This is a genomic window from Pseudomonas putida (assembly GCF_025905425.1).
Lineage (GTDB): Bacteria > Pseudomonadota > Gammaproteobacteria > Pseudomonadales > Pseudomonadaceae > Aquipseudomonas > Aquipseudomonas putida_AF.
In genome coordinates this window covers 3,302,501-3,762,204 of sequence record NZ_CP109603.1, presented here as the reverse complement: position 1 = coordinate 3,762,204, position 459,704 = coordinate 3,302,501, and the positions used below count along the sequence as shown (strand labels likewise).

At 60.2% G+C, this 459,704-nt stretch carries 388 protein-coding genes, 18 tRNA genes, 1 rRNA gene and 10 pseudogenes (1 of these 417 cut by a window edge); 246 read left to right on the top strand and 171 right to left on the bottom strand.

Annotated features, from left to right (window positions below; all coding sequences use genetic code 11):
* Window positions 1-131 precede the first annotated feature (131 nt).
* Entirely contained in the window at window positions 132-587 is a 456-nt protein-coding gene (locus OGV19_RS16745) for a MarR family winged helix-turn-helix transcriptional regulator (RefSeq protein WP_264309768.1), read from the bottom strand.
* Window positions 588-641: 54 nt separating this feature from the next.
* Complete coding sequence (locus OGV19_RS16740; RefSeq protein WP_264309767.1) at window positions 642-1,598, bottom strand: LysR family transcriptional regulator; 957 nt, start codon at window positions 1,596-1,598, stop codon at window positions 642-644.
* A 113-nt stretch (window positions 1,599-1,711) separates the two neighbouring features.
* Here OGV19_RS16740 and OGV19_RS16735 point away from each other — a divergent pair, with 113 nt between their 5' ends.
* A complete protein-coding gene (locus OGV19_RS16735; protein ID WP_264309766.1) occupies window positions 1,712-2,461 on the top strand; it encodes a sulfite exporter TauE/SafE family protein in 750 nt (249 codons plus the stop codon).
* A gap of 28 nt (window positions 2,462-2,489) precedes the next feature.
* Here OGV19_RS16735 and OGV19_RS16730 read toward each other — a convergent pair whose 3' ends face one another.
* Window positions 2,490-3,341, bottom strand: coding sequence for a LysR substrate-binding domain-containing protein (locus OGV19_RS16730; RefSeq protein WP_264309765.1), 852 nt, complete (start codon window positions 3,339-3,341; stop codon window positions 2,490-2,492).
* Window positions 3,342-3,437: 96 nt separating this feature from the next.
* Here OGV19_RS16730 and OGV19_RS16725 point away from each other — a divergent pair, with 96 nt between their 5' ends.
* Complete coding sequence (locus OGV19_RS16725; protein WP_264309764.1) at window positions 3,438-3,656, top strand: DUF1127 domain-containing protein; 219 nt, start codon at window positions 3,438-3,440, stop codon at window positions 3,654-3,656.
* 18 nt (window positions 3,657-3,674) lie between these two features.
* On the opposite strand, the gene OGV19_RS16720 is transcribed toward OGV19_RS16725, so the two are convergent.
* Window positions 3,675-5,021, bottom strand: a complete 1,347-nt coding sequence (locus OGV19_RS16720; RefSeq protein WP_264309763.1) for a class II 3-deoxy-7-phosphoheptulonate synthase — start codon at window positions 5,019-5,021, stop codon at window positions 3,675-3,677.
* 116 nt (window positions 5,022-5,137) lie between these two features.
* Here OGV19_RS16720 and OGV19_RS16715 point away from each other — a divergent pair, with 116 nt between their 5' ends.
* Both OGV19_RS16715 and OGV19_RS16710 read left to right on the top strand, forming a co-directional pair.
* Entirely contained in the window at window positions 5,138-5,893 is a 756-nt protein-coding gene (locus OGV19_RS16715) for a spermidine synthase (protein ID WP_264309762.1), read from the top strand.
* Window positions 5,894-6,312: 419 nt separating this feature from the next.
* Entirely contained in the window at window positions 6,313-8,004 is a 1,692-nt protein-coding gene (locus tag OGV19_RS16710) for a DEAD/DEAH box helicase (RefSeq protein WP_264309761.1), read from the top strand.
* Window positions 8,005-8,099: 95 nt separating this feature from the next.
* Here OGV19_RS16710 and OGV19_RS16705 read toward each other — a convergent pair whose 3' ends face one another.
* A complete protein-coding gene (locus OGV19_RS16705) occupies window positions 8,100-8,867 on the bottom strand; it encodes a DODA-type extradiol aromatic ring-opening family dioxygenase (RefSeq protein WP_264309760.1) in 768 nt (255 codons plus the stop codon).
* A 111-nt stretch (window positions 8,868-8,978) separates the two neighbouring features.
* Between OGV19_RS16705 and OGV19_RS16700 the strand changes: the two genes are divergently transcribed.
* The gene (locus OGV19_RS16700; RefSeq protein WP_264309759.1) at window positions 8,979-9,629 is read left to right on the top strand and encodes a thiopurine S-methyltransferase; all 651 of its coding nucleotides are present in this window, start codon (window positions 8,979-8,981) and stop codon (window positions 9,627-9,629) included.
* Between the two features lie 61 nt (window positions 9,630-9,690).
* Here OGV19_RS16700 and htpX read toward each other — a convergent pair whose 3' ends face one another.
* Together htpX and OGV19_RS16690 are read right to left on the bottom strand one after the other, a co-directional pair.
* On the bottom strand, window positions 9,691-10,578 hold the full coding sequence (gene htpX / locus OGV19_RS16695; RefSeq protein ID WP_003259721.1) for a protease HtpX: 888 nt from the start codon (window positions 10,576-10,578) through the stop codon (window positions 9,691-9,693).
* Between the two features lie 295 nt (window positions 10,579-10,873).
* Window positions 10,874-12,085 (bottom strand): pyridoxal phosphate-dependent aminotransferase, encoded by a 1,212-nt coding sequence (locus OGV19_RS16690; protein WP_264309758.1) that lies wholly within the window; start codon window positions 12,083-12,085, stop codon window positions 10,874-10,876.
* A gap of 167 nt (window positions 12,086-12,252) precedes the next feature.
* Between OGV19_RS16690 and msrB the strand changes: the two genes are divergently transcribed.
* Both msrB and OGV19_RS16680 read left to right on the top strand, forming a co-directional pair.
* Window positions 12,253-12,648, top strand: coding sequence for a peptide-methionine (R)-S-oxide reductase MsrB (gene msrB / locus OGV19_RS16685; protein WP_264309757.1), 396 nt, complete (start codon window positions 12,253-12,255; stop codon window positions 12,646-12,648).
* A 13-nt stretch (window positions 12,649-12,661) separates the two neighbouring features.
* The gene (locus OGV19_RS16680; protein WP_264309756.1) at window positions 12,662-13,150 is read left to right on the top strand and encodes a glutathione peroxidase; all 489 of its coding nucleotides are present in this window, start codon (window positions 12,662-12,664) and stop codon (window positions 13,148-13,150) included.
* Here the strand turns inward: OGV19_RS16680 and OGV19_RS16675 are convergent.
* A complete protein-coding gene (locus OGV19_RS16675) occupies window positions 13,140-15,497 on the bottom strand; it encodes a hybrid sensor histidine kinase/response regulator (protein ID WP_264309755.1) in 2,358 nt (785 codons plus the stop codon). The two genes, OGV19_RS16680 and OGV19_RS16675, sit on opposite strands and share 11 nt — an antisense overlap.
* Before the next feature lie 105 nt (window positions 15,498-15,602).
* Here OGV19_RS16675 and OGV19_RS16670 point away from each other — a divergent pair, with 105 nt between their 5' ends.
* Window positions 15,603-16,490 (top strand): ATP-binding protein, encoded by an 888-nt coding sequence (locus OGV19_RS16670; protein ID WP_264309754.1) that lies wholly within the window; start codon window positions 15,603-15,605, stop codon window positions 16,488-16,490.
* Window positions 16,491-16,973 (top strand): free L-methionine (R)-S-oxide reductase MsrC, encoded by a 483-nt coding sequence (locus tag OGV19_RS16665; RefSeq protein ID WP_264309753.1) that lies wholly within the window; start codon window positions 16,491-16,493, stop codon window positions 16,971-16,973. It begins immediately after the preceding gene.
* A 130-nt stretch (window positions 16,974-17,103) separates the two neighbouring features.
* Here OGV19_RS16665 and OGV19_RS16660 read toward each other — a convergent pair whose 3' ends face one another.
* On the bottom strand, window positions 17,104-17,871 hold the full coding sequence (locus OGV19_RS16660) for a hypothetical protein (protein WP_264309752.1): 768 nt from the start codon (window positions 17,869-17,871) through the stop codon (window positions 17,104-17,106).
* Window positions 17,872-18,204: 333 nt separating this feature from the next.
* On the opposite strand from OGV19_RS16660, the gene OGV19_RS16655 reads away from it, so the two are divergent.
* The 5 genes from OGV19_RS16655 to OGV19_RS16635 all read left to right on the top strand — a co-directional run bounded on the left by OGV19_RS16655 (window position 18,205) and on the right by OGV19_RS16635 (window position 18,768).
* Window positions 18,205-18,280, top strand: a tRNA-Glu gene (locus tag OGV19_RS16655).
* Between the two features lie 4 nt (window positions 18,281-18,284).
* A tRNA-Gly gene (locus OGV19_RS16650) sits at window positions 18,285-18,360 on the top strand.
* A 92-nt stretch (window positions 18,361-18,452) separates the two neighbouring features.
* Window positions 18,453-18,528 (top strand) — tRNA-Glu (locus OGV19_RS16645).
* A gap of 3 nt (window positions 18,529-18,531) precedes the next feature.
* Window positions 18,532-18,607, top strand: a tRNA-Gly gene (locus OGV19_RS16640).
* 85 nt (window positions 18,608-18,692) lie between these two features.
* A tRNA-Gly gene (locus OGV19_RS16635) sits at window positions 18,693-18,768 on the top strand.
* A 109-nt stretch (window positions 18,769-18,877) separates the two neighbouring features.
* Here the strand turns inward: OGV19_RS16635 and OGV19_RS16630 are convergent.
* The 4 genes from OGV19_RS16630 to OGV19_RS16615 all read right to left on the bottom strand — a co-directional run bounded on the left by OGV19_RS16630 (window position 18,878) and on the right by OGV19_RS16615 (window position 29,069).
* Window positions 18,878-19,957: a fimbrial protein gene (locus OGV19_RS16630; RefSeq protein ID WP_264309751.1), complete on the bottom strand. Its 1,080-nt coding sequence runs from the start codon at window positions 19,955-19,957 to the stop codon at window positions 18,878-18,880.
* A gap of 50 nt (window positions 19,958-20,007) precedes the next feature.
* On the bottom strand, window positions 20,008-22,512 hold the full coding sequence (locus OGV19_RS16625) for a fimbria/pilus outer membrane usher protein (protein WP_264309750.1): 2,505 nt from the start codon (window positions 22,510-22,512) through the stop codon (window positions 20,008-20,010).
* A gap of 260 nt (window positions 22,513-22,772) precedes the next feature.
* Entirely contained in the window at window positions 22,773-27,863 is a 5,091-nt protein-coding gene (locus tag OGV19_RS16620; RefSeq protein WP_264309749.1) for an RHS repeat-associated core domain-containing protein, read from the bottom strand.
* An 18-nt stretch (window positions 27,864-27,881) separates the two neighbouring features.
* On the bottom strand, window positions 27,882-29,069 hold the full coding sequence (locus tag OGV19_RS16615) for a hypothetical protein (protein WP_264309748.1): 1,188 nt from the start codon (window positions 29,067-29,069) through the stop codon (window positions 27,882-27,884).
* Between the two features lie 252 nt (window positions 29,070-29,321).
* Between OGV19_RS16615 and OGV19_RS16610 the strand changes: the two genes are divergently transcribed.
* From OGV19_RS16610 to OGV19_RS16585, 6 genes and pseudogenes are all read left to right on the top strand, one after another.
* Window positions 29,322-31,157: a hypothetical protein gene (locus OGV19_RS16610; RefSeq protein WP_264309747.1), complete on the top strand. Its 1,836-nt coding sequence runs from the start codon at window positions 29,322-29,324 to the stop codon at window positions 31,155-31,157.
* Window positions 31,158-31,283: 126 nt separating this feature from the next.
* Window positions 31,284-34,256 carry a hypothetical protein gene (locus OGV19_RS16605; protein WP_264309746.1) on the top strand — a complete coding sequence of 991 codons (2,973 nt, stop codon included), beginning with the start codon at window positions 31,284-31,286 and terminating at the stop codon, window positions 34,254-34,256.
* A 40-nt stretch (window positions 34,257-34,296) separates the two neighbouring features.
* Complete coding sequence (locus tag OGV19_RS16600) at window positions 34,297-38,118, top strand: sugar-binding protein (protein WP_264309745.1); 3,822 nt, start codon at window positions 34,297-34,299, stop codon at window positions 38,116-38,118.
* Window positions 38,119-38,286: 168 nt separating this feature from the next.
* Window positions 38,287-38,442 carry a hypothetical protein gene (locus tag OGV19_RS16595; protein ID WP_264309744.1) on the top strand — a complete coding sequence of 52 codons (156 nt, stop codon included), beginning with the start codon at window positions 38,287-38,289 and terminating at the stop codon, window positions 38,440-38,442.
* A 35-nt stretch (window positions 38,443-38,477) separates the two neighbouring features.
* Window positions 38,478-38,718: pseudogene (locus OGV19_RS16590) on the top strand (pertactin-like passenger domain-containing protein).
* 8 nt (window positions 38,719-38,726) lie between these two features.
* Window positions 38,727-38,834 (top strand): autotransporter outer membrane beta-barrel domain-containing protein, encoded by a 108-nt coding sequence (locus tag OGV19_RS16585; protein ID WP_264309743.1) that lies wholly within the window; start codon window positions 38,727-38,729, stop codon window positions 38,832-38,834.
* 564 nt (window positions 38,835-39,398) lie between these two features.
* Here the strand turns inward: OGV19_RS16585 and OGV19_RS16580 are convergent.
* The 5 genes from OGV19_RS16580 to OGV19_RS16560 form a co-directional block, all read right to left on the bottom strand.
* A complete protein-coding gene (locus OGV19_RS16580) occupies window positions 39,399-40,121 on the bottom strand; it encodes a fimbrial biogenesis chaperone (protein ID WP_264309742.1) in 723 nt (240 codons plus the stop codon).
* Between the two features lie 60 nt (window positions 40,122-40,181).
* Window positions 40,182-40,658 (bottom strand): fimbrial protein, encoded by a 477-nt coding sequence (locus tag OGV19_RS16575; protein WP_264309741.1) that lies wholly within the window; start codon window positions 40,656-40,658, stop codon window positions 40,182-40,184.
* Window positions 40,659-40,867: 209 nt separating this feature from the next.
* Complete coding sequence (locus OGV19_RS16570; RefSeq protein WP_264309740.1) at window positions 40,868-41,278, bottom strand: PA2817 family protein; 411 nt, start codon at window positions 41,276-41,278, stop codon at window positions 40,868-40,870.
* Between the two features lie 77 nt (window positions 41,279-41,355).
* Window positions 41,356-43,803: an acyl-CoA dehydrogenase gene (locus tag OGV19_RS16565; protein WP_264309739.1), complete on the bottom strand. Its 2,448-nt coding sequence runs from the start codon at window positions 43,801-43,803 to the stop codon at window positions 41,356-41,358.
* Between the two features lie 133 nt (window positions 43,804-43,936).
* The gene (locus OGV19_RS16560; protein ID WP_264309738.1) at window positions 43,937-45,445 is read right to left on the bottom strand and encodes a hypothetical protein; all 1,509 of its coding nucleotides are present in this window, start codon (window positions 45,443-45,445) and stop codon (window positions 43,937-43,939) included.
* Between the two features lie 172 nt (window positions 45,446-45,617).
* Here OGV19_RS16560 and OGV19_RS16555 point away from each other — a divergent pair, with 172 nt between their 5' ends.
* The 3 genes from OGV19_RS16555 to OGV19_RS16545 all read left to right on the top strand — a co-directional run bounded on the left by OGV19_RS16555 (window position 45,618) and on the right by OGV19_RS16545 (window position 48,084).
* A complete protein-coding gene (locus tag OGV19_RS16555; protein ID WP_264309737.1) occupies window positions 45,618-46,241 on the top strand; it encodes a glutathione S-transferase in 624 nt (207 codons plus the stop codon).
* Window positions 46,242-46,375: 134 nt separating this feature from the next.
* Complete coding sequence (locus tag OGV19_RS16550; protein WP_264309736.1) at window positions 46,376-47,308, top strand: ABC transporter ATP-binding protein; 933 nt, start codon at window positions 46,376-46,378, stop codon at window positions 47,306-47,308.
* Window positions 47,305-48,084, top strand: coding sequence for an ABC transporter permease (locus OGV19_RS16545; RefSeq protein ID WP_264309735.1), 780 nt, complete (start codon window positions 47,305-47,307; stop codon window positions 48,082-48,084). The genes OGV19_RS16550 and OGV19_RS16545 overlap by 4 nt, the downstream gene beginning before the upstream one ends.
* 12 nt (window positions 48,085-48,096) lie before the next feature.
* Here the strand turns inward: OGV19_RS16545 and OGV19_RS16540 are convergent.
* Window positions 48,097-48,594, bottom strand: a pseudogene (locus OGV19_RS16540) (DUF2062 domain-containing protein); the annotation flags it as partial.
* A gap of 142 nt (window positions 48,595-48,736) precedes the next feature.
* Between OGV19_RS16540 and OGV19_RS16535 the strand changes: the two are divergent.
* The 8 genes from OGV19_RS16535 to murB all read left to right on the top strand — a co-directional run bounded on the left by OGV19_RS16535 (window position 48,737) and on the right by murB (window position 55,713).
* Window positions 48,737-50,953, top strand: a complete 2,217-nt coding sequence (locus OGV19_RS16535; RefSeq protein ID WP_264309734.1) for a DNA internalization-related competence protein ComEC/Rec2 — start codon at window positions 48,737-48,739, stop codon at window positions 50,951-50,953.
* 213 nt (window positions 50,954-51,166) lie between these two features.
* On the top strand, window positions 51,167-51,802 hold the full coding sequence (locus OGV19_RS16530; protein WP_264309733.1) for a flagellar polar localization protein PocA: 636 nt from the start codon (window positions 51,167-51,169) through the stop codon (window positions 51,800-51,802).
* Entirely contained in the window at window positions 51,799-52,233 is a 435-nt protein-coding gene (locus OGV19_RS16525) for a flagellar polar localization protein PocB (RefSeq protein WP_264309732.1), read from the top strand. The genes OGV19_RS16530 and OGV19_RS16525 overlap by 4 nt, the downstream gene beginning before the upstream one ends.
* Window positions 52,233-53,243, top strand: a complete 1,011-nt coding sequence (gene lpxK / locus OGV19_RS16520; protein WP_264309731.1) for a tetraacyldisaccharide 4'-kinase — start codon at window positions 52,233-52,235, stop codon at window positions 53,241-53,243. Before OGV19_RS16525 ends, lpxK begins: the two co-directional genes overlap by 1 nt.
* A gap of 43 nt (window positions 53,244-53,286) precedes the next feature.
* Complete coding sequence (locus OGV19_RS16515) at window positions 53,287-53,472, top strand: Trm112 family protein (protein ID WP_003247142.1); 186 nt, start codon at window positions 53,287-53,289, stop codon at window positions 53,470-53,472.
* Entirely contained in the window at window positions 53,469-54,233 is a 765-nt protein-coding gene (gene kdsB, locus OGV19_RS16510) for a 3-deoxy-manno-octulosonate cytidylyltransferase (protein WP_264309730.1), read from the top strand. Before OGV19_RS16515 ends, kdsB begins: the two co-directional genes overlap by 4 nt.
* Window positions 54,233-54,697 (top strand): low molecular weight protein-tyrosine-phosphatase, encoded by a 465-nt coding sequence (locus OGV19_RS16505; RefSeq protein WP_264309729.1) that lies wholly within the window; start codon window positions 54,233-54,235, stop codon window positions 54,695-54,697. The genes kdsB and OGV19_RS16505 overlap by 1 nt, the downstream gene beginning before the upstream one ends.
* Window positions 54,694-55,713 carry a UDP-N-acetylmuramate dehydrogenase gene (murB, locus tag OGV19_RS16500; RefSeq protein ID WP_264309728.1) on the top strand — a complete coding sequence of 340 codons (1,020 nt, stop codon included), beginning with the start codon at window positions 54,694-54,696 and terminating at the stop codon, window positions 55,711-55,713. Before OGV19_RS16505 ends, murB begins: the two co-directional genes overlap by 4 nt.
* Window positions 55,714-55,913: 200 nt before the next feature.
* Here the strand turns inward: murB and rne are convergent, their stop codons facing one another.
* Window positions 55,914-59,123, bottom strand: coding sequence for a ribonuclease E (gene rne / locus OGV19_RS16495; RefSeq protein WP_264309727.1), 3,210 nt, complete (start codon window positions 59,121-59,123; stop codon window positions 55,914-55,916).
* A gap of 801 nt (window positions 59,124-59,924) precedes the next feature.
* Here rne and rluC point away from each other — a divergent pair.
* Genes rluC through sppA form a run of 3 tightly spaced genes read left to right on the top strand, consistent with a single transcriptional unit; the run spans window position 59,925 to window position 62,555 of the window.
* On the top strand, window positions 59,925-60,881 hold the full coding sequence (gene rluC, locus OGV19_RS16490) for a 23S rRNA pseudouridine(955/2504/2580) synthase RluC (RefSeq protein WP_264309726.1): 957 nt from the start codon (window positions 59,925-59,927) through the stop codon (window positions 60,879-60,881).
* A gap of 3 nt (window positions 60,882-60,884) precedes the next feature.
* Window positions 60,885-61,544 carry an HAD family hydrolase gene (locus tag OGV19_RS16485; protein ID WP_264309725.1) on the top strand — a complete coding sequence of 220 codons (660 nt, stop codon included), beginning with the start codon at window positions 60,885-60,887 and terminating at the stop codon, window positions 61,542-61,544.
* Between the two features lie 21 nt (window positions 61,545-61,565).
* Entirely contained in the window at window positions 61,566-62,555 is a 990-nt protein-coding gene (sppA, locus tag OGV19_RS16480) for a signal peptide peptidase SppA (protein ID WP_264309724.1), read from the top strand.
* A gap of 91 nt (window positions 62,556-62,646) precedes the next feature.
* Here sppA and OGV19_RS16475 read toward each other — a convergent pair whose 3' ends face one another.
* The gene (locus tag OGV19_RS16475) at window positions 62,647-63,225 is read right to left on the bottom strand and encodes a Maf family protein (RefSeq protein ID WP_264309723.1); all 579 of its coding nucleotides are present in this window, start codon (window positions 63,223-63,225) and stop codon (window positions 62,647-62,649) included.
* A 95-nt stretch (window positions 63,226-63,320) separates the two neighbouring features.
* Here OGV19_RS16475 and OGV19_RS16470 point away from each other — a divergent pair, with 95 nt between their 5' ends.
* The 12 genes from OGV19_RS16470 to OGV19_RS16415 all read left to right on the top strand — a co-directional run bounded on the left by OGV19_RS16470 (window position 63,321) and on the right by OGV19_RS16415 (window position 73,182).
* Window positions 63,321-63,848 (top strand): YceD family protein, encoded by a 528-nt coding sequence (locus OGV19_RS16470; protein ID WP_077068576.1) that lies wholly within the window; start codon window positions 63,321-63,323, stop codon window positions 63,846-63,848.
* A gap of 13 nt (window positions 63,849-63,861) precedes the next feature.
* Window positions 63,862-64,044 (top strand): 50S ribosomal protein L32, encoded by a 183-nt coding sequence (gene rpmF, locus OGV19_RS16465; RefSeq protein ID WP_264309722.1) that lies wholly within the window; start codon window positions 63,862-63,864, stop codon window positions 64,042-64,044.
* A gap of 3 nt (window positions 64,045-64,047) precedes the next feature.
* The gene (gene plsX, locus OGV19_RS16460; RefSeq protein WP_264309721.1) at window positions 64,048-65,058 is read left to right on the top strand and encodes a phosphate acyltransferase PlsX; all 1,011 of its coding nucleotides are present in this window, start codon (window positions 64,048-64,050) and stop codon (window positions 65,056-65,058) included.
* A 126-nt stretch (window positions 65,059-65,184) separates the two neighbouring features.
* Entirely contained in the window at window positions 65,185-66,123 is a 939-nt protein-coding gene (fabD, locus tag OGV19_RS16455; RefSeq protein ID WP_264309720.1) for an ACP S-malonyltransferase, read from the top strand.
* A gap of 15 nt (window positions 66,124-66,138) precedes the next feature.
* Window positions 66,139-66,879: a 3-oxoacyl-ACP reductase FabG gene (gene fabG, locus OGV19_RS16450; RefSeq protein ID WP_264309719.1), complete on the top strand. Its 741-nt coding sequence runs from the start codon at window positions 66,139-66,141 to the stop codon at window positions 66,877-66,879.
* A gap of 203 nt (window positions 66,880-67,082) precedes the next feature.
* Window positions 67,083-67,319 carry an acyl carrier protein gene (acpP, locus tag OGV19_RS16445; RefSeq protein WP_008096410.1) on the top strand — a complete coding sequence of 79 codons (237 nt, stop codon included), beginning with the start codon at window positions 67,083-67,085 and terminating at the stop codon, window positions 67,317-67,319.
* Between the two features lie 184 nt (window positions 67,320-67,503).
* The gene (gene fabF / locus OGV19_RS16440) at window positions 67,504-68,748 is read left to right on the top strand and encodes a beta-ketoacyl-ACP synthase II (protein ID WP_264309718.1); all 1,245 of its coding nucleotides are present in this window, start codon (window positions 67,504-67,506) and stop codon (window positions 68,746-68,748) included.
* Window positions 68,748-69,563, top strand: coding sequence for an aminodeoxychorismate lyase (gene pabC, locus OGV19_RS16435; RefSeq protein WP_264309717.1), 816 nt, complete (start codon window positions 68,748-68,750; stop codon window positions 69,561-69,563). Before fabF ends, pabC begins: the two co-directional genes overlap by 1 nt.
* Before the next feature lie 4 nt (window positions 69,564-69,567).
* Complete coding sequence (gene mltG / locus OGV19_RS16430; RefSeq protein WP_264309716.1) at window positions 69,568-70,746, top strand: endolytic transglycosylase MltG; 1,179 nt, start codon at window positions 69,568-69,570, stop codon at window positions 70,744-70,746.
* 9 nt (window positions 70,747-70,755) lie between these two features.
* Complete coding sequence (gene tmk / locus OGV19_RS16425) at window positions 70,756-71,388, top strand: dTMP kinase (RefSeq protein WP_264309715.1); 633 nt, start codon at window positions 70,756-70,758, stop codon at window positions 71,386-71,388.
* Window positions 71,381-72,367 (top strand): DNA polymerase III subunit delta', encoded by a 987-nt coding sequence (locus OGV19_RS16420; protein ID WP_264309714.1) that lies wholly within the window; start codon window positions 71,381-71,383, stop codon window positions 72,365-72,367. Before tmk ends, OGV19_RS16420 begins: the two co-directional genes overlap by 8 nt.
* Window positions 72,368-72,399: 32 nt before the next feature.
* Window positions 72,400-73,182, top strand: a complete 783-nt coding sequence (locus OGV19_RS16415) for a TatD family hydrolase (protein ID WP_264309713.1) — start codon at window positions 72,400-72,402, stop codon at window positions 73,180-73,182.
* A 245-nt stretch (window positions 73,183-73,427) separates the two neighbouring features.
* Here the strand turns inward: OGV19_RS16415 and OGV19_RS16410 are convergent, their stop codons facing one another.
* Entirely contained in the window at window positions 73,428-74,561 is a 1,134-nt protein-coding gene (locus tag OGV19_RS16410; RefSeq protein ID WP_264309712.1) for an aminotransferase class V-fold PLP-dependent enzyme, read from the bottom strand.
* A gap of 72 nt (window positions 74,562-74,633) precedes the next feature.
* Between OGV19_RS16410 and OGV19_RS16405 the strand changes: the two genes are divergently transcribed.
* The 4 genes from OGV19_RS16405 to OGV19_RS16390 all read left to right on the top strand — a co-directional run bounded on the left by OGV19_RS16405 (window position 74,634) and on the right by OGV19_RS16390 (window position 77,598).
* A complete protein-coding gene (locus tag OGV19_RS16405; RefSeq protein WP_019473685.1) occupies window positions 74,634-75,269 on the top strand; it encodes a TetR/AcrR family transcriptional regulator in 636 nt (211 codons plus the stop codon).
* A gap of 117 nt (window positions 75,270-75,386) precedes the next feature.
* Entirely contained in the window at window positions 75,387-76,355 is a 969-nt protein-coding gene (locus OGV19_RS16400; protein ID WP_264309711.1) for a GTP 3',8-cyclase MoaA, read from the top strand.
* A gap of 66 nt (window positions 76,356-76,421) precedes the next feature.
* A complete protein-coding gene (locus tag OGV19_RS16395) occupies window positions 76,422-77,027 on the top strand; it encodes a DUF4823 domain-containing protein (protein WP_264309710.1) in 606 nt (201 codons plus the stop codon).
* A 10-nt stretch (window positions 77,028-77,037) separates the two neighbouring features.
* Window positions 77,038-77,598 (top strand): DUF1285 domain-containing protein, encoded by a 561-nt coding sequence (locus OGV19_RS16390; protein ID WP_264309709.1) that lies wholly within the window; start codon window positions 77,038-77,040, stop codon window positions 77,596-77,598.
* Window positions 77,599-77,618: 20 nt separating this feature from the next.
* On the opposite strand, the gene OGV19_RS16385 is transcribed toward OGV19_RS16390, so the two are convergent.
* Entirely contained in the window at window positions 77,619-78,854 is a 1,236-nt protein-coding gene (locus OGV19_RS16385) for an aromatic ring-hydroxylating oxygenase subunit alpha (protein WP_264309708.1), read from the bottom strand.
* Window positions 78,855-79,140: 286 nt separating this feature from the next.
* Here OGV19_RS16385 and OGV19_RS16380 point away from each other — a divergent pair, with 286 nt between their 5' ends.
* The 7 genes from OGV19_RS16380 (at window position 79,141) to OGV19_RS16350 (ending at window position 86,956) form a co-directional block, all read left to right on the top strand.
* Window positions 79,141-80,211, top strand: coding sequence for a glycine betaine monooxygenase reductase subunit (locus OGV19_RS16380; RefSeq protein ID WP_264313958.1), 1,071 nt, complete (start codon window positions 79,141-79,143; stop codon window positions 80,209-80,211).
* A gap of 84 nt (window positions 80,212-80,295) precedes the next feature.
* Window positions 80,296-81,186 (top strand): LysR substrate-binding domain-containing protein, encoded by an 891-nt coding sequence (locus OGV19_RS16375; RefSeq protein WP_264309707.1) that lies wholly within the window; start codon window positions 80,296-80,298, stop codon window positions 81,184-81,186.
* Between the two features lie 341 nt (window positions 81,187-81,527).
* A complete protein-coding gene (locus tag OGV19_RS16370) occupies window positions 81,528-82,841 on the top strand; it encodes a spinster family MFS transporter (protein WP_264309706.1) in 1,314 nt (437 codons plus the stop codon).
* Window positions 82,838-83,179 (top strand): EutQ-related cupin domain-containing protein, encoded by a 342-nt coding sequence (locus OGV19_RS16365; RefSeq protein WP_264309705.1) that lies wholly within the window; start codon window positions 82,838-82,840, stop codon window positions 83,177-83,179. Before OGV19_RS16370 ends, OGV19_RS16365 begins: the two co-directional genes overlap by 4 nt.
* A 6-nt stretch (window positions 83,180-83,185) precedes the next feature.
* Complete coding sequence (locus tag OGV19_RS16360; RefSeq protein ID WP_264309704.1) at window positions 83,186-84,517, top strand: NAD(P)/FAD-dependent oxidoreductase; 1,332 nt, start codon at window positions 83,186-83,188, stop codon at window positions 84,515-84,517.
* A gap of 25 nt (window positions 84,518-84,542) precedes the next feature.
* A complete protein-coding gene (locus OGV19_RS16355; RefSeq protein ID WP_264309703.1) occupies window positions 84,543-85,499 on the top strand; it encodes a LysR substrate-binding domain-containing protein in 957 nt (318 codons plus the stop codon).
* A gap of 125 nt (window positions 85,500-85,624) precedes the next feature.
* Window positions 85,625-86,956, top strand: coding sequence for an OprD family porin (locus tag OGV19_RS16350; RefSeq protein WP_264309702.1), 1,332 nt, complete (start codon window positions 85,625-85,627; stop codon window positions 86,954-86,956).
* A gap of 100 nt (window positions 86,957-87,056) precedes the next feature.
* On the opposite strand, the gene OGV19_RS16345 is transcribed toward OGV19_RS16350, so the two are convergent.
* Both OGV19_RS16345 and OGV19_RS16340 read right to left on the bottom strand, forming a co-directional pair.
* Window positions 87,057-87,132 (bottom strand) — tRNA-Asn (locus tag OGV19_RS16345).
* Window positions 87,133-87,205: 73 nt separating this feature from the next.
* Window positions 87,206-88,402: an amino acid aminotransferase gene (locus OGV19_RS16340; protein WP_264309701.1), complete on the bottom strand. Its 1,197-nt coding sequence runs from the start codon at window positions 88,400-88,402 to the stop codon at window positions 87,206-87,208.
* 287 nt (window positions 88,403-88,689) lie between these two features.
* Here OGV19_RS16340 and uvrB point away from each other — a divergent pair, with 287 nt between their 5' ends.
* On the top strand, window positions 88,690-90,705 hold the full coding sequence (uvrB, locus tag OGV19_RS16335; protein ID WP_264309700.1) for an excinuclease ABC subunit UvrB: 2,016 nt from the start codon (window positions 88,690-88,692) through the stop codon (window positions 90,703-90,705).
* A gap of 136 nt (window positions 90,706-90,841) precedes the next feature.
* Here the strand turns inward: uvrB and OGV19_RS16330 are convergent, their stop codons facing one another.
* A complete protein-coding gene (locus tag OGV19_RS16330; protein WP_264313957.1) occupies window positions 90,842-92,332 on the bottom strand; it encodes an MDR family MFS transporter in 1,491 nt (496 codons plus the stop codon).
* Window positions 92,333-92,381: 49 nt separating this feature from the next.
* Entirely contained in the window at window positions 92,382-93,437 is a 1,056-nt protein-coding gene (locus OGV19_RS16325; protein WP_264309699.1) for an HlyD family secretion protein, read from the bottom strand.
* 143 nt (window positions 93,438-93,580) lie between these two features.
* Here OGV19_RS16325 and gltX point away from each other — a divergent pair, with 143 nt between their 5' ends.
* From gltX to OGV19_RS16265, 12 genes are all read left to right on the top strand, one after another.
* Window positions 93,581-95,062, top strand: a complete 1,482-nt coding sequence (gltX, locus tag OGV19_RS16320) for a glutamate--tRNA ligase (RefSeq protein ID WP_264309698.1) — start codon at window positions 93,581-93,583, stop codon at window positions 95,060-95,062.
* Between the two features lie 213 nt (window positions 95,063-95,275).
* Window positions 95,276-95,351 (top strand) — tRNA-Ala (locus tag OGV19_RS16315).
* Between the two features lie 72 nt (window positions 95,352-95,423).
* Window positions 95,424-95,499, top strand: a tRNA-Glu gene (locus OGV19_RS16310).
* Window positions 95,500-95,552: 53 nt separating this feature from the next.
* Window positions 95,553-95,628 (top strand) — tRNA-Ala (locus tag OGV19_RS16305).
* Between the two features lie 42 nt (window positions 95,629-95,670).
* A tRNA-Glu gene (locus tag OGV19_RS16300) sits at window positions 95,671-95,746 on the top strand.
* A 65-nt stretch (window positions 95,747-95,811) separates the two neighbouring features.
* A tRNA-Ala gene (locus tag OGV19_RS16295) sits at window positions 95,812-95,887 on the top strand.
* Window positions 95,888-95,929: 42 nt separating this feature from the next.
* A tRNA-Glu gene (locus OGV19_RS16290) sits at window positions 95,930-96,005 on the top strand.
* A 163-nt stretch (window positions 96,006-96,168) separates the two neighbouring features.
* Window positions 96,169-96,708, top strand: a complete 540-nt coding sequence (locus tag OGV19_RS16285) for a TetR/AcrR family transcriptional regulator (protein ID WP_264309697.1) — start codon at window positions 96,169-96,171, stop codon at window positions 96,706-96,708.
* Between the two features lie 23 nt (window positions 96,709-96,731).
* Window positions 96,732-97,565, top strand: a complete 834-nt coding sequence (locus tag OGV19_RS16280) for an alpha/beta fold hydrolase (RefSeq protein ID WP_264309696.1) — start codon at window positions 96,732-96,734, stop codon at window positions 97,563-97,565.
* Between the two features lie 126 nt (window positions 97,566-97,691).
* Entirely contained in the window at window positions 97,692-98,126 is a 435-nt protein-coding gene (locus OGV19_RS16275; RefSeq protein WP_264309695.1) for an acyl-CoA thioesterase, read from the top strand.
* Between the two features lie 51 nt (window positions 98,127-98,177).
* A complete protein-coding gene (locus tag OGV19_RS16270) occupies window positions 98,178-99,149 on the top strand; it encodes a tRNA dihydrouridine synthase (RefSeq protein WP_264309694.1) in 972 nt (323 codons plus the stop codon).
* A 183-nt stretch (window positions 99,150-99,332) separates the two neighbouring features.
* Window positions 99,333-99,776 carry an Hsp20 family protein gene (locus tag OGV19_RS16265; protein ID WP_264309693.1) on the top strand — a complete coding sequence of 148 codons (444 nt, stop codon included), beginning with the start codon at window positions 99,333-99,335 and terminating at the stop codon, window positions 99,774-99,776.
* 55 nt (window positions 99,777-99,831) lie between these two features.
* Here the strand turns inward: OGV19_RS16265 and OGV19_RS16260 are convergent, their stop codons facing one another.
* Complete coding sequence (locus tag OGV19_RS16260) at window positions 99,832-103,128, bottom strand: bifunctional diguanylate cyclase/phosphodiesterase (protein ID WP_264309692.1); 3,297 nt, start codon at window positions 103,126-103,128, stop codon at window positions 99,832-99,834.
* A 61-nt stretch (window positions 103,129-103,189) separates the two neighbouring features.
* Window positions 103,190-104,068: a LysR family transcriptional regulator gene (locus OGV19_RS16255; RefSeq protein ID WP_264309691.1), complete on the bottom strand. Its 879-nt coding sequence runs from the start codon at window positions 104,066-104,068 to the stop codon at window positions 103,190-103,192.
* Window positions 104,069-104,198: 130 nt separating this feature from the next.
* Here OGV19_RS16255 and leuC point away from each other — a divergent pair, with 130 nt between their 5' ends.
* The 21 genes from leuC (at window position 104,199) to OGV19_RS16150 (ending at window position 124,432) form a co-directional block, all read left to right on the top strand.
* Window positions 104,199-105,632: a 3-isopropylmalate dehydratase large subunit gene (gene leuC / locus OGV19_RS16250; RefSeq protein WP_264309690.1), complete on the top strand. Its 1,434-nt coding sequence runs from the start codon at window positions 104,199-104,201 to the stop codon at window positions 105,630-105,632.
* Complete coding sequence (gene leuD / locus OGV19_RS16245; protein ID WP_264309689.1) at window positions 105,629-106,273, top strand: 3-isopropylmalate dehydratase small subunit; 645 nt, start codon at window positions 105,629-105,631, stop codon at window positions 106,271-106,273. Before leuC ends, leuD begins: the two co-directional genes overlap by 4 nt.
* Window positions 106,274-106,422: 149 nt before the next feature.
* Entirely contained in the window at window positions 106,423-107,187 is a 765-nt protein-coding gene (locus OGV19_RS16240) for a class I SAM-dependent methyltransferase (protein WP_264309688.1), read from the top strand.
* A 54-nt stretch (window positions 107,188-107,241) separates the two neighbouring features.
* Window positions 107,242-108,324: a 3-isopropylmalate dehydrogenase gene (gene leuB, locus OGV19_RS16235; protein ID WP_264309687.1), complete on the top strand. Its 1,083-nt coding sequence runs from the start codon at window positions 107,242-107,244 to the stop codon at window positions 108,322-108,324.
* A gap of 63 nt (window positions 108,325-108,387) precedes the next feature.
* Window positions 108,388-109,500, top strand: coding sequence for an aspartate-semialdehyde dehydrogenase (asd, locus tag OGV19_RS16230; protein ID WP_264309686.1), 1,113 nt, complete (start codon window positions 108,388-108,390; stop codon window positions 109,498-109,500).
* A 187-nt stretch (window positions 109,501-109,687) separates the two neighbouring features.
* Entirely contained in the window at window positions 109,688-110,692 is a 1,005-nt protein-coding gene (locus OGV19_RS16225; protein WP_264309685.1) for an aspartate-semialdehyde dehydrogenase, read from the top strand.
* Between the two features lie 70 nt (window positions 110,693-110,762).
* Complete coding sequence (locus OGV19_RS16220; protein WP_264309684.1) at window positions 110,763-113,546, top strand: FimV/HubP family polar landmark protein; 2,784 nt, start codon at window positions 110,763-110,765, stop codon at window positions 113,544-113,546.
* A gap of 128 nt (window positions 113,547-113,674) precedes the next feature.
* Entirely contained in the window at window positions 113,675-114,532 is an 858-nt protein-coding gene (gene truA, locus OGV19_RS16215; protein WP_264309683.1) for a tRNA pseudouridine(38-40) synthase TruA, read from the top strand.
* A 60-nt stretch (window positions 114,533-114,592) separates the two neighbouring features.
* The gene (locus tag OGV19_RS16210; protein WP_264309682.1) at window positions 114,593-115,213 is read left to right on the top strand and encodes a phosphoribosylanthranilate isomerase; all 621 of its coding nucleotides are present in this window, start codon (window positions 114,593-114,595) and stop codon (window positions 115,211-115,213) included.
* 218 nt (window positions 115,214-115,431) lie between these two features.
* Window positions 115,432-116,325: an acetyl-CoA carboxylase, carboxyltransferase subunit beta gene (accD, locus tag OGV19_RS16205; RefSeq protein WP_264309681.1), complete on the top strand. Its 894-nt coding sequence runs from the start codon at window positions 115,432-115,434 to the stop codon at window positions 116,323-116,325.
* Window positions 116,325-117,611 (top strand): bifunctional tetrahydrofolate synthase/dihydrofolate synthase, encoded by a 1,287-nt coding sequence (gene folC, locus OGV19_RS16200; protein WP_264309680.1) that lies wholly within the window; start codon window positions 116,325-116,327, stop codon window positions 117,609-117,611. The genes accD and folC overlap by 1 nt, the downstream gene beginning before the upstream one ends.
* Window positions 117,612-117,615: 4 nt before the next feature.
* Window positions 117,616-118,281, top strand: coding sequence for an SPOR domain-containing protein (locus OGV19_RS16195; RefSeq protein ID WP_264309679.1), 666 nt, complete (start codon window positions 117,616-117,618; stop codon window positions 118,279-118,281).
* Window positions 118,282-118,444: 163 nt separating this feature from the next.
* Window positions 118,445-119,002, top strand: a complete 558-nt coding sequence (locus OGV19_RS16190; RefSeq protein WP_264309678.1) for a CvpA family protein — start codon at window positions 118,445-118,447, stop codon at window positions 119,000-119,002.
* A gap of 42 nt (window positions 119,003-119,044) precedes the next feature.
* On the top strand, window positions 119,045-120,550 hold the full coding sequence (purF, locus tag OGV19_RS16185; RefSeq protein WP_264309677.1) for an amidophosphoribosyltransferase: 1,506 nt from the start codon (window positions 119,045-119,047) through the stop codon (window positions 120,548-120,550).
* A 15-nt stretch (window positions 120,551-120,565) separates the two neighbouring features.
* A complete protein-coding gene (locus OGV19_RS16180) occupies window positions 120,566-121,777 on the top strand; it encodes an O-succinylhomoserine sulfhydrylase (RefSeq protein ID WP_264309676.1) in 1,212 nt (403 codons plus the stop codon).
* Window positions 121,774-122,547: an SDR family oxidoreductase gene (locus OGV19_RS16175; RefSeq protein WP_264309675.1), complete on the top strand. Its 774-nt coding sequence runs from the start codon at window positions 121,774-121,776 to the stop codon at window positions 122,545-122,547. Before OGV19_RS16180 ends, OGV19_RS16175 begins: the two co-directional genes overlap by 4 nt.
* A gap of 226 nt (window positions 122,548-122,773) precedes the next feature.
* Window positions 122,774-122,849, top strand: a tRNA-Val gene (locus OGV19_RS16170).
* A gap of 92 nt (window positions 122,850-122,941) precedes the next feature.
* Window positions 122,942-123,018: transfer RNA gene (locus OGV19_RS16165), tRNA-Asp, on the top strand.
* 101 nt (window positions 123,019-123,119) lie between these two features.
* A tRNA-Asp gene (locus OGV19_RS16160) sits at window positions 123,120-123,196 on the top strand.
* Between the two features lie 141 nt (window positions 123,197-123,337).
* Window positions 123,338-123,414, top strand: a tRNA-Asp gene (locus tag OGV19_RS16155).
* 187 nt (window positions 123,415-123,601) lie between these two features.
* The gene (locus OGV19_RS16150) at window positions 123,602-124,432 is read left to right on the top strand and encodes a DUF2242 domain-containing protein (RefSeq protein WP_264309674.1); all 831 of its coding nucleotides are present in this window, start codon (window positions 123,602-123,604) and stop codon (window positions 124,430-124,432) included.
* Between the two features lie 230 nt (window positions 124,433-124,662).
* Here OGV19_RS16150 and OGV19_RS16145 read toward each other — a convergent pair whose 3' ends face one another.
* From OGV19_RS16145 to OGV19_RS16135, 3 genes are all read right to left on the bottom strand, one after another.
* A complete protein-coding gene (locus OGV19_RS16145; protein WP_264309673.1) occupies window positions 124,663-125,703 on the bottom strand; it encodes an AraC family transcriptional regulator in 1,041 nt (346 codons plus the stop codon).
* Window positions 125,704-125,707: 4 nt separating this feature from the next.
* Window positions 125,708-126,826 carry a nitrilase-related carbon-nitrogen hydrolase gene (locus OGV19_RS16140; RefSeq protein ID WP_264309672.1) on the bottom strand — a complete coding sequence of 373 codons (1,119 nt, stop codon included), beginning with the start codon at window positions 126,824-126,826 and terminating at the stop codon, window positions 125,708-125,710.
* 117 nt (window positions 126,827-126,943) lie between these two features.
* A complete protein-coding gene (locus tag OGV19_RS16135; protein ID WP_264309671.1) occupies window positions 126,944-129,181 on the bottom strand; it encodes a TonB-dependent siderophore receptor in 2,238 nt (745 codons plus the stop codon).
* Window positions 129,182-129,438: 257 nt separating this feature from the next.
* Between OGV19_RS16135 and OGV19_RS16130 the strand changes: the two genes are divergently transcribed.
* Together OGV19_RS16130 and OGV19_RS16125 are read left to right on the top strand one after the other, a co-directional pair.
* Window positions 129,439-131,475: an NADPH-dependent 2,4-dienoyl-CoA reductase gene (locus OGV19_RS16130; RefSeq protein WP_264309670.1), complete on the top strand. Its 2,037-nt coding sequence runs from the start codon at window positions 129,439-129,441 to the stop codon at window positions 131,473-131,475.
* Window positions 131,476-131,579: 104 nt separating this feature from the next.
* Window positions 131,580-132,473: a 1-aminocyclopropane-1-carboxylate deaminase/D-cysteine desulfhydrase gene (locus OGV19_RS16125; protein WP_264313956.1), complete on the top strand. Its 894-nt coding sequence runs from the start codon at window positions 131,580-131,582 to the stop codon at window positions 132,471-132,473.
* Here OGV19_RS16125 and cybB read toward each other — a convergent pair.
* Window positions 132,464-133,009, bottom strand: a complete 546-nt coding sequence (gene cybB / locus OGV19_RS16120) for a cytochrome b561 (RefSeq protein WP_264309669.1) — start codon at window positions 133,007-133,009, stop codon at window positions 132,464-132,466. The two genes, OGV19_RS16125 and cybB, sit on opposite strands and share 10 nt — an antisense overlap.
* Before the next feature lie 224 nt (window positions 133,010-133,233).
* Window positions 133,234-134,214 carry a DUF1853 family protein gene (locus OGV19_RS16115; RefSeq protein WP_264309668.1) on the bottom strand — a complete coding sequence of 327 codons (981 nt, stop codon included), beginning with the start codon at window positions 134,212-134,214 and terminating at the stop codon, window positions 133,234-133,236.
* Between the two features lie 43 nt (window positions 134,215-134,257).
* Here OGV19_RS16115 and OGV19_RS16110 point away from each other — a divergent pair, with 43 nt between their 5' ends.
* From OGV19_RS16110 to OGV19_RS16060, 11 genes are all read left to right on the top strand, one after another.
* The gene (locus OGV19_RS16110; RefSeq protein ID WP_027596710.1) at window positions 134,258-135,148 is read left to right on the top strand and encodes an NAD(+) kinase; all 891 of its coding nucleotides are present in this window, start codon (window positions 134,258-134,260) and stop codon (window positions 135,146-135,148) included.
* Entirely contained in the window at window positions 135,145-136,119 is a 975-nt protein-coding gene (locus OGV19_RS16105; protein WP_264313955.1) for a metallophosphoesterase, read from the top strand. Before OGV19_RS16110 ends, OGV19_RS16105 begins: the two co-directional genes overlap by 4 nt.
* Window positions 136,116-137,003 (top strand): rhomboid family intramembrane serine protease, encoded by an 888-nt coding sequence (locus OGV19_RS16100; RefSeq protein WP_264309667.1) that lies wholly within the window; start codon window positions 136,116-136,118, stop codon window positions 137,001-137,003. The genes OGV19_RS16105 and OGV19_RS16100 overlap by 4 nt, the downstream gene beginning before the upstream one ends.
* A gap of 14 nt (window positions 137,004-137,017) precedes the next feature.
* Complete coding sequence (locus OGV19_RS16095) at window positions 137,018-137,278, top strand: YeaC family protein (protein WP_051099822.1); 261 nt, start codon at window positions 137,018-137,020, stop codon at window positions 137,276-137,278.
* The gene (locus OGV19_RS16090; protein ID WP_264309666.1) at window positions 137,275-138,105 is read left to right on the top strand and encodes a DUF2797 domain-containing protein; all 831 of its coding nucleotides are present in this window, start codon (window positions 137,275-137,277) and stop codon (window positions 138,103-138,105) included. Before OGV19_RS16095 ends, OGV19_RS16090 begins: the two co-directional genes overlap by 4 nt.
* 13 nt (window positions 138,106-138,118) lie before the next feature.
* Complete coding sequence (gene pepN / locus OGV19_RS16085) at window positions 138,119-140,776, top strand: aminopeptidase N (protein WP_264309665.1); 2,658 nt, start codon at window positions 138,119-138,121, stop codon at window positions 140,774-140,776.
* Window positions 140,777-141,024: 248 nt separating this feature from the next.
* On the top strand, window positions 141,025-142,065 hold the full coding sequence (locus OGV19_RS16080) for a YCF48-related protein (protein ID WP_264309664.1): 1,041 nt from the start codon (window positions 141,025-141,027) through the stop codon (window positions 142,063-142,065).
* Between the two features lie 20 nt (window positions 142,066-142,085).
* Complete coding sequence (locus OGV19_RS16075; protein ID WP_264313954.1) at window positions 142,086-144,461, top strand: efflux RND transporter permease subunit; 2,376 nt, start codon at window positions 142,086-142,088, stop codon at window positions 144,459-144,461.
* Window positions 144,462-144,580: 119 nt separating this feature from the next.
* The gene (locus OGV19_RS16070) at window positions 144,581-144,871 is read left to right on the top strand and encodes a DUF5629 family protein (RefSeq protein ID WP_264309663.1); all 291 of its coding nucleotides are present in this window, start codon (window positions 144,581-144,583) and stop codon (window positions 144,869-144,871) included.
* Window positions 144,837-145,967, top strand: a complete 1,131-nt coding sequence (locus OGV19_RS16065; RefSeq protein WP_264309662.1) for a lactonase family protein — start codon at window positions 144,837-144,839, stop codon at window positions 145,965-145,967. The genes OGV19_RS16070 and OGV19_RS16065 overlap by 35 nt, the downstream gene beginning before the upstream one ends.
* A 148-nt stretch (window positions 145,968-146,115) precedes the next feature.
* Window positions 146,116-146,295 carry a hypothetical protein gene (locus OGV19_RS16060; protein ID WP_264309661.1) on the top strand — a complete coding sequence of 60 codons (180 nt, stop codon included), beginning with the start codon at window positions 146,116-146,118 and terminating at the stop codon, window positions 146,293-146,295.
* A 71-nt stretch (window positions 146,296-146,366) separates the two neighbouring features.
* Here OGV19_RS16060 and OGV19_RS16055 read toward each other — a convergent pair whose 3' ends face one another.
* From OGV19_RS16055 to OGV19_RS16015, 9 genes are all read right to left on the bottom strand, one after another.
* Window positions 146,367-146,960: a glutathione S-transferase gene (locus OGV19_RS16055; protein ID WP_264309660.1), complete on the bottom strand. Its 594-nt coding sequence runs from the start codon at window positions 146,958-146,960 to the stop codon at window positions 146,367-146,369.
* On the bottom strand, window positions 146,957-150,601 hold the full coding sequence (locus tag OGV19_RS16050) for an AAA family ATPase (protein ID WP_264309659.1): 3,645 nt from the start codon (window positions 150,599-150,601) through the stop codon (window positions 146,957-146,959). The genes OGV19_RS16055 and OGV19_RS16050 overlap by 4 nt, the downstream gene beginning before the upstream one ends.
* Window positions 150,598-151,836, bottom strand: coding sequence for an exonuclease SbcCD subunit D C-terminal domain-containing protein (locus tag OGV19_RS16045; protein WP_264309658.1), 1,239 nt, complete (start codon window positions 151,834-151,836; stop codon window positions 150,598-150,600). Before OGV19_RS16045 ends, OGV19_RS16050 begins: the two co-directional genes overlap by 4 nt.
* 426 nt (window positions 151,837-152,262) lie before the next feature.
* Window positions 152,263-153,897, bottom strand: a complete 1,635-nt coding sequence (locus OGV19_RS16040; protein ID WP_264309657.1) for a BatD family protein — start codon at window positions 153,895-153,897, stop codon at window positions 152,263-152,265.
* Window positions 153,894-155,612: a vWA domain-containing protein gene (locus OGV19_RS16035; RefSeq protein ID WP_264309656.1), complete on the bottom strand. Its 1,719-nt coding sequence runs from the start codon at window positions 155,610-155,612 to the stop codon at window positions 153,894-153,896. Before OGV19_RS16035 ends, OGV19_RS16040 begins: the two co-directional genes overlap by 4 nt.
* The gene (locus OGV19_RS16030; protein ID WP_264309655.1) at window positions 155,609-156,685 is read right to left on the bottom strand and encodes a vWA domain-containing protein; all 1,077 of its coding nucleotides are present in this window, start codon (window positions 156,683-156,685) and stop codon (window positions 155,609-155,611) included. Before OGV19_RS16030 ends, OGV19_RS16035 begins: the two co-directional genes overlap by 4 nt.
* Complete coding sequence (locus OGV19_RS16025; protein WP_264309654.1) at window positions 156,678-157,172, bottom strand: DUF4381 domain-containing protein; 495 nt, start codon at window positions 157,170-157,172, stop codon at window positions 156,678-156,680. The genes OGV19_RS16030 and OGV19_RS16025 overlap by 8 nt, the downstream gene beginning before the upstream one ends.
* A complete protein-coding gene (locus OGV19_RS16020; protein ID WP_264309653.1) occupies window positions 157,169-158,113 on the bottom strand; it encodes a DUF58 domain-containing protein in 945 nt (314 codons plus the stop codon). The genes OGV19_RS16025 and OGV19_RS16020 overlap by 4 nt, the downstream gene beginning before the upstream one ends.
* A 4-nt stretch (window positions 158,114-158,117) precedes the next feature.
* On the bottom strand, window positions 158,118-159,077 hold the full coding sequence (locus OGV19_RS16015) for an AAA family ATPase (protein WP_264309652.1): 960 nt from the start codon (window positions 159,075-159,077) through the stop codon (window positions 158,118-158,120).
* A gap of 229 nt (window positions 159,078-159,306) precedes the next feature.
* Here OGV19_RS16015 and OGV19_RS16010 point away from each other — a divergent pair, with 229 nt between their 5' ends.
* The gene (locus OGV19_RS16010; protein ID WP_264309651.1) at window positions 159,307-160,623 is read left to right on the top strand and encodes a T6SS phospholipase effector Tle1-like catalytic domain-containing protein; all 1,317 of its coding nucleotides are present in this window, start codon (window positions 159,307-159,309) and stop codon (window positions 160,621-160,623) included.
* Here OGV19_RS16010 and OGV19_RS16005 read toward each other — a convergent pair whose 3' ends face one another.
* From OGV19_RS16005 to OGV19_RS15995, 3 genes are all read right to left on the bottom strand, one after another.
* On the bottom strand, window positions 160,624-161,838 hold the full coding sequence (locus OGV19_RS16005; RefSeq protein ID WP_264309650.1) for a benzoate/H(+) symporter BenE family transporter: 1,215 nt from the start codon (window positions 161,836-161,838) through the stop codon (window positions 160,624-160,626).
* A gap of 116 nt (window positions 161,839-161,954) precedes the next feature.
* Window positions 161,955-162,836 carry a dihydrodipicolinate synthase family protein gene (locus OGV19_RS16000; RefSeq protein WP_264309649.1) on the bottom strand — a complete coding sequence of 294 codons (882 nt, stop codon included), beginning with the start codon at window positions 162,834-162,836 and terminating at the stop codon, window positions 161,955-161,957.
* A gap of 44 nt (window positions 162,837-162,880) precedes the next feature.
* Window positions 162,881-163,663: an aldolase gene (locus OGV19_RS15995; protein WP_264309648.1), complete on the bottom strand. Its 783-nt coding sequence runs from the start codon at window positions 163,661-163,663 to the stop codon at window positions 162,881-162,883.
* Window positions 163,664-163,876: 213 nt separating this feature from the next.
* On the opposite strand from OGV19_RS15995, the gene OGV19_RS15990 reads away from it, so the two are divergent.
* From OGV19_RS15990 to OGV19_RS15980, 3 genes are all read left to right on the top strand, one after another.
* Window positions 163,877-164,401 carry a sigma-70 family RNA polymerase sigma factor gene (locus tag OGV19_RS15990; protein WP_264309647.1) on the top strand — a complete coding sequence of 175 codons (525 nt, stop codon included), beginning with the start codon at window positions 163,877-163,879 and terminating at the stop codon, window positions 164,399-164,401.
* Window positions 164,398-165,330: a FecR family protein gene (locus OGV19_RS15985; protein ID WP_264309646.1), complete on the top strand. Its 933-nt coding sequence runs from the start codon at window positions 164,398-164,400 to the stop codon at window positions 165,328-165,330. The genes OGV19_RS15990 and OGV19_RS15985 overlap by 4 nt, the downstream gene beginning before the upstream one ends.
* Window positions 165,331-165,416: 86 nt before the next feature.
* The gene (locus tag OGV19_RS15980; RefSeq protein ID WP_264309645.1) at window positions 165,417-167,921 is read left to right on the top strand and encodes a TonB-dependent siderophore receptor; all 2,505 of its coding nucleotides are present in this window, start codon (window positions 165,417-165,419) and stop codon (window positions 167,919-167,921) included.
* A 12-nt stretch (window positions 167,922-167,933) separates the two neighbouring features.
* Here OGV19_RS15980 and soxR read toward each other — a convergent pair whose 3' ends face one another.
* A complete protein-coding gene (gene soxR, locus OGV19_RS15975; protein WP_264309644.1) occupies window positions 167,934-168,401 on the bottom strand; it encodes a redox-sensitive transcriptional activator SoxR in 468 nt (155 codons plus the stop codon).
* A gap of 86 nt (window positions 168,402-168,487) precedes the next feature.
* On the opposite strand from soxR, the gene OGV19_RS15970 reads away from it, so the two are divergent.
* Window positions 168,488-169,585: an efflux RND transporter periplasmic adaptor subunit gene (locus OGV19_RS15970; protein WP_264309643.1), complete on the top strand. Its 1,098-nt coding sequence runs from the start codon at window positions 168,488-168,490 to the stop codon at window positions 169,583-169,585.
* Entirely contained in the window at window positions 169,582-172,671 is a 3,090-nt protein-coding gene (locus OGV19_RS15965) for a MexW/MexI family multidrug efflux RND transporter permease subunit (RefSeq protein ID WP_264309642.1), read from the top strand. The genes OGV19_RS15970 and OGV19_RS15965 overlap by 4 nt, the downstream gene beginning before the upstream one ends.
* Before the next feature lie 17 nt (window positions 172,672-172,688).
* Here the strand turns inward: OGV19_RS15965 and OGV19_RS15960 are convergent, their stop codons facing one another.
* Window positions 172,689-173,117, bottom strand: coding sequence for an NUDIX hydrolase (locus OGV19_RS15960; RefSeq protein ID WP_264313953.1), 429 nt, complete (start codon window positions 173,115-173,117; stop codon window positions 172,689-172,691).
* Between the two features lie 163 nt (window positions 173,118-173,280).
* Here OGV19_RS15960 and OGV19_RS15955 point away from each other — a divergent pair, with 163 nt between their 5' ends.
* The gene (locus tag OGV19_RS15955; RefSeq protein ID WP_264309641.1) at window positions 173,281-173,646 is read left to right on the top strand and encodes an avidin-fold protein; all 366 of its coding nucleotides are present in this window, start codon (window positions 173,281-173,283) and stop codon (window positions 173,644-173,646) included.
* A gap of 18 nt (window positions 173,647-173,664) precedes the next feature.
* On the opposite strand, the gene OGV19_RS15950 is transcribed toward OGV19_RS15955, so the two are convergent.
* Both OGV19_RS15950 and OGV19_RS15945 read right to left on the bottom strand, forming a co-directional pair.
* Window positions 173,665-174,753: a polyamine ABC transporter substrate-binding protein gene (locus OGV19_RS15950; protein WP_264309640.1), complete on the bottom strand. Its 1,089-nt coding sequence runs from the start codon at window positions 174,751-174,753 to the stop codon at window positions 173,665-173,667.
* A gap of 43 nt (window positions 174,754-174,796) precedes the next feature.
* A complete protein-coding gene (locus OGV19_RS15945) occupies window positions 174,797-176,095 on the bottom strand; it encodes an NAD(P)/FAD-dependent oxidoreductase (protein WP_264313952.1) in 1,299 nt (432 codons plus the stop codon).
* 133 nt (window positions 176,096-176,228) lie between these two features.
* On the opposite strand from OGV19_RS15945, the gene OGV19_RS15940 reads away from it, so the two are divergent.
* Entirely contained in the window at window positions 176,229-177,146 is a 918-nt protein-coding gene (locus tag OGV19_RS15940; RefSeq protein WP_264309639.1) for a LysR substrate-binding domain-containing protein, read from the top strand.
* Window positions 177,147-177,335: 189 nt separating this feature from the next.
* Here OGV19_RS15940 and OGV19_RS15935 read toward each other — a convergent pair whose 3' ends face one another.
* A complete protein-coding gene (locus tag OGV19_RS15935) occupies window positions 177,336-177,689 on the bottom strand; it encodes a hypothetical protein (protein WP_264309638.1) in 354 nt (117 codons plus the stop codon).
* A gap of 274 nt (window positions 177,690-177,963) precedes the next feature.
* Between OGV19_RS15935 and OGV19_RS15930 the strand changes: the two genes are divergently transcribed.
* Window positions 177,964-182,829 carry an NAD-glutamate dehydrogenase gene (locus OGV19_RS15930; protein ID WP_264309637.1) on the top strand — a complete coding sequence of 1,622 codons (4,866 nt, stop codon included), beginning with the start codon at window positions 177,964-177,966 and terminating at the stop codon, window positions 182,827-182,829.
* A gap of 165 nt (window positions 182,830-182,994) precedes the next feature.
* On the opposite strand, the gene OGV19_RS15925 is transcribed toward OGV19_RS15930, so the two are convergent.
* Window positions 182,995-183,819, bottom strand: coding sequence for a posphoenolpyruvate synthetase regulatory kinase/phosphorylase PpsR (locus OGV19_RS15925; protein WP_264309636.1), 825 nt, complete (start codon window positions 183,817-183,819; stop codon window positions 182,995-182,997).
* 171 nt (window positions 183,820-183,990) lie between these two features.
* Between OGV19_RS15925 and ppsA the strand changes: the two genes are divergently transcribed.
* The 8 genes from ppsA (at window position 183,991) to OGV19_RS15885 (ending at window position 192,299) form a co-directional block, all read left to right on the top strand.
* Window positions 183,991-186,366 (top strand): phosphoenolpyruvate synthase, encoded by a 2,376-nt coding sequence (gene ppsA / locus OGV19_RS15920; protein WP_264309635.1) that lies wholly within the window; start codon window positions 183,991-183,993, stop codon window positions 186,364-186,366.
* Between the two features lie 66 nt (window positions 186,367-186,432).
* Window positions 186,433-187,461 carry an alpha/beta fold hydrolase gene (locus OGV19_RS15915; protein WP_264309634.1) on the top strand — a complete coding sequence of 343 codons (1,029 nt, stop codon included), beginning with the start codon at window positions 186,433-186,435 and terminating at the stop codon, window positions 187,459-187,461.
* Window positions 187,462-187,681: 220 nt separating this feature from the next.
* Window positions 187,682-188,173, top strand: coding sequence for a ribonuclease E activity regulator RraA (gene rraA / locus OGV19_RS15910; protein WP_264309633.1), 492 nt, complete (start codon window positions 187,682-187,684; stop codon window positions 188,171-188,173).
* A 27-nt stretch (window positions 188,174-188,200) separates the two neighbouring features.
* On the top strand, window positions 188,201-189,196 hold the full coding sequence (locus tag OGV19_RS15905) for a divalent cation transporter CmaX (RefSeq protein ID WP_264309632.1): 996 nt from the start codon (window positions 188,201-188,203) through the stop codon (window positions 189,194-189,196).
* Window positions 189,197-189,380: 184 nt separating this feature from the next.
* Window positions 189,381-189,644 carry a hypothetical protein gene (locus tag OGV19_RS15900; protein ID WP_033700486.1) on the top strand — a complete coding sequence of 88 codons (264 nt, stop codon included), beginning with the start codon at window positions 189,381-189,383 and terminating at the stop codon, window positions 189,642-189,644.
* A gap of 2 nt (window positions 189,645-189,646) precedes the next feature.
* On the top strand, window positions 189,647-190,471 hold the full coding sequence (locus tag OGV19_RS15895) for a mechanosensitive ion channel family protein (RefSeq protein WP_264309631.1): 825 nt from the start codon (window positions 189,647-189,649) through the stop codon (window positions 190,469-190,471).
* 112 nt (window positions 190,472-190,583) lie between these two features.
* Window positions 190,584-191,150, top strand: a complete 567-nt coding sequence (gene sigX / locus OGV19_RS15890) for an RNA polymerase sigma factor SigX (protein WP_264309630.1) — start codon at window positions 190,584-190,586, stop codon at window positions 191,148-191,150.
* Between the two features lie 111 nt (window positions 191,151-191,261).
* Window positions 191,262-192,299, top strand: coding sequence for an OmpA family protein (locus tag OGV19_RS15885; RefSeq protein ID WP_264309629.1), 1,038 nt, complete (start codon window positions 191,262-191,264; stop codon window positions 192,297-192,299).
* A gap of 69 nt (window positions 192,300-192,368) precedes the next feature.
* Here the strand turns inward: OGV19_RS15885 and cobA are convergent, their stop codons facing one another.
* The 5 genes from cobA to OGV19_RS15860 all read right to left on the bottom strand — a co-directional run bounded on the left by cobA (window position 192,369) and on the right by OGV19_RS15860 (window position 198,046).
* Window positions 192,369-193,112, bottom strand: a complete 744-nt coding sequence (cobA, locus tag OGV19_RS15880) for a uroporphyrinogen-III C-methyltransferase (protein WP_264309628.1) — start codon at window positions 193,110-193,112, stop codon at window positions 192,369-192,371.
* A gap of 27 nt (window positions 193,113-193,139) precedes the next feature.
* Window positions 193,140-194,810: a bifunctional protein-serine/threonine kinase/phosphatase gene (locus OGV19_RS15875; protein ID WP_264309627.1), complete on the bottom strand. Its 1,671-nt coding sequence runs from the start codon at window positions 194,808-194,810 to the stop codon at window positions 193,140-193,142.
* Window positions 194,811-194,819: 9 nt separating this feature from the next.
* Window positions 194,820-196,031: a nitrate/nitrite transporter gene (locus OGV19_RS15870; RefSeq protein ID WP_264309626.1), complete on the bottom strand. Its 1,212-nt coding sequence runs from the start codon at window positions 196,029-196,031 to the stop codon at window positions 194,820-194,822.
* A 213-nt stretch (window positions 196,032-196,244) separates the two neighbouring features.
* On the bottom strand, window positions 196,245-196,820 hold the full coding sequence (locus tag OGV19_RS15865) for an ANTAR domain-containing response regulator (protein ID WP_264309625.1): 576 nt from the start codon (window positions 196,818-196,820) through the stop codon (window positions 196,245-196,247).
* 11 nt (window positions 196,821-196,831) lie between these two features.
* Window positions 196,832-198,046: a CmpA/NrtA family ABC transporter substrate-binding protein gene (locus OGV19_RS15860; RefSeq protein ID WP_264309624.1), complete on the bottom strand. Its 1,215-nt coding sequence runs from the start codon at window positions 198,044-198,046 to the stop codon at window positions 196,832-196,834.
* A gap of 139 nt (window positions 198,047-198,185) precedes the next feature.
* Here OGV19_RS15860 and OGV19_RS15855 point away from each other — a divergent pair, with 139 nt between their 5' ends.
* Window positions 198,186-199,208 (top strand): quinone-dependent dihydroorotate dehydrogenase, encoded by a 1,023-nt coding sequence (locus OGV19_RS15855; protein ID WP_264309623.1) that lies wholly within the window; start codon window positions 198,186-198,188, stop codon window positions 199,206-199,208.
* 94 nt (window positions 199,209-199,302) lie between these two features.
* Here OGV19_RS15855 and rmf read toward each other — a convergent pair whose 3' ends face one another.
* Window positions 199,303-199,518, bottom strand: coding sequence for a ribosome modulation factor (rmf, locus tag OGV19_RS15850; RefSeq protein WP_003248687.1), 216 nt, complete (start codon window positions 199,516-199,518; stop codon window positions 199,303-199,305).
* A gap of 561 nt (window positions 199,519-200,079) precedes the next feature.
* Between rmf and rlmKL the strand changes: the two genes are divergently transcribed.
* The gene (gene rlmKL / locus OGV19_RS15845; RefSeq protein ID WP_264309622.1) at window positions 200,080-202,272 is read left to right on the top strand and encodes a bifunctional 23S rRNA (guanine(2069)-N(7))-methyltransferase RlmK/23S rRNA (guanine(2445)-N(2))-methyltransferase RlmL; all 2,193 of its coding nucleotides are present in this window, start codon (window positions 200,080-200,082) and stop codon (window positions 202,270-202,272) included.
* 94 nt (window positions 202,273-202,366) lie between these two features.
* Window positions 202,367-204,772 (top strand): sensor domain-containing diguanylate cyclase, encoded by a 2,406-nt coding sequence (locus OGV19_RS15840; RefSeq protein WP_264309621.1) that lies wholly within the window; start codon window positions 202,367-202,369, stop codon window positions 204,770-204,772.
* A gap of 186 nt (window positions 204,773-204,958) precedes the next feature.
* Here OGV19_RS15840 and dacB read toward each other — a convergent pair whose 3' ends face one another.
* The 6 genes and pseudogenes from dacB to OGV19_RS15810 all read right to left on the bottom strand — a co-directional run.
* A complete protein-coding gene (dacB, locus tag OGV19_RS15835; RefSeq protein ID WP_264309620.1) occupies window positions 204,959-206,422 on the bottom strand; it encodes a D-alanyl-D-alanine carboxypeptidase/D-alanyl-D-alanine endopeptidase in 1,464 nt (487 codons plus the stop codon).
* 197 nt (window positions 206,423-206,619) lie between these two features.
* Complete coding sequence (locus OGV19_RS15830) at window positions 206,620-206,964, bottom strand: YggL family protein (protein ID WP_264309619.1); 345 nt, start codon at window positions 206,962-206,964, stop codon at window positions 206,620-206,622.
* Window positions 206,965-207,039: 75 nt separating this feature from the next.
* Complete coding sequence (locus tag OGV19_RS15825; RefSeq protein ID WP_264309618.1) at window positions 207,040-209,484, bottom strand: TonB-dependent siderophore receptor; 2,445 nt, start codon at window positions 209,482-209,484, stop codon at window positions 207,040-207,042.
* Window positions 209,485-209,590: 106 nt separating this feature from the next.
* The gene (locus OGV19_RS15820) at window positions 209,591-210,568 is read right to left on the bottom strand and encodes a DUF4880 domain-containing protein (RefSeq protein WP_264309617.1); all 978 of its coding nucleotides are present in this window, start codon (window positions 210,566-210,568) and stop codon (window positions 209,591-209,593) included.
* Entirely contained in the window at window positions 210,565-211,062 is a 498-nt protein-coding gene (locus OGV19_RS15815) for a sigma-70 family RNA polymerase sigma factor (protein WP_264309616.1), read from the bottom strand. The genes OGV19_RS15820 and OGV19_RS15815 overlap by 4 nt, the downstream gene beginning before the upstream one ends.
* Before the next feature lie 81 nt (window positions 211,063-211,143).
* Window positions 211,144-212,595: pseudogene (locus OGV19_RS15810) on the bottom strand (ATP-binding protein); the annotation flags it as partial.
* A gap of 109 nt (window positions 212,596-212,704) precedes the next feature.
* On the opposite strand from OGV19_RS15810, the gene OGV19_RS15805 reads away from it, so the two are divergent.
* The 4 genes from OGV19_RS15805 to OGV19_RS15790 all read left to right on the top strand — a co-directional run bounded on the left by OGV19_RS15805 (window position 212,705) and on the right by OGV19_RS15790 (window position 214,974).
* The gene (locus OGV19_RS15805) at window positions 212,705-213,130 is read left to right on the top strand and encodes a hypothetical protein (RefSeq protein WP_264309615.1); all 426 of its coding nucleotides are present in this window, start codon (window positions 212,705-212,707) and stop codon (window positions 213,128-213,130) included.
* A gap of 165 nt (window positions 213,131-213,295) precedes the next feature.
* Window positions 213,296-213,832 carry a type 4 pilus major pilin gene (locus tag OGV19_RS15800; RefSeq protein ID WP_264309614.1) on the top strand — a complete coding sequence of 179 codons (537 nt, stop codon included), beginning with the start codon at window positions 213,296-213,298 and terminating at the stop codon, window positions 213,830-213,832.
* 183 nt (window positions 213,833-214,015) lie between these two features.
* Window positions 214,016-214,321 (top strand): hypothetical protein, encoded by a 306-nt coding sequence (locus tag OGV19_RS15795; RefSeq protein WP_264309613.1) that lies wholly within the window; start codon window positions 214,016-214,018, stop codon window positions 214,319-214,321.
* Window positions 214,322-214,656: 335 nt separating this feature from the next.
* On the top strand, window positions 214,657-214,974 hold the full coding sequence (locus OGV19_RS15790; protein WP_264309612.1) for a hypothetical protein: 318 nt from the start codon (window positions 214,657-214,659) through the stop codon (window positions 214,972-214,974).
* Window positions 214,975-215,070: 96 nt separating this feature from the next.
* Here OGV19_RS15790 and OGV19_RS15785 read toward each other — a convergent pair whose 3' ends face one another.
* Together OGV19_RS15785 and OGV19_RS15780 are read right to left on the bottom strand one after the other, a co-directional pair.
* Window positions 215,071-216,075 (bottom strand): replication initiation protein, encoded by a 1,005-nt coding sequence (locus OGV19_RS15785; RefSeq protein WP_264309611.1) that lies wholly within the window; start codon window positions 216,073-216,075, stop codon window positions 215,071-215,073.
* Between the two features lie 210 nt (window positions 216,076-216,285).
* Window positions 216,286-216,615 (bottom strand): helix-turn-helix domain-containing protein, encoded by a 330-nt coding sequence (locus OGV19_RS15780; RefSeq protein WP_264309610.1) that lies wholly within the window; start codon window positions 216,613-216,615, stop codon window positions 216,286-216,288.
* 163 nt (window positions 216,616-216,778) lie between these two features.
* Between OGV19_RS15780 and OGV19_RS15775 the strand changes: the two genes are divergently transcribed.
* The 6 genes from OGV19_RS15775 to OGV19_RS15750 all read left to right on the top strand — a co-directional run bounded on the left by OGV19_RS15775 (window position 216,779) and on the right by OGV19_RS15750 (window position 220,060).
* Window positions 216,779-217,087 (top strand): hypothetical protein, encoded by a 309-nt coding sequence (locus OGV19_RS15775; protein WP_264309609.1) that lies wholly within the window; start codon window positions 216,779-216,781, stop codon window positions 217,085-217,087.
* 47 nt (window positions 217,088-217,134) lie between these two features.
* Window positions 217,135-217,497: a hypothetical protein gene (locus OGV19_RS15770; protein WP_264309608.1), complete on the top strand. Its 363-nt coding sequence runs from the start codon at window positions 217,135-217,137 to the stop codon at window positions 217,495-217,497.
* Window positions 217,494-218,027, top strand: a complete 534-nt coding sequence (locus tag OGV19_RS15765; RefSeq protein WP_264309607.1) for a hypothetical protein — start codon at window positions 217,494-217,496, stop codon at window positions 218,025-218,027. The genes OGV19_RS15770 and OGV19_RS15765 overlap by 4 nt, the downstream gene beginning before the upstream one ends.
* Before the next feature lie 49 nt (window positions 218,028-218,076).
* A complete protein-coding gene (locus tag OGV19_RS15760; RefSeq protein WP_264309606.1) occupies window positions 218,077-218,259 on the top strand; it encodes a hypothetical protein in 183 nt (60 codons plus the stop codon).
* A 166-nt stretch (window positions 218,260-218,425) separates the two neighbouring features.
* The gene (locus tag OGV19_RS15755; protein ID WP_264309605.1) at window positions 218,426-218,554 is read left to right on the top strand and encodes a hypothetical protein; all 129 of its coding nucleotides are present in this window, start codon (window positions 218,426-218,428) and stop codon (window positions 218,552-218,554) included.
* Window positions 218,555-218,656: 102 nt separating this feature from the next.
* Window positions 218,657-220,060: a C-type lectin-like domain-containing protein gene (locus tag OGV19_RS15750; protein ID WP_264309604.1), complete on the top strand. Its 1,404-nt coding sequence runs from the start codon at window positions 218,657-218,659 to the stop codon at window positions 220,058-220,060.
* A 39-nt stretch (window positions 220,061-220,099) separates the two neighbouring features.
* On the opposite strand, the gene OGV19_RS15745 is transcribed toward OGV19_RS15750, so the two are convergent.
* Window positions 220,100-221,767: a hypothetical protein gene (locus OGV19_RS15745; protein ID WP_264309603.1), complete on the bottom strand. Its 1,668-nt coding sequence runs from the start codon at window positions 221,765-221,767 to the stop codon at window positions 220,100-220,102.
* A gap of 351 nt (window positions 221,768-222,118) precedes the next feature.
* Here OGV19_RS15745 and OGV19_RS15740 point away from each other — a divergent pair, with 351 nt between their 5' ends.
* Window positions 222,119-223,669 (top strand): EAL domain-containing protein, encoded by a 1,551-nt coding sequence (locus OGV19_RS15740; RefSeq protein ID WP_264309602.1) that lies wholly within the window; start codon window positions 222,119-222,121, stop codon window positions 223,667-223,669.
* A gap of 64 nt (window positions 223,670-223,733) precedes the next feature.
* On the opposite strand, the gene OGV19_RS15735 is transcribed toward OGV19_RS15740, so the two are convergent.
* The 4 genes and pseudogenes from OGV19_RS15735 to OGV19_RS15720 form a co-directional block, all read right to left on the bottom strand.
* Entirely contained in the window at window positions 223,734-225,329 is a 1,596-nt protein-coding gene (locus OGV19_RS15735; protein WP_264309601.1) for a recombinase family protein, read from the bottom strand.
* A gap of 59 nt (window positions 225,330-225,388) precedes the next feature.
* Window positions 225,389-227,575, bottom strand: a pseudogene (locus tag OGV19_RS15730) (transporter substrate-binding domain-containing protein); the annotation flags it as partial.
* Between the two features lie 8 nt (window positions 227,576-227,583).
* A complete protein-coding gene (locus tag OGV19_RS15725; RefSeq protein WP_264313951.1) occupies window positions 227,584-228,051 on the bottom strand; it encodes a response regulator transcription factor in 468 nt (155 codons plus the stop codon).
* A 348-nt stretch (window positions 228,052-228,399) separates the two neighbouring features.
* Entirely contained in the window at window positions 228,400-229,236 is an 837-nt protein-coding gene (locus tag OGV19_RS15720; RefSeq protein WP_264309600.1) for an abortive infection family protein, read from the bottom strand.
* A gap of 316 nt (window positions 229,237-229,552) precedes the next feature.
* Between OGV19_RS15720 and OGV19_RS15715 the strand changes: the two genes are divergently transcribed.
* From OGV19_RS15715 to OGV19_RS15700, 4 genes are all read left to right on the top strand, one after another.
* Entirely contained in the window at window positions 229,553-231,985 is a 2,433-nt protein-coding gene (locus tag OGV19_RS15715) for an ABC-three component system protein (RefSeq protein ID WP_264309599.1), read from the top strand.
* Window positions 231,975-232,541, top strand: a complete 567-nt coding sequence (locus OGV19_RS15710) for a hypothetical protein (protein ID WP_264309598.1) — start codon at window positions 231,975-231,977, stop codon at window positions 232,539-232,541. The genes OGV19_RS15715 and OGV19_RS15710 overlap by 11 nt, the downstream gene beginning before the upstream one ends.
* On the top strand, window positions 232,534-235,296 hold the full coding sequence (locus tag OGV19_RS15705; protein WP_264309597.1) for an AAA family ATPase: 2,763 nt from the start codon (window positions 232,534-232,536) through the stop codon (window positions 235,294-235,296). The genes OGV19_RS15710 and OGV19_RS15705 overlap by 8 nt, the downstream gene beginning before the upstream one ends.
* Before the next feature lie 72 nt (window positions 235,297-235,368).
* The gene (locus OGV19_RS15700) at window positions 235,369-236,673 is read left to right on the top strand and encodes a hypothetical protein (RefSeq protein WP_264309596.1); all 1,305 of its coding nucleotides are present in this window, start codon (window positions 235,369-235,371) and stop codon (window positions 236,671-236,673) included.
* A 242-nt stretch (window positions 236,674-236,915) separates the two neighbouring features.
* Here OGV19_RS15700 and OGV19_RS15695 read toward each other — a convergent pair whose 3' ends face one another.
* A complete protein-coding gene (locus OGV19_RS15695) occupies window positions 236,916-237,371 on the bottom strand; it encodes a helix-turn-helix domain-containing protein (protein WP_264309595.1) in 456 nt (151 codons plus the stop codon).
* Between the two features lie 255 nt (window positions 237,372-237,626).
* Here OGV19_RS15695 and OGV19_RS15690 point away from each other — a divergent pair, with 255 nt between their 5' ends.
* The 3 genes from OGV19_RS15690 to OGV19_RS15680 all read left to right on the top strand — a co-directional run bounded on the left by OGV19_RS15690 (window position 237,627) and on the right by OGV19_RS15680 (window position 239,300).
* Window positions 237,627-238,355, top strand: coding sequence for a metallophosphoesterase (locus OGV19_RS15690; RefSeq protein WP_264309594.1), 729 nt, complete (start codon window positions 237,627-237,629; stop codon window positions 238,353-238,355).
* 175 nt (window positions 238,356-238,530) lie between these two features.
* A complete protein-coding gene (locus tag OGV19_RS15685; RefSeq protein ID WP_264309593.1) occupies window positions 238,531-238,794 on the top strand; it encodes a hypothetical protein in 264 nt (87 codons plus the stop codon).
* A gap of 17 nt (window positions 238,795-238,811) precedes the next feature.
* Window positions 238,812-239,300: a DUF6957 family protein gene (locus OGV19_RS15680; RefSeq protein WP_264309592.1), complete on the top strand. Its 489-nt coding sequence runs from the start codon at window positions 238,812-238,814 to the stop codon at window positions 239,298-239,300.
* 66 nt (window positions 239,301-239,366) lie between these two features.
* Here OGV19_RS15680 and OGV19_RS15675 read toward each other — a convergent pair whose 3' ends face one another.
* On the bottom strand, window positions 239,367-239,843 hold the full coding sequence (locus OGV19_RS15675) for a helix-turn-helix domain-containing protein (protein WP_264309591.1): 477 nt from the start codon (window positions 239,841-239,843) through the stop codon (window positions 239,367-239,369).
* A 249-nt stretch (window positions 239,844-240,092) separates the two neighbouring features.
* Between OGV19_RS15675 and OGV19_RS15670 the strand changes: the two genes are divergently transcribed.
* From OGV19_RS15670 to OGV19_RS15655, 4 genes and pseudogenes are all read left to right on the top strand, one after another.
* Window positions 240,093-240,563 carry a hypothetical protein gene (locus OGV19_RS15670; RefSeq protein WP_264309590.1) on the top strand — a complete coding sequence of 157 codons (471 nt, stop codon included), beginning with the start codon at window positions 240,093-240,095 and terminating at the stop codon, window positions 240,561-240,563.
* Between the two features lie 178 nt (window positions 240,564-240,741).
* On the top strand, window positions 240,742-241,095 hold the full coding sequence (locus OGV19_RS15665) for a hypothetical protein (RefSeq protein ID WP_264309589.1): 354 nt from the start codon (window positions 240,742-240,744) through the stop codon (window positions 241,093-241,095).
* A gap of 496 nt (window positions 241,096-241,591) precedes the next feature.
* Window positions 241,592-242,079, top strand: a pseudogene (locus OGV19_RS15660) (DUF3732 domain-containing protein); the annotation flags it as partial.
* A gap of 243 nt (window positions 242,080-242,322) precedes the next feature.
* A complete protein-coding gene (locus OGV19_RS15655) occupies window positions 242,323-242,679 on the top strand; it encodes a hypothetical protein (RefSeq protein ID WP_264309588.1) in 357 nt (118 codons plus the stop codon).
* Between the two features lie 264 nt (window positions 242,680-242,943).
* On the opposite strand, the gene OGV19_RS15650 is transcribed toward OGV19_RS15655, so the two are convergent.
* Both OGV19_RS15650 and metC (OGV19_RS15645) read right to left on the bottom strand, forming a co-directional pair.
* A tRNA-Gly gene (locus OGV19_RS15650) sits at window positions 242,944-243,017 on the bottom strand.
* Between the two features lie 589 nt (window positions 243,018-243,606).
* Window positions 243,607-244,776 (bottom strand): cystathionine beta-lyase, encoded by a 1,170-nt coding sequence (metC, locus tag OGV19_RS15645; protein WP_014860761.1) that lies wholly within the window; start codon window positions 244,774-244,776, stop codon window positions 243,607-243,609.
* A gap of 348 nt (window positions 244,777-245,124) precedes the next feature.
* On the opposite strand from metC (OGV19_RS15645), the gene OGV19_RS15640 reads away from it, so the two are divergent.
* The 7 genes from OGV19_RS15640 (at window position 245,125) to kefC (ending at window position 252,198) form a co-directional block, all read left to right on the top strand.
* Window positions 245,125-246,603, top strand: a complete 1,479-nt coding sequence (locus OGV19_RS15640) for an amino acid permease (RefSeq protein WP_063427221.1) — start codon at window positions 245,125-245,127, stop codon at window positions 246,601-246,603.
* Between the two features lie 113 nt (window positions 246,604-246,716).
* Window positions 246,717-247,277 carry a TetR/AcrR family transcriptional regulator gene (locus OGV19_RS15635; RefSeq protein WP_063427219.1) on the top strand — a complete coding sequence of 187 codons (561 nt, stop codon included), beginning with the start codon at window positions 246,717-246,719 and terminating at the stop codon, window positions 247,275-247,277.
* 721 nt (window positions 247,278-247,998) lie between these two features.
* On the top strand, window positions 247,999-248,331 hold the full coding sequence (locus OGV19_RS15630; RefSeq protein ID WP_014860758.1) for a carboxymuconolactone decarboxylase family protein: 333 nt from the start codon (window positions 247,999-248,001) through the stop codon (window positions 248,329-248,331).
* A 43-nt stretch (window positions 248,332-248,374) separates the two neighbouring features.
* Window positions 248,375-249,481: an alkene reductase gene (locus OGV19_RS15625; protein ID WP_014860757.1), complete on the top strand. Its 1,107-nt coding sequence runs from the start codon at window positions 248,375-248,377 to the stop codon at window positions 249,479-249,481.
* A 30-nt stretch (window positions 249,482-249,511) separates the two neighbouring features.
* Window positions 249,512-249,730, top strand: a complete 219-nt coding sequence (locus tag OGV19_RS15620) for a tautomerase family protein (protein WP_014860756.1) — start codon at window positions 249,512-249,514, stop codon at window positions 249,728-249,730.
* Window positions 249,731-249,840: 110 nt separating this feature from the next.
* Entirely contained in the window at window positions 249,841-250,362 is a 522-nt protein-coding gene (kefF, locus tag OGV19_RS15615; RefSeq protein WP_121161166.1) for a glutathione-regulated potassium-efflux system oxidoreductase KefF, read from the top strand.
* A complete protein-coding gene (kefC, locus tag OGV19_RS15610) occupies window positions 250,363-252,198 on the top strand; it encodes a glutathione-regulated potassium-efflux system protein KefC (RefSeq protein ID WP_014860755.1) in 1,836 nt (611 codons plus the stop codon).
* A 21-nt stretch (window positions 252,199-252,219) separates the two neighbouring features.
* Here the strand turns inward: kefC and OGV19_RS15605 are convergent, their stop codons facing one another.
* The 7 genes from OGV19_RS15605 to OGV19_RS15575 all read right to left on the bottom strand — a co-directional run bounded on the left by OGV19_RS15605 (window position 252,220) and on the right by OGV19_RS15575 (window position 258,394).
* The gene (locus tag OGV19_RS15605) at window positions 252,220-252,549 is read right to left on the bottom strand and encodes a thioredoxin family protein (RefSeq protein WP_063427272.1); all 330 of its coding nucleotides are present in this window, start codon (window positions 252,547-252,549) and stop codon (window positions 252,220-252,222) included.
* A gap of 63 nt (window positions 252,550-252,612) precedes the next feature.
* Entirely contained in the window at window positions 252,613-253,311 is a 699-nt protein-coding gene (locus tag OGV19_RS15600) for a DsbA family oxidoreductase (RefSeq protein WP_181097899.1), read from the bottom strand.
* A gap of 3 nt (window positions 253,312-253,314) precedes the next feature.
* Window positions 253,315-253,905 carry a TetR/AcrR family transcriptional regulator gene (locus OGV19_RS15595; RefSeq protein ID WP_063427213.1) on the bottom strand — a complete coding sequence of 197 codons (591 nt, stop codon included), beginning with the start codon at window positions 253,903-253,905 and terminating at the stop codon, window positions 253,315-253,317.
* Between the two features lie 92 nt (window positions 253,906-253,997).
* A complete protein-coding gene (locus tag OGV19_RS15590; protein WP_063427211.1) occupies window positions 253,998-254,771 on the bottom strand; it encodes an SDR family NAD(P)-dependent oxidoreductase in 774 nt (257 codons plus the stop codon).
* Between the two features lie 91 nt (window positions 254,772-254,862).
* On the bottom strand, window positions 254,863-255,417 hold the full coding sequence (locus OGV19_RS15585) for an OsmC family protein (RefSeq protein WP_014860752.1): 555 nt from the start codon (window positions 255,415-255,417) through the stop codon (window positions 254,863-254,865).
* A 933-nt stretch (window positions 255,418-256,350) separates the two neighbouring features.
* Window positions 256,351-257,001 (bottom strand): response regulator, encoded by a 651-nt coding sequence (locus OGV19_RS15580; protein WP_264309587.1) that lies wholly within the window; start codon window positions 256,999-257,001, stop codon window positions 256,351-256,353.
* Between the two features lie 31 nt (window positions 257,002-257,032).
* The gene (locus OGV19_RS15575; protein WP_181097902.1) at window positions 257,033-258,394 is read right to left on the bottom strand and encodes a cache domain-containing protein; all 1,362 of its coding nucleotides are present in this window, start codon (window positions 258,392-258,394) and stop codon (window positions 257,033-257,035) included.
* Between the two features lie 295 nt (window positions 258,395-258,689).
* Between OGV19_RS15575 and OGV19_RS15570 the strand changes: the two genes are divergently transcribed.
* Complete coding sequence (locus tag OGV19_RS15570; protein WP_181097903.1) at window positions 258,690-260,747, top strand: carbon starvation CstA family protein; 2,058 nt, start codon at window positions 258,690-258,692, stop codon at window positions 260,745-260,747.
* Window positions 260,748-260,761: 14 nt separating this feature from the next.
* Entirely contained in the window at window positions 260,762-260,962 is a 201-nt protein-coding gene (locus OGV19_RS15565) for a YbdD/YjiX family protein (RefSeq protein ID WP_014860748.1), read from the top strand.
* A gap of 83 nt (window positions 260,963-261,045) precedes the next feature.
* Here OGV19_RS15565 and OGV19_RS27865 read toward each other — a convergent pair whose 3' ends face one another.
* From OGV19_RS27865 to metC (OGV19_RS15550), 4 genes are all read right to left on the bottom strand, one after another.
* Window positions 261,046-261,285, bottom strand: coding sequence for a helical membrane plugin domain-containing protein (locus OGV19_RS27865; protein WP_413470139.1), 240 nt, complete (start codon window positions 261,283-261,285; stop codon window positions 261,046-261,048).
* Between the two features lie 240 nt (window positions 261,286-261,525).
* Window positions 261,526-262,716, bottom strand: a complete 1,191-nt coding sequence (locus tag OGV19_RS15560) for an NAD(P)/FAD-dependent oxidoreductase (RefSeq protein ID WP_121161181.1) — start codon at window positions 262,714-262,716, stop codon at window positions 261,526-261,528.
* Window positions 262,717-262,793: 77 nt separating this feature from the next.
* On the bottom strand, window positions 262,794-264,299 hold the full coding sequence (locus OGV19_RS15555; protein ID WP_014860746.1) for a branched-chain amino acid transporter BcaP: 1,506 nt from the start codon (window positions 264,297-264,299) through the stop codon (window positions 262,794-262,796).
* Between the two features lie 47 nt (window positions 264,300-264,346).
* Entirely contained in the window at window positions 264,347-265,555 is a 1,209-nt protein-coding gene (gene metC, locus OGV19_RS15550; RefSeq protein WP_264309586.1) for a cystathionine beta-lyase, read from the bottom strand.
* Window positions 265,556-265,701: 146 nt separating this feature from the next.
* On the opposite strand from metC (OGV19_RS15550), the gene OGV19_RS15545 reads away from it, so the two are divergent.
* Complete coding sequence (locus tag OGV19_RS15545; RefSeq protein ID WP_319025960.1) at window positions 265,702-266,166, top strand: Lrp/AsnC family transcriptional regulator; 465 nt, start codon at window positions 265,702-265,704, stop codon at window positions 266,164-266,166.
* A 92-nt stretch (window positions 266,167-266,258) separates the two neighbouring features.
* Here the strand turns inward: OGV19_RS15545 and OGV19_RS15540 are convergent, their stop codons facing one another.
* The 9 genes and pseudogenes from OGV19_RS15540 to OGV19_RS15510 all read right to left on the bottom strand — a co-directional run bounded on the left by OGV19_RS15540 (window position 266,259) and on the right by OGV19_RS15510 (window position 273,783).
* The gene (locus OGV19_RS15540) at window positions 266,259-267,152 is read right to left on the bottom strand and encodes a DMT family transporter (RefSeq protein WP_264309585.1); all 894 of its coding nucleotides are present in this window, start codon (window positions 267,150-267,152) and stop codon (window positions 266,259-266,261) included.
* Window positions 267,153-267,229: 77 nt separating this feature from the next.
* On the bottom strand, window positions 267,230-267,565 hold the full coding sequence (locus OGV19_RS27860; RefSeq protein WP_392517321.1) for a thioredoxin family protein: 336 nt from the start codon (window positions 267,563-267,565) through the stop codon (window positions 267,230-267,232).
* A 109-nt stretch (window positions 267,566-267,674) separates the two neighbouring features.
* Window positions 267,675-268,223 carry an OsmC family protein gene (locus OGV19_RS15535; RefSeq protein ID WP_121161189.1) on the bottom strand — a complete coding sequence of 183 codons (549 nt, stop codon included), beginning with the start codon at window positions 268,221-268,223 and terminating at the stop codon, window positions 267,675-267,677.
* A 51-nt stretch (window positions 268,224-268,274) separates the two neighbouring features.
* A complete protein-coding gene (locus tag OGV19_RS15530) occupies window positions 268,275-268,970 on the bottom strand; it encodes a DsbA family oxidoreductase (RefSeq protein WP_264309584.1) in 696 nt (231 codons plus the stop codon).
* 95 nt (window positions 268,971-269,065) lie between these two features.
* A complete protein-coding gene (locus OGV19_RS15525) occupies window positions 269,066-269,398 on the bottom strand; it encodes a carboxymuconolactone decarboxylase family protein (protein ID WP_014860742.1) in 333 nt (110 codons plus the stop codon).
* Window positions 269,399-270,082: 684 nt separating this feature from the next.
* Complete coding sequence (locus tag OGV19_RS15520; RefSeq protein ID WP_121161193.1) at window positions 270,083-270,835, bottom strand: alpha/beta hydrolase family protein; 753 nt, start codon at window positions 270,833-270,835, stop codon at window positions 270,083-270,085.
* A gap of 533 nt (window positions 270,836-271,368) precedes the next feature.
* Window positions 271,369-271,875: pseudogene (locus OGV19_RS27855) on the bottom strand (methyl-accepting chemotaxis protein); the annotation flags it as partial.
* Window positions 271,876-272,226: 351 nt separating this feature from the next.
* Window positions 272,227-272,994 (bottom strand): annotated as a pseudogene (locus OGV19_RS27850) (MCP four helix bundle domain-containing protein); the annotation flags it as partial.
* Between the two features lie 75 nt (window positions 272,995-273,069).
* Complete coding sequence (locus tag OGV19_RS15510; RefSeq protein WP_264309582.1) at window positions 273,070-273,783, bottom strand: substrate-binding periplasmic protein; 714 nt, start codon at window positions 273,781-273,783, stop codon at window positions 273,070-273,072.
* A 194-nt stretch (window positions 273,784-273,977) separates the two neighbouring features.
* Between OGV19_RS15510 and OGV19_RS15505 the strand changes: the two genes are divergently transcribed.
* Both OGV19_RS15505 and OGV19_RS15500 read left to right on the top strand, forming a co-directional pair.
* Window positions 273,978-274,943, top strand: coding sequence for a GlxA family transcriptional regulator (locus tag OGV19_RS15505; protein ID WP_264309581.1), 966 nt, complete (start codon window positions 273,978-273,980; stop codon window positions 274,941-274,943).
* A gap of 29 nt (window positions 274,944-274,972) precedes the next feature.
* Window positions 274,973-275,218, top strand: a complete 246-nt coding sequence (locus OGV19_RS15500) for a LysR substrate-binding domain-containing protein (RefSeq protein WP_245150098.1) — start codon at window positions 274,973-274,975, stop codon at window positions 275,216-275,218.
* A gap of 79 nt (window positions 275,219-275,297) precedes the next feature.
* Here OGV19_RS15500 and OGV19_RS15495 read toward each other — a convergent pair whose 3' ends face one another.
* Both OGV19_RS15495 and OGV19_RS15490 read right to left on the bottom strand, forming a co-directional pair.
* Complete coding sequence (locus tag OGV19_RS15495; protein WP_264309580.1) at window positions 275,298-276,875, bottom strand: hypothetical protein; 1,578 nt, start codon at window positions 276,873-276,875, stop codon at window positions 275,298-275,300.
* Between the two features lie 283 nt (window positions 276,876-277,158).
* A complete protein-coding gene (locus OGV19_RS15490; protein WP_121162297.1) occupies window positions 277,159-277,701 on the bottom strand; it encodes a thioesterase family protein in 543 nt (180 codons plus the stop codon).
* A 107-nt stretch (window positions 277,702-277,808) separates the two neighbouring features.
* On the opposite strand from OGV19_RS15490, the gene OGV19_RS15485 reads away from it, so the two are divergent.
* Together OGV19_RS15485 and OGV19_RS15480 are read left to right on the top strand one after the other, a co-directional pair.
* On the top strand, window positions 277,809-278,795 hold the full coding sequence (locus OGV19_RS15485) for a GlxA family transcriptional regulator (RefSeq protein ID WP_264309579.1): 987 nt from the start codon (window positions 277,809-277,811) through the stop codon (window positions 278,793-278,795).
* A 550-nt stretch (window positions 278,796-279,345) separates the two neighbouring features.
* The gene (locus OGV19_RS15480) at window positions 279,346-279,714 is read left to right on the top strand and encodes a histone-like nucleoid-structuring protein, MvaT/MvaU family (RefSeq protein ID WP_264309578.1); all 369 of its coding nucleotides are present in this window, start codon (window positions 279,346-279,348) and stop codon (window positions 279,712-279,714) included.
* A gap of 309 nt (window positions 279,715-280,023) precedes the next feature.
* On the opposite strand, the gene OGV19_RS15475 is transcribed toward OGV19_RS15480, so the two are convergent.
* Together OGV19_RS15475 and OGV19_RS15470 are read right to left on the bottom strand one after the other, a co-directional pair.
* Window positions 280,024-281,151, bottom strand: coding sequence for a GapS4b family protein (locus tag OGV19_RS15475; protein ID WP_264309577.1), 1,128 nt, complete (start codon window positions 281,149-281,151; stop codon window positions 280,024-280,026).
* Window positions 281,151-282,086, bottom strand: a complete 936-nt coding sequence (locus tag OGV19_RS15470) for a GapS4a family protein (protein WP_264309576.1) — start codon at window positions 282,084-282,086, stop codon at window positions 281,151-281,153. The genes OGV19_RS15475 and OGV19_RS15470 overlap by 1 nt, the downstream gene beginning before the upstream one ends.
* A gap of 430 nt (window positions 282,087-282,516) precedes the next feature.
* Here OGV19_RS15470 and OGV19_RS15465 point away from each other — a divergent pair, with 430 nt between their 5' ends.
* The 5 genes from OGV19_RS15465 (at window position 282,517) to OGV19_RS15445 (ending at window position 290,621) form a co-directional block, all read left to right on the top strand.
* A complete protein-coding gene (locus OGV19_RS15465) occupies window positions 282,517-282,753 on the top strand; it encodes a hypothetical protein (protein WP_264309575.1) in 237 nt (78 codons plus the stop codon).
* Window positions 282,754-283,290: 537 nt separating this feature from the next.
* On the top strand, window positions 283,291-286,620 hold the full coding sequence (locus OGV19_RS15460; protein WP_264309574.1) for a P-loop NTPase fold protein: 3,330 nt from the start codon (window positions 283,291-283,293) through the stop codon (window positions 286,618-286,620).
* A gap of 222 nt (window positions 286,621-286,842) precedes the next feature.
* Window positions 286,843-287,988 carry a hypothetical protein gene (locus tag OGV19_RS15455; RefSeq protein ID WP_264309573.1) on the top strand — a complete coding sequence of 382 codons (1,146 nt, stop codon included), beginning with the start codon at window positions 286,843-286,845 and terminating at the stop codon, window positions 287,986-287,988.
* Between the two features lie 718 nt (window positions 287,989-288,706).
* Window positions 288,707-289,936, top strand: a complete 1,230-nt coding sequence (locus OGV19_RS15450) for a DUF4427 domain-containing protein (RefSeq protein WP_264309572.1) — start codon at window positions 288,707-288,709, stop codon at window positions 289,934-289,936.
* A gap of 94 nt (window positions 289,937-290,030) precedes the next feature.
* Window positions 290,031-290,621 (top strand): hypothetical protein, encoded by a 591-nt coding sequence (locus tag OGV19_RS15445; protein WP_264309571.1) that lies wholly within the window; start codon window positions 290,031-290,033, stop codon window positions 290,619-290,621.
* Between the two features lie 119 nt (window positions 290,622-290,740).
* Here the strand turns inward: OGV19_RS15445 and OGV19_RS15440 are convergent.
* Both OGV19_RS15440 and OGV19_RS15435 read right to left on the bottom strand, forming a co-directional pair.
* Window positions 290,741-291,034: pseudogene (locus OGV19_RS15440) on the bottom strand (helix-turn-helix domain-containing protein); the annotation flags it as partial.
* 326 nt (window positions 291,035-291,360) lie between these two features.
* Window positions 291,361-291,756, bottom strand: a complete 396-nt coding sequence (locus OGV19_RS15435; protein WP_264309569.1) for a helix-turn-helix domain-containing protein — start codon at window positions 291,754-291,756, stop codon at window positions 291,361-291,363.
* Between the two features lie 202 nt (window positions 291,757-291,958).
* Here OGV19_RS15435 and OGV19_RS15430 point away from each other — a divergent pair, with 202 nt between their 5' ends.
* Window positions 291,959-292,204, top strand: coding sequence for a hypothetical protein (locus OGV19_RS15430; protein WP_264309568.1), 246 nt, complete (start codon window positions 291,959-291,961; stop codon window positions 292,202-292,204).
* Between the two features lie 83 nt (window positions 292,205-292,287).
* Window positions 292,288-295,143: an AAA family ATPase gene (locus tag OGV19_RS15425; protein WP_264309567.1), complete on the top strand. Its 2,856-nt coding sequence runs from the start codon at window positions 292,288-292,290 to the stop codon at window positions 295,141-295,143.
* Window positions 295,144-295,244: 101 nt separating this feature from the next.
* Here the strand turns inward: OGV19_RS15425 and OGV19_RS15420 are convergent, their stop codons facing one another.
* The 9 genes and pseudogenes from OGV19_RS15420 to OGV19_RS15380 form a co-directional block, all read right to left on the bottom strand.
* On the bottom strand, window positions 295,245-296,726 hold the full coding sequence (locus OGV19_RS15420) for a site-specific integrase (protein ID WP_264309566.1): 1,482 nt from the start codon (window positions 296,724-296,726) through the stop codon (window positions 295,245-295,247).
* Complete coding sequence (locus OGV19_RS15415) at window positions 296,726-297,265, bottom strand: hypothetical protein (protein ID WP_128573714.1); 540 nt, start codon at window positions 297,263-297,265, stop codon at window positions 296,726-296,728. Before OGV19_RS15415 ends, OGV19_RS15420 begins: the two co-directional genes overlap by 1 nt.
* On the bottom strand, window positions 297,243-299,393 hold the full coding sequence (locus OGV19_RS15410) for a hypothetical protein (protein ID WP_264309565.1): 2,151 nt from the start codon (window positions 299,391-299,393) through the stop codon (window positions 297,243-297,245). Before OGV19_RS15410 ends, OGV19_RS15415 begins: the two co-directional genes overlap by 23 nt.
* A gap of 26 nt (window positions 299,394-299,419) precedes the next feature.
* Complete coding sequence (locus tag OGV19_RS15405; protein WP_264309564.1) at window positions 299,420-301,495, bottom strand: hypothetical protein; 2,076 nt, start codon at window positions 301,493-301,495, stop codon at window positions 299,420-299,422.
* 146 nt (window positions 301,496-301,641) lie between these two features.
* Window positions 301,642-301,791 (bottom strand): annotated as a pseudogene (locus OGV19_RS15400) (response regulator transcription factor); the annotation flags it as partial.
* Between the two features lie 282 nt (window positions 301,792-302,073).
* Window positions 302,074-303,405, bottom strand: a complete 1,332-nt coding sequence (locus tag OGV19_RS15395; RefSeq protein ID WP_264309563.1) for a deoxyguanosinetriphosphate triphosphohydrolase — start codon at window positions 303,403-303,405, stop codon at window positions 302,074-302,076.
* A 105-nt stretch (window positions 303,406-303,510) separates the two neighbouring features.
* Window positions 303,511-303,840: a hypothetical protein gene (locus tag OGV19_RS15390; protein ID WP_264309562.1), complete on the bottom strand. Its 330-nt coding sequence runs from the start codon at window positions 303,838-303,840 to the stop codon at window positions 303,511-303,513.
* A complete protein-coding gene (locus OGV19_RS15385) occupies window positions 303,837-304,211 on the bottom strand; it encodes a phage holin family protein (RefSeq protein ID WP_264309561.1) in 375 nt (124 codons plus the stop codon). Before OGV19_RS15385 ends, OGV19_RS15390 begins: the two co-directional genes overlap by 4 nt.
* Before the next feature lie 9 nt (window positions 304,212-304,220).
* A complete protein-coding gene (locus OGV19_RS15380) occupies window positions 304,221-304,535 on the bottom strand; it encodes an ElaB/YgaM/YqjD family protein (RefSeq protein ID WP_264309560.1) in 315 nt (104 codons plus the stop codon).
* A gap of 312 nt (window positions 304,536-304,847) precedes the next feature.
* Here OGV19_RS15380 and OGV19_RS15375 point away from each other — a divergent pair, with 312 nt between their 5' ends.
* From OGV19_RS15375 to OGV19_RS15355, 5 genes are all read left to right on the top strand, one after another.
* Window positions 304,848-306,056 carry an ammonium transporter gene (locus OGV19_RS15375; RefSeq protein WP_264309559.1) on the top strand — a complete coding sequence of 403 codons (1,209 nt, stop codon included), beginning with the start codon at window positions 304,848-304,850 and terminating at the stop codon, window positions 306,054-306,056.
* Window positions 306,057-306,128: 72 nt separating this feature from the next.
* Window positions 306,129-306,365 (top strand): glutaredoxin family protein, encoded by a 237-nt coding sequence (locus OGV19_RS15370; protein ID WP_264309558.1) that lies wholly within the window; start codon window positions 306,129-306,131, stop codon window positions 306,363-306,365.
* Between the two features lie 111 nt (window positions 306,366-306,476).
* Window positions 306,477-306,908 (top strand): D-Ala-D-Ala carboxypeptidase family metallohydrolase, encoded by a 432-nt coding sequence (locus OGV19_RS15365; RefSeq protein ID WP_264309557.1) that lies wholly within the window; start codon window positions 306,477-306,479, stop codon window positions 306,906-306,908.
* Between the two features lie 72 nt (window positions 306,909-306,980).
* Window positions 306,981-307,289: a transcriptional regulator gene (locus OGV19_RS15360; RefSeq protein WP_264309556.1), complete on the top strand. Its 309-nt coding sequence runs from the start codon at window positions 306,981-306,983 to the stop codon at window positions 307,287-307,289.
* A gap of 51 nt (window positions 307,290-307,340) precedes the next feature.
* On the top strand, window positions 307,341-308,225 hold the full coding sequence (locus OGV19_RS15355; protein WP_264309555.1) for a pseudouridine synthase: 885 nt from the start codon (window positions 307,341-307,343) through the stop codon (window positions 308,223-308,225).
* Between the two features lie 79 nt (window positions 308,226-308,304).
* On the opposite strand, the gene OGV19_RS15350 is transcribed toward OGV19_RS15355, so the two are convergent.
* Window positions 308,305-309,870, bottom strand: coding sequence for a methyl-accepting chemotaxis protein Aer (locus tag OGV19_RS15350; protein ID WP_264309554.1), 1,566 nt, complete (start codon window positions 309,868-309,870; stop codon window positions 308,305-308,307).
* A 301-nt stretch (window positions 309,871-310,171) separates the two neighbouring features.
* On the bottom strand, window positions 310,172-312,916 hold the full coding sequence (acnA, locus tag OGV19_RS15345) for an aconitate hydratase AcnA (protein ID WP_264309553.1): 2,745 nt from the start codon (window positions 312,914-312,916) through the stop codon (window positions 310,172-310,174).
* A 223-nt stretch (window positions 312,917-313,139) separates the two neighbouring features.
* Between acnA and rlmM the strand changes: the two genes are divergently transcribed.
* The 3 genes from rlmM (at window position 313,140) to pdxB (ending at window position 315,724) form a co-directional block, all read left to right on the top strand.
* The gene (gene rlmM / locus OGV19_RS15340) at window positions 313,140-314,204 is read left to right on the top strand and encodes a 23S rRNA (cytidine(2498)-2'-O)-methyltransferase RlmM (RefSeq protein WP_264309552.1); all 1,065 of its coding nucleotides are present in this window, start codon (window positions 313,140-313,142) and stop codon (window positions 314,202-314,204) included.
* 74 nt (window positions 314,205-314,278) lie between these two features.
* Window positions 314,279-314,521: a sulfurtransferase TusA gene (tusA, locus tag OGV19_RS15335; protein WP_016500764.1), complete on the top strand. Its 243-nt coding sequence runs from the start codon at window positions 314,279-314,281 to the stop codon at window positions 314,519-314,521.
* Window positions 314,522-314,581: 60 nt separating this feature from the next.
* A complete protein-coding gene (pdxB, locus tag OGV19_RS15330; RefSeq protein ID WP_264309551.1) occupies window positions 314,582-315,724 on the top strand; it encodes a 4-phosphoerythronate dehydrogenase PdxB in 1,143 nt (380 codons plus the stop codon).
* Window positions 315,725-315,884: 160 nt separating this feature from the next.
* Here the strand turns inward: pdxB and OGV19_RS15325 are convergent, their stop codons facing one another.
* Window positions 315,885-316,061 carry a PA1571 family protein gene (locus OGV19_RS15325; protein WP_264309550.1) on the bottom strand — a complete coding sequence of 59 codons (177 nt, stop codon included), beginning with the start codon at window positions 316,059-316,061 and terminating at the stop codon, window positions 315,885-315,887.
* Window positions 316,062-316,272: 211 nt separating this feature from the next.
* Between OGV19_RS15325 and OGV19_RS15320 the strand changes: the two genes are divergently transcribed.
* The 4 genes and pseudogenes from OGV19_RS15320 (at window position 316,273) to mqo (ending at window position 321,692) form a co-directional block, all read left to right on the top strand.
* Window positions 316,273-318,036 (top strand): ABC transporter transmembrane domain-containing protein, encoded by a 1,764-nt coding sequence (locus tag OGV19_RS15320; protein WP_264309549.1) that lies wholly within the window; start codon window positions 316,273-316,275, stop codon window positions 318,034-318,036.
* Window positions 318,037-318,128: 92 nt separating this feature from the next.
* Window positions 318,129-318,962, top strand: a pseudogene (locus OGV19_RS27845) (HAMP domain-containing protein); the annotation flags it as partial.
* A 117-nt stretch (window positions 318,963-319,079) separates the two neighbouring features.
* Window positions 319,080-319,847 carry a methyl-accepting chemotaxis protein gene (locus tag OGV19_RS27840; protein WP_413470138.1) on the top strand — a complete coding sequence of 256 codons (768 nt, stop codon included), beginning with the start codon at window positions 319,080-319,082 and terminating at the stop codon, window positions 319,845-319,847.
* A 276-nt stretch (window positions 319,848-320,123) separates the two neighbouring features.
* Window positions 320,124-321,692, top strand: coding sequence for a malate dehydrogenase (quinone) (gene mqo / locus OGV19_RS15310; protein ID WP_264309547.1), 1,569 nt, complete (start codon window positions 320,124-320,126; stop codon window positions 321,690-321,692).
* Between the two features lie 58 nt (window positions 321,693-321,750).
* On the opposite strand, the gene OGV19_RS15305 is transcribed toward mqo, so the two are convergent.
* Window positions 321,751-321,827, bottom strand: a tRNA-Pro gene (locus OGV19_RS15305).
* 81 nt (window positions 321,828-321,908) lie between these two features.
* The gene (locus OGV19_RS15300) at window positions 321,909-322,130 is read right to left on the bottom strand and encodes a YgdI/YgdR family lipoprotein (protein ID WP_027596642.1); all 222 of its coding nucleotides are present in this window, start codon (window positions 322,128-322,130) and stop codon (window positions 321,909-321,911) included.
* 188 nt (window positions 322,131-322,318) lie between these two features.
* Between OGV19_RS15300 and moaB the strand changes: the two genes are divergently transcribed.
* Window positions 322,319-322,858 carry a molybdenum cofactor biosynthesis protein B gene (gene moaB / locus OGV19_RS15295; RefSeq protein WP_264309546.1) on the top strand — a complete coding sequence of 180 codons (540 nt, stop codon included), beginning with the start codon at window positions 322,319-322,321 and terminating at the stop codon, window positions 322,856-322,858.
* Window positions 322,859-322,880: 22 nt separating this feature from the next.
* Window positions 322,881-324,068, top strand: a complete 1,188-nt coding sequence (gene glp, locus OGV19_RS15290; RefSeq protein ID WP_264313950.1) for a molybdopterin molybdotransferase MoeA — start codon at window positions 322,881-322,883, stop codon at window positions 324,066-324,068.
* Here glp and OGV19_RS15285 read toward each other — a convergent pair.
* Window positions 324,057-325,304, bottom strand: a complete 1,248-nt coding sequence (locus OGV19_RS15285) for a glycosyltransferase family 4 protein (RefSeq protein ID WP_264309545.1) — start codon at window positions 325,302-325,304, stop codon at window positions 324,057-324,059. The two genes, glp and OGV19_RS15285, sit on opposite strands and share 12 nt — an antisense overlap.
* A 298-nt stretch (window positions 325,305-325,602) precedes the next feature.
* Here OGV19_RS15285 and yegS point away from each other — a divergent pair, with 298 nt between their 5' ends.
* Entirely contained in the window at window positions 325,603-326,490 is an 888-nt protein-coding gene (gene yegS, locus OGV19_RS15280; RefSeq protein ID WP_264309544.1) for a lipid kinase YegS, read from the top strand.
* Here yegS and OGV19_RS15275 read toward each other — a convergent pair.
* The 3 genes from OGV19_RS15275 to OGV19_RS15265 all read right to left on the bottom strand — a co-directional run bounded on the left by OGV19_RS15275 (window position 326,474) and on the right by OGV19_RS15265 (window position 328,905).
* Window positions 326,474-327,133 (bottom strand): response regulator, encoded by a 660-nt coding sequence (locus OGV19_RS15275; RefSeq protein WP_264309543.1) that lies wholly within the window; start codon window positions 327,131-327,133, stop codon window positions 326,474-326,476. The two genes, yegS and OGV19_RS15275, sit on opposite strands and share 17 nt — an antisense overlap.
* Entirely contained in the window at window positions 327,123-328,019 is an 897-nt protein-coding gene (locus OGV19_RS15270) for a sensor histidine kinase (RefSeq protein WP_264309542.1), read from the bottom strand. Before OGV19_RS15270 ends, OGV19_RS15275 begins: the two co-directional genes overlap by 11 nt.
* 385 nt (window positions 328,020-328,404) lie before the next feature.
* Window positions 328,405-328,905, bottom strand: a complete 501-nt coding sequence (locus tag OGV19_RS15265) for a histidine kinase (RefSeq protein WP_264309541.1) — start codon at window positions 328,903-328,905, stop codon at window positions 328,405-328,407.
* A gap of 349 nt (window positions 328,906-329,254) precedes the next feature.
* Here OGV19_RS15265 and OGV19_RS15260 point away from each other — a divergent pair, with 349 nt between their 5' ends.
* The gene (locus OGV19_RS15260) at window positions 329,255-330,190 is read left to right on the top strand and encodes a chemotaxis protein CheV (RefSeq protein WP_264309540.1); all 936 of its coding nucleotides are present in this window, start codon (window positions 329,255-329,257) and stop codon (window positions 330,188-330,190) included.
* 55 nt (window positions 330,191-330,245) lie between these two features.
* Complete coding sequence (locus OGV19_RS15255) at window positions 330,246-331,046, top strand: MOSC domain-containing protein (protein WP_264309539.1); 801 nt, start codon at window positions 330,246-330,248, stop codon at window positions 331,044-331,046.
* Between the two features lie 125 nt (window positions 331,047-331,171).
* On the opposite strand, the gene OGV19_RS15250 is transcribed toward OGV19_RS15255, so the two are convergent.
* Entirely contained in the window at window positions 331,172-333,100 is a 1,929-nt protein-coding gene (locus tag OGV19_RS15250) for a transglycosylase SLT domain-containing protein (protein WP_264309538.1), read from the bottom strand.
* Window positions 333,101-333,321: 221 nt separating this feature from the next.
* On the opposite strand from OGV19_RS15250, the gene OGV19_RS15245 reads away from it, so the two are divergent.
* Complete coding sequence (locus OGV19_RS15245; RefSeq protein ID WP_264309537.1) at window positions 333,322-335,250, top strand: ATP-binding cassette domain-containing protein; 1,929 nt, start codon at window positions 333,322-333,324, stop codon at window positions 335,248-335,250.
* A gap of 128 nt (window positions 335,251-335,378) precedes the next feature.
* Here OGV19_RS15245 and OGV19_RS15240 read toward each other — a convergent pair whose 3' ends face one another.
* Window positions 335,379-335,819 carry a universal stress protein gene (locus OGV19_RS15240; RefSeq protein WP_264309536.1) on the bottom strand — a complete coding sequence of 147 codons (441 nt, stop codon included), beginning with the start codon at window positions 335,817-335,819 and terminating at the stop codon, window positions 335,379-335,381.
* A 110-nt stretch (window positions 335,820-335,929) separates the two neighbouring features.
* Between OGV19_RS15240 and OGV19_RS15235 the strand changes: the two genes are divergently transcribed.
* The 7 genes from OGV19_RS15235 (at window position 335,930) to OGV19_RS15205 (ending at window position 344,251) form a co-directional block, all read left to right on the top strand.
* Entirely contained in the window at window positions 335,930-336,367 is a 438-nt protein-coding gene (locus tag OGV19_RS15235) for a hypothetical protein (protein ID WP_264309535.1), read from the top strand.
* Between the two features lie 495 nt (window positions 336,368-336,862).
* Entirely contained in the window at window positions 336,863-339,010 is a 2,148-nt protein-coding gene (gene fadB / locus OGV19_RS15230) for a fatty acid oxidation complex subunit alpha FadB (protein ID WP_264309534.1), read from the top strand.
* Window positions 339,011-339,031: 21 nt separating this feature from the next.
* A complete protein-coding gene (gene fadA / locus OGV19_RS15225) occupies window positions 339,032-340,207 on the top strand; it encodes an acetyl-CoA C-acyltransferase FadA (protein WP_264309533.1) in 1,176 nt (391 codons plus the stop codon).
* Between the two features lie 78 nt (window positions 340,208-340,285).
* Window positions 340,286-340,537, top strand: coding sequence for a DUF1653 domain-containing protein (locus OGV19_RS15220; protein WP_264309532.1), 252 nt, complete (start codon window positions 340,286-340,288; stop codon window positions 340,535-340,537).
* 100 nt (window positions 340,538-340,637) lie between these two features.
* Window positions 340,638-343,247 carry a type I DNA topoisomerase gene (topA, locus tag OGV19_RS15215; protein WP_264309531.1) on the top strand — a complete coding sequence of 870 codons (2,610 nt, stop codon included), beginning with the start codon at window positions 340,638-340,640 and terminating at the stop codon, window positions 343,245-343,247.
* A 204-nt stretch (window positions 343,248-343,451) separates the two neighbouring features.
* On the top strand, window positions 343,452-343,967 hold the full coding sequence (locus tag OGV19_RS15210) for a DUF6586 family protein (protein WP_264309530.1): 516 nt from the start codon (window positions 343,452-343,454) through the stop codon (window positions 343,965-343,967).
* A gap of 50 nt (window positions 343,968-344,017) precedes the next feature.
* Window positions 344,018-344,251 carry a hypothetical protein gene (locus OGV19_RS15205; RefSeq protein WP_004376430.1) on the top strand — a complete coding sequence of 78 codons (234 nt, stop codon included), beginning with the start codon at window positions 344,018-344,020 and terminating at the stop codon, window positions 344,249-344,251.
* Window positions 344,252-344,301: 50 nt separating this feature from the next.
* Here OGV19_RS15205 and sulA read toward each other — a convergent pair whose 3' ends face one another.
* Both sulA and lexA read right to left on the bottom strand, forming a co-directional pair.
* Window positions 344,302-344,778 carry an SOS-induced cell division inhibitor SulA gene (gene sulA / locus OGV19_RS15200; protein WP_264309529.1) on the bottom strand — a complete coding sequence of 159 codons (477 nt, stop codon included), beginning with the start codon at window positions 344,776-344,778 and terminating at the stop codon, window positions 344,302-344,304.
* A gap of 13 nt (window positions 344,779-344,791) precedes the next feature.
* Window positions 344,792-345,400: a transcriptional repressor LexA gene (gene lexA / locus OGV19_RS15195; protein WP_264309528.1), complete on the bottom strand. Its 609-nt coding sequence runs from the start codon at window positions 345,398-345,400 to the stop codon at window positions 344,792-344,794.
* A 206-nt stretch (window positions 345,401-345,606) separates the two neighbouring features.
* On the opposite strand from lexA, the gene OGV19_RS15190 reads away from it, so the two are divergent.
* The 3 genes from OGV19_RS15190 to nagZ are packed head-to-tail and all read left to right on the top strand — an operon-like array spanning window position 345,607 to window position 347,906.
* Entirely contained in the window at window positions 345,607-346,320 is a 714-nt protein-coding gene (locus OGV19_RS15190) for a TetR/AcrR family transcriptional regulator (protein ID WP_264309527.1), read from the top strand.
* A gap of 40 nt (window positions 346,321-346,360) precedes the next feature.
* Entirely contained in the window at window positions 346,361-346,885 is a 525-nt protein-coding gene (locus OGV19_RS15185) for a L,D-transpeptidase (protein ID WP_264309526.1), read from the top strand.
* Between the two features lie 22 nt (window positions 346,886-346,907).
* Entirely contained in the window at window positions 346,908-347,906 is a 999-nt protein-coding gene (gene nagZ / locus OGV19_RS15180) for a beta-N-acetylhexosaminidase (protein ID WP_264313949.1), read from the top strand.
* A 314-nt stretch (window positions 347,907-348,220) separates the two neighbouring features.
* Here the strand turns inward: nagZ and OGV19_RS15175 are convergent, their stop codons facing one another.
* From OGV19_RS15175 to mfd, 3 genes are read right to left on the bottom strand one after another with little or no spacing between them, the layout of a single operon-like run.
* A complete protein-coding gene (locus OGV19_RS15175) occupies window positions 348,221-351,568 on the bottom strand; it encodes a DEAD/DEAH box helicase (RefSeq protein WP_264309525.1) in 3,348 nt (1,115 codons plus the stop codon).
* 1 nt (window position 351,569) lies between these two features.
* On the bottom strand, window positions 351,570-352,142 hold the full coding sequence (locus OGV19_RS15170; protein WP_264309524.1) for a CsiV family protein: 573 nt from the start codon (window positions 352,140-352,142) through the stop codon (window positions 351,570-351,572).
* 9 nt (window positions 352,143-352,151) lie between these two features.
* On the bottom strand, window positions 352,152-355,601 hold the full coding sequence (mfd, locus tag OGV19_RS15165; RefSeq protein ID WP_264309523.1) for a transcription-repair coupling factor: 3,450 nt from the start codon (window positions 355,599-355,601) through the stop codon (window positions 352,152-352,154).
* 167 nt (window positions 355,602-355,768) lie between these two features.
* Here mfd and OGV19_RS15160 point away from each other — a divergent pair, with 167 nt between their 5' ends.
* The 3 genes from OGV19_RS15160 (at window position 355,769) to sthA (ending at window position 360,025) form a co-directional block, all read left to right on the top strand.
* Window positions 355,769-357,232 (top strand): glyceraldehyde-3-phosphate dehydrogenase, encoded by a 1,464-nt coding sequence (locus OGV19_RS15160; protein WP_264309522.1) that lies wholly within the window; start codon window positions 355,769-355,771, stop codon window positions 357,230-357,232.
* A gap of 198 nt (window positions 357,233-357,430) precedes the next feature.
* The gene (locus OGV19_RS15155; protein ID WP_264309521.1) at window positions 357,431-358,429 is read left to right on the top strand and encodes an FAD:protein FMN transferase; all 999 of its coding nucleotides are present in this window, start codon (window positions 357,431-357,433) and stop codon (window positions 358,427-358,429) included.
* Window positions 358,430-358,630: 201 nt separating this feature from the next.
* Window positions 358,631-360,025, top strand: coding sequence for a Si-specific NAD(P)(+) transhydrogenase (gene sthA, locus OGV19_RS15150; RefSeq protein WP_264309520.1), 1,395 nt, complete (start codon window positions 358,631-358,633; stop codon window positions 360,023-360,025).
* A 48-nt stretch (window positions 360,026-360,073) separates the two neighbouring features.
* Here sthA and OGV19_RS15145 read toward each other — a convergent pair whose 3' ends face one another.
* Window positions 360,074-360,790, bottom strand: a complete 717-nt coding sequence (locus OGV19_RS15145; RefSeq protein WP_264309519.1) for a glycerophosphodiester phosphodiesterase — start codon at window positions 360,788-360,790, stop codon at window positions 360,074-360,076.
* Between the two features lie 30 nt (window positions 360,791-360,820).
* Window positions 360,821-361,405, bottom strand: a complete 585-nt coding sequence (locus OGV19_RS15140) for a PilZ domain-containing protein (protein WP_264309518.1) — start codon at window positions 361,403-361,405, stop codon at window positions 360,821-360,823.
* Window positions 361,406-361,498: 93 nt separating this feature from the next.
* Between OGV19_RS15140 and OGV19_RS15135 the strand changes: the two genes are divergently transcribed.
* The 3 genes from OGV19_RS15135 to OGV19_RS15125 are packed head-to-tail and all read left to right on the top strand — an operon-like array spanning window position 361,499 to window position 364,738.
* Window positions 361,499-362,749 carry a lipoprotein-releasing ABC transporter permease subunit gene (locus OGV19_RS15135; protein WP_264309517.1) on the top strand — a complete coding sequence of 417 codons (1,251 nt, stop codon included), beginning with the start codon at window positions 361,499-361,501 and terminating at the stop codon, window positions 362,747-362,749.
* 7 nt (window positions 362,750-362,756) lie between these two features.
* Window positions 362,757-363,440 carry a lipoprotein-releasing ABC transporter ATP-binding protein LolD gene (gene lolD, locus OGV19_RS15130; RefSeq protein ID WP_172960376.1) on the top strand — a complete coding sequence of 228 codons (684 nt, stop codon included), beginning with the start codon at window positions 362,757-362,759 and terminating at the stop codon, window positions 363,438-363,440.
* A gap of 56 nt (window positions 363,441-363,496) precedes the next feature.
* Complete coding sequence (locus OGV19_RS15125; RefSeq protein WP_264309516.1) at window positions 363,497-364,738, top strand: lipoprotein-releasing ABC transporter permease subunit; 1,242 nt, start codon at window positions 363,497-363,499, stop codon at window positions 364,736-364,738.
* A 38-nt stretch (window positions 364,739-364,776) separates the two neighbouring features.
* On the opposite strand, the gene OGV19_RS15120 is transcribed toward OGV19_RS15125, so the two are convergent.
* Window positions 364,777-366,129: a heavy metal sensor histidine kinase gene (locus tag OGV19_RS15120; protein ID WP_264309515.1), complete on the bottom strand. Its 1,353-nt coding sequence runs from the start codon at window positions 366,127-366,129 to the stop codon at window positions 364,777-364,779.
* Window positions 366,126-366,806, bottom strand: a complete 681-nt coding sequence (cinR, locus tag OGV19_RS15115; RefSeq protein WP_264309514.1) for a two-component system response regulator CinR — start codon at window positions 366,804-366,806, stop codon at window positions 366,126-366,128. Before cinR ends, OGV19_RS15120 begins: the two co-directional genes overlap by 4 nt.
* A gap of 162 nt (window positions 366,807-366,968) precedes the next feature.
* Here cinR and OGV19_RS15110 point away from each other — a divergent pair, with 162 nt between their 5' ends.
* Window positions 366,969-367,475, top strand: coding sequence for a cupredoxin domain-containing protein (locus OGV19_RS15110; protein ID WP_264309513.1), 507 nt, complete (start codon window positions 366,969-366,971; stop codon window positions 367,473-367,475).
* Window positions 367,476-367,542: 67 nt separating this feature from the next.
* Complete coding sequence (gene queF, locus OGV19_RS15105) at window positions 367,543-368,373, top strand: NADPH-dependent 7-cyano-7-deazaguanine reductase QueF (RefSeq protein WP_264309512.1); 831 nt, start codon at window positions 367,543-367,545, stop codon at window positions 368,371-368,373.
* Between the two features lie 139 nt (window positions 368,374-368,512).
* On the opposite strand, the gene OGV19_RS15100 is transcribed toward queF, so the two are convergent.
* On the bottom strand, window positions 368,513-368,776 hold the full coding sequence (locus OGV19_RS15100; RefSeq protein WP_003248815.1) for a DUF4404 family protein: 264 nt from the start codon (window positions 368,774-368,776) through the stop codon (window positions 368,513-368,515).
* A gap of 122 nt (window positions 368,777-368,898) precedes the next feature.
* Window positions 368,899-369,462, bottom strand: coding sequence for an HAD superfamily inactivated hydrolase PcrP (locus OGV19_RS15095; RefSeq protein ID WP_264309511.1), 564 nt, complete (start codon window positions 369,460-369,462; stop codon window positions 368,899-368,901).
* 190 nt (window positions 369,463-369,652) lie between these two features.
* On the opposite strand from OGV19_RS15095, the gene OGV19_RS15090 reads away from it, so the two are divergent.
* On the top strand, window positions 369,653-370,360 hold the full coding sequence (locus OGV19_RS15090) for an MlaA family lipoprotein (protein WP_264309510.1): 708 nt from the start codon (window positions 369,653-369,655) through the stop codon (window positions 370,358-370,360).
* Between the two features lie 36 nt (window positions 370,361-370,396).
* Here the strand turns inward: OGV19_RS15090 and OGV19_RS15085 are convergent, their stop codons facing one another.
* On the bottom strand, window positions 370,397-370,696 hold the full coding sequence (locus OGV19_RS15085; RefSeq protein WP_264309509.1) for a PilZ domain-containing protein: 300 nt from the start codon (window positions 370,694-370,696) through the stop codon (window positions 370,397-370,399).
* A gap of 270 nt (window positions 370,697-370,966) precedes the next feature.
* Between OGV19_RS15085 and rssB the strand changes: the two genes are divergently transcribed.
* Both rssB and rssC read left to right on the top strand, forming a co-directional pair.
* Window positions 370,967-372,151, top strand: coding sequence for a two-component system response regulator RssB (gene rssB / locus OGV19_RS15080; RefSeq protein ID WP_027596602.1), 1,185 nt, complete (start codon window positions 370,967-370,969; stop codon window positions 372,149-372,151).
* Window positions 372,148-372,630 carry an anti-sigma factor antagonist RssC gene (rssC, locus tag OGV19_RS15075; RefSeq protein WP_016500715.1) on the top strand — a complete coding sequence of 161 codons (483 nt, stop codon included), beginning with the start codon at window positions 372,148-372,150 and terminating at the stop codon, window positions 372,628-372,630. Before rssB ends, rssC begins: the two co-directional genes overlap by 4 nt.
* A gap of 120 nt (window positions 372,631-372,750) precedes the next feature.
* Here the strand turns inward: rssC and OGV19_RS15070 are convergent, their stop codons facing one another.
* From OGV19_RS15070 to OGV19_RS15030, 9 genes are all read right to left on the bottom strand, one after another.
* The gene (locus tag OGV19_RS15070) at window positions 372,751-374,616 is read right to left on the bottom strand and encodes an alkaline phosphatase D family protein (RefSeq protein ID WP_264309508.1); all 1,866 of its coding nucleotides are present in this window, start codon (window positions 374,614-374,616) and stop codon (window positions 372,751-372,753) included.
* Window positions 374,617-374,787: 171 nt separating this feature from the next.
* Window positions 374,788-375,714, bottom strand: coding sequence for a transaldolase (gene tal / locus OGV19_RS15065; RefSeq protein ID WP_264309507.1), 927 nt, complete (start codon window positions 375,712-375,714; stop codon window positions 374,788-374,790).
* Window positions 375,715-375,947: 233 nt separating this feature from the next.
* Window positions 375,948-376,958: a tRNA dihydrouridine(20/20a) synthase DusA gene (gene dusA, locus OGV19_RS15060; RefSeq protein WP_264309506.1), complete on the bottom strand. Its 1,011-nt coding sequence runs from the start codon at window positions 376,956-376,958 to the stop codon at window positions 375,948-375,950.
* A 275-nt stretch (window positions 376,959-377,233) separates the two neighbouring features.
* Complete coding sequence (locus OGV19_RS15055) at window positions 377,234-377,995, bottom strand: SDR family NAD(P)-dependent oxidoreductase (protein ID WP_264309505.1); 762 nt, start codon at window positions 377,993-377,995, stop codon at window positions 377,234-377,236.
* A gap of 164 nt (window positions 377,996-378,159) precedes the next feature.
* The gene (locus OGV19_RS15050) at window positions 378,160-378,801 is read right to left on the bottom strand and encodes an ankyrin repeat domain-containing protein (RefSeq protein ID WP_264309504.1); all 642 of its coding nucleotides are present in this window, start codon (window positions 378,799-378,801) and stop codon (window positions 378,160-378,162) included.
* A gap of 418 nt (window positions 378,802-379,219) precedes the next feature.
* Complete coding sequence (locus OGV19_RS15045; RefSeq protein ID WP_264309503.1) at window positions 379,220-379,657, bottom strand: acetyltransferase; 438 nt, start codon at window positions 379,655-379,657, stop codon at window positions 379,220-379,222.
* 215 nt (window positions 379,658-379,872) lie between these two features.
* A complete protein-coding gene (gene arsH, locus OGV19_RS15040) occupies window positions 379,873-380,574 on the bottom strand; it encodes an arsenical resistance protein ArsH (protein ID WP_264309502.1) in 702 nt (233 codons plus the stop codon).
* A 194-nt stretch (window positions 380,575-380,768) separates the two neighbouring features.
* Window positions 380,769-381,239, bottom strand: coding sequence for an arsenate reductase ArsC (locus OGV19_RS15035; protein WP_264309501.1), 471 nt, complete (start codon window positions 381,237-381,239; stop codon window positions 380,769-380,771).
* 26 nt (window positions 381,240-381,265) lie between these two features.
* Window positions 381,266-381,613: a metalloregulator ArsR/SmtB family transcription factor gene (locus OGV19_RS15030; RefSeq protein ID WP_264309500.1), complete on the bottom strand. Its 348-nt coding sequence runs from the start codon at window positions 381,611-381,613 to the stop codon at window positions 381,266-381,268.
* Between the two features lie 417 nt (window positions 381,614-382,030).
* Between OGV19_RS15030 and OGV19_RS15025 the strand changes: the two genes are divergently transcribed.
* Both OGV19_RS15025 and OGV19_RS15020 read left to right on the top strand, forming a co-directional pair.
* Entirely contained in the window at window positions 382,031-382,288 is a 258-nt protein-coding gene (locus OGV19_RS15025) for a hypothetical protein (RefSeq protein WP_264309499.1), read from the top strand.
* Between the two features lie 180 nt (window positions 382,289-382,468).
* Complete coding sequence (locus OGV19_RS15020; RefSeq protein ID WP_264309498.1) at window positions 382,469-382,756, top strand: DUF3077 domain-containing protein; 288 nt, start codon at window positions 382,469-382,471, stop codon at window positions 382,754-382,756.
* 27 nt (window positions 382,757-382,783) lie between these two features.
* Here OGV19_RS15020 and OGV19_RS15015 read toward each other — a convergent pair whose 3' ends face one another.
* Window positions 382,784-383,866, bottom strand: a complete 1,083-nt coding sequence (locus OGV19_RS15015) for an AraC-like transcriptional regulator QhpR (RefSeq protein WP_264309497.1) — start codon at window positions 383,864-383,866, stop codon at window positions 382,784-382,786.
* Window positions 383,867-384,061: 195 nt separating this feature from the next.
* A complete protein-coding gene (locus tag OGV19_RS15010) occupies window positions 384,062-385,072 on the bottom strand; it encodes a phosphotransferase enzyme family protein (protein ID WP_264309496.1) in 1,011 nt (336 codons plus the stop codon).
* Window positions 385,073-385,301: 229 nt separating this feature from the next.
* Between OGV19_RS15010 and fabG (OGV19_RS15005) the strand changes: the two genes are divergently transcribed.
* From fabG (OGV19_RS15005) to OGV19_RS14995, 3 genes are read left to right on the top strand one after another with little or no spacing between them, the layout of a single operon-like run.
* Window positions 385,302-386,075, top strand: a complete 774-nt coding sequence (gene fabG / locus OGV19_RS15005) for a 3-oxoacyl-ACP reductase FabG (protein ID WP_264309495.1) — start codon at window positions 385,302-385,304, stop codon at window positions 386,073-386,075.
* A 40-nt stretch (window positions 386,076-386,115) separates the two neighbouring features.
* Window positions 386,116-387,666 (top strand): APC family permease, encoded by a 1,551-nt coding sequence (locus tag OGV19_RS15000; protein WP_264309494.1) that lies wholly within the window; start codon window positions 386,116-386,118, stop codon window positions 387,664-387,666.
* A gap of 11 nt (window positions 387,667-387,677) precedes the next feature.
* Window positions 387,678-388,988 carry an aspartate aminotransferase family protein gene (locus OGV19_RS14995; protein ID WP_264309493.1) on the top strand — a complete coding sequence of 437 codons (1,311 nt, stop codon included), beginning with the start codon at window positions 387,678-387,680 and terminating at the stop codon, window positions 388,986-388,988.
* A 79-nt stretch (window positions 388,989-389,067) separates the two neighbouring features.
* Here the strand turns inward: OGV19_RS14995 and OGV19_RS14990 are convergent, their stop codons facing one another.
* A complete protein-coding gene (locus OGV19_RS14990) occupies window positions 389,068-391,017 on the bottom strand; it encodes an acetate--CoA ligase (RefSeq protein ID WP_264313948.1) in 1,950 nt (649 codons plus the stop codon).
* Window positions 391,018-391,271: 254 nt separating this feature from the next.
* On the opposite strand from OGV19_RS14990, the gene sfnG reads away from it, so the two are divergent.
* Window positions 391,272-392,366 (top strand): dimethylsulfone monooxygenase SfnG, encoded by a 1,095-nt coding sequence (gene sfnG / locus OGV19_RS14985; protein ID WP_264309492.1) that lies wholly within the window; start codon window positions 391,272-391,274, stop codon window positions 392,364-392,366.
* A 147-nt stretch (window positions 392,367-392,513) separates the two neighbouring features.
* Here sfnG and OGV19_RS14980 read toward each other — a convergent pair whose 3' ends face one another.
* Together OGV19_RS14980 and OGV19_RS14975 are read right to left on the bottom strand one after the other, a co-directional pair.
* Window positions 392,514-393,821, bottom strand: a complete 1,308-nt coding sequence (locus OGV19_RS14980) for an NtaA/DmoA family FMN-dependent monooxygenase (RefSeq protein WP_264309491.1) — start codon at window positions 393,819-393,821, stop codon at window positions 392,514-392,516.
* 70 nt (window positions 393,822-393,891) lie between these two features.
* Window positions 393,892-395,976 (bottom strand): TonB-dependent receptor, encoded by a 2,085-nt coding sequence (locus OGV19_RS14975; protein WP_264309490.1) that lies wholly within the window; start codon window positions 395,974-395,976, stop codon window positions 393,892-393,894.
* 220 nt (window positions 395,977-396,196) lie between these two features.
* On the opposite strand from OGV19_RS14975, the gene OGV19_RS14970 reads away from it, so the two are divergent.
* Entirely contained in the window at window positions 396,197-397,018 is an 822-nt protein-coding gene (locus OGV19_RS14970; RefSeq protein WP_264309489.1) for an IclR family transcriptional regulator, read from the top strand.
* Window positions 397,019-397,269: 251 nt separating this feature from the next.
* Here the strand turns inward: OGV19_RS14970 and OGV19_RS14965 are convergent, their stop codons facing one another.
* Window positions 397,270-398,067, bottom strand: coding sequence for an ABC transporter ATP-binding protein (locus OGV19_RS14965; protein ID WP_264309488.1), 798 nt, complete (start codon window positions 398,065-398,067; stop codon window positions 397,270-397,272).
* A gap of 111 nt (window positions 398,068-398,178) precedes the next feature.
* On the opposite strand from OGV19_RS14965, the gene fepB reads away from it, so the two are divergent.
* From fepB to OGV19_RS14930, 7 genes are all read left to right on the top strand, one after another.
* Window positions 398,179-399,072, top strand: a complete 894-nt coding sequence (gene fepB / locus OGV19_RS14960; protein ID WP_413470137.1) for a Fe2+-enterobactin ABC transporter substrate-binding protein — start codon at window positions 398,179-398,181, stop codon at window positions 399,070-399,072.
* A gap of 53 nt (window positions 399,073-399,125) precedes the next feature.
* A complete protein-coding gene (locus OGV19_RS14955) occupies window positions 399,126-400,118 on the top strand; it encodes a FecCD family ABC transporter permease (protein WP_264309487.1) in 993 nt (330 codons plus the stop codon).
* Entirely contained in the window at window positions 400,106-401,152 is a 1,047-nt protein-coding gene (locus OGV19_RS14950) for a FecCD family ABC transporter permease (protein ID WP_264309486.1), read from the top strand. The genes OGV19_RS14955 and OGV19_RS14950 overlap by 13 nt, the downstream gene beginning before the upstream one ends.
* 266 nt (window positions 401,153-401,418) lie before the next feature.
* The gene (locus tag OGV19_RS14945; protein ID WP_264309485.1) at window positions 401,419-401,901 is read left to right on the top strand and encodes a formate dehydrogenase subunit gamma; all 483 of its coding nucleotides are present in this window, start codon (window positions 401,419-401,421) and stop codon (window positions 401,899-401,901) included.
* Window positions 401,895-403,454 carry a formate dehydrogenase beta subunit gene (locus tag OGV19_RS14940; RefSeq protein ID WP_264309484.1) on the top strand — a complete coding sequence of 520 codons (1,560 nt, stop codon included), beginning with the start codon at window positions 401,895-401,897 and terminating at the stop codon, window positions 403,452-403,454. Before OGV19_RS14945 ends, OGV19_RS14940 begins: the two co-directional genes overlap by 7 nt.
* A complete protein-coding gene (gene fdhF, locus OGV19_RS14935; RefSeq protein WP_264309483.1) occupies window positions 403,451-406,330 on the top strand; it encodes a formate dehydrogenase subunit alpha in 2,880 nt (959 codons plus the stop codon). The genes OGV19_RS14940 and fdhF overlap by 4 nt, the downstream gene beginning before the upstream one ends.
* Window positions 406,327-406,530, top strand: coding sequence for a formate dehydrogenase subunit delta (locus OGV19_RS14930; protein ID WP_264309482.1), 204 nt, complete (start codon window positions 406,327-406,329; stop codon window positions 406,528-406,530). The genes fdhF and OGV19_RS14930 overlap by 4 nt, the downstream gene beginning before the upstream one ends.
* Before the next feature lie 95 nt (window positions 406,531-406,625).
* Here OGV19_RS14930 and OGV19_RS14925 read toward each other — a convergent pair whose 3' ends face one another.
* Window positions 406,626-407,489 carry a universal stress protein gene (locus OGV19_RS14925; protein ID WP_264309481.1) on the bottom strand — a complete coding sequence of 288 codons (864 nt, stop codon included), beginning with the start codon at window positions 407,487-407,489 and terminating at the stop codon, window positions 406,626-406,628.
* Between the two features lie 154 nt (window positions 407,490-407,643).
* Here OGV19_RS14925 and OGV19_RS14920 point away from each other — a divergent pair, with 154 nt between their 5' ends.
* Entirely contained in the window at window positions 407,644-408,261 is a 618-nt protein-coding gene (locus OGV19_RS14920; protein ID WP_027596580.1) for a MiaE family protein, read from the top strand.
* A gap of 35 nt (window positions 408,262-408,296) precedes the next feature.
* Here OGV19_RS14920 and OGV19_RS14915 read toward each other — a convergent pair whose 3' ends face one another.
* Window positions 408,297-408,617: an ElaB/YgaM/YqjD family protein gene (locus OGV19_RS14915; RefSeq protein WP_264309480.1), complete on the bottom strand. Its 321-nt coding sequence runs from the start codon at window positions 408,615-408,617 to the stop codon at window positions 408,297-408,299.
* Window positions 408,618-408,743: 126 nt separating this feature from the next.
* Here OGV19_RS14915 and OGV19_RS14910 point away from each other — a divergent pair, with 126 nt between their 5' ends.
* On the top strand, window positions 408,744-409,007 hold the full coding sequence (locus OGV19_RS14910) for a hypothetical protein (protein ID WP_027596578.1): 264 nt from the start codon (window positions 408,744-408,746) through the stop codon (window positions 409,005-409,007).
* Between the two features lie 9 nt (window positions 409,008-409,016).
* On the opposite strand, the gene OGV19_RS14905 is transcribed toward OGV19_RS14910, so the two are convergent.
* On the bottom strand, window positions 409,017-409,502 hold the full coding sequence (locus OGV19_RS14905) for an LEA/WHy family protein (RefSeq protein WP_264309479.1): 486 nt from the start codon (window positions 409,500-409,502) through the stop codon (window positions 409,017-409,019).
* 189 nt (window positions 409,503-409,691) lie between these two features.
* Here OGV19_RS14905 and OGV19_RS14900 point away from each other — a divergent pair, with 189 nt between their 5' ends.
* The 4 genes from OGV19_RS14900 (at window position 409,692) to zapE (ending at window position 413,572) form a co-directional block, all read left to right on the top strand.
* A complete protein-coding gene (locus tag OGV19_RS14900) occupies window positions 409,692-410,771 on the top strand; it encodes an extracellular solute-binding protein (protein ID WP_264309478.1) in 1,080 nt (359 codons plus the stop codon).
* 147 nt (window positions 410,772-410,918) lie between these two features.
* Window positions 410,919-411,236, top strand: coding sequence for a hypothetical protein (locus OGV19_RS14895; protein ID WP_264309477.1), 318 nt, complete (start codon window positions 410,919-410,921; stop codon window positions 411,234-411,236).
* A 22-nt stretch (window positions 411,237-411,258) separates the two neighbouring features.
* The gene (locus OGV19_RS14890) at window positions 411,259-412,407 is read left to right on the top strand and encodes a PQQ-dependent sugar dehydrogenase (protein ID WP_264309476.1); all 1,149 of its coding nucleotides are present in this window, start codon (window positions 411,259-411,261) and stop codon (window positions 412,405-412,407) included.
* Between the two features lie 58 nt (window positions 412,408-412,465).
* Complete coding sequence (gene zapE / locus OGV19_RS14885; protein WP_264309475.1) at window positions 412,466-413,572, top strand: cell division protein ZapE; 1,107 nt, start codon at window positions 412,466-412,468, stop codon at window positions 413,570-413,572.
* Between the two features lie 68 nt (window positions 413,573-413,640).
* Here zapE and OGV19_RS14880 read toward each other — a convergent pair whose 3' ends face one another.
* The 5 genes from OGV19_RS14880 to yegQ form a co-directional block, all read right to left on the bottom strand.
* Window positions 413,641-414,078, bottom strand: a complete 438-nt coding sequence (locus OGV19_RS14880; RefSeq protein WP_264309474.1) for a YqaA family protein — start codon at window positions 414,076-414,078, stop codon at window positions 413,641-413,643.
* Complete coding sequence (locus OGV19_RS14875) at window positions 414,078-414,506, bottom strand: DUF411 domain-containing protein (protein WP_264309473.1); 429 nt, start codon at window positions 414,504-414,506, stop codon at window positions 414,078-414,080. Before OGV19_RS14875 ends, OGV19_RS14880 begins: the two co-directional genes overlap by 1 nt.
* A gap of 14 nt (window positions 414,507-414,520) precedes the next feature.
* Window positions 414,521-415,390: a copper resistance protein B gene (locus OGV19_RS14870; protein WP_264309472.1), complete on the bottom strand. Its 870-nt coding sequence runs from the start codon at window positions 415,388-415,390 to the stop codon at window positions 414,521-414,523.
* Complete coding sequence (locus OGV19_RS14865; RefSeq protein ID WP_264309471.1) at window positions 415,383-417,074, bottom strand: copper resistance system multicopper oxidase; 1,692 nt, start codon at window positions 417,072-417,074, stop codon at window positions 415,383-415,385. Before OGV19_RS14865 ends, OGV19_RS14870 begins: the two co-directional genes overlap by 8 nt.
* A gap of 78 nt (window positions 417,075-417,152) precedes the next feature.
* Window positions 417,153-418,487 (bottom strand): prephenate-dependent tRNA uridine(34) hydroxylase TrhP, encoded by a 1,335-nt coding sequence (gene yegQ, locus OGV19_RS14860; protein WP_264309470.1) that lies wholly within the window; start codon window positions 418,485-418,487, stop codon window positions 417,153-417,155.
* Window positions 418,488-418,618: 131 nt separating this feature from the next.
* On the opposite strand from yegQ, the gene OGV19_RS14855 reads away from it, so the two are divergent.
* Together OGV19_RS14855 and OGV19_RS14850 are read left to right on the top strand one after the other, a co-directional pair.
* Entirely contained in the window at window positions 418,619-419,683 is a 1,065-nt protein-coding gene (locus tag OGV19_RS14855; protein WP_264309469.1) for an AI-2E family transporter, read from the top strand.
* Between the two features lie 79 nt (window positions 419,684-419,762).
* Entirely contained in the window at window positions 419,763-421,172 is a 1,410-nt protein-coding gene (locus tag OGV19_RS14850; protein ID WP_264309468.1) for an aminotransferase-like domain-containing protein, read from the top strand.
* Here OGV19_RS14850 and panB read toward each other — a convergent pair.
* The 3 genes from panB to OGV19_RS14835 all read right to left on the bottom strand — a co-directional run bounded on the left by panB (window position 421,160) and on the right by OGV19_RS14835 (window position 424,114).
* Window positions 421,160-421,975 (bottom strand): 3-methyl-2-oxobutanoate hydroxymethyltransferase, encoded by an 816-nt coding sequence (gene panB, locus OGV19_RS14845; RefSeq protein WP_264309467.1) that lies wholly within the window; start codon window positions 421,973-421,975, stop codon window positions 421,160-421,162. The genes OGV19_RS14850 and panB overlap by 13 nt on opposite strands.
* Window positions 421,976-422,145: 170 nt before the next feature.
* Entirely contained in the window at window positions 422,146-422,973 is an 828-nt protein-coding gene (phnX, locus tag OGV19_RS14840) for a phosphonoacetaldehyde hydrolase (protein ID WP_264309466.1), read from the bottom strand.
* A gap of 34 nt (window positions 422,974-423,007) precedes the next feature.
* Entirely contained in the window at window positions 423,008-424,114 is a 1,107-nt protein-coding gene (locus tag OGV19_RS14835) for a 2-aminoethylphosphonate--pyruvate transaminase (protein WP_264309465.1), read from the bottom strand.
* A 112-nt stretch (window positions 424,115-424,226) separates the two neighbouring features.
* Between OGV19_RS14835 and OGV19_RS14830 the strand changes: the two genes are divergently transcribed.
* The 13 genes from OGV19_RS14830 to OGV19_RS14770 all read left to right on the top strand — a co-directional run bounded on the left by OGV19_RS14830 (window position 424,227) and on the right by OGV19_RS14770 (window position 443,121).
* Window positions 424,227-425,090: a LysR substrate-binding domain-containing protein gene (locus tag OGV19_RS14830; protein WP_264309464.1), complete on the top strand. Its 864-nt coding sequence runs from the start codon at window positions 424,227-424,229 to the stop codon at window positions 425,088-425,090.
* 57 nt (window positions 425,091-425,147) lie between these two features.
* Window positions 425,148-426,170, top strand: a complete 1,023-nt coding sequence (locus OGV19_RS14825; RefSeq protein WP_264309463.1) for an AraC family transcriptional regulator — start codon at window positions 425,148-425,150, stop codon at window positions 426,168-426,170.
* 80 nt (window positions 426,171-426,250) lie between these two features.
* A complete protein-coding gene (locus OGV19_RS14820) occupies window positions 426,251-430,747 on the top strand; it encodes an NEL-type E3 ubiquitin ligase domain-containing protein (protein WP_264309462.1) in 4,497 nt (1,498 codons plus the stop codon).
* Window positions 430,748-430,830: 83 nt separating this feature from the next.
* The gene (locus OGV19_RS14815; RefSeq protein ID WP_264309461.1) at window positions 430,831-435,273 is read left to right on the top strand and encodes an NEL-type E3 ubiquitin ligase domain-containing protein; all 4,443 of its coding nucleotides are present in this window, start codon (window positions 430,831-430,833) and stop codon (window positions 435,271-435,273) included.
* Window positions 435,274-435,395: 122 nt separating this feature from the next.
* Window positions 435,396-437,042 (top strand): acyl-CoA synthetase, encoded by a 1,647-nt coding sequence (locus tag OGV19_RS14810; RefSeq protein WP_264309460.1) that lies wholly within the window; start codon window positions 435,396-435,398, stop codon window positions 437,040-437,042.
* A gap of 12 nt (window positions 437,043-437,054) precedes the next feature.
* On the top strand, window positions 437,055-437,822 hold the full coding sequence (locus tag OGV19_RS14805) for an SDR family NAD(P)-dependent oxidoreductase (RefSeq protein WP_264309459.1): 768 nt from the start codon (window positions 437,055-437,057) through the stop codon (window positions 437,820-437,822).
* 12 nt (window positions 437,823-437,834) lie between these two features.
* A complete protein-coding gene (locus OGV19_RS14800) occupies window positions 437,835-439,028 on the top strand; it encodes an acetyl-CoA C-acyltransferase (RefSeq protein ID WP_264309458.1) in 1,194 nt (397 codons plus the stop codon).
* Between the two features lie 8 nt (window positions 439,029-439,036).
* A complete protein-coding gene (locus OGV19_RS14795; RefSeq protein ID WP_264309457.1) occupies window positions 439,037-440,164 on the top strand; it encodes an acyl-CoA dehydrogenase in 1,128 nt (375 codons plus the stop codon).
* A gap of 13 nt (window positions 440,165-440,177) precedes the next feature.
* Complete coding sequence (locus OGV19_RS14790; protein ID WP_264309456.1) at window positions 440,178-440,951, top strand: enoyl-CoA hydratase; 774 nt, start codon at window positions 440,178-440,180, stop codon at window positions 440,949-440,951.
* A gap of 332 nt (window positions 440,952-441,283) precedes the next feature.
* Entirely contained in the window at window positions 441,284-441,688 is a 405-nt protein-coding gene (locus OGV19_RS14785) for a TraR/DksA family transcriptional regulator (RefSeq protein ID WP_264309455.1), read from the top strand.
* Window positions 441,689-441,872: 184 nt separating this feature from the next.
* Window positions 441,873-442,067 (top strand): hypothetical protein, encoded by a 195-nt coding sequence (locus tag OGV19_RS14780; protein WP_033700301.1) that lies wholly within the window; start codon window positions 441,873-441,875, stop codon window positions 442,065-442,067.
* A gap of 374 nt (window positions 442,068-442,441) precedes the next feature.
* Window positions 442,442-442,912: a hypothetical protein gene (locus tag OGV19_RS14775; protein WP_033700299.1), complete on the top strand. Its 471-nt coding sequence runs from the start codon at window positions 442,442-442,444 to the stop codon at window positions 442,910-442,912.
* Complete coding sequence (locus OGV19_RS14770) at window positions 442,909-443,121, top strand: hypothetical protein (RefSeq protein ID WP_264309454.1); 213 nt, start codon at window positions 442,909-442,911, stop codon at window positions 443,119-443,121. Before OGV19_RS14775 ends, OGV19_RS14770 begins: the two co-directional genes overlap by 4 nt.
* Window positions 443,122-443,133: 12 nt before the next feature.
* On the opposite strand, the gene OGV19_RS14765 is transcribed toward OGV19_RS14770, so the two are convergent.
* The 7 genes from OGV19_RS14765 to OGV19_RS14735 form a co-directional block, all read right to left on the bottom strand.
* Window positions 443,134-443,499 (bottom strand): Na+/H+ antiporter subunit G, encoded by a 366-nt coding sequence (locus OGV19_RS14765; RefSeq protein WP_264309453.1) that lies wholly within the window; start codon window positions 443,497-443,499, stop codon window positions 443,134-443,136.
* A complete protein-coding gene (locus OGV19_RS14760; protein ID WP_003259015.1) occupies window positions 443,496-443,774 on the bottom strand; it encodes a K+/H+ antiporter subunit F in 279 nt (92 codons plus the stop codon). Before OGV19_RS14760 ends, OGV19_RS14765 begins: the two co-directional genes overlap by 4 nt.
* Window positions 443,771-444,259, bottom strand: a complete 489-nt coding sequence (locus OGV19_RS14755; protein WP_264309452.1) for a Na+/H+ antiporter subunit E — start codon at window positions 444,257-444,259, stop codon at window positions 443,771-443,773. The genes OGV19_RS14760 and OGV19_RS14755 overlap by 4 nt, the downstream gene beginning before the upstream one ends.
* Window positions 444,256-445,935: a monovalent cation/H+ antiporter subunit D gene (locus OGV19_RS14750; protein ID WP_264309451.1), complete on the bottom strand. Its 1,680-nt coding sequence runs from the start codon at window positions 445,933-445,935 to the stop codon at window positions 444,256-444,258. Before OGV19_RS14750 ends, OGV19_RS14755 begins: the two co-directional genes overlap by 4 nt.
* Entirely contained in the window at window positions 445,932-446,276 is a 345-nt protein-coding gene (locus tag OGV19_RS14745) for a Na+/H+ antiporter subunit C (protein WP_003250128.1), read from the bottom strand. Before OGV19_RS14745 ends, OGV19_RS14750 begins: the two co-directional genes overlap by 4 nt.
* Window positions 446,276-449,191 (bottom strand): monovalent cation/H+ antiporter subunit A, encoded by a 2,916-nt coding sequence (locus OGV19_RS14740; protein ID WP_264309450.1) that lies wholly within the window; start codon window positions 449,189-449,191, stop codon window positions 446,276-446,278. The genes OGV19_RS14745 and OGV19_RS14740 overlap by 1 nt, the downstream gene beginning before the upstream one ends.
* A gap of 150 nt (window positions 449,192-449,341) precedes the next feature.
* A complete protein-coding gene (locus OGV19_RS14735; RefSeq protein WP_264309449.1) occupies window positions 449,342-450,292 on the bottom strand; it encodes a DMT family transporter in 951 nt (316 codons plus the stop codon).
* Between the two features lie 83 nt (window positions 450,293-450,375).
* Between OGV19_RS14735 and OGV19_RS14730 the strand changes: the two genes are divergently transcribed.
* Entirely contained in the window at window positions 450,376-450,939 is a 564-nt protein-coding gene (locus OGV19_RS14730) for a type II toxin-antitoxin system RelB family anti-toxin (RefSeq protein ID WP_264309448.1), read from the top strand.
* 23 nt (window positions 450,940-450,962) lie between these two features.
* Here OGV19_RS14730 and OGV19_RS14725 read toward each other — a convergent pair whose 3' ends face one another.
* Window positions 450,963-451,511: a cysteine hydrolase family protein gene (locus OGV19_RS14725; protein ID WP_264309447.1), complete on the bottom strand. Its 549-nt coding sequence runs from the start codon at window positions 451,509-451,511 to the stop codon at window positions 450,963-450,965.
* 82 nt (window positions 451,512-451,593) lie between these two features.
* Between OGV19_RS14725 and OGV19_RS14720 the strand changes: the two genes are divergently transcribed.
* Together OGV19_RS14720 and OGV19_RS14715 are read left to right on the top strand one after the other, a co-directional pair.
* A complete protein-coding gene (locus OGV19_RS14720; protein WP_264309446.1) occupies window positions 451,594-452,577 on the top strand; it encodes a GlxA family transcriptional regulator in 984 nt (327 codons plus the stop codon).
* A gap of 110 nt (window positions 452,578-452,687) precedes the next feature.
* On the top strand, window positions 452,688-453,068 hold the full coding sequence (locus OGV19_RS14715; protein ID WP_264309445.1) for an antibiotic biosynthesis monooxygenase: 381 nt from the start codon (window positions 452,688-452,690) through the stop codon (window positions 453,066-453,068).
* Here the strand turns inward: OGV19_RS14715 and OGV19_RS14710 are convergent.
* Both OGV19_RS14710 and OGV19_RS14705 read right to left on the bottom strand, forming a co-directional pair.
* Window positions 453,047-453,817 (bottom strand): alpha/beta hydrolase family protein, encoded by a 771-nt coding sequence (locus OGV19_RS14710; protein ID WP_264309444.1) that lies wholly within the window; start codon window positions 453,815-453,817, stop codon window positions 453,047-453,049. The genes OGV19_RS14715 and OGV19_RS14710 overlap by 22 nt on opposite strands.
* On the bottom strand, window positions 453,801-454,913 hold the full coding sequence (locus OGV19_RS14705; RefSeq protein WP_264309443.1) for a DUF3182 family protein: 1,113 nt from the start codon (window positions 454,911-454,913) through the stop codon (window positions 453,801-453,803). The genes OGV19_RS14710 and OGV19_RS14705 overlap by 17 nt, the downstream gene beginning before the upstream one ends.
* Before the next feature lie 226 nt (window positions 454,914-455,139).
* Here OGV19_RS14705 and OGV19_RS14700 point away from each other — a divergent pair, with 226 nt between their 5' ends.
* Window positions 455,140-456,951: an aminopeptidase P family protein gene (locus tag OGV19_RS14700; protein ID WP_264309442.1), complete on the top strand. Its 1,812-nt coding sequence runs from the start codon at window positions 455,140-455,142 to the stop codon at window positions 456,949-456,951.
* Window positions 456,952-457,009: 58 nt separating this feature from the next.
* Here OGV19_RS14700 and OGV19_RS14695 read toward each other — a convergent pair whose 3' ends face one another.
* On the bottom strand, window positions 457,010-457,291 hold the full coding sequence (locus tag OGV19_RS14695) for a hypothetical protein (RefSeq protein WP_264309441.1): 282 nt from the start codon (window positions 457,289-457,291) through the stop codon (window positions 457,010-457,012).
* Between the two features lie 190 nt (window positions 457,292-457,481).
* Window positions 457,482-458,369 carry a threonine/homoserine exporter RhtA gene (gene rhtA / locus OGV19_RS14690; RefSeq protein WP_264309440.1) on the bottom strand — a complete coding sequence of 296 codons (888 nt, stop codon included), beginning with the start codon at window positions 458,367-458,369 and terminating at the stop codon, window positions 457,482-457,484.
* A 572-nt stretch (window positions 458,370-458,941) separates the two neighbouring features.
* Between rhtA and OGV19_RS14685 the strand changes: the two genes are divergently transcribed.
* Window positions 458,942-459,704 (top strand): 16S ribosomal RNA (locus OGV19_RS14685) (it continues 774 nt past the right edge of the window).

Genomic DNA, 459,704 nt, shown 5'->3' with positions numbered 1-459,704 from the left:
CGCTAATGTGCTGTGCGCGACCGTGTTGGGGTGGCGCTGGGTAGGTGTGGGATTTAATTTAGCGCGCAATTAGTTAGCGCGCAAGATAAATCATCACCGCTCATCCGAACGGCCATGTCACAGCATAGCGTTCAGAGGTTTTTTTGCAGGTTGTCGCGCAGTTCGAGCAGGTCGGCTTGCAGCTGTTGCAGGCGTTCCAGGCTGCGCCCACTGGCCTTGAGGATGCACGGTGGCACCTGTTTGGCCTGTTGTTGCAGGTCGCGGCCCTTGTCGGTCAACTGCACCAGTACCACCCGTTCGTCCTCGCGGCTGCGGGTGCGCTTTAGCAAGCCTTCGCTTTCCAGGCGCTTGAGCAGCGGGGTCAGCGAGCCAGGGTCGGTGAGCAGGTGCTGGCTGATCTCACCCACGGTCAGGCCGTCCCGCTGCCACAGCACGAGCATGGCCAGGTACTGCGGGTAGGTCAGGCCCAGTGCCTGCAGCAGCGGTTTGTAGACCTTGGTCATCAGCAACGAGGTCGAATGCAGGGCAAAGCAGACCTGGTTGTCCAGCAGCAGCTCGTCACAGGAGGCTTGGGTGTCGGCGTTCATGCAGGTCCTTGGAATAATCAATGGGAACATCTGGCGCGCTGATCATTAGTGCGATCACTGCCAGCGCAGTTCACTGCGCAAGGCCAGGTCCCAGGGTGGAATTGGGCTGAAACGGCTCTTGAGAAATTCGAGCAGCAAACGGCTGCGAGAGTTCGTTTCATGTGCAAGGCGCAGCGCATAAATACCACTGGTCTCGGCGGCGGGCAGGCCACCGTCGCAAAACAACGGGACCAGTTCGCCGCGCAATAGGTAGTCGCTGATCAGCCAGGTGGGCAGGTGGGCGATACCTAAGCCTGCGAGGGCGCCGAACAGCAGGGTTTCGGCATTGTTGGCGGCCATGCGCATGCGCGATGGCCGGTACAGGCGGGCTTGGCCGGCCACGGTGAAGCGCCAGGCAAAAGGCGGCGCCAGGCCGTCCCAGTCGAGGCCGTCGTGCTCAGGCAGTTCGCTGGGGCACCCCGGTACACCGCGGCTGGCCAGGTAGGCTGGGCTGGCGCAGGCGATGCGCACCATGTAGGCCAGCGGCGTGGCGACCAGGCGTGTATCGGCCAGGGGGCCTGCGCGCAACACCAGGTCGACCTCGCCCAGGTGGCTGCCCTGCAGGTCGACGAAGCTGTCGATCAGGCGCAGTTGCACGTCCAGCCCAGGGTAGGCCACCAGGAAGTCGGCGATGGCCGGTGCCAGGTGGCGACGGCCGAATGCGGCGGGGGCGTCGATGCGGATCAAACCCTCCGGGGCGCTGCTTAGCGAGACGGCCTCGGCGCGCGCCAGGCGCAGTTCCTCGATGATGCGCCGTGCGCGCTCGGCAAAGGCATTGCCGGCCGGCGTGGCGCGTACCGCGTGGGTGCTGCGGGTAAACAGGCGGCTGCCTACAGCGCTTTCCAGGTTGTCGATGCGCCGGGCCACGGCCGAGGGTGTCAGCGGGTGGCGCCGCGCGGCGGCGGAAAAGCTGCCGGTTTCCAGTACATCGAGAAACAGGCTGAGTTGGTCGGTGAGGATGTCAGGGCTCATGGCGGCTCGGCTTTGCATGAAACGCATAGCCATTGTGCGCTGCTGTGCGTTTCCCCACCAGCCCCGACTGGGTAGCATGCCTTCATTGTTTGAGACCGGCACAAGAGGCCCTGATGATCGAGTGGTTGTTGTATATCGCGCTGGGCGCAGCCCTGGGCACCATGGGTGGTTTGTTCGGTATTGGCGGTGGGTTGATTGCAATCCCGGCGCTGGGGGTGTTGTTCGGCCTGGACCAACAGCTGGCACAGGGCACTGCGCTGGTGATGGTGGTGCCGAATGTGTTGCTGGCGCTGTGGCGCTATCACCAGCGAAACCGCATCGAGCTGCGCCATGCACTGCCGTTGGCGCTGTGCAGTTTCCTGTTCGCCTGGCTGGGTTCGATCTGGGCGGTGGGCATCGATGCCCAGTCCATGCGCCTGGGCTTTGTCGGTTTTCTGGTGGCGCTGGCTATCTGGAACGTGGCGCGGATGTTTCTCAAGGTGGCGCCGCCAAGCCCCGAGTTGCGCTATGGGTGGCCATGGCTGGGCGTGCTGGGCAGTTTTGCCGGGACCATGGGCGGGCTGTTCGGGGTAGGGGGTGCAGTGGTGGCGACGCCGATCCTGACCAGTGTGTTTGGTACCACGCAGGTGGTGGCGCAAGGGTTGTCGCTGGCGTTGGCGGCACCCAGTACCACGGTGACGCTGCTGACGTATGGCTTGCACCAGAGTGTCGACTGGGGGGTAGGGATCCCCTTGGCGGTGGGTGGGCTGCTTAGCATCAGTTGGGGGGTGAGGTTGGCCCATGCCTTGCCAGAGAAAGTGTTGCGGGCGATGTTTTGTGCGTTTCTGGTGGTGTGTGCGGTGATGTTGGGGTTTGAACTTTGAGATTTTGGGGCCGCTCCGCAGCCCCGGCTCACTTGAACCCTTCGACGATGTAATCGGCCATGCAATCGGTGATCGGTGACGGATTCTGCGTACTGCGCACCAGCATCACATTGGCCACCGGCAACTGCGGCAGCCCGTCGCTCTCGCCCAAAATCCGTATGTTGCCGCCGATCAAGCTCTGCAACTGCGCCGTCACCGCCAACCCTGCAGTGACGATGGCAAAGATCGCCGCCAGGCTTGGGCTGGTATAGGCAATGCGGTAATCGATGCCCTGTGCCTCCAGCGCATTGCAGGTCCAGGCGCGGCAGAAGCAGTCGGTATTGAACAGCGCCACCGGCATGGGCCGTTGCTCCTGCGGGCAGAACCCTTCGGCTGCGGCCCACACCAGGCGCTCCTGGCGCAGCAGCTGGCCGATCTCGTTGCCAGGTTCGCGGGTAACGATGGTCAGGTCCAGGTCCTGGCGCAGCATCAACTGCTTCGACGAGTCGCAATGCACCTCCACCTGCACCAGCGGATAAGCCTGGGCGAAACTCGACAGAATGGTCGGCAGAAAGCGCATGGCATAGTCGTCCGGTGTGCCGATGCGGACCACCCCGACCATGTGCGGCATGCGCAAGGTATTAAACACTTCCCCATGCAGTTTGAGGATGCGCCTGGCATAGCCGAGCAGCACCTGCCCTTCGGCAGTAAGGCGTACCTGGCGGCCGTCGCGCTCGAACAGTTGGCGCTGCAGGATGTCTTCCTCCAGCCGTTTCATCTGCATGCTCACCGCCGACTGGGTGCGGTTGACCACCTCGCCGGCGCGGGTAAAGCCGCCTTGTTCGGCAATGGCGACGAAGGTGCGCAGTACATCGGCATCGAGGCTTTGATACTGGGACATTGCATCAATCTCCGAGATGCATGGCATCAGAAACATTCGTTGGATTGATCTTAAGCCCGGCGTGAGACTGGAGCCATCAACACGGAGGGCTTCACGATGAAAGGTCAAGTCAGCAGCATTCAGCAACCTGCCTTCTCCCTGAACCACCTGTGGCATGCAGCCCTGGAACGCCCGGTGCGTTGGTGGGAGCTGCACCGTCAGCGGCGGGAACTGGCCAGCCTTAGCGATGCGACATTGCATGACCTGGGCTTGAGCCGGGCGGATATCCAGCAAGAGGCCGAGCGGCCTTTTTGGGATGATCCGCTGCGTAAATAGGCCGCTCCAGCGGGCGCTTTAGCGGCGCACCTGCTTGAGGGTTTCGGCAATCAGAAACGCCAGTTCCAGCGACTGATCGGCGTTCATCCGCGGGTCGCAGTGGGTGTGGTAGCGGTCCGACAGGCCGTCTTCGGTAATCGGGCGGGCGCCGCCGATGCACTCGGTGACGTTCTGCCCGGTCATTTCGATGTGGATGCCGCCAGCGTGGCTGCCTTCGGCCTGGTGCACCTGGAAGAACTGCTTGACCTCATCGAGGATCTGCGCGAAGTCGCGGGTCTTGTAGCCGCTGCTGGCCTTGATGGTGTTGCCGTGCATCGGGTCGGAGCTCCACAGCACCTTGCGCCCCTCGCGCTCGACGGTGCGGATCAGCCCTGGCAGATGCTCGCCAACCTTGTTGGCGCCCATGCGCACGATCAGGTTCAGGCGGCCTGGGTCGTTGCTCGGGTTGAGGGTGTCGATCAGGCGGATCAGCTCCTCGGGGTTCATGCTCGGGCCGACCTTGACCCCGATCGGGTTGTGCACCCCACGCAGGAACTCCACATGGGCGCCGTCGAGCTGGCGCGTGCGGTCGCCGATCCACAGCATGTGCGCCGAACAGTCGTAGTAGTCGCCGGTCAGGCTGTCCTGGCGCACAAAGGCTTCTTCATAGTTGAGCAGCAAGGCTTCGTGGGCGGTGAAGAAGCTGGTCTCGCGCAGTTGCGGTGCGCTGTCCAACCCGCAGGCGCGCATGAAGGCCAGGGTTTCGTCGATGCGGTTGGCCAGTTGATGGTACTTGTCGGCCAGCGCCGAGTTGGCGATGAAGTCCAGGTTCCATTTGTGCACCTGGTGCAGGTCGGCAAAGCCGCCCTGGGCAAAGGCGCGCAGCAGGTTGAGGCTGGCGGTGGCCTGGTGGTAGGCCTGCAGCAGGCGATCCGGGTCGGGGATGCGGCTTTTTTCGTCAAAGCCAATGCCGTTGACGATGTCGCCACGGTAGGCGGGCAGGGTAACGTTGCCAATGGTCTCGTCGCCCGAGGAGCGTGGCTTGGCAAATTGCCCGGCCATGCGCCCGACCTTGACCACCGGGCAGCCGGCAGCGAAGGTCATGACGATGGCCATTTGCAGTAGCACCTTGAAGGTGTCGCGGATTTTCGCCGCCGAGAACTCGGCAAAACTCTCGGCGCAGTCGCCGCCCTGCAGCAGGAAGGCGCGGCCTTCGGTGACCTCGGCGAACTGCCGGCGCAGCTCACGCGCCTCGCCAGCGAACACCAGCGGCGGGTAGCTGGCCAGGGTCTGCTCGACCTTGAGCAAGTGCGCAGCGTCGGGGTAGGTCGGTTGCTGCTGGATAGGCAGGGCGCGCCAGCTGTCAGGGCTCCACGGTGCGTTCATTTCGGGCTCGATCTTGTCGGTTGTAGGCTTTGGGCCATGGTAACAGTTGCTGCCCTGCTTGTTGCATCGGGGGTGTTGGCGGACAATGCGCGTTTTTGCACGGGCGAGTGGCGAACATGACGGCGGAACGGGAAGAGCGGCTACTGGCACGGGTCGAAGATGCCTTTGGCGTCATCAGCGTGTACGAGGTGGACGACTACCGTTTTCTCGAATTCGGTGATGCGATCGAGCAGAGCTGCGTTTTCACGGCAGACCCCAGCTGGCTGGAATATGACTACACACGCGCCATGCTGGTCGGTGCGCTGTGCCACGAGCAACCCGAGAGCGCGCTGTTTCTGGGGCTTGGGGCGGGTACCTTGACCCAGGCCTGCATGAGGTTCCTGCCGCTGGAAGACATCGAGGCCATCGAGCTGCGCCCAGATGTGCCGCGCCTGGCCATGCAGTACCTGGGGCTGGACGACGACCCGCGCCTTTATGTGCGCGTAGGCGATGCCTTGGAGCTGCTGACCACGGCGGAGAAAACCGACCTGCTGTTCGTTGACCTGTACACCGACCACGGGCCGGGTGTCGGGCACTTGGCCTGGACATTCCTGGATAACTGCCAGAAGCAGCTCAACCCAGGCGGCTGGCTGGTGATCAACCAGTGGGCCACCGACGACGGCAGGCCGCTGGGCGCGGCGCTGTTGCGCGGCTTGTACCATCGGCATTACTGGGAGCTGCCGGTGAAGGAGGGCAATGTGATCCTGCTGGTGCCGGCGGACCTGGAGCAGACGCTGGACATGGTAGGGCTGCGGGCGCGGGCCGAGGCGCTGGCGCCGCAATTGGGGTATAGCCTTGACGGCCTGATCAAGGAAATACGGCCTGCTACCTGAAGGCCGTGTTGGCCTCTTCGCAGCCCACAGGAGCACCGCTAGCCCCAATGCTGCGCCGTAGCTGTGGGAGCGGGCTTGCCCGCGAAAAGGGTGACGCGGTAGTGCAGACAGGAATCGATTCAGCCAGCCATCCGCTGATGGCCCGGTACTGGCCCTGACCTGCGAAAATTTTCCTCACGTAACCCGTTAATTCGGGTATAGTACGCGCCGGTCTTTTAGCGGACCTCAAAATCAGGTGGTGCAAATCCTCCGAGTCCAGCTTCGGCTGCACGTCCGCTAGGCGGACCTTCCCAAGTTTTTCTTTTTCAATCGTTTTCGCAAATCCCCGCCGCCAAAGCTGCCTGGGTGACCTTTTGGTCTTTCAAGGCATGTGCAGCTTTGGAGCATGGGTCTTTGCGGATGCACCTAGAGGCAGACCCATGACCCAGGAAACCGGCGGATTCGCCGCTCTCGATCTCAATCCGAATATTGTTGCTGCTGTGCTGGCTACCGGCTACGAAGAGCCGTCCGCCATTCAGCATCAGTCGATCCCGATCATCCTCGCCGGTCACGACATGATCGGCCAGGCGCAGACTGGCACCGGCAAGACCGCTGCCTTCGCCCTGCCGATCCTCAACAAGATCGACGTGAGCAAGCGCGAACCGCAAGCCCTGATCCTGGCGCCAACCCGTGAGTTGGCGCTGCAAGTTGCTACCGCTTTCGAAACCTACGCCAAGCAGATGCCGGGCGTTAACGTGGTCGCTGTTTACGGTGGTGCCCCGATGGGCCCACAGCTGCGCGCCATCCGTAACGGCGCACAAATCGTCGTCGCTACCCCAGGCCGTCTGTGCGACCACCTGCGTCGTGACGAAAAAGTCCTGTCGACAGTGCAGTACCTGGTACTGGACGAAGCCGACGAGATGCTCAAGCTGGGCTTCATGGATGACCTCGAAGTGATCTTCGACGCAATCCCGGCTAGCCGTCAGACCGTACTGTTCTCCGCAACCCTGCCGTCGTCGATCCGTTCGATCGCCGAGCGTCACCTGCGTGAACCCAAGCACGTCAAGATCCAGAGCAAGACCCAGACCGTTACCGCGATCGACCAGGCCCACCTGATGGTCCATGCCGACCAGAAGATCCCGGCTGTTCTGCGTCTGCTGGAAGTCGAAGAGTTCGACGCGCTGATCGCCTTCGTGCGTACCAAGCAAGCCACCCTGGACCTGGCCGCCGCGCTGGAAGCCAAAGGCTACAAGGCTGCCGCACTGAACGGTGACATCGCCCAGAACCAGCGTGAGCGCGTTATCGACTCGCTCAAGGATGGCCGCCTGGACATCGTCGTCGCCACCGACGTCGCTGCCCGTGGTCTGGACGTACCGCGCATCACTCACGTGTTCAACGTTGACATGCCGTACGACCCAGAGTCCTACGTACACCGTATCGGCCGTACTGGCCGTGCCGGTCGCGAAGGCCGTGCACTGCTGCTGGTCACCCCGCGTGAGCGCCGCATGCTGCAGGTGATCGAGCGTGTGACCGGGCAGAAGGTTGCCGAAGCACGTCTGCCGAATGCTCAGGCCGTTCTCGATGCTCGCATCAAGAAGCTGACCTCGAGCCTGGCGCCGCTGGTAGCCGAATCGGAAGCCAGCCATGGCGAGCTGCTCGACCGTCTGACCGCTGACCTGGGTTGCAGCCCGCGTGCCCTGGCTTCGGCCTTGCTGCGCAAAGCAACCAATGGTCAGGCGCTGGACCTGGCTGCGGTAGAGCGCGAACAGCCGCTGGTGCCGGGCGTGGGTGCCCCGCGTGAGCGTAGCGGTGAGCGCACCGAGCGTGGCGAGCGCAGTGACCGTGGCGATCGCGGTGACCGTGAGCGTCGTGCGCCGATGCCGCTGGCTGAAGGCCGCGTGCGTTGCCGTACTGCCCTGGGTGCCCGTGACGGTATCGCTGCCAAGAACCTGTTGGGTGCGATCCTCAACGAAGGCGGCCTGGCCCGTGACGCTATCGGCCGTATTCAGGTACGCGACAGCTTCAGCCTGGTCGAGCTGCCGGAAGATGGCCTGGAGAAGCTGCTGTCCAAGCTCAAGGACACCCGCGTGGCTGGCAAGCAGCTGAAGCTGCGTCGCTACCGCGAAGATTGATCCTGGCGTAATAAAAAAATCCCCGGCCTGTGCTGGGGATTTTTTTTGCCTGTACCGGCCTCTTCGCGGTCCGACTTGCCCCGCGAAAAGGCCCTTCAGTCGAACCTGTAAATGTCCATCCCCAGTGCCCCCAGGGTGAACCCCTGGTGCACCACCCCGAACTTGCTTCCAGCCCCCAAGGCAAAGTACAGCGGCAGCAAATGCTCATCGCTGGGATGGTTACGCACCGCAAACGGTGCCTGCTGCCGGTAATCCACCAGCGCATCCCGGTCATCGTCCTGCAGCCGCGCCACCACCCAATCCCGAAACGCCAGTGCCCAAGGTTCTATCACGTCCGGCCCGGCGTGCCAGTTCAGCTCCCCCAGGTTATGGGTAATGCTCCCCGAGCCCACCAGCAGTACCCCCTGCGCGCGCAACCCTGCCAGCGCCTGGCCGACCTTGAGTTGCAAGGCAGGCCCCCTCTGGCTGGGCAGCGAGACCTGTATCACCGGGATGTTGGCGCTCGGGTACATCAGGCTCAGCGGTACCCAGGCGCCATGGTCGAACGGGCGGTGCGCATCGGTACGTGCGGGCAGGCCGGCAGCGCCCAGTAATGCACACACCTCTTCGGTCAGCGCAGGCTCACCCGGCGCCGGGTACTGCACGGCATATAGCGCCGGAGGGAAGCCGTGGAAGTCATGCCAGGTCTCGGGTTGCTGGCTGCCGGTCACCAGCAGCTCACGGCTTTCCCAGTGCGCCGACACCACCACGATTGCCTTGGGCTGCGGCAGGGCGTTGGCCAGCCCGGCGAGGGCCGGCCCGCTAGCGCCTGGGTGTAGGGCAAGCATGGGTGATCCATGGGAAATGAACAGGCTGGGCAGCATGGTGGGGTCCTGAGGGTTAAGATGCTGTCATCTTCAATCAGTTACCGATCGAAATCCAAACCAAGTTTTCTGCGCTATCTATCGAAGCGCTTGATGAGTATAGGAGCTGTCATGGAACCAGCGTTCTGGCACAAGCGATGGGCCGATAACCAGATCGGCTTCCATCAAATGCAGGTCAACCCTTACCTGCAGGCGCACTGGCCCGCGCTGGCGTTGGCGCCTGGTAGCCGGGTGCTGGTGCCGTTGTGCGGCAAGAGCCTGGACTTGGCCTGGTTGGCAGGGCAGGGCTATCGCGTGCTGGGGGTGGAGCTGTCGCGCCGGGCAGTGGAGGGGTTTTTCCGCGAGCACGGGCTTGAGCCCGAAGTGTCGCAAAGGGGCGGCTTCGAGGTTTGGCGATGTGCTGAAGTGGAAGTGTGGTGCGGGGATTTCTTTGCCTTGCAGGCGCAGGATCTGGCTGATTGTGCGGGGGTCTATGACCGCGCCGCGTTGATTGCATTGCCGCCCGAGATGCGCCTGCGGTACATGCGGCTGCTGGCTGAATTGTTGCCGACGGGTTGCCAAGGGCTGTTGGTGACGCTGGATTATGACCAGGCGCTGTTGGCCGGGCCGCCATTTTCGGTGGCCGATGATGAGGTGCGGCAGGGGTTTGCGGGGTGGCGGGTGGAGGTGCTGGAGGTGCTAGAGATCATTCAGGAGAGCCCCAAGTTTGCCCAGGCCGGTGCTGCCAGTCTGTTGGAGCGGGTGTATCGCATCAGTCGCTGATGGGCAGGCAGGCACAAAAAAGGGCGACCGAAGTCGCCCTTTCTTGTTTTTACCGGGTGGATCAACCGCGGCGACGCAGCGCTTCGATACGGTCTTCCAGCGGCGGGTGGCTCATCAGCAGCCCGGCCAGGCCGTGCTTGAGGCCGCCATTGATACCGAAGGCCTTCATGGTGTCCGGCATGTGCACCGGCAAGCCTTGTTCCACGCGCAGGCGCTGCAGGGCGCCGATCATTGCAGCGGTGCCGGCCAATTGCGCACCGGCTTCGTCGGCGCGGTATTCGCGGCGGCGCGAGAACCACATGACGATCATGCTGGCTAGGATGCCCAGGATCAGCTCGGCAACGATAGTCGCCACGTAGTAGGCGATGCCCTGGCCTTCTTCATTCTTGAAGATGACCTTGTCGACAAAGTTGCCGATGATGCGGGCGAAGAACATCACGAAGGTGTTCACCACGCCCTGCACCAGTGCCAGGGTGACCATGTCACCGTTGGCCACGTGGCCGATCTCGTGGGCCAGCACCGCACGCACTTCATCGGGCGAGAATCGCTCCAGCAAGCCTTGGGAGACAGCTACCAGGGCGTCGTTGCGGTTCCAGCCGGTGGCGAAGGCGTTGGCCTCGTACGCCGGGAAGATACCCACTTCGGGCATCTTGATACCGGCCTCGCGCGACAGCTCTTCGACCGTTTGCAACAGCCACTGCTCGTGGCGGGTGCGCGGCTGGGAGATGATCTGGGTGCCGGTGGTCATCTTCGCCATCCACTTGGAGATGAACAGCGAGACGAGGGAGCCGGCAAAACCGAACACGGCGCAGAACACCAGCAGGCTGCTGAGGTTGAGGTCGACCCCGTTGGCGGCCATGAACCCGTTGAAACCGAACAGGCTCAGGGTAATGCTTGCAACCAGCACCACCGCGAGGTTGGTGGCTACAAACAACAGAATGCGCATCATGGTTGTTACGTTCTCCTGACGGATGAGAGTGTTGCTTACTGCGGGGTATATAAGGGGCAAGCCGTGCCGATTCAATCGGGCGACTATTTCAAACTGTGTACGGCGGAGTATGGCAGAGGAAAGGGCGGGGGCTGTGAGGTAGAGCGTTGCAGGATGTAAGAAACATTGTGTGGGATTGTGCGGGGCTGCTTCGCAGCCCAATCGCGGGGCAAGCCCGCTCCCCTAGGAGTTCTGCAACCCTCAGGTGCAGCGCTGCAGCTGTGGGAGCGGGCGTGCCCCGCGAATGGGCCGGAACTTACTGCGAATAAGTCCGCAGGAAACTCCCGATCCGCCCGATCGCCGCTTCCAGGTCATCCACCCGTGGCAAGGTCACCACGCGGAAGTGGTCCGGCCACGGCCAGTTGAACGCCGTGCCCTGAACGATCAGCAGCTTCTCCGACAACAGCAGGTCGAGCACGAATTTCTCGTCGTTGTGAATCGGGCAGACCTTGGGGTCGATCTTTGGGAACGCATACAGGGCGCCCATCGGTTTCACACAGCTGACGCCGGGGATCGAGTTGAGCAGCTCGTAGGTGCGGTTGCGCTGCTCCAGCAGGCGGCCTTGTGGCAGTACCAGGTCGTTGATGCTCTGGTAGCCGCCCAGGGCGGTCTGGATGGCATGCTGGGCCGGCACGTTGGCGCACAGGCGCATGTTGGCCAGCATGTCGATGCCTTCGATGTAGCTCTTGGCGTGGTGCTTGGGCCCGGAGATGATCAGCCAGCCGGAACGGAAGCCCGCCACCCGGTACGACTTGGACAGGCCGTTGAAGGTCAGGCACAGCAGGTCGGGTGCCAGCGAGGCGGTGCTGATGTGCACGGCTTCGTCGTACAGGATCTTGTCGTAGATCTCGTCGGAGAACACCACCAGGTTGTGCTGGCGTGCCAGCTCCAGCATGCCCAGCAGCAGCTCCCTGGAATACACCGCGCCGGTCGGGTTGTTCGGGTTGATGATCACCAGGGCCTTGGTGTTCGAGGTGATTTTGGCCTTGATGTCCTCAAGGTCCGGGAACCAGTCTGCCTGCTCGTCGCACAGGTAGTGCACCGGCTTGCCGCCGGCCAGGCTCACCGCAGCAGTCCACAGCGGGTAGTCGGGGGCCGGGATCAGTACTTCGTCGCCGTTGTTGAGCAGCGCCTGCATCGACATGACGATCAGTTCGGACACGCCGTTGCCGAGGTAGATGTCCTCGATGGTGACGCCTTCGATTTCTTTCTGCTGGCAGTACTGCATCACCGCCTTGCGTGCGCTGAACAGCCCTTTGGAGTCGCTGTAGCCCTGGGCGGTGGGCAGGTTGCGGATCACATCCTGAAGGATTTCGTCCGGCGCCTCGAAGCCAAACGGCGCCGGGTTGCCGATGTTCAGCTTGAGGATGCGGTGGCCTTCCTCCTCCAGGCGTTTGGCGTGCTTGAGCACTGGGCCGCGAATGTCGTAGCAGACATTGGCGAGCTTGTTCGATTTGCTGAACTGCATGATGGGGTCCCGGTTGAGAATACGCACCGCGCCCCTTCGAAAGGTTTGAAAGGGCAGGAAGCGGGTGCCAGACTGAACGCCTGGCACACGAAGCCAACTAATATACGTGCCACCCGCGCTACGGAAAAGACGGCGCGGGGTGAAATTAAGCCTGCCGAGGTGCTTACATGCAAAAGATCGAGAAGACACTAGAACAATGGCGGTCGATGCTCGACCCCGAGCAGTACCAGGTGTGCCGCCTCAAAGGCACCGAGCGCCCGTTCAGTGGCAAGTACAACAGCGAGCGCCGCGACGGTATCTACCACTGCATCTGCTGCCACCTGCCGCTGTTCGATGCCCAGACCAAGTTCGACTCCGGCTGCGGCTGGCCGAGCTTCTACGCGCCGATCGAAGACAGCGCGATGATCGAGATTCGCGACACCACCCACGGCATGGTCCGCACCGAAGTCACCTGCGCCCGCTGCGATGCGCACCTGGGCCACGTGTTCCCCGACGGCCCGCCACCGACCGGCCTGCGCTATTGCATCAACTCGGTGTGCATCGACCTTCAACCGCGCGACTGACCGGAGCCCGAACATGGCTGGATCGATGCTGGACATTCCCTGCGTGACCCTGGGCGGCGAGCACAAGAAGCTCGGCGACTTTCCGGGCAAGGCCTTGCTGGTGGTCAACACCGCCAGCCAGTGCGGCTTCACCCCCCAATACAAGGGCCTGGAGCAGCTGTGGCAGCACTATCGCGAGCGCGGCCTGGTGGTGCTGGGCTTCCCCTGCAACCAGTTCGGCAAGCAAGAGCCAGGCGATGCGCGGGACATCGCGCAGTTCTGCGAGCGCAATTTCGGCGTGAGCTTCCCGCTGTTTCGCAAGGTCGAGGTCAACGGGCCCGGTGCGCACCCGCTGTTCGTCGAGCTCAAGCAGCGTGCCCCGGGGCTGCTGGGCAGCCAGAAGATCAAGTGGAATTTCACCAAGTTCCTGGTCGACCCGGCCAGCGGCCACGTCACGCGCTATGCGCCGACCACCAAGCCGCAGGCCCTGGAAGGGGACATCGAGCGTCTGCTTAGCCGCTGATCGGTACCCAGTGATCGACCAGTGCCAGTAGCTCTTCGCGGCGGAACGGCTTGGCCAGGTAGTCGTTCATGCCGGCCGCGCGGCAGCGCTCGCGCTCCTCGGGCATGGCATTGGCGGTCAGGGCGACAATGGGCAGTTCAGGCCAGCGGCCGCTCTGGCGGATGCGTCGGCTGGCTTCGTAGCCGTCCATCACCGGCATGTTGCAGTCCATCAACACCAGGTCGAAATCTTCCTGTTCGAGGCACTCCAGGGCCTCGGCGCCTTGGCTGGCCACTTGTACCTGGCAGCCGAGCTTGGCCAGCATGCCTTTGGCCACCAGTTGGTTTACCGGGTTGTCTTCCACCAGCAGAATCCGCGCGCGGCGTGCTTCCAGGGTCGTGCTCGGGTTGGCCAGCGGGTGCTCGGGCTCATGGCCTTGCAGGGTGCGCCGCAGGGTCTGGTACAAGGCGTTGCGCGCCAGTGGCCGGGCCAGTTGATGCAAGGGCGCCAGGCTGACGGACTGCTCGCTGGGGAGGAAATTGCCATAGGCGGTCACCAGCAGGATGGGCGTCTTCAGCGCGGGGCGCAGCTCGAACAGGTGCTCCAGGTCGTCGGTGATCAGCAGGTCGAACTGCGTGGCGTCCAGGCCTGCGCTGCTGTCTTGGCGCTGGTACGCCAGGCCCCAGGTGGGTAGCAGGTCTTGCAGCAGTTCATGCAGCCCGCTGCCGGCATTGCTCAAGGCCACCACGCGCCCCTGCAGCGGCGCGGGCGGGATGGCCTCGGTGTGAACGGTCAGCGGCAACTCTGCGCTGAAGCGGCTGCCGAACCCAGGCTCGGACTGAATATGCAGATGCCCCTGCATGGCCTTGCACAGGTTACGCGTCAGGGCCAGGCCCAGGCCGGTGCCGCCGTACTGGCGGGTGATGCCGGCGCCGGCCTGGGTGAACGGTTGGAAAATCCGCGCCTGGGCTTCTTCGGGGATGCCGATGCCGGTATCGCGAACCTCCAGGCGCACGCCGCCGACTATCGTCGCCAGGCGAATGTCGACGCGGCCGAAACGGGTGAACTTGAGGGCATTGGACAACAGGTTGCTGACGATCTGGCGCACCCGCGTAGGGTCGCCGAGCACGCTGCTGGGGAAGTCACGGGCGATCAGGCAGGTCAGTTCGACGCTCTGCGCAGTGTTCTGCGACAGCAGGTTGGCGGTGTCCTCGACCATCGAGCCCATGTCGAACGCAATGCGTTCGAGCTCCAGCTGGCCGGCATCGAACTTGGACAGGTCGAGGATGTCGTTGAGCAGCTCCACCAGCACTTTGCCCGAGTCGTGGGCGATGGTCATCTGCTGGCGCTGCTCGCTGGGCAGCGGGCTGTCCAGGGCCAGGGCGATCATGCCGAGCATGCCGTTGAGCGGGGTACGGATCTCGTGGCTCATGTTGGCCAGGAAGGCCGCGCGCGCTTGGGCCATGTCGAGGGCGCGGCGGCGGGCTTGTTCGAGCTCCTGGTTGGACAGGCTCAGGCTGCTGTTGCTGGCCTTGAGCTGGTCGGTGCGTGCCGACACGATGTCTTCCAGCTCGTTGAGGTACTGGGTCAGGCGGTTTTCGGCGGTACGCCGCTGCTCGATCTCGGTGGCCATGCTGACGAACTGCTGGTTGGCGACCTTGACCAGCACGCCGATCTCGTCGAGCTCATGACCGTGGGGGCATTCCAGGCGGGTTTGCCGCGGCTTGCGCGGGTCGCTGCCGCTGAGCGCACCGATCACGGTGACCAAGGGTTTGGTCAGCATCATGTAGAACAGCGCCAGCAGAATGCCGGTCAACACTAAGCTGCGGGCGAAGCCGTTGAACAGGGTGATGCCGGCGCGGTCGAGAAAGCGGCTGCCGAAGGCGTAGGTATCGACATCCAGGTACAGGGTGCCGAGGTATTCATCGGGCAGGTGGGCGAGGAACAGGCGGTCCTCAAGCTGGCGCTGCTCGCCGAACAGAAAGTCGCTCAGGGGGCGGTAGCGGTCTTCCAGGCGCGGACGCTCGACATCGGCCAGCACGGTGTCATTGTTGTCGATCAGCCGTGCGCGGATCACCGCCGGCGATTGCAGCAGGCCGCGGGTCAGCTCCAGGGCCAGCTCGGCATCGATGTTGTAGGCGATGCGTGAGGCCGGGTTGTGGCTGATTTGCAGCAGCGCACGCACTTCGCGGTTGATGGATGCGTCTTCGCTGGCATAATCGATGCCGATCTGGATGAGACTGAGCAATGTTCCCAGGATGAAGCCGACCAGGACTGTCAGCCGGGCTTGCTTGTATGACAGGCGATTGGTGAACTTTATATCCATGAGTCCCGAGCCGGTTTCACGTCCCTTGCGCTGCGCAAGCATAGCCGAATAGCCCCGGCTGCTGGCGGGTCTGTCTGTTCATTTCAGTTGATCGCCAAGCGGGGGCGCGCAGCGGCCCCCAAAAAACTGAAATCTGTAGGAGTCGTCATGGACGCTCGCTTGATTGCTTTCCTGGACCGCGCCGAATCGGTAATGGCGCGCCTTGAACCGCTGTTGCCCGCCCCACGCCCGGACATCGACTGGCACACCACCCTGGCCGCCCGCTGGCAGCGCGATGGCCGCACCGGTTACCTGATGCCGCTTGAAGTCAGCCTGGACATCCGCCTCAGCGACCTGATCGGGGTCGACCAGCAACGTGACCAGCTGGGCCGCAACACCCACCAGTTCATCAATGGCCTGCCTGCCAACCACGCGTTGCTGTGGGGCTCGCGTGGCACCGGCAAGTCGTCGCTGGTGCGCGCCTTGCTGGCCGAGCACGCCGGTGCCGGCCTGCGCCTGATCGAAATCGAGCGCGACCACCTGGCCGACCTGCCGCGGGTGGTCGAGCAACTGCAAAAACTGCCGCAGCGCTTCATCCTGTTCTGCGACGACCTGTCGTTCGAAGCCGGGGAGGGCGACTACCGGGTGCTCAAGAGCGTACTCGACGGCTCGCTGGAGCAGGCCCCTGACAATGTCTTGCTGTACGCCACCTCCAACCGCCGCCACCTGGTGCCGGAGAAAGAGAGCGACAACGAGAACTGGAAGCGCGTCGATGGCGAGCTGCACCCCAGCGAAGCCGTGGAAGACAAGATCGCCTTGTCGGACCGTTTTGGCCTGTGGCTGTCGTTCTACCCCTTCACCCAGGACCACTTCCTCAACGTGGTCGAACACTGGATCGGCCAGTTGGCGCGCTCTGCCGGGTTAAAATGGCAGCGTGACGAAGCGCTGGACATCCTTGCCGTGCGCTGGGCCACCGGCCGCGGCAACCGTAATGGCCGTTGTGCCTATCAGTTCGCCCGCTACTGGGTCGGGCTGCAATTGCTGGAGCAAAAGTAAATGATCGACCTCAATGCCAGTGGCACCGGCCTCGATGGCTATGACCTGCTGGCGGCGCAAGTGCAGGCACTGTTTGCCGACGAGCGCGACTTCATTGCCAACGCCGCGCAGTTTTCGGCGTTTCTCTTCCATCAGGTGGATGACCTGAACTGGGCGGGCTTTTACCTCAACCGCAACGAAGAGCTGGTGCTCGGCCCGTTTCAGGGGCAGGTGGCCTGTGTGCGCATTCCGTTCAGCAAGGGTGTGTGCGGCGCGGCGGCGGCCACCCGGCAGACCCAGCGGGTCGAGGACGTGCATGCATTCCCGGGGCACATTGCCTGTGACAGTGCGTCCAACAGTGAATTGGTGATTCCACTGGTGAAGGAGGGCAGGTTGATTGGGGTGCTAGACCTGGACAGCCCGAAGGTTGGGCGGTTCAGTGAGGTGGATCAGCGGGGGGTGGAGCGGTTGGTGGCGATCTTCCTGGGGCTGACTGACTGCTGATCACTGGATTGTCTGTACTGGCCCCTGTGGGAGCGGGCTTGTCCCGCGAATGGGGCGCGATGCATGGCACCGGCTGCGCCGGTGTTCGCGGGGCAAGCCCGCTCCCACAGGGCCGGCACAGATTAACGTATCAGTCGTACATCGCCTTCTTCTTCCAGGTCTCTTCCTCGTCGGTCTTGAGCCCGTCGGTCAGTTCATTGTGCTCGTCTTCCGCCGGTGCCATGCGGTCCAGCACCTGGGCATTGGCCCGTGCCAGCAGTTTTTCCAGGTACGTCAGCTGCTCTTCAAACACCTTGGGCTCAGGCTGCTTGCGCAGGTACTGCACGCCACGCTCGAAAGCCAGGCGTGCCTGGCCCGGCTGGCCCTTCTGCAGGGCCTGCTGGCCGAGGTTGTTGAAGAACTCAATGTGCAGCAGCACCAGGATATGGCGGATCTCCTTGACCCACTGCTTGGCCTCGCTGGCGGGCAGGAAGCCTTCCTGGGCGGCGCGGGCGACCTGGGTGTGCAGCGCTTCGAGCAGAAAACGCACGTCCTTGGCTTTGACCTCGGTCTGGATCGGGTTAGGCGGGTTGTTCACCGGGATTTTTTCGCCCAGGGCGATCAGGCCCTCCAGCTCGGCGATACGTGCCTTGAGTTCGGCATTGTGCTTGTCCACCACCAGCTGGCGCTGGTTGAGGTTCAGCTCCAGGCGGGTCAGCAGCAGCTTGAGTGCCGGGGTCATGAATTGGCCGGGGAAGGTCTCGGTGATTTCGCCACAGCGGCGCAAGCGATCGGCAAGCTCGACCTTCAGTCGCGCACGTTCGAGCTTGCTGTTCTCGACCACATTGTTGAGGTAGCCGATCACGATCAGCAACGCGATACCCGCCACGATGAGCAGAGTGATCAGAAGTGGTGTCACCGTTAATGCCTCATGAATAGGTTTGCATTATTGAGTGTAGGAGCGAGCTTGCTCGCGAGAGGCCCTCACAGGCATTCTCTTTTTCTATCGGCAAACTGTGCCATGGCTGGATGCTGGCACATTAATGCTGCCTTGACGCCAGAAAATCAACGCCAAACCCCTGCGGGTTGCCTGAAACAGCGCTCGGCACACCCGGAAGTCATTGATTTAAATAAATTTCTACAAAGGGGTTGACGATCTTACGCAGCATCCATAGAATGCGCGCCACTTGCAGCGTAAAGCACACAGCGAAACGCGGCAGGGAGTGAAAGTAGGCAGTAATGCTTGCAGCGTGTCCCCTTCGTCTAGTGGCCTAGGACACCGCCCTTTCACGGCGGTAACAGGGGTTCGAGTCCCCTAGGGGACGCCATATTGCGGGAATAGCTCAGTTGGTAGAGCACGACCTTGCCAAGGTCGGGGTCGCGAGTTCGAGTCTCGTTTCCCGCTCCAGTTTCTCCGGCACTGCTTAACGGCGGGGCAGGAAAAGAAAGTCCAGTTTGAATCGTGAGGCTCAATATCTGGCGCACTGAAAAGTGTTGTGTGTCCCCTTCGTCTAGTGGCCTAGGACACCGCCCTTTCACGGCGGTAACAGGGGTTCGAGTCCCCTAGGGGACGCCATTTGCGGGAATAGCTCAGTTGGTAGAGCACGACCTTGCCAAGGTCGGGGTCGCGAGTTCGAGTCTCGTTTCCCGCTCCAGTTTAAATACTGTGGCGTCTATGCGGTGCAGTGGTGGTGAAGGTCGTAAAGGCGCTTCACGCCGAAAGTGGTAAAGCTTCACATTGCGGGAATAGCTCAGTTGGTAGAGCACGACCTTGCCAAGGTCGGGGTCGCGAGTTCGAGTCTCGTTTCCCGCTCCAAATCGAAAAACGCAAAAAGGGACGAAAGTCCCTTTCTGCGTTTCTGTTCGTCCGTTTTTTGATGTCGGTGCCGGCCCGAACATCACTGTTCGGGCCGGCACCCTGCGGGTTAACGGTAGCTGATGGTGAAATCCAGCGCCCCTTTGGCCATGCCAGGGGTAACCTTGTCATCGGTTTGATAGAAATGCGCGCGATATGACAGGCGGGTAAGGGGCAGCTCAAGTTTCTTGTGGGTTGACGCGTGTTCTTCCAGGGGGACGGGTTGGCCAGAATCGTCAGTTATCTGGATTGCGATCCCTTTCGCCGTGGAGCCACGTCCCAGGCTGAACAGCCCCTGCCTTGGGTCGATGGCAACCGAGCCGTCCGCGCCTGTGAGGTAGATGTGCGCTGTTGCCGTGCTTGACGCAGGGTCGTCCTCGCAATCGCTCAAGGTGATCTGGAAGGGAATGCTCGCAGTGGTGGTGCCCTTTGCGGGAAAGTCCGCCATCGTGTAGTCCCCAAGTTTTACCGGGTCGGCGCTGACTGCATCGCTTTTGAGCGTGCATTGGGCCTGATTGACATTCGCATTGACCCTCAGGCGGAAGGCATCAGGCACATCAGTGGTACTACCGTGGGCCAGTTCTTCGTCAAGCGCATTCAGCCCTGGGGTAATAGGGCCCGTTTTGATCAGTGTAATAGTTGAGTGAATGGGGCCGATCAGGATCGGGTTGAGCGTGGTTTCCCGATTGGTGCCGGTGTAGGGGACTGTATTGTCGCCGCTGACCGAGCTGAACGTGTTGGGGAAACCGCCGCTGAAGGGAAAGCCCAGCTCTACGATGGCGCCTATTCCATTGACGCTTGTCCTGACCACTTTGTTGGCGAAGCGCCCACCCGCCAGTCTGGGTTGGATGTTGTGGATGAAAGGCGAGGTATTTTTGACATTGGCTTCCAGAAGGTTGCCGTCGTTTACGCAACTCACCCTGGTTGAGGATGGGTCGGTCAAGAAGGTAAATCTTCTGTTGGCAATTGGCTCACCTACGGGCAGATCCTTTGGCACCCACACATTCATGAAATCCGCAGTGAAAATGGCGGGGCCGGCCCCGTTCTCGACAGCGCAGCCCGATACGGCATGTGCGGTTTGTGCATGGAACAGAGGCAGGCAGGTGAGCAGCAGCGCAGGCAGCAGTGCGGGGCGAAAAGCAGCGTTCATGGGCGGGTTGTCCAGTCGGGAGGGTCTTGGCAGCAGGTGCGGGTCAAAACTCATGAGGCAGGGCACTGCAAGGTGTGCAGGCGATAGCCTTGTTTCAAGGGCAGGGTTGCGGGTGTGAGCGTGATGCGGCAAAGCTGTTCGCGCTCATCGGTCCACCTGATTGACAGCTGCTGTTCGTCAAGGTGGGTTGCGATAAGCGCCTGGCCTCCTTGGCCTACCACACCCAGTACCTGCTCCTGCCCATCGCTGATTTGCGCACCGAATGGCAAAGGTTGCCCGTCTGCTTGCAGCAAGGTCAGTACCAGGCGATTGACGCGTCGTGCTGCGAACTCTGCCAGCACCACCGCACCCCGGCGCGGCACAACCTGCGTGGCACCATTTTCGATTTCGATTTCCGGGTCGAGCTGGTCGAGTTGCAGCACCAACTGATTCGCACGGTAAGGGCGCAGATACGGTGCAAGGGCGTACCCTTGGCTGTTGGTTTTAGCGTGTTGCGCACTGCCAATGCCGACGCCGGCAATGTCGGGAACATGCAGCAAGGCGTTGGTTTCGCCGATAAAAGGCGCCAGCAGCATGCCTTCACTGTGTGCCAGCAGCGCACCACTGGTGCTCACGGACAGGCTGCGGTAGTCGTTGGCTTGGGTGTAGCCCACTCCGTAGTTGGCATGGGTGCCCTGATAAACAAGCGAAACGCTGCCACTTTGCTGTTTGTCGTTGGTCAGCGCGGCTCGGTAGTTCAGGCGCCGGTCATCGAAGTGGCCATTGAGGCTGGCGCGTTCGCTGAGGGTGCCAGCGGTTTCCTGGATGCTGAAACTGGCACTCGAAGCATTGGCAAAGTCCAGAGGCACGGTAAAGCCAAGGCCAATAATACGGTCGTTATCGCGCGTGGAGCTGAGCGATTGGGAGGCGAACAGGTTCAGGCTGATATTGCCGGGTAGTTGCGTAGTGTATTGGAGTTGATACTGACGGCGCTTTTGTTTGCTCTGCCAGTAGTCATCTTGCGATAGCGTGAGGCTGAGGGCGCCGGAGGGGCCGAAGTGCTGATACACCGAAGCCTCCAGCCGGCTACGGCGGTTGCCCAGGTAAAGGCTGGACGCATTGCGCTGTTGAACGGCTTCATCGTAGTCCCGGTAGCCGGGCGTGGAATAGCGATAGCCGGCAAAGCGCAGGCTGGTGCCGCTGTCGAAGGCTTTGCCGTAGCGTGCAGAGAAGCTGTTGCCTTTCACTTCACCTGACGCTGGGCCAAGGTCGGTGACTGCGTGGGTGATGTCCACTGACAATGCGCCGAGCGCGGCAAAATCCCTGCCTAGGCCAAGGGTGCCGGCGCGGTAATAACTGCCTCCGAGCACGCCAGTGTAAAGCGTGCTGTCCCAGCCGATGCCCCTGGCCAGGGTGCCTTGCCACAGCGCAGGTGAGTCCGCAAGGTCAGCGGCATGGTAACGGCCGACGGCCAGGTCGTAGCGCCAGACACCCGCACGCATGAGGTTGCCGAGCGTGGAGTAGGGCTGGATGAAGCGGCGGACCTGGCCATCGGCTTCGGTCAGGACAATTTCCAGCTCGCCACTGCTGGCACCTACGGCAAGGTCGTCGATCTCGTAGGGCCCGGGGGCTACGAAGGTGGAGTAGAGAGGGTAACCGTTTTGCAGGACTTCCAGCTTGGCGTAGGTCTGGGCCACGCCGCGTAACACCGGTGCGTAGTTTTGCAGGGCGTCGGGAAGCATGTCCGGGTCGGAAGCCAGTTTCACCCCCTTGAACGGCAAGCTGCGAAAAATTTCCCCCTGGGTGAACGTTTCACCAAGGGTAAGGGTGCCCCAGCTGCCCGGCAGGTCATGTTGCGCGTAGGTATTGCTGCGGGTCCAGCGAAACTCGCCGTGTTGGTCTTCGCGCAGGGCCTGTTGACTGCGCAGTCGCCAGCCATTCAGGTTGACGCCGCTGTTCAGGTACAGGTCCTGGCCAGTGCGGCTGCCGTTGCCGCGGCGCGTGGTGTGCTGGGCCGAGGCCTGGTAATTGACGAAAGCGGCATTCACGCCTTGGTCCCAGTGTTCCACGGCTACGGCGCCCGCCACGTCTCGGCGCATGAAAGGCTGAGGTATCGACAGGTTCAGCTGCAATTTGCTGGCATCGAACTCGGCAGTTGCGCCTGTAATGTGTGCGGCCAAATCGATGCAACCGGTAAGGCTGGGCAGCATGGCAGCGAGGTGTTGCTCGCGCAGGCCGACCTCGCGCAGCAGGTCAGCAGTCAGGCACGGCACCAGGGCCTGGCCGTCGCTGCTGTCGTGCACCTCGAACTCGCGCTTGCCCAGGGGGCTGAGGTTGACGAAAAGCTCAAGCGTGTATTGGCCCGCAGCGAGCGGTTTGTGGTCGGCCAACGTACGCAGTGCCAGGGTGCCAGCGTTGGCGGATTGCCCAGGGCTCTGGCGAATGAAGCCTGGCTCGAACTGCAGGGTGGTGGATTCGGCCATGGCCTGAAGGCTCAGAAGGCTTGCGCCAAGGGCTGGCAAGTAGAAAAAGCGCAGACGTGACAGCGCCTGCCGGCGTTTGCGGGGCTTGAGCATGGTGAATGCCTGGAATTGAACGGTGGGGCGTGGCGGTTAGCCGGTACCGTAAGGGCTAAGCGGGGTGTCTTCGGTTGGGAGGAGGCCACGGTTTGGTGAGGAGGGAAGATAAGGAGAAACGAGGCGCAGGGCTGTAGGGCAAATCTGGGATGATGGGGGAAAAATCGGCGGGCTTAAGGTTTGAAAGGGAGGAATACCCGGTGATGCAGTTTGTTGGGGGGCTGCATCACTGGGTACTCAAAGTTTATTGACGATCGAGTCTATTTGTATGTTGGAGTATATCTCGTGTCGTATCTAAAATCAGTTCTCACAAAGTCATTGTACGCATCACCGTGGATCTGTTCCGGGGCAAACAAACGCATGGCGGATGAATTTATTGCTTTCACTTCAATCATTCTGCCCACCACAGTATGCGTAAAACCTTGAGCTGGCGCGCCCGGAGCAGAATCATTGTTTGCAGCTTCGACCGGAGTGATAGCAGAGCTGATGCTGCTTCGGCGAGAACTCGCCGGGGTACTCTCAACGCTTGGAGCTACACGTGGCCCTGATTCAATAGTTGCGACAATCGAAGTGCGAGCGTTTCTGCTGGCCACCTCAGCAATATCGGTCTGGGTCCCCTGCTGCGCAGTTTCATTTACAGCCGATCTACCTCCCGCAGAGCTCGTACTGCTACGTCGCGGACCAGTATCTGCGTTGATTACGCTGGCCTCTTGTTGGGCCTTACGGGCTTGAGCTGCCTTGTGACGCTGCCCCAGGTATATCCCCGCTGTCAGTACAAGGTTACCTGCGAGCGATAGAGCCGCCCCGGCAATCTGAAGTTTCTCCTTCTTCGCAGGGTCTTTGGTGAACTCGGCGGCCAGGGTCGTGCCCAGGCCTGCGACAGCTGCAGCTACCCCCGTGGCGATAACTGCAATGACCAGGGGGGTGGCTGTCCCGCCGGTGATAATGGCGAAGGTAACGGACAACGCCACATTGGCGGCGACACTGGCCCAGCCCAGCCAGTACATGGCACCTTTTTTCTCTTTTTGCTTGACTGGGTCCCTGCCGGGGCCCCAATCCTCAGCGTAATGCCCGGTAGGGTCTTGCCACATCACCGGGTTGCCCAGGCAATACACGTAAGGGTTAATGCCCGCCTGCTCGGGTGCGCTGTTATCCGGGCTGTGGAAACGCATCAGGCTCGGGTTGTACGCACGGTAACCGCGGCCCAGCAGATACCAGCCCAGGCCCTGCTCGCGCACTTCAGCGTTGAAGCCAAGCAAGCCAAGCAGTTTACCTTCCTCGACTTCCCCATAGGCGCTGTAGCCGGCTTCGTGCACCGTGCCGTCCGCTGCGCACTCAGCAATCACGCTGTTGCTGTTGTTGGCCATGAACAGGCGCGTTTGGCCCTGTTGCCCCGACTGTTGCATGCCCAGTGGCGTTGCGCCGTCATACAGGTATTGCGTCAGCAAGCCATCTTGCAGGGTGCTGCCTACGCGATAGCCTTCATAGCGGCGCAGCGTTTCTTTATCGGTGCCCTGGGTGACGCCAAGCAGCTGCCCGTGCCCGTCGTAACGGTAGCGGGCCAACGTGGCGCCGTCGGGCGCGATCACTGCTGTCAGGTTGGCGCTGTCTTCATCGTAAAGCAGGGTGTTGCCCTGCTCGTCGTTCTTCATGTTGCCGTCACTGTCGTAAGTGAAGTGCTGGTTTTTACGGTAATCGGAAGTCAGGCTATGGCTGACACTTTCCAGCTGGAAAGGCGAATCTTCGAAGTACGAGTAGAAGGCTTCGTCGACGTTGCCGTCCTCGAATTCGGTGATGCACAGCAGCATGTTGTCGAAGCTATCAAACTCGAACGCTTGGTTGAGGATCTTGCGGCCTTTGCTGTTGGTAGGCAGGGCGGAGCCTTCGCAGAGGTGTTCGTACAGGCGATCACGGTCATCGTATTTGAAGGTTTCGGTCAGCAGCGGCGTTGCGCCTTTGAGCAGCGTGCGGCTGTGCAGTGCGTTATCGCCGCGCCAAACCTGCTTGAGCGTTCGCTGGTCAGTCGATGCGCCATTGCGTTGCAACTGCAAGGTCCGGGACGTTTCGCGGCCCCAGTGGTCATAAACCTGGGTGCACAGCAGTGCCTGCTTGCTGTCGGTATCGGTTGTCAGCGTCGTCTCAAGCAAACCCGCAGTGTTATAGGTAAACGTCGCCTCCAACTTGCCTTGTTTGATCTTGCTGGTCCTGCCAAGCGCATCGTATTCGAAGGTTTTGCTGACGATCTCATCATCGCGGTTATCGAGCATGCGTCCTTGCAACGAGGTGCGGTAGGTGCGCTTGTGTTCTTTACTGCCGGGTGAGCCGTCCTTCCAAGACTCACTGAGCAGGTGGCCCTGGTCCGTGTAGTGGTAGGTGCGCTCGCCCTGGTCGTTTTGGGCGGTGCTAATGTTCGCAAGGCTGTTGTCGTATTTGAAAGTGGAGGTCTTATAGTTCTGGCCTGCCACGATCTTGGTCGGGGAGGTGGTCACTGCGGGGTTGTATTCGTAGCTCAAGGTGCGACCAGAACCCAGAGTCCGTTTCTGCGGCAGCATCAGCGAACCTTGGTAGTGCAATGTTTCGCTCCGGGGGCCAGCGTGCATTGACGTCAATCGGTCAATACCATCGAACTTACGGTCGCAGACTGAAGTGCCTTTATCGCTTTTGCTCGTGTGTAACAGCAGTTGGGTCGCCAACTCGCCTGTCGTGTGCTTGGCGAATTTGCGGCTCAGCGCGGTACCGTCGGGGCGATCGGTACGGGTCATCCGGCCCCAGATGTCGTACGTGAATTTAGTCGTGCGTTTATGCTCGGCGCTTACGCCTTTTCCGGTAGCGGGCTCGCTGAACGTGAGCGTCTGCTCGATGCTGCGCCCGAACCCGTCATAGCGGTAGCTGTGTGTTGCTGCGGGGCCGCCTTGATCGTCCAGGGTTTGCACTTCATCAGGTTTGCCGAACCGATTTAGGTGCGTGACGCTGTGGCGTTTGCGTACGTCCGCTGCTTTTGGGTACTCCTCCCAGGAGGTGACGATGTCGCCATCGGCGCCAAAGGGTGAGCGCTCGGTGATGACGGTGACGTTATCCGGGCGAAGGGTCGATCGCCGGCCTCCCCAATTGTCATAGCCGTGCACGCTGGTCATCGCTACTGTGCGGTCGGCCCAGTAGTCGTAGGTGGTCTCGCTGGTTAATTGGCCGAATGCATTGTAAACCGCTGCATAGACCTCGAAGGTTTTCCGCGATTTAGATTGCGGCGCGTCCGGGTCGACGCATTCCCGCTCTTCCTTGATGGTGCGATTGAGGCCATCAAAATAGAGCCGGCTGACGACGTCCTGGCTGTCTTTGGTTTCCTGGTAGCCGCCGTCGGCGCTCGCCATCACGTAGCTATACGACCGCGTGGCCCGCACCGGTTCTTTTGCGTCCGGCGCAGTCGTTTCGCTCAACAGGCGATTAAGTCGATCATAAGTAAAACGTGTGACTGTCTCGTGGATGTCTTTGGTCTCCAGCACTTGACCCGTGAAGGGGTGCTGGTTCTGTTCAGAGAATTTTTCCGTCAGGTCGTGGCCTTTTACCATCTGCCGGGTGTGCAACACGTTGCCCAGCGTGCTGTGGCGGTGCTGGGCAAACTTCCATTCGACAGTCGTCGTTGTGGTGTTCTCTTGTTTACTTTTTTCTGTACCGTCGTGCTTGGCATGCATCTGCGTTTCGCGCTTTATCAGCCGGCCGTGCAATCGTGCATTTTTGGGGTCGCTGAAGTAGCTACGCTTGACGGTGCTGAGGGCAAGCAGGGGGTCTGGGTTGGCTGCGTCCGTCAGCACCTCTTGGGTGATGGCCAGCCATTTGGTGGCCACGTTGTCGTCGAGTGCTTGCAGGGGACCTTGCAGAATATCCAGTGCTTCATACGTGAAGTCCGTGCGCAGGGCGCTTGCCCCTGATTCGTATTGGTCGCTTGGATAGACGGTCTGGCTTTTCACGTAGCGCTTGAAGCCATTCGGGCTGGGTGGGCATCTGCCCGGTTCGCCCTCGACTTCGAAGTACTCCATCACGGTGCGAGTCCCATCGTGCTGAATTTCTTCGGTGAGATTGCCGTGGATGTCGAAGGCTGTCGTAACCAGCTCACTACGTCGTTGGCTGGCGTCTTCGGCCATTTCCCAGGACGTTGTCACGGTGCGGGGCATCTGGAAAATACTGGGTTGATCCTTGAATGACGCCGCCGGGTCCCCGTGATAATCCATCGTGTTCTTTACAACGTGCTTGGCTTGCTGGCTGAGTTCCTCCACCGTGCGGTGGAAACGGTCATAGCGGGTGGTGACGGTACGGTCTGCCTGGCCTTCGCAACGCTGGGTGGTTTTACTCCAGTAGGTGTAGCTTGCGTCGGTCACGTCATACAGATTGTCGCGCCCGCTATTGCTCCACTTGATGCCGCTGCCATTACCCATGAAGTTGTGAGCAGAATAGTCATAGTCCGTTTGCATTTCTGCCTGGCCGTGCCCTGGCAGCACACGGTGGCGCTTGACACGTGGCAGCATCTTGTCGACGCCCGGCAATTGATGCCCAGGATCACCGTCCAGCCCGTAGTAGAGGTGTTCGACCCCGCCGGAGGGTGAGACGACCTTGCTGACGCAGGTCTGACCATGCACGGTCTGGTACTCAAATTGCCAATGCGCTTGCTCGTCGGTGGGCAGCACCACCTGATGCACCTGCCGGCCTCTGAATTTGAGGGTATAGCTTGCCTTGACCGCTTCGGCGTCTGGGTGCAGGGTGATGACAGTATCGCCAGCGTACGCAATTTCCAGTAGGCGGCGCCCTTGTTTCCCGTCCGGCAGGCCATCGCGCACTTCGTTCAAACAGAACGCGCCGGGGTGTTGCGGGTTGCTGATATAGCTCAGTTCGATCCATTGCCCCGTGGGCGCATAAATACGTGTCGGCAGGGCAACTCTTTGTTCGCCCGCGCCTTGGTACTCCAGGATCTCGACCAGCCCGGTATTGTGCACCACCCTAAAACGGCCCTCGCCGTCCTTATGGAAGTGGAATGTATCGAGTTTCTGTTCACTGATACTCTCGACGCCGTCGACCGTAAACCGCTCACCGGTGAACAGCGACAGCGCACCGCCACCCTCGGCGTAGGCATGCTCGACATAACGGGTGAGGTTGATATCCCACCCTTCGCCATAGCCGACATCACCGCCACCCATCGAGCTGTAGTCCAGGCTCAGCGAAAGGGTTGGCCCTGCAAGGTCATTACCTACCAATGCCGGCAGGGCAATGGCAAGCCCGTATTGACCGGTGCGTGGGTCAACACGGTTCTCGATGAAGTTCATGAAGCCGAAAGCGTTGGAGTGTACGGAAGTAGTGCTCATGAGGGTCACCTGTGAATTTTATTTAGTGGCGGGGTAGAACAGCTGACCACAGCGGTATTTGGTATAGCCATTTTCGTCTGACTCGTGGGCGCGGCCGACCATGACTTTGCCGGTGTCGCAAGTAAAATCGGAGTCTGATTCTTTTACGGCGTCTGACCAATCGTTCAGTTTGACCACTAACTTGTTCTTCTCATCTTCGGTGTCTTTATAGAGCGTTGCGCATTTATAGTGGGTATACCCGGTTTCGTCACCGTCATGCGCGCGCCCGACCATTACGCTGTCAGTCGGGCAGGTAAAATAGATGTAGTCCATGCTTTTTTTGTCATAATTGACGGCCTCCGTGCAGGTCTTGTCGGGCGCGTCCTTGTCTTCGCCGTCGGGTTTGCGTCTACCGCATTCTTCGATTTTGGCGGAGGTGAAGGACTCTTTGATGACGAAGGTCTCTTGGTTACTGCCTTGCACTGTCTGGCACGTGTAATACGTGTCACCGTTTTCATCGTCTTCATGTTTTCGACCGACCATGACCTTATCGTTTGAGCAGGTAAAGCTGTGGTCGCTTTCGTTTAAATTATTACTGGTAGACATAGTGCCAAGCAGCACCGGATCTAGGGTCGGTGTATCAATGTCATCCGAGATCGTGATTTCCAAACAACTCAGTTTTGACGTGACTCGCCCGTTACCGTTAAATGTTTTTGCGGCCAGCTTGATCCCTTTCGCCTCAGGTATTTTGACGGGTTTTCCTTCCTCGAATTCGAATAGACGATCGATGCCGATGTCGGGAAGCTGCGAGAGCATACTCATGGTCTCGAGCTTTATCACAAAGTTCTTGTTGTCAGAAGGGTCGAAGTTTTTGTAGGCCTTGCTACCCAACGTGGTGTTACACATCCAATCATCCGTCAGCAGGATCTTTGCAGCGGAAGGAATGTCTTTCATCGTGATGGTATCTGGCTGCATTTGAAAACAATTGCCTTGCCCGGGGCCCCCTCTATCGGCCAGGGACAGTCGTATCGTTTTACCGGCACCGGCGGGGGGGATATCGAGGGTGCAACGGTATTCACCATGATCCTGCCCTGGGCTGGTGATGAGCGTAATAGTTCCAGCCTGCGTGTGCAGGGGGATACTTAGGCTCGCCAGTAGGCAGGCGACGGCAACTGTAGATTTAGTCTTTGAGCCCATTGCAGTGTCAGGCACCTGTGTCGTGGCCATGGTAGTTCTAGTCCTTTGCATGTTCGGTGGATTCGATAATGTTGAAACGCAGTGAAAGCCGCTCAGGCGGCCATGCAATCTGCAGCGTAATTGACGGGTGGGGCGTTGACACCTGGCAGAAATGCTAGGCAGAGGGGCGGCCTGTAGCCCGGCTAACGCCCAGGGCAAATGCATGAACCTAGTATTTTTGTCAGTAGGCAAGCATCGGGGCTTGGCGTAGAACTCTCCCAGGCCAGAGAGGGAGAGTTAACAATGAATTTAAATAAACGCAGCGATGCTGAAACGCGCACTGACGCTCGCGTCATAAATCCACTGCCCATTATCGACGGGTTGACCGAAAATATGGAGGTGGACGTTGATGCGCTGCAAGGTAAGAATCTGAAAGTTTTCATCCGCGGTGCCGATGTTGAGCAGGGCGATACACTTATTTCCAACTGGCGTGCGGTGGGGGCGAGCGGTCATCCCTTCGATTTTGCCGGGGACGGTGTACCCGTAGCGAACCCGGCTGAAGTTGTGGTTGAAATCGCTAACGACATACTCGAACGTGCCAAAGGGGGGGTTGGCCTTTACTCATATCAAATTGTCAATCAAGCCGGGCAGAAAAGTGAAGAGTCACTGCGGCAGTTTTGCTATATCGGTTTGCGTGGCCTGGGTATAGCCGCAGAAAAGCTTCCGGTTGTTCACGTGCTTGAGGCGCATGAGCGCGTCATCGTCAGGCAATCTGCAGACCTGCGTGTGGTGGTAGCCGCGTATCAGGCTATACAAGAGGGCGACACGGTTGAAATGACCGTGCGACGATTCAGAAGTAGCGGCGCTGAGTTATCTCCTTATAAAAGGCAGCTGTCCGATGTACAACGCTTCAATGGCGAACCCCTTGAATGGAATCTCCCCGATTCGCAACTGAATACGGTCGGCACAGGCGGTCGCGTCGAGATCAGCTATCAGATAACCCTGAAAGGGGATGAAGTGCTTGAGCCGTCGCGCCCTGAAACGTTCACGATCCAAAGCGCGATTGAACCAAGCACCTTGTTGCCGGTGCCGAAGGCTGGGGATGGCGGCAGCGATGTGATTGACCCGGGTAACTTTCTTAACGGTTTGCCCATCGTGATTGACGCCTACAAGGATCGGGCGGTTGGCGACTACCTGGTGCTGGTGTGGTCTTCCAATAAGAAGCAAGTGCAACAAGTCGTACGGCTGGACGAAAGCAGCCTGGTTACTGAACATTTCAGGTTCACTATTGAGCAAAAAGTGTTGAACGAAAGCGTAGGTGACGCTGAGGTGTTCTATCAATTCAGCCGCGCCGGCCATGCCTTGAGTTCGCAGATGTTGTTGCTGAAGGTCGAGGCACCACGTGCAACACCACCCATGCCCACTGTCAGAGATGCCAGTTCGGGGGCAGGGGCAGAAAACTACCAGATTGATGCCTCCAAACTGCGGCGTAACGGCGCATTTGTCATCATTCCTCCACAGCCGAAGCTTCGCCCGGGGGAGCATTATGACGTGCATTGGCACGGCCACGCGAATGGCGGGCGAACAGTCATTGAAGTCCCGGCTGTAGACGATCCAGACGAGCCGATAGTCTGTAATGTACCGGTTGACTTTGTCGCCGCCAATATGGGCGAGACTGATAAAGATGAGTCCAGGCGCTTTGATGTCTTCTACCGGATTGTGGATAAAGACGCCGCGCTCTATTGGGAGAGCCCTCCATTACGGCTGCTGATAGCGCCGCTGGCTGCAACCGCCTATTCACGCATTCAATGCCCCGAAGCGAATACTGGCGGCGAACTTAAACTCACGCCTGCAGGCGCCTCTTTGACGCTGGATCCCTGGGTTTTCATCAACGAAGGCCACCCACTGAGTATTCACCTGACGGGGGTGGACCCGCAAGGTGAAGTTATTTCCGAGACCCTGCGCAACGCAGTGCCCGTGAGCCAACAGGAGCACGTAAGCGGGGTGCAAGAAGCGCTTAAGTACGACGTGTTGCAGACGTTGGCATTTGATAGGCAGTTCTCCGTGTGGGCGAGTACTACTTTCGATGGTCAGGTGTGGCGCGAATTCCCAAGGCTCAACTTGACGCTCAGGAAGTAATCATGAAAGACGCAAAAAAACAGCCGGGCAACGTTTTTTTAGGCCTTGGCTAGCCCTCGTAAAAATTCAGTCGTCGTTAAAACAGTCAGTCGTGCTTCGTGCACCTGACGAGGCAAGGAGTTGATCATGTCCGACCTTTCTAAAGAAAGTATCCTGAAGCGCCTGAGCAACGGTTCAGTCATGCGCGGCTGGGGTGCCATCGCTTCATTTGAGCGACGTCATCTTAATGTGCTGCTGCGTGATCAGTTTTTGCAGGGGTATGCGTCCGGCGCCTATATCGAGCCCATGAGCCATTCGTTCGACCTTGACGAGGGCGGGCAACTACGCGGCGAGTTCCGTAATCTGGTGCTGGGGCCTCCACAACTGTCGTTTGAAGAAGCGACTCTGCTCTCGGCGGACACAACGGTTCGGTTGAATATCATTTCCGGAGACTATATTCAGCATGCCCATTTGCCCGGCAGCCCCCCTATTGTTCTCAGGGCTTACCCCCTCAATGAAGCCATGGGCTATGCCATCAGCGCCCAGGCCGAACTTAAACTGCAACAGAGCGCTACGAGTCGATTCACTCACTTGATGCTGGTGCTTTCCGACGCGCGTACCGATACGCTCGAATGTGAACTCGGCACCACCCCTTATGCTTCGAAACAGATCGGCAAGGCGGTATTCGGCCATTGGTTGACCCAGCCGAGTTATCGTCAATCTTACGTGTTGGCGCAGTTCGACCGTGAGGACTACAGTGCGTTATCTCCCCTGAGCGCCAAGGTCTTGACCCAGATGGCCCCCTGGGGTTCCAAGACCGCCAAGGCCTTTAAGGACAAGGCTGCCAACGAAGGCGATGGTGCCGTGGTAGTGATGATGCAATCACGCACGCATTTACTGCAAGGCACACTTCCCCCCGCAGCTGACGATTTCCCGTATATCATCCCCGGCACTGCTGCTGCGGGCTCGGACTACTCGTGCACGCTGTTACTGGACCCGGTCAATAAAGGGAAAAACGGCGACCCCTTGAAACAAGTGTTCAGGCCAGTTCGCATGCCCAATGCGCATGGTTATGCGTACAAAGACGCCGACAAGTTAGAGCCGGCAGATATCGTCGGTTTTGGTCATATCGCCCCCACCGCCGATACTTATCGTGTTGATCCGTCCACGGCGACCAGCGTGGCACTGAAAACGTTACCTTTCACGCTCAAGGGTGACAAACCCATTACCCGCTGGGCAACGGTAAACCTGATGCGTGCCTCGGCCAGTGGCACCATCAGCCCAGCCGGGCTGTATCAGTCTGGCTCTGCAGACACATTCATTGCGGACAATCAGATCTCACGGGTGACCGGCCACTACGTAGATGCCAGCGGTGGCGAGCAATCGCGCAGCGCGCTACTGGTCGAGAGCTCAAAACCGGTACAGATAACGCCCCGTATCATGACGACTTCAGCGCAGCCGGTGCCTATTCTGCTGTCGGCCTCAACGACCGACGGGGGCACGCTGCAATGGGCACTGGTCGATACGCCAGAGGTGTTGCGCACTTCGCGCGGTCCAGCGCGTGCAATCAGTAGCGGCAAGCGCCAACAACCGTTTTCTTATAAAGAAAGCCTGGGCACGCTGGAAGATCTGGGTAACGGGAACGCCAGGTTTACACCAAAGAAAATCGAGGACGACATCCCCGAAATTCTTTTTCAAATGATTCGCGTAACAGACAGTAAAACGAAGGCCTTTAGCGAGGCCACTGTAGTGATCGTTAACTGGCCGCAGCGGTTCTCGGTACAGCCTTTCTATGTCTCGAGCTACAGGTCCAATAGCGTAGTGCCCTTCAGTGTTGCAAGCGCCACGCCGCCCCGCGCAACCTGGCATGTGTTCGGCGAAGGCGAAATCGACAACAGTGGCAACTACACGCCGCCCCAGGCTGCAAAAACGCCTGTCAGTGTGGTCATGCTCGACAACGAGGGTTTCGATACAGGTTATGCAATCATTGAACACCGCCCCGTCTTGGCTGCCAATCCGTCGGTCACCAATTGGGAAGAGATTGATGTTTTTAGCCTTGAAGTGTTGAGTAGTGATAAGTGCTACGCCAATGGCATGCAACAAATAGAGGTGCGGATAAAGATCGAAACAAAAGTTGATGGAACGGCAATCTCCCCGCCCATTAGTGACGCGGAGTTGGACAGCCTTAAACTGTATAACGTAGAAACCGGGAGGCTTCTCGAATTTCTACCAGGCCTGGAAGACGATGAAGGCCTCGAACCCGGTACCGACAACTGGGCGGTGAGCCGAAAGCGCAATAAGGTAGGAACCCGTTCACGTACCCGGCAGGTTGACCCCCTCGGAGAAGAAAGCGCTAGGTACGCACGATTGTTCCTGCAGAGCACGGCATTGGGGCTCATTACTGTGGCTGCCGAGTTCAAAGGGGACGATAACGTCGTGTATCGGTCTGTTGATTACAATCTAGGGGGCTCTAAGGTTGATGTGACTGCCGAGCGCCCGCCAGCGTTTAAGGATGCATATAAACTCACTCGCAAGCCTGTAAAAGGTTGGGCGGGGGAGGAACCAGAAGACTTCGGTAATGTGTGGGATACAACGGATTATTGGGTGCTGGCGGGTGAAAAGGGCGATGATTTCCAAACGTTGAAGTTTATAAGGCTCCGGTTCCCTGAAGAAAGGGTATCGATGCTTCGCTGGGAGACGAATCAGCGGGCTGAGCAGTCTTGCAGTTTCACCGGCTATTCGTTTACCCCGTATGACCCAGAGGTCAGCAGGCAAGAAGATAACCCTCAGGACCCCACCAAAGAATTGGTGCATGATGGATTGCTGCAAGCGTTAACCAAGAAGCAGACTGGCAGTGATTCTTATCTCGATACCGAACTGGTGCAGGACAGCAAACCCGGATCAGGCGAAGTATGTTTCGCACTGCATCGGGTCTCTGATTTGCCACTGATCTACGATGAGGAACAGCAACTTTCCGAGCGGTTGCGTGCGCCGCTGGAACAACCTTTAGCGGTTGACCTGATGGATCAGAACGGCAACTGGCATAAGTTGACCATCAAGTTTCATTTGCCTGATAAAACGCCAGGAAGCCGAGACAAGCTTGCTTTTGATGTTCGTTGAGGTGCAGGTTAATTAATCTCTGACGCAAGGTGATCGTGATATGGCAGCCAAGACTGCAGTGCATTCCAATGCATTCAATTTTCTCAGTTTTATTGACAATAGTGTTGACCCGCGTACCGGCCAGTACAGCTTGAGCATTGCGATACCGGAGTTGCAGGGCAACAACCTTATTGGCCCGAACCTTCCTTTACGCCTTTCGTATAGTTCAATGGGGGCGGGGGATACGGGTTATGGCGAAGGGTGGGATCTTAATCTCACCAGCTTTATCGAGCATGCCTACCCAGACGGCGGCGGTGCGCTGTCGCTGTATACCGGCGAGCGCTTTACCGTGGATGGCATCGAAAGCATCAGCGAGAAAAAACTCGACACCTTCCACTTCCATAAGGACGGCGAAGGGCGCTTCCGGGTAGTGCACCGCACCGGTCTGGTGGAGGTGCTCGAAAGCATGGGCAGTGGCGAGAAAAAGGTGGCACTGCCGACACGGATCTACGCGCCCTCGGGGCACTGGATCGACTTGAGCTATGTCGATAATCCACAGCATCGAGGCGCGTATTGCCTGCGCGAGGTACGCGATGGCGGCGTGGAAGGGAAGCCAGGGCGGCGTCTGCTTTTGATCGAGTATCCAGGGGATATGATCATTACCCTGCACCCGGATCACCCCGCTGTGCAGGCAAGCTATACCCTCAAGTTCAGCGGCCGGCAACTCAACCGGGTGGTGCTGCCGACCAGTGAGCAGGCTTACTGGGAGTTTACTTATCGAGTCGTGCACGGGCAGACATGCATCAGCCAACTCCGCTCGCCCAGCGGTGCTGTGGAATACATCGACTATGGCTTTGAGGGCGATCCGGGTCATCAGCTTCCCGGTGTCAACAGGTACTTGCCGCGGGTCAAGCGCCATCGTGTCATCCCGGGGTTTGACCAAGCGCAAATGCATACGCTGTACGACTATTCCCCGGAGAACTTCTTGGGCAATGGCAGTGGCATTACCTGGCGGGACAACGGGCGTGACAACCTGTACGAGGTGGCTAACGCAAACTTCAAATACTGGAGCAAAACCACCCAGCAATGCCCAGGGCAAGCGGACCGCACGGTCACCCGAACCTATGACCGTTTCCACCTCAACACTGAGGAGGCGTTTGCGCAGGCCCAGCACGTTCTGACCATCACCACGCTTTACCACGGTGATTCGGCGAAATCGTTCAAGGACCAACCCGATAACTTCCAGTTGCCCAGCAAGACGACCAAACGGTGGAAAATCGGAGATCAGCCAGCGCAGGGGGTGGAGGAACACACGACGGACTATGACCTGTTTGGCAACCTGGTCCGCGAAGTGGCTGCCACGGGGGTGGAAACCGTTCATGAGTTCTACCCTGCAACCGGTGAAAAAAACGATGACGAAGTCACTTGTCCAGCTGACCCGTATGGCTTTACGTGCTATCGGAAAAGCCAGACTGTTAAGCCATCTGACAAGGGTGAAGGCAACGCCGTTACCTTGCGAACAGTGTTCAAGTACAAAGCCCTCGACCCAATTCCCGTGTCTGGGGGCTTGCCTGCATTTGTCAACGCGTACTGGGTTGCGCCGTATGACGAGTCACTGTTCAGTGAAGAGGGTTCGGCGCTGACACTGCAGCGCCAGACAGTGACTGACTATTATCAGTTGCCAGAGAGCCTGATCGATTATGGTCGCCCATCCAAGACGATCATGACCATGGGCGAGCAGGACACCACTACGCGCTTCACCTATTCAACCGGCACCGTAGAGAATCATCCCGTGTTGGTGACCGTCCAAACCGTAGAGGGCTTCGACCATGGTGAAGTGCTGGAAGTCGAGTTGGAAGATGGGACAATCCACCAGACAACCCGCAACGTTGAGAAGCAGGTCACCCTCAAACACTCGGTGTTGATTGGCCAGCCTTTACTCAACCGTGATGACAATAATGTCGAAATTGCCTATGCCTATGACCTGCTGGCTCGCGTAGTTCGCGAGACAGTTGCACCCAATGACGAGAAGTACCGGGCTTCGTGCACCTACAGTTATACACTGGCCGTGGGCGCCAATTCGGCCATTCAGACCAAGTCTGATGTCAAGGGCGTCACCACGCGCTCCAAACTTGACGGCCTGGGCCGCGCTTTTGAAGAGGAACGGTTTGACGCAGATAGCGAAGAGGTTTGGCGACATCAGCAGATGCGCAAGACGTATTCGGCCACCTATAACGCCTACGGGCAGCTGGCTGAAGAAACCGAATACGACTGGTTGGCCGATGCAGTCGATGGCCTAGGGGTTCACCGGAAGGTGGACCTGGCATTGCGACGCGAGTTCGGCTACGACGCATGGGGGCAGCCGGCGTGGGAAAAGGGGCCGGATGGCGTCACGCACTTTGAAGTCACGGACCCTATCGGTACGACTGACTCGGAGTATTTGCCGATCAAGACCAGTTGGCGCGAGGCGCAGAACGGTTCGGCGGTCAGCGGTGTTTCAGTGACTTACCTGAACCGCTTCGAGGAAGCCACTCATGTGCTGCGTTATGCAAAAAAAGACGACGAGACGCCGTACAGCAAGCATCGTTATTACCACGATGGTTTGGGGCGCGTGGCACGGGAAGTTGCAGCCGACCAGGCCACTACGCGCAATGAGTATGATGCCTTTGGCCGGCTGCTTACGCAGACACTTCCCGACGATGCGAAGGTGACCCGCAGCTATGCCACTTTTGACAGTGATGACCTTCCCGAAAGCATCGATGTCAATGGTCTTGTATTAGGCACGCAGACGTTCGACGGCCTCAAACGGCTATACCGGTCGGTGACCGGCGGGCGCGAACGTACCCAGTACTTCAAGCCTGGGCAGAATCGCCCGGAAAAGGTATTTACGCCCTCCAAACAATGGGTCGACTATGAGTACAACCCGGTCCTGGGTGAAGAGCCGTTGAAGCGCGACTCCAGTCAGTTTTCGGCTGACTATGTTTATGATCCAGAAAATGCACGGCTTCTGGAGTGCTCGGAAGATGGTCAAACGCTGCAGCGTGAATATTTCAGCACTGGGCAACTCAAGACGGAGACACGCCTAGAGAATGGCGAGCAGTACAAAATGTCGTACATGTTCAGCTACCGTGAGCGGATGTTGAGTTATACCGACGTGCTGGGCCAGCAACAAAGCTATGAATATGACCCCGTAGGGCGGTTGAAAAAAACCACGTTGGGGACGACCACCGCGACCTTTGAATACGATGCATTTGGCAGAACCTCAAGCATTCGAACTGAGGAGGGGGATAATTATCTGGTGACCCAGCTTGAGTACGATGAGTATGATCGGGAAACCCTGCGCCGCTTCAATATGAAGGGTGACATCCAAACATTGAAGCAAGACTATGATGTGTGCGACCGCATTGTCGAGAAGACCCTAATGGCCGGTGAGCAGGAGGACGGTGAACTGCTGCGCAACGAGACCTATGCCTATGAGGCCCGCGGCCGTTTGTATGATTATAACTGCACAGGGCCGCTGTCACCTGTCGACCCGCAAGGTCATACGATCAGCGCTCAGGCCTTTGAATTCGATGCGTTGGACAATATCATTCTGGTCGTCACTTCGTTGATCGACAAAAACAGTGCTCGGCCAGGTGAGAACGTAGCTGAGTACTTCTTTGAAAACGAAGACCCCGCGCAATTAAGCAGCATTATCAATAGCTACGAGGGCTACACGCCCAAGGTCGTGATGAAGTATGACCTTGATGGCAACCTGGAAGACGATGGAGAGGGTATGGCCATGGCGTACGATGCCACCGGCCGACTAAGGAGTGTGGTGAAGGGCGGTGAGTCGTCGTTCTATAACTACGATGCGGTAGACCGTTTGAGTGGTCAGAGTTGATTCTGAGCATTCATTTTTCTTGAGGGCCTGTGCGAGCGTGTTGGGGGCGCGTTCGCCGGGCTTTTTTGTTTTCCAATGTCACTACGTGAGCGTCAAACAAGACAGGCCTGAAACTGATAAAAATGCCAGTTGTTTGAAGTGTGCTTCCGGCTCAAGTGCCAACTGACATTGGGCAACCAAGCCAGTCTTACCGGCAGTCTGACCAATGTCGAGGCGCTGGCGCTCAATGATGGCGGGCGCTGGAATATGGTAGAGGACAGTGAGGTCGGCCAATTGTCGATGGCGGGGGATGATTTGGTGAAGCCACGCAATACCAGCGGTTGACCCTTGGCAGCCTGTCGGGCAGCGGTACCTTTATCATGGATGCCGACTTCAGCACTGGTGAAGGCGACTTTCTCGATATCACAGGGACGGCCACCGGTAGCCACGCTGCTGGTCGGCAGCAGTGGTAACGAGCCAACCCAGGAGAACAACCTGCACCTGATCCATGCGGCGGCGGGGGATGCACAGTTTGCGTTGGTTAACGGTGCTGTGGGTTTGGGTGCTTTCTCCTACGGTTCGATAATGATCTTTCTGGTTCGCGGGGCGAGCTGGGTGTAGGGGTGGCCATGTCGTTGATGGACCGTCTGCAGGTGCTTGCCGATTTCGACTACAGCAACGGCAAAGCGCTGGATCAGCCTTGGGGTGTCAATCTGGGCGTTCACTACAGCTGGTAAATGCAGGAGCGAGCTTTGCTCACCCTGGTACGGATCGGTTGGAGGTTGGCGTATGCAAAGTGAACAATCATGCGTGGTTGACGACCCACGTTTCCCGCCGCCCTGGGTGGAAGGCTCGCTTGAGAGCCTGACCGGGGGCTACCAATGTTCTTCTTGTCACTTTGTTACAGGCCCCGCTTCGCGTAGAGGTCACACCGTGGCCGGAATCTCCGCAGGATGACTACTTCATTGAAGTGCCTACGCTCCACCTCAGGGTTACTGCGTATAACGGGGTTGTGCAGGATTCGGCCTGGGAGCGGATCGTGGTGCTTTGATATTCGATGGCGAGGTGTTGTTGGGCGGCGTAACAGCAGACTACCTCAAAAGCCATGACGATGCGTTGTTCGCGTCGTACGGCTGGTCAATACGACATCCCCCTGCACAGGATTTCGCCCAAGTCTTTTTTAAGTGTGCTGAAACTTGATCAAACGTTCATCGTTAACGTGTATGTCAGTTTCGATCAAGGCCAGACTTGGCCGGAGCATCACAATTGCCCTATTTACAGCCCTGCATTACGCGCCTGAATCATGGCAGTGGCTTTTCTACCGCGCGTGTCGTGCCACCGAAATCGTTGATTGTGGTAAAGACCACGTGCAGCCCCGATGCAGGTTTGGTTGATTTGAGTTCGAAAGACTGGTTTTGCAGCGGCAGGGCCATCAATGCCGTGTCGATTTTTTCAACCTTCCCTGCGCTGCCCACTTCAAGGCGGCCGAAGGTGTAATGGTAGGGGGACGGGTTGTAGACCTGCAGATACGTTTTGCCATGCTTGTTGGCCAGTGACCATTGCAGGCTTTCCAGGTGCTGCTCCGGTGAGCCTTTTAATTGGCTTGGCCGGTAGAACAACTTGATACGCGTACGCAGGGCAATTTTCAAAACATTCGTTTGGCCAGAATCCACCTGGGGGATTTCCTGGATATTGAAGTAGAACAACGATTCGCGATCGTCAGGTAAATCGTTTGGCAGTGCATTGATCTTTACCAGTTGCTCGCGCTTGGGGTCGAGGCGGAACAGCGTAGGGGAAACGGCAAACGGAACGCTGGTGCTAGTGTCGTCAGCTTGGGTATTGACCCAGGCCTGCACGGCATAGGGCGCTTTGCTGGGGTTGGCGACAACGACTGAACTGCTGTGCTTGTCACTGGGGTGGACAACGCGGGTGGCACTGATGGTCAATGCCGCTTCGCTGGTTGAGGAAAGCGTCGCGAGGCAGGCGAAGCTGAGTGCGTACTTGCGCAGTGTGGTTATGGACATGGCGGGACCGGCATGAGAGGCGAGGCGAAAAAGTCCCCTGGCAGCGCCAGGGGGCTTGAATCAGCGGATATCAACACTAAAGGTGATGTTGGTATCGATCTGCCCTTCGGTCACTGTTGCTGCAGTGCTGACAAGGCGAGCCGAGAAGACCATATCGGTATCTCTAGCGTCAGTCACCTCGTAGGCGCCCGATTCAGTACCGGGGCTGAGGCGGCTCGTGATGTCGTTGATCGCCAGGCCCAGGCCGGTGGTGTAGCCAAGGCCGCTTCTGAGGGCATAGAGCGTGTTAACAGTCGGGTGGGGGCCGTAGCCCGCGAGGAAGGTAGCGTGAGCATTCTGTATGCCGGTCACGCAGGTTGCCGGGATACGCAATGCAAAGTATTTCGCTGGCGTTTCCTGTGCGGCTGCGGTGAAGTTGAATGAGTTGTAATTACCCAGGTTGATCAGGGGCAGGCTTGGGCCCCCTGGGGTAACGACGTCGATGGGGCAGGTGCCAGGGCCGGTGACAGTGCCTTCGAAGTTGATGATGCTGGCCATTGCCGCGCTGCTGCAGAGGCTAAGTGCAAGCACAGATAGTGTTTTTTTCATTGAATGATCCCTGTGTGTTAGAGCGCTGCGAACTCGTCTCTCAGCGCGCTGGCAGAGTACGCAGGGCAACACAGGGGCGCTGTAGGTAAAGGCTGCAAACTCCAGGGAAAAAGGCCACTTGAAGTTTCGTTCAGCACCCTTAGCGAGGCAGCGAAGGATCAGTGGCGAGTATCGGCCGCCCTCGAAGCCAGCAGCTGCTTTTGTTCAAACCAATCGAAGGCCTCGCCACGCTGTTCGCATTCGTAGCGGCGCTCTTCCAGTGCCTGGTACAGGCTCAGTTCTTCATCGGGCATGAAGTGCAGGCAGTCGCCGGCGAAGAACCACAGCAGGTCCCGTGGCACCAGGTGGGCGATTTGCGGGTAGCGCTGGATGACCTGGCACATCAGGTCCTGGCCCAGGTACTGGCTTTGCAGTGGGTCTTGCGGCAACAGCGCCAACAGTTCGTCGAAACGTTCGAGAAACAGGGCGTGGTTTTCTTCCGGTACCTGCTCGGCTTCACCCAGTGCCACCAGGATGGTACGCAGGTGGTTCAGCAGTTGCAGGTGGTATTCCAGGTGGGGGTTGGCCATTGAGCGGTCCTTGGGGTGGTTGAAACGGGGGCGGAGTATACGCCGGTGGGGAAGGGGCCGCAAAACGGCCCCCTGGCTCAACGTACTTTGCCTTGTTCAGGCCGCAACTGCGCCTTGTCGAAGGCATCCACCTCGATCACCGCCCGGCGGGCTTGCTCAGCCGCTTGCAGCCGTTGCCCTTCATCCGGCTGCAGTGCGCCACTTGCGACTGCTGCATCGATCACCGATTGCTCGGGGGCCGGGTGAACCTTGTCTTCCTTGATCGCCCGCTGCAGCGCCTTGCGCAGGGGGGCGGTTTCGTCCAGCAGGTCGCAGGCCCGTTGCAATGCGGCCACGGGGTCACCGTCTGCTTTTGGCCTGAAGCAGCCGCTGAGCAGTTCTTCCAACGCCGGGTCGCCTTTGCAACGGCCAATCAGCGCCGCCACTTCGGCATCCAGCTCATCGCTCGGGCCGGTGTGGCGACGGCCAAAGGGGAATACCAGCACGCGCAGCGCACAGCCGACAAAGCGGTTGGGGAAGTTGTCGAGCAGTCGGTCCAGGGCATTTTCCGCCTGCCCCAGGCTTTCTTCCATGGCCCAGCGCAACAGCGGCTGCATGTGCTCGGGTGAGCCCAAGTCGTGATAGCGTTTGAGCGCGGCGCTGGACAGGTACAGGTAGCTCAGCACGTCGCCCAGGCGCGCACTCAGGCGTTCGCGGCGCTTGAGCGCGCCGCCTAGCAGCATCATTGACAGGTCGGCCAGCAGGGCGAAGGCGGCAGCCTGGCGGTTGAGGGCGCGGAAGTAGCCTTGGCTCAAGGCATCTCCCGGTACGCTCTCCAAGCGACCCAGGCCCAGGTTGAACACCAGCGTGCTTGCCGCGTTACCGGCGGCAAACATGATGTGCTTCATCAACAGGTCGTCGAATTCCTTGAGGGCCTGGTCGCGGTCTTCGCGGCCGGCCAAGGCCATCTCCTTGAGCACGAACGGATGGCAGCGGATCGCCCCTTGCCCGAAGATCATCAGGTTGCGCGAGAGGATGTTGGCGCCCTCGACGGTGATGAAGATCGGCGCACCTTGCCAGTTGCGGCCGAGGTAGTTGTTAGGGCCCATGATGATGCCCTTGCCGCCATGCACGTCCATGGCATGCTGAATGCACTCGCGGCCACGCTCGGTCAGGTGGTACTTGAGGATCGCTGACAGCACCGAGGGTTTTTCACCCAGGTCCACGGCCTTGGCGGTCAGTAGCCGGGCGCTGTCCATCAGCCACGCGTTGCCGCCGATGCGCGCGAGGGACTCCTGAATGCCTTCGAAGGCGGCCAGTGGTACGTTGAATTGCTCGCGAATGTTGGCGTACTGGCCGGTGACCAGGCTGGTGTACTTGGCCGCGCCGGTGCCGACCGCAGGCAGGGAGATGGACCTGCCCACCGACAGGCAGTTCATCAGCATCATCCAGCCCTTGCCGAGCATGGCCTGGCCGCCAATCAGAAAGTCCAGCGGCACGAATACGTCCTTACCGCTGTTGGGGCCGTTCATGAACGCCGCGCCCAGCGGCAGGTGACGCTTGCCGATATCCACGCCAGGGGTGTCGGTGGGGATCAGTGCCAGGCTGATGCCCAGTTCCTCTTCATCACCCAGTAGGTGGTCTGGATCGTAGGCCTTGAAGGCCAGGCCCAGCAGGGTGGCGACCGGGCCGAGGGTGATGTAGCGTTTCTCCCAGTTCAGGCGCAGGCCGAGCACCTCTTCGCCGTTCCACTGGCCTTTGCAGATCACACCGGTGTCGGGCATCGCACCGGCGTCGGAGCCTGCCAAGGGGCCGGTAAGGGCGAAGCAGGGGATCTCCTGGCCGCTGGCCAGCCGCGGCAGGTAGTGGTTACGTTGTTCATCAGTGCCATAGTGCAGCAGCAGTTCGGCCGGGCCCAAGGAGTTGGGCACCATCACCGTGGACGCCAGGTCTCCGCTGCGTGTGGCGAGTTTCATTGCCACCTGGGAGTGGGCGTAGGCAGAAAAACCTTTACCGCCGTATTCTTTGGGAATGATCAGGGCGAAGAAGCCATTGTGCTTGATATGCGCCCAGGCTTCGGGCGGCAGGTCGAGGTCCTGGCCGATCTGCCAGTCGCTGACCATCGCGCAGAGTTCTTCGGTGGGGCCATCGAGGAAGGCCTGCTCTTCGTCGGTGAGTTTGGGTGCCGGGTAGGCGATCAGGGTGCGCCAGTCGGGGCGGCCACTGAACAGCTCGCCGTCCCACCACACCGTCCCTGCGTCGATCGCTTCGCGTTCGGTTTGCGACATGGGCGGGAGGGTGCGCTGGAACCAGTTGAATACCGGGCCGGTGAACACCTTGCGCCGCCAGTCGGGCAGTGCCACCAGGGCAACCTTCAGTGCCAGTACGCCCCAGATCAGTGCCAGCAGCCAGCTGGGTGCACGGCTGAATATGCCCATCAACAGCACGTAGGCTGCCATGAGGCCCAGTATCTGCAAGGGTGCCATGCGCCGATGCGTCAAAAACGCCGCGCCTATTACCAACCCCACCAACCACAACAGCCACATAGTCTTTCCTCCATGGAACTGGGTGTTCGCAACCGTTGCCAAGAGCTTAGCCTGCCGCTTCGCAAAGGCCTGACCTGAACAGTGACAGGTTGTGGCTGGAGGAGTTCGCTTTCAGATGCTTCAGAGCGGCTAATCAGGCCTTGTTCCACTGGGCCACGAATGCTTCGGCCGTCATCAAAGGCACAGGTACGATGATGTAGGCCCAGTACCAGTCAGTCTGGCCTTCCATCATGGCCTGGACGACGGCGAACCGGCTGAGCAGGTTTGGCGTGAAGATGCCTGCCTGATTTACGTAGCCCCCGCCCGCCAGTACCGTCCATTTTGTCTGGTCAGGTGGCACCTCGATTTCTTTGCCTTTTTGGATGTAGAAGAAGCGCAGTTTCAAACGGCCCTGGGCCAGTTCGGTCTTGATGAACAGGTTAGGGACGTCGTTCAGTATCACGAAAGTGGAGGTGAGTGGGAGCGAACCAGTACCGGTCAGGACCCGGTCGATCCTAATAGGCGTATCGAAGGACGCTTTTGTCGCTGTTGGCTCGTCGCACAGGCTGTTATCTGCCCGGTGGATCTGCGGCTTGGACGGTGCGCTGTAGTCACACAGGTAACCTTTGGGTTTCAAGGTGCCGTGGCCGACGCCTTCAAAACCCCAATTCAGGGGGGCAGTGCCTAATGGGGCAACCTCAATCTGGTGTGCAGTGCTGCCGGCACCTACTACGGCTACCAGTGGGTCTGGGTGAAGAATCAGCGGCTCATCGGCTGGCGGCCTGCTCTCGCGGTTGAATGTATATGACGCCTTGAAAGCGTTGTCACCACTCCAGTCAAATTGGTTACACAGTACATAGCCCCAAGGCAAGAGCAGGCCTGCAAGGTCTGTGAAGGTGGAGAGCAAATCTACGTCGTGCACTTCGGTTGCAAGGATATAGGCCGCCAATTCATCCCAGGGCGTGCTGTCTTGGGGGGGGAGCGGGTCTCCTGTATTGCCATCCTTTTTCATGACCTGGAGAACGTGCGCGCCTGATTTTGGGTGCTTGCGCACTTGAAACTGAAGATTTTTCAGAAGCCAGTCGGCCTCTTCACGGGCGTCGACCACATGAGGTTGGACGATGCGCTGCTCGGCCGGCAAACCGTTGAACCGTTGGCGGAAAGCGTCCCCTAGCTCGGTGTCGCGCGCTTGTGACCCAGCTGCCTGTACGTAGAATTCGGCGTTCTTTGTGATTTTTAATGTGAGGGGTGTATCGGGGCCTGCGCAATGCCCGACAAACCCATCCAGTGGAAATTCCTGATAGAGGAACTGCGGTTCGTCTTTAGTAAACGCTACGACGCTGTCCAGATTTGCCCTGGGCTTACCGCCAAACATGTGCGTGGACCAGATGAAGTTGGCGTAGGACATCATGCGTGATTTGAGCTGCACGCGGTCCTCAAGGTACTTCACAACGGGTTTGGCCAGTTTACTGATGATGACTTCGCGGGTTGTACTCTTGAGCCTTTCATAATGAATGGTCTCATGCAGAGCCGGGACGAGTGGTAGTGACATTTCACGCAACGCATTGATTTTGGCGGCGTCGAAGATGATATGCATGCGCCAGCCCCGCATGTCGTGATTGGGCTGGATGGGCGTATCGGTGCTTGCCGGTGTTTGTTCCATGATGACGCCTCGCGTTATCTCGTTTAGAGGCGATTTCAGCATTGGCGCAGCCCGGTCGCTACTGGCAGTTTTATCAGGTGGGCGAGCCATGGCGGCGCTTGGCGCGGTTTAGGCTGCAAGCTGGAGAGTGCGGGGGTAGACTCTCCCTTCTCGTACATTCAGGGATGTCGACATGTTGAAGATTTGGGGTCGCAAGAATTCGAGCAACGTGCGCAAGGCGCTGTGGATCGCCCATGAACTGGGCCTGGACTTCGAGTCCATCGACGCCGGCGGCGCCTTCGGCGTGGTCAACGAGCCGCACTACCGCGCCCGCAACCCCAACGGCCTGGTGCCGATGCTCGAAGACGGCGACCTGACGCTGTGGGAGTCCAATACCATCGTCCGCTACCTCTGCGCCGAGTACGGCCAGGAGCAGGGTTGGTATCTGGAAGACCCGCGCCAGCGGGCCCTGGCCGACAAGTGGATGGACTGGACGACCTCGTCCTTCGCCACCCCGTTCCGCCCACTGTTCTGGGGCCTGCTACGCACGCCAGAAGACCAGCGCGACTGGGTCGCGATCAACGCCGCGCACAAGCAGTGCGCCCAGTTGCTGACCATCGCCGACGAAACCCTTGCCAAGCAGCCGTACCTGTCCGGTGACCAGATCGGCATGGGCGACATCCCACTGGGTAGCTTCATCTATGCCTGGTTCGAAATGCCCATCGAGCGCCCGGCCATGTATCACCTGCAAGCCTGGTACGAGCGCCTGAAGCAGCGCCCGGCCTATCAGGCGGCGGTGATGACCGCGCTGACTTGAGCCTGCCTCGATAGTCATTATCAATACATCTGACTGTACTTGTGCGGCCAGGCCTTGCACCATGGCCGCACTCACTGCGCCAGTGACTTTGCCTGGCGTGTCCTGAACCTTTTTTTTTTGGTAAATGGCCCGCTATGAGTTCCGCCCTGTCCATCCGACAGCTGACCAAGACCTACGGCAATGGCTTCCAGGCCCTCAAAGGCATCGACCTTGATGTTGCCGAAGGCGACTTCTTCGCCTTGCTCGGCCCCAACGGCGCCGGCAAATCCACCACCATCGGTATTCTGTCGACCCTGGTCAACAAGACCAGCGGCACGGTGAACGTGTTCGGCCACGACCTGGACCGCGAGCCGTCGGCGCTCAAGCGCTGCCTGGGCGTGGTGCCGCAAGAGTTCAATTTCAACCAGTTCGAAAAGACCTTCGACATCGTCGTCACCCAGGCCGGCTACTACGGCATCCCGCCCAAGCTGGCCAAGGAGCGCGCCGAGCAGTACCTGACCCAGCTTGGGCTGTGGGATAAGCGCGACGTACAGTCGCGTTCGCTGTCCGGCGGCATGAAGCGCCGGTTGATGATCGCCCGTGCCTTGATCCACGAGCCGCGCCTGCTGATTCTCGATGAACCCACCGCAGGCGTGGACATCGAGCTGCGCCGTTCGATGTGGAGCTTCCTCACCGAGCTCAACCAGAAGGGCATCACCATCATCCTGACCACGCACTACCTCGAAGAGGCCGAGCAGCTGTGCCGCAACATCGGCATCATCGACCACGGCACCATCGTCGAGAACACCAGCATGCGCCAGCTGCTGGGCAAGCTGCATGTCGAAACCTTCGTCCTCGACCTCAAGCAGGACCTGCCGGCAGCGCCTGCGCTGCAAGGCTACCCGTGCCGCCTGATCACCCCGCATACCCTGGAGGTGCAGGTGGACAAGGACATCGGTATCACCGCGCTGTTCGGCCAGCTGGCGCTGCAAAATATCGAAGTGCAAAGCCTGCGTAACAAGACCAACCGACTCGAGGAGCTGTTTGTGTCCCTGGTGGAAAAAAACCTGTCGAAGGTGGCCGTATGAGTGTGGAACTGCGCACCAATTGGGTGGCCCTCAACACCATCGTCTACCGTGAAGTGCGGCGTTTTTTGCGCATCTGGCCACAGACCCTGCTGCCGCCAGCGATCACCATGGTCCTGTACTTCGTCATCTTCGGTAACCTGATCGGCCGGCAGATCGGCGACATGGGCGGCTTCACCTACATGGAGTACATCGTGCCGGGGCTGATCATGATGTCGGTGATCACCAACTCCTACGGCAACGTGGTGTCGAGCTTCTTCGGCAGCAAGTTCCAGCGTTCGATCGAGGAGCTGATGGTATCGCCGGTATCGCCGCACACCATCCTCGTCGGCTATGTGCTGGGCGGCGTGTTGCGCGGGCTGGCGGTGGGGGTGATCGTTACGATCCTGTCGATGTTCTTTACCCACTTGCAGGTACATCACCTGGGTGTGACCGTCGTTGTGGTGCTGCTGACGGCCACCATCTTCTCGTTGCTGGGCTTCGTCAATGCGGTGTTCGCCCGCAACTTCGACGACATCTCGATCATTCCGACCTTCGTGCTGACGCCGCTGACCTACCTGGGTGGGGTGTTCTACTCGATCAACCTGCTGCCGCCGTTCTGGCAGGTGGTGTCACTGGCCAACCCGGTGCTGCACATGGTCAACTCGTTCCGCTACGGCATCCTAGGGGTGTCGGATATCAGCATTGGCACGGCGATCACCTTCATGCTCGTCGCCACTGCGCTGCTGTACATGCTGTGCATTCGTCTGCTGGTCAGCGGTCGCGGCATGCGTGCATGAGCACTTGAGTTTGCGCCGGCGCCACTGCCGGCCAACCCACCAGCGCCAGTACAGCAAGGTGGTGAAGTAGGCTAGGATGCCCAGCACTACGCCGCACACCACCGAGCCCAGCAGGAAGGGCTGCCACAGGGTCGACAGCTGGTCGGTAATCCATTCGAAGGTTAGATCGTCAGGCAGGGTGCGCGGCGGAATCTGCAACAGCCAGGCGCCGGTCATGTAGGTGACGAAGAACACCGGTGGCATGGTCAGCGGGTTGGTCAGCCACACCAGGCTTACCGCGATCGGCAGGTTGCCGCGTACCGGGATCGCCAGCGCAGCAGCCAGCAGCATCTGCATGGGGATAGGGATGAGCGCCGCGAACAGGCCCACGCCCATGGCCCTGGCCACCGAGTGCCGGTTCAGGTGCCAGAGGTTCGGGTCGTGCAGCAACTTGCCGAAAAAGCGTAAGGACTTGTGTTCCCGAATGCTGGTCGGATCCGGCATGTAGCGTTTGAAGAGGCGGCGCGGCATGTAGGCTCCCGGGGCGTTGATCGGGGCAGTATGCCTTGAATCCCTAACAGCCTCGTTTAGAGTTTGTGACAATTGTTGAGCAAGCTTTGCCGGCATTTGCGCTATGCCTCAGGAGGTCATTTCGCTTCTGGGGCTCTACCTTATGCGCACAGGGATGTTTGCGCTCGCGCTCGGGCTGTTGTGCCTGGGCTTTCTCCCGATGCTGCCATCGGTCGGATGGCTTCTTCTGCTGTCGCTGGGAGCTGTCGTCAGCCTGTTCACACGGCTCTGGCCGTTGGGCTGCTTTCTTTTGGGGATGTGCTGGGCTTGCTGGTCGGCCCAGCAAGCGCTGGATGACCGACTTGCGCCTGGGCTCGATGGCCGCACGTTGTGGCTGGAGGGCAGGGTGGCTGGCCTGCCGGGCCGCACCGCGCAAGGTGTGCGTTTCGAGCTGGAACAGGCCTCTTCACGGCGTGCCGAATTGCCACGGCGCTTGCAACTGAGCTGGTTCGACGGGCCGCAGGTGAGGGCGGGCGAGCATTGGCGGTTGGCGGTGACCTTGCAGCGTCCTGCCGGGCTGCTTAACCCGCATGGGCCTGATCGGGAGGCGCAGTTGCTGGCCCGGCGGATTGGCGCCACCGGCACGGTGAAAGCAGGGCAGGTGTTGACCGCTGTAGGTGGGGGCTGGCGTGACCAACTGCGCCAACGCCTGTTGGCGGTGGAGGCCCATGGCCGGCAGGCGGCGCTGGTGGCCTTGGTGCTGGGGGATGGCGGGGGCCTGGCACGTGCCGATTGGCAGACACTGCAGGCCACCGGTACGGTGCACCTGCTGGTGATCTCCGGCCAGCATATCGGCCTGGTTGCGGGCTTGCTGTATGGCCTGGTCGCCGGGCTGGCACGTTGGGGGCTCTGGCCCGCACGGTTGCCCTGGTTGCCCTCGGCCTGCGCCCTAGCAATGACGGCTGCGCTCGCCTACGGCTGGCTCGCCGGTGGCGGTGTGCCGGTGCAGCGGGCCTGCCTGATGCTGGCCGTGGTGTTGCTGTGGCGCCTGCGTTTTCGTCATCTTGGCGCGACGCTGCCATTGCTGCTGGCGCTGGTCGCGGTGCTCTTATTTGAACCCTTGGCGGCGCTGTTGCCGGGATTCTGGCTGTCTTTCGCCGCCGTGGCGACCTTGATCTACTGCTTCAGTGCCAGCCTGGGTGGCTGGCGGCCCTGGCAGGCCTGGACGCGTGCGCAGTGGGTGATCGCCATCGGCTTGCTGCCGGTGCTGCTGGCCACTGGCTTGCCGGTGAGTTTGAGTGCACCGTTGGCCAACCTGCTGGCCGTGCCGTGGGTCAGCCTTGCGGTGTTGCCGTTGGCCCTGCTGGGCACCCTACTGTTGCCCGTGGCGGGTGTAGGTGAGGCGTTGCTGTGGCTGGCCGGGGGCTTGCTGGAGGTGCTGTTCAGGGTCTTGGCCTTGGCCGCGAGCTGGCGCCCGGCGTGGGTGCCGCCGGCCTTGCCGCTGTGGGCCTGGTTAGTGGTGTGCCTGGGTGCGCTGCTGGTGTTGCTGCCCCGTGGCGTGCCCTTGCGCGGGCTGGGCGGGGCCATGCTGCTGGCGTTGTGGGTGCCCAGAGAGTCGGTGCCGTCGGGGCAGGTGGAAATCTGGCAGTTGGACGTCGGCCAGGGGCTGGCAGTGTTGTTGCGTACCCGTCATCACAGCTTGCTTTACGACGCCGGGCCGGCCAAAGGTGAATACGACGCGGGGGAGCGGGTAGTGTTGCCGACCTTGCAAAAGTTGGGCGTAAGCCGCCTGGATACGCTGTTGATCAGCCATGCCCATGCCGACCATGCCGGGGGCGCGCCGGCCATTGTGCGGGGCATGCCGGTCGCGCGGGTGCTCGGTGGCGAAGCGCTGGAGGGCATTGGGCTGCAGCCTTGTGTCAGTGGTGAGCATTGGGAGTGGGATGGTGTGCGCTTTTCGCTCTGGCATTGGGCGCAAGGGCAAAGCAGCAATGATCGCTCTTGCGTGTTGCTGGTCGAGGCGCAAGGGGAGCGATTGCTGTTGGCGGGTGATCTGGAAGCCGCTGCCGAACGGGCCTGGCTGGCGTCCACTGAAGCGCCTCGCATCGACTGGCTGCAGTCCCCGCACCATGGCAGCCGCAGTTCGTCCACAGAGGCGTTCATCCGCGCTACGGCGCCCCGTGGGGTACTGATTTCGCGGGGGCGCAACAATGGTTTTGGCCATCCGCATGCACAGGTGGTGGAGCGTTATCGGCGGCACGGGCTGGCGATTCACGATACGGCAGTGGAGGGGGCCTTGCGGCTGGTGCTGGGCACTCAGGGTGAAGTGGAGGGTATAAAAGGGCGGCGGCGTTTCTGGCGTGAGGCTGGCGATGGTTGATAGGGCCCCTTCGCGGGCAAGCCCGCTCCCACCGGTGCAGCACCCCTTTCAGGTTTGGTGCTGTATCTGTGGGGCTTGCCCGCGAAGGGGCCCGACAAGGCAACCGAGAACCCAAGGTGGCAACTGGGGCAGGCCAATTCCCTGACCTTCGGCAGATGAGCCGCCTGCGCGCCTATGGTAGAGTGGCGGCCTTTTTCCGAAGGGGCGTTTACTGTGTGGGAATTGGTCAAGTCCGGTGGTTGGATGATGCTGCCGATCATTCTGAGTTCCATCGTTGCCATGGCTATCGTCGTCGAGCGCCTGTGGACCCTGCGCGCCAGTCGCGTGACCCCGCCGCACCTGCTGGGCCAGGTGTGGATGTGGATCAAAGACAAGCAACTCACCAGTGACAAGCTCAAGGCGCTGCGCGCCGATTCGCCGCTGGGCGAAATCCTTGCCGCGGGCCTTGCCAACTCGCGCCATGGCCGCGAAATCATGAAAGAGTGCATCGAGGAGGCCGCCTCGCGCGTCATCCACGAACTGGAGCGCTACATCGGCACCCTCGGCACCATTGCCGCGATGGCACCGCTGCTGGGGCTGCTGGGCACCGTGCTGGGCATGATCGACATCTTCAGCGCCTTCATGGGGTCGCAGATGACCGCCAACGCCGCCGTGCTGGCCGGGGGTATCTCCAAGGCCCTGGTTACCACTGCGGCGGGTTTGATGATCGGTATTCCGGCGGTGTTCTTCCACCGTTTCCTGCTGCGCCGCATCGATGAGCTGGTGGTCGGCATGGAGCAGGAGGCGATCAAGCTGGTCGAAGTGATCCAGGGCGACCGCGAAGTCGAAGTGGCCGGAGGCAAGGCGTGAAGTTTCGGCGCAATCGCCAGCGGGAGAACGTCGACATCAACCTGGCGTCGCTGATCGACGTGGTGTTCGTCCTGCTGCTGTTTTTCGTGGTCACCACCACCTTCACCCGCGAGACGCAACTGCGCGTCGAACTGCCCGAAGCCTCGAGCGCCGAGCAGCCACCGGCCGATGAAGGCAAGCGGGTGGAAATCACCATCAGCGCCGAGGGCGTGTATTCGGTCAACAACAACCTGCTGCCCAAAAGCGACCTGGCCACCTTGAGCGAGGCCATCGAGCGTGTGTCGGAGGGCGATCACACATTACCGCTGGCAATCAGCGCCGATGGCAAAACCCCGCACCAGGCAGTGGTTACCGCGATGGATGCGGCCGGCAAGCTCGGTTTCAGCCAGCTGCGCATGACCACCGTCGAGGCGGCTCAGGGGACGCCTTGATGGCCTTCGCCGACCGCTTGCTCGCGGCCTGGTACGCCGGGCATCCGGCTCTGGCGCTGCTGCGCCCCCTCGAAGCCCTTTACCGCCGTGTGGTGACGCGCAAGCGTGCGCGTTTTCTGAGTGGTGAAAGTGCCAGCTACCGTGCCCCGTTGCCGGTCATTGTGGTGGGCAACATCACCGTGGGTGGTACCGGCAAGACGCCGATGATCCTCTGGCTTATCGAACACTGTCGTAAACAGGGGATCAAGGTGGGTGTGGTCAGCCGTGGTTATGGCGCCCAGCCGACGCAGTTGCCTTGGCGCGTCGAGGCCGATCAACGCGCCGACCAGGCCGGTGATGAGCCGCTGCTGATCGTCCAGCGCACGGGCGTACCGCTGATGATCGACCCCGACCGGTCCCGTGCCGTGCAAGGGCTGTTGGCCAGCGAGCCGCTCGACCTCATTCTGTGCGATGACGGCATGCAGCACTACCGCCTGGCGCGTGACCTGGAGCTGGTGCTGATCGACGCCGCCCGTGGCCTTGGCAATGGCCGCTGCCTGCCGGCCGGGCCGCTGCGTGAGCCGGCCGAACGCCTGCAGGAGGCCGACGCCGTGCTGTTCAACGGTGCCAGCGCTGACATTGATGCAGGTTTTGCCTTTCGTCTGCAGCCCTCGGCGCTGGTCAACGTGCGCAGCGGCGAGCGGCGCGGCCTTGATCTTTTTCCGGCTGGCCAGCGTCTGCACGCGGTGGCGGGCATCGGTAACCCGCAACGTTTCTTCAATACCCTGCAAGGGCTAAACTGGCAGCCGGTGCCGCACCCGTTCGCCGACCACGCGCAATTCAGCGCCGAGCGCCTGTCGTTCACGCCACCGTTGCCGCTGGTGATGACCGAGAAGGATGCGGTCAAATGCCGTGCCTTCGCCGCCGACGATTGGTGGTACCTGGCCGTCGAGGCGCAGCCGTCGCCTGCGTTCAGCGCCTGGTTCGACAGCCAACTGCAACGCTTGCTGCCTGGACACTGCAAGCCCTGAGCCCCTTTTCAATTTCCGGCCACCTGGCCTCAAGGAAGCTTCCATGGACACCAAACTGCTCGACATCCTGGCCTGCCCGATCACCAAAGGCCCGCTCAAGCTCAGCGCCGACAAGACCGAGCTGATCAGCAAGGGCGCGGGCCTGGCTTACCCGATCCGCGACGGCATCCCGGTGATGCTGGAAAGCGAGGCGCGTACCCTGACCGACGACGAGCGTCTGGACAAATGAGCCTGGACTACACCGTGGTGATCCCGGCCCGCCTGCGCTCCACGCGCCTGCCGGGCAAGCCGCTGTTGCAGATCGCCGGCAAGCCGATGGTCCAGCACGTGTGGGAACAAGCGCGTAAAAGTGCTGCCAGCCGTGTGGTCATCGCCACCGACGATGCCAGCATCGTCGAGGCCTGCCAGGCGTTTGGCGCCGAAGTGCTGCTGACCCGCGACGACCACGAGTCCGGTACCGATCGCCTGGCTGAAGTGGCTGCGCGTCTTGGGCTCCCTGCCGAGGCCATCGTGGTCAACGTGCAGGGCGACGAGCCGCTGATCCCGCCGGTGATCATCGACCAGGTGGCGGCCAACCTGGCGGCCCACCCGGAAGCCGGCATCGCCACCCTGGCCGAGCCGATTCACGAACCTCAGGCGGTGTTCAACCCTAATGCGGTCAAGGTCGTCAGCGACAAGAACGGCCTGGCCTTGAGCTTCAGCCGTGCGCCGCTGCCCTGGGCGCGTGATGCCTTCGCCAAGGGCCGCGAGCAGTTGCCGGCAGGCGTGCCGTACCGGCGTCACATCGGCATGTATGCCTACCGTGTGGGCTTTTTGCAGGACTTCGTCGGTTGGGGCCCGTGCTGGCTTGAGCAGACCGAGGCGCTGGAGCAGTTGCGTGCCCTGTGGCATGGCGTACGCATCCATGTCGAAGACGCCATCGAGGCGCCCGCCGTGGGTGTCGATACCCCTGAAGACCTGGAGCGCGTACGGCGCTTGCTGGAGGCCTGATGCGCGTCCTGTTCGTTTGCCTGGGCAACATCTGCCGCTCGCCTACCGCCGAAGGCGTGTTGCGTCATCAATTGCAGGCCGCAGGGCTTGCCGAGCAGGTGCACGTGGCGTCTGCCGGTACCGGTGACTGGCACGTCGGCAAGGCACCCGACAGCCGTACCTGCAAGGCGGCACTGGCGCGTGGGTATGACCTTTCGCAGCAGCGTGCCCAGCAGGTGAAGGTGGCCCACTTTGCCGAGTACGACCTGATTCTGGCCATGGATGAGAGCAACCTGAGCCACTTGCGTGCCATGCGCCCGCATTCGGCGTCGGGTGAGCTCGACCTGTTCCTGCGTCGCTATGAAGCGCCCCAGGATGAAGTGCCAGACCCGTACTACGGCGGTGCTGACGGTTTCGAGCAAGTGCTGGACCTGATCGAGGCGGCGTGCCAGGCGTTGGTCGTGGAAATCAAGGGGCGGTTATGACGGCGCGGTGGCACGAGCAGGTTTCGCTCAAGCCTTACAACACGTTTGGTATTGACGTTAAGGCACGGCATTTCAGCCAGGCGCATGATGATGGCGAGGTGCGTGAGGCGTTGGCCGAGGCGCAGCGACGGGGCCTGCCGGTGCTGGTCATTGGTGGTGGCAGCAACCTGCTGTTGACCGGTGATGTCGAAGCGCTGGTGCTGCACATGGCCAGCCGTGGCCGCCGCGTTGTCAGCGATGACGGCGATCGCGTGGTGGTCGAAGCCGAGGCGGGTGAGCCCTGGCCTGCGTTCGTGCAATGGACGCTGGCGCAGGGGTACTGCGGGCTGGAAAACCTCAGCCTGATCCCGGGCACCGTGGGCGCTGCGCCGATGCAGAATGTGGGCGCCTATGGCGTCGAGATCAAGAACGTGTTCGCCGGTTTGACCGCGCTGGACCGCCAGACCGGCGAGCTGCGTGATTTTGGGCTGGACGAGTGCGCCTTTGGCTATCGCGACAGCCTGTTCAAGCGTAACCCTGGGCGTTGGTTGATCTTGCGCGTGCGCTTTGCGCTGAGCCATACGCTGCAAGCCCATCTGGATTATGGCCCGGTGCGCCAGCGGTTGATGGAGCAGGGCGTTGAGCACCCCAGTGCGCAGGCGATCAGCGATGCCATCTGCAGCATTCGCCGCGAGAAGTTGCCAGACCCGGCGGAGCTGGGCAATGCCGGCAGTTTTTTCAAGAACCCGGTGGTGCCTGCCGAGCTTGTCGAGGGTATTCGAGGGCGCTTCCCCGGTGTTGTGGCTTACCTTCAGGCCGATGGCCAGGTGAAGCTGGCGGCAGGGTGGTTGATCGAGCAGGCGGGCTGGAAAGGGTATCGCGATGGCGATGCGGGTGTGCACCGGTTGCAGTCGTTGGTGCTGGTCAATTATGGCCAGGCGAGCGGGGCGCAGTTGCATGACCTGGCGCGGCGTATCCAGGCGGATATCCGCGAGCGGTTTGGGGTTGAGCTTGAGATGGAGCCTAACCTGTACTGACAGCACCAGGACGGCGCAAATCTTGGAGCAGCCTTGTGCTGCGAAGAGGCCCGTAATGGCTACAGAGATGCATTGCCGATAACACCGCCTTCGCAGCGCAAGGCTGCTGCTGCCGGGACCGGGTTGAAACTACGATACAGCAAGCAAGAAAAAGCCCCGCCAGTTCACACTGGCGGGGCTTTTTCATTCAGCCGTGGCTATCAACCGTGATGAGGCTTGTGCTCATCAGCGGTTTCCAAGGCAGTTTCCTGCGTCGATGCAGCTGCTTCCTGCGCGGCTTTGGCTGCAGCCTCGGCCTCACGCTTGCGGCGACGCACTTCACGTGGGTCGTTAGGTGCGCGGCCGTTGGCCAGCATGACAGTGGCGGCTTCGACTACTGCAGGTGCTTCGACCGGTGCAGGCTCGGCAGCAACTGGGGCGAGCTCGGCGACCACTTCCGGCTGGGCTTCGGCAACCGGAGCAGGTTGCTCGATTACCGATGCCTGCTCGACGAAGGCAGGGGCCTTCTCGACCTCGCCGGCTTCGACCGCAGGTGCTTGCACAGGGGCTTCGGCAACCACTGCCGGCTCAGCCGCAGGGGTTTCTTCGACTGCCGGCTGTGGCGCAACTTCTACCACAGGTTCAGCAGTAGCCTCGACCACCACTGGCTCGCTGACGGGTTGTTCGACCACTGGAGCAATGGCGACTTCCTCGGCTTGCGCAACGGCTTCGGCCTGATCGGCCGGCTTGGCGGCTTCGCTGTTGTCGGTTTCAGCGACTTCGGCGGTTGCGCGCTCGGCTTGCTGGTTGGCTTGCGCTTCGGCGTCGGCGCTGATGTTGCTGCTGGCGACAGCGGCTGTTACGGCAAGGCCCGCAGCCAATTCTGCACCCAGCTCGGTGGCCTGGTGCTGCTCTGGCTGCTCTTCGCTGCCTTCGTCTTCGCTGCCTTCGATCAGCTCACCGTTGGCATTGCGCTGACGCTCGCGACGGTTGCTGCGACGGCGCTGGCCGCGGGAGCGGCGGCGCGGGCGCTCGCCATCTGCACCTTCCTGCTCGTCTTGCAACAGCTCGTCGTTCGGCAGTTGCTCTTCGGCAAGCTCAGCAGCCTGCTCGGCGGCTTCTTCGGTTGCACGTGGCTGGCGCTCTTCACGTGGTGGGCGTGGGGCACGCTCTTCACGGGGGGCGCGTTCTTCGCGAGGTGCACGCTCTTCACGTGGAGCACGCTCTTCGCGAGGGGCGCGCTCTTCACGTGGCGCACGTTCTTCACGTGGGGCGCGCTCTTCACGCGGGGCACGTTCTTCACGTGGTGCACGTTCTTCACGGGCTACACGCTCTTCACGCGGCTGGCGTTCTTCGCGTGGAGCTGGGGCCGGAGTGGCTTCCAGAGGCTCGCGCAGTTCACGTACCGGGCGTTCTTCACGGTTGCCGCGACGGTCTTCGCGTGGCTGGCGTGGTTGACGCTCTTCGCGAGGCGCGCGTTCTTCACGTGGGGCACGTTCTTCACGCGGGGCGCGTTCTTCGCGAGGCTGGCGCTCTTCGCGTGGGGCGCGCTCAGCACGCTCTTCGCGTGGCTTGCGCTCTTCATCGCGGCGGCCGTTGCGGTTGCGGCTCTGCTGGCGGCCGTTGCGACGCTCTTCGTTGCGCGGGGTGCGTTCAGCGGCTGGCTTTTCGGCCGTGACGGCCGGTGCAGCTACAGGTTCGTCCTTGCCGGCGAACAGGCTGACCAGCGACTTGACCAGGCCTTTGAACAGGCTCGGCTCTGGGGCGCTTGGTGCTGGGGCTACCGGCGCGGCTGGCTGCTGCGACTCTTCGACAGTGCTCGGCACTGGCGCGTTGGCGCGGGCAGGGGCAGTCTTGACCGCGGCTTCCTGGCGAACCAGGGTGCGTGTGGCGGTCTGCTGCGGCGCTTCTTCGGTCTCGGTCGCGGCGATTTCGTAGCTGGACTGGTTGTTCAGCACTTCCGGGTTGTCGTCGCGCAGGCGCTGGACTTCGAAGTGCGGGGTTTCCAGGTGATCGTTCGGCAGGATGATGATGCGTGCGCGAGTGCGCAGTTCGATCTTGGTGATCGAATTGCGTTTCTCGTTGAGCAGGAACGCGGCCACCGGGATCGGCACCTGGGCGCGCACTTCGGCGGTGCGGTCCTTCAGTGCTTCTTCTTCGATCAGGCGCAAAATGGCCAGCGACAGCGATTCGACGTCGCGGATGATGCCGGTTCCCGAGCAGCGTGGGCAGACGATGCCGCTGCTTTCGCCCAGCGATGGACGCAGGCGCTGACGGGACATTTCCAGCAGGCCGAAGCGCGAGATGCGGCCAACCTGAACGCGGGCACGGTCGGCTTCAAGGCACTCGCGCACACGCTCTTCAACGGCGCGCTGGTTCTTGGCCGGGGTCATGTCGATGAAGTCGATGACGATCAGGCCGCCGATATCGCGCAGACGCAGTTGGCGGGCGATTTCCTCGGCCGCTTCCAGGTTGGTCTGCAGGGCGGTTTCCTCGATGTCGCTGCCCTTGGTGGCGCGCGCCGAGTTGATGTCGATGGAGACCAGGGCCTCGGTCGGGTCAATCACGATCGAACCGCCGGACGGCAGGTCGACGACGCGCTGGAAGGCGGTCTCGATCTGGCTTTCGATCTGGAAGCGGTTGAACAGCGGTACGCTGTCTTCGTACAGCTTGACCTTGCTGGCGTACTGCGGCATCACCTGGCGGATGAAGGTCAGGGCTTCTTCCTGGGCGTCGATGCTGTCGATCAGCACTTCGCCGATGTCCTGGCGCAGGTAGTCGCGGATGGCGCGGATGATGACGTTGCTTTCCTGGTAGATCAGGAATGGCGCGGCGCGGTCAAGGGAGGCTTCCTTGATGGCGGTCCACAGCTGCAGCAGGTAGTCGAGGTCCCACTGCATCTCTTCGCTGCTGCGGCCAAGGCCGGCAGTGCGCACGATCAGGCCCATGTCGCCCGGCACGGTCAGGCCGTTCAGGGCTTCGCGCAGTTCGTTGCGCTCTTCGCCTTCGATGCGGCGGGAGATGCCGCCAGCACGTGGGTTGTTGGGCATCAGCACCAGGTAGCGACCGGCCAGGCTGATGAAGGTGGTGAGGGCGGCGCCTTTGTTGCCGCGCTCTTCCTTCTCGACCTGGACAATGACTTCCTGGCCTTCGCTGAGGACGTCCTTGATGTTGACGCGGCCTTCGGGGGACTTCTTGAAGTACTCGCGGGAGATTTCTTTCAGCGGCAGGAAGCCGTGACGTTCGGAGCCGAAGTCGACGAAGGCGGCTTCGAGGCTAGGTTCGATGCGGGTGATCTTGCCTTTGTAGATGTTGGCCTTTTTCTGCTCACGCGCGCCGGACTCGATATCCAGGTCGTAGAGGCGTTGGCCATCCACCAGGGCTACACGCAACTCTTCGGGTTGAGTCGCGTTAATCAGCATTCTTTTCATGTTGTACCGTCGGTTTCCGGGCTGCCGGAAACGGCGTTCGGCACACACGACGTCTCATGGTCGGTGCCAAGGTGCGCAAAGGGTGGCGGGGCCACCCCCGTGTCGAGCGACGTTCGGCACCAGCCGGTTGCCCAGCCTGCCGTTGTCACGACGACGCGTCCTGTTTGCTGCGGTGCCTACCAGGCCTTTGTGGCTTTCGAATAGGTATCCGAATCAACCAAGCGGGCCAAGTGCACTCAGTCAGGAGGAGGAATCAACCTTCAGCCGTGGACGCCCGGAGGCATCTGTTTCAGGACCTTATCCGCTCGCCGGCCATGTCAGTGGGCCGGTGGCCGGACGCGGTGCTACACGGTCCGAGGGCTGTGCATCTCCACCCTGCACGTATCCCTGATAATTCGGGTGCTGCCGCGCGCTGAATCCGCAACGGGTTGCATTTTTCGCCAGCGCGGGTTCCGCGCTGGCGCCATTCATGTCCAAGGCAGGTATTTCCGGAGTATTCGCCGTGCGTTGCGTGGAAGCGACGAGGCGGGCAGAGGTGCAGCGAAAAGAATCGGGTAAGCAGGTGAAACACCGCACTTGTCGTTTTTTTTCGGTCTTCTCTACACAGCGCTGGTGGCGATTCCAGGCAATTCGGTAAACTGGCGAAAACCCCGTAGGACGGCCTCGCGTCCTGGAGAATTGCGAAGGTCAGGAACCGGCGAAGAGCCTGGTGCCGCTGGCCTGCCGCTTTTGGCGGCGTTCGCGACTATAGCAGCAATGATTAAGTGCTTCAATTCCATAAAAAATTGTTATGATCCCTTGATGACGACCAATACCCCTCCGACTTCCGGCGTTCAGCTGATCGAAGTCGCGCCGGAGCTTGCCGGCCAACGCATCGACAATTTCCTCATCACGGCCCTCAAGGGCGTGCCCAAGACGCTTGTCTACCGCATCCTGCGCAAGGGTGAAGTGCGGGTGAACAAGGGGCGGGTCAAGCCTGAATACAAGATTCAGGCCGGCGATATCGTACGGGTGCCGCCCGTCCGCTTGCCTGAGCGTGACGAGCCTGCGCCGGTGGCCCAAGGGCTGCTGCAGCGCCTTGAGGCGGCGATTGTCTACGAAGATAAAGCGCTGATCGTGATGAACAAGCCGTCCGGTATCGCCGTGCACGGCGGCAGTGGCCTGAGTTTCGGGGTGATCGAGGCGCTGCGCCAGCTGCGCCCGGACGCCAAGGAGCTTGAGCTGGTGCACCGCCTGGATCGCGACACCTCCGGCCTGCTGATGATCGCCAAGAAGCGCAGCATGTTGCGCCATCTGCATGCCGCACTGCGCGGTGATGGTGTCGACAAGCGCTACATGGCCCTGGTACGTGGCCATTGGCCGACCGCCAAGAAGCAAGTCAATGCGCCGTTGCTCAAGAGCAACCTGCGTTCCGGCGAGCGTATGGTCGAGGTCAACGACGAGGGCAAGGAAGCGCTGACCCTGTTCCGTGTGCTGCGTCGTTTTGGCGAGTTCGCCACCATTGTCGAGGCGCGCCCGATTACGGGTCGCACCCACCAGATCCGCGTCCACGCCTTGCATGCCGGGCACATGATCGCGGGCGACAGCAAGTACGGCGACGAAGATTTCAGCCGCGAAATCCGCGAGCTGGGTGGCAAGCGCCTGTTCCTGCATGCCTATGCCCTGACCGTGCCGCTGCCTGGCGGTGGCGAGCTCAAGCTCGAGGCGCCGGTGGATGAGGTGTGGGCGAAGACGGTAGAGCGTTTGAGTGCGTCCTGAGCGATGAAAAAACCTTATGAACTGCTGATCTTCGACTGGGATGGCACCTTGGCTGACTCCATTGGCCGCATCGTCGAGGCCATGAATGCTGCCGCCGAGCGTGCCGGTGAGGCGCCGAGTTGCGATGAGGCGGTAAAAGGCATCATCGGCCTGGCTCTGGGCGAGGCGATCCATACCCTGTACCCACACCTGGCAGCGGCGCAGCTAGAGCGCTTCCGTCAGCACTATGCCGAGATCTACATGGCCCTCGATCAGCAGCCCTCGCCGTTGTTCGAGGGTGTGGTCGAGTCGCTGGATGCCTTCCGTGCCGAGGGCTACCGCCTGGCGGTGGCCACCGGCAAGGCGCGTCGTGGCCTGGATCGTGTGCTTAAAGCCAATGGTTGGGAGCAGTTCTTCGATATCACGCGTGCCGCCGACGAGACCCGCGGCAAGCCGCACCCGCTCATGCTCGAGGAAATTCTCGGCCATTGCGGTGTCGAGCCAGGGCGTGCGCTGATGGTGGGCGATTCGGCGTTCGATCTGCAGATGGCCAGCAATGCGGGCGTGCATTCGGTGGCTGTCGGCTATGGCGCGATGCCGCTGCAGGCGCTGGCCGAGTTCGGCCCGCAGGTGTGCATCGATCATTTTTCCCAGTTGCGTGAGTGGCTGGGCGGTTCCGCGTAATTACTTCCAAGGCAGGTGAGCATGGCAGACGAATGGAAAGCCCCTGAGTCCGAACCCGAGGAGCGCGAAGAGCGCAAAAGCTGGAAGCTGTTGGAGAAGACCCTGCTGGCGGGCGTTCAGGAGCAGCGCCGCGCGCGGCGCTGGGGGATTTTCTTCAAGCTGCTGACCTTCGTCTACCTGTTTGGCATGCTGGTGCTGTTCACGCCGCTGATGGACATGGACAAGGCTGCTTCGCGCAGTGCCAGCCATACGGCGTTGATCGAGGTGCGCGGTGTGATCGCCGATCAGGAGGCTGCCAGTGCCGACAATCTCGTCAAGAGCCTGCGTGAGGCGTTCAAGGATGCCAAGACCAAGGCGGTGGTGCTGCGGATCAACAGTCCGGGTGGCAGCCCGGTGCAGTCGGGTTACGTCTATGACGAGATTCGTCGGCTGCGGGCCGAGTACCCGGCTATCAAACTGTATGCGGTGATTACCGACCTTGGCGCTTCCGGTGCCTACTACATCGCCAGTGCAGCGGACGAGATCTATGCCGACAAGGCCAGCCTGGTTGGCTCCATTGGGGTGACGGCTGCGGGTTACGGGTTTGTCGGTTCGATGGAGAAGCTGGGGGTCGAGCGGCGCACCTATACCGCAGGTGAGCACAAGGCGTTCCTGGATCCGTTCTCGCCCGAGAAGCCCGAAGAGCGGGCGTTCTGGCAGGGTGTGTTGAATACAACGCACCAGCAGTTCATTGCCATGGTCAAGCAGGGGCGGGGTGAGCGGCTGAAGGACAAGGAACACCCGGAGCTGTTCAGTGGGCTGATCTGGACTGGCGAGCAGGCTAAGGCGCTTGGGCTGGTGGATGGTCTTGGCAGTGCCAGCTACGTGGCGCGGGAGATTGTCGGCGAGAAGGAGTTGGTAGATTTCACGGTTGAGGAATCGCCGTTTGATCGTTTCTCGAAGCGTTTGGGTGCCAGCGTGGCGGAGCATCTGGCCATGTATATGGGCTTTAAGGGGCCTTCGCTGCGTTGAGTGTTCGTCGCAGCAGTTTCGGTGTCTGTGAAATCGAGCGCCGCCCGCGCGGCGCTCGATCTCGCAGGCACCACAAATGCTGGGTCTAGCTCTAGGGTATCTCCACACCTTCCTTCATCAGCATATCCACCAGCCGTATCAGCGGCAGCCCGACCAGGCTGGTCGCATCGCACCCGTGCGTGCTTTGGAACAGGCTCACCCCCAGCCCCTCCGCCTTGAAGCTCCCGGCGCAGTCCAGAGGCTGTTCTGCCGTTACATAGCGCTCGACCCGTTTACGGTCCAGTTCGCGCAGGGTGACGGTAAATGGCACGCAATCGACCTGGCAGTGCCCTGTGGCGCTGTTCAGCAGTGCCAGCCCGGTCAGGAAGGTCACCTGCTGCCCACTTGCCTCCAAAAGCTGTTCGCAGGCGCGGGCGAATGTGTGCGGCTTGCCCAAGATCTGCTCACCCAGCACGGCAACCTGATCGGAGCCGATAATCAGGTGCCCAGGATGGCTGCCTGCCAGTGCCTCGGCCTTTTGCCTGGCCAGGCGGCGCACCAGCTCCACGGCCGGCTCTTCATTCAGGCGCTGCTCGTCTATATCGGGGCTTTCCCAGGTGAACGGCAAGCGCAGGCGGGCGAGCAGTTCGCGTCGATAAGGGGAGCTGGAAGCCAGTAATAAGGGAAGCATGGTAGACTCCTGGTCAGTTGAACCAATTCTAACATGCACGATGCCGCCGAATTTCCTTTGACAGGTGCGGGGGGCATCCCTAGAATGCTGCGCCTATGTTGAATGACCCGATTCCACCTCACGTTGACCCGCGCAAATTAGCCGATCGTGGCGTAACCCTTAACGGTTCGCTGCAACTCGCTGATTTGGAAAGACTCTGCGACCCGCTTTCCGACAATGTCGGTACGGTGCAGGCGAAGTTAAATTTTGAACGAGATGAACAGCACGTGGTGGTTATCCACAGCGAGCTTGACGTCGAGGTCAAGATGGTTTGCCAGCGTTGTCTTGAGCTGGTCACCCTGCCGATCCACAGCGAATGTACTTACGCCGTGGTGAAGGAGGGTGCGAATACCCAGTCGTTGCCGAAAGGTTATGACGTGCTGGAACTGGGCGAAGATCCATTGGATCTGCAGGCATTTATCGAGGAGGAGCTTCTGCTCGCCTTGCCTATTGTGCCTGCTCATCATCCGGAAGAATGCCAGCAGCCGGCGGGCGCAGACGAGCCCGATTCGAGCAAGGACGAGGTATCGCGGTCCAACCCGTTCAGTGTTTTGGCGCAGTTAAAGCGTGACCCAAACGTTTAGGAGTTAATCAATTATGGCTGTTCAGCAGAACAAAAAATCCCGCTCTGCCCGTGACATGCGCCGTTCGCACGACGCCCTGTCGGAAAACGCGCTGTCGGTAGAGAAAACCACCGGTGAAATTCACCTGCGCCACCACGTATCGCCTGAAGGCGTATACCGTGGTCGCAAAGTGGTCGACAAGGGCGCTGACGAGTAATCCTTGTCCGCTCAGATCATCGCGATCGACGCAATGGGCGGGGACTTCGGTCCCCGCAGCATTGTCCAGGCTAGCATTGCCTGCCTTTCGGCTACACCCTCGCTGCACCTGACCCTCGTCGGTCAACCCTCCCTCCTTGAAGATCTCGTCAGTGGCCTTGCAGCTGCGGATCGCGCGCGCCTGCAGATTGTCGCGGCCAGCGAGGTGATCGGCATGGACGAGCGGCCATCCCAGGCGTTGCGTGGCAAGCCCGACTCGTCGATGCGCATCGCCCTCGAATTAGTGCGTGACGGCAAGGCCCAGGCCTGCGTGAGTGCCGGCAATACCGGGGCGCTGATGGCGTTGTCGCGTTTCGTGCTCAAGACCCTGCCAGGTATCGATCGGCCGGCCATGGTGGCGGCGATCCCGACCCAGGCGGGGTATTGCCAGTTGCTCGACCTGGGCGCCAATGTCGATTGCAGTGCAGAGAACCTGTACCAGTTCGCCGTGATGGGCTCGGTGGCGGCCCAGGCCTTGGGTGTTCATCGGCCGCGTGTGGCGCTGCTGAACATCGGCACCGAAGACATCAAGGGCAATCAGCAGGTCAAGCTGGCGGCCACGCTGCTGCAGAACGCGCGCGGCTTGAACTATGTCGGTTTCGTCGAAGGCGATGGCCTGTACCGGGGCGAGGCCGACGTGGTGGTGTGCGACGGTTTCGTCGGCAATATCCTGCTCAAGTCCAGCGAAGGCCTGGCGACGATGATCGCTGCGCGGATCGAGAAGCTGTTCAAGGGCGGTGTGTTGTCGCGGGCCGCCGGGGCTTTGGCCATGCCATTGCTCAAGCGCCTGCAGGCCGACCTGGCGCCGGCGCGTCACAACGGTGCGAGTTTCCTGGGTTTGCAGGGGATCGTCATCAAGAGCCATGGTTCGGCAGGGGTGCAGGGTTTTCAGAGTGCGATTCAGCGAGCGCTGATCGAAATTCAGGAAAACCTGCCGCAGCGGCTGCATGGTCGCCTTGAAGACCTGTTGCCTTAGGCATTTTGCCGATGAAGTGCTTAAATGTGACCGCTTGGTCCGCGTCTTCATCCAAGTTTTCAGATTCCGCGTCAGGCTAACGCCTGGCGCACCCTATCCGACGACAAGATCATAAGGGCTTGTTCAATGTCTGCATCCCTCGCATTCGTCTTTCCCGGTCAAGGTTCCCAGTCGCTGGGTATGCTCAAAGAACTGGGCGCCGAGAAGCCGGTGATCGTCGAGACCTTCAAGGAAGCTTCCGACGCTTTGGGCTACGACCTGTGGAAGCTGGTCCAGGAAGGTCCGGAAGAGCAACTGAACCAAACCGACAAGACTCAGCCGGCAATCCTTACCGCCTCAATCGCCCTGTGGCGCCTGTGGTTGGAAGAGGGCGGCGCGCAGCCGGCCTTTGTTTCCGGCCACAGCCTGGGTGAATACAGCGCTCTGGTTGCCGCTGGCAGCCTGTCGCTCAAAGATGCAGTGAAGCTGGTCAAGCGCCGTGGCGAACTGATGCAGGAGGCCGTGCCTGCCGGTCACGGAGCCATGGCCGCGATTCTCGGCCTGGACGACGCCGTGGTGGTCGATATCTGTGCTAAGGCCGCCGAAGATGAAGTGGTCAGCGCGGTGAACTTCAACTCGCCAGGCCAGGTCGTGATCGCTGGCAACAAGGCTGCCGTGGACCGTGCCATGGCGCTGTGCAAAGAGGCCGGTGCCAAGCGCGCCCTGCCGTTGGCGGTCAGTGTGCCGTCGCACTGCGCCTTGATGAAGCCTGCCGCCGAGCGCTTCGCTGAATCGGTCAATGCCATTGAATGGAAGGCCCCGCAGATCCCGGTGGTGCAGAACGTCACCGCCGCCGTCGCCGCCGACCTCGATGCGCTCAAGCACGACCTGCTGGCGCAGTTGTACCAGCCCGTACGCTGGGTTGAATGCGTGCAGGCCCTGGCGGCGAACGGCGCGGTCAATCTCGTCGAGTGCGGCCCGGGCAAAGTCCTTGCCGGCCTCAACAAGCGTTGCGCCGACGGCGTGACCACTTACAACCTCAATACCCCTGACGCCGTCGCCGCCACCCGCGCGGCGCTGGCCTGAATTGGAGAAGCTTGCATGAGCCTGCAAGGTAAAGTTGCATTGGTCACCGGCGCCAGCCGTGGCATCGGCCAGGCCATTGCCCTCGAGCTGGGCCGCCAGGGCGCGACCGTGATCGGCACCGCCACTTCGGCCTCTGGCGCCGAGCGCATTGCCGCCACCCTGAAAGAGCACGGCATCACCGGTACCGGCATGGAGTTGAACGTGACCAGCGCCGAGTCCGTGGAAGCGGTGCTGGGCGCCATTGGCGCGCAGTTCGGTGCGCCGACCATTCTGGTCAACAACGCCGGCATTACTCGCGACAACCTTATGCTGCGCATGAAGGACGACGAGTGGTTCGACGTGATCGACACCAACCTGAACAGCCTCTACCGTCTGTCCAAGGGCGTGCTGCGTGGCATGACCAAGGCGCGTTGGGGTCGTATCATCAGCATCGGCTCGGTCGTCGGTGCCATGGGCAACGCCGGTCAAGCCAACTACGCGGCCGCCAAGGCCGGCCTGGAAGGCTTCAGCCGCGCGCTGGCGCGTGAAGTGGGCTCGCGTGGCATCACCGTCAACTCGGTGACCCCGGGCTTCATCGACACCGACATGACCCGTGAGCTGCCAGAAGCGCAGCGTGAAGCCTTGCAGACCCAGATTCCGCTGGGCCGCCTGGGCCAGGCCGAGGAAATCGCCAAGGTGGTTTCCTTCCTGGCGTCCGACGGCGCAGCCTATGTAACCGGCGCTACCGTGCCGGTCAACGGCGGGATGTACATGTAACACTGCAACTCAATGTGACGGATTTCGTAAAAAAAGAGTCATACTGCGAGCCTAAAATCCGTTATAAAGCTGCATCCAGATTCCAGGCAGAGGGTCGGGTGACTAATCCGAAGGTGCGTTTAGCTTGAAAAGCGAACGTCTTTCTATAAAATTGGTCACCGGCCAGCTGCCTGACATATGTCCATTAGGAGTGAAAACTAGGTATGAGCACCATCGAAGAACGCGTCAAGAAAATCGTCGCCGAGCAACTGGGCGTCAAGGAAGAGGAAGTGACCAACGAGAAGTCCTTCGTCGATGACCTGGGTGCCGATTCGCTTGACACCGTTGAGCTGGTGATGGCTCTGGAAGAGGAATTCGAAACCGAAATCCCTGACGAAGAAGCCGAGAAGATCACTACCGTTCAAGCCGCTATCGACTACGTCAACAGCCACAAGGCCTAAGACGTTTTCGTCGACGCTACTTGTCGGGAAAAACCGCACTGCCTTTGCTGGCGTGCGGTTTTTTCTTTGCGAGCCCCCCTTGGCTCAAGGGTATCGTTCACCGCGCACCGAGAGCCTGTTGTCATTTCATTCCATCGTATGAATGCAATGCCAAGAGACTCTGTTATTAGAAAAGGAGAGTACTGTGTCGCGTAGACGCGTCGTGGTCACCGGTATGGGTATGCTGTCGCCGCTGGGTACCGATGTACCGAGCACCTGGCAGGGCATTCTGGCTGGCCGCAGTGGCATCGGTCCGATCGAACATACGGATCTGTCTGCCTACTCCACCCGTTTCGGCGGCTCGGTGAAAGGCTTTGAGGTTGAGCAGTACCTGTCGGCCAAAGAGGCCCGCAAGCTTGACCTGTTCATCCAGTACGGCCTGGCGGCCGGTTTCCAGGCGGTGCGTAATGCAGGCCTTGAAGTCACCGACGCCAACCGTGAGCGTATTGGCGTGGCCATGGGCTCGGGTATCGGCGGCCTGACCAACATCGAAGAAACCAGCCGGACCTTGCATGAGCAAGGCCCGCGGCGTATTTCGCCGTTCTTCGTGCCAGGGTCGATCATCAACATGATCTCCGGCTTCCTGTCGATTCACTTGGGGCTGCAGGGGCCGAATTACGCCATTGCCACCGCCTGCACCACCGGCACCCACTGCATCGGCATGGCCGCGCGCAACATCGCTTACGGTGAAGCCGACGTGATGATCGCCGGTGGCGCCGAGATGGCCGCGTGCGGCCTGGGCATGGGGGGCTTCGGTGCCTCGCGCGCGCTGTCGACGCGCAACGACGAGCCAAGCCGTGCCAGCCGACCATGGGACAAGGGCCGTGACGGCTTTGTGCTGTCCGACGGTGCCGGTGCCCTGGTGCTCGAAGAACTCGAGCACGCCAAGGCCCGTGGCGCGACCATCTATGCCGAACTGGTCGGTTTCGGCATGAGCGGCGACGCCTACCACATGACGTCGCCACCCGATTCCGGCGAAGGCGCTGCCCGCTGCATGGCCAATGCCCTGCGCGATGCTGGCGTCCAGCCAGAGGAAGTCAGCTACATCAACGCCCACGGCACCTCGACCCCAGCGGGCGATATCGCCGAAGTGGCCGCGATCAAGCGCGTGTTCGGTGATCATGCTTACAAGCTGGCGGTCAGTTCGACCAAGTCGATGACCGGCCACCTGCTGGGCGCAGCGGGCGCGGTGGAAGCGATCTTCAGCGTGCTGGCGATCAACAGCCAGATGGCGCCCCCGACCATCAACCTGGATGAGCCGGACGAAGGGTGTGACCTGGACTTCGTGCCGCACCAGGCGCGCAGCATGCCGATCGACGTAGTGCTGTCCAACTCGTTCGGCTTTGGTGGCACCAACGGCTCGCTGGTGTTCCGCCGGTTCGCCGGTTGATGCACAGCTGGATCGACGGCCAGCCGGCGGATGCAGTCAACCTGCAAAACCGCGGCCTGGCCTACGGCGATGGTCTGTTCGAGACCATTGCCGTGCGAGGTGGCCGCCCCAGTTTGCTGGGCGGCCACCTCGCACGCCTGGCGCTGGGTTGCCAGCGCCTGGCAATCGATGCCGACCTGGCGCTGATTGAAGATGAAATCCGGCGTTATGCCTGCCAGTTGGGTGATGGTGTCGCCAAATTCATCCTGACCCGTGGCGACAGCCAGCGCGGCTATGCCCCGGTCGCGGGTGTTGCGCCACGGCGTATCCTTCAGGGCAGCCCGCTGCCCAGCTATCCTGTCGAACATGCTGAACTCGGCGTGCGATTGTTCCCTTGCCAGACCCGGCTTGGGGAACAACCGCTGCTGGCCGGGCTCAAACACCTCAATCGCCTGGAGCAGGTGCTGGCGCGTGCCGAATGGCAGGACAGCGAACATGCCGAAGGCCTGATGCGTGATGGGCAGGGCAGGGTGGTCGAAGGGGTGTACAGCAATCTGTTCCTGGTGCGTGACGGTGTGCTGCTGACCGCAGAGCTCAGCCGCTGCGGCGTGGCAGGCGTGATGCGCGCCGCGTTGTTGCAGCAGGCCCAGGCACTGGCTATCCCGGTGCAGGTCCGTGACCTGACGTTCGACGAACTGCAGCAGGCGGATGAAGTATTCGTTTGCAACAGTGTCTATGGTGTCTGGCCGGTGCGGGGTTTTGCCGCGCTGAACTGGTCGCCGGGCCCACTCACCCGTAAACTGCAGGCCGTTGCCCGTACGTTACTGGATACCTGAATTCGTGAGACGCAAATTCCTGCTGCTGCTGGAAATGGGGTTGATTCTGGCTGGGCTGGCATTGGGCTGGTCGGCCTGGAAGGTCAACTCGGTCCTGGAGCAGCCCTTGCACGTGACGCAGGAGCGCCTGCTCGACGTGCCCAATGGCACCAACCCTAACCGCATGTTCTACCGCATGCAGCATGAGGGGCTGCTCGATGACGCCTTCTGGTTGCGGCTTTACTGGCGCTTCAACATGGCCGGCACACCCCTGCATACAGGTGAGTACCGCCTGACCCCCGGCATGACGGTCGAGCAACTGTTCGACGCGTGGCGCCGCGCCGATGTGGTGCAGTACAACCTGACCTTGGTCGAAGGCTGGAACTTCCGCCAAGTGCGTTCGGCGGTCGCCAGGCACGAGAAGATCAAGCACACGCTTGACGGCCTGAGCGACGCCGAGGTCATGGACAAGCTTGGCCACACCGGGGTGTTCCCTGAGGGGCGCTTCTTCCCGGACACCTATCGCTTCGTGCGCGGCATGAGCGATATCGAGTTGTTGCAGCAGGCCTACCAACGCCTGGACGAAGTGCTGGCCAAGGAGTGGTCGGAGCGCACCACCGACCTGCCTTATCGCGACCCCTACCAGGCGCTGATCATGGCCTCGCTGGTCGAGAAAGAAACCGGCATCCCTCAGGAACGCGGGCAGATTGCCGGCGTGTTCGTGCGGCGCTTGCGCTTGGGCATGATGTTGCAGACCGACCCGACGGTGATCTATGGCATGGGCGAGCGCTACAACGGCAGAATCACCCGTGCCGATCTGCGTGAGCCAACGCCCTATAACACTTACACCATAACCGGCCTGCCGCCGACGCCGATTGCCATGGTCGGCCGCGAAGCGATTCACGCCGCGCTCAATCCGTCCGATGGCACCAGCCTGTATTTCGTCGCGCGCGGCGATGGCAGCCATGTGTTCTCCGACGACCTGGATGATCACAACTCGGCTGTGCGCGAGTTCCAGCTCAAGCGGCGGGCGGATTACCGCTCCAGCCCGGCACCGCAGGCCCAACCGGCTGCGAGCGAAGCGGTGGAGCCCGATGCGTCCGAGGCGCAGCAGCCGGCTGAGCAGCCAGAGCCAGACGAGGCGCCCGCTCCGGCCAGTGACCCTGCGCCGGCCGATGCGCCGACGCCCGACGAACAACATTAAGGACTGCCTGTGAGCGGCTTGTTTATTACCCTGGAAGGCCCCGAAGGCGCGGGCAAGAGCACCAACCGTGAATACCTGGCGGCGCGCCTGCGTGAGCAAGGCCTGGACGTGCTGCTGAGCCGCGAACCGGGCGGTACGCCGCTGGCTGAAAAGGTACGCGAGTTGTTGCTGGCACCGAGCGATGAAACCATGGCAGCCGATACCGAGCTGTTGCTGGTGTTCGCTGCGCGTGCCCAGCACCTGGCGCAGGTGATCCGTCCCGCCCTGGCCCGTGGCGCGGTGGTGTTGTGCGATCGATTTACCGATGCCACCTATGCCTATCAGGGAGGGGGGCGTGGTTTGTCTGTCGAGCGTATCGCCACATTGGAGCAGTTTGTCCAGGGCGACCTGCGCCCTGACCTGACCCTGGTCTTTGACCTGCCGGTCGAAGTGGGCCTTGCCCGTGCCGCCGCGCGGGGCCGCCTGGACCGTTTCGAACAGGAAGGCCAGGCGTTCTTCGAAGCGGTGCGCCAAGCCTACCTGCAGCGCGCCCGTCGCGAGCCGCAGCGTTACAGCCTGCTGGACGCCGCGCAGCCGCTGGAGTCCGTGCAGCGCGCCATCGATGCACTGCTGCCGGGCATTCTGGAGCGTTGCCGTGGCTGAGGCCTATCCCTGGCAGCAGGCCATCTGGCAGCAATTGGCGGGTCGCAGTCGGCACGCCCACGCCTACCTGCTGCATGGGCCGCAAGGCATTGGCAAGCGGGCCCTCGCCGAGCGGCTGATGGCGCGCCTGCTGTGTCAGCAGCCCCAGGGCCTGGATGCCTGCGGCGTGTGCAAGTCCTGCCTGTTGCTCAAGGCCGGTAGCCACCCGGACAACTACGTACTGGAGCCGGAGGAGGCCGATAAGCCGATCAAGGTCGATCAAGTGCGCGAGCTGGTGGCTTTTGTGGTGCAGACTGCGCAGTTGGGTGGGCGTAAGGTCGTGTTGATCGAGCCGGTCGAGGCGATGAACGTCAACGCTTCCAACGCGCTACTCAAAAGCCTCGAAGAGCCTTCCGGCGATACGGTCCTGCTGTTGGTCACTCACCAGCCTAGCCGTTTGCTGCCGACCATCAAGAGTCGCTGCCAGCAGGTTGCCTGCCCGCAGCCCAGCCTGGCCCAGAGCCAGGCCTGGCTGGCCGATGCACTGGCTGACAGCGACGACGCTGAGCGCGACGAACTGTTGACCCTGGCCGCGGGTTCGCCCCTCATGGCCGTAAGCTTGCAGGCGCAGGGCGTTCGTGAGCAGCGAGCGTTGGTCACTGAAGGGGTGAAGAAACTGCTCAAGCAGCAGCAATCGCCCAGCCAGTTGGCGGATGCCTGGAATGGCGTGCCACTGCTGCTCTTGTTCGACTGGTTCTGCGACTGGTCGCACCTGATCCTGCGCTATCAATTGACCCAGGACGAAGAAGGGTTAGGCTTGGCCGATATGCGCAAGGTCGTGCAGTATCTGGCGCAAAAGAGCCGCCAGGCGAAGGTGCTGGCGGTTCAGGCGTGGATCCTGGAGCAGCGCCAGAAGGTGCTGGGCAAGGCCAACCTCAATCGCGCGCTGCTGCTTGAAGCGCTGCTGGCTCACTGGCAACAGTTGCCAGGCGCCCGCTGACTCTCCCTTTTCTTCATGTGTGCCGTTATCCCATGCTCGTAGATTCCCATTGCCACCTTGACCGTCTTGACCTGAGCGCCCACCAGGGCTCCCTCGATGCTGCCCTGCAGGCTGCGCGGGAGCGCGGGGTCGGGCATTTTCTGTGCATCGGCGTCAGTGCCGAGAACGCCGGGGCGGTCAAGGCCCTGAGTGAGCGGTACGCCGATGTCGATTGTTCGGTAGGGGTGCACCCGCTCGATCTGGCACCGGGCGAGACCCCGGCGCTGGAGTGGCTGCTGCGTGAATTGGCCCATCCGCATGTGGTGGCGATCGGCGAAACCGGTCTGGATTACCACTACGAACCGGAAGCGGCTGAATTGCAGCAGGCATCGTTTCGCCTGCACCTGGAGGCATCGCGTCAGACCGGCAAGCCGGTGATCGTGCACACCCGCGCCGCGCGGACCGATACCCTGGCGCTGCTGCGCGAGGCGAAGCTGCCCCAGGCGGGTGTGTTGCACTGCTTCACCGAAGACTGGGAGATGGCCAAGGCGGCGCTGGACCTGGGCTATTACATCTCCTTGTCGGGCATCGTGACTTTCCGCAATGCCGATGCCTTGCGTGAGGTGGCGCGTCAGGTGCCGGTTGATCGCCTGCTGGTGGAGACCGATTCACCGTATCTGGCGCCGATTCCGTATCGGGGCAAGCCGAACCTGCCGCAATATGTGCGTGAGGTGGCCGAGTACGTGGCCTCGTTGCGCGGGGCCAGCTATGAGCAGTTGGCCGAGCAGACTACAGCCAACTTCAAGCGGTTGTTCCCGCTGGCTCGCGTGGCCTGATATTGCGCAGCCCTGGCGGGCAGCGTGAAAGGCAAAAAAAACCCGGGTTCTGGGGGAGGGAATCCGGGTTAAGACCATTAGGAGTAAAACAAAGGTACGCGGTCCCTGAGCACCTTTATCGGCGCGCCACTTGGGGGGGATGCGCCGCGCCAACACTTCAAGTATTGGTCAGGTTTGGCGCAGTGCCAGTGTCTGTTGGTCGTTTTTTAAACAGATTTGGAATACGCCGGGGATCCATCCCACTCTCAACGCATGGCCAGGCGCCGGACCTGTTGCACAGTTTCGTCGATCATCTGTTCTTTGGTGTAGAAATGCGGCGAAAACCGCACACCACCGCCACGTAAGGCGCAAATCGTGCGTTCGGCCATCAACGCCTTGTGGATCTGCACGCTGTCCTGCCCTTTGATACTGAATGTGACGATGCCTGCCCGTTTGTCGGGATCGGCGGGTGTTAGCAGTGAAATGCCGGGTATCGATGCCAAGCCCTGATACATCTGCGTGACACGTTGCTGCAATCGCTGCGCGACTGTTTTGATCCCGACTTCCTCCAGCAGCGAAAGGCTCGCCTCCAGTGCGCAGGCACCGAGCATGTTCGGGCTGCCGCATTCGAAGCGCCGCGCGCTGTGTGCCGGCTGCCATTGGCGTCGCTCGAAGTCGCCCAGGTGTTCCAGCATGTGCCAGCCATAGGCATTGAGCTCAAGCTGCGGGCGCATCGCGGCGCGACAATAGAACATCCCAAGGCCCTCGGGGCCGAGCATCCACTTATGGCCATCGGCCACGGCGAAATCACATTGAAAACGCTGCACATCGAAGGGCAGGGCGCCGATCTGCTGGATAGCGTCGATGCAAAACAGCACATTACGCACCCGGCAGCCTTCACCCAGGCGCACCAGGTCAAGGCGCAGGCCGCTGCCAAACTGCACGGCGCTGACGGCCAGCAAACGCGTGCGGGGGCCGCAGGCCGCGAGCAGCGTGGCTTCGGGGTCCGGCCCGGCCAGGCTGGCCTGGATCACCTGCACGCCACGGTTGGCCAGGGCCTCCCATACGACGCGGTTGGAGGGGAACTCCTCATCGCTGATCACCACCTGGTCGCCGTGTGCCCAGTCCAGGCCGAAGGCCACCAGTGACAGCCCTTCGGAGGTGTTCTTGACCAGGGCGATGTCACCCGCCGAGGGTGCGTGGATCAACCGTGCCAGCCGCTCGCGCAGGCGCCGCTCGGTAGCGAGCCATGTCGGGTACTCGCTGGCGCCGTGGCAAACGTTGTCGCGGGCGAAGCGTGCCACCGCCTCGGCAGCCCGGCGTGGCCAAGGAGCGATGGCGGCGTGGTTCAGGTAGCGCAGCCCTGGGGCTTGATCGAACTCATCGTGAAACATAGACATGGTTGGATGATCCGTGCAATTTCCCGCAAGTTAGGCATAATAAACCGCTTCGATTGTCATCCAGTCCTTCCTATGCAGAAAGAACCTCGTAAGGTCCGTGAGTTTCGCCGTCGCGAACAGGAAATCCTCGATACGGCGCTCAAGCTGTTTCTCGAACAGGGTGAAGACAGTGTCACCGTCGAGATGATCGCTGACGCGGTAGGTATCGGCAAAGGCACGATCTACAAGCACTTCAAGTCCAAGGCGGAGATCTATCTGCGCCTGATGCTCGACTACGAGCGCGATTTGAACGAGCTGTTGCATTCGGCCGACGTCGATCGTGACAAGGAAGCCCTGTCGCGCGCCTACTTCGAGTTCCGCATGCGCGATCCGCAGCGCTACCGCCTGTTCGACCGCCTGGAAGAAAAGGTGGTCAAGGGTAACCAGGTGCCGGAGATGGTCGAGCAGTTGCACAGCATCCGCGCCTCCAACTTCGATCGCCTGACCCAGTTGATCAAGGGCCGTATCAGCGAAGGCAAACTCGAAGACGTACCGCCGTACTTCCACTACTGCGCGGCTTGGGCGCTGGTGCACGGCGCCGTGGCGCTGTACCACTCGCCGTTCTGGAGCAATGTGCTTGAAGATCAGGAAGGTTTCTTCCAGTTCCTCATGGATATCGGCGTGCGCATGGGCAACAAGCGCAAACGCGACCCGGAACCCGCCAACTGACACGTCGGGGCTGCGGTGCGGCCCTTGCAGTTGGCCCGGCATGAACAAGGTGCTTGCAAAAACCTGATTTATGAGTCAGGTTTTGCCAGCCCCGCTTCATCCATGCCGGAGTCATTCATGATCGTCGATCGTCAAGGCAGGCGTTTTCGCAACCTGCGTGTCAGCCTGACGGCTGCCTGTAACTACGCGTGTACCTACTGCGTGCCCGATGGCAAACGCCTGGTGGCAGCGCAGGACGAGTTGTCGGCTGATGCCCTGGCCCGGGGCGTTGCCTATCTGATTGAAGCCGCTGGCATCGAGCGCTTGCGCATTACCGGTGGCGAGCCGCTCGTAAGCCCTCGCCTGGAGGGTTTTCTGGCCGCGGTGGCCAAGCTGCCCCTCGACGATATCTCGCTGACCACCAATGGCCAGTTGCTTGCGCGCAAGTTGCCACAGCTTCACGCAGCGGGCATCCGCCGCCTGAATATTTCCCTCGATACCCTCGACCCGCAGGCGTTTCGCCGCATCGCGCGTGGTGGCGACCTTGCCAGTGTGCTGGCTGGCATGCAGCAGGCCAGTGCGCAGGGTATGCGAATCAAGGTGAACATGGTGCCAATGCGTGGCCAGAACCTCGACCAGGTCTTGCCGATGCTGGAATACTGCCTGGAGCGGGGCTTTGAACTGCGCTTCATCGAGCTCATGCGCATGGGCCATCTGGCCCGTGATCAAAATGCATTCCTGCAACAGTTTGTTGGCCTAGACCACGTGCTCGGCCTGATTGGTGGCAAGCATGCGTTTGAGCAGGTAGACGCGGCGGTGGATGCCACAGCCCTGCGTTACCAGATTCCGGGTGCCGGCCATTTCGGCGTGATTGCCAACGAGAGCGTGCCGTTTTGCCGCAGTTGCTCGCGGTTGCGCCTGTCATCCACGGGGTGGCTGCATGGCTGCCTGTCGTCGAGCAACCGTCACTATGTCGGCGACCTGCTGGAAAAGCCGCGTCATCAAGCGCTTCCCGCCTTGCAGCGACTGCTGGTCAAAGCCCTGGCGGACAAGCAGGATGTGGCGTTTTCCGGCGGCGTCATGGTGATGAAGGTGATCGGCGGCTGAGTCTGGCGCAAAAGCTGCATCCGCCGGCTATTCGCCGGTTTTTCGTCGCCGGCCACTGGAGGAAAGATGCGTAGCCTGGTCTTGCTGCTGGCGCTGATGGCGCTGGGCGGCTGCATGAATGTCAGCGATATGGGCGAAGGCGTCCGTTACCACATGAGCGACGCGGGTCTGCTCGATCACAGCGACACCCGCCGGACCCTGTCTATCCGCCTGCAACCCGACTCGTTCATTTTCATTGGCCAGGGCGCGTTCGTGCCGCCCGGTAAAGGCCCTGTGCCGCGCCAGAATGTGGTTGCCGACCAAGCCTTCAAGAGCTTCGTCGAGTATTTTCCGCTGGTGCGCCGCGCCCAAGGCCCGCTCGGCCTGGAGGAGGCAATCGCACAGGCACGCTCGGTGGGCGCGGACTACGTGCTGTACACCCGTTTCGCGCGTACCGACGACCGTATCGGCAACGGCGACGAGTGGTACGACGAACAGGCCGTCGACCGCCTGGGGTGGGACACCGGCGTAGTACAGATGATGCTCATCGAAACCAATACCCGCTACCTGATCGACACGGCACGCATCAACAGCCGTGGCGGTTTGTTGACGTTCCACGACAACACGCCGGAAGATTTGCTTGCCGCGCCGATGCGCGAGTACGCTCGTAGCCTTCTGGGCATGAGCGAATGAGGCACGTGTGATGACCGATTCCGGCAAGGCCAATGACCTTCTGGCGCAGATCCCCAAGGCGAAGGGCCTGCCGCCCGTGCACCTGTGGAACCCGGATTTCTGCGGCGATATCGACATGCGCATCGCCCGTGATGGCACCTGGTACTACCTGGGCACGCCAATCGGGCGCAAGCCGATGGTGCGGTTGTTTTCCACGATCATTCGCCGCGACGGGGATGATTACTTCCTGATAACCCCGGTGGAAAAGGTCGGCATCCGTGTCGACGATGCGCCCTTTGTCGCGGTTGCCCTGGAGGTGCAGGGCGAGGGTGAGCAACAGGTGTTGCGCTTCACCAGCAATGTCGATGACCAGGTTGAGGCGGGCCCGGACAACCCATTGCGGGTCGAGCTCGACCCTGTCACGCAAGAGCCATCCCCGTACGTGCTGATGCGCAGCAACCTCGAAGCGCTGATCCATCGCAATGTCTTCTACCAACTGGTCGAGCTGGCGGTGCCGCGCATTATCGACGGTGAAGAGTGGCTGGGGGTATGGAGCCGGGGCGAGTTCTATCCGATCGGGCGTACCTGCTGAAAACAGGGGCCGCGACCTCGTTACTTGTCCAGGTAACTTTGAAGGGTATCCAGATACCAGTTGACGAAGTCGATGACCTTTTTCTCATCATTCGAAGAATACGGACCCGGAACGTAGCCCGCTCCCTGCACGCCACGGAAGTTGTTCTCCGCCAGCCATTTGTCTTGATCGTTGGTAGCACTCCACAGCGCGGTTAGATGCGCCAGTTCGTAGTCACGGCCTTCCACCGCGTCCTTGTGCACCAGCCACTTTGCCCGCACGTGCGTGGTGCCGACGTCGATTGGCCAGGCCTCGAAGGTGAAGGCGTGGTCTTGCAGCGCGTGGCTGAACGCGCTCGGCTCGGTGGCCCATCGCAACGTGCCAATATTGCCTTCCCCGGAAGGAATCAGCAGATTCGAGCAGGCGTAGCGTCCATCCAGCGTGAGGGATTGGACGTCGTCCTTGATCGGGAAGCGCAGGATGTCGTACCACGCACCTTCGGCCGGCCCATTGATCAGTCCGTTGTCGCGGCAGACGGCCTCAAAGCGCTTAATCCATTCTGGCTGGCCTTCAAAGTAGTCATCCTCGGTAGGGTCGCGGAATGACGACAGCAGTTCGGGGTGCCGTGCGCTGCAGTGATAGCACTCCCGACCGTTCTCCATCACCAGTTTCCAGTTTGCATATTCTGGAAGTACCGCGGCGTGAGCGATCTTGGCGTTTTCTAGATCATGGGGTGCCAGCATCGGTTCGAGATGTCGGCGGAATTCGCCGAAGTCAGGCACGTCATCAGACAGTGCGATAAAGATCACTCCCGCCACCACTTCGCAACGAAGCGGGATAAGGCTGTGCCGATGTGGCTCGAAATCGGCCGGCATGTTTTTGGCGAAAATCAGGTCGCCTTTAAGGTCGTAGGTCCACTGGTGATAAGGGCAGACCAGCCGTCGTGCCGAGCCTTTTTCGCTGGTACAAATCATGGATCCGCGATGCCGGCAGGCATTGAAATAGGCGCGCACCGAACTTTCTGATTCGCGGATGATGACAACGGATGTTTTTCCCAGTTGTACGGTTATGTAATCGCCGACTTTGACCACTTCTGCCAGGTGCCCGGCCTGTAGCCAAGAACGTGCGAAGACCGCTTTCATCTCGAAATCGAACACAGCCTCGGACGTGTAAAGTTGTTGTGGCAGGGTGTAACCACGTTCACATTGACCCAATAGATCGGCCATTGCCTGGTTTGAAAAAGTGCTTCTAGTGCTGTTGTGGCTGCTGCCTGTCATCTCCATTCCTCATCATGTATCGCCAGCGCAGGCGTTCGTTGTTTTTATTCCGCCGGTTGTCTGTTTGAGCGCCCGGCTTAGTTCGACGCTCGCTTTTTATAAGGCATACACCTGCCGACGCCCAACGAAAATACGGCATGGCGATCATTCCTTTTTTCATGGGTTCGCCAGGTTATTCCACGAAGGCATCGGCACATGTCGAACCTTCCTTTGCGGTGAGCGTGTGGGCATTCAATACTGGATGTGCAGCGTGATCAGAAGAACAACAATGATGAGCGGAATCGATATGAATACTTTCGTGCAATCCACTACTACGACGCAGGCTTGGAGCAATGGCCGGCATATCGTCCGTTGTGTCAGGACTGTTCAAGAAACACATGACGTGCGCACGTTCTGCTTCATAGCCGAACAGCCGCTGATGTTCTTTTTTAAACCGGGCCAGTTTGTCACCCTGGAGCTCGAGATCGACGGCGAACGCGTCATGCGCTCCTACACGCTATCCAGTTCGCCATCGCTGCCCTATAGCTTCTCTCTGACCATCAAACGCGTGCCGGGTGGCAAGGTTTCCAACTGGCTGCACGATAACTTCGGCGAAGGCGATCAATTGGCGGTGCACGGCCCGTTGGGTCAGTTCAATGCCATCGACTTTCCGGCGGGCAAGGTGTTGTTGCTCTCCGGTGGTGTCGGCATCACCCCGGTAATCTCCATGGCGCGGTGGTTCTTCGATACCAATGACGCGGTGGACATGATTTTCGTGCACAGCGCACGCACGCCGAAGGACATCATCTATCACCACGAACTGCGCCATATGGCATCGCGCAGCGAAAAGTTCAAACTGCATCTGGTCTGCGAAAGGTACGAGACTGGCGAGGCCTGGGCCGGTTATCGCGGCTACTTTGGGCGAGCGATGCTCGACTTGATGGCGCCAGATTTTTTTGAGCGGGAGATCTTCTGCTGTGGCCCGACGCCCTACATGGCGGCGGTCAGGCAACTTCTGGAAATGGCCGGTTTTGATAGGCTTCGCTATCACGAAGAAGCGTTCGCTGCCCCCCCCGCCAAGGTGTGCAAGCTGATCGCAGAAGTCCCGGACCAAGTGACGCACTTGGTGGAATTTTCCCGCACTGGAAAAAGCGTGCGTGTGACGCCGGGCGAAACGTTGCACGCGGCGGCGGGCAGGCTGGGGCTGCATATTCCAAAAGCCTGTGGCATGGGCATTTGCGGCACCTGCCGGGTACTGAAAAGCTCGGGTGAGGTGGTGTTAGAGCATAAGGGTGGCATCAGTGACGAAGAGTTGGCGCAGGGCTATGTCCTGTCCTGCTGCAGCAGTCCCAAAGGCGATGTGACTATCGATTATTGAACCCTGCAACAAATTGCCCGGGTGAATGTTTGGCAGTACCCTCGCACGCTTGCGATAAAGCGCCTGATCGATAGGGATCTGTCCATGAGCTCGAAGAAGTTACCGCCCTTGAGTGCCATCGTGGCCTTCGATGCAGTCGTACGGCTCGGAACGTTCACCCGGGCTGCCAGCGAACTCCATCTCACCCAAAGCGCTGTCAGCAAGCAGATAAAACGCCTGGAACTGAGCCTCGGTACGCCCCTTTTCGAACGCAAGGGCAACGATGTAATGCTCACCGCCAGTGGCGCCGTGCTTTATCGGGCGGTGACCCAGAGTCTTCAGTGCATCAAGGAAGCGGTGCAGCAGATCGATGACGCCCAGGCGCCGAGCCTGTCCATCAGTGCCAGCTCAGGCATCGCCAGTTATTTGGTCATTCCTATGATTTCGCGTTTCCGCAAATCTCATGCTCAGATCGATGTGCGGGTGGTTGGCGCGCAAGACCGCTTGAACATGAATGTTGCCGACACCGATTTCACCATCTTATACGGCGATGGCAACTGGAAGGACCTGCGGGCGCACCGTATAGCCGAGGAAGAAGTTTTTGCCATTTGCACGCCGCAATACCGAGACAACAACGGTATTCGTTGCCTGGCCGACCTGTCCCACAGCGACTTGATCGAATTAGAGGTCAATGACCCGGCAACCCTCTCCACGCGCCAGTGGATGCGTCTGGTGGGTTATCAGGGGCAGCACAAGGGCTCGATCATCCGCGTATCCAGCTATGACCTGGCGATCAAGGCGACGCTCGCCGGCGAAGGTGTGGCACTTGCCTGGGCCGAAGCGCTTCCCGACGAATTGCGCACCCAGCAGCTGTGCCGGGTTTGCGACGAAACATTGAAGACCGGGCTGGGTGAATACATCACCTGTCCGGCGTCGCGTGAGCTAACGCCAATGGCGCAGACGCTGTGGGACTGGGTTGTCGCCAGCTCAACGTGACGGCTTTTGCGCGACGGATAGCCCTATTTAGCTCGAAAACCATTGCACCCTGACGGGTTTTGCATGCGCCAAACGCATGCACTGCAAAAGGAAAATGCGCTTTTGCCAATCCTCTGGCGCGGGTAGTTTGGACCTGCACACGGACGCTGTCGTCCATCCCTTCCAACAAGAATAACGTCCGAGGGAACACCATGAACGCGCACCCTCCTTGCAGCCAGGCTGCAGCCGAACGCAGCAAGCGATCAGGCTGACGCCGTCGCCTTCACAGATACCCCATCGCACCTAAAAACAATAATAGAGCTCGCCGCGCTGTCCAGCGCGGCGAGCGGCTGGAGGTAGACATGTCCATACCGTCGAACAGCATCAGCGGCGCCTTTTCGCCCAGTGCTTCGTCCGTGGTCGCCAGTTCCGGCGCCTGGACCACGCTTTTCATCCTCACTGCGGTGTACGCGATCAATATCGCCGACCGTTATGTCCTTTCCACACTGATCGAGCCGATCAAACACGAGTTTCAGCTTAGTGATGCCTCGGTCGGCTTTCTCACCGGTGTGTCGCTGGCACTCTTCTATGTCGCCGCTGGCCTGCCGCTGGGCGCGCTGGCAGACAGGACCAACCGCAAGCGCATGATCGGCACGGCGGTTGCGGTCTGGTCGACCATGACCGTGTTCTGTGGTCTGAGCAGCAGCTTCTGGCAACTGCTACTGGCCCGTATCGGGGTTGGCGTCGGCGAGGCGGGTGGCACCCCGCCCAGTCATTCGATCATCGCCGACAAGTTTCGCCCCAAACTGCGTGCCTTCGCCCTGTCGGTTTACGGCATCGGTGCGAGTGTCGGGGCCTGGTTCGGTGCGTCGGGCGCCGGTTACCTGAATGACGCCTATGGCTGGCGCACCACGTTGCTGGTCTTCGGGCTGTGCGGGCTGCCGTTCGCCCTGTTGGTATGGGCGTTTATCCGCGAACCGAAGCGGGTTCACGATGAGGGCGATAGCCGCGACATCAACCGCGACAGCATCAGTTTCAAGGAGACCTTACATTTCACACTTCAGAGCCGGGCCCTGTTCCACCTGATCGCCGGGGCTACGGTCGTGACCTTCTGGGGGTGGGGTATTCTCTGGTGGGCGACCTCCTTTCTGGTGCGCACCTACTCGATGTCGGTGGGCGAGGCGGGCGCCATGCTCGGGCCGATCCATGGGATTGCCGGTACCGCGATGATGGTGATCACCGTGCTGGTGATGCTGCTATTGCGCAGCAAGCCGATGTACCAGCAATCGAGCTTCGTGGCCTGGACGACGCTGCTCGGTACGCTTTTTTCCATCGGCCTGTTCGCCACCAAACAGATGCAGATCGCGCACGTCCTGCTCTGGCTCTTCATACCGATCACTTACATTTACATCGGCCCCTCCATCGGTCTTTTGCAAAACCTCTACCCTGCGGGCATGCGCGCCAAAGGCTCGGCAATCCTGCTGTTCACCGCCAACATCGCCAACCTCGCGATTGCGCCACAGCTCGTTGGCCTGATGTCTGACTTCGTCGCGCCACGCATCAGTAATCCGGCCGAGTCGTTGCGCTACGTGCTGCTGGGCTGTGCGTTCACTGGCCTCTGGGCGACTTACCACTATTGGGCCTGTGCCCGGCACATGAAAAGGAAATCACTATGAACCAGCCACTAAGTGTCAACGAAGCGAAGGTGCTCTATAGCCAGCGGCCGCTTTCCGGCAACGCTCGTGTCGAAATGGGTTGGTCGATTCCTCAAGGTGATGATGGGCCGCTGCTCGCCGGGTTTGCGAAGTGGGACGGGGATGAGTCGCCGTACAAGACGCTGAACTACGACGAGGTGCTCATCGTGCTCGAGGGGACTTTCGGCTTCGAGCTGGAGTCCGGTGAGCGTTTTGAAGGCGGACCTGAGACCACCCTGCGGATCCCCAAAAAAACAGCGGTGAAGTATTTCGGATCGAAGGCAAAAGTCTTCTTCGTCATCACACCGCCAAGCGAGTGACGAATCATGGATGCAGTGCAGATGGACATAAAACTCAGGCCTCACGATGACCGCACCAACGGCTGGTCGGCGATTCTTCCAGCGCGGCGTGCGCATGCGACCCTGCGTCAGCGGGTGGACGCCGACTGGCTGATCATTGGCGCCGGTTACGCCGGGCTCGCCGCTGCCCGGCGGCTGGCGCACAACCGACCGAACGACAGCATCGTGGTGCTTGAGGCGGGCGAGGCGGGGGATAATGCGTCCGGACGTAACTCCGGATTCGCCATCGATGTGCCGCACAACGTCGGGAGCTCCGTTGCCGAACTGGAAAAGGCTGGCAACTACAAGCGCCTGATGAAAGCGGGTATCGCCAGCCTCGACGAGATCGTCAAGGCGCACAACATCCAGTGCGACTGGAGCGTGAAGGGCAAGTATCACTGCGCCGCCGCGCCGCAGTTGGCCGAGACGTTGCTCAGGCATCATGCCCACGAACTGCAGTCGCTTGGTGAACCTTACGAATGGCTGGAGCAGCCGGCCCTTGCCAAGCGCCTGGGTACTTCATTTTTCCATGCCGGGATCTACACGCCGGGCTGCATCTTGCTCAACCCTTCGGCGTTGACCCGCGGGCTGGCGGATTGCTTGCCGGAAAATGTCTCGGTCTTCGAGAACAGTGCAGTCACTCGTTTGGACTGTGGCCGGATGATTTATGCCAGCACCGACCAAGGTTCGGTCAGCGCACGCAAGCTGATCCTTGCCAACAATGGGAGTGCCTCGCAGTTCCCAGGCTTCGAACGGCAAATGTTCAACGTCGCCTCCTATGGCACCCTGACCCGGCCATTGACGCCGGAGCAGCGTGCGCGAATAGGCGATGTCGAAGAGTGGGGCGTGACACCCGCGAATGCGGTCAGCGGCGCGACCATGCGCTATACCCGCGATCACCGCATCCTGATCCGTCAGCAGTTCGATTTCACCCCGACCCTGGCAGTCAATGAGAGCACGCGCTCGCGGGTACGCGAACAACACAGGGCGGTGTTCCTGACGCGTTTCCCTGACCTCATGGACGTGGCTGCGGAGCACTTCTGGATGGGCTTTTTCAGCATTACGCGCAATGGCGCGCCGCGGTGGGGCAAAATTGACGATAATGTTTTTGCGGCGGTGGGGTGCAACGGCGTCGGTATTGCCAAGCAGACCATTGCTGGCCTAACGCTGGCCGACTTCGCCTGCGGCGTGGAGAACGCGTTGATAGCCGATATGCAGGACCTGGGCGAACCGCAAAAATTGCCGCCCAGACCCTTGCTGGATATCGGCGTTAAAGCGTACCTGGCCAAGGAGCGATGGGTCGGGAGGCACGAATACTAGACAGGCGATTTTCCTCAGGATGGCCATGGGCAATTCACGAAAACGACTTCCTCCGCTGCAGAACCTTGAAGCGTTCGAATCCTCCGCGAGGCATCTGAGTTTTACCAAGGCGGCGGAGGAGGTAAACCTGTCGCAAAGTGCGGTCAGCCGTCAGATCAAGCATCTGGAAGAGTGCATGGACGTGCAGTTGTTCACTCGCACGCACAAGACCCTCAACCTGACCAAGGCCGGCAGGACGTTGCTGGGCGGTATTGAGCGAAGCCTGTCGGAGCTGCGCCGCACGCTGGATACCATCGAGAACGACAGAAGCCCCACCGTCACCATCAGTTCCAGTATGGCGATCGCCAGTTTCTGGTTGCTGCCTGGGATCGCTGAGTTCAAGGACCAGCATCCGGATATTCGGGTCCGAGTGATTGCCGGTGACGGTGAGGATTATGCCGCGGTCCAAAACAATGAAACGGACTTCACGATACTCTACGACCAGGGACAGCGGAGCGGTTATGTGTCCGCTGGCCTGTTCGAGGAAGTGATCTTTCCCGCCTGTACTCCGCACTATCTGAAAGGCCGCAGCATCGGCAGTATCGAAGACCTTTCCCGGGAAAAGCTGATCGATTTCGAGGTCAAGCACCTGCGAACAGTCAAGGGCTGGCCGGACTGGTTCAGCCGCGCGGGTTGCGAAACCGGCGGCATCAATTACACCATCTCGGTGTCCAACTATGACCTCGCCTGTCGTGCGGCCCTGGCCGGGCAGGGCGTGGTGCTGATGTGGGCCTACGTTGCGCCGTTGGTGGAGTTCAGCAACGGTACGCTGTTGCGACCGGTCGCTGACGTGGTCAATACCGGGCACGTCGAGCATCTCGTTTATGCCAGGGCGTTGGAGAATTCTCGCCCGCACATGGTGTTCAAGGACTGGATCCTCGGCTACGCAAAGCGCACCAATGAGGCGACCCAAAGCCTTCTAGGGCTGGCCTCGGGCAGCTGATTGTCGCGCTTACTCCAGCATGCAGATAGCGCATGCAATGCACTGAAAATGATCGTTTGTCCGGCTTTGGCCGACAAAGCAACACTTGCGCCTCCTCATACAAAAACAATTAGAGGTTGGCCAACGTGTCCCATCCTGTTCGTACTCCACGCCTGCTTCATGCATGCACCCTGATGCTGTTCAGCCTGCCCCTGATGGCCGCCGCCGATACCGCGCGGCAGCAGGGTTTTTTTGACGGCAGTTCGCTGCAACTGATCAACCGCAACTTCTACTTCAACCGGGATTTTCGCAGCCGCGGCGATGGCGTTTTCAACGTGCGCCAGCAGAGCTATCGCGAAGAGTGGGCACAGGGTTTCCAGGCTTTTTTCAACTCCGGCTACACCTCGGGGACAGTTGGTATCGGCTTTGATGCCCACGCCATGCTAGGGCTGAAGCTCGACAGTGGCGGGGGAACCTCAGGTACCAATCTGCTGCCTTTGGACAGCCAGCGCCGCGCCGAGGATGACTACTCCGCAGGTGGCGGGGCGCTGAAGCTGCGAGCGTTCGATACCGAGTTGAAAGTGGGCGATCTGTTTCCCATTACACCGGTGTTCCAGCGCGGTGATGGGCGTCTGCTGCCACAGAGTTTTCGTGGCGTCTCGCTGCAGAACACGTCCATCGATGGCCTGACCCTGCAAGGCGGCCATCTGCATGCGGCGCGCAACAAAGCCAGCAGTAATCATGACGACGAGATGACCACGGAATACGGCGGTACCCGCTACGGTTCCGCCAGCTACTTGGGCGGCGATTACAGCTTCGCTGGCGGCACGCTGCTAAGTGTGTACCAGGCTCGTTTCGAGGATGTCTGGGACCAGACCTATATCAATCTTGGCAAGACCTTCAGCCTCGATGAAGACAAGTCCCTGGCGCTGGGTGCCAATCTTTATAGCACCCGCGATCAGGGCAGTGCCCGGGCGGGGGAGATCCATACCGACAGTTGGAGCAGCTTTGCCCGCCTGCGTGTCGGCGCGCATTCGATGATGCTGGCGCACCAGCGTATCAAGGGTGGCCAGCCCTTCGATTACCTTGGCGATGGCGATTCCATTTACCTCGCCAACTCGGTGCTCTATTCCGATTTCAACTCACCTAACGAGCGCTCCTGGCAACTGCGATACGACTTCGACCTCGCCGCCTTCGGCTTCCCAGGCTTAAACTTCATGACCCGTTACGTGCGTGGCTCCGGCATCGACAACACTAAGGTCGACCCCACGGGGGCCTATGCCTACTACGCACCGTTGGGTGATGGGGGCAAGCACTGGGAGCGCGATATCCAGTTGCAGTATTTGATCCAGAGCGGTCCGGCCAAGAACCTTTCCTTTACGGTTCAACAAACCATCCACCGCGCTAATTCTGCTCAGGCTGATGGCGATGTGGATCAAGTGCGGATCATTACTAATTACCCGCTAGAGCTCTTCTGATCAGGGCAGGAAGGGATATGAACTGGCGCAACGAAAAAACCCGCCAGAAGGCGGGTTTTCGGGGGGCAGAGATTTTGAAAGCCTTCTCTGGAACCTTATTTGGCTCCGCGACCTGGACTCGAACCAGGGACCCAATGATTAACAGTCATTTGCTCTACCGACTGAGCTATCGCGGAATCTGCACGTATCTTACTGATCACCAGGGGGAAGTCAACCCGCCCCCTGATAAATCAGAATCGAATCAAGCAGTTACAGCACTTCCACGATGGCCTTGGTGACCACGTGGATGTTGCTCTGGTTCAGCGCGGCAACCGCGATGCGGCCAGTGTCCAGCGCATAGATGCCGAACTCGTTCTTCAGGCGTGCCACTTGCTCGACGGTCAGGCCCGAGTAAGAGAACATGCCAACCTGGCGGCCAACGAAGCTGAAGTCGCGCTTGGCACCATAGGTGGCCAGCAGCTCGACCATCTGCTTGCGCATGCCATGGATGCGCTGGCGCATTTCGCCAAGCTCGGCTTCCCACATCTGGCGCAGCTCGTCGTTGTTGAGCACGGTGGCGACGATGGTCGCGCCATGGGTCGGCGGGTTGGAGTAGGTGGTGCGGATCACGCGCTTGACCTGGGACAGCACGCGGGTGCTTTCGTCCTTGGAGCCGGTCACGATCGACAGTGCGCCAACGCGCTCGCCATACAGCGAGAACGACTTGGAGAACGAGCTGGAGACGAAGAAGTCCAGGCCCGATTCGGCGAACAGGCGCACGGCGAAGGCGTCTTCGGCGATGCCGTCACCAAAGCCCTGGTAAGCCATGTCGAGGAATGGCACGTGGCCTTTGGCCTTGACCACTTCCAGGACGTTTTTCCAGTCGTCCAGGGTCAGGTCGACACCGGTCGGGTTGTGGCAGCAGGCGTGCAGCACGACGATGGAACCGGACGGCAGGGCGTTCAGGTCTTCGAGCATGCCGGCGCGGTTTACGCCGTTGCTTGGTGCGTCGTAGTAGCGGTAGTTCTGTACCGGGAAGCCAGCGGTCTCGAACAGGGCGCGATGGTTTTCCCAGCTTGGGTCGCTGATGGCCACCACGGCGTTGGGCGACAGGCGCTTGAGGAAGTCGGCGCCAATCTTCAGCGCGCCGGTGCCGCCTACGGCTTGCACGGTGACAACACGGCCAGCGGCCAGCAGTGGCGACTCGGCGCCGAACAGCAGTTTTTGCACGGCCTGGTCGTAGGTGGCGATGCCGTCGATCGGCAAGTAGCCGCGCGAGGCGTGCTGTGCGGCACGCTGGGTCTCGGCTTCGATCACGGCGCGCAGCAGCGGAATGCGGCCATCCTCATTGCAGTAGACGCCCACGCCCAGGTTGACCTTGTCGGTACGTGGATCGGCGTTGAATGCTTCGTTGAGGCCCAGAATAGGGTCGCGGGGTGCCAGCTCGACAGCGGAAAACAGGCTCATTGTTACCTTGGCTCTGAATGGAGAGTGATAGGACGTACACGCTCCAGCCGAATGCACTGAAGCGGTGCACAAACGGGGAGTCAGTATAGTGATACCGACCGGTCACTGCGACACTCTGGCGCAGCTTTTCCCGCCATTTGCGCAAATATTTTTTGACCATTGGTCTTTTTGCCGGGTCCACAGCAATAAGCGTTCACACCTGGGGCTTGAAACCGGCCCCGAATGCGCGCATTTGGGTATAGACTACTGGCTAAATTTACAGTTGCTGCGACACCGCGAGGTTCCTCATGTCCGAGTTCCAGCTCGTCACCCGTTTCCAGCCGGCCGGCGATCAGCCCGAAGCCATTCGCCAACTGGTCGAAGGCATCGAGGCGGGGTTGTCGCACCAGACGCTGCTCGGGGTGACCGGGTCGGGCAAGACCTTCAGCATCGCCAACGTCATCCAGCAGGTGCAGCGCCCGACCCTGGTGCTGGCGCCGAACAAGACCCTGGCTGCGCAGTTGTATGGCGAGTTCAAGGCGTTTTTCCCCAACAACGCGGTCGAGTACTTCGTTTCCTACTACGACTACTACCAGCCCGAGGCCTATGTGCCGTCGTCCGACACCTTCATCGAGAAGGACGCGTCGATCAACGACCACATCGAGCAGATGCGCCTGTCGGCAACCAAGGCCTTGCTGGAGCGGCGCGACGCGATCATCGTCACCACGGTGTCATGCATCTACGGCCTGGGCAGCCCCGAGACCTACCTGAAGATGGTCCTGCACGTCGACCGCGGCGACAAGCTCGACCAGCGTGCCTTGCTGCGCCGTCTGGCCGACCTGCAGTACACCCGCAACGAGATGGATTTCGCCCGCGCCACCTTCCGCGTGCGGGGCGACGTGATCGACGTGTTCCCGGCTGAATCCGACCTTGAAGCCATCCGTATCGAGCTCTTCGATGACGAAGTGGAGAACATCGCCGCCTTCGACCCGCTCACCGGCGAGGTCTTTCGCAAGCTGCCGCGTTTCACCTTCTACCCCAAGAGCCACTACGTCACCCCGCGCGAGACGCTGCTCGAGGCCGTCGAAGGCATTAAGGAAGAACTTAAAGACCGCCTCGAATACCTGCACAAGAACAACAAGCTGGTGGAGGCACAGCGGCTTGAGCAACGTACCCGCTTCGACCTGGAGATGATCCTCGAGCTGGGTTACTGCAACGGCATCGAAAACTACTCTCGTTATTTGTCCGGGCGCCCGGCTGGCGCACCGCCGCCCACCCTCTACGATTACCTGCCGGCAAATGCGCTGCTGGTGATTGACGAGTCGCACGTCAGCGTTCCCCAGGTTGGCGCCATGTACAAGGGCGACCGCTCGCGCAAGGAAACGCTGGTCGAATATGGCTTCCGCATGCCCTCGGCGCTGGACAACCGGCCGATGCGTTTCGATGAGTGGGAGTCAGTCAGCCCGCAGACCATATTTGTTTCTGCAACCCCCGGCCCGTATGAAGCCGAGCATGCCGGGCGGGTGGTCGAGCAGGTGGTGCGGCCGACCGGCCTGGTCGACCCGCAAGTGGAGATCCGCCCCGCGCTGACCCAGGTCGACGATTTGCTGTCGGAAATCCGCAAGCGTGTCGATGCCGGCGAGCGGGTATTGGCTACCACGCTGACCAAGCGCATGGCCGAGGACCTTAGCGATTACCTGGCCGATCACGATGTGCGGGTGCGTTACCTGCACTCGGACATCGACACGGTCGAACGGGTGGAAATCATCCGCGACCTGCGTTTGGGTACCTTCGATGTGCTGGTAGGCATCAACCTGCTGCGTGAGGGGTTGGACATGCCCGAGGTGTCGCTGGTGGCGATTCTCGATGCCGACAAGGAAGGCTTCCTGCGTTCCGAGCGCTCGCTGATCCAGACCATTGGCCGAGCGGCGCGTAACCTCAATGGCCGCGCCATCCTGTACGCCGATCAGATGACCGGTTCCATGCAGCGGGCCATCGACGAGACCGAGCGGCGCCGGGAGAAGCAGATTGCCTTCAACCTGGCCAACGGTATCGTGCCTAAAGGCGTGGTCAAGGACATCACCGACATCATGGAAGGCGCCACTGTGCCTGGCTCGCGTAGCAAGAAGCGCAAAGGCATGGCCAAGGCTGCAGAAGAGAGCGCCCGTTACGAAGCGGAGCTGCGCACGCCGGGCGAGATCACCAAGCGTATCAAGCAGCTGGAAGAGAAGATGATGCAGTTTGCCCGGGACCTGGAGTTCGAGGCGGCGGCGCAGATGCGCGACGAGATTACCCAGTTGCGCGAGCGGCTGATTACCAGTTGATCCGTTGCTGCCTGTACCGGCCTCTTCGCGGGGCAAGCCCGCTCCCACAGGAATACCACTGGCCTCTGAGCGGTGGTATTCCTGTGGGAGCGGGCTTGCCCCGCGAAGAGGCCGGTACAGGCAACAAACAATCAGCTCAATGAGCCTCTCCAGCCTTCAACCCCTCTGGCAGCTTGCGCGTCAACAGCACCGCCACCATGCTCACCGCCAACCCAATCCCGACAAAATGGAAGGCATCGTTGTACGCCATGATCTGCGCCTGTTGATGGGTAATCTCGCTTAGCTTGCCAAGCGCCGCAGCCTCGCTGCCCAGTCGCTCCGCCAACTGCGCCAGGCGCTCTGCCACTTGTGGATTGCTGGGTACCACTGATTCGCGCAGGTAGTCGAAGTACACCTTGGTGCGGGCGTCCAGCAAGGTGGCAAGCAAGGCAATGCCGATTGCACCCCCCAGGTTGCGCAGGATGTTGAACAGGCTTGACGCCGACCCGGCATCCTGCTGCTGAATGTAGGCGGTGGCGATCAGTGAAATGGTCACCATGATCATCGGTTGCCCCAGCGCCCGAATGATCTGGATGTGGTTGAACTGCGGCCCCGCAAAGTCCGGGTTAAGCACCCCCGATCCAAAGCTGGCGGCACCGAACAGGCAGAAACCGACGGCGCACAGTATCTTCGGCGAGACTACCTTCATCAGTTGTGGCACCAAAGGAATCAGAAACAGCTGCGGCACGCCCATCCACATGATCACTTCGCCGATCTGCAAGGCGTTGTAGCCCTGGATCTGCGCCAGGTACAGCGGCAACAAGTAGATCGAACCGTACAACCCGACCCCCATGCCCAGGCTGGCGATGCTCGACAGCCCGAAGTTGCGATTGCCCAGGATGCGCAGGTTGATCAAAGGGTGCGGCTTGGAAAACTGCAGGATGACGAAGGTGATCAAGCTGATCAGGGCGACCGTGCCCAGGCTGACGATCAGGTTCGATTCCAGCCAATCCTTGCGATGGCCCTCTTCGAGAAAGACCTGCAGGCAGCCCAGGCCCAGGCCGAGCGTGACGATGCCAGCATAGTCGGTGCTCTTCAGCAGTTCCCAGTGCGCTTGCTTTTTTTCCAGCCCGTACAGCAGGCCCGCAATCATCACCAAGCCTGGCGGGATGTTGATGTAGAAGATGTATTCCCAGCCCCAGTTCTCGGTCAGCCAGCCACCCAAGGTGGGGCCGATCGAAGGCGCGAAGGTGGCGGTCATGGCGAACATGGCCATGCCCTTGGCGCGGTGGTGTTCGGGCAGTTTGATCAAGGTCAGGGTGAAGGCCAGAGGGATAAGGGCGCCGCCGGTAAAGCCCTGCAAGGCGCGGAACATGATCATGCTCTCCAGGTTCCAGGCCATCGAGCAAAGCAGCGACGACAGCAGGAAACCGGCCGAAACCCACACGGCCAGGCGTCGAGCCGACAGCAGCTGCACCAGCCAGGCGGTCAGCGGGATCATGATGATTTCCGCAACCAGATAGGACGTGGAGATCCACGAGCCTTCTTCCAGGGTCGCGGAAAGCGCGCCCTGGATGTCCTTGAGCGAGGAGTTGGTGATCTGGATGTCCAGCACGGCCATGAAGGCGCCGAGCATCACGCTCATCACCGCAATCCAGTCGCGACGGCTCGGCTCGGCGATGGGCCTGAGCAGTTGATCACCGGCCATTGCGGCCATCATCTTCGGCGCGGATATCGACGGTGGCGGTGACCGACATGCCGGGGCGTATGCGGCCACGCAACGGGTTGTCGGCGCTGAAGGTCAGCTTCACTGGGATGCGCTGCACCACCTTGGTGAAGTTGCCCGTGGCGTTGTCCGGTGGCAGCAGGCTGAACTGGGCGCCGGAGGCTGCGAACAAGCTGTTGACCCTGCCTTCGATGGGGGTGTCCGGGTAGCTGTCGAACAGCAGCTCGGCGCGCTGACCGGGTTGCATGCGGCCAATCTGGGTTTCTTTGAAGTTGGCCTGCACCCAGATGTCTTCGTCGGGCACGATCGACAGCAGGTAGGCGCCGGCCTGCACCACTTGGCCATTGCGCGCATTGCGCTGGCCGATGGTGCCGCTGATCGGCGCGCGGATCTCGCAGCGGGTCAGGTTCAGTTCGGCCTGGGCAAGGTCCGCACGGGCATTGGCGATCTGCGCATCGAGGCGCTTGAGCTCGGCGGCAAGCGCATTGACCTGCTGGCGCTGGCTTTGCAGGTCGGCACGGGCCTTGTCGACCTGGGAGCTGGCTACGTGGCTTTCCGCCGAAAGGGTAGTCACCCGCTCCTCGGACACGAAGCCAGGCTTGCGCAGGGCCTCTGCGCGGTTCAAGTCCAGGCGTGAGCGGTTGAGCGTGGCTTGGTTGGCAGCGACCTGGGCCTGGCCCGCTGCGATCAGGCTGCCCTGTTGCGTCAGGCGGCTTTCGGCCTGCACGTGTTCGGCTTCACGGGTGGCCAGGGTTGCTCGGGCGCGTTCGACGGCAAGTTGGAAGTCGGCGGCTTCCAGGCGCACCAGCAGTTCGCCTTTGACGACGTGCTGGTTGTCCTGGACCCGTACATCATCGATGCGGGCGCCAAGTTGGCTCGAAATGCGGGTGATTTCGCCTTGAACGTAGGCGTTGTCGGTGCTTTCGTAAAAGCGCCCTTTGAAATACCAGTGGGCCAGGAAGGCGAGGGCGATGGCCGCGACCACGACAAAGAAGATCAGCAGGCGGCGTTTGAGTTGAGCAGGCATGAGGACTATGGTTCCAGAAGTGTAAGCAAATTTAACAGTGACCGACGGCAGTTCGACAAGTGTCGTTCGCGCCATTGCTGGAGCCGGGTGCCTGCTCCCTGCTAACATCCCGCCTTTGTTTCATCTTTCGTTCGAGACCTTCCATGACCACCGTACGCACGCGTATCGCGCCATCGCCCACGGGCGACCCCCATGTTGGCACCGCCTACATCGCCCTGTTCAACTACTGCTTTGCCAAGCAGCACGGCGGTGAGTTCATCCTGCGCATCGAAGATACCGACCAGCTGCGCTCGACCCGCGAGTCGGAACAGCAGATCTTCGACGCCCTGCGCTGGCTTGGCATCGAATGGAACGAAGGCCCGGACGTCGGCGGCCCGCACGGCCCTTACCGGCAGAGCGAGCGTGGCGAGATCTACGCCAAGTACGCCAAGCAGCTGGTGGATGCCGGCCATGCGTTCTACTGCTTCTGCACCGCCGAAGAGCTGGAGCAAATGCGCGCCGAGCAGATGGCCCGTGGCGAGACCCCGCGCTACGACGGCCGTGCGCTGTTGCTGAGCGCCGAAGAAGTGCAGCGCCGCCTGGACGCCGGCGAGCCCCACGTGATCCGCATGAAAGTGCCGAGCGAAGGCATCTGCGTAGTGCCGGACATGCTGCGCGGCGATGTCGAGATCCCGTGGGACCGCATGGACATGCAGGTGCTGATGAAGAACGACGGCCTGCCGACCTACTTCCTGGCCAACGTGGTCGATGACCATCTGATGGGTATCACCCACGTCCTGCGTGGCGAAGAGTGGCTGCCGTCGGCGCCCAAGCTGATCAAGCTGTACGAGTACTTCGGCTGGGAGCAGCCCAAGCTGTGCTACATGCCGCTGCTGCGTAACCCCGACAAGTCCAAGTTGTCCAAGCGCAAGAACCCGACCTCGGTGACGTTCTATGAGCGCATGGGTTTCATGCCCGAGGCGATGCTCAACTACCTCGGCCGCATGGGCTGGTCGATGCCGGACGAGCGCGAGAAGTTCTCCCTGGCCGAAATGGTCGAGCACTTCGACCTGTCGCGCATCTCCCTGGGTGGGCCGATTTTCGACATCGAGAAACTGTCCTGGCTCAATGGCCAGTGGCTGCGTGAGCTGCCGGTCGAAGAATTCGCCGCTCGCCTGCAGAAATGGGCGTTCAACAGCGACTACATGATGAAGATCGCCCCGCACGTTCAGGGCCGGGTCGAAACCTTCAGCCAGGTTGCACCTCTGGGTGGCTTCTTCTTCGAAGGCGCGCTGAAGCTCGATGCCAAGCTGTTCGAGAGCAAGAAGCTGTCTGGCGACCAAGTGCGCCAGGTCATTCAGCTGATCCTGTGGAAGCTCGAAAGCCTGCGTCAGTGGGAGAAGGACCGCATCACCGGTTGCATCCAGGCGGTGGTCGAATCGCTGGAGCTGAAGCTGCGTGACGCCATGCCGCTGATGTTCGCCGCCATTACTGGCCAGGCGAGCTCGGTATCGGTGCTCGATGCCATGGAAATCCTCGGCCCGGACCTGACCCGCTACCGCTTGCGCCAGGCCCTGGACCTGCTGGGTGGTGTGTCGAAGAAAGAAAACAAAGAGTGGGAAAAGCTGCTGGCGAACATCGCCTGACACAGCAACCCATAGCGGTGTAGGGGCAGTCTTATGCTGCTCCTGCAAGGGGTAGGGTGGTAAGTGATTGTTATCTGTGAAAAAACTTTTGAATATTTTCAAAAATTCGTTTGACAGCCGTGCAATCCGATCTTAATATGCGCCCCGTCCACAGCGATGAGCGAAATGAAACGCCAGGCACCCAGCCAGCGATTCTGCTCGGAGCGACATTGTGGGGCTATAGCTCAGCTGGGAGAGCGCCTGCATGGCATGCAGGAGGTCAGCGGTTCGATCCCGCTTAGCTCCACCAAATTCCGCTTAACAGCCAAGGCTGGTAAGCAAGACCGGGTCCAGCAACCGGGTCTTGAAGGTAAGAAGGTTCGTCCCCTTCGTCTAGTGGCCTAGGACACCGCCCTTTCACGGCGGTAACAGGGGTTCGAGTCCCCTAGGGGACGCCAGTTTTACACAAGCGATGTTTCACGATGTCGCTGGGCCGCGAGGCTAAAAATCTGGGGCTATAGCTCAGCTGGGAGAGCGCCTGCATGGCATGCAGGAGGTCAGCGGTTCGATCCCGCTTAGCTCCACCAATTTTGCCGCGGTACGTGAAAACGGACCGGCACGAAGGTTACGTCCCCTTCGTCTAGTGGCCTAGGACACCGCCCTTTCACGGCGGTAACAGGGGTTCGAGTCCCCTAGGGGACGCCACTTTTACCCGCGTTTTGCGGGGCTTAAAGAGGCTCATTCGTATATTGGATGAGCCTTTTGTTTTCGGGGCTATAGCTCAGCTGGGAGAGCGCCTGCATGGCATGCAGGAGGTCAGCGGTTCGATCCCGCTTAGCTCCACCAATTTTGCCGCGGTTTGTGAAAATAAACCGGCACGAAGGTTACGTCCCCTTCGTCTAGTGGCCTAGGACACCGCCCTTTCACGGCGGTAACAGGGGTTCGAGTCCCCTAGGGGACGCCATGTTTACCCGCGTTTTGCGGGACTTTAAAGGCTCATTCGCTTATTGAATGGGCCTTTTGTTTTTCTCCCTTTCTCATTTTTCGGCGCCGACAGGTGGTCGCGAATTTCGCTTGCCAAAAAATATGATGCTTATAATATTACAAGCATCATATTCGAGGTGGCCATGAACGACAAAAAGAGCAAAACCCGCGAACGGATTCTTGAGGCTGCGCGCAATGCCTTGATCCAGCAGGGGCCGGCTGAGCCGAGCGTCAGCCAGGTCATGGGGGCGGCGGGGCTGACCGTGGGGGGGTTCTATGCCCACTTCGAGAGCAAGGACGAACTCATGCTGGAGGCGTTCCGCCAGTTGCTGGGCGAGCGGCGGGCCTTGCTGGCCCAGGTAGACCCCAGCCTGGATGGCGAGGCGCGCCGAGCCTTGGTTTCGGCGTTCTATCTTTCGCGTAAGCACCGCGACGCTGAAGTGCATGCCTGCCCGCTGCCCAACGCCCTTGGCGAAATGCAGCGCCTGCCTGAGGTGTTCCGCGAAGTGTTAGCCGAGCACATCGAGCTGATGACCGCGAAAATGGTCGATCGCCCCGAAGACATCGACAAGGCCCTGGCCGACCTTGCGCTGATGGTTGGCGGCCTGGCCTTGGCGCGTGCCTTGGGTACCGGTGAGCTATCCGACCGTGTGTTGCGTGCCGCCAAGTCGGCGGTTATCTGAGTCCCCACCCCTGGAGCAAGGCGATGACTACCCTGAGCTGGATTCGTGGCGTCAATGGCACCCTGGGCCACCTGGCCCCTGAGCATGTGGCGGGCAAGATGCGCCGCGCCTTCATGACCCCGCGCACACTGCCCCCCAAAGCGTGGGAGTTGCCGCTGCTGGCCAAGGCCGAGCGCATCACCCTGCGTTTTGGGCTTTCGGCATTGCGCTGGGGCAAGGGGCCGACGGTATTGCTGATGCACGGTTGGGAAGGGCGCCCCACCCAGTTTGCCGCGTTGATCGAGACGCTGGTGCAGGCAGGGCATACGGTGGTGTCGCTGGAGGGGCCGGGGCATGGCCGCTCGCCAGGGCATCAGGCGCATGTGGTGCTGTTCGCCCGGGCACTGCTGGAAGCGGCTGCCGAACTGCCGCCGTTGCGTGCGGTGATAGGCCATTCCATGGGTGGGGCGAGTGTGTTGCTGGCGTTGCAGATGGGCTTGCGCGCCGAGGCGGCGGTGAGCATCGCCGCACCTGCCCGCTTGCTCGGCGTGTTGCGCGGCTTTGCCCATCACCTGGGCCTGCCGGCGCGGGCGCGGGCAGCGTTCATTCGCCAGGTAGAGCGGGATGTCGGCATGCAGATCACGCGCCTGGATGTCAGTGGGTACCAACTGGAGCTGCCAGGCTTGGTGGTGCATGCTGCTGACGATGGCCTGGTGGCTGCCGACGAAGCCCATATTATCCACAAGGCCTGGTTCGATAGCCGTTTGATGCTGCTGGAGGAGGGCGGGCACCAGCGGGTGCTGGCCGATCCGCGCCTGAGCGAGGCGGTGCTCGAACTGTTGAGCCGCGCCAGTGCGCCGGCCCGGCAAAGCGCCTGAGCATCCGTTACACTCGCTAGAACCTACAGCCTTGTGCGGTCTCTGTAGGAGCGGCCTCGCGTCGCGAAAGGGGCGCAAAGCGCCCCCAGCAATCTTGAATAATGCCCAATGTTTACAGGAGCGTGCATGAGCTGGGACCTGGCAACACCCTTCGTCATCGACCTGCGCGTCGGCAGCGAGGACATCGACGGCCTCGGCCATGCCAACAACGCCACCTACGTCACGTGGCTCGAACGCTGCGCCTGGCGCCATTCTCAGCGCTTGGGCCTGGACCTCGCCGAATACCGGCGCCTGGACCGGGCCATGGCCGTGGTGCGCCACGAAATCGACTACCTGGCCGCAGGCTATGAAGATGACGAGCTGCAACTGGCGACCTGGATCATCGACTGGGATCAACGCCTGCGCATGACCCGCCGCTTCCAGCTCAAGCGTCCGCGCGATGGCGTGACGCTGCTGCGCGCGCAGACCACCTTCGCCTGTATCGAATTGTCCAGCGGCAAGCCCAAGCGCATGCCTGCGGAGTTCATCGAGGGGTACGGCCAAGCGCTGATCGGTGCCTGAATGGGTGTGGTTTTTTGTTAGACTGCCGCCTTTTCCCGCCGAGACCCACACATGCAAATTGCCCTGGCCCCCATGGAGGGGCTGGTCGACAACATCCTGCGCGACGTCCTGACCCGAGTGGGTGGCATCGATTGGTGCGTCACCGAGTTCATCCGCGTGTGCGACCGGCTGCTGCCGCCTTCCTCGTTCGACAAGCTGGCGCCTGAGTTGCGCCAAGGGGCGCGAACCGCGGCGGGCGTACCGATGCGTGTGCAATTGCTGGGCTCCGACCCGGTCTGCCTGGCCGAAAACGCAGCGCTGGCCTGTGAGCTGGGTGCCCCTGTGATTGATCTGAACTTTGGTTGCCCGGCCAAGACCGTGAACAAGTCGCGCGGCGGCGCGGTGCTGCTCAAAGAGCCGGAGTTGTTGCATGCCATCGTCCGGGAAGTGCGCCGTGCGGTGCCTGCGGACATCCCGGTGACCGCGAAGATGCGCCTGGGCTTCGACAGCCCCGATGGTGCGCTGGAGTGCGCCACGGCCTTGGCCGAAGGGGGTTCTGCGCATCTGGTGGTGCACGCCCGGACCAAGGTCGAGGGGTACAAGCCGCCAGCGCATTGGGAGTGGGTGGCGCGGGTGCAGGATGTGGTCAAGGTCCCGGTGTTCGCCAATGGCGAGATCTGGACCGTGGACGACTGGCGGCGCTGCCGCGAGGTCAGCGGTGCCGAGCACATCATGTTGGGCCGTGGGCTGGTGTCGCGGCCCGATCTGGGCCTGCAGATTGCCGCTGCCCGCGATGGCCGCGCGTATCAGCCCATGAGCTGGGACGATCTGCTGCCGTTGCTGCGCGAGTTCTGGCGCCAGGCACAGGCCAAGCTGTCGCCGCGCTATGCCCCAGGGCGGATGAAACAGTGGCTGGCGATGCTGACCCGGAGCTACCCGGAGGCGGTGGTGCTGTTTGCCGAACTGCGTCGCGAGGATGATTGCGGGCGGATCAGTCGCTTGCTGGGGGTTGAGGTACAGGCGTTCGAGGTTTGTGTTGCCTGAGGTGGCCTCTTCGCGGGCAAGTCGGACCGCCGCACCGCCGCTCCCACAGGGATCATTAAGCGGCTTCAAAAAAAATTCGTGGTCCCTCTTGAAAGCCATTTCACCGGCCATATCTTTTGAGTACGCGATGCCGAAGTCGGGTCGCGGAGTGACTTACTTGCTGAATCTCAGGAGTTTATGACCATGACTACCGCTTTCTCCCTCGCTCCACTGTTCCGTCATTCTGTTGGTTTCGACCGTTTCAACGACCTGTTCGAATCCGCAGCACGCAACGAGGCCGGTAGCAGCTACCCGCCCTACAACGTGGAAAAACATGGCGAAGACCACTATCGCATCGTGGTTGCCGCAGCGGGTTTCCAGGAGCAAGACCTCGACCTGCAGGTCGAAAAAGGCGTCCTGACCGTCTCCGGTGGCAAGCGCGACGGCGGCGCCGCTGAGGTGACCTATCTGCACCAGGGTATTGCCCAGCGCGCTTTCAAACTGTCGTTCCGCCTGGCCGACCATATCGAGGTCAAGGCTGCGGGCCTGGCCAATGGCCTGCTCAGCATCGACCTGCTGCGCATCGTGCCTGAAGAAGCCAAGGCCAAGCGCATCCCGATCAATGGCGACAAGCCAGCGCTGAACTGAGTGTAAGGCTGTAACGAGAAGGGCACCTTCGGGTGCCCTTTTTGCGTCTCTGGCCTCAGTAATCCGCAGGTGCTTCCAGCAACATCTGGCGGAACTCCGGCAATGGCAGCGGCCGGCTGTGCAGGTAGCCCTGGTACAAGTGGCAGCCCAGTTTTTCAAGAAACTCCAGCTGCTCGGTGAGCTCTACACCTTCGGCGATCACCGTCAGGTCAAGGCTGTGGGCCATGGCGACGATGGCGCGGACGATCTCGGCGTCATTGGGGTCTATCGGTGCATCGCGCACAAAGGTCTGGTCGATCTTCAGTGCATCCACCGGCAACCGCTTGAGGTAGGTCAGCGACGAATAGCCTGTGCCAAAGTCGTCCATGGCAAAGCTCACCCCGTAGCGCTTGAGCTCGCGCATCTTGCTGATGGTGTCCTCCAGGTTCTGGATGACGATGCCTTCGGTGATCTCAAGCTTCAGCATGCGCCGTGGCAAGCGGTAGTCGTCCAGGCTACGCAGGACCCGCCCGACAAAATCGTTCTGGCGAAATTGCCGCGGGCTGATGTTCACGCACAGGCTGAAGTCATCCGCGTCGATCAACCCATCCATGAGCATGCGCGCGCAGGCATCGCAGGCTTCATCGAGAATCCAGCTGCCCACTTCCAGGATCAGCCCGCTTTCTTCCAGCACCTGGATAAATTGCGCCGGTGGCTGCTGGCCGAGTTGCGGGTGGTGCCAGCGCAGCAGCACCTCGGCGCCGACGATACGGTTGTCGCGGGCATCCACCTGGGGCTGGAAGTGCAAGGCCAGCTCACCCCGTGCGAGCGCCAGGCGCAGGTCGTTTTCCATGCGCAAGCGCTCGCTGGCGGCCTTCTGCATGGTGGTGTGGAACAACTGAGTGGTATTGCGCCCGGAGTCCTTGGCCCGGTACAGGGCGATATCGGCGCGTTTGAGCAGGTCGGCGGGGGTGGTGCCGTGGTCGGGGATCAGCGCCACGCCGATGCTGGGGGTCACCTGCAGGCGTTGGCCATCCAGCGACATCGGTTCGGCCAGCAGTTCGCGCAGGGTGTCGGCCAATTCGCGTACCTTGCTTTCGACCAGTTCGCGGCTGCCTTCCAGGCCACTGAGCAGCACCACGAATTCGTCGCCGCCCAGGCGCGCCACGGTGTCTTCCAGGCGCACGCTGGCCTCCAGGCGCGCGGTGATGATCTTCAGCACGGTATCGCCCACCGGGTGGCCAAGCGAATCGTTGATGTGCTTGAAGTGGTCGAGGTCGAGGAACAGCAGCGCGCCACGCAGGTTGTGGCGCTTGAGCAGGGCGATCTGCTGGCTCAGGCGATCCATCAGCAGGGCGCGGTTGGGCAGGTTGGTCAGGGGGTCGTGGTACGCCAGGTGGCGGATCTGCGCCTGGGCATTCTTCAACTGGCTGACATCGCGGGCGGTCAGCAGCAGGCAGTCCGTTTCGTTGAGGGTGATGGGCTCCACCGACACTTCGACGGTGAGGATATCGCCGCGCTTGTTGCGCCCGAGCATCTCCCGATGGTGCACCCGGCCACGCTCCTTGAGCTCAGCGAGCAGCGCGCTGCGTTGTTTGTCGTCGGCCCAGATGCCCAGCTCATATACGCTGCGCCCGACCACTTCGGCTGCGCTGTAGCCGGTCAGCCGGCAGAAACCGTCGTTGATTTCCAGGTAGCGACCGCTGTAGCGCTCGGTGATGGTGATGGCGTCGGGGCTGGAGTGGAAGGCCTTGGCGAATTTTTCTTCGCTGGATTTCAGTGCCGCCTCGGCCCGTTGCTGCTGGGTGATGTCGCGCAGGGTGGTGACGCTGCAGGGTTGGTCATCGACACTGATCAGGCGGCTGGAAATCACGCAGGTCAAGGGGGCGCCGTTGCGGTGATTGACCACTACCGCCACGTTGCTCAAGGCCTGTTCACGGATCACCCGCTCGATGCGTTGCGCACGTTCGATGGACTCGGCCCACAGGCCGATTTCTTCGGCGGTGCGGCCGATCACCTGGTCGGCGCTCCAGCCGAAGGTCTGGGTAAAGGCCGGGTTGATCTCGATGAACTGGCCGGTGTCCTGGCGGGTCACGCAGATGGGGTCGGGGCTGACCTGGAACAGGCTGGCAAATTTCTCTTCCGAGGCACTCAGGCGTTGCTCGCGCTCGACCTGGTCGGTGATGTCCAGCAGGGTGCCGGCCATGCGCAGGGGGGTGCCCTGGTCGTCCCGGTACAGCCGTGCACGGCTTTCGATATAGCGCGATGCGCCGTTCTCCAGTTGCACCCGGTAAGTGATCTGGTAATTGCCGGCAGGCCCTTCGCGCAGGCTGCGGTAGGCCTGGCGCATGACATTGCGCTCTTGCTCCGGCACGCCTTCGAAAAAGGCATCGAATGATTCGTGGAAGGGGATCGGGTCAAGGCCATGCAATTGTGCGGCGCGGGCCGAGCCGTAGAGCATGCCACTGGGGATGTGCCAGTCCCAGGTGCCCAACTGCGCTGAATCCAGGGCCAGGTCGAGGCGCTCCTGGCTGTCCTTGAGGGCCTGCTCGGCGCGCTTGCGCTCGGTGGTGTCGACGAAGGTGCTGAGCAGGAACGTCACACCGTCCATCTCGATGCCCTGGGTACAGAGGATGCCGTCGTGCACCTTGTCGTTGCTGGCCCGGAACTGCACTTCCATGGTCAGCGGGCCACCGCTGGCGCGGGTGGCGTCCAGTATCTGGTGGCGTTGCTCGGGGTGCACCCACAGGCCCAGCTCCAGGCTGGTCTTGCCAATCACCTGGCTGCCGGGCCAGCCGAACATGTCTTCGAAGTGCTGGTTGACCTCGAAGATCATGCCGTCGTGGCGCCGGGTCAGGAGGATGGCATTGGGGCTCAGGTGAAACAGCGTGGCAAAGCGTTTTTCCGAGTTGATCAGCGCCGTTTCGCGCTCGCGTTGGCGGGTGATCTCACGGATCACCCCGATCATCTGCGGTCGGCCGTGGCGGTCGTGGGTCAGGCTGCCGTTTATCTCCAGCCAGTGCAGGCTGCCATCTGGCCAGCGGATGCGGTGGCGCATGGCTTGCTCCACGGGCTCGCCGTTGACGACTGCCTGGAACAGCTGGCGGGTGCGCGCGCGGTCTTCTTCGGGCAGCAGGTCTAGGTAGTCGATGTCGTTGGGCAGCGGGCGTTGCGGGTCGAAGCCGAACAGTGCCTGGGTACCACGTGACCAGCTGACCCGGCCGGTTTCGATGTCCCACAGCCAGGCGCCCAGGCGGGCACCGTTGAGCGCGGCGAGCAATTGCGGGGCGCTCTGCCAGGCCTGTTCGGACTCCTGTGGGTCGGCCGCAGGGATACGCGGCAGGCGCGGAAAGCGGTTAGCTGATTTGGGCATTGGTACCAGACCTTTGGCGTTTGACGCGTCCTTGAGTTGGAAATGCCGAACTGACGACCGGTCAGGCGGACCCTGCATGGCTGTCGAGCAGGGCCATGAAGGCCCTCGCCGCATTCGATAGCGTTCGCTCCGTGTGCAGAATGTAGCCTAGCTGGCGCGACAGCTGTATGCCGGGTAAAGCGATGGGTGCAACCTGATCATCGAGCATGGTGCGCGGCAGCACGCTCCAGGCCAGGCCAATGGAAACCATCATCTTGATGGTTTCCAGGTAGTTGGTGCTCATGGCGATGTTCGGCGTCAGGCCCTGGCTTTCGAACAGGCGCTGGACGATGTGGTGGGTGAAGGTGTTGCCACCCGGGAATACCGCCGGGTGGCGGGCGACATCGGCCAGGCTGACCGCGTGGTTGTTGGCCAGCGGGTGTTCCGGGGCGGCGACGAAGTCCAGGGCGTCGTCCCAGACCGGGATCGCCTTGACCAGGTGATGGGGCTCTGGAGCCAGGGTAATGACGGCAATTTCGGCGCGGCCATGGAGAATCTCGTCGTAGGCCGCCTCTGAGTCCATGAACTGAATATCCAACGCAACCGAAGGGTACTGCCGGGTGAACGCCCGTAACAGCGGGGGCAAACGGTGCAAACCGATATGGTGGCTGGTGGCCAGGGTCAGTCGACCACTCACTTCCCCCGTCAAATTGGTCAGCGCGCGGCGGGTATCATCGAGCACGTTGAGAATCTGATAAGCCCTTGGCAGCAACGCCCGCCCAGCTTCGGTCAGGGTCACTTCACGGCCCAGGCGGTCGAACAGGCGCACGTCCAGTTGCTGCTCAAGGCCGGCGATGCGTTTGCTGATAGCGGGCTGTGTCAGGTGCAGCCGTTCGCCGGCGCCGGAAAAGCTGCCGGTTTCGGCGATGGCGATAAAAGCACTGAGGTTGGCCAGGTCCATCTCTCTGATTCCTGATGGTTATGCAAAGCATGAAAAATATGAATTTGAGTTATTCAATCTATCGCCATAGCATCGTCCGTACAAGCCAAGGGGTCTTTGGCATAGAAAGACGCTGATGAGGAACAGTCTGATGGCTGGCAAAACGCTCTACGACAAACTCTGGGAAGCCCACGAGGTCAAGCGCCGTGATGACGGCTCGTCCTTGATCTACATCGACCGCCACATCATCCACGAAGTGACGTCGCCCCAGGCCTTCGAAGGCCTGCGCCTGGCGCAGCGCAAGCCATGGCGCATCGACACCAACATCGCCACCCCCGATCACAACGTGCCGACCACGCCAGAGCGCAAGGGCGGTATCGAAGCCATCGTCGACCAGGTGTCGCGCCTGCAGGTGCAGACCCTCGATGAGAACTGTGACGAGTACGGCATCGTCGAATTCAAGATGAATGACGAACGCCAGGGCATCGTCCACGTCATCAGCCCGGAGCAGGGCGCCACCTTGCCTGGCATGACCGTGGTCTGCGGCGACTCGCACACCTCCACCCACGGCGCATTCGGCGCCTTGGCCCACGGCATCGGCACCTCCGAGGTCGAGCACGTGCTCGCCACCCAGTGCCTGGTCGCCAAAAAGATGAAGAACATGCTGGTGCGCGTCGAAGGCGAACTGCCTGCCGGTGTCACCGCCAAGGACATCGTCCTCGCCGTCATCGGCAAGATCGGCACCGCCGGTGGCAACGGCCACGCCATGGAATTCGCCGGCAGCGCTATCCGTGGCTTGTCCATGGAAGGCCGCATGACCATCTGCAACATGTCGATCGAGGCCGGTGCCCGTGTGGGCCTGGTGGCGACCGATGCCACCACCGTCGCCTACGTTGAAGGCCGCCCCTATGCACCGAAGGGCGAGCAGTGGGAGCAGGCCGTCGAGTCGTGGAAAGACCTGGTTTCCGATGCTGATGCCGTGTTCGACACCGTGGTCGAACTGGACGCCGCGCAGATCAAGCCGCAAGTCAGCTGGGGCACTTCGCCCGAGATGGTACTGGCGGTAGACCAGCGTGTGCCGGACCCGGCTGCCGAGGTCGACCTGGTCAAGCGTGGTTCGATCGAACGTGCCTTGAAGTACATGGGCCTGACCGCCAACCAGGCGATCACCGATATCCAGCTTGACCGCGTATTCATTGGCTCCTGCACCAACTCGCGGATCGAAGACCTGCGCGCCGCGGCAGAAATCGCCAAGGGCCGCAAAGTCGCCGCCACGGTCAAGCAGGCCATCGTCGTCCCGGGTTCGGGCCTGGTGAAGGCGCAGGCCGAACGTGAAGGCCTCGACAAGATTTTCCTCGAAGCCGGTTTCGAGTGGCGTGAACCGGGTTGCTCGATGTGCCTGGCGATGAACCCGGACCGCCTGGAAAGCGGCGAGCACTGTGCCTCCACGTCCAACCGTAACTTCGAAGGCCGCCAGGGTGCCGGTGGTCGTACCCACCTGGTCAGCCCGGCCATGGCCGCCGCCGCTGCGGTGACGGGCCACTTCATCGATGTCCGCGAGTTGATCCAAGGGAGCGCAGCATGAAAGCCTTTACCCAGCACACTGGCCTTGTCGCGCCATTGGACCGTGCCAACGTCGACACCGACCAGATCATTCCCAAGCAGTTTCTCAAGTCGATCAAGCGTACCGGCTTTGGCCCCAACCTGTTCGACGAGTGGCGCTACCTGGACGTGGGCCAGCCCTACCAGGACAACAGCAAGCGCCCGCTGAACCAGGAGTTCGTGCTCAACCACGCGCGCTACCAGGGTGCCAGCGTGTTGCTGGCGCGAGAGAACTTCGGTTGCGGTTCGAGCCGCGAGCACGCGCCATGGGCGCTGGACGAATACGGCTTCCGCAGCGTGATCGCGCCAAGCTTTGCCGACATTTTCTTCAACAACAGCTTCAAGAACGGCTTGCTGCCGATCATCCTGAGCGATGAAGAAGTCGACGAATTGTTCAAGCAGGTCGAAGCCAACCCTGGCTATCAGCTGACCATCGACCTGCAAGCGCAGGCCGTTACCCGTCCTGATGGCAAGGTGCTGCACTTCGAGATCGACGCGTTTCGCAAGCACTGCCTGCTCAACGGCCTCGACGACATCGGCCTGACCTTGCAGGACAGCGATTCGATCAAAGCCTTCGAAGGCAAGCACCGCGCCAGCCAGCCTTGGCTGTTTCGCGACGCCTGATAGGTGTAGGTGACAGGGCTGGCCCCTTCGCGGGGCAAGCCCGCTCCCACAGGAACTCCTCTGCCCTAAAGGCCTTGTGCAGTAGCTGTGGGAGTGGGCTTGCCCCGCGAAGAGGCCGGCGCAGGCAAAAAAACCAAAAGGATTGCCCCATGACCAGCACCACCCACACCGACGTGGTCCAACGCCAGTTCGGCGAACAGGCCAGCGCCTACCTCAGCAGCGCCGTACACGCCCAAGGCACCGAGTTCGCCCTGCTGCAAGCCGAACTGGCAGGCAAGGCCGAGGCCCGCGTGCTGGACCTGGGCTGTGGTGCCGGTCACGTCAGTTTCCACGTTGCGCCACTGGTTGCCGAAGTGGTCGCCTACGACCTGTCGCAATCCATGCTCGATGTGGTTGCCAGCGCCGCCGCCGAGCGCGGCCTGGGCAATATCACCACGCAACGCGGCGCCGCCGAACGCCTGCCTTTCGCCGACGCCTCGTTCGACTTCGTCTTCAGCCGCTACTCGGCGCACCACTGGAGCGACCTGGGCCTGGCCCTGCGCGAAGTGCGCCGCGTACTGAAGCCGGGTGGGGTGGCGGCCTTCATCGATGTCATGTCGCCGGGCAGCCCGTTGCTCGACACCTACCTGCAAACCGTCGAGGTGCTGCGCGACACGAGCCACGTGCGTGACTATTCTGCCGCCGAATGGCAGCGCCAGGTCAGCGAAGCCGGCCTGCATGTGCGCAGCCACACCCGGCAGCCGCTGCGCCTGGAGTTTGGCACCTGGGTCGAGCGTATGCGTACCCCCGAACCGATGCGCGTGGCCATTCGCCAATTGCAGCAAGCCATGGGCGAGGAAGTGCGGCAGTATTACCAGATTGAAGCCGATGGTTCGTTCAGCACCGATGTGTTGGTACTGTGGGCCGAGCGCTGAGTTTTGTTCGGTGTGGCCGAGCTGGCCGCACCGCTTGAATGGATAGAGGAAAGCATGAGCAAGCAGATTCTGATTCTCCCAGGTGATGGCATCGGCCCCGAAATCATGGCCGAGGCGGTCAAGGTGCTGGAGCTGGCCAACGACAAGTTCCAGCTCGGCTTCAGCCTGGCGCACGATGTGATCGGTGGCGCGGCCATCGACAAGCACGGCGTGCCGCTGGCCGACGAGACCCTGGAACGTGCGCGTCAGGCCGATGCCGTACTGCTCGGCGCCGTGGGTGGCCCGAAATGGGACAAGATCGAGCGTGACATCCGCCCTGAGCGCGGCCTGCTGAAAATCCGCTCGCAACTGGGCCTGTTCGCCAACCTGCGCCCGGCCATCCTCTACCCGCAATTGGCCGATGCCTCCTCGCTCAAGCCAGAGATCGTCTCGGGCCTGGATATCCTCATCGTCCGCGAGCTGACCGGTGGTATCTATTTCGGTGCACCACGTGGCCAGCGTGAACTCGAAGGTGGCGAGCGCCAGGCCTACGACACACTGCCCTACAGCGAAAGCGAAGTGCGCCGCATCGCCCGCGTCGGTTTCGACATGGCCCGTGTGCGCGGCAAGAAGCTGTGCTCGGTGGACAAGGCCAACGTCCTGGCTTCCAGCCAGCTGTGGCGCGAAGTGGTCGAAGACGTGGCCAAGGACTACCCGGACGTCGAACTGAGCCACATGTACGTCGACAACGCCGCCATGCAGCTGGTGCGCGCGCCCAAGCAGTTCGACGTGGTCGTGACCGACAACATGTTTGGTGACATCCTGTCGGATGAAGCTTCCATGCTGACCGGTTCCATCGGCATGCTGCCTTCGGCGTCGCTGGATGCCAATAACAAGGGCATGTACGAGCCGTGCCACGGCTCGGCGCCGGACATCGCAGGCAAGGGCATCGCCAACCCGTTGGCGACCATCTTGTCGGTGTCGATGATGCTGCGTTACAGCTTCAACCAGCACGCTGCCGCCGAGGCCATCGAGCAAGCCGTTAGCCTGGTGCTGGACCAAGGGTTGCGCACCGGTGACATCTGGTCGGCTGGCTGCGACAAAGTAGGCACGCAGGAAATGGGCGACGCAGTAGTCGCAGCGCTGCGGAATCTGTAATCTCTCTGGCCCGCCACCGTTTTTGGTCGGTGGCGGCCCACTTTTAGCAAAGGTGTAGTTGCGATGAAACGTGTAGGTCTGATCGGTTGGCGCGGTATGGTCGGTTCCGTGCTCATGCAGCGGATGCTGGAGGAGCAGGATTTCGACCTTATCGAGCCGGTGTTCTTCACCACCTCCAATGTCGGTGGCCAAGGCCCGAACGTGGGCAAGGATACGGGTCCGCTCAAGGACGCTTATTCGATTGAAGAACTCAAGACCCTCGACGTGATCCTGACCTGCCAGGGCGGCGACTACACCAACGAGGTCTTCCCCAAGCTGCGCGAAGCCGGCTGGCAGGGTTACTGGATCGATGCCGCCTCGTCCCTGCGCATGCAGGATGACGCAGTGATCATCCTCGATCCGGTCAACCGCAAGGTCATCGACCAGCAGCTCGATGCCGGTACCAAGAACTACATTGGCGGCAACTGCACGGTCAGCCTGATGCTGATGGGCCTGGGCGGTCTGTTCGAAGCCGGCCTGGTCGAGTGGATGAGTGCCATGACTTATCAGGCGGCCTCCGGTGCCGGCGCGCAGAACATGCGTGAGCTGATCAAGCAGATGGGCGCTACCCACGCGGCCGTGGCCGATGACCTGGCCAACCCGGCCAGCGCCATTCTCGACATCGACCGCAAGGTTGCCGAGGCCATGCGTGGCGAAGCCTTCCCCACCGAGAACTTCGGCGTGCCGCTGGCCGGCAGCCTGATTCCGTGGATCGACAAGGAGCTGCCGAACGGGCAGAGCCGTGAAGAGTGGAAGGCCCAGGCCGAGACCAACAAGATCCTCGGTCGTTTCAAGAGCCCGATCCCGGTCGACGGTATCTGCGTGCGCATTGGCGCCATGCGTTGCCACAGCCAGGCGCTGACCATCAAGCTGAACAAGGATGTGCCGCTCGCCGACATCGAAGGCATGATCAGCCAGCACAACCCGTGGGTGAAACTGGTGCCGAACCAGCGTGAGATCAGCATGCAAGAGCTGACCCCGACCAAGGTTACCGGCACCTTGAACATTCCGGTGGGCCGTCTGCGCAAGCTGAACATGGGTTCGCACTACCTGGGCGCGTTCACCGTGGGTGACCAGCTGCTGTGGGGTGCCGCCGAGCCGCTGCGCCGCATGCTGCGGATTCTGCTGGAGCGTTGATCGCTCTGGTTTAATCGAAAACCCGCGCGGGTGACTGCGCGGGTTTTTTTATGCCTGCCAATCTTCAGAGCAGCATCAGCCTCACGCGTGAGAAGCCGTTCTGACGGCCTTTGCGTCGGCTGCGTTGGCCACGCCTGAGCAATGCGAGTAAAGTGCCGCTCCCGTTTCGCCTGAGGCAGCCCGCAGCATGAACCCTTCTATCGATATCGCCGTCGTCGGCGCCACCGGCAGCGTCGGTGAAACCCTTGTACAGATTCTCGAAGAACTGGCGTTCCCGGTCGCCACCTTGCACCTTTTGGCCAGCATGGAATCTGCGGGCAGCAGCGTGATGTTTGCCGGCAAGAAGCTCAAGGTTCGCGAAGTGGACAGCTTCGATTTCGCCCAGGTCAAACTGGCGTTCTTCGCCGCTGGCGCCGCGGTCAGCCGCAGCTTCGCCAGCAAGGCCCTGCAGGCTGGCTGCACGGTCATCGACCTGTCCGCCGGCCTGGACGATGCCCTTGCCCTGGTCCCTGAGGCCAACGCCGAACGCCTTGCCGGCCTGGCGCTGCCCGCGCGCATTGCCAGCCCCAGTTCCGCCGCCGTCGCGCTGGCCGTTGCGCTGGCGCCGCTCAAAGGCCTGCTGGACATCGAACGGGTCCAGGTGATGGCCTCGCTGGCGGTTTCGGCGCAGGGGCGCGAAGCGGTCAGCGAGCTGGCCCGCCAGACCGCCGAGCTGCTCAACGCCCGCCCACTTGAGCCGCGCTTCTTTGACCGCCAGGTAGCCTTCAACCTGCTGGCCCAGGTCGGCGCCGCCGACGAACAGGGCCATACCGCGCTGGAGCGGCGCCTGGTCAGCGAGTTGCGGGTGCTGCTTGGCCAGCCTGAACTGAAGATTTCCGTGAGCTGCGTTCAAGTACCGGTGTTTTTCGGCGATAGCTTCAGTGTGGCTGTGCAAAGCCGTCGCCCGGTCGACCTGGCAGCGGTCAATCAGGCCCTTGAGTCTGCCGACAGTGTCGAACTGGTGGAACGCGACGATTATCCGACGCCGGTTGGTGACGCAGTGGGCCAAGACGTGGTCTATGTTGGTCGTGTACGCCATGGTGTCGATGAAGACCAGCAGCTCAACCTCTGGCTGACCACCGACAACCTGCGCAAAGGCGCCGCGCTCAATGCTGTGCAGGTGGCGCAATTGTTGATTAAACACATGCCGTAAAAGATACTGCGAGCACTTTTGTCCTGCTCTGCATGCAGGTTTCGGGACGATTCATACAAGGGAAGAGGTCATGCTTCGAATTCGCAAACTGGTTCTGGCCATGGCGGCTGCCTCGGCGCTGTCGTCGGGCATGGCCAATGCGTTGGGCTTGGGGGAGCTGACCCTGAAGTCGGCACAGAATCAGCCGCTGGACGCCGAGATCGAATTGCTCGACGTACGCGACCTCACTGCCGCCGAAGTGGCGCCGAGCCTGGCGCCGCCGGAAGAGTTCAGCAAGGCGGGGGTAGCCTTTCCAACTTACCTCGAAGACCTGACGTTCACGCCGGTGATCAACCCCAACGGCAAGAGCGTGCTGCGCGTCACGTCCAGCCAACCGCTGCCGGGGTCCGTGGTCAAATTCCTGGTGCAGGTGATGTGGCCGCAGGGGCGGCTGCTGCGTGACTACAGCGTGCTGCTTGACCAGGCCAAGGCTCAGGGCAAGCAACCTGCGGCGGCCAATGTCGCACCGGCTGTGACGGGCGCGAGCAACTACACCACCCAGCGTCGCGACACCTTGTGGCAAATTGCTGCGCGCAACAGCCAGGGCGGCTCGATTCAGCAAACCATGATCGCGATCCAGGCGTTGAACCCGGACGCTTTCATTGGCAACAACATCAACCAGTTGAAGGTTGGCCAGGTACTGCGCCTGCCCGATCAGCAACAGATCCAGAACATTGCCCAGGGCGAGGCGGTTCGCGACGTGGCCGAGCAGTATGCGGCCTGGCGTGAAGGCCGGCGCCTGGGGCCGCGTGCCCGCCAGCTCGACGCCACCCGCCGCGGTGCCGCCGAGGCGGCGCCGGAGCGCATTGCCCAAGGTGACAACCTGCGCCTGGTCAGCCCCGGCAACCGGGCGGGTGCTGGGCAGGCCAAGGCGCTCAACGACAAGCTGGCCGTGGCCCAGGAAAGCCTCGACACCAGCCGCCGCGACAACGATGAGCTCAAGAGCCGCATGGCCGACCTGCAGAGCCAGCTGGACAAGCTGCAGCGTCTGATCGCGTTGAAAAACGACCAACTGGCCCGGCTTGAAGCCCAGGGCGCAGCCGGCAAGGCAGCGGTCGCCGCTGCACTGCCAGGCGAGCCTGCGCCGGCTAAACCTGCGGCAAATGCTCAGCCTGTGGTGAAGCCTGCGCCGGCCGCCAAGGCGGCACCCGCCGCCCAGCCGCGTGGCACCTTTGACGATGTGCTCGGCAACCCCTGGCTGCTGTGGCTGATCGCAGGGTCTACGTTCCTCGTGCTACTGCTTTTGCTGGTGTTGCTGATGCGCAAGCGCAAGGCCCAGGAAGAGGCAGAGAAACACCTGCGCATGGCGCGGGCCTTGGCTGAAGAAGAGCCGGTCGAGGGGCTGGAGATGGCCTCCGACAGCTTTGAAGGGCTGGAGGTCTCGGCGCCGAGCGTAACGCTGTCGCCAGCAGTAGTCGCGGCCTCTGCCGCCGCCGCCGCTGCCGCGGAAAAAACCGCAGCGCCGGTCGGCGACACAGAGCCTCAGCCAGATGCCACCGCCGCGCTGTTGGCGGAAGTCGAGCAGAGCCTGGAGAGTGGTCGTCTGAATCATGCCGCCGAGTTGCTCGAAACAGCGCTCGCTGCAGAACCCGGTCGTGACGCGCTGCGCCTGAAGCTGATGGAAGTGTATGCCCGCCAGGGTGATCACAGTGCTTTCGTCGAGCAGGAGCGCGTCCTGCCGGCCACCGAGCACAACGCCACGCAGGTCGAGGAGCTCAAAGGGCGCTACCCAGCCATGCTGGGTGTGGCCGCCGCCGGTGTGGGCGCGGCAGCGCTGGCTGCTCAGATGGATGAGCAGTACGTGCAGGGTCTGCTGCAGGATCAGCCTGAGGCACCGGTGGTTGAAGACATCGTTGCCGAGGAAGTGGCAGAGCAAGCGCCTGAGGCCGAGCCAGAAGTTGAACCAGAAGTTGAACCAGAGTTGCAGGATGAGCCCGACACTGTCGCAGAGGCAGAACCCGAGCTGGATGACATCCCCGAGTCTGAAATCGACGCCTTCACCGAGGTTCCGTCGCTTGATGAGTCGGACTTGGACAACGCCTTCGATCTGAGCCTGGGTGAAGACCTGCCTGGCGAAGATCCGCTGGCAGCACCGCTGCTGGACGAGCCAGTCGAGCCAGTATTGGACGAGGCTGTGCTGGATGAACCGGTACTGGATGAACCCGTACTGGACGATGTGCAGGTAGAGGAACAGCCGGCAGCCGTGGAGGCTGAGCTGCAAGCCGAAGCTGAAGCAGAAGCAGAAGCAGAAGCAGAAGCCGATGCCGATTTCGAGGCGATGCTGGCGCAGGCTGAGCCACAGCCGGTGGCGGGCCTGGACGATTTCGACCTTGATGTCAGCGAGCCGGTTGCCCCGGCTGTCGCCGAAGAGGCGCCGGTAGATGTCGCCGCTGAACTGGCAGCCTTCGACAGCGTGCCGGAGTTCGAGCCGATCACCGAGCTCGACCTGCCGTCGGATTTCGATCTGTCGCTGTCGCTGGAAGACGATTCGCCGGCTGCCAAGAGCTTCGCTTCGGAGCTGGAGGACGTCAACGCGGAACTGGACAAGCTGTCGCAGAACCTCGAATCGCCTTCGCTGGAACCGCACTTCACCACTGAAGATGCAGTTGCGCAGCCCGAACCCGAGCCTCTGGACGACCTGGACTTCGACTTCTTCTCTGGCAGTGATGAAGTGGCCACCAAGCTCGATCTGGCACGTGCCTACATTGACATGGGGGATCACCAGGGGGCGCGGGACATCCTTGATGAAGTGGTCAAGGACGGTGACGGGGCCCAGCGTCAGGAAGCCGAGACGATGCTGTCGCGGCTGGTCTGATCCGGGTTCACAACGCGTTGTCGCCGGCTTGCCGGCGATAGGCCCCATACCGCAGTACCCACAACGGCAGCCCAACAGGGCTGCCGTTGTCGTTATAATCCCGCCATTGCGTATTCATCACAGGTTTCATGCTCTTGGACATCATCGACACCGCCGCCGAATCTGCGGCTGAAGGCTACTCTCGCATCGCCCTGGGCGTGGAATACAAAGGCTCGCGCTATCGCGGCTGGCAGCGCCAGGCCAGCGGTGTGCCCAGTGTCCAGCAAGCCCTCGAGCAGGCGTTGTCGAAGGTGGCGAACGAGCCCATCACCGTGATCTGCGCCGGGCGCACCGATGCCGGGGTGCACGGCTGCGGGCAGATCGTGCACTTCGATACCCGCGCCATACGCGACGAGCGCGCCTGGACCCTGGGTACCAATTTCAACCTGCCTCACGACATCAGCGTGGTCTGGTCGCGCCCGATGCCGGCGGACTTCCATGCCCGCTTCAAGGCCACGGCCCGGCGTTACCGCTACGTTATCTACAACGACCCGATCCGCCCTGCGCATCTGGCCGAGGAAGTGACCTGGAACCACCGTCCGCTGGATGTCGAGCGCATGGCCGAAGCGGCCGGGTTTCTGCTGGGTACCCACGATTTCAGCGCCTTCCGCGCCAGCCAGTGCCAGGCCAAGTCGCCGATCAAGCACATCCATCACCTGCGCGTCACCCGCCATGGCCAGATGATCGTGCTGGACGTACGTGCCACGGCGTTCCTGCACCACATGGTGCGTAACATCGCCGGTGTATTGATGACCATCGGCGCTGGCGAGCGCCCAGCGAGCTGGGCGCGGGAAGTGCTGGAGGGGCGTAACCGTCGCGAAGGCGGAGTGACCGCGCACCCGTACGGCTTGTACCTGGTGCAGGTGGAATACCCCGACACCTTCCAACTGCCCCAGCGTTACATCGGCCCACACTTTTTGACCGGCTATGAGGCATTGGCTGACTGACGGACGAAAAGTCATTTGCTAACATCCGGCCCTTCACCGAAACAGCAGGGTACGCAGTCCATGAGCAACGTTCGCAGCAAGATCTGCGGGATTACCCGCATCGAAGACGCGCTGGCTGCCGCCGAGGCGGGGGCCGATGCCATCGGTTTGGTTTTCTATGCCAAGAGCCCGCGTGCCGTGGACGTGCACCAGGCCCGCGCGATCATTGCCCAGCTGCCGCCGTTCGTGACCACCGTCGGGCTGTTCGTCAACGCTTCGCGGTGCGAGCTGAACGAGATCCTCGAAGTGGTTCCACTGGACCTGCTACAGTTCCACGGCGACGAAACCCCGCAAGACTGTGAAGGTTACCATCGCCCCTGGATCAAGGCCCTGCGAGTGCGCCCCGGCGACGACCTGGAAGCGGCCTGCAGGCTTTATGCCGGCGCCCGGGGTATTTTGCTGGACACCTACGTACCCGGCGTGCCCGGGGGCACGGGTGAGGCCTTTGACTGGTCACTGGTGCCGGCCCGTCTGAGCAAGCCGATCATCCTTGCCGGTGGGCTGAATGCGCAAAATGTCGGCCAGGCCATCGCCCAGGTGCGGCCTTATGCGGTGGATGTCAGCGGCGGTGTGGAGCAGGCCAAGGGCATCAAGGATGCGGCGAAAATCGAGGCCTTCATGCGTGCGGTGAAGCAGGCGTGACGGTGGATGTGACGGTTGGCGGCGCACCATCGTCCATAGCTATCGCAGCCCCTGCGGGGCGCCCGCCGATGCGGTGGGCGAACAACACATTAACGGTGGAGCGGCACGCAGGAAGCCCCGGCGGCCGGTCCATCATCGTTTCATAAAAGATTTTGAGCTCAAGGGCAGGGCAGGCCGGTCACGCTGGCCCCCGCTCGCCGATACTGGAGAAAGAAAGCATGAGCAACTGGTTAGTCGACAAACTGATCCCTTCGATCATGCGTTCCGAGGTGAAAAAGAGCTCGGTGCCTGAAGGCCTGTGGCACAAGTGCCCGGCTTGCGAGGCCGTGCTGTATCGTCCGGAGCTGGAAAAAACCCTGGATGTCTGCCCCAAGTGCAACCACCACATGCGCATCGGCGCACGTGCGCGTATCGACATCTTCCTCGACGCCGAAGGCCGTGCCGAACTGGGCGCCGAGCTGGAACCGGTCGACCGCCTGAAGTTCCGCGATGGCAAGAAGTACAAGGACCGCCTCACTGGTGCGCAGAAGCAGACCGGCGAGAAAGACGCACTGATTTCCATGAGCGGTACCCTGATGGGCATGCCGATCGTGGTTAGCGCGTTCGAGTTCTCCTTCATGGGCGGTTCCATGGGTGCCATCGTCGGTGAGCGTTTCGTTCGCGCCGCCAACTACGCCCTGGAAAACCGCTGCCCGATGGTCTGTTTCTCGGCCTCCGGCGGTGCGCGCATGCAGGAAGCGCTGATCTCGCTGATGCAGATGGCGAAGACGTCGGCCGTGCTGGCGCGCCTGCGTGAAGAAGGCATCCCGTTCATCTCGGTGCTGACCGACCCGGTCTACGGCGGCGTTTCTGCCAGCCTGGCGATGCTGGGCGACGTCATCGTCGGCGAGCCCAAGGCGCTGATCGGCTTTGCCGGCCCACGCGTGATCGAGCAGACCGTACGCGAGAAGCTGCCAGAAGGCTTCCAGCGCAGCGAGTTCCTGCTGGAGCATGGCGCCATCGACCTGATCATCTCCCGTGGCGAGCTGCGCCCACGTCTGGCCCGCCTGCTGGCGCAGATGACCGGCCAGGACACCCCAGAGCAGGCGCTTGAGGCGGCTGCGGTCGCGTGATGAAACAACGATCCCTGGGCGAATGGCTCGCCTACCTCGAGCAGTTGCACCCATCGGCCATCGACATGGGCCTGGAGCGTTCGCAGAACGTGCTTGCCCGCCTGGCGCTGGGCAAGCTGGCACCGCGCGTGGTGACCGTCACCGGCACTAACGGCAAAGGGTCCACCTGCGCCTTCGTCGCGGCGATGCTGCGAGCCCAGGGGCTCAAGGTTGGCGTGTACAGCTCGCCGCACCTGTTGCGTTACAACGAGCGGGTGCTCATCGACGGCCATGAGGCCAGTGATGAGCGCCTGTGCGAAGCCTTCGCCGCCGTCGAGGCGGCGCGGGGCGATATTTCTCTGACCTATTTCGAGATGGGCACCCTGGCGGCGTTCTGGTTGTTCTACCAGTCGAAGCTGGATGCTGTGGTGCTCGAAGTGGGGCTCGGTGGCCGTCTGGACACCGTGAACGTGGTGGATGCCGACCTGGCCCTGGTGACCAGCATCGGCGTCGACCATGTCGATTATCTAGGTGATACCCGTGAACTGGTCGCCTTCGAGAAGGCTGGCATCTTCCGCGCCGGCAAGCCGGCGCTGTGTGGCGACCTCGACCCGCCGCAGCCTTTGCTCGACAAGGCGCAAGAACTGGCGGCGCCGTTGTTCTTGCGTGGGCGTGACTTCGACCTGGAAAGCACGGGTGAAGCCTGGCACTGGCGTGGGACCACAGCCGAGGGTAGGCCAGTGGAGCTGCGCGATCTGCCGTTGCTCGACCTGCCCATGGAAAACGCCACCCTGGCGTTGCAGGCCTACCTGTTGTCGGGCCTGCCCTGGGATGCCGGGCAAATTCGTCAGGCGCTGCTCGCTACCCACATCACTGGCCGCCTTGACCGCCGCCTGCTGCACTGGCAGGGCAAGCCCGTTGAGCTGCTGCTGGATGTGGGGCACAACCCGCATGCGGCGCAGTACCTGGCCCGGCGCCTGGCGGCCCGGCCGCTCAAGGGGCGTCGCCTGGCCGTGTTCGGCCTGCTCGCCGACAAAGACCTGGAGGGTGTTGTCGCGCCGTTGCAGGGGCTGGTCGATGACTGGGCAGTAGCCCCGCTGGATACCCCACGCAGCCGTCCGGCCGCAGAATTGGCTGATGCCTTGACGAACCTCGGCGCCTCGGTGAAGTCTTATGCCAGTGTCGACGCCGCCCTCGAAGGGCAATGCGCGAAGGCGACGGCGGATGACCAGATCCTGCTGTTCGGTTCGTTTTTCTGTGTCGCCCAGGCCCTGGAGTGGTTGGCGCGGCAGGCCCCGGAGGGTTGAGTAGATGGCAGTGCTGGATAAAGGGATGAAACAGCGCATGGTGGGTGCGTTGGTGCTGGTGGCGCTGGCGGTGATTTTTCTGCCGATGCTGTTCACCCGCGAGGACGAGATGCGCCAGGTACAGGTCGAAGCTCCGCAGGCGCCGGCCATGCCGACCCTGCCTGAGGTGCAGGTAGAGCCGGTTGCCGTGCCGGAACCCCAGGTTATCCCGGAGGAGCCTCAGCAGCCACCGGTGGTGATCGACGAGTCTACCGCGCCAGCCAGCACGCCTAGCCAGCCGATTACGCCATCCCCGCAGACCCAGCCCCAGGCTGCCAAGCCGCCAGCACCCGCCCCGGCGGCAAAGGTTGAAACCAAGCCCGCCGCTGCCCCCACGCCTGCTGTCGCGGCTGCCAAACCCGTGGCGCCGTCGAAGATCGACGTCAATGGGCTACCGGTCAGTTGGTCCATCCAGCTGGCCAGTCTGTCCAACCGGGCTGGGGCAGAAAGCCTGCAGCAGACCTTGCGTAGCCAGGGCTACAACGCCTATATCCGCTCTGCGGGCGGTATGAACCGGGTGTACGTCGGGCCGTTGATCGAGCGCGCCGAGGCCGAGCGTGTGCGTGATGCGATCAATCGCAAGCACAGCCTCAAGGGCTTTGTGGTGCGCTTCCAGCCCGAACGCGGCTAATAGCGCTGCCTTTGTGTAGGAACGGCCTTGCCGGGGCGCCGGACCGGTCGGAAAGGGCCGCTCCTACAGGTATCGCGCAGTTGCTAATCCCCCCGACATTCCGCTTACCCCCAGCCCGCTGCTCTGGTAAAATGCGCCGCCTCAAACGTCTGCAGGCAGCACCGTGGCATTTACCTGGGTTGATTGGGCGATCATCGCGATCATCGCCGTCTCCACACTGATCAGTCTCAAGCGCGGCTTCGTCAAGGAAGCCTTGTCCTTGCTCATCTGGATCATTGCCGGTGCGGTTGCCTGGATGTTCGGTGGCTCGCTCTCGGTGTATCTTGAAAGCTATATCCAGACACCGTCGATGCGTACCATCGCCGGTTGCGCCATTCTGTTCGTCGCCACCCTGCTGGTGGGGGCCATGGTCAATTTCCTTGTCGGTGAGCTGATCCGCGTGACCGGGCTGTCCGGCACCGATCGTTTTCTCGGCATGGCCTTCGGCGCCGCGCGTGGGGCCTTGCTGGTGGTGGTGGCCGTCGGGCTGCTTAGCCTGGGGCCGGTTCAACAAGACACCTGGTGGCAGGAATCACGCCTGATACCACAATTTCTCTTGGTCGCTGACTGGTCGAAAAACCTGATTCTGGGTTTCTCCAGCCAGTGGATGTCCAGTGGGGTGATCAGCACACCGGCTGATCTCCCGTTCAAGGAACAGTTGCTCGGGCCCGCAAAGCCCTGAGCGCTATTCACTCAAGTTTCGTCAAAGTAGGGGTTGCGTCGCATGTGTGGCATCGTCGGTATCGTCGGTAAGTCGAACGTCAATCAGGCGCTGTATGACGCGCTTACGGTCCTCCAGCACCGCGGCCAGGACGCTGCCGGTATCGTGACCAGCCATGACGGCCGGTTGTTCCTGCGCAAGGATAATGGCCTGGTGCGCGATGTGTTCCAGCAGCGCCACATGCAGCGCCTGGTTGGCCACATGGGCATTGGTCACGTGCGCTACCCGACTGCGGGCAGTTCGACCTCGGCCGAAGCCCAGCCGTTCTACGTCAACTCGCCTTACGGCATCACCCTGGCGCACAACGGCAACCTGACCAACGTCGAGCAGTTGGCCAAGGAAATCTACGAATCCGACCTGCGCCACGTCAACACCAATTCCGATTCGGAAGTGCTGCTGAACGTGTTCGCCCACGAGCTGGCTGTACGCGGCAAGCTGCAGCCGACCGAAGAAGACGTGTTCGCTGCGGTTTCCCACGTGCACAGCCGTTGTGTCGGGGGTTACGCGGTGGTGGCGATGGTCACCGGCTACGGCATCGTCGGTTTCCGTGACCCGAACGGTATTCGCCCGGTGGTGTTCGGCCAGCGTCACACTGACGAAGGCGTGGAATACATGATCGCCTCCGAAAGCGTGGCCCTGGACGTGCTCGGCTTCACCCTGATCCGCGACCTGGCACCGGGTGAAGCGGTGTACATCACCGAAGAAGGCCAGCTGTACACCAAGCAGTGTGCACAAAACCCGAAACTGCAGCCGTGCATCTTCGAACACGTCTACCTGGCCCGCCCTGACTCGATCATCGACGGTGTCTCGGTATACAAGGCGCGTCTGCGCATGGGTGAGAAGCTCGCCGAAAAGATCATGCGCGAGCGCCCGGAGCACGACATCGATGTGGTCATCCCGATCCCGGACACCAGCCGCACCGCTGCGCTTGAGCTGGCCAACCGCCTGGGCGTGAAGTTCCGCGAGGGCTTCGTCAAGAACCGCTACATCGGCCGTACCTTCATCATGCCCGGCCAGGCTGCACGCAAGAAGTCGGTACGCCAGAAGCTCAACGCCATCGAGCTGGAATTCCGCGGCAAGAACGTGATGCTGGTGGACGACTCGATCGTGCGCGGTACCACCTGCAAGCAAATCATCCAGATGGCCCGCGAAGCTGGCGCGAAAAACGTCTACTTCTGCTCCGCGGCCCCTGCGGTGCGTTACCCCAACGTCTACGGCATCGACATGCCGAGCGCTCACGAACTGATCGCCCACAACCGTACCACCGAACAGGTGGCCGAGTTGATCGGCGCCGACTGGCTGATCTACCAGGACCTGCCGGACCTGATCGAATCGGTCGGTGGCGGCAAGATCAAGATCGAGCACTTCGATTGCGCGGTGTTCAATGGTGAATACGTCACCGGCGACATCGACGAAGCCTACCTCGAGCGTATCGAGCAGGCACGTAATGACCTGGCGAAGGTGAAGACCCAGGCGGTCAGCGCGATCATCGACCTCTACAACAACTGATTAGGGAGCGACGGCATGACGGATCAATGGGATGCCGGACGACTGGACAGTGACCTCGAGGGTGTCGGTTTCGACACCCTGGCGGTGCGCGCCGGGCAAAACCGTACACCGGAGGCCGAGCACAGCGAAGCGCTGTTTCTGACCTCCAGCTATGTCTTCCGCACGGCCGCCGATGCGGCCGCACGCTTTGCCGGTGAAACCCCGGGCAACGTCTACTCGCGCTACACCAACCCGACCGTGCGTGCCTTCGAGGAGCGCCTGGCGGCCATGGAGGGCGCCGAGCAGGCCGTGGCGACGTCCACTGGCATGGCGGCGATCCTCGCCGTGGTCATGTCGCTGTGCAGCGCCGGTGACCATGTACTGGTGTCGCAGAGCGTGTTCGGCTCGACCATCAGCCTGTTCGAGAAGTACTTCAAGCGCTTCGGCGTCGAGGTGGACTATGTGCCGCTCGTCGACCTGTCGGGTTGGGAAAAGGCCATCAAAGCCAACACCAAGCTGCTGATCGTCGAGTCGCCGTCCAACCCGCTGGCCGAGTTGGTGGACATCACCGCCCTCAGCGAGGTCGCTCACGCGCGTGGCGCCATGCTGGTGGTGGACAACTGCTTCAGCACCCCGGCACTGCAACAGCCGCTCAAGCTGGGTGCCGACATCGTGTTCCACTCGGCAACCAAGTTCATCGACGGCCAGGGCCGTTGCATGGGCGGCGTGGTGGCCGGGCGCAGTGAGCAGATGAAAGAAGTGGTGGGCTTCCTGCGTACCGCAGGCCCGACGCTCAGCCCGTTCAATGCCTGGATCTTCACCAAAGGCCTGGAAACGCTCAAGCTGCGCATGCGTGCGCACTGCGAGAGTGCCCAACAACTGGCGCAGTGGCTGGAACAGCAGGACGGCATCGAGAAGGTGCATTACGCCGGCCTGCCAAGCCACCCGCAGCACGAACTGGCCAAGCGCCAGATGAGCGGCTTTGGTGCGGTGGTCAGCTTCGAGGTCAAGGGTGGCAAGGAAGGCGCTTGGCGCTTCATCGATGCCACGCGGGTCATCTCGATCACCACCAACCTGGGTGACAGCAAGACGACCATCGCGCACCCGGCCACCACCTCCCACGGCCGTTTGTCGCCGCAGGAGCGCGAGGCTGCGGGTATCCGTGACAGCCTGGTTCGCGTTGCCGTGGGCCTGGAAGACGTGGCTGACTTGCAGGCAGACCTTGCACGTGGGTTGGCGGCACTGTGATCGAAATCAGCGGCGGTAAGCCAGGCCATAATGGCCGGGTAGCCCTGGTAACCGGTGCCGCGCGCGGCATCGGCCTAGGTATCGCCGCCTGGTTGATCTGCGAAGGCTGGCAGGTGGTGCTCACCGACCTTGACCGCCCCCGCGGGTCCAAGGTAGCCAAAGCGCTGGGCGACAACGCCTGGTTCGTGACCATGGATGTGGCTGACGAAGCCCAGGTCAGTGCTGGGGTTTCCGAAGTGCTGGGGCAGTTCGGGCGCTTGGACGCGCTGGTGTGCAACGCGGCAATCGCCAACCCGCACAACCAGACGCTGGAAAGCCTGAGCCTGGCGCAATGGAACCGGGTGCTGGCGGTCAACCTCAATGGCCCGATGTTACTGGCCAAGCATTGCGCGCCGTACCTGCGTGCGCACAATGGGGCGATCGTCAACCTGACCTCGACCCGGGCACGGCAGTCCGAACCGGACACCGAGGCCTATGCGGCAAGCAAAGGCGGCCTGGTGGCATTGACCCATGCCCTGGCCATGAGCCTGGGCCCGGAGATCCGCGTCAATGCGGTGAGCCCGGGTTGGATCGATGCGCGTGACCCTTCCCAGCGCCGTGCCGAACCGTTGACCGAAGCCGACCATGCCCAGCATCCGACCGGCAGGGTAGGGACGGTGGAGGACGTGGCGGCCATGGTGGCCTGGTTGCTGTCGCGCCAAGCGGCGTTCGTCACTGGCCAAGAGTTTGTGGTCGATGGCGGCATGACGCGCAAGATGATCTACACCTGAGCTGTCAGATACCAAGAAGGGGACCGAAAGGTCCCTTTCTTGTTTCTGGTGATTATTCGTCACGCGACCGCTTAGTGTAGGAACAGCATCGATCCAGTGCCCTCGTACAGGCAAACCTCTTTTTTGCCCTTTTTGAAAAAAAATTCAATGGGGGTATTGACTTAGCATCGGTACCTGCGTAAATTTCGCGGCCTCAGCGAAGCAAACGCAATAAGCAACATCGCGGGGGTGATTAGCTCAGCCGGGAGAGCATCTGCCTTACAAGCAGAGGGTCGGCGGTTCGATCCCGTCATCACCCACCACTTCCTGAGCGTTCCTGGTGCAGGAAGCTTCGAAAGAAGCGGATAGCCAGAGAGGGACAAGGCCTGATAAGCCATGACGTAAGTCACTATGCGCAGCGGTAGTTCAGTCGGTTAGAATACCGGCCTGTCACGCCGGGGGTCGCGGGTTCGAGTCCCGTCCGCTGCGCCACTTTTTAGTAACAGATGGGTGCCTAGCACCGGTCTGAGACCAAACGGCAAATATGCCTGAGGTCGATCCCAGTTTCAATCGGGCGCAAGCCTGAACGATACGCAGCGGTAGTTCAGTCGGTTAGAATACCGGCCTGTCACGCCGGGGGTCGCGGGTTCGAGTCCCGTCCGCTGCGCCATCTTCGTTTCGAGGCCCCTTGAACGCCTCGAAGCAACAAAAAGAGCGATCAACGTGTCGCTTTTTTTGTGCCTCTCTTAACTGTGCCCATGGCCGGTAAGTAGAGCAAAAGGTTTCAACCGGGCGCAAGCCCAAGCGATACGCAGCGGTAGTTCAGTCGGTTAGAATACCGGCCTGTCACGCCGGGGGTCGCGGGTTCGAGTCCCGTCCGCTGCGCCATCTTCGCCTCGAGGCCCCTTGAACGCCTCGAAGCAACGTAGAAAGCGACCTTAGGGTCGCTTTTTTCGTTTTCGCCCCCTCGCGGCCACATTTACACGAAGCTGACAGACTCTTCACGGATGAACGGTTTCAGTGCCTGTGCGCAGTGATGCACAATAGACACCTCTCGACTTACCCGGAATTTGCAATGACCCGATCATCCGTCTTTGGCGCGCTCGGGCTGGCCCTGGTGCTGGCGGGCGTGACCGGTTGTTCCTCGAAAAAAGCCGCCATCTACGAACACGAGAACTTCGATGACTCGGGGACCTTCTCGCGCAGCTTCCCGGTGACCGATGCCGGCTCCTGCGAGGCGGCTCGCCGTGCCTTGCTCAGCCAGGGCTACATCATCACCAGCAGCGGCGCCAACCAGGTGACGGGCAACAAGAGCTTTCAGCAAAACAGCGAAAACCACCTGCAGATCAGCTTCAACGTCACCTGCGCACCGGACGTGAGCGACGACCAGCGTTCGACCATGTTCGCCAACGCCCTGCAAGATCGCTACAGCCTGAAGAAATCCAACACCTCCGCCAGCCTTGGTGTGGGCGTGCTGGGGTCGGTGTCGATGCCGATCGGCTCGAGTGATGACTCGATGGTCAAGGTCGCCAGCGAGACGGTGACTGCGGCGCAGTTCTACGACCGCTATTTCGCGCTGGTGCAGAGCTATCTGCCGAAGCCCAAGAAGGTCAGCAAGGCCAAGCCCAAGGTCGAGCCCGAGGTGGCTGCACCCAAGCCTGAAAAGCCAGCGGTTGACCTGGGGCTGCCAGAGCAGGCGGCTGTAGCCCCGGTGGCGGCGCCTCTGGCCCCTGTGGCCGAAACTGCGCCAGCGCCTGCTGTGGCTGCCCCTGCCAGCGAGGTGCCGGCTGCGCCCGTGGTGAATGACAGCCAGGGATCGCAGCCTGTAGCACCGCCTGCAGAACCTGCGCCGATACAGGTGCAGCAGCAAGCGCAGCCTGCAGAGGCCGTACCTGCGGCGCTCTGACACATTCCCTGTTACAGACGGGCGGCGATAACGCGCTCGATACCTGCTACGTTTACTTCTCATGAAATTGTCATCATTCCTTCACCCAACCTGCTTAGGTTGAAGGCGACACCTACGAAGACATATGAGAAAAGAGGACGCAGGGCAATGGATGAATATCAGGAAGAGCTGCTCGAATTCCAGGCATACGAACTGGACCCACCGGAACCCGCCGATGACGCTACCGAGCTTTAGCCGGCCTGCCGCTGGCTGCGGCGAAATTCCCCCGGCGTGAGGCCGGTCCAGCGCTTGAATGCGCGCTGGAAAGCCTCTGCCGAAGCAAACCCCAGCAAATAGGCGATCTCGCCGAAAGCCAGCTCCGTGTCACGGATGTAGGTTTCGGCCAGGTCGCGCCGTGTCTCGTTCAACACATCGCGAAAACGCGTGCCTTCTTCAGCGAGCTTGCGCCGCAATGTCCAGGTCGGCAGTTGCAGGCGCAGCGCCACTTCGTCCAGGTCCGGTTCGCGGCCACCATTGAGCAGCGGGCCGAGCAGGTGCGTGATGCGTTCACCCAGGCTGCGCACCCGCGTGCGCTGGAGCAACTCTGCTTCGCACAGTTGCAGCAGGTGCTGCCAGGTGCTCGGGCAATGCTGCGGGTTGGCCGTTTGCAGCGTGGCGCGGCTCAGGCGCAATTGATTGCCCTCGGCGGCGAACTGCACGGGCGTGCTGCACAGTGCCTGATACTGGGCGGCATAAGGGGGGGCGGCAAATTCGATCTCCAGCCGTTCTGCCTGCAGCACAGTACCCGCCAGGTCGCCCAGTTGTGCCAGCCAGCCGGCGAGCAGTGAATCGACCACGAAGCGGTTGTAGGTGTTGTAGGGGCTGATGGAGTAGAAGCGCAGCCAGGCGCCTTGGGCATCTTCCTGAAAGCGTGAGTGGCCCCGGTAGTTGGCAGCGTACAGCGGCTCGAAGCGCAACAAGGTGCGCGCCGCTTCGCCCAGGGTCGGCGCCTGGGCTGCCGTGATACCCGCAAGGCCTGCATGGGCCAGGCGGCTGAGGCGGCCCATGTGCAGGCCCAGGGCCGGCTCGGCGGACAGCGCGATGGCGGCATGCCCAAGGTGCATGTAGCGAGGGATCGACAAGCGTGCGCCCGCTTCGGCCAGGCGCGCCGCATCAAGGCCATAGCGCTGCAACAGGGGCGCAGGGTCGTGGCCCAGCGCGCGCAAAGCCCCGGCCAGTGGCTGGACGAAACCTACCGACAGATCACCCAGGCGCACGCGGGGGCGGGCCATCAGGTCACAACCAGAGGTTCAGCAGGCGGGCGCCATGGCTGGGGTTGCCCGCCAGCAGTTCACCCGACTGATGGGCGAAGCCCTGGCCGTCGCTGGCTTGCTCCCAGAACTGCCCGCGCATGAACACGCTCATGCTGCTGACACCCGCGCCGGCCGTCTGGGTCAGGCGTTGCCAGGCGGTTCGTTCGCTGACTTCGCCACGCTGCAGGGCAAGCTCGGCCGCCGCATCCTGATGGCGATTGCCACGCCACGGCGCCTCCCAGCTGCCTTTACCGCTGAGAAACACCGGGTTGGCGATCAGCTGTACCGACTGCTGTGCCAGCTGCTGTTGGTTCTCCGGGTACCAGCTGTCACTGCCGACCAGCACGCCCAGGCGTCCGGCAGGGGTTTGCAGTACCTGGAGCGGGTGCTTGCGGCCATCATGGATGTAGCGGCGCATTTCGCTGTCCGGAAATTGCTGACGCTGGGGCTGGCCCAGCAGCGAGCCGTCGCCGGCAAACACCACGCTGCTGTTGTACAGCGGGCCACTGCCCGCGTGCAGCACGCCGTGTTTGACATAAGGGGCCGGGAGCACGATGGAGCCGGCCACCAGGGTGACACCAAACTCCTTGGCCAAGCCACCGAACAGCTGCTGGTAGTCGGCGGCCATCTGCTCGGCCTTCATGCGCAGGTGCGCGTCGGCACGCCAGTCGTCGGCATCGGCGCTCAGCATTGCCAGGCCATAGCGCAGTGGGTTGCTCAGCTCCAGCCATTGCAGGGCCTCGCGGCTCTGTGTGACCTGGTACAGCTCGTTCTTTTCGCCACGTGCCCACAGCCAGGTGCCGATGTGCTCGGGCAGCACCACCACCGTGCGCGGGCCAACCAGCCCCTGCACACGAGCCTGCTGCAGATAGGCCGAGAGCTTGCGGTGCAGGCGCTGAAGGTTTTGGTAGTCACTTGGGTAGAGCAGGGGTTCGACGCCCAGCAGGTTGCCGTGTTCACCCGGCACGCCATGGTTGAGCGCCAGCTCGATGCGCAAGTCGGAAAGGTAATGGCCTTCCGGGCGTTGTTGGGTCCAGAAGCCGTAGCCGCACAGGGCGGCGATGAAGACCAGCGCCAGTGCGCCAGCAAGCAGTTTTCGCATGGAACCGTGTCTATTCAGTTGAAACTGTGACAAGGGTACGAGCAAACCGGCGCCCAGCGGAAGGTCAATTGTGTGATTCACCCTGCTGGGGCCGCGCAGCAGCCCCAGCAGGGGGGGTTAGAACTTTCCGCTCAAGCTCAGCAAGAAGCTGCGTGGCTCACCATACAGGTTGCCGTACCCGGTTGACGACACCGTACTGTAGTACGTTTTGTCGAACAGGTTGTTGGCGTTCAGTGCCAGCGTCCAGTGCTCGTCCAGGTCATACGCGGCGCGCGCCGAATAGATCGCATAGCCGCTTTCGACGAACGCGTAGTCCAGCGAGTCGCTGCCCCCAAGCGGTACCACGGTGCCCGATTCGCTGTGCTCGCTCTGTGCGATCACCCCGGCGCCGAGGCTCAAGGCAGACAGGCGCTGGAAGCGATAGTCGGTCCAGAGCTTGAACAGGTGGCGTGGGGTGTGGGTACTGAAACGGGCATCACCCTCACGCTTGTTCTCGTTGGCGTTGTAGGTGTACCCCATCGCCACCTGCAGCCCAGGCAGGACTTCGCCGTTGAGTTCGATCTCGAAGCCCTGGCTCAGTTGGTATCCATCGCCAACATAGCAACAGGAGGTCACAGAGCCCCATTCACGTGGGAAGTTGGGGTCGGTCTGGCCTTGGCCCTTCTTCTCGATGCGGTACACGGCAAAGCTGGCCAGCAGCCGGCCATCGGCCAACTCGCGCTTGATCCCGACCTCGTAGTTGGTCCCGGTCATTGGCTCCAGGGCTTTGCTGCCCGGTGGCGGGCCTTGCAGCAATGTCGCCTGCGATTTGTAGATTTCCGCATGGCTGGCATACAGGCTGGTGGTTTCGGTGAGGTCATAGACGATGCCGTAGTACGGCACGAACTGGCGGTCTTCATCGATCGAGGTCAGCTTCTGGCCACTTGCGCCCACGTACTCGGTGTCTTCCATGAGGGTGTAGCGACCGCCGATGATCAGCGACAGATCATCCACCGGCCGGATGCGCAGCGAGGTATAGGCGCCGGCCTTGCGCACGTCGGTGCTGGTGTCCGGGAAGCTTTGCGCCGTGGGGAAGCGCTCTGGCAGGGTCGGTGAGAAGATCAGGTCGTCGTAGAGGAAGTTCCAGTAACTGCCACCGCGGCTCTTGAGCTTGCTGCCGTCAACCCCGAAGGTGAGGTCGTGGGTGTGGCCGAAGGCGTCGAACGCACCTTGCAGGTTCAGGTCCACGGTGGTGTTGGTGGTGCGAAAATCGTGCTGGTTGTTCCACCACGACCCGCCGGTACCGGTGACCGGGTCGATGGGGTTCTCCAGCTCCACCACGTTCTGCGCGTTGCGGTTGATGTTGTGGCGCACGTTGGCCACGGCTTTCCAGTTGTCGCTCAGTTGCTGATCCAGGCGGGCGAACACGGTGGTGTTCTCGATATCGTTCCAGCTCCACGGCGTGGTCAGGTTGGTGCTGCGTGGCAGGCCAAGGTCGCTGCCGTCGGAGTAACGGCCCAGGGTGTTGCGCACACCCTTGAGGTCATCACGCTGATGGCTGGCGCCAAAGAACAGCAAGGTGTCGTCGCTGGCGTCCAGCTCGAACGACACGTAGTTCAGGTTGCGCTTCTTGTGGTCGTAGTCGACGAAGTTGTGCTTGTCCTCCAGCACCCCCACATAGCGCCCGCGCAGCCGGCCATCCATACCCAGCGGGCCGGTTACATCGAACTCGCCGCGGTAGTTGTCCCAGCTGCCGGCCGAGGTCAGGGTCTTGACCTGCGGTTGCGCCAGCGGGCGTTTGTAGCTGAAGTTGATCACGCCCCCTGGCTCGCCTGCGCCGTACAGGCCATCGGCGCCGCGCAGCAAACCGACGCTGTCGAACTGAGCCAGGTCCTCATAGCGGCTGCTGTCGAGCATGCTGGAGGTGGCACCGCCTTCGTAGCGCACATCGTTGATCTCGAAGCCACGCGACACGTAAGTGTTCTTCGCCCACGCCTCCTTGCGGGTGACGCCGGTCATCTGGTTCATCACCTGGTCCATGTTGCGCAGTTGCTGGTCCTGCAGGCGCTGGTCGGTGATGACGGTCACCGACTGGGGGATTTCGCGCAGCTTCTGCGGGCCTTTGCCGCCCATGGTGGTGGTGCCCGGCGCGTAGCTGCCGGTGTTTTCCGTCGAGGCGCCCAGCCACTGGCTTTCGACATTGGTGGCGGACAGTTCGAGGGGTTGCGAGGTTACGTTGCCGCCGTCCTTGGCAGCCTCCTGTGTCGCGAGTTCCAGGGGTTCGGCGCGTACCACGCCGGTTGGCAGCGCAGCAGCGAGGCCGAGGTAAAGATGCAGCGACAAAGGAGACAGCCGTGTGGGACGGGTTTTGGGCATGAACTCTACATCCAAGTGGTAATTATTGTCGGATGCGAATTATTTACAAATGATTTACGTTTTCAATATGCGGATGAAAATATTTTTACATCTCATGACGAAAGGGCGGGAAGGGCTGTGCAGCATGATCATCAAGTTGTCAGTTTTGATCATTGAGAGCCTTCAAACAGCTGTTTAATGTTGCTGGCAGATAAACGACGGGCCCGCCGACCGGCGAGGTACCCGCATTCCGTGATCACGCCAAATGGGGACCTTCCATGGCTGCCGACCGTTATCCGCACCTGCTCGCACCACTCGACCTGGGCTTCACCACGTTGCGCAACCGCACCCTGATGGGCTCGATGCACACTGGCCTTGAAGAGCGCCCAGGGGGTTTCGAGCGCATGGCGGCCTATTTTGCCGAGCGCGCTCGGGGTGGCGTCGGCCTGATGGTCACCGGCGGAATCGCGCCCAATGACGAGGGCGGTGTCTACTCTGGCGCCGCCAAGCTCAGCACCGAGGAAGAAGCCGACAAGCACCGCATCGTTACCGAGGCCGTGCACGCAGCGGGCGGCAAGATCTGCCTGCAGATCCTGCATGCCGGGCGCTATGCCTACAGCCCACGCCAGGTGGCACCCAGCGCGATCCAGGCACCGATCAACCCGTTCAAGCCCAAGGCACTGGACGAAGAGGGGATCGAGAAACAGATCGCCGACTTCGTCAATTGCGCCAAGCTGGCCCAGCGTGCCGGCTACGACGGCGTCGAGATCATGGGTTCGGAAGGCTACTTCATCAACCAGTTCCTGGCCGCCCACACCAACCACCGGAGCGACCGTTGGGGTGGCAGCTATGAAAACCGCATGCGCCTGGCCGTCGAGATCGTCAGCCGCGTGCGTGAGGCCGTGGGCCCGCGCTTCATCATCATTTTCCGCCTGTCGATGCTCGACCTGGTCGAGGGTGGCAGCACCTGGGACGAAATCGAGCTCCTGGCCAAGGCCATCGAGCAAGCCGGTGCGACGCTCATCAACACCGGTATTGGCTGGCACGAGGCGCGCATTCCGACCATCGCCACCAAAGTGCCACGGGCGGCGTTCAGCAAGGTCACTGCCAAACTGCGTGGCGCAGTGAACATTCCGCTGATTACCACCAACCGCATCAACACCCCGGAAGTGGCCGAGGCGGTGCTCGCCGACGGCGATGCCGACATGGTCTCCATGGCGCGGCCGTTCCTGGCCGATCCAGACTTCGTCAACAAGGCCGCTGCCGGGCATGCTGATCAGATCAACACCTGCATCGGTTGCAACCAGGCCTGCCTGGACCACACCTTTGGCGGCAAGCTGACCAGTTGCCTGGTCAACCCGCGCGCCTGCCACGAGACCGAGCTGAACTACTTGCCAGTGCGCGCCGTGAAGCGCATTGCCGTTGTCGGTGCGGGCCCAGCCGGCCTGGCTGCCGCCACCGTGGCTGCCGAGCGTGGCCACCAGGTGACCCTGTTCGATGGCGCCGGCGAGATCGGCGGGCAGTTCAACGTGGCCAAGCGGGTGCCAGGCAAGGAAGAGTTCTTCGAGACCCTGCGCTACTTCCGCAACAAGCTGAACAGCACTGGCGTGGACCTGCGCCTGAACACCCGCGTCGATGTGCAGGCGCTGGTAGAGGGCGGCTTCGACGAGGTCATCCTGGCCACGGGTATCGCGCCGCGCACGCCAGCAATCCCGGGGGTCGAGCACGCCAAGGTGCTGAGCTACCTGGACGTACTGCTCGAGCGCAAGCCGGTCGGCAAGGCCGTCGCGGTGATCGGCGCGGGCGGTATCGGTTTCGATGTGTCCGAATACCTCGTGCATCAGGGCGTGGCCAGCAGCCAGGACCGTGAGGCGTTCTGGAAAGAGTGGGGCATCGATACCCAACTTGAGGCGCGAGGTGGCGTGGCTGGGGTCAAGGCCGTGCCACACGCGCCGGCACGCCAGGTGTATCTGCTGCAGCGCAAGCAGTCCAAGGTGGGTGACGGCCTGGGCAAGACCACCGGCTGGATCCACCGAGCCGGGCTGAAAAACAAACACGTGCAGATGCTCAATAGCGTTGAATACCTGGGCATTGACGATGCCGGTTTGCACATTCGGGTCGGTGACGGTGAGCCGCAGCTGCTGGCGGTGGACAACGTGGTGATCTGTGCCGGGCAGGAGCCGCTGCGTGAGTTGCACGAAGGCTTGTTGGCGGCGGGGCAGTCGGTGCACCTGATTGGTGGCGCGGATGTGGCGGCCGAGCTGGATGCCAAGCGGGCGATCAACCAAGGCTCGCGGTTGGCTGCCGAGCTTTGAGGTAGCCCTTTGAGGTAGCCCTTTGAGATAGCCTGGGGCCGCAAAGCGGCCCCCGGTATTCACTGATAAACTGAAGCCTTCGCTTCAGGCCCCGATCCATGTCTATCGATTTTCTGGACCTCCCCCAGGCTCCCCTGCACCCTCTGAGCCTGCCTTGGCTACAACGCGCCAACGTCGAAGCCGCCATCCTGCGCCTAGACCTGATCGACCCCCTGATCAGTGGCAACAAGTGGTTCAAGCTGCGCCACCACCTCCAGCATGCCCATGATGCCGGTGCCCCTGGCCTGATCAGTCTCGGCGGCAACCACTCCAACCACCTGCACGCCCTGGCCGCCGCAGGCAAACGTTTCGGCTTCGCCACAGCCGGCCTGCTGCGTGGCCATGCCCAGGACACCCCGACCGTGCGCGATCTGCAGGCGCTGGGCATGCAGTTGCACTGGCTTGGCTATGGTGGCTATCGCGCCCGTCATGAAGCGGGGTTCTGGCAACCCTGGCAGGCACGTTACCCCGGCTGGTACTGCATCCCCGAAGGGGGCGGTGGCTTGGCAGGCGCGCAAGGTTGCGGCTTGATCGTCGCCCAGGCGCGTGCGCAATTGGCCGGGATCGGCTGGGACGATTACAGCGCCTGGTGGCTGGCTGTAGGCACCGGCACCACACTGGCTGGCCTGGTGCTGGAAGAGGCCGGTGCGCACGAAGTGCACGGCGCGCTGGCGGTGCCGCGCGATCAGGGTGTGCCGCAGGCAGTGGCTGAGTGGGTCGGTAGCCGTGGTTATCGGCTGCATGATGCCTGTCGGGGCGGCTTTGCCCGGATCGACGACGCGTTATTGGATTTTATCGACGCTTGCGAGCGGGACACTGGCGTACCGCTCGAAGCCCTCTACACCGGCAAGGCCCTGCTGGCGCTGCGCGAGCAGGTCGAGGCCGGCTTGTTCCCGCCCGGCACCCGCCTGATCGTGCTTCACACCGGTGGCCTGCAAGGCCGACGCGGTTACTTGTAGGGCAGCATGCGCAGCAGCGTGTTGTCGCGTTGCACGTAGTGGTGATACAGCCCGGCCAGCGCGTGCAGGCCGATCAGCCAGTAACCCCAGCTGCCGATGCGCTCATGCCAGCCTTTGATGAACTTGGCCTGGTCCGGGTCTGCGCCGATCAGGTGCGGCAGTTCCAGGCCATAGAAGGGCACTGGTTTGTCGGCGGCGCTCAGAATCAGCCAGCCGGCCAGGGGCAGGCCGATCATCAACAGGTACAGCGCCAGGTGCATCAAATGCGCAAGCCCGGTCTGCCAGGCCGGGGGCTTGGGCAAAATGGGCGGGGTAGGGCGGCTCAGGCGCACGGCCAGGCGCAGCCAGACCAGCACGAATACCGTCAGGCCCAGCATGAAGTGCAGGTCTTTCATCAGGTTGCGCTCGGCGCTGTCCTTGGGGAACAGGCCGCGAAACTCGATGCAGGCATAGACAACGGCCAGCAGCACCAGCATCAGCCAGTGCAGGGCGATGGACAGGCGCGCGTAATGGGGCGTGGGGGTGGATGAAACCATGGTGGGTCCTCGTCATCAGGTCTAAGGTGGCGCTCTTGGTGGCGCTCAGGGCTAACTGTAACTGCTGGAGGGAATCAATCTTTGCTCTGGGTCGGTGAAAATTGTGTTGCCTGTACCGGCCTCTTCGCGGGCAAGCCCGCTTCCACAGGTGCCCCACTGCTTTCAAGGGCAGTGCTGTACCTGTGGGCGCGGGCTTGCCCGCGAAGAGGCCGGTACGAGCAGAATCATCGCTTGGGCAAAAGTGGCCAGCCATCAGCCACCAGAAACACCCGCTCCATTTCTTGCCAGGCACCGTCGGCTTCCTGTTCCAGCCTGACCAGCATCTGCGCCGGCGCATGCTCATCCAGCCCTGCCAGCCAGGCCCCGAACTGCGCCGCCGTCCAGCACTCATCGGCCTCGGCCCGCGTGGGTGCCAGCCAGGCATTGCGTGGCAAGGGCTGCCAGCGTTCACCTGTGGCCAGTGACCAATCCCGCCGCCGCAACCAGCGCCCGCGCAGGTGCAGCGGGTTGGCGCCTTCAGGCGGGTCTGCAGCCCCAGGCCATGGGTAGAACAGGTAACCCGCCAGCCACAGGTGCGCCTGCACCTGATGAACGCCAAGCCCGCCCAGCGCCGCACGGCTCTGGGCGTCACTGGACATGGGCAACTGATGCCCGGCCAGATGCGCCAGCTTGCTGCCCAGGCGGTCGTGGCACCCCGGCCCGAGCCATTGCGCCGGGTCTCGGCCATCGCCGTGGGTGGGCCCCAGGTAAAGTTTGATCGCCAGCTCCAGGTGGTGGGTGCCGTCGGCGTCGCGCAGCAGGATGTCCAGTTCGCCCAGCGTGCGCCCACCTTCGCGGATCGCCAGGTTGGCCGCCAGCAACTCGATACCCGGCGCCTGAGCCAGGGCGAACTGCCAGAGGCTTTCGTAATAAAGCCCCAGGCGCCGACTGGTCAGCCTTGCCAGCCTATCGCGCAGCGGCTGGTCATCGGCATCCAGCGCCTGCAACCAGGCTTTCAGGCGCTGCGGCTCATCCGCCCAGTCACTGCCTGCCAACGGGTGGCGCTGGGGGCAGGGCGGGGCGCTCAGCAAGGGGGGAGACAGCAGTGTCCAGGCCAGGTCGCGCACGGCAGGGCGGCGCAACTGGCGGGGTACGTCGTGGAGTTCGGCGAAAGGCATCATCCAGCGAGCATAGCCGGTTTGCCGCTGCCCGGTCGTTTCGCCCATAATCGACCCATAGTCACCCGCCGCAGAGCCTCGCAGGAGCCCCATGGAGCAATTTCGCAATATCGGTATCATCGGACGCCTTGGCAGCTCGCAGGTGCTCGACACCATTCGCCGACTGAAAAAATTCCTCCTCGAGCGCCACCTGCATGTGATCCTCGAGGACACCATCGCTGAAGTCCTGCCCGGCCATGGCCTGCAGACGTCCACGCGCAAGCTGTTGGGCGAGGTCTGCGACCTGGTCATCGTCGTCGGCGGTGACGGCAGCCTGCTCGGCGCCGCCCGCGCCCTGGCCCGGCACAACATTCCGGTGCTCGGCATCAACCGCGGCAACCTGGGCTTTCTGACCGACATCCGCCCTGACGAGCTGGAAGAAAAGGTCGCCGAAGTGCTCGACGGTCACTACCTGGTGGAAAACCGCTTCCTGCTGCAAGCCGAAGTGCGCCGCCACCACGAGGCCATCGGCCAGGGCGATGCGCTCAATGACGTGGTCCTGCACCCTGGCAAGTCGACGCGGATGATCGAGTTCGAGATCTACATCGATGGCCAGTTCGTCTGCAGCCAGAAGGCCGACGGCCTGATCGTCGCCACCCCGACCGGCTCGACCGCCTATGCGTTGTCGGCTGGCGGCCCGATCATGCACCCCAAACTCGACGCCATCGTCATCGTGCCGATGTACCCGCATACCTTGTCGGGTCGGCCGATTGTGGTCGACGGCAACAGCGAGCTGAAGATCGTCGTGGCCAAGGACCTGCAGATCTACCCGCAGGTGTCGTGTGACGGCCAGAACCACTTCACCTGCGCCCCTGGCGACACCATCACGGTGAGCAAGAAGCCGCAGAAGCTGCGCCTGATCCACCCGCTGGACCACAATTACTACGAAGTGTGCCGTACCAAACTCGGCTGGGGCAGCCGCCTTGGAAGCAGGGACGACTGATGCTCGATCCGGCGCGAAGTTTCGACATCATCGGTGACGTGCATGGCTGTGCGCTGACCCTTGAACGCTTGCTCGACGCCCTCGGTTACAAACGTGTGGCCGGCGTCTGGCGTCACCCGCGGCGCCAGGCATTGTTCCTGGGCGACATCGTCGACCGCGGCCCGCGTATCCGCGAGGCCTTGCACATCGTGCATGACATGGTCGAGGCCGGTCAGGCGTTCTGCATCATGGGCAACCATGAATACAACGCCTTGGGCTGGGTCACCCCGGCGCTGCCCGGTAGCGGCAGGGCGCATGTGCGCGAACACACGCCACGCCACGCCCGGCTGATCGACGAGACCCTGACCCAGTTCGCCCACCACCCCGGCGACTGGCATGACTTCGTCAACTGGTTCTATGAGTTGCCGCTGTTCGTCGACGCTGGGCGTTTCCGTTTGGTGCATGCCTGCTGGGACCCACGGCTGATCGAGCCGCTGCGCCAGCAGTACCCGGACGGGCGTATCGACGAGCATTTCATCCAAGCCTCGGCAGTGCCTGGCAGTTTCGCCGCCACCGTGTGCAATCGCCTGCTGCGGGGCACCGACATGCGCCTGCCGGACGGCCTGACCCTGACCGGCGGCGATGGCCTGACCCGCGCCTTCTTCCGCACCAAGTTCTGGGAAGAAGACCCGCAAACCTATGGTGACATCGTGTTCCAGCCCGATGCCCTGCCGGAGGAAGTCGCCAGCACGCCACTGAGCCATATCCAGAAGAACGCCTTGCTGCGCTACGCCGAGGATGAGCCCTTGCTGTTCGTCGGCCATTACTGGCGCAGCGGGCGGCCGGCGCCGATCCGCGACAACCTGGCCTGCCTAGACTACAGCGCGGTGCTCTACGGCAAGCTGGCAGCCTATCGGCTGGATGATGAAACCCGTATCGACCCGCACAAGTTCGTCTGGGTCGACGTCGACCGCCCACAGGCCAATCAATGAACATAATCGAAGTGATGCGCCTGCCGCTGTCGGTCGACCTCAGCGGCTTCGTCCACCTGCTGCAACGCCTGCAGGTGCCGCACCGGGTCAGCGAAGAAGGTGAGGTCCAGGTCCTGTGGGCCCCGGACACGCTGGCCCAGGACGTGCTGCAACTCTACCAGCGCTATCCCGACGGTAACGCCGACCTTGAGCTTGCGCAGGCCCCTGCGGGGGCGGCTTTACCCGCGAATGCGCCCACACAGCCCTCCCTGAAGGACCAGATAAAAGCCTGCAAGGTCACCGCCGCGATCCTGCTGCTGTGCTTCATCGTTGCCGGCCTCACGGGCCTTGGCGAAAACTTCTCGACCATCGGCTGGTTCACCTTCCTCGATTTCCGCGTGCAGGGCGACTACCTGTACTTCACCCCACTGGCCCAGGGCCTCGCCGAAGGCCAGTGGTGGCGCCTGGTATCGCCCATGCTGCTGCATTTCGGCGTGCTGCACCTGGCCATGAACAGCCTGTGGTACTGGGAGCTGGGCAAGCGCATCGAACTGCGCCAGGGCCGGTGGCTACTGCTGGGCCTGACCCTGCTGTTCAGCCTGGTGTCCAACCTGGCCCAGCACTACACCAGTGGCCCGAGCCTGTTCGGCGGCCTGTCCGGTGTGCTCTACGGGCTGCTCGGGCATATCTGGCTGTACCAGTGGCTGGCGCCCAACCCGCATTTCAACCTGCCCAAGGGCGTGCTGGTGATGATGCTCATCTGGCTGGTGGTGTGCCTGACCGGGGTGGTCGGCCAGCTCGGCTTCGGCCAAATCGCCAACGCCGCCCACGTCGGCGGGCTGCTCATCGGATGCCTGACAGGGCTCTTGGGCGGCGGCATGGCCCGGCGTAAACTGTCGGCTTGAATTATGGAGACGCTATGTCCACTTTCGCGCAAATGATCGAAAACATTACCCCCGAGATCTACGAGAGCCTGAAAACGGCCGTAGAAATCGGTAAATGGTCCGACGGCCGCAAGCTCACTGCCGAGCAGAAAGAACTGTCACTGCAGGCAGTGATCGCCTGGGAAATGAAAAACCTCCCCGAAGATCAGCGTACCGGCTACATGGGCCCGCAGGAGTGCGCGTCGAAGTCCGCGCCGATCGCTAACATTCTGTTCAAGTCGGACTCGGTACATTGATCGAACTCGCTCGTGGCTCTTTGAGCAAGATGGCGGTAAGCCTGGAAGCACCGCTGGTGCAGTACAGCTTTCGTCTGGATGACACGCAGGTGCCGGTCAACCCAATGATCGGCCAGCGCCTGCGTCTGGAATACCTCGGCGCCATTCACTGCAGCCATTGCGGCAAGCGCACCAAGACCAGCTTCAGCCAAGGCTACTGCTACCCGTGCATGACCAAGCTGGCCCAGTGCGACGTGTGCATCATGGCCCCGGAACGTTGCCACTATGACGCCGGCACTTGCCGCGAACCGTCCTGGGGCGAGCAGTTCTGCATGACCGACCACGTGGTCTACCTGGCCAACTCATCAGGGGTCAAGGTCGGCATCACCCGCGCCACCCAACTGCCCACCCGCTGGCTTGACCAGGGTGCCAGCCAGGCGCTGCCGATCATGCGCGTGGCCACCCGCCAACAGTCGGGCCTGGTCGAAGACGTGCTGCGCAGCCAGGTACCTGACCGCACCAACTGGCGCGCACTGCTCAAGGGCGACGCCGAAGCGCTGGACCTGGTGGCCATTCGTGAACAGATCTTCGACGCCTGTGCCGACGGCCTGCGCGAACTGCAAGCGCGCTTTGGCCTGCAGGCGATCCAGCCGCTGCCGGATGCCGAAGTGGTGCAGATGCGTTACCCGGTCGAGGCCTACCCGACGAAGATCGTCAGCTTCAACCTGGACAAGAACCCGGTGGTGGAAGGTACGCTGCTGGGCATCAAGGGCCAGTACCTGATCTTCGACACCGGCGTGATCAATATTCGCAAGTACACGGCCTACCAGATGGCCGTGCTCCAGTAAAAAGGACCTGCACATGCGTACCGAACAACCGCAAGTGATCTACCTCAAGGACTACCAGGCGCCCGAGTACCTGATCGACGAGACGCACCTGACCTTCGAGCTGTTCGAGGACCACACCCTGGTCCATGCGCAACTGGTCATGCGCCGCAACCCGGCACGTGGTGCCGGTCTGCCGCCGTTGGTGCTCGACGGCCAGCAGCTTGAGCTGCTGCGTGCTTCGCTGGACGATGTCGAGCTGCAGGCGAGCGATTACCAGCTCGAAGCCGACAGCCTGACCGTGCACCCCACGGCCGAGCGCTTCACCCTCGACACCAGCGTGAAGATCCACCCCGAGAGCAACACCGCGCTGGAAGGCCTGTACAAGTCCGGCACGATGTTCTGCACCCAGTGCGAGGCCGAGGGCTTCCGCAAGATCACCTACTACCTCGACCGCCCTGACGTGATGAGCACCTTCACCACCACGGTGATCGCTGAGCAGCATCATTACCCGGTGCTGCTGTCCAACGGCAACCCGATCGGCAGCGGGCCGGCCGAAGACGGCCGCCACTGGGCGACCTGGGAAGACCCGTTCATGAAGCCGGCGTACCTGTTCGCGCTGGTGGCCGGTGACCTCTGGTGCGTCGAGGACAGTTTCACGCGCCAGTCCGGCCGCGACGTGACCCTGCGCATCTACGTCGAGCCCGAGAACATCGACAAGTGCGACCACGCCATGGTCAGCCTGAAGAAGTCCATGCGCTGGGATGAAGAAGTCTATGGCCGTGAGTACGACCTGGACATCTTCATGATCGTCGCGGTCAACGACTTCAACATGGGCGCCATGGAAAACAAGGGCCTGAACATCTTCAACTCCAGCTGCGTGCTGGCCCGCGCCGAAACCGCCACCGACGCCGCCCACCAGCGTGTCGAAGGCGTGGTCGCTCACGAGTACTTCCACAACTGGTCGGGCAACCGCGTCACCTGCCGCGACTGGTTCCAGCTGTCGCTCAAGGAAGGCTTCACGGTGTTCCGCGACGCCGAGTTCAGCGCCGACATGAACTCGCGCACGGTCAAGCGCATCGAGGACGTCGCTTACCTGCGCACCCATCAGTTCGCCGAAGACGCCGGCCCCATGGCCCACCCGGTGCGCCCGGACAGCTTCATCGAGATCTCCAACTTCTACACCCTCACCGTGTACGAGAAGGGGGCCGAAGTGGTGCGCATGGTCCGCACCCTGCTGGGCGCAGAGGGCTTCCGCAAGGGCAGCGACCTGTACTTTGAACGCCATGATGGCCAGGCGGTGACCACCGACGATTTCATCAAGGCCATGGAAGATGCCAACGGCGTCGACCTGACCCAGTTCAAGCGCTGGTACAGCCAGGCGGGCACGCCGCGTTTGGAGGTCAGCGAAGCCTATGACGCGGGTACCCAGGCCTATAGCCTGACTTTCCGCCAGAGCTGCCCGCCGACCCCGGACAAAGTCGAAAAGCTGCCATTCGTGATCCCGGTCGAGTTGGGCCTGCTGGATGCTGCAGGCAACGACCTGCCGCTGCGCCTGGCGGGTGAGGCCGCGGCTGGCGGCACCAGCCGTGTGCTGTCGGTGACCGAGGCCGAGCAGACCTTCACCTTCGAAGGCCTCACGGCCAAGCCGCTGCCCTCGCTGCTGCGGGGCTTCAGTGCGCCGGTGAAGCTGAGCTTCCCTTACGACCGCGACCAACTGATGTTCCTGATGCAACACGACAGCGATGGTTTCAACCGCTGGGAAGCTGGCCAGCAGTTGTCTGTTCAGGTGCTGCAGGAACTGATCGGCCAGCATCAGCGTGGCGAAGCGCTGAAGCTTGACCCGCGCCTGATCACTGCGTTGGGCACTGTGCTGGGCAACGCGTCGCTGGACGCTGCCATGGTCGCCGAGATGCTGTCGCTGCCGGGCGAGGCCTACCTCACTGAGATCAGCCAGGTGGCCGATGTCGATGCCATCCACGCCGCCCGCGAGTTCGCCCGCCAGCAGATCGCCGAGCAGCTGTTCGATGGCCTGTGGGCCCGCTACCAGGCGCACCGCGAGGTCTCGCGCACAACCGCTTACGTCGCCGCAGCCGAGCACTTCGCCCGCCGTAGCCTGCAGAACATCGCGCTGTCGTACCTGATGCAGAGCGGCAAGCCGCAGGTGCTGGAGGCGACGCTGGAGCAGTTCGACCAGTGCGATAACATGACCGAACGCCTGACCGCCCTGGCGGTACTGGTCAACTCGCCGTTCGAGGCCGAGCGGGCCAAGGCGCTGGAGACCTTCGCCGAGCACTTCAAGGACAACCCGCTGGTCATGGACCAGTGGTTCAGCGTGCAGGCCGCCAGCTCGCTGCCGGGCGGGCTGGCGCGGGTCAAGGCGCTGATGCAGCACCCGGCGTTCACCTTGAAGAACCCGAACAAGGTGCGGGCGCTGGTCGGTGCGTTCGCTGGGCAGAACCTGGTCAACTTCCATGCGGCCGATGGCTCGGGCTATCGCTTCCTGGCGGACTTGGTGATCGAGCTCAATGCGCTGAACCCGCAGATTGCCTCGCGTCAACTGGCACCGCTGACCCGCTGGCGCAAGTATGACGCTGCGCGTCAGGCGTTGATGAAGGGTGAGCTGGAGCGGATTCTGGCTTCCGGGTCGCTGTCCAGTGATGTGTATGAAGTGGTGAGCAAGAGCCTGGCTTGAGTTCCCCATAGCCTGAACTGGCCCTTTCGCGGGACAAGCCCGCTCCCACAGGTACTGCGCAACACCTGTGGGAGCGGGCTTGTCCCGCGAAGCTTTTGGGCGGTTAACAAAACATAACGTCCCGCTCGTTGTATTCCCGCAACCTTCCCCGCTACGATCCCCTCAAGCTATTGCAGGCCTCTACCACAGGCTTTTCGCAGTACCTGCAAGGCATTGACCCACTAAGAAGAACACAACAGGGGACAGTCATGAGGGAGCAGCTAATGGCGCAGACCAGGCGTGGAGCCTGGCCGCTGGCCGCCGGTGCGATGCTGGCGCTGGCATTGGGCATGTGGACAGGCAGTGTCGAAGCCGCTGCCGCCGACGAATACTCGACCGAATCGGCCCAGGCCAGCCAGAGCCTGCTGATCGATGCTGCCCAGGCCGGCAAGCGCCTGGTAGTGGTCGGTGATCGCGGGCACATCCTGTTCTCCGACGACCAGGGCAAGACCTGGACCCAGGCCCGGGTACCCACCCGGCAACTGCTCACCGCCGTGTTCTTCCTCGACGACAAACGCGGCTGGGCGGTCGGCCATGACGCGCAGATCCTCGCCAGCACCGATGGCGGCGCGACCTGGAGCAAGCAGTTCGAAGACCTCTCCCGTGAAGCCCCGTTGCTTGATGTCACCTTCCTCGACGCCCAGCATGGCTTTGCCGTGGGCGCCTATGGCGCACTGCTGGAAACCACCGACGGCGGCCAGCACTGGCAGGACGTCGCCGAGCGGCTGGACAACGCCGACCAGTTTCACCTCAACGGCATTGCCGTAATCAAGGACGCCGGCCTGTTCATCGTTGGCGAGCAGGGCAGCATGTTCCGCTCCAGCGACAACGGCCAGAGCTGGTCCAAGGTCGAGGGCCCCTATGAGGGCTCGCTGTTCGGCGTGATCGGCACCGCCCAGCCACGGACGCTGTTGGCCTACGGCCTGCGCGGCAACCTGTTCCGTTCTACCGACTTCGGCGATAGCTGGCAGCCGATCGAGCTCAAGGCCGCGCGCGGCGCCCTCGAATTCGGCCTGGCAAGCGCTACGCTTGTCGATGATGGCAACGTGGTGCTGGTCGGTAACGGCGGCAGTGTGTTGCGCAGCCATGACGACGGGCAGACCTTCAGCGTCTATAACCGTGCCGACCGCATTGCCCTGGCCGGCGTCACTGGCCTGACCACGGGCGGCTTGCTGCTGGTGGGGCAGGGCGGCGTGCACCTGGCCACCGCCGAAGGTGGCGACCAAGCTGCCAAGGAGCCACGTCCATGACCAGCAGGGAGAGCATCACCATGCACCCGCATCACCAGGACAAGGCTACGCTGCTCGAACGCCTGATCTTCAACAACCGCCCCGTGGTCATCGCCCTGTGCGTGCTGGTCAGCATCTTCCTGTTCTGGCAGGCCACGCAGATTCGCCCCTCGACCAGTTTCGAGAAGATGATCCCGCTCGAACACCCATTCATCGAGCAGATGATGGAGCACCGCAACGACCTGGCCAACCTTGGCAACACCGTGCGAATTTCGGTGGAGGCGGTCAACGGTGACATCTTCGACAAGGACTACATGGAGACCCTGCGCCAGATCCATGACGAGGTGTTCTATATCCCCGGTGTCGATCGCGCCGGGCTGAAGTCGCTGTGGAGCCCCAGCGTGCGCTGGACCGAGGTGACCGAAGAAGGCTTCTCCGGTGGCGAGGTGATCCCCAATACCTACAACGGCTCGGCCGAAAGCCTCGACGCGTTGCGCGACAACGTGCTCAAGTCCGGCCAGGTGGGGCGCCTGGTGGGTAACAACTTCAAGTCCAGCATCGTCGATGTGCCGTTACTGGAGAGCTACCCCGACCCGCAGGACCAGGGTAAGCAGGTCAAGCTCGACTACCAGCAGTTCTCGCACCAGCTTGAAGAAAAGATCCGCGACAAGTTCCAGGCGCAGAACCCCAACGTGAAGATTCATATCGTCGGCTTCGCCAAAAAAGTCGGCGACCTGATCGACGGCCTGGTGATGGTGGCGTTGTTCTTCGGCGTGGCCCTGGGCATCACCTGGGTGCTGCTGTACTGGTTCACCTGGTGCATCCGCAGCACCATTGCCGTGCTCATCACCACCCTGGTGGCGGTGGTCTGGCAACTGGGGTTGATGCATGCGGTGGGCTTCGGCCTGGACCCGTACTCGATGCTGGTGCCCTTCCTGATCTTTGCCATCGGCATTTCCCACGGGGTGCAGAAGATCAACGGCATCGCCCTGCAGTCGAGCGACGCCGACAATGCCCTGACCGCTGCCCGGCGCACCTTCCGCCAACTGTTCCTGCCGGGGATGATCGCCATCCTCGCCGACGCGGTGGGCTTCATCACCCTGCTGATTATCGACATCGGGGTCATCCGCGAGCTGGCCATCGGCGCTTCGATCGGTGTGGCGGTGATTGTCTTTACCAACCTCATTTTGCTGCCGGTGGCGATTTCCTACGTCGGCATCAGCAAGAAGGCCGTCGAGCGCAGCAAGAAGGATGCGACCCGCGAGCACCCGTTCTGGCGCCTGCTGTCGAACTTCGCCAGTGCCAAAGTGGCGCCGGTGTCTGTTGCCTTGGCCCTGGTGATGTTCGCCGGTGGCCTCTGGTACAGCCAAAACCTGAAAATCGGCGACCTCGACCAGGGCGCGCCGGAACTGCGCCCGGACTCGCGCTACAACCAGGACAACAACTTCATCATCAGCAACTACTCGACCAGCTCGGACGTGCTGGTGATCATGGTCAAGACGCCGTCGGAAAGTTGCTCGATCCACTCGACCATGGCACCGATAGACGAGCTGATGTGGACCATGGAAAACACCCCGGGCGTGCAGTCGGCGATCTCGTTGGTGACCGTGTCCAAGCAGGTGATCAAGGGCATGAACGAGGGCAGCCTGAAATGGGAGACCCTGTCGCGCAACCCGGACATCCTCAACAACTCCATCGCCCGCGCCGACGGCCTGTACAACGCCGATTGCTCGCTGGCGCCGGTGCTGGTGTTCCTCAACGACCACAAGGCCGAGACCCTGGAGCGGGTCACCGCCGCAGCCAAGGCCTTTGCCGACAGCCATAACAAGGAGGGCTTGCAGTTCCTGCTGGCGGCGGGCAACGCTGGGATCGAGGCGGCCACCAACGAGGTGATCAAGTCGGCCGAACTGACCATTCTGGTGCTGGTGTACATCTGCGTCGCGGTCATGTGCCTGATCACCTTCCGCTCGTTCGCGGCGACCCTGTGCATCGTCCTGCCGCTGGTGCTGACCTCGGTGCTGGGTAATGCGCTGATGGCCTACATGGGCATTGGTGTGAAGGTCGCGACGTTGCCGGTGGTGGCCTTGGGTGTGGGCATTGGCGTGGACTACGGCATCTACATCTACAGCCGTCTGGAAAGCTTCCTGCGCGCAGGCCTGCCGTTGCAGGAGGCTTATTACCAAACCCTGCGTTCGACCGGCAAGGCGGTGTTGTTCACCGGGTTGTGCCTGGCCATTGGCGTGTGCACCTGGATCTTCTCGGCCATCAAGTTCCAGGCCGACATGGGCCTGATGCTGACCTTCATGCTGCTGTGGAACATGTTCGGTGCGCTGTGGCTGCTGCCGGCGCTGGCGCGGTTCCTGATCAAGCCGGAGAAGATGGTGGGCAAGGAGGGCGGGTCTATTTTCGCCCATTGATTGCAGGGGGCCGCTTTGCGGCCCCACAGTAGGTGCAGCTCTTCAGGTAGGCGCTGTACTTGTGGGAGCGGCAGCAGCCCCAGGGTTATAATGCCGCCACATTTCAAATTGGTACCCCCATGTCCCCCCTCGCCACCGCCCTCGCATCCTGCGACATGCTGCTGATCGATGGCCTGCACGCCTTCGACTTCACGTCCAACGAAACCGGCCTCACCGTCGAATGCATGGATGGCCGCCAGCTCCGTCGCTGGGCCTTCACCCCCGAACAGGTCGCCGCCGCCATTGCCAGCGGTGACGAGTGGCAGCTAAACGATGCCCAGGGCGAGCATCGTCTAGTCTGTATGAGTGCCTTTCGCGCCCCGGATGAAGACCACGATGAACCGGACCTGGACGAGCCTGCTGACCGCTAGCCTCATGACCCTGACCCTCAACGCCCAGGCTGCCACACTGCTGGTGGGCAGCTACACCGATGGTGCGAGCCAAGGTATCTACCGTTACCAGTTCGACAGCAAGAGCGGCCATATCGACCCCACGCCGCAGCAGGTGGTCAAGAGCGTCAGCCCCTCCTGGTTGGTGCTCTCGGCCGACCAGCGCCAACTGTTTGCGGTCAACGAAACCGCGCAGGGCCACGTCAGCAGTTTCAGCCTGAGCAGCAAGGGCCAGATCAAACCGCTGAACCAGGTGGCCACCCGGGGCGACGAGCCAACCCACGCCAGCCTCAGTCGTGACCAGCGCTACCTGTTCGTTGCCAACTACGCTGTCCAGCCAAACCCCGGCGGCAGCCTGGTGGTGATCCCGGTGGCCAAGGACGGCAAGCTCAAGGATGTGGTGCAGCAGGCCCGGCACACACCAAGCGGCGTAAATCCCGAACGCCAGGCCGGTGCCCATGTGCACTCGCTGGTGCTGTCGCCGGATGGCCAGCACCTGTATGCCTGCGACCTGGGCGCCGACAAGGTGTTTATCTATCGCTACGATGGCGCCAGCGCGGACCATCCGCTGACCCCGGCAATTCCCGCTTCGGTGGCCTTGCCGCCGGGCAGCGGCCCGCGCCACCTGCTGTTCGACGCCAAGGGGCGACACGCTTACCTGACCCTGGAAATGAGCGCCGAGGTGGTGATGTTCGATGTCCAGGACGGCAACCTCGTCGAGCGTCAGCGCCTGCCGCTGACGCAGAGCCAGGAGGCTGCGGCCAAGGCGGCTGGCGGCTTGCACCTGTCGGCGGATGGGCGTTTCCTGTATGTGAGCAATCGCGGCACGGCCAACGAGATCGTGGCGTTCAGCGTGGGCAAGGACGATGGCCAGTTGGCGTTGTTGCAGCGCCGTTCGGTCGAGGGCGATCACCCTCGGGAATTTGCCCTCGACCCTAGCGACAACTTCCTCCTGGTAGCCAACCAGAAGAGCAACCAGATCGTGGTCATGCGCCGCGACCCGCGTACTGGCGAGCTCGGTGATACGGTACAGACGCTGACCCAGGATGCGCCGTCGGACTTGAAATTCATCGAGTGACGATCTCAAGGGCTGTCTCAAGCGACTATCGATCAGCGTGATAATGGTTACTGTCGCAATGAATTTCTAGGCGCGACCTTGGCGGCGTAAGTTTGACCCAAGGCCCAGAAGGGCCAACGTCAAACCACCGCAGTCGAGGTCAGCCCACATGAACTTCAATCTCTTCCCGGTCATCGCCGCATCCGCCATTTCCGCTTCGGTCGTGCTGCCAGCGCATGCCCATGCTGACAACAGCAGCAAGGCGTCCGCTACCCACAGCTATACCGAGCAGTACCTGCGTCAGAGCGCGAATTTTTATGCGGCGTTGAGTGGCAAGCACAGTCACTGACACGCCTGTGAGCACTGAACCTGTGGGAGCGGGCTTGCCCACTCCCACAGGTTTCGCGCCGAGTCTGATAGCTATCGCGCCATTACCGCCTTGAACAGGTCCGACGCCAGCCACCCCTCCAGCCAGCTCCGCACCCGCGGATAAGCCGCCTCGGCGAACCACTGCGGTTCGACCCCGGCAAACTGGCGCATCAGGGGCAGCAAGGCGGCATCGGCCAGGCTCGGGTGATCGGCCAGCAGGTAAGCACGCCCTTCGAGCAAGCCTTCGAGCTCTACCAACCAAGCTTCAGCCTGCTGGCGGTAGTGCTCGCGGGTATGTTCGGGGTAACGCTCGGCGTACTTGTACAGGTTCACCTGCGCCTTGAACGTGCTGTCGTTACGGGCGATCAGCGCCTCGGCCTGTTGCGCCGCCGCAGGGTTGGCCAGTAGCCGCCAATCCTGTGGGTCGTTGCGTTGCAGCGCCCAGCGCATGATGTCCAGGCTCTCCTCCAACACGCCCGCACCGGTATCCAGCACCGGCACCGTGCCCTTGGGCGACAAGGCCAGTAGTGCGGCGGGCTTGTTCTTCATCGCCACTTCCTCGATCTGCACCTCGCACCCGGCGTAGCGCAGGGCCAGGCGCGCGCGCATGGCCCAGGGGCAGCGGCGGAACGAGTAGAGGATCACCCGCACACCTCGACGTCGCTCAGGCCGTTGCCCTGGCGGCGCACCTGGATCTGCACCGGAATGCGTTCATGCATCTCTTGCACGTGGGAGATCACCGCGACCTTGCGCCCTTGTGCCTGCAGGCCGTCGAGGGCATCCATGGCCAGTTGCAGCGACTCAGGGTCGAGGCTGCCAAAGCCTTCGTCGATGAACAGCGATTCGATACGCAGGGTGCTCGACGCCATCGACGCCAGGCCCAGGGCCAGGGCCAGCGAGACCAGGAAGGTTTCACCCCCTGACAGCGAATGCACCGAGCGCAGCTCATCGCCCATCTCGGTGTCCAGCACCAGCAGGCCGAGGGCGCTGCCGCCACGCTTGAGGCGATAACGACGCGCCAGCTGACGCAACTGGCTGTTGGCATGGTGCAGCAGCAGGTCGAGGTTGTAACCCTGGGCGATCTTGCGGAAGACGTCGCCGGAGGCCGAACCGATCAATGCATTGAGGCGCGCCCAGCGCTGCCATTGTTGGTGGGCCTGTTCGATTTCCTCAGCCAGCGCCTGGTACGCCTGTTGGCGGCGCTGGTCCTCAGCCTGGGCGGCGCGCAGTTCGGCGCACTGCTGCTCATGGTTGGCGAGCAATTGACGCAGTTCAGCGAGGGACTGCTCCAGCGCCTCGGCCGTGGCCACGACGCTGGCTTGCGCGGCATGTTGCTGCAGCCGCTGTGCGCGTTCCTGCAACAGCACGCGGCCTTGTTCGATAGCCTTTTGCGCCGCTTGCAGGCACTGGCGCAGTTCGCCCACGTGCGCATCGTCCATGGCCAACAGGCGGTCGAGGCCGCTGTCGTCGAGCTCGGGGTGTTCGGCGCGCCATTGGGCGATTTCACCCTGCAGTTGCTGGTGTTCGTGTTCCAGCGTCTGCTGGCGGGCGAGGTTGGCCTTGAGTTCGCCGGCCAGTTGCAGGGCTTGCGTACGGGCCTGTTGCAAGCGCTCGGCGGTCTCGGCTTCGCCTGCGCGGGCTTGCTCCACCTGTTGCTCCAGTTGGCGCTGCCAGTCTTCGGCGCGCGCGTGTTCGCCCAACAGCGCGGCCAGTGCGGCGCGGGCCTTGGCCATCTGCTCGGCCAACCCGCTGATCTGCTGTTGCAGTTCCTGCTGGCGTTGGACGCGGGTTTGCTGCTGGTCGTGCAGGCGCTCCAGTTGTTGCAGGCGTTGCTGTTGTTCGTGCAGTTCGTCCTTCTGCTGGTCCAGCTGTTGCTGGCGCTGGGCGATCTGCTGGTCGAGGCTGAGGAACGCGTGCGCCGGCTCATCGCGCAGGGCCTGCAGCACAGGGGGCGGTAGCAAGGTCGCGAAATCGGCCAGGGCCTGTTCGAGGCGCTCCTGGTCGGCGGCCAGGGCCTGGTGCTGCTGGTCCAGGCGGCGTTGCGCCTGCTGTTGGGCTTCGCTGGCGTTTTGCAGTTGCTGGTTGAGGCGGGCAGCGTCTCTTTGCAGGGTCAGCAGGGTGGCCTGGCGTTGTTCGTCGCGACCGATTTCCTGGTCGAGGCGGCGCAGCTGGCTGTCCAGCCAGGCACTGCGGGCCTTTTCGTCATGGGCACTGAGGGCGGGCCACAAGGCGTGGGCGGCCAGTTGCTCGGCCAACGGCTGCAACTGCTCGTTCAGTTGCCCCTGCTGGTGCTGATACTCCTTGATCTGGCCATTGACCACACCCACCTGGGTGCGCAGCTCGATCAGGCGGGTGTTGAATTGCTCAACCTGCGCCAGGGCCGTGGCTTCCTCGGCCTGGTCATGCCGGCCAAGGCTCTGCAGCAACGCTTCGGGCTGATGGAACGGGTGTTCTGCGCTGCCGCATACCGGGCACGGTTCGCCATCGCGCAACTGCGCCCGCAGTTCCTCGACGCTGGTGTTGCGGGCCAGGCGCTGACGTTCCAGCAGTTGCCGGGTCAGTGTCAGCGCCTGCTCGGCGGCCTCCAGCTCGGCCTTGGCGGCGGTGCCTTCGCCAATCAGTTGCTGGCGTTGCTGCAGGGCCTGTTGCTGGCGTTCGCGCAGCGAGTGGATAGCCTGTTGCAGCTCTTGCTCGCGGCCATGCAGGCGGGACAGTTCTTCCACGGCGCGTTGTTGCTTGCGGTTTTCCTGCAGCATGCCACCCAGCAGGTCGAGCTGCTCGGCCAGGGCCTGGGGCTCTGCTGCGGCCTCGCGGAACAGCACCTCAAGGGCGTCGCGCTGTTCCTGCAGTTGCGCATTGGCCTGGCTGGCCTGGGCCTGCAGCCCCGGCAGTTCTTCACGGCCGTGGTTCAGGCGGTTGCCGATCTGCAGCAACTGTTGCAGTTGCGGGCGATAGGCCTGCCAGGCGTTGGTGAGGGCGGCCAGGGGGGTACTTTCGGCCAGGGCCGCGTCAATCTGCACCAGTTGCTGCTGGCCGCGCTGCTGCTGTTCTTCAAGCTGCTGCAGCTGTTGTTGCAGCTCGGCGGCAGCCAGGTCGGCCTGCTGGCCGGTCTCGCGAACTTTACCCAGTTCCTGTTCCAGGCGGGTGAGGGTGTCTTGCTCGGCGAACGCCTGGCGCAAGCGCGGGGCGTTTTCGCCCTGGCTGGCCTGGGCCTGGGTCAGCGCTTGGCGTGCGGCTTCGAGTGCCTGCTCAAGTTCGCCGGTACGGCCTTGCAGGTCGTTTTGCTGGCGCTGTTGTTCGCTGACCGCGCTGGCCAGTGGCGCGAGCTGCGCCGCCAAGGCCTGCTGACGGTGGAACTGGTGGCGCTGGGGCGCCAGGCGATCCAGGCGTTGCAGGTCCAGGCGCTGTTCGGCCAGTTGCTCCCAGGCCTGTTCAGCGGCGTGCAGGGTTGCGCTGGCTTCGGCCCGCTGAACCTGCAACTGGCACTGTTCATTGAGCCAGGCACGTTGTTGTTCCAGCTGGCGCTCACGCGCCTGGTCGGCCTTGAACTGCTGCTGCGCCTGCTCCAGGCGCTGGTCGAGTTCGGCGCGGGCTTCGGTGAGCATGGGCAGCAGGTGGCTGGCACGGTCTTTCAGGGCATTGTGCGTTTCGCCGGCCTCGCGGGCCTTGCTGAAGGCGCGCTGGCCAAGGCGGGTGTAGATCGCCGTGTTGGTGAGCTTTTCCAGCAGCTCGCTGCGTTCCTTGTCGTCGGCCTTGAGGAAGGCGCCGAACTCGCTCTGGGCCAGCATCACCGCACGGGTGAACTGCTCGAAGTTAAGGCCCAGGCGTGCTTCGACCAGTTGCTTGTATTCATTCTTGCCGCTGGCCAGGACCTGCTCGCTGTCCAGGTCATAGAAGCTCTGGCGGCTGTGTTGCAGCTTGCCGTTGGCCTTGTCACGGGCGCGGTTGGCTTCCCAGCGGGCGCGGTAGCGACGGCCATCGATGCCGACGAAGTCGACTTCGGCAAAGCCGCTGCCCGTGCCCCGGCGCACCAGGTTACGCGGGTCGGAAGTCGGAATTTCGCCGTCGGCGTCCGGCACCTTGGCTTCGCGGCCGATGTCGTTGAGCCGCGGGACGGTGCCGAACAGGGCCAGGCACAGGGCATCGAGCAGCGTGCTTTTGCCGGCACCGGTAGGCCCGGTGATGGCGAACAGGCCGGCGCTGGCCAGGGGTTCGGCGGTGAAATCGATGTCGATCGGGCCGGCCAGGGATGCCAGGTTCTTCAGGCGGATGGCGAGAATCTTCATGGCTGTTCCTCTTCCAGCTGGACGTCCTGCAGCAGCAGGGCGAAGTCGGCCAGGGCCTGTTCATCGGCGGGGTTGCCGTAGGCCTGTTCCCAGGCGCGGCTGAACAGGTCCTGCGGGGTCATCTGGGACAGTTCGACGAACGCCAGCGCGTCGTCCTCGGCACTGGCGCGCCCGGCGTATTCGGCGCCGATGCGGATCAGCCGCACGGCCTTGCCCTGCAGGGCGCCTTCGATCTGCTGGCGCAGGTCGGGCTGCGGTTCGTCCAGCACCACGCGCACTTCGAGCCAGGGCTGGCGATTGGGGTCTTCGAGCAGGTCGATCACCGGCAGTTCGGCCAGTTGTTCGAGCAGCTCGCCGAGCGGCGCCGGGCCGATGCGCTGCAGGGCCACGGCGCGGGGCACCAGGCGCGGTTCGACGCTGACCAGCTCGGCGCCGTCCAGCTCCACCTCCAGCACTTGGTGGGGGTAGTTGATTTCGGCGAACGACAGCGGGATCGGCGAGCCGCTGTAGCGAATGCGTTCTTCGCGGTTGACCTTCTGCGGCTTGTGCAGGTGGCCCAGGGCGACATAGCTGATGGCCTTGTCGAACAGCTTGGCCGGCAAGGCTTCGGCATTGCCGATGATCAGGCTGCGCTCGGAGTCCTCCGACACCGCGCCCCCGGCCATGTGGGCATGGCTGATGGCGACCAGGGCCTGGTCCTTCTTGCGCTTTTGCTGGGCTGCGGCAATCAGTTGCTGGTGCACCTGGGTGATGCCTTGCAGGTAGTCGTCACCCAATTGCGGGCCGGTGACTTCCGCCGGGCGCAGGAAGGGCAGGGCCAGGCACCAGGCGCAGACCTTACCGCGGGCGTTGGTCAGCGGGATCAGCAGGCGCTCGGCATCCAGCTGGCCTTCGTCGAGCCAGTGCACACGGCCCAGGGCGTGGGTGCGCAGGCGGCGCATGAGCGCTGCAGGCAGTTCGATGCGGGAGCCGGAGTCGTGGTTGCCGGCGATCATCACGATGTCCAGCTTGGGCTGTTGCTCATGTGCCTGGACGATGAAGTCGTAGAGGCGTTCCTGGGCTTTTACCGGTGGGTTGACCGTGTCGAAGATGTCGCCAGCGATCAGCAGCGCATCCGGCTGGCGCAGGTGCAGCTGGCTGAGCAGCCAGTCGAGGAAGCAGGCGTGTTCGAAGTCGCGTTCCTGGCCGTGCAGGCTTTGGCCCAGGTGCCAGTCGGAGGTATGAAACAGACGCATGGATGACCTGTTGGTGTCGAGTCGAGCAAGCGGGGGCTTGGCTTGGATGGTGGGCGGTGCGCAGGGGGGTATGGTAACTCAATGGGGGGAGGGTGCATGTCGGGGGCGTGTGGGTGTGCATGTGCATGTCTTGAGTTTTGCAGCGCCTATCAGATCGAGCGCCGCCCGCGCGGCGCATCGCGACGCAAGGCCGCTCCCACATTTGTTTCGGGCCAATTACTTCTGTGACATGGGCGCGCGGCCCCTCGGTGCCCACCTTGATATCGAGACGGACAAACAAGGCGATCGCGCGCAGATTTCACAGGCCTCACTGGCCCGAAACAAATGTGGGAGCGGCCTTGCGTCGCGATGCGCCGCGCGGGCGGCGCTCGATCTGATAGGCGCAGAAAATGCCGCGCCAGCACCTCCAAACCCTATCCCCAATCCTTATTTCGGATACAACGGCGGCAAGCTCCCCGTTTCCCCCGAAGGCAGTAGCACCTGCTCGGCCGGCGGAATCGTCCCGATTGCCCGCCACAGATCCTCACCCTGCCAATACTGCCCACTCTCGCTATACAACGCCCCGTTCAACCCATCCAGCGCATCGGATAACGGCACGAAGCGCGCCGCCATCTCCGCCAGGGTCTGCGGTTGCTGGCGGGCCCAGGCGTCGAGCGCCTGGCGCGTGGCCTGGGGGTCGTTGGCCTGGCAGGCGCGCTTGAGGTCGTCCAGCAGGGTGCGTGGGCTGGGGCCCTGTTGCGCTGCGCGCAGCACTGCCGGTTGCGAACGTGCTCGCCACCACAAGGCGAAGCCGAGCAGCGTGGTCAGGGCCAGCACCAGCGTGGCCAGCTGCCAGGGCCATAGCAGGGCGTTGGCAGATCGGCTGTCGCCTACCGGGGTGTCGGCGCTCAGGGCCGGGTTGTCCTGCACGTCCAGGGTCCGCGCCGGCAGGCTGGTGTGCTCCAGGTGATCTTCGCGGGTGTTCCACCAGGACACTTCCAGCGCTGGCAAGGCCAACTCGCCACTGTGGGTCGGCACCAGGGCTTCGCGCTCTTCGCGGTTGGCGGTCATGCCGCGGTCGTTGATTTCGTTGCGCAGCAGCGGCTGGTCGGGGTAGCGGCGCAGGCCGGTGATTTCGGTAGCCGGCAGCGGTGGCAGCTGGGTGCTGGACAAACCGTCTGCGCGCAGGGTGATGTTGCGGGTGAGGGAATCGCCGATCTGCGTCTGCTGGCTGCCTGGGTCGGGGTTCCAGTGTTCTTCGAGGGACAGGCTGCGCGCAGGCAACCATGGCGCCCCGGCCGGCCAGGCCGCCGGAATCGGGCGCACGGACAGGCGCAGCGGCAGCGAGCTGACCTGGACCTGGCGGCCGGCACGGGGGGCGGCGGAGGGCGGCTGGTCGTTGTCGACACTGGCGGCGGCGGTGGCGCTAAAGGTCAGTGGAGGAACCTCAAGGCTGCCGCTCTGCTGCGGATAGACGGCGTAGCGGGTCTCGATCACCCCGTGGCGTACGCCGTTGATGTCCTTCTCGTAGGTGCGCGACTCGCCCAGTGGCTCGACCTTGGCGTTTTCCAGCTGCAGCGGGCTGAGGCTACTGTCGTCATACAGCGCCACCGAATGGTAGATGCGCAGGGTCAGTACAGCCTGGGCCTGGACGTAGACCTCGTTGCTGTCCAGGGTCGCCTCGATGAACACCTGGGAGGCGCTGTCCTGGCGGCTGGCATCGGCCTGCAGTACTTGCAGGTCGATGGCCTGGCTACGTGACTGGCCCAGCTGCAGTTCCGGGATGCGCAGGCTGCCGCTGCGCCGTGGCAGCAGGGTGATGATCCAGCGGGTGCTGGCGCGGGTCTCGCCGTCGAGGGTGTGCAGGCTGTTCAGCTGGCGTGTGCCTCGCACCTCGAAGTCGCCTTCCAGGGCACGCAGGTCGGGCTTGCCGAACTGGGTCACGTCCTGGCTTTCAAGGGTCAGCTCCAGGCTTTCGCCAGCCTCCAGGCGGGTACGGTCGACGCTGGCTTGCAGCATCGGTTCGGCCTGGGCCATCAAGGCCCATAAGAAACCGAGGAAAAAGACGCCGAAGCGACTCATCGTGGATTGTCCTGATGCAATTGCTGTTCATACCAGAATTTGCGCCGCAGCAGTTCCGCCGGGTTATCGGGGATCTCGCGCAGCCACTGTTCAAGGGCTTGACGCTGTTCGGCGTCAAGGCTGGTCGACACCGGGCGCTGGGGGGGCTGGATGACGTTGTCGTCGGCGCCCCCCTGATTGCCTGGTGTGGCCTGGCTGTTGTTGCTGCCTTCGCCGGGTGCTTCGGCGCTGGCGTGTTCGTCACTGCCGGGCGTGCCCTGGGCCGGGCTGCTGGCCGAACTGCTGTTGCCTTCGGTCTCGCTGCCGGGCGTGCCTTGGGCTTCGCTGCTGGCGGGTTGCTCTTGGGCCTTGGCTTCGCGCTGCTGCAGCAGTTGCTGGACCAGTGCCTGGTTGTCCAGTGCCGGTTTTAGGTCGGGTTGACGCTCCAGGGCTTGTTCGTAGGCGTCCAGGGCGGCTTCCAGTTCACCACTGCGGGCCAGGGCATTGCCTCGATTGTAGTGCGCTGCCGCCGTGTTGCCTTGGGAGAAGGCCTGGGCGGCACCGGCGTAATCACCGGCCTGGTACAGCGCCATGCCGCGCCATTGCGGGTCGTGGAAATGGCGCGCGGCACTGGCCGGGCGGTTTTGTTCGAGCAGGCGCTGGCCTTGCTGGTCGGGGCGCAGCCATAGGTCGTTGAACTCGAAGGCCTGGCTTGGCTGCGGCAGGGCCAGCAACAGCGGCAGGCAGAACAGCCAGCCGCGACGGCCGGCGCAGGCCGCCAGCAGCAACAGCGGAATCAGCAACCAGTAGCCCTGGTCGGCCCAGCTGTCCAGTTGCAAGGTCTGGCCGTCACTGCGCGAGGCACGCGGGCTGTCGAACAGGCCCAGGCCCCGCAGGTCGAGGTCGTCGATCCGGGCATTGCGGTAGCGCCCGCCGGTGCTGCTGACAAATGCCTTGAGGCTGGCGCTGTCCAGGCGTGGCAGCAGGATGCCGCCCTGCTCATCCTTGAGGAATTCGCCATTGGCCTGTCGCACCGGGGCGCCGTCACGGCTGCCGATGCCCAGCATCAGCAGGCTCGGGCCCTGGCGGCCAAGGGCTTGGACAATGCCCTGGCGCTCTGGCGCGGTGAGCGATGAGCCGATCAGCAGCAGGCGGCCTTGGCCCAGGCCGCTCTGGGCCAGCAAGGCCAGGCCTTTTTGCACCGCCAGGTCGGCGCGCTGGCCAGGTTTGGGCATGATCGAGGGGTCGATCGCCTCCAGCAGATTGCGCGTGGTGCCCAGGTCATCGGACAGCGGCACCAGGGTGTGGGCGGAGCCTGCGTAGACGATCAACGCGGTCTGGCTGTCGCGGCGGTGTTCGAGCAGGTCGAGGACCTTGCGCCGGGCCTGTTCCAGGCGGTTGGGGGGGCTGTCCTCGGCGAGCATCTGTGGGGTCAGTTCGAGCAGGATGACCAGTGGGTCGGCCGGGCGCTGCTGGCTTTCCTCCACGCGTTGCCAGCTCGGCCCCAGCAGGGCCAGTACCACCAGCGCCCAGGCCAGGCCCAGTGCTACCCAGGGCAGCTTGCTGGTGCTGCCGCTGCCGCCCCCGAGCAGCACGGCATGGAAGGCCGGTGGCAGGATCATCTGCCAGCGTCCGGCGCGTTTGCGCCGGTGCCAAAGCTTGAACAGCAGCCAGCCGAGCAGCGGCACGACCAGCAGCCAGAGGGGGCGCAACCATTGTGGCCAGAGTTCGATCATCGCCGTTTCCTCAGGCGCAGGCGTTTGAGGCGCTGGCGCCATTCCGGGTGCGGCTGCAGAAAACGCGGTTTGCGCAGCAAGCGCTGCAGCCGGTTGTCTGGCCATTGCACGGCCACCACCAGCAGCACACTGAGCAACAGCGCCAGGGCCAGTGGCCAGGCATACAGCGCCTTGGCGGTGCGCGCCTGGGTCGGTTGCTGGGCCACCGGTTCCAACTGGTCGAGGGCGTCGCCGATGGCGACCAGCTCGGCGCCGTCGTGGGCGCGGAAGTAGGCGCCGTGGGTTATCTCGGCGATTTCCTTGAGCGAGGCTTCGTCCAGGTCAAGGCTTGGGTTGAGCCCCAGCAGGCCGGGGGTGCCGCTGGCCTCGGGGTTGGCACCGATGCCGATGGCATAGATGCGCACGCCTTCCTGGGCGGCCAGGCGGGCGGCGGTCAGCGGGTGGATCTGCCCGCCGTTGTTGGCACCGTCGGTGATCAGCACCAGGACCCGGCTCTGTGCCGGACGCTCGCGCAGGCGTTTGACCGCAAGGCCGATGGCATCGCCGATGGCGGTGTTCTTGCCGGCGATGCCGATCTGCGCTTCGTCGAGGAAGGTGCGTACGGTACGCCGGTCGAAGGTCAGCGGCGCCTGCAAATAGGCCTGGCTGCCAAACAGGATCAGGCCAACCCGGTCGCCTTCCCGGTCCTGGAGAAAGTCGCCAAGCAGCGCTTTGACCAGGTCGAGGCGGCTGATTTCGTCGTTCTTCCACTGCATGTCGGGGAAGTCCATGGAGCCGGACACGTCCACCGCCACCAGCAGGTCGCGACCGCTGGCCGCCACTGGTACAGGGTCGCCGAGCCATTGCGGGCGAGCGGCTGCCAGCAGCAGCAGCAGCCAGATGACGACGAAAGGCGCTTGCTGGCGCCAGGTCGGCAGGTTCAGCCGCGCCCGGCGCCCGGCAAGGCCCTCCAGTTCATTCAGGAAACCCACCTTGAGCACCGGCTCACCACTGTCGGCGGCGGGCAGCACCAGGCGCGCCAGCCAGGGCAGCGGCAACAGGGCGAACATCCACGGCCAGGCCAGTTCAAACATGCTTGCGGATCCAGGTTTCGACGGCCTGGCTGAGCCCGACGATGGCTTTGTCGTCGAGCTTGCACTCAGGCTTGTAGGCGCCTTCGACCAGCACCATCCAGCGGGTCAGGCCGGCGGCCGGGCAGCGGTTGTCGAGAAATGCCAACCATTGGCGACCGTTGAGGGTATGGCTGTTGGCACCGGGGTAATGGCTGCGGCACAGGCGTTTGAGCAGGGCGTTGATCTGCTGCAGCCAGGCACCGGCGGGGGCGCCGTCATAGGGGCGTGGCAGGCGGGCGAGTTCGGCCAGGGCCGCCACGCGTACCGGGTCGAGCGGTTGCTCGGCGCGCACGATGCGGCGTTTGCCCGGGCGCCAACGGCGTATGCGCCACAGGCCCCAGGCAAGCAGCGGCAGCAGCGCCAGCAACACCCACCAACCCGGCGCCGGTGGCCACAGCCCGACTGCCTGCGGAGCAATCAGCGGGTTCAACTGGTCCAGCGGGTTCATTTACTGCTCCCCGGACGTTGAGCATTCAGGTACTCGCGCAGTTGCTCGATCATTTCGCTTTGTGTACTCAGCGGCATCAGCACCACGCGCAGCTTTTGCGCCATCAGCTCCCAACGCTCGATACGCGCCTCGGCCTGCTGGCGGTAAGCCTGGCGCAGGCTGGCGTCGAGGGTGTCGAGCTCCAGTTGCGCGCTGCGCTGGGCAAAGCGCAGCAGGCCGGCAGCGGGCAGGGCGTGGTCGAGCGGGTCGCTGACCGGCAGCAGCAGCAGGTCGCAGTGGCGCGACAGCATGGCCAGGTGTTGCTCGACCTGATCGGTCAGCGCACGCTCGTCGCAGATGACGATGGCCAGGCTGCCAGGGCGCAGCACTTCACGCGCGCGGCGCAGGGCCAGGCCAAGGCTGTCGGGCTGGGGCATGGCTTCGGTGTGCAGCGACTGGTTGACCTTGGCCAAGCGGTTGAGCAGCTGCAGCAGGCTCTGCTTGCTGCGCCGTGGCTTGATTTCGTGGTGTTCGTTGTCGCCGAACACCAGCCCGCCAATGCGGTCGTTGTGGCCCAGCGCGGCCCAGCCGAACAGCGCCGCGGCCTGGGCCGCCAGCACCGACTTGAACATCAGCCCCGAGCCGAAGAACAGCCGTTGGCTCTGCTCGACGAGAATGAAGATTGGCCGCTCACGCTCCTCGTGAAACAGCTTGGTGTGCGGCTCCTGGGTGCGTGCGGTGACCCGCCAGTCGATGTTGCGCACATCGTCGCCTGCCTGGTACACGCGCACCTGGTCGAAGTCCACACCGCGTCCGCGCAGTTTGGAATGGTGCAGGCCCACCAGCGGGCTGCGCTGGCCGGGCCGGGAAAACAGCTGGATTTCGCGCACGCGGTGGCGCATGTCGATCAGCTCGGCAAGGCCGATACGGATGCCGGGTTCGGCCAGCTGTGTGGTGGGCATGGGCTCAGGCAACGGCGACGACGTCGAGGATGCGCTGGACCACCCGGTCCTGGTCGATCCCCGCAGCCTCGGCCTCGAACGACAGGATGATGCGGTGGCGCAGCACGTCGAACAGCACCGCCTGGATGTCCTCGGGGCTGACGAAGTCGCGCCCGGCCAGCCAGGCGTGGGCACGTGCGCAGCGGTCCAGCGAAATCGAGCCGCGCGGGCTGGCGCCGTAGGCGATCCAGTCGGCCAGTTCGGTGTCGAACTTGGCCGGGGTGCGTGTGGCCATCACCAACTGCACCAGGTACTCCTCGACGGCGTCGGCCATGTACAGGCCAAGGATTTCCTTGCGCGCGGCGAAGATCGCCTGCTGGCTGACCCGGCGTTCGGGCTTGGTCTCGCCGCCCAGCGCCTCGCCGCGTGCCTGCAGCAGGATGCGCCGCTCCACCGCAGCGTCGGGGAAGCCAATTTTTACGTGCATCAGGAAGCGGTCGAGCTGGGCTTCGGGCAGCGGGTAGGTACCCTCCTGCTCGATGGGGTTCTGGGTGGCCATGACCAGAAACAGCGGTGACAGGTCGTAGGTACTACGGCCCACGCTGACCTGGCGCTCGGCCATGGCTTCAAGCAGCGCCGACTGGACCTTGGCCGGGGCGCGGTTGATTTCGTCGGCCAGCACCAGGTTGTGGAAGATCGGCCCCTGCTGGAACACGAAGCTGCCGGTTTCCGGGCGGTAGATCTCGGTGCCGGTAATGTCGGCCGGGAGCAGGTCGGGGGTGAACTGGATACGATGAAACTCTGCCTCGACGCCTTCGGCGAGCTCCTTGATGGCTTTGGTCTTGGCCAGGCCCGGGGCGCCCTCGACCAGCATGTGGCCGTCGGCCAGAAGCACGATCAACAGCCGCTCGACCAGCTTCTCCTGGCCTAGGATCTGGGAGGAAAGAAAGGTGCGCAGCGCGATAAGCGCTTCACGGTGTTCCATCGGCGACGGTTCCTGGTATTGGGGCGCAGGCGGGCTGGGAGCAGCCGCCTCGGCAAGGGGTGATACTTTAATCTATCCGGGGGGGTGGCGACCAATGGCGGCTGGCAAATTTATCCAGCGCGTCGGGTGTGGCGATAGCGAGAAGTCCTGCGCAGGGTTCGGAGTCGGCTGATGGCTTGTTGCTAGGTACTGACGCCTGCTGGTGCTCTTTGGGCAAGCAGGATGCAGGATGATGGAAGACAGCAGCCGTACCTCAGCTAAAACCGCGCCAATGACCTTGCGTGTCGGCGTGTTCTTCGATGGCACCGGTAACAACCAGGGCAACGCCATGGCCTGGGGCCAAGCGCCGGGGCATCTGGCCGGTGCCAGCTATGGCAATGCCCGCAGCAACGTGGCCCTGTTGCATGCGCTTTACCCGGCAAGCGGGTGCCCTGCGGCGGGCACAGTGGCTTTTCTCAAGTTGTATGTCGAGGGCGTCGGCACCACGCTGGGCCAGCCGGACTCCAGCTTTGCGGCGGCTACCGGGCGCGGGCGCAGCGGGGTCGAGGCGCGGGTGGCCGAGGCCTTGAGGGCGATCGGCGAGCTGTTGCGTGATTGGTGCGCGGCGCATCCGCAATCGCGGCTCGAACGCATCGAGTTCGACCTGTTTGGTTTCAGTCGTGGCGCCGCAGCCGCCAGGCACCTGGCCAATGTCTTGAATGATGGCGATGGCAGCCTGTTGGGCAGCGCGTGTGGCATCACCCTTAATTTCATCGGCCTGTTCGATACCGTGGCAGCCATTGTTGCGCCCCTGCAGGGTGACTTCGACCCCGCCGACGATCGCCATGGTGGCTTGCGCCTGGGCCTGGGGGAGGGCATTGCGCGGCAGGTGGTGCAGTTGGTGGCCGGTGACGAGCGCCGGCACAACTTCCCCTTGGTGTGCAGCGACGGTGACATTGTCGTGCCTGGCGTGCACTCGAACATTGGCGGGGGCTACCTGCCGTACATGCAGGAACAAGTGCTGCTGTGCAAGCCGCAATCGCAGCAGGTGCCTGTGCGTATCCATGTCGAGCGCACCCGTGCCTACTCGGCTGTCAGTGCCGTCCTGGCATCGGCGTTTGGCGAGCTGGGTGAACCGCGGCCGCGGGTACTGACCTGGGAGCAGCCGATTGCCGGCGGCAAGCCGGCCGAGGCGCAAAAGCAGGTGTATGCGGCGTTGTATCGCGAGCGGCAGGTCGCGGGGCATCTGTCCCGGGTTTACCTCAGCATCATGCGCGAGCTGGCCCTGCGCGCCGACGTGCCATTTGCCGCATTGGGCAGCGATGAGGCCCATCGCGTGCCGGATGAGTTGCTGGACATCAGCCGCAAGTTGCATGGCTTTGCCTTGGGTACCCGCCCCGACGCTGGCCTGACCGAGGACGAACAGCGCCTGCTGCGCGACAAGTACATTCACACGGCGGCGCACTGGAACCCAGTGAAGGGGTTGCGCAACAGCACGCTGGACGTGCTGTTCGTCAATCGGCCAGGCGAGGTGGGGCGGGTGGTGCATGCAAATCCGCAGGGTTGATCACGGCTTTTTACGGCTGAGCGTGGGCGTGCGCCCGTTCAATACCGCGTAGGCCAACAGGCCAATGACCAACCCCCAAAAGGCCCCGCCAATGCCGAGCAGGGTGATATTGGCGGCGGCTGCCAGAAAGGTGATCAGTGCGGCCTCGCGTGTGCTGGCATCGGCCACCGCACTGGCCAGGCTGGCGCCGATGGTGCCCAACAGGGCAAGGCCAGCCAGGGTGGTGATGAACGTTGCAGGGAGTGCCATGAACACACTGGCAAGCGTTACGCCGAACACCCCCACCAGGATGTAGCAGATGCCAGCGGCGATGCCCGCGATCCAGCGCTTGGCCGGGTCTTCATGCGCTTCCTTGCCTGTGCAGATGGCAGCGGTGATGGCCGCGAGGTTGAACGCATGCGAGCCAAAGGGTGCCATGAGCAAGGAGCCCAGGCCGGTGACTGCGACGATCGGGTTGGCGCTGGTCTTGAAACCGTCGTTGCGCAGCACCAGCATGCCGGGCATGTATTGCCCCGTCAGGGTGATCAGGAACAACGGCAGCGCTACGCTGAGGGCCGCGTTGAGGGTAAAGGCCGGGGCAGTGAACACCGGTGTGGCGATCTCCAGCGTGAGCTGTGAAAGGCCTGCCTGCCCCTGGATCAGCAGATACGCCAGGCCCAGTGCGAGGATGCCTACGACCGCGTAGCGGGCAGTAAAGCGTTTGAACACCACATAAGCCGCGATAAGCAACCCGGCCAGCATGGGGTCAACCGACAAGCCGGCAAACGCGCCAATGCCAAATTGCAAGAGAATGCCGGCCAGCAACCCTGCCGCGACCCCGCCTGGGATGATCCGGACCAGCCTTTCAAAGTATCCGGTCAGGCCGAGCACCACGAACCCAGCAGCGGACAGCAGGTATGCGCCAATGGCTTCGGCGTAGGGAACGCTGGCCAGTGCAGTGACCAGAAACGCGGCTGCCGGAGTGGACCAGGCTGTTATCAGCGGTTCGCGGCTGTACCAGGACAAGGCAAGCCCGGTAATGCCTACCCCGATCGACACAGCCCAGACCCATGACGACGTCAGTTCCGGGCTTAGCCCGGCGACTTTGGCCGCCTGGAACACCAGGATGAACGTGCCGCCGTAGTTGACGATGACTGAAACCAGCCCGGCGATGGCAGGGTGCAGGATGTCTGTAAGCCCAAGCGAGGCTGATGGGTTTTGAGCAGGCGTTGTCACAAATGGCCTCCGTGCTTATGTGATTGATGAAAGTCTGTGTAGTGAACAAGGTCGGCTGTAAGGCGCTAACGGTGTGGGAGCAGGCCTGCCTGCTCCCACAGGTATTGCGTCAATTTTTAGGCCAAACCCAGCAACCCTTTCAGGTAGGCACTGCCTTGTGGGTCCAGCGGCTGCAAGGGCAGGCGCGGCGCCCCCACGTCCAGGCCAAGCATGTTCAGCCCGGCCTTGATGGTGGTGGGCAGGCCGCGCTGGGTGATGTACGCCAGCAACTCGTACTGGCGGTAGAACAGTGCGCGGGCTTCTGCCAGCTCGCCGTTTTGCACGGCGTCCCACAAGGCCAGGTTCAATGCCGGGATCAGGTTTGGCGCCGCAGTGCACCAGCCCGTGGCGCCGGCAATCAGCGCTTCGAGGGTGAGCGGGTTGCAGCCGTTGTAGAACGCCACCTTGCCCTCGGTCGCGGTGTACAGGCGGTGCATGCGCTGAATGTCACCGGTGCTTTCCTTGACCATGGTGACATTGGCGACTTCGCCCAGAATACGCAGGATCAGCTCCACCGAGAGGTCGGTGCCGCTGGTGCCCGGGTTGTTGTAAAGCATGATCGGAATGTCGATCGCGGCGCCGACCGCCTTGTAGTGGTCAACCACCTCGGCCTCGGTCAGCTTCCAGTAGGAAATGGGCAGCACCATCACCGCCGTGGCCCCGCACGCCTGGGCCAGGCGGGCACGCTGCACGGTACGCGCGGTGGTCAGGTCGGAAACGCTGACCACGCTGGGCACCCGGCCTGCGATCTTCTCCAGGCTGTAGCGCACCACAGATTCCCATTCACCCTCGGACAGGTAAGCACCTTCGCCCGTGCTGCCCAGGGGGGCGATGGCGTGCACGCCGGCCTGGATCAGGCTGTCGATGGATGTGCCCAGGGCGTTCAGATCGACCGAGCCGTCTGCTGCGAAGGGGGTGATGGTGTAGCCGATGACGCCGCGAATTACAGGTGTAGACATGACCAGGCACCTTTGCCGTTGTTCAGGAAGGGATACAGCTTCAATCAGCCCAGGCAGTCGCCATGGGCACGCAAGGCACGGCGCGCGTAGTAGCTGAACGCTGCACCATGGCGTTTTGGCGTGGAAATCCAGTCATGGGCTTCTTTGCCAAGTGCTTCGGGGATTGGGCGGATTTCACCGGCGCCCATGGCCAGCAGTTGCATCCTGGCGGCGCGCTCGAACAGCAGGGCGAGCACGCAGGCCTCTTCGATCGAGCGCCCGGCGATCAGCAGGCCATGGTGGGAAAGCAGGATCGCCCGCTTGTCACCGATGGCCCTGGCAATGATCTCACCTTCTTCATTGCCCACTGGCACGCCTGGCCATTCCTTGAGGAAGGCGCAATCGTCGAACAGCGGGCAGAGGTCCATGTGCGAGATCGCCAGCGGCACTTCAAGCATCGACAGGGCCGCGCTGTGCAGCGGGTGGGTGTGGATGATGCAGTTCACGTCGGGGCGTGCCCGGTACAGCCAGCTGTGGAAACGGTTGGCGGGGTTGGCCATGCCGTGGCCTTGCAGCACTGCCAGGTCTTCGTCCACGACCAGCAGGTTGGAGGCCGAGATCTCGTCGAAGCCCAGGCCAAGCTGTTGTGTGTAATAGGTGCCAGGTTCCGGTGCGCGTGCGGTGATCTGCCCGGCCAGGCCCGAATCGTGGCCGCCGTCGAACAGAATCCGGCAGGTCAGTGCGAGCTTCTGGCGCGGGGTGTAGGCGTTGTCGGCCAACGCAGTCAGCATTTGCTGCTGGGCACGTTTGACAAGCTGGTCCTTGGGGGTCTGCATGGTGGTGGTCATGAGGGTTACCTGCACGATGAGGGCGATGACTTCCTGATTGCCGTGGTTTGGTTTCAGGACACACGGCGATCTTAATGACACTTTGTGTCATACGCAAGCGAAGTGTCATCGCGTTGATCCTGTCATTTGCAGGGTGACCTGATGCGGCAAAACCTCGTAGTATTGCGAACCATTTGCAACTGCACCTGTTTCGACCTGGAACCGAGGCTCACAATGTCACCACCGCCCGCTTCAGCACCGCCTTCACGCGAGGGGGTCGATGCCCTGTATCGCGACCATCACGCCTGGCTGCTGAGCTGGCTGCAACGCCGCCAGCACTACGGCGATCAGGCGTGCGATGTCGCGCAGGACACTTTCCTGCAGGCCTTGCTACGCCCGCAGCAGATTGTTGCGCTGCGCCAGCCGAGAGCCTGGTTGAGCAGCGTGGCGCGAGGGCTGCTGATCGACCGCTTTCGTCGTCACAAGCTGGAAGCCGCGTATCTGCAAGCACTGGCGCACCTGCCCGAACCCGAGGCGCCTTCTGCCGAGCGGCAATTGATGTTGCTGCAGACGTTGATGCAGATCGATGCCCTGCTTGATGGGCTGCCGTCCAAAGCGCGCATGGCGTTCCTGCTGTCGCGACTGGAAGGCATGAGCTACCAGGACATCGCCATTCGCCTTGGCGTCAGCCTGAGCAGCGTCGAGAAATACATGGCCAAGGCCATACGGCATTGCTACCAGATCATGCACGCGCCATGACCAACCCGGTGCTCGACCAGGCGATCGACTGGCAGGTAAAGCTCGAATCATCCCAGCATGCGCCGGCGTTGTGCGCCGCGTGCCTGGCCTGGCGTCAAGCCGACCCGCAGCACGAGGCCACCTGGCAGGCCCTGCAGGAGGCGCAAACCTGCTTTGCCCAGGCCCGCGAACTGCCCTCGGGCGTGGCCATCCGCACGTTGGGCGACCCAGGCCGACGCGCAGCATTGAAAACCCTCGCGCTTGGCTTGCTTGGCCTGGGCATGGCCGGTAGTGCCGTGCAGCAGTCGCCCTGGCGTGTCAGCCTTGCCGACTACAGCACGGCCACCGGCGAGCGTCGTCGCGTCCAACTGGCCGATGGCACTCAACTGCAGCTCAATGGCAGGAGTGCTGTCGATGTGCGCGTCAACCAGGTCGAGCGCCTGATCCAACTGCGCGAAGGCCAGGTCTACGTGAAAGCCGGCCACGACCCTCTGCAACGCGCGCTGTGTGTGGACACGGACCAGGCCCGGTTCCAGGCACTGGGTACGGCCTTCGACCTGTGTCAGGAAAACGGCCGCACGCGCTTGACGGTCGATGAGGGGGCAGTTGCCATCCTCGCGCCGGGTCGGCCTGCATTGCGTGCCATGGCAGGCGAGCAGTTTCTGGTCGATGCGGCCGATTCACGTCGGGTCGAACAACCCACGTTCGACGGGTCGGCTTGGACGCGCGGGTTGCTCATCACTCACTCCATGCCCTTGCACGAGTTGGCCGAGCGGCTGGCCCGCCAGCGCACGGGCTGGGTCGGGTGCGACCCTGCGGTGGCGGGGCTGAAGGTTTCTGGGGTGTTCCAGCTTGACGACAGCGAAAACGCCTTGCGCACACTCAGCCACACGCTCCCCGTGCGCCTGATCTGGCGCACGTCACTGTGGGTGCGCATCGTACCGGCCTGAAAAAAGTGTGCTGTCCGATTACGGGGTTTTGTCGGCGCCTTCGACAAGTAGAAAAAGACCTGCACTTTTTCAGGAGCCTCCCCTCGATGGATCTGTTGTCACGTTTTCGCCCAGCACTGCTCACCCAAGCCATGCTCATCGGTTCTGGCCTGAGCCTTTGCCAGCCTGTGCTAGCCACCCAACCCACCCTGCGCTACGACTTGCCTGCGGCGCCTTTGGACGAAGCGCTCAACCGCTTTGCCGAACAGTCCGGCATCAGCTTGCCGTACGAGCCACAGTGGGTGGCAGGCAAGCAGGCCCACCCGGTGAAGGGCCAGTTGCCGGTTGAAATGGCACTGTACCTGTTGCTGGAGGGGACGGGGCTGAAGGCTGTGCAGGCCTCGGATGGCAACTGGTCGCTGCAATCGCTGGCACCCGATGCGGGTTCGGCGCTGGAGCTGAGCAGCACCGTGATACAGGGGCAGGGCATGGGCATGATGACCGAGAACACCGGCTCGTACACCACCGAGCGGGTCAGTATCGGCTCGAAGTCCCCCACCAGTTTGCGTCAGACGCCGCAGTCGGTGTCGGTGGTGACCAGCCAGATCATCGAAGAGCACCGCATGACTGACCTGGCCGATGCCATGAAGGTCACACCCGGCATCACCGTCAAGAACAACAACTTCCGCCTATCGGACTTCTACTCGCGCGGCTTCAAGATCGAGAACATCCAGATCGACGGTGCCGCGCCCATGGCCTTGGGGACCACCTCGGGGAGTTTCTATTCGAACAAGAGCTACGACATGGTCGAGTTCGACCACGTTGAAGTGCTGCGCGGTTCGTCTGCGCTGTTCGGGGGGACCGGCGACCCGGGCGGCATGATCAACCTGGTGCGCAAGCGCCCGCTGGACACCTACCAGCTCAAGGTCGACATGTCGGCCGGCAGCTGGGACAACTACCGCACTCAGTTCGACGTGACCGGCCCGCTCGGCTTCGATGGCAAGCTGCGCGGCCGATTGGTCGCCGCTTACACCGACCGTCAGTACATGCTCGACGACCGTGCGACCGAAAAGCCGATCATCTATGGCATTCTCGAGGCCGATATCCTGCCTGACACCCGCCTGACCCTGGGTGGTCGCTCCGAGCGCATCCACGAAACCGGTTCCGGCACCGGGCTGCCGCGCTATAGCAGCGGCACCGACCTGGGGCTCTCTCGCAATAGCAGCCTGACGCAGAACTGGGCGTACCTGGACGGCCGCTCCCAGGAAGTGTTCGCCAAGCTCGACCACGATTTCAACGATGACTGGAAAGCCAACATCACCTACACCCAGACCTTGGATTCCGGGTTTGGCAAGAGCGCATTCAACTTCGGCGCGGTCAACCCGGTGACCCTGGTGGGCCCCGCCTGGACAGGCAACGTCAACCAGTACCGCAGTGACCAGAAGCTTTGGGACGTCAACGTTGCCGGCAAATTTCGGGCCTTCGACCGGCAACATGAATTCCTCATGGGCGTCGATTACCAGAAGATCACCAGCCAGTGGGAAGGCACCCTGCAGTCAGCCGGCTCCGGTGGCCCCATCGACGTGTTCAACCCAGGCGCCACGCCATGGGTGATGCCGCCGACCAACAAGGACTTCTACCGTGACTACAACCCCAACACCCAGACGCAGTACGGCCTGTACTCGACCTTGCGCCTGCATCTGGCCGAACCGCTGCACTTGATCGTGGGTGCACGTGCACAGCGCTACACCTTCGAACAGCTGTACCGGGCACGTGACGAGGGTGTGTGGTCGGTGGAATCCGATATTTCTACCCGCGAACCCACCAAACTGGTGCCTTATGGCGGCCTGGTCTACGACCTGAGCGATGATTGGTCGGCTTATGTCAGCTACTCGGAAATCTACAAGCCACAGCAGAACAAGCTGCAAGGTCCGTTGCCAGGCAGCTCGATCGAAGCGATGAAAGGCAAGACGTACGAGACAGGCCTCAAGGGCGAGTTGTTCAACGGGGCGCTGAACGCCTCCGTGGCGTTGTACTACACCCAGCGGGACAACGAAGCTGTGGTCGACCCGAACTACGAACTGACCAACGTCCTGTTCGGCGGCAACTGCTGCTACCTGGCCCAGGGCGAAGTGGTCAGCAAGGGTGTGGACATGGAGTTGGCGGGGGAGGTCTTGCCGGACTGGAACCTGCTGGCCGGCTATACCTATAACCACAACCGCAACCGCCAGGACAATACGGCCTTCAGCAGCATCACGCCCAAGCACCAATTCAAACTCTGGAGCACTTACCAACTGCCTGGCCAACTGCACGGCTTCAAGGTCGGTGGTGGCGTAACCTTACAGAGCGCCAACCTGGTCAGCGGCAGTGCCAGCGTGATCGATGGCGCGGGCAAGGTGCTGCGCTCGGAGCCATTCGATTATCGCCAGGGCGGTTATGCCGTGTGGAACGCGTTGGTCGAATACCAGATCGACGATCACTGGACGCTGGCTTACAACGCCAACAACATTTTCGACAAGACCTACTACGCCACGTTGGGCTCCTCGGCGTCCGGCAACTGGTACGCAGAAAAGCGCAACCACATGCTCACGTTGCGCGGAACGTTCTGGTAAGCAGCCTCTCGCTTACACACTTTTGCCTTCCAGGATCCTGGCCCCCGCACCGTCCTTGCCCAACACATCCTCGGGGTTGCGCAGCGGGCAGTCTTCAAGCGACAGGCAGCCGCAGCCAATGCAGTTGTCCAGGCTGTCGCGCAGCGCTTGCAGGGTGCGAATGCGGGCGTTCAGGTCTTCTCGCCAGGCCGAGGACATTTCGCCCCACTGGGCGGCCGTGAGTTTGCTGTTAGGGGGGTACCGGCCGAGGGCGCGCTTGATTTCTTCAAGGGGAATCCCCGTGCGCTGCGCCACCTTGATGATGGCGATGGTACGCAGCACCAAGGCGGGGTAGCGCCGCTGGTTGCCGCCGGTGCGGGTGCTGGCGATCAAGCCCTTGGACTCGTAGAAGTGCAGGGTGGACACCGCCACCCCGCTGCGTCTGGCCACCTCGCCCACGGTCAGTTGCCGCGAGCTGTCAGTTGCTGTTCTTGCTGGCACGCCTGTTGACCTCAAGTTAAGTTGAGCTCTTATAGTCCTGCCCGATCTTTCCCGCAACTGCTTTCCCCTGATGATCGGAGCAATGCATGAACAAAAGGATGCTTATGGCCTGGGCTGGCGCAGTGGCATGCGTGCTGGTCGGCGTATACGCGCTGACGGGTAGCCGTGCATCGGGCGAGGCGGTGGCGGCCTGGCCGGCGACCAAGGTGGCACTGGCCACGGTCGAGCAGGTCGAGGTGGCGCGCAACACCTTTGCGTCGGGGGAACTGGAAGCCGTCAATCAGGTACAGGTGGCCGCCGAGGCGCCAGGGCGCATCACGCAGATCGCGTTCGAGTCTGGGCAGGCTGTCAGCGCTGGGCAGTTGCTGGTGCAGCTCAACGATGCGCCCGAGCAGGCCCTGCGGGTGCAACTGCGGGCGAAGCTGCGCAATGCTCACATCGCGGCGCAGCGTGCGCGCAAGCTGCGTGCGCTGAATGCCGTTTCGCAGGAGTTGCTGGACAACGCGACCACGGCCGTGGATGTGGCCATGGGCGAACTGCAGCATGTCGAAGCGCTGATTGCGCAAAAAGCCATACGCGCACCGTTCGCAGGCAAGGTCGGCATCCGCCGTGTCCACCAGGGCCAGTACCTGGGCGCTGGCGAAGCGATTGCCAGCCTGACGGACACGCGCCAACTGCACGTCAATTTTTCCCTGAGCGAACAGGCTGCCCCCGAGGTCAGTGTCGGGCAGGTGCTGGAGCTGACGGTCGATGCTGCGCGCGGGCGGGCGTTTCAGGCCCGGGTAGTAGCGGTCGACCCGCTGGTCAGCAAGTCGCGGCTGGTCCAGGTGCAGGCCGCCTTGCCCAACCTGGACGGGCAGTTGCAACCGGGCATGTATGCCGGCGTGCGTCTGCCCGCCACGCAGCCGTCAAGGGTGCTGGCCGTGCCGGAAACCGCGATTACCTATACCGCCTACGGGCAGACGGTGTTCATTGCCACGCAGGATCAGCAGCGCGGGATCAGCGTCAGCCGGGTGCGGGTGACGACCGGTGAGCGTTGGCAGGGGCGTGTGGAGATCATCTCGGGCCTCGCGCCGGGCGACAGGGTAGTGGTTTCAGGCCAGTTGAAATTGAGTGATGGCATGCAGGTCGAGCAGGTGGCTGAGGACAGCTTGCTGGACCGGGCCGGGGGGCATCAATCGTGAAATTCACCGATATCTTCGTGCGCCGCCCGGTGCTGGCGCTGGTGGTCAGCAGCCTGATCGTGCTGATGGGGCTGTTCGCCCTGGGCAAGCTGCCGGTGCGCCAGTACCCGTTGCTGGAGAGTGCGACGATCACCATCAGTACCGACTACCCCGGTGCCTCCGCCGAACTGATGCAAGGTTTTGTGACCCAGCCGATCAGCCAGGCGGTGTCCTCGGTAGAGGGCGTGGACTATATGTCTTCATCGTCGCTGCAGGGGCGCAGCCTGATTACCTTGCGCATGGTGCTCAATCGGGACTCGACCCAGGCGCTGGCCGAGACCATGGCCAAGGTCAACCAGGTGCGCTACCGCTTGCCGGAGAAAGCCTACGACCCGGTGGTGGAGCTGTCTGCGGGTGACTCCACGGCAGTCGCGTATGTGGGCTTCTCCAGCGAGAGCCTGTCTATCCCAGAGCTGAGTGATTACCTGTCGCGGGTGGCCGAGCCGCTGCTTTCGGGGATCGACGGCGTTGCCAAGGTGCAGACCTTCGGCGGGCAGAACCTGGCCATGCGCCTGTGGCTCGACAGCGAGCAGATGGCCGGACGCGGGGTGACTGCTGCCGACGTCGCGCAAGCGGTGCGGGCCAACAACTACCAGGCGACGCCGGGGCAGGTGCGTGGGCAGTTCGTGCTGGCCGACATCCAGGTCGATACCGACCTGACCCGCGTCGAAGACTTCCGTGACCTGATCATTCGCAACGATGGCACGGACCTTGTGCGTTTGCGTGATGTGGGCACTGTCGAATTGAACGCAGCGGCCACCCGCACCAGTGCCACCATGGATGGCAAGCCTGCGGTGCACCTGGGGTTGTTCCCGACACCGTCGGGTAACCCGCTGGTGATCGTGGAAGGCATTCGCGAGTTGCTGCCGCAGATCCAGCAAACCCTCCCGCCCGGCGTGAAGGTGGCGCTGGCCTATGAAACCGCGCGGTTCATCGAGGCTTCGATCGAAGAGGTGTTACGCACGCTGGTGGAGGCAATGCTGATCGTCGTGCTGGTGATCTGGCTGTGCCTGGGGTCGCTGCGCAGCGTGGCGATTGCGGTGGTGGCCATCCCCTTGTCGATGCTCGGGGCGGCGGGGCTGATGCTGGCGTTCGGCTTCAGCCTGAACTTGCTGACGTTGTTGGCGATGGTGTTGGCTATCGGCCTGGTGGTGGACGATGCCATCGTTGTGGTGGAAAACGTGCACCGCCACATCGAAGAGGGGCAGACGCCCGTGGCGGCGGCGTTGGCCGGTGCGCGCGAAATCGCCGGCCCGGTGATCGCCATGACCCTGACCCTGGCCGCCGTGTACGCCCCCATTGGCTTGATGGGCGGGCTGACCGGCACGCTGTTCCGTGAGTTCGCCTTGACCTTGGCAGGGGCGGTGATCGTTTCGGGCATCGTGGCGCTGACGCTATCGCCGGTGATGAGTTCGCTGCTGTTGAAGCCCGGCCAGCAGGACGGCGCCATGGCCCACTTCGCCGAGAGGGTGTTCGGTGGGCTGACGGCGGCCTACGCACAGGTCTTGGCTTACACCTTGTCGCGGCGCTGGATCAGCGCGGGCGTTGCCCTGCTGGTGTGCCTGAGCCTGCCCTGGCTGTACCTGTTGCCGCAGCGCGAGTTGGCGCCGCCGGAGGACCAGGCGGCGGTGCTGACTGCGATCAAATCGCCGCAACATGCGAGCCTGGACTATGTGGAGCGCTTCGCCAGCAAACTCGACCACGTGATGAAGTCGATTGCCGAAACCACCGATACCTGGATCATCAACGGCACCGACGGCACGGCGGCCAGTTTCGGTGGCATCAACCTCAGCGCATGGCAGCAGCGCGAGCGTTCTGCCGCGCAGATCCAGGCGCAGTTGCAACAGGCGGTTGCGGACATCGAAGGGAGCAGTATCTTCGCCTTCCAGGTGGCGTCGTTGCCCGGTTCCAGTGGCGGCTTGCCGGTACAGATGGTGTTGCGCAGTGCCCAGGATTACCCGGTGCTGTACCAGACGATGGAAGTGCTCAAGCAGCGCGCCCGCGAGAGCGGTTTGTTCAGCGTGGTGGACAGCGACCTGGACTACAACAACCCGGTGGTGAACGTTCGCATCGACCGCGCCAAGGCGGCGAGCCTTGGGATCAGCATGCAGGCCATCGGGGAATCCCTGGGCGTGCTGGTGGGCGAGCAGTACTTGAACCGTTTCGCCCTGTTCGGCCGCGCCTATGACGTGATCCCGCAAAGCATTCAAGACCAGCGCCTGACACCGTCGGCACTGAATCGCCAGTACGTGCGGGCCGAAGATGGCAGCCTGGTGCCGCTGTCCACGGTGGTGCGCCTGGACATGCAGGTCGCGCCTAACCGCCTTCTGCAATTCGACCAGCAGAATGCAAGCACCCTGCAGGCCATCCCCGCGCCCGGTGTCTCGATGGGCAAGGCCGTGGCGTATCTGCAGCAGCTTGCCGCCGAGCTGCCGCCCGGTTTCAGCCATGACTGGCAATCGGAGTCGCGCCAGTATGTGCAGGAAGGCTTTGCCCTGATGTGGGCGTTTCTTGCCGCCTTGGTGGTGATCTACCTGGTACTGGCCGCGCAGTACGAAAGCCTGGTAGACCCATTGATCATCCTGGTGACCGTGCCCCTGTCGATCTGCGGTGCCTTACTGCCGCTGGCGCTGGGCTGGGCCACGCTGAATATCTACACGCAGATCGGCTTGGTCACGCTGATCGGGCTGATCAGCAAGCACGGCATCCTGATGGTGGAGTTCGCCAACGAAATTCAGGTGCGCGACAACCTTGATCGCGCGGCGGCCATCATCCGCGCCGCGCAGATTCGCCTGCGCCCGGTGTTGATGACCACGGCGGCGATGACCTTCGGCGTGATACCGCTGTTGTTTGCCAGTGGAGCAGGGGCCAACAGCCGCTTCGGCCTTGGCGTGGTGATTGTCTGCGGCATGTTGATCGGCACGCTGTTCACCTTGTTCGTGCTGCCGGCGATCTACACCTGGTTGGCGCGGGATCACCGGCTGATCTCGTTGCGCAAACAACAATTGGCAGAGGCCGAGCACAGCCTCGGGGTGCGTGTGCAGTGAGCGATCACCTGGCCCTGTTATACGGTCCAGTGGCCGCCCCGTTTCAGCGCTTCGCTCACGAAGCTCAGCGCTCGCTGAAAGACCGGGTGGCACTCGGAATAAGGCAAATGATCAAGCGAAGCCCAGAAAAACGCGAAGGTGTGGCCATGGTCGTCCAGCGTCTGATGGGACCACCGTTCAGGTACAGCACCCTCCACCCGGCACAGGTGAAACGACCAGGTCTGCCCAAGATGGCCGGCATCCCAGCACCCCAGGTCGTCTTTGATCGTGGCGTCGTGGATGCCAGACTCTTCAGCCAATTCACGCAGGGCGGCTTCCCTCGGCGTTTCGCCGTTTTCGATGGAGCCCTTGACCAGTTGCACGCCCGCCTGCGGATGGCGGAACAACAGAATGCCGGGCTGCGCCGAGGGTGAGAGGACGACTGCGCACGCCTTGTCCGGGAGCATGATGATTTCCGTATCGGCCATTGTGGGCCAGGCATCATACGTGTTCAGACGGTCGGTGGTGGTCATCAGGTCATACAACCGCGCAATACGCCCAGCAGGGATCGTTCTGGTTTAAGGTGTGCACAGGCTGGAATGGATCTCTCACTGGAAGGACACGACACTGATGGAGAATGCGAATTCACAGGTCGGCGAGCGCTTGCACAATCGCCGATTCGCGGTAGCGAACAACACACAAGGGTTATCAGGCACGGGCACGATTTTTCATTATTTTGTCGACGAAGGCGCTATTACCAGCCATTACCAGGGCGGCCGTATCCGTATCGGCAGCCAGGTAGGCCGGGTGACAGGCCCCGACACCCTCGAACTGCTTTTTCAGTGTTTAACCACGGAGGGTGAAATGCTGGCTGGCTGGTCGCGCGGTACGCTAGGGGTGGATCACGCCGGTCGTACCACGCTGCACTTCGTTTGGGGCTGGTTGTCGGGCGCGACAGGGGGTGGGGAATCCAGTTACGTCGAGTTCGTCGAGTAACCGGAGCCCCCGCATCGCTCACTTGCCGCTGATCACCCGGGTCCACAAACGGGTGCTCAAGCGCATGCCCGCCGGTGACAAGGTCTGGATCGGGAACAGCGTATCCAGCACGGCCTGGGGTGGGTACACCGCAGGGTTGTCGCGCAGTACCGGGTCCACATACGGCAATGACGCCGCATTGCCATTGGGGTACTTCACCGCGTTGCTGATATGCGCCATGACCTGGGGGTCGAGCAGGTAGTTCAGGTAGGCATAGGCCGCATCCAGGTGCGGCGCAGCTTTTGGTATGACCACCATGTCCACCGCTACTGTCGAACCTTCACGGGGGATGCTGTAGCCCAGGTGCACGCCGTTGTTCGCCTGCTGCGCGCTGTTCATTGCCTGCAGTACATCGCCGCTGAAGCCGATCGCGACGCAGATGTTGCCGTTGGCCAGGTCGCTGACGTACTTGGACTGATGGAAGTAGCTGATCGAAGGGCGAATCGCCATGAGCGCCGCTTCGGCTTGTTTCAGGTCTTCAGGGCGCTGGCTGTGCGGGTCGAGCCCCAATACCTTGAGGGTGATGGGCAACACCTGCGTCGGGTTGTCGAGGAACGCCACGCCGCAGGCACTGAGTTTGCGGATGTTTTCCGGGTTGAACAGCATTTGCCAAGACTGGGTGACATCGGTATTGCCGAAGATGGCCTTGATCTTGTCGATGTTGTAGCCGATGCCCGTGGTCACCCACATGTAGGGGATGGCATGGCGGTTGCCAGGGTCGCTGGTTTCCAGCAGCTGCATCAGCTTGGGGTCGAGATTGTGCCAGTTGGGCAGCTTGCTGCGGTCGAGCTCCTGGATGGCGCCGGCCTTGATCAGCCTGGGCAGAAAATGGTTGGACGGGCTGACCAGGTCGTAGCCGCTGCCGCCGGTCATCAGCTTGGCCTCGGTCGTCTCGTTGCTGTCGATCAGGTCGTAGGTGGGCTGGATGCCGGTGCGGCGGGCGAATTCTGCCAAGGTGTCATCGGCAATGTAGCCGCTCCAGTTGGCGATATTCACCGACTCGGCGGCCTGGGCCGTCAGGCTGAACAACGCCGCGGACAGCACGGCCATGCAGGTACGTTTCATCATCTTGCCCTCTGTTGTTGTAAGTGTGCGCAAGTACTCATGGCGGTCAACGTTCTAGCCGCGCGCGGCGCACTTCCCAGGCCATGCGCAGGGATGCGCCGATATCGAAGAACGGGCGGGGCGGCAGGTAACCGGGTTGGGCCTGGCCGAGCACGTCGGTGAGCAGCGCTGAGGTCGAGGCGCTGGCCATGTCAACCAGCAGCCTGCCCCACAGCGTGCCGCGCGCGACCCCCGAACCATTGCAGCCGGCCACGGCATGCAGCCCTTCATCGATCCGCGCGAAGCAAGGCTCGCCGGAACGGGTGCCGCTCAGGTGGCCGGTCCAGGTGTATTCGAGGTCCTTGGCGGACAGCCCGGGGAAGCGCTTTTCCAGCCCTTGCAGATGCTGTTGCCGGCGGGCCTGCAGTTGCGCGCCATTGAGGTCGCGCTGGCGGTACTCCACGGTGTTGCGAATCAGCAGCCGTCGGCGCGGCAGCAGGCGCAGGGTGGCGCCGCCCGGCAAGGTCGACAGCACGCCCCAGGTGCGCTCGCCGAACAGGCTTTGCCAGCGAGGCTCCGTGAGTGGGCGGGTGATGCTGGCGCTCAGTTCCAGCGGGAAGGTGCCGCTCTGGTGCACGCCGACCCTGGGCAAAAACGCGCCGACGCAGGCTAGCACCTGGGTGGCGTTGATCACGCCAGTATCAGTGCGGGCCTGCCAGCCTTGCCCGGCGCGGCGAAGGTTTTGCACCGCGCTGTGCTCGTAAACGTCCACCGATTTGGGCAGGCTGTCCGCCAGGCCCCGCACATACTTTGCCGGTTGCAGCAGTGCGTTGCCGCCGGCGCAATGGATGGCGCGGGTGTAGAAACCGCTGCCTAGGCGTTGTTGCAGGGCTTCGCCTTCCAGGTAGCGGGCGCTGGCGCCAACGGCTTCGAGTGTGCGAATCACGGCCTCGGCCTGTTGCAAGTGTGCGGGCCGATGCACGGCGAAGTGGTACCCACCGTCATCGTACTCGCAGGCGATGCCCAGTTCGGCGATACGCTGGCGCACCTCTTGGGCCGCAGCCACACCAATGCGCGAGGCCACTTCAAAGCTGGCAAAACCGGGGTTGCCGAGCAATTCGTCGGGCGAGGGCAGCTCATGGCTGACGGCAAAGCCCGAGTTGCGTGCCGAAGCGCCCTGGGCCACGCGTTGCCGGTCAAGCAGGACGATGCGTTGCCCCGGGAAGCGTGCGGCCAGTGTGTGGGCGGCAGCGAGGCCGGTGATGCCGCCGCCGATGATCAGCCAGTCGCAGGTGTGCTGGCCTTCGAGGCGCGGGTGCGGGGCAGACTCGCCCGCCAGCGCAATCCATCCACAGCGGTTGTCGATTGCCATCAGCTTCTCCACAATCAATGCGCACGGGTAATCGGTGTTTGTCTTGGGTGCGCCTTCAGGGCCTAATTTACGAGGGCTGTGGCTGTGTTTCTAACGTTAATATTTCATTCAGCTATTCTTGAAACGCATGGATAAAATCTTTCGTGTTCCCTCGCTTCAAGCCCTTCAGGCGCTCATCCACGTAGCGGACAGCAGCAGCTTTACCGAGGCTGCCAGGCAGTTGCACCTGACCCAGAGCGCGATCAGCCGCCAGGTTCAGCAGTTGGAGGAGCATTACGGTGTGGCGCTGTTTGATCGCACCAGCCGCAAAGTGGCGCTGACAGAACATGGCCGTGATGTCTATGCGGTGGCATTCGAAGCCCTGAACGACCTGCGGGCTTTGGCGCAACGGCTTTCGCCGGCGCCCGTGGACCGACCGTTTCGTATCCGTATTTTCGTTTCGTTGGCGGTGCGCTGGTTGCTGCCCAGGCTGAGCAGCTTTTATGCGCTGAATCCGTCGTTATGCCTGTCGATCGAGACCGTGAGCGGGGAGGTGGTGGAAACCAGCGGGGACTGCGATGCGTATGTGCTGTACTTGCGTGATGGCCTTGATGAGCGGCCGTTGACGGTGTTGTTCGATGAGTACCTGGTCCCGGTCTGTGCGCCGCGCCTGGGCGACGGACAGTTACCGCCACGTTCGCTGCACGCGCTAGGTGATCATGCGCTGATCCACGGCTCGACCGCGCGCCATGAGTGGACCCTGTGGCTGCAGGCGCATCAGGATCGCCCCGAGCGCAGTTACAAGCACCTGATGTTCAACCTTGACGACCTAGCGCTGGATGCCGCCGCGCGCGGCCTGGGTGTGGCCATGACAGACCAGGTGCTGGCGCACGATGCGCTGGCCCGGGGTGACCTGATCGTGCCGTTTGGCGAGCCGCTGAAGACCGGTGGGGTGTATGCACTTTGGTTGCGCGACAGCGGGGCGGCGCACCCGGCCTGCACGGCGGTGTTGCAGTGGTTTGAGGCGCAGCTGGAGCAGACTCGCGCTGGCATGGCGGTCAGGTAAGAGCAGCTTTCTTGCTCGCCATCTTTAAAGCCCGCCCAGACCCCTGTGGGAGCGGGCTTGTCCCGCGAAGCAGCCGCCGGGGTGGATGGCACGGGCTTCGCCCGTGTTCGCGGGACAAGCCCGCTCCCACAGGGGGCACGCCGTCTTTACAAACCCGAGCAAAACAGTTGCTCCCACCGGGCTGCTCCCTCAAACCTCGCAGACAAACGTCCCCGTCCCCTCAAGAATGTTCTGCAGTGTCTCCTTCACCTCGTCCATGTCGCTCAGCTCGCTGGTCAGGATGATCTCCAGCGCTTCATCCCCCCTCAGCGCATCGCGATCCCCGGCCGCCACTTCGATCAGCAGGCGCTGGGCGGTCAGCGTCACTTTCAGTCCATCCAGCGTCGAGGGCTCGTCATCCAGGGTCAGGTCGACCGTGTCTTCATCCGGATAGCGGGTAAGCAGGAACATCTGACCCTTGTCGCTGTGGCAGCAGAGGGTCGCCATGTTGTCTTCCTCGTCATCGCAAGGGGTGGCGAAGAGCAGGGCGGTCTTGATTTGCATGAACAGGCTCAGGTCAAAGGAAACGGAAGGGAATTCTGACAGTCTTGCAGGCATCCATAAACGTAAAGTTACCGCCCCTTGACCGAAATTGTCGCAGCGCTGCAAGCGTTGGTGACTACTCAGTCGTTAAGCTTCGGCGAGACCTGGGCGTGCTTTGCACGTTCAACGCCTGGTTATAACCGTCCGCCTTGCCACGGGTTGGCTATCGTTGATCCGTACACGGCGCACGCGAGCGACGCTTCAATTATTACAAAGCCCAAGCGGAGTACCACAGATGGCGTTTTTCACCGCAGCCAGCAAGGCCGACTTCCAGCATCAACTGCAAGCGGCTCTGGCGCAGCACATCAGCGAGCAGGCACTGCCACAAGTGGCGCTGTTCGCCGAACAGTTCTTCGGCATCATTTCTCTGGACGAACTCACCCAGCGCAGGCTTTCCGACCTGGCTGGCTGTACCCTTTCTGCCTGGCGCATCATCGAGCGCTTTGACGCCGAACAACCCCAAGTGCGGGTGTACAACCCAGATTACGAACGCAATGGCTGGCAGTCGACCCACACCGTGGTCGAGGTGTTGCACCACGACTTGCCGTTTCTGGTCGACTCGGTGCGCACCGAGCTCAACCGTCGCGGCTACAGCATCCACACCTTGCAGACCACGGTCCTGAGCGTGCGCCGTGGCGCCAAAGGCGAGCTGCTTGAGCTGCTGCCCAAGGGTACCCACGGCGAGGGTGTGCGCCATGAGTCGCTGATGTACCTGGAGATCGACCGTTGCGCCAACGCCGCCGAACTGACGGTTTTGGCCCGCGAGATCGAGCAGGTGCTGGCCGAAGTGCGTGTGGTGGTAGCCGACTTCGAGCCGATGAAGGCCAAGCTGCGCGACGTCGTGGCGAAGGTAGAGCAGACCGCCTTCGGCCCGGCGCAGCATGACAAAGGCGAGGTAAAGGCGTTTCTCGAGTGGCTGCTGGACAACCATTTCACCTTCCTGGGCTACGAAGAGTTCACCGTTCAGGGCGGCAGCGATGGCGGCCAGATGGTCTATGACGAGCAGTCCTTCCTCGGCCTGCCGCGGCGTTTGCGCGTAGGGCTGACGCCTGAAGAACTGCGTATCGAAGACTACGCCGTGGCCTACCTCAACGAGCCGCTGCTGTTGTCCTTCGCCAAGGCCGCGCTGCCCAGCCGTGTGCACCGCCCGGCCTACCCGGACTACGTGTCGATCCGCCAGCTGGACGCCGACGGCAAGGTGGTCAAGGAGCACCGCTTCATGGGCCTGTACACCTCTACGGTGTATGGCGAGAGCGTGCATGCCATCCCCTACATTCGGGTGAAAGTTGCCGAAGTGGAGCGCCGCTCGGGCTTCGATCCCAAGGCGCACTTGGGCAAGGAACTGGCCCAGGTGCTAGAAGTGCTGCCGCGCGACGACCTGTTCCAGACGCCGATCGACGAGCTGTTCAGCACAGTCATGTCCATCGTGCAGATCCAGGAGCGCAACAAGATCCGCGTGTTCCTGCGCAAGGACCCTTACGGCCGCTTCTGCTATTGCCTGGCTTATGTGCCGCGTGAAATCTACTCCACTGAAGTGCGGCAGAAGATCCAGCAGGTGCTGATGGAGCGCCTCAAAGCCAGCGATTGCGAGTTCTGGACCTTCTTCTCCGAGTCGGTACTGGCGCGGGTGCAGTTGATTCTGCGGGTCGACCCCAAGAACCGCATCGACATCGACCCGCAACTACTGGAAAACGAAGTGATCCAGGCGTGCCGCTCGTGGCACGACGACTACTCAACCCTGGTGGTGGAGAATTTCGGCGAAGCCCAGGGCACCAATATCCTGGCGGACTTCCCCAAAGGCTTCCCGGCGGGCTACCGCGAGCGCTTTGCTGCGCATTCGGCCGTGGTCGACCTGCAGCATGTGCTGGGGCTGTCCGAAAGCAAGCCGCTGGCCATGAGTTTCTACCAGCCGCTGACCCAGGTTGGCGAGCGTACCCTGCATTGCAAGCTGTACCACGCCGACACGCCGCTGGCGCTGTCCGATGTCCTGCCGATTTTGGAAAACCTCGGTTTGCGCGTACTGGGCGAGTTCCCGTATCGCCTGCGTCACGCCAATGGCCGTGAGTACTGGATCCATGACTTCGCCTTCACTTACAGCGAAGGCCTGAGCCTGGATATCCAGCAGCTCAACGACACCTTGCAGGATGCGTTCATCCATATTGTCCGCGGCGACGCCGAGAACGACGCCTTTAACCGCCTGGTGCTGACCGCCGGCCTGCCATGGCGCGATGTGGCACTGCTGCGCGCGTATGCCCGCTACCTCAAGCAGATCCGCCTGGGCTTCGACCTGGGCTACATCGCCAGTACCCTGAACAACCACACCGACATCGCCCGCGAGCTGACCCGGTTGTTCAAGACCCGCTTCTACCTGGCGCGCAAGCTCACCCAGGACGACCTGGACGACAAGCAGCAACGCCTGGAGCACGCGATCCTGAGCGCCTTGGACGATGTTCAGGTGCTCAACGAGGACCGCATCCTGCGTCGCTACCTGGACCTGATCAAGGCCACCCTGCGTACCAACTTCTACCAGCCGGACGCCAGCGGCCAAAACAAGTCGTACTTCAGCTTCAAGTTCAACCCCAAGCTGATCCCCGAGCTGCCAAAGCCGGTACCCAAGTTCGAGATCTTCGTCTATTCGCCACGGGTCGAGGGCGTGCACCTGCGCTTTGGCAACGTTGCCCGCGGCGGCCTTCGCTGGTCGGACCGCGAAGAAGACTTCCGCACCGAGGTGCTCGGCCTGGTCAAGGCCCAGCAGGTGAAGAACTCGGTCATCGTGCCGGTCGGCGCCAAGGGTGGCTTCCTGCCGCGCCGCCTGCCCCTGGGCGGCAGCCGTGACGAGATCGCCGCCGAAGGCATCGCCTGCTACCGCATCTTCATTTCCGGGCTGCTGGACATCACCGACAACCTCAAGGACGGTGGCGTGGTGCCGCCGGCCAACGTGGTGCGGCACGACGATGACGACCCGTACCTGGTGGTGGCTGCCGACAAAGGCACCGCGACGTTCTCCGACATCGCCAACGGCATTGCCATCGACTACGGCTTCTGGCTGGGTGACGCCTTTGCCTCGGGCGGCTCGGCCGGTTATGACCACAAGAAGATGGGCATCACCGCCCGTGGCGCCTGGGTGGGCGTGCAGCGCCACTTCCGCGAGCGCGGCATCAATGTGCAGGAAGACCCGATCACCGTGATCGGCGTCGGCGACATGGCCGGCGACGTGTTCGGCAACGGCTTGCTGATGTCCGACAAGCTCAAACTGGTGGCGGCGTTCAACCACCTGCACATCTTCATCGACCCGAACCCGGAGCCGGCCAACAGCTTTGCCGAGCGCAAGCGCCTGTTCGACCTGCCGCGTTCGGCCTGGAGCGACTACGACACCAGCATCATGTCCGAAGGCGGCGGGATCTTCCCGCGCAGCGCCAAGAGCATTGCCATCAGCCCGCAGATGAAAGAACGCTTCGCCATCGAAGCCGACCGCCTGACCCCGACCGAGCTACTTAATGCACTGCTCAAGGCGCCGGTCGACCTGCTGTGGAACGGCGGCATCGGCACCTATGTCAAGGCCAGCAGCGAAAGCCACGCCGATGTCGGCGACAAGGCCAACGACGCCTTGCGCGTCAATGGCAACGAGCTGCGCTGCAAGGTGGTGGGCGAGGGCGGCAACCTGGGCATGACCCAGCTTGGCCGGGTCGAGTTCGGCCTCAATGGCGGCGCGACCAACACCGATTTCATCGACAACGCCGGCGGCGTGGACTGCTCGGACCACGAGGTCAATATCAAGATCCTGCTCAATGAAGTGGTGCAGGGTGGCGACATGACCGAGAAGCAGCGTAACCAGCTGCTCGGCAGCATGACCGAAGAAGTCGGCGCGCTGGTGCTGGGCAACAACTACAAGCAGACCCAGGCGCTGTCTTTGGCGGCCCGCCGCGCCCGCGAGCGGATTGCCGAATACAAGCGCCTGATGGCGGACCTGGAAGGGCGTGGCAAGCTGGACCGTGCCATCGAGTTCCTGCCGTCCGAAGAGCAACTGGCCGAGCGCCTGGCGGCTGGCCAAGGCCTGACCCGTGCCGAGCTGTCGGTGTTGATCTCGTACAGCAAGATCGACCTCAAGGAGCAACTGCTCAAGTCGCTGGTGCCGGATGACGACTACCTGACCCGCGACATGGAGACCGCGTTCCCGCCGTCGCTGGTCAGCAAGTTTGCCGAGTCCATGCGTCGCCACCGTCTGAAGCGCGAGATCGTCAGCACCCAGATCGCCAACGACCTGGTCAACAACATGGGCATCACGTTTGTCCAGCGCTTGAAAGAGTCCACTGGCATGAGCCCGGCCAACGTGGCGGGCGCCTATGTGATCGTGCGTGACATCTTCCACCTGCCGCACTGGTTCCGTCAGATCGAAGCGCTGGATTATCAGGTTCCGGCCGAGATCCAGCTGACCCTGATGGACGAGTTGATGCGTCTGGGCCGTCGCGCTACCCGCTGGTTCCTGCGCAGCCGTCGCAACGAGCAGGACGCCGGGCGCGACACCGCGCACTTCGGGCCGAAGATCGCGCAATTGGGGCTCAAGCTCGACGAACTGCTGGAAGGGCCGACCCGCGAGCGCTGGATGGTTCGCTACCAGGCCTTCGTCGAAGCCGGTGTACCTGAACTGTTGGCCCGCATGGTGGCCGGTACCAGCCACCTGTACACGCTGTTGCCGATCATCGAGGCGGCTGACGTCACCGGCCATGACCCGGCGCAGGTGGCCAAGGCGTTCTTCGCCGTTGGCAGCTCGCTGGACCTGACCTGGTACCTGCAGGAGATCAGCAACCTGCCGGTGGAAAACAACTGGCAGGCCCTGGCCCGTGAGGCATTCCGCGACGACATCGACCTGCAGCAGCGGGCGATCACCATTTCCGTGCTGCAGATGGTCGATGCACCGCAGGACATGGATGCCCGTGTGGCGCTGTGGGCCGAGCAGCACCGGGTGATGGTCGAGCGCTGGCGCGCAATGCTGGACGACCTGCGCAATGCCACCGGCACTGACTATGCGATGTATGCAGTGGCCAACCGCGAGCTGGTCGACCTGGCCATGAGCGGGCAGGCGGTGGTGGTGCCGTCCTGATCGTTGCTCTGAAATGAAAAAGCCCCGGCAGTGATGCCGGGGCTTTTTTAGGGGGCTGTCCCGGCCTCTTCGCGGGGCAAGCCCGCTCCCACAGGTTGCCCACTTAACCTGAGGGCAGTCCAACCTGTGGGAGCGGGCTTGCCCCGCGAAGAGGCCACTGCAGGCTTACTTGAACCTGCGCTCCACGCCTTTCTCCACCAGAATCTTCGCCGAAATCTCTTCCACCGAAAAATGCGTGGAATTGATATTGGGAATGTTCTCCCGACGGAACAGGCTCTCTACCTCGCGGACTTCGAACTCGCACTGGGCAAAGCTCGAATAGCGGCTGTTGGGCTTGCGTTCGTGGCGAATGGCGGTCAGGCGGTCGGGGTCGATGGTCAGGCCGAACAGCTTGTTGTGGTGCTTTTTCAGCACCGCCGGCAGTTGCAGGCGTTCCATGTCGTCTTCGGTCAGCGGGTAGTTGGCCGCACGGATACCGAACTGCATCGCCATGTACAGACAGGTTGGCGTCTTGCCGCAGCGCGAAACGCCGACCAGAATCAGGTCGGCCTTGTCGTAGTAGTGCGTGCGCGCGCCATCATCGTTGTCCAGGGCAAAGTTGACCGCCTCGATACGCTCCATGTAGTTGGAGTTGCCGCCAATCGAGTGCGATTTGCCCACGGAATACGACGAATGGGCGGTCAATTCCTGCTCAAGCGGGGATAAAAACGACGAAAAGATGTCGATCATGAAGCCATTTGAGGTGGCCAGGATTTCACGGATGTCCTGATTGACGATGGTGTCGAAGATGATTGGGCGCACACCGTCGCGCTCGGCAGCCGCGTTGATTTGCTGCACCATGGTCCGCGCCTTGTCCGGCGAATCGATGTAAGGACGGGTAAATTTATTGAACGGAATGCTTTCGAATTGAGCGAGCAGGCTTTGCCCCAGGGTCTCGGCAGTGATGCCGGTGCCGTCGGAGATGAAGAACGCGGTTCTTTTCATTTGCATCCTGGGCCTTAAGCTGATGACGTTTCTTGGATATGATAAGTTCGGTTTGCCGAATGCGGCTGTCGGCATTCTCACTTATTTTCCAGGTACAGGCCACAAACGCCCGGCCAAGTCAAAGAAGACAGGCGGGCGCCTTTGAGCTTTTCCAACACAGTTAGTGGAGAGATCACCTTGGTAGAGTACGTAGTTTCCCTCGATAAGCTCGGCGTCCATGATGTGGAGCATGTGGGGGGCAAGAACGCATCCCTGGGCGAGATGATCAGCAACCTTGCGGGTGCTGGTGTATCGGTGCCGGGCGGCTTTGCCACTACGGCGCAGGCGTATCGCGATTTTCTCGAACAGAGTGGTCTCAACGAGCGGATCCATGCCGCACTCGATGCGCTGGATGTGGATGACATCAACGCCCTGACCAAAACCGGCGCGCAGATTCGCCAGTGGGTCATGGAAGCCGAATTCCCGGCACGTCTTGATTCGGAAATCCGTATAGCCTTCGCCGAAATGGCCGCCGGCAATGACAACATGGCCGTTGCCGTGCGCTCTTCTGCCACCGCAGAAGACTTGCCGGACGCCTCGTTCGCCGGCCAGCAGGAAACCTTCCTGAACATCCGCGGCGTCGATAACGTGATCCGCGCGGCCAAGGAAGTGTTTGCCTCGCTGTTCAACGACCGCGCCATTGCCTACCGCGTGCACCAGGGCTTTGACCACAAGCTGGTGGCCCTGTCTGCCGGCGTGCAGCGCATGGTCCGCTCGGAAACCGGCACCGCCGGTGTGATGTTCACCCTCGACACCGAGTCGGGCTTCCGTGACGTGGTGTTCATCACCGGCGCCTACGGCCTGGGTGAAACCGTGGTGCAGGGTGCGGTCAACCCTGACGAATTCTACGTGCACAAGAACACCCTGCAGGCAGGCCGCCCGGCGATCCTGCGCCGCAACCTGGGCAGCAAGGCGATCAAGATGATCTACGGCGACGAGGCCAAGGCCGGTCGTTCGGTCAAGACCGTCGAAGTCGACCGTGCCGAGCGTGCGCGCTTCTGCCTGAGCGATGCCGAAGTCAACGAACTGGCCAAGCAGGCCATGATCATCGAGCAGCACTATCAGCGCCCGATGGACATCGAGTGGGCCAAAGACGGTGACGACGGCAAGCTGTACATCGTTCAGGCGCGCCCTGAAACGGTAAAAAGCCGTTCCAGCGCCAATGTCATGGAACGCTACCTGCTCAAAGAGAAGGGCACCGTACTGGTCGAAGGCCGCGCAATCGGCCAACGCATCGGCGCTGGCAAGGTCCGCGTGATCAACGACGTGTCCGAGATGGACAAGGTTCAGCCAGGCGACGTACTGGTCTCCGACATGACCGACCCGGACTGGGAGCCGGTCATGAAGCGCGCCAGCGCCATCGTCACCAACCGTGGTGGGCGTACCTGCCATGCGGCGATCATTGCCCGTGAACTGGGTATTCCGGCAGTGGTTGGTTGCGGCAACGCCACCCAACTGCTCAAAGACGGCCAGGGCGTGACCGTGTCGTGCGCCGAAGGCGATACCGGCTTCATCTTCGAAGGTGAGTTGGGCTTTGACATCAAGCAGAACTCGGTTGATGCCATGCCGGACCTGCCGTTCAAGATCATGATGAACGTCGGCAACCCGGACCGTGCCTTCGATTTCGCCCAGCTGCCCAACGCCGGTGTCGGCCTGGCGCGCCTGGAATTCATCATCAACCGCATGATCGGTGTGCACCCCAAGGCGCTGCTGAACTACGCTGGCCTGCCGGCAGAGCTCAAGGACAGCGTCGACAAGCGTATCGCCGGTTACGACGACCCGGTCGGTTTCTATGTCGAGAAGCTGGTCGAAGGCATCAGCACCCTGGCGGCCGCCTTCTACCCGAAAAAGGTCATCGTGCGCCTGTCGGACTTCAAGTCCAACGAGTACGCCAACCTGATCGGCGGCAAGCTGTACGAGCCAGAAGAAGAGAACCCGATGCTGGGCTTCCGCGGCGCTTCGCGTTACATCAGCGAATCGTTCCGTGACTGCTTCGAGCTCGAATGCCGCGCCCTGAAGCGCGTGCGCAACGAAATGGGCCTGACCAACGTCGAGATCATGGTGCCGTTCGTGCGCACCCTGGGCGAAGCCAGCCAGGTCATCGACCTGTTGGCCGAAAACGGCCTGGCCCGTGGCGACAACGGCCTGCGCGTGATCATGATGTGCGAGCTGCCGTCCAACGCGATTCTGGCCGAAGAGTTCCTTGAGTACTTCGACGGCTTCTCGATCGGCTCCAACGACCTGACCCAGCTGACCCTGGGCCTGGACCGTGACTCGGGCATCATTGCGCACCTGTTCGACGAGCGTAACCCGGCCGTCAAGAAGCTGCTGGCCAACGCCATCCAGGCGTGCAACAAGGCCGGCAAGTACATCGGCATCTGCGGCCAGGGCCCATCGGACCACCCGGACCTGGCCAAATGGCTGATGGAGCAGGGTATCGAGAGCGTGTCGCTGAACCCGGACTCGGTGCTCGAGACCTGGTTCTTCCTGGCCGAGGGCCAGGGCGCAGCCTGATCCAGTGAATTGCGGGGGTGCGTCTGGCGTGCCCCCGCCTGGTTTGATCCAGGGCGAGTTCCAGCAATGGTTCCCGCCCTTTTTTGTGCACCAAGCAACCTTATGCATAGCAGCAGCACTTTATTTCCCGTGGCCTTGCTCAGCGCTGAACGCCGAGGCGATCTGAGCGAGGACGTGTACCGGATCAAGGCCGGCAACAGCCCCGACCCAAGCGTCGAGCTGGCCGTGACCCGCCTTGGGCTGGCCGACCAGCCGGGCGCCCAAGGCGTACCGGTCATTCTTCTGCACGGCAGCTTTTCCAACCGCCGTTTCTGGTATTCGCCCAAAGGCATCGGCCTGGGCGCGTTTCTGGCCCGCGCAGGTTTCGATGTGTGGATCCCGGAGATGCGTGGCCATGGCCTGTCGCCGCGCAACCGTCAGTGGCAGCACAACCGTGTCGCCGATTACGCCCGCGATGACTTGCCCTTGATCGCCGCTTTCGTTCAGGAACAGGCCGGCCAGGCGCCGCACTGGATTGGCCATTCCTTGGGCGGGACAACCCTGGCTGCGGCGCTGGGTGGTGGTTTCTTGCCCCCTGAGCAGGTTGCCAGCGCCGCGTTCTTCGGCACCCAGGTCAGCCGGGTGTACTGGCCCTTGAAAGTGCCGCCGGTGGTGTGGGGGGCGAAGTTGCTGCTCAAGCGCTGGAGGCAGATTCCGGGGCAGCGGTTAAAGCGTGGCCCCGAGGATGAGCCGATTGGCCTGGCACTCGAAAGCATGCGCTGGCACGGCCTGTTCGGACGCTTTGGCGACAAGGACAATGACTGGTGGGCAGGGCTTTCGCAGATTGATGTGCCGGTGCTGGCAGTGGCCGGTGCAGGGGACTTCCAGGACCCTGTATGGGCTTGCCGCAAGCTGTTCGAGCAACTGGGCGGGGCGCGCAAGCAGTTTCTGCGGTTGGGGCGCGAGGAAGGTTTCGAGGCATTCGGGCATGTCGACATGCTGGTCAGCAAGGCGGCCCAGGCGCAGGTCTGGCCGTTGGTGGAGCGCTGGTTGAAAGACCCGATGGTGCCGGTGCATGCGTCGATTGTGGCGGCGGAGCCTGTGTTGGCCAGCTGATTCTGTGCGGCCTTTACTGGCCTCTTCGCGGGGCAAGCCCGCTCCCACAGGAATACCACTGGCCTAAGGGCTGCAGTGATCCTGTGGGAGCGGGCTTGCCCCGCGAAGAGGTCAGTGTAGAAGGAATGCAACTGACTGCTCAGTCCCGGATGACGTCAACAGCCTCTCCGGTGTAGCCTTGGCCCATATCCGCTTTCGTTGTGACTGACAGGAGCTTCCCATGCAGCATTACGTAACGCCCGACCTGTGCGACGCCTACCCGGACCTGGTCCAGGTCCTCGAACCAATGTTCAGCAACTTCGGTGGCCGCGATTCGTTCGGTGGCCAGATCGTCACCCTCAAGTGCTTTGAAGACAACTCGCGGGTCAAGGAGCAGGTCGAGCTCGACGGCAAGGGCAAGGTGCTGGTGGTCGACGGTGGCGGTTCGCTGCGCTGTGCGCTGCTGGGCGACATGCTGGCCGAGAAAGCCGCCAAGAACGGCTGGGAAGGCCTGGTGGTCTACGGCTGCGTACGCGACGTGGACATCCTGATCCAGACCGACGTCGGCGTGCAGGCCCTGGCCAGCCACCCGAAAAAAAGCAACAAGCAGGGCATTGGCGAGCTAAACGTGCCGGTGACCTTCGCCGGTGTGACCTTCCGCCCGGGTGAGTATGTGTATGCCGACAACAATGGCGTAGTGGTCTCGCCAAGCCCGCTGAAAATGCCGGAGTGATGCGCCGCACGCGCTGATGGAGCTTTGATGTTCGAGGAAGACAACGCGCAGTGGGGGCTGGTGCATGCCCTGGTGCTCGATGGCAAAGGCGGCGCGCGCTCGATTGCCCGTACCGAACTGGACGACCTGCAGCTGCACCCCCAGGAAAGCCTTTGGCTGCACTGGGACCGCAGCCATCCACAAACCCGCACCTGGCTGCTGCGAGACAGCGGCCTGAGCGAGTTTGCCTGCGAGCTGCTGCTGGAAGAAAACACCCGGCCGCGCTTGCTGCCGTTGGCAGATGAACAGTTGTTGCTGTTCTTGCGCGGGGTCAACCTCAACCCAGGCGCCGAGCCTGAGGACATGGTCTCGGTGCGCATCTTCGCCGAGGCCCAGCGGGTCATTTCGCTGCGCCTGAGGCCGCTCAGGGCCAGTGACGAGATTCTCCAGTTGCTCAGCGAGGGCAGGGGGCCGAAGTCGGCTTCCGAATTGCTGTTGCTGATGGGTGAGCTGCTGACTGAAAAGGTCCAGGGTCTTGTCAGCGACCTGTCCGAGCTGGTCGATATCGAAGAAGAAAAGGTCGAATCCGACGAACGGTATACCCCCGAGCAAGGCAGCCTGCAGCAGATCCGTCGCCGCGCCGCCGGCTTGCGGCGTTTTCTGGCGCCGCAGCGTGAAATCTACGCGCAGCTGTCACGCAGCAAGTGGAGCTGGTTTGCCGATGCCGATGCCGACTACTGGAACGAACTGAACAACAGCCTGATTCGCTACCTCGAAGAGCTGGAGTTGACCCGCGAGCGGGCCGCGCTGGTGCTTGAGAGCGAGGATCGGCGGCGCAGCGAGCGGATGAACCGGACCATGTATCGCTTCGGCATCATCACCTGCATTTTTCTGCCCATGAGCTTTGTCACCGGGCTGCTCGGCATCAATGTCGGCGGTATTCCGGGGTCGAACAGCCCGTATGGTTTCCTGTTCGCCAGCCTGCTGGTGCTGGGCCTGGCGGTGGGGCAGTGGTGGTTGTTCCGCCGGTTGCGGTGGGTATGAATGGCTATTGACCTGTCCCGGCCTCTTCGCGGGCAAGCCCGCACCCACAGGTATGCGCTCCCTGTGGGAGCGGGCTTGCCCGCGAAGTCCCCAACGCTTGTTCATTTTGAAACATTCGTCCCAATGCGATGTGTGACCCATCGCTGTGCCATCTCGTCTCTTGCTGATACTGCGCGAGGTGCCCATGCACGATCCGTTTGAAGAATCCCTGCGCGACCTGCTCAAGGCGTCGCCGTCCGGCCAGGACCGAGACGACGCTGCATGCCTGGGTCGTGTGCTGAAAACCGCCAACCGCCAGGTCGGTGCGGGTGATCTGTTCAGCCTGCTTGGCCGTTGGAGCCAGGCGCTGCTGATTGCCGTCAACAATGGCTCGGCGCATGTTGCGCCCGTGCGTAGAAACTCTACCCGCAACGCTGCCACCGGCAGCAAAGCAGATAAGGCCGATTGAATATGGAACTGGATCTCTGGACCCAAAGCCTGGTCACCGCCATGACTGCCCTTTGGACCAAGGTGGCGAACTTCATCCCTAACCTGTTCGGCGCGCTGGTCGTGGTGCTGCTCGGTTTTGTGGTGGCCAAGCTGCTCGACGCGCTGCTGTCCAAGCTGCTGGCCAAGCTCGGCCTGGACCGCCTGATGGCCGGTACCGGGCTGACCAAGATGCTGAGTCGGGCTGGCATCCAGGTGCCGATTTCGACCCTGATTGGCAAGATCGTCTACTGGTTCGTGTTGCTGATTTTCCTCGTCTCGGCCGCTGAATCGCTGGGCCTTGAGCGGGTGTCGGCGACCCTCGACATGCTCGCCCTGTACCTGCCTAAAGTGTTTGGCGCGGCGCTGGTGCTGCTGGCCGGCGTGCTATTGGCACAAGTGGCAAATGGCCTGGTACGCGGTGCAGCCGAAGGCATTGGCCTTGAGTATTCCGCAGGTCTTGGGCGTATCACCCAAGGCCTGGTGATCATCATCAGCATCTCGGTGGCCATCAGCCAGCTTGAGGTCAAGACCGACCTGCTCAACCACGTTATCGTCATCGGGCTGATTACCGTTGGTCTGGCCGTTGCCTTGGCCATGGGCCTGGGCAGCCGCGAAATCGCCGGGCAGATTCTGGCCGGAATCTACGTGCGTGAACTGTACCAGGTCGGCCAGCAGGTGCGGATTGGAGAGGTCGAAGGGCATATCGAGGAAATCGGCACGGTCAAGACAACGCTGTTGACCGATGATGGCGAACTGGTGTCGCTGTCTAACCGTGAGCTGCTTGAGCAGCGCGTGAATAGCCGCTAACCGCACAAAAGCTGTTAATGTATGCCGCCGCGAAATCGACCCACGGGGTCGCGCGGCGACATTGACCTGACTGTCGGCCAGATCCGTTTTGAATAAAGTTCATTCGCCGCCCATGCGTTATGACCCCCGCGAGCTCACCGACGAAGAGTTGGTGGCGCGTTCGCATGAGGAGCTGTACCACGTTACCCGCGCCTATGAGGAGCTCATGCGGCGCTACCAGCGGACCCTGTTCAACGTGTGTGCACGTTATTTAGGGAACGACCGGGATGCCGACGATGTCTGTCAGGAAGTGATGCTCAAAGTGCTTTACGGGCTGAAAAACTTCGAGGGTAAGTCGAAGTTCAAGACCTGGCTCTACAGCATCACCTACAACGAGTGCATTACCCAGTACCGCAAGGAGCGCCGTAAACGTCGGTTGATGGATGCCTTGAGTCTGGACCCTGTTGAAGAGGCGTCCGAGGACAAGGCTCCAAAACCCGAAGAAAAAGGCGGGCTGGACAAATGGCTGGTGCATGTGAACCCGATCGACCGGGAAATCCTGGTGCTGCGTTTTGTCGCAGAACTGGAATTTCAGGAAATCGCCGATATCATGCACATGGGCCTGAGCGCGACGAAAATGCGTTACAAGCGCGCGCTAGACAAGCTTAGGGAGAAATTTCACGGGGTAGAGGAAACTTAACCCCGTGCAAATAGCTCTAACGAATCGGCGAGTTCTGCTAGACTTGCCGTCGAGTTGTCCCCCTTGTTGTTGGTGGGACTGCTTAACTATCACCAGATGGGGATTTAACGGATGAAATTGAAAAACACCTTGGGCTTGGCCATTGGCTCGCTCGTAGCTGCTACTTCGTTCGGCGTTCTGGCTCAAGGCCAAGGCGCTGTCGAAATCGAAGGTAACGTTACCAAGCAGTACTACGACAGCGAGCGTAACTTCAAGAACGACGGCACCAATCCTGGTGTTCGCCTCGGTTACTTCCTGACCGACGACGTTTCCCTGGACCTGGGCTACAACGAGACTCACAACGCTCGTGGTGATGTCTTCAACAAAGACATCAAAGGTTCCAAAGCCAAGCTCGACGCTACCTACCACTTCGGTACCGTTGGCGATGCTCTGCGTCCGTACGTTTCCGCTGGTTTCGCTCACGAGAGCCTGGGCCAAGCTACCCGTAGCGGCCGTGACCACTCCACCTTCGCCAACGTTGGCGCTGGCGCCAAGTGGTACATCACCGACATGTTCTTCGCCCGTGCTGGCGTTGAAGCCATGTACAACATCGACAACGGCAACACCGAGTGGGGCCCATCCGTTGGTGTTGGTCTGAACTTCGGCGGTAGCCCGAAGCAAGCTGAAGTTGCTCCGGCTCCAGTTGCCGAAGTCTGCTCCGACAGCGACAACGATGGCGTTTGCGACAACGTCGACAAGTGCCCTGACACCCCGGCCAACGTTACCGTTGACGCCGACGGCTGCCCGGCTGTTGCCGAAGTCGTTCGCGTTGAGCTGGACGTCAAGTTCGACTTCGACAAGTCGGTCGTCAAGCCTAACAGCTACGGCGACATCAAGAACCTGGCTGACTTCATGAAGCAGTACCCACAGACCACCACCACCGTGGAAGGTCACACTGACTCCGTGGGTCCAGACGCTTACAACCAGAAGCTGTCCGAGCGTCGTGCCAGCGCTGTCAAGCAAGTCCTGACCCAGCAGTACGGCGTAGAATCCAGCCGTGTTGACTCGGTTGGCTACGGTGAGACCCGTCCGGTTGCTGACAACGCCACCGAAGAAGGTCGCGCTGTTAACCGTCGCGTTGAAGCGCAAGTAGAAGCCCAGGCCAAGTAATTGGTTTGATGCTTCATGAAAAACCCGGCCTCGGCCGGGTTTTTCTTTGCCTGGTTTTCAACCGGGATGTCATGCCACCTGCGTCAGGCCGCACATTGTTTCAACAGAGGCTCCAACCACCTCACCAATCACCAGAATCGCCGGGCTGCATAGCCCGAACGCCCGCGCATCCTCTACCATCCCCAGTACATCGCTGCGGCATTCGCGCTGCTGCGCCAATGATGCATTCTCGATCATCGCCACCGGCACATCTGGCGCCATGCCACCTTGCAGCAGCCCTTGGCGAATCTGCTCCAGCCGCGCCACGCCCATGTACACCACCAACGTCGTGCCCCCCTGGGCCAGCGCCGCCCAGTTCAGTTCGCTGTCATCCTGGGTATGTGCCGTGACCAGCGTCACCCCGCGGCTCACCCCGCGCGAGGTCAGTGATATACCGTATTGCGTCGCCCCTGCCAGGCCTGCAGTGATGCCGTTGACCAGTTCAACCTCGATACCGTGCCCTTGCAACCAGGCGGCCTCTTCGCCTCCTCGACCGAAGATGCATGGATCGCCGCCTTTGAGCCTTACCACGCAGCGCCCCTGACGCGCATGGCGCAACATCAGGCGCTGGATAAAGGCTTGGGGCGTGGAGCGACAGCCGCCGCGCTTGCCCACGGCAATGACCCGCGCCTGTGGGCAATGCTCCAGCACGGCGGGGTTAACCAGGTCGTCGATCATCACCACCTGGGCTTGCTGCAATGCCCGCACGGCCTTGAGGGTCAGCAGTTCGGGGTCACCAGGGCCGGCACCGACCAGCCAGACTTTTGCATTCATCGTTGTTTCCTCATCGGCAAGGTGTGCTCAGCCTTTGAGCAGGGTGAGCAGCAGGATCAGATTGCACAGCAGCGACAGCAGGGCCAGCGTGCGCCAGACTTTCAGGGGTTCGCGTTCGAGCAGGGGCCGGGGGCGGTGGGGTAGGTCCTGGCGGTCGCCGCGTTCGAGCAGCAGCAACCAGTGTTCGGCGGTTTCAAAGCGTTGCGCAGGGTCGGCCGCCACCGCTTGCTGCAGATTGCGTTGCAGCCATTCCGGCAGGTCGGGGCGATACCGCGAAGCATTGACCGGCTGGCCGAAGCGCGGTCGCTGAAACGGCTCGACTTCGCCATAGGGGTAGTGGCCGGTCAGCAGGTGGTAGAGCGTCACGCCGACAGCATAGAGGTCTTGCCGCGGGCTTGGGGGCTGGCCGTCGAAGGCTTCCGGGGCGATGAACGACGGCGTGCCGGGCAGCTCGTGCTGCGGGTCTTCGGACAGACCAGGGCAGTAAGCCAGGCCAAAGTCCAGCAGCCGCAATTGGCCATCGGTGCCCACGTGCAGGTTTTGGGGTTTGATGTCCCGGTGCAGCAAGTTGCGCCGATGCAGGGCGCCGACCGCCTGCAGCAGTTGCCGGGCCATTTCCAGCCACTGCGCCAAGGTTAGCGGCCCATGCTCTGCGAGCAGCGTTGCAAGGCTCTGACCAGGGTATTCGCGCATCACGTAGTACAGATGCTGGCGCTCTCTGGCGACGTGCAGCTCGGGGAAGTGCCGCCCTGCGACCCTGCGCAGGTACCATTCCTCCATCAGCAACGCTTGTGCGGCCCCCGGTTCCTGTTCGCGCGCGGCGGGCAGGGTCTTGAGCAGCCACGCCTGGCCTTGGCCATCGCGTACCCGGTACAGCAGGGATTGGCGACTGTTGGAGAGCAGCGTTTCGACCTGCCAGCCATCAATCGCCTGGCCCTCGCGCAGGGGGCCGGGCACAGGCCATTGTTGCAGCTGCGCCAGGGTATCGCCCAGGTTGGCCGGCCCCAGTTGTTCCACCTGCACCAGCAATGCGCTGGCGTTGTCCTGGCTGCCATTGAGATGGGCGCTGGCGACCAAGGTATCGGCGGCCAGCTGCAGGTCGGGCTGCTCTCGCAAGACCGACTCGATATGCCGGTCACCCAGGCTGGCCCAGACGCCGTCGCTCAAGAGCACGAAACACTCGCCCGCCTGCAGCTCGCCGTCCAGATAATCCACCAGCAGGTGCTGATCCAGGCCCAGTGCGCGCTTGAGTACATGCTGCATGCCAGGTTGGTCCCAGACATGGTCTTCGCTCAGGCACTGCAGACGGCCCTTGTGCCAGCGGTAGACGCGGCAGTCGCCAACATGCGCCAGGGTAAAACGCCTACCGCGCAGCACCAGTGCGCTGAGGGTGGTCAACAGCGGCTGGCCACTGCCCTGGGCGCGTAGCCAACGGTTCTGCGCCAGCAGTAGGCGATCCAGCGCCTGCGCCACGCTCCAGGTGGCGGGGGTGGCGTAGTAGTCCAGGGCCAGTGCCTGCAAGCTGGCCCGTGCTGCCAGGCCGCCATCGGCACATTGGCTGACGCCGTCGGCGAGGGCGAACAGGTAGCCTTTGCTGGCGGCCAGTTCCGGCGCAGGGGTAACCAGGCGTAGGGCATCCTGGTTTTCTGCGCGCGGCCCGGTGGCGCTGGCGTGGGCAAAGTTCAGTTGCAGGCTCATTGGCGTGCCTCAGACCCGCGCCGCAGTGACGGCGGCCGAGCCCCAGGTGGTGCGCCAGCGCTGCTTGACGCCGTGCAGGCCGAACCAGGCCAGCAAGCCGAGGCTGGCGAACAGCCACAAGCCCAACTGGTAGTCGCCGGTGTGCTGCTTGATGGTGCCAAGCCCGGCAGCCAGCAGGAAGCCGCCGATACCACCGGCCATGCCGATCAGCCCTGTCATCACGCCGATTTCCTGGCGAAAGCGTTGCGGTACCAGTTGGAACACGGCGCCGTTGCCGGCACCCAGGCCGAGCATGGCGCTGACGAACAGCGCCAGCGCAGCCGCCGCGCTGGGCAGGTTGAAGCCGACCGCGGCGATACACATGGCGGCCACGCTGTACATGCCCAACAGGGTGCGGATGCCGCCAAAGCGGTCGGCCAGGGCGCCGCCGAGCGGGCGCATCAGGCTACCGGCAAAAACGCAGGCGGCGGTGTAGTAGCCGGCGGTGACCGGGCTCAGGCCATACTGGTCGCTGAAGTAGCCGGGCAGGGCGCTGGCCAGGCCGATGAATCCGCCGAAGGTAACGCTGTAGAAGAACATGAACCACCAGCTGTCGCGGTCACCGAGGGCCTTGAGGTAGTCGGCCATGGCCTTGCGCTTGGGCCGCTCGGGCGCATTGCGCGCCAGCAGGGCGAACACCACCAGGGTCAGCGACAGCGGGATCAGGGCAAAACCGAACACGTTGTTCCAGCCAAAGCCCGCAGCCAGGGCGGGTGCCAGCAATGCCGCGAACACGGTGCTGGAGTTACCGGCACCGGCGATGCCCATGGCCTTGCCTTGGTGCTGCGGCGGGTACCACTGCGAAGCCAGCGGCAGCGAGACCGCGAACGAGGCACCAGCGAAGCCCAGGAACACGCCCAGCAGCAGGGCCTGCTCGTAGCTGTGCACGCCCAGGTACCAGGCGCCAGCAAGGGCAATGATGACCACGACCTGGCCGATCAGGCCGGCAGTCTTTGGCGAAAGGCGATCGACCAGCAGGCCCATGGCGAATCGCAATATCGCACCGGCCAGAATCGGCGTGGCCACCATCAGGCCCCGTTGCTGTGCACTCAACTGCAGGTCGGCCGCGATTTGCACCGCCAGCGGGCCGAGCAGGTACCAGACCATGAAGCTCAGGTCGAAATACAGGAACGCGGCGAACAGCGTGGGCACATGCCCGGATTTCCAGAAGCTGGTACTCATCGAACACCTCACTCGGCAATGCAACGGAACGAAAAAGACGCCGCTACCCGGTCCACGGCTGTGGAGGGGTGAGCGACGTCTTTGTCGGGGTTATGTGGGCAACCGCCGTTGGCTACCGGTGTGGTTTCTTCAGCAAGAGCTGGGCCAACTCGGGGTATGGGTTAACTCGCTCCCACATGGATTGCGACAGCCTTTTAGACTTTCCCTAGAGCTTCACCCCAGCATCTCGTGCATAGCGATGATCTGCTCGGCCACCTGGATCAGCTTCTGTTGGCGGCTCATGGCCTGGCGGCGCATCAGGGTGTAGGCCTGCTCTTCGTTGCAGTCCTTCATCTTCATCAGCAGGCCTTTGGCCTGTTCGATGCGCTTGCGCTCGGCCAGTTGCTGGTCGCGCGCCACCAGCTGCGCCTTGAGCGCCTGGTCGCTTTCGAAGCGGGCCATGGCCACATCCAGGATCGGCTGCAGCCGCGCGGCATGGATGCCCTCGACGATGTAGGCACTGACCCCCGCCTGGATAGCCTGGCGCATCACCCCCGGGTCATGCTCGTCGGTAAACAGCACGATGGGCCGGGGGCGGTCGCGGCTGACCAGCACCACTTGTTCCATCACGTCACGGTCCGGTGAGTCGGTATCGATCAACACGACGTCCGGATGCACCGTTTCGACGCAGGCGGGCAGGTCGATGGTCAGGCTCGGGGCTTCAATCACGTCAAAGCCTGCCTCGCTCAGGGCGGCCTTGAGCCGGCCCAGCTTGTTTTGTGTGTCGTCGATCAGCAGGATACGCAGCATGTTCATCCCCCTCACAGGCCAACGCGGGCTTCGGGTGTGTCGCCCAGCGCGTGCAGGCGGAAGCTGCGGGCATAGCCGTAGGGGTCGCTGCCGTCCCAACGTGTGCCGTCGATCAGCAGGCTGCTGCGCATCGACGGGTGGTGGCAAGGGATGCCGAGGGCATCCGCTGCTTCGCGATACAGCGCCAGTTGCTGGATCTGGCTGGCCACGCCAAGGTAGTCGGGGTCGTCACGCAGCAGGCCCCAGCGGCGGAACTGGGTCATGAACCACATGCCATCGGACAGGTACGGCATGTTCGCCTGGCCCTGATCGAACAGGCGCAGGGCATGGGGGTCTTGCCACTGGTTGCCCAGCCCATCCTGGTAGTCACCGAGCAAGCGTGGCTCGATATTGCCCACCGGCGTGTCCAGATAGGCGCTGCCGCTGAGCAGCTGCGCGGTGCTGCGGCGGTTCTGCGGGTTTTGTTCAATGAAGCGGCTGGCCGCCAGGATCGCCTTGATCAGGGCGCGGGCACTGTTGGGGTACTGCTCGGCGAAGGCGCGGGCGCAAGCGAGGACCTTCTCCGGGTGGTCTGGCCAGATCGACTGGCTGGTCGCCAGGGTAAAGCCCTGGCGGTTGGCGACGGCATCGGCCGCCCAGGGTTCGCCCACACAAAAGCCATCGATGCGGCCGGCCTGGATATGCGCGGCCATCTGCGCGGGCGGCACTACCACGCTGTCAACATCGCGCAGCGGGTGGATGCCTTGGCTCGCCAGCCAGTAGTACAACCACATGGCGTGGGTGCCTGTGGGGAAGGTCTGGGCAAAGGTCAGGCGTGCGCCATGCTGGTGCACCAGGCGCGCCAGTGCCTCAGGGCTGGTCACGCCCTTGCGTTGCAGGGCAGGGGAAAGGTTGATGGCCTGGGCATTTTGGTTCAGCCCCATGAGTACGGCCATGCCACTGGCCGGCACACCGCCGATGCCAAGATGCACGGCATAGGCCAGGCCGTACAGGCAGTGCGCGGCATCCAGTTCGCCGCTGACCAGTTTGTCGCGCAGACCCGCCCAGGCGCCTTGGCGACTGAGGTTGAGGGTAAGACCGTACTGCTGGGCAAAGCCCTGGGTGGCGGCGACCACGACCGAGGCGCAATCGGTGAGGGCCATGAAACCAATGTTCAGGCTGGGTTTCTCCGGCGCATCGCTGCCGTTGACCCAGGCCAGGGGCGTTGTTCGGGGTGCTGTGTTCACAAGGTTCCTCGCCCGTACTGAAAAGGCAGTGTGCGGTGAGCGAAGCAACGCATGTGCCAAGCAGCCCCAGGATTTACTGTCATGCCAGCCGTGCGCTGGCTATAATCGCCAGCTCATTCACCCCGAGCCTTGCCCGCCCATGTATACCCTGGCCCGCCAGCTGCTGTTCAAGCTTTCTCCGGAAACCTCCCACGACCTGTCGCTGGACCTGATTGGTGCCGGTGGCCGTCTTGGCCTCAATGGCATGCTGTGCAAGCAGCCGGCGGCCTTGCCGGTGTCGGTCATGGGCTTGAACTTCGCCAACCCGGTGGGCCTTGCCGCCGGCCTGGACAAGAATGGCGCGGCAATCGACGGCTTTGCGCAACTGGGCTTCGGCTTCGTCGAGATCGGTACTGTCACCCCACGCCCGCAACCGGGCAATCCCAAACCGCGGATTTTCCGTCTGCCTGAGGCGACGGCGATCATCAACCGCATGGGGTTCAACAACCTGGGTGTCGATCATCTGCTCAAGCGCGTGCGTGCTTCGCGCTACAACGGCGTGCTGGGCATCAACATCGGCAAGAACTTCGACACACCGGTCGAGCGTGCGGTCGATGACTACCTGATCTGCCTGGACAAGATCTATACCGATGCCACCTACATCACCGTCAACGTCAGCTCGCCGAACACGCCGGGCTTGCGCAGCCTGCAGTTTGGCGACTCGCTGAAGCAGTTGCTCGATGCCTTGGCCGAGCGCCGTGAGCAGTTGGCGGTGACGCATGGCAAGCGCGTGCCGTTGGCGATTAAGATCGCCCCGGACATGAACGACGAGGAAACCGCGCTGGTGGCTGCTGCGCTGATGGAATCGGGCATGGACGCGGTGATCGCCACTAACACCACGCTGAGCCGTGAAGGCGTCGAAGGCTTGCCTTATGGGGGCGAAGCCGGTGGTTTGTCGGGCGCGCCGGTGCTGGAAAAGAGCACGCACACCGTGAAGGTGCTGGCAGGTGAGCTGGGTGGCAAGCTGCCGATCATTGCTGCTGGTGGCATCACCGAGGGCCGCCACGCCGCCGAAAAAATCGCTGCGGGTGCCAGCCTGGTGCAGATTTACTCCGGCTTCATCTATAAAGGCCCTGCGTTGATCCGCGAGGCAGTGGATGCCATCGCCGCGATGCCAAGGTAACCGGCCATAAAAAAGGGCCCCATCAAGGGGCCCCTGGGCCTTCGCCCGCCGCCCGGATGGGGCGTGCATGGTAAATCGAATTCAGTGTCCTCGATCAGCCAACGGCGTGATTTTCGTTGAGTCTATGGATGCCAGCGGTGCCAGTCATGCCGTCCCAGTTATCACCGCGACCTTCACGCCAGCCGTTGATCCAGGCTTGGCGAACAGAAGGAAGATTGAAGGGGCAAAGTTCGCGGGATTTGCCGGTGACCCCGTATTGGTAGCCACGTGAATATGCTCTTTCCAACGGATCACGCTTAAGTCTTCTCATAGGGTGTTGCCCTCACTTGTTGACTGTAATGTCCCGTCGGCCTCTCCGAGGCCGGGCAGAGTCATTCTGCCGGTTTGCGCTCGCTGCCGGCGTCGCGAGCTGAAGGTGCCGCCTCGTTGCGAAGCGGCCTGAGACCAGTTCTAACGAATGCAAGTCACGGTGTGAATGATCGATTTGTCATAAGCACGTAACCTTTCCAAGGGTGTAGTGATAAGTAAATAAATGCGACTCAACCTTATTTGGCCTTGAGCCCGCTATGATCGGGGTTTGCCGATCATTGACGTCATTTCGCCAGCGTTGCTGAGCCGTGACAGAAATATTTTGAAATGCGACGAAGGGTCACATCGGTTCCTGAATCGCTCGAATTTTTAATACTGCCTGATGATCTAAGCTGTCTTTGCCCCTGGCGAAGTGCTGATCGGTCAGGCGGCCCGGTCGTTCTGCTACGCGGTTGCGCGCAGGGGAAGGCCACTCGGACGCCTGCTGGAAGGGTGTTCGGGCAAACATCGCGGGGTGATGCGTCGCCTCGTCAGTCAAATAGCCCAAGGCTCTGGAATACTCATGTCGGACCGTTTCGAACTTTATCTTACCTGCCCCAAAGGCCTGGAAGGCCTGCTCGCCGAAGAGGCCAAGGGCCTCGGCCTCGATGAGGTGCGCGAGCACACCTCGGCCATTCGCGGCGCCGCCGACATGGAAACCGCCTACCGCCTGTGCCTCTGGTCGCGCCTGGCCAACCGGGTGCTGCTGGTGCTCAAGCGCTTCAACATGAAGAACGCCGACGACCTCTACGACGGCGTGAACGCGGTTGACTGGGCTGACCACCTGGCTGCCGACGGCACCCTCGCGGTAGAGTTCAGCGGCCACGGCTCGGGCATCGACAACACCCATTTCGGTGCGCTCAAGGTCAAGGACGCCATTGTCGACAAGCTGCGCAACCGTGAAGGCCTGCGCCCGTCGGTGGAGAAGATCGACCCGGACGTACGCGTGCACCTGCGCCTGGACCGTGGCGAGGCGATTCTCTCGCTCGACCTCTCCGGCCACAGCCTGCACCAACGCGGCTACCGCTTGCAGCAAGGCGCCGCGCCGCTCAAGGAAAACCTCGCGGCAGCCGTACTGATTCGCGCCGGATGGCCACGCATCGCTGCCGAAGGCGGCGCGCTGGCTGACCCGATGTGCGGTGTGGGTACCTTCCTGGTCGAAGCCGCGATGATTGCCGCGGATATCGCGCCCAACCTCAAGCGCGAGCGCTGGGGCTTCAGCGCCTGGCTTGGCCATGTGCCGGCACTGTGGCGCAAGGTTCATGACGAGGGGCAAGCACGCGCGCAGGCCGGCCTGGCTAAGCCACCGCTGTGGATTCGCGGCTACGAGGCCGACCCACGGCTGATCCAGCCGGGGCGCAACAACGTCGAGCGTGCCGGCCTGAGCGACTGGGTGAAGATTTACCAGGGTGAAGTCAGCACCTTCGAGCCACGGCCTGACCAGAACCAGAAAGGCCTGGTCATCAGCAACCCGCCTTACGGCGAGCGTCTGGGCGACGAAGCCAGCTTGCTGTACCTCTACCAGAACCTTGGCGAGCGTCTGCGCCAGGCGTGCATGGGCTGGGAAGCGGCGGTGTTCACCGGGGCGCCGGAGCTGGGCAAGCGCATGGGCATTCGTAGCCACAAGCAATACGCTTTCTGGAACGGTGCGCTGCCGTGCAAGCTGCTGTTGTTCAAGGTGCAGCCCGACCAGTTCGTCACCGGCGAGCGTCGCGATGCGCAGTCTGAAAACACCGATGCCCGGCGCCAGGAGCCGCAGGCAAGTGAACCCGCGCGCCTGTCGGAAGGTGCGCAGATGTTCGCCAATCGTCTGCAAAAAAACCTCAAGCAGCTGGGCAAGTGGGCGCGTCGCGAGCAGGTCGATTGCTACCGTCTGTACGATGCCGACATGCCTGAGTACGCCCTGGCGGTAGACCTCTACCACGACTGGGTGCATGTGCAGGAATACGCGGCGCCCCGTACGATCGACCCGGAAAAGGCCCAGGCGCGTCTGCTCGATGCATTGGCAGCGATTCCACAGGCCCTGGGCATTTCGCCTCAGCGTGTGGTGCTCAAACGCCGGGAGCGCCAGAGCGGCACCCGCCAGTATGAGCGCCAGGCCACCGAAGGGCGCTTCCAGGAAGTCAACGAAGGCGGCGTCAAGCTGCTGGTCAACCTCACCGACTATCTGGACACCGGCCTGTTCCTCGACCATCGCCCGATGCGCATGCGCATCCAGCGCGAGGCCGCCGGCAAGCGCTTCCTCAACCTGTTCTGCTACACCGCCACCGCCACCGTGCATGCGGCCAAGGGCGGTGCGCGCAGCACCACCAGCGTCGACTTGTCGAAAACCTACCTGGACTGGGCGCGGCGCAACCTGTCGCTCAACGGTTTTTCTGAGCGTAACCGCCTGGAGCAGGGCGATGTGATGGCCTGGCTGGAAGCCAACCGTGACAGCTACGACATGATCTTCATCGACCCGCCGACCTTCTCCAACTCCAAGCGTATGGAAGGTGTGTTCGATGTGCAGCGTGACCATGTGCAGTTGCTCGATCTGGCGATGGCACGCCTGGAGCCAGGTGGCGTGCTGTATTTCTCCAACAACTTCCGTAAGTTCCAGCTCGATGAGCACCTGATGGCGCGTTACGCGGTGGAGGAAATCACCGCCCAGACACTGGACCCGGACTTTGCCCGCAACAACCGCATCCACCGCGCATGGCGCCTGCAATTGCGCTGAAGCGACGAGGTGCATTGCGCGGCTAATGGCCAATAGCTATAACTGAGGCCAGGGCAAGATAATCCGCAGGACGCTGACGTGACGAGATGGTGTTATGTCCAAGTTTGGCGTACGTGCGAGGTTTCTTGGCCTGTGCCCGGAAGGGGTGTCCGCCTGGGCCGTGGCGCTGGTGGCCCTGGTGGCCGGTGGCCTGCTGTCGGCCGTCCTGGCCCTGGCCGCGCATTCGCTCCACAAGCAGCAACTGCGCCAGCGCTTCGAGCTGTTGGCCAGCGAGCGCTACAGCCGCATCGCAGAGCGTTTTGACGATCAGCAGCAGCGCCTGGAAGGGCTGCGGCGGTTTTTCAGCTTTTCCAACGAAGTGACTCCCCACGAATTCGATGGCTATGCACGGCCGCTGCTGCACCGCACCCTGGCTTATGCCTGGGCGCCGCGTGTAGAGGCTGCGCAGCGGGCCGAGTTCGAGCACCGCACCACGGCCTGGCGGGGCCAGGACTATGTGATCGGTGATCAGGATGCACAGGGCAACTGGCAGCCGGCACCGCCGCGTGATCATTACTTTCCAGTGCTCTACACCCAGTCGGACGAACAGCCGGCGCTACCTTACGGGCTTGACCTGGCTGGCCAGCGTGCGCTGCAAGCGACCCTGGCGCGGGCGTTGGAGCCTGGCAGCATGGCGGTGTCCGAACCGCTGGACATGATCGGCGACAGGGCTGGGCGGCCGGCCGCTGACGGGCGCGGCCTGCTGATGGTTGCACCGGTGTTCTCCGACGCCGCCCCCCACGGCGCTGCGGTGGGCTATGTGATGGCGTTGCTCAACCTGCGCGAGCTCATCAGCGACGGCTTGCCGGCGCCGGCCGACGACAATCTGGTCGTGCGTATCGAAGACCCGTCCGGGCTGAATGGGCCTGAAGTCGTGTTCGCGTCACAGAACGACGCCGCCCCCCTGGCGCTGGCCCGCAGTCAGTTGCTGCACTTGGCCGACCACCCTTTCCAGTTGCTTGTCAGGCCGAGCCTGGCCTTCGTGAAGGCCAACCGGTCCTCGGCGGCACGGGTGGTCGCGCTGTTGGGCGGGCTGTTGAGCCTGCTGCTCAGTGCCTTGCTCTACAGCCTGTTCAGCCAGCGCCAGCGCGCCTTGACCCTGGTCGAGCAGCGCACTGCCGAACTGCTGGTCAGCGAGCAAACCCTGCGTGGCACCCACAACCAGTTGCGCAGCGTGCTTGAGGCCGCGACCCAGGTGGCTATCATCGCCACCAACCTCAAGGGGGTCGTCAGCACTTTCAATACCGGTGCCGAGCGCATGCTCGGCTACTCGGCCAGCGAGGCGATCGGCCATTTGCGCCTTGAGGACCTGGTACTGCCCCAGGAGCTCAGCCAGCGCGCCCATGCCCTGAGCCTGCGTTACGGTCGTCACATTGCCGGTGGCCAGGCGATGTTTGCCGAAACGGTGCAGGAAAGCGGTGCCGAACCTGGCGAGTGGACCTTGCTGCGCACCGATGGCAGCCACCTGGTGGCCAACATGCTGGTCACGGCCATGCTCGATGAACAAGGCTTGTGGGTTGGCTACCTGGCCATCTGCATCGATGTCACTGAACGGCGGCGGGTGCATGAGGCGCTGGCGGCGCGTGACCGGCTGCTGGAGAAACTCAGTGCCGAGGTCCCGGGTGGCATCTATCAGTACCGTCTGGATGCCAATGGTGACTCATGCTTCCCATATGCCAGCAAAGGGCTTTATGACATCTACGAGGTCGACCTGCAGCAGTTGCGCGAGGACGCCACGGTGGTGTTCGAGCGTATCCATGCTGATGACCTGGACCGCGTACGCCGCTCTGTGCGCTACTCGGCCGAACACCTCACGCCCTGGCGCGAGGAGTATCGGGTCTGCCTGCCGCGTGCGGGCTTGCGCTGGGTGCGCGGCGAGGCGACGCCGGAGGTCGGCGAGGCGGGATGTACCCTGTGGCATGGTTATCTGACCGACATCTCCGACCTCAAGGGGGTGGAGGAGGAGTTGCGCGCCCTGTCGGTGACCGACGCCCTTACCGGCATCCATAACCGGCGCTATTTCCAGGAACGGCTCAAGGTCGAGCTGGATCGCGCCCAGCGCGAAGACCTGGCACTGGCCGTGATCATGCTCGATATCGATCATTTCAAGCGCATCAACGACCAGTTCGGCCATGCGGTGGGTGACCTGGTGCTGCGTAGCCTGTGCCAGCGCATCGGCCATCGCCTTAGGCGAACCGACGTGTTCTGCCGATTGGGCGGGGAGGAGTTCATGGTGCTGTGCCCAGGGAGCGATGCCGAACAGGCGCGATTGCTGGCGCTTGAGCTGTGGCAAAGCGTGCGCAACGTCCCGATCGAGGGCGTAGGCGAGGTGACGGCGAGCTTTGGTGTGGCGGGCTGGCGGCCAGGGGAGGGGGCCGATGCGTTGCTGCTGCGGGCGGATGCTGGGGTGTATGCGGCCAAGCAGGCAGGACGGGACCGCGTCGAGGCCGAGTTGACCTGAGCGCCAATTCGGCACGGACCTTGTGGGAGCGGGCTTGCCCGCGAAGCAGGCGCCGCGGTGGCTGGCACGGGCTTCGCCCGTGTTCGCGGGCAAGCCCGCTCCCACAAAAATTGCGTCAGTTTTTAGAAGCTGGCGAGACAGTTGGTCCCACAGTAAGCGTGCTGAAACTCTCAGCCTGCACAGCAATCACTGTGCGGCGGCCGCAGTGCTCGCGCCCAGTTTCGGCTGGCGGTACAGGTCCAGCAACACCTGGTCAAGCACCTGCGATGCCCCCCACGGTTTCGGGTCGTTGAGAATCGCCGCTACTGCCCAGGTATGCCCGTTGCTGTCGCGGCTGAAGCCGGCGATGGCCCGCACGGTGTTCAGGGTGCCGGTCTTGATGTGCCCTTCACCGGTCATGGCCGTGCGTTTCAGGCGCTTGCGCATGGTGCCGTCCATGCCCACCAGCGGCATGGAGCTGATGAACTCGGCGGAGTAGGGGCTCTTCCAGGCTGCCTGGAGCAGCGCCGCCATCTCACGGGTGCTGACGCGCTCGGCGCGCGACAGGCCGGAGCCGTTTTCCATCACCAGGTGAGGCGCCGTGATGCCCTTTTTCGCCAACCACTGCCGAACGACGCGTTGCGCCGCACGGGCATCATCGCCATCGGCATCGGTACGGAACTGCGCACCCAGGCTGAGGAACAGCTGCTGGGCCATGGTGTTGTTGCTGTACTTGTTGATGTCGCGGATCACTTCCACCAGGTCGGGCGAGAAAGCCCTTGCCAGCAGGCGTGCGCGCTTGGGCACGTTTTCGATGCGGTCGTTGCCTTGGATGCTGCCACCGAGCTCGTTCCAGATCGCCCGCACGGCACCGGCGGCGTAGGTCGGGTGATCAAGCAGCGACAGGTAGGTTTGCGAGTTGCAGCCATCACCGAGCTGGCCGCTGACCACCACGCTGACACCATCGGCCTGTTGCACAGGGTTGTAGCGTACGTCACCGGTGCACTGCTTGGACGCCACGGCCTTGATCTGGTTGTCGATGCGGATGTTGGCAATCGGCGGTTCGACCGCGATGGTCACCTTGCCGCCGTCGTTGCGGGCAACGAAGCGCAGTGCCTTGAGGTTGACCAGCAGCGAATCGGGCTTGACCAGGAACGGCTTGTTGACGTCGCCGCCGTCATCGTTGAACTGCGGCAGGTTGGGCTGCACGAAGTGGCTGCGGTCCAGCACCAGGTCGCCGGTGATGGTGCGCACGCCGTTGGCGCGCAGGTCACGCATCAGCAACCACAGTTTTTCCATGTTCAGTTTCGGGTCGCCGCCACCTTTGAGGTACAGGTTGCCGTTGAGCACACCGTTGCTCAGGGTGCCGTCGGTGTAGAACTCGGTTTTCCACTGGAATGTCGGGCCGAGCAGCTCAAGGGCGGCGTACGTGGTGACCAGCTTCATGGTCGAGGCCGGGTTCACCGAGACATCGGCGTTGAACACGGTCGCCGCGCCTGGCCCATCCAGCGGCAGCATCACCAGCGACAGCGCGGTGTCCTGCAGCTTGTTGGCTTTGAGTGCCTGCTGCACCTTGGGGGGCAGGCTGGTACTGACGGCGGCGGCCTGGCTGGGCAGGGCGAAGGGCAGGAGCAGGCCGGCGAGAACGAGGGGACGGAGCGTTTTGATCATATTCAGTAAGTACCCTGCGGCGAGGGAAAAGGACATTGGGGCTGTAAGAGATGATGGCCCCAGAACGAAATAGAACGCGCATTATGCCCCAAGCGCAGCCACGATGGGCCACGTTCGACGGAAAACGCCGCCAACAAAAAAGGCCACCCCAAAGGGTGGCCTTTTCAGCGTTCAAACCGCTGGGTACCGCGCAGGTATCACTTAGCCGCGTTGATCGGCGTGCCCGGATACCAGGCGTCGAGCAGCGGGCTGACTTCGATCTTGGTCAGTTCGCCACGGCCCTTGAGCCAGGCTTCGACGGCAGCACGTTGTTCTTCGCTGACCGAACCACGCTCGGCCGAGCACACCAGGCCGAAATCGTCACCGCCGACGTAGTCGAGGCCGTTGGCGTCCATGGCTTCTTCCAGGAAGGCATCGAGGAATGCATCGATTGCCTGGTCATCCAGATCTTCCTTGAAGTCCAGGTTCAGCTCGAAGCCCAATTCCTGGAACTCGTCGACACACAGCTTTTTGCGCAGGCGACGGGAGCGGTTAGTGGCCATGAAACAATCCTCTTAGGTAATATCGCCGCGCAGTCTACCAGCTTCGGCGTTTGGCTGCCTGCCTGTGTCACGCTTTTACCAGCTGTAGCTGACTTCGGCCACGGCCGAACGCCCCTCGCCCATGTTGCAGGCCAGCGAGAAGAAGCACGACGCCACGTAGTACTTGTCGGTGAGGTTCTTCAGGTTGAGGCTGGCCTTCACCCCCCGCAGGCTGGCATCGAGGTGGCCCAGGTCATAGCGCACGGCGGCATCGTAGAGGGTGTACGAGGGCACCTTGAAGGTGTTCATGCTGTCGCCATAACTGAACCCGGTGTAACGCACCCCCACGCCAATGCTCAGGCCCTGTAGCGGGTCGAAGGGCACACTGTAGTCGGCCCAGGCCGAGGCCAACCGGGCAGGTATCTTGAACGGGTGCTTGCCTTCATCGCCGGCATTGCTCTGGGTGACTTCCACATCGCTGTAGGAAAGTGAGCCCGTCAGCTTGAGCTGTTCGGCAACCGTGGTGATGGCTTCGAGTTCGACCCCACGCGAGCGGGTTTCGCCAGTCTGGATGCTGTAGTTGAGGTTTTGCGCATCGGGAGTGGTGGCGTTCTGCTTGCGCAGGTCATAGACCGACAGGGTGACCTGGGTGTCGCTGCCGGGCGGTTGGTAGCGCACGCCTGCCTCGTACTGTTTGGCGGTTTCCGGATCGAACGGTTTGCTGCCGCGTGCGGGTGAGGTGCTACCGCTCACCGGGTTGAACGACTCGGAGTAGCTGACATAGGGCGCCAGGCCGTTATCGAACAGATAGACCAGGCCGGCCCGGCCAGTGAAGGCATCCCAGTCCTGGTCGGCAGTTTCCTGGCCGGTCCAGCGATCGGTAGTTCGGGTTCTGGCCCGGTCCTGACGGCCACCGAGGGTCAGCACCCATTGCTGGTACTTGATCTGGTCCTGGAAGTAATAGCCCAGTTGGGTGGTGCGCTGCCGGGTGTTGACCCATGCCGTATAGGCCGAGGTGTCCACCGGCGCGCCGTAGGCCGGGTCGAACACGTTGATCGGGGTGGCGGCGCCCCATTTTTCGTTGCGCGTCGATTTGCTCCAGCTGTAGTCCATGCCAAGCAAAGCCGTGTGCTCCACCGGGCCGGTGCTAAAACGGGCCTGCACCTGGTTGTCCAATGCCAGGTGGTCACCGTAGGCGTGGCGAAGCTGGTAGTTGCGGTTGATCGAGGCGTTGGGCACGCCATCGCTGCCTGTCACCAGGCCACTGACCCGCGCCAGGTAGTTTTCCTGGTTGTCGTAGGTGCTGTAGCGGGCGTTCTGGCGGAACGTCCAGACCTCGTCGAAGTCATGCCTGAACTCGTAACCCAGCGAGCTGCTCTCGACTTCTTCGAAGTCGAAGGACGGTTCGCCGATAAAACGCTCCATGGGCACCCGTCCGTAGGGGCTGCTGCCGTTGACCGCCGCCCATGGGATGTTGCTGGGTGCCAGGGCCTTGTTCTTCTGATAGGCCGCCAGCAGGGTCAGGCTGGTGGCCTCGTCGGGTTTCCAGGTCAGGCTGGGCGCGACGTAGGTGCGGTCGTCGTCGGTGTGGTCGTATACCCCGTCTGCTTCGCGGCCGAGGGCGACGAAGCGGTAGCTCAGGGTGTCGTTCAGCGGGCCGCTGCTGTCGAATGTCAGCTGGCGGCGATGGCCGCTGCCGATTGACGCACCGACTTCGCCGCGGGCATGGTCGGTCGGACGCTTGGACACCGTGTTGACCAGCCCGCCGGGTTCGCTCTGGCCGTAGAGGATCGATGTTGGCCCCTTGAGCACTTCCACGCGTTCCAGGCCGTAGGGTTCTTCGGCAAACATGCCGAAAAAGCCCAGCGGGCGCAGGCGCAGGCCATCCTTGTAGGTAAAGGACACCGCATAGCCGCGCAGGAAGATATTGTCAGCGGCATTGTTGGCGCCACCTGAGTCGGAGCGTACCCCCGAGGTATAGCGCAAGGCTTCGTCCAGGCGTTGCACGCCCATGTCGTCGAGGCGTTCGCGGGTGACCACGGAGATGGCCTGGGGTGCTTCGAGGAAGTCGCTGTCGGTCTTGGTCGCGGTGCTGGTGCGTCGTGCAATGTAGCCGTCGCCCGGCCCAAGCGGATCATCGCGGTAATCATTGGCTTGGATGCTGGTGGCATCGAGTTCGAGTGCACCGCTGTTGCCCGTGCGGGCCAGCAGCCGATAACGCCCTGCGCCCGTCATGATGGCTTCGAGGCCTGTGCCGTGCAGCAGTAGCGACAGGCCCTGGGTGACGGGGTAGGTGCCTTGCAGGCCTGGGCTGCGCAAGCCCTGCGACAGCTGCGAGTCGACCGCGACCATGACCCCGGCCTGCTGGCCAAACTGCCCCAGTGCGCTGTCCAGCCTGCCGGCCGGGATATCGAAGGCACGTGCCGCACTGTGCTCGGCCGTGGGTTCGGCAGCCAAAAGCGCGGGCGTGACGGCGGCCAGTGCGAACCCGAGCAGCAAAGGGCGCAGGGCAGCGGCGAGTGGGGTGAGGTGGCTTTGCATCGGGACAATCCTTGGCGGCTAGAGTTTGGCTTCACGCTGTGCAGTCAGCGCCTTACTCTTGTCTTGATGCGTGAGGGAGCAAAAGCTGCCTGTAGCCGTGAAAAAATCATGCAGGCAGTACATTGGCCCAGTAGCCGAAGACCTTGTGCACCCGTACCGGCAGCACCTTGGTCAGCAGGCTCAGGCTGGCGTCTGGCTGATCGATAGAGAATGCGCCGCTGACCTGCAACGCCGCGATGGCGGGGTCGCAGCGCAGAAAGCCTGTGCGGTAACGGTCGAGCTCGGCCAGCAGTTTGCCAAGGGGCATGCGCTCGGCAATCAGCAAGCCCTGCGTCCAGGCGCTGGCTGCTGCCGGAAGCGGCAGCAGAGGGCCAGCCTGGATTGCATCGAAGGCTTGCTGCCAGCCGCCGCTGAGCTCGAAACGTTCACCGTGTACCTGTTCAACCAGGGCCGCGCCGCTAAGCAACTGGACGCGGGTGCCGGGTGTGCCGGGCAGGCCGTGGCTGACGATCAGTCGTGACCCTGCCGAAGGAAGTACATGTGCTTCGGCTGTACGGATGCGTACGTGCGTCGGGGCGCTAAGTTCCACCAGTACGCGCCCACTGTTGAGGGTCAACAAGCGACCATTGGCGACGGCATCGCTGTCCAGCGCAGTGCGCGTGTCGAGTTGCACGTCCAGCCCCTCACCGAGCGCCCAACTGCGCCGTTCGCCGGTGCCAGTGCCGTAGTCGCTGAGCAGTGTTGGCAGCAGGCTGCGCTGGTGTATCGCGTGGCTGCTGGCCACGACCACTGCGACCCCGGCCATGCCCTTGAGCACACCGCGTCTGGACATCCGGGTACGCGCCTGTAGCAACTGCCGTGCGTCAGGCGCTGACAGTGCGCCGGTGCTTTCGCGCAGGCCCTGGCCAATACCGCTCAAGCGTTGCCAGGCCCTCTCGTGCTCGGTGTTCTCCTGGCGCCAGTGCAGGCAGGCCGTGCGCTCGCTGTCGGTGCTCAGGCCAGACTGCAGACGCACCATCCACAGCATGGCTTGCTCGACCACTTCGGGGTCGAGCTTTTGGGCATCGCTGGGGGGTGGGGTCATTGGTCGTACACTGCGGCGTAACAGTGTCGATAAGCCTTGAGCATGGCTTTCTGCACGACATTGACGGTCAGCCCCAGGTGTTCGGCGATCTGCGGGTAGGTCCAGCCATCGAGCTGGGAGAGCAGGAAAATGTCCCGCACCTTGCTGCCGAGGCCATCCAGCACCTGGCCCACGGCGTCGAGGGCTTCGAGTACCAGCAGACGGGTTTCCTCGTCGGGCTGATGCTGCGGTTCCAGCAGGGCCAGGCTGCCAAGGTAGGCCCGTTCCAGTGCTTGTCGACGAAAATACTGAATGCACAGCCGGTTTGCCACCGTGCCCAGGTAAGCTCTGGGTTCGTGCAACAGTGAGGGCAACTCGCTGCGCAACAACCTGACGAAGGTATCCTGGGCCATGTCCAGCGCCTGTTCACGGTTGCCCAGCTTGCGCCGGAGCATGCCGACCACCCAGCCATGGTGCTGGACATAGAGCTCACCGATGTCGTGTGGGCGGGGCATGTGCGGGTACTCACGAGGGGTGAAAGTGCCAGCATGCTAATGCTTCTCATTAAAAAAGCAACCCGCGATGTTCGATGCCTGTCACGGCCTGCTGGCGGGGTTGTCTGTTTCTGCGTCGCTCAGGCCAACTTCATCGACCAGCGCTTTCTCCACGCGGCGCATGTGCCGTGCCAGCGCTTGGCGCCGTAACCGCCGTTGCTGTGGGGGCAACCCGGTATTCTCCAGTGCGTCGCAGGCGGCCATCAACGCGGTTGCCTCCAGCAGGCGCGCGGCGCTGAGGATCTTGTGCGCCTGGTCGGCAACTGCTGCCCCGTCTTCCGGGGGCAGGCCCATCAAGATCACGAGGTCGGTACGCAGGCTCTGGTGCAAGGCCGCCAGGAAACGCGAGCGGTCGTTCGGGTCCTGGCCGACGATTGCGCCCAGGCCATTCAGGTCGAACGGTTTACGCCGCCACGGCTGCCGGCCCTGCGGGTCGATGCCGGCCAGGCGCTGGCTGAGTGTACTCAGGCTGATGGGTTTGAGCAGGCAGTCATCCATGCCGGCATCCAGGCACTTGCGCATGACCTCGGGTTGCGCGTTGGCGGTGTAGCCGAGGATGGTGCAGCGCGGTCGCCCGTGTTGCCGTTCTTCGGCACGCACGGCGCTGGCCAGCTGATAGCCGTTCATGTGCGGCATGTTGCAGTCGAGAACCACGACATCGAAGGTGCCTGCACGCCACGTGCTCAAACCTTCACGGCCATCCCTGGCGCAGGTGTGGCCCAGGCCCAGGTAGCCAAGCTGCTGCGCCATTAACTGCAGGTTGGCTGGATGGTCGTCGATCACCAGTACGTTCAGGCGTGGATCGGGCACTTTGACGTTCTCGATGACCGGGGCCTCGGCAGAGGCGGCGCTGACAGGCTGTAAGGGCATTCTCAGGCGAACCTGGGTGCCGACATCTTCCAGGCTCTTGATCGTCAGGGTGCCGCCCATCATTTCGCACAGGCTCCGGCAGATAGCCAGGCCAAGGCCGGTACCCGCGCGGGCGCCCTGGCTGTGCGGGTTGGCCTGGATGAACGGGTGGAACAGACGTTGCAGGTCATCGGCGTGAATGCCGATGCCGCTGTCACGCACTTCCAGCTCCAGGGTCGGGGCGGGGGAGGTGGCGTCTTCCTGCAGACAAACGCAGATGCGTACCTGGCCATGCTCGGTAAACTTGATGGCGTTGCTGACAAGATTGGACAGCACCTGCTTGAAGCGCAGCGGATCGAGCAATGCGTGGCAGCGGGCCGACGGCTCGATGATCACCTCCAGGGCCAGGCCTTTCTGCCGCGCCTGGCCATCGAAGATACGGCCCACCGACTCGACCAATGCCGCCAGGTCGACCGGCTCCGGCGCGAGTGACAGGTGCCCGGATTCGATGCGCACAATGTCGAGGATATCGCCCATCAACCCCAGCAGGTCTTTGGCCGAATGATGGGCCAGCTCAAGGGCCGAGCGGTCCACCCGTCCCTGGTCGGCGCGTTTGACGGCAAGCTCCAGCATGCCGATGACCGCAATGAGTAGATGGTTTTGTAGAAAGAATTTCGCAGAGAATTACGTCATTCCCGGTGCTTTGGCCAAGAGGTATGATTAGCTACGTGCGCCACTATATGGAAGAAGAGAAATGGCATTCTGGAAGTTTGGAAATAAGAAAAGCAAAGAAAATGACGTCAAAAAAACAGCAATTGAAGCTGGGTCTTTTATAATCGACCTTCAATTAAAGGCTTCGGGCGGAACGCCCGGATTTGAAGAGTTATTCCATAGCCCATTCGTCAGAGGGTATTTCATCGGGGTTTTTTCCGGCGCAATGCAAGCCTTCAAAATCGAAGGCTATGGAGACGATGTGAAGACAATGGCATTTCTTGTTGGAGGCCATGTCGCACTTATAGGTGAAAAGCATGGACTATCCTTTGCCATGGATTCATTGAACTATCAAGGAAATAAGGACTATGACTTGGGCAACCGGCTGGGAGGACAAGAGCTGATTGGTTTCTTGAACCGAGAAATTACTGTCCCCAGACAGTTAATGGACTATATAAAAGGGAATTAATTGGAGCATTTCAAGTGTCAAAAAACCGCCTCGCGGCGGTTTAAGGCTTAGTTTAATAACAACAAAAAACACAAGCTACATTCAGGTTAGCATTTCAATTTCCAATAGCAAGCCGATTTATAAAAATAAGTGATAGCATGTTATATATAACAAAAAATCACAGCAATGATAAAAAACAAAAGCAACATCGCAGGCCTTACTTTAATTGAAACGTTGATTTGGTTCGCCATATTCGCAGCAGTAATAGCTGGCGTATTCGCCCTTTATTCAAACTCACGCAACGCAAGTAATGCGTCTACTGTAAACAAAGAACTATCCACTATCTTCTCTCAGACCGAACAGTTATTCGCAAGTGAGGATACCGCAGACTTAAATAGGGCGCTTGCTCTGAAAATGGGAGTTTTTCCTAAGAGTGTTAAGGTAAGCTCGGCGGGAGTCATTAGCAACGTCTTTGGCGGAACCATTAATATAACTGGGCAAACGCCAAGCGGCTTCACCGTAACCTATACAAACGTGCCAAGTGGGGAAGTATGCTCTAACATTGTTAGATCACAAAAAGCAGTTGGCTGGGATACTGTAAAAGGTAAAGCTGAAGCTACATTTGATGAAAAATATAGCATAACTCAAGTGGGAGCAGTCTGTGGTGATAATGGTGGAGCATCAACCAGTCTCGAGTTTGTTAGATTAGGCTCGAACACTTAATGCTCAGTGAACGCAAATAAAGCCCTGGATTGGGCTTTTTTGTTGTCTGGCATTTGTCTCGCGTAATGGGAAGAGAGTTAGTCGATACCCTCTGCTCCCTGTCATGCCCCGGAATTCAAATGTTCGTGATGACGCTGATTCAATATTGGTAATGATATAATAAAACAATAACACTTAATTAAAATGAACAAGCACCCCCAAAAAAACGCCCCTATCATTGATACTTCATTACATGCAGGAATGAGTTTTGATGACTTATTTCCTGTTGCTAAGCCAGAAAAAGACAAGGCAATGATGGAACATGAAGCATTTCATACAAATAATAAACCTAACGCTGATGAAGTGCAGTGGCAATCTAAGGCGAAGGCATCAACCAATATTGCAAATTCGGACGCTTTTGACGCACTGATGAAGGCAGCAGACATTGAGTCGGACCTGCTATCGAATAAGGCAAAGTCCAAGAATAGAAATAATTCATACAAACGCTGAAAGATTGTTGGGCCATGGCCGCTCAGCCGCTCACCTGCCTAACCTCCCAAGCAAAGCCGCCGTGAAAGCGGCTATTATCATAAGACTAAAGTAGCATAGCTCCATACGCTATATGAATTTTATTTGCGCCGTGTTGATAAAACAGCTACGGCGTTTTTGCGGAAATTAGAGGATTGATGAGCACGTTCCTTGCCCAGACACTCCCCCTGCTGGGCTATTATCCCTGATATAGTAAAAGTCCGGTATTTTACTGCCACGTCATTCTCCCTGTCATTGTAAAATTGACAGCTCCCCAGGTCACGTATAGTATTTTGGCGAAAATGGAGTGCAGTGCAATGGATAGAGCAAGCGATTACGAAAGTGCGGTAATTCAGGTAAATAGCTCCATCCGTGAGTTAGAAAGAGTAATCCTCACCGACCGAATTGAAGGGGTTAAGATTTTAGAGTTTTTTCTTTCTTTCAATCCTTCAATATTTAACCAAGATGATTTGAGCATCAAAATAGATGCGTGGCGACTGTTGAATGGGCATTGTAAGGTTCATGCACACCTGATTATCGAGCAAAGCATAACCTTTGATATTCCCATCTGGAAAACCTACAGGGAAAAAATTCAAAAGGTAATAGACCGTAGAAGGGAGATTTTTGGAGCTTAGTCGAGAATATTGGATTAGGAGGGGAATATCCGTCCAGAAACCTCCCCTACTGGGCTATTATCCCTGATATAGTAAAAGTGCAACTTTTGTCCGCGACTAAATTTTGTCCGGCTTGCCAAGCTCATACCACTTTGTTCTTCCTATGCCTAATTTCTCCCAAGGTTTGGCCTTAGAAATAGTCTGGCGCTCTGTGTTAACTCCGTTTATCTTTCTGTAATAGTAGGTTCGTTTCGGTATCCCTTCTTCCTCCCAAGGTTTATCCCCTGTGTAAATCACGTTTCCTTTGCTTTTGGCTCTTGATTGCTTAGCTCGCTCGCTTTTCAGTTCGTTGAGCCTTTCAATTGAAAAGTGCTGAGTGATGAAGCGATACACGCTGTCGGCAATGGTCCTAACCTCGTTCATGCCTAACGGGCACTCAAATGTGTTGAACATCATCGCTTGGTCAAGGATCTCGGCATGTAACTCGACCTGGTGGAACCTGTGCCAATTCGAATAGGCCCATAAGCGTAGCGTTTCGAACAAGGTGCAGTTTCTTCCAGATGCGAATCCGTCCTCTACGTTCTTCTTTTTCTTCGCCTCCCTCTGCTGCCTAACAAGGTCTTTATCTACAAACTCATTAAGATAATCTAAGTCATACGGCTCATCTTCAAAGGAGAAAACTTTATAGGCGGCTGAATTGAACGGGTTTTTTGTCAGTAATCCGTTATAGTTCATATCTGCGCCGATTCTCACAGCAAGCCCATGCTCAACATCCGAACAATATTTAATAGGCTTTAAAAGCCCTCTAACGTCTGTTTTAACAGATGTATTGAGGATGTAGGTTAGGTGAGAGCGGCCGTTGTCTAAGTTTCTGACTATCAAGTGCGGAGCTGGCAATCCTTTATCCGACCAGTCCAGCACGCTCATTTCACTATCCAAATCAAATATCATGAAATATTTGTGAGTCAGCGAATTGGGTTGAAGGTAGATGGATTTTATAGCTGAACTTACTGTGCCAACTTGCTTTCCGAATAAGTAGTTGTTTGTATGGTAGGGCTTTTTAGGAAGTTTCGACCTGTATACTTCAAGCGTATTTTCGAGCGTTAATTGGCTGCAGTGCATTTTCTCCTCTATTATTTTTATTATCAGGAGAAAAATTCGAGACTGGCTCTTGCTACATCAACTTTAAATGGTATATTGAATATACAAAGTGTTGAGCGTAGAAATTGTTAAGGTTGGTCGCCCCGGAATTTCTACTCCTTTATAAGCAAGATAACATTTACCCCTTAAAGTGCAAATTTTAAGGGGTTTTGTTTTATGATTCAGATTGAATTAGTCTGTTTTGGATGCAAGGGCTTTATCAACAGCGGCTTTGAGTTTTAAAAGTGCGCCTTTATCTGCTTTACAAATAACGTTCAGTAGGTAAGCACGCATTTCTTCTTCGGTCGGTTCTGTCTTTGTCTCCACAAAGAAGTCACGAACCTGGACCTTCAAAACACGGGCGAATGTCTCAAGCGCATCAAGGCTTGGCGTCCGGTCGCCCGTCTCCAATCGACTGATGGTCTTCGGATCGAAGCCTGTCAGCTCGCCGAACTCGGCCTGTGTCAGACCTGCCTGCTTCCGGTAGTGACGTAGCGCCTTACCGATGTCTGTTCGTGCCATGAGAAATCCCTTGAAGAATCAATCACTTAACGACACGGGAGCGGCCTTTAAAACGCCCTCATAAGTCACCTTTTGATTTTGTACTTCTAATAATGTGACCTTTTAGGTAGAGTTTTTACGCCTGCCGATCAACGGCCGGCGTCTGGGACAGGAGAAAAGGCAGATGAAACAGGTAGTTATGGCGCTGGTGCTGGGGTGTGGGGCGGCTGGAATGGTTGGGTGCGCAGAGATGCAGCAACAGGCCGGATCGCTCCTGGGACAACCGACCCAGCCGCAGCAAGTCGCTATGGAAGGTGGCCAGCCGGTGCAGTCGTTGGGTGGTGGTCAGTCGAGCCAAGGCACGGTGCAGAACGCCGTAGCTCAGGAAGGGTCGTCTATGGCGTCGGACATGGCGAAGGAAGCATCCAGCACGCTGAAAAATGAGGTGAGTTCGTCCATCCGCTCCGCCATCCGTGGTGCTTTCAGCCGCTGATAAATAAGAAGCCCCTCATGGGGGCTTTTTTGCTGGGGTGCTGATAAATGAAGCAAGACGAAAATGGGCTATATGTAGCTAATGATGGTTCAAAGCATAGAACCGACTATCACGCTTTTAAGCATGATGAAGAGGCTTATAGAGCAGCATTAAATCATGGACTTAAACCGGCTGACTTGAACGGGAAGCTGGCGCAGATTGTAACGCTACTCTTCTTTTTCTTTGCAGGAATATTTTTTTGGGATAACAAATCCTACTTTTCAGCTTTGCTAATGGTCCCGATAGGTTTGACTGCAATGATGCTTGTGGATTGGTGCCTTAAGCGCATCCATCCTTTTTTGAGATTTTTGATACTACTTTTTTGTGTGTGGTTCGCTCTATACGCTGGCAATGGTGGGTGGTGGCGATGAAAATTTTTATTGTGCTACTGGGGTTAGGCTTGGCAAGCCAAAGCTATGCAGCCTGCCAAGATAGATATTATTACTATCGACCAGCTCTAAGTATGACGAATATCAAAGGCTGGCAAGTCTACGATGACAAAGGCTTTATAGGGAGTCGAGAACATTCCGACATTGAGCGAATGGTCAATGAATGTGGTTCCCCTGCCAATGGCAGTAAATATAACGTTCAAACAATAGTGAACATAGTGGTTCCAGCTAATTTCTATCAGCTTAGAAAACCACTGTTTGGCTATCCAAATATTCGTCTTCCCAACGGTGTTAACGGTGGGCAAGGAGTGTATCTGGACATACGACAGCGGCCAGGGTTTTCCAGTATTCAGGCCCAGCATTCCGGCGAAGTGCGAAAGAATGGCAGCGTGGGGCTGGTGCAAGTCTATTTGGTTCGTGATGGCCTGGACGATTTGAAAAACCCTGAATGGTTTTATAAAAACCACTCCTACCTAACGGGGAAGGGATATAGCTACACCACATTTAAATAAACTTGCTTTTAGTTAAGCAAAAGTTACGATAATGAAAAAGGTATATACAATGAAAAAAATCGCTATAACAATATTCGCTCTGTGTGCTTTCGCCACCTCGGGAGCATTTGCCGAAAGTAATGGGAGCGGGAACCCGAACAATGCAGGAGGTAGCGTTGTAAAAATCACAAAACCACCTTATTTTGTTTGGAAAGACGGCAAGCTGATAAGAAACCCGCAAGCTCAGAATTAAAAATATTTCCAATACATAGATGTAATTGAAAGGCGCCTCACTCTACAGGTAGAGGTGCTTTTTTATGAGGCACTATCAATATATTCGTAAATGGTATTTTTTCAGCGTTGCACTCACTTGAAAAGTTAGGGTGGTAAGTGTTAGCATGTGAAAAAGGATATATATAATGATGACATCTCTAAAAGCTTTGAGAAACAAATACAAAGAAGAAGCACACCCGAAAGCAATGTTTGAACAGACTCGAGAGGAGCTAAAACAAATGGTGCTCAAGAACGCCGCCGCCAAAAAGAAATAATCAGGGTTTAAGTATGCTCATAGCAGAAGGAGTTACATTGACGTAGAGATTCTTTTGTTTTTTTTGCGTGATACAATTTACGTATACGCAAATAATTAAAAAATGAAAAACCTGAAATATTTCCTTCCTGTATTTTTACTTTTCTTACTCCCTCACGCTTCTGCAGATGGTGGTTTTTGGTGGATTACCTGCACCAAAACGGCTGCTTGCCCAACTGGACAGACGGGGCTGATTACCTATCAAGCAACGGTTAACGGCAATGCATTCAACTGCAACTCTGGCGGTATTTACTGGGGGAACCCTGTAAGTAATACATGCAAAGTAGTAGCACCTGTATACCAATCCACAAAAACTGAGAGTAAATCGCTCAGTTGCCCGGCAGCGCAACCAAGCGGGACATGGACGCAAAGCAGAACCTACGAGCTATGGTCTGATGGGAGCAAAAAGAACTATTCATCTTGGAAGGATGTTAAAAAGACATGTGCAGCCGTAAAGCAGAGCACTCAGACCGAGAATAGGAATGTGGCTTGTGCAATTGGAGAGACTGGATCAATCCAACAGAAACGGACCTATGAGGTTTGGAGCGATGCCACTAAAAGAAATTATTCTGGCTGGGTGAATGTTTCCAGCACTTGCAAGCCTATCCCCTCTGAGACAATCGAAACAAAGGATGGTGTTCAGGAGGAAAGCTGCGATTCTTATTATGGAGTTGCGCAAGGAACCTATTCAGGGACAGTATATAAGCACGGAACTTACACAACGACATACAGCGCTACTGCAAAAACAACCGACACTAAATTTCAATTTGAGATCACGAACGTAGATTTTGAGTCATGCGTCGCACAAATCACTGACGTTATACAAGAGACAGATGAGTTAGCATGCGCAGCGGGGCAGACAGGGAGCATTCAACGATACAGGATTAAAGCAACAAATTCCCAAGGTCAAATCAGCTACCCTTACGGGAGTCAGTGGGTAGTTAGCAATAATAACTGTGCTTCTATTCAGGTCGATAATCAGCCTACGGTTGATGCAGGTGCTACACCTAATGGTTTATTAAGCAATATCTCTGTTACCTCGTCCAGCCTGCAAAATGGAGAATCATTCTCCAAGTATCTCAATAGCCTTGCTACATCCAATTGGGCTGCAAATGAACGCCATAAACTCACCGTAAACATAGACGACATGAGTAGTGGTGCATATAGTCCTGCTAAGATTGGCGCGTTGATTGCTAAGTTTCAGTCAGTAGTTGGCACTGAGAATGCTGAGGTGGAGATTTCTCTACCAATAGCAATAGATAAATATTTGGGCGCTGGAGAGATCACAGCTGCCGCTGTGGCAGCAAAATCAGTGATTTTGAAAGACGTAACGTTCGATGGCACATCTGCTATAGTTAATTATTACAAGGTGAGTGATTTGCAGACGAGGCCACCAACCAAGAAAAGCACGGTTATTAGCGTAATTCCAATTGGCTTGGGACTTACTGGCATAACTTCCAGTCGTTAAGTATTCAATCCGAAAATCCACCTTATAGGTGGTTTTTCATTATCTTGGCCTGATGATCTTTCGTCGTATCTCCTTTGCAGACGGTAGGTCTGGGATTCTTTTACCATATAAGTCAATTTGCCCTAACTGTGCGTCTACATTGGCTTCTGCCTCTTTTGTAAATTGTTTATCTTCTGATTCGTCATTTTCTACTACTCGCTCATAAGCTTTTCTCGCTCGCTCCAGATATTTTTCCTGAATATCTTGGCGTCGAGCGGCGAACGTTTCTTCAATCCAGCTTGTGATGCCATCTATCAAATCAGAAAGATTGGTTCTGAATAGCTTTAATTCGGCTTTTATCTTGGCATGGGCTACAAGATCTCTATCATGTTTTACACGATCCTTATCTATAACGTCCTTGTAATGCTCTGATTTGCGACGGTAAGCGTCTGCCTGCTCGTATTCCTCTGCTGTGGCCTCCATAGCCATCCTGTGGCGCTCCGTGGCATCTTCCGCCTTGCTGAGCTGAGTGGCGACATATCGTTTAGCCTTCTGTGTGTATTCTTGGGCTTTCTGTGCATTCTCCTTTGCCTGCCCAGCCTCCTGCTTCGCCAACTGGGCTTTTCTAACAGCCTCGTCTCTTTGTTCCTTGGCGAGTGTGTAGAGGTTAAAGGCACGTTCCGATTTTGGTTTTTTTGCCTCTCCGTTGATGTAGCGGAGTGTGTTCATGTGCCCCTCGGTCTTTTCGTGTTTTTTTGCATAGTAAGGGGTGTTTTTCAATAGTCTATTATTTGTATAGGCATAAAACATATCCTGCAAATACCCAAACAGTAATTGAGACTCCAAAAAATCAGGCTTCTCGCCAATCAGTTCTGTTCCTGGGCGATGCTTTTTCAGATAGGAATTAACTTGATTGATCTGCGTTTCGCGCAGGTCGTAACGCCCGGTTTTACTGTTCTTTGTTGAAATGAATAAATGCGGATGGTCGCTATGATCTTTTAGATCAACGTCTTCATCACCGTGCAAAACAATGAAGTGAATAGGGTATTCAGGAAACACCTGCTGGTAAAAATCTTTGATTAAGTCAATTCGACCTGCTGCGCTAACCCCTGAAACTTCATTTTTAGAAGGAAACTTGAAAAAAGCTTCTTGAATAACAGCCTGATTTTTCTTGATGAGTGGATTAGGGCCAAGCTCAATCTCGTTATGGCAGTCGAGAAACTGCTTTGCAGTGTCGAGCTTCTGGCTTTTACGCTTAATATCGAATTGATCAAGGTCGGACAACAGCTGTTCAGTGTCAGCGGTGCCTGATACGTTCAGGATATTCTGAAAGGCAAGAATGCTTCCTTCGTCCGTTTCTTTTTTACTGGCATTTTTGACTTTATTTTTGAGCTTTGTGCGCGCTTCCAATAATTCGGCCCTGTTGTTCTTAACCAGTGCTGGCGCTTCCGATTCATTGGTTATTTTCGCAAGAAGAGATTCCCTTTGTTCTTTCGGATAGTCGTTTAATTTTATCGTGCCGATTTCTGGTAGCCAGATTAAATTTAAATGAGATTGTTCATCGAACCATTCCAGCTTCTTGGGCTGGCTTGCGGGAATGCGCAGAGAGTGGCGCAGGCTCTTGAACAATTGACGGCGACCGCCATGTCCATTTGTTGATTTTTTCTTGATTTCATTCGTGTAGTTCAAGGTTTTGAAAATCATCGAAGTTATTTTTTTGCCATTCATTTTGTCCTCATGTTGATAGTTAATTTTTAAGTCCACACTGTTTTTGCTTCTGCCCTTCCGGCCAGGAACCCGTGCTTACTACCGCAAGCGAAGCGTCTTAACGAAGTTAAGTGTGGTGGTAAGCCCAACGGGTTAAAAGAAGCCCTACTTAAATATTAGCATTTGGATCAATGCTTTTGCTCTTAGCCGGATTTGTCCGGCTGGCCCTGACTTGTTAGGGCCTGCTTTTGGTGCTGGATTTGTCCAGCGCCGTCACGCATAGCGTGATGGTGGAAAAATGCACGTAGAGACCCTATGCAACCCCACAGAGATGTGGCATAAGACGGAAATAGGGAATCACGGGTGGTGCGCATGAAAAAGCTCGAAAAAAGCACTCTGTGCTATTTAGCTGGATGCATGACTGTTGGAGTGCTGTTCTCGTTTGGAGTATCACAGTTTCTATGGTTGATTAGTGCAGACAACAGAATAGAATCCTACGCTAACGTTGTGCTAAACCATGCGGAAACGGTTGCAGAAAACCTTACCGCTGCACTTGATGAACTAAACAAAGCATCTGAACAATCTTGCGGACCGTCAGACCTGGACGCTCTAAAAAGAGTCACCTATGAATATCGCTTTGTAAAAGATGCTGGACGAATCGAAAATAAAACCATTAACTGCTCTGCTATGTGGGGGTTAATCCCCTCATTTCGATTGGTTGGTGATGGTAGAGTTACCAGAAACAATGTTCAACTTTGGGGTGGCGTTTCAAGTTATTTCCCCAGCTCAGTAAAAATTGATATTTCAGCAAAAGGAAACTCATTCGTTGTTACATCACCCACCGCATTTGCACCTTTTGAATCTCCGTCAGTGGAATTAAATTCATCTATTGTATCTCGTGATGGTAAAACCATCATGCGCACATTCGGTGATTCTCATCAAGGTAATATGCTAACCAGCGCATTCGCAAGGCTGTGTTCTGAAAAATACGACATCTGTGTTAGCTCGAATATTCAAGCCAATATTTTCATGGCCAATAAACCTGGCCTTCTCTTGTTTATTGCATTGATTGGGTGCTCATTGGGCTTGTTAGTTTTCTATGCTGCCCACCAATACCGAAGGGTTAGGGATTCACTTTCCTACCGTTTGAAATATGCCATTAAAAACGGATTAATATCAACTGCATATCAGCCGATTGTTCATGGCATTAATGGCAAGGTTTCCGGTTTCGAGGTTTTGGCACGTTGGCATGATAGGAAATTCGGCTCAGTCCCTCCAAATGTTTTTATCCAAAAGGCAGAGGATCTTGGTCTGCAAGAAAATCTGAGTAAACTCATTGTTAATAAAGCATTGGAAGAATGCTCGAAAGGCTTGGCTTGCAATCCTGATATATATTTGAGCTTTAATATTGAAACCAAAGACCTTTTAGGTGGTGATCTTGTTAGGCATATCTCAGATACAGCTAAAACCCACGGAGTATTAGCAAGTCAGATTGCAATTGAAATCCTTGAAGGTGCAACGGGTGAAATTAGTAAAATTGAAGAAAAAATTGAACATCTTCGACTGTGTGGCCATAAGGTATTAATTGATGATTTTGGCTCGGGCTATTCAAGTCTTTCTTATTTGGCAAAACTCAATGTTGACGTTATAAAAATTGATAAATCGTTCACGCAAGCTGCTGGAACAAACTCTCCGGCAGCAATAGTTCTGCAAAAAATTTACGAAATAGCAAAAGCCTTGGATACTCAAATTGTTTTTGAAGGTGTAGAAACGGAAACACAAAAAAAGGCAATTCTGGATTTTTGCCCTGACGCACTTGTTCAAGGATGGTTATTTAGCAAGGCATTGCCAATAAATGAACTTACAGAGAAAGTAAAATCACAAGCTGCTCGAGGCAAGGCAATGAACTTTGCGCATGATTGATTTTTATCAAAGCCCTAAAAGGTGCCCAATCTCTGATTGGGTGCGTTTTAGGGCTGATAGCGGTTCAGAGTCGAGTTTTATTTTCGGCAGTGTATCCGTCAGGGGTGACACTAATTCGGTCGATATGATTTCCTGAAAGATGAATATCTATAGCGAAATATTTTTTCTTTATTGGGGTAATTGAAACCCTAACGGCTTGACTAACGAGAAAATTGTTAATTTTAATTCGGCCGCTTTCAGTCAATAGCAGCTTGTAAATGTCCATCACGCTAATTGCTGACTTGGTTGCAAGGTGCATTGAGCTGATTCTAAGGCCGACTTCATGTTGTTTAGCTTTGAGTTGATCTAACTCTTCACTGACTTCCTCAATCCTGCTCAAAACGTATTTTTGGGCGGTTTCCGAAGCTTTTTCAAGAATGGCAAAATTACTTTCTAACGCTTGTCCTTTTTGAATGACGAGCCCTGTTAATTCTTCATGCTCTTTTTCGAGGGCTTTAATGTCGTTGGATTTGGCTATTATCTGATGGAATGGGATTAGGGCCTGATAGGCAAGAAATATCTCCTCAACCCTGGCATAACGGTATCGGACGCCTTTCCCCGGCTCGGCATAGGAACAGCGTCCAGCTAATGAGGCGGAACATACCAAATCAACATATTGACTTTTTTGTGCGTGATAACGAAAACCTGAACCACAAGCGCAAAAGACCAAGCCCCGAAGGATATTTTTAAATTCAGCAGCCTTCCGCCCTGCAAGTTTTGGATCTTGACGCTGACTTAGCTTTGCACCAATCCTATGGAAGTCTGATTCACTGATTACGGCGGGATAGTAATTTTTAATCTCTTTTTTAATCTGAACTGGCTTTCCTAAATCGTCCCATTCCATAGCGATGAATGAGCCATAGATTGCAGGTTGGCGAAGAACCTTACCTATCATGCTTTCGGTGTATTTTTTTGAAAAATTTAGCTTGTTAAGTTCTTGAGCGGTAGTTCTTGCACCCATTTCAAAACAAAGTTCTGTCGCTCGCTTGACGGCCTCTGCGTGCTCGTTCAACACAAATTCGCCATCAACATAGCTAATCCAGAAGGGACACCGCTTCGTGATTATCTGGCCGTTTTCACCCTTCAATAAGTTTCGGGCTTTGGCGTCTGAGATACGCTCTGACTTGTTACGGCTTTCATCGTTTGCCCTTTCCAGAATGTTCTGAATCAGGCTTATGTCAACGCTGCTATCTCGCTTCCGGCGAGAGTAGAGGCGGTTATCAAACAGGGTGTAAATTGCACAATCGGCTTGGATGATTGAGATTATTAGTTCAAGGGCGTCATAACCACCCATCCGGCTGATTCGGTCGAAGGATTCGACCAGCAGCAAGGCGTTGGGTAGGATCTCTTTGGCCTTGATCCGCTCCACGAACCGGGCCAACTGGCCGGATTTCAGATTCTTGCCCTTGAAGGCAGAAACGCCCAAATCCTCGTAGTGCTCGACCTGCCGAGCTTGTGGGTATTGGTCAAAAAACCGTTTGAGCTGGTCAAGCTGCCGCATCTCGCCAAACCCCAGCTTTTGGGCCTTGGATGAAAAACGGATGTAGCTATATACGTTGATGGTTTCGTCGCCCTGGAACACCTCCGCAAAGGCTCTGGGCAAGGGGTTTGCGCTGGTCATGGATGCTCTCAACCCTTCAAGGATACTGGATGCTACCATTTTCTACTAAAAACACTGGTCATTGCGTTCATCGGGGTGCGGATTTCATGGCTGATGGTCGCCAGGAATGTGCTCTTGGCACGGTTCGCATCCTCGGCTTGCTGCTTGGCCTGACGCAGCTGCAGGACCAGTTGGCGGCGCTCGCTGATATCGATCCAGCCGCCGATGATGCCTTGTACCTCGCCTAGCGAGTCGCGGTACGGCAGTATCCAGTGGTAGATGGTCATTTCCCGGCCTTTGACCCGCAGCGGTCGATCGATGATCAACGGGGTTCCTGCCGCCATGACCTTCAAGTAATCGGCCTGGATTTGCCGGGTATGCTCACCGTCAGCGAACAGGCTTTCTTCCAGGCGCTTGCCCATGACCTCATCGTGACAGGCCTGTACGGATTCCAGATAACTGTCGTTGCAGCTTTGCAGGCAACCCTCGCGATCACGCACATACATCGGGTGAGGTGTACCGTTGAGCAGCGCGCGCATGAACGCCAATTGGTCGCCCAAGGCCCGTTCGGCGCTTTGCCGCTGCCTGATCTGCAGGCGCAGGCGGGCATTCCAGATCAGTGCCAGCAGCAGCAGCGCCCCCGTACCTAGCAGCACCTGCCAGGCAAGCCGGCGAAAGTTTTGCCAAGTGCTGTCGTCATGCACGCCGTAGCCACGCCATCGGTTATTGATCACCCCCAGTTCTTCGGGCGAAATGCTCAACAGCGCCTTGTCGAGGATCGACACGAGCGTCTGCGACTGGCCGGCGGCTGCCATGGCGTAGCTGGCGGGCTCGCTGCCGACCGTGGTGCGTATGACCAGGTCGGGGTGGGCTGCCACCGCATGGTTGGCGTCGATCAAGGTGGTGATCACGGCATCGACGGCACCGCTTCTGAGGAGTGTCATGGAGTAGAAAGAGCTCTCGGTCTCGATCCAGCCAATGTGCGGATAGCGCGTGGCGAGCATGTCGTCCATCGCGCTGTATCGGGTAACTGCGATGCGTCGGTCTTTCAGTTGTTCCAGGGAGGCGAATTGCCCTTTATCCGCTCGGCTGACCAACACATAGGCACTCTCAAGGTACGGGCGGCTGATTTGCAGGGCCTGCTCGGCCATACCCTCGGTGGTGAGCGCCGCAATCACATCGGCCCGGCCGTCTTTGAGGCGGGCGATCATGTCGGCGATGCCGCTGGCGCGTTGCACCTCGAAACGCAGGCCGGTACGCAGGCGGATGAGCTCCAGCAAGTCAGCGGTGATACCCCTGAAATAGCCCGAACCATCGAAAAAGGACACAGGGGCAGCGGTATCGTCGATGGCCACGCGCATGACCGGGTGGTGTTGTAACCAAAATTCCTCAGCGTCCGTCAGTTGCAGCTTGCGGTCGGTCAGAAGCAGGTCGCTGCCTGCACTCCAGCGCTTGAAAATACTGGTGCGCAGCGCTGCGGGCTGGTTGTCGAGGATAGCGTTCACCAGCGCCATGAGCTGCGTGTCCTCCTGGCGCAGGGCGAAACTGAACCCAATGGCTTCGTGCTTGCTGAAATTGGCAATGCGCAGGCCAGGCAGGTGGCCGCGATTGAGCTGGTAGTGGGTGGAGATGGTATCGCCGATGAACACGTCGGCCTGGCCAAACGCAACGGCGTTCAAGGCTTGGGAAGAGGAACGGAAGGTCAGCAGTTGGGCCTTGGGGTAGACAATGGCGACCTCCTGTTTTGGCAGGTAATGGTAGAGCATGCCCAGCCGCATGTTCTCCAGGCCCATGTCCAGAGGCCGGCGTTCGTCTTCACGGGTGACAAGCACCGGCTGGTCAATGGCATAGGGGTGCGACAGTGCCAGGCCGGTTGTTGTGGCTTCATAGCCATTGGCACTGCCGAGCAGGTCGATGTCGCCGCGTTTGAGTGCCTCCACCGCCGTCTGCCGGCTGGAAAAACGCAGCACCCTTACAGGTAACTGCAAGGCAAGGCCGATGAGGTTGGCGTACTCGGCGGTGAGGCCTTGATAGTCGCGCCCGCCACTGGTGATGTCGAAGGGCGGGTAGTCGGGCGCAGAAGTACCCAGCACCAGTTCGTGACGGCCTTCGAGCCATTGACGTTGCGGGGGGGTGAGTGGAGGCTGTGCGGGCGTTGCCGGTGAACGCGCCAGCAGGGCATAGGCGCTGACCCCGTGGTGGTTGGCCTGTACCCCGCCGCTGACCAGTGCCAGGGCGAGTAGCAGTGGGGCGATATGGCGAGCCATGAAAGCCCTCAGACCAGTGCGTTGCGTTTGGCCATTTCAATCAGGTCCACCAAAGTCTCGACCTGGAGTTTGTGCATCAGGCGCTTCTTGTAGGTGCTCACAGTCTTGTTGCTGGGGAACATGCCTTTGGCGATTTCCTTGTTGCTTCGGCCTTGCACGAATAATTGCAGAACCATAAGTTCACGGTCATTGACCTGGCGGAAAAGTTGCAGGTCGGTATCTGCCGATTGATTGTGTTTGATTGCCTGGCTTGGGAAATAGTTGTAACCGGCAAGCACTGCCTTGATCGCACTGAGCAGTTCGCTCAGGTCTTCCTGTTTGCACACATAGCCCGCAGCGCCCGAGTGCATGCAGCGTACGGCGAACAACGCCGGGGACTGGGCGGTCAGCACCAGAACCTTCAGCGGCAGGGACATGGCCTGGAAGCGGGAAAGCACCTCCAGCCCGTCTAGCTTGGGGATGCTGATGTCGAGGATTTTCTAGACAAGGGCTATATCAGTGTCAATCCATGTCCGATCTTAACCCTCATCCATCAACACAACCCATAGCTCCCAGCCTTGCTACAGCCCCGACCAGTGGAGACAAAGGTGCGATTTTGAAGGGGAGTGAACAGAACAGGTCATGATGATTTCGCTATGCAAGATCTCAACACTCGGCCTCAGGATGTGAAGCTAAAACTGACCCTCCAGGCAACCCCATCCTTCTACATCACTGAGAAACCGAATCTGAAGAGGGCATCAAGAATGGAGGCTCGGCTATATTTGCTCATGCGCCCATGACTAGCCTCGACTAGTTGGTGAACGATGGAAAGAATCGCGGATGACCTATCGCATTGAACTTCTCTCATCCCAGGTCTCCAGCACGAATGCAGCGATGGTGTGCGCTGCATGAATGGCCAACCGCGCATGACGTGGTTTGAGCTTGTATGGACGCTTACCGGCCCCATGGGCGGAGCTCGCATGGGTGCGTAATGCGCCGATCCCATTCACGGTTGCCACGACACCAGTGACGATCTCTTGCAGGTCTCGCTCCTCCAAAATTGATGCGTCGAGACCTAAGTCGGCTCGCAGGATCTTCCATACGCCCTGAAGATCCTGCTTGGCCGGTAGGGCGAGATGGTCGTGCTCTTCGATATACACCTTGAATACGGATTCCAGGATGTTGCAAGCGGCGGACACGGCCTCACGCGGACTTGCTTCGATGTTCTTGATGGCACGTTCGAATTCAAAGTCGATTGCCTGGATATTTCGGCTCTTGATCAGATCCGCCAAGGTCTTTGTGGCTAGCCCTTTACCTTGGCTGAGCAGACCTCCAGGGGTGTAGATGAGGGCTGCACGCTCTAGGGCATCCTTGATCCTTCCGACTGCCGCTTTCTTTTCCTTGATAAGTGCTGGATGAAAGCTCAACGCTGGGTCGCCATCGCTATCTTCTTCTAAATATTTCTCGATGATGCGTCCGACGATGACCAGCGAGCCCGATCCACTCTCTTTGTTTATGCGGCGTAGCCACTCCAGCGCTTTGACCGGCTTGCTTCCTGCTGGGGGATCTCCAGGTGCGTTGGCGTACATGAACAGGCTGTCGAGGCTGGCATGTGTTTCGTACGTTGAGACCGCGTCAGCGATCGCCGATATCACGTAGGAGGGGATCACGAAATTTTCCATTTGCCGTCCCGGTTGGCTTCAAGGTTTGGCAAGTGTATCAGTGCCGTGCTCAGTGGTTTGCTGCCCTGTAGATGGCCGTTCAAGGGTCTTTAGGTAGCTGGCCGAACCGACGGACGCCCCCGTAACCGTCTGGTAAGGAGACAGGTACCCGTTTACTATGATGCCAATTTGGCATTGCCACTCAGTCCGCAGCTTTACTGCCTGTCCTGAGGGTGCGCCATTGGTAAACGGGAGGGAGCCCGCTGCCGGCGTTCAGGCGCGTCCGATCTCCTCCTGAGAAAAAAACCTGGTTGTCAGGCCCCAAGGTCTGATCAGCGTGAGCCGTAGCTTTGCACGGCCTGGTCGATTCGATGCGTGGAGCGAGATTTTGACGATTGCTGATGAAATATGCTTTGACGAGGAAGCTGACAAAGAGCTTCGAGATAGTCATTCCAAATCGCCCGATGTGTTTGCCTTCGATTGTGGACAACTTCCGTTTGATCTCATCGGGGATGCTCACTTCGAGTTGATTCTGGCAGACATCTACAGAAAGCAAGCCGGTGATAGGGGCTACGAGTGGTACGATGATGCGCGTCGGTTGAATGACGGAGCCGATCAGGGACGGGATGTCATTCTCTTTAAGAACTCGTTACCGGTCGGCGTCATTCAATGTAAGCGCGTTAAAGGAAATCTGCCCCGTGCTACGGTGATTGAGGAACTGTGCAAGTTTTTTCTCTATGCACACATTCGTCCAGAAATTGCGTCGCCCAAAGGGGAGTCGTTCCGTTACATTGTTGCTATGGCGGATGGTGCAGCAGGTGTCCTGACTGCATTTATGTTGAATGCAGGGCGCGAGCGGTTTGATGATCTCCGTAAAGAATTTGAGAAAAGGGCACTTGAAGCCAGGGATGGGTCAAAGACGTTATCCGAAGATCCTAAGTTAAAAGGTCTAACTGCAACTGAATTGTGCGATTTGGTGTGGCAGCGCATTGATCATCTTCACACTAATATGCACAAAAAAGATGACCTCTCTAATTTGGTCAATAAGTATCCCGACATAAAGAGGAAATACTTCAGGCTGGAGTCTGACTCGGAGGGCATTACCGAGGCGATCAAAAAGCTGCTTGAAAGCCGTGGCGTAGTTGTCGCGGCAGGGGAGGAACGATTTGTCTCAGCAGTAAGAACCGAATATTTAAGAAGTAGGCTAGGAGATTTCGGAGAGTTTAATTTAGCCCTCGTGCAGGGTAGTGATTTACTGACTTTCTTGCGTGCCATGCTGTCTCCGACAAATGGCACGCTCATGAGCAAGTTCGGGTCACGGCCTGTCATTGTCACAGGAGGCGCCGCGGCAGCCACGGTAGAGGATTGGAGCGCCATTGATGAGCTTGTTCAGGCCTATCCGTATCCTCTTGTATTGTGCTTGGGGTGCGGCGTTGTTGGCGGGGACAAGCTTCTGGAATGGAAATCTTCGGATGACATTTCATGGGTAGAACCAAGCTGGCTGCCTTCATCTACGCATTCCTTCAAGGCAGGATGGTGTTGGGTCAGTGTGCCGGGCGATGACTACCACAAGTGCTTTGTAGTGGTCGAGAATGAACCTGGTGGTGGACACGACCGCGGTAACCAGTCGCTAAGACTTGCTTTTGAAGACGTGATTGTCTGGCCGACACTCAGCAATGACTTCACCTCAGCAATTGAGGGTGGGCGCTCTCAGTTGCGCCGGGTGATGGCGTGCCAAAGCGAAGACAAGTCGAGGCGTCCAAATCTTGTGCTTTCTCCGCAGCATGTTGATTGTGTGAAGCAAATCTTGAAATCTGCGTCCGATTACTATGCGCAGCGCGCAACCTCGACCATCGGTATTGTGACGGCTAACAGCTCTCGGTTGGTCTTGTGTGACGCAAAACTCTGGAGCGCGACCGGCATCTTCCCTGCCATAGATGCCGAGTTCTCTACGCGTCCGACGCCCCTTTTGGTGAACCCCGCAGGACGAGTAATGCGGCGCAGCACCAACGGTGCTCTGACCTTTACGCTGGATTGGACTGGTGATCTGTCGTTGAAACACGTTGTCGCGCAACGGGTGATAGGTGGGAGAGTGATTGATGAGTTGTCGCCCGAGTCATTGGAGTTTCATGAGCTGTTCAACCGACACCCACCTGGCGGCGGCTATCTGCCACAAGTCAAGCAGGAACTGGATCGGCTGAGCGAACTGGTTGAATCTGAACAGCTGCCAGACAGCAGGAATTTTACCTACAGGGCCTGTTTTGGCATGCGGGCCGGACAAGACTTCTCTCCAGAGCGAATGTGCCTGTCCGGTGATGATGTGATGCGCTCAGTCCACGCCTTGAGTTTCTTGAATGTTCCAACTGAAAGCCAATGGTCTGTAGCAGCGGATAGGTACGGTCATATCCGCTATGATGATCCGGAACTTGGTGAAATTGCGCTAATGGCCTGGTCAAGTAACGACTATTCCATTAGAGATATGGAGGCTGACCTCTCGATGTGGGCGCGTCAGGCTTCGGTTCATCCAAATATGATTGCGTTCGTACAGGGGCGCGGCGTTATAAAACATGCAAAGCCGAGTAATTACGACTACCGGTTTACTACTCCCCAACCTGTGAGTCGCTCTATTACCGAAGCCACCGTCACCCGAAATGTTTATCTATTTAACCTTGGCGAAATTGAAAGCCTATATGATCAAGTAGATGACATGTCTCCAGAAGAATTCCTAGAGGACATTATGCAGCGTAGGAACCGAATCGATGGTAAATGAATTGATTGGTATCATCAATGATAGAGCCGCAGATGCTGGTTTTTCATTCGTTGCTGTTGAGAGGGTGATGACTAAGGACGATAGTCGATGGCCACAAGGAAAGACGCCAGGTCAACTAGGATGCTGGGAGTGCGGATTTGCATCAATTCTTTTAGTTGATCTCACTGAAGCTGACGAATCACAAGCGCCACGTCTTGCAAATATTGCGGAAAAGTACTTGGATGCACGGATTTTGCAGCGTGAAAAATCAGGCGCTGTAATTGATGGATATCTGGTTCTTGCGGTTTCGCCTGACAAAAAATTCAAATCATTCATCGCCGAGATTGAGCGAAATACGCTTTTTGTGCGCAAACATGCGGTTTTCTACAAGGACGACGAGTGGCGTCGCTGCGAAAAGATCACTCCGCTAGGACTGGCGAGGTCTGAGGCGGTTTCTGAGGTCACCGTATTTTCACCTGATGATAGCGGCGCAGTTGATCTTTTGGAGGCTCTTGCTAACACAACGAGTAAGGAGCTTGCGGATCTACACGGTAGAGAGTGGAATCTAAATGAATAATCTTCCAATACAATTCCTTTCCGTAGAGATCAGCAATTTCAGGGGTGTGCCTGGCAAACTAACGGTGCCTCTGAATGCTCCTTTGACAGTCATCTATGCTGCGAATGGTACTGGGAAAAGTACTATATGCTTTGCGCTGGAGTGGCTTCTAACGGGAGGGATTGAAGGCATTGATTCTAAAGATCACGCCTGTGAGTGGGGAGATGGCGAAACGAGTGTTTCGGCGCAATGTCTGATAGGCGGTGTTTCCCATGAACTAGTACGCAAGCGCAAAGGTCTCTGGTTATCAAAACAAGGCAGTAAGCCCGTCAAGATGACCGACGATAAGCTACTGGCCTTGCTTACACCGAGCACCATTTCTGGTAAGAGCGACGCCATTACCAAAAAGTCCAAGCGAGGCTGGTTGCGCAATAGTCGCTGGTTGTACTCAAACTCACTTTCACTGCTCATTGATAACAATCGCGCAACGGATCGGCAGCAGATATTTGCGGATATCCTGGGGTTTGGTCATCTTTCCAGTACGCTTCGCGAATTGAAAGACTACAAGAAAGCGCTGCCTAGCACAAAGGGGCTAACTGAAAATATTTTCCGGCTCAACGCTGATATTGAAAATACTCAGCGCAGTCTACAGCAGCATGCGCCGGGAAGAGCCAAAGCTCTTGCTAATCTAAAATTGCTTGCAGATAATTTTAACTTCGTGCTGAGTAGCGATAATTTCCCGCATGATGTTCGGGAAGCTAAACTGCGAGTGCAGATGTTTGAGCAGCGCACACAGTCTCGTTTCGAAGATTTGACTGAGCTGCAGAGTCAGTGGGAGCATTTCCATGGTTCGCTGAAGCAAGTTGATACGTTGCGCAGATCAATTTCCGATCTTTCTGAAGAGAGTTTGAAGCTCACAGAGCAACATAAGAAAGGTTCAGATGAGCTTGGTGCTGCTAATATAAAATATGATGAAGGTAAGCGTTCGGTTGAGTGGGCGAATGAAAAGCTTATAGGCTTAAAAAGTGCCAATTCCCTCATTGCGCTACCAAGCATAGCTCGGTATTTTTTGCAATCGCCTGTGACTCATGCTTCGCTTTCTTCAGTTTTTGCAGAGCTGAGCTGGGATAAAGGGAGGCAGGACTCGTGGCGCACTGCACTTGATTACCTTGAAAAGAATGTCGGGGAAGTCGACAAGCTTGTGCGCGAGCAGCGCCGTCTGGAGGAAAGTTATGTTTATCCTCCAAGTAATCTAGAGGAAGTTATTGCTGTTGATGGTCTGGCCAAGGAAGATGTCATTCGCCAAACCGCGAAATTCGATGCTTTGGCTGACACCTCTGAGCGTCTGAAGAATCTTGGGGTTGAGTTTCTTAGTGTCAATGAAACTCACATTTGTCCGCTCTGCACGCATGATTGGCCTAGTGCCGAGTTACTACGCACTAAAGTAAAATCAAAAGAGCTGATGTCTGCTGCTATCAAAGAGGCCCTGGAAGCTCTGGATAATGCTCGTGGCAGAGCCCAGCTGGCCGCCTTTGCGCTCGCCGAGGCAAAAGCGTTGCAACAGCTACATGAACAATCCGTCAAGCAAATAAATGCAGCGAAAGCAAAGCTCTCATCTTTTGAGGCTAAGACCAAGTATCTACAGGTCACTGGCGAACAAGATTTTTCCACGCTATCTCCTGCGAGGGTTCGGGATTTAAAGGAGCGCATTTTCGCTGCCATTGAGCTTCAAAAGATTTTTGATAATCTTCCAGATAGCGAAATCTTTTTCTCGCTCGTGCCAAAGGTTGATTTCAAGGGTCGTGTCGAGCAATTGATGGTTGCGCTCGAAAACTATGTTAGACATTACCAGAGGCAGGTTGATGAAGTCGGCCCCGAACGAATCCGCTTGGATCAACTTGTGAAGGGAGTTGCTGCAGCGATTAAAGTAAAATCGGGTCAGATGACAGGCTACTCAGCAAGTGTAACTGGCTTCACTACAGCCATTGACCGCTTTATGACTCTTTGGACAGGCGTGACCGATGGCGGTGAGGTTACCGAAGAAAAGTGGGTCGCTGCAATGAGTGCTGTGGAGCGAGAGCGCGTCCAAGTGACTGAGTTTAAGAAACTACTGGATGAGTGCGAAGCAGTAGTTAATGTCGATTCTGATGCTTCTGCGCTTAAGAAACTTACTGAGCAGTTGAGTTATTACCAATCGAAACTGGATATCGGCTCTCGGTATATCGTCGCGGCTGACCAAGCTATCGAGCAGTATGAAGCGCATGTAAAGGAGTTGACTTCCTCCAGTCTGGGCGCGCTTTTGGGCCCTGCAGGGGAGCTTTTCTCTCGAATGCACGCGAATGAGGTGTACCAGGGCTTAGGCGTATCTGAAGGGACTGAGCACTTACATTGGACAGCTTTTGCAGAAGACCATGAGATTGCGTTGGACGCTGAAAGCAAATTCAGCCAAGGTCAGCGCCAAGATCTAGCGCTGTCGCTTTACCTGGCCCGAGCTCGAAATACTGGTGGGAGCTTCTTCTTGGATGAGCCTATTGCCCACCTGGACGACCTCAATCGTGTGGCTATGTTGGACATTTTCCGACTTCTCGCTACCTCAAATCCGTCAATGAGCCTAGTTTTGACGACGGCAAGCGAGTCGTTGGCCCGGCACATGGCGCAGAAGTTTTCCAGTATCAACGATCGGCAGCTTCTTAACATGGTCTATCTTGAAGGGAATCCTCGTGCTGGAATACAGATCTCTGTGAACGGTAAGATTTCTGCTTCTGAGCTTGTATAAGTTGTAATAAGCTTTGGTCGTCCTTAGAGCCCTGCCAGTATCTGGCGGGGCTTTTTTATTCGGGAGGTTGAAATGTCAGTTGTGTCAGGTTTTGACGTAAACAAGTTCTTGGGTGGTTCATTGGTCATTGCGTTCAGATCGATAACGCTGACTCAGAGATCTGCCGAAGTGCCATTGGTTCTACAAGGGCCAGGTAAAATATATTTAGAAGAGGGTAGATTAAAATACGAGTTCTATCACGAATATAAGCCGAGCGAATTTGTCCAGCTCATGAATCTTGGTTTTGGTGATGCAGCCGGGAAGCTGGTTAGTCCGAATACCCTTTTTGATTTTGAGGGTCAGGACTCAAGGGGCAATACTTGGAGGGCAGAGATGCTGAATGCCTATGGCGATCACACACCGTCGCTCGGATTTTTTAAAGGCGAAATTGATGTGCTGATTTCAGAGGAGACACTGGGAAGGCCATGCCCAGATGCTATTCATCAGATTTACTTTCATCATAATCGTTTTCCCGCAAACCCAGTGCTCATAGAAGCGGGGTATGAGTTTATGTCTTCGGGTAGGAGCATTCGCATCAATAAGGATGAGTCTGGCTGTGATGTGCTTATAGAGGGGCAGTCTGTATCTAATGATCTTTCAAATTCAATGCGTAAAGCACTGAATGTGATTGCCGGAACTCAGTTGGAGCTCGCTTTTGTCGAGAAAGTCATTAGTCAAGTAAAGACCTGGGAGCTGCATTCTAAACGTCCTGGCCTGTCTGGGAGTGCGCTATTGCAGCCAGTGGATTTTCGTTATTCTCGAAATCATGAATGTTTTGAATCATTTTTCAATCCACTATTCGCGTTGATGTCGTCTGAGCGAGGCAAAGTTTTCTATGCTAATTGGCATAAGCTTAATAGTGCTTGGCAAGGTGGCATCGAGTCAGCGGCGCTCAATGTTTCTATCTGTATCGAGGGGCTTTTGAGGCATTACTTTAACGAGCAGGGTAAAGACCCGGCTTTCTTAAAGTTGTCCAAAGCAGCCGCGCCAAAGGTAGAGGCTCTCGATGTCGACGAGCGGGTCAAAGAATCAATGCTTAAAGGTCTAGAGCATGCTGGTGGTTTTAAAGCTAAAACTGCTCTGTATGCATTGATTGATAAGGGGTGCGTCAGCCAGGAGCTCGATAAAAAATGGAGTTTGCTCAGAAATAAAATGGCTCATGCAGCAACGCTAGCGGAGAGTCGCGATAAACTCCAAGAACTGGTGGACTTAACACTTGCGAGTATCAAGCTCTTCTACGAACTGCTTTTCATAATCATCGATTACTCAGGGGCTAGGGTTGATTACGCAGCCCATGATTTTCCGACAGTGGATCCTTCCTCGACAGCACCCACTTGACTGAGCAGAGCAGAGGCAGGCGGCTTGCCAGGTCATTGGCCCTTCCGTAAATGCCGCCTGACTGTCTCTCGATATATGCCAAAATACTTCGCCGTCTTGATCTGGCTTAACCAATCTCCTTGAGGAGCGTTCTCTCATTCACGCCAGCGTTCTCCCCTATATAGTCGTATCGAATACGCGAAAAACAGTTTCTGAGTTAAATCACTCAAACTGATCATTAGAAAAGCCACTACTACCCAGTGTCATTCCAGCCTGTGCAGATGCCGGCTAACGGTTGCACCTGACACGCCTAGCTGCCTGGCAATCTCTGCCTGAGACAGACCTTGGGCTTTCAACGCCTGAATGCGTTTTCTCAGAATCTCTGCCTCTACCACGACGGGATGGGCCCGGCTGGCCGGTTCGAGGGGAATGACATCGTCGAGCACATTCAGCTCCTTTAGATCGGCCTCAAGACGAGCGAGGATCGTACGTGGTGACGTGCCGTGTTCCGCAGCATAGGCCAAAGCCAACAATGTCATTGGCTGGACTCCCAACGCCTTGGCCAAATCATCACTGATCTGCAACGTCACACCACGCTGACCAGCCTCAAGTCGGCTGACGTGAGACTGATCTCGATGCAACGCGAGGTCACCTTGTAACAGGTCGCGACGCGCTCTCAGGAATCTCAATGCAGCAGCAAAAGCTGGACGTAGGGACATGTGTGTCTGTGTTCCGCAAACGGAACGATATGTCGAATTTGCTTCGTTACATGCAAATGCTTATAGTCATATGCATGTAACGCCAAGGGGTACTGGCTGGTGGGCGCGATTTGCATGCCTCCCTGAGAGGCCAGATCAATATACCGCTAATTCGTAAATGCCTGATGTTAAGGGCGTCAGGCGAGATGCCTGGTTGCCGGAATCAGTGCCATTGAGACCCAGGGCAGCCGCTTCAATTTGGAGTCAAAGCGATCAATGAGAGCCCTCATTTATTCCGACCTGCACCTGGAATTTAAAGAGTTCCAGCCACCGCAGGTTGATGTGGATCTGGTGGTTCTGGCAGGTGACATCAACCTGCTCAGCCGGGGAGTGACGTGGGCCAATCACGTGTTCCCATCACCGGTAATCTACGTCTGTGGCAATCATGAATTCTATCGTGGGCACATAGATCGGACGCTTACCAAGATGCGCGAAGCGGCTGCCGAGCATGTGCACGTCTTGGAAAACCAATCCCTGATCATCGGTGACACGCGGTTTTTGGTAGGCACGGCGTGGACAGACTTCACGTCAACCGGTGACTACCGGGTTGCGATGCAGTTGTGCGGGGAGTGGATGAACGACTTTAGGAGCATCCGAATCGGGGATGAGTACAGAAAGCTACGTCCTGCTGATCTCATTGCTCGAAACATCGCTACTCGTGAGTTTCTGGTGACAGAGCTCGCCAAGGGCTTTGCTGGCAAGACGGTCGTGGTGACTCATCATTGCCCGATCCCCGAGGTCAATGGGCATAACAATGAAGGTCATCTGGGGGCTGCCTACTTCAATGAATGGCATGACCTGGTTGCGCAGGCAGATGTCTGGATCTTTGGCCACACCCATCGCCGGGTTGATGTGGTGGTGAGTGGCTGTCGGATCATCTCGAACCCTAGAGGTTACCCAGGCGAGCCGACCGGTTTTGTTCCCGACTTTGTCGTTGATATCTGAAGCGAGGGTGAAGCCAGGATGAGCCGCGATGTGGGTTGATGGATGTCGGCGCTTGTACAGCAGGACGCGTAGCCAACTACTGAGGTGGCTCGCTGGTGAGCCACTGAGTCTGGAAGAGCAGGAAATATCCGAGTCACTGAAAGCTCTTCGGACATTGCGCTACGAAAACGGACGTGTGTCTGTCGATCCGGAAGAGATTCTTGATCGCCCGGGTTATCTCTTGGCAAGGGCAGCTGCCGCTGACCTCGTGAATGGTGCACGCGCAGATCAGCGTGTGATTGACCAAACGGCACTTGATGAGCTGGGTGACTTGGCGGTTAGGCATCTGCTCAGATCGTTGCAGAGGGGCAAGACATTTGAGGAAGCAGAGGCTGTGTTGTGTGAGGTGCTGCGGCAAAGCATTCGAATGGTCAATGGCATCCAGGATGCTGAGCGCTGAAGTTGAGGTAGTGAGTGGTGAATGAGTTGTTGGAAGATGTGCTTTACGGGCCTGCGCGCGTATTGACGGGCTCGGGCCTCGCCGATGATGCCTTGTTGACAGTGGCCCGGGAGGAATTCGGGGATCGGGAGTACTGCGTGGTGCGGGAGTGGATGATTCTGGATGTCATGGTGAGCGATCAAGACGAGAAGCTCATTCACGCCAGGGATTTACAGCCGACCACACTGTTCGCCCAGCGAGTGCTTTTCGACAGCAGAGGTGTAAGGCAGGGTGGTGTCCTGCTCACCGGCTTCCTGAGGCATTTTGAAGACTGTTTTTTTGAGGCGGAAGAAATGGTGTACGTGCTGGGCGGGCGGGGAGCACGCAAGCATGTATCAATGCCGGCGCTTAGGGAATTGTCGAAGATGTGCGGTGAGGTTCGCCGGAACCCGGGGCAGCGTGACTGCTGGCCCAGGCTGGAAGCGAACGTTACAGGTGATAGAGCAGGTCGACGAGAAGAAAGTTGATCTGAGTGCTCATCCTGATCTGTCACGGACTGAGATTTGAGGAGTACAAATGTACTCCTTAGGTGATCAGTCTTCTGGCATGTGCCACCAGCGACCGACAGTGGATTTCGGCAGACCCAGGCGAGCACTCACGGATGCTTGGCTTTCGCCTGCAGCTTTGGCTTTGCGGATGGATGCAAGTTTTTGCGGGTCAATTTGTCGTCCAGGGCGTACCCGCGTGACCTTTCCATTCTGGTAGTACTCGTTGATGCGATCTCGCGCACCCAGCGCATCGATTTTTGCAAATTCGATTCGAAGCAGGTCGAGGATCTGTTCGTCACTCATGCCTTTCTCTAGTGCAGTTGCGAGCACAACGAGTGCTGCAGGTTCGATCTCAAGCTTGTCGGAGATGGCCTGCAACTTATCGAGCGTGATGCTGGAGCGGGCGTTCTCGATGTTGTGTAAATGTCTAGCTTCCACTGAGCCGGAAAGCTGCTCTTGCGAAAGCGCTTTGGCATTCCTGATCGCGCGCACTAGGGCGGCAAGGGCCTGCATCAGGGCCATCAATAATCCTCAAAAACGAGGATGAAGCCACGTTGCCGAGTCCCGAACCATGCAATATAGTGCGTGTTATGGGATGTCAAAATGCCAGTGCGACCTGCCAGGGCGCGAGCATGTAGACGTGCCAAGAAATTCTGAAACTAGGCTGTGCCTTATTGGCCTCAGCAAATCGATGTCCGCACGGACGAAATGAACGCTGGTTGAGATGCCACGTGTTGGAATGGAGTGTTACGAATGTCGGATGCGAGTGTTATGAAAGGCGAACTGGAGGTTGTTGGGCCACACAACAACCTGCCAGAGGGGAGTGAATATGCGTACCTGCGGTTCAAGGAGCCTGGCGGGGCAGTGCGGATGATCAAGAAGGTCGGAGTCGGGCACTACATCGCGTCATATCTGAAGCCTGGCCTGGAGGGTGAATTTCACTTTGTGAAGCTGGGCCGGCTGGGGTTCATCCTGTACGCCATCAAAACGGTAACTGGTGAGAAACTGTACGAGGCGGATGGGTTCAACAGCTGGATCAGGAAAATGAGAATCAGCGGCGGCGTATTGGCCTTGCTGTTCATTCCGCTCAGCCTGGTGGCTTTGCTGTTCGGGGGCTACCTGGGGATCGTGGTGCCGATCGTTTTTGTGTACCTGATGTGGAAGCTGATTATCGGATTTCCCAAGGTGCTCAAAGACAGCTATCTGCGAGCGCAACTCGCAGGACACGGGTTCACGGTGTAGCCAAGGCAGCTGCATGACCATGAGCAGCTGCGAGTCGGCTTCACTCAGCCATTTAGCATCTGCTCACTGCTTCTGTGCCATGGATATCGTGTCGGTCGAGCACCTGACATGGCATAGGCTGTTTATGGAGTATATTGCTGGCCTTTTGCCTTGAAGAAGGGGCGCTAGGGCGAGTGGCATGGAGAGGACGATTGTCAGTGACGTCTGGAGGGCTGCCTCGGTCTGCTATGGCGCCCGATTTACAGTGGCCCTGGATCAGTTACTGAATGATTACGTACGCGAGTCTGGAAAGGATGAACCTATCCGGATCACCGCTGATTGCATTGGCGAAGAAGCCTATAGGGCGCTTCTCGCCGCCCTCCAGATCAAGTCACGCCGGCATGTCAGCTACTACGATTACGGTTGGCACATCGAGCTTCGTACCTGGCTGTTTGAGTATCTCAGCCGGAGTTTGCAACGCTTACTGGTGCAGACCGGGAGGGCTACACAGATCATGAGTGAAGACCTTCTCGCTCACGATATTGGCGTGTGAAAACTGCCTCTCCGACAACCACTCCATAGCCGGTAGAGACAGCTAGGCGTTGTCCGGCACTGGCCGGAAATTCTCGATCACGCCAAATAGACTCCCGCTGTTGCGCATTGCGCCTTGTATTTGATCCCAAAGTGAAAAGCAGCCGGCCTAAAGGCCGAACCAGACGACCTGCTCAAGCCCCCGGTGGGGGCTAGACCGTGTGGGCAGTCCGACTCGGGATACTTTCCGAATCACCGAGTGCTGAAAGGCTGGGAAAAGCGAGTGGCGAATACCTAGGAAAAATCGAGAAATGGATGCGACGCAGATCCCCGCTTTTTTTTGGCTCTCAAATATAAGAACTCCGTCCCGCAAAAAATTTTTATAGGGCAGAATTTGAAATTCTGCTCAAATCTGTGATGGTTGTCACAAAATTCCGGCTTTTTTTGAGGGTTGGAGCCCTAGAGGACAGCCTTCGATGGAGAGCCTCGCTGCTTCAAGAAATCTCGGTAATTTCCCCTGGACGGTGGGATCTCTGCGCTTCGATGTGAACACGTTCGACCTGTGGCACGAGAAAGAGGCGCACAAGAAAGGGTTCCTGCGCTCGATGGGCAGTGGCGCCAACTGGGTGTACTCACATCTCACCTTGTTCATGGCGCTGCATTAACAGTTCGCCGCCCGGGCTGACAAATGCGCAATCCCACCCATCCTCTTCCTGGATCAACCTACCCAGGTGTACTTCCCGTCCAAGGACGAGGGGGAAGAGTTCGAGGCCGAGAATTTTCGCGCCGAGGACACCCGGGGTGTCGAGCTGCGTGACGATATTGATGCCGTGTCAAACATGTTCACGCAGCTGGCGAAATTCTGCGATGACACGGCGCGTGAGACCGGCGTGATGCCACAGATCATCGTCTGCGATCACGCCGATGGACTCGATCTGGGCCTCGATTACAACTTCAAGGATTTGTGCGGGCGAAATGGCGACACCGTGGGTTTTTTGCGGACTGATTGATCACTGGGGCAGTCGGCAGCCATGGACGGTAGCCGATCGCCTTTAGCGTTGTAACGGGGGCTATAGGACAGCTTAAGAAGCTTGATGGAAATATGGCCAGGCCATGTAAGGTTTCGTTGTACCCATTCCACGATTGCGAACGACTGTCGTGAAACAAATGCTGCCTGGACAGTGCTCCCCGAAAAAATGCGCGTCGCGAAGCTCCACCTGCTGTTTACGAACTGGTCCACGCGCACGCCGTGACGTTGATGGAGGCGCTGATCAGCTCGGTGGTACGCAAGCTGATTGTGAGCAACGAAGCCCTGTTGATGTCGCTTGCTGCTGGTTACCAGAAGTTGAGGGATCACAGTGACGCTGAAGGAAATCGCAGAACAGCCCCAACTGGTGGAATCCATCGCGCTGGGGTCTTGGCCGACCTGACCTTCCACAACGTTTCAACCATCAATCAGGTGTTGGGCGTGATGTTCGGTGATCATATGAAAGGCTTGAACCTGGTGGAGGTCGGTCGCCTGAATACCGGGTTCATGGCTGCCAACTGCATAGCGTTGGGAGGGCGGCTGAGGCTTTTGACGAGTATCAGTGAAACCGATTTCTAGGTGCGGCGAGGGCAAGCCTGGTGCGCGCCGCCACGGTTGGCAGGAGGGGGTACTGAACAGTTTTCAGTGGATGAGCGCGTGAAGGTAGGGCCGTCATCCTGCTGCGTGGCTTTGCTGCTGTTTGGTGAGCAAAGGAAACGCTGAATTTTATCCTGACTTCAGGCATGTTTGTCAGCGACTCCGGGTGAACTGTTCGCACCCGGGAAAGGAGTAGGGCAAGGAAAATGTAAATCTTTGGGGGGCGAGAGGCTCTAGAACGAGGGTTGGAGCGGGTAGAGGGAATCGAACTCTCACCGATAGCTTGGGAAACTATAGTTGTACCATTCGACTATACCCGCTTATTCAACCTACTAGCGCAGCTGCGGTAAGACACTTTAGGGGCTCCTTCAACATCTCGGTGCGCTGTACTCTCCCACTCAGCGTGGTATAGCGTCCCATAAGTGTATGTTGGCCTGTTGCTTCAATGCTTGCAATTCCCTGACGAATTCTCTAAGACAATTTGCAATATAAATCTGGTATAACTGTAAGTGCTAGTGAGGATTAACTCGATTAGCTTGGGCTTCTGTTAAGTTTGTCGTCCGGCACGCGGTCAGCTATGTCAACGACGTCATCATCCAGATCTGGCACACAAAATATGCACTCATTTGGATCAATCTGGGTTCCTTCTATATAACGAACTCTTCTGTTGGCGGATGATCGGTTGATGCTAACTCGAAAAGTTGGCCGATTGGGTGGGTTGCTGTTTTTGTTCATAATGCTCTTCCTCATTAACTTATTTCGGTTGGTGCAAAGTGCAAACTAAGCCTATCACTAGGTAGGTGACTTGTCAAGTTGGGGTGTTGTAGTGAGTGGCATGCTCATAAAGTTGTAACTAAGTTATAAGGCGCAGCCTGATATTTCAGGCTGCGCTTAAAATATTTTGCGAGTTTAAGGTTTTAGCGAGTTGTACTTGGAAAAGCCTAACTCTAGGTCTTCAATAAGATCATGTGGGCTTTCAAGTCCAATGTGAAGCCTAACTAGGTGTCCCTCTACCTCCCAGGCGGTTTCGCTTCTTACCAGACTCGGGTTTGCTATCATTGCCAAGCTTTCATAGCCACCCCAGGAGTAGCCAATAGAGAACAATGACAAGTTATCTAGCAGCGCATCTGCCGCTGCTTGCGTTGACGGCTTGAGGACAAATGAAAGCAAGCCTGAAGCACCCTTAAAGTCTCGCTTCCATAGGTGGTGTTGAGGGTGGGACTCTAAGGCAGGGTAATAGACTGATTCAACATCAGGGTGATTATCCAGCCACTTAGCCACAATAGTTGCGTTCTTGAAGTGTCGTTCAAGCCGGACATCTAATGTTCGCAGTCCTCTGAGCGCGAGGGCCACGTCATCAGGGCTTGCGAACAGCCCCATGTTGAAGTGATAGCGCTTCAAGCGATCCCAGGCTCGCTTGGATGCCGATACCGTTCCGATGACAGCGTCGGAATGGCCGACAATATACTTTGTCGCTGCCATGATGGACAAGTCGACACCGAGATCTATTGACGGGAAGTAAAGTGGTGTGCCCCAAGTATTGTCAGCAATTACGAGTATGTCGTGCGCATGAGCGATCTTGGCAATTGCTGGAATGTCTTGAATTTCCAAAGTTAAAGAGCCAGGTGACTCTGTATAGATAGCTTTAGTATTTGGCCTCAAGAAGTCAATGATGCCTGACCCTATTGTGGGGTCATAAAACGAGACTTCGATTCCTAGGCGCCGACCTTCGCTTTCACAGAATGTCCTTATAGGGGCATATACATTGTCGGCCACGAGCAAATGATCGCCAGCGCCGACCACCGCAAGAATGGCGGTAGTACAGGCCGAGAGGCCTGATGGGCATATCACTGTGCCTTCCGCTCCCTCAAGTTGGCGCAATGCCTGACTCAAAGCCTCCGTAGTGGGGTTATTCCAGCGACCGTATACGTATTTCTGGCGCCCCTCACGCATCGACTCACAGGTGGGGAACGCCACCGTAGAGCCCCGATAAATTGGCGTGTTGACAAACCCATGGTGTTGCTCAGGTTGGACGGAGGCCTGAGCAAGTAACGTTTGTACGTTATTGTATTTGTTCATCTTACCTTCCAGAACGTTGGCTTAGGGTGTGGGCGAGAGCGCCACCGGCAGGTTCAAGGTTATGCATTTCATTGGTAAATGTCTACCATATGGTTGGGATCAAGAAAAATATCCAATAAATTCAATAAGATAAGCTGATTTGTAATTTTTTATTGAAAGCCATCCATTTGGATGGTAGGTTTTTGTTGTGTCGTCATGCTCGCCTGGGGTTGAGCGGGTTTTTCATTCAATGCTCCGGTGTTGCGACATTTAAAAATAATAATGCTTCATAGATGTGTTGGGATCTGCCGCAAGTTTAGGTTTGCAAGAAATAATACAAAAACTGCAAATTCATCGCGTAGGTGACACATGAAAAGCCAAATTGAAACATCGCAGTCCGCATTCAAAGCTAAAAGTGGCGATCTAAAAAGTCAGTCAGAATGGCTCGAATCTCACGAGAGCGGATATTCAAAGCACTTAAAGAAGCGGCATGTGCAGATGATGGCGCTTGGAGGGGCAATTGGTACTGGCTTGTTTTTGGGGGCCGGTGCCAGGTTGCAGATCGCAGGGCCCGCACTCGCTGTTGTGTATTTGGTGTGCGGGGTTTTCGCTTTTTTCATACTCAGGGCGCTTGGTGAATTAGTAATGCACAGACCGAGTAGTGGGAGCTTTGTTTCTTACACTCGTGAGTTTATGGGTGAGCGTGCTTCCTTCGTCGCAGGTTGGATGTATTTTCTAGTCTGGGCACTGACAGGTGTTGTCGATATAACCGCAATTGCGATTTACATGAAGTATTGGGGTGTGTTCGCAGATGTGCCCCAGTGGGTGTCTGCACTAAGCGCATTGGGCGTGGTCACATTGATGAATATGGTGGGTGTGAAGTGGTTCGGGGAGATGGAGTTTTGGTTTGCGGTGATAAAGGTTGCCGCAATTAGCATCTTTTTGATTGTGGGCTCGTACTTTTTTGCTACGGGTCATGAGGTAGGTGGGACTATCCCTGGGTTGCACCTAATTACAGACAACGGTGGTATATTTCCCCATGGTTTACTGCCGGCTGTAATAATCGTGCAGGGTGTTATATTCGCATATGCGAGTATAGAGTTGGTTGGAACCGCGGCTGGCGAGACGGCGGATCCCAAGAGTGTTATTCCCAAAGCAATCAATGGCGTGATTTGGCGGATAAGCCTATTTTACGTTGGCTCTGTATTTTTGTTGGTTACTGTTCTTCCATGGACTGCCTATAGTGCGAATGTTAGCCCTTTCGTAACTTTTTTTGAAATGCTCGGAGTTCCAGGTATTGGTTCCATCATGAATATTGTCGTGATGACAGCTGCGCTCTCAAGCTTGAATTCAGGGCTGTATGCAACTGGGCGGGTTTTGAGGTCGCTTGCGATGGGTGGCTCTGCACCAAAAATCTTTAAGCGTATGAATTCACAAGGGGTACCTTACATGGGAATCCTAGTGACCATGGGTATTAACGTATTTGGTGTATTTCTGAATTACTTGATTCCATCACAATTGTTCGAATTGCTGTTGAATATGGTTTCCTTGGGTATACTTTCTACATGGGCCTTTATTGTTCTGTCGCAGTTAAGGTATCGGCGTGCAGTAAAAAAAGGGGAGGTCGCAATGGTGGATTTCAAAATGCCAGGCGCGCCGTTCACTTCATGGTTGACCCTTGCTTTCCTGCTTGCTGTACTAGTTCTATTGGGCTTTGACTACCCTAATGGTACGTATACTGTCCTTTCGATTCCGGTGATAGCAGTTGTCCTACTCATTGGGTGGTCGAGAGTCGTTCGTGCGAAAGTCAGGGCTGATGAAGAGGTGAAAGCCGTACAGGCCACGTAAAAACGGTTTTGGGCGATTAGGGGGCGTTTCATGGTGTCCCCTTATCGCTCTATGAGTTGAATCACTGCCCTAATGCAGTTAATATGGCTCTATCAGAAAATCAAGGTAAAGTCATGAGCACGCGTTCCGATCTCCTCATTACTGCTGAATTACTATTGCGTACCAAGGGTTACGCAGCATTTAGCTATGCAGATTTAGCGGATGAAATTGGTATTAAGAAAGCAAGCATTCATCACCACTTTCCGACGAAAGAAGGGCTCGGGATCGCGGTGATTGAGAGCTATCTCTTTAGATTTGAGAAAAATCTAGCTTTAATCAATGAACAAAACGCTGATGCGCTAGACCGCTTAGAGGCTTTCGCCTCATTGTTTGTTGATAGCTCGGAAAATGGAATGCTACCTCTCTGTGGTGCGCTTGCAGCAGAGTTGTCCGCCTTGCCAGAAAGTCTCAAAGAGCTTACTCAAAAGTTTTTCCAAATTCATCTCCTGTGGTTAGAAAGCAATTTGATCAAAGGTCAAGCTGAAAATCTGATACGCGGCGATCTAAATCCAAATGAAATTTCAAGAGCGATTTTGAACATTCTAGAAGGTGACAGTTTTGTTTCTTGGGCGATGAGCGATAAAGTAGGCTCGCAATCCGGCTTCAGCTTGATTATGAGAAGTATCATTGTCTGATCGGTGCGATTCACACCTATCAATGCATCGTAATTCGTACCTGATTGCCCACCTGCCAGGGTGGGCGTCACCTATGTAGATCTCCTTTGTAGCCCGTTCTCCTTCTGCCTGCCTCCGTTCTCCCAGCCTTACGGCCATTTGTTCCTACGATTCTTTATCACCTGCTGCCCATCCGGACGAGCGGTGCATACCCCGCGCGTATAACCAATGCTCAGAGCAGAGACGACGTCGCTGAGCAGACCTAAATCAGGTGATTTAACGATACCGGTCGAAAAGCTACCTATCGGTCGGTATTTGTGTGTTTCCCACCGTTTTCCAGCCGCAGATGAGAACAACAGTCTCATCGGCATTGGCGTAGGTGCCCGGCAGTAATTTGCTCAAGCTGTTTCTGGAGACGCTAGCGAGGGCATCGTGAGCTTCGTCGACCCGATAGGGGCACCGAACCCGCTCCCGAGCTGTAGTCACTCGATACACCTTGGGTGTGCAGTTCAGCGTCCATTCAATGCTTACAGTGAGCTACCTGTAGGTAGGCGCGCAGTCATGGACAGGCGCCTTCGTCCCACGTTTCGCTGGCCACGTATCGATACTGTCACCTCAATCATGCGTAATGACGTGAATTTCGCATGAGGCGTTGCAAGCCTACCAACTAGATGGTAGCGTATGTCCATTGTCGAAACAAACCCGCGAACCTGCCGGGCGTTAACGCCCATGTGAGAGCCTCATGCAAGATTGGAAGCAAACCCGCAAAGACATCAACACTCGCCTCGTAGAGCTCAATGGCCTGTCCCCTGAAACCATGAAAGGCATGGCTGCGCTAGGCGCTGCTGGTGGGAAGACGAATCATCTGGATGCCAAAACCCGCGAGCTGATTTCTTTGGCTGTAGCTGTGACCACTCGCTGCGACGGGTGCATCGCCTTCCACGCTGCTGAGGCTAAGAAGCTCGGCGTTACAAGTGAAGAAGTCGCCGAAGCACTGGGTGTAGCCATCAACATGAACGCCGGTGCCGCTTTGGTGTACAGCACCCATGTACTCGACGCTTTCGATAAGTCCTAAGCATAACGCCGACTTTCCTTCCTAGACGATTTCGAGAGTAATCATGAATAAGCTTTTCACACCTTACGATCTGGCTGGCATTCCCCTGAAAAACCGCGTTGTCATGGCGCCCATGACTCGCACCCGAACTCTGAACAACATTCCAAATGAGTCCAACGCGCTGTACTACGCGCAACGTGCTTCTGCCGGCTTGCTGATCACCGAAGGCCTGCCTATCTCCGATGAGGCTCGTGGCTATCTGTACACCCCTGGCATTTACGAAGATGTGCACCTACCAGGCTGGCGCAAAGTCACTGACGCGGTGCACGCCAAGGGCGGGAAGATTTTTGCACAGCTCTGGCACGTGGGCCGCATGTCCCACGTTTCGGTACATGGCATGGTGCCTGTATCCTCCGGTACGGTGCCTGCGGTGGATACCACGGTGTATGCCTGGATCGAACCGGGCAAATCTGGGCCTGTTCAACCAAGCGAACCACGCGCCCTGGAAACTGAAGAAGTGAAACGCGTCATTGCGGATTTCGTTAAATCCGCGCGGATGGCGATGGATGCAGGTTTTGACGGTATTGAGATCATGGCAGCCAACGGCTTCCTGTTCGATCAATTCCTGAGCAGCGCCCTGAACACTCGGACTGATCAGTACGGTGGCTCTATTGCCAACCGCCAGCGCTTCCTGCTGGAAACGATTGACGCCATTGCTGCTGAGATCGGTGGTTCGAAGATTGGCGTTCGCTTCTCGCCGTTTGGTCGCCTGTACGACTTCGGTGTTTACGAAGGCGAAGAAGAAACCTGGATGAGCATGGCGGCTGCCCTCAATGAACGAGAGCTGGCATTTGTTCACCTGAACTACCAACCAACCATCTTGGCCGCGCAAACGCCACCAGGCTTCGGTGCTGCGTTCCGCGAGGCTTACAAAGGCACCTTGATGGCTGCGGGCGGCTTCACCAAGGAAATCGCAGAGTCTGAGCTGGCTAAAGGCGAGCTAGACCTGATTGCCTTCGGCACCGCCTATATCGCTAACCCTGATCTTGTAGAGCGTATGCAGAACGATTGGCCTCTAGCCGAGGGTGATCGTGCGACCTACTACGGCGTAAGCGATTCGATTGACAAGGGTTACACCGACTACCCGGAATACGCAGCAGCAAAAGCCTGATATTCCATCCCAAACATTTAGGAGAACACCATGCCACTCGTAACTATCAAGGGTATTGAAGGGGTTTTTTCTGACGAGCAAAAAGCTGAGGTCATTCGCAAAGTGACTGACGCCATGGTGTCGGTGGAAGGGGAAAATATGCGTGCCCTGACCTGGGTAATTTTCGAAGAGGTCAAGAGCGGAGACTGGGGCATTGCTGGCAATCCAGTCACTGCCCAGGATGTGTTGAAGCTGCAAGCAGGCCAGTAAAGCTTCATCGCTGAACTAATAGCTCCCTGATCGTTGAGTGCATTTTACGCTCAACGACCAGGGGGCTTTTTCCGTTATTGTAGAATGCCAGGTTGGTGGGGTATCACGCCATGATTCTGATCATTTACGCCCATCCTTATCCTGAGAAATCCAACGTAAACAAGTTGATGCTCAGGTTCGCAGCAAATAGACCCGATGTTGTAATCCGCTCCCTGTACGATTTATACCCAGATTTCAATATCAACGTTGAAGCTGAACAGGAGGCCGTTGAACAAGCAGATCTGCTGGTTCTGCAGCATCCCTTGTATTGGTATAGCTACCCGCCACTTTTGAAGTTGTGGATTGACAAGGTCTTCACACGGGGCTGGGCATACGGCAATGGTGCTACTGCTTTAAAAAATAAAAATCTACTGTGGGTCGTGACCACGGGCGGAGACCATGATCATTTTGAAGGCGGCGACCACCCAGGTTTCGCCGTGCTGTCCCAGCCCCTTCAAGCAACCGCAAATTACTGTGGAATGCGTTGGTTAAGTCCAGTAGCAGTTCACGGCACATACAGAGCAGATCAAGCCGGACTGCTCAGGCAGATCCGTCATTACGGCGAGCTTTTGGCCTCGTGGAAGGAAGATTAAATGGACACTCACAGCCTGATTGAAATGCTTATCTATCTGGGCTCAGCTGCCTTGATAGTCCCAATAGCCGTTCGGTTAGGTTTAGGCCCGGTTCTGGGGTATCTGATTGCCGGCTGCTTAATTGGCCCGTGGGGCTTGAAGCTTGTAACCGATGTTGAGTCCATACTGCACTTTGCTGAAATTGGCGTGGTGTTGATGCTGTTCATCATCGGTCTTGAACTCGACCCCAAGCGTCTTTGGTCTATGCGTCGAATGGTGTTCGGTGGAGGTGCGCTGCAGATGCTTGCATGTGGTGCAGCCATCGCAATATTTTGCGCTGCACTAGGCTTGAGCTGGACAGCTGCGCTGCTTGTGGGACTGACGCTGAGCCTCTCGTCTACAGCCATCGCCATGCAGGCCATGAATGAGCGGAACGTGACCTCGACTGCGGTGGGTCGAAGCAGCTTTGCCGTGTTGCTTTTCCAAGACATCGCGGCGATTCCCCTCGTGGCGATGATTCCACTGCTGGCCGCAAATGGCGGTACGCCCTCGGGTTCGGAGCTGGCCCTGTCCATCGCCAAAATCGTTGGTGCAATTGTCGCAGTCGTTCTCTTGGGTCAGTATGTATCTAGACCCGTCCTTCGCTTTGTAGCGCGCTCTGGCCTGAGGGAGATCTTTAGTGCTGTCGCCCTTTTCCTGGTATTCGGGTTCGGCCTCTTATTGGAAGGGGCAGGCTTATCCATGGCCATGGGGGCTTTCTTAGCGGGCGTTCTATTGGCCAGTTCGGAATACCGTCACGCCCTGGAGAGCGATATCGAACCTTTCAAGGGACTCTTGCTGGGTCTGTTCTTCATCGGCGTAGGCATGTCGATTGACTTCGGAACGCTGATCGATGCCCCTTTGAAGGTCATCACTCTGACGTTGGGCTTTATCCTGATCAAACTGCTCGTGATCAAGCTTCTGGGGCGCTTCCTGAGTGTCCCCAGTGATCAGCGCTCATGGCAGGCGGTGTTCCTGGGCCAAGGCAGTGAGTTTGCCTTTGTAGTATTTGGCGCAGCGACAGTCGCCGGCATCCTGGTCGACCCCTGGGGTAAAAGTCTGACGTTGGCGGTTGCGCTGTCCATGTGTGTAACGCCTCTGCTGATCCTCTTGCTCAATCACTTGGACTCGTCGGGCAAACAGGGCAGCAAGGAATCAGACATCATTGATCAGAGCAATCCTCGGGTCATCATTGCTGGCTTCGGTCGGTTCGGTCAAATCGCTGGGCGTCTGCTGATGTCCTGTGGCTTTGAGGTAGTGGTCTTGGATCATGATCCCGACCACATTGAGACACTGCGAAAGTTCGGGGTGAAGGTGTTTTACGGGGATGCTACACGTCTCGATCTACTTCACGCTGCGGGTGCCGCGAAAGCCGTGGTGCTGATCAACGCTATCGACAATCAGGACGATAACCTGGCACTGACGGAGCTGGCCCAAGAGCATTTTCCATCCCTAAAACTGGTGGTGCGCGCTCGTGATATGGGGCACAGCATTACCTTGCGCCAGATGGGCATAGAGGCCGTGGAACGGGAAACCTTTGAAAGCGCGTTGTCTCTTGGGCGAAGAGCCTTGGAGCAACTGGGTGTAGGGCGCTACGAGGCTCGTGAGCGTGCGGATCGGTTCCGTCGCCTGAATTTGGAAATGCTGGAAGAAATGGCCGCTCAACCTGTTGATGACACCGAATTCAAGTACGACGCTTACAAACGAGCGAACGCTTTACTGACGGAAATTTTCAACGAAGATCGTGCTCACCCAATTGACACAGGCCCAGGAGAAAATGGTCTAAGAAACCGCGAGAATAATGACCGAACAGATTGACGAGTTACGGAGGATGCTCGGTCAGCAAGCATCTTCCAGCTCAGCAATAATCGCTTTCTTCAAGGATGAAACTGACTTAGACCCTGCGAAAATTTTCAGTAATCGGCCTTCGTGAAAAACCGCCAAGGATGGCACAGAGCGGATGCCATACATCGGCGCAATTGTCGGAGACACCGCAATATCAATCTTTCCGAATACCGCTAATGAATGGAGTTTCCCCTCCAGCTCCAAGAAGATCGGCTTCATTTCTTTACAAGGTTTGCACCAGGAGGCTGAGAACATTACGACACTGCTCCCTTTGGCTACGAAGCGAGCAAATTGGGGAGCGCTCAACTCAACGATACGACTCATCTGGATTTCTCGTTCTGTATTAAGGGCAGGCGGCACCTTCAGAGTGCCTCCATTCATTGCCAATCAAATCTTGCAGCCATCGATGCCGCAGACCTGTCCAGTGGGTGAGCTGTCGTCGACTTGCATGCTCTCAACCATGTGATTAAGTGCTTTAAGAAACGTAGCTTCAGGCTGCGCACCTACCACTGAAAATTCATTGTTGAACACGAAAAGCGGTACGCCAGCGCCCAATTGGGCGGAAAACTGCTCATCCGCCTCCATTTCAGCGCGCAGCTCTGCAGATGACCAAGCCAGTTGGATTGACTCGTCCGACACACCTGCGTCTTTAGCAATCGCTGCCAAGCTGGTGCGATCAAAGAGGGATTTGCCGTGACTGGTACTTTGCTCGTACAGCGCCTCTACGAGCCGCGTTTTTACTGCCGAATCTTCAACAGCTTTCACTAGCACATGAGCGTCAGTGGTATCGCCAAACATCATGGTGTCAAAGCAGTAATCCAACCCGTCGACCTTGCCATAGTTACTGACTGTACCCATCATCGCCAAAGCGGAGTTTGCGTTGCCGAGCTTACGTTTCAGGGCCGGGATCATCGGCTCAGGAGTGTGGTTAGCAGCCAGCCGATAGGCCCGAACGTTGACTTGCACGTCGTCCTTCTCTGAGAAGCTTTCAAGTGCTTTCTCAAAGCGGCGCTTGGCTATCCAGCACCAAGGGCACACATAATCAGACCAGATGTCGACTACATATTTTTTCGATGAGTTTTGCATAATTTAGCCTGCGCGAAGGAGGGAAGCCTGCATTGCCGCCATTTCAAGCAAATGGTTAAAGCCAGCCAGAGGGTCGGTTGATCGACCGAGTGTCCAATCAATAAGGCTTGCCCCCTCCAGCATGCTCAACAGCATGAAGGCGAAGTTCTCAGCCGTTGTTCCCAGCGACCATCCGTGCTGGCGGACTGCGTCATTCAGAGTGCTTTGGAGCCAGGCGAGCTGAGAGTTGAAGAAGTCCCGCGTGAGCCCTTGGAGCGACAATGGCAACGCAGCCATTTCCGCAGCCAATGCGCCGCATAAAGGCAGCAGCCCCTCATTCGCGCTGATCACGAATAGTCGGGAAAAGGCCTGTAAGCGCTGCAATGGCTCGGGATGCAAGGCTTCGATTGATGCCAGCGTTTCATTGAACCGGGAGATATAATCGCTGATCAGTTCTGCGCCCAAGCACTCCTTCGTAGGAAAATGATGGTGAATGCTGGCTTTTCTGATACCGATCTTCGCAGCGAGATCAGCGTAACTGAATGCTGAGTAACCCTTTGAACGCATCTGGGTTTCCGCGTAACTCATAAGCGCAGCTTTTGTCGTAATAGACATTTGAAACTCCTACAGCCAGCACCTTTCACCGGAGTCAGCGCACTGAGAAAGCGCCTCAACAGGAGGCGCCATACGCAGGGCTTGCTAGGGTATTAGGCGCGTACTGCCATCACTCCTGCATCAACGTCCCAGATAGCACCTGTCACCCAGGAAGTTTTATCCGAGAGCAAGAAGAGGATGGTGTTGGCCACGTCTTCGGGAACACCGACTCGCCCCAGCGGGTGGAAATCGTTAAGAGACTTCATCGCATCGGGGATCGCGTCCTTGTCCATGAAACCTTCATAGATTGAGGTATGGACGATGCCAGGCGACACCGCATTGACTCTGATGCCAGAGTGCGCCAGTTCAATTGCCAAATTTCGGGTGACTGCGTGCAGGCCCGCCTTGGCCATCGAATAAGCAGTCGCTGGAGAGCCGGCCAGTGCAGCTTGTGCGCCAATCGAACCGACGTTGACAATGGAACCTTCGCGCTTGGCGGCAAGCATATTCTTGACCACGGCCTGAGTGATAAAGAATGTGGCGCGGTTCAAATCCAGATACATGTCGTAGTCAGCCTCATCGTGCTCGATGAAAGGCTTCGGAATGAATATGCCTGCAGAGTTCACCATGAAGCCAATGTCGCTGTGGTTTGCATTGATTTCGTTGCGTACGAAATTCATTCCTTCTTCGGTCATCAGGTTCGCAACGATCACCGATACGTTCCCCAATGAACTCAGTTCAGCGCGAACAGCGTCGGCTTTGTCCTGCTTGCTGCCAGTGAGTACCACGCTGCCACCAGCCTTCAAAAACAGGCGCGCCGTTTCCAGGCCCATGCCGCTCGTGCCGCCGACGACCAACAGTTTTTTGCCATTAAAAAAATCAATCATTGCAGACTCCGGTTATCCCGACTTCGTTAAGAGCGGCACCAGCAGGTTTTCTGCTGATGCACGCTGGACTTGGATGTGACGCGGCTAAGGATCAGCCCTCGCGCACTTCGAGGGTAGGCACCATACGAATGGCTTTGGAGAAGTTCGCGTAGTTCACCGAAGTCTTAAGCACCACCTTGTGCAGCTCTTCCACACGCTCACGGGAGGCATCGGTGTGCAGGCGGATTACGACACTTACCTCGTCGTAACCTGGGTTAACGCTTTCATCGATGCCCAAGAAGCCACGGAGATCGAGAGTGCCGTCAGTCTCAATTTCCAGGCTGTGGATCTTGATGCCCATCATCGCGGCATTGGCGGCATACCCGACCGACATGCAGGCGTTGAGAGCAGCCATCAGCAGCTCCTGAGGGTTAGGTGCGGTGTTTTGGCCCAGCAATTCATTTGGCTCATCGGCGGCGATTTCAAAATCACGCGAGTAGGTTTCACCGGCCAGGCTGTAACGGCTGACTTTGGCCACAGTGCGGGTCTGGCCTTTCCACGCGGTCTTAACGTTGAAACTGGCGTGACGCTTGCTCGCATCCTCAGCAACGCCTTGGGCAAACTGTTGCAGGGCTGCTACGTCAATACCGTTCAGGTTGTTTGTCATTTGATAAGTCCTATGTGCAACACATTTATGGGTGGGGTGTTCGCTGAGGAATCACTCTACCAACTGGTAGGGTGGCTTGCAAGGAATTATTTCAAACAAGGCGCCATGTCCCCATGTGACGACCTTTCCATCCTTAGCGCTTCGTACCTGGCGGGCGCGCGGGATAATGGCTCCCGAGCCGGGTAGGCGACTGCAAACCCTTTCTTTCGCATCATCTAGATCAACGCAGGATCAGCAGGCCGCATCCTTCCAAGGTCAGCAGCGGGTATCGAGGTGATCCCGTAGGATGAGGCGGTAGCGGTTCAAGGAAAAAATTCCAAGTTACTGTTTTTATTATTAAAATTAGCGAGGTGGTAAATGCTTGAGGCTGGCAGCACTTTTGTCTTCGCCCAGCAGGGGCTTATGAATATGAGAAGCGTACCAGGATAGGAAATGGATGCAGGCATGGAGAAAGTACAAGGGTGTGCAGCCCCAGGTTGCCTGGGCATCCATTGAGGTCGGAGCGGTATCATGAAGACGCCAACACACCTGCTTACCGGCTATCAGCCTAGCCCTCCTCGTATGCGATTCGATGCGCGAAGTTCGCACAAAGCACACCTATCGAAGGTGGAACTGCCCATCAAGGGAGGCTCTCACCTAGGCCGTTGAGCGTTTGACCGAGGCAAAAGGCATGGTGTATGCCCTTGTAGAAGAGATTCTGTACATGATAGTGAGAGTTTTTCGTGCAAGGCTGCGCTATGCATTAGTAAAAAACTCAGTCGGCGAACCCTACGCGCTGTTATCCGCGACTGCTGATAACATAGTCGCGTCAACCCTCAAAACGAAATCTACAATTATTATCGCGGGCTATGATAATTTCGGTGATGCTGAGCTGTTTCATATTGCATGTTAATCGGTTTGATTTCAGTGTAGTCGGGTGTGTTAGCTAATTATTCAGGTCTTCGCCGCTGGTTGGCTGGAAATTATTCCATGGTCGATGGCATATTTTACCAGCGCTACAGGTTTGTCGATTTTTAGTTTTCGTCGAATACTCAGGCGGTGAGTCTCTACAGTCCTGACGCTTATGTTAAGCTCTCGGGCCATTTCTTTGTTATTCAGTCCCTGAGCCATTTTATAGAGAACTTCGCTTTCCCTCGATGTTAGTTCGCTTGAGTTGCCGTCATCAAGGAGAAGTTTTTGCGCTATTTCTGCACTATAGAAAGTACCTCCATTTGCGATTGCTTCAATTGCAGCGACGATTTCTCTTGAGGGTGAGTTTTTTAACACATAGCCGCTTGCACCCGCACGCAGTGATTCGCTGACATATTCCTTGCTGTCATGCATGCTGAGTACTAGAACCCGCAGTAAAGGATACCTTTCGCGTAATGTTCGTGTGAGTACAAGACCGTTTATGTCCGGTAGGTTGATGTCTACTAGAAGTAGATCAGGCTTGCACTGATCAACCATTTCCATGGCGTGTGCGCCACATTCAGCTTCACCCACAACAGCCACGTTGGGTACTACCGAAAGCAGCGCCTTAATCCCGTCGCGAACGAGCGAGTGGTCATCGACCAGGGCTAAACGAATTTGTGCTGTTAGGCTCATGGGGGTGTCCATTGTTATCGAATTAGGTGAGTCAAACTTTTTTACAGGGAATACTCATTGGAATCTCAATATCGACCTCACTTCGGCCTGGTGCAGAGGCCAGATGTAGTCGACCACCCAGGTGTTCGACGCGTTCCCGTATATTTCTGAGCCCGATCCCAGCGTGGCGACGCTCAACTTCATCAACATTGAAGCCAATTCCATCGTCGCTTATTCTCAAGCGAACAGATTGCTCGGTTCCATACAGCGTAATGGCAACATCGTGAGCTTGAGCGTGTCGCTCGATGTTGGATAACGCCTCCTGAACAATTCGAAAAAGCGAGACGGGCACCCCATCGTCCAGCAGGCACTCAAACTCATTAGTCTCAAACGTTACCCGCAGTCCACTGCGTTGCTCAAACTCCTCAGACAATTGTCCAATCGCGGCAGGAAGCCCCAGGGTGTCCAAGAGCGAAGAGCGAAGGTCGTGTGAGATGCTCCGAACCTCACCAATGGCCTCTCCAAGCCGCTCGGTAGCCTCTTTCAAGATAACTGCACCTGGGCTTTCTCCGTTTTCGAGCAGAAAGCTTGCTAGCTCAAGTTTGTATTTTATGGACACGAGGACTTGGCTAATTCCATCATGCAGCTCGCGAGAAACGCGCGAACGCTCCTCTTCCTGAAGGCTCACAATTCGCTGGTTCAAGCGTTGTAGCTTGGTGTCGGCTAGCCGATGCTCACTCAGGTTCAACGTCATTCCGCTTGCAAATACTAACAAGACTGCCACAAGGGCTACGACAGCAATTGACAACATCGTTTTGCGGATGCCATGAGCCACTTCATCACGAGCTTGCTGAGTGGCTTTTTCAACGTCTTCAAGGTAGATGCCCGTACCGATCATCCACCCCCATTGTTCCAACATTACGACGTAGGCGAGCTTTTCGGTCACTCTCCCGGAGGAAGGCTTGCTCCACGCATAGCGTTGGAAGCCCTCACCAGACTTGGCACTCTGGAGCAACGCTTGAATCACTAGGAGACCGTGTGGATCCCTCATATCCATGAGGTCTTTGCCGACCAGCTCTGCCTGCCGTGCATGCATCAGACTACGGCCTTGGCGATCGTAGACGAAAAAATAACCATTGATGCCAAAGCTCAGCTTCCTCAGCTCGTCTAGGACTTTTTGCTTAGCATGGTCATCGCCATGGCCATCGTTGTAGAGGGGGGCGATCAAGCTCCTCGCCATCGCTACGTAGTTTTCAAGCTCTGCGCGCTTACTGACCAAAATACTGTCTTCGATCAGTTGTGCTTGCTGGTCACCCAGCTGGTTGTTCAGGGAGATGACAAGCGCGCAGATAGCGGCAATAGCCAGTACAAGTGGCAAGATCCCCAGGGCGACAATTTTGTGTTTGAGCTGCATTCCTACTCCTGTCCAGACCTTATACGCGACCAGCAGTCTTGGATGCTGCGATCAGAGGCCACTGAGACTTCAGCATCTTATGTCAATCCCCGATGCACCGAGTAGCCGAAAGCGGCTAGCGGTCGATAGACCCGATCGCATAGCCGGTAGCTCAGTAGAACTACGTAGGCTTGTGGGCGTAGTTCTGCGGATTTATTTGTAGTGGGTATACGCGGATATTGGCCGCTGCCGCGAAGCGGACACAAATATAAAAATCACGGTCGACGACCTACAGGCTGTCGACAGGAGACACGTAATGACCCATATGGCCAAACACATTGCCTGGTTTGCCGTGGCTGTTCTGGGAGCATTCGCGCTTAGCGTCGTGGCCTTGCGCCGCGGCGAAGCTATCAATGCTCTCTGGATCGTAGTCGCAGCAGTCGCCATCTATCTTGTCGCATACCGATACTACAGTCTGTTCATCGCCCAGAAAGTGATGCAGCTAGACCCTCGTCGAGCCACTCCCGCCGTAGTCAACAACGACGGCCTGGATTATGTGCCGACCAACAAACATGTGCTCTTCGGGCATCACTTCGCTGCCATCGCTGGTGCGGGGCCTTTGGTTGGGCCGGTACTCGCTGCCCAGATGGGCTATTTGCCTGGTACGCTTTGGCTGATAGCCGGCGTGGTGCTTGCCGGCGCGGTACAAGACTTCATGGTGCTATTCCTGTCTACCCGCCGCAACGGTCGCTCTTTGGGGGACATAGTGCGAGAGGAGATGGGCAGAGTTCCAGGAACGATCGCGCTGTTCGGCTGCTTCCTGATCATGATCATCATCCTTGCCGTATTAGCGCTGATTGTGGTCAAGGCGCTGGCCGAGAGCCCTTGGGGTATCTTCACCGTCATGGCCACCATTCCGATCGCCATGTTTATGGGCGTCTACATGCGCTATGTTCGTCCTGGCCGCATCGGAGAGATCTCGGTAATTGGGGTGTTGCTGCTGTTGGGCTCGATTTGGTTGGGGGGGCAGATTGCTGCCGATCCAGTTTGGGCCAAGGCTTTTACCTTCACCGGTATTCAAATCACCTGGATGCTCATTGGCTACGGCTTCGTCGCTGCGGTGCTACCCGTCTGGCTGATCTTGGCTCCGCGTGACTACCTGTCCACGTTCCTCAAAATTGGCACGATTCTCGCGCTTGCTGTCGGAATTCTCGTCACTATGCCCGAGCTGAAAATGCCGGCGTTGACTCAGTTCACCGATGGGACAGGGCCGGTGTGGAAAGGCGGCTTGTTCCCGTTCCTCTTTATTACCATTGCCTGCGGTGCCGTCTCGGGATTCCATGCGCTGATAGCCTCTGGCACAACACCTAAATTGCTTGCGAGCGAAGGCCACGCCCGTTACATCGGCTACGGTGGCATGTTGATGGAGTCCTTCGTAGCAATCATGGCTATGGTGGCTGCGTCGGTGATTGAGCCTGGTGTGTACTTCGCCATGAACAGCCCTGCGGCTATCGTTGGTGGTGATGCAGTGTCCGTAGCGCAGACGGTTAGCAGTTGGGGCTTCACCATTTCCCCGGCTCAGCTAGAGTCGGTAGCTAAAGATATAGGTGAAACCACCATCCTCGCTCGCGCAGGAGGGGCACCAACGCTAGCTGTGGGCATTGCCCAAATTTTGCATCACGTCCTGCCGGGCGAGAACACCATGGCGTTCTGGTACCACTTTGCAATCTTGTTCGAAGCGTTATTCATCTTGACCGCTGTGGATGCTGGCACCAGGGCAGGCCGCTTCATGCTGCAGGATTTGTTAGGTTCATTTGTTCCTGCCCTGCGCCGTACAGAGTCCTGGACTGCAAACCTTATTGCCACCGCTGGCTGCGTGGCATTGTGGGGCTATCTGCTCTATCAGGGCGTGATCGATCCGTTGGGTGGTATTAATACGCTTTGGCCGCTGTTCGGCATTTCCAACCAGATGTTGGCAGGCATCGCTTTGATGCTGAGTACCGTCGTGCTTATCAAAATGAAGCGTCATCGGTATATCTGGGTGACCCTGCTACCAGCGATCTGGCTGCTGATTTGCACTACAGCTGCAGGATTCATCAAACTGTTCGATGCTAACCCTGCTATGGGCTTCCTGGCGTTGGCACGTAAGTACAGTGATGCGCAGGCCAATGGTCAGATTTTGGCGCCGGCGAAGGACATTTCGCAGATGCAGCATGTGATCTTCAACGCCTATACGAACGCTACGCTCACAGCCCTGTTCTTGCTTGTTATGTTTAGCATTTTGTTCTACGCGCTCAAGGTCGGGATTGCAGCGTGGGGTAGCAAGGAGCGTACGGATAAAGAGTCGCCTTACCTAGCACTGCCTGATGCATAAAGGAGGGGTGTAACGTGTTCAATGACCTGAGTCGCCTCGGTAAATACCTGGGTCAGGCAGCGCGTCTGATGGTGGGCATGCCTGACTACGACACTTACGTCGAGCACATGCAAAACAAGCACCCTGACAAACCTCTGATGTCATATGAGGAATTCTTTCGGGAGAGACAGGAAGCTCGATACGGCGGCGGCAACGGTCAGCCACGTTGCTGTTAGTACCTTGAGGTATTTTTCTGCGTAGTCAATCGCGCCCGATGCAATGCATCGGGCGCTTTGCGTCTTGGTCTGCGAAAACGGTGTCAGTCTTCTAGATGGTTAGTAACGCCATGGTTGAGTTGCTTTCCGAGTGCTCCCGAAAATTCCAACGCAAATGCTAGTCCCCGTCTGACATCCGGATCAGAGGTCATCCGAAGCAAACGGACTAAAGAGGGGGGTTCCGAAAGCTTGCTTACCTGGGCGCTTGCAACGCGAGCCGCGTTACCCGCTAACCATGCAGCCGACGAGCCTTCTTCGAAGACATTTGCTAGCTTTTCGACCATGTAAGAATCGCTCATGTCGACGATGTCGGTCGCAACTGACATTAGGTCGACCAGTCTTGAGAGTCGATCTCCGGCCAAGAGGGGCTCAAGCTTTACGACAAGCGACCTGAGCCCTTCGAGCGCAGCCTCGCTAAGTTCCAACGATTCCGAAATCGAGGGCGCTCCCGGTTTATTTTTCGAGAGGCTTCCTTGTTCAGGGAGTGAGCTCATCTGAGGTGTCCTGTAAAATTATTGATCGTGTTACACCAGGCCGCGCGCGACCGCCCAATATATGCCTCTATTGAAGCTTTTCCTCATAAGTCCGCCAATCTTAGTGGGGGGCGTAGGCTTTACATCATTTTCATAGTCGTACCAGAGCGGCATTCCTGCCTCTAATCCCATTTGCGCAATTGCAGCAACCTTACCCTCATAACTGTCGCAAGTCCGCCCGAAACGAAGCTCGGAGGCTATGTTATTTACTACAACAGGGGACTGGCTATGGCACGCGCCCCCGGCCTTGCTCACGGGAAGATCAACGGTATCGCCCAGGACATATACGTTTTCTAAACCATATACTTTCATGGTTTGATAGTTTGTAGGGAGCCACCCTTCATCATCTTGAGCTTGCGACAGTCCGGAGTTTCTAACTGCGTCTACTGCGCGGATAGGTGGAGTGGCCATAAGAATGTCGAAATCTTCCGCTCCGCCTTCTTCTGAGAACGCGATATTGCTTCCCGGATCAACTCTGTTAAGCGTAAAGCTTCTCTGGTGCTTAATGCCCCTCTGTTCAAATATGCTCGGTAATACTTCGCAGGTGTCCTTCTGCAAAAAAAGACAGTTTCGTAACAGTTGAGCTACGGTAGGGTATGTATAGACGATTTCCACTTTGTCTCTAACGCCGCGCTTACGTAGCAGGTCGTCAAGCATTAGCGTAGTCTCAATGGGTGCAATACCACATTGGTGAGGTACATTGGGGGTCTTGGGGAATGTTACGGTGACTAGAATTCTGCCTTTTTCTATAGACTTCAATTTATCTGCAAGCTGCCGCGCAGGCTCATATTGATAAAAATGATCACCGCCTTCTTTTAGGCCATCGATTCGCTCGGGGCTTGGTACGCAGCCTGTGGAGATAACGAGTTGGTCGTATCCGTATACTTTTCCGCTTTTACATTTCACGCGGTTCTGGTTGTATTGGAATTCCTCGACCTCCTCTATAAGGAAGTCGATCTCAGGGCGGAGTAGGCTGCGCTGAGGCCGCCGGAGCTCATTTTTGAAGAAACTGTCAAAGGCAATGTACATGAACGCAGGTTTGTAATAATGCCAGGGAGAGTTTGACAGCATCAAGATTTCCACCTTGCCACTGCGTATCTCAGGGTAGAGTTTGGTGGCAAGATGATTGGCAGTCATTGTGCCGCCAATACCGCCGCCGACAATAATTATCCGATGTGGCATGTGCTCTCCATAGTCTGAGCTAAATGAAGGGCCAGTCGCGTATTCAACGAGACTGGCCAAAATGGGGCGCTAGTGAATTAGATCGAGCGAATGCCTCCTTTCAATGCGCCGTCCGCAGAAGTATTGAGTTTTGAGTGTTTTTTGGAATATAGGAAGTAAATTGCGGCTCCAACGAGCAGCCATGCGCCGAATGCAATCCATGTGTGCAGTTTTAGATACGACATCAGCGTAATGCAGGAAATAATTGCGAGTGCTGGTACGAGCGGTACGAGCGGGCACTTGAAGGCGCGTGGCAGATCGGGGCGCTTCTTCCTAAGCACGATTACAGCAAACGAAACTAGGCAGAATGCAGCTAGCGTGCCTATATTCATAAGTTCGGCAAGTACATTCAGTGGGACTACTGCTGCGATAAGACCAAAAATGATGCCGATCGCCCAAGTAGTGAAGAATGGTGTGCCATATTTAGGATGTACTTCGGAGAACTTAGAGGGTACCAGTCCATCGCGAGACATAGCGAAGATAATTCTGGATTGCCCATAGAGCATTACAAGCACGCCCGTTGTCATACCCAAAATAGCACCCAGGTCGACGAAGCCCGCTACCCAGTTCTCACCTGCATACTGGAGGGCGAGCGAGACGGGATGGTCGATGCCGAGGAACTCACGGAATGGAACGATACCTGTCATGATCATGGATACAACTACGTACAATATCGCGCATATTCCCAGTGAACCAATAATCCCGATAGGCAAATCACGCCCAGGTCTTTTGACTTCCTCAGCTGCAGAAGATACTGCGTCAAAACCAATGAACGCAAAGAAGACCAACGCTGCTGCGCTCATGATTCCATTGAACCCAAAAGGCGCGAAGGGCTGCCAGTTCTCGGGCTTTACGTGTCGGGCGCCGACGATAATGAACAAAAGCACTACTGCAATTTTGAGTGCCACCATAATGTTGTTGATTTTAATAGATTCACGTATTCCAATAGAAAGCAGCCAGGTGATTACCATCATGATGATAAACGCAGGCAGATTGAAGAATGTGCTAACGCCCGGTAGCGCCCCAGGTGCTGCAGTCAACGCAGTGGGTAACGATAATCCGAACCCGCTTAGCAGGGATTGAAAGTAACCAGACCAACCAACAGAGACTGCTGCGCTCGCCAGGCCGTATTCGAGCATAAGATCCCAGCCGATCATCCATGCAACGATCTCCCCAAGTGTGAAATAGCTGTACGTATAGACGGAGCCTGCTACTGGAATGCTTGATGCAAACTCTGAATAGCAGAGTGCTGCAAGCCCACATGCTAAAGCAGCGATGATAAATGAAATTGTTAATGCGGGGCCAGCTGTTAGAGCTCCTGTGCCCGTTAACACAAAAATTCCTGTTCCTACAATGGCGCCCACACCGATAAAAATCAAATCGACTGGCCCGAGTACTTTTTTCAGAGATGCTTTGGAGTGCTGTAATTTGCTTATTTCTTCTAAGCTTTTTGTTCTAAAAATGCTCACATTTGCCTCCAGTTTTATTATTTGCGGCAGTGCGTGATGACGGGTGTAAGCTGCCGGTGTCCCTGGTCGTAACATGTGCCAAGGTTCGTTCTCATGCTCGTTTAACTAGTGATAGATCATTCTTAAGACTGATGGCGAATTAGGTCGAATCTATCAAAGCCAAGTTTTAGGTCGGCGATAAGATCTTCTGGGTTCTCCAAGCCGACATGAAGTCTAATGAGGTGACCTTCTTCCTCCCAAAGCGTTGTAGTGCGCAGTTTCCGTGGATCTACTGTCATCGCTAGGCTTTCAAAGCCACCCCATGAATAGCCGAGTCCGAAAAGATTCAGATCATCAAGAAGGGCTTTGACTGCTTCAATGGGGGCGGATTTGGTAACAAACGATAAGAGGCCGGTTGCTCCGGTAAAATCTCGGCGCCATAGCGAGTGATTTTTGTGGGATGGTAGACCAGGGTAAATGACGCGAGAAACTTGGTCTTGTTCTTCCAGCCACTTGGCCACACATAGGGCACTGCGTTGATGGCGCTCCAGACGGACGTCCAATGTCCGGAGTCCTCGTAGAGCCAGATTCGCGTCGTCTGGGCTTACATATGTGCCCGATTGGAAATGGTAGGCTTTTAGTTGAGGCCATGCGCGTGATGATGCTGCGATAGTGCCGATAAGAGCATCAGAGTGACCTACGATATACTTGGTGGCGGCCATAATCGAGAGATCAACGCCATGATCGATCGCTTTGAAATACAGCGGTGTCGCCCAGGTGTTATCGAGCAGAACCAGCGCGCCATGGGCGTGTGCGGCCTTGGCGATTGCTGGGATGTCTTGAATCTCGAAGGTATGTGAGCCAGGCGACTCAGTAAACACTGCCTCAGTATTAAATTGGAAAAGCTCAGAAATGCCTGCTCCAATTTGAGGGTCGTAGTAGGTTGTCTGAATGCCCAGCCGTTTTCCTGCGGTATCCAAGAAATGGCGTGTCGGGGCGTAAACGCTGTCAGGTACCAGGATATGTTCGCCTGATCCCACCACGGACAGTATCGCGGTAACGCATGCGGACAGGCCGGAAGGGCACAGAACAGTCCCAGTAGCGCCTTCTAGCGCTGATATAGCTTCACAAAGGGCCTCGGTCGATGGATTGTTCCACCGCCCGTACTGATAGCGCTGGTCGCCATTCTGCATACAGTCGACGTTTGGGAATACGACTGTCGAACCTCGGTAGATAGGAGGGTTGACGAACCCGTAGTGGTCTTCAGGGTGACTACCTGCGTGAGCAATGACCGTCGCGCTTGATGCAGTTAACTTATTGTTATTCAAGGATTTTCTCTCTGATCGATACATGACTAGATCAGCTAATTATATTTGTTCTATAGAGAAATTTTCTTTCGTATATTTCTTGCTAAGCGGTTTATTGGTGAATATTATTAGACGTTTCTAGTGCGGATTCTTGTCCCATTAACTCAGATTTTTCTGCCATTGCCCGAGACATGCCGATGATTGAGCTGGATAAGGTGGATCGCATGATCCTTGAGATCGTTCAGTTGAACGGTCGTCTCACCAACGCTGAGATCGCAGCTCGCGTCTCGCTTTCCGCCCCGGCAAGCTGGAAGCGATTGAAGCGACTTGAAGAGGAGGTGATCGAGGGGTATCACGCTTCGCTTAACCGAAAAGCTATTGGTTTGAATGTTTTTGCTTTCATCAGTATTACGTTGGATACACACTCAGAGGAGGCGATGGATAACTTTGAGAAGGGGATAAATTCCCTGCCGAGTGTGCTCTCTTGTCATAATATATCTGGGAAGTATGACTATTTACTGCAGGTGGTGGTTAAAGATATGGACGATTTCCATCAGCTGGCTATGTACAAGATACGCCGTTTGGGGAATATTAAGGAGATGTATACGGGCTTTTCTCTCAAAGAGATAAAAAGATGTCCGACGCTTCCTTTGTAAGTGCCAATGTGAAGCGCAGTGTGTAACTTGTTCCAGTAATTGATGCAGTGCGTGCAGCCCAAAATCCACTGAGTTGCACGTTTCGATGCTTTTCAGTCTCGCGGCTTTAGCGAAGGTGTTTGCTTAGCCGACAATACCAGGGCTATGCCACCTAGTACGGTCAGTGAGCTCAGGCCAAGGCGAGTGGTGAAGGTTTCCCCCAGCAGTAGAACTCCGGCAATGGAGGCAATCACTGGGACTGTTAGCTGCACAGTGGCTGCTCGGAAAGATGAGAGATGTCGAACCGCCGCGTACCAGATAGCGTATCCCGCGCCTGATGCGATGGTGCCTGATGCGATGGCATAAGTAATACCGACAGCGTCTGCATGGAAAGAGGACATGAAGGGCAGTGCGGTAAGCACGATTAGCGGAACAGACATCATGAAGTTGCCACCTGTAGCCGCTAACGGATCAGCTAAGGCTTTTCCTAGGATTGAGTAGACTCCCCATGCCACCCCTGACGCGAGCATCATCACTGCGCTTGCCAGGGGCGGGGCGCTGGATCCCGGAAGAAGTAGTATGACAAGGCCTGCAATCGCCAGCAGTAAGCCTAGCAATGCCAAGGCGCCCATGCGCTCTCCATGGAGAAATCCGTACCCAAGCATGGTTAGCTGCACTGCGCCGAACAGAACAAGCGCGCCGGTACCGGTATCCAGTTTCAAATACGCGTAGGAAAAAGCGAAGGCATAGACATAGAGTGATACAGCGCCTCCCCAAGAGCCTGCGCTCTTTTTTGCTGGTCGCTGAAATTTGAGAATCATCCATAGGATCAGTGCACCACTCACCAAACGTATGACACTGAAGCTAATCGGATCGATGGCGCTGTGCCGCAATGCTACCCGACACAGAACTGAGTTCGCTGCAAACGCTATCATCGCGATGGCCGTCAGGAACACAACGCGATGTACTTGTTTGGTGGTCAAAGCTGGAGATAGAGGGGTATTCAAGAGAATTCTTCCACTGGGTAGGGTGAGATTTCCTAAATGAGCATCCGTTGAACGTGCCTCAGAACTTTCAGGACGATTCAATCTATGTACTTTAGTTCGATTTCCAGAGTTTTCTGCAGTTCGCTGTATGAGCTCGCACCCATGATCAGCTTAGAGAGAATCCCGTCTCTAAATACTGCGATTGACGGAACACCATTGATATTCATTGTTTTCGCGACCGTCGGAGACTGTGAGACATCAACGTGTCTAAATGTCGCGAGTTGAGAGTATGCATCAGCGAGTTTTTCGAAAACTGGCTTCATCCCGGTGCAAGGGCCGCACCAAGGGGAAGAAAAGCAAATAACATGAATTCTATTGGGTGCACTGAGTTCTCTATGGAGTCCATCAGTATCTAATTCGTAACTTCCATTCATGGATATATGTACCAGTTTTTTCAAAGTGCAGCGCAAGGTCGCCAGATGCTTCGACGACCCTTCAGCTGTGATGCTGCCAGATTTATATTATCTCCAGTTTTGGCGATATTTATATTATCTCCAGTTTTGGCGATACTTTAATCCCTCTCGCCATATTATGGAAGTTTGGTGAGGTTTTCATGACGTGGGCATGAAGCTCTTCGATTTGATCCTGTGAGGCGTCTGCGCAAATTTTTACATTGTAACGTACTTCGTTGACCCCAGGATTTAGATTTTCATCAAGTCCCAAGAAACCACCCAGGTCGAGATCAGTGTCCGTTTCAATCTCAAGACTTTTAATCTTGATGCCCCTCGCCGCAGCGCCTGTTACGTAGCCTACCGACATACATGCATTCAAGGCAGCAAGTAACAACTCCATTGGGCCAGGCGCTGTATTTTCACCTAATAGCTCAACAGGTTCGTCCGAGACGATCTGGAAGTCTCGCTCCATTTGCCGACCAGAGAGACTGCATTGAGTAACATTCGTAACGCTTTTGGTTCGGCCCATCCATTTAGTCTGGACATTGAAGCGGGCTTCAGCGTTTGTGTGATCCGCTGCTACGTCGCGAGCGAAGTTTTCTAAATTAGTAACGTTGATACCATTCACAATGTTGCTCATACTGACGGCCTACAGAAATTAATATTTATCGTTAGCGTGCGGACATGTTGATCAGCTGTCGCATCCGTTAAGGCCGCAGGTTTGCCCTTGGAAGGACTCACCTTCGGTGGCACTTGAATACATTCGCTGTAGCGCCAGTTTGAACGCGTCAACGGTTTGAGCTCCCGAGATGTAGAAACCGTTGTTGAAGACAAACAGAGGAACGCCGTTCGCGACCTCGCGAGCCTCTTTCTCATCCTTAGCGATTAGATTGGGCAGCGTCTGATCATTCCAGGCTTGCTGTACGAAGCTTGCTGAGATACCTACTTCTGCCGCAATTTCCGACAACGAGTTCTCTTCGAAGATGGAGCGTCCATCTGTGGCGCAGGCCTTATAAAGGCGTTCGCTGAGAGCCTTCTTGGTATCGTTATCGTCGACCGCTTTGACAAGAGCGTGTGCCTTAGTAGTGTCTCCAAATAGCATCGTGTCAAAGTTGTAAACAAGGCCGACTTCCCTGGCATTAGAAGTGACAGCTTGGATCATCCCGTTTGCAGATTGTTCATTGCCAAACTTTTGCACAAGCACTTGCTTTATCGGTGCGGCTTTTTGGCCAGCAGCGAGCCGAAAGGCCTTGTAGTTAACTTGAACCAAGTCTTTGTGTTCAAAATCGGCAAGAGCACTTTCGAACCGGCTCTTCGCAATCCAGCACCAAGGGCAGACGAAGTCCGACCAAACGTCAATCGTGATTAATTTGGATTCTGCGCTCATTTGTATCACCTTAAGATGATCAGCACTCTCGCTATGAGTGTGCGGGACGAACTCGAAAAAAATGGGCTGCTCGTTACGGGAGCAGCCTCCTCAGGTCATTCCTTGTCGAAGGCGTCCAGCACGTGAGTGCTATAAACCAAGGCTGCGCCTGCGTTCATGTTGATTGCGACTCCGAGAGCTTCTGAGACCTCCTCAACTGTGACACCAAGCTTCTTGGCTTCGGCGACGTGGAAAGCAATGCAGCCGTCGCAGCGAGTGGTTACGGCCACTGCAAGAGAAATCAGTTCGCGGGTCTTCGCATCGAGGTGGTTGGTTTTCGCGCCGGCCCCGCCAAGCGCCATCACGCCCTTGATGGTTTCCGGTGAAAGCGAGCCGAGCTGCATAACGCGAGCATTAATGTCTTGTCGTGCTTTTTTCCAGTCTTGCATGTGATCCTCGCAGCTACGCCAAGGCGTAGAAATGAAAATGTTGAGTGTGGATTCTTGCGTGCAGGCTTAACCTACCATCTAGTAGGTAGAGGTCGCAATACCCTTTTCAACCTGCATTCGTCCGGTCAGCAGGCAGGAGCAGCCCATGCGACGCTGAGCCTGAGGTCTGCAAGCGGCTCCACATCTCGATTTCAATGCATTTCAGGTGCGTAGCTGCTCCCCTGGGATCAAGCTATCTTTGCTCTCAGCGCTGTCGGTAGGTTAGGCGGCTCCTGTAACGGATGTGAGTGGAGCCGGCATTTCAGGTAAGCGCTTAGGCTGTTGCGGTTGGTTTGATGGGTAGGTGAGTGGCCAGCGGTAGAGCACTAGGGCTTCACGATTAGACTTCGGGGCTGGGCTTATAATGAATGGACGCAATATTAGTAGCCGGTGCGCCAACTTCTCGTGTCCCAGCTTCCGCAAGAATTAGCTAGTTCCGATTAGAGCTAGCGCGAAAAACGTCACCAAAATTATCAAGAGTATTATTGATAGAGAGCTACTTCCGGCATTTGCTTTTTCTTGTCGCTTTGCCGACTCACTGTCGCAAAAAGTAGGACATACTCTTCTTTTTTCTCTCGCCTGCTTTAGGATTAAAATTGAGCAGTACCTCATATAGGTATTCCTTTATGTGATGATTCTATAAGGCTATAAGTATCTGGAACTCCAGGCGGTAATGCATGAGGCAACATACTCTGCGTCTCGGCTGTTTGTAAGTAAATGGTCGGCAGAGTCCAGCGATATGAAGCTCTTCGGGTGTTTAGCTGTCTGGTAAATCTTCTGTGCTTGTTCTATGGATACAACATTGTCGGTAGGTGAGTGAAAAACAAGCAGTGCGCGTCGGAGGTTCGCGATGCTTTTATCCTGCTGCTGACTTTCAATATCTTCGAGGAACTGATTTTTTATAGTGAACTCCCTTCCTCCAAGCGTAACTCTATATTCACCAATGTCTCTGATCGCTTCTACTTGACCCTTGAACTGCTTCATAACATGGGTCGCATCAGCAGGAGCTCCGATTGTCACAACACCTTTTCCCTCAGGGATGTGCTTAGCTGCTGCGATGACTGCAGCGCCCCCCAAGCTGTGGCCAATCAAAAGGGATGGAGCCTGATACGTGTTGCGTAAATAATCCGCCGCAGATACCAAGTCAGCAACGTTTGATGAAAAATTGGTATTGGAGAAGTCTCCGCCACTCCCGCCCAGACCCGTGAAATCAAAACGAAGTACAGCGATATTATTGTCGACCAGCGCCTTCGCAATACGCGCAGCTGCTTTAATATCTTTGCCACAGGTGAAGCAGTGTGCGAACAATGCGTAAGCACTGGGTGACTCAGGGGCTTCAAGCAGTCCTGAAAGGCTCGTACCCTCGGCGTTTAGGAACGTGATCTTCTGTTTGCTCATGACGATTTCCATGGGAAGTATTGACTGGCGTTAGGTTCTCACTGTGGCAGCATAGCAATGCAAGCTCAAAACCGTGAGGCAGTAGAAGCCTACCACCTAGTAGGTATGCTGGCAATCTTGGCTGTTCTGCATCGTCTTTGGTGCTTAAGCCTTATGCCATGCAGATAGCGGATAGGACGGGAGTGAACTCAGCGCAGACTTGTCGCTTGAGGTGGGGCTGGCCGTGAGTACCGCGCCGGTGGTTGACCTTGTTCGACGGTCGGCAACGCGACTGTTACAGACCCAACGAGCCCTCGTAGGCCGTAAATCAGGCCTCCATTACTACGCAGGCACCATTGATAGTGGTTACAGGCGCCAGAAGCTTTTGCCATAAGCTTCGGTGTTGCAACTGCAGTCTGTGCAGGTGCGCTTGCGATGTTTTCATGATGCGTAAGCAGGCTGAAGCCGCTGTGCAAGAGGTTACCAGTTAAATTCGATTTTTGAATATGAGTGTATCCTGGGTCTTTCGTGCTCCGGAAGACCCAGGAGAACGCTCATATCTTGAATTTCAAAACCATACTGTTGAGTTGAACGGCTAGTTTTGAAAGGTCTTGCGAAGAAGCGCTTGTTTGATTCGAGCCAGCAGAGTTGAGTGTCGCCAAATCTCTTATGTTAACAATGTTTCTGTCCACCTCTCTGGCGACTTGTGCTTGCTGCTCCGAAGCGGTAGCGATAATTAAGTTTCTCTCGTTTATGCCCATGATAGATTCATAGATTTCACGCAATGCATCCCCGCCGGCCTTAGCTGCAATCAATGTTTCGTGTGTACGCTTCTCGCTTGTAGACATAGCGCTTACCACTCTAGAGGTGCCTGAGAGGATCGTGTTGATCATCTCACCAATTTCCTCAGTGGACTGCTGCGTCCGATGCGCAAGGGCCCGTACTTCATCTGCAACCACTGCAAAGCCTCGACCAGCCTCTCCTGCCCGAGCTGCCTCAATGGCAGCATTGAGCGCTAGAAGATTTGTCTGTTGTGCAATTGACCCGATTACTTCAAGAACCTTATTGATATCTTCAATATTGCTAGAGAGAAGCTCCACCTCTTGTGAGGTTGTTGTCACATCGCCGGCGAGCAGTTCGATGAGAGACAACGCCTGATCAATCTGCAAGCTCCCTGACTTGGTGGCACTTTCAGTTTCCTTAGACGCCTCGGCAGTACTATTTGCATTTCTCGCTACTTCCTCCACTGCGGCAGTCATTTCATTGACGGCAGTAGCAGCTTGATCGATTTCGACGTTTTGCTGATGAAGACCCTTATTTGCATTTTCTGTTACCGCTTGTAGCTCTTCTGATGCTGACGCCAGTTGATCTGAATAGCTCGCAATCTGAGAGATTGTGTTCTTCAGTTCGTGCTGCATTTGGCTAAGTGATGTTAGTAATGCACTTGTTTCGTCTTTCCCGCTGATTCTAATTGTTTGGCACAGATTGCCAGAAGCAATTTGATGTGCAATTGAAACTGCGTCGGATAATGGTTTGACAATGCTTTTAGTGAAATATGTTGCCAGTGCTACCATCGTCAATAGAATTGTAGCGATGGTTGCTAGAATTGCTATGATATTTTCGGTGTAGGCATCATCGCTGGCAGCAGCAGCTGCGCTGGCACCTTCGGAATTGAGTATTGAAACTTTTTTTAGTGCAGATATCATAGATTCCGCATATTCAATAAGTGGCCCATTTATGAGCTTTTCTACCTCGACGCTATCTTTTTTTATGATGTTTTTGACTATGTTATCTTGCAGGTCTTGATAGCGGAGGTAGTGCTTTTCGAAATCGTCGAATGCTTTTGTTTCTTCGTTGCTTTTTATGGTTTTTCTGTATCTATTGAAGGCTTCAGGAATGGAAGCCTTGATTTCCGCAAGCTTTGACAAGGTCAATGCTTTATCTTCCTGGTTCTTGAGCAGGAATGCTCGCAGCGTCAACGCGCGCCCTCTACCGATATCTGTGCCAATTTCTGATAGCTCGAACAGTCCGGGCATCCAGACTGTTTTTATCTCATCAGAGGCATCGTTCATATTTTTTGATTGGTATAATGAGATTCCGCCCATTAATACTACTAGTGCAGCAACTATAGAAAAAAGTAGTATGGATCTGGTTCCAATTTTTACGTTGTTAAGGTTCACGATTACTCCTGACGCTGCGATATCGGTCGTATAAAACGATGGTGCCTGGTTTTAAAGTGTGTCTGATATGTGCAGTCACTGGTTTTTGGCTGGGTTGGTTTGGGTTGGATTGGCTGAGGGGGTGAGTGTGGATCTAAGTTCTGTGATTAGCTCAGGGTCGCAATCAATTGAGCAAGCTAAATATAATGTCGTGCTCGTTAGGATAGGGCTTGATTTCAGTGGATTCATCTCGTTTAACCGATTTCGCCAGATGTAGTTGCCCTCAGTTGTACTTGTGAACCATGCATCTATTCGCCCCAAGCGCAGCAGCTTTCCTGGGTTTTCACCGAGCTTGATGTGTACGAGTTGCTTTGGTGGAAAACCATTTTCAACTAGAGTCTCTGCTTGAGCCGAGCCTTGACCTACTCCGATACGGCTATACATTCTCCTCGCTTCAGAAAAGCTTCGGGCGGGAGTGCCTAATGTGAACATCACATTTTTAGTCTCTAAGATCGGGGCTATCCAAGTGAATTTATCTTCGCGAGAGGCAGTGCGTGCAAGAGGTGCAATCAACTTGTTCCGCCCACTGGAGACCTCCTTCTGGGCTCGTGGCCAAGGGGTCTCTCGAAGTATTATATTTTTTTTGGTTTGCTCAAGTGCTGTAATTATGGGGGTGATGGTTATACCTTGGCTGGTAATGTTTGACCATGCCAGTGGCGGCGAGTTAGGAATGTATAATTCAAAAGGTTCATCTGCCAGTGCGGAGAAACTGATTAACAGCGTCGGTAGCAACAGCAATATATGTAGCATTGAAGGCTCTTCATCTGAGGTGGGATCAGTGGTGCAACGGCCTTTGACGCAATCTCAATTGCCACATATATTGGTGCCGAGGCTATTAGTCGCTTTACGGGCGCGCGCGTTGTTCTCACTAATTATAGCGATGTGCCATTACCACGAGAATGGTCATTAGTGCAATTAAGCATGTGATAAGTGAAATTTGGCCCATGCATGTAACAATTCTTGTCATAGATCAATGTTCCGCCGCCAGTGCAGCAGTTGCCTGGGAGGTGTTTGCTTTAGCAAACCATTTTTCGGGGCGCGAACATCCAATTTTCGATGTATGCATGGCCTCGCTGAAGGGGCGTAACGTTGATGCCTATGGCGGGCAGCAGATAAAAGTCGAAAAATCTTTGGATGAGATTCAGTGCACCGACTTAGTGGTGATACCGGGGTTTTTGTTAACATTGAAGGATGTGATTCCCGAATTCAAAAAATATGGAAATTGGCTCAGGTCGCAGCATGCGCAAGGTGCTGAGATAGCTACAATGTGTACGGCGACTTTTGTACTTGCGGAAAATAGCATGCTTGATTTTATTAGGGTTACCACCCACTGGGCATTCGCTGGGCTTTTAAGTAGTCGGCATCCGAAGGTTATTGTTAATGCTGATCAAATCTTAAGTGAGGATAATCGTTACATTACTAGTGCGGGGTCAACCGCTACGCTTGACATGATGCTCTATATAATTAGAAAGTTTTCGGACTTTAAGTTGGCGCATACGTGTAGCCGTTATTTGCTAATTGATTCGGCTAGAACGGAACAGACCTGCTACGTGCTTTGGTCGATGCCGAAAGGGCACGGTGATTTGAAGATTTTGGAAGTTCAAACGTGGCTAGAAGGGAATTTAGGCGGTCAGCTTGTTGTAAATGACGTGGCGGAAATGTTCGGGTTTGGCGTGAGGAATTTCAAGCGGCGATTTTCTGAGGCGACAGGTTATACACCTATAAACTACATTCAGACTCTTCGCCTGGAACGTGCGAAGATATTGCTGGAAACAACTAATCAGGCGTTCGACTCAATAACTAAACAGGTTGGATACTCTGATAGCAATTCCTTTAGGCAGTTATTCTCCAAGCGCGTAGGAATTCCTCCCGCTGCTTACCGGAAGAAATTCAAGGGGGTACTGGCGTAAGTGATGGCGCACTCGCGCGCGCATGAGCATTGGCCGGGCATGGTATCGCGCGTAAGACCATCTGGGATGCGGCTGTCGATATCAGTGCTGGTCGATTGAAAGTCCTAATGCCTGACTTTTGGGTTCCAGAGGCCAGTGTCTACGCGGTACTACACGGCAACCGTTACCGGACTGCCCGCGTGCGTGTATTGCTGGATTTCCTTATCGAGCATTTCGATCGCGCAACTGATGAGCTGTTGTTTGAGCTTAAAGTGCCCAATGCTAGTGGGTCTTAGGCCACGCCTCACGTGTTCGTGTAGTTTTAAGCGGGCGCAATCGCCATTAGATGGTACAGAAGAGGAGGATGCCTTTGCATTACGCGGAGATCTTAGACGGATCCGCCTGCAGTCCCCATCTACTGCGCTGGGATTGCAAAAGATCATCAAGAAGCGAGACACCGAGTTTTTGTTGGGAGGTGCGGTCTCGTTTAAATGCTTCTTCCAGCAGATTCAGCACGTTGCGTGACTGGGTCACCGATTTAGGTGTGGTCAAGTCGCTCTTCAGATCCCCATTCATATACGAAAGGATCCGCTCTTTCTGACTCGCCTGTTGGGTTGCGCTGGCTTCGACCAGCCGGCCTTCATCGTAAGCCAGGCGGGTAGTGCTACTCGCCTGATCTTCAATGAGGTGATAGGTGTAGTTCTGCGACTTGCGGTCGTTGCTTAGCGCTAGTTCCGTCATCGGGTTGAGGCTGCGGTGGAACGATGCGTTGAGCTTGCTCGTCTGGGTCTGCTCAACCGAAAGGTCTCGCAAAGCACTGCCTTTGATAGTGGTGGTCTGCGAAGTGTTGAACGTGAAGCTGTCGACCTCGTCCTGGCGCATCGGATTGATTCTGTCCACGCTCTCGCTGATTGATGCTTTGAAGTCGGCCAGCCCGCTGAGCAAGGCTCGATCCTTATCGTTTAGCGGGGATGGGCGCTGTACCGCACCCTGACGGTTATCGTCGATGCTGTTAAGTTGAGTGAACGCGACCTTGAGGATGTTCATCAGGTTCTTGTCACCGCGTCCTCTATTTTGGGCGGCGTCGAACTGGGTCAGATAGTTGTCGGTCGCAGCCTTACGCTGGGCCGAACTGCCCAGTAATTCGGAGTTACGTGTATCCAGGCTAAGTTGTACCTGTCCTGACGGCCCTTTTAGACTGATGCTGCGCTCATGGTCATCAAGCATCAGGGCAAATGTTTGCTCGCCGCTTGGCGTTTCCAGCTTAGCGGTCATTTCCAGTGACGTAAAAAGCTTCGGATCGAGTCTGACCAGCGCGCCGAGCTTCAGTTGAGGGGGCGCCTCATGCAAGCCGTCGATAGTAGACTGGAAAGAGTCTGCCAGGTTACCCAACCCCTTGAGTTCTTCGTCACTCAGTGTTTCTCCTTCGACTTCAGCGCTCACCGCTAGGCCATTGGCACCACTGGCCAGCAACAGGCGTATGGTCGCGCCAGAAGAGGTCGTGAGACTGAAGGAAACGCCATGGTCGGGAGTCTCGCGCAGCTGTTGCTGTTGAAGTGCCAGCTCAGCAGGAGCGAGTAGGGAGCGGTCATTGAAAGCAAACACTGACTGAGACACATTTTTGCCGCCATTCTGAGCGAGCTGCTCAATCAAGGCTGCGCCAATTCCCTTGAAGCGCCCTGAGGTTCTGGACGCCTCGAAGGCAGTCTGAAGCGTGCTGGTCAGCTTATCCTGGCTTTCGACTTCCCAGGCATAGCGAACTTGCCCTGATAGAAGGCCCAGCCGCGAGTAGGTTTCTGAATCGTTGACCGTGGTGTTCTCACCAAGGGTTACGCTAGTGCTCGGTATTGTGGGGACGCCGGCGATCGGGGTCGCGTTGCTGGCAAGGGCAGAGGTTGATTGCGTGGGCGTCAAGGGCTGTGCCTGGTGCGGTAACGCTGATAGCGAATTCATGGGCGTCCTGCCGAGATAGGGTATAGAGGTTTTATCGGCAGGCAACTGATCAACGTTAGCGGATGGTCAGTGCTGCAGGCACAGCATACGTTCATCGTTCGCGGAACCGAGCGAACTGGCGCAGCTGAACGTGACACACACAGCAGCGTATTCCTTCGCATGTAATCTGGTACGCCGGTTTGGGGCGATCCAACTGGATGGGGAAACGATCCAGTTGAGGAAAGCATGGCATCGTTGCGCGCTCACATTCGGATTGCTCAGTTGCTGCTAGCGGTGAGCGCGATCACAGCGTCTCCATTTGGCGAAGCTGAATGCTCAGCCCATCACAGCTTTTCGACCATTCAGTTAGCCATTGAGGCAGAGGCGGTGATTTTTCGTCCATCCCCAATTCACGCGCCAGTTCTGCCGGAGGGACTGTGCCGCTACGACTTCTGAAGAGCCCGCGCATGACAACCATAGCGATTACTCTCCCATCCTTCACGAAGCAGTGCTCCACAAAGCTCCACTTTTCATCCCAACCAAGCATTCGAGTGCGAACTTCAAAGCGCTCAAATAGCTTAAGTTCGCGCCGGAACTTACCGCAGACGTCTCCAACGACCGGGATAGCGCGGTGGCGGAGCGCAGCGCGAAAAGCACCACTGCGCAACACATAATCCATACGGCCTACGTCAGCCAGAGTGAAATATCGGCCATTAGTGACATGCCGATTGAAATCAAGATCCAAAGGCCAAACGCGCATCCGGACGGTTGTAGTGCTAAGCCCTGGAACAGGGCGGCGCCAAGGAAGCCGCAAGAGCATCAAAAAAAGTCGGAACCAGAGATTCATATTCAAGGCCATCCAAGGCTGGAAACGGCCTACTTTAGGCTTTACAAGTGTCGTAAAGTAGATGCAGAAATGACCTAAACCATGCCGATCCAGCATTGAGGTTCTTGATGCACGTAACAGTTTTGTTAGCAGATCTCAGCTCACACGCTTCCGCCGCGCTGGCACTTGAGATGTTAGATGCTGCGAACCGTCTGGCTGTACCTGCTGAGCCCTTTTCGGTTCACGTTGCGTCGCTCGAAGGGCAGCCCGTGCGCAATGCGCTTGGTCGTTCCATGGCCGTGGACGGTGCTTTGAGTGGTATAGAGCGGACTGACCTCGTGATCATCCCAGGCTTTCTTTTCACCCTGCGGGATGCCTTACCAACCTTCGGCAACTATCGGAGCTGGCTGCGCCGTCAGCATGAGCAAGGTGCGGTGATTGCATCGATGTGTACTGCTACCTTCATGCTCGCTCACGCAGGTTTGCTCGACGGCGTTGAGGCCACCACCCATTGGGCATTTGCAGACTTGTTCCGTCGAAAATTCCCGAAGGTTCGTTTAGAGGAGCAACTCATCCTCTGCGAGCGAGGCCGCATCATAAGCTCAGCTGGAGCTAGCTCGGTTGTGGACATGATGTTGCATATAATTCGTAGGTTCGCTTCACGCGAGCTAGCTCAGCAATGTAGCAGTTTTCTTTTGCTAGACGCGGTGCGTACGAGTCAATCTGTGTACGTCACTTGGTCAATGCCCCGGGGCCATGCGGATAGCGCCATATTCAAAGTACAGGATTGGATGGAAGAACACTTTGAAAAACCATGTAAAATCGACGACATAGCTACGCGCTTCGGTTTTGGTGAGCGAAATTTCAAGCGTCGTTTTAAAGAGGCCACCGGCTACTCCCCGCTTGAATATCTGCAAACGCTTCGTCTGGAGAAGGCAAAGCAATTGCTCGAGACGACCCGGCTATGCTTCGACTCCATAACAGACAGGGTGGGTTATGAAGACAGTAATTCGTTCAGGCGGTTGTTCTGTCAGCGCGTTGGAGTCTCACCCAGCGTTTTTCGGAAGCGGTTTCTAAAATTCGCCCCACCAGGTCAAACGGCTATTCCGATCTGATCAAGGTTTTATGCATTGCGTGATGATGCATACCACCAATTTTCCCGCTATCGACCTTTCTACATATGATTCCGGTTCTGAGCACAGCTGCTCGTGACTACCCTGAGGGTTTCCCTAGGCTTCTCAGCGTTTCCGTGAATCTCCCCTTGAACGTAATGGTTGTCGGGATTAGCGTGCGCCTGCGTGATCACTGGATCGCTCTGTTTCACGGCTATTGCTGGTCAATCAAGCCGCTCCCATTAGCCCGTTGAAGTCCAACCCCAGCCCGTATTGATGGCCGGGCCCCCAGAGCATTGGCAAAGTACAGTGCCGCATTGCTGGACGCGGCGACTAAGGGCGCTCATCAGGTCACACGTTCAGGGCATGGCTCAGGTTGGTGCATGAAAAATGGGCGCATCTTTAGTTTCGTGATTGTCGACTTCATCTGCAGGGCTATGGCGTGACGCCTTAATTTACGAACTAACTCAGCAATACAGGCTCATATTCATTAGGCTTTGAGCCTCCAATTGCGTTAGGCTAGCGTCACTTTATAAATCACAGAGGGTTACTTATGTCTCGTTTGGCAGAATTCCGTAAGCTGGAGCAAACCTTGGCCGCACAGCTCGCAGAGCTCGAAGCGATGAAAGGAAGCTCCGAACTGCAGAAAGAAATTGAATTTGAGACCAAACTGCGGGACTTGCTGAACAAGTACGGTTTCAGCCTCCGGGACATCATCAACATCCTGGATCCAGAGGCTAGCCGTCGTTCCGCTGCTCCTGCAACTGCAGAGAAAGCACCACGACGGGAACGTCAGGTGAAGCAATACAAGAATCCGCACAACGGCGAAGTGATAGAGACCAAAGGCGGCAACCATAAGCTCCTCAAAAAATGGAAGGCGGAGTACGGTTCGGACGAGGTTGAGTCCTGGCTGGCCAAGTGAGTCAACCTGATTTCCGAGAGCCTCCTTCTAGGGAGGCTTTTTTTGGCCTATACGCTACCCGCCCCTGAATCGGAGATTGCAAGTTAGGAACGCGGTTGCTGTATTTGAAAGGGCAATTGAGGGCTAACAGGAGGTCGCATTTCCCCGCGTGCTCAAAGAAAACTTCCTGCGGAGCCAGGGATCTGGTAGCTGATTCACGCCCGTGCTGGCAGGCGCACAGGTCGGTTCAAGGGCTGATCAGAAGAACGTGGGGCTCCAGGTACCAGAGCCCCAAGTGCTGCTTTGGGGACTGAGAGGCCACGGAGGCGTTTATGCGGCCTCTTCGAGGTTGGCGAGCTTCTTGAACGTCTCAATCTTCTCGAATTCGAGTTCCTTGAGGATCGTCTGAATAGCCTCGTTTTTATCCAGGCCACGACGGGGCTCATCAAAGTCGATTTTCTTGATGCGCAATTCGATTTCGCTGTCTCGATTATGCCCTTTATTAAAGTCAGGAAACCCGAGCGAAATGACGCAGTGACCATCCATCCCCGAAAGGCTGAATCTAAACTTGGCGTCCAGCCGATGAATCAGCAGGCAAGGGCGGTAGGCAAGGTTGCTCAAGAAGTCAGAATCTTCCAGCCCCGTGCCTCGCAGATCCAAGCCGCGAATACGCTCCTCCATCCATTCCAGTTGCTCGGGCAGTGTGTGTTCCTCGTCTGGCACCAAGCCGATATCCACCACCTCTTTGAAGGTCATAGAGGCATGCCTGCTGTCGCGTGTGAGGCCCAATAAGTAGTCAAACCGCTTTTCGTTGGTGAAGTCACGGAAACGAATTTGCCGAACCTTGGCCTTTTGGGCGATCTGACCCTGTGCCTTGAAGTGTCCAATCAGATGCTTCGAGATGGCTCGGTTCGTCTGTTTGGTTTCAGGGGCGGTATGGGTACTGATGATGATGAGCTCGTCTTTGTCCTTGCTCTTCTGAATTTCGATGGAAGCTTTGAAGCGCTTATGCGAATCAGCCCAACTCTTGGAGCGGTCGAGACGCTCAATTTCGAAGTCCATGCGGATGGCATCAGCGCTATTGGGCACCGGATAGAAGCCTGGCGCATTGAGGACTTTGAAATTCTTGAAATTCAGATCCAGTACCTTGTTGACGTCAATGTCGTCAGGGATGCTGCTGATCAAAGACCCAGTGCCAGACCACTCGATGATTTGACTGGTGATTTTCGGATTGTCTTCCTTGGCGATGTACAGCTGCTGCAGCACCACGAACTCGCTGGGCTTGAGTAGCGATAGAGTCAATGCAGGGATGCTCTGCTCTTTGTCCGACTCCGACGTAAAGACGCCGCGCTGACGGAGCAGGTTCTTCAGATCGCCCTTGGATACAAAGGGCTGCACGAGATAGGCGCGCAGGTTCTCACCCTGTGGCAGTATTGCATTTTCATTTTCCAGATTCATTACGCAATACTCCTGAAGTCAGAGCGGTAGCTGACGACCTCGACCAGCTCGGCAAAGCGCTTGTTGGCGATCGAGCCCTTGGCCAGCGCCGCCTGCCGGCTGTGATCGCTGAAATTGTAATCAGGGAAGGCAATCAAAACTTTCTGCGGAAAATCCAACGCTACCGAGGACAAATATCCGATAAGCCTGCATAGACCCTCTTCGCTGAATTCATCATCACAGCAGACGGCCAGGCTTTTCGAGTCATCTGCCTGGATGAAGAAGGGAATGATACCGCTTGTGAGGTACTCTGCCGGCAGGACGTCACCTGCAGCTAGCCGTTGGGACGGGTCAACGTTCTTGCCCGTGGACGGATACAGGAATTTCACGTTTGCAGTGCCGTACGTGTTTCGCATGTACGAGATGGCTTCGTAGAGAAAGCAGGCCCGCCGGTTGTCGATCACATAGATGGTGCCGTAATTGGAGTTGTCCAGCTTCTTGCTTGCGGCAACCTCTGACACCGCGTCGAAATCCTTGACGTCTTCGCCGTTGATCCAGAACAGCACGCCGGCGACGACTTCTGCAGTGATGCCTGTATACCCGGCATTGAGCTGCCTTCTCTGAGCTGATCGTTTGAAGCACTCAATGGCTGTGGCCAAATCGCTGAAGTGACTTCTGAAGGTGGTCGTCAAAGGGCGCAGGTAAGCCTTGGTCGAAAATTTTGACGAGATGCACAGGTGCTTGAGGACACCATCTTCCAAGGGCGACTGACCCGTGTAGACGTAGTCGATCCCATGGCTTGTCCGCTCGGATCCTGATGCCGATTTTTTATGTCCCTCAGGGTGGATGCAGCTGACGTCAATGCCCCGCACGGCTGCTTTCCAACCGATGAATTTCAGGAACGAGAAGACGATGTCTTCCCCGTGCTCACCAATACTTTTTGACCACTCTCCCACTAGCGGGCTCTCCAGTTGATTTATAAAGTGCGTAGCGAAGCCGGCCTCTTGGCTAACCTATGCATCTGATTCGTGTGGAGAATACTCTAGCGAGAAAATTCTGATGGGCAAGCAGTTTATTGAAAAATCGTTAGAGGCCACGAAACACAGGGGTGGAATGTCCGGGGAGTGTTTTTACAATCTGTAAAAAATACACGTTTTGCTGTTTTCATACACTTTACGTGTAATGAATCCACAAATAGTGAACAGGAATTCTGTGATTAACAGCAATGCTGTTTGATTTTCCACTTTTCGTGTATTTATTTGCGTGTGTCGTCCACTTAAAGTGGATCAAGGGTGTGCGGTGCCGATGTTTCATCCCCGTTGGTTGACGTGCGGCATCAAGGCAGGCGAAGCGCTATGATCAGGCTACTATGCCCGGAGCCCTGTCATGTCTGTGAAAACGCCGTGGGAGGCTGCTATCGAAGTTGAGCCCAAGACCGAGTCTGAACGCTATCTGAGCAAGCTGGCGCGCAAGGCTTTTAAGGACAAAAACTCAAAGGATCGCGCCGCTGCAATCGCAGGTGTCAGAAACGCGGCGTGGAACATCACCCACCTGAGTGAATTCATCCGCTTGGTCAACCAGGATAGGGGAGCTATGGCTGACTGGAAGGTTTGTTATAAGTGATCCCGGGCCTGTCCCGTGACAGCGGACGCCAAGAAGCTGGCCTCTGCAACTCACAGCGTAAATGAGTCCCGCTCGTGCAGATTTTTGAGCGCGTCGAGACAATCCTTAAGAGGTAGCGGGAGGATCGCCGGCGTCGTTGACACGCAAGGGGGGGACGTCGAGTATGGGGTCAGCGAGCTTTTCGGTTGGCCGCTGCGAAAGCTATCAGGCATCAACCGGTTAAGTCAGGATGCGTAGACCAAAATTCTGCCGACAGTTGATTAACTAAAAGGGCAGTCCTTGATGAATTGCACTAGTGTTGCCGCCTGGCGATGCCGGCTTTCCACCGAGCGCCTCCAAACCACTTGGCGCATCATCGCGCCTTCATTTTGCTGTCTCATCGCCACTACGTGCGTTAGCATTGTCTTATAAAACCGAGCAGCATCGAATAGGGCTGCGCGCGTGCTCGGCAGTTCAAAATGCATCCAGATCCGAGCGCTGACTGGGACTGAGGTTTGGTGGCGCCTGACGCGTCGTGCAGAAAGGAAGACTGTGCTAGTGATCAATTTCCATTCGGAGAAGCCGGCAGAACAAGATTTGTTCCCGGGCGGGAGCCATGAAAAGGTCGCTTCCGCAATGCAGGCGTACATTACTACCCCCAATGCCTCGCAGGTGATTGGCCTCGATGGTGAGTTTGGATCCGGGAAGAGTTCGATATTGGAAATGCTCGGTAACAAGCTCAAAGCCGCTGATGCTAGCTATCGGGTCTGGTTTTTTGACTGCGAGCAAAATTACCAAGGCTCCACCAAAAGCAATTTCATCGAACTCTTCACTGATCAGCTCCTTGAAGACACGCGATCCGGCAGTAAGGAGGCCCAAGCACTGACCCGCATCAGGGATCTCGCACTGGGGCGTGAGTTTGAGTACTCCAAGAAAACCACAAGCCACGTCAGTGCGTGGGCGCTTTTGCTGCTTGCGAGCTTGTTTTTCTCCTCAAGCTCGTTTAAGGAAATATTTAAGCTTGCTCAGCCAGCGGCAGAGGTCGCGACGAGCCTGTTGGTCGCGAACTGGGCCGCTTTCCTTAGCCCTGGCATCGTGTTGTTTTTTGCATGGGTGTGTAATCACGGCAGGGACGTTGGTGTTGGCAAGAAGTGGAGCCTCCTGAGCCTGTTCAAGGGTTCAAGTCATGATTACATCAATGAAAAGATTGAGGTCTCCAAAGAAGTCACGCCGCTGGATTTGAAGCGCGCATTGGTCGAGCAACTGAAGCTGGTACCCAAGCTGCGCTATGTGGTGATCCTGGATAATCTCGACAGACTTCCTAAGGAAAGCTTACGTAGCGTCTGGAGTGATCTTGAGATATTCACATCCGTGGCGTCGGTAAAAAACCTAACGGTCGTGGTTCCTTTCTGCTCATCAAAGGTTGCCGCGTATCTGAGCGCGGATGCGGATCGCAAATACGACTCTCGCGATTTCATCGCCAAGAAATTCCCCGTGGTGTTCCGAGCTCCACCTGTCATTACTTCAGGGTGGAAGGATGGTTTCCGCCAGATGTGGAAGCACACCTTTACCCAGGCCGAAGCTTCAACCGCCGAGCACTGCGCACAAATGCTTCACCGTCACAGCCCTATGGCCAACGGTCTCGTCACTCCACGGCTACAGAAAAAATTCATCAACGACATCGCCACCACTTCACTGGTTGTTGGCGACCAGATCAGTTTGGTGTGTATCGCAGCCCACCTGCTCCTGTGTCGTTACAATGAGTTTCCGGTGGAAGAGATACTGCGCAAGGATGGCGTATCGGCGTACTACAAGGCATTGGTAAAGCTAGACGACTCAGCAGTAAACAAGGTTGCCGAAACGAATACCTTGTTGACCACTGTGGTTGGCCAGGACATGAACGCTGGATGGCAAATCCAGATCCTTCAAGTTCATTTCCTCACGACCAGTGAGATCGCGATCGCCGAGCTGCTCGATGAGCCACTGCGCCAAGCGATCGAAGCCGCTGATGCAGACAAGCTGTACTCTCTGACTTCGCTATTTGGCTTTTCAGACGCGTTCAAGCGCCTTTTAGCTGCAGGTCTACCGCTGACGCAGTTGTTGCCTCCCATTCACGCCGCGCACGAGAAGCACGGAGGGGAGTGGGTGAATGATGTGATACAGCAGATCAATGAAGCTGATTTGGTGCGACTGCCAGAAATTGACGCTGGGAAGGCTAAATTCTATGACGCGGTTCGGTACGGCATCACCGTAGGCTTGAACCCATCGAAGATCGCAAGGCATGGAAAAATGCTGAGAGACTCGATTGAGGGGATGATCAGCTTGCCCTATGACGCAAGCAGCTTCTCCGCTCTCGAGAGCGGCGTGAAGGAGTATGACCTCTATCTGGCGGCAGTGGGGGAGGAGTTTGGCTCATTGGTTGTCACGAGTGCCGAGTGCATCATGCACTTGCTGGCCCTGATTGAGACACTCAAGGTCATCAAGGCTGATCACTTCACGCTCGATTCAGATTGTATCGAGACGGCCCATCACCAGCTAGCCTGCACCGAAAATCACCCGCTGGATATGGTGCCGTTGGAGTCCGATAGTGTGGTGCCGGCGGTGAACTGGATGTATGGTTCCCTTCGCCTCGGTGACGGCCTCACGGGAGGCATCAGTTCGGAAGACATGGTTGCTCTGGTCAAGGACTGCAGCACCGGCAACTCATCGGCGATCATCAGTCTGGCGTTAGCAGAGGCGATCGACCAAACGGTTCTGAATAATGTGGCATTGCTTCTCAGCAGCGATGCCAGTGATATCGCTCGCACGGTCGCCGCCATCGTGTACATCCGTAACGAGGACGCCACATCGTTAACGGGTATTGGCAAGATTGAGGACGTCCTGAAATCGGAGTTGTTCCAGTCGCTAGCGACCGCGACACTGCTGTCTTCTGAAGTCCTCCCGCTGCTGTTGGGCGAAGCGGTAAATGCAGTGGCTCCCTTTGTGGCCAACCTCATCATCCACAAGAGACTTGGCTCCCTCAACTCCAGCTGGTTGCTGAAAAACTACAGTGCGGTCATGGCTGCGATTGAGCCGCATGGTGTCACGCAGCAAATGCTTCTGGATTGGTTCAGTGGCTGGGATGTCCATGCCGCGAAGCAGACCAACAAACCTCAGAGCATCGACGCTGCTTTACTGGCTGGCATCCTTGCAACTCCCGAGTCTAAGTTCGCGGCGTTCAAACAGGGTGTATTCAAGTTCCTGGACTCCAGTGATCGCAGCGAGGGCGACTGGAAGAAACTGATCGGCGAGGCTTCTCCTCAGGTGGTCAGTATCGTGCAAGCTATGGCGCAGAAGTCCATCTCGCTAAACAGTGCTGCAACGGTAGGCAATGCGATCGTGGCCACTTTACATGCCTACGTGCATGAGGAGGATGGTTGCCTTCTGACTGGCGAGACCGTGGCAATGATCAATACACTGATACAGGCGCTGGACGAGCAGTCAAGGCACGTGATCGGTGGGCGGCTGCGGACACTCTTCTACTCCGATCCCAACAGCATCACCAGGCTAGTCAAGGTGATCGATAATTACGGGCACCTAATCCTGGATATTCAACCGGTCAATAGCGAAGAAGCAACCCGATTGATTAGGCTGTTGGATTACATCGGACGGTACCCAGAGGTAGCACAGCAAGCGGCGACGTTCCTCGATGGTCGAGCGGATCAACTTTCCAAATACAGATATTCCGAGAGCCTGCGGCAAGGAATGGCCTCAGTCGTAACGAAGCTTGAAAAGCTTACGCCTACGATCTTCAAAAGGTTCGCGCGAAAGTCCTGGTTTGCTTCATATTTCAAAACGGCGCGGTCGGATCAGATGGCCGATGAGGTCGAAGCTGAGGTCAAGGACTAGAGCGCCTCGCTTCACCGTAATTGCAGGGCTGCATTGCAGCCCTTTGAGTTAGGTGGAATGGCCTCCTGCTCCTCGGGTGCGTGCGCTGCAATTAAGGCCGTTGCTCATGAGCAAGGCTAGGGCCTCTCTCTGGCCACCTCAGGCAATAAACATTCGATCGGTATGTCAAGGTGCGTTCAATAAGCTTGCGAATGGCCTTTTTATTGATTGTTTGAGCTACGGATGATTTCCAGTTGGATGGAGGTGTTTTTAGTAATGTCGGATATAATGACTGAAGTCTCCGCGAGGCTTGATTGCTTTAATGTTTGGAGTGCTTTGGTAAAGGTAGTGTCAGCCAGCGCGACACTGACAGGTTTGGGGGCTGCATTAACTTTTGCTGTTATCTTCGCTTATTTGCATACAATCGGAACGCCGGAGCTCATAGGTAAGGCGTTGGCGACGCCCTCAGAGCTATGGCCCTGGATTGTTGTTTCAAGTCTTTTACTGCTTTTTTATCTGGTGTTGCTGCTGTTAACTACGGCTACGTATGCTTTCGCTATAAACTTGTTTAAGAAAACACCGATCGTTCAGCCCGCAATGGCGATCTATCTGCTTATTCCTACGCTTGCTGGTGTTATTGCTACCGTTTACTCGATGCTGATGAGCCATAACTCAAGTGCTTTTAGCGTATTTGTTGACTCCGCTGTCTGGGTGGTGGTGGGTATGATTGTGTTGTTCTTTATGCCGAAATTCAATGTGGCGCTCGCGGGGGCTATTTCAAATGGTGGCGTTAAGGCTGTTCATTGGTTATCCTATCTAAAACACGCGTCTGTTTTAGCGATGAGTTCATGGTTCGCAGCCATCACTGCCACCTTTCCGATGCTTGCTGCTATGAGTGCGCCTTCTGTGATTTATAATGCGGGCGGCATGACTGCAGTTGTTTTTGTTTCGATATTTCTAACTATCCTCGGATTTGTCCCCGCCATTGCTTACTATGCTTCAGAAGGTGGAGTGTTAACGAGAGTGCGCAACGCCTTCATTGGCGTCTTGGCTCTAGTAATTGCGACGCTTGTTGTTGTTCCGTCAGCGGTAACCACTGCGGTTGACCAAGCGGCAGTTCTCGCAGGTATCAAGGATGAGAGGGTGTTCTCTTATATGCTAACGGAAACCTACGCCGCTGAAGATTTCGATGCGCGATGGGGTGAGGTCGTCACGAAAAGAAATTATCCAGTAGTCGAAGGGCTCATACTTTTTACTTTGGGTGGTGTTACATTGCTGTGCCCGAAAATCCTAGAAGGCTCAAATTTGTCTGAATGGGCTTCCAAATCGGGTGCCTGTTTGACTATGAACAGCAAGATGGTTGTGCGGATGCCCTTGAAGCAGAGATAGCGGATTTCTTTGGGGTGTGGCCGAATGGGGAGTTGTCCACCAACGTCAGCTGATTGCCATGCCCTCAAGGCTGTGGCGAACCGCCTGGCGCCACGTTCGGTGCACTAACTGTCGAAGATGGAGGGGCGGCCCTTAGCTGCGTGATTCATTAGCATCAAAGGCTTGGAGCCCTGGGTGGGCTAACGACCAAGGGAGAAGTCTCGCGTGCTGAGTCTAGGGCAGCGCGATTAGTGCCTACTTAAAGTTCCGCATCCACTGTTGCCAGACCTCTACTCAATACCAAATGCTGGAAGCGCTTGGCCAACTATCCACCTCATCTATATCGTCTTAATCCAGAAGTTAGATAGTCATTATCATTCATTGGTATCCATAATAATCTGTTTGGCAATATTTGTGGTTTTCAGTTTTTTTGTTTTGTTTGTTTTGGGTTGCTTTGTTTTGGTCGACGTGATTAGGCTGTAGGTATCTTGTGTTTGTGTTTGTGTTTTAGGCTTGAGGGTCTTAATGTTTTTGTTAGTGTATTCATAAGTAACTGCCTCAATATTTGTGTTATTCGAATGCTGCTCTTTTAAGTTGAGATTTTTTTGTTTTGCAACCTTGCGCCGATGCAGATCCGAGTCTACCTTTCATTTGGCGTGCTAGCTAAGGTCATTCACACCCTCAAGTGATCGTTCTTGAAGGTCGGGCTTCTTCGTCTTCAGAAAAGGAGAATTGCGACATGCCGAAAAAAATTGACTTGATGCGCTGCTCCCGACTGGCCCACTACTTTCGAGATGTTGATCTAATGGGTAACTCGCCCCCCGAATTTATACCTGAATCATTTCCTCCCAACTGCCTGAATGATGACGATCGGTGGTCTGCTGCATTTCTGCTCCGGTATGCCGTTCGTTATCATCACCTGTGGGCCACATTTGGCGTTCGTGACGGAAAACGGACTGTCCTCGGATCCCAACCTGTTGTTTCCTTCACGGACTTCAATCCTGCTGACTTGATCGCTTTACGAGAGGGAGCAAGGCCGCAAGGTGGCGTGGTGACGCAGTACGCGCTTACATTTCCGCTGAGAACCGCCCTGAATGGCGGTATTCAGCGGTATGAGCCAGGTGAACACGCCGATTCAGAGGACATGAACTCAGATCCATTGTTTGCACATGTGATGGAGCAGCAGGAGATGGCGAGGGCGGGGGCATTCACGTCATGTGGATACACGTCAAAATGCTCGGATTGGCGATGGTCATATCCAGGAAACTATCAGCGGTGCATTGAAAAAATAGAGGCCAACGGATTCGAGGGAAATACCATTCCTGGTCTCAAGTTGAATTTGAAAAAATGGTCAGGGATCGGAGTGGTGGTTCCCGACATGGAGACGGCTCGTGAGGTCTGGTACGACATGTTGACCTTGATTGATCGAAGGATTGTTTCGCCTTTGCACTTCAATCATATCTTGGTCTGTGATGTGCTCGCCAAGAACATGGAAGGGGCGCGCACTGACCAACTCCCAGAGGCCGTTCGTAGGGCTTGCTTCGACTGGTTTCCGACCCTCAGGATCTCTTGGCTTGAGGCGGTTGTTTCCACCATGGATTTCTCGTCTCGCGTAGAGATGCGCGAATTTTCGACCCGGAAAGGGCCAGTCAATGAAAGGGGAGGTTGTTGGCTCTGGTTTGAGGACAATACTCACCGCTATGTAAGATCCCTAGTGGCGACTGGTCGAATCAAGGTCAGCAAAAGGGGACGCTACCTCGCCTCTTTGGACGAATTGGATCCTGGTCGAAATCTCCGTGAGCGGCAGGAAATAGCTATTGAGATCGCCGAAGAGTTGGAGCAAAGATTTGGACTCAAAAGCACATACTTCTGCGTGTTGAATTCATTCTGTCCAGATGATCATCCTGCCTATTGCGGCTGTGATGACGGCGGCCACTACTACATCACTGAGAGGACGAGCAGCACTTGAGGGCTCACGGTGTTGCTACTGGCGACTGACAGGCTCGAATATTTACTGTAGAGCCGTCACCATAAAATTCCTTCAAGAAAAGGGAGAGATGTTCGTGGATTCAGGCAACGTTTCGGCCATTATAGGCGCAAGTGCGGGCATAGCTGGCGTCCTGCTAGGTAACTGCTTTGTGTTGGTCAAAGAGTGGTGGGCCCAGCGGCAGAAGGGGAAGCGGGATATTTCGTACGCCAGTATTATTCTTATCTCTCATCTAGACCGCTTGGTTACGGAATGCCTGGAAGTCGCTCGTGATGATGGAACAGTCTACGGGGAGCCGACAGGAGTGGCTGGCCAACGCGAGCCCGTCAAGGCGGTGCCTATTTTCAACCCATTGGACATCGATATCGATTGGCGGCTGCTACCAAAGGATTTGATGTACTCGATCATTCGTTTGCCCGACCAGCAGGACAAGCTGCAAGGCCTGCTGCGTGCAATCAATGAGTCAGACTATGATCCACCGGATCACCCCGAGTATTTTTGGAATAGGCGACACGGCTACGCGAGATTGGGGGTGCAACTGGTTGAAATCATCAAGCAGCTAGCCAAATTCGCGGGGTTGCCCTACGAGCAGCCTAAGCAAGGGGAGTGGAACAGGGACTACGAGCTTGAGTGCACGTTAGCGCGACTTAGAGCGCGAGGGCATTGAGCCCGAACTTCCCTTAGCATTAATCATTTTTTAAGTGGGTTTCGTGATTCGCTAGTCGCCACTGGAGCTCTCGGGTATATCGCACGCGTGCAGTGATGGGATCATGAAGTACCTAGTCGTCAGTCTATGCACTTCATGATTTCAGATTCTGCTTGTATGAGGCTATCAGGGCAAATACTCGGGGCAGCCGTAGGAGAGGTAAAACCTGCCTTGTTCCTCAGCGCGATTGCGGCATTGAGTTCTACCGGGCTGAGATGAGATAAGCTGATTTTCAGACCGAATTTATTGAATACGGCTTCCAACGTCGCGAGAGTCGGATTAATGCTATCTGCCTCCAGTTGCGACAGTGCCCGCTTCGAAATACTGCTGGCCCTGGCAAACTTCTCCTGGTTCACCCCCAATGGATTTTCACGAAGGCGTTTAACGGTGCACCAAGTGTCAGCTTGCCTTGGGCGACTTCATCGGCCACGGCTAGAAGTAGACCTTGCGTTCTTCCATTGTCATTTCGCTCACATTAACGCCCTTCAGGCCGTAGTCCTGCTAATAGCGGCATGCCCCTCGCGTGGCGCTCGTTCTCCCATAGCTTCCTTACAGATTGCCGAAAGCGCAAGCGTTAGACCTAGCAATGCGGCTGTGACAGCCAGCAGTGCAATTTAATGCGCTGTAGCTGACTGCTTGGCTGGTGTTGGCGCGTTTAAATGCGCTAGGCCAAATGATGGGGCGGTTGAGCACAGAGTTTTCAGGATACTGTGAAGCAGAGCTCCGTTTGTAAGGCCTGCATAGGCTGAGGACTCAGTGGTCTGCGCGGAGCGCTGGCACCAATGCCCCGAGTGGCTTGCTCCAGCTCCGGCATACCGCCATCGCGCTGAAGGCCTTCAATTTCTGAGCGAAGGTGATCAATGAGTTCGATGCTAGGTTTGCCGGATTCCAGGCTCAAAGTGAGCGTCAGCAATGTCAGGGGCCTTAGCTCCAGTCGCCGGCTGACCTGGTCGAGCTTGTCCAACGTCAAGCTGGATCGTGCGCCTTCCAGCTTGGAGAGAAAAGTGCGACTGGTATCCCCGAAGTCCCGCTGCGAGATGTTTCGCTTGCTGCGCAGCGATCTAAGTACCGTGGCGAACGACGACTTCAGTGACATGGACGGCTCCTCCGATTGTGCTTTTCTTTAGTGACCTCCAGGTTGAACCCGCTGCTAGAGCGGCCCGCACTCTCCCATGCGAATTTGCGAGAGCGTGCCGGTAGTCGCAGGGCGGCCTTACGCTGAGGCACTGTTGATTCATACAGTATATGCCGCTAAGCTCGCAATGAGAACATTTGTACTCCTATCGGCAGCGAGCGCTATGAGCAACCCATATGATACCGTCGATGACTGCTTCGCCTTCTTTTCGCGGGAGGAGTTGCTGCAGCAGCATTGTCTTCTGCTTGAGAACGAACTGGCGGTGATGGGGGAGGAGTTGACCGCTTCCCGTGAGAAGATCGCAACGCTGATACTGATGTGGACGGGTCTTAAAGATGAGCTTCGGCATGCAGAAGAAGAGCTCGATCAAGCGAGATACCAGCTACAGATGGGCAGCCCAGGACATTAGCCAGGGCTTGCGGTAGTGCGCTGCGGCTAGTGGCTTTCTGATTTCAGTGCGGCTACGATCATGCGCTTCAGGGAGGAGGCGCAATGAGTCAGTACCTTTTGAGTTTTGCAAGGCAGAATCTTGAAGGGCGCACTGACGCTTACCTCGTACTGCTCTGGTGCATGTATCAGGCGAAGCAGAGCAAGGGTCGCTATTCTGACCACATCAAAGCGCACATCACGGCGGCGGCTGACGACCTGCTGGGCCGTGACTACCAACGGATCGCGGCACGCTTCAAAAAAGCCCTGGATAACAAGCCTGAACTGGATCGCATACCGCCATCTGGTCTGGGTGCTTTGGATCACCTTCGGGTCAAAAACTTCCGGGGATTTGGTGAGTTTGGCGCAGACGACCAAGGCACCATCATTCGCTTCAGTAAGCTGAAAAATATCTTCTACGCACCCAACGGTGGCGGTAAATCGTCCCTGTGTGAGGCGTTGGAAATCGGCACTACGGGAGATATCAAAGAAGCCGCCAGGCGCAAGACTAAGGTCAGGCAGTACATCGCGCGAGGGGATATCAGGCCCAAGCTCATGCTCGTGGGAGCGGACAAGCTCAAGGTCGAACCCAGTATCAGTTGGTCAAGCTGCTTTATCGACCGCAACCGTCTTCAAGAATTCTCGCTACTGGGATCGAAGGACACTGGCAGTGGCGAGAGCGATGTCCTGGCCACCCTGTTCGGATTGGAGGAGCTTCAGGAAGTCATCTCTCGGTTCGTCCGACCAGAAAGCTTCTCGCTCAAAGCTTTTCTGCGTACCGAACAAGCCGAGGCGCTAGACGTCCTGGAGCGTACCCGAATCAAGCTCCGCCAATTGAGGCGCAAGCACAGGGCAGATCTTCAATCATCGATCTCCGAGAGTTGTAGGTTGCTAGGGCTACGCGCCGATCAAGATTTCGATGTTCGTCCGAAGGTCAGGCGTCTACGTGCAACGATCGAAATGCATATCCGTGAGGCTGCGCGCCTGAGAGCTGCCAGGGCCCCATTCGCTGTTCCGCTCAAGCAGGTTACTCGTGTCTGTGCCATCGCCGAGCGCTTGCTCCATCGCAGAGCCGATATCGACAGAACATTTGTCCTGAGGGCCAACGATGTCAATTATCGCGCCGTCTTTGAAGCATTGGAGGCTGTAGAGCAGTTGCAGGTCGCACAGACCTGTCCCGCCTGCCTGACGCCTCTTGACCGAGTGGTAGTGAACCCTTTTGAGAGGGCAAGAGAGCAGATCAAGGCACTGGGAGCGCTGGATGCCCTCAAGCGATCCAGGCAGCGCAATGACAGTCGAATTGCGCTTTGGGCTTCAAGAATCGCTACCGGAATTAGCGCGTTGAAGGACAATGAGCATGCCGGGATTCCCTGCCCGCTAGACCTGGATGAGCTAGAGGCGGTGCTTGCAGAGTTTCATGCTGCCACGGATCGCTCGCAAGTGGCGCCATCCGTTCTCGACTCGTTTCTGAAGCTCACCGCAGGCACTACCGATCAGCTTGATGTCTACTTGCGCGCCTGCGAACGCAAGCGCCGGGTGGCTAGCCAAGCAATAACCCAGGCCGAGCGGCTCGAAGCGCGGGTAGTGCAGCTCAAAGAGGTTGATGAATTGCTCAAGCAGCAGTTCGATAGAAAAAAGCAGGCGTTAAGCGATTTCAAGACCATCAACGACCAGATGCCAGGCCTCCTCAAGCAAAAAGCGACCTTGCTTAACGATGCAGTCGATAACAGCCATTTCAACCAGTTGCTCAAGGATCTAGAAGCTGAGTACCGCACGCTGTACCGCGACCTGTTGGATTATAAGCTGGAACTGGAAAGGACTCGTATCACAGGGATTGAAGCCAAGGCTGCCGAGTACTATCGCGCGATCAATAACCATGACGACGAGCATGAACAGATAGCGTCGTTGAGCTTCGACCGACAGGCGGATAGCTACCGGATCAAGATCACCAACGTGGATGGCTCATTGCTTGATGCGTTTGCTGTACTCAGCGAGGGGCATTTGCGTGCGCTGGGGCTGTCCATCCTTCTGGCGATGGCTGAGAAGAACAATTTTCCGCTCATTGTCTTCGACGATGTGGTCAATGCCATCGACACCGAGCACCGGTCAAACATCATCGATCTCTTTTTTACCGATGCGTACCTGCGCCGGATCCAAATGGTGGTTACCACCCATGACCGTCTGTTCTGGGAGCGTTTCTGCATCATTGCCGATCGCCACCCGCAGAGTGACCAGCACAATAGCCATGTGCTCAGCTACACCAATAAGGGCATAGTGGTGGTGGATCACGCAGGTGGCTTCCAGAAAAAAGTGTATGTGGCGCTGTCGCTCTTCGATGTCCGCCAAGCATTGCTGTATTGCCGTATCTGGTTCGAGTCCATGGTGCTTGAGTTCTGCATCGAGAATGGCGTGAAGGTCACTGCCAACTTCAACCGATCCCAGCTCAAGAAGAGCATGTACCTGCAGGTCAGCCTGGAGCACACCTTCACGTTGGTGGAACCCTTCATTTCCTATGACCTGACCCACTTCAATTTTATCAAGAATGATCTGGTCAACTGGGGTGGTCAGAACCAGGAGCATCACGCTTTCGACGAGGGTAGCCTCAACTTTGTGCACTCCAAGACCAGTGGCGAGGTCTTGCGCATCTACGATGCGATCCGTTTTCTGGAGTGCCAGCTTTTCACAGCAAGAAAAAAGGAGTCGGGGGTGAAGTACCTTACCGAGTTGAATGAGAAGATCGAGAAGGGGCGGAGAAAGCTGCCAGGACTCGCCAAGGCTCCGGTGGAGGTGCAGAGAGAGCATCAGGCGGCATTGAAAGCGCTGGAAAAGCGTGCCGAGGAGATCGACCAGGAGCTTCAGTTCATCGAGCGTTGTCTGTTGAGTGTTGCTCAGCGCGACCAGGCTAGCGAGGCAGCCGGTTGACCCACCGACTTTAGGCGTTGGTCAACGTTTGTCTGATCAGCTTCAAGGTTCCGCTTTCGCCGAAGACTTATGCCACCGGCAACCTGGCTGTGAGAACGGTTTCACGGGGCATCATCCTTGCGTTTTCGTGTTTCGGCACTATAAAGGCGCTCTTCTATATCACGGATCATTCGGCGCATGCCCTCAAGATCGCTAGCCGTCTGATCTTTAGTGTTAAAATGTTGGCGGAATGTAAGGTCTTCCAGTGCATTCTTGGTGTGTTCCAAGTCATCCTTGATTGTCTGAAGTGCTTCGTGCGAATCCGGAGTGGACAGAAGTTTGTACTGCTCGTCGACGTAGTGCCATATCGACTCGGGCCTGCGATGACCAGTCTTAGGCATCACCGCTCGGGCAACATTCTCCTTGAGAGTTGGGGTGAGCTCGGCCATAAGCTCGGGTTTTTTTTGGAAGCGGAGAAGGAGCTCGGCCTTAACCTCCCGGCTTATAAACCTATGACGAAACATTGAAAGGCAGACTTTTCTGTCGTCCAGTTCAGCGTCTATGCACAACCTGTCAAATTCTTTTGTCAAGGAAGCTTTGATTAGAGGTGAGCCATCCTTGCCGAGAAGGATGTTGTTAGGTGGTGTTGAAAGTTTTTTGAGAGTGATCAGATGATTTACGAATTCTTCACGATCATCGAAGTAAGCTTGCAGTGTCACCGCAAGTCCCATGGTGACTGTTAATCGACGGTGTATGCTCTGGTGTCGGGTCTTTTTTATTGGCAAAACAACGCAAAGTGTATTCATGATGTTTGAGTTATCATTAAGTGGCATCTCCTCCAGTTCTTCAGGGCGCAATCCGAAATTAGTCATCATGTTAATCGTGAACATGCGGCGACTATAAAGGTACTTCAAGATCGCCATCATGTTTTTGTTGGATGATCCATCGGGCTTCAGTGAACGCTTGATTAGCTTGTGATAGCGTTGAAAAACTGCCGCTCTTAGCTTTGCGATGTATTTGTCTGGAATAGGGAGCTTGTCGTTTAAAGGGGGTTCCTTAGTCACGAGGTCTGTATGCCAAAGGTATTTGCGGTTGCTGTAGGCGGAGTATCTAAATTCAATGATTACACGAGGCTGGTCAGTCGCTTCGCCAATCAAAGGCAGGTGGTTGTAGGGAGGGTGATTCTGTTGTATCCAGAGCAGAAAGTTTAAGCTGATTTGCTGGATGGAATAAGTTTGATTGGAAAGTCGAGCGGGGCGAGTAGTCTGGGTAATTCCAGGTTTCGTTTCGTTAGTAAGCTCTCGCGAAAATATTTTAAAGTATGCATCGCTGAGATCATAAAATGATATGTTCCGAGTAAAACAAAAGCGTATTAAGTGAGTGATCAATGTTGCGTCGGTTTTTGCAGACTCTTTGCCAGAACTGCTGAGCGCAATTTCCATGAGCCAAAGGTTCACCAGGTGGCAAGGCGTGCCATTAGGCCAAAACATCAACGGCAGGGATTTAATTTTTGAGTAAGTGACGATGTGCTGTTTGGTGCGCATCGTAGGCGAAGCGCCAGTCGGTAGTTTGATGTCGTTTAATAATCTATAAAGCTGCGCCATTACGGTTTGCCTCCCTGAATGACCTGGAGGACTCCGCCCTCTCGGGCCGCATGTGAGGTGATGTGAGCGTATTTAACGTTAGTAATAGATATGAAATTTTCTATCTTTGCTTCGAGAAGGCCGGATAGTGATGGTTCTTTGAGTAGGGAGCGAATAAATTCATACGCATCTATGTAAGCCATGCCGCATAAATGAGCTTCCAATAAGGCTCGGTTTTCCAAATCCTTTAAATTTCTTTCTCCCTCAACAAGCCTTGCTTTAGCTGCGGTTTCATGGTGCGCTAGCGTTCTCAACTCTTTGAGGTATTCCCAGGTATTTGGATAGTGATGCGGCGTGGCAATGCTCCGGTGCTTTACGGTGAACGCCTTGATGGTGTTGTACGCCTTTTGAGTGAAGCACCCCTTGATGGCGAATGCTAGGAATGTACGAAGATCAGACAGCGCTTCAACTTCAGCATCATTGGGCGTAATTTCATGCGAAATGATGCGATTGAGCCAGTCTAGGCGTGCCTCAATGTTATCCTCGGTCGAATTGGTCATCTTGCAATCCTTCGAATTTGATGGCGAACTCCATGGTTGTCAGGGTGCCATCGGAGCTTTTGATCTCTGCAGTGTACACTGTGCTTTTGTATGTGCCATCCCGCTGCAGCATGTTGAGGAAACGAATGAAATTCTCGTGACCCAAGCTTTGCAGCTTGGCGACACCAAAATGCTTGCATACATGAGCGTAGAGTGCCTTGAGTCCCTCGTGCCCTTCTGGGACGACTTGACCTAGCTCCAGGGAGACCAGCAGATCACTAACGCATTCGCTTTCATATTTAACGCTTTCAGGATCGTCATGTGAGAAGGCGGTATATTCATCAATTTGATCTTCGCTAATGTGGCCGGCAGCATAGCCCAGAGTCCGACGTAATTCGCCATTGTGATGCTTATACATCACCAAGAGGAAGAATTTTCGCATTTCATGAACTCGAATCTTCCATGGTTGTCGATTTTGGTCACGAGGAAGGTTGAGAAGTAGGCAGAACGTATCGATGGCAGTATTAAGTGTTTCTCCCAGAACCTTACCTCTCGATGCCGCAATGTAACGGTGTGGAATATAGAAAAGGCGATCTATCATAGGGCCGTCTGTATCACCATAAATCTCTCGTAGCTTACTTGACATTAACTGCAGTAATTGGACAGCTCGGGCGACAAGAAATGGAATTGGACGCTTAATGATCTGGCGTTCGTCCATAACACCACTTTTGCCCAAATGTTGAACTAGAAGGGCACCTCCATCTTCAAACTCGGAGTCCAGGCAGTCGAGCTGGAGTTTGTGTAATTCTCCCTCGCGAACGGGCTTGCACATGCCAATCAGAAGTGCGCAGGCACCGTAAAATGCTTGATGAAGAGTCTTGAGTGAAATACCCTCTTTGATGTTGAGTGTACGAGATTGAGAGGCGAAAGAAACTACGTTGTAGCGTTCAAATAGAGAGACGCCTCCAAACTCAAGAGATGCGGGCCACTTAAGTCTGTGCAATGTGGCAAGTTTATTTATTTTTCTGGTGCATCGTGTTTGAGATGTCGTTGCCATTAAATGTGTGTACTGTTCGGCAAAAAAAGAAACGGCCTCGACAATTTGATTGCCATATACGATTATCATTTCCGCAGCCTTGTTTAAGGCGCCAAGACCTATTTCCAATGGTATGAGTTGTGTGTGTCCGTTAGGCGCTAGAATTTCATGATGATTTTCTTTAAAAGTTGATTCGGATAGGTAAGGGATTTCGTCTGGTAAAAGATTGTGGGCGGACGCAAAAATACGAAGCTCCTTCCTGTGGGTATACATTGTTCTACGCACAATTGAACTGGGATTGTTTATGGTGCGTCGGTCTTCTGGGGCGAAGAGCTCAACCTTCGCAGGATCAGAGTAATAGCGTAGATCGAACTGATTGAGGAGGTTTGCTATGCTTTGATATCTATCGAAGAGTTGTGAAGAACAGCCAAGCAAGGATTCTAGATACTTTCTTGAAATTACTCGTGCTTTGAGGCGTTTGGCTAAAATGTATGCATTTTGGCTGTTCAACCAATGGGCTGACTGGAGAATAAACTGTTCATCGAGAGGGTTTCGGTTTTGCAAAACTTCCTCTAGAGAAAGGCTGCTCTTGATCTGGCTGTGCAACATCTCCAAAAATCTTACTTCAAGCTTCAGAGTGTTGTTGATCCCTCCTTGGGCGAAGTCTTTGAAGTAGGCTTGCATGTGATCGTCAGTCAGCAAGGCGAAGCCATATTTCTGAGGTTGGAAAACCGGTGTTTTAAGTACAAGCCATCTTGCAAGATTCACAGAGGTGTCGATGACTCGCAGCCATTGCTTGTGCCATCCATGAAAATGCTGAAGATCTCCCATTCTCAAATGAAAAGCTACTCTTTGTATGGTGGATAACAAGCGAATATTTTTCGGTTCAGTCAATAAGGTTCCATCTGGCAAATAGTCATCAAATCGAATGGTCAGTGTTGTGTTTTCCTCATAATTTTCTACGACTACCCAGTGATCACTGCCTATTCCGCCTGATTTCAACCAGTCTGCTGTATAGCTTACGTTTTTTTTAGGCAACAGCTTTCGTGCCCTGTTGATGAGCTCTTCAATTCGTTCATCATCGGTAAGCTTTATTGATTTTTTTCTAGTCATGTCAGTGTTTCCTTTTCGCAGGCGAGCTATCGAGGGGAGTCGGCATTGATGAAAATTGCGTCGTAATAAGAAACCTCTTTCAGCGCTTGATTATGAGCAGCTTTCAGTTCGTCTAAAGAGTCGCCAGCGAAGTTGAGCGCGATTTGAACTTCGTCTTCGCTCGCAGCGTCAATGTCAAGTTCAGCAGCAAGCCGCGATAAGCGCGCAATGCTACACACCGCTTGGTGACTAAGTCCGGTGTCGGCATCAATTCGGATTTGCTCATCTACAGGAAGGGTGGCTACTTTTTTCTCATACGAGTAAAGGGCTGCCAAGATCTCAGGATGTGTATGAAAATGAAGCTCACCCTTAACAGGTTTCTTAAAGTCTGTTTTGCCGCTACTACCTCCCAGCTTTTTTCGAGCAACTACGGCGAAAGGGTCATTGCCCGTGGCCTCATTCAGGATGCGCACGATGAAACGGTGCAGATCGTCTGAATGGAGAAAATCACTTGCAGCTTGCGCCCATGGATGTCCATGTGTAGCAACGACGATCAACTTCTGAGCCAGAATCCTCAGTGTTCGGTTACCGAATCTTCGCACAAGCCACCGTGGCACGTAATTTGATTCAGTTACTTCAATACTGTTTCCCAGTATCATGGAAGTGACAGCAAGGCTACCAGTCCTCAAGAACGTGATGATACCGACAGTCGCACGCAAAACTGAAAGCGACAAGTCTACAGGTGTATGGATTGCATTCAAGTCGACAGCTAGTCGATTGATAAGAGAATTTTTGTCTTTGTTGTTGTTGCTAACCTTATTTGGTCTATTGGCTGGTGTTCTTGAGTTCATGTACAAAAACAAGCGGCGCCAGTTTCGGTTTTTCTTTTTTCTCAGGATGAGGCGCAAGCTGGAGGTGCATTCGATGATGTCGGAGAGCACTTCGCGACTGAGCTTGTTAAAGTGTGCAACTTTTCTGGCGCGTGCCCGTGGTTTGGACACGGAAAATCTTACCTGGCCTTGTTCCATGTCTACCTGGACGTAGCAATCGCCATTCTCCATGTAGAGATCAGCGGAGGCAAGACTATCAGCAGTAAATACTGGGTTGTTTATCACGAGCAATGCGGTGGCTGCATTGCAATCGACCAAGCTCAGAAGCCCTGTCAGGCGACTCACATACTCACCCGACATTTTTGAGTTAATATATTTGTTTGGGCAGATGCTTTTGGCCATTCGAAATAAATCGTACAATCGGCCAGAGCTTACGCCAAACGAGTTGCGCGTTAACTCTTGAACAGAAATGGCGTTAATTTTCCCAGATTCGAACTGATGCTTGGCCAAAGCTAAGAACCATGAGAGGGCATTAGGATTGGAAGGGGAGCAGACATGCTCGCCGCTGTCAGCAATGCCATTGTTGCTTATTACTTTTTCACGCTCTTCAATGGGCAGGGATTCTATGAGAGAGTTACCAATCGCGTGCGTTGCACGCATCTCCTCCCAATATCCTTTGAGGGCGTTTGAAACAATCGCTAAGTTGCTTTCAAGTTCACTTCTGAATCGCGATAAATAGAGATCGTCAGGCTCATCTAGATCCCGTTCAATCATAAATTTTTTGGGCAGAATGTCTTCAGTTGATTTTGCTGTTTTGATTTTTTTGGTTTTATACCCTAATGGTGGGGTGGCCTGCTCACCACTAATGGTGTTCTGTTTTGTATTGGGGATCACAACAGATGGCGCAATGACGCCAATGCGAGAGAGTTCTTTAAGGATCCTCTCTGCAGCACTCCAGTATGTTATTTTAGTTCCAAGGCTTTGATCTTGCCGCTGTAATGCTTTTTCATACATCATTATGATAATGTTTTGCCATGCATTTTTATCGTTATGCGCTGGCCAAAGGTTGGTAGTGAGCGTTGAGATAATTACCTGGAGCCCCCTAAAAACATTGTTGTAGCTGTTGGGGGACAATCTCGCGCATATGTTAATAACACATTGGGCAAACTTCCTCGTTTGCGCAAGTGTGTGGTCGCTGCCGCGGGAACAGGTGTAGGTTTGAGTGCCTTTGACAGCTGCCTCATCCGGCCATTCAAAAATCATCTCTGTGTCAGTGATTTTGCATGTCAGCACGATGGTATTCCTACATCCGTAGCAGGTGGAGGTAAGGCTAGCCTCTCATCACTTGGTGTCAAACTGCGGTGTCAAAAAAATTTGTATCTGCATGATTTATAATGAGAAAACAACATTTTTATCTGTTGTGTCTAGAAAATTCCTTTCACCAGGTCGGGGACGGTCTCGCGAATCAGTTGCATGGCGTCCACGCCATTGTCCGATTCGCCGACGATTTTGTAGTTCTGATTTTCCAGCAACATACGGACGGCCAGGCGGATAACGGGATGGTCGTCGACAATAAATACGGAGTGCATGTTCAACTTCCCTGCGGGCGAGTGAGGGTGACGGGTGGCACCTTATCCCAGTTGGAAGTCATCGGGCATGCGAGGATGGGCTATTCACCCTATATGGGAAATGGCTTACAGGATAAAACAAATCGGGCTACGAAATTAGCGTGTAGGGCTTGGTGTCAAACCTTCTTTGGTAACTTTTCATTGATTGTTATTCGTTGTGTTTAATCGAATGGTCAGGCAAGTAGGAAGTTTCCCAGGTAAACGGGTGCAGCCGCGTCTCCATTCGGGCTGCACCTGCCTGGCTCAGGTCGGGCTTGAGCGCCCCGTCATTTCGCTTGCCATCTCGCTGGCATAGCTGTCGGTCATCCCGGCGATGAAGTCGATCATGCGCAGGAAGGCGCTGTGCAATGAACCATGAGGGTCCGGTGCATTGTTGCCGATCAGGTCGAGTACACGCCGGCTCTTGAACGAGGGCGTGCGGCCGCCATGTTGTTCGAGGGCCGCGCCACAGAAGGTGTTCAAGAGGATTTCGAGCGTGGTGTAGGCGCCAATCTCGTGCAGGGTCTTGCGTTTGTCCTGGAAGATCTTGTTGCGCGCCATGTCCTTGGCTTGCAGTACGCAGTGTTTGGCCGGGCCGTGCATGTGCTCGACCAGATCGCCGCCCAGGTGCCCGGCGAGCAGCGCCTTCTGCTGCTCGACGAAGGCGCGGGCGGCGGCGTTGGTCAGGTGTTCGATGGCCTTGCCGCGCAGGATCGCCAGTTTGCGTCGCCGCGAGTCGCGGGGGCCGAGTTGACGATAAGTCTCCGGCAAGTCATCGCCCACCAGGTCGAGCAGCAGCGCCTCGACCTCCCCATACTCCAGCAACTCCATTTCCACGCCGTCTTCCAGATCGATCAGCGCGTAACAGATGTCATCCGCGGCTTCCATCAAGTAGACCAGCGGATGGCGGGCCCAGCGCTGGTCCTCCAGTTGCGGCAGGCCGAGTTTGCGTGCGATCTGTTCGAGCAGGGGCAGTTCGCTCTGGTAGCTGCCGAATTTGTGTTTCTTGTAGCCCAGGGCATCGGCATGGCGAGCGCTCCAGGGGTACTTGAGGTAGGTGCCGAGGGTGGCGTAGGTCAACCGGGTGCCCCCGTCGAACTGGTGATACTCCAGTTGGGTGAGGACGCGAAAGCCTTGGGCATTGCCTTCAAAGTTGAGGAAGTCGGCGCGCTCGTCGTCGCTCATGGCGTCCAGCCAGCCACGCCCCGCCGCCTGCTGGAACCAGTGGCGGATGGCGTCTTCGCCAGAATGGCCGAACGGTGGGTTGCCAATATCGTGGGCCAGGCAGGCCGATTGCACGATCATCCCCAGGTCACTGGGCTCGCACCAGTCGGGCAAGCTGTCACGCAAGGTTTCGCCAACCCGCATGCCGAGCGAGCGCCCGACGCAGCTGACTTCCAAAGAGTGGGTCAGGCGCGTGTGGATATGGTCGTTGCTGGAAACCGGGTGCACCTGGGTCTTGCGCCCAAGCCGGCGGAAGGCACCGGAAAAGATGATTCGGTCGTGGTCTTTGTGGAAGGGGCTGCGCCCGAGCTCTTCGGGGCTGTACAGGGCTTTGCCCAGGCGTTCGCGGGTCAGCAGGGTATGCCAGTCCAAGGCTCGATCTCCTGTCGGTCGATGGGCATAGCTTCCTGTGTCCAGAGGTACCATGCAAGCTGAAGGTTGACGCGATCCTGTTCGGATCGCGTCGGGGGCTAAACGTCAGTGCCGTCGGCCATTTTGCAGATATAGCCGGATCAGCGGCAGCAGGCTCCCGCCCAAGCGCACCAGCCGTGTCAGGTTGCCAGTGCGCACGCCCTTGCCGGTGAGGAAGCCCAGCGCGACCACCGCACCGATCCCCCACAACGGGGCGTGCTTGATGCCAAGCCCTTCGTGCAGCGAACTGCCCATGCCGCGCATGCGCTGCAGCGGCTCGAGCAGTTGCCCGGACTCGTGGCGGATTTCCTGGCGATGCATCTCCAGGCGCAGGCGCAACAGGGCTTTGCGCAGTTCGCGTGGGTTCCGGGTGTTGGGGAGTTCTGGCAGACTCATGGCAACAGGCGCTCCCGGTCCTTGGCGAGTTCTTCGAGGGTCGCGCCGAATGGCGATGACTCGTCGAATACCGCAGCCTTCAAACGCAACCCGCAGTACAGTGCGGCCACGCCGTAGAACACGCACAGGCCGATGATGCCCGCCAGGCGATAGCTGTCCCACAGCAGCACCAACAGCAGCCCTGACAGCGCTGTCAGCAGAAGCAGAGCGAACACCAGTGCCAGGCCTGCGAACAGCAGCAAGCTCAAGGTGCGACCCTTTTGCTCCTGCAGCTCGATACCGAACAGTTCGATGTGGCTGTGCAGCAGCCCGAGCATGGCCGCGCCGAGGCGTTTGCCCGAGGCGCTGGCGCCGATGGCGTCATTCTCCATGGGAACCCCTCAGCGCCGATTGGCCAGCAGGCCGATCAGCAGCCCGACGCCCGCCGCAATACCGATGGCCTGCCATGGGTTTTCCTGCACGTACTGCTCGGCGCTGCCGAGGGCTGCCTGGCCACGGTCACGCACCGATTCCTGGGTCAGTTGCAGGGTTTCGCGGGCCTGGGTCAGGCGGTCATGGATCTGTTCGCGCAACTCGTCGGCCTGATCGCCTGCCAGGTTGGCGGTGTCGGCGAGCAGTCTCTCGGTATCGCGGACCAAGGCCTGGAAGTCAGCCATCAATATCTCTTGAGCAGTCTTTGCCGATTTGCTGGCCATGGGCCTCTCCCTGTCGATGAGTGTTGGTAGTTCGAGTGATAGCACACGCGGAAGGTTCAAGTGCATGTGCTGGTATGGGCCTTGCTAAGGCTTTGCCACGTTGCGGGGCGTCGCTGGCCAGCACTGCGCCGATTCAGGGCGCCCGGCGTGACGAATACCGTTAAACCTTAACCCAATCCACGACAAACCCAAGAAAAAACCACGCAGGCCTCGCCCAGGTCACCAAGCAGGGCAGGGGGCTGGCACCGATTCGGTGCAGGGATGCAGGTTCTTGAACTGTCCTGGTGCCTTTTCAGCAGGTCTGCCTATTTCATGGAACACATGCACAGCGCGATGGACTCCCTGGTCCACGGTTCGAATACCCTGTTCATTCTCATGGGCGCCATTCTGGTGCTGGCGATGCATGCCGGCTTCGCCTTTCTCGAAGTGGGCACCGTGCGGCACAAGAACCAGGTCAATGCCTTGTCGAAGATTCTCAGCGACTTTGCCATTTCGGCGCTGGTGTACTTCTTCATCGGCTACTGGATCGCCTACGGCGTGAGCTTTTTCCAACCGGCGCCGGAACTGGCCGCCGACCATGGCTATGCGCTGGTCAAATGCTTCTTCCTGCTGACGTTCGCGGCTGCGATCCCGGCGATCATTTCTGGGGGGATTGCCGAGCGGGCGCGTTTCGTCCCGCAGCTCTGCGCCACCGCCTTGATTGTGGCGTTTGTCTACCCGTTCTTCGAGGGCGTGGTGTGGAACGGCAACCTGGGCGTGCAGGCATGGTTGCAAGCACGCTTTGGCGCGCCGTTCCATGACTTTGCCGGCTCCGTCGTGGTGCATGCCATGGGCGGCTGGCTGGCGCTGGCAGCGGTCATCTTGCTGGGGCCCAGACGCGGGCGTTACCGCGAGGGCCGCTTGGTGGCGTTTGCCCCTTCGAGCATTCCGTTTCTGGCGCTGGGTTCGTGGATCCTGATCATTGGCTGGTTCGGCTTCAATGTCATGAGCGCTCAGACTTTACAGGGCGTCAGTGGCCTGGTGGCCATCAACTCGCTGCTGGCCATGGTCGGGGGCACCTTGGCTGCCTTGCTGGCTGGGCGCAACGACCCAGGCTTTTTGCACAACGGGCCGCTGGCCGGGCTGGTGGCGGTCTGTGCCGGTTCCGACCTGATGCACCCGATTGGCGCGCTTGCCACTGGCCTGGTGGCTGGCGTGCTGTTCGTCTGGAGCTTCACTGCGGCGCAAAACCGCTGGAAAATCGACGATGTGCTGGGCGTATGGCCGTTGCACGGCCTGTGTGGCGTATGGGGCGGTATCGCCTGCGGCGTATTCGGCCAGGCGGCCCTTGGCGGAATGGGTGGGGTCAGCCTGGTCAGCCAATTGCTGGGCAGCCTGATGGGTGTGCTGGTGGCGTTGCTCGGTGGCTTTGCGGTCTATGGAGTGATCCGCGCGCTGCATGGCTTGCGTTTGAGCCACGAGCAGGAGTTTCAGGGCGCTGACTTGTCGCTGCACCGCATTGGTGCAACCAGCCAGGATTGAGTTATGTCAGGTGCGCAGTCGGCGGGACGGACCTAGAATAGGCTTTTCCAAAGCCAAACCGAGACCCGTCCCATGCTGCCTGAATGCCAACTGTTCGGCACCCTCGGCTGCCACTTGTGCGAAGTGGCCGAGGCCGTGTTGATGCCTTTTGTCGATCATGGTCTGTTGGTGGAGCTTGTCGACATTGCCGACAACGAGGCCATGTTCGAGCGCTATGGCCTGATCATTCCCGTGCTGCGCCGCTGTGACAACGGCGCCGAACTGTACTGGCCGTTCGATGCCGAGCAAGTGGTGGCGTTTCTCGCGTAACAAGGGCTCTAGGGGAATGGTTTCCTCGCGCCTTGGTTGAGCTGACAGGTTGATGATGGGGGGCCGGCACACTGTGGCCGGTGTCCTAACCCCGTCATCGAGAATTCAACCATGTTCATCACCCCTCATTTCACCTTGGATGAAATGACTGTTTCACAGCTCGCCGCAAGGGAAGGGCTCGACAACACCCCTACACCTGAGGCGCTGGCCAATTTGCAGGTACTGTGTGGCGCGCTCGAAACGATACGGGCGCTGTTCGGTGCGCCGATCATCGTCAGTAGCGGATACCGCAGCCGTGCGCTCAACCGGCGTATCGGCGGTTCCGCGACGAGCCAGCATGTGCAGGGGTTGGCGGCCGACTTCACGGTAATAGACGTCAGCCCGCGGGATACAGTACGCAGAATCAATGACAGCGACCTGGCATTTGACCAACTGATTCTGGAGTTCGACCGGTGGGTGCACGTGTCCGTTGCCCATGGCGCGGTCAGGCGCGAGGTACTGACCATCCGCAAAGGCACGGGCTACCTGCCGGGGCTGCAATGATCCGATGGCGAATTGACGCGAGCGAGGCTATGTCCGTATGCTGTATATAAATACAGTATGCGGGGTAAAGCCATGCTCAACGTCGAGCAACTCAAGTACAGCGTCAACCGCATGCCCGTCGAGCGCGTGGCTGACGCCGTTCTGGAACTGCGCCTCGAAGGGCTGGTAACAGAAGACCGCACACCGTTCGGCAAGGTCCATTTCAATACCTGCTTTGCCGAGATCGAGGCATTGTTTCAGCGTGCCGGTTACCACCGTGGGCTAGATGTGGTGGGTTACCAGGGGTTGTTGTATGCCCTGTATGACCCCGGTCGATGGGAGGCCGTGCAAGTGCTGCGCTGGTTGAAGGCGCGTAGCGAGGCGATGGTTCAGGCTGGTTGAGGGGGTGGGCTTGGGGGATAATGCGCGGCCTTGTACCTATTGAGCGCTGCCATGACCTCGTCTTTCGACCCCGCCCACCAGCAAGCCAGCACGGTATGCCTGCCGCCCGGCAACTGGGCGACGGTGCTCGATTGCCTGTGTGACCATTTCAAAGCCATCGACAGGGCGCAGTGGCTTGACCGCTTTGCTCGTGGTCGTGTGCTCGATGCCGAGGGGCGGGCAGTTTCCGCCGAGCTGGCTTATCGACGTGGCATGCGCCTGCATTACTTTCGCGAAGTGCCGAACGAACGGCCGATCCCTGTGCAGGAGGCCGTGCTGCACGTGGATGAGCATTTGGTGGTCGCCGACAAGCCGCATTTTCTGCCGGTCACGCCTACCGGTGAATATGTCGAGCAGACCCTGCTGCGCCGGCTGATCCGGCGCCTGGACAATCCGCACCTGGTGCCTTTGCACCGCATCGACCGGCATACCGCAGGGCTGGTCCTGTTCTCCGCCAACCCACAGACGCGCAGTGCCTATCAGCGCTTGTTCCCCGAGCGTCGGATCGACAAACGCTATCAGGCCATCGCTGCAGCCATGCCCCAGCATGATTTCCCGCTGGTGCACAGAAGCCGCCTGGTGCATGGCGAGCCGTTCTTTCGCATGCATGAGGTTGAAGGCGCGGACAACAGTGAAACCTTTGCTCAAGTACTGGAAACGCAGGGCGAGTTATGGCGCTACGGCCTGTCGCCGGTGACTGGCAAGACCCATCAATTGCGTGTGCACATGGCGGCATTGGGCGCGGCGATCTGCAATGACCCGTTCTACCCCGACCTGCTGCAGGTCGAAGACGATTACCAGAAGCCGTTGAAGCTGTTGGCGCAGAGCCTGCGTTTCGATGACCCGTTGACGGGTGAGGAGCGGTATTTCGAGAGCCGCTTGCGGCTGGACTGGTAGCGCTTCAACCTGCCATGCGCGGTCTCTGTAGGAGCGGCCCTTTCGCGACGCAAGGCCGCTCCTACAAACGCCCAGCGCCTCAGCGGTTGAAGCGCTCCACCAGCGAATACTGGCTCCCCGCCGTGCTGGTCAGTTCCTCGCTGAGCAGCGCCGAGTGCTGGGCCTGTTCGGCGGTCTGGTCGGCCAGTGTGGCGATGGTGCTGATGTTGCGGCTGATCTCGTCGGCAACGGCGGTCTGCTCTTCGGTAGCGGCCGCGATCTGGGTCGCCATGTCGGTGATATTGGCCACCGCTTCGCTGATGCCGACCAAGGCCTCATCGGCCTGCATCACCCGGTCGACCCCTTCCTGCGCCTGGCGATGGCCGGTTTCCATGGTCAGCACGGCGTTGCTGGCGGTCTGCTGCAGCTTGGCGATGAGGCTGTGGATTTGCCCGGTGGACTCAGCGGTGCGCTGAGCTAACTGGCGTACTTCGTCGGCCACGACGGCAAAGCCACGGCCCATTTCACCGGCGCGGGCTGCTTCGATGGCGGCGTTCAACGCCAGCAGGTTGGTCTGGTCGGCGATGCCCTTGATCACATCGACCACACCGCCGATTTCGTCACTGTCCTTGGCCAGTTGCGTCACCGTCTCACCGGTTTCACCTACCGCTGCCGACAAGCGTTCGATGGCCTCGCGCGTTTCACCGGCAATCTGCCGGCCCTGGCTGGTCAGGCGATTGGCTTCCTGAGTGGCGTCAGCGGTGCGCTGCACGTGGTTGGCCACTTCCTGGGTGGTGGCGGCCATCTGGTTGACGGCAGCCGCCACTTGTTCGGTTTCCACGCGCTGGCGCTCCAGCCCCGATGAGCTCTGGTGGGCCAGCGCGTCGGATTGCCGTGCCTGTTCGCTGAGGTGTTCGGCGCTGTCCTGCAGGCGTGTCAGGCAGGTCTTCATGCGCGCATCCTGGCTGAGCATGGCCATTTCCAGGCGTGCCTGCACACCACGGCTATCGGTGTACATCTGCGCGATGAGGGGGTCGGACGTGGTTTGTTCGGCCAGGCGCAGCAGGCGTTTGAGGCCACGTTGCTGCCAGGTCAGGCCGAGCAGGCCGAGCGGTACCGAAAGGGCCGCAGCCAAACCAAAGCCCCAGGAATGGCCGAGCCAGTTGCCGATCAGGAAGCCGACTTGGCTGACCAGGATAAATGGCAGCCAATCCTGCAGTACCGGCAGCCATTGATCGCGACGCGGGACCGCCGATTTGCCCTGGTTGAGGCGCTGGTAAAGGCCTTCGGCACGGCGAATCTGTTCGGCGGTGGGCTTGACCCGCACCGATTCGAAACCGACCACCTGGTTGTTGTCGAAGATCGGCGTGACATAGGCGTTGACCCAGTAATGGTCACCGTTTTTGCAGCGGTTCTTGACGATGCCCATCCACGGCTGGCCCTGCTTGAGGGTTTGCCACATGTGGGCAAACACGGCCGCGGGCACATCCGGGTGGCGCACCAGGTTGTGCGGCGCGCCGGTCAGCTCTTCGCGCGTGAACCCACTGATGTCGATGAACGCATCATTGCAGTAGCTGATCACGCCCTTGGCGTTGGTGGTGGAGATCAACCGCTGCTGGGCAGGGAAAGTCCGTTCTCTCTGGGTAATCGGCTGGTTGTTACGCATGAGTGGGTAATCCGCAAAGAATCCGCAAGGCTTTTGTGAGGTATCGGCAAGCCACTGGTTTTATTGAATGGATATTTAATGTGCTTGATTTGTGGCAATAAGCCATCTTCTGGTTTTAGCTAGCTAGTGGCTGAATTCGATGAAGATAGCGGCATTATTGCTAAATTATGACGAATGGGTCGGATGATGACTTAATGGGCGGCAAAGAGCCAGTACCCTAGGGATGTGTGTTTGGAGGGGGGTACGCCATCAGGGCGTTGGCGCTCTCGAGATCGAGAGCGCCGCAAAACCACCGCTAAACCTACCCGCCGGCAATCAGCTGCCGCAGCACGTAATGCAAGATCCCCCCCGCCTTGAAGTACTCCACCTCATTCAGGGTATCGATCCGGCACAGCACCTCGATCTGTTCCTGTTGCCCATTCTCACGGGTGATGCGCAAAGGCAGGCTCATACCCGGGCGGATGTGTGCACCGTTCAAACCCAGCACATCGATCCGCTCCTTGCCGGTCAGCCCCAGTTGCTTGCGGTCGTCGCCGGCCTTGAACTGTAGCGGCAGCACGCCCATACCCACCAGGTTGGAGCGGTGAATGCGCTCGAAGCTTTCCGCCAATACCGCCTTGACCCCCAGCAGGTTGGTACCCTTGGCTGCCCAGTCGCGGCTGGAACCTGTGCCGTATTCCTGGCCGGCGATTACCACCAGTGGGGTGCCCTCCTGCTGGTAACGCATGGCCGCGTCGTAGATCGACAGCTTCTCGCCAGTGGGCACGTGCAAGGTGTTGCCGCCTTCTTCACCCCCCAGCATTTCGTTGCGGATACGGATGTTGGCGAAGGTGCCGCGCATCATCACTTCATGGTTGCCACGCCGCGAGCCGTAGGAGTTGAAGTCGCGTGGTTCCACCCCCTGTTCGCGCAGGTAGCGCCCGGCGGGGCTGTCGGCCTTGATGTTGCCGGCAGGGGAGATGTGGTCGGTGGTGACCGAATCGCCGAGCAGGGCCAGGATGCGTGCACCTTCGATGTCCTTGATCTGTGGCGGTGGCCCGCCGATGTCGTCGAAGAACGGCGGATGCTGGATGTAGGTGGACGCCTCCTGCCACACATAGGTGGCCGCTTGCGGCACCTCGATGGCTTGCCACTGGGCATCACCTTGGAAGACCTCGGCGTACTCCTTGTGGAACATCGCCGTGTCGACCTTGGCCACGGCTGCGGCGATTTCCTGCTGGCTGGGCCAGATGTCACGCAGATACACCGGCTGGCCATCCTTGCCGGTACCCAGCGGGTCGCGGGTGAGGTCCACGCGCACGCTGCCGGCCAGGGCATAGGCCACTACCAGCGGCGGTGACGCCAACCAGTTGGTCTTGACCAGCGGGTGCACGCGGCCCTCGAAGTTACGGTTACCCGAAAGCACCGAGGCCACGGTCAGGTCGGCGCTGCCGATGGCTCTCTCGATCGCTTCATCCAGTGGGCCGGAGTTGCCGATGCAGGTGGTGCAGCCGTAGCCGACCAGGGCAAAGCCGAGCTCATTCAGATACGGCGTCAGCCCGGCAGCCTCGAAGTAGTCGGTGACCACTTTGGAACCAGGCGCCAGTGAGCTCTTGACCCAGGGTTTGCGCTGCAGGCCTTTCTCCAGGGCCTTCTGCGCCACCAGGCCGGCCGCCATCATCACGCTTGGGTTGGAGGTGTTGGTGCAGGAGGTGATCGCGGCAATCACCACCGCGCCGTCACGCAGGGTGTGGGTCTGGCCTGCATGGCTGTAGTCGATTTCGCCAGCCTGGTCGGCGTTGCCCACCGCCACACCGCCGCCGCCTTCGCTCTCCAGGCGGCCGACTTCCTTGGCCAGCGGCTTGGGCTGCAGTTCGATGAAGTGGTCGAACGCCTGGCTGACCTGGCTCAGGGCAACGCGGTCCTGAGGGCGCTTGGGCCCGGCCAGGCTGGCTTCGACCTCGTGCATATCCAGCGCAAGCGTGTCGCTGAACAGCGGCTCCTGGCCCGGCAGGCGCCACAGGCCCTGTGCCTTGCAGTACTGCTCGACCAGTTGCACCGTTGCGCTCGGGCGGCCTGACAGGCGCAGGTAATCGAGGGTCACCTCATCGACCGGGAAGAAGCCACAGGTGGCGCCATATTCGGGGGCCATGTTGGCGATGGTGGCACGGTCGGCCAGGGGCAGGTCGGCCAGCCCGTCGCCATAGAATTCGACGAACTTGCCCACTACGCCCTTTTTGCGCAGCATCTGCGTCACCGTCAGCACCAGGTCGGTGGCGGTGATGCCTTCACGCAGCTTGCCGGTGAGTTTGAAGCCGATCACTTCCGGAATCAGCATCGACACTGGCTGGCCGAGCATGGCCGCCTCGGCCTCGATGCCGCCAACGCCCCAGCCCAGCACGCCCAGGCCGTTGATCATGGTGGTGTGCGAATCGGTGCCGACCAGGGTGTCGGGGAAGGCGTAGACGCGGCCGTCTTCTTCACGGGTCCAGACGGTGCGGCCGAGGTACTCCAGGTTGACCTGGTGACAGATGCCGGTGCCTGGCGGCACTACCCGGAAGTTGTCGAAGGCGCTCTGGCCCCAGCGCAGGAAGGCGTAGCGTTCGCCATTGCGTTGCATCTCGATGTCGACGTTCTGGGTGAAGGCCTGTGGCGTGGCGTAGCGGTCGACCATCACCGAGTGGTCGATCACCAGGTCGACCGGCGACAGCGGGTTGATCCGCTGCGGGTCGCCACCGGCCTTGGCCATGGCCGCACGCATGGCCGCCAGGTCGACCACGGCGGGTACGCCGGTGAAGTCCTGCATCAACACCCTGGCGGGCCGGTACTGTATTTCCCGGTCGGAGCGGCGCTCTACAAGCCATTGGGCAATGGCACGCAGGTCGTCGCCGGTGACGGTCTTGCCGTCCTCCCAGCGCAGCAGGTTCTCCAGCAACACTTTCAGCGACATGGGTAAGCGTTGCAGGTCGCCCAATTGGCGGGCGGCTTCGGTAAGGCTGTAATAGTGGTACGTCAGGTCGGCGACCTTGAGGGTTTTGAGCGTGTTCAGGCTATCGAGCGAGGGCATTGCCAACTCCTTCTGCGCCGGTGCCCGGCAAATCGGGGTGTTTGCCGGTGTCACCGCTCTGTTTCGATCCGCACGGTACGGACCTGGCTGAATGGTCAGGTTAGACCGGTTTGGCTTATCTGACCCTTTTCTGGACCGGCGGGGCGTGTCGCAGGTTCCGAACTTCCTTTATTATCGCCGCCCTGCCGGCGCCTGTTGCGCGCCCGCCGTAGTGGAGTGAGAGATGAGTACCCTGTTCATGCATTGCCGGCCCGGTTTCGAGGGCGAGGTCTGCGCCGAGATCAGCGAACATGCTGCCCGCCTGGGGGTTGCCGGCTATGCCAAAGGCAAACCGCAGAGTGCCAGCGCCGAGTTTGTCTGTACCGAGGCCAGCGGCGCCGAGCGACTGATGGGGGAACTGCGCTTCGCTGAGCTGATCTTCCCGCGTCAGTGGGCCCGTGGCGGTTATGTCGATTTGCCGGAAAGCGATCGCATCAGCGTGTTGCTGGAACACCTGGTCGACCTGCCCGTGTTCGGTAGCCTGTGGCTGGAAGTGCTCGACAGCAACGAGGGCAAGGAGCTGTCGACGTTTTGCCGCAAGTTCGAAGTGCCGCTGCGCAAGGCCCTGGAAAAGGCCGGGCGCCTGGTCGAAGACGCCAGCCGTCCACGCTTGTTGCTGAGCTTCATCACCGGCCGGCGGGTATTTGTCGGCCTGGCTGCGGCCAACAACAGTGCATTGTGGCCAATGGGCATCCCGCGCCTGAAATTCCCCCGTGAAGCACCCAGCCGCTCGACCCTCAAGCTGGAAGAGGCGTGGCATCAGTTCATCCCCCGCGAGCAGTGGGAACAGCGCCTGGGTGATGACATGACCGGTGTCGACCTGGGCGCTTCGCCTGGCGGCTGGACCTACCAGCTGGTGCGCCGGGGGATGCTGGTCACCGCCATCGACAACGGCCCGATGGCCGAGAGCCTGATGGACACCGGGCTGGTCCAGCACCTGATGGCGGATGGTTTCACCTGGCAGCCCAAGCAACCGGTGGACTGGATGGTCTGCGACATCGTCGAGAAGCCGGCACGGACCACCTCGTTGATCGAAACCTGGCTGGGGGAAGGGCTGTGCCGCGAGGCGGTGGTCAACCTCAAGCTGCCGATGAAGCAGCGTTACGCCGAAGTGCGGCGCCTGCTCGACCGCATGGAAGCCACGTTCAAGGCGCGCAAGATCCGGGTTTCGATCGCCTGCAAGCAGCTGTATCACGACCGTGAGGAAGTGACCTGCCATCTGCGCAGGCTCGACCTGAAGCCGCGTTGAGTGCAGGCGCGGCGCGTGGCCCTTGGTCCGCGCCGCCCGATGCGCGACAATGACGATCATATTCGGAGCCACCCATGACTGACTTCACCCCCGACGCCATCCTCGATGCCACCGGCCTGAACTGCCCGGAGCCTGTGATGATGTTGCACCAGCACGTGCGTGACCTGGCGGCCGGTGGCCTGCTCAAGGTCATTGCCACCGACCCGTCGACCCGCCGCGACATCCCCAAGTTCTGCAACTTCCTCGGCCACGAACTGCTGCAGCAGCAAGAGGACGCGGGCACCTTCCTGTACTGGATCCGTAAGAAAGCCGACTGAGCCGCTCTGGAACACGCCGCGCGTAGCGCCTACACTGCGTTCCCCTGACAGGAGAGCGCCATGCTGATAGTTGCCGACGAGAACATTCCGCTGCTCGATGCCTTCTTTGAAGGTTTCGGCCAGATCCGCCGCTATCCGGGGCGAAGCCTCGATGCCGCCAGTGTCAAGGACGCCGACGTGCTGCTGGTGCGCTCGGTGACCAAGGTCGACCGCCAACTGCTCGAAGGCAGCCGGGTGCGTTTTGTCGGCACGTGCACCATCGGTACCGACCACCTGGACCTGGACTATTTTGCCGAGGCTGGCATCCACTGGAGCAGCGCGCCGGGTTGCAATGCCCGTGGTGTGGTGGACTATGTGTTGGGCAGCCTGCTGACCCTGGCCGAGCTGGACGGTGTGGCGCTGCCCACGCGCACCTATGGCGTGGTGGGCGCAGGGGAGGTCGGTGGCCGCCTGGTGCGTGTGCTGCATGGCCTGGGCTGGAAGGTGCTGGTGTGTGACCCGCTGCGTCAGGCTGCCGAGGGCGGCGATTACGTCAGCCTCGAAACGGTGCTTGAGCAGTGCGATGTCATCAGCCTGCACACCCCCTTGCAGCGCAGCGGCGAGCACCCTACCTGGCACCTGTTGGGCCAGGCGCAACTGGCGCGGTTACGCCCAGGCGCGTGGCTGATCAACGCCAGCCGCGGCCCGGTGGTGGACAACGCGGCCTTGCGCGAGCTACTGCTGGACCGTGAAGACGTGCATGCCGTGCTCGATGTATGGGAAGGCGAGCCGCAGGTGGACCTGCAGCTGGCCGACTTGTGCACATTGGCTTCGCCGCACATCGCTGGCTACAGCCTGGATGGCCGGCAGCGTGGCACGGCGCAGATCTATCAGGCCTTGTGCCGTTTCCTGGATGAGGCTGAGCAAGTGCGCCTGGCCGACCTGCTGCCCAAACCGCCCTTGGCACAGATCGAACTCGATGCCAGTACCGACCCGGCCTGGGCCTTGGCCACGCTGTGCCGCGCCGTGTACGACCCGCGCCGCGACGATGCAGATTTTCGCCGCAGCTTGAGCGACGACCCGGCCGAACAGCGTGCGGCATTCGATCAATTGCGCAAGCAGTATCCGCCTCGGCGTGAGGTCGAGGGGCTGGCGGTGCGGATTCGTGGCGAGTCGCCGCAGTTAGCGCAGTTGGTCAGTGCGTTGGGGGGTGTGTTGGTCTGAGCTATACCTGTGCCGGCCTCTTCGCGGGGCAAGCCCGCTCCCACAGGTTACCGCTGCTTTCTAGTTGGTGAGGTACTTGTGGGAGCGGGCTTGCCCGCGAAGAGGCCGGCGCAGGCAATAAAAACCCGGCGCAAGCGCCGGGTTGCAATGAATTCGCCGATCAGCCCTTGCGGGCTTTTGCGACCCGGCTTTCTTCCAGTTCCTTGCAGGCTTTCTGGATCATCTGTTCGGTGATCGGAACCTCGCGCCCTTGGGCGTCGATGATCGAACCGCAGGCCTGGGGTTGCGGGTTGTTCTGGGGCAGCTTCGGGGTATCGCTGCCATGCTGCACACTCATAGCGGTCTCCTCATCAGGTTCAAACTCAGGGTAACCCTGTGCGATGACTGGCCAGTGACAGCACCTCAGGCGTCACGGCACAAACAGTCCAACAGAAACGACGTTAAAGCTCCAGAGGCCGGTTAGATCGAAAGGCTATAGCCACCCACTGGCGTTCCTCGCGCGCCGATGAGTGGTAGTCTGCTGCTTCCTCGCCGTTTTGGTCGCCGCCATGCCCGAATCCGTTTCCCCTGACCAACGTCGCGCATTGCGCCTGGGTTGGCAGTTCGTTCGCCCCTATCGCCGGCAAATGCTCTTTGCATTGCTGGCGCTGGTGGTCACCGCTGCAATCACCTTGTCCATGGGGCAGGGCATCCGCCTGCTGGTGGACCAGGGTTTCATGACCCGCTCCGCACACCAGCTCAACCAGACCATTGGCCTGTTCCTGCTGTTGGTGCTGGCACTGGCAGTGGGTACTTTCAGCCGCTTTTACCTGGTGTCGTGGATCGGCGAACGCTGCGTGGCTGATATCCGCCGTGCAGTGTTCGATCACCTGATCGGGCTGCACCCAGGGTTCTTCGAGGACAACCGTAGTTCCGAGATCCAGTCTCGGCTCACCGCTGACACGACCTTGCTGCAATCGGTAATCGGCTCCTCGCTGTCGATGTTCCTGCGCAATGCGCTGATGGTGGTGGGGGGCGTGGTGCTGCTGTTTATCACCAACCCCAAGCTCACCAGCATCGTGGTCGTCGCCTTGCCGCTGGTGTTGGCGCCGATCCTGCTGTTTGGCCGGCGAGTGCGCCGCCTGTCGCGCCAGAGCCTGGACCGGGTGGCGGATGTCGGTAGCTATGTGGCCGAGACCCTGGGGCAGATCAAGACCGTCCAGGCCTATAACCATCAGCCGCTCGACCGCGAGCTGTTCGCCGGTACTGTCGAGGCGGCCTTTACCGTGGCCAGGCAGCGTATTGCCCAGCGCGCGTGGCTGATCACCCTGGTTATCGTACTGGTGCTCGGCGCGGTGGGCATTATGCTCTGGGTCGGTGGCATGGATGTGATCGCCGGGCGTATCTCGGCAGGCGAATTGGCTGCCTTTGTGTTCTACAGCCTGATCGTCGGCAGTGCCTTTGGCACGCTCAGCGAGGTGATTGGCGAGCTGCAGCGTGCAGCGGGCGCGGCCGAGCGGATTGCCGAGCTGTTGGCGGCGCGCAGTGCGATCCTGGCGCCTGACGTAACGGCCTCGCTGCCTCAGCGCCGTGCAGCCGGGCTTATCGAATTGCAGCAGGTGCACTTTGCCTACCCGTCACGGCCCTCGGTTGCGGCCATCGACGGTCTGAGCCTGGCAATCGAGCCGGGGCAGACCGTGGCACTGGTCGGGCCCTCGGGTGCAGGCAAGTCGACCCTGTTCGACCTGCTGCTGCGTTTTTACGATCCTCAGCAGGGCGCCATCCTGCTCGATGGCCAAGCCATCAGCGAACTCGACCCTGACGAGTTGCGCCGGCAGTTCGCCATTGTGGCGCAGAACCCGTCGCTGTTTCGCGGCACTGTCGAGGCCAACATTCGCTATGGCCGGCCAGAGGCGACGCTGGCCGAGGTCGAGACGGCAGCGCGCGGTGCCCATGCCGACGAATTCATCCAGCAGCTGCCGCAGGGCTACCAGACGCCGCTGGGCGAGGGCGGCATCGGCCTGTCTGGCGGGCAACGGCAGCGGCTGGCGATTGCCCGTGCGCTGCTGGTCGATGCGCCGATCCTGTTGCTGGACGAGGCGACCAGCGCCCTCGATGCGCAAAGCGAGCACCTGATCCAGCAGGCGCTGCCCAGCTTGATGGCGGGTCGCACCACCCTGGTGATCGCCCACCGCCTGGCCACGGTGCAGCACGCCGACCGCATCGCGGTGATCGATAAGGGGCGCGTGGTGGCAGTCGGAACGCATCGCCAACTGATCGAGGAAAGCCCGCTGTACGCCAGGTTGGCCTCGTTGCAGTTCACCACAGGCTAGCCTGTCTTGGTTCTGTAACATTTCTGTAGGAATTGCCTGACACTATTGGCTTCAACTGTTGTGCAAGTGCTCAAGTTGGCTGCTATCGAACGATGGCAGCCTTTTTTTTGCGAGCCAGCCTACGAGGACATGGAATGTCTTGCCCGGCGCCGCAGACGCGCGCCGTTCCCTTCCTTCTGGTGTTGAGAGCCGCGATGTTGCGTAAGGCCCTCAGAGTGCAAATTCTCTCCCTGCTCGGCGGCAGTCTGGCAGCGATGCTGCTGATCGCGCTGGTGTGTTTTCAGTTTCTGTCGTCCAGCGTGCGCGGCTATGCCGAGTTGGTCGATGGGCCGCTGCGGGCTTCGCAATTGATCGATGAAGCCAACTTACAGTTCAAGATCCAGGTGCAGGAATGGAAGAACGTGCTGCTGCGCGGTCGCCAGCCCGCCGAGCTGGACAAGTACTGGCAGCAGTTTCAGGCCCGCGAGCAGCAGGTCCAGCAGTTGCTGGGGCAACTGATCGACAACAGCGATGCCCGGCTCAAAGCCCCCTTGCAACAGCTGCGTGACAGCCATCGGCAGCTGGGCCAGGCCTATGCGCAAGGGCGTCAGGCGTTTATCGCCGCAGGTGGCGACCCGGTTGCGGGCGACCTGGCGGTCAAGGGCGTGGACCGTGCTGCCAGCGAGCAGATGAGCGAGCTGGTCGAACAGCTGCGTGCCGATGCCCGCGCGCGTGCCGCGAGCATCAGTGCCAACGCCGAGCGTACCGTGTGGCTGGGCTTGCTGGTCATGCTGGCCTCGGCGCTGCTGGTTGGCCTGTTCAGCCTGTGGCTGGTCAATCGCAGCCTGATCGAACCGATCCGCCAGTTGATCGAGTATGTCGCGCAGTTGAGCCAAGGCCGCTTCGCTGCCCGCGTGGACAGCCGCCGCGAAGATGAATTGGGGCGCTTGGCGCGTGCGGCCAATACCTTGCGTGACTTTCTTGCCGAGACGGTCGGCCGGCTCAAGGACAACGCCCAGGAGTTGGAAGGCGCCAGTGGCCAGTTGCGCAGCATCGCCGCAGACATGGCCCAGGGCACGCAGGACCAGTTCCAGCGCACTGACCAGGTGGCCACAGCCATGCATGAGATGTCCGCCACCGCCCAGGAAGTGGCCCGCCATGCCGCCGACGCCGCCCGCGCTGCCGATGATGCCGACCACAGCGCCCAGGCAGGCGAGCAGGTGATGCAGCAGACCATTGACATCATTGGCGTGGTCAACCGTGAGATCGCCGGCACGGCAGCAGTGATACGCGACCTGGAGCATGACAGTACGCGCATTGGCAAGGTGCTCGAAGTGATTCGCGGCATTGCCGAGCAGACCAACCTGCTGGCGCTCAATGCGGCCATCGAGGCGGCCCGCGCGGGCGAGGCCGGGCGTGGCTTTGCGGTGGTCGCTGACGAGGTGCGCAGCCTGGCCCAGCGCACCGCCGCTTCGATCGCCGAAATCCACCAGATCATCGAGGCGGTGCAGTCGGGGGCGGTAGAGGCGGTGAAGGCCATCGAAAGCGGGCAGCAGCGCAGCGAGGAGGGGGCCGAGCAGGTTCAGCAAGCGGGGCAGATGCTGCAACGCATCACCTCGGCGGTGGAGGCGATCCGCGACATGAACCGGCAGATCGCGACGGCGGCTGAAGAGCAGACCAGCGTGGCCGAGGACATCTCGCGTAATCTGATCGAAATCACCCGCATCGCCACCACCAACCAGGAGGCGGTGCAGCAGACCGAACAGGCCGGGCAGCGCTTGCACGGGTTGTCGGGGCAGTTAGGGGAGGTGACTTCGCGGTTGACGGCCTGACCTGTTGGTCAGGGCCGCTCCCCCAAGGGGAAATCCGCCATAAACGGGGTGAACTTGGCTCAACTGTGGCGGATTGTCGCCATGCGACCCACTGTCTCACCCCTTAGACATTGGTCTAAGTTCAGTTGGCACACTCCCTGCTTAAGCGCGTCCGGGCCTATGCCCGAGGCGATCGTGCCCCGATCCAGCGAAATACCCCTCCAAACCACAACAACATCCGGGCGTGCATGCCGGGGGCAACGACTGCCAATCCTTCACATCAATTGGATTGAGCTAATGAAAAAAATCCTGCTGGCGCTCCTTTGCCTGAGCGTCATCGGCTGCTCCAAACCCACGGAGCCGGAAAAGACCGTCGACGTCCTGCTGATTGGCGGTGGCATCATGAGTGCCAGCCTGGGCACCTACCTCACCGAGCTGGAGCCGAACTGGAAGGTCGACATCTATGAGCGCCTGGACCAGGTTGCCGAAGAAAGCTCCAATGCCTGGAACAACGCCGGCACCGGTCACTCCGCGTTCTGCGAGCTGAACTACACCAGTGTTGGCAAGGATGGCAGCATCGACATCAGCAAGGCGGTGGGGGTCAACGAGCAATTCGAGATCTCCAAGCAGTTCTGGGCCTACCAGGTCGAGCAGGGCGTGCTGAGCAACCCGAAATCGTTCATCAACAACGTGCCGCACATGAGCTTTGTGTGGGGTGACGACAACATCGCCTTCTTGCACAAGCGCGTCGATGCCCTGCAGCACAGTTCGCTGTTCCGTGGCATGCAGATCAGCGAAGACCACGAGCAGATCCGCCAATGGGCACCGCTGGTGATGGAAGGCCGCGACCCTGGGCAGAAGATCGCCGCCACGCGCATGGCGATCGGCACCGACGTGAACTTTGGCGAGATCACCCGTCAGCTGTTCGCCTCGATGACCCGCAACCCCAACGTCACCCTGAACCTCAGCCATGAAGTGCGTGACATCGTGCGCAACGATGATGGCACCTGGCGTGTGGTGGTGGCTGACCTGGCCAAGGGCGGCAACGAGGTGGCGGTCAACGCCCGGTTCGTCTTCATTGGGGCCGGTGGTGGCGCGCTCAAGCTGTTGCAGAAGTCGGCTATCCCGGAAGCTGAAGGCTATGCTGGGTTCCCGGTGGGTGGCCAGTTCCTGATGACCGACAACCCGGATGTGGTCGCGCGCCATCAGGCCAAGCTGTATGGCAAGGCTTCGGTCGGCGCACCGCCGATGTCGGTCCCGCACCTGGACACGCGGATGATCGACGGCAAGCAAGTGCTGCTGTTCGGCCCCTTCGCCACCTTCTCCACCAAGTACCTCAAGCAGGGCTCGCTGCTGGATATGTTCGCCTCGCTGAACAGCCACAACGTGCTGCCGATGGTGAACGCCGGCATCGACAACATCGACCTGAGCACCTACCTGATGGGGCAATTGATGCTCAGCTTCGATGACCGCATGAATGCCCTGCGCGAGTACTTCCCCAACGCCAAGAACGAAGACTGGAAGCTGCTGCAGGCTGGCCAGCGCGTGCAAGTGATCAAGAAGGACCCGGTGCTGGGTGGTGTGCTGCAGTTCGGCACCGAAGTGGTGGCCGCCCAGGACGGCAGTATCGCCGCGCTGCTGGGTGCTTCCCCGGGCGCCTCGACTGCCGCGCCGATCATGCTGACGGTGCTGGAGAAGACCTTCAAGGACCGCCTCAAGACACCTGAATGGCAGGCCAAACTCAAGCAGATCGTGCCCAGCTATGGGCAGAAGCTGAACAACAACCTTGAGCTGACCAACCAGACCCGGGCGTGGAGCAGCGAGCGTCTGCAACTGCTGTATGTGCCGGTGCAGGCTGAGCCGTAAATAGCCTTTCAGGCGGACAACAAAAAGCCCGCGCAAGGCGGGCTTTTTGAGCAGGATTTGGTCGGAGAGACAGGATTCGAACCTGCGGCCTTCTCGTCCCGAACGAGACGCGCTACCTGGCTGCGCTACACTCCGATGAACGAAATCCTACTGCATCCCTTTTTTGCACGCAAGCCCTTGTTGTTAAAAGGGCGTTTGCCAAAAAGGGTAGCCAGATCACAGCTCTTTGACGGTACGGATCTGGTCTTTGTTCAGGCGCGTACGCTTGCCATCGAGTTGTTCGAACTCGTAGAAACCGGAGTCCTCGTCAAACGAGGGAGTATCCACTGCCTGGATCTCGCGGCCATCGTTCAGGGTAATGACGGTTGGCGATGCGCAGCCGGCGAGGGCGCCCAGGCCCAAGGCAAGCAGAAAAGCGGGAAGGGTCCGTTGAATCATCGTGTTTCTCCAGTGCGATGGTGCTAGATGACTTTTAAGACGCAGGGCGTCCACGCAAGTTCCTTTCCAGTGCAGCATAGCGGCAAAACCTAAGTATTGACCAAGGGCAAGGGCGCAGGGGCGCGCCGCTGTGGCGGGGGTGTGCTGTGTTATAAATGCGCCATCCCATCTTCTTGTGACGGACACCCATGAAAGCCAAGGCAGATACCCCCTTCGTACCGCTGAACATCGCCGTGCTCACGGTCAGCGACACGCGTACCCTCGACAACGATACCTCCGGCCAGCTGTTCGTCGATCGCCTGACGGCGGCCGGTCACCACCTGGCGGCGCGGGTTTTGCTCAAGGACGACCTGTACAAGATTCGCGCCCAGGTCGCTACCTGGATCGCAGACGATGAGGTGCAGGTCGTGCTGATTACCGGCGGCACCGGTTTCACCGGGCGGGACAGCACGCCCGAGGCCGTGGCCTGCCTGCTGGACAAGCAGGTGGATGGTTTCGGTGAGCTGTTCCGCCAGATCTCCGTGGCCGACATCGGCACCTCCACCGTACAGTCGCGGGCCCTCGCGGGCCTGGCCAATGGCACCCTGGTTTGCTGCCTGCCGGGCTCGACCAATGCGGTGCGCACCGGCTGGGACGGCATCCTCGCCGAGCAGCTCGATGCCCGCCATCGTCCGTGCAATTTCGTGCCCCACCTGAAGCAGGCAGCGGCCTGTGAAAGCCGTGGCTGAGGCTAACCAGGCCCGGCCACTGATGCCGGTGGAAGACGTACTGCAGCGGTTGCTTGCGCTGGCAGAGGCCGCACCGATCCGGGAAACCGAGCATGTACCGCTGGCCGAAGCTGACGGGCGCGTGCTGGCCAGCGACCTGGTGGCTTCGCTCGACCTGCCGCCCTGGCCGAACAGCGCCATGGACGGTTATGCCCTGCGCCTGGCGGACTGGCACGGTGAGCCCTTGCCGGTCAGCCAGCGGATCTTTGCCGGCCATGCGCCGCAGCCGCTGCAGCCGGGTACGTGCGCACGCATCTTCACCGGCGCGCCGGTGCCGGCTGGCGCCGACTGCGTTGAAATGCAGGAGAACGCCGACGTGTTGGACGACGGCCGGGTGCGTTTCCGTGAGCCGCTCAAGGTCGATCAGAACATTCGTCCGCAAGGCCAGGAAACGCGTCAGGGCGAGCAGGTGATGAGCGCCGGCACACGCCTGGGGCCGATCGAGCTGGGTTTGGCCGCGACCCTCGGTCAGGCTCGCCTGGACGTGGTGCGCAAGGTGCGTGTGGCGGTGCTGTCTACCGGTGACGAACTGATCGAGCCTGGCCTGCCTTTGGGGCCAGGGCAGATCTACAACAGCAACCGCCGCTTGCTGGTCAGCTGGTTGCAGCGCTTGGGGTGCGAAGTTCGGGATGCGGGGATTTTGCCCGATGACCTGGCGCGCACCCGCGAATGCTTGGCGGCGCTGGGCGATGTCGACCTGATCCTGTCCACCGGCGGCGTCTCCGTCGGCGAGGCCGATTACCTCGGGGCCGCCCTGCGCGAAGCCGGCGAACTGGCCTTGTGGAAGTTGGCGATCAAGCCGGGCAAGCCGCTGACCTTCGGGCATTTTTGCGGTGTGCCGGTGATCGGCCTGCCGGGCAACCCAGCCTCCACGTTGGTCACGTTCGGTCTGCTGACCCGGCCGTACCTGTTGCGGCGCCAGGGCGTGGCTGATGTCACGCCGCTGCGCTTCGACATGCCGGCAGGCTTCGACTGGCCCAAGGCAGGTAAGCGGCGCGAGTACCTGCGTGCGCGGATCGAGCAGGGCCAGGTGCGCATCTACAAGAACCAGAGCTCGGGCGTACTGCGCAGTGCAGCCTGGGCCGAAGGGTTGGTGGAGGTGCGCGAAGGCAGCACGCCGAAGCAGGGCGACAGCGTGCCGTTCATCCCGTTCAGCGAGCTACTTGGCTGACCGACCGAACCAGCCGCCCGCCAATTGAGTAGCCTCGGCGGGCTGTGCCTGGTTGAGGCGCATGTGCACGTTTTCCAGTTGCTGGGCGGCGATGTTCCAGTCGTGGCGCTGACGGGCGAATTGCCGCCCGGCCTCGCTCAACTGGGCCATGCGCCAGGGTTGGTTGAGCAGTTGGGTGATCAGTAGCGCCAACTGGTCGCCATCGTCACTGCCCAGGTAGTGCTCGCCGTTGTTCACGGCCAGCCCTGAAACACCCTTGCTGGTGGTGATGACCGGCAGCCCGGCGGCCATCGCTTCAAGCAGCTTCACCTTGGGGCCCCCGCTATACCGCAGCGGGGCGAAGAACAGTGCCGAGCGCCGCTGCACCTCGCGCAGGTCAGGGCGGTAGCCGATCCACTCGATGCGTGGGTCGTTCCAGTGCAGCTTCCAGCTGGCGGGCAGGGCGTGGCCGGCAATGGCCAGGCGCACCGCAGGGTTACTCATCCACACCTGCGGCATGATCTCTTCCAGCGCCCATTCGATGGCCTCAAGGTTTGAGCCGTACTCGAAATTGCCGACAAACAGCAGGCGCTGGCTGTGCAGCGAGGGTTGCACCTGCTGATAGAAGTCGCAATCCACGCCACTGACTACCACGTTCACCGGGCGCCCGCTGACCTGGGCGATGAGCTCGGCGTCGTGGCTGCTGACCGCTACCAGTTCAGTGGGTTGGCGCAGTACCCGGTGTTCCCAGCGCCGGTAGCGCCAGCGATCGAACGCGTTGAGCGGACGCAGCCAAAGGGGTAGGCGGTCATGGCAGGCGCCGCCCATGACCGATTCGAGGGTGTGCTCGCTGAGCATGAAGGGCAGGCCGCGCGCCTGCAGAGCCTTCTCGAAAGGTTGGAAGCTGTAACTGTGCTCGATCTGGATGACGTCCCAGGGCTCGTCCAGCAATTGCTCGAAGCGGTGTCTCAGACAGGGCGCCAAGCCATTGATGATGGCTCGCATGGGGTAGTCGATGATCGGTGAGGCCAGCAGGTTGAGCGGGCTGTGCAGCGCGCGCCTGGGCAGTACGATCAGGCGTTCGACCAGGGGTTCGAGGGCTTCGCGGGCAGTATCGCTCAAGGGGATCTTCGATTGCACCAGCAGGGTAATCCGGTGGCCTCGTTGGGCGAGTGCGCGCATCAGGTGATATTGCCGGGTCTTGCTGCCGCTGGTGGTCGGCCAGGGTAGGTAGGGCAGTGTCCAGAGAATGCGCATGTCCCGGAATCCTCGCTACAGATTGCGGATGAAAAGACGCGCCCATCGGCAGTCAGCCGATCACTGCTGCCGGGGCGCGTCCATGGCTATCGGTAATTCGAGTCAATATGCTGACTCGCAGGCTAAATTTCAGCGCCTGGGTCAAATACTTGTCAACGGTGCATCTGCTGAGCATAGCCGGGCATTGGCGACTGTGTGGTAAATGGGAGGAATCCCACCATTATTGCGATGGTCATGCAACGATTGGCGCGTGTTGGCGGTCGAGATCTGGGTTAGCCATTTTTCAAGGAGAGGCGCGATGCAAGGGCGCAAGGCAATGTTGATCCTGCACGGCAAGCAGGCGATGAACGAAGCGCTGCGCACTGCCGTGCTGGCGCTGCGCGAGACCGGCTGGGTGCTGGATGTGCGGGTAACCTGGGAGGCCGGGGACGCCCAACGCCTGGTCAGCGAGGCGCTGGCGGCCGGCTACACCCATATTGTCGCGGGCGGCGGCGATGGCACATTGCGCGATGTCGCCGAAGCCATGGGCCTGGCGGCGGCCAAGGCCAGCCTCGCGCTGATGCCCCTGGGCACCGCCAACGATTTCGCCAAGGCCGCGGGCGTGCCATTGGAGCCAGACGCGGCATTGGCACTGCTGAACACGCCGCCGCAGCCTATCGACCTGGGCCATGTTGGTGATCAGCTGTTCCTCAACATGGCCACCGGCGGCTTCGGCAGCCAGGTTACGGCCAACACCTCCGAGGACCTGAAAAAGGTGCTGGGGGCTGCCGCCTATCTGTTCACCGGGCTGTCGCGTTTCAGTGAGTTGCAGGCAGCATCCGTAGAGCTGCAAGGGCCGGGTTTTCACTGGCAAGGTGATTTGCTGGCCTTGGGTATCGGCAATGGCCGGCAGGCCGGCGGGGGCCAGCTACTGTGCCCGGATGCGCTGGCGGACGATGGCCTGCTCGACATCGCCATACTGCCGGCGCCGCAGGAGGTGGTGGGGGCATTGCGTGATCTGTTGGCCGGTGACGGGCTGTTCGTCCGGGCCAGGCTGCCCTGGGTTGAAATCAAGAGTTCGCAGGGCCTGGACATCAACCTCGATGGCGAGCCACTGCAGGCCGACAGCCTGCGCTTCGAGGCCAGGCCCGCAGCCCTGCGCCTGCACTTGCCGAGCGGGTCTCCGTTGCTCAGTCGTCCAGGCTGATGATCTTTTCGCGCACTGCGTACAGCACCAGGCCTGCCACATCGTGAATCTGCAGGCGTTTCATGATCTGCGAGCGGTGGGTTTCCACGGTCTTGATCGAAAGCCCCAGGCCGCAGGCGATCTCCCGGGTCGATTTGCCCCGCACGATCAGGCGCAGGATTTCCAGTTGGCGTGCGGTCAGGTTATGACGCTCGCCGCTCGCTTGCGTGCGATGCTGCGTATTGAGCAATGCCTGGTTGATGACCGTGTGGGCGATGGCCGGGCTGAGATAGCGCTCGCCGTTGCGCAAGGCGCACAGGGCCTGTTCCAGTTCGGTGGCGCTGGTGTCCTTGAGCAGGTAACCGTGGGCGCCGCTTTCCAGCGCCCGCATGATCAGGTCTGGGTCGGTGTGCATCGACAGGATCAGCACCTTGCAGGTGCTGCCGCTGGCGCGCAATTGGGTCAAGGCATCGAGGCCGCTGGTTGAACGCATGGAAATGTCCAGCAGGACGATGTCAGGCGCCAGGTTACGGACGTGCTCGAGCAGCAGGCAACCGTCGTCGGCCTCCCCGACCACGCAGTAGCCAGGGATGTCGCAGACCAGCGCCCGCACCCCGGCACGGATCAGTGAGTGGTCGTCCACCAGCAGCAGTCTACAAGTCATGGGCTGTAAAGGTCCTGGCGCGTTCCTGGGTGCGCGGCGGCCACGGGAACAGGGCTTCGATCTGCGTGCCGAGGCCAAGCTGGCTGGTGATGTCCAGGCGGCCTTGCAAGGCGGTTACCCGTTCCTGCATGCCGGCCAGGCCGCGTTGGCCCGACTCGGCCGGGTCTCTTGCGGGGAGAAAACCGCGGCCATCGTCCTGGATCGTCAAGGCAAGCCCGGCGGGGCTGCGCTGCAGGCGTACCGACAGGTTGCGCGCCTGGGCATGGCGCAGCATGTTGGTCACGGCCTCCTGGGTGATGCGAAACACGGCCATCGCTACGGCTTCGTCAATGCCCCAGAGCCGCTGATTGCAGGCCAGGCTCCAGTGCACGTCGGTGTTTTCCAGCGTGCGCAGCAGGTGCGCGCGCAGGCTGGCTTCAAGCCCAAGGCTGGCCAGTTGCCGCGGGTTGAGCAGGGCAGAAACATCGCGCACATTGCTCAGCGCGTCGTCTAGCGTGGCGCGCAGGGTGTCGCAGTGGCTGTGAAGTTCGTTGGGCACTCGCCGTTGCAGCCATTGCAGTTGAAGCTTGGCGGCCGTGAGCAGTTGCCCGATGTCGTCATGCAGCTCGCGGCCGAGGTGCTGGCGCTCGCTTTCCTGAACCTTGAGCATGCGCTTGGCCAGTTCTGCCGGGTGCAGGCGGATTGACCCGGCCCCCAGGCTCACATGCAGGCCTACGCCGAGCATCGCCGCCGATTGCAGCAGCAACAGGCTGGCCGGCATTGGTTGGCCGGCCATGTACAGCAGCAGGTTGGCGACCACGGAGGCCACGCACAACACTATCGTCGTCCAGCGCAGCAGGGCAGTGCGGGAGCAGCAGCGCAGAGAAGTCTTCAAGCGTGGGAACATAGATAGAGAAGCCACTGAAGTATTGCTGATGGAGGCCTTGCACAAGTCTTACCAGAGGCTTTGGCGCAGTACTTTCGATGTTTTGCCGGGCACGTCCTCAATCAGCCTTTTTACCGACTGCAGGTATTCGCCGGCGGGCATGGTAACACTTCGCGCGGCATTGGTCGCTGCTGGGCAACGCTTTGAAACCTCATGGTTTACGGGGTATTTCGGCACGTCCGTTCAATTGCGCTAAATAGCAAAATGCCATCCATTATTCGGCTGGCATTCACTTCCAGAGTAACTAGCGGGTTACTGCTGTCTGTATCGCTGGCAACATTTGCAGAAACTTCCAAGTTCGACCCGGGTGGGCGTGAACAAGGCCCTTAGTTGCTCTTTGGGTGTGTTAGTGCGAAACACGGGGGCGCGTATTGGAGGCAGCGGGCAAGTGTGGGTGAGTGCAGTGGCTGCCACGCTCTTCGCACGATGCACAGGTTTGCGGTAAGGGTTGTTCCAAGGCGCTGGCCAGTTCGGTGAGCAGCGACACCTGCTCGCAGGTATCCAGGTTCAGTTGACCGGTGCGGGGGTCTGTCAGCTCCAGCTGCCAGGCCAGCAGGGTCAGGCAGGCGTCCGTCGCTGGCAGGGCTTCACGCAGCAGGCGTTGCTGCTGGCAGGCGGGTGCGAGCAGCTGCTGCAAAACGGTGACGTAGTGGGCAAGCTCAAGCAAGTCCAGGCGGCTGGCGCGTCGGGCCAGGGTGTCGAGGGAGGTGTTCAGGCAATTGCAGGCGTCTGCGTCGTTGTCGATCAGCTCCAGGTGCTGCAGGCATTCCTGGGACTGGGTCAGCAAGGCTTGCGCATCCAGCAGAAACGCCTGCACGGCACCTTCGAACGATAAGGCACTGTCCATCAGTACGCTCCGGCGCGTAGGGCGGGAGCAAGGGGTGGACACGGCGATACGATAGCGAACAAAAGCCTGAACTCCATTCATGCAATGAGAATGGTGTCACATTAATGGCTAATGGATATCGCGAACATCAGGTTGCACCCGATTGCCTCTAAGGGTTTCCCTGATGGGTGACTAGGGTGCAACAAGGTGCAAACCGGCAGCAGCCCCGAGGATGCGTCCGCAGTAAAGCATGATGGTAAAGTGATATCAATTGCCGTGGCGGCATTTTCCAGCAAGGGTCAAGGTGCGCGTGAATCCGCCGATACAGGGTGAAGAATTCAACTTTTCGACTCAAGCCTGGGGGCTTCCAATGGCTGGCATTCTCGACACGGTAGACCAACGCACGCAATTGGTGGGTGAGAACCGCCTGGAAATTCTGATGTTTCGCCTGGCAGGTCGGCAGCTGTTCGCGATCAACGTGTTCAAGGTGCAGGAAGTGCTGCAGCTGCCCAAGCTGACGCTGATGCCGCAGCGCCATGCGTTTGTCTGCGGGGTGGTCAACCTGCGTGGGCAGACCTTGCCGGTGATCGACCTGTCCCAGGCGATCGGCATGCGTCCACTGCAACCAGGGCCGGACAGCACCATCATCGTGACCGAGTACAACCGTTCGGTGCAGGCCTTCCTGGTGGGTGGCGTCGACCGCATCGTCAACATGAACTGGGAAGCGATCATGCCTCCGCCTACCAGTGCCGGGCGCCAGCATTACCTCACCGCCATCACCAAGGTCGATGAGAAGCTGGTCGAAGTGATTGATGTGGAGAAGGTCCTGGCCGAGATCGTGCCCTACAACGCCAAGGTCTCCGGTGAAAGGCTCGCCGACCCGGTGCTGGCCCGTGCCAGAGGGCGTGAAGTACTGCTGGTGGACGACTCCAGCGTAGCCTTGGCGCAGTTGCGGGACACCCTGTCGCAATTGGGCATGAAACTGCACGTGGCCAGTGATGGCCTGAAAGCGTTGCGCCTGCTCAAGAGCTGGGCCGATGCCGGTGAGGATGTGTGCGAGAAGCTGCTGATGGTGTTCACCGACGCCGAAATGCCAGAGATGGACGGCTATCGGTTGACCACCGAAATCCGCAGTGATGCCCGCCTGCGTCAGCTTTACGTGGTGCTGCACACCTCGTTGTCGGGCAGCTTCAACGAGTCGATGGTCAAGAAGGTTGGCTGCGACAATTTCCTGTCCAAGTTCCAGCCAGACCGTCTGGTCGAGGTGGTCAAGCAGCGCCTGCTGCTCGATACCACGAGTGGGTGATACCTGACCTTGCCGGGTATAAGCTTGGCGTTTCGAATGACGCGAGGCGGCAGGGATGTTTCTGAGTGAGTTGTATCGGTACCCGGTGAAGTCGGGGCAGGCGCAAAGTCTGCAGGTTTCGCCGGTCGGCCAGCTGGGGTTGCTGGGTGACCGCCGCTGGATGGTGGTGGAAGCGGAGAATGGCCGCTTCCTCACCCAACGTGCCTGGCCACAGCTCGGCCAGCTCAGGGCGAGCTACGACGATGCCGGGCAGTTGCTGCTGGAGGCGCCTGGGCAGTTGCCACTGCAGGTGCCTGTACCTCTTGCCGACGATGACTTGCGAGGCGTGACGATCTGGCGCGATACCCTGCGGGTGCCCGATGCCGGCGACGTGGCGGCGGCCTGGCTGTCGGCGCTGCTCGGCAAGGATGTGCGGCTGGTGTATTGCCCGGAACAGCGGGCGCGTTATTTGCCCAATGGTTATGGCTTCAACAGTGACCGTGCGGCTTTTCCGGATGGTTTTCCGCTGCTGTTGATCGGCCAGGGTTCGCTGGACGAGCTTAATCGGCGCGTTGGTCGGCCCATGGAGATGCTGCGGTTCAGGCCCAACCTGGTGGTGCAGGGCGCAGCGCCGTTCGCCGAGGACGGCTGGAAGCGGATTCGTATCGGTACCTTGGAGTTTCGCGTGCTCAAGCCCAGCGTGCGGTGCATTTTCACCACGATTGACCCACTGACCGGCGAACGCAGCCCGGACCGCGAGCCCATGACCACGCTCAAGACCTTCCGCGAGAAGGAGGGGGATGTGTTGTTCGGGCAGAACCTGGCGGTGGATGGCAGTGGCGTGCTTGAGGTGGGGATGCAGGTCGAGGTGTTGTAGGGGCGCAGAGAACAACATCACAGCGAGATAGCAATCCTGTGGGAGCGGGCTTGCCCGGGGCAAGCCCCTCCCACACGGTGGACTGCTGAATCAAATACGTCATGTGTTCTTGAATTAAGGGCGGTTCACATATCGTCAAAGTACCGCTCGTGCCAATCCACCAGTGGCTGCGGCGAGTTGAGCTTCTGCCCGTAGATCACCGAATACGACAGCACGTTCTGCACGTACTGGCGTGTCTCGTCGAACGGGATCGACTCAACCCACACATCGAAGCTCAGGTGCTTGGCGCCTTTGAGCCACTGACGTACCCGCCCAGGGCCTGCGTTGTAGGCCGCCGAAGCGAGCACCCGGTTGCCATTGAACTGGCTGTGCACCTGGCTCAGATACGCTGCACCCAACTGGATGTTCTTGTCCGGGTTGAACACCTGCGCAGGCGATGCCAGCGGAATACTGAACTTGCGCGCCGTTTCCTTGGCGGTGGCCGGCATCAGCTGCATCAAGCCGCTGGCACCCACGCTGGACCGCGCATCTTCCATGAAGGCACTTTCCTGGCGGGTAATGGCGAACACCCAGCTTGAATGCAGGCCACGCACCTTGGCCTCGCGCACCAGGGTGTCGCGGTGGGCCATCGGGAAGCGGATGTCCAGGTCATCCCAGTACTGGGCCTGGCTGATGGTCCGGATGGCCGGGAAGTACCAGCGCAGTTCGTAGGCCAGGCGTGCCTGGGCGACCATCTCGTCGCGGGTGAAATGGCGGCTGACGTGGTACCACTCGCGGCGCCCTTCGACGATCTGCCCGCGGGCATGGAACTCCAGGGCGCGGCGGATACCAGGGGTATTGCGTACCTTGTTGACCAACTGCTGGCTCATTACCAGGGGCTTGTTGTTCAACTGGTAAGGGGTCTGTGCCCGGTCGGCTGCAAGGAAGCCATAGAAATCGCGCTCGCGTGCCACGGTGTTGTAGAGCAGCGGAATTTGCGGGTTGTTCGGCTGGGCCAGCTCAAGGCTGCGCGCCTGCCAGTACTTCCAGCGGTTGCTGCTGGCCAGGTCCTGGGGCAGACGCTTGGTCAGCTCGTAGGCATCTTCCCAGCGGCCCAGGCGCAGCAACAGGCGCATGCGCCATTCGCTGACGGTGTTGTCACGCAGCTCGGGATCGTAGCGGGTCATCAGGTCGAGCGCGCGCGGGTCGTAGCGGCGCGCCAGGGTCAGGCCGATCTCGCGGGCGATGGCGACCTTTTCATCGCGGGAGAAGTGCATGCGGCGGGCGTAGTCATCGAGCAGCGCCATGGCCCGCTCCGGGTCCTGCCGGGCCAGACGGCGCAGGCCAAGGCTGACCACGTCGGACATGGCTTCGTTGACCGGGGTGAAGCGCGATGGCTGGTTGAGCAGCTCGGGCTTCTGCGCCACGTCGATCAGCAGGCGGCCCTGCGGGCCGAGGGTGTTCAGCGTCTTGACCAGGTTGTTGGCCAAACCGTAGTTGCGCGCCTGCGCCGCCAGCTTGGTGCGGTCCCAGCGCTTGGCCTCGGTCAGTTGACCCTCGGCGGCCCACATGCCGAACAGCGTGTCGCAGGCTGCAGGTTGCGACTTGCCGACGCTCCACAGTTTATCGGCCGTGGCATAGCCTTCGGCGCGCAGGCCGTGGCTGAGCTGGTACTGGCCGTTGAGGCAGTCCAACTCGGTGAAGTTGAGCTTAGGGTCGTAGTACTTGACGAAGGTGTTCCATTCGCCGCGCTCGGCCAGCCAGCGCAACCAGCGCAGTTTCATCCAGTTGGCTTGGGGCAGGTCGCCGTGTTTGGCCAGGAACCCTTCGATTTCCTCGTTGCTGGCGCTTTTCAGGCGTGCGGTGAGCTCGTCGTAGGTGAGGTAGGGCGTCAGTGGGTAGTCGCGCAGCTGCTGGGCATAGCGCAGGTAAGGGCCTTTGTCGCCCTTGGCCAGGGCGCGCTTGGCCTCGTCGTAGTACTGGCGCTGTTGTGTGAGGTCGAGGGCCTGCGCCGCGCTGGCGGTGGCGGCGGTAAGCAGCAGGCAGGATGCAATCTGTAACAGGCGGCTGCGCATGATACGTCCGGGCAGTTGAACCATGGGGAAGTGACGGCGAAGCCAGCACTGTTGGAAGCTATGGCCTTAGCTTAGCCGTTTGCCGACGGCAGATGAAAGCGCAGTGCTTGTATCAAGACATTAAGTTCGACCAGATGTCGTAAAGCCCACGTAGGGTGGTCAACTTAATGCCGTGGGGGCCCAAGTCAGGTAGAATGCGCGCCCGATTTATGGAGACCAACATGACCCTGCTCAAATTCAGCGATGTGTCCCTCGCATTCGGCGCCATGCCGCTGCTGGACAAAGTGTCCTGGCAGATCGCTCGTGGCGAGCGGGTGTGCATCATCGGCCGCAACGGCACCGGCAAGTCGAGCATGCTGCGCCTGGTCAAGGGCGAGCAGAAAGGCGACGACGGCGAGATCTGGCGCGCACCCGGCCTGAAGATCGGCGAGCTGCCACAGGAGTTGCCGCTGGCCGACGAGCGCAGCGTGTTCGATGTGGTGGCCGAGGGCCTTGATGGCGTTGGCGCGTTGCTGGCCGAGTTCCACCACCTGAGCCAGAACATCCAGGGCGACGAAGACCTGGAAAAACTCATGCACGTTCAGCACGAGCTCGAAGCCCGCGACGGCTGGCGCCTGCAGCAGGTGGTGGAAAGCACCCTGAGCCGCCTGCAACTGCCTGCCGACAAGACCCTGGCCGAGCTGTCCGGTGGTTGGCGCCGTCGCGTGCTGCTGGCCCAGGCGTTGGTGTCGGAGCCCGATCTGCTGCTGCTCGACGAGCCGACCAACCACCTGGACATCGGTGCGATCGCCTGGCTTGAAGAGGCCCTGCGCGGCTTCAATGGCGCGGTGCTGTTCATCACCCACGACCGCTCCTTCCTGCAAAACCTGGCCACCCGCATCCTCGAACTGGACCGTGGTGGGCTGATCGACTGGAACGGCGACTACGCCAGCTTCCTGGTGCACAAGGAAGCCGCGCTGGCCGCCGAAGAAACCGCTAACGCGCTGTTCGACAAGCGCCTGGCCCAGGAAGAAGTGTGGATCCGTCAGGGCATCAAGGCCCGGCGTACCCGTAACGAAGGGCGTGTGCGAGCCCTCAAGGCCTTGCGCGTCGAACGCGGCGAGCGCCGTGAGCGTCAGGGCAAGGCGAACATCCAGATCGAGTCGGCGGACAAGTCCGGCAAGCAGGTCATGGTGCTGGAGAACATCAGCTTCGCCCATGCCGACGGCCCGATGCTGGTCAAGGACTTCTCCATGGTTCTGCAGCGCCAGGACCGTATCGGCCTGCTGGGTGCCAACGGTACCGGCAAGACCACGTTGCTGAAGATGATGCTCGGCGACCTGGAGCCCATCTCGGGCAAGGTCGAGCGTGGCACCAAGCTGGAAGTGGCTTACTTCGACCAGATGCGTCATCAGCTCGATCTGGAAAAGACCGTCATCGACAACCTGGCTGAAGGCCGTGACTTCATCGAGATCGATGGCCAGAACCGCCATGTGCTGAGCTACCTGGGCGACTTCCTGTTCAGCCCTCAGCGTGCCCGCACGCCGGTCAAGGCGCTGTCGGGTGGTGAGCGTGCGCGTTTGCTGCTGGCCAAGCTGTTCAGCAAGCCGGCCAACCTGCTGGTGCTGGACGAACCGACCAACGACTTGGACGTGGAAACCCTCGAATTGCTGGAAGAGGTGCTGTCCAACTACAAGGGTACCGTGCTGATGGTCAGCCACGACCGGGCCTTCCTCGACAACGTCGTCACCAGCACCCTGGTGTTCGAAGGCGAGGGCAAGGTGCGCGAGTATGTCGGTGGCTATGAGGACTGGATCCGTCAGGGCGGCTCGCCCAAGCTGCTGGGCGTGACCGAAAGCAAGGGCGGCAAGTCCGAGCTCAACAGTGCGGTGGTCGAGAAGCAGGACGTGCAGGCTGAAGCGGCGCCGGTGGCAGCCGTAGCCGATGCCTCGAAGAAGAAACTCAGCTACAAGCTGCAGCGTGAGCTGGAGATGTTGCCTGGGCAGATCGACGCGGTCGAACAGCGTATGGCCGAGGCGCAGGAAGAAGTGAATGCGGCGGGCTTCTATCAGCGGCCGATCGGCGAGACGTCGGCGGTGCTGGCGCAGATCGAGAAGCTGCAGGGCGAGCTGGATGTGCTGGTAGAGCGCTGGGCTGAGCTCGAAGGCTGATCAGCGGTTGACCTGAGCCAGCCTCTTCGCGGGGCAAGCCCGCTCCCACAGGATCGCCACAGTTCGCAAGAGCAGTGGTAATCGTGTGGGAGCGGGCTTGCCCTGCGAAGAGGCCGGTAAGGGTTAAATCATTCTTTCTTCAGTAGCCGCACCGCCAGCACATCGCATGGCGCGCCATGCAGCACATCGTTGGCGGTGGAACCCAGCAGCAACGCCAGGCCATGTCGGCCATGGCTGCCGACCACGATCAGGTCGCACTTCTGGTCCTTGGCCAGTTGGTGGATTTCCTGGCGTGGCTGGCCGTAGGTCAGGTGAGAATCACCACGTTTGATGTCCGGGTATTTGTTGAACAGGCGGTCCATGCGCTCCTTGGCCTGGTCGAACTGCTGCTGTTGCAGTTGCGACAGGTCCATGGGCACGTCACCACCAAACGCCATGGCCATCGGTTCGACGATGTGCACCAGCGAGACCTTGGCGTTGGAGGGCGCTGCCAATGTCATGGCGCGCTTGATCACCGGGTCGCATTCCTCGGTCAGGTCGACGGCGACCAGAATATGTTCGTAGGACATGAGTGGTACTCCTGACAATCGCGATAGAAGAAGTATGGTCGCTTTCGGGCGGGTCTTCCGTGAAAAATGGCTAACCAGCTCATTTGCAACGCTTTATGGGGTCTACTGATATGACGGTATTGCTGGTGGTGTCAATCCTTGCGCTGATTCTCAGCCCGCTTTCCTGGTTGCGCACCTCGCGCAAGCAGAGTGAGCAGATGAGCCTGCGCCTGGAAGCGCGGCGCATGGGCCTGGCCATGCAGCTGGCGCCCCAGCAGTGGCCGCATTGGCTTGAAAGGGAGCCGCCAAGCCCTTGCCCGCAGTACCATCGGGGGCGCAGCCGAGGGCGCGAGGACAGCTTCTGCTACTGGCAGATCACGCCAGGCGTGTGGTTGAACCAGTGGCGTGAGCCGTGTGAAGAGCCGCGTCTTGCCGAGGCCTTTGCGCGCTTGCCGGCAAGCGTTTACAAGGTTGAAGCCGACCCCCGCATGATTGCCTTGTACTGGACCGAGCGGGGCGATAAATCTGTATTGCAGGATATTGCGCACGTCCTCGACACCCTCGCCTGACACATCGTTTAACGACAAAGCGGCGGCTTGGCAGAGCCCCTGAAGGGGTGGGGTGCCAAGTCGCCGCTTTGCGTTCTGCTGCGCAGAAAAAGGCCAGGCAGGCCGGGAATGCTTGAAGCCATTGGCAGTGTAGTCGGCCGCCGACGATGTGCTCGAAAAAGTTTCCCGTGCAGGACGACGCCCTCGTCTCATGGCCAATCGCTGACATGAATGACCAGTGATCACTGACGTCATGCTTTGTACCCAGACACTACAAAATGACCGGAAAGTCGTGTTTTCGACCTGTGCGTGAGCATTTGACAACGCTGATCTTTTCGGAGAATGTGTGCACACCCAAATCAAACGGGCGTATGAATTGAGCGTTTGTATGTCACACGGCTCGTTCATAGTCCCGACTAGCGCGCTGACGGGTGTGCCTGGGGCAGGGCGGCATGGCCTGCCTATGCAGCAGCGACCGGCGTGTACAGTTAGCTTCCATATCGTGGAGATCAGTTGATGATTTACGAAGGTAAAGCCATCACGGTTAAGGCTCTTGAAAGTGGCATCGTCGAACTCAAGTTCGACCTCAAGGGTGAGTCCGTCAACAAATTCAACCGCCTGACCCTGAACGAGCTTCGCGAAGCGGTCGATGCCATCAAGGCCGACGCTTCGGTCAAGGGAGTGATCGTCAGCAGTGGCAAGGACGTGTTCATTGTCGGCGCCGACATCACCGAATTCGTCGACAACTTCAAGCTGCCCGAGGCCGAGCTGGTAGCCGGCAACCTGGAAGCCAACCGCATCTTCAGTGCCTTCGAAGACCTCGACGTGCCGACCGTTGCCGCCATCAATGGCATCGCCCTGGGCGGTGGCCTGGAAATGTGCCTGGCGGCCGACTATCGGGTCATGTCCAGCAGCGCCAAGATTGGCCTGCCTGAAGTCAAACTGGGTATCTACCCAGGCTTCGGCGGCACCGTGCGCCTGCCGCGTCTGATCGGTTCGGACAACGCGGTCGAGTGGATTGCCGCCGGCAAGGAAAACCGTGCCGAAGAGGCCCTGAAGGTAGGTGCCGTGGACGCCGTGGTCGCCCCTGACCTGCTCAAGGCCGGTGCCCTGGACCTGATCAAGCGCGCCATCAGCGGCGAGCTGGATTACAAGGCCAAGCGCCAGCCGAAACTGGAAAAGCTCAAGCTCAACGCCATCGAGCAGATGATGGCGTTCGAGACAGCCAAAGGCTTCGTCGCCGGCCAGGCTGGCCCGAACTACCCGGCCCCGGTCGAAGCCATCAAGACCATTCAGAAAGCCGCCAACTTCGGCCGTGACAAGGCCCTGGAAATTGAGGCGGCAGGCTTTGCCAAGCTGGCCAAGACCTCGGTTGCCGAGAGCCTGATCGGCCTGTTCCTGAACGATCAGGAGCTCAAGCGCAAGGCCAAGGCCCATGACGAAATCGCCCACGACGTGAAGCAGGCTGCCGTGCTCGGCGCCGGCATCATGGGTGGCGGCATCGCCTACCAGTCGGCGGTCAAGGGCACGCCGATCCTGATGAAGGATATCCGCGAGGACGCCATCCAGCTGGGCCTGAACGAGGCTTCCAAGCTGCTCGGCAATCGCGTCGAGAAGGGCCGCCTGACCCCGGCGAAGATGGCTGAAGCGCTCAACGCCATCCGTCCGACCCTGTCCTACGGTGATTTCGCCAACGTCGATATCGTCGTCGAGGCCGTGGTCGAGAACCCGAAGGTCAAGCAAGCCGTACTGGCAGAAGTCGAAGGCCAGGTGAAAGAGGATGCGATCCTTGCGTCCAACACTTCGACCATCTCCATCAACCTGCTGGCCAAGGCGCTCAAGCGCCCCGAGAACTTCGTCGGCATGCACTTCTTCAACCCGGTGCACATGATGCCGCTGGTCGAAGTCATTCGTGGCGAGAAGTCCAGTGATGTGGCAGTTGCCACCACCGTGGCCTACGCCAAGAAGATGGGCAAGAACCCGATCGTGGTCAACGACTGCCCGGGCTTTTTGGTCAACCGCGTGCTGTTCCCGTACTTCGGCGGCTTCGCCAAGCTGGTCAGCGCTGGCGTCGACTTCGTGCGTATCGACAAGGTCATGGAGAAATTCGGCTGGCCCATGGGCCCTGCGTACCTGATGGACGTAGTCGGCATCGACACCGGTCACCATGGTCGTGACGTCATGGCCGAAGGCTTCCCTGACCGCATGAAAGACGAGCGCCGCTCGGCGGTAGACGCCCTGTACGAGGCCAACCGCCTGGGCCAGAAGAACGGCAAGGGCTTCTATGCCTACGAGACCGACAAGCGCGGCAAGCCGAAGAAAGTGTTCGATGCCGCCGTACTCGATGTGCTCAAGCCGATCGTGTTCGAGCAGCGTGAAGTCACTGACGAAGACATCATCAACTGGATGATGGTCCCACTGTGCCTGGAGACCGTGCGCTGCCTGGAAGACGGCATCGTCGAAACCGCCGCCGAAGCCGATATGGGCCTGGTCTACGGCATTGGTTTCCCTCCCTTCCGCGGGGGTGCGCTGCGCTACATCGACGCGATCGGTGTTGCCGAATTCGTCGCCCTGGCCGATCAGTATGCCGACCTGGGGCCGCTGTACCACCCGACCGCGAAGCTGCGCGAAATGGCCAAGAACGGCCAGCGCTTCTTCAACTGAGCGTAGAGCGAGAGATTTGATATGAGCCTTAATCCAAGAGACGTGGTGATTGTCGACTTCGGTCGCACGCCAATGGGCCGCTCCAAGGGTGGCATGCACCGCAACACCCGCGCCGAAGACATGTCCGCGCACCTGATTACCCAGCTGCTGGAGCGCAACGGCAAGGTTGACCCCAAAGAAGTCGAAGACGTGATCTGGGGCTGCGTCAACCAGACCCTGGAGCAGGGCTGGAACGTTGCCCGTATGGCATCGCTGATGACGCCGATCCCGCACACCTCGGCGGCGCAGACCGTCAGCCGTCTGTGCGGCTCGTCAATGAGTGCGCTGCACACCGCCGCCCAGGCGATCATGACCGGCAACGGCGATGTGTTCGTGGTCGGTGGTGTCGAGCACATGGGCCACGTCAGCATGATGCACGGCGTCGACCCTAACCCACACCTGTCCTTGCATGCTGCCAAGGCATCCGGGATGATGGGCCTGACTGCAGAGATGCTCGGCAAAATGCACGGCATCACCCGCGAACAGCAGGATTTGTTCGGCGTGCGTTCGCACCAGCTTGCGCACAAGGCGACGGTCGAGGGCAAGTTCAAGGACGAGATCATCCCGATGCAGGGCTATGACGAGAACGGCTTCCTGAAGGTCTTCGATTTTGACGAGACCATTCGCCCGGAAACCACCCTTGAAGGGCTGGCGTCGCTGAAACCTGCGTTCAACCCCAAAGGTGGCACCGTCACCGCGGGTACTTCGTCGCAGATCACCGACGGTGCTTCGTGCATGATCGTCATGTCTGGCCAGCGCGCCATGGACCTGGGCATCCAGCCATTGGCGGTGATTCGCTCCATGGCCGTGGCCGGTGTCGACCCGGCGATCATGGGCTACGGACCGGTGCCGGCGACCCAGAAAGCCCTCAAGCGTGCCGGCTTGGCCATTACCGATATCGACTTCTTCGAGCTTAACGAAGCCTTCGCTGCACAGGCCTTGCCAGTGCTCAAAGATTTGAAAGTGCTCGACAAGATGGATGAGAAGGTTAACCTGCACGGCGGCGCCATTGCGTTGGGCCACCCGTTCGGTTGCTCTGGGGCACGGATTTCCGGCACCCTGCTCAACGTCATGAAGCAAAATGGCGGTACTCTGGGGGTGGCGACCATGTGCGTGGGCCTCGGCCAGGGCATCACCACTGTGTTCGAGCGCGTCTGATCGCGTTGCGGGACAGCAGCCGGGGCCTTGTGCCCCGGTTTTTGTTTTTTACAAGTTTTATTCAAGAGGGTGAGCGACATGCAGATACAGCCAGGCGTATACCGGCACTACAAGGGGCCTGAGTACCGTGTCTTCAGTGTTGCACAGCACTCCGAGACCGAAGAGTGGATGGTCTTCTACCAATGCCTGTATGGTGAATATGGGTTCTGGGTACGACCCCTTTCGATGTTCCTGGAGTCCGTCGAGGTTGACGGCGAGCAGGTGCCACGCTTTGCTTTGGTCAAGGCCGAAGAAGGGCTGCCAGGGTTGCTTGGCAAGTCGCACGAGTGATCGACCGCGCTTGACCTCACTCTTTTGCCACTATATATAGCGGTGCCGCGTCTGGCACCTGACGCGTTTTTTATCTTCAGATTCAGGAATACTCCGATCCATGGGCAAATCGCTGGTCATTGTGGAATCCCCGGCCAAGGCCAAGACCATCAACAAGTACCTGGGCAACCAGTACGTGGTGAAGTCGAGTATCGGCCATATCCGAGACCTCCCCACCAGCGGTTCGGCCAGCGCGAGCAAAGAGCCGGCCGCCAAGCGTGGTAAGGCAGCGGGTGAGGCGCCGGCCCTTTCGCCGAAAGAAAAGGCACGCCGCCAACTGGTGGCACGCATGGGTGTCGACCCGGACCACGGCTGGAAGGCCAAGTACGAGATCCTGCCTGGCAAGGAAAAGGTGATCGAAGAGCTGCGCCGCCTGGCCAAGGATGCTGACACCATCTATCTCGCAACCGACTTGGACCGCGAAGGGGAGGCCATCGCATGGCACCTGCGCGAAGCCATCGGGGGTGACGACACCCGCTACAAGCGCGTGGTGTTCAACGAAATTACCAAGAAGGCCATTCAAGAGGCCTTCTCGCAACCGGGCGAGCTGGATATCGACCGCGTCAATGCCCAGCAGGCGCGGCGCTTCCTCGATCGCGTGGTGGGCTACATGGTTTCGCCGCTGTTGTGGGCCAAGATCGCCCGTGGCCTGTCCGCAGGCCGGGTACAGTCGGTCGCGGTGAAGCTGGTGGTCGAGCGCGAGCGCGAGATCCGTGCCTTCATCCCCGAAGAGTACTGGGAGATCCACGCCGACCTGGGCACCGCCAAGAACGCCAAGGTGCGTTTCGAAGTGGCGCGCGAGAAGGGCGAGGCCTTTAAGCCGCTCAACGAAGCACAGGCCATGGCCGCGCTGGAGAAGCTGAAGGCTTCCAGCTACAGCGTGGTCAAGCGTGAAGACCGCCCGACCAGCAGCAAGCCATCGGCGCCATTCATTACCTCCACCTTGCAACAGGCGGCGAGCAATCGCCTGGGCTTCGGGGTGAAGAAAACCATGATGATGGCCCAGCGTCTGTACGAAGCGGGCTACATCACCTACATGCGTACCGACTCGACCAACCTCTCGGCAGACGCCCTGGACATGGCGCGCAGCTACATCGAGCGTGAGTTCGGCAAAGAGTACCTGCCGGAAAACCCGCTGGTGTATGGCAGCAAGGAAGGCGCCCAGGAGGCGCACGAAGCGATTCGTCCTTCCGACGTCAACACCCATCCGACCAAGCTCAGTGGCATGGAGCGCGATGCAGAGCGCCTGTACGAGCTGATCTGGCGCCAGTTCCTGGCCTGCCAGATGCCGCCGGCGCAGTACCTGTCCACCAGCGTCACGGTGGCCGCTGGCGACTTCGAGCTGCGTGCCAAGGGCCGTATCCTCAAGTTCGACGGTTACACCCGCGTGTTGCCGCAACAGAGCAAGCCTGGCGAAGACGATGTGCTGCCGGAAATGGTCCAGGGTGAGGCGCTCAAGCTGATCCAGATCGACCCGAGCCAGCACTTCACCAAGCCGCCGGCACGCTTCACCGAGGCCAGCCTGGTCAAGGAAATGGAAAAGCGCGGCATCGGCCGCCCGTCGACCTATGCCGCCATCATCTCGACCATCCAGGACCGTGGCTATGTGACCCTGCACAACCGCCGCTTCTACTCCGAGAAGATGGGCGACATCGTCACTGAGCGCTTGTCCGAGAGCTTCTCCAACCTGATGGACTACGGCTTCACGGCCGGCATGGAAGAGAACCTCGACGACGTGGCCCAGGGCGAGCGTGACTGGAAGAACGTGCTCGACGAGTTCTACGGCGACTTCAGCAAGAAGCTGCAGACGGCCGAGTCGGCGGAAAACGGCATGCGTGCCAACCAGCCGACCATGACCAACATTTCGTGCAAGGAATGTGGTCGCCCGATGATGATCCGTACCGCCTCGACCGGCGTGTTCCTGGGGTGCTCGGGCTACAGCCTGCCACCCAAGGAGCGTTGCAAGGCAACCGTCAACCTGGTGCCAGGTGACGAGATCGCGGCGGATGACGAGGGTGAGTCGGAGTCCCGTGTGCTGCTGGGCAAGCACCGTTGCCCGATTTGCGCCACGGCAATGGACGCTTACCTGCTGGACGAGAAGCACAAGCTGCACATCTGTGGTAACAACCCGGATTGTGTTGGCTACGAGATCGAAGAAGGCAGCTACCGCATCAAGGGCTACGAAGGGCCGAGCCTGGAGTGCGACAAGTGTGGCAGCGAGATGCAATTGAAGACCGGCCGCTTTGGCAAGTTCTTCGGTTGCACCAACCCTGCGTGCAAGAACACCCGCAAGCTGCTCAAGAGCGGTGAGGCGGCGCCACCGAAGATGGATAAGGTGGACATGCCGGAACTCAAGTGCGAGAAAGTCGATGACACCTACGTGCTGCGTGATGGTGCTTCGGGGTTGTTCCTGGCGGCCAGCCAGTTCCCGAAAAACCGCGAGACACGTGCACCGCTGGTGATGGAAATCGTCCCGCACAAGCATGAGATCGATCCGAAGTACCACTTCCTCTGCGATGCACCGCAGAAGGACCCGGAAGGCCGCCCGACGGTGATTCGCTACAGCCGCAAGACCAAGGAGCAGTATGTGCAGTCCGAGGTCGATGGCAAGCCGACGGGGTGGAAGGCGTTCTACGACGGTAACGCGTGGAAGGTTGAAGACAAGCGCTGATAGGCGCTGAACTGGGGCCGCTTCGCGCCCCTTCGCGGGCAAGCCCGCTCCCACAGGCTCAACACAGTTCCTGTGGGGGCGGGCTTGCCCGCGAAGGGGTGCGAAGCGGCCCCAGTTGTTTAAGCGACATTCAGCTTGCGGCCAGCCAGACCATCCCTGAAACTGATCCTAATCGCTTACCAGCCTTCAGGGAGGTCACTCGAGATGGCCCAGGAACTCTACACCCGCACCAACCAGAAATTGTTCTTCGCCGGCCTCGCGCTCGAGTCCATGGCCAAAGCCGAACAGGGTCAGGCCATGAACGCCCAAGGCTTGGTCCAGGCTGAGCGCGAATCGGCACTGTTCCACCTGTACGGCGCGCTTCTGGGCCTGTGCCATGAGATCGGTGGCTTCTATCGCCTGTCGGCAGGGCCAAGTGTCGAGCAACTGCTTGCCGACGATGCGCTGAATGGCATCGCCATCCCCGAGGTGGCCGAACTGTTGGAATTGGCCCGTCAACGCGAAACCTGGCTGGCGCAACTGCTCAGTGCTTATGCCGATTTGTTCCGACCACCGGTCGCGAAGAAAACGCCTAAAACCGATGTCACTCAGCCGCTGATTCAGGCCGTCAATCTCGATGAACCCGAGCAGCCAGCACTGTCGCGAGAAACGCTGGAAAGCTGGCGGAGCAACCTTAAAAGCTTGGTGAGACGTTTCCGTGACGCGTTGAGTGAGTGCTGATAGCCGCCGCGGCTGATACAATGCTGGCCTTTCGTGGAGAACAGCCTTTTATGTCTACGTCTTTTCTGGAAATTGTCGAGTTGCCTGATGGCCGGATCGAACTGCGTCGTGCGGAGGATGAGGGCTCTCTGGTAACCCTGGATTTCTCGGAAGACGCCAAGGCGTTCCTGCAGGGTCAGCATGTGGAAGTGGCCAAGGCCATGCTCAGTGTCGGTGTGCAGATGGCGGGCCGGCTGATGGATGGCGAGCTCGAACGCGACGAAGGCCCTCGCGTTCTGCATTGACCCCGGTGCATGGCATCAGCGGTTTCTGAATGACAGGCAAAGCCTGAACATCAGCCGAGGCGGATGTTCAGGCTTTGTGCGTTTCCGGCACTGGCAGAGCGCAGCAGCAGTTGACGCGCGCTGGCATTGACGCTGCCAAGCCAGCTGACCACGGTGTGGCTGCGGCCCAGGCGCAGCGCTTCGCAGGTCAGTTGCAGTGGGCTTTGGTTGCCACGAGGGTGCAGCAGCAGGATGCGCTCGCGGTTGAGGCCGGCATCTCGCAGCCAGGCCTGGGTCAGGCTCGTGGGTGGGGCGATCAGGGTCAACCAGCGGGCATCGTCCTCTTCGCTCAGTTCGCGCAGCACCGGCGCCAACAGGCTCTGGCACTGCCCGGCAGCGCCGCGCAGCGACAGCTCGCTGAACAGCTCGGGCTGGCTGCTCTTGCGTTCCTGCTCGCTGGCTTTCAGGCCCGGCAGAATGGGCTGGGCAAGGAATGCTTCGAACAATGGCAACTGGGCTTGCTCGGGTGCGTGAATGAACTGCTGCATGGCGCCTCCTGGATCAGCGGCGAATGACGCCGACGCTCAAGCCCTCGATCACCAACTCCTGTTCTTTCAGGTTGATTTCGATGGGGGCGAATTCGGGGTTTTCGGCAACCAGCCAGACCTTGGTACCTTCGCGCTTGAAGCGCTTGACGGTCACTTCGTCACCGATGCGGGCGACGACGATCTGGCCATTACGGGCCTCGCGGCAGGTGTGCACCGCCAGCAGGTCACCGTCGAAGATGCCGACATCCTTCATGCTCATGCCGTGCACGCGTAGCAAATAATCGGCGCGAGGGTGGAAGAAGGCAGGGTTGATGTTGCAGGATTGCTCGATGTGCTGCTCGGCGAGAATTGGCGCACCGGCCGCGACCCGGCCGATGATCGGCAGGCCGCTTTCTTCGGCCTTGGCCTCGAACCCCGGGATACGGATGCCGCGGGATGCGCCCGGGGTCATCTCGATGGCGCCTTTGCGAGCAAGGGCCTTCAGGTGCTCTTCGGCGGCGTTGGGCGATTTGAAGCCCAGCTCCTGAGCGATTTCAGCGCGTGTCGGTGGAAAGCCGTTGTCTTCAAGGCAACGTTTGATGAACGCGAGAATTTCAGCTTGGCGTGGCGTCAGTTTCAACATGGTGAGCGCTCTGTCTTTTTATACAGTGACTGGAATTATATACAGTACTGGATAGGCTGCAAGCACCCTGCACGAAGAAACAACCAGAATGGCGCTTGCAGCTTGCTCGTGGGCGTTTTTAAATGGCGACCGCCCAGTCACCGAGCCTTGACAGAAGCAGGCTTGAAACGTATGTTTCAAACACCTGTTTGTCTGGCGGAATAATCATGGCCCAATCCGAAACCGTTGAACGCATTCTCGATGCTGCCGAGCAGTTGTTCGCAGAAAGAGGGTTCGCAGAAACGTCGTTGCGGCTGATTACCAGCAAGGCCGGGGTGAACCTGGCAGCGGTCAACTACCACTTCGGTTCCAAAAAGGCCCTTATCCAGGCGGTATTCTCGCGTTTCCTCGGGCCGTTCTGTGCCAGCCTGGAGCGTGAGCTGGAGCGCCGTCAGGCGCGCCCGGAGCAAAAGCCCAGCCTCGAAGAACTGCTCGAAATGCTCGTCGAGCAGGCGCTGGCCGTGCAGCCGCGCAGCAACAACGACCTGTCCATCTTCATGCGCCTCTTGGGGCTGGCCTTCAGCCAGAGCCAGGGGCACCTGCGTCGTTACCTGGAAGACATGTACGGCAAGGTGTTCCGCCGCTACATGCTGCTGGTCAACGAGGCTGCGCCACGGGTTCCGCCACTGGAGCTGTTCTGGCGCGTGCATTTCATGCTCGGCGCCGCGGCGTTCAGCATGTCCGGGATCAAGGCCTTGCGCGCTATCGCCGAGACCGATTTCGGCATCAATACCTCGATTGAGCAGGTCATGCGCCTGATGGTGCCGTTCCTGGCTGCAGGCATGCGCGCCGACAGCGGGGTCACCGACGAAGCGATGGCGGCGGCCCAACTGCGCCCACGCAGCAAGGCCAGCAGCAGCGCAACCACCGCCAAGGCCTGAAGGCTGGGCGGGGCAGGGCGCTTCGGCTAAGCTAGCGCCCATGCCCGATCTCGATCTTTTGCACATCTCCCTTGCCGACCAATGCCTCTATGGGTTCTCCCAGGGCCGGTTGTGCCTGCGCCTGGCTGTCTCCACGGCGCGCAACGGGGCTGGCGAACGCAACGGCTCGGGCTGCACCCCGCGAGGTCTGCATCAGGTGCGGGCGAAAATTGGCGCGGGCCTGCCGCTGAACGCTGTGTTGCGTGGGCGGCGCTGGACCGGTGAGGTGTGGTCGCCCGAGCTGCATGCGCAGTTCCCTGGGCGTGACTGGATCCTCACCCGTATCCTTTGGCTCAGCGGCTGCGAGCCGGGCGTCAACCGCTTGGGCGCCGTTGACACGTTCCGTCGCTATATCTACCTGCATGGCACCCCTCTGAGCGAACCTTTAGGCGTGCCGCTGTCCCATGGCTGCATACGCCTGCACAGTACCGATCTACTTGACCTGTTCGACCGGGTGCCGGCCCATTGCCGGGTGCGTATCGAACAGGCCGCTTGCCCCCAGTGGGCTTCTTTAAGTCTTCTATGAAGGATTTCCCATGACCGTCAGCCTGCAAGGCTCCCTGATGGTGGACATCGCCGGTAAATGGCTGACCGCCGAAGACCGTCACCTGCTGCGCCAACCAGAAGTAGCCGGCCTGATCATCTTTGCCCGCAATATCGACAGCCCGCGCCAGGTGCGCGAACTGTGTGCATCCATTCGTGCGATTCGCCCTGACTTGATCCTGGCGGTCGATCAGGAAGGTGGCCGGGTTCAGCGGCTGCGCCAAGGGTTCGTGCGCCTGCCGGCCATGCGTGCGCTGGCCGACAATGACAACGCCGAGTCTCTGGCGGAGCACTGTGGTTGGTTGATGGCCACCGAGGTGTTGGCGGTAGGCCTGGACCTGAGCTTTGCGCCGGTGCTCGACCTGGATCACCAGCGTAGCGCGGTGGTCGGCAGCCGCGCCTTTGAAGGTGACCCGCAGCGTGCCACCCAGCTTGCGGCGGCCTTCATCCGTGGCATGAACGCTGCGGGTATGGCGGCCTGCGGCAAGCACTTCCCGGGGCATGGTTGGGCTGAGGCCGACTCGCACGTGGCCATCCCCACAGACGAGCGCAGCCTTGAGCAGTTGCGTCAGGCGGACCTGGTGCCGTTCACCCGGCTCAGCGGGCAGTTGGCAGCCGTCATGCCGGCCCATGTGATCTATCCGCAGGTCGACAACCAGCCGGCCGGTTTCTCGCGGCGTTGGCTGCAGGACATCCTGCGGGGTGAGCTGGGCTTTGACGGGGTGATCTTCAGTGACGACCTGTCCATGGCCGGTGCGCACGTGGTCGGGGATGCGGCCAACCGGATCGAGGCGGCCTTGAGTGCTGGTTGCGACATGGGCCTGGTGTGCAATGACCGGGCGGCGGCGGAACTGGCGCTGAGTGCGGCGCAGCGGCTGAAGGTCAAGCCTTCACCGCGCATTGCGCGGATGCGAGGGCAGGGCTTTGCGCGTACCGATTATCGTCAGCAGCCGCGTTGGCTGGAGGCGCTGGGGGCGTTGCGCGAGGCTCAGCTGGTCGATTGACTGATCTGGCCTCTTCGCGGGGCAAGCCCGCTCCCACAGGACTGCACTGCTCTTGAGGGCTGTACATTTTTTGTGGGAGCGGGCTTGCCCCGCGAAGAGGCCGGTACTGACTGCTAGCGGCCGCGCTTCCCGGGCAAGGGGGCAAACAGTGCCTCGATCTCATCATCCCCCAGCCGCCACTGCCCCGCCTGCCCGCCATCGAGCAGACTTGCCGCCAGCGCGGGCCTTCTCCTCCCACAGGACTGCACCGCTCTTGAGGGCTGTACATTTTTTGTGGGAGCGGGCTTGCCCCGCGAAGAGGCCGGTACTGACTGCTAGCGGCCGCGCTTCCCGGGCAAGGGGGCAAACAGTGCCTCGATCTCATCATCCCCCAGCCGCCACTGCCCCGCCTGCCCGCCATCGAGCAGGCTTGCCGCCAGCGCGGCCTTCTCCTGCTGCAACTGCTGGATCTTCTCTTCCACCGTGCCGCGGGTGATCAGTTTGAACACGAACACCGGCTTGTCCTGGCCTATGCGGTAGGCGCGGTCGGTGGCCTGGTTCTCGCTGGCCGGGTTCCACCAGGGGTCGAAGTGGATCACCGTGTCCGCGGCAGTCAGGTTCAGCCCGGTACCGCCCGCCTTGAGGCTAATCAGGAACACCTCGCTGTCCCCGCGCTGGAATTCCTGCACCGGTGTGCGACGGTCACGGGTGTCGCCGGTCAGCAGGCTGTAACGGACGTTGCGCTTCTGCAGCTCTTGCTCGATCAGTGCCAGCATCGAGGTGAACTGGGAGAACAACAGTACCCGGCGGCCTTCGCTGAGCAATTCTTCGAGCATTTCCAGCAAAGCGCCGAGCTTGCCTTTGTCGGCCTGGTTGCCTTTGGTTTCCACGCCCTTCACCAGGCGCAGGTCGCAGCACACCTGGCGCAACTTGAGCAGGGCGTCGAGGATGACGATCTGGCTGCGGGAGGCGCCGTTGCGGGCGATCTCGTCGCGCACCTTCTTGTCCATGGCCACGCGCACGGCCTCGTAGGTATCGCGCTGGGCATCGCTGAGCTCGACCCAGTGGACCATCTCGGTCTTGGCGGGCAGTTCGGTGGCCACCTGTTCCTTGGTGCGGCGCAGCAGGAACGGGCGGATGCGGTTGGCCAGGTGGGCTAGGCGCTCAGCGTCGCCATGACGTTCGATGGGGGTGCGGTAATCCTGGTTGAACCGCTTAAGGTCGCCCAGCCAGCCGGGCATCAGGAAGTGGAAGATCGACCACAGCTCGCCGAGGTTGTTTTCCATGGGCGTGCCGGTCAGGCACAGGCGTTGCTCGGCCTGCAGCTCGCAGACGGCGAGGGCGGCCTTGCTGGTGCTGCTTTTGATGTTCTGCGCCTCATCGAGCACCAGTACGTGCCAGTGCTGCGTACGCAAGTGTTCGAGGTCGCGGGGGGCGAGGGCGTAGGTGGTGAGCACCAAGTCGTAATCGTGCAGCGTGGCGAAATGCTTGCTGCGCCCCGGGCCATGCAGTGCCAGGACGCGCAGGTCGGGGGCAAAGCGTTCAGCCTCGTCGAGCCAGTTCGGTACCAGGCTGGTCGGCATCACGGCCAGGGCAGGGGTGGTCAGGCGCCCGGACTGTTTTTCGAGCAACAGATGGGCCAGGGTCTGCAGGGTCTTGCCCAGGCCCATGTCGTCGCCGAGGATACCGCCGGTGCCCATTTCGCGCAGGGCCTGCATCCAGTTCAGGCCTTGTTGCTGATAAGGGCGCAGGGTGGCATTCAGTTGCTCGGGCGGTTCGACCTGCAGGTCGCGCGCATCGCGCAGGCGTTTGCCCAGGTCGCGCACATGCGCGCCGCCTTCCCAGTGCAGGGGTAAATGATCGAGTTCGTTCAGGCGCGCGGCATCGGCCCGGTCCAGGCGCAGCGACGGGCCCGCGGCGTCTTCATGCAGGTAGAGTTCACCAAGGGTGCCCATCACCGCCTTGATCCGGCCGTAGGGCAGGGCAACGCGCAGTGCGGGGCTGTCGAGGCGGCCACGGTTAAGGTCGATCAGCAAGTGTTCGTCGTCGCTGCGCCGGGCCAGTTCGTTGGGGCGCAGCAGTTCCGGGCTGCTGCGCAGCAGCTGCAGCACGATCGGCAGCAGGCTGTGGCGCTGGCCATCGACCACGATGCCCAGTTCCAGGTCGAACCATTCATGCCCAGGGGCTTCGTCGATGCTGGCGTACCAGTCGTCCACCTCTTGCAGGTTGAAGGCAAAATCGCGGTGGATGTCGATTACCCAGCCGGCTTCACGCAGGCGCGCCAGGCCGTTGCGGGCGAAGTGCAGCCAGGCCTCGTCATCGGGCAGTTGGTGCATTTCGCCGGCGCTGTCGGGCAGGGCCTTGCTTTGCCGGGTGGCGGCCTTGAAGCCCAGGTCGCGTAGCGTCTTGCGCAACGCCTGCTCGGTCTTGGGCTGGCGACGAATGCGCTGGCTGGTGGCGTCCACCAGGCGGGTCAGTGGTTTGTCGTCGTTGCCGCTGGCACGCAGGCCATCGTAGTCGAACGAGAGCGCAGCGCGGTGCTGCATCTGGCGTTGCATGCGGCCGGTCTTGGGCGTGTAGGCGCTGAACTCTAAGCTGCCCAGGGTCAGGTGAGGGCGAGGCTCGATGTTGTCGATCTGTTCGCTACGCACGGTGGTAGGGGTCGGGACCTGACGATTCAATGCGTTCAAGCGATGGCTCAAGGGGATGATCAGGTGTTCGGGGACCGTTGGTGCGCTGGCCAGTTGGCTGGCAATGAACGGGTCAAGGTCATGCAGCAGCTTGCCTGTCTGCCTGGTTTGGGTGTCCACGTAGTAGAGCGGGTCGAGCGGCAGTGCCAGTGTGTGGGCGCTGTCATCATGGTGCCAGGCGCCGCGATAGCTGCCGTTGTCCAGCCGCATCCAGCGAAACTCAGCCTGCAGGTCGGGGCCTTCAGCCAATGGTGTCTCTTGTTGGTCGTACAGCAAGCGGCCAGTGGCGAGCGCATATTCGTAGAGCTCGGCGCCCTTTTTGCCTTCCAGGCGTGCAATGGGCAGGCTGTAATCCTTGCTGAGGGCGTCGATCAGCCGCAGGGCGCGCAAGTCCTCATCGGTCACGTACTTGGGCGTGTAGTAGATGAGCTCGGGCATCGAGTTGGGGCGGCCCAGCTTCAGGGTGTCATCGGCCTGCCGGGAACCTTTGAACACGCTGAGCATGCAGCGGCCATGGTGGTTGCTCACCACGTAGTAGAGTGCAGGCCCCTTACGCTTGGCAGGTTCCGTGGCGGGGGGCGCCGGTACTTCCAGTGCCTCGACCCAGTGCGCAAGTTCGGGGGGCAGTTCAAGTGAGTGCTGCGCTGATTGGGGGGCGGCAAGGGGCTCGTCAGGCGTGCCCTCGGCATAGTCCGGGCCGCGTTGCAGTACATAGAGCGCTGCCGCACAGTGTTTGCAATTGCCACCCACCGGGCACGAGCACGTCCCCTCGCATTGAAGGCCGTCCTCGGTCATGTCCAGCGTGATGCGTTGGTAGTAGGCGCGGCCTCCAGAGCCCAGGCATTGAGCGCGGATGGTCAGGTCCAGGATCGATACGATTTCGCTTCTACCTTCCTCGGCATAGTCGAGGCCGCGTTGCAGGGTTTTGCGATCAAACGTGAACGTCCATCCGTTATGTTCCCGGACAAAAAACTGCGCATCGCTCTCGCTCACATCACTGCTCCATCATCTCCGGGTCCATCTGCGGCAGTTTGCGCATCCCTGCCGGTGTCACCTTCAGCAGCACCGCCAGGTGCCCGCCGTCGAGGAAGGTCAACTGGCCGCCCTTGACGTTGCTGTTGCTCTGCTTGAACTGCTCGCTGCGCAGCACACTGCCGTTGCCATCGAGCTGGTTGACCCAGAAGTTGGCTTCCACGGCGATGAAGCGGCCTTCGGCGATGCTCAGGTTGCCTTCGATGGGGAAGTGGCCGAACTGCTCTTCACCCTCGCCCAGGGCGATGCGGCTGGGCTCGCTGCCGACCTGCTGCTGCCAGGCCTTGTGCATCAGCACGGTGTAGTCGGCGGTGGCCTGCAGGCGGGTGGTTTCATCGTCCAGCCCCAGCGGGCGCTCGGCGCCCTTGTCCAGGCGCGGGGCGCCGGCGCTCCAGTCTTCGGGCGCGAACGGGCTGGTGAAGGCGGGGACGCTGTTTTGCCGCACCAGGAGCATTTCTACCTGATACAGGCCTTCGGCGAAGGCGGCTGGCGCGAACAGCGCCAGCAGCAGGGTCAGGCAACGGATGGCACGCATGGATCTTCCTTAGGCAGACTGTGGGGTCAGGCGCTCGAACAGCGCCTCAAGGGTATTGAAACGTTCGTCGGGGCGTTCCATCGGTACCAGGAAACGGAACTGGGTGGCGCCTTCGAACTTGTAGCGTTTGGGTTGGCCCTGGATCAGCTTGATCAAGGTCAGCGGATCGACCGGGGTTTCGCCCTCGAACTCGAGCTTGCCGCCATTGGGGCCGGCATCGACTTTCTTGATGCCGAGCTTTTCCGCCTGCAACTTGAGCGAGGTCAGGCGCATCAGGTTCTTGGTCGGCTCCGGCAACAGGCCGAAGCGGTCGATCATCTCTACCTGCAGGTCCTTGAGGCCTTCTTCGTCGGCGGCCGAGGCAATGCGTTTGTAGAGGATCAGGCGTGCATGCACATCGGGCAGGTAGTCCTCGGGGATCAGGGCCGGCAGGCGCAGGTTGATCTCCGGGCCGCCACCCAGCGGCTGCTCAAGGTTTGGCTGGGCACCCTTGCGGATGGCCTTGACCGCGCGTTCGAGCATTTCCATGTAGAGGGTAAAGCCCACGGCCTGGATCTGCCCGCTCTGGCCTTCGCCCAGCAGTTCGCCGGCGCCGCGGATTTCCAGGTCGTTGGTGGCCAGGACAAAGCCGGCGCCCAGGTCCTGGGTGTTGGCGATGGCCTCCAGGCGTTTCTCGGCGTCGCTGCTGACCTTTTGACGCGCGGGTGTCAGCAGGTAGGCGTAGGCCTGGTGGTGGCTACGACCGACCCGGCCACGCAACTGGTGCAACTGGGCCAGGCCGAACTTGTCGGCGCGTTCGATGACGATGGTGTTGGCGCTGGGCACGTCGATGCCAGTCTCGATGATGGTCGAGGCGATCAGCACGTTGAAGCGCTTGTGGTAGAAGTCGCTCATCACCTGTTCCAGCTCGCGCTCGCGCATCTGGCCGTGGCCGATGCCGATGCGCGCTTCCGGGACCAGTTCGGCGAGGTCTGCGGCGCACTTCTCGATGGTTTTCACGTCGTTGTGCAGGTAGTACACCTGGCCGCCGCGCAGCAGTTCACGCAGCAGGGCTTCTTTGACCGTGCTGTTGTTATGCTCCATGACGAAAGTGCGCACCGACAGGCGCCGCGCGGGCGGCGTGGCGATGATCGACAGGTCGCGCATGCCGGCCACGGCCATGTTCAGCGTGCGCGGAATCGGCGTGGCGGTCAGGGTGAGAATATCCACTTCGCTGCGCAGCGCCTTGAGCTGCTCTTTCTGGCGCACGCCAAAACGGTGCTCTTCGTCGATTACCACGAGGCCCAGGTCTTTGAAACGCACATCGTCCTGCAGCAGCTTGTGGGTGCCGATGAGGATGTCGATCTTGCCTTCGGCCAGGTCCGCCGCCGCGCTGGCTACTTCCTTGGCGGATTTGAAGCGGCTCATCACCTCGACCGTCACCGGCCAGTCGGCGAAGCGGTCGCGGAAGCTGTTGTAGTGCTGCTGGGCGAGCAGGGTAGTCGGCACCAGCACGGCCACCTGGCGGCCACTGTGCACGGCGATGAACGCGGCGCGCATGGCCACTTCGGTCTTGCCGAAGCCAACATCGCCACACACCAGGCGGTCCATCGGCTTGGCCGCGAGCATGTCGGCGCGCACCGCTTCGATGGCGTTCTGCTGGTCGGGGGTTTCTTCGAAGGGGAAGCCGGCGCTGAAGGTGGCGTAGTCGGCGGCCGGGTCGGCGAAAGCGTAGCCCTTGCGCGCGGCGCGGCGGGCGTAGATATCGAGCAATTCGGCGGCAACATCGCGCACCTGTTCGGCGGCCTTGCGCTTGGCCTTCTGCCAAGCCTCGGAGCCAAGCCGGTGCAGCGGCGCCAGGGCGTCATCGCTGCCGGTGTAGCGGGCGATCAGGTGCAGGTTGGCCACCGGCACGTAAAGCTTGGCGCCCTCGGCGTATTCCAGGGTGAGGAACTCGGCGGCCTGGCCGTCGATCTCCAGGGTGGCCAGGCCCAGGTAGCGGCCCACGCCATGGTCGATGTGCACCACCGGCGCGCCTTCGCGCAGCTCGGTGAGGTTCTTGATCACGGCGTCGTTGGCCGCCTCGCCGCGTTTGTCGCGGCGCCGGCGCTGCATCACGCGCTGGCCGAACAACGGGCTCTCGGCGATCAGGGCAATGGCCGGGTCGTCCAGCACCAGGCCTTCGTCGAGCGGGGCGATGGTGATCGCCAGGCGCTCAGAGCCGGTGATGAAGTCGGTCCAGCCTTCGACGGTGTGCGGGCGCAGCTTCAGGCGTTCGAGCAGCTCCAGCAGCACTTCGCGACGGCCCGCAGATTCTGCGGTGAACAGTACGCGGCCGGGGAACTGGTCGAGGAAGCTTGCCAGCGCTGCCAGCGGCTGGTTGGCCTTGGCTTCGATGGCAAGCTCTGGCAGGGGGCGTGCCGGGAAGCGTTCACGGCCGGCGCCAGGGTCGAGGTCTTCGGCGCTGACCACCACCCGGGGCCATTGCTTGAGCTGGGCGAAACAGTCTTCCACCGGCAGGAACAGCTCGGCAGGCGGCAGCAGCGGCCGGCTCAGGTCGCCACGGCGGTCTTCGTAGCGCCCGCGCACGTCGTTCCAGAAGTGCTCGGCGGCCTGTTCGACGCCCGGCAGGGAAAACACCTGGGTGTCGCTGGGCAGGTAGTCGAACAGGGTCGAGGTTTCTTCGAAGAACAGCGGCAGGTAGTACTCGATGCCGGCGGGGATGATGCCGCTCGCCAGGTCCTGGAAGATCGCGCTGCGGCGGAAGTCCACGTCGAAGCGCTCGCGAAAGCGTGCCTTGAAGCGGGTCACTTCCTCTTTTTGCATCGGGAACTCGCGCGCCGGCAGCAGGCGTACCGAATCGACCTTGTCGATGGAACGCTGGGTCTCGGGGTCGAACGTGCGCAGCGTTTCGATTTCGTCATCGAACAGGTCGATGCGGTAGGGCAGTTTGCTGCCCATGGGGTACAGGTCGATCAGGGCGCCGCGCACGGCGAATTCGCCATGCTCGTACACCGTGTCGACGCAGCGGTAGCCGCTGGCTTCGAGGCGTGTGCGCATCTGCTCGACGTCGATGGTCTGGCCGATGTCCAGCACCAGGCTGCTGCCCAGCAAAAAGCGGGTTGGCGCCAGGCGGTGCAGGGCGGTGGTGATCGGTACGACGAGAATGCCGTGGCTCAGCTCCGGCAGCCGGTACAGGCTGGCAATGCGCTGGGAGATGATGTCCTGGTGCGGCGAGAACAGGTCGTAGGGCAGGGTTTCCCAGTCTGGGAAGGGCAGCACCGGCAGGTCCGGGGCAAAGAAGCGCAGCTCCTGCTCCAGGCGGTCGGCGGCCTGGCTGTCGGCTGTCAGCAGCAAGGTAAAGCGGCCAGCGCTGCTGGCGGCTTCGGCAATGGCAAGGCTGAGGGCGGCACCGGGCAGGTTGCCCCAGGTTTGTTTGCCGGCCGTGGCCGACAGTTGCGGTAGGCGCAGAACTGACACGGGAGATTGCACTCCAAGCGTTGCGGCAAAGAGATCGATTGTACCGGTGCCGGTGCCTGCTGTCAGGCTCCAAAGGCCATGAACACTGGCTCTGACTGCCGCGACAGGCGCTCATTGCCCGTTCCGCGTTGGGGCGTCATAATGTAGCCCCTTTTTTCTGTCCCTACATGTGGAAGGTTCCCGTGACTCAGAAGCCCGACCAGTGTCTTGGTGAGTGGATTGATCGTGAAGCATTGGCTGAAGCGATGATCCCGCTTATCGGTCAGCTCTACCGCAACAACAACGTGGTGAGCTCGATTTATGGCCGCAGCCTGATCAACCGTTCGGTTATCTCGATCCTCAAAGCACACCGCTTTGCGCGTCATCGTCAGGCCGACGAGACCGAACTGTCTGTCCACGAGACGTTCCCCCTGCTCAAGGCCATGAGCGAGCTGAAACTGGGCGCCGCTTCGGTCGACCTGGGCAAGCTGGCCAACAAGTTCAAGCAGGAAGGCAACGGCCGCAGCGCCGAGCAGTTCGTGCGTGAAGAGCTGGCCGACGTGGTTGGCCAACAGAACGTTTCGGCCCGTAAAGGCACCGACGTCGTCCTGTATGGCTTCGGCCGCATCGGCCGCCTGCTGGCGCGCATCCTGATCGAGAAGACCGGTGGTGGCGACGGCCTGCGCCTGCGTGCCATCGTCGTGCGCAAAGGCGCCGAGAACGATCTGGTCAAGCGTGCCAGCCTGCTGCGCCGTGACTCGGTGCACGGCCCGTTCGATGGCACCATCACCATCGACGAAGCCAACAACACCATCACCGCCAACGGCAACCTGATCCAGGTTATCTACGCCAAGAGCCCTAGCGAAGTCGACTACACCCAGTACGGCATCGACAACGCGCTGATCGTCGACAACACCGGTGTATGGCGGGACGCCGACGGCCTGGGCCAGCACCTGGCCTGCCCGGGCGCTGCCCGCGTGATCCTCACCGCACCTGGCAAGGGCGCGCTGAAGAACATCGTGCACGGCATCAACCACGGTGACATCACTGCCGATGACAAGATCATCTCGGCCGCTTCCTGCACCACCAACGCCATCGTGCCGGTGCTGAAGGCTGTCAACGACCAGTACGGCATCATCAATGGTCACGTCGAAACCGTTCACTCATTCACCAACGACCAGAACCTGATCGACAACTTCCACAAGGGCAGCCGCCGTGGCCGCGCCGCGCCGCTGAACATGGTCATCACCGAGACCGGTGCCGCCACTGCTGCCGCCAAGGCGCTGCCAGTGCTCAAGGGCAAGCTGACCGGTAACGCCATTCGCGTGCCGACGCCGAACGTTTCGATGGCCATCCTTAACCTGAACCTGGAAAAGGCCACCACCCGCGAAGAGATCAACGAGTACCTGCGCCAGACGGCCATGCACTCGGAACTGCACAAGCAGATCGACTTCGTCAGCTCCCAGGAAGTGGTTTCGACCGACTTCGTTGGTTCGCGCCACGCCGGTGTGGTTGATGCCGAAGCCACCATTGCTAACGATAACCGCGTTGTACTGTACGTCTGGTACGACAACGAATTCGGTTACAGCTGCCAGGTGGTTCGTGTGATGGAAGACATGGCCGGTGTGAACCCGCCAGCGTTTCCACGCTGATTCGCTTGTAAGGCAATGAAAAAACGGGAACCTTCGGGTTCCCGTTTTTTTTGCCCGGTATTTTATAGTGTCGGTACCGGCCTCTTCGCGGGGCAAGCCCGCTCCCACAGAAGAACTGACATCTTCTAGATTGAGGTGATTCTGTGGGAGCGGGCTTGCCCCGCGAAGAGGCTAGTTCAGGCAGCTGAGAACTTCAATTTGCGCGCAACCCTGCTACTCCTCCTGATGCTTCTAACCGCCTGCAACCAAGGCCCGACCCTGGAACGCCTGGGCGGCCCGACCATGGGCAGCAGCTACAGCATCCAGTACGTCCGCGAACCCGCCGGCCCAGGCCCTGCCCAGGTGCAGGCCGCCGTCGAGGCCATCCTGCAGGGCATTGATCAGCACTACTCGACCTATCGTGGCGACTCCACCGTCAGCCAGTTCAACCAGCTGCCGGCCAACCAGTGCCTGGCGCTCCCGCGCGACATGCTCGAACTGGTCCGCTTCGGCCAGCACCTGGCCGCACAAAGTGCCGGCGCCTTCGACCTCACTGTGGAGCCGTTGCTCGACCTCTGGGGCTTCGGCCCCCAGGCGCGTCACGAGCAGGTGCCCGACCCGCAAGCGCTGGCCCAGGCACGCCTGCGCGTGGGCTACCAGCACCTGCGCATCGAGGGCCAGGCTCTGTGCAAGGATGCCCCCGTTGAGCTGGATTTCAACAGCATCGCCGCCGGCCACGCCGTCGACCTGATCGCCGAGCGCCTGCGTGGCATGGGTATCTCAAGCTTCATCGCCGAAGCCACCGGCGAGCTCAAGGCCGTTGGCCGCAAGCCTGATGGCAGCGCTTGGCGCATCGCCCTGGAGCTGCCCCGTGAAGACCGCCAGATCGCCCGCCAGGTCATCTCGGTAGATGGCCTTTCGGTATCGACCTCGGGTGACTATCGCCACTATTTCGAGCAGAATGGCCGGCGCTATTCGCACACCTTCGATGCCCGTCTCGGGCGCCCGGTCGAACACGATCTGGCCGCCGTCACCGTGCTCGATGCCTCGGCGCTGCGGGCCGACGGCTACTCGACCTTGCTGCTGATCCTCGGGCCGGAGCGCGGCTGGGATTTCGCCATCAGCCACAACCTGGCCGCCGTGCTGGTGACTCGGGCCGAGGGTGGCTTCGTCTCCCGAGCGACCCCTGCGTTTGCGCGGGCAATGAAAGGCAAGTGAAAGCGCAAGGATGGAAGATCGCCAGGGAATCGGTGAACCACATGTAGTGCAGGCAAAATTGGCCTACGACGCGACCAAGGGTTAATGTGCGCGGCGTTCACGCTTGATTAGACTGCAACCGAATTTTCTCATGGCGCCCCGGCGACATGATCGCGCCCCGCGAGCCACCGTGACTCGCGGGCCAGTTCTGAAGGAGTACGCATGGCTGTCTACAACTACGACGTAGTGGTGCTGGGTTCCGGCCCGGCCGGAGAAGGCGCGGCAATGAACGCCGCCAAAGCAGGGCGCAAGGTGGCGATGGTCGACAGCCGTCGCCAGGTCGGCGGCAACTGCACCCACTTGGGCACCATCCCGTCCAAGGCACTGCGTCACTCGGTGCGGCAGATCATGCAGTTCAACACCAACCCGATGTTCCGCGCCATTGGCGAGCCGCGCTGGTTCTCCTTCCCGGACGTGCTCAAGAGCGCCGAGAAGGTCATTGCCAAGCAAGTCGCCTCGCGCACCGGCTACTACGCACGCAACCGTGTCGACCTGTTCTTCGGTACCGGTAGCTTCGCTGACGAGCAGACCATCGAAGTGGTGTGCCCCAATGGTGTGGTGGAAAAGCTCAACGCCAAGCAGATCATCATCGCCACCGGCTCGCGCCCGTATCGCCCAGCCGATATCGACTTCCATCACCCGCGCGTCTACGACAGCGACACCATCCTCAGCCTCAGCCACACCCCGCGCAAACTGATCGTCTACGGCGCCGGCGTGATCGGTTGCGAATACGCATCGATCTTCAGCGGCCTGGGTGTGCTGGTCGAGCTGGTCGACAACCGTGGCCAGTTGCTGAGCTTCCTGGATTCGGAAATTTCCCAGGCGCTGAGCTACCACTTCAGCAACAACAACATCACCGTACGCCATAACGAGGAGTACGAGCGGGTCGAAGGCCTGGACAACGGTGTGGTCCTGCACCTGAAGTCGGGCAAGAAGATCAAGGCCGATGCCTTGCTGTGGTGCAACGGCCGTACCGGCAACACCGACAAGCTGGGCCTGGAAAACATCGGCATCAAGGTCAACAGCCGTGGCCAGATCGAGGTCGACGAGGCCTACCGCACCACCGTGTCGAACATCTACGGTGCCGGTGACGTGATCGGCTGGCCGAGCCTGGCCAGTGCCGCCCACGACCAGGGCCGTTCGGCGGCCGGCAGCATCGTCGACAATGGCAGCTGGCGCTTCGTCAATGACGTACCGACCGGCATCTACACCATTCCGGAGATCAGCTCGATCGGCAAGAACGAGCAGGAGCTGACCCAGGCCAAGGTGCCGTACGAAGTGGGCAAGGCCTTCTTCAAGGGCATGGCGCGCGCGCAGATCGCCGGCGAGCCACAAGGCATGCTGAAGATTCTGTTCCACCGCGAAACCCTGGAAATCCTCGGCGTGCACTGCTTCGGCTACCAGGCTTCGGAAATCGTCCACATCGGCCAGGCGATCATGAACCAGCCTGGCGAGCTGAATAACCTGAAGTACTTCGTCAACACCACGTTCAACTACCCGACCATGGCCGAGGCCTATCGGGTAGCTGCCTACGACGGCCTGAACCGGCTTTTTTAAGCGGCTCCGGCCGGTGGCCTGAGCCGGTCGGGGAGACCGATTTCAGCCCTACCCGAGGGTGGTCTTGGCCAAACCGGGAAAGTCTGTAATCAGGCTGTCCACGCCAAAATCAGCGAGCCGGCGCATCAGTGCCGGTTCGTTGACCGTCCACACCGACACGTGCAACCCCTGGCCCTGGGCTTTGAGCAGGCGCTCGGGGGTGCACAGTGTCCAGTTCAATGCCAGCAGCTCGCAGCCATAGTTCTGCGCGACCTTCAGCGGGTCGAGCCAGGCGTATTCGGCCACCAGCCCACGCGCCACGTCCGGCACCAGCTCCAGGGCGGCGCCCAGCACTTCGCGTGAGCTTGAGGTGATGGTGACCTTGTCCAGCAGGCCGTATTGCTGGGCCAGTTCACGAATGGCCAGCACGGTGCTGGCGGCGCGGGTGCGCGAGGCGCTCTTGACCTCCAGTTGCCAGTGCTCGAAGTCGCATTTTTCGAACAGCTCTTCCAGTTTCGGGATGGGGCAGGGCTGTACCCAGCCCGGTCCACCCTTGCGCGCATCGATCCTGGCCAGGTCGGCGGCCGGGTGCTCGACCACCTTGCCGCGTCGGCCGGTGGTGCGTTTGAGGGTCGAGTCGTGGATCACCATCAGTTCGTTGTCGGCCGACAGGTGCAGGTCCAGCTCGCAGCGGTTGACGCCGTGGGACAGGCATTGGCGGAAGCTGTTCAGGGTATTTTCGGGCGCTTCGCCCTTGGCGCCGCGATGGCCGTAGATCAGGGTCACGTTCGTTCCTTCAATTCAAAGGGAAAAGGCTTAGGAAGCAGGGTCGTTCTGTTCCAGCTGCTGGCGCCGTTGCTGTTGCTGGCGCTGCAGGATGTAACGGGCCAGCAGTTGGCGCTGGGCGTCGGTCATGTCGGTGAATTCGGTGCCGACCTCGAAACTGCCGTCCGGGCGCGGGTCGCAGTGGGTAACCTTGCCGCGCAGCAGCAGGCCGTGGGCGCGGGGCATCAGCACCATCTTCACCTTGACGCGGGTGTCGGGGGCGATGGGCCGGGCCTGGGTGAACTCGATGCCGCCTTCGGAAATGACCACTGCCTGCGGCTGGCCGATTTCGCCGATGAGCGTTTGCGCGACCACAGCGCTGAGCAGGTCGAGGCGTTTGCTTTGCGCCCGCAGAAAGGCCGCGAGTGTGCGGTCCTTGTCACTCAACTGGCGCAGCAAGTGCTGGGCTTCGAAGTCGGACAGGTGCAGCTCGCTGAGCAGGTTGAATAGCGGTGAATCATCCTGCAACACTTCTGGCTCAAGGGCTTCGGACGCACTCAAGGGGTTGATTTGAAGTGCGATCTGATCTTCGATGCGGTAGTATTCGCGGCGATCTTCTTCGTCTAATGTCGTCATGGCGAACCCATGGTAGCGGCGGTGGTCCGAGTGTAAAGCCGCCGTATGCGCCTCGCCACAAGGACGTTCCCTTTCATCCGAACAAGCCCCGACATGTTCAGACCTCTTTTCGCATTTATCGGCACGCGTTATACCCGTGCTAAACGCCGCAATCACTTCGTCTCGTTCATTTCCCTGACCTCGATGATCGGCCTCGCCCTGGGCGTGGTGGTGATGATCGTGGTGCTCTCGGTCATGAACGGTTTCGACCACGAGATGCGCACCCGCGTGCTGGGCATGATTCCCCATGCCACGCTCGAGAGCGGCCAGCCGCTTGACGACTGGTCAGCGCTTGCCCAACAAGTAAAGCAGAATCCGCAGGTGGTGGCGGTTGCGCCCTTCACCCAGATGCAGGGCCTGCTGACCCATGATGGCAAGGTGCAGAAGGTGCTGCTCAACGGCATCGATCCGGCACGCGAGCGCGAGGTGTCGATCATTGACAACTTCGTCCAGCAAGGCCGCCTCGACCAGCTGGCACCGGGCGAGTGGGGCATCATGATCGGCGACAAGGCTGCAGCCAAGCTGGGTGTGGCCGTCGGCGACAAGCTGACCTTCGTCGCCCCCGAGGTCAGTGTGACCCCGGCCGGCATGTTCCCACGCATGAAGCGCTTCACCGTGGTGGGTACCTTCCACGTGGGCGCCGGCGAAATCGACGGTTACCTGGGCCTGACCAACATCAACGACCTGTCCCGGCTGCACCGCTGGAAGCCGAACCAGGTGCAGGGCCTGCGCCTGAAGTTCGACGACCTGTTCCAGGCGCCGCGCGTGGCGTGGGACATCGCCCAGCACCTGGGCGACCAGGAGTTCTACAGCCGTGACTGGACCCGCACCCATGGCAACCTGTACCAGGCGATCCGCATGGAAAAGGCCATGATCGGCCTGCTGTTGCTGCTGATTGTGGCAGTGGCGGCGTTCAATATCATTTCCACCCTGGTGATGGTGGTCAACGACAAGCGCGGCGATATCGCGATCCTGCGCACCCTCGGCGCCACGCCTGGGCAGATCATGGCCATCTTCATGGTTCAGGGCACGGTGATCGGGGTGATTGGCACCTTGATCGGCGCCGGCGTCGGCATCCTTGCCGCGCTGAATGTGAGCGCGGCGATTGCCGGCATCGAGACGCTGATCGGGCACAAGTTCCTCAACGCCGACGTCTATTTCATCGATTACCTGCCGTCGCAGATCATGGCCAATGACGTGTACATGGTCTGCGCCGCGGCGCTGGTCCTGAGTTTCTTCGCCACCCTGTACCCGGCCTGGCGTGCGGCCCGCACCCAGCCTGCAGAGGCGCTACGTTATGAGTGAGTCGCGCATGAGTGATAAAGCCGTTCTGAGTTGCCGCAACCTGGGCAAGTCCTACGACGAAGGCCCGGAGTCGGTACAGGTGCTGTCTGGCCTGCAGCTGGAGCTGCACCCGGGTGAGCGCGTGGCCATCGTCGGCAGTTCGGGCTCGGGCAAGAGCACCTTGCTCAACTTGCTCGGCGGCCTCGACACGCCCACCCAAGGCAGTGTCTGGCTGGCGGGCGAGGAGCTGTCGGCACTGGGTGAGCGCGCGCGTGGGCTGTTGCGCAACCGGGCACTGGGTTTCGTCTACCAGTTCCACCACCTGCTGCCCGAATTCACTGCCATGGAGAACGTGTGCATGCCGCTGTTGATCGGCCGCACCGCGATCCCTGAGGCCCGCGAGCGCGCCGAGGCACTGCTCAAGCGCGTCGGCCTTGGCCACCGCCTGCACCACAAGCCTGCCGAGTTGTCCGGCGGTGAGCGTCAGCGTGTGGCGATTGCCCGTGCCCTGGTCAACCGCCCGGGCCTGGTGATGCTCGACGAACCGACCGGTAACCTCGACCACCACACCGCCCAGGGCATCCAGGAACTGATGCAGGAGCTGTCCAGCGCTTCGCGTACCGCGTTCCTGGTGGTGACCCACGACCTCAACCTGGCGCGCCAGATGGACCGTGTACTGAAACTCGACGACGGTCACCTGGTGGCGATCTGAGCCGCTTGCACGGGGTGGCCTGAGCCGCCCCGCAACTCTTTCATTGGGTGTTTTACATGTTCAGACCCTTGCCCTTGTTCATTGGTGCTCGCTACACCCGTGCCAAGCGCCGCAACCATTTCATCTCGTTCATCTCGATGACCTCGATGATCGGCCTGTCGCTGGGCGTGCTGGCGATGATCGTGGTGCTGTCGGTAATGAACGGCTTCCAGCGTGAGATGAGCTCGCGCATTCTCGGCCTGGTGCCTCATGCCAGCATCCTGGGCGTGCAGCCGCTGGATGACTGGCGCACGGTCGCCGATGCCGCATTGAAAGACCCGGCGGTGATGGCCGCGGCGCCGATCACCGAGATGGAGGGCATGCTCTCGTACAAGGGGGCGATGCAGCCGATCCAGGTCAGCGGTATCGACCCGGCCGAGGAAGGCAAGGTCTCGATTGTCGGCCAGCATATTGTCCAGGGCCGTTTGCAGGACCTGAAACCGGGTGAGTTCGGCGTGGTCATCGGGGAGCTGAGCGCCCGGCGTTTTCGCTTGAACACGGGCGACAAACTGACCCTGATCGTGCCGGAAATCAGCAAGGCGCCGGGTGGCATCACACCGCGCATGCAGCGCCTGACCGTGGTCGGTATCTTCAAGGTCGGCGCCGAGCTGGATGGCTCGCAGGCCTACATTCACGTAGCCGATGCAGGCGAAATGCAGCGCTGGGCACCGGGCCAGGTGCAAGGTGTGCGGCTCAAGCTGCATGACCTGTATGCGGCGCCGCAGGTGTCCAAGGCCATCGCTGCCGGGCTGGGCGATGCCTACCACGCCGATGACTGGTCGCACACCCAGGGCAGCTTGTTCAGCGCCATGAAGATGGAAAAGACCATGATCGGCCTGCTGCTGATGATGATCATCGCGGTGGCGGCGTTCAACATCATCGCCACGCTGGTCATGGTGGTGAACGACAAGGGGCCGGACATCGCCATCCTGCGCACCCTGGGCGCCACGCCTGCGCAGATCATGGGTACGTTCATGGTTCAGGGCAGCCTGATCGGCATCGTGGGCACCTTGATCGGCGGTGTGCTGGGGGTGATTGCCGCGTTCAATGTTAGCCAGATCGTTGGCTGGCTGGAGCGGGTCAGCGGCCAGCACATCTTCACCTCGGATGTGTACTTCATCAGCAGCCTGCCGTCGGAGCTACAGTGGGGGGATGTGGCGATCATCTGTGCGGCGGGGTTGGTGATGAGCTTCTTGGCGACCATTTACCCGGCGTATCGAGCATCGCAGGTGCAGCCGGCGATTGGCCTGGCGGTTTGAGTATTGTCTGAGATTTTGGGGCCGCGCAGCGGCCCCAATCAGGCGTGATCAGGTAACTCGATCACAAACCGCGTCCAGCCACCCTCGCACTCTGCCCGAATAGTCCCGCCATGCGCCTGCACGATCGACCGGGTAATCGCCAGCCCCAACCCGGCGTGCTCCGTGCTGCCTTCGCGCCGTGCCGGGTCCACCCGGTAGAACCGATCGAACAAGCGTGGCAATGCAGCGGGTTCTATTGCCGCCCCGGTATTGGCCACGCAAACCCGTAACCCAGGCTCCAGCGTCACGCGTACCTGCCCACCGGGCGGGGTGAAGCGCAAGGCATTGTCGAGCAGGTTCGACAACGCGCGACGCAGCATGGGGCGGTCCCCCTGCAGCCGCATCTGGCCTTCGCGCAGCAGCGTCACGTTGCGGTCTTCGGCCAGGGGCGCGTAGTACTCCAGCAACGCATCCACATCCTCATGCAACGCCAGCGCAACCTGCCCCGGCACCAGCAAGCCATGATCGGCCTTGGCCAGGTACAGCATGTCGTTGATCATCTGCGCCATCCACTGCAGCTCCTCCAGGTTGCCATGCAAGGCCTCGCGGTATTCTTCCAGGCTGCGCGGGCGGGTGAGGGTGACCTGGGTGTGGGTCAGCAGGTTGGATAGCGGCGTGCGCAGTTCGTGGGCGATGTCGGCGGAGAATGCCGACAGGCGCTGGAAAGCATCGTCCAGGCGTTGCAGCATGGCGTTCACGGTGGTGGCCAGTTCGGCCAGCTCTTCCGGCATCTGCGCCACAGGCAGGCGGGTGGTCAGCGAGCGGGCCGACACGCTGGCCGCGACCTGGCCCATCTGCCGCAGTGGCCGCAGCCCCCTGCGTACGGCCCAGGCGCCGAGCAGCGCAGTGGCCAGGGCCGAGAGGCCGACGGTTAGCCAGATCAGGCGCTGCATGCCCTGCAGGAAATGCTGATGGTGGGTGATGTCGAGGTACAGCGTCAGCTGCGCGGACTGTGGTTCGGCCGGGTTCAGCGGCATTGCCAGGCTGCGGTAATCGGCGCCGTCGGTATGCAGGGTCGCAAGCCCCGAGGGGGGTGTGGTGTCGGGCAATTGCGTGCGGCTGTCGAACCACGGCGCGCCGTCGTGACCGCTGATGCGCAGGGCCAGGTCAGCCTGGTGGCTGAGCTCGTCGCGCAGGGCAGGGAGGCGGGTGTGCAGCTCGGCGGGGGTGGCGACGCCGGCCAGTTGCGTGCGAAACAGCGACAGGCGTGATTCGAGCAGTTGTTGGTCGAGCTCAATGAAGTGTTGCTCGCTGGCACGGCTGAACAGCACGCCGGCACCCAGCGAGACAGCCGCTGTGCAGGCCGCGAACAGCAGCGCCAGGCGGCTGCCGAGAGAGCGTCGGCGCATCAATCCTGACGCTCCTCCAGCACATAGCCCATGCCCCGTACGGTGTGGATCAGCTTGTTGGTGTGCGGGTCGTCGATCTTCAGCCGCAGGCGGCGGATCGCCACTTCGATGACGTTGGTGTCGCTGTCGAAATTCATGTCCCAGACCTGCGAGGCAATCAGCGACTTGGGCAGCACCTCGCCTTGGCGGCGCAGCAGCAATTCGAGCAGGGCGAACTCTTTGGCGGTGAGGTCGATGCGCTGGCCGGCACGCTCGGCGCGGCGACGGATCAGGTCCAGGCGCAGGTCGGCCAGGCTCAAGGTGGTGTCCTGGCTCGGGCTGGCGCCGCGACGCAGCAGGCTGCGCACCCGGGCCAGCAGTTCGGAGAAGGCGAACGGCTTGACCAGGTAATCATCAGCGCCCAGCTCCAGGCCATGCACCCGATCCTCGACGGCATCGCGGGCGGTCAGGAACAGCACGGGGGTGTCCAGGCCGGCCTGGCGCACCGCTTGCAAAATCTGCCAACCGTCACGGCCTGGCAGCATCACGTCGAGGATCAACAAGTCGTGATCGCCGCTGAGTGCCAGGTGTTGGCCGGTTTCGCCATCGGCCGCCAGTTCTGTGGCAAAGCCTGCTTCGCTGAGGCCTTGGCTCAGGTATTGGCCGGTGCGGGCCTGGTCTTCGACGATCAACAGTTTCATGCGGTGTCCACAGTTCGGGAGGGGGCGCGGCGTCTATCGGGAAATGATACGTGACGATGTGGGTGCTCGCCCAAACTGACAAAGTTGTAATCTTCCCGTCAGGTAGCTGCCAGCCCCACCTTATTAAGGTGTTCTCATCCTGTTATGTAGTTTGGAGTCATCATGAAACGCCTGTTCATCGCCACCGCCCTTGCCCTGGCAAGCCTGCCTGCCTTTGCCGGCAGTGCCAACGGTTTCGCCTTCGGCGAGCCCGCCCCGGCCGACAAGGCCACCCGCACGGTCGAGGTGGTGCTCAAGGACATTTCCTTCGAGCCGAAACGCCTGGAAGCCAAGGCGGGCGAGACGGTGCGCTTCGTGCTGATCAATGAAGGCAAGTTGCCCCACGAATTCAACCTGGGTGACAAGGCTATGCACGCCGAGCACCAGAAAGAAATGATCGCGATGCAAGGCAAACTGTTCACCGCAGGCATGAACCATGAGGGCATGGATCACGGCCAGATGAACCATGGCGAAGGCCACGGCCACGGCGCGGGCAATACCGTGCTGGTGCAGCCCGGCCAGCGTGCCGAGCTGACCTGGACGTTCCGCAAGTCGGCGCCCATCGAATTTGCCTGCAACGTGCCCGGGCATTACCAGGCGGGGATGGTTGGGCCATTGACCATCGAGTGACATCAGGCCCAAGGCGGGGCGCAAAAACGGTAGACTAGGGGCATTTCGAACCTTCAGGTCAGTTTCCATGCATCCCGCCGCCGAACACTCCCCGCTGGGCAAGTCCAGCGAATACATCGCTACCTACTCCCCTGAGCAGCTGTTCCCGATCCCGCGTACCGCCAAGTGGGCCGAGCTGGGCGTCACTGCCCAGACCCTGCCGTGGCAGGGCGTGGACTACTGGAACTGCTTCGAGCTGTCGTGGTTGCTGCCGTCGGGTAAGCCGGTGGTGGCCATCGGTGAGTTTGCCATTCCTGCGGACTCGCCGAATATCATCGAGTCCAAGTCGTTCAAGTTGTACCTGAACTCGCTGAACCAGACTGTTTTTGCCTCGATTGGCGAGCTGCAAGCCTGCCTGGAGAAGGACTTGTCCGCAGCGGCCGGCAAGCCGGTCAGCGTCAAGGTGCGCACCTTGGCCGAGGTGGAGGCTCAGGGCGTTGTGGCCTTGCCGGGGCAGTGCATCGATGGGCTGGATGTGGCCATCAGCAACTATGAACAGCCGCAACCCGAGTTACTGCGCTGCGATGCACAGCGGGTGGTTGAAGAGACCTTGCACAGCCATTTGCTCAAGTCCAACTGCCCAGTCACCGGCCAGCCGGATTGGGGGAGCGTGGTAGTCGAGTACAAGGGCAGGGCGCTGGATCATGCCAGCCTGCTGACTTACCTGATCAGCTTCCGTCAGCATGCCGACTTCCATGAGCAGTGCGTGGAGCGCATCTACCTGGATTTGAAGAACCTGCTGCAGCCGGAGCATTTGACCGTGTATGCGCGGTATGTGCGCCGGGGTGGGCTGGATATCAACCCGTACCGCAGCATGGGGGCGATCAGCCCGGTGAATGGTCGGCTGGTTCGGCAGTAAGCGCCTGGTTGTGTCGTTGCAGTGAGATTTTGGGGGCGCTTCGCGCCCCATTCGCGGGCAAGCCCGCTCCCACAGGGCAGCGCTGAAACCTGTGGGAGCGGGCTTGCCCGCGAAAGGGGTGCGAAGTGCCCCCAGCTATTCAGATACCCATGCTGTGCAGCGAGTTGGCAATGCTGCGCAGGGTGGCGGTCAGGTCCGGGTGATCGGCTTCGAAGCGCTCGATCGCCAGATTAACCCCATCCACCAGGTTGTTGTCCGGCGTGGCTTCTTCAAGCTTCAGCTGCGCCTCTATCTGTCTGGCTTCCTCATGCAGGGCGGCCAGCTCTTCTTCCGAAAGTGGCACGTTGCGGTCCAGTTGCTCGCGCAAGCTGTTCAGTCGCTCTTGCAATTCGCGGGCAGGCATTGGCTTTTCTCCATCAATGGCTTGGCAAGGCATGGACCTCGGCGAAGCGGCAAAGGTTCTGGCCTGCTTTCACTGTAATCCACTCGCAGCCGCTTTGCATGATCCGCGTCAAAGGTGCTGTATCAGGGTTTTTCACCCTTGCGCCGCCGCAGGGCGATGTCTTGCAGGCAGGTGTCCAGCGCTTCCAGGTGGTCGATCACCGAGTGCACGCCCAGGCTGAACAGCTCGAGGGTGGCCTTGCCGCGGGCCAGGTCTTGTTCCTGCTGGCTCATGGCTTGCCAGTGCTGGGAGCTGAGGTCGCAGTAAGGGCTGCAGGCGGCCAGGCCCACGGTCCACAACCCAGCGTTCAAGCCTGATTGCAGCAACGCAGGTTCGCCGCTGACCAGTACGCAGCCATCCAGGCGCGCGCTGTCCAGTGCCATCAGCGCCTGCCAGCAGGCATTCGGTGCGGGCCAGCGCACGCCGTTCACCGCATGGCCCGGCAGCCAGTCGGGCAGCACGTTGGCCAGGCGTTTGGCGTGTGTGGCACTCAGGTCGTCCAGCCAAATGCAGGGCACCTGGCGCTGGCGCAGGCTGGCGAGTGTTGCCAGGGCGCCGGGCGCGGGCAGCGGGTGGCCGTTCGCACCCTGGACCAGGCAGCCACGCAGGCCGAACAGCACAGCAGTGAAGGCGGACGCATCGTGCATGGCAACTTCCCTGAAATACTCCGCAGGCTAGGCCGCTATTGTTACCGGTCGATGACGACGCAACATACGTTCACAAAATCTTGAGCAAAAATGTGTAATGCTGGTGATCAGCCCGCAAGCCCTTATACTTGCGCCTTACAGCAGCGCGCCCGGTGCGGCTGCGGCCAAGAAATTCGATGGAGAGACATCTATGCGTAGGATCGGTGCCGGTGTGATCGAGCGAGTCACCCAGGCCTGTGTCTGCGCCAGCTTGCTGCTGGCGCCCGTGGCGGCTACCCAGGCGGCCACCGAGGAGGACCCTTGGGAGACGGTCAACCGCCCGATCTTCAGGTTCAACGATACCGTCGACACCTATGCCCTCAAGCCATTGGCCAAGGGCTACCAGGCGGTGACCCCGCAATTCCTCGAAGATGGCATCCACAATGTCTTCCGCAACCTGGGCGACGTGACCAACCTGGTCAACGACGTGCTGCAGCTCAAGCCCCATGCGGCCGGGGTGGATACTGCACGCTTGATCGTCAACACCACGTTCGGCATTGGCGGCTTCTTCGACGTCGGTACCAAAATGGGCCTGCAACGCAACGACGAAGATTTCGGCCAGACCCTGGGTTACTGGGGCGTGGGCAGCGGCCCTTACGTGGTCATCCCGTTGCTGGGCCCAAGCACGGTGCGTGACGGCCTGGCCAAGTACCCGGACAGCTACACCGAACCCTACCGCTACATCAACCACGTACCGACGCGGAACACGACCTTCGCGGTGGACGTTGTCGATACCCGTGCCAGCCTGTTGTCGGCCGAAAAACTGATACAAGGCGACAAGTACATCTTCATTCGCAACGCCTACCTGCAGAACCGCGAGTTCAAGGTCAAGGACGGCGAAGTCGAAGACGACTTCTGATACGTGCACAGGGGGGCTGCCGTGCAGCCCCTTGCATCAATGCATGGCCAGAATGCGCAAGCCGAACTTCTGATGCCCACCGGGCTGATCGGCGATCCACACCACCTCGGTGCTGGCGTGCAACCCCTTGAGCGCCGGGTGATCAGAATCGATCCGCACCTCAAGCGTCTCCCCTACCTGAAAACGTTGCGGCGCCTGCACCTGCATGCCCCCGCTGGACAGGTCCAGACACACCGCCGCGATCACCTGGCCTTCGTGCAACAGGCTCACCTCGGTATCGATACGCATGCGGATGAAATCGCGTTTTTCGGCGTGGTTGGAGGGCGTCTGGGGCATGCTGCGTCCTTCCCATCGGGTTGCACTGGTCGGCTTTCTTATAACTCCCGGTGATTTGCCCTGTAAAGAGCGGCGAGGTCGACCCTCGTACCCTTGAAACGCCTGGCGGATGGGAGTACCGTCTGCGCCTTACAAGGTTCCTCTGACAGTTGCCGGGCCGGACTTCTTGTCCTACAACTCAAGTAGAGTGTTACCACAGAGTATTCCCGTAGCTGGCCGTCAGCCTTGCCGACACCGCTGCACCAACCCAAATCGGCGCCGTTCGCCCACATGCAGAAAACCAGTGCAACGCTGCTGATCATCGATGACGACGACGTGGTCCGTGCGAGCCTCGCCGCCTATCTTGAAGACAGTGGTTTCAGCGTCCTCCAGGCCGGTAATGGCCAGCAGGGGCTTCAGGTCTTCGAAGAACACCAGCCCGACCTCGTGATCTGCGATCTGCGCATGCCGCAGATGGGCGGGCTCGAACTGATCCGCCAGATCAGCGAGCGCGCGCCGCAATTGCCGGTGATCGTGGTGTCCGGTGCCGGCGTCATGAGCGATGCGGTCGAGGCCTTGCGCCTGGGCGCTGCCGACTACCTGATCAAGCCGCTGGAAGACCTTGCCGTGCTTGAGCACTCGGTGCGCCGAGCCCTCGACCGTTCGCGCCTGGTGCTGGAAAACCAGCGCTACCGTGACAAGCTCGAAGCCGCCAACCGTGAGCTTGAAGCCAGCCTGCACCTGTTGCAGGAAGACCAGACCGCCGGTCGGCAGGTGCAGATGAACATGCTGCCAGAAAGCCCCTGGGTGGCCGGTGAGTTCGCCTTCGAGCACCAGATCATTCCGTCGCTGTACCTGTCGGGCGATTTTGCCGACTACTTCCGCGTTGATGATCGCCGCATCGCCTTCTACCTGGCCGACGTCTCTGGGCACGGTGCCTCGTCGGCGTTCGTCACGGTGCTGTTGAAGTTCATGACCACGCGCCTGTTGTTCGAATTCAAGCGCGGCAGCAAGATGCGTGAGTTCAAGCCCTCGCAAGTGCTCAGCCACATCAACCGCGGGCTGATCAACTGCAAGTTGGGCAAGCATGTGACCATGGTGGGTGGCGTGATCGACGAAGACACTGGGCTGTTGACCTATGCCGTGGGCGGCCATCTGCCGCTGCCGGTGTTGTACACCCCGGGCAATACCCGCTACCTGGAAGGCCGTGGCCTGCCGGTGGGGTTGTTCGACGAGGCCAGTTACCAGGACCTGGTTGTTGAGCTGCCGCCGGTGTTCAGCCTCAGCTTGATGTCCGATGGCATTTTGGACCTTTTGCCAGGTGACACGCTCAAAGATAAAGAAGCCGCCTTGCCAGAAATCGTCAAGGCAGCGGGTGGCAGCCTGGATGGGCTGCGCCAACGATTTGGATTGGCTACGCTTGGGGAGATGCCGGATGATATCGCCCTATTGGTGTTGAGCAGGAACCTTCAATGAGTACCGGTAGAATTCAGTTCGCCGAGCAAAGCGGTACCTTTGTACTGAAATTCGTCGGTGAAGTGCGCCTGACCTTGTGTTCGGCGCTGGACGCGACGATCGAGAAGATCTTTACCGCGCTGAACTTCTCGGCCATCGTCATCGACTTGACTGAAACCGAGAGCATCGACAGCACCACCTTGGGCCTGCTGGCCAAACTGTCGATCCTGTCGCGCCAGAAAGTGGGGCTGCTGCCGACCGTGGTCACCACCAACCCGGATATTTCCCGGTTGCTGCAGTCGATGGGTTTCGATCAGGTGTTCAACATCGTCGATCGCCCGATACCGTGCCCGGAGTGCCTGACCGACTTGCCGTCACAGGACCAGAACGAGGAAGTGGTGCGGTCCAAGGTGCTGGAAGCGCACAAGATCCTCATGGGGTTGAACGACTCCAACCGCGAAGCGTTTCATGACCTGGTGAATGCGCTGGAGCGGACCTGATTTATTGCCTGTGCTGGCCTCTTCGCGGGGCAAGCCCGCTCCCACAGGTTCTTCACTACATCTCAACTGTGGGAGCGGGCTTGCCCCGCGAAGAGGCCGGTACAGGCTAAAAAACCTCCCTCATTCCGGCCCGACAAACTCCGTCACATCCCGCCCACCGGCATCCAGCTGAAACACCCGCGCGGGCCGCCCCTGCTCATCAAAAAACACCTGCCCCAACCCCGCACCATTCCATAATCGCTCACCCGCCTTGCTACCGCTGGGCGTACGCGGCACCACTTCCATCTCGCGCCGCTTGGTAAACCAGTTAAGCGGCGAGCGCGGTGAATACAGCCAGCGGTTAAGCCGGTCGAGCACATCCAGTAATCGCCGGGGGAACTCGTTCTTGATCCCGCTGCTGGTGATCTGCCACAGGTGCGGGCTGCGCTGGCGATGGCGAATCAGCACTTCATAAACGAACGAATAATGCACATCCCCTGACAGCACCACGTAATGCCCCGGCGTGCGCGAGTGGCGGAAAATGTTCAGGATCACCTGCGCCGCGCCCCGGTGAGCCATCCAATTCTCGGCATCCACCAGCAACGGGTAGCCCATCCAGCTGAACACCTTTTGCACGGTCTCGATCAGCTTTACCCCGAAGATCGGCGCGGGCGACACGATAATCGCCGAAGGGTGATCAAGCAGCGCCTGTTGCAGTTCGCTCAGCGCCTCCCAGTCGAGCAGGCCCGATGGCTTGGCCAGGCTGCTTTCGCTACGCCATCGGCGCGTGCGGGTGTCGAGCACGAGCAGCGGTGGGTTGCTGGGCAGGCTGAACTGCCAGCCCTGGAAACGCAGCACTTCGCTGATCAGATCATCCTGCGCCTGGTTGTTCAGTGTCTTACCCGTCAGCACCTGGCAGCGTTCGACCAGTGGCCCGCAGCCCTCCGGGTCGTTGCCCCAGGCCTGGCACAGCAGGTAGCCCAGCAGCGCATTGCCGATGATCCGCCGCGAGAACGGGTGGCCGTAGGCGGTTTCTTCCCACTGGGCTGAGAGGTTCCAGTCATCGGTGATGTCATGATCATCGAAAATCATCAGGCATGGCAGGTGCGCCATCACCCGCGCCACCTGGCCCAGGTTGCCGGCGAACGCCTCAATCAGTGGTAGCTCGTGCCGATAACGCGCCTGGCGTTCATCGGTGAGCCCCGCAGGCATGTCCAGGTTCACCAGGCGCCAGGGTTCGGGTGACCACACCAGCAGGTACATGGCCATGACTTCGGCGAAGGTCACCAGGTGGTTATCGGCGTTGCTGGACGAGAAGATCGGCTTGCGTTTGCCGCCAAAAAAGCGCTCGCGCAGGCTTTCGTTACGTTCCTGCGCTGGCAGCAGGTCGGCGCGATGGTAGTAACTGGCAGGGTGTCGATAGAGCGCCGCGCTGTCCGCGACGACAGCACCGTCCAGCTGTTCGTCAAACAGCCCCAAGCGTTCGATCAGGGCGTGGATGGCGCGCAGCATGGGCCCGGCGACATCATCGGCATACACCTGGTCGCCGGTCATCAGCAGCACGGCAGGGCGCTGTTCGGGGTCTTGGCACTGTTGCAGCAAACGGTCGGCGCACAGCAGGCCGTCGGCGGCGGGGTGGTGCGGCTTGCGGCAAGAGCCATGCAGCACATGATCAAGGCGATCACGCAGCACGAAGTTTGGCCGTGTTTCGCCGGGGTAGAGCAGGTGCGCTGCCCACTCGGCGATGCCTTGGCCATCGATGAGCAGGTCGTAGCCCAGCGTCTGGTTGCAAGGGAGCGGCAGGGCGAAGCGGATATCCAGCAAATGGATAAACGCGTTCTGGCCTATCGGGATGACCTGGCAAGCGACGTTAACCGGATGCGCTGCGCCATCCAGGGCGAACTCGGGTTGCAAAGGTTGCGTGGCGACCAGCCAGATGGCCAGGCGCTGCGGCTCCAGCCGGCGCAATACCGGGCCGGCTAGAACGAGGGGTAGGGATGAGGTCATCAACAGCTCTGGTGGCTAGACAGCCCATTCACGCATCCGTGGGAGCGGGCTTGCCCGCGAATAGGCCATCGAATTCAAAATACCTCTAAAGCCCGGCGCAACTGAGCGCCAAACCAAAAACGGGCGGAAAATGCTGAACATTTCCCGCCCGTCAGGCAAACCTAAAATGTATCAGGCCTTTTCAGCCATCAACTTCTCCAGCTTCTCCTGATCCCGCGCGAACTGGCGAATACCCTCGGCCAGCTTCTCGGTACCCATGGCATCTTCGTTCATCGCCCAGCGGAACTGGCTCTCGCTCAATACCTGCTTGGCCTCACCCGCGTTGCCTGGCGTGAGCACACGCGGCAGCTCACCTTGGTCATCGCTCAACTGCTGCAGCAGCTCGGGGCTGATGGTCAGGCGGTCGCAGCCAGCCAGTTGCTCGATCTGGCCGATGTTACGGAAGCTGGCACCCATGACCACGGTCTTGTAGCCATTGGCCTTGTAATAGTCGTAGATCCGCGTGACCGACTGCACGCCCGGGTCTTCTGCGCCCACGTACTCTTTGCCGGTGCTCTTCTTGTACCAGTCGTAGATACGGCCCACGAACGGGGAGATTAGGAACACCCCTGCATCGGCGCAGGCTTGGGCCTGGGCGAAGGAGAACAGCAAGGTCAGGTTGGTCTGGATGCCTTCCTTCTCCAGCTTCTCGGCGGCGCGGATGCCTTCCCAGGTCGAGGCGAGCTTGATCAGCACGCGGTCTTTGCCGACGCCGGCGGCCTCGTACAGCTCGATCAGCTTGCGCGCCTTGGCCAGCAGTGCCGGCTCATCGAACGACAGGCGCGCATCCACTTCGGTGGAGATACGGCCAGGGATGACCTTGAGAATGCCCGAGCCAACCGCGACTGCGAACTTGTCGCAGGCAAGGTCCACATCGCCCTTGGCATCGCTTTTTACCTGCTTGAGCAGGTCGGCATAGCCGGAGATGGCGGCGGCCTTGAGCAGCAGCGACGGGTTGGTGGTGGCATCGACCGGTTTCAGGCGGGTGATGGCGTCCAGGTCCCCGGTGTCGGCGACCACGGTGGTGAACTGCTTGAGTTGTTCCAGCTTGGAGGTCATGGGCGTGCTCTGTCCTGTGCAATGACTCGACATTACCCGAGCCCCGGCGGCCGCTCAAGGCCCGTCGAAGCCGCGTGGGCAAACCGCGTGTGGGCGCGGCCTTGCGTCGCGAAAAGGGCTGCGTAGCCGCCCCAAGGTTTCAGCCCGGCACGGGGTAAAACGCCTTGGGGATCTACGAACGGTGATGATTCGATTCACCAACACCCCCAAGGTTCCCAAGGCTGCTGCAACACTCAATGCCCCTGCATCAACTCCGCGGCCTGGTCGAACACCACCAACGGTTCCGGCGCCTTGTGAATATCCGCCGACAACAACTGCCGGAAGCGCCGCGCCCCCTTGAAACCCTGGGCCAGCCCCAGAATATGCCGGGTGACGTGATGCATGGCTCCGCCGCTTTCGATGTGCGCCACGATATAAGGCCGCAACAACGCCAGCGCTTCGCTGCGGCTGACCACCGCCGCCTGGCTGCCGAACAACTGCTGGTCCACGTCGGCCAGCAGGTAAGGGTTGTGATACGCCTCACGCCCCAGCATCACCCCATCGAACGTCTCAAGGTGCGCGTGGCATTCCGCCAAGGTCTTGATCCCCCCGTTGAGCACGATCTCCAGGTCCGGGAAGTCCGCTTTCAGCTGCGCCGCCACGTCGTAGCGCAAAGGTGGAACTTCACGGTTCTCCTTGGGCGACAGCCCTTCAAGAATCGCAATCCGCGCATGCACGGTAAAACTCCGGCACCCGGCCTCGCGCACCTGGCCGACGAAGTCGCACAGCTCGGCATAGCTGTCACGGCCATTGATGCCGATACGGTGCTTGACCGTCACCGGTGTTGAAACCGCATCGCGCATGGCCTTCACGCAATCAGCCACCAGCGCCGGGTGAGCCATCAGGCAGGCGCCGATCATGTTGTTCTGCACCCGGTCGCTCGGGCAGCCGACGTTGAGGTTGACCTCGTCGTAGCCCGCGTCCTCGGCCAGGCGCGCGCAGGCGGCCAGGTCGGCCGGCACACTGCCGCCCAGTTGCAGGGCCAGCGGGTGCTCGGACACGTCGTGGCGCAGGAAACGGTGGGCGTCGTTGTGCAGCAGGGCGCCGGTGGTGACCATTTCGGTGTAGAGCAGGGTGTGTTTGGAGAGCAGGCGCAGGAAGAAGCGGCAGTGGCGGTCTGTCCAGTCCATCATGGGTGCAACGCTGAAGCAGCGTGACGGTTCAGGGCGCGTGGTTTGTGGCTTTGAGGCTGATTCTAGGGGCATTCTGGTCTACGCATATTTGTGCCGCTCTTGGGCGTTTTGAGCATTTCTGGTGTGACAGCGGTACGGTGTACCAACATCAAAAACGCTTGTACCACCGAAAACCATGGCAACGGTCTAGAGCAACGAAAGGCCGATGGAGCGGCTAGGTATACCGTCCACATCCGCCTTAAGAAAAAGGGTGCCCTAGTCTATCAAGAAGCCTAGACATTCGCCCGTAAGCAGTCGGCCCAGGCCAGGGCGAAGCGATGAGAGACTGGCTTGGGAACGCGCTAAACCTAAGTCAGATTCAATCCGCCGTCTGACAGGAGTATCTCGCCAGTTAAGTAGTCAGAATCAACCAACATTGCAACAGCGTTTGCGATGTCGTCTGGGCTAGCGGCCCTGCACATAGGTGCGCGAACGCGCCACAACGCTTGAGCCTCTGTCCACTCTGCGGTCAGGGGTGTGTCGACCAAGCCAGGCGCCACAGCATTTACGCGAATGTCCGGCCCGAGCGACACCGCAAGCAAGCGGGTCATGTGATTGAGAGCAGCTTTGCTCACCGCGTAGGGAATGGATGCGCCCTTGGGACGGACACCGGCATGCGAGCTGATGTTTACGACGCTACCTGCTCGACGGTAACGGGCGGCATCGCGTAATGCCGACTCGGCCAATGCGACCAGGTGGAACGGCGCCACGACATTAATCTCGTTGAGCTCGTGCCACACATCCGAAGTGGCAGAGGCTAGGTCGCTGTGCGGAATGACTCTGCTGATGCCGGCGTTATTGACTAATACGTCGAGTTGGCCCCACGCGGCGATCGCTTCTTCAATCAGTCTGACCCTGTCAGCTTCCAAAGCAAGATCAGCTTGCACGTAAATAGCTTGCTCCATTTCGGCAGCCATAGCGCGCCCCGTATTTGCAGAACTTCGCGAATGAAGGATCACGGCATAGCCTGCCCGGCTTAATGCACGTGCAATGGCGGCGCCGATACCGGAAGTGGATCCTGTAACCAACGCAACGCGTAGTGCGTTATCGATTGTCGGGTTGGGTTTCATACTGAAATCTCGAGTGGGTTGCTAGGCTTTGTACGAGAAGTGCCTGCGTGACGATCATGCTGCGTTGAAAACAGAGGGAAGGTCGGATCCGACACATAGCGGGTGGTAGTCATTGCGTCTAGGCAATGCGACAGCATGCAGCCCGCTAAGTATAATCCTGCGCCTTAATTCTCCAGGTACTCATCCATATCCAGCTCCGGAAACTTGCGCGTCATGAATTGCAGCGCATCAGGGTCCCGGCTGTCCCGATAACGTCGTACGGCATTCAGGACATCGATTCCGCTCCACATCTCGGTCCATAGGATTTCGGGTTTGTGGTGCAGCAACACTTTCAGTGCCTCCAGAGAAGTACCACCAAGATTGGTCACATGGCCTGCCACCGTACACCCTTGACGGTCGACAGCGTGAATATCGGCACCGGCCTGCAACAGGCGCTCCATGATCTGTGGGTGACGTCTGTTGGTCGCCCACATCAAGGGCGTCAGCCCAAGAAAAAGCGGGTCCTTGATGGTCTCGTCCGGATGCTTCCCAGCCGATAACAGCGCGTCGACCACCATCAGGTCACCGTTCATCGCCGCTTGCGCCAGCGTGTCATCCTCGGCATACATGCCGCCACGTCGCACTAGCTCCACAGCCAAGGCGGATTGCTTGTAGCCGATGGCACAACTGAGAGCGGTTTCTCCCCATTCGCCACGCAGATAACGCAACCTCCACGGCCGCGCCAATTGCAATGCGGCTTGGTCATTGCCAAGTTCGATTTCTTGAAACAGCCGAGAACGAATGGTTCGGCGAAACCAATGGTTCAAATGGTAAGAATTCCAGTTTTCTGGAACAGTGAAAACGAACGTTCTCCACCCAGGGATTCGTATAACGAAAACACTTGCCATCATGCACTCGGCGTTGAAATAGGTAGCCAGATGCTATCACCGCACATTCAAATCCAGAACCCCAGCCCTCTGCTAGTGCTCCCGAATCACCGCATGTGCGTGATGAAGGCGTATCACTAAGCGCGGGCGGCTGGCAGCACCAACGAGGTAATCTGTAAGTGTCGGATGGTTAGGTAAGAAAGAAAATGAATTGATACGCAATGGGTACCAAAACCTTGAGACTAGCCTCAGATCGCGCTTAACGCGGCTTTAGTACGGGGCTGAGTTAGTTCTTGATTCCGCCACACTAAATGGAAATCGTCCCTGGGCGTAGCTCAGGAACGACTCATCTAACGGCTTATGCAGGCAAACTCATATGCAACAACGGAAACGGCCGCCCCTCGCCATCCACCTCAGAACGCCCCGTTTGCACAAACCCGTAATGCAGATAAAACCCCACCGCCTCAGGGTTCTGCTCGTTCACATCCACACTCAGCGTGCTCCGTGAACCCCGTGCGTAATCCAGCAGCGCACGGCCAATCCCACGCCCGTGCAGGTCGGGATCGATAAAGAGCATTTCCACATGCTCCTGATTCAGCCCCATGAAGCCTAACGGGCAATCTTCAGCATCGACCGCAACCCACAACTCGACAGCGTGTAGGTAAACGTCGCGCAACTGCGGCAGCAGCGCGTCTATGTCGGATGCCTGCAAAAAATGGTGAGTGGCGCGAACGGCACGCAGCCAAATGTCGAGCAGCAGCGGGTGGTCTGCGGCGTTAGCCTGACGAATGATCATGTAATCAACCTTGTTCACTTGATAACGAAGTAGCGGCACGCCATTGGGCGACCGTATAAGTGTCGGCATCTTGAATGCCCGCTTCGCGAATTAACGCCTGGGCGGTGCACAGCAGAGGGGGCCGAAAAGGAAGGGGCTGAAAAAGTACTCATCGCCGCAGGGTGCGTCAAGGTCAGGGGGACGGGCTCGAAAATGCGCTGTCCCCTGCAATCGATTCAGATCGAACGCTGGTTGACCCGCGCCGTAAGCTGCTCGGCGCTTTCTTTGCGCTCGGAATAGCGGTCCACCAAAAACTCGGTGTGGTCGCGCAGCAACAGGGTGAACTTCACCAGCTCTTCCATCACATCGACAACCCGGTCGTAGTAGGGCGATGGCTTCATGCGGCCGGCATCGTCGAACTCCAGGTACGCTTTGGGCACCGAGGACTGGTTGGGGATGGTGAACATGCGCATCCAGCGGCCCAGCACCCGCAGTTGGTTGACCACGTTGAACGACTGCGAACCCCCGCACACTTGCATCACGGCCAGGGTCTTGCCTTGGGTGGGGCGTACGGCGCCGAGGGCCAGGGGGATCCAGTCGATCTGCGCCTTGAACACGGCCGACAGGGCGCCATGGCGTTCGGGCGAGCACCAGACCTGGCCTTCGGACCACAGCACCAGGTCACGCAGTTCTTGCACTTTGGGGTGCTCTACCGGCACGTCGTCAGGCAACGGCAGGCCGGAGGGGTCGAAGATGCGCGTCTCTGCACCAAAGTGCTGCAGGAGGCGGGCAGCCTCTTCGGTCAGCAAGCGGCTAAAGGAGCGTTCGCGGGTCGACCCGTACAGCAGCAGGATGCGCGGTTTGTGCTCGCTGGCACGGGGTGCGGCCGGGGCTGCGTCGAACAGGGACAGGTCGAGGTTGGGCAGTTGTTCTGACATGGGGCCTCCTTAGGCTCCGTACGAGAAGTTTTGTGGGAGCGGGCTTGCCCCGCGATGGAGTGCGAAGCGCTCCTGTACCCGATATCAAATAGTGTCAAAGACGCTGCGAATTCAGGCTTTGCTGCCGCGTTGCGGCAGATCGCGGGGCAAGCCCGCTCCCACAACGATGGATGACCCTACTTTTCGTACAAACCCTAGAGCGTTCCGATGCGGTCCAACTCGCGCTGGAGTTCGTCGCGGCCGAGGGTACTGAAGGGGAGGGCGAAGAGGGCTTTGCAACGTCGCTCGATGATTGCCAGCGTGGCCTTGAACGCCGCGTCGATTGCGGCCTCGTCACCCTCCGCTTCGGAAGGGTCTTGCAGGCCCCAGTGGGCTTTCAGCGCTGGGCCGAAGTACACGGGGCAGGTTTCGCCGGCGGCCTTGTCGCAGACGGTGATGACGATGTCTGGCGGGTTGGCGGCGAAGGCATCGTTACCTTTGCTGCTAAGGCCTTCAGTGGAAATGCCGGCCTGCTGCAGGGTGGTGAGGCTGCGCGGCAGCACCTGGCCTTTGGGAAAACTGCCGGCACTGACGGCTTTGAAGCCGGGTGGTGCCAGGTGATTGAACAGCGCTTCGCTGAGGATGCTGCGGCAGCTGTTGGCGGTGCACATGAACAGGACTTGCATGGATGCTCTCTCGCGGGTTGGCGGCTTCAGCAGCAGGCGGCTGCGCGGACGGGGCGGTCGGCCATGTGCTGCAGGCGTGATGTGTTCTCTTGCAGCCATATGGCATTGGCTTGCAGCGTCACCTGCAGCATGTCGTGCACCCATGTGGGCAGGTCCGGGTTGAGGCGGTAATACACCCACTGGCCCTGGCGGCGATCCAGCAGCAGGCCGCTGCTTCGCAGTTGGGCGAGGTGGCGGCTGATTTTCGGCTGGCTGTCGTCGAGGGCGCACATCAGCTCGCAGACGCAGAGCTCGCCCAGGTTGGCGATGAGCAGGGTGGCGCGAGCGCGGGTCTCGTCGGCCAGGTTCTTGAAGACCTCGGGTGGGGTGATCATGGAGGTGCTCTTTACATATGGATAATCGAATATACGGATTTCCATATGTATTTGGCAAGCGGGAAAATGCGGCACGAAATTGATACAGAGCTAGCGGAAATGATCAGATTTTGGCTCTTCCTTGTAGGGCGTTTCTGAATAACTCTTTGCAGGCCATTGCGTCATTGCGATGGAAAGCTGAGCCCCCTAGTCTCGCTGGGTCGTTGCAAATTCAACGACCGGGTCTGCAAGCCCGTAGCTTGGATCGGTCTCAGTTTGCTATTGGCTTTGTTCAATGGTGGCTGCGTGCGGGTGGCCTTTTGGCCAGCCGGGCAATTGACCTCCAAGTCCGGTCTTGCAGGCCCGCACGTAGCCGCCACCTATTCATCTGCAAGTGATTTGGCGACGGTCCGACTTAGATTTTGTCTGGAGGTTGTCATGCTCAAGATCGTCCCCGATCCACCTTGCTCCCCCGATTCCCCTCATTACCTCGAAGACACCCTGATCCAGGCCACGGAGTACGTACTCTGCGCCTTGGCCGTCGCTCACCACGCCGTCTCCACGCTCCCCAAGTCGCCTGCCTCGATCATGACCCTGGCCGTCATGCACGAAATGGAAGCTGTGCGCACCTTGCTGGAATCGGCGGTTGCGCAGGTGCAGCTCACGGACAGGCCGCAGATGCATACCTTGCATTGACTTCAGCGTATGCCGGGGCTGCTGTGCAGCCCTTCGCGGGGCAAGCCCGCTCCCACCGGGATCGTGCCGTCTTTAGAGATTCGAACAAGACAGTTGCTCCCACAGGGATCGTTCCGGCTTTAGAAAATTGAGCTAGACAGTTGCACTCACAGGGGCGCGGCCGCGCCAGGGGGATTTGAAATGGACAAGGCACTACCAGAAGGCACCGGCACGCTGGGTTTGACTATAGGCTCCGCGTCGTGCCTGGACGGCGTGATACAGGGCAAGCGCCTGTTTCGCGTAGAACCCGGCAACTGCTGCGACCATGCCATCGAGCAGGCGTCGGTGCTGATGGACTGCTCAAGGCGAGCCTCGTTCATCGGCGTGATGGACGACGAACCTGTGCTGGTCTGGGCCTCGCACTTTCTTTGCGAAATGGCCAAGGCGCTGATGGACGATGCGCACATGGGCATGCGCAAGCACCGCTGATGCGTCAGCCTCAGTCGGTAGCAGTTTCTACTGCGCCGTCACCGCCTGCCCCTTATGCGCCTGGCGCCACTGCTTGGGGCTGACATCGAACCAGCGGCGGAACGCGCGCGAAAACGCGCTGATCTCCGAATACCCAAGCAGCAAGGCCAGCTCGGAGATTGGCAGCGCGGACTGTTGCAGGTAGTAGGTCGCCAGCTCTTGGCGCACGGTGTCGATCAGGGTCGAAAAACTTAAGCCTTGCTCCTGCAGGCGGCGTTGCACCGTCCAACTGGGCAGGCGCAACTGCTCGGCGACTTGCTCCAGGCTCGGGTAGCCGTCGCCGAGCATGGCCCTGACTTGCGTCTTGACGTCATCGACAATGCCCGGCCGGTTGGGCGTGCCGGCCTGGCCGCCGAGCATGCGCATGCTTTCGATGACGATGGCCAGCAGCCGTGGGTCGCGGCCGGGCATCGGCCGGTCGAGCACGCTGCGGCGGAACACCAGCGAATTGCGCGGCTGGCCAAACAGCACCGGGGCGTCGAACACTTTGCAGTGCTCGTGCCAAGCCTCGGGTTGCGGGTGCTCGAACAGCACCTTTTCCGGCGCCCAGTTCTGGCCTAGCGCGTGGCGCATCAGGTTGAAGAACATACCCAGCGACAGCTCGGCATCCTGGCGTTTGCGCAGGATGGCGCCGTACTGCACCTGGTAGTCGAGGCGGTAGAATTCGCCCATGGCTTCCATGCTCAACAGGCTGCTTTGCTGATGCACCGGGAAGGTGCTGACCACATTGCGCAGGGCATCGCCCAGGGTGGCCGAGCACATGCCCACGTAGCCGAGCAAACCCAGCGCGTCGGGCCTGAACTGTTGGCCGAAACGCAGGCCGAAGTTGTCGTTGCCGGTTTGCCGGGCGGCCTCTTCGAACACTTGGCAATACTGGTTCAGGTCCAGGCTCAGGGTTGGGTGCTCAAGGCGCTCGGAGTCGATGCCGGCGCGCCCGAGGATGCGCTCGGCGTCACCACCTTGCTGGCCGATGAAGCTGACCAGGCCGGTCGCCGCCGAGGCCAGAATACCTATCGAGTTGCCGGGCAGGGCCCCCGCGTGGGGGAGCTGACCTGGATGGACAACGTGCACGTAGAATCCTCCTCGATCGTTTACCGGCTGCTGCTGGGTAACTGTGGGAGCAATTTTCATTCCACGCCGCGCGAAACGCTGTAATGACGCCATGTGGCCGCTCAAGGGCAGGTCTTTGCGCGCTGGGCTGGGCCACGCCTGGCGTGGGCTACGCACCCGCATGGTGCGTAGCCTTTGGTTACAAAACCGTTTCGTTCATGCCCGTGCGAGTGCGCCCACCGGGCGCTCCTGCAAATAGCGCTGGCACAGCTCGACCGTCTGTTCGACCCACACCGGGCCCAGGCACTCGACCTGCGGTGTGCCGCGGTGGGTGCCGGTCCATGCCAGCAGTTGCAGGCGCCGTTGCATGATCAACGTCGGCAGCAGGGCGATGTCGTGGGCATCCAGGCTGGCCACGGTGCTGTAACCCTCCAGCCAGTTGTCTATCCAGTGCGCCAGGTCGCGGTGGTGTTCGAAAAAGCTCAGGGCCGCCGCCAGGTCATGCAGGTACCAGCCCATGCCGCAGTCGTCGAAGTCGATGATGCGTGTGCGATCCCCTTGCACCAACAGGTTGGTCAGGCGCAGGTCGGCGTGGATCAGGCCAAAACGCGACGGGTCCTCGCCATACCCGCACAGGCGCTCACCAATCACGCCCACGGCTTCGCTGATCAATGCACTGCCGCGTGCATCCAGGTAGGGCGCCGCACGCCAACTGCCCCAATGGCCCTGTTCACCCAGCATGGTCTGATGGTTCCACGTCAGCCGCTGGAAGTTGCCCGGGCGTTGCCAGGTGCGGGCATGGCGGTGCAGGTGGGCGTTGATCGCACCCAGCCGGCGAAAGGAGGCATTGAGCTGTTGCTGGTCGGGCTCGCCCCCGTCGATCCAGTGGAACAGCACGACAAACCGGCGGCCGTGGCCGGGCAGTTCGACAACCTGGATCGCTTCGCCATCGAGCCCGGTAATGGGCACAGGCACTTCCAGGCCAGCGCTTTGCAGTGCCGCGAGCCAGGCCAGTTCGCTGGCGATGTCGGCCTGCTGGTGGTAGCCGGCGCGGTGCACCCGCATGACAAAACGTTGCCGCTGCCCCTGGACCTGATAGGTGGCGTTTTCCGAGTGCACCAGTAGTGCGATCTGGCCCTGGTAGGCCTCGGCGTAAGCCGACAGCGCATGCAGGGCAAAGCGGTCGAGCACGGCAGGGCTGGTGTGGGAGGAGATATCAGTGGTCATCAGGCACGCTCCGTTGGCAGGGGTCTGGCTGCCAGCATGAGTCGAGCCCCGCGCCACTGGCTTGACCGCAAACCGCGAAATCTTGACCGCTCGCCACAAGGCGCCTGGGCCAGATCGAGAATTTGATTCTGCGGCCCGCAACTTGTGCCCTGCGGTCAAGTCGGCCACCGCAGGTCGGCCCACCATCGGTCCACATCACCGGCTAGGTCATTGGATCGAGGGCTTGAACATGCTGACTTCACTACAAGGCAAAAGCGTATTGGTCACCGGCGGCACCAGCGGCATCGGCCTGGGCATCGCCGTCGGCTTTGCCCGCCAGGGCGCCAAAGTGGCCATCAGCGGGCGCCAGCGGGACAAGGTCGAGGCTGTGGCCAGCCGCCTGCGCGACCAGGGCCTGGCAGTGACCGGGCTGGTCGCCGATGTGGCGCAGCGCGAGCAGGTGCGCCAATTGGTCGAGCAGGTGGTGCAGGCCCAAGGTGGGCTCGACGTACTGTGCGCCAACGCGGGGGTGTTCCCGTCGGCGCCGCTGGAGCAGATGACCGACGCCGACTGGGACCTGGTGCTCGACACCAACGCCAAAGGCACCTTCCTTTGCGTGCAGGCAGCGCTGCCGCACCTGCGCCGGGCGGCGTATGGCCGGGTGGTGCTCACGTCTTCGATCACGGGGCCAGTCACCGGCTTCCCCGGCTGGGCGCACTACGGCGCGAGCAAGGCGGCGCAACTGGGCTTCATGCGTACCGCGGCCATCGAGCTGGCGCGCGATGGCATCACCATCAATGCCGTGCTACCCGGCAACATCCTCACCGAAGGCCTGCAGGGCATGGGCGAGGCTTACCAGGCCAGCATGGCCGCGTCCATTCCACTCAAATGCCTCGGCAAGGTCGAGGACATTGCCAATGCCGCGCTGTTTTTCGCCTCGAAAGAGGCCGGCTACATCACCGGGCAGAGCCTGATCGTCGACGGCGGGCAGATCTTGCCCGAGTCGCTGCAGGCACTCGCCTGACGCCTTGCACCATAACCCTATAAGAACGGAGTGCATCCTGATGAGCGAGACCTACAGTGCTGAGCTGAAACTCACGCAGGCCGGCCAGGCGCAGCCCCACGAGGTGCAGCGCCTGCGCAAGAACGCGGTGGGCCTGATGGGCGTGCTGTTCATGACGGTGGCCACGGCAGCGCCGATCACCGCGATGCTGGGCAACGTGCCGATCGCCATTGGTAGCGGCAATGGCCAGTACGCCCCCGCAGGCTACCTGGTGGCGACGATCATCCTGGCGCTGTTTGCCATCGGTTATGCGCAGATGGCCAAGTACATCACGGCCACCGGCGCTTTCTACGGGTTCATTTCCCATGGGCTCGGGCGGGTAGTGGGGATGGCCTCGGGGATTGCGGTCACGCTCACCTACATCGTCTTCGAAGCGGCGCTGGTGGGCATCTTCGCCTTCTTTTGCGAAGACCTGCTGGCCAGCGTCTTCGGCGTGCACGTGCCCTGGATCGTGTTCGCCCTGGCCATGCTGCTGGCCAATGGCGTGCTCAGCTACTTTGATATTTCCCTGGCCGCCAAGGTGCTCGGGCTGTGCCTGGTGCTGGAGATCCTGATGCTGGGGCTGATGGCCTTTGCCGTGCTGCTGCATGGCGGTGGCCCGCAGGGCATGGCGACGGCGTCGATCAACCCGCTGAATGCGTTCAAACCTGCCGAAGGGGTGATTGGCGCGAATGCCGGCATAGGCCTGTTCTTCGCGTTCTGGTCCTGGGTCGGCTTCGAGTCCTCGGCGATGTATGGCGAGGAGTCGCGCAACCCGAAAAAGATCATCCCGTTGGCGACACTGATCGCGGTGATCGGCATCGGGGTGTTCTATGTGTTCGTGTCGTGGATGGCCATCGCCGGCTCCGGGCCTGCCGAGGCCATTCGCCTGGCGCAAGACCCTGCCACTGCCGCCGAGGTGTTCTACGGGCCCACCCGCCTCTACTTGGGCGAGTGGGCGGTGAGCCTGTTCAAGCTGCTGGTGGTGACGGGCTCGTTCGCCTGTGGCATGGCCTTCCATAATTGCGCGGCACGCTACATCTATGCCCTGGGCCGGGAAAACCTGTTCGTGTTCCTTGGCCGCACCGTGGGCCGCACCCATGAGCGCCATGGTTCGCCGCACGTGGCTTCGACCGTGCAAAGCCTGATCGCCACGGCGATCGTCCTGGCGTTTCTGTTTACCGGCAAGGACCCGTACGCCGACCTCTACGCGCTGCTGGCGATCCTGGGCACCATGGGCATTCTCATCGTGCAGGCGCTGTGCGCCTTTGCCGTGGTCTGCTACTTCCATGTGGGCACTCAACGGCGTGCCCAGGCGCACTGGTTCAAGACCTTCCTCGCGCCCCTGCTGGGCGGCATCGGCATGCTCTACGTGGTTTACCTGCTGTTCGCCAACCTCAGTTTTGCCGCAGGCAGCGCGGCCGAATCGCTGCTGTTCCGGCTGATCCCATGGATCGTCGCGGCAAGCTTCGCGCTGGGGGGTTCGATTGCCCTGTACTTCCGCTATTTCGACCGCCGCAAGTACCACATTATCGGCAGCATCGTCATGGACGACGCGCGCCAGGACACCTGAGGAGACCGACCATGTTGAAAGTGAATGCCTTCCAGCCTGAACAGGCCGAGGCCCTGAACGCCGCCGAGCGTAGCCTGATCGAGCGCCGCCAGCGCCTGCTCGGCCCGGCTTACCAGCTGTTCTACGACAACCCGCTGCACCTGGTGCGAGGTGCTGGCACCTGGCTCTACGACCGCGCAGGCCGCGCCTATCTGGACCTGTACAACAACGTCGCCTCGGTCGGCCACAGCCACCCGCGGGTGGTCGAGGCCCTGGCCCGGCAGGCGGGTGAGCTCAACACCCATACCCGCTACCTGCACGAAGGGGTGCTCGACTACGCCGAAAAACTGCTGGCGACCATGCCGGCAGCGCTGGGCAACGTGATGTTCACCTGCACCGGCAGCGAGGCCAATGACCTGGCCTTGCGCATTGCCCGTGACTACACCGGCGGAACCGGGGTTATCGTCACCCGTTATGCCTACCACGGGATGACGTCGGCCATCGCCGAGCTGTCGCCTTCGGTGGGTGACTACGTACCGTTAGGCCGTGATATCCGCGTGGTCGATGCACCCTTGCACCTGCCTGAAGACCCGCAACGGGTAGGCCAATTGTTCGCCGCCCAGGTGCGTGCCGCGCTGGCCGACATGCAGCGCCATGGCATTCGCCCGGCAGCGTTGCTGGTCGATACCCTGTTCACCAGCGATGGCGTGTTCGCCGACCCGCCGGGCTTTCTGCGTGAGGCGGTGGAGGCGGTGCGCGCTGCCGGCGGCCTGTTCATCGCTGACGAGGTGCAGCCGGGGTTCGGCCGCACCGGCACGCACATGTGGGGCTTCGAGCGCCATGGCCTGGTACCCGACCTGGTGACCCTGGGCAAGCCGATGGGCAATGGCCACCCCTTGGCGGGGCTGACGGTGCGCCCGCAGATCCTCGAACGTTTCGGCCGCAACGCCAGCTACTTCAACACCTTTGGTGGCAACCCGGTGTCGGCGGCAGTGGGGCTCGCCGTGCTGCAGGTGATTGAGGACGAGGGCCTGCAGGAGAATGCCCGGCGCGTGGGGGCTCAGCTCAAGGAGGGCCTCGAAGGCCTCGCCCGTGAGCATGCCTGCCTTGGGCAGGTGCGTGGGGCGGGGCTGTTCATCGGTGTCGATGTGGTGGACGGGCAGGGCATTGCCGATGGCCCGACGACGCGACGCATCACCAATTTGTTGCGTGATGAAGGCATGCTGATTGGTGTGTCGGGGGCGCAGAACAATGCGCTGAAGATCCGGCCACAGTTGTGCTTCTCGGCCGAGAACGTCGAGCAGTTTCTCGCTGCCCTGCAGCGCGTGTTGCGCCAGCTGTGATGGGCTAGCGAACGTTGCACATAAGCCACCCCGCCAGCGCTTGCCCTGGCGGGGTTTTCTATTTGCAGGCCACGCGCGCTCAGTGCCCGGTTGCCGCCTTGCGCCCTTGCACCGGGTCATAGCAACCGGCCTGCTCGAATACGGCCCGCACTTCATCGAGTACGGTGGGGTCTTCGATGGTCGCAGGTGTTGTCACCTCGGGGTTCGACGCCAGGCTGCGCAGGGTTTTGCGCAGGATCTTGCCGGAGCGGGTCTTGGGCAGGCGCTTGAGGATGAACACCCGGCGCAGTGAGGCGATGGCACCGACCGCATCGCGTACCCGCGCCACCAGTTCGCGTTCAAGTTGCGCCGGGTCTGGCTGCAGCCCCTGCTTGAGCACCACGAACCCGACCGGTACTTCGCCCTTGAGCGCTTCTGCCAGTGCCACCACGGCGCATTCGGCGATGGCCGGGTGGTCGCCCAAAGCTTCTTCGAGGCTGCCGCTGGACAGGCGGTGCCCGGCGACGTTGATCACATCGTCCACGCGGCCCATGACGAACAGGTAGCCGTCTTCGTCCAGGTAGCCACCGTCGCCACTGCAGTAGTAGCCGGGGAAGGCGCTCAGATAGCTTTCGGCAAAGCGCTGCGGGTCGCCCCACAGCGTGGTCAGCGTGCCAGGTGGCAATGGCAGGCGCAGGGCAATGTTGCCAGGCTGGTTGCGGGGCAATGGCTGGCCTTCATCATCGAGTATTTCCAGGCGATAGCCGGGCAGGGGCAGGCTCGCCGAGCCAGGCTTCATCGGCAAGTCGTCAAGCCCGCGCGGGCTGCCGGCAATCGCCCAGCCGGTTTCGGTCTGCCACCAGTGGTCGACCACCGGGCACGGCAGAAAACCATGCAGCCACTCGTACGTCGGTGGATCGAGGCGTTCGCCAGCGACGTACACCGCTTTGAGGCAGGACAGGTCGCGCCCGGCTGCCAGGCGCACCTGTGGGTCTTCGCGTTTGATGGCGCGGAACGCGGTGGGCGCGGTGAAGAACACATTCACCCGGTGTTCGGCGATCACGCGCCAGAAGGCCCCGGCATCGGGTGTACGCACCGGCTTGCCCTCGTAGAGCAAGGTGGTGCACCCGCGAATGAGTGGGGCGTAGACGATGTAGGAGTGCCCCACGACCCAGCCGATGTCCGACGCGGCCCAGAACACTTCGCCGGGGTGTGCGTCGTACAGCGCTTGCATGCTGTAGTTGAGTGCCACGGCATGGCCGCCATGGTCGCGCACGATGCCTTTGGGCCTGCCGGTGGTGCCGGAGGTGTACAGGATGTACAGCGGGTCGGTGGCATTGACCGGGACTGCTGGCACGGCTTCGGCCTGGGCGAGCAGTGCCTGCCAATCGTGCTCGCGGGGGCCGCGCAGCAGGGCGCGGGCCTGTTCGCGTTGTTCGATCACCACGTGTGGCGTGTGCTTGGCGGCCAGTTGCAGGGCCTGGTCCAGCATTGGTTTGTAGGGCACCACACGGTCGTACTCGATACCACAGCTGGCGCTGAGCAGCACCTTGGGGCATGCGTCGTTGATGCGCACGGCCAGTTCGGCTGCGGAAAAACCGCCAAATACCACCGAATGCACGGCGCCGAGCCTGGCGCAGGCCAGCATGCCGACCACCGCCTGGGGGATCATCGGCATGTAGATGATCACCCGGTCGCCGCGCGCTACACCCAATGCCCGCAGCATACCGGCGCAACGGGCCACGCGGTCCTGCAACTGGCGATAGCTGATGCGCTCCTGCACGCCGCTGGCCGGTGAATCGTAGATAATCGCGCAGCGCTCGCCGGCACCGTTGGCGACGTGCCGGTCGACCGCCAGGTGGCAGGTATTGAGCTGGCCGTCGGCAAACCAGCGGCCGCCTGTGCCAGGGTGGTCGGTGAAGACCTGGCGGGGGGCGCGGAACCAGTCCAGCTCGGCAGCCTGTTCACCCCAGAATCCCTCGGGGTCTTCGGTGGCGCGGGTGTAAGCCTGCAGGTAGGAAGTCATCGGCGTTCTCCTTGTTGCTGTTATTGTTTTGATGGCCCTCGGGCCTGCTTCAATCCTCCCAGTCGCTGCCGGTAATCGCTTGACCACCGGGCACAATTACTTGACCGCCGAACGCTGGCTGTTGCACCTGCAACAGCGTTTCGACAGTCTGCTGTCCAGGGTTCACTGCGGCCCGCCTGGGTTGTTGGCTATCCCCTTGAGGCTCAAGGCTATTTTCGTTTGGCACGGTTGCTGCGTTGTCTCCTTCAACCCTTCGAGGACAGCCAAGGAGCCTCCCCATGAGCCAAGCCCCAATCAAGTTCGCCTACTGGGTCCCCAACGTCAGCGGTGGCCTGGTGGTGAGCACCATCGAGCAACGCACCAGCTGGGACATCGACTACAACCGCAAACTGGCGCAGATCGCCGAAAAATCGGGCTTTGATTACGCCCTGTCGCAAATCCGTTTCACCGCAGGCTACGGCGCCGATAACCAACATGAGTCGGTCACCATCAGCCACGCACTGTTGGCCGCCACCGAGAAGCTCAAGGTCATCGCTGCCATCCTTCCAGGCCCGTGGAACCCGGCGCTGGCGGCCAAGCAGTTGGCAACCATCGACCAGTTCACCAATGGCCGGATCGCCATCAACCTGGTGTCGGGCTGGTTCAAGGGCGAGTTCCACGCCATCGGCGAGCCGTGGCTGGACCATGACGAGCGCTATCGCCGTTCCGAGGAGTTCATTCGTGCGCTGAAGGGCATCTGGACCCAGGACAACTTCACCTTCAACGGCGACTTCTATCGCTTCCGGGACTACACCCTCAAACCCAAGCCCTTGCAGCAGCCGCACCCGGAAATCTTCCAGGGTGGCAGTTCGCGTGCGGCGCGCGACATGGCGGCGCGGGTGTCGGACTGGTACTTCACCAATGGCAACAGCGTGGAGGGGATCAAGGCCCAGGTCGATGATCTGCGTGCCAAGGCAGCAGCCAACGGCCATTCGGTGAAGGTGGGGGTGAATGCCTTCATCATTGCCCGTGACACCGAGGAAGAGGCGCGGGCGGTGTTGCAGGAGATCATCGACAAAGCCAACCCCGAGGCGGTCAAGGCGTTCGGGCATGAAGTCAAGAACGCCGGGGCGGCCAGCCCGGAAGGCGAGGGCAACTGGGCCAAGTCCAGCTTCGAGGACCTGGTGCAGTACAACGATGGGTTCAAGACCAACTTGATCGGCACACCGCAGCAGATTGCCGAGCGCATCGTTGCGCTCAAGGCCGTGGGGGTGGATTTGATCCTCTCAGGGTTCCTGCATTTCCAGGAGGAGGTGGCGTACTTTGGCGAGCATGTGTTGCCGTTGGTACGTGAGCTTGAGGCCGGGCGCCGGGTGGAAAAAGCGGTGGCTTGAGGCTGTTGTGTGGGAGCGGGCTTGCCCCGCGAATGCGAACACGCGGTGCATGGCACCGGCTTCGCCGGTGTTCGCGGGGCAAGCCCGCTCCCACACAGCTCGGCTAAATCAGTAGGTTATGTGCTGCTCCTATTCGGGAGGGGCGGTTTAATAGCGCTGAAGGTGCTCGGCAAAGGTCGTGCCCTGGTACTGCGCGCGGAACAGCCCACGCTCCACCAGCCTCGGCACCACTTCATCGAGGAAGCAGTACACCGAGCCGAACGATCCCCCCGGTGCCGCAATAAACCCATCCATCACACCCGCCTCGGCCCAGTCGGCAATTTCCTCGACGGCGTCATCGACCGTGCCAATCACCTGCCAGTGCGCCGCCGAGAGCACTTCCGGGCGCATCAGCAGTTCGCTGGGCAGCAGCGATTCGCGTTCGATCAAGCGCCGCAACAAGCTCACATGCGTGCGGCTGGCACCGGGCAGCAGTTGCAGCGGTGGCAGGTCGGTGGCGTGGATGCGCCGGTCGCTTGGCCAGGCCGCCAGGTCGATGCCGATCATCTTCTCGATGGCGGCATATTTGCGCGCCTTGTCGACCCGCGCATGGGTGTCCATGAACAGTTCGCGCGCCTCCTTGCGGGTAGGCGCCAGAAACAGGCTGAGCCCCGGCAGCAGGCGGACGTCCGCTGCGTTGCGGCCGTGGCGCTCAGCGCGTTGCGAAAGGTCACGGCGCAGCTCGGCGGCGGCGGCCTGGTCGGGCGTAGGGGCGAAGACGATGTCGGCGACCCGGGCGGCAAAGTCGCGGCCACTGTCGGATGCGCCCGCCTGGATCAGCGGAATGCGCGCGCCCTGTTCCGGAATGTTCAGCGGCCCCTGCACCTGCAGGAAGTCGCCGTGGTGAGCGATCGGCTGGACCTGCGCCGGGTCGGCATAGCGGCCGTGCTCGCGGTCGATCAACAGCGCCTGATTGGGAAAGCTGCGCCATAGCCGCTGCACCACCTCGGTAAACTCCGCCGCACGGGCGTAGCGCTCTTCGGCACTGGGCATGGCGGGCAGGCCGAAGTTTTCGTGGCCTTGCAGCGCGGTGACGATGTTCCAGCCCACGCGGCCGTTGCTCAGCCAGTTCAGTGATTGCAGTTGGCGAGCGACCAGGTACGGTGGGAAAAACGTGGTCGAAACCGTTGACACCAGGCCGATGCGGCGGGTCTCGCGGGTGAGCGCGGCCAGCAGCACGGTGGGGTCGAGGCTGGTAAAGCCCGAGCCGCTTTCCAGCGCGTCGGCCACCACGCAACTGACGTCGGGGCGGAATACGAAGTCCAGGTGTGCGGCCTCCGAGCGGCGCGCGATGTCGAGGGCGAAATCGCTGCCGAACAGGCTTTCGACGCGGCTGTCCGGGCGCCGCCAGCCCTCGCCGCTGAGCCAGGTCGGGGCCAGCGACATGCCGATGTGCAGGCCTTGTTGATGCGTCATCAGGGTCGGTTCTCCAGTGGCTGGTACATAAACGCTGGCCGGTATCTGCCGGCCAGCGGGGGGGGGGGGCTTAGAACGCGCCTTTGACGCCGACGCCAAGGGTGCGTGGCTCGGTCATGCTGGCTTCGATCCCGCCGATGCCCCGGTTGGTCTGCATGTAGGTCGCGGTGCGCTCGTCGAAGACGTTCTTGACGTAGGTGTACACCTGGACCTGGTCGTTGAAGCGGTAGCTCATGCGAGCATCGGCCACGGTGTAGCCGTCGATTGCATAGCTTTTGGTGTTGGCGATATCCGAGTAGTAGCCATCGATGTGGCGCACTTGGGCGTTGAAGTTGAGGCGGTCGGTAATGTCCCAGCTCGGGCCGAAGCTGACGGTGTAGCCGGGCGAGCGGGCAAACTCGTTGTGCGCGTAGCGGCTGTTGGCGTCGATATCGTCGATGCGGGTTTGCAGGGCGCCGGCGCTGGCCTTGAGGGTCAGGTTTTCCAGTACCCGGTAGTCCGCCGACAGCTCGACCCCGTAAGCGTGGGCCTTTTCGGCGTTGATGGTGTAGGACTGGGTCAGGCCCGAAGCCAGCACCACGGGGATGTTGTATTGCGCGTCCTGCATGTCCATGTAGAACAGGTTGCCGTTCAGGTGCAGGCGGTCGTCCAGCAGGCTGGCGCGGGCGAACAGCTCGTAGTTCCACATGCGTTCGTCGTCGAACTGCTCGAAGCGCTTGCTGCTCATGTTCAGCGACACGCCGCCAGGGTTGTAGCCGCGGCTGACCATGCCGCCCACGGTCCATTGCGGGGTCAGGGCGTAGGCCAGCGATACCTTGGGCAGGAAGGCGTTGAAGGTTTTGTCGTAGTCCAGGCCATCGGTGGCGAAAGGCGAGGTGCCCTTGCGCTGGACCTGGTCTTGCTGGAAGCGCAAGGCCGTGGTCAGGGTCCAGCGGTCGCTCAGGCGGTAGCTGAGTTCGCCGAATACGCCCAGGTTGCGCTTGGTGTCGTCGAAGTCGGAGATGCCGCCGTAGTACAGGATTTCATCAGAGTCAGTGCGAGCCAGGTACAGGCCGGCCATGCCGCTGAGGGTGTCTTGCTGCTCGCCGAAGGTGACGCGGGTTTCGTTGGAGAAGTTCTTTTGGCGGACATCGGCATCGCCGCTGTTGGCCACGCCTAGCACGCGGTGCACGTTGGACAGCGAGTATTGGGTCTGGTTGAACAGCTTCATGCCGCTGTCCAGTTCGTAGTCGACATCAACGATGTGCGTGTTGGTCTGCTGATGCCAGCTGGGCATGGTGGCGCCGGTGTGGTTCAGCTTGTGAAACGGGTACGAGGCGGCTTCCTGGGTGGGGCGGTTGGAATCGCCGTGGGCGAAGGTGTACTTCAGGCCCAGGCCGGGTACCGCTTCGGGCAGCCACAGCAATTTGCCGCGCAGGTTCAGCGAGCGGAAGTCCTGGTCGGTGCCGTGGCTGGCAAAGGACGGGTTGGTGTAGTCGATGAAGGTGTCGCGGGCGGAGTAATCCAGGGCCAGGCGGCCGGCCAGGTTGTCGGTCAGCGGCCCGGAGACCGCCAGCGAGCTGCGCCGGGCGTGGTAGCTGCCGAGCTCCGCCTGGTAGGCCGCTTCGGGGCTGAAGGTCGGGTCTTTGGTCTTGACCACGATGGCCCCGGCAATGGCGTTGGCGCCCTGGCTGGTGGTCTGTGGGCCCCGGTAGACCTCGATGCTGTCGACATCCCATACCGACGGGGCGCCGAAGTACATCTCGTTGTAGTTCAGGTAGTGCCCGTCGAGGTTGATGGTGGCCCGCGGTACCGTGCCGCCCCAGAACACGTTGGCGCCGTTGTTCGGGCCCTGGCTGTCCTGGCCCCGGATAATCGGCGCGCCGACCGAGTCGGTGTAGATCACGTTGGGCACATCGTTGAGCACTTCGTGCACCGAGGCGCTGCCGGTCTTGAGGGTGTCGATCTCGTTGGCGTTTTTCACCGATACCGACGAGGCGGTGTTCTTGAGGTCGCGTTCGACCTTCTCGCCACTCACCAGCACCGGGGCCAGTACCAGCTGCGGGTTTGCGGCGGTTGGCGTCTGTTCGGCCAGGACGGGTGGGGCGGCGAGCAGGGTAGACAGGGTCAGCACACCGAATCCATGGCTGATCGAGCGTTGCGCGGGGTACTTCAAGACAACCTCCAAATGAGAACGATCCTCGTTTGCGATGGAAGGTATCACGGTGCCATCTCGTTCCGCAATAAAGAATCTATTCCTCGAAGTGGTATGGTGGCGTCACCCTGCGCGTGCATTCGCACCTGCCAAGGGCCGCTGACGGTATGATGGGCAGCCGCGCTTGCCGGGCGCGGCGCCGCCGTCTGGCCAGATAATCAGAAATGAGGAGATAGCCCCGTTGAACACTTTGCAGTCCCCTGCCGATGCGGAGCCGGAGAGCCCCGGCGAGAAGCGATCTGGCACCATCCAGTCGGTGTCGATTGCTGCGCGGTTTCTGAATGTGCTGGCCAATGCCGAGAGTGAATTGAGCCTGGGCGAGGTCGCCCGCCGTACCGGCACCGGTGGTTCCACGGCGCATCGCTATCTGCAGAGTCTGGTCAAAGAAGGGCTGGCCAGGCAGGACCCGGCCAGCGCGCTGTACGACCTCGGCCCGGCGGCCCTGAGTATCGGCATTGGCGCCCTGAAACGGGTGGATGCGGTGGACATCGCCGCCCAGCACATGAAGGCCCTGGCGCAACGGCATGCGGCCAGCGGCGGGGTGGCGATCTGGACTGATCGTGGCCCGACCCTGGTGCGCTGGTACCGCAGTGCGTATTTCTCGATCAACCCCTTGGCCCTGGGCGACATCCTGCCGATCGACAACACGGCGTGCGGCTTGGTGTTCCAGGCATTTCTGCCCAAGGCCACGATCGATGCCGCGCGCAAGTTGCAGCCGGCGCATTTTCGCGGCACCCCACCCAGTGCCAAGGTGCTGGAGCAGATTCGTCAGCATTGCTGGGCCGAGCTGACCAGCCACTTGCTGTCGAGCGTGACCGGGCAGGCCGCACCGGTGTTCGATGCGCAGCAGGAAATCGTCTGCGCGATGACCACGGTCACTGACCTTGGGCAGTTGCGCGCGCCTGAAGACCGACAGGCGCTGTTCCATGAGGCCGGGCTGGTCAACCAGGCCACCGGTGGCCGCATGCTCGGCGCCCCGGCGCCGGTGCTGCCGCCTGCTTAGAGCACACCATCATTTATTGATTTAGCGGGGGCGTGTAGGAGCAACTGCCTTGCTCAATGTTCTAAAGCCATGGGGCATTGACATGGGGCATTGTGGGAGCGGGCTTGTCCCGCGAAAGGGGCTACGCGGTGCATGGCACCGGCTTCGCCGGCGTTCGCGGGGCAAGCCCGCTCCCACAGGGTCGTGCCGTCTTTAGAGATTCGAACAAGACGGTTGCTCCCACAATGCCAGTGAACTCCTACAGGCACCGCTTATGCCAACGCAGGCTCACTCCGCCCGCGCGGCACTAGCAGCGGGGTGCCGCTGACCGGGTCTTCGATGATCAACGCCGAAAGCCCGAACACGCGCTGCACCAGCGCTTCAGTGAAGATTTCGTTTGGCGCACCCTGTGCCACGATCGCGCCGTCGCGCATGGCTACCAGGTGGCTTGCGTAGCGGCAGGCCTGGTTGAGGTCGTGCAATACGGCCACGATGGTGCGGCCTTGTTGGTTCAGTTCGCGCAGCAGCTCCAGCAGCTCGAACTGGTGCGCGATGTCCAGGTAGGTGGTGGGCTCGTCGAGCAGCAGGATCGGCGTGTCCTGGGCCAACACCATGGCAATCCACACACGCTGGCGCTGGCCGCCCGACAATGCCTGTAGCGGGCGTTCGGCAAGCGCTTCGATACCCGTCGCGCGCATCGCCTGCTGCACGGCGTATTCATCGGCCTTCGACCACTGCCGCCACAGGCTCTGATGGGGGTAGCGGCCGCGTGCGACCAGCTCGGCGACACTGATGCCATCGGGCGCCGTGGCGCTCTGGGGCAGCAAGGCCAGGCGCCGGGCGACGTCTTTGGCGGGGCGTTGCTGGATGTCCTGGCCATCGAGCAATACGTGGCCGCAGCTGGGGGCCAGCAACCGCGCCAGTGCTGCCAGCAGGGTCGATTTACCGCATGCGTTGGGGCCGACGATGACGGTAAAGGCGCCATCCTCGATTTCCAGCGACAGGTCGTGCGACAGCGTTCGGGTGTCGCGGCGCAGGGTCAATGCACGGGCATGCAGGCGAGAGCTCATCGAAGGTCCTTGGCAAGGCTGTAATTTGCGGAATGGATTCTACATGATGGAATTAACTGCATGAGAAGTATTATCATGCGCACCTTGATTCCCTTCGAGCGAAGCCAGTCGATGAAGCCTTTACGTGTTTGCGCAGCACTGACCGCAGTTGCCCTGATGCTGTTTGGCCCTTGGGTGGCGGCCGCGCCCACGCGCATTGTGTCCACCACGCCGAGTGTTACCGGCATCCTTTTGGCGATGAATGCGCCGCTGGTGGCCAGCGCGGCGGCCACGCCCAGCCGCCTGACCGATGGCAAGGGCTACTTCTCGCAATGGGCGACGGTGGCGGACCAGCGCGATGTGCAGGTGCTGTACCGCAACCTGCAGTTCGACATCGAAGCGGTGGTGGCCAGTGCGCCAGACCTGCTGGTGGTATCCGCCACCGGGGCCGACAGTGCCGCGCCACACCTGGCCGAGCTCCGCGCCCAGGGCATCGCCACGCTGGTCGTGAACTATTCCAATCAGTCCTGGCAGGCGCTGGCCACCGAGCTGGGCGCGCAAACCGGGCTGCAACGCCAAGCGCAGGAGGTGATCCAGCGTTTCGATGACTACACCCGTGAAACCGCCGCGCGCCTGCACCCTTCGCCGCGGCCAGTGATGCTGGTCGGCTACAACATCGGGGGCAGTTATTCCATTGGGCGTGCCATCAGCCCGCAGGCGCGGCTGCTCACGGCGCTCGGTTTCCAGGTGCGCGAGCTGCCCGAGGCGATGGCCGGGCAGGTGATCCGCTCCACCGAGTTCCAGTTCATTTCCCGCGAGAACCTCGCCGCCGCGATTGGCGATGCCGACGTGTTCCTGCTGAGTGCCGATGACAGCGATGCCCAGGCGTTTCGCAGCGACCCGGTGTTGGCCAACCTGCCGGCGGTGCAGCATCAGCGGGTTTACCCGCTGGGGCCTAGCTCGTTTCGCATCGACTACTACTCCGGGCGGCAGATGCTCGATACCGTCGCCGGCTACTTCCGCTGATCATGCATAACCTGACGACCCAACCCGTAGGGGCTGCTGGATGGGTGCGTGGCATGCCGCGCCAGGGCCTGCTGGTGGGCGTGCTGGTGTTGCTTGTGGCAGCGTTGGCCAGCTTGTTGATCGGCTCGCACCCGATTGCCATGAATGTGGTGTTCGACGCCCTGTACCAGCCCGACCTGCAGAATGATCAGCACCTGATCGTGCGTGAGTTGCGGGTGCCGCGTACCTTGGTGGCCCTGTTGGCGGGGCTGGCACTGGGGGCGGCGGGCACCTTGATGCAGGCCCTGACGCGCAACCCGCTGGCCGAGCCAGGGTTGCTGGGCGTCAATGCTGGCGCTGCGCTGGCGGTCATCCTGGGGGTCGCGCTGTTTGGCCTGACGCAGGTCGGGCAGTACATCTTGCTGGCCTTCCTGGGCGCCGGTGTTGCCGGCATCGCGGTGTTCCTGCTGGGCCAGGCCGGCGCCAATGACAGCAACCCCGTGCGCCTGGTACTGGCCGGGGCCGGGCTGACGATGCTGCTGGCGTCGCTGACCGGTATCGTCGTGCTCAACACCCCACCGCAAGTCTATGACCACTTCCGCCATTGGGCCGCAGGCTCGCTGGCCGGCAGCAGTACCGCTGCATTGTTGTGGCCAACCCTGGCCATTGCCCTGGGATTGGTCCTGGCGGCGGCGCTCATGCCGCAGCTCAACGCCCTGGCACTGGGCCGGGACCTGGGCCGGGCGTTGGGGGTGAACGTGCGCCTGACCTGGGCGCTTGCCTGCGTCGCGCTGATGCTGTTGGCCGGCAGCGCTACGGCTATCGCGGGGCCGATTGGTTTCATCGGCTTGGTCGCCCCGCACCTTGCGCGCTTGTTGGTCGGCCCGGACTACCGGCGCATGCTGCCCTATGCGGCGCTGATTGCAGCATTGCTGCTGCTGGGCGCCGACCTGCTGGGCCGCGTGCTCGTCGCGCCGGCAGAACTGGCGGCCGGGACCCTGGCGTTGTTGCTGGGTGGGCCGGCATTCATCGTGTTGATAAGCAGGTTTCGTTTATGTCAGCTCTGACTACTCCACGGGTGCTCAGGTGTGGGCCGTGCAGTGTGCGTTTCAGCCCCCGGGCGGTGCTGGTCGGCAGTGCGTTGTTGCTGTTGGTGCTGGGGTTGGCGATTGTGCTGCTGGGCACTGGCAGCCTGCCGATAGGCGCCGGGCAGGTGCTGGCCAGCCTGCTGGGGCAGGGGGACAACGACATGACCCAGCGCATCGTCACGCGGGTGCGCCTGCCACGGGTGCTCACCGGCCTGTTGGTGGGTGCGGCGCTGGGCATGGCCGGGGCGATCTTCCAGTCGATTGCCCGCAATGCCCTGGGCTCGCCCGATGTCATCGGCTTTACCACCGGCGCGGCGAGCGGTGCCATCGTGCAGATCATCTTGTTCGACGCAGGCCCGTTGGCCACGGCGTTGGCGGCGGTGGCGGCGGGCATGCTCACGGCGCTGCTGGTTTTACTCCTGGCGCGCCGGGGGCAGGGCAGCGAGGGCTACCGGTTGGTGTTGGTGGGCATTGGCATGGGCGCCACGCTGTCGGGCCTGAACCAACTGTTGCTGGTCACGGGCGAGCTTGATCAGGCGCTGTTTGCCCAGTTGTGGCTGGCCGGCTCGCTCAACACCCGGACCTGGGCGCATGTCGTCCCTGCAGCATTGGGCCTGGCGCTGATACTGCCGATCGTGCTGCTGCACGGCCGCGAGCTGGCGCTGCTGGAGATGGGCGATAACACGGCCAGCCAGCTGGGGGTAGCGGTGGGGCGTTCGCGCCTGGTGCTGGTGCTCGCCGCCGTGGGGCTGACGGCCATTGCCACTGCCGCTGCCGGGCCGATTGCGTTCATTGCCCTGGCGGGGCCGCAACTGGCCCGGCGGCTGACACGTACGGCAGGCGCGCCGCTGGTGTGCGCCGCCTTGATGGGGGCGGCCTTGCTGTTGGTCGCCGACTGGCTGAGCCAGCGCCTGGCGGCCACGGCGCAGTTGCCGGTCGGGCTGGTGACTGGGGTGCTGGGTGGCGGGTACCTGCTGTGGTTGATCACTGCTCAACGTAAGCGGTCAGTGTAGGCGCGGCCCCCGATCACCTCTGGCAATCATGAATCGCCAGCTGGTCGGTTTCAGGATGCGCCTGGTCGTTCGCATGCAACCCTCCGGCGCCACAAGTGCCATGCTTGCAGGATGCTCTCGGACCAGTGCGCGTAGACGCACGGCCCTGGGCAAGGAGGCTGCCGACACTACGCAACCGTGACGTGGCCGGCACGCCGCAGCAGAACACGCCGGACACCTGCCCCAACCACAGCGCAGGCAGGGTCCGTGATGCCGAGGTCCGCTGTATGCCTGATGAACTGCTCCACCTGCCTTTGATCCACAGCATCCTGGCCCGTGAAAAGGACACCCCCGGCGCGTTGCTGCCGATCCTTCACGCCATCCAGCAAGCCATCGGCTTCGTCCCCGATGCCGCTGTCCCCGAAATAGCCCATGCCCTGAACCTCAGCCTGGCCGAGGTGCGCGGGGTGATCAGCTTCTACCACGATTTCCGCACCACGGCGCCGGCACGCCATACCCTGCGCCTGTGCCGGGCCGAGTCGTGCCAGAGCCGTGGCGCCGAAGCCCTGGCCGCGCAACTGCGTGATCAGCTGGCGCTGGACGACCATGGTACCAGCGCCGACGGCGCCATCAGCCTGCGCCCGGTGTATTGCCTGGGCGCCTGCGCCTGCTCGCCCGCGCTGGAACTGGACGGCCAACTGCACGCGCGCCTTACCCCTGAGCGCCTGCGTGCCCTGGTGAACGGTTGTTTGGAGGGCGAAGCATGCTGAAGGTGTACATCCCCTGCGATTCGGTGGCCCGTGCCGTGGGTGCCGACCAGGTTGCCGAGGCCGTGCAGCGCGAGGCCGAGCGCCGGCAGTTGGCGGTCGATATCCAGCGCACCAGTTCGCGTGGCCTGTACTGGCTGGAGCCGCTGATCGAATGCGAAAGCGCACAAGGGCGCCAGGGTTTCGGCCCGGTCAGCCCGGACGATGTGCCGGCGCTGCTCGATGCGTTGGCAGCCCAACCCCACGACCATCCGCTGGCCTTGGGGCCGGTTGAAGAGATCCCTTATCTGAAGTCCCAGCAACGCCTGCTGTTCGCCCGCGCTGGCGTGACCCGGCCGTTGTCGCTGGACGACTACCGCGCCCACGGCGGGTTTGCAGGGCTGGGGCACGCCGTGGCGCTGGACGGTGCCGAGGTGGTCGCTGCGGTACTCGATTCTGGCCTGCGTGGCCGGGGTGGTGCTGCGTTCCCGGCGGGTATCAAGTGGCGCACCGTGCGCGATGCCGGGGGCGGGCAGAAGTACGTGGTTTGCAACGCCGACGAAGGCGACTCCGGTACGTTCGCCGACCGCATGCTGATGGAGGGTGACCCCTTCCTGCTCATCGAAGGCATGATCATCGCCGGCCTCGCCGTGGGGGCCGACAAAGGCTACATCTACGTGCGCTCGGAATACCCGGACGCCATTCGCGTGCTCGACCAGGCCTTTGCCATTGCCCGTGACGCCGGTTACCTCGGTGTGAACGTGGCCGGCAGCGGCAAGGCGTTCGACCTAGAAGTCCGGGTCGGCGCTGGCGCTTATATCTGTGGCGAAGAAACCGCGCTGCTGGAGTCCATCGAAGGCAAGCGCGGGATCGTCCGTGCCAAGCCACCACTGCCGGCCCTGCAGGGCCTGTTTGGCTTGCCGACCCTGGTGCACAACGTGCTCACCCTGGCTTCGGTGCCGATCATTTTGGCCAAGGGCGCGGCGTTCTACCGCGATTTCGGCATGGGCCGTTCGCTGGGCACCATGCCCTTCCAGCTGGCGGGCAATGTCCGCCACGGTGGCCTGGTGGAGCGTGCGTTCGGCTTGACCCTGCGCGAGCTGGTGGAAGGCTACGGTGGCGGTACCGCCAGCGGCCGAACGCTGAAGGCCGCGCAAGTCGGTGGCCCGCTCGGCGCCTGGGTGCCGCCCAGCCACTTCGACACGCCGCTGGACTATGAAGCCTTCGCCGCCATCGGCGCGATGTTGGGCCACGGCGGTGTGGTGGTGGCCGACGACACCCTGAACATGGCCAGCATGGCGCGCTTTGCCCTGCAGTTCTGCGCCGAGGAATCCTGCGGCAAATGCACCCCGTGCCGCATCGGCTCGACCCGTGGCATGGAGGTAGTGGACCGGCTGATCGCCACCACCGATTTCACCGAACGCCACGACCAGGCCCTGCTGCTGCGCGACCTGTGCGACACGATGCAGTACGGCTCGCTGTGCGCCATGGGCGGGATGACCGCCTACCCGGTGGCCAGCGCGCTCAAGTACTTCCCCGCCGATTTCGGGCTGACCCACACGGAGGCCGCGCAGTGATCAATTTCTTCGACCCCGAGATCGACCTTGGTACCCCTGCACGCGACAGTGAGGTGCAGGTCAGCCTGAACATCGATGACCGAGCCATCAGCGTGCCTGCCGGTACCTCGGTCATGCGCGCCGCCGCCATGCTCGGCACCAGTATTCCCAAACTGTGCGCCACCGACAGCCTTGAAGCGTTCGGCTCGTGCCGCATGTGCATGGTGGAAATCGAAGGCATGCGCGGCTACCCCGCGTCGTGCACCACCCCGGTCAGCGAAGGCATGGTGGTGCATACCGAAACCCCGCGCTTGGCGGGGCTGCGGCGCAATGTAATGGAACTGTACATCTCCGATCACCCGCTCGACTGCCTGACCTGCTCGGCCAACGGCAACTGCGAGCTGCAGACCGTCGCCGGCCAGGTTGGCCTGCGCGAGGTCCGCTACGGCTACGACGGCGCCAATCACCTGGCCGAGAAGAAAGACGTTTCCAACCCGTATTTTGACTATGAGCCGAGCAAGTGCATCGTCTGCAGCCGCTGCGTGCGCGCCTGTGAAGACATCCAGGGCACCTTCGCCCTGACCATCACCGGGCGCGGCTTCGACTCGCGGGTAGCGGCCGCCGGGGGGGACAACTTCCTGGCCTCGGAGTGCGTGTCGTGCGGCGCTTGCGTGCAGGCCTGCCCGACCGCGACCCTGACCGAGAAAAGCCTGGTGCAGCTCGGCCAGCCCGAGCGTGCGGTCATTACCACCTGCGCCTACTGTGGTGTCGGTTGCTCGTTCCGCGCCGAAATGAAGGGCGACCAGCTGGTGCGCATGGTCCCGGACAAGAACGGCGGCGCCAACCACGGCCACGCCTGCGTCAAAGGCCGCTTCGCCTGGGGCTATGCCACCCACCCGGACCGCATCACCAAACCCATGATCCGCAAGCGCCTCGAAGACCCGTGGCAGGAAGTCAGCTGGGACGAAGCGGTGACCTACGCTGCCAGCGAGTTCCGCCGCATCCAGCTCAAGTACGGGCGTGATTCGATCGGCGGCATCACCTCCAGCCGCTGCACCAACGAAGAAGCCTACCTGGTGCAGAAACTGGTGCGCACGGCGTTTGGCAACAACAACGTCGACACCTGCGCGCGGGTGTGCCATTCGCCCACGGGCTATGGCCTCAAGCAGACCCTCGGGGAGTCGGCGGGCACGCAGAGCTTCGATTCGGTGATGCAGGCCGATGTGGTTCTGGTGATCGGTGCCAACCCCACCGATGCCCACCCGGTGTTTGGCTCGCAGCTCAAGCGCCGCCTGCGCCAGGGCGCGCGGTTGATTGTCATCGACCCACGGCGCATCGACCTGGTTGACTCGCCCCACGCCCGTGCCGAGCTGCACCTGCAGCTGCGCCCAGGCACCAACGTGGCCATGCTCAACGCCTTGGCCCATGTGATCGTCAACGAGGGTTTGCTGGCCCAGCGCTTTATCGACGCCCGCTGCGAGACCGAGGACTTCGCCCGCTGGCGCGACTTCGTCAGCCTGCCAGAAAACGCACCAGAAGTGCTCGGCCCAGTCTGTGGCGTGCCTGCCGAGCAGATCCGCGCAGCAGCGCGGCTGTACGCCACCGGTGGCAACGCGGCCATCTACTATGGCCTGGGTGTCACCGAGCACAGCCAGGGCAGCACCGCCGTGATGGGCATCGCCAACCTGGCCATGGCCACCGGCAACATTGGCCGTGAAGGGGTAGGGGTGAACCCGCTGCGTGGGCAGAACAACGTGCAGGGGTCGTGCGACATGGGCTCGTTCCCGCATGAGCTGCCCGGCTACCGGCATATCTCCAATGAAGGCGTGCGCGCCGAGTTCGAGCGAGCCTGGGGCGTGACCTTGCAGCCTGATCCGGGCCTGCGTATTCCCAACATGTTCGAGGCGGCCCTGGATGGCAGCTTCAAGGCGCTGTACTGCCAAGGCGAGGACATCGCCCAGAGCGACCCCAACACCCAGCACGTTACGGCCGCCTTGCTGGCCATGGAGTGTGTGGTGGTGCAGGACATCTTCCTTAACGAGACGGCCAAGTTCGCCCATGTGTTCCTGCCGGGCAGCTCGTTCCTTGAAAAGGACGGCACCTTCACCAACGCCGAGCGCCGGATCTCGCGGGTGCGCAAGGTCATGGAACCGTTGGCCGGCAAGGCGGACTGGGAAGCGACAGTGGCCTTGGCCAACGCCTTGGGCTACCCGATGCAGTACCGCCACCCGGCCGAGATCATGGACGAGATCGCGCGCTTGACGCCGACCTTCCACCGCGTCAGCTACGCCGAACTCGACCGCCATGGCAGCCTGCAGTGGCCGTGCAACGATGCAGCGCCCGATGGCACGCCGACCATGCATATCGACCAGTTCGTGCGCGGCAAGGGGCGCTTCATGCTCACCGGCTACGTGCCCACCGACGAGAAGGTCAACAGCCGCTACCCGCTGCTGCTGACCACCGGGCGTATCCTCAGCCAGTACAACGTCGGCGCCCAGACCCGCCGCACCGGCAACGTCGCCTGGCATGACGCCGACCGCCTGGAGCTGCACCCGACCGATGCTGAAAGCCGTGGCATCCGCGATGGCGACTGGGTGGGTATCGGCAGCCGCGCCGGGCAGACGGTGCTGCGTGCCAAGGTCAGTGCACGGGTGGCGCCGGGGGTGGTGTATACCACGTTCCACTTCCCTGAGTCGGGGGCCAACGTGATCACCACCGACAACTCCGACTGGGCCACCAACTGCCCTGAGTACAAGGTTACGGCGGTGGAGGTGGTGAAAGTGTTCCACCCGTCTGAATGGCAGAAACGCTACCAGGACTTCAGTGACGAACAGCGCCGCCTGCTCAAGGAGCGCCGTACTGCCGAACAGCAAGAGAAAGCCGAGGTGCGCCGATGAGCAGTGACAACCTGGTCAAGATGGCCAACCAGATTGCCCACTATTTTGACAGCGAACCGAACCGGCAGTTGGCGGTGCAAGGGGTGAGGCAGCACATGCAAAGCTTCTGGACGCCGGCGATGCGCCGGCAGTTGCTGGAATGGATCGAGGCCAATGCAGGGGAGGGGTTGGACCCGAAGGTGCGCGAGGCGCTGGCTTGAGGTGACGTGTAGCCTGGCGCTGAACCTGTAGGAGCGGCCTTGCCGGGGCCCCGGCAAGGCCGCTTCTACAGGTACATGGCGATGCTGTGCTACATCTAACCCCGGGCCAGCTCCGTCAGGTGGGCAATCGCTTGGTCGCTCTTGAGCACCAGCACATCACCTTCGAGCGAATCGAGCACCACTTCTGCGGTATTGCCAATCAAGGCCCCGGAAATACCCGTGCGAGCCACTGTGCCGATCACTGTCACCACCGCGTCGTATTTTTTCTCGGTAAACGGAATCAGCACATCTGCCGGGCCCTCGGCGACATGCAGGCGCTCATCGCTGATGTCGTACTCGGCCTTGAACGCGTTGCAGGCTTCGCGGTAGCGCTCGGCGATGGTTTCGCTGAGCTGGTAGGCCGGGTCCGACGCCGACAGCATGGGGGAGGGGTGTGCACTGATGACATGCAGCTCACCTTTAGCCAGCCCCGCAATGGCATAGCCATGGTCGATGATGCTCGCGTGCAACAGGCGGTGGTCGTCATCCTGGTTGCCGACATCCACGGCCGCCAGAATCACCCCACCCGTCCACGGCCGCTCGCTTTTCACCATGAGTACGGCGCTGGGGCACAAGCGCAACAGCTTCCAGTCGCTGGGCGTCAGCAGGGCCTTTTTCAGCGGGTTGTCCGGCCGATGCTCTTTGATCACCAGCTCGCAGCCCTCGGCCTGCTGCACATAGATGATGGTGTCGTGCAGGTTGTCACGCCAGGCTGCCTCATGGGTGACGTTGTCGTATCCGTCATCGTGCAACTGGCTGCTCAGCAGGCTGAGCAACGCACTGTGATCCTGCTTTTTGTCACACATCAACAGGTGCAGGCGCGCGCCGGTCACGCCCGCGATCAGCTTGGCACGGGTCAAGGCCCGGCTGTGGGCATGTGCGGGGTCGAGGACGACGAGGATGCTGCGGACGTCTTGCATGGGCGTGAGCTCCCTTCAAAGATGGCGACCAATGCCTGACTATAGTCGGCGTCTCACCCGTCGCCGCTTGATGTACATCAAGCATAGTCACTGGCGCTGCCGGTTGCCGCCGGTATAATCGCCGGCCCTGCCTGTTCTGTCTGGTTGCACGCTTATGTCCTTGATCCCCGAAATCGACGCCTTTCTTGGCTGCCCGACCCCAGATGCCTGGATCGAAGCGGCACTTGCCGACCAGGAAACCCTGCTGATCGACCACAAGAACTGCGAGTTCAAGGCCGCCAGCACCGCCCTGAGCCTGATCGCCAAGTACAACACGCACCTGGACCTGATCAACATGATGTCGCGCCTGGCCCGTGAAGAGCTGGTGCACCATGAGCAGGTGCTGCGCCTGATGAAGCGCCGGGGCGTACCGCTGCGGCCGGTGTCGGCGGGGCGTTATGCCTCCGGGCTGCGCCGCCTGGTGCGCGCCCACGAGCCGGTCAAGCTGGTCGATACCTTGGTGGTGGGGGCGTTCATCGAAGCACGCAGTTGCGAGCGTTTTGCCGCATTGGTGCCGCACCTGGATGAAGAGCTGGGCACTTTCTACCACGGGCTGTTGAAGAGTGAGGCGCGCCACTACCAGGGCTATCTGAAGCTGGCCCATCAGTATGGCGAAGAAGCGGACATCGCCCGCAGGGTTGAACTGGTACGCGAGGCAGAAGCCGAACTGATCCAGTCACCGGACCAGGAACTGCGCTTTCACAGTGGCATTCCAATGGCGCAGGCCGCCTGAAACGCATCAGGCGGCACTACAGCCGTTAGCCGTACCTAGTAACGGCGGCCCAGCAACAGACCAATCACCAGGCCGAAGCCTGCGGACACTGCCACGGTCTGCCAAGGGTGGCCGCCGATGTACTCCTGGGTGGCTTCTACCACGGGTTGTGCCTTGCTACGCACGTTGCTCGCAGCCTCGCGCGCCTGGCGCAGCTTGAGGCCGACTTGCGCGCGTAGTGTTTCAGCCTCTTCGCCCACCAGGGCAGCGCTGTCGTTGAGCAGCTTCTCGGATTCTTCGATCAAAGACTGCAGTTCGCTGAAGACCTGATCCTTGATCTGATCGCTGGCAGCTTGTGCGGCGTTTTTTCGGGCCATGAACTCATCCTCGTCAATGGGGGGGTGAACAATGGATGCCGCTGCGTCGGGAAAGTTGCGCCGGCTTTCCGAAGACGCGTCGCTACGGTGTAAGATAGCGGCCATTTTCAACAGGCAGGTACCTTCATGAGTTTCAATCTGGCCAACAAGAGCTTCGAGGAACGGGCGCAGATCGAGGCAGAGAAGGCGCGGTTGTTCGAACTGTGGCAGAGCAACCTGGGCAAGGCCAAGGGCGAAGCCGCCCGCCTTATCTCCGAAAAGCCACGGCGCAAAGGCAAGTGGGCGGAATGGGTACGGGCTGAGCTTGAGGCCATGTCGCCGCCTGAATACGCCAGCATGGTGCGCAGTGAAGTCAACAAGATGATGGCCGCCGCCAACAGCAATCGCTGAGGCCCTCTATCAGTAAGTGCCGGCTGCCTTGGGCAGGTCCAGCGTACCCTCATCGGTGAAGCGTACGGTGCCCAGTAACCCACCGGCCAGTTTGCCGCGCAGTACATAGGGTAGCCCTTGCAGCGAATTGCGCTGGCCCAGGCCATAGGCCTGGCGCAGGAAGGAGAACGCGGTAACGCTCACCGGCACCACGAGCACCGCCTCGTCGAAACGGCCTATATGGCCCTGCTGATCACTCACACCGGCGGCCAGCGGCTGGCCATTCACCTGCAGGTCGAGCGCAATGCCGTTGTAGTCGATCGGGGTTTCGTTGGGGTTTTGCACGCGTATTTTCACCGCCATGCGCAGTTCCAGCTCCTGCCCAGGCAGCGGCTCGATGCCAATCACGCTGATGTTGAGTGGGTCGCGTGCCTGGAACAACGCGCAGGCACTGAGGCCGTAAGCCATCAGCAGTACCAGGAACCAGCGGGTACAGCGGCGCAAACAGGCAGTCATGGGGTGCAACCTTGGCAGGAGAATTCAACGACCAGTGTGGCAAATGCTCACCGGCGTTGAAAGTGGCCGTATCGGTATGGCTATCAAGGGCGCACCTACACACTGACCTGGAGCATGGCTTACGGATTGCCGCATCCTGAAACCCTTGGGCTACAGTGACGGACAGCTCCCCTTGTCGAGGTGTTCGTCATGCGTCGATCGCTGTGCCTGCTGTCCGTGTTTCTGGCCTTGCCGCTGCAAGCCGAGGAAAAGGTCGTCAACCTCTACAGTTGGGCCGACTATGTCGCCCCGCAAACCCTTCAGCGTTTTCAACGGGAAACCGGCTACAAGGTACGCTACGACACCTTCGACACCACCGAGGTGCTGGAAACCAAGCTGCTGACCGGGGGTAGCGGCTATGACGTGGTGGTGCCGTCATCGACCGTTCTGGCCCGGGCACTCAAGGCCAATGCCCTGCAGCCGCTCGATGCCCAGGCCATGCCGGGCTATGCCAACCTCGACAAGGACCTGCTGGCCAAACTCGCCGAAGCCGACCCTGGCAACCGCTACGCAGTGCCTTATACCTGGGGCACCCTGGGCCTTGGGGTGAACGTTGAGGCAGTACGCCAGCGCCTGGGGGATGTGCCGCTCGATAGCCTCGACCTGTTGTTCAAACCGGAATACGCCAGCCGCCTGAAGGACTGCGGCATCGCCATGCCTGACTCGCCACAGGAAGTGATCGGCCTGACCTTGAACTACCTGGGCAAAGACCCTTACAGCCAAAACAAGGCCGACCTGGACGCGGCGCAAAAGCTGCTGAACCAGCTGCAGCCTTCCATCCGCTACGTCGCCAACGGCCGCCAGATCAGTGACCTGGCCAATGGCAGTGTGTGCCTGGCGTTGACGTACAACGGCGATGCGGCCATGGCCGCCGATCAGGCCCGCCGGGCTGGCAAACCCTTCGAGCTGATCTACCGCATTCCCCAGGAAGGCACCCTGGTCTGGCAGGACAACCTGGTCATCCCCAAGGATGCGCCGCACCCCGAAGCGGCCCGGGCGTTCATCGCCTTCATGCTCAGGCCGGACTCGGTCGCCGCACTGACCAACACGCTGTTCTTCGCCAATGCCAACGAAGCGGCCACTCCCTTGGTGGACGATGCTGTGCGCAACGACCCGGACATCTATCCCCCCGCCCAGGTGCGTGAACGCCTGTATGCCGACCGCAGCATGGCGCTGGCCGACCTGCGCCAACGCAACCGTCTGTGGATGGCTTTTCGCAGCGGCCAGTGAGCCTGCCGGGGCTGCGCAGCAGCCCCCTAGGGTCCATACTGAAACATCAGGAATTATCTCCAGCCGCTTTCACACTTTTGCCGCGAACCCCTCGCGCCTTAGGCTATCCAACGCACAAGGCGCGGCATTTCGTACAGGAGGTGAAGCATGAACCTGACCCTACCAATCCTGGCCATCGGCCTGGCGTTGTGCCTGCCCGCGCACGCCGCGCCTGTTGCGCCATTGCAGCTCGCTGCCAGCAACAACAACCCGTACAACAGCCCGATCCAGCGTGCCAACCCCAATAGCCGCCAAGGCAGCATGCCGGCCACACCGCCGGTGCGGGGGCCTTCGACCGACCCCTACCAGCGCACGCCGACGCTGGACAACCGCGGCATTGGCAACGGCGACAATCTGCGTCGCCAACAGCAAGCCCCTCATCTGGAACCCACCCGGCCACCGCGCGATAACCCACGCGCGCCATGAGCCCCCTCGAAAGGAATCCTGCATGACCAGAGCTACCTGGCTGACCACCCTGACCGCTGCCGCGCTGCTGCCTTTGTTGGCGCACGCGGCCTCCGAACAGCAGTTCCCCAGCGAGCAGGGGCAGTTGACCGTCAGCACCGTAGCCGATGGCTTGCGCAACCCTTGGGCACTGGCTTTTCTGCCGGGCGGCAAGGACATGCTGGTCACCGAGCGCCCCGGCAACCTGCGGGTGGTGAACGCCGAAGGCAAGGTCGGCCCGCCCATCAGTGGTGTACCTCAGGTCTGGGCCGAAGGGCAGGGCGGTTTGCTGGACGTGGTGTTGTCGCCGGAGTTCGGCAAGGATCGTACTGTTTACCTGTCTTATGCCGAGGCGGGCAATGACGGCAAGGCCGGCACGGCGGTCGGTCGCGGCCAGTTGTCCGAGGACCGTGCGCGGCTGGAAAACTTCACCGTGATCTTCCGCCAACAGCCCAAGCTGTCGGTGGGCAACCACTTCGGTTCGCGCCTGGTGTTCGACCGGGACGGTTATCTGTTCGTCGCCCTGGGCGAGAACAACCAGCGCCCGACTGCCCAGGACCTCGACAAGCTGCAAGGCAAGATCGTGCGTATCCTGCCCGACGGCGAAGTGCCCAAGGACAACCCCTTTGTCGGCAAGGACAACGTGCGGCCCGAGATCTGGTCATTTGGCCACCGCAATCAGCAGGGTGCGGCGCTCAACCCCTGGACCGGCAAGCTCTGGACCCACGAACACGGCCCGCGTGGCGGCGACGAGATCAACATTCCACAGCCCGGCAAGAACTACGGCTGGCCGGTCGCCACCCACGGCATCAACTACTCGCTGTTGCCAATCCCGGAGGCCAAGGGCAAGCATGTGGACGGCATGGTCGACCCGCACCATGTCTGGGAAAAGTCCCCCGGCATCAGCGGCATGGCGTTCTACGACAGCCCGACATTCAAGGGCTGGGACCACAACCTGTTCATTGGTGCACTGGCTACCCAGGAGTTGATCCGTCTGCAGCTCGATGGCGACAAGGTCGTGCACGAAGAGCGCTTGCTGGGGGACCTCAAGGCCCGTATCCGTGATGTGCGGGTGGGGCCGGATGGGTATCTGTATGTGTTGACCGATGACAAGGACGGGGCGGTGTTGAAAGTGGGGCTGGGCGCAGATTGATGCACCGACCGGGGCAGGGTCGGCTTGCCGGCGCTAGAGCCGCTACCGATAATGCCGCATGACCTCAGACCCGCAAACCCTCTACCAACAAGCCCTGGCCGACCACGGCTATGTCCATGACCCCGCTCAGGCCCACGCAGTCAACGCGTTGCAGGCCTGTTTCGAGGCGATTGAACATGGCCGCCCAGCCCAGGGCATCTACCTGTGGGGCCCGGTCGGCCGGGGCAAGACCTGGCTGATGGACCAGTTCCACCGCTGCCTGCAGCACCCCAGCCGGCGCCAGCACTTTCACCATTTCATGGCCTGGGTGCACCAGCGGCTGTTCCAGCTCAACGGCACCGCTGACCCGCTGCTGGCCCTGGCCCGTGAGCTGGCCCGGGAGATACGCGTGCTGTGCTTCGACGAATTGTTCGTCAATGACATCGGTGATGCGATCATCCTCGGCCGCCTGTTCCAGGTGCTGTTCGATCAGGGCGTGGTGATCGTCGCCACCTCCAACCAGCCGCCAGACCAGCTCTACCGCGATGGCTTCAACCGTGACCGCTTCCTGCCCGCGATTGGCGCCATCGAACGGCACATGCAGGTGCTGCCCGTGGCTGGCGAGCAGGACCATCGCCTGCACCCGGGCGCTGAGCTGCAGCGGTACTGGGTGGCTGAACCCGGTGCGCAAGGGGCACTTGGTGAGGTGTTCCGCCAACTCAGCCCGGCGGACCCCGGTAGCGATCAGCCATTGGCCATTGGCTCACGGCAGATAGCGGTCATCCGGCGTAGTGAACAGGCCATCTGGTGCCGTTTTGCCGACCTCTGCGAGCAGCCCCTGGCGGCGATGGAGTTCATGGCCCTGTGTGACCGTTTCCCGTCGATTCTGCTGGAGGGCGTGCCTGCGCTGGGCGGCGAACAACGGGCCGGCCGCATCGCCCGTGGTACCGAGGATGGTGCGGCGCGGGTCGCGGCTGGGGACCGTGAACTGCCGGCGCTGTCGCCCAAGGACGATGCCGTGCGCCGGTTCATCGCCCTGGTCGACGAGTGCTACGACCGGCGGGTGGCGTTGTACCTGGAGGCGCAGGTGCCGCTTGACGCGCTTTATACCCAAGGGTACCTGGCGTTCCCGTACCAACGCACCTTGAGCCGCTTGCGCGAGATGCAGTTGCAGCGCTTCGGTTAGCCCCCTGTAGGCGCGGGCAAGCCCGCTCCCACAGTGATCTGAGTTGAGCCCCTGAAACGGCAGAGGTGTTACCAGGCGTGAAACCAGCCCAGGGTGATCATCGCCACCACGGCGTAACGGCCTGCCTTGGCCAGGGTCACCAGCAGCAAGAAGCGCCAGAACGGCTCCCGCATGATCCCCGCGATCAGGGTCAGCGGGTCGCCGATCACGGGCATCCAGCTCAATAGCAGCGACCACTGCCCCCAGCGCTGGTAGCGCTGCTGGGCGCGTTCGAGCTGGCTGGCGCTGAACGGGAACCAACGCTTGTCACGCAGGTGCTCGATGGCCCGGCCCAATAGCCAGTTGACCACCGAACCGAGCACATTGCCCAGGGTGGCCACCAGCAACAAGGTGGCCCAGGCGTCGGGCTGGCGCAGCAGCAAGCCGACCAGTACGGCCTCCGATTGCAGTGGCAGCAGGGTGGCGGCGCCGAAGGCGCTGAGGAACAGCGCCCATTCGCTGAGCATCAGTAGTTGGCGACCACGGTGTCCTTGCCATCCTGGGTCACTCCGATGACCTGATAGGCGTCTTTGTGGTCACCCATTTCCATGCCCGGCGAGCCCATGGGCATGCCGGGTACGGCCAGGCCCTTGAGGTCATCGCGCTTGGCCAGCAAGCGGACCTGTTCGGCCGGCACGTGGCCTTCGACGAACTTGCCGTCGATGACCCCGGTGTGGCACGAGGCCAGGCGTGGCGCCACGCCCAGGCGTTGCTTGACGGCGCTCATGTTGGGTTCGACGTGGTCGTTGACGGTAAAGCCATTGTCGCGCAAGTGGCTGATCCAGGCCTTGCAGCAGCCGCAATTGGGGTCGCGGTAGACGTCGATGGTCTCGGCGGCCTGGGCCAGGCCGGTGACGGCCAGCAGGCCGAAGGTGAGCAGGTGTTTGCGCAGCATGGTGAAACACTCCTTTAAAATCGCAGGCGGATACCGGCCACCAGGCGGGTCTGGCGGGTGTCATCGCCGTCTTCGCGGGCCTGGTCGGCGCGCACGCCGTGCAAGCGGTTGAAGCTGACCCCGACGTAGGGCGCAAAACCACGGCTGATCTCATAGCGCAGGCGCAGGCCGATCTCGCTGTCGGCCAGCCCCGTGCCTTGCTCACGACGCGCATCGTTGCGGCCGAACAGGTTGGCTTCCAGGGTGGGTTCGAGTATCCAGCGGTTGGTCAGCAGCATAGCGTAAGCGGCTTCCAGGCGCAGCGCGGTCTGTTGCCGCTCGCCGACATAGGCGGTGGCCTCCAGCTCAACGCCATACAGCGGCGTGCCCTGGATGCCGAAGGCTGCCCAGGCCTGCCCGCTGGCCGGCTTGAAGTCTTGGCGCAGGCCGCCGACCAGTTCCCACCAGGGGCTGATGGCGTGGCCCCAGAGCGCCTGCAGTTCGGCCTTGTGCGTCTTGCCCTGCTCGCGTTCACCTTCACTGCGCAGCCACAGGCGGTCGATGTCGCCGCCCACCCAGGCGCTGGCGTTCCAGTTCATCGCGCTGCTGCCGTCGAAGTGCTGGTATTCCAGCTGGTCGACGATCACCGCGCCGTTCAGCGCACGGTCGTGCACCTGGTGCCCTGGCAGCGGCGGGAAGGCTGCGCGGCGGTCGGCGTCGTTGATCACCGGCAGTGGCGTGCGCGGTTGCTGCGCAGGCGGCGTGCTGTGGTTCATCTGGCTGTGGTCCATGGGCATGGCGCCGTGGCCCATGTGCTGCATGCCGGCGGCCATGGCACGCTCACTGGCGAGCAGCGCCAGCAGGGCCACGCCGGTGAGGAGGCGGCGGTTGTTGAGCTCATTCATCGACGCGTACCTCGCGGAACATGCCGGTCTCCATGTGGTAGAGCAAATGGCAGTGGTAGGCCCAACGGCCCAGGGCGTCGGCACTGACCCGGTAGGTGCGGCGGCTGCCAGGCGGGATGTCGACGGTGTGTTTGCGCACCAGAAAACGCCCGTGTTCGTCTTCCAGGTCGCTCCACATGCCATGCAGATGGATGGGGTGGGTCATCATGGTGTCGTTGACCAGGGTGATGCGCACCCGCTCGCCGTAGGCCAGGCGCAGTGGTTCGGCATCGCTGAACTTGACCCCGTCGAACGACCAGGCAAAGCGCTCCATGTGGCCGGTGAGGTGCAGCTCGATGTCGCGCGAGGGCTCGCGGCCATCGGGGTCGGGGTAGGGGCTGCGCAGGTCGGCGTAGGTCAGCACCCGCCTGCCGTTGTCACGCAGGCCGATGCCGGGGTCGGCGAGGTTGGGGCGTGGCGCCATGGTCTGCATGTCCACCAGCGGGTTGTCGGTTTCGCTGGGCGGGTGTTGTTGCATGGCCGCCATGGCGGAATGATCCATGCCGGCCATGTTGCCGTGGTCCATGTCCGCCATGGCGCCGTGGCCCATGTCGGCCATGCTCAGCACGGGCCGAGGGTCAGGTTGCGGCACGGGCGCCTGCAAGCCGTTGGCGCGGGCCAGGGTGCCGCGCGCGTAGCCGCTGCGGTCCATGCTCTGGGCATACAGGGTGTAGGCGGGCAGGTCGCCGACGGTCACCAGCACGTCGTAGGTTTCGGCCACGGCGATGCGCAGTTCGTCTACGGTCACGGCTGTTACCGGCAGGCCGTCGGCGGCGATCACCGTCAGTTTCAGGCCGGGGATGCGAAAGTCGAAATAGGTCATGGCTGAGGCATTGATCAGCCGCAGGCGCACGGTTTCGCCCGGCTGGAACAGGCAAGTGAAGTTGCCGTCCGGCGGCTGGCCGTTGAGCAGGTAGGTGTAGCTGGCTGCGCTGACATCGGCCAGGTCCGTGGGGCTCATGCGCATGCGTGCCCAGCGCATGCGCTCGGCGACGGTAGTGCCCCAACCGTTGTCGGCCACGTCGTCGATGAAGTCACCGAGCGTGCGCTTGTGGTAATTGAAGGCGTCAGACTGCTTCTTCAGGGTCGCCAGCAGCTGTTCAGGGGGCTGGTCCGACCAGTCGCTAAGTAACAGCACATGGTCACGCTGATACGTATGCGCCTCGGGTACGCGGGGCTCAATGACAATCGCCCCATACACCCCGGCCTGTTCCTGCAGCCCGGAGTGGCTGTGGTACCAGTAGGTGCCGCTCTGGCGCAGGGTGAACTGGTACAGATAATCCCCACCGGGCTCGATACCGGCGAAGCTCAGGCCCGGCACGCCGTCCATGTTGGCGGGCAGGATGATCCCGTGCCAATGGATCGAGGTGGCCTGCGCCAGGTGATTGCGCACGCGCAGGGTCACGGTGTCGCCTTCGCGCCAACGCAGCAGCGGGGCGGGCAGGCTGTTGTTGACGGTCAGCGCGGTGCGCGGGCGGCCGGTGATGTTCACGGGGGTCTGGCCGATGAACAGCTCGAAGTGCTGGCCGGTCAGGTCGCGGCCATCGGCGGCCTGGGCCAATGGCCGCCACAGCCCGAGGCCCACCAGCGTGGTGGCGGCGCCCAGGCCTTTGACGAAGGTACGACGGGAGGGGTTGCGCAACATGGCGTGGCCTCATGCGAGAGAACCACGATGTTGGGCTTTGCTGGCTGTCAGCCAGCTGAGGTGCGCATTACAGCGTTGTCAGGCAGCGGCCTCGTCGTGGCCCAGGTCGCGCATCAGCAGGCCGTACTCCAGGGGGACCTGTTCAGGGATGGGCAGGTACACCACATGGCCATCCCCCGGCGCCACTTCGATGGCTTGCTGCTGGCGACCGCACAGGCGGTGCAGGTCGAAATGGTAATTACCGCGCGGGGTCATCAGCTCCAGGTGGTCGCCCACGGCGAAGCGGTTCTTCACCTTGACCTCGGCCAGGCCATCCACGCGCGCGCCGGTCAGCTCGCCGACGAACTGCTGGCGCTCGGACTGCGAGTTGCCACGCTGGTAATTCTGGTATTCGTCGTGCACATGCCGGCGCAGGAAGCCTTCGGTATAACCGCGCTGGGCCAGGGATTCGAGGTTGTCCATCAGGGCACGGTCGAAAGGCCGACCCGCCACGGCGTCATCGATGGCCTGGCGGTAGGATTGCACCGCGCGGGCGCAGTAGAAGTGCGACTTGGTGCGGCCTTCGATCTTCAGCGAGTGCACACCCATGCTGGCCAGGCGCTCGACGTGCTGGATGGCGCGCAGGTCCTTGGCATTCATGATGTAGGTGCCGTGCTCGTCCTCGAACGCCGGCATCGCTTGGTCTGGACGGTTGCTTTCCTGCAGTAGAAAGACTTGCTCGGTAGGGGCGCCAAGGCCCAGGGTCGGCTGCACTTCGCGCACGATGTCGCCGGTGGCATTCTCGCTGGCCGGCGTGGCGTCGTACTTCCAGCGGCAGGCATTGGTGCAGCTGCCTTGGTTGGCGTCGCGCTTGTTGAGGTAGCCTGAGAGCAGGCAGCGGCCAGAGTAGGCCATGCACAGGGCGCCATGGACGAACACTTCCAGCTCCATGTCCGGCACCTGCTGGCGGATTTCTTCGATCTCCTCCAGCGACAGTTCGCGCGACAGGATCACCCGGCTCAGCCCCTGCTGTTGCCAGAACTGCACGCTGGCCCAGTTGACCGTGTTGGCCTGCACCGACAGGTGCACTGGCATGTGCGGATAGTGCTGGCGCACCAGCATGATCAGGCCGGGGTCGGACATGATCAGTGCATCCGGTGCCATCGCGATCACCGGGGCGAGGTCTTTGAGGAAGGTCTTGAGCTTGGCATTGTGCGGGGCGATGTTGACCACCACGTAAAAATGCTTGCCCAGGGCATGCGCCTCCTGGATGCCCAGCGCCAGGTTGGCGTGGTCGAATTCATTGTTGCGCACCCGCAAGCTGTAGCGCGGCTGGCCGGCGTAGACCGCGTCGGCGCCATAGGCAAAGGCATAACGCATGCTCTTCAGGGAGCCGGCAGGGGCCAGCAGTTCGGGCTTGGCGGGAAGGTTCATGAGCGCACCGGGGCAAAAGGCACGGATGCTAAGCACGCGCCGGGAGTACCGTATTGATCTGAATCAACGCAGGCGCGGCACTTTTGGCGAAGCGGCGGGCACTAATGTCCAAGAACCCGCGAGGAAACGCCATGAACCAAACCGCCCTCCAGAACAAAGCCCTGGCAGCATTGCTGACGCTGGTGACCATCGCTTTCGTCTGGATCCTGCTGCCGTATTACGGTGCGATCTTCTGGGCGGTGATACTGGGCATCCTCTTTGCCCCTTTGCAGCGCGATTTGCTGATCCGCTTCGGACGGCGGCGCAATCTGGCGGCGTTCACCACGTTGCTGATCTGCCTGCTGGTGGCTGTGCTGCCGGTGATCATCACCAGTGCCTTGCTGGTGCAGGAGGGCGCCACGCTGTACCAGCGCATCGAGAGTGGGCAACTGGACATCGCCGGCTACGTCGAGCGCGGCAAGGACATGCTGCCGGCTTTCGCGCAACACAGCCTGGACAACATGGGCATGGGCAACCTGGACGGGCTGCGCGACAAGATCACCAAGTGGGCCACGCAGGGCAGCCAGGTGCTGGCCAGCCAGGCCTTCAATTTTGGCCAGGGCACGTTCGAGTTCCTGATCAGCTTCGGCATCATGATGTACCTGCTGTTTTTCTTTTTGCGCGAAGGCGCGGAGGTTGCCCGCAAAGTCCGGCTGGCCGTGCCATTGCCCGAGCACCAGAAGCGCCGGTTGCAATTGAAGTTCAACCGTGTGGTCCGGGCGACGGTCAAGGGCAACGTACTGGTTGCCATTACCCAGGGCGCGCTCGGCGGCTTGATCTTCTGGGTGCTGGATATTCCGAGCGCGTTGGTGTGGTCGGTGTTGATGGCGTTTCTGTCGCTGTTGCCGGCGGTAGGGGCGGGGATTATCTGGGCGCCGGTGGCGGCGTACTTCCTGCTGACCGGGGCCATTTTGCCGGGGGTGATCCTGACCGCGTTCGGGGTGCTGGTGATCGGCCTGGTGGACAACGTGCTGCGGCCGATTCTGGTGGGCAAGGACACGCGCATGCCAGACTACCTGATCCTGGTTTCCACCTTGGGCGGGTTGGCGGTGTTCGGGCTCAACGGGTTCGTGATCGGGCCGTTGATCGCGGCGTTGTTCGTGTCGAGCTGGGCGATCTTTGCCGACACCAAGCCGCAGGTACAGTTGCCGCAATAGCGCCTGGGTCGTTCTTGCTGGACGCTGTACCGGGGCTTTCGTTTACCCTGTGGCAGTTTTCTGCCGACGATGCCTGAGTATGGATACCCGCAAGACCGACAAACCCGGCTTCACTTACCAGGCGGTCTACCGCTACCTGCTTGGCTGCATCGAGGCGGCGCCTTCGAACGTCGAGCAGCGCATGCCGTCGCTACGCCAGCTGGCCCGGCAGTTGGGCGTTTCGGTATCCAGCACCAAGTATGCGTATGCGCTGCTCGAGGATGAAGGGCGGGTGCGTGCGCGGCCGAAACTGGGTTACTTCACCGTCATCCGTAGCGCTCCCTTGCGCAGGGAGTGCGCGTCGAGCTTGCTCGACACCGTGTTTTCCAGTGCGCGCCAGCCTGGGATGTTGGCCCTTGGCAGCGATGCACCGGCGATGCTGTTGTCGCTGGAGCAGCCGTTGCTGATGCTCGAACGGGAGCTGGCGCGCCAATACCCGCGTGCACCTGCGCCGCTGTACCAGCCGTTCGGTGAGCCTGAGTTGCGCAGCGTGCTGGCAGGCCGTTACACCCGCTCGGCGCAGCGTTGCTGGCAAGCCGAGCACGTGTTCATCGGTTCGGATCTGCGTAGCGTCCTTGAGCTGTCTTTGCGTGCGCTGGACCTCGAAGGCCAGGTCGCGCTGGTCGAGTCGCCCTGCAGTTGGGCGGTTCTGAGGCAGTTGCAGGCCGCGCGCATGACCATCATCGAAGTGCCCTTGGGTGACGACGGCCGGTTCGACCTGCAGCAGCTGCATCAGGTGCTCTGCGACGAGCCGGTTCGCCTGGCGGTGCTGTCTTCGGCGGCCAACGTGCCTCAGGGCGGCTTGATGCCCGCTGAGGACAAACAACAGATCTGCCGCTGGCTGGCCGAGCACGCGGTGTGGTTGTTCGAGAACGATGGCTATGGCGAGTTCTGCTTCCACGCGGCGCCGCCGCGCTATCGGGATTTCGCCGAGCTCGACCGGTTGCTGGTGTTTTCCACCTTCGACAAGGTGATCGGTGCTGAAGCGCCCTATGGCTACCTGCTGTGCAGGCGTCACACCGAGCGTTTGCAACAGTTGTTTCTGGAGCGTGGCTTTCGGTTGTCACCGATTCGCCAGAAGGCAATCGCCAAGTTGTTCACTTCGCGGCGGGTCGAGCAGCACCTTCAGCTGCTGCGCCCCTTGCTGAGCCATCGCATGCTGCAGATGAAAGCGCTGCTGGAGGCCCACGGCCAGGGCAGCTTGCGCGTGGTCGAGCCGCAGGGTGGGGCGAGCCTGTGGCTGGAGGCGACCCGACCGGTGGACATGCGCCGGGTCTTCGAGCGGCTGTTGGCGCAGCGTATCGTCATCGCGCCGGGGGAAATCTTCAGCCAGCACGGCCTTTGGCGTAACCACCTGCGGCTGTGCTACACGCTGGACTGGAGCAAGGACATTGGCCAGGCGCTGCAACGCCTGGTCAAGGCGATTCAGGATGAGGCTCAGGCCCCGTAGCAGTGGTGCATCTCGGGGAAGCTGCCGCTGCGCACGTCCTCTGCATAGCGGGCGCAGGCCTCGCGGATCACCTGGCCGACGTCGGCATACTGCTTGACGAAGCGAGGCACATGTTCGCCGCCCAGCCCAAGCAGGTCTTCGGTGACCAGCACCTGGCCATCGCAAGCGGGTGAGGCACCAATGCCGATGGTCGGCTTGTCGCTGGCCTCGGTGATGGCCCGGGCCACGGGCTCGGCCACGCCTTCCAGTACCAGGCTGAAAGCGCCGGCTTCGAGGTTGGCGCGGGCATCGGCACGCAATGCAGCGCCACTGTCCGGGCTCAGCCCTTGGGCCTTGTAGCCGCCCATGACATTGACGAACTGCGGCATTAGGCCGATGTGCGCCATGACCGGTATGCCGCGTGCGACCAGAAACGCCACGGTACTCGCCAAGGCCTGGTTGGCTTCCAGCTTCACGGCGTCGCAGCCGGTACTGGCGAGCACCTGGGCGCAGTTGCGAAAGGCCTGTTCATGGGACTCCTGGTAGCTGCCGAACGGCATGTCAGCGATCACGCAGGCCAGGCGCGTGCTGTCGACCACGGCACGGGTATGGGCAATGGTCTCGTCCAGGCGCATGCCCAGGGTGGAAGGGCGGCCGTAGCCGACCATGGCAGTGGAGTCACCGACCAGCATGAAATCGACCAGGGGGTCGATCACCTTGGCGATAGCGCTGGAATAGGCGGTCAGGGAAACAATCTTCTGCCGGCCTTTCATTGCCACCAGCTGTGGCACCGTCAGTCGTTTGTTGCGGGTATGCGTGCTCATCGGTGTTTCCTTGGAGGTGGAACCGTCAGGAAAGGGGTGGGCCGATTATTGAGTTTCGCAGGCACAACTCAATGTACAGAAGGGCGCTGAAAAGCAACCCAGATGAGCTTTGCGCAGGGCATATAGCGACGATGGGGCTGCAAGGCAGCCCCCGGAAACAAACGCGACGGTCAGCAGGCTTGCGGCATCTCGCCCTTGGCCAGGCGCCGGTTGATGTCGGCAATCACCTCGGGCAATTCGTTGATGGTGTCGATCAGGTAATGCGGGCGTGAGCTGGCGAACAGCGTATGAATGCGCTTGCGCTCGCTCTCCAGCTTCTCGGCACTGAGCGCCCGGTAACCTTCCCAGGTCAGCCCCAGGGCATTGCCGGAACACACCAGGGCAACGGTCCACATGCCCGCGCGGCGGCCTTCGAGGATGCCCGGTACGGTGTCGTCGACCTTCACGCAGGCGGCCACGTCATCGATGCCCAGGGCAATGACGTTGGCCAAGGCCTGGGCCGGCCACGGGCGGCCATTCGGGGTTTCGTCGGTGGCCACCACATGGTCGGCGACATAGCCGTTTTGCGCTGCCAGTTCCACCACCTTGTCCATCACCACCTTCGGGTAGCCCGAGCACGAACCAATCTTCAGGCCGCCCTGGCGCAGGCCGGTGAGGGTGTCCAGGGCGCCAGGGATCAGCGCCGAATGCACAGCGATCTTCTCGATCTGCAGGGGCATGAAGCGGTTGTAGAGGGCGGTGACGTCATCGTCGGTCGGGGTGCGGCCGAACACCTTGCGGTAGCGCTCGGCGATTTCCGGCACGTCGCACAGGGTGCGGATGTGGTCCCACTTGCCCATGCCCATCGGGCCGCGGGCTTCTTCGATGGAAACCTGGACGTCGAACTCGGCGAAGGCCTCGACGAAGATCTGCGTCGGGGCGAACGAGCCGAAGTCGACCACGGTGCCGGCCCAGTCAAGGATGGCGGCTTGCAGCTGGGTAGGGTTGCTGTAGTTCATGTGCGCTATTTCCTGAAGTCGGGTGGGCAAAGGGTCAGATGTCCAGCACTTCCATTTCCCGCAGCACGTCGGCCACGGCATTCACAGCGGCCTGCATGCCGTCTGGCCCGACCACACCGATGCAGCCGACGCGGAAAGTCTCGACCTGGGTCAGCTTGCCTGGGTAGAGGATGAAACCCTTGGCCTTGACCCGTTCGTAGAAGTCCTTGAACTGGTAGCGGGCATCGTCCGGGGCATGGAAGGTGACGATGATCGGCGCCTGGATTTCGGCGGGCAGGAAGCTGCGCAGGCCGATGGCGGCCATGCCATCTAGCAGGGTCTTGCAGTTGTCGGCATAGCGCTGGTGGCGGGCAGGCAGGCCACCTTCCTCGTTGTACTGCTGCAGTGCTTCGTGCAGCGCCGCGACCACGTGGGTGGGCGGGGTGAAGCGCCATTGGCCGGTCTTGGCCATGTAGGCGTGCTGGTCGTGCAGGTCCATGGCCAACGAATGGGCGTTGCCTTCGGCGGCGGCCAGCGCGGTTTTTTCGGCGAAGACGAAGCCCATGCCGGGGACGCCTTCCAGGCATTTGCCGGAGGCGGCGATCAGCGCCTCGAAGGGCACCTCGCGGGCGTCGATCGGCAGTGCGCCGAACGAGCTCATGGCATCGATGATCAGGCGCTTGCCATGGCGCTTGATCACCTGGGCGATCTCAGGCAGCGGGTTGAGGATGCCCGTACTGGTTTCGCAGTGGATCAGCGCCACGTGGGTGACGGCAGGGTCGGCCGCCAGCAGCCGGTCCACGTCGGCGGCGGTGGTCGGCTGGTCCTCGGCGGTTTCAAAGGTGCTGTAGGTGCGGCCCAGCACCTTGCAGATTTTCGCCAGTCGTTGGCCATAGGCGCCGTTGATCAGCACCAGCACCTTGCCGTCACGCGGTACCAAGGTGCCGATGGCCGCTTCCACGGCGAAGGTGCCGCTGCCTTGCAGGGGCACGCAGTGGTGGCTGGCGCTGGCGTCGAGGATGGCCAGCAGTTGTTCGCAAACGCTGGCAGTGAGTTGGTTGAAATCGCGGTCCCAGGAGCCCCAGTCCACCAGCATGGCTTGGCGGGTGCGGATTGATGTGGTCAGGGGGCCGGGGGTCAGCAGGATAGGCGCGTTGCTCATTCCGTGGTTCCTCACAAGCGGTGGAGTGAAACTACGGGGCCTAGGTTGCAATTGGCGCTTTCATCAATCAAATTGTTTGTTGTTATCTGAGCTATAAGTCAGGCCGATACATATGAACCTGTTCCAGTTACGTGCTTTCGATGCTGTCGCCCGTGAGGGCAGCTTCACGCGGGCGGCCGAGCGCCTGTTCATCAGCCAGCCCGCAGTGACCGGGCACGTGAAGGCGCTGGAGGAGCACTACCAGATCACCTTGCTGCGGCGCACCGCACGGCGGGTCGAGCTGACCGAGGAGGGCACCCGCCTGGCAGCTATTACCCGGGCGATGTTCGGCCTGGCCGAAGAAGCCCAGGCGATGCTTGAGGCCAACCGGCAGTTGCTGACCGGGCGCCTGGAGGTGGCCGCCGACGGCCCGCACCGGGTCATGCCGATGCTCGCCCAGTTACGCGAGCGCTACCCGGGCATTACCGTCAACTTGCGTTTGGGCAATGCCCAGGAAACCTTGGCTGCGCTGCTCAGCGAACATGCCGATGTGGCTGTACTGACCGAGATCGAACCGCGCAAGGGCCTGCATTTGCAAAACCTCTGCGAGTCGCGTTTATGCGCATTACTGCCGGCGGGGCATGCCTGGGCCAGTGGTGAAGGCGACTTGCCGCTGGCCGAGTTGCACCAGCACATCATGGTGCTGCGTGAGCCGAGTTCCACCACCCGGCGTACGTTTGACACGGCCTGTGCCACGGCGGGCGTGCAACCCCGGGTGTTGTTGGAGCTGGACAGCCGTGAGGCGGTGACTGAAGCGGTAGCCTCGGAGCTGGGCATTGGCGTTGTTTCGTCCACTGAAGTTGCCAATGACCCCAGGGTGGTCGCACGGCCACTGGCTGGCGCTGGCCTGGTCAACCAGCACATGATCGGCTGCCTGGAGCGCCGTCGCGAACTGCGGTTGATCCAGGCATTCCTGAGCCTGGCGGCGGGGCTGTGATGGCTGTTTTGAACAGGGCGACCTATGATGGCCGACACCAAGCCGACAGGACCGTTGATGAGCGAAAAAGACACCATTTCCATGCAGCTGGTGCGCGAAGCGCTGTTGCAGACGTGCCCTGCCGGTGAGCCCGATAACGGCTTGCTGGCGCGCGCTGGCATTGCCGCCGACCAGTTGCACCTGCCTGCTGCACGTGTGAGCGCCGAGTCCTATGCCCGGCTCTGGCGTTTGCTGGCGCGGCGCTGCAACGACGAGTTCTTCGCCATGGACCCGCGCGGCCTGCGCAGCGGCAGCCTGGCGTTCATGTGCCGGGCAAGCATGGGCCAGCCAAGCTTGGGCACGGGCCTGGAAACCGCGTTGACGTTTCTGGCACTGATGCTCGAAGACTTGCAACCGGCCCTGGTGCGCCAGGAAGGTTTGGCCGAGATCGTCATCAACGAGCCGCGTGACGAACCGCGTCGCGCGTTTACCTATTTCACCTTCTGGATGATCGTGCATGGTGTGGCCTGCTGGCTGGCCGGGCGGCGTATTCCGATTCTGGCCATCGACCTGCGCTGTGCCGAGCCACCGTTCTGCGACGACTACCGGGTGATGTTTTCGGAAAACCTGCAGTTCGAGCGCCCGCGTACGCGCATGATCATCGCCGCCGAATGCCTGGAGCTGCCGCTGCGGCGCAGCGAAGAGGAACTACAGCGCTTCCTTGCCGAGGCACCGGGCAACATCCTGGTCAAGTACCGCGACCCTGCCAGTTTGGGGCGGCGTATCCGCACTGATCTGATGCAATTGGCCCCGGGGCATTGGCCAGATGCTGACAACCTGGCGCGGCAGTTGTGCCTGTCGCCCTCGACCCTGCGCCGGCGTCTGGCCGAAGAAGGGCAAAACTACCAAGGGTTGAAGGACAGCGTGCGCCGTGAGCTGGCAATTACCTGGTTAAGCCAGCACGAGGCGGCCATGGGCGAAATCGCCGAGCGCCTGGGGTTCGCCGACAGCAGTTCGTTCTACAAGGCGTTTCGCAAGTGGTTCGGCTGTAACCCAGGGCACTACCGGGCATTGATTCAGTCGCGCGGTTCGGGGCACTGAGGGGCGAGCGCTTCCGGCTGCCGGGCCGCACGGCACTGGCGCAGGGTGGCAGGCCAGAACAGGCCTTGAGGACTTCGACCGTGCCCGAAGCGACGATCCACCCAAAACTGCTGCACCCAGCCAATGACTTCATTGTCGAGCAATTGCCCACCTGGTTGAAGCGTGCCGGACGAAAGCCGCTGGACGCCTTGCGCGTTTGCATGAGGGCGCATTTACAGAGCCAGAAGCACATGAACGCGGCTTGGCAACAATTGATGCCGCTTGAGCGGTTTGCTGCGCAGCACCTTGAGCAAGCGATTAAAAAGCAGCTGGCGCTGGATCTCGATTTGCCCAAGGTCAACTGGCGTGAAGAGCGACGACGCTTGAAGGTGGTTCAGGGGCAGGTGCGTGAGTTCGAGTCCTATTTTGTGACGGTGCCGGCCTTGCAGAAGCTGTTACAGAACTTCAAGAAAGGTGAGCCGTACTTTGCAGGCACCGCGTTGATAGACGCTACAACGGCGTCTGGCGAACCCGAGCAGGTCCTTACCCAGCAAATCGATGCTGTCGTGAACCTGTGCCGCAGTACTGACGTCGGCAAAGCGTACCAGGCTCATCTTGACCAGGCTTTGACGTCTGCCTTCCAGCGTAAGTTGGCCACAGACAAGCGCCTGGAACTGGCGGTCGCAGTCGAAATGGCGGGCATCAAGGGACAGCTTTCAGCCAGCGACCTGCGGATGCTGCGTCAGGTTGGCCAAGGCAAGCGCCCGGAGTTGCCTTCTGACCACGAGCTGAACATGGGGGCCCTGCAGATACTGGGGCAGCGGGTGGACGGGGCGATCGCATTCGAGCTGGTTGGAACGCCATGGGGTATCTCCGGGCTGATCTTCAACCCGAAACGCTTGTTGGCCGTGCTGCTGTACCTACCCGATGAGCCACAGCAGCCGTTGCGCCGTTTCGCTGATTGGCCAGCGGCGAACCAAGCCCTGGCCGCCGCCATGGACCATGCACCGTTTCGCCAGGCGATTGCCCGTCGCATTGCGCTCGACGGGCAAGCGGTTTATCAGGTGAAACTGGGCAAACGCCTGCAGGACGACCAACCGGACCTCGAACCCGAGCGGACCACTACGACCGGTGAGGTATTTGCCCACTTGGCGGCCGGTCATGTGCAGCGGATCAAGGCCGATGCGGCGTTCCTGGCTGTGCCGACGGCGCAGGCGGACGCCGGGGCCGCCGCCGAGCGGTTGCGTACGCTGGCGTCGGCTGGGCTGGGGCTGCTGAATTTGGCGGGGCTCTTTGTGCCGGTCGTTGGCACACTGCTGTTGGCTGATCTGGCCCGGCAAATGCTGGGCCAGGTATTCGAGGGCGCCAGCGACTGGGCGCAGGGGCACCAGCACGAGGCGCTGGAGCACCTGCTTCAGGTCGCCTCGACACTGGCGGGTGGCGCTGCGGTTGCGGCGGGCATGCAGGCACTGCGCAGCGCGTTTGTCGAAGCACTGGAACCGGTCACTACCGAGGCGGGCACGCAACGTTTATGGCGCTACGACTTGCAGCCGTACCTGCTGCGCTCAACCGTGCCGCCGATGACCGAACTCGACAATGGGCTGCTCAGTGATGGTCAGGAATATGGGTGGCGGTGCGAGGGGCAGCTTTACCGGGTCAGGCGGGATGCGGCGGGTACTTGGCGGTTGCTGCACCGTGACGGACCGGGCGTATTTGGCCCTTCGCTTGAAAACAACGCGGAGCGTGCCTGGCGGCTCAGCTACGAGCGGCCATTGGAGTGGCAGGATACGGACGTGCTGCTCAAACGTTTGTGGCCTGACGCGGCAACACTGGGCGCAGAACGGATCACGCACATCCTGACGGTTGCGGGCGTCGATGGGGCGCACCTGCGTGGCCTGCTGGTAGAAGGTCGCCCGCTGCCTGTCAGGCTGCGCGACACCCTGCAGCGTTTTGCCACCGACGACAGAATCGAGGTGTTCTTCGCCCAGCTCGGGGCCGGGAGCGACGATACTGAAGCCTTTCAGTGGTGTGTAGACAAGCTAGCCCTGCAAGGGCAGAACGTCTCGGCGCAGACGCCGACGATTCAGGCCGCGGCCGAGCAGTTAAGAGGGCCGATGCTGGAGCATTTTGCAAAGCGCTACCTGGCGCATGATCCGCTGTTGGCCACGCTGAAAAAGAGTTTTACAGGGCTGCCGGACGCCTATGCACTGGACCTGCTCAACATGGCCAGCGCTGAAACACGCCAGCGCATGTTAAATGAGTCTCGCGTGCCGCTGGCATTGGCCGAGCAGGCGCGCGGGCTGCTGCAGGAGGCCCGATTGGTCCGGGCGCGTGAGGCACTTTACCTGCGCAGCAGCTACCATGCCGACGCGGTTACCCTGGCGTTCGCCCTATTACGCCGCCGAGGCTTGGCGCCAGGCGAGGTGAACCTGGTCCTGCGTGATGGCTCAAGCCACGGGCCGGTGCTGGACCGGCTGTTTCCTGATCAAGGTGACGGGCCGCTTGCCACGGTGATGGTCTGGCGCGAAGGTGGGTTTGAACTTTTCGACGATATGGGTCGTGCCAGCGAGACCGAAGTCGCGCATCCGCAGGGAGTGTTCGAGGTACTGGCTGCCTGCCTGCCGCCCGCATTCCTGCAACAACAGGGATGGACAGGTGAAGGTGCGATCGCGCGCATCCGTACGTCCATACAGGGCTGGCTGCCCCGCGATCGGCTGAAATTGTTACGCCTGCTTGGCTGGCGTGAAGCTAAGCCAGTCGGTTCGCCCTTGCACCGGTTGCCCGATGGGCGAGTGGGCTACTTGCTCAGTGGCCAGGGTGCTTCCGCGGGGGCGCAGAGGCAGATGCTGCGGCGACGGATTCGCAGTTTGTATCCCTCATTCGATGAGCATGCGGTCGAGCGTTTCCTGCAGGTGCTGGTGAACAATTCGAACTCCGCCTATGCCAACCTGCTGTATCAGGAGCAAGAATACCGTCGGCTTGACGAAAACCTGGGGCGCTGGACAGAGGCTGTTGCCGATGCTGAACGTGGGCACAGGCGGGCGGTGGCCAATGCGTTTCGACGTGCCTGGCGCCTCGAGGGTGAACGGGTCGTTCATCAAAATGGGGAGCAAGGTGGCTTACAGCTGAACATTCTGAACGTGCCAGCAGGCAGCCTGCCTCCTATACCGCCAGGTACTGATTTTGGTCATATCACGGACTTGGTGCTGGTGGGGTTGCGCCTGCAAACCCTGCCGGAAGGGTTTTTGAACTGTTTTGCGCGGTTGCTGCGCCTGGACTTGAGCAGAAATGCCTTGCGTGCGTTGCCGCAAGCACTCAGCAGCTTGCCACGGTTGCGCCATTTGCACCTGGCCGGCAACCAGATCCGCATGTCCGAGCCTTCTGCGAGCGCCTTGACCGAGCTTACCAACCTGCACACGCTGGATTTGAGTGGCAACCCTTTGGGCTCGATCAGCTTGCGCTTTAACCGGCTGCCCCACCTGCGCGAAATCCAGCTGTACCGTGCAGGCCTGCAAACAGTGCCGGAGGGCCTTGAGTGGTGCGGCCTGCTGGAGCATGCCGACTTGCGAAACAACCAGATTTCCAGTTTGCCCCAGGCATTGCTCGATGCACCGCAGGCTTTGCGTCAGGCGGTGCTTGTCGAGGGTAATCCGCTGACGGTGGCCGAGCGCGAGCGCTTGTATGCGGTTCAGCCGGTTAGTGCCCATCTTCAGGGGGAAGAGGCCGATATCCTCCGCGCCAGGGCCACCTGGCTGGGGACACTGGATGAACAGCATCAGCCACACAGATCGGCTCAGTGGGATGCCTTGAGGCAAGAGCCTGACCATACGCAGTTCTTCCTGCTATTGGCAGAACTGACCAACAGCGCCGATTTTCGTCTGGTGCGCGAAGACCTGTCGCGAAGGGTGTGGGAGATGCTGGACGCTGCCACCAACAGTACTCAGATTCGTGAAGAACTGTTTGAGCGGGCGGCTGACCCGCGGACCTGCGTTGACAGTGTGGCGCATTGTTTCAGCCAGCTCGAAGTCCGCATGAGGGTGTTGCAGGTGACGTTCGGGGGCGACCCGATCGCCACCCGTGACGCCCGCTTGTTATTGGCGCAACGCATGTTCCGTCTTGACGAAGTGGAGCGCTTCGCCCGTGCCGACTTCCTGGGCCGGTCGGTCGAGGGGCGTGACGTAGACGAAGTCGAGGTCAGTCTGGCTTACCGTACGGGCCTGGCGGGCCGCCTGAACTTGCTTGGCCAGCCCCGGGCCATGCAGTTCCGTCCGCTTGCCGGCGTCTCGCAAGGTGACCTCGATCGGGTATACACAGCAGTCCTGACCGCCGAAGCGGGTGATGAGCGGGCTCGCTACATCAGTCAGCGAGACTTCTGGATGCCGTACCTGCGTGCCAGGTATCCCGAGCCATACGCGAGCATTTCCGACACCTTCGACAGGCAGTTGGATGCCCTTGACCAAGAGAAGGAATCCCTTGGCAGTGGCGCGTATGTACAACGCTGCGAGGCGCTCAAGCGGAAAACCGAGCAAGCCTTCGAAGCACTTGCGTTACGGCTTACCGAGGATGAGTTGAGCCTGCCGTTGCAAGGTCGTCCCTAGGCCGCGTGGACCAGTTCCCTCTGCGCCTGGACTTGGCGCGTCTGCAGCATGGTTGGCTCAACCGGATATCCAAAGAGCCCTCCATGCCTACTGTCACAACTGACCACGACGCATTCATCGGCGCCCGTTTGCCTCAATGGCTCAAACGAGCTTCAAAGGGCCAGATCAACACCCTGCGTACCAGCCTCAACGCGCACCATGCCAGCCAGGCGCGCTTGCGTGGGCTCACGCTTGAACTGCTGCCGCTCCAGCAGTTTGCCGAAAAGCATCTGGAGCAGTTACTGGATGCACCCTTGCCTGACGGGCAGGCCTTTGCCCAGCTCGAATGGCTGCAGGTGGCACCGCGCATCGGCACATTGCCAGGCACCTTGCAGCAGACCTACGAGTACAGTCAGACCCGTGAAAACGGGCTGTTGCGGCTAATGCGCAACTTTGCCGAAGGCGCAAGCTACTACCAGGGCTCGGGGCTGGTGTTGCCAGGCAGCGATCAACCGTTGAATGCGTCGCTTGAGGTGTTGATCAAGGCATGCCGCAGGCTGGATGTTGGCCAGGGCTATCAGGATGAGCTGGAGCGGATCTTCCAGCCCGCCACCCTGGCGATGCTGGCGGAGGACAAACGTTCAGGGCTGAAACTGGCGACTGAGGTGGCCGCGTTGCAGGGCAACATCAACGTTGATGTACAGATCGCCTTGCGTGAGGTGGCAGACCACGGTCAAGCGCATCGACAATTAGGCCTCAAGGGTGAACCCAGGCTGCTCAAGGCCCTTGGGCAACCGGTGGCCGATGGCGTGCTGGTCCAGTTGCGCGACACGGCCGGGAAAGACCGAGGGCTGGTACTTTACCTGCCCAGTGATCCCCAGCAGGCACTGCGAGTGTTCGACACTGCTGCAGCCATGAACAGGGCCATGGCGTTGCTGCTGCGAGGCGCGGCCTACCGCCAGTACTTCACCCAGCTGATCAGCCTTGAGCACCGCGCAGCTTTCGTCACTACCCTTGGCAAGCGTCTGCAGGACACGCAAGCGGACCTTGAATTCCAAGGTGCAACACCGCAAGCGGGTATTTTTAAGGCGCTGGCAACCCAGCAAGTGCAACGGGTCAAAGATGATGCCCGCTTGTTGTTGGTACCCACTGCCGAGGCCGATACCCAGGCCGTGCGCGCCAGGCACGCAGCGTGGAAGGCTGCAGGCCTGGACTTGGTGAACCTGGCCGGGTTTTTTATTCCGGTGGTGGGGGCCTTGTTATTGGGTCAGTTGGTTGTCCAGACCTGCTCGGATGTGTTCGAAGGGATCAGCGACTGGTCCAGGGGGCACCAGCACGAAGCACTGGAGCATTTGCTTGGGGTGGCCGAGACCCTGGCTGCCACCGCGGCGGTGGTGGTTGGGGTCAGTGTACTGCGCAGCACGTTTGTCGCAGGCCTGGAGCCTGTGAGCCTGGGACGCGGGCGCAGTCGTCTTTGGCACTACGATGCAGAGCATTATCGATCCTTGCCAGGCGCCATCGATCTGCTCGAGGATGGTCGTTATGGTGTAGCTGATCGTCGCTGGATCCGTTTGGACGGGCGCTACCACGAAGTGCATCGATCAGGCCCTGATGGCCCCTACCGGCTGCGCCGCGCAGCGGGGGGTGGATATGGCCCCGTCGTGCTGCACAACGGCGAGCGCGGCTGGCGATTGATGCGCGAGCAACCGCAGGCTTGGAAAGCGCCTGAGCGTATGCTCGATGTGCTATGGCCGCAGCATCCCCCCATCGACGCGCGTCAGGCCGCGCAGATACTGCAGGTGGCCGGCGTCGATGAGGACGAGCTGCGCGGTGTTCTGGTTGAGAATCGACCGGCCCCGGTGAGCCTGGGGCAAACCCTGCGTGCGTTCCAGGCCCATGCACGTATCGAAACGTTCTTCAAACGTGTCCGTTTGAAGACATTGATGCCTACCGACAGTGAACTGTTGGCCTGGAGTGAAGGCTGCCCAGGGGTTGGCAAGGGTCTGGCACAAATACTGGCGCATGAGGCTGAGTTACGCCCGCAGTTGTTTACCCAGCTGACAGAACAGCCGCTTGCCGAAGACCCGCTGAGCCTATTGGTCAAGCGCGACTTTCCTGGCCTGCCTTCGGCCTACGTGAACGAAGTTGTCGGCCAGGCGAGTGAGCTTGAGCGCGAGCGGGCGCAGGTCGAACAACGCCTGCCATTGCCGTGTGCAAAGAACGCGCGATCGCTCTTGCGCCTGGCACGTTTGAACCGAGCGCTCGCTGGGCTTTACCTGAGCACGGCTTACAGCGAGGTGACAGGCGAGTTGGCCCTTGCATTGCTGGATAGCTTCGAACTGGAACAGCTCGATATCGATTTGCGCGACGGCGCGTGGGAGGGGCGTTCGATCAAACACCTCGGCAGCGGTGGGCAAAGTGAGGCGGAAAGGATACTGGTCCGCCACGAGGGCGAGTTCAAGGTCTACAACGGGCTGGGTGAACAGCAAGCAGTTACGCTTGGCGACCCTGGCTGCATATTCGAGGCAATCCTTGCCGTGCTGACGTCAAAGCAACTGGCAGCGATGCAACTGGCAGAGCGCGCTTCGGCGAACCAGCTACGCGTGCAACTCGTGCAACGGTTACCTGGTTCTCATTGGGGGATCGCGCGTTTGCTTGGATGGCCAGAGGAGGGGGCCTGGTTCAATCCAGGGCGTCGCCTGGATGACGGGCGCGTTGGGTACCCACTCAGTGACCACCCTGCGGGCACTTCCAGGGATGAGCAGACGATCATTCGCGACCAGCTGCGTGCGCTCTACCCGGGCCTGGATGAGCAGGGGCTCGATGAAGAACAGGCGCGTTTGCGGCAAGAACCGCGACCAGTGTTTGAGCAATTGGCGGAGTTGCAGGACGATCTTGACCAGCTGGTGCAGCACCTGAACCGCTGGGTCGGTGCCGAGCTGCAGGATGGGCGGCAAGCCGCGCGCAGGTTGACGGCAGACAGCATCCTGCGCGCATGGCAGTTGCAAGGCGAAACCGCCCCAGCAGTCGACGGGCGGGCAGGGCAGCGGACCTTGTCGCTGAGCGGTGTGCACCTGCGCACGCTGCCGTCGTTACCGCCGCATATCGATTTTCATCGCATCACGGTGCTGAACGTGATGGATACGCGGGTCACAGATATTCCGGCCGATTTTTTACGCCCATTCACAGCCCTGACACGCTTGAACCTAAGCCAGAATCAGTTGCTGCGCCTGCCAGCGGGCATTGCACATCTACCGAATGTACAAGCGCTTGTGCTGTCACATAATCAGATCCGCCTCGATGCCCAGGCAGTCGGAATGCTGCACAGCCTGCCCAACCTTGTCCATCTTGACCTCAGTTACAACCGATTGGAGGCGCTTGAATTGAGGTTCCATCAGCTTTCTCGGCTGAGCAGCCTGAACCTGCGTCATTGCCGATTGGGGGCCTGGCCGCAACGCTTGGAGCTTTGTGGCTTGCTGGAACGTGCTGACCTGCGCGATAACCAACTGCGCACTGTGCCGCGCGAGATCCAGCAGATGCCCTATGCGTTTCGACGCGCCATTCTGATTGAGCGCAACCCACTGTCGGCCATGCAGCTACAGAGGATGTATGCACTCGATGTCATCGAAGAGCACAGGCACCTGCCTGAGGCTGCGGCGCTCCTTGACCTGCCCAGGGTTCGGGCGCTCTGGGTCGGGCATGCGGATGCTGGGGCCCAGTTGACGCGGGAGGCGCTGTGGCTACGGTTGCTGGAGCAACCCGGTAGTAGCGGATTGTTCACGATACTGGCGCGCTTGGAACGCACTGCTGACTACATTGAGGGCGGTGAGGGGCGTGCGGCACTGGTGGAAGGCGTTTGGTCGTTGCTCGAAGCGCTGGACGGCGACCCGGTGCTCTGCCGACGAGCCTTTGAGCAGGCCGGCTTGCCGTTGTCATGCCTGGACTCGGTTGCCAGGCGCTTCAGTGATCTGCAAGTAGTGGTAAGGGAGGCGCAGGCTGAAGCCCGCGCGGTGAACCCGCAAAGCAGGGGCGAGTTGTTGGAACTGGGCCGACAGTTGTTCCGCCTGGATCAGCTTGAAAGGGTGGCTTATCAGGACTGTCTCCGGCGCTTGGCCGCAGGTGAGCATTTCGATCAGCTGGCACTGGGGTTGGCTTACCGGGTGCAGCTTCGCAGCCGCTTGACGCTGCCCAACCAGCCCTTTGCCATGCGCTATCCCGAGGCTGGCGAAGTGTCGCAGGCCGGGATAGAGGAGGCGTTCCGACGGGTTACCCGCGCGCAGACTGTCGAAAACCTTACCGAGAGCCTAGGCCAACGCGAGTTCTGGCGGCGTTTTCTGCGTCAGCAGCATGGCCGGATGTTCGATGCGATCAGTGCGGATTACGCTCAGCGTACGCTTGGGCTACAGGCTCAACGGCCTGGCTTGTCGCCGACAGCGCTCGCCGAGCAGCTAAGCCGCCTGCACGAACAGCAAGGCAGTGATGTGGAGCGCCTGATCAACGGGCTGACCCAGTCCTACTTGCGTGCAGCCGAGCGCGCGGAGGGGTGAGCAAGGGCGGCCAAACCGGTCATCCAGATTGACAGCTTTGGCCATTGCCGCCGCGCTTGAGCGGCGCGAACATCGTCGGACTGATGGCTCAACTCCAAAAACAAGAAACCAGGAGTCCGACGATGCGCGATTACGCCGAGACCATTCGAGCGTTCGACCCTGCCCAGGCCGCTAGCACGGCGCTGCTCGGCAACCTTGCCGCCCTCAATGCTTGTGTCGAATGCTGCGATCGGCACGCCGGTAATGACACGCTGGCGCTGATCCATGTGGACCGCGATGGCAACGACACGCGTTACAGCTTCGATCAGCTCAAGGCCCAGGCTGTCCGTTTTGCCTGTGTACTCAAGGCACAGGGCGTGGGCGCGGGAGACCGGGTCGCAGGCCTGATGCCGCGCACGCCCGAATTACTGGTGACTATTCTCGCCACCTGGCGCCTGGGTGCTGTCTATCAGCCGCTGTTTACTGCGTTCGGGCCCAAGGCCATCGAACATCGCCTGGAACAGTCCGGGGCCAAGGTGGTGGTCACCGACAGCCAGAACCGCGCCAAGCTGGATGAGGTGCAGGGCTGCCCGACGATCATCAGCGTGCAGGCCCGCGCCGGCGAGCTGGACTTCCAGCGGAGCCTGGACAATGCCGACGAGCAGTGCCCGCCGGTCATGCGCACGGGCGATGACCCCTTCCTGCTGATGTTCACCTCCGGTACCACCGGCCCGGCCAAACCCCTCGAAGTGCCGCTGCGCGCCATTGTCGCCTTCCAGGGCTACATGCGCGATGCCATCGACCTGCTTCCTGAGGACAACTTCTGGAACCTGGCCGACCCGGGCTGGGCTTATGGCCTCTATTACGCCGTTACTGGCCCGCTGTCGCTGGGCCATGCCACGACGTTCTATGATGGCCCGTTCAGTGTCGAAAGCTGCGCGCGGGTCATCGACAAGCTGGGGATCACCAACCTGGCCGGCTCGCCGACCGCCTACCGCCTGTTGATCGCGGCTGGCAGTGAGTTCTCCGCGCCGATCAAAGGCCGCCTGCGGGTCGTCAGCAGCGCGGGCGAACCCCTCAACCCAGAGGTGATTCGCTGGTTCGCGGACGAGCTGGGTGTGACCATTCACGACCATTACGGCCAGACCGAGCTGGGCATGGTGCTGTGCAACCACCATGGTCTCAAGCACCCGGTACACCTGGGCTCGGCCGGGTTCGCCATTCCCGGTCACCGCATCGTCGTGCTGGATGAACAAGGCGCGGAATTGCCGGCCGGGCAACCCGGCATCCTGGCCGTGGACCGCGAGCAATCGCCGCTGTGCTGGTTTGGCGGTTACCACGGTGTGCCTACCAAAGCTTTTGTGGGCAAGTACTACCTCAGTGGCGACACCGTTGAGCTCAATGCCGACGGCAGCATCAGCTTTGTCGGCCGCAGCGATGATGTGATCACCACCTCCGGCTACCGCGTTGGCCCCTTCGATGTGGAGAGCGCGCTGATCGAGCATCCGGCGGTGATCGAGGCGGCCGTGGTCGGCAAGCCCGACCCTGAGCGCACCGAGCTGATCAAAGCGTTCGTCGTACTGGCCAAAGGCGTGGAGGGCACCCCCGAGCTGGAAGAAACCCTGCGCCAGCATGTGCGCAAGCGCTTGTACGCGCATGCCTACCCCCGCGAAATCGAATTCGTCAGCGAGCTGCCCAAGACCCCGAGCGGCAAGCTGCAACGCTTCATCCTGCGCAACCAGGAAATCGCCAAACAACAGGCGCAACTGGCCGCTCACGCCAGTGCCTAAAGGAACGACACCATGCAAATAGCCAACAAACACTTTATCGTCAGTGGCGCCGCATCCGGGCTGGGTGCCGCCACCGCACAGATGCTGATCGAGGCCGGTGCCAAGGTCATGCTGGTCGACCTCAATGCCCAGGCGGTCGAAGCCAAGGCGCGTGAACTGGGCGAAAACGCCCGCTTCGCGGTCGCCGACATCAGCGACGAGCAGGCCGCCAAGGCTGCGGTCGACGCCGCCGTCAGCGCTTTTGGCAGCCTGCATGGCTTGGTCAACTGCGCCGGTATCGTCGGCGCCGAGAAAGTCCTGGGCAAGCAAGGCCCGCATGGCCTGGCCAGTTTCGCCAAAGTCATCAACGTCAACCTGATCGGCAGCTTCAACCTGCTGCGCCTGACAGCGGCGGCGATGGCCGAGGGGCCGGCGGACGAGGGCGGTGAGCGGGGGGTAATCATCAATACCGCGTCCATTGCCGCCTATGACGGGCAGATCGGCCAGGCCGCCTACGCGGCGTCCAAGGGCGCCATTGCCAGCCTCACGCTGCCAACCGCCCGTGAGCTGGCGCGTTTCGGCATCCGCGTGATGACCATCGCCCCGGGTATTTTCGAAACCCCGATGATGGCCGGCATGACTCAGGAAGTGCGTGACTCGCTGGCCGCCGGGGTGCCATTCCCGCCGCGCCTGGGCCGCCCTCAGGAATACGCCGCACTGGCCCGCCACATCATCGAGAACAGCATGCTCAACGGCGAGGTGATCCGCCTCGACGGCGCGCTGCGCATGGCTGCCAAGTAAGGAGTAATGAACATGACCCTCGCCAACGACCCGATTGTCATCGTCAGCGCCGTGCGCACGCCCATGGGCGGCCTGCAGGGCGACCTCAAGAGCCTCACCGCGCCGCAGCTGGGTGCCGCGGCAATCCGCGCCGCCGTCGAGCGCGCTGGCATCGAAGCTAACAGCGTCGAACAGGTACTGTTCGGTTGCGTGCTGCCGGCAGGCCTGGGCCAGGCCCCTGCGCGCCAGGCAGCGCTGGGCGCAGGCCTGGACAAACACACCACCTGCACCACCTTGAACAAGATGTGTGGCTCGGGCATGCAGGCCGCAATCATGGCCCATGACCTGCTGCTGGCCGGCAGCGCCGACGTGGTGGTGGCGGGTGGCATGGAGAGCATGACCAACGCGCCCTACCTGCTGGACAAGGCCCGCGGCGGCTACCGCATGGGGCACGGCAAGATCATTGACCACATGTTCATGGACGGCCTTGAGGACGCTTACGACAAGGGCCGCCTGATGGGCACCTTTGCCGAGGATTGTGCGCAGGCTGGCGCCTTTAGCCGCGAAGCCCAGGATGCCTTTGCCATCAGCTCGCTGACGCGTGCTCAGGACGCTATCAAGCAGGGCCGCTTCAGTGCCGAGATCGTTCCGGTAGAGGTCACTGAAGGCAAGGAAAAACGCGTTATCAAGGATGATGAACAACCGCCCAAGGCGCGCCTGGACAAGATCCCGCAGCTTAAACCGGCCTTCCGTGAAGGCGGTACGGTGACGGCCGCCAACGCTAGCTCTATTTCCGACGGCGCTGCTGCGCTGGTGCTGATGCGCCGCAGCGAAGCCGAAAAGCGCGGCTTGAAACCTTTGGCCGTGATCCATGGGCACGCCGCCTTCGCCGATGCGCCCGCGCTGTTCCCCACGGCGCCAATCGGGGCCATCGACAAACTGATGAAACGTACCGGCTGGAACCTGGCCGAGGTGGACTTGTTCGAGATCAACGAAGCGTTTGCCGTGGTGACCCTGGCAGCCATGAAGCACCTCGACCTGCCACACGACAAGGTCAATATCCATGGCGGTGCCTGTGCCTTGGGCCACCCGATCGGCGCCTCGGGCGCACGCATTTTGGTGACTTTGCTGTCGGCCCTGCGCCAGAACAACCTGCGCCGCGGCGTGGCGGCCATCTGCATTGGCGGTGGCGAGGCTACGGCCATGGCCGTCGAATGCCTGTACTGAGGTGAGCCATGCTGGTAACTGACGAGCAACAACAGATCGCCGACGCCGTGCGTGACTTTGCCCAGGAGCGCCTGCGCCCGTTCGCCGAGCAGTGGGACAAGGAACACCGGTTCCCGCGGGAAGCCATTGACGAGATGGCCGCCCTGGGCCTGTTTGGCATGCTGGTGCCGGAACAGTACGGTGGCAGCGACACGGGCTATGTGGCGTACGCCATGGCCCTGGAAGAAATTGCCGCAGGCGATGGTGCTTGTTCGACCATCATGAGCGTGCACAACTCGGTGGGTTGCGTGCCCATCCTGAAGTTTGGCACCGAGCAGCAGAAGCAGCAGTTTCTTGCCCCGCTGGCCAGCGGTTCGATGATCGGGGCCTTTGCCCTGACCGAGCCGCAGGCCGGCTCCGATGCCAGCAGCCTGAAGACCCGCGCGCGTCTGGATGGCGACCACTATGTGCTCAACGGCAGCAAGCAGTTCATCACCTCCGGGCAGAATGCCGGCGTGGTCATTGTCTTTGCCGTCACCGACCCGCAGGCCGGCAAGCGGGGCATCACGGCGTTCATCGTGCCGACCGACTCGCCGGGCTATCAGGTAGCCAGGGTCGAGGACAAACTCGGGCAGCATGCCTCGGACACCTGCCAGATCGTCTTCGACAATGTGCGGGTGCCTGTTGCCAATCGCCTGGGCGAAGAAGGGCAGGGTTACAAGATCGCCCTGGCCAACCTCGAAGGTGGCCGCATCGGTATTGCGTCGCAGTCGGTCGGTATGGCGCGTGCGGCCTTCGAGGTGGCCCGCGACTATGCCAAGGAGCGGCAGAGCTTTGGCAAGCCGTTGATCGAGCACCAGGCCGTTGCCTTCCGCCTGGCCGACATGGCCACGCGTATTGCCGTGGCCCGGCAGATGGTGTTGCACGCTGCTGCGCTGCGTGATGCCGGGCGGCCGGCCTTGACGGAGGCGTCGATGGCCAAGCTGTTCGCCTCGGAAATGGCCGAAAAGGTCTGTTCGGATGCCTTGCAGACCCTAGGCGGTTATGGCTATCTGAGTGACTTCCCGCTGGAGCGGATCTACCGCGACGTTCGGGTCTGCCAGATTTACGAAGGCACCAGCGACATTCAGCGCATGGTCATTGCGCGCAATCTTTGAAGGAGCAGTCTGCATGGCATTCGAAACCATCCTGTTGGACATCCACGGCAAGGTCGGCCTGATCACCCTTAACCGGCCTCAGGCACTCAATGCGCTCAACGCGCAGATCGTCGGCGAGATCAACCAGGCCCTGGACCAGCTCGAACGCGACCCGAATATCGGCTGCGTGGTACTGACCGGCTCGGCCAAGGCCTTTGCCGCAGGTGCTGATATCAAGGAAATGGCCGATCTCAAGTACCCTCAAATCTACGTTGACGACCTGTTCAGTGACGCTGACCGGATTGCCAATCGACGCAAACCGATCATTGCTGCGGTGTCGGGTTTTGCCCTGGGTGGGGGGTGTGAGTTGGCGATGATGTGCGACTTCATTCTGGCGGCTGACAATGCCAGGTTTGGCCAGCCTGAGATCAACCTTGGGGTATTGCCGGGCATGGGTGGTACCCAGCGGCTGACCCGTGCCGTGGGCAAGGCCAAGGCGATGGAACTGTGCCTGACGGGCCGCTTGATGGGGGCCGAGGAGGCCGAGCGGGCTGGGCTGGTGGCGCGTGTGGTGCCGCAGGCTGAGCTGGTTGAAGAGGCGCTGAAGGTGGCAGCGACCATTGCCAGCAAGTCGATTCCGGTGAGCATGATGGTCAAGGAGAGTGTCAATCGGGCCTTTGAGGTTACCCTCAGCGAGGGGGTGCGCTTTGAGCGTCGGGTGTTCCATGCGGCCTTTGCTACTGAAGACCAGAAGGAAGGCATGAGCGCCTTTATCGCCAAGCGTGAGGCGCAGTTCAAGGATCGTTGATCCCGGCTGTAGGTATGGCGTGAGCTGGATGGCGCCTATGAGATCGAGCGCCGCCCGCGCGGCGCTCGGTCTCATAGGCGCTGCATAACCCAAGACATGCACCTGTCAGCCCAGACGCAACCCCAAGTCCTGCCACCAGAGCACCGACCAGCGGATTCTGGGCAAAGTGAATCAAATTCGCATCCGATTGCAGTTGCTCCACGCGACGTGGCGCCTTAGACTGCCGCCCCCTGTAAAAGAGTGCCGGTTGGCGCTTGAAGAATTCCGCTGCCGATGCACTGGCGTCGGCGGCACCCGAATCGCCCAAATGCACATTTTTCATAGAGAAATCGATGACCAAGGAACAGTTGCTGGCCATGTCGGCCGATGACTACATGAACGCTGATCAGCTCGCCTTCTTCTCCGGCCTGCTGCAGTCGATGAAAGTCGAAACCCATGAGCGCATCGAGTTGAGCCGTGCCACCATCGAGGGCCTGGACACTCCGTCGGACCCTGCTGACGTGGCTTCGGTAGAAGAAGAGCGTAGCTGGTTGGTCAATGCCATCGACCGCGATCAGCGTTTGCTGCCACAGCTGGAAATGGCGCTGGACCGTATCACCGACGAAAGCTTCGGCTGGTGCGATGACAGTGGTGAGCCGATTGGCCTGAAGCGTTTGCTGATCAGCCCGACCACCAAGTACTGCATCGAAGCCCAGGAGCGCCACGAGCAGCTCGACCGCCACCAGCGGCAGATCTGACCGAGCGCAGTACGCCAAGCCCCACGGAGAAATCCCAGGGGCTTTTTGCGTTTTTTGCTGAGTACGCTCCGGAATTTGTTGCTTGTGGCGTAACACTGCTGTACCGAGATGCGCTGTTTCCTGCCAGCGGGCAGGCGTATCATGGCTTTATCGTTAGGGTGCTAATTAAATTCCGGAGGGAGTGATGAATAGCCGAGTCGATGTAGCCGTGATGATTGGCTCTGGTGTTCCTGCCACCTTGCAGGCGCTGGGCAAGCGTATTTGCTGGGTGGTGCTGGTCAATGGCGAGCGCCGTGGCACTGCGTTCGCCACGCGTGATGAGGCCGTGGAGTGCCAGGCGGCTTGGTTGCAGCAACTCAGGAAAGGGCTGGCCGCCTGACGGCGCACTGGCGTTGGCAAGGTAAGAAATGTTTTTTGCCTCTCGACGGATTTCGGTGTTTTCGTGCATATTCCTTCCCCAGAAATGCGCTGATGGATTTCAGAGCCCGTTCTGTCGAGCGCTCTGCAACTGCCTCTCGCATCTTTTCTGGCGGGTTTGTTGTCAGGCATTACGCTTCCCGTGTGGGTGTTTGCCGAAAACCTGTATTGAAGCCAGATCTGGCAAGCCAGAGTAAAGAATCCTGCATGCTGCATCGCCAGCCTGCACAGACATCAGCGCATCGCTTTAATATTCTTTTCGCCTATCGATACGTAATGGCCGTGCCTCACCGAGCGTGTGTGGGGGCGGGATGTAACCGGTTGAGGATCACTTCATTGGCAGTCAGCACACTTGATACCCACGCCCTGTTCGCCCTTGGCGATCTGCGCGGTAAATTGGCCCAGCTGTTCCAGGGCCGCTTTATCTATGTTACCGAACAGAGTCCAGAAGGCTTGTACATGGCCGAAATCGACACCGAGAGCGCATTGGTGGTCGATGACAAACAACGTTTGGAACTGAAGGTAGGCGATCACTTTCGCGCCGCAGTATTGCCTAGCCGCGAAGGCGGCAAGCTTGAAATGCGCTTTCGTGATATCAAGCTCAACGTCTACGGCGTAGGCGACTATGCCTTTGTTTCGGTGCCAGAAGGCGAGGGCATCGTGTTGCGCGAAGGCCATGGCGTGATGTTGGTGTTTGCCGCGCAACAGCAAGTACAGGAAGGGCTGGGCAAGCTGCTCAAGGCAGTGACCGGCAAAGTCGCGAAATGGCGCAAGGGTGAGCTGACCACGTTCAAGGCCAGTGAATGACGGACTGCAGCAAAACGCCGGTTTCGCGTGCCGAGTTCCATCAGCAGCACCAGGCGGATGCTGTAGCGCAAGCCGGGCGGCTGTTGGCTCGGCGTGAAGACTTGCAAGGGGCTTGGCTGACCTGGGTGGCAGGTGAGCTGTATCAACTCAGCCCGCCACCGTACGCCGCCATGGTTCGGCGCGAGTTGCAGCGCCTCAGCCAAGGTTGAAGCTGCAAGCGGTCAGTGGCCGCGATCTCCGCCGCTGCTGACTTCGTCGGGAACCGCCTCTTTTGACATCCGCTTGCGAAACAGCGCAGCCCTGGCCAGCAACAGCGTGGTGACCGGTACCGTGATCGACAGCAGAATCGGGATCAGCCAGGCGTGCAGGATGGGGGCGTCCTTGAGCCACGAAAAGTAAATGATCGAGGCCAGGGCAACACACCATGCGCCAATGGTCGAAGCCAGCGCGGGTGGGTGCATGCGCTGGAAGTAGTCTTTCAGGCGCAGCAGGCCCACGGCACCTATCAAGGCGAACAGGCTGCCGATCAGCAGCAGCGCGGCGGTGACCAGCTCCAGCCAGAAGGGCAGTTCTAGCGTTTCGGTCATTCGATCACCTCACCACGTAGCAGGAACTTGGCCAAGGCGAACGAGCCGACAAAGCCGAACAACGCAATCAGCAGCGCACCTTCGAAGTATGTGTCGCTGGCATAGCGAATCCCCAGCACCAGCATCGTCAGCATGGCCAGGATGTACAGGTAGTCCAGCGCCAGGACCCGGTCCTGGGCGGATGGGCCGCGGAACAGCCGGATCAGCGCCAGGGCCATTGCCAGGGCGAAGATGAACAGGCTGGCGAGTACAGCGTTGGCGAGCAGGCCTGTCATTGGAAAATCTCCATCAGCGGGCGTTCATAGGTGTCCTTGAAGTGCTCGATGAAGGCGGCTTCATCCTCGAGGTCGAACACATGCAGCAGCAGCACGCTGCGGTCCAGGGCCAGTTCCGACCAGACCGTACCCGGTACAACGGTAGTGATCATCGACAGCGCGGCCAAACCATGGGCATCGCGCAGCGTCAGCGGAATGTGCACGAACGCCGAGCGCGGCGGCTGCTTGCCGGCACGCAGAACGCCACGGGCTACCAGCAGGTTGGACACGATCACATCGAGACCTACCCGGGCAATGAGCTTGGCAACCACCCAGGGGCGCCGCACATGGGCGTGCTGGGGGCGCAGCGGTGCCATCAGCAGTGGCGCAAAGATGCCGAGGATGGCACCGAGCAGCAGGTTGCCGGGGCTGACCGAGAGGTTCAACAGCAACCACAGGCCGAACAGCGAGACCGACAGCAGTGGGGCGGGAAACAGACGGTTCATGGCAGCGCCTCCACCGCGAGGGAGGTCGGGCCAGGGATCGGCCGGGCGGCCATCACCGCCTTGATGTAGGTGTCGGGCACCTGCAGGCTGGCGGCCGTGTCCTGGGTGTAGCGCAGCAACGGCTCGGCCTTGAGGCTGAGCATAATGCACAGGCCAAGCAGGATGACGATCGGCAGGCACTCATAGCGACGCAGTAGCGGCGAGGGGCGCTCTTCGGGCTTCCAGAAACGCTGGATGCCCACGCGGCCGAACGCGATCAGCGACGCCATACCGGACAGGATAAGCAGTGCCACCAGGCCCCAGCCTGCAGCTGTCAGCGGTTGCTCTGGCGCTATACCCAGCCCCAGCGGGTTGAGCAGCGCACTGATCAGGTTGAGTTTGCCGACAAAGCCCGAAAGCGGCGGCATGCCAATGATCAGCAACGCACAGGCGATGAAGCTCAGGCCAAGGAAGGCCATGGTCCATGGGATGATCTGGCCGATCACGGCCTTTTGCTCGTCATCGAGGTTGATGCCTTTGGGCGGGTGCAGTGACTCCAGCGGCGAAGGCATGGCATCTTCTTCATCGTCCAGCGGCGCTTCGTTGGCCGAGCGCGAGCGCTCGATCAGCTCGGCGAGCAGGAACAGGGCACACAACGCCAGCGTCGAGTTGACCAGGTAGAACAATGCCGCGCCGGTCAGCGCTGGCTGGGCAAAACCGACGGCCGCGAGCAGGGTGCCGGCGGAAACCAGAATGCTCAGGGCAGCCATGCGCTCCAGACGCTGCGCGGCCAGTATCGACACCGCTGCCACGGCCAGTGTGACCAGGCCGCCGTAAACCAGCCACTCGCCACCGAAGTGTGCCGAGGCGCCGGCTTGCCCGGAGAACAGCAGCGTCCACAGGCGCAGTACGGCATACAGGCCGACCTTGGTCATGATGGCAAAAAGCGCGGCAACCGGTGCACTGGCCGACGCGTAGGCCGGCACCAGCCAGAAGTTGAGCGGCCATATACCGGCCTTGGCCAGAAACGCCATGGCCAGTATCGCGGCGCCCGCATGCAGCAAGCCACGGTCGGCCTCCGGCACCAGCGGGATCTTCAGCGCAAGGTCGGCCATGTTCAAGGTGCCCGTCACGCCATAGAGCATCGCCGCGCCCACCAGGAACAACGACGAAGCGAACAGGTTGATGGCAATGTAGTGCAGGCCTGCCTTGACCCTTGCCCGGCCCGAGCCATGCAGCAGCAAGCCATAGGACGCTGCCAGCAGTACCTCGAAGAACACGAACAGGTTGAACAGGTCGGCAGTCAGGAATGCACCGTACAGGCCCATCAACTGGATTTGGAACAGCGCGTGGAAGCTGGCGCCGGCGCTGTCCCAGCGGGCCCGGGCAAACAGCAGGGCACTGAAGCCGATGATGCCGGTCAGGGTCAGCAGTAACGCAGACAGGTGGTCTACCACCAGCACGATGCCGAACGGTGCAGGCCAGTTACCCGGCAAATAGACGCCGATAGATTCGGCCTGGCCCTGGGTGCGGACCCACAGCAGCAGGCTGACCGCGATGGCCAGGCCGGCAAAGGTGGACAGCAGGTTCAGCTGCGCCTTGATCCGCCGGTGTTTCTCGCCCAGCAACAGCATGATTGCCGCCGTGATGAGTGGCAGCAGGATGGGGGCGACGATCAGTTGACTCATACCACTCATTCGTCACGCTCCCGGCCATCCACGTGGTCGGTACCGGTCAGCCCCCGTGAGGCCAGCAGCACCACCAGGAACAGTGCGGTCATGGCGAAACTGATGACGATGGCGGTCAGTACCAGGGCCTGGGGCAGCGGGTCGGTGTAGTGCAGCAGGTCCTGGGTCACGCCGTCCTTGATGATGGGCTCCTTGCCGATGAACAGGCTGCCCATGCTGAAGATGAACAGGTTGACCCCATAGGACAGCAGGCACAGGCCCATGATCACCTGGTAGGTCCGTGGGCGCAGGATCAACCAGACCCCGGAGGCGGCCAGTACACCGATGGCGACTGCAATGACTTCTTCCATCAGGCGGCTCCTGCTTGGCTGGATTTCGCCGGGTTGCCCGGGCGGTAGGCGCGCACCGACTGGTGCGCCAGGGCGGTGAGGATCAGCAGGGTCGAACCGACCACCACGGTGTACACGCCGATATCGAAGAACAGCGCGCTGGCCACGTGCACATCCCCAAGCACGGGCACGTGCAGGTGCGCTGTGTGCGTGGTCAGGAAGGGGTAACCCAGCAGCATGGCGCCTACCCCGGTCAGGGTCGCGCACAGCAGGCCGGTGCCCATCCAGCGCAGCGGCCGCAGGCTCATTTGTGCTTCGACCCATTGGGTGCCGGCCACCATGTACTGCAGGATGAACGCCACCGACATCACCAGGCCGGCGACAAAGCCGCCGCCAGGCTGGTTGTGGCCGCGCATGAACAGGTACATCGATACCAGCAGGGCGATCGGCAGCAACAGCCGCACCAGCACCGCGGGCACCATCATGAAGCCCAGGGCAGTGTCTGTGGCATGGCGCGGGTTGATCAGGTCAGTGACCACGTCGGGCGCCAGCTGGCGCTGCTGGGCGGGCAGTTGCATGCTCTCCTTGGGCGGGCGGAAGCGTCGCAGCAGGGCGAATACGGTCAGGGCCACGGCGACCAGCACGGTGATTTCACCGAGGGTGTCGAAGCCACGGAAGTCGACCAGCATCACATTGACCACATTGGTGCCCCCCCCCTGAGGCAGAGCGCGGCTCAGGTAGAACGAGGAAATGACGTTGGGGGTCGGCCGGGTGAGCATGGCGTAGGACAGCACGGCCATGCCACCGCCCACCAGAACTGCCAGCAACAGGTCGCGCAGGCGGCGCATGCGGGCGCGCTCCAGGCTACCCGGCAGCGGTGATACACCTTCGATACGGCGTGGCAGCCAGCGCAGGCCGAGGAGGATCAGCACGGTGGTGACCACCTCCACGACCAGTTGGGTCAGCGCCAGGTCGGGCGCCGAGAACCAGACGAAGGTGATGCAGGTCATCAGGCCGCAGACGCTGACCATGATCAAGGCAGCCAGGCGGTGGTACTTGGCTTGGTAGGCGGCGCCGATGGCGCAGGCGATCGCGATCAGCCAGAGTGCGACGAACACGCCGGAGCCTGGGATTTTCGGGCGTTCTCCCCAGGTCAGGCCGCTGTACAGCATGGGGGTGAGGCCAGCCAGGAAGGCCGCCAGCACCAGCATGAACAGTTGCGATTGCAGACGGCGCGTGGTCAGCCAGCCTTCGGTGCGCCGGGCCAGCAACATCAGGCGAACCAGGCCATGCTCGAACAGGCGCTTGCCGTTGAACCGCTCGATCAGCGGCGGGTAGGGGAAGCGGCCCATGCGCAGTTGCTTGCGCAGCAGCAGGTACAGCACGATCCCGCCGCTCATGGCCACCAGGCTCATGATCAGCGGCGCGTTCCAGCCGTGCCAGATGGCCAGGCTGTATTCCGGGAGCGTACCGCCTACCACCGGCAAGGCCGCAGCGGCCAGCAACGGGCCGACCGACTGGGCGGGGAAGATGCCGACCACCAGGCAGGTGAGCACCAGCAGTTCGACCGGTGCGCGCATCCAGCGGGGTGGTTCGTGAGGTGTGTGGGGCAGGTCTTGGGCGGTTGGCCCGAAGAAGACATCGACGGTGAAGCGCAGGGCGTAGGCCACGCTGAAGGTACCGGCCAGCGTGGCGATCACCGGGAGGGCGGCTTCGACCCAGGCCGTAGAGCTGATGAACACTGTTTCGGCGAAGAACATCTCCTTGGACAGGAAACCGTTCATCAATGGCACGCCCGCCATCGAGGCACTGGCCACCATGGCCAGGGTGGCGGTGTAGGGCACCAGGCGGATCAGGCCGCTAAGCCGGCGGATATCGCGCGTACCGCTTTCGTGGTCGATGATGCCGGCGGCCATGAACAGCGAGGCCTTGAAGGTGGCATGGTTGAGGATGTGGAACACGGCGGCCACAGCCGCCAGCGGGCTGTTCAGGCCCAGCAGCAAGGTGATCAGGCCCAGGTGGCTGATGGTGGAGTAGGCCAGCAGGCCTTTGAGGTCGTTCTGGAACATCGCGGCAAAAGCGCCGAGCAGCAGCGTGATAGCGCCAGCGCCCCCGACGATCCAGAACCACTCCTCACTGCCAGACAGCACCGGCCAAAGCCGCGCCAGCAGGAACACCCCCGCCTTGACCATGGTTGCCGAGTGCAGGTAGGCGGACACCGGGGTCGGCGCCGCCATCGCGTGGGGCAGCCAGAACTGGAAGGGAAACTGCGCACTCTTGCTCAGGGCGCCCACCAGGATCAGGGGCAACAGCACCGGATACAGCGCGTGCTGGCGAACAAGGTCGCCAGCGGCCAGGACCTTGTCCAGGTCGTAGCTGCCGACCACGTGGCCCAGCAGCAGGGCACCGACCAGCAGGCACAGGCCACCGGCACCGGTGACCATCAGCGCCATGTAAGCGCCGCGACGGGCGTCGGCGCGGTGGTGCCAGTAACCGATCAGCAGGAAGGAGAACACGCTGGTCAGCTCCCAGAAGAACACCAGCTGGATCAGGTTGCCAGAGATCACCAGGCCCAGCATGGCGCCCATGAACGCCAGGAAAAAGGCGAAGAAGCGCGGCACCGGGTCCTGGGGCGACATGTAGTAGCGCGCATACAGCGACACCAGTGTGCCGATGCCCAGTACCAGCAGCGAGAACAGCCAGGCGAAGCCGTCCATGCGTAATACGAGGTTCAACCCCAGGCTGGGCAGCCATAGGAATTCCTCGCGAATCACGCCACCGTGGGCGACTTGGGGGTACAGGAGTGCTACCTGGACCGTACCGACCAGGGCGACAAGCCCGGCGAGTATGGACTCGGCGTTTCGTGCGTTGTGCGGCAGCACGGCTGCCAGGCAACTGCCCACGAACGGCAGAAGCAATAGCACTATCAAGGACATAGCGTTCTATTCTGGAGAGGTTTGCCAAGGATCATACGTGCCGAGCAGTTGATCACCAACACGCAAGCTGTCGCAGAATCGTACAAATACGGTGTGACAAGGTATTTTTTTATAACAGTTTTTTACAAAGCATAGCTGCAGTTGGCCGCTTTACAGCCCGGCCTGCTGCTCGCGTTCGTCCAGCGCTTCGTGTGCTTCGGCGTTTTCGCGCAGGCGGCGCACCTTCAGTTCGCTGACCACCACGGCGATGACGATCAGCAGCCCGCCGATCAGCGCGACGCCAGGCAGGCGCTCGCCGGCGAGGCGCCCGACGATCCCGGCCCACACAGGCTCACCGGCGTAGATCAGGGTGGCACGGGTGGGTGAAACCGACTTCTGTGCCCAGTTCATTGCCACCTGGATCACTGCGCTCATGGCGCCAAGCCCCAGGGCGCTAGCCAGCAGCAGCCAGGAAAAATCGGGAATGCGTTCCTGGGTTGGTACGATCATCAGGAATGACAGCAACGAGGCGGTCGCCAGCTGCACCACGGTTACGCGGCGAACGTCGACCTGTCCGGCATAACGGCTGATCAGGATGATTTCGCCAGCGATGGCGATGGCGCAGACCAAGGTCACCAGCTCGCCTTCGCTGAAGTGCAAGGTGCCACCCTCTGGCCCTGCCAGCAGCATCAGGCCAAGGAATGCCAGGCAGATGCCAATGCTCGGCATCAGGCCGGGGCGTCGGCCGAGCACCAGCCATTGCAGCACCGGTACGAAGGGCACATACAAGGCGGTGATGAACGCTGACTGGCTGCTGCTGATGGTCTGCAGGCCCATGGTTTGCAACCCGTAGCCCAGCATGATCGATACGCCGATCAGCACACCGGCCTTGAGCTCGGTGAGTGTCAGCCCAGGCAGCGCACGCGCCGAGACCACCCCCACGAACAACGCCGCCGCAGCGAAGCGCAGGCCGACGAAGAACATCGGGCCGCTTACCGTCATCACGTTATGCACCAGCAAAAAGGTGCCGCCCCACAGCATGGTAATGAAGACCAGTACCAGTTCGGCCTTGCTCAGGCGAAAGGAAACGGCGGTGCTTGGCTTGCTGATGGGTTGGCTCATGGTCTTGCACACTCGGAAGGGGCGGCGCACAATCTGCGCAAAGTGGGCAGTATACTGCGCAGCCACGACCAGCGAGCAATAGAGTGCACAAAAATTCCACACACCGAGCATCGGTGTTGCAGCATGTCAGCCTTAATGTGCGCAGCCTGCGTCACGCTGCGGGTATGAGCCAGTCAGCCTTGGCCGAGCGCTCTGGTGTCAGCCGGCGGATGCTGGTGGCGATTGAGGCGGGTGAGAAGAATGTCAGCCTCACCACCCTCGACCTGATTGCAGAAGCCTTGGGCGTGGCATTCAGTACCTTGATCCAGGCACCCGAGCAACGCGACCCGAGCCGCATCGATGAGCTGGCCTGGGCCGGTGAACATCCGCAAAGCCGGGCGGTGCTGCTGGGGAGCAGCACCGCCCGGCGTGAGGTCGAGCTTTGGGAATGGACCTTGGCACCGGGCGAGTGTTATGTCAGCGAGGCCGATGCCGATGGCTGGAGCGAGCAGATCTACGTCGCCGAAGGCCAGCTCACGCTGGTTATCGAAGAGGCCGAGCATCGCCTGCAGGTCGGCCAGTTCCATGTGTTTCCGAGCAACTGCCGCTATGCCTATCGCAACGATGGCGCCGTGGCTGTGCGCTTTGTTCGCAACGTGGTGATCTGATCGCCTGCCAGGGGCTGCTTCAATCAGCCGCCCAGCAGCTCATCGGTCTTGACCACCTTGGCATAGGCAAACGCCAGGGCGGCCATCGCCGAGTCGTGCACATGGGCCGCTGGCACCTGTTTGCCAGCGAATTCCAGGGGCAAGGTCGCGCAGGCATCGTGAGCCACGGTCACCTCGTAGCCATAATCGGCGGCGGCGCGGGTGGCCGCGTCGATGCACATGTGGCTCATGCTGCCGACGATGGTCAGGGCTTGAACGCCCTGCTGGTCCAGCGTCTGCTTGAGGTCGGTGCCGAGAAACGCATTGACCTTGTGCTTGAGCACCACCGGCTCGCCAGCCCGGGGTTCGACCTTGGCATGGATGGCCGCGCCGGCTGAGTTCGGTGCGAAGAACGGCGCATCGGCGCTTTCGAATTCATGCCGTACATGCACCACCAGATCGCCTCGTTCGCGGGCGGCTGCCAATAGCCGGGCGGCGTTGTCGGCTGCCTGGTCTGCGCCGTCGAGGGCCCATTTGCCGCCTGGGAAATAGTCATTCTGGATGTCGATGATGATCAGCGCTTGCTTGCTCATGTTGCCTCCTGCGGCAGTAGTCGTTGGCTGACGATAGTTATAGGCTGTGTGCATCGACCTGAGGATTGGCACGACCGACACAATGAGGGCAAAAACTGACAACCCTTCCAGCCTGGACATCGGCCTGCTGCTCTACCCTGGGGCGCAGCGTGCGGCCGTGCATGGCCTGGCCGACCTGTTCACGGTGGCCAACCGGGTTGCCGCCGAGCTGGGCGCTGTCGAGTTGCCGCAGATTCGCGTCAGCCACTGGCAGCTCGATGATGCCGGGTTGCTGCAGCGGGTTGAGGATAGCCAAGCCGATGTCGCCCCTGAGTTGCGTGTGCTGATCATTCCGCCGAGCCTGGAGGCGGCGCCGCACGCGGAACTGCTCGCGCGCCATCGCGCGTCGTTAAGCCAGTTACATGGGCGCGGCACGGTGCTGGCGTCGGTGTGCATCGGCGTGTTTTTCATCGCGGCCAGCGGGCTGCTCGACGGGCGCCCGGCCTGTACCCACTGGAACTACGTACAAGCACTTGCGCAGCGCTTCCCCAAGGTGCGGGTGGAGACCAACCAACCGCTACTGGACGACGGTGACATCATGACCTCAGCCGGGTTGATGGCCTGGACCGACTTGGGGTTACGCCTGCTTGAGCGGTTTCTGGGGGCGACAGTGGCCTGCGAGACCGCTCGTTACCTGGCGGTCGAGCCGGTCATAGCGCCGTTGCCTGGGGCGTTGTTCCACCCCCGCCTCGACCATGGCGACGAGGCGGTGCTCAAGGTGCAGCACTGGTTGCAGGGCAGCGGTGGGCAGGACGCGGACCTGGCAGCCATGGCTTCGTGTGCAGGTCTGGAAGAGCGGACCTTTCTGCGGCGCTTTCGCGCTGCCACCGGTTTGCGGCCGACTGAGTATTGCCAGCAAGTCAGGGTAGGGCGCGCCTGTCGGTTGCTGGAATTTACCCGGCGCAGTGTCGAGCAGATTGCCTGGGGTGTCGGCTATCAGGACCCGGGAGCGTTTCGAAAGGTGTTTCAGCGCATCACCGGTATGACCCCCAGTGACTACCGACGCCGCTTCGCGGTTTCAGCTTAGGCCAAGGCTGGGTGTGTCGGGTGGCGGAAAAACCACTTGACCTTGACTTAACTTGAGGTCTTACCCTGCTCACCATCACGCAGATAGCGTCCAGAGCAAGGAGACTGTTCATGAGGGCAATGCCTCATTCTCTGTGGTTTACCCAGATGATCGAGTATGAAGTGCCGGCCATGCGCCAAGTGGCGTTGGCCCAGGCGCTGGTGGCGCGCAGCGAGCAATTGGCAGCGCGCTGTGAAGGCTTGCAGGGCGTGAGTATCCAGGCCAGCGACGATGGCAGCCGGGTATTGCAGTGTCTGCAATGGCAATCGCGCCAGGCATGGGTGGCGGCGGCGGCGAGCTTCGTCGAGGAACCCTTCCTCGACCTGCTGTGCCAGCACCAGGCACGTGGCGTCAACTTTGCTGCCTACCAGGCACTGCGCAGCCTCGTGCGCGGTGCCGATGGCGGCTTGCACTGCCAGGTCGGCGAGCCTCAGGCATACCAGGGCGCGTAGTGCGGGTAGCGGTCCAGGCGTGCACCGACGACCATCTCGCTGATCCAGGCGGCGAGGATTGAACTGTAGGCTTTTTGGTTTTCTTCGCTAGACAGCGCGTGGTCGGCGCCGTCGACGATGCGGTGGGTCAGCGAGTGGGCGCTGATGAATGCCGAGCGGTAGCTCATCAGTGTGCTGTGGGGCACATAATCGTCTTGTTCGGACTCCACCAGTAACACATCGCCGCCGAATTCGGCGCAGGCGGCCAGGGCGCGGTTGTCCGCCGGGCCAAGCTGGCGCTGGCGATAGGCGTTCAGCCGCTGCCGGTCGAGGGTTTGCTTGGGCCTGTCCCACTCGTCGTCCCAATACATGGCCGGCACCCGCAGTGCCAGCCACTTCACGGGCCGCAGCCGGGTCAGCAAGGTGGCAAGGTAGCCACCGTAACTGCTGCCGATGATGGCAATGGCACTGCTGTCCACGGACGGATGGCTGGCCAGGCGGTCATAGGCTGCCAGCAAATCATTGAGGTTCTGTGCGCGCGTGACGGTAAGGCGTTGGCTCTCGGTTTTCTCGTGCCCGCGCAGGTCGAAGGTCATGCACACGCAGCCAAGCCCGGTGATATGCCGGGCACGGGCCAGATCGCGCTGCTGGCTGCCGCCCCAGCCGTGGACGAAGAGCATGCCTGGCATCTTGCTGCCAGGGCTGACCAGGGTGCCGACGATGCTGTCATTTTCGACGTGCAGCTCGATGGTCTCACTCTGAATGGTCATGTTCGCGAATCCGCGCAAATTTGCTGAATTGTCCGAGTTCACTGTCGATTCCTTGGTAGAAGAGGGTGGCGTCAGTGGGCAAGTCGGGCGTACCGAACACTTCATGGGTGGAAGCGCGAACCCGTTGCAGCGTTGGCTCATCGGTGAAGGCTTGCAGGGCAAGGAGTTCTGCACTGCTGGCGCCCCCCAGGCGCCAGGATTGCTCAAGCACGCCGCTGCGCAGGTGGCCTTGAGCGGTCGTGCCGCGAGCGATGTCATAGTTGCGCCGTGATGCCACAAAGCCCGGGAAGTGCTGCTCGGCCGCCCGTTCGTAGGCCATTGCCTGGTTGATCGCCAGGCGCAGGTGATCTTCCATCGGCAACTGCAGCAGTGCCTGGTAATCACCGCGTACCACGACCAGGTCTGAGCCGCCGTAGACTTCCGTGCCCTGGTGGTCGTGCGTCAGCTGCTGGGTGCCGTGATAGCTGCAGGTCAGGCCGGCGACCCGGACCTGACCGACGCTGAAGGTCTGTACCTCGCTCAGGTCCTCTTCGAGCACCAGCCCCCAGACGGCCAGGGCCTGGTCATCCATGTCGGCGAGCAAAGGCTCCAGCGCATCCGCCGTGTCGATGACCTGTTGTCCGCGACCGGCACAAGCCAGCACGGGCTTGACGCGCAGCGGGCCATCGCGCAGCAGCAAGCGTGCGGCGTTGCGGGCATCGGTTTTGCTGAACACGGTGTAGCCACGCAGCAGCGCATCGCTGGCCTGCAGGGCGAAGGCGTCGGTCCAGCCTGGCGGGAAGCTGGCGTCGGCCGGCAGCGGATGGGAGATCGCCTTGGTTGCCATGTAGGGGTAAGCGACCAGTCCGCCGAACAGGTCTTGCTCGGTACGAATGCCCATGGCGGCATGGCGCTGTGGGTCGACTAGCGTTTCGGTCGGTAAATAGTAGTAGCGGTCTGTAGCCGTGGCAGGCTGGGCAGGTTCTATGTGTGGGCAGCCGAGCAACTGAGCCAGGCCATCGGCGAGCTTGAGGTGAACGGCATGTTCGTGGTCAGGTGTGTGTTCGCGGGTGTCAAGCAGCACCACGCCGGTTTTCGAGTCGCAGGCAGCGGGCATGTTGGTTGGCCTGTCTGCTATGAATGTACTGTGTGTGAAGCCAGCGCTTTGTGGAAGTTCATCAGGATGTGATCGGTGGTCCTGGTTCTGCTGTAGGAAATGTCTTGATTGCAGAGGGCGTGCCGGGCATTGGCTGCGGCTAGCCGGTCGCCGCGATTGCAGGGCTCTGATGGCTGTTCCATTATCCACAGTCTGGATTAGCAGAGATGTTTTCGCAGGAGTGCGCATGAACGTTCAGACCTCGATTGAGCAAGGTGTGCCGGAGCGCCTGGCGCGCGTGCGCCAGGCAATGGCCGCAGAGGGCATCGATGCGCTGCTGGTGCCATCGGCAGACCCGCATCTTTCCGAATACCTGCCCGGCTTCTGGCAGGGGCGTCAATGGCTGTCCGGTTTCTACGGGTCGGTCGGCACCTTGGTGGTCACGGCAGGCTTTGCCGGGCTCTGGGTCGACAGCCGCTACTGGGAGCAGGCCGAGAACGAGCTGGCAGGCAGTGGCATCGAACTGATGAAGCTGCTGCCCGGCAAGCCGGGCGCGCTGGAGTGGCTGGGTGAGCACATCGAACTCAAGGGCGCTGTTGCGGTAGACGGTGCTGTCATGGCCTTGGCGTCGGCGCGACTGCTGGGGGAGCGCCTGAAGGCCCGGGAGGTGAGGCTGATTACCGACAAGGACTTGCTTGGCGAGGTTTGGGGGGAGGGCCGCCCGTCGCTGCCGAGCAACCCGGTTTATCAACACTTGCCACCGCATGCCACGCAGAACCGGGCAGACAAGCTCGCCCAGCTACGCGAAAGCTTGCAGGCCAAGGGCGCCGACTGGCACTTCATCGCCACCCTGGATGACATCGCCTGGCTGTTCAATCTGCGCGGCAGCGACGTGTCCTACAACCCGGTCTTTGTTTCCTTCGCCCTGATCAGTCAGCAGCAGGCGACGGTGTTCGTGGGGCGGGACAAGGTCGATGATCATCTGCGTCACGTGCTTGCGGTTGACGGCATCGAGGTGCGTGACTATGCCGAGATAGGCAGCGCCCTGGGTGCGGTGCCGTCAGGAGCCCGGCTGCTGGTTGACCCCGCGCGGGTTACCTGCGGCCTGCTGGAAAACCTGGGCCCTGGCGTCGAACTGGTCGAGGGGGTCAACCCCACCACCCTGAGCAAGTCGTGCAAGCGTGTGGAAGATCTTGTGCACATTCGCCGGGCCATGGAGGAGGATGGCGCCGCCTTGTGCGAGTTCTTCGCCTGGTTTGAAGCAAGCCTGGGTCGAGAGACCATCACCGAGTTGACGGTCGATGAGCAACTGAGCGCAGCGCGTGCGCGTCGTCCAGACTTCGTGTCGCTAAGCTTCTCGACCATTGCGGCCTTCAACGGCAACGGTGCGATGCCTCACTACCGCGCCACCGAGCAGTCGCATGCGACCATCGAAGGTGACGGTTTGCTGCTGATTGATTCGGGTGGGCAGTACCTGGGGGGCACCACGGACATTACCCGGATGGTGCCGGTCGGTAACCCGACGTATGCGCAGAAGCAGGATTGCACGCGCGTGCTCAAGGGCATGATTGCGCTGTCGCGCGCCACCTTCCCGCGCGGGATTCTCTCGCCACTGCTCGATGCCATTGCGCGGGCGCCGATCTGGGCGGATCAGGTGGATTATGGCCACGGTACCGGTCATGGGGTGGGCTACTTCATGAACGTGCATGAGGGGCCGCAGGTGATCGCCTATCAAGCGGCGCCCACGCCGCAGACTGCGATGCAGGCAGGCATGATCAGTTCGATCGAGCCGGGCACTTACCGGCCACGGGAGTGGGGCGTTCGTATCGAGAACCTGGTGGTTAGCCGCGAGACGGGCAAGAGTGCTTTCGGTGATTTCCTGAACTTCGAGACCTTGACCCTTTGCCCGATCGACACGCGCTGCCTGCTGCCCGAGTTGCTCGCCAAGGAGGAACTGGACTGGCTGAACGGTTACCACGCTATGGTGCGTGAGCGTCTTGCGCCTTTGCTGAAAGGCGAAGCCCTGACCTGGTTGCAGGCACGTACCGCGCCTTTGTGATTGTCAGCAAACAAAAAGGGCAGCGTTCGCGCTGCCCTTTTTCAGTTGCGTGAGGTCATCACTTGCAGATGACGATCATGCTGCGGCTGGTGTAGCCAGCCGGATTGATGCCGAACAGATAGTCGCCTGCTTCTTCATCTGTGTCGCCCGAGCGCGCAATGACCTTGTAGCCACGTGTGCTGCAGGACGTCTTGGCCTTGCTGTAGCAGTTGTCCCACGACGAGGAAAGGCCAGAGCAACTGATATGCAGGCCTTTCTTACCCCTTTTGACCTCAGTCTTGGCCGTGGCGGCACATCCAGCAATAGCCAAGATGGCCAGGATGAGCAAAATACGTTTCATTCCTGTCCTTAAATGCAGGGCGGATCAGCTGTCTGGCCCTGTCGTTATCGCTTCGGTTCGTCCTGAAGTTTCCCCAGCGTCCGTGTTCGGTCCAGTAGATAGCGTAAAGATGTTGATTCTGTGACAGCTTAATCAGCGAGGCGGGCCGCTACAATCACTATTCCCGTCTCAAATGAAAATATTTCTCATATCAGTCGGCGGCGACGGCTGGGGTGGGCGCTTGGCGCATGGACAGTGTGGTGCCCACTGACGCGACGATGATGGCCAGAATCGCCAGCCATTGGGTGGCACTCAGTACCTCGCCGAGGAACAGCAGGCCAGAGAGCGCGCCAAACGCCGGTTCGATACTCATCAGCGTACCGAAGGTGCGCGCTGGCATGCGTGTCAGGGCAACCATTTCCAGGCTGTAGGGCAGGGCGGTGGAGAGTACCGCGACAGCCAAGGCCAATGGGATCACGGCGGGGGTGAGCAATGCGCTGCCGGCGTGGATCACGCCGATAGGCGCTACGAAGAGTGCGGCGACCACTACCCCGAGTGCGGCGCTCTGGATGCCGTGCTCGGCTCCGGCGCGTTGGCCGAACAGGATGTAGAGCGCCCAGCACACGCCTGCACCCAAGGCATAGGCGGCGCCTACCGGGTCGAGCGCTTGCCCGCCATGGCCTGCCGGCAGCAACAGCAGCAAGCCGGCAATCGCCAGGGCGATCCAGACAAAGTCGATGGGGCGGCGAGAGGAGCAGATCGCCACGGCGAGAGGGCCAGTGAACTCCAGTGCCACGGCAATGCCGATAGGCACTGTCTGCAGCGACATATAGAAGAGGAAGTTCATGCCGCCGAGTGCCATGCCATAGATGACGACATTGCGCAGGGTGTTGGCGGTCATACGGACACGCCATGGGCGCAGGATCAGTAGCATGATAATGCTGGCGAAGATCAGGCGCAGCGCGGTAGTACCCTGGGCGCCGATGATGGGGAACATGCTTTTGGCCAGTGACGCACCGGACTGTATAGATGCCATGGCGATGAGCAGCAGGCCAATGGGGAAGAGGGTGGCGGCCAGGCTGCGGGGTTGGGTGTTCATTTCTGGGCGGCGATCCTTGAACGGGCAGGTGTGCACTATAGTGCGCAATTGCGGGGGTGGAGGGCAAGGTGTCACTTTCTTTAAATTAAAGGTTGACGGGGTTTCGAATCCCCTTATAATGCGCCCCACTTCCGGCGTAGTTGGAACGAAAAACTCCTTGAGTATCAAAGAGTTAATCGATTCAGGTGATGATGGAAGGGCTTCGATCGAAAGATCGTCAGCGGTTGAAATGGTGGTTGACAGCGCTTCTAAACGCTGTAGAATTCGCCTCCCGTTACGAGAGATCGCAGCGAGTTAAGTGTTTGAAGCTAAACGAGATTCTCGCGAAAAACTTCAAAATAAACGCTTGACAGGTTCTGAGGAAAGCGTAGAATGCGCGCCTCGGTTGAGACGAAAAGCTCTTAACCAAACGCTCTTTAACAAATTGAATCAAGCAATTCGTGTGGGTGCTTGTGAGTATGGACTGATAGTCACAAAGATTATCAGCATCACAAGTGACCATGCGAGAAATCACATAGTCATTTGAGATTGCTGAGCCAAGTTTAGGGTTTCTTAAAAACCCAAGCAGTATTGAACTGAAGAGTTTGATCATGGCTCAGATTGAACGCTGGCGGCAGGCCTAACACATGCAAGTCGAGCGGATGAGAAGAGCTTGCTCTTAGATTCAGCGGCGGACGGGTGAGTAATGCCTAGGAATCTGCCTGGTAGTGGGGGACAACGTTTCGAAAGGAACGCTAATACCGCATACGTCCTACGGGAGAAAGCAGGGGACCTTCGGGCCTTGCGCTATCAGATGAGCCTAGGTCGGATTAGCTAGTTGGTGGGGTAATGGCTCACCAAGGCGACGATCCGTAACTGGTCTGAGAGGATGATCAGTCACACTGGAACTGAGACACGGTCCAGACTCCTACGGGAGGCAGCAGTGGGGAATATTGGACAATGGGCGAAAGCCTGATCCAGCCATGCCGCGTGTGTGAAGAAGGTCTTCGGATTGTAAAGCACTTTAAGTTGGGAGGAAGGGCAGTAAGCGAATACCTTGCTGTTTTGACGTTACCGACAGAATAAGCACCGGCTAACTCTGTGCCAGCAGCCGCGGTAATACAGAGGGTGCAAGCGTTAATCGGAATTACTGGGCGTAAAGCGCGCGTAGGTGGTTTGTTAAGTTGAATGTGAAAGCCCCGGGCTCAACCTGGGAACTGCATCCAAAACTGGCAAGCTAGAGTACGGTAGAGGGTGGTGGAATTTCCTGTGTAGCGGTGAAATGCGTAGATATAGGAAGGAACACCAGTGGCGAAGGCGACCACCTGGACTGATACTGACACTGAGGTGCGAAAG

Excerpts from the sequence above, each read along its gene's own strand:
- OGV19_RS15425 (WP_264309567.1), top strand. The coding sequence starts at position 292,288 with ATGAGTCAGTACCTTTTGAGTTTTGCAAGGCAGAATCTTGAAGGGCGC.
- OGV19_RS15555 (WP_014860746.1), bottom strand. The coding sequence starts at position 264,299 with ATGTTACGACCAGGGACACCGGCAGCTTACACCCGTCATCACGCACTG.
- OGV19_RS15775 (WP_264309609.1), top strand. The coding sequence starts at position 216,779 with ATGAAACAGGTAGTTATGGCGCTGGTGCTGGGGTGTGGGGCGGCTGGA.
- OGV19_RS15620 (WP_014860756.1), top strand. The coding sequence starts at position 249,512 with ATGCCACTCGTAACTATCAAGGGTATTGAAGGGGTTTTTTCTGACGAG.
- OGV19_RS15000 (WP_264309494.1), top strand. The coding sequence starts at position 386,116 with ATGAGCGAGACCTACAGTGCTGAGCTGAAACTCACGCAGGCCGGCCAG.
- topA (WP_264309531.1), top strand. The coding sequence starts at position 340,638 with ATGGGCAAATCGCTGGTCATTGTGGAATCCCCGGCCAAGGCCAAGACC.
- OGV19_RS15570 (WP_181097903.1), top strand. The coding sequence starts at position 258,690 with ATGACCCATATGGCCAAACACATTGCCTGGTTTGCCGTGGCTGTTCTG.
- moaB (WP_264309546.1), top strand. The coding sequence starts at position 322,319 with ATGAAAGCCAAGGCAGATACCCCCTTCGTACCGCTGAACATCGCCGTG.
- phnX (WP_264309466.1), bottom strand. The coding sequence starts at position 422,973 with ATGAACTACAGCAACCCTACCCAGCTGCAAGCCGCCATCCTTGACTGG.
- OGV19_RS14945 (WP_264309485.1), top strand. The coding sequence starts at position 401,419 with ATGCCTGATGAACTGCTCCACCTGCCTTTGATCCACAGCATCCTGGCC.
- OGV19_RS14980 (WP_264309491.1), bottom strand. The coding sequence starts at position 393,821 with ATGACGCATCAACAAGGCCTGCACATCGGCATGTCGCTGGCCCCGACC.
- OGV19_RS16610 (WP_264309747.1), top strand. The coding sequence starts at position 29,322 with ATGAATTTAAATAAACGCAGCGATGCTGAAACGCGCACTGACGCTCGC.
- OGV19_RS15090 (WP_264309510.1), top strand. The coding sequence starts at position 369,653 with ATGCGTAGGATCGGTGCCGGTGTGATCGAGCGAGTCACCCAGGCCTGT.
- OGV19_RS15355 (WP_264309555.1), top strand. The coding sequence starts at position 307,341 with ATGACCTCGTCTTTCGACCCCGCCCACCAGCAAGCCAGCACGGTATGC.
- OGV19_RS15675 (WP_264309591.1), bottom strand. The coding sequence starts at position 239,843 with ATGGCCCTGATGCAGGCCCTTGCCGCCCTAGTGCGCGCGATCAGGAAT.
- OGV19_RS16585 (WP_264309743.1), top strand. The coding sequence starts at position 38,727 with ATGTCGTTGATGGACCGTCTGCAGGTGCTTGCCGATTTCGACTACAGC.
- OGV19_RS16415 (WP_264309713.1), top strand. The coding sequence starts at position 72,400 with ATGCTCGTAGATTCCCATTGCCACCTTGACCGTCTTGACCTGAGCGCC.
- OGV19_RS15580 (WP_264309587.1), bottom strand. The coding sequence starts at position 257,001 with ATGAGCCTAACAGCACAAATTCGTTTAGCCCTGGTCGATGACCACTCG.
- OGV19_RS14835 (WP_264309465.1), bottom strand. The coding sequence starts at position 424,114 with ATGAGCAACGCGCCTATCCTGCTGACCCCCGGCCCCCTGACCACATCA.
- cybB (WP_264309669.1), bottom strand. The coding sequence starts at position 133,009 with ATGGTTTCATCCACCCCCACGCCCCATTACGCGCGCCTGTCCATCGCC.
- OGV19_RS16600 (WP_264309745.1), top strand. The coding sequence starts at position 34,297 with ATGGCAGCCAAGACTGCAGTGCATTCCAATGCATTCAATTTTCTCAGT.
- OGV19_RS15770 (WP_264309608.1), top strand. The coding sequence starts at position 217,135 with ATGAAGCAAGACGAAAATGGGCTATATGTAGCTAATGATGGTTCAAAG.
- OGV19_RS15940 (WP_264309639.1), top strand. The coding sequence starts at position 176,229 with ATGGATAAAATCTTTCGTGTTCCCTCGCTTCAAGCCCTTCAGGCGCTC.
- OGV19_RS14790 (WP_264309456.1), top strand. The coding sequence starts at position 440,178 with ATGGCATTCGAAACCATCCTGTTGGACATCCACGGCAAGGTCGGCCTG.
- OGV19_RS15205 (WP_004376430.1), top strand. The coding sequence starts at position 344,018 with ATGTCTACGTCTTTTCTGGAAATTGTCGAGTTGCCTGATGGCCGGATC.
- OGV19_RS16670 (WP_264309754.1), top strand. The coding sequence starts at position 15,603 with ATGGACGCTCGCTTGATTGCTTTCCTGGACCGCGCCGAATCGGTAATG.
- OGV19_RS14700 (WP_264309442.1), top strand. The coding sequence starts at position 455,140 with ATGAACGTTCAGACCTCGATTGAGCAAGGTGTGCCGGAGCGCCTGGCG.
- OGV19_RS15600 (WP_181097899.1), bottom strand. The coding sequence starts at position 253,311 with ATGCAAAACTCATCGAAAAAATATGTAGTCGACATCTGGTCTGATTAT.
- OGV19_RS16395 (WP_264309710.1), top strand. The coding sequence starts at position 76,422 with ATGCGTAGCCTGGTCTTGCTGCTGGCGCTGATGGCGCTGGGCGGCTGC.
- sthA (WP_264309520.1), top strand. The coding sequence starts at position 358,631 with ATGGCTGTCTACAACTACGACGTAGTGGTGCTGGGTTCCGGCCCGGCC.
- OGV19_RS16260 (WP_264309692.1), bottom strand. The coding sequence starts at position 103,128 with ATGCCCAAATCAGCTAACCGCTTTCCGCGCCTGCCGCGTATCCCTGCG.
- OGV19_RS16275 (WP_264309695.1), top strand. The coding sequence starts at position 97,692 with ATGAGCTGGGACCTGGCAACACCCTTCGTCATCGACCTGCGCGTCGGC.
- OGV19_RS15255 (WP_264309539.1), top strand. The coding sequence starts at position 330,246 with ATGTTTCTGAGTGAGTTGTATCGGTACCCGGTGAAGTCGGGGCAGGCG.
- fadA (WP_264309533.1), top strand. The coding sequence starts at position 339,032 with ATGAGCCTTAATCCAAGAGACGTGGTGATTGTCGACTTCGGTCGCACG.
- yegQ (WP_264309470.1), bottom strand. The coding sequence starts at position 418,487 with ATGAACCTTCCCGCCAAGCCCGAACTGCTGGCCCCTGCCGGCTCCCTG.
- sfnG (WP_264309492.1), top strand. The coding sequence starts at position 391,272 with ATGAGCCAAGCCCCAATCAAGTTCGCCTACTGGGTCCCCAACGTCAGC.
- OGV19_RS15475 (WP_264309577.1), bottom strand. The coding sequence starts at position 281,151 with ATGAATCTGGAAAATGAAAATGCAATACTGCCACAGGGTGAGAACCTG.
- OGV19_RS15100 (WP_003248815.1), bottom strand. The coding sequence starts at position 368,776 with ATGCCTGCCCGCGAATTGCAAGAGCGACTGAACAGCTTGCGCGAGCAA.
- glp (WP_264313950.1), top strand. The coding sequence starts at position 322,881 with ATGCCGGTGGAAGACGTACTGCAGCGGTTGCTTGCGCTGGCAGAGGCC.
- OGV19_RS16075 (WP_264313954.1), top strand. The coding sequence starts at position 142,086 with ATGCACCCGCATCACCAGGACAAGGCTACGCTGCTCGAACGCCTGATC.
- OGV19_RS15735 (WP_264309601.1), bottom strand. The coding sequence starts at position 225,329 with ATGACCAGCGCAAACCCCTTGCCCAGAGCCTTTGCGGAGGTGTTCCAG.
- OGV19_RS15055 (WP_264309505.1), bottom strand. The coding sequence starts at position 377,995 with ATGAAACCCAACCCGACAATCGATAACGCACTACGCGTTGCGTTGGTT.
- OGV19_RS16740 (WP_264309767.1), bottom strand. The coding sequence starts at position 1,598 with ATGAGCCCTGACATCCTCACCGACCAACTCAGCCTGTTTCTCGATGTA.
- OGV19_RS16675 (WP_264309755.1), bottom strand. The coding sequence starts at position 15,497 with ATGCTTGCGCAGCGCAAGGGACGTGAAACCGGCTCGGGACTCATGGAT.
- OGV19_RS16580 (WP_264309742.1), bottom strand. The coding sequence starts at position 40,121 with ATGTCCATAACCACACTGCGCAAGTACGCACTCAGCTTCGCCTGCCTC.
- OGV19_RS15790 (WP_264309612.1), top strand. The coding sequence starts at position 214,657 with ATGGATAGAGCAAGCGATTACGAAAGTGCGGTAATTCAGGTAAATAGC.
- OGV19_RS15710 (WP_264309598.1), top strand. The coding sequence starts at position 231,975 with ATGGTAAATGAATTGATTGGTATCATCAATGATAGAGCCGCAGATGCT.
- OGV19_RS16220 (WP_264309684.1), top strand. The coding sequence starts at position 110,763 with ATGCTTCGAATTCGCAAACTGGTTCTGGCCATGGCGGCTGCCTCGGCG.
- OGV19_RS14950 (WP_264309486.1), top strand. The coding sequence starts at position 400,106 with ATGTCAGCTCTGACTACTCCACGGGTGCTCAGGTGTGGGCCGTGCAGT.
- OGV19_RS15825 (WP_264309618.1), bottom strand. The coding sequence starts at position 209,484 with ATGCAAAGCCACCTCACCCCACTCGCCGCTGCCCTGCGCCCTTTGCTG.
- panB (WP_264309467.1), bottom strand. The coding sequence starts at position 421,975 with ATGAGCACGCATACCCGCAACAAACGACTGACGGTGCCACAGCTGGTG.
- leuB (WP_264309687.1), top strand. The coding sequence starts at position 107,242 with ATGAGCAAGCAGATTCTGATTCTCCCAGGTGATGGCATCGGCCCCGAA.
- OGV19_RS16265 (WP_264309693.1), top strand. The coding sequence starts at position 99,333 with ATGACTACCGCTTTCTCCCTCGCTCCACTGTTCCGTCATTCTGTTGGT.
- cobA (WP_264309628.1), bottom strand. The coding sequence starts at position 193,112 with ATGAATGCAAAAGTCTGGCTGGTCGGTGCCGGCCCTGGTGACCCCGAA.
- OGV19_RS15085 (WP_264309509.1), bottom strand. The coding sequence starts at position 370,696 with ATGCCCCAGACGCCCTCCAACCACGCCGAAAAACGCGATTTCATCCGC.
- OGV19_RS16025 (WP_264309654.1), bottom strand. The coding sequence starts at position 157,172 with ATGAACCCGCTGGACCAGTTGAACCCGCTGATTGCTCCGCAGGCAGTC.
- OGV19_RS15140 (WP_264309518.1), bottom strand. The coding sequence starts at position 361,405 with ATGACGACATTAGACGAAGAAGATCGCCGCGAATACTACCGCATCGAA.
- OGV19_RS15695 (WP_264309595.1), bottom strand. The coding sequence starts at position 237,371 with ATGTCCCTACGTCCAGCTTTTGCTGCTGCATTGAGATTCCTGAGAGCG.
- OGV19_RS16095 (WP_051099822.1), top strand. The coding sequence starts at position 137,018 with ATGTCCACTTTCGCGCAAATGATCGAAAACATTACCCCCGAGATCTAC.
- OGV19_RS15325 (WP_264309550.1), bottom strand. The coding sequence starts at position 316,061 with ATGAGTGTGCAGCATGGCAGCGATACCCCGAAGCTGCCCCAGAACAAC.
- rhtA (WP_264309440.1), bottom strand. The coding sequence starts at position 458,369 with ATGAACACCCAACCCCGCAGCCTGGCCGCCACCCTCTTCCCCATTGGC.
- OGV19_RS16505 (WP_264309729.1), top strand. The coding sequence starts at position 54,233 with ATGCGCGTCCTGTTCGTTTGCCTGGGCAACATCTGCCGCTCGCCTACC.
- OGV19_RS16405 (WP_019473685.1), top strand. The coding sequence starts at position 74,634 with ATGCAGAAAGAACCTCGTAAGGTCCGTGAGTTTCGCCGTCGCGAACAG.
- OGV19_RS16485 (WP_264309725.1), top strand. The coding sequence starts at position 60,885 with ATGAAAAAACCTTATGAACTGCTGATCTTCGACTGGGATGGCACCTTG.
- OGV19_RS15505 (WP_264309581.1), top strand. The coding sequence starts at position 273,978 with ATGCATGTAACAATTCTTGTCATAGATCAATGTTCCGCCGCCAGTGCA.
- OGV19_RS15665 (WP_264309589.1), top strand. The coding sequence starts at position 240,742 with ATGGAGAGGACGATTGTCAGTGACGTCTGGAGGGCTGCCTCGGTCTGC.
- OGV19_RS15450 (WP_264309572.1), top strand. The coding sequence starts at position 288,707 with ATGCCGAAAAAAATTGACTTGATGCGCTGCTCCCGACTGGCCCACTAC.
- OGV19_RS16720 (WP_264309763.1), bottom strand. The coding sequence starts at position 5,021 with ATGAACGCACCGTGGAGCCCTGACAGCTGGCGCGCCCTGCCTATCCAG.
- rlmM (WP_264309552.1), top strand. The coding sequence starts at position 313,140 with ATGAGTACCCTGTTCATGCATTGCCGGCCCGGTTTCGAGGGCGAGGTC.
- OGV19_RS16080 (WP_264309664.1), top strand. The coding sequence starts at position 141,025 with ATGAGGGAGCAGCTAATGGCGCAGACCAGGCGTGGAGCCTGGCCGCTG.
- OGV19_RS15955 (WP_264309641.1), top strand. The coding sequence starts at position 173,281 with ATGGAGAATGCGAATTCACAGGTCGGCGAGCGCTTGCACAATCGCCGA.
- OGV19_RS14810 (WP_264309460.1), top strand. The coding sequence starts at position 435,396 with ATGCGCGATTACGCCGAGACCATTCGAGCGTTCGACCCTGCCCAGGCC.
- OGV19_RS15285 (WP_264309545.1), bottom strand. The coding sequence starts at position 325,304 with ATGCGCATTCTCTGGACACTGCCCTACCTACCCTGGCCGACCACCAGC.
- dacB (WP_264309620.1), bottom strand. The coding sequence starts at position 206,422 with ATGATCAAAACGCTCCGTCCCCTCGTTCTCGCCGGCCTGCTCCTGCCC.
- OGV19_RS15210 (WP_264309530.1), top strand. The coding sequence starts at position 343,452 with ATGGCCCAGGAACTCTACACCCGCACCAACCAGAAATTGTTCTTCGCC.
- OGV19_RS14925 (WP_264309481.1), bottom strand. The coding sequence starts at position 407,489 with ATGCAAGACGTCCGCAGCATCCTCGTCGTCCTCGACCCCGCACATGCC.
- OGV19_RS16135 (WP_264309671.1), bottom strand. The coding sequence starts at position 129,181 with ATGCCCAAAACCCGTCCCACACGGCTGTCTCCTTTGTCGCTGCATCTT.
- OGV19_RS14770 (WP_264309454.1), top strand. The coding sequence starts at position 442,909 with ATGACGGACTGCAGCAAAACGCCGGTTTCGCGTGCCGAGTTCCATCAG.
- OGV19_RS15045 (WP_264309503.1), bottom strand. The coding sequence starts at position 379,657 with ATGATCATTCGTCAGGCTAACGCCGCAGACCACCCGCTGCTGCTCGAC.
- OGV19_RS15750 (WP_264309604.1), top strand. The coding sequence starts at position 218,657 with ATGAAAAACCTGAAATATTTCCTTCCTGTATTTTTACTTTTCTTACTC.
- OGV19_RS15275 (WP_264309543.1), bottom strand. The coding sequence starts at position 327,133 with ATGACTTGTAGACTGCTGCTGGTGGACGACCACTCACTGATCCGTGCC.
- OGV19_RS16030 (WP_264309655.1), bottom strand. The coding sequence starts at position 156,685 with ATGTTTGAACTGGCCTGGCCGTGGATGTTCGCCCTGTTGCCGCTGCCC.
- OGV19_RS16680 (WP_264309756.1), top strand. The coding sequence starts at position 12,662 with ATGGCTGGATCGATGCTGGACATTCCCTGCGTGACCCTGGGCGGCGAG.
- OGV19_RS15800 (WP_264309614.1), top strand. The coding sequence starts at position 213,296 with ATGATAAAAAACAAAAGCAACATCGCAGGCCTTACTTTAATTGAAACG.
- OGV19_RS15545 (WP_319025960.1), top strand. The coding sequence starts at position 265,702 with ATGCCGATGATTGAGCTGGATAAGGTGGATCGCATGATCCTTGAGATC.
- OGV19_RS15020 (WP_264309498.1), top strand. The coding sequence starts at position 382,469 with ATGGACAAGGCACTACCAGAAGGCACCGGCACGCTGGGTTTGACTATA.
- OGV19_RS16410 (WP_264309712.1), bottom strand. The coding sequence starts at position 74,561 with ATGTCTATGTTTCACGATGAGTTCGATCAAGCCCCAGGGCTGCGCTAC.
- rssB (WP_027596602.1), top strand. The coding sequence starts at position 370,967 with ATGCAGAAAACCAGTGCAACGCTGCTGATCATCGATGACGACGACGTG.
- OGV19_RS15270 (WP_264309542.1), bottom strand. The coding sequence starts at position 328,019 with ATGTTCCCACGCTTGAAGACTTCTCTGCGCTGCTGCTCCCGCACTGCC.
- OGV19_RS16070 (WP_264309663.1), top strand. The coding sequence starts at position 144,581 with ATGTCCCCCCTCGCCACCGCCCTCGCATCCTGCGACATGCTGCTGATC.
- yegS (WP_264309544.1), top strand. The coding sequence starts at position 325,603 with ATGCAAGGGCGCAAGGCAATGTTGATCCTGCACGGCAAGCAGGCGATG.
- tal (WP_264309507.1), bottom strand. The coding sequence starts at position 375,714 with ATGACCTCCAAGCTGGAACAACTCAAGCAGTTCACCACCGTGGTCGCC.
- OGV19_RS15510 (WP_264309582.1), bottom strand. The coding sequence starts at position 273,783 with ATGCTACATATATTGCTGTTGCTACCGACGCTGTTAATCAGTTTCTCC.
- OGV19_RS15605 (WP_063427272.1), bottom strand. The coding sequence starts at position 252,549 with ATGAGTCGTATCGTTGAGTTGAGCGCTCCCCAATTTGCTCGCTTCGTA.
- OGV19_RS16375 (WP_264309707.1), top strand. The coding sequence starts at position 80,296 with ATGAGCTCGAAGAAGTTACCGCCCTTGAGTGCCATCGTGGCCTTCGAT.
- OGV19_RS15575 (WP_181097902.1), bottom strand. The coding sequence starts at position 258,394 with ATGCAGCTCAAACACAAAATTGTCGCCCTGGGGATCTTGCCACTTGTA.
- OGV19_RS16050 (WP_264309659.1), bottom strand. The coding sequence starts at position 150,601 with ATGAAGATTCTCGCCATCCGCCTGAAGAACCTGGCATCCCTGGCCGGC.
- OGV19_RS14955 (WP_264309487.1), top strand. The coding sequence starts at position 399,126 with ATGCCGCGCCAGGGCCTGCTGGTGGGCGTGCTGGTGTTGCTTGTGGCA.
- OGV19_RS15935 (WP_264309638.1), bottom strand. The coding sequence starts at position 177,689 with ATGCAAATCAAGACCGCCCTGCTCTTCGCCACCCCTTGCGATGACGAG.
- OGV19_RS15875 (WP_264309627.1), bottom strand. The coding sequence starts at position 194,810 with ATGAGCCTGCAACTGAACTTTGCCCACGCCAGCGCCACCGGGCCGCGC.
- OGV19_RS16255 (WP_264309691.1), bottom strand. The coding sequence starts at position 104,068 with ATGGACCTGGCCAACCTCAGTGCTTTTATCGCCATCGCCGAAACCGGC.
- leuD (WP_264309689.1), top strand. The coding sequence starts at position 105,629 with ATGAAAGCCTTTACCCAGCACACTGGCCTTGTCGCGCCATTGGACCGT.
- pdxB (WP_264309551.1), top strand. The coding sequence starts at position 314,582 with ATGCTGATAGTTGCCGACGAGAACATTCCGCTGCTCGATGCCTTCTTT.
- OGV19_RS14695 (WP_264309441.1), bottom strand. The coding sequence starts at position 457,291 with ATGAAACGTATTTTGCTCATCCTGGCCATCTTGGCTATTGCTGGATGT.
- OGV19_RS15010 (WP_264309496.1), bottom strand. The coding sequence starts at position 385,072 with ATGACCACTGATATCTCCTCCCACACCAGCCCTGCCGTGCTCGACCGC.
- OGV19_RS16690 (WP_264309758.1), bottom strand. The coding sequence starts at position 12,085 with ATGCAGTTCAGCAAATCGAACAAGCTCGCCAATGTCTGCTACGACATT.
- folC (WP_264309680.1), top strand. The coding sequence starts at position 116,325 with ATGAAACAACGATCCCTGGGCGAATGGCTCGCCTACCTCGAGCAGTTG.
- OGV19_RS15760 (WP_264309606.1), top strand. The coding sequence starts at position 218,077 with ATGAAAAAAATCGCTATAACAATATTCGCTCTGTGTGCTTTCGCCACC.
- OGV19_RS16380 (WP_264313958.1), top strand. The coding sequence starts at position 79,141 with ATGAATACTTTCGTGCAATCCACTACTACGACGCAGGCTTGGAGCAAT.
- OGV19_RS15815 (WP_264309616.1), bottom strand. The coding sequence starts at position 211,062 with ATGCCCCGCCCACACGACATCGGTGAGCTCTATGTCCAGCACCATGGC.
- rne (WP_264309727.1), bottom strand. The coding sequence starts at position 59,123 with ATGAAAAGAATGCTGATTAACGCGACTCAACCCGAAGAGTTGCGTGTA.
- OGV19_RS15265 (WP_264309541.1), bottom strand. The coding sequence starts at position 328,905 with ATGGACAGTGCCTTATCGTTCGAAGGTGCCGTGCAGGCGTTTCTGCTG.
- OGV19_RS16735 (WP_264309766.1), top strand. The coding sequence starts at position 1,712 with ATGATCGAGTGGTTGTTGTATATCGCGCTGGGCGCAGCCCTGGGCACC.
- fabD (WP_264309720.1), top strand. The coding sequence starts at position 65,185 with ATGTCTGCATCCCTCGCATTCGTCTTTCCCGGTCAAGGTTCCCAGTCG.
- OGV19_RS16060 (WP_264309661.1), top strand. The coding sequence starts at position 146,116 with ATGAACTTCAATCTCTTCCCGGTCATCGCCGCATCCGCCATTTCCGCT.
- OGV19_RS15390 (WP_264309562.1), bottom strand. The coding sequence starts at position 303,840 with ATGAGTCTGCCAGAACTCCCCAACACCCGGAACCCACGCGAACTGCGC.
- OGV19_RS15490 (WP_121162297.1), bottom strand. The coding sequence starts at position 277,701 with ATGAATCTCTGGTTCCGACTTTTTTTGATGCTCTTGCGGCTTCCTTGG.
- OGV19_RS16065 (WP_264309662.1), top strand. The coding sequence starts at position 144,837 with ATGAACCGGACCTGGACGAGCCTGCTGACCGCTAGCCTCATGACCCTG.
- kefC (WP_014860755.1), top strand. The coding sequence starts at position 250,363 with ATGGACACTCACAGCCTGATTGAAATGCTTATCTATCTGGGCTCAGCT.
- OGV19_RS16285 (WP_264309697.1), top strand. The coding sequence starts at position 96,169 with ATGAACGACAAAAAGAGCAAAACCCGCGAACGGATTCTTGAGGCTGCG.
- OGV19_RS15930 (WP_264309637.1), top strand. The coding sequence starts at position 177,964 with ATGGCGTTTTTCACCGCAGCCAGCAAGGCCGACTTCCAGCATCAACTG.
- OGV19_RS15235 (WP_264309535.1), top strand. The coding sequence starts at position 335,930 with ATGACGGTATTGCTGGTGGTGTCAATCCTTGCGCTGATTCTCAGCCCG.
- tusA (WP_016500764.1), top strand. The coding sequence starts at position 314,279 with ATGACTGACTTCACCCCCGACGCCATCCTCGATGCCACCGGCCTGAAC.
- rraA (WP_264309633.1), top strand. The coding sequence starts at position 187,682 with ATGCAGCATTACGTAACGCCCGACCTGTGCGACGCCTACCCGGACCTG.
- OGV19_RS16665 (WP_264309753.1), top strand. The coding sequence starts at position 16,491 with ATGATCGACCTCAATGCCAGTGGCACCGGCCTCGATGGCTATGACCTG.
- OGV19_RS15190 (WP_264309527.1), top strand. The coding sequence starts at position 345,607 with ATGGCCCAATCCGAAACCGTTGAACGCATTCTCGATGCTGCCGAGCAG.
- OGV19_RS15785 (WP_264309611.1), bottom strand. The coding sequence starts at position 216,075 with ATGCACTGCAGCCAATTAACGCTCGAAAATACGCTTGAAGTATACAGG.
- OGV19_RS14940 (WP_264309484.1), top strand. The coding sequence starts at position 401,895 with ATGCTGAAGGTGTACATCCCCTGCGATTCGGTGGCCCGTGCCGTGGGT.
- OGV19_RS16470 (WP_077068576.1), top strand. The coding sequence starts at position 63,321 with ATGTTGAATGACCCGATTCCACCTCACGTTGACCCGCGCAAATTAGCC.
- lpxK (WP_264309731.1), top strand. The coding sequence starts at position 52,233 with ATGGCCTTCGCCGACCGCTTGCTCGCGGCCTGGTACGCCGGGCATCCG.
- lolD (WP_172960376.1), top strand. The coding sequence starts at position 362,757 with ATGAGTGATAAAGCCGTTCTGAGTTGCCGCAACCTGGGCAAGTCCTAC.
- OGV19_RS27840 (WP_413470138.1), top strand. The coding sequence starts at position 319,080 with ATGGCCCAGGGCACGCAGGACCAGTTCCAGCGCACTGACCAGGTGGCC.
- OGV19_RS15385 (WP_264309561.1), bottom strand. The coding sequence starts at position 304,211 with ATGGAGAATGACGCCATCGGCGCCAGCGCCTCGGGCAAACGCCTCGGC.
- OGV19_RS15160 (WP_264309522.1), top strand. The coding sequence starts at position 355,769 with ATGTGGAAGGTTCCCGTGACTCAGAAGCCCGACCAGTGTCTTGGTGAG.
- OGV19_RS16150 (WP_264309674.1), top strand. The coding sequence starts at position 123,602 with ATGACCCGATCATCCGTCTTTGGCGCGCTCGGGCTGGCCCTGGTGCTG.
- OGV19_RS14740 (WP_264309450.1), bottom strand. The coding sequence starts at position 449,191 with ATGTCCTTGATAGTGCTATTGCTTCTGCCGTTCGTGGGCAGTTGCCTG.
- OGV19_RS15135 (WP_264309517.1), top strand. The coding sequence starts at position 361,499 with ATGTTCAGACCTCTTTTCGCATTTATCGGCACGCGTTATACCCGTGCT.
- OGV19_RS15995 (WP_264309648.1), bottom strand. The coding sequence starts at position 163,663 with ATGACCACCACCATGCAGACCCCCAAGGACCAGCTTGTCAAACGTGCC.
- OGV19_RS16045 (WP_264309658.1), bottom strand. The coding sequence starts at position 151,836 with ATGCGTCTGTTTCATACCTCCGACTGGCACCTGGGCCAAAGCCTGCAC.
- lexA (WP_264309528.1), bottom strand. The coding sequence starts at position 345,400 with ATGTTGAAACTGACGCCACGCCAAGCTGAAATTCTCGCGTTCATCAAA.
- OGV19_RS15035 (WP_264309501.1), bottom strand. The coding sequence starts at position 381,239 with ATGCAAGTCCTGTTCATGTGCACCGCCAACAGCTGCCGCAGCATCCTC.
- OGV19_RS16745 (WP_264309768.1), bottom strand. The coding sequence starts at position 587 with ATGAACGCCGACACCCAAGCCTCCTGTGACGAGCTGCTGCTGGACAAC.
- OGV19_RS14745 (WP_003250128.1), bottom strand. The coding sequence starts at position 446,276 with ATGGAAGAAGTCATTGCAGTCGCCATCGGTGTACTGGCCGCCTCCGGG.
- OGV19_RS15970 (WP_264309643.1), top strand. The coding sequence starts at position 168,488 with ATGAACAAAAGGATGCTTATGGCCTGGGCTGGCGCAGTGGCATGCGTG.
- OGV19_RS15360 (WP_264309556.1), top strand. The coding sequence starts at position 306,981 with ATGCTCAACGTCGAGCAACTCAAGTACAGCGTCAACCGCATGCCCGTC.
- OGV19_RS15415 (WP_128573714.1), bottom strand. The coding sequence starts at position 297,265 with ATGACCAATTCGACCGAGGATAACATTGAGGCACGCCTAGACTGGCTC.
- OGV19_RS14890 (WP_264309476.1), top strand. The coding sequence starts at position 411,259 with ATGACCAGAGCTACCTGGCTGACCACCCTGACCGCTGCCGCGCTGCTG.
- leuC (WP_264309690.1), top strand. The coding sequence starts at position 104,199 with ATGGCTGGCAAAACGCTCTACGACAAACTCTGGGAAGCCCACGAGGTC.
- OGV19_RS14880 (WP_264309474.1), bottom strand. The coding sequence starts at position 414,078 with ATGCTCAGCGAATGGGCGCTGTTCCTCAGCGCCTTCGGCGCCGCCACC.
- OGV19_RS16020 (WP_264309653.1), bottom strand. The coding sequence starts at position 158,113 with ATGCCCACCACACAGCTGGCCGAACCCGGCATCCGTATCGGCCTTGCC.
- OGV19_RS14850 (WP_264309468.1), top strand. The coding sequence starts at position 419,763 with ATGGATACCCGCAAGACCGACAAACCCGGCTTCACTTACCAGGCGGTC.
- OGV19_RS15240 (WP_264309536.1), bottom strand. The coding sequence starts at position 335,819 with ATGTCCTACGAACATATTCTGGTCGCCGTCGACCTGACCGAGGAATGC.
- OGV19_RS16210 (WP_264309682.1), top strand. The coding sequence starts at position 114,593 with ATGAGCAACGTTCGCAGCAAGATCTGCGGGATTACCCGCATCGAAGAC.
- OGV19_RS15250 (WP_264309538.1), bottom strand. The coding sequence starts at position 333,100 with ATGCGCAGCCGCCTGTTACAGATTGCATCCTGCCTGCTGCTTACCGCC.
- metC (WP_014860761.1), bottom strand. The coding sequence starts at position 244,776 with ATGAACAAATACAATAACGTACAAACGTTACTTGCTCAGGCCTCCGTC.
- htpX (WP_003259721.1), bottom strand. The coding sequence starts at position 10,578 with ATGATGCGCATTCTGTTGTTTGTAGCCACCAACCTCGCGGTGGTGCTG.
- kefF (WP_121161166.1), top strand. The coding sequence starts at position 249,841 with ATGATTCTGATCATTTACGCCCATCCTTATCCTGAGAAATCCAACGTA.
- OGV19_RS15830 (WP_264309619.1), bottom strand. The coding sequence starts at position 206,964 with ATGGCCACTAACCGCTCCCGTCGCCTGCGCAAAAAGCTGTGTGTCGAC.
- OGV19_RS16625 (WP_264309750.1), bottom strand. The coding sequence starts at position 22,512 with ATGCTCAAGCCCCGCAAACGCCGGCAGGCGCTGTCACGTCTGCGCTTT.
- accD (WP_264309681.1), top strand. The coding sequence starts at position 115,432 with ATGAGCAACTGGTTAGTCGACAAACTGATCCCTTCGATCATGCGTTCC.
- queF (WP_264309512.1), top strand. The coding sequence starts at position 367,543 with ATGCATCCCGCCGCCGAACACTCCCCGCTGGGCAAGTCCAGCGAATAC.
- OGV19_RS14710 (WP_264309444.1), bottom strand. The coding sequence starts at position 453,817 with ATGACCATTCAGAGTGAGACCATCGAGCTGCACGTCGAAAATGACAGC.
- OGV19_RS15740 (WP_264309602.1), top strand. The coding sequence starts at position 222,119 with ATGAAAAAGCTCGAAAAAAGCACTCTGTGCTATTTAGCTGGATGCATG.
- OGV19_RS14855 (WP_264309469.1), top strand. The coding sequence starts at position 418,619 with ATGAACCAAACCGCCCTCCAGAACAAAGCCCTGGCAGCATTGCTGACG.
- OGV19_RS14895 (WP_264309477.1), top strand. The coding sequence starts at position 410,919 with ATGAACCTGACCCTACCAATCCTGGCCATCGGCCTGGCGTTGTGCCTG.
- msrB (WP_264309757.1), top strand. The coding sequence starts at position 12,253 with ATGCAAAAGATCGAGAAGACACTAGAACAATGGCGGTCGATGCTCGAC.
- OGV19_RS15950 (WP_264309640.1), bottom strand. The coding sequence starts at position 174,753 with ATGATGAAACGTACCTGCATGGCCGTGCTGTCCGCGGCGTTGTTCAGC.
- OGV19_RS16565 (WP_264309739.1), bottom strand. The coding sequence starts at position 43,803 with ATGTGGCTGTTGTGGTTGGTGGGGTTGGTAATAGGCGCGGCGTTTTTG.
- OGV19_RS27860 (WP_392517321.1), bottom strand. The coding sequence starts at position 267,565 with ATGAATGGAAGTTACGAATTAGATACTGATGGACTCCATAGAGAACTC.
- OGV19_RS16390 (WP_264309709.1), top strand. The coding sequence starts at position 77,038 with ATGACCGATTCCGGCAAGGCCAATGACCTTCTGGCGCAGATCCCCAAG.
- OGV19_RS15960 (WP_264313953.1), bottom strand. The coding sequence starts at position 173,117 with ATGCTCCCGGACAAGGCGTGCGCAGTCGTCCTCTCACCCTCGGCGCAG.
- OGV19_RS15925 (WP_264309636.1), bottom strand. The coding sequence starts at position 183,819 with ATGCAAATGAAAAGAACCGCGTTCTTCATCTCCGACGGCACCGGCATC.
- OGV19_RS15380 (WP_264309560.1), bottom strand. The coding sequence starts at position 304,535 with ATGGCCAGCAAATCGGCAAAGACTGCTCAAGAGATATTGATGGCTGAC.
- pabC (WP_264309717.1), top strand. The coding sequence starts at position 68,748 with ATGCACAGCTGGATCGACGGCCAGCCGGCGGATGCAGTCAACCTGCAA.
- OGV19_RS15480 (WP_264309578.1), top strand. The coding sequence starts at position 279,346 with ATGTCTCGTTTGGCAGAATTCCGTAAGCTGGAGCAAACCTTGGCCGCA.
- OGV19_RS16535 (WP_264309734.1), top strand. The coding sequence starts at position 48,737 with ATGCGCACAGGGATGTTTGCGCTCGCGCTCGGGCTGTTGTGCCTGGGC.
- OGV19_RS15095 (WP_264309511.1), bottom strand. The coding sequence starts at position 369,462 with ATGCACGATGCGTCCGCCTTCACTGCTGTGCTGTTCGGCCTGCGTGGC.
- OGV19_RS16035 (WP_264309656.1), bottom strand. The coding sequence starts at position 155,612 with ATGATCGAACTCTGGCCACAATGGTTGCGCCCCCTCTGGCTGCTGGTC.
- OGV19_RS14965 (WP_264309488.1), bottom strand. The coding sequence starts at position 398,067 with ATGAGCTCTCGCCTGCATGCCCGTGCATTGACCCTGCGCCGCGACACC.
- OGV19_RS15640 (WP_063427221.1), top strand. The coding sequence starts at position 245,125 with ATGAAAAGCCAAATTGAAACATCGCAGTCCGCATTCAAAGCTAAAAGT.
- OGV19_RS16270 (WP_264309694.1), top strand. The coding sequence starts at position 98,178 with ATGCAAATTGCCCTGGCCCCCATGGAGGGGCTGGTCGACAACATCCTG.
- OGV19_RS15025 (WP_264309499.1), top strand. The coding sequence starts at position 382,031 with ATGCTCAAGATCGTCCCCGATCCACCTTGCTCCCCCGATTCCCCTCAT.
- OGV19_RS15495 (WP_264309580.1), bottom strand. The coding sequence starts at position 276,875 with ATGAATTCGCTATCAGCGTTACCGCACCAGGCACAGCCCTTGACGCCC.
- OGV19_RS14815 (WP_264309461.1), top strand. The coding sequence starts at position 430,831 with ATGCCTACTGTCACAACTGACCACGACGCATTCATCGGCGCCCGTTTG.
- OGV19_RS15365 (WP_264309557.1), top strand. The coding sequence starts at position 306,477 with ATGTTCATCACCCCTCATTTCACCTTGGATGAAATGACTGTTTCACAG.
- OGV19_RS15320 (WP_264309549.1), top strand. The coding sequence starts at position 316,273 with ATGCCCGAATCCGTTTCCCCTGACCAACGTCGCGCATTGCGCCTGGGT.
- OGV19_RS15915 (WP_264309634.1), top strand. The coding sequence starts at position 186,433 with ATGGTTCCCGCCCTTTTTTGTGCACCAAGCAACCTTATGCATAGCAGC.
- OGV19_RS16225 (WP_264309685.1), top strand. The coding sequence starts at position 109,688 with ATGAACCCTTCTATCGATATCGCCGTCGTCGGCGCCACCGGCAGCGTC.
- OGV19_RS15865 (WP_264309625.1), bottom strand. The coding sequence starts at position 196,820 with ATGCTGCGTATCCTGCTGATCGACGACACACAAAACAAGCTGGGCCGG.
- OGV19_RS15260 (WP_264309540.1), top strand. The coding sequence starts at position 329,255 with ATGGCTGGCATTCTCGACACGGTAGACCAACGCACGCAATTGGTGGGT.
- OGV19_RS14780 (WP_033700301.1), top strand. The coding sequence starts at position 441,873 with ATGAATAGCCGAGTCGATGTAGCCGTGATGATTGGCTCTGGTGTTCCT.
- OGV19_RS16140 (WP_264309672.1), bottom strand. The coding sequence starts at position 126,826 with ATGCGAAAACTGCTTGCTGGCGCACTGGCGCTGGTCTTCATCGCCGCC.
- OGV19_RS16730 (WP_264309765.1), bottom strand. The coding sequence starts at position 3,341 with ATGTCCCAGTATCAAAGCCTCGATGCCGATGTACTGCGCACCTTCGTC.
- OGV19_RS16355 (WP_264309703.1), top strand. The coding sequence starts at position 84,543 with ATGGGCAATTCACGAAAACGACTTCCTCCGCTGCAGAACCTTGAAGCG.
- OGV19_RS16100 (WP_264309667.1), top strand. The coding sequence starts at position 136,116 with ATGAACATAATCGAAGTGATGCGCCTGCCGCTGTCGGTCGACCTCAGC.
- OGV19_RS16015 (WP_264309652.1), bottom strand. The coding sequence starts at position 159,077 with ATGGAACACCGTGAAGCGCTTATCGCGCTGCGCACCTTTCTTTCCTCC.
- OGV19_RS14755 (WP_264309452.1), bottom strand. The coding sequence starts at position 444,259 with ATGAACCGTCTGTTTCCCGCCCCACTGCTGTCGGTCTCGCTGTTCGGC.
- OGV19_RS15350 (WP_264309554.1), bottom strand. The coding sequence starts at position 309,870 with ATGCGTAACAACCAGCCGATTACCCAGAGAGAACGGACTTTCCCTGCC.
- fabG (WP_264309719.1), top strand. The coding sequence starts at position 66,139 with ATGAGCCTGCAAGGTAAAGTTGCATTGGTCACCGGCGCCAGCCGTGGC.
- OGV19_RS15170 (WP_264309524.1), bottom strand. The coding sequence starts at position 352,142 with ATGCGTGCCATCCGTTGCCTGACCCTGCTGCTGGCGCTGTTCGCGCCA.
- OGV19_RS16630 (WP_264309751.1), bottom strand. The coding sequence starts at position 19,957 with ATGAACGCTGCTTTTCGCCCCGCACTGCTGCCTGCGCTGCTGCTCACC.
- OGV19_RS14995 (WP_264309493.1), top strand. The coding sequence starts at position 387,678 with ATGTTGAAAGTGAATGCCTTCCAGCCTGAACAGGCCGAGGCCCTGAAC.
- OGV19_RS15870 (WP_264309626.1), bottom strand. The coding sequence starts at position 196,031 with ATGAGTACCAGCTTCTGGAAATCCGGGCATGTGCCCACGCTGTTCGCC.
- OGV19_RS16575 (WP_264309741.1), bottom strand. The coding sequence starts at position 40,658 with ATGGCCAGCATCATCAACTTCGAAGGCACTGTCACCGGCCCTGGCACC.
- OGV19_RS14915 (WP_264309480.1), bottom strand. The coding sequence starts at position 408,617 with ATGGCCCGAAAAAACGCCGCACAAGCTGCCAGCGATCAGATCAAGGAT.
- OGV19_RS16010 (WP_264309651.1), top strand. The coding sequence starts at position 159,307 with ATGATGGAAGACAGCAGCCGTACCTCAGCTAAAACCGCGCCAATGACC.
- fadB (WP_264309534.1), top strand. The coding sequence starts at position 336,863 with ATGATTTACGAAGGTAAAGCCATCACGGTTAAGGCTCTTGAAAGTGGC.
- OGV19_RS15855 (WP_264309623.1), top strand. The coding sequence starts at position 198,186 with ATGTATACCCTGGCCCGCCAGCTGCTGTTCAAGCTTTCTCCGGAAACC.
- OGV19_RS27865 (WP_413470139.1), bottom strand. The coding sequence starts at position 261,285 with ATGGTCGAAAAGCTAGCAAATGTCTTCGAAGAAGGCTCGTCGGCTGCA.
- OGV19_RS16400 (WP_264309711.1), top strand. The coding sequence starts at position 75,387 with ATGATCGTCGATCGTCAAGGCAGGCGTTTTCGCAACCTGCGTGTCAGC.
- OGV19_RS14720 (WP_264309446.1), top strand. The coding sequence starts at position 451,594 with ATGAGGGCAAAAACTGACAACCCTTCCAGCCTGGACATCGGCCTGCTG.
- OGV19_RS14760 (WP_003259015.1), bottom strand. The coding sequence starts at position 443,774 with ATGACAGGCCTGCTCGCCAACGCTGTACTCGCCAGCCTGTTCATCTTC.
- asd (WP_264309686.1), top strand. The coding sequence starts at position 108,388 with ATGAAACGTGTAGGTCTGATCGGTTGGCGCGGTATGGTCGGTTCCGTG.
- OGV19_RS15985 (WP_264309646.1), top strand. The coding sequence starts at position 164,398 with ATGACCAACCCGGTGCTCGACCAGGCGATCGACTGGCAGGTAAAGCTC.
- OGV19_RS16515 (WP_003247142.1), top strand. The coding sequence starts at position 53,287 with ATGGACACCAAACTGCTCGACATCCTGGCCTGCCCGATCACCAAAGGC.
- OGV19_RS15070 (WP_264309508.1), bottom strand. The coding sequence starts at position 374,616 with ATGACCTCATCCCTACCCCTCGTTCTAGCCGGCCCGGTATTGCGCCGG.
- OGV19_RS15690 (WP_264309594.1), top strand. The coding sequence starts at position 237,627 with ATGAGAGCCCTCATTTATTCCGACCTGCACCTGGAATTTAAAGAGTTC.
- murB (WP_264309728.1), top strand. The coding sequence starts at position 54,694 with ATGACGGCGCGGTGGCACGAGCAGGTTTCGCTCAAGCCTTACAACACG.
- OGV19_RS15300 (WP_027596642.1), bottom strand. The coding sequence starts at position 322,130 with ATGATTCAACGGACCCTTCCCGCTTTTCTGCTTGCCTTGGGCCTGGGC.
- cinR (WP_264309514.1), bottom strand. The coding sequence starts at position 366,806 with ATGAAACTGTTGATCGTCGAAGACCAGGCCCGCACCGGCCAATACCTG.
- OGV19_RS15895 (WP_264309631.1), top strand. The coding sequence starts at position 189,647 with ATGGAACTGGATCTCTGGACCCAAAGCCTGGTCACCGCCATGACTGCC.
- OGV19_RS16710 (WP_264309761.1), top strand. The coding sequence starts at position 6,313 with ATGACCCAGGAAACCGGCGGATTCGCCGCTCTCGATCTCAATCCGAAT.
- OGV19_RS15885 (WP_264309629.1), top strand. The coding sequence starts at position 191,262 with ATGAAATTGAAAAACACCTTGGGCTTGGCCATTGGCTCGCTCGTAGCT.
- OGV19_RS15595 (WP_063427213.1), bottom strand. The coding sequence starts at position 253,905 with ATGTCTATTACGACAAAAGCTGCGCTTATGAGTTACGCGGAAACCCAG.
- OGV19_RS14905 (WP_264309479.1), bottom strand. The coding sequence starts at position 409,502 with ATGACTGCCTGTTTGCGCCGCTGTACCCGCTGGTTCCTGGTACTGCTG.
- OGV19_RS15780 (WP_264309610.1), bottom strand. The coding sequence starts at position 216,615 with ATGGCACGAACAGACATCGGTAAGGCGCTACGTCACTACCGGAAGCAG.
- OGV19_RS15980 (WP_264309645.1), top strand. The coding sequence starts at position 165,417 with ATGGATCTGTTGTCACGTTTTCGCCCAGCACTGCTCACCCAAGCCATG.
- OGV19_RS16715 (WP_264309762.1), top strand. The coding sequence starts at position 5,138 with ATGACGGCGGAACGGGAAGAGCGGCTACTGGCACGGGTCGAAGATGCC.
- OGV19_RS14705 (WP_264309443.1), bottom strand. The coding sequence starts at position 454,913 with ATGCCCGCTGCCTGCGACTCGAAAACCGGCGTGGTGCTGCTTGACACC.
- OGV19_RS16620 (WP_264309749.1), bottom strand. The coding sequence starts at position 27,863 with ATGAGCACTACTTCCGTACACTCCAACGCTTTCGGCTTCATGAACTTC.
- OGV19_RS15410 (WP_264309565.1), bottom strand. The coding sequence starts at position 299,393 with ATGACTAGAAAAAAATCAATAAAGCTTACCGATGATGAACGAATTGAA.
- OGV19_RS14785 (WP_264309455.1), top strand. The coding sequence starts at position 441,284 with ATGACCAAGGAACAGTTGCTGGCCATGTCGGCCGATGACTACATGAAC.
- OGV19_RS15455 (WP_264309573.1), top strand. The coding sequence starts at position 286,843 with ATGATTTCCAGTTGGATGGAGGTGTTTTTAGTAATGTCGGATATAATG.
- OGV19_RS14875 (WP_264309473.1), bottom strand. The coding sequence starts at position 414,506 with ATGCTGCGCAAACACCTGCTCACCTTCGGCCTGCTGGCCGTCACCGGC.
- OGV19_RS16110 (WP_027596710.1), top strand. The coding sequence starts at position 134,258 with ATGGAGCAATTTCGCAATATCGGTATCATCGGACGCCTTGGCAGCTCG.
- OGV19_RS15765 (WP_264309607.1), top strand. The coding sequence starts at position 217,494 with ATGAAAATTTTTATTGTGCTACTGGGGTTAGGCTTGGCAAGCCAAAGC.
- OGV19_RS16360 (WP_264309704.1), top strand. The coding sequence starts at position 83,186 with ATGGATGCAGTGCAGATGGACATAAAACTCAGGCCTCACGATGACCGC.
- OGV19_RS15720 (WP_264309600.1), bottom strand. The coding sequence starts at position 229,236 with ATGGAAAATTTCGTGATCCCCTCCTACGTGATATCGGCGATCGCTGAC.
- OGV19_RS15630 (WP_014860758.1), top strand. The coding sequence starts at position 247,999 with ATGCAAGATTGGAAGCAAACCCGCAAAGACATCAACACTCGCCTCGTA.
- OGV19_RS14715 (WP_264309445.1), top strand. The coding sequence starts at position 452,688 with ATGAGGGCAATGCCTCATTCTCTGTGGTTTACCCAGATGATCGAGTAT.
- OGV19_RS15430 (WP_264309568.1), top strand. The coding sequence starts at position 291,959 with ATGAGCAACCCATATGATACCGTCGATGACTGCTTCGCCTTCTTTTCG.
- rluC (WP_264309726.1), top strand. The coding sequence starts at position 59,925 with ATGACGACCAATACCCCTCCGACTTCCGGCGTTCAGCTGATCGAAGTC.
- kdsB (WP_264309730.1), top strand. The coding sequence starts at position 53,469 with ATGAGCCTGGACTACACCGTGGTGATCCCGGCCCGCCTGCGCTCCACG.
- OGV19_RS15435 (WP_264309569.1), bottom strand. The coding sequence starts at position 291,756 with ATGTCACTGAAGTCGTCGTTCGCCACGGTACTTAGATCGCTGCGCAGC.
- OGV19_RS16340 (WP_264309701.1), bottom strand. The coding sequence starts at position 88,402 with ATGAGCCTGTTTTCCGCTGTCGAGCTGGCACCCCGCGACCCTATTCTG.
- OGV19_RS15700 (WP_264309596.1), top strand. The coding sequence starts at position 235,369 with ATGTCAGTTGTGTCAGGTTTTGACGTAAACAAGTTCTTGGGTGGTTCA.
- OGV19_RS14920 (WP_027596580.1), top strand. The coding sequence starts at position 407,644 with ATGTCCTTGATCCCCGAAATCGACGCCTTTCTTGGCTGCCCGACCCCA.
- OGV19_RS15755 (WP_264309605.1), top strand. The coding sequence starts at position 218,426 with ATGATGACATCTCTAAAAGCTTTGAGAAACAAATACAAAGAAGAAGCA.
- acnA (WP_264309553.1), bottom strand. The coding sequence starts at position 312,916 with ATGCCCTCGCTCGATAGCCTGAACACGCTCAAAACCCTCAAGGTCGCC.
- OGV19_RS16570 (WP_264309740.1), bottom strand. The coding sequence starts at position 41,278 with ATGGCCAACCCCCACCTGGAATACCACCTGCAACTGCTGAACCACCTG.
- fepB (WP_413470137.1), top strand. The coding sequence starts at position 398,179 with ATGAAGCCTTTACGTGTTTGCGCAGCACTGACCGCAGTTGCCCTGATG.
- dusA (WP_264309506.1), bottom strand. The coding sequence starts at position 376,958 with ATGCCCCTAGAATCAGCCTCAAAGCCACAAACCACGCGCCCTGAACCG.
- OGV19_RS16370 (WP_264309706.1), top strand. The coding sequence starts at position 81,528 with ATGTCCATACCGTCGAACAGCATCAGCGGCGCCTTTTCGCCCAGTGCT.
- OGV19_RS15110 (WP_264309513.1), top strand. The coding sequence starts at position 366,969 with ATGAAACGCCTGTTCATCGCCACCGCCCTTGCCCTGGCAAGCCTGCCT.
- acpP (WP_008096410.1), top strand. The coding sequence starts at position 67,083 with ATGAGCACCATCGAAGAACGCGTCAAGAAAATCGTCGCCGAGCAACTG.
- OGV19_RS14830 (WP_264309464.1), top strand. The coding sequence starts at position 424,227 with ATGAACCTGTTCCAGTTACGTGCTTTCGATGCTGTCGCCCGTGAGGGC.
- OGV19_RS15625 (WP_014860757.1), top strand. The coding sequence starts at position 248,375 with ATGAATAAGCTTTTCACACCTTACGATCTGGCTGGCATTCCCCTGAAA.
- OGV19_RS15125 (WP_264309516.1), top strand. The coding sequence starts at position 363,497 with ATGTTCAGACCCTTGCCCTTGTTCATTGGTGCTCGCTACACCCGTGCC.
- OGV19_RS15465 (WP_264309575.1), top strand. The coding sequence starts at position 282,517 with ATGTCTGTGAAAACGCCGTGGGAGGCTGCTATCGAAGTTGAGCCCAAG.
- OGV19_RS15185 (WP_264309526.1), top strand. The coding sequence starts at position 346,361 with ATGCCCGATCTCGATCTTTTGCACATCTCCCTTGCCGACCAATGCCTC.
- truA (WP_264309683.1), top strand. The coding sequence starts at position 113,675 with ATGCTCTTGGACATCATCGACACCGCCGCCGAATCTGCGGCTGAAGGC.
- OGV19_RS15560 (WP_121161181.1), bottom strand. The coding sequence starts at position 262,716 with ATGCCACATCGGATAATTATTGTCGGCGGCGGTATTGGCGGCACAATG.
- OGV19_RS16130 (WP_264309670.1), top strand. The coding sequence starts at position 129,439 with ATGGCTGCCGACCGTTATCCGCACCTGCTCGCACCACTCGACCTGGGC.
- OGV19_RS16240 (WP_264309688.1), top strand. The coding sequence starts at position 106,423 with ATGACCAGCACCACCCACACCGACGTGGTCCAACGCCAGTTCGGCGAA.
- OGV19_RS16615 (WP_264309748.1), bottom strand. The coding sequence starts at position 29,069 with ATGGCCACGACACAGGTGCCTGACACTGCAATGGGCTCAAAGACTAAA.
- rlmKL (WP_264309622.1), top strand. The coding sequence starts at position 200,080 with ATGTCGGACCGTTTCGAACTTTATCTTACCTGCCCCAAAGGCCTGGAA.
- OGV19_RS14735 (WP_264309449.1), bottom strand. The coding sequence starts at position 450,292 with ATGAGCCAACCCATCAGCAAGCCAAGCACCGCCGTTTCCTTTCGCCTG.
- OGV19_RS15530 (WP_264309584.1), bottom strand. The coding sequence starts at position 268,970 with ATGAGCGCAGAATCCAAATTAATCACGATTGACGTTTGGTCGGACTTC.
- OGV19_RS15420 (WP_264309566.1), bottom strand. The coding sequence starts at position 296,726 with ATGGCGCAGCTTTATAGATTATTAAACGACATCAAACTACCGACTGGC.
- OGV19_RS14900 (WP_264309478.1), top strand. The coding sequence starts at position 409,692 with ATGCGTCGATCGCTGTGCCTGCTGTCCGTGTTTCTGGCCTTGCCGCTG.
- sppA (WP_264309724.1), top strand. The coding sequence starts at position 61,566 with ATGGCAGACGAATGGAAAGCCCCTGAGTCCGAACCCGAGGAGCGCGAA.
- OGV19_RS15245 (WP_264309537.1), top strand. The coding sequence starts at position 333,322 with ATGACCCTGCTCAAATTCAGCGATGTGTCCCTCGCATTCGGCGCCATG.
- OGV19_RS16550 (WP_264309736.1), top strand. The coding sequence starts at position 46,376 with ATGAGTTCCGCCCTGTCCATCCGACAGCTGACCAAGACCTACGGCAAT.
- OGV19_RS16180 (WP_264309676.1), top strand. The coding sequence starts at position 120,566 with ATGACGGATCAATGGGATGCCGGACGACTGGACAGTGACCTCGAGGGT.
- OGV19_RS15520 (WP_121161193.1), bottom strand. The coding sequence starts at position 270,835 with ATGAGCAAACAGAAGATCACGTTCCTAAACGCCGAGGGTACGAGCCTT.
- OGV19_RS14825 (WP_264309463.1), top strand. The coding sequence starts at position 425,148 with ATGAGCGAAAAAGACACCATTTCCATGCAGCTGGTGCGCGAAGCGCTG.
- OGV19_RS16475 (WP_264309723.1), bottom strand. The coding sequence starts at position 63,225 with ATGCTTCCCTTATTACTGGCTTCCAGCTCCCCTTATCGACGCGAACTG.
- OGV19_RS15220 (WP_264309532.1), top strand. The coding sequence starts at position 340,286 with ATGCAGATACAGCCAGGCGTATACCGGCACTACAAGGGGCCTGAGTAC.
- rmf (WP_003248687.1), bottom strand. The coding sequence starts at position 199,518 with ATGAGAAGACTTAAGCGTGATCCGTTGGAAAGAGCATATTCACGTGGC.
- OGV19_RS16000 (WP_264309649.1), bottom strand. The coding sequence starts at position 162,836 with ATGTCTACACCTGTAATTCGCGGCGTCATCGGCTACACCATCACCCCC.
- OGV19_RS16195 (WP_264309679.1), top strand. The coding sequence starts at position 117,616 with ATGGCAGTGCTGGATAAAGGGATGAAACAGCGCATGGTGGGTGCGTTG.
- OGV19_RS14795 (WP_264309457.1), top strand. The coding sequence starts at position 439,037 with ATGCTGGTAACTGACGAGCAACAACAGATCGCCGACGCCGTGCGTGAC.
- OGV19_RS15705 (WP_264309597.1), top strand. The coding sequence starts at position 232,534 with ATGAATAATCTTCCAATACAATTCCTTTCCGTAGAGATCAGCAATTTC.
- OGV19_RS15670 (WP_264309590.1), top strand. The coding sequence starts at position 240,093 with ATGAAAGGCGAACTGGAGGTTGTTGGGCCACACAACAACCTGCCAGAG.
- OGV19_RS14765 (WP_264309453.1), bottom strand. The coding sequence starts at position 443,499 with ATGACCGAAACGCTAGAACTGCCCTTCTGGCTGGAGCTGGTCACCGCC.
- OGV19_RS15840 (WP_264309621.1), top strand. The coding sequence starts at position 202,367 with ATGTCCAAGTTTGGCGTACGTGCGAGGTTTCTTGGCCTGTGCCCGGAA.
- OGV19_RS16365 (WP_264309705.1), top strand. The coding sequence starts at position 82,838 with ATGAACCAGCCACTAAGTGTCAACGAAGCGAAGGTGCTCTATAGCCAG.
- OGV19_RS15795 (WP_264309613.1), top strand. The coding sequence starts at position 214,016 with ATGAACAAGCACCCCCAAAAAAACGCCCCTATCATTGATACTTCATTA.
- metC (WP_264309586.1), bottom strand. The coding sequence starts at position 265,555 with ATGTATCGATCAGAGAGAAAATCCTTGAATAACAATAAGTTAACTGCA.
- OGV19_RS16605 (WP_264309746.1), top strand. The coding sequence starts at position 31,284 with ATGTCCGACCTTTCTAAAGAAAGTATCCTGAAGCGCCTGAGCAACGGT.
- OGV19_RS15900 (WP_033700486.1), top strand. The coding sequence starts at position 189,381 with ATGCACGATCCGTTTGAAGAATCCCTGCGCGACCTGCTCAAGGCGTCG.
- OGV19_RS16555 (WP_264309737.1), top strand. The coding sequence starts at position 45,618 with ATGTTGAAGATTTGGGGTCGCAAGAATTCGAGCAACGTGCGCAAGGCG.
- OGV19_RS16385 (WP_264309708.1), bottom strand. The coding sequence starts at position 78,854 with ATGACAGGCAGCAGCCACAACAGCACTAGAAGCACTTTTTCAAACCAG.
- OGV19_RS15590 (WP_063427211.1), bottom strand. The coding sequence starts at position 254,771 with ATGATTGATTTTTTTAATGGCAAAAAACTGTTGGTCGTCGGCGGCACG.
- OGV19_RS15030 (WP_264309500.1), bottom strand. The coding sequence starts at position 381,613 with ATGATCACCCCACCCGAGGTCTTCAAGAACCTGGCCGACGAGACCCGC.
- OGV19_RS16280 (WP_264309696.1), top strand. The coding sequence starts at position 96,732 with ATGACTACCCTGAGCTGGATTCGTGGCGTCAATGGCACCCTGGGCCAC.
- OGV19_RS15525 (WP_014860742.1), bottom strand. The coding sequence starts at position 269,398 with ATGCAAGACTGGAAAAAAGCACGACAAGACATTAATGCTCGCGTTATG.
- OGV19_RS14800 (WP_264309458.1), top strand. The coding sequence starts at position 437,835 with ATGACCCTCGCCAACGACCCGATTGTCATCGTCAGCGCCGTGCGCACG.
- OGV19_RS16040 (WP_264309657.1), bottom strand. The coding sequence starts at position 153,897 with ATGAGTCGCTTCGGCGTCTTTTTCCTCGGTTTCTTATGGGCCTTGATG.
- sulA (WP_264309529.1), bottom strand. The coding sequence starts at position 344,778 with ATGCAGCAGTTCATTCACGCACCCGAGCAAGCCCAGTTGCCATTGTTC.
- uvrB (WP_264309700.1), top strand. The coding sequence starts at position 88,690 with ATGTCCGAGTTCCAGCTCGTCACCCGTTTCCAGCCGGCCGGCGATCAG.
- OGV19_RS16115 (WP_264309668.1), bottom strand. The coding sequence starts at position 134,214 with ATGGGCGAAACGACCGGGCAGCGGCAAACCGGCTATGCTCGCTGGATG.
- OGV19_RS14930 (WP_264309482.1), top strand. The coding sequence starts at position 406,327 with ATGAGCAGTGACAACCTGGTCAAGATGGCCAACCAGATTGCCCACTAT.
- OGV19_RS15370 (WP_264309558.1), top strand. The coding sequence starts at position 306,129 with ATGCTGCCTGAATGCCAACTGTTCGGCACCCTCGGCTGCCACTTGTGC.
- pepN (WP_264309665.1), top strand. The coding sequence starts at position 138,119 with ATGCGTACCGAACAACCGCAAGTGATCTACCTCAAGGACTACCAGGCG.
- OGV19_RS14870 (WP_264309472.1), bottom strand. The coding sequence starts at position 415,390 with ATGAATGAGCTCAACAACCGCCGCCTCCTCACCGGCGTGGCCCTGCTG.
- OGV19_RS16145 (WP_264309673.1), bottom strand. The coding sequence starts at position 125,703 with ATGGCCCGCCCCCGCGTGCGCCTGGGTGATCTGTCGGTAGGTTTCGTC.
- gltX (WP_264309698.1), top strand. The coding sequence starts at position 93,581 with ATGACCACCGTACGCACGCGTATCGCGCCATCGCCCACGGGCGACCCC.
- OGV19_RS15585 (WP_014860752.1), bottom strand. The coding sequence starts at position 255,417 with ATGACAAACAACCTGAACGGTATTGACGTAGCAGCCCTGCAACAGTTT.
- OGV19_RS16560 (WP_264309738.1), bottom strand. The coding sequence starts at position 45,445 with ATGGAACAAACACCGGCAAGCACCGATACGCCCATCCAGCCCAATCAC.
- OGV19_RS15745 (WP_264309603.1), bottom strand. The coding sequence starts at position 221,767 with ATGAATGGCAAAAAAATAACTTCGATGATTTTCAAAACCTTGAACTAC.
- OGV19_RS14725 (WP_264309447.1), bottom strand. The coding sequence starts at position 451,511 with ATGAGCAAGCAAGCGCTGATCATCATCGACATCCAGAATGACTATTTC.
- OGV19_RS15820 (WP_264309617.1), bottom strand. The coding sequence starts at position 210,568 with ATGACCCCACCCCCCAGCGATGCCCAAAAGCTCGACCCCGAAGTGGTC.
- OGV19_RS15805 (WP_264309615.1), top strand. The coding sequence starts at position 212,705 with ATGGCATTCTGGAAGTTTGGAAATAAGAAAAGCAAAGAAAATGACGTC.
- OGV19_RS16325 (WP_264309699.1), bottom strand. The coding sequence starts at position 93,437 with ATGCCTGCTCAACTCAAACGCCGCCTGCTGATCTTCTTTGTCGTGGTC.
- sigX (WP_264309630.1), top strand. The coding sequence starts at position 190,584 with ATGCGTTATGACCCCCGCGAGCTCACCGACGAAGAGTTGGTGGCGCGT.
- OGV19_RS15990 (WP_264309647.1), top strand. The coding sequence starts at position 163,877 with ATGTCACCACCGCCCGCTTCAGCACCGCCTTCACGCGAGGGGGTCGAT.
- rpmF (WP_264309722.1), top strand. The coding sequence starts at position 63,862 with ATGGCTGTTCAGCAGAACAAAAAATCCCGCTCTGCCCGTGACATGCGC.
- OGV19_RS14750 (WP_264309451.1), bottom strand. The coding sequence starts at position 445,935 with ATGAGTGGTATGAGTCAACTGATCGTCGCCCCCATCCTGCTGCCACTC.
- OGV19_RS15485 (WP_264309579.1), top strand. The coding sequence starts at position 277,809 with ATGCACGTAACAGTTTTGTTAGCAGATCTCAGCTCACACGCTTCCGCC.
- arsH (WP_264309502.1), bottom strand. The coding sequence starts at position 380,574 with ATGTCAGAACAACTGCCCAACCTCGACCTGTCCCTGTTCGACGCAGCC.
- purF (WP_264309677.1), top strand. The coding sequence starts at position 119,045 with ATGTGTGGCATCGTCGGTATCGTCGGTAAGTCGAACGTCAATCAGGCG.
- OGV19_RS16700 (WP_264309759.1), top strand. The coding sequence starts at position 8,979 with ATGGAACCAGCGTTCTGGCACAAGCGATGGGCCGATAACCAGATCGGC.
- OGV19_RS15375 (WP_264309559.1), top strand. The coding sequence starts at position 304,848 with ATGGAACACATGCACAGCGCGATGGACTCCCTGGTCCACGGTTCGAAT.
- OGV19_RS15905 (WP_264309632.1), top strand. The coding sequence starts at position 188,201 with ATGTTCGAGGAAGACAACGCGCAGTGGGGGCTGGTGCATGCCCTGGTG.
- mqo (WP_264309547.1), top strand. The coding sequence starts at position 320,124 with ATGAAAAAAATCCTGCTGGCGCTCCTTTGCCTGAGCGTCATCGGCTGC.
- zapE (WP_264309475.1), top strand. The coding sequence starts at position 412,466 with ATGACCTCAGACCCGCAAACCCTCTACCAACAAGCCCTGGCCGACCAC.
- OGV19_RS16545 (WP_264309735.1), top strand. The coding sequence starts at position 47,305 with ATGAGTGTGGAACTGCGCACCAATTGGGTGGCCCTCAACACCATCGTC.
- fabG (WP_264309495.1), top strand. The coding sequence starts at position 385,302 with ATGCTGACTTCACTACAAGGCAAAAGCGTATTGGTCACCGGCGGCACC.
- rssC (WP_016500715.1), top strand. The coding sequence starts at position 372,148 with ATGAGTACCGGTAGAATTCAGTTCGCCGAGCAAAGCGGTACCTTTGTA.
- OGV19_RS15635 (WP_063427219.1), top strand. The coding sequence starts at position 246,717 with ATGAGCACGCGTTCCGATCTCCTCATTACTGCTGAATTACTATTGCGT.
- OGV19_RS14865 (WP_264309471.1), bottom strand. The coding sequence starts at position 417,074 with ATGTTGCGCAACCCCTCCCGTCGTACCTTCGTCAAAGGCCTGGGCGCC.
- OGV19_RS16725 (WP_264309764.1), top strand. The coding sequence starts at position 3,438 with ATGAAAGGTCAAGTCAGCAGCATTCAGCAACCTGCCTTCTCCCTGAAC.
- OGV19_RS16705 (WP_264309760.1), bottom strand. The coding sequence starts at position 8,867 with ATGCTGCCCAGCCTGTTCATTTCCCATGGATCACCCATGCTTGCCCTA.
- OGV19_RS15535 (WP_121161189.1), bottom strand. The coding sequence starts at position 268,223 with ATGAGCAACATTGTGAATGGTATCAACGTTACTAATTTAGAAAACTTC.
- OGV19_RS14805 (WP_264309459.1), top strand. The coding sequence starts at position 437,055 with ATGCAAATAGCCAACAAACACTTTATCGTCAGTGGCGCCGCATCCGGG.
- OGV19_RS14910 (WP_027596578.1), top strand. The coding sequence starts at position 408,744 with ATGAGTTTCAATCTGGCCAACAAGAGCTTCGAGGAACGGGCGCAGATC.